This window comes from Streptomyces sp. NPDC049879 (assembly GCF_044461265.1).
Lineage (GTDB): Bacteria > Actinomycetota > Actinomycetes > Streptomycetales > Streptomycetaceae > Streptomyces.
In genome coordinates this window covers 1-446649 of the sequence record NZ_JBITKT010000002.1, presented here as the reverse complement: position 1 = coordinate 446649, position 446649 = coordinate 1, and the positions used below count along the sequence as shown (strand labels likewise).

Sequence of the window (446649 nt, the reverse complement as noted above, 5' to 3'; positions counted from 1 at the left end):
CGGCGTGCGCGCGGGCCCCGCGGGCCCCAGGACCTTGATCGAACTGACGGTGCCCTGGCCCAGGTCCGCGTTCAGGCGGCGCAGGAGCTGGGGCGCGAGCAGCCGCAGCTGCGTCGCCCACGCCGTCGCGTCGCACCTGACGGTGAGGACGCGCGTCTCCTCGTCGTACCCCTCCGGCGCGCAGTGCTGCGCGATCTCGGGTCCGACCAGGTCGGGCCAGCGGCCGACGACGCCGCCCACCGCCAGCGGCATCTCCCAGCCGCGCTCGGTGGTCAGCCGCTCCACCGCGGCGCCGAGGGGGAGGGGATCGCGGGCGTCGGCGCGCGCCCCGGAGCGCAGGCCGCCCCGCCGCGCCTGCCTCCGCTGCTGCGTCATCGCGCCCCGCGCCCGCGCCTGTTCGCGCGCCGCGCGCAGGGCCACGCGCGCCAGGTCCACGCCGGACAGCTCGGGCGCCGCGCCCCGTTCCCCCGCGCCCCCGGCGGCGTCGCCGGGCGTGCGGTCCGGTCCCTCACTCACGCTCGACCCGCCCCTCGGCCACCGCGAAACGCGCCCCCACCAGCGCCGTCGGCACGTCCTGCGGCACCGCCGCCGTCACCAGCACCTGCTCGCCCGGCGCGACCAGCTCGGCCAGCCGCTCCCGGCGCCGCCCGTCCAGCTCGGCGAACACGTCGTCCAGCACCAGCACCGGCTCCGGCCCCTCGTCCCGCAGCAGCTCGAAGGACGCCAGCCGCAGCGCGAGGGCGAAGGACCACGACTCGCCGTGGCTCGCGTAGCCGCGGGCCGGGAAGTCGCCGAGCCGCAGCAGCAGGTCGTCCCGGTGCGGGCCGACGAGCGTCACACCCCGTTCGATCTCCTGCGGCCTGGCCTCGCCGAGCGCCGCGAGCAGCACCTCGTACAGCTCCTCGCGGGTCGTCGCGCCGGCCGCGGCGTCACCGGCCGAGGACCGGTAGTCGAGGACGACGGGGCCGCCGCCGGGCGCCAGCTCGTCGTACGCCTTGTCGGTCAGCGGGCGCAGGGCGGTGACGAGGTTCAGCCGCTGCGCGAGCAGCTCGGCGCCGGAGCGGGCGAGGTGCTGGTCCCACACGTCGAGGGTCGTCAGGTCGGCGCCCCGGCCGCCGTGGCGGCGCGCCATGGCGGCCGACTTCAGCAGGGTGTTGCGCTGCTTGAGGACCCGCTCGTAGTCGGCGCGCACGCCCGCAAGCCGTGGCGTACGCGCCATCACCAGCTCGTCGAGGAAGCGGCGGCGCTCCCCGGGGTCGCCCTTCACCAGGTGGAGGTCCTCGGGCGCGAACAGCACGGTGCGCACGACGCCGAGGATGTCGCGGGGGCGCACCTGCGTCGAGCGGTTGAGCCGCGCGCGGTTGGCGCGTCCCGGGTTCAGCTCCAGCTCGACCAGCTGCGAGCGCTCCCCCTCCGTCACGGCGGCGCGCACGACGGCCCGCTCCGCGCCCATGCGGACCAGGGGCGCGTCGGAGGAGACGCGGTGGCTGGCGAGCGTCGCGAGGTAGCCGACGGCCTCGACCAGGTTCGTCTTGCCCTGCCCGTTGGGCCCGATGAACGACGAGACCCCCGGGCCGAGTTCCACCTCGGCCCGGGGATAGGACCTGAAGTCCACCAGCGACAGGTGCGTCACATGCACGACGCCGCTACTTCGAGCTCTCCACCGCGTGGCCGCCGAACTGGTTGCGCAGCGCGGCGACCATCTTCATCTGCGGTGAGTCGTCCTGGCGCGAGCCGAACCGCGCGAACAGCGACGCGGTGATCGTCGGCAGCGGCACCGCGTTGTCGATCGCCGCCTCGACGGTCCAGCGGCCCTCGCCCGAGTCGGCCGCGTAGCCGCGCAGCTGGGACAGGTGCTCGTCGTCGTCCAGCGCGCGGACCGCCAGGTCGAGCAGCCAGGACCGGATGACGGTGCCCTCCTGCCAGGACCGGAAGACCTCGCGGACGTCGGTGACCTCGTCGGCCGCCTCCAGCAGCTCCCAGCCCTCGGCGAAGGCCTGCATCATCGCGTACTCGATGCCGTTGTGGACCATCTTCGCGAAGTGGCCCGCGCCGACCTTCCCGGCGTGCACCGAGCCGAACTCGCCCTCGGGCTTGAGGGCGTCGAAGATCGGCTGGACCTTCGCGACGTGCTCGGCGTCGCCGCCGTACATCAGCGCGTAGCCGTTCTGGATGCCCCAGACGCCGCCGGAGACGCCGCAGTCCACGAAGCCGATGCCCTTCGCGGCGAGCTGCTCCGCGTGCCTGGCGTCGTCGGTCCAGCGGGAGTTGCCGCCGTCCACGACGACGTCACCGGGCGACAGCAGGTCGCCGAGCTCGTCGACCGTGGACTGCGTGGCGGCACCGGCCGGGACCATCAGCCACACGACCCGGGGAGCTGCCAGCGCGTCCACCATCTCCCGCAGGCTGTGGACATCCGCGACATCCGCCTCGTGGGCGTACCCCACGACGGTGTGGCCGGCCTGGCGGATGCGCTCGCGCATGTTCCCGCCCATCTTGCCGAGGCCGACGAGACCGAGCTCCATCAGGACTCCTTCATAGCGTTGCGAACCGGTCCCGAGCCTACTTCGGGCCCCGTGCGCACAGCTGTCCGGCCGGGCCGCTCACCTGCTCGCCCGCCCCGGCGCGGACGGCACCGCTCAGCCGCTCAGCCGCACCGGCATGATCAGGTACTTGTACGCCTCGTCCGCCTCGGCGTCGGCGGCCGGCTTGCCGCTGAGCAGCGCGGGCTTCGTCGAGGTGGTGAACGCCAGCTGGGCCACCGGGGAGTCGATCGCGCTCAGCCCCTCCAGCAGGAACGCCGGGTTGAAGGCGATCGAGATGTCGTCGCCCTCCAGGTCCGAGTCCACGCGCTCCACAGCCTGTGCGTCGTCGCTCGACCCCGCCTCCAGGATCAGCACGCCCTGCTCGAAGCTGAGGCGCACCGGGGTGTTCCGCTCGGCGACCAGGGCGACGCGCTTGACGGCCTCGACGAACGGCGCGGTCTCGATCACGGCGACCGAGTTGAACTCGGTGGGGAACAGCGTCCGGTACTTGGGGAGGTCGCCCTCCAGCAGCCGCGTCGTCGTACGGCGGCCCGCGCCCTCGAAGCCGATCAGCCCCTCGCCCGCACCGGCGCCCGCGAGCGCCAGGGAGACCGTGTCGCCGCCGCTGAGCGACTTCGCCGTGTCGAGCAGCGTCTTGGCGGGCACCAGGGCCACCGCGGAGATGTCGGCCGTCTCCGGCTTCCACAGGAACTCGCGGACGGCGAACCGGTAGCGGTCGGTCGAGGCGAGCGTCACGCGGTCGCCCTCGATCTCGATGCGCACGCCGGTGAGCACCGGCAGCGTGTCGTCGCGGCCCGCGGCGATGGCGACCTGCCCGACGGCGGACGCGAAGACGTCGGCCGGGACGGTGCCTGTCGCGGTCGGCATCTGCGGCAGCGCCGGGTACTCCTCCACAGGCAGGGTGTGGAGTGTGAATCGCGAGGAGCCGCACACGACGGTCACGCGCACGCCGTCCGAGGAGATCTCCACGGGGCGGTTCGGCAGGGCGCGGCAGATGTCGGCGAGGAGGCGCCCGGAGACCAGGACCGTCCCCTCGTCCTCGACGTCCACCTCGACCGAGACGCGCGCCGAGACCTCGTAGTCGAAGCCCGACAGGCTCAGCGTCCCCTCACCGGCCTTCAGCAGCAGTCCGGCGAGCACCGGCACGGGGGGCCGGGCCGGCAGGCTGCGGGCGGCCCAGGCCACCGCCTCCGCGAGCACATCGCGTTCCACCCGGATCTTCACTTCAGCCGCCTCCCGCTGTCGCTGGCTGCTCGCCTGCTGCTGTCTACGAGGCACCAGTCTGGCGCACGGCACTGACACTAGGCGCTTCCGCGAGTCAAATCGAAGTCCGGTGGGTAGGGGCTCCCCGGGCCGAGTTGTGCACAGCCCCCGCTTTCAAACGAATCCACGGGCTTATATCCGTAGTCGTAGTAGTAGGGCCTGTGGAAACCGTGGAAAACCCCGTTGTGCCTGGTCAGGCGCCGTTTTTTATGCACAGGGCCTGTGGGTGGACCGGTGGACGAACAGGGGGCTCCTGTGGACAGCCGGCCGTCGTCCACAGCGCGTCCACAGCGAGGGCGTGGTTCTCAACAGCTCTGTCCCCAGGTTTCGGCGACTTCCCCACAGGCTTCCGTGGATCGCCGTGTGAGCTGATTCACTCGCCACGGTGAGGGCGCGCGTCAGGTTGCCGAACAGTGGACAGACCTGTGGATGACCTGCGATTTCCTGTGCACAACCGCCCTCAGCCTGTGGGCGGCCGGTGGACAACTTCTCCGGGCCGCTCGCCGCGTCCGCTCCGTCCACAGTCTGTGGATCATCGTTTCCCACATATCCACACCCCCCTGAGCTGGGAGGACGCCGATCCGTCCGGAAGGCTGTGGACGCAGGTCTGGATAACTTCCCCACCTCACAGGGTGTGGACGGGGAAAACCCGCCCTTCCTGTGGAGAACTCCGGTTCCCGGCACGGTAATCGAACGGCGCCCCTCGCGTCGCGCGCGCCCCGCGCCGGCGTGTGGCGCCGTCCGGTGGTGTCGGGCGGCGTGCGAGGAGGCGGCGCGGGGCGGCGAGGGCTCTCCACAGGCGGTGGACAAGCGCGGGAAGGCCCCCGCGTCCCTGGGGGAGCCGCGGGGGCCTGGAGGCGGGCGCGGGGGCGTGCCCGGCGCCGTCAGCCGTTCTTGATGCGGTTGGTCAGTTCGGTGACCTGGTTGTAGATCGAGCGCCGCTCGGCCATCAGGGCGCGGATCTTGCGGTCGGCGTGCATGACCGTCGTGTGGTCCCTGCCGCCGAAGTGCTGGCCGATCTTCGGCAGCGACAGGTCCGTCAGCTCACGGCACAGGTACATGGCGATCTGGCGCGCCGTCACAAGGATGCGGCTGCGCGACGACCCCGCGAGGTCGTCCACCGTCAGCCCGAAGTAGTCCGCGACCGCCGAGGAGATCGCGTCGGCCGTGATCTCCGGGGTGGCGTGCTCGCCGCCGGGGATGAGGTCCTTGAGGACGATCTCGGTCAGCCCCAGGTCGACGGGCTGCCGGTTCAGGCTCGCGAAGGCCGTGACGCGGATCAGCGCGCCCTCCAGCTCCCGGATGTTCCGCGAGATGCGCGAGGCGATGAACTCCAGCACCTCGGGCGGCGCGTTCAGCTGCTCCTGCACCGCCTTCTTGCGGAGGATCGCGATCCTCGTCTCCAGCTCGGGCGGCTGGACGTCGGTGATCAGGCCCCACTCGAAGCGGTTGCGCAGCCGGTCCTCCAGCGTGATCAGCTGCTTGGGCGGCCGGTCGGAGGACAGCACGATCTGCTTGTTCGCGTTGTGCAGGGTGTTGAAGGTGTGGAAGAACTCCTCCTGCGTCGACTCCTTGCTCGCCAGGAACTGGACGTCGTCCACCAGCAGGATGTCCATGTCGCGGTAGCGCTTGCGGAACGCGTCCGCCTTGCCGTCGCGGATCGAGTTGATGAACTCGTTCGTGAACTCCTCCGAGCTCACGTAGCGCACCCGCGTGCCCGGGTAGAGGCTGCGGGCGTAGTGGCCGATCGCGTGGAGGAGGTGCGTCTTGCCGAGGCCGGACTCCCCGTAGATGAAGAGCGGGTTGTACGCCTTGGCCGGGGCCTCGGCCACCGCGACGGCCGCGGCGTGCGCGAAGCGGTTCGAGGCGCCGATGACGAAGGTGTCGAAGAGGTACTTCGGGTTCAGCCGCGCGGTCGGCTCGCCGGGTCCCGGGGGCGCGGAGGACTGCGCGGGCAGCGGGATCGTGCCGCCCGAGCCGTACTGCTCGTACGACGAGGGCTCGCGCCCGTAGGAGCCGTACTCCGAGTGCGGGACGTGGGAGCTGTGCGAGCCGTGCTGCTGCCAGCCGCCGGGGACGGCGCCGGGGCGCGGGGCCTGCGGATGGTCCGGGTACGCGGCGCGCACCACCGGCTGCCCGGAGTAGCCGCCGTCGCCGTACGGGTCGTGCCGGGGCGGCGGCGGGCCCTGCCGCTCGGCGGCGTGCCGCTCGCCGTGCGGCGACGCCCCCGGCTGCGGGCCGCGCGGCTCGGGCGGCGGGGCGGTGACGGTGATGGCCAGCCGGACGGGCTGGCCGCACTCGCGGCTCAGGACGTCCCCGAGGAGCGGCGCGAGCCGCCCTTCGAGCACACTCTTGGCGTACTCGTTCGAGACCCCGAGGAGCGCGGTGCCGGAGACGAGCGCGAGGGGCTGGCAGTCCTCGAGCCAGCGGTGGTCCTTGGCCTCCAGGCGCTGCGTGTCGGCGAGCATGGCCGTCAGCGCGCGTGGCCAGACCGCGGCAAGATCTGCTGGTAGGTCAGCCACGGGGCACGCTCTCTCACTCGCAGGGGTGGCGCTGGCGTCGTCGGGCGCCCGAGGGTGTGACTCCGGGGCGGTCGGGAAATGATCCCGAGTTCAGCCACGGTAGTCAGCGCGGCACACGCACATCAAGTCATTGTCCACAGGCTGTGCACAACGCTGCGCCGTCCGGGTTTGACCTGTGGGACGCGTCGCGCGTACCGTTGCCAGGTCGAGCCATCGACAGCTGCTGCCGCATGCCTCCGAAGACCTGAGGTGGACAGCGGCCGACTCGGGCGTAGCGAGTTCCTCGTGGGCGCACGGTGACAGCTGTCGGCGGTCCACGTCCTTGTCCCGGCCTGCCTGTGCCGGACACCGAAGATCTTCTGGAGCCCCCGAGTGAGCAAGCGCACTTTCCAGCCGAACAACCGGCGCCGGGCCAAGACCCACGGCTTCCGGCTGCGGATGCGGACGCGGGCCGGCCGCGCCATCATCGCGAACCGCCGCAGCAAGGGCCGCGCCCGGCTCTCCGCCTGACCTGCCCGAACACAGGTCCATGCGGTGCTGCCCTCCGAGAACCGGCTGAGGCGGCGCGAGGACTTCGCGACGGCGATGCGCCGAGGGCGCAGGGCCGGACGCCCCCACCTCGTCGTCCATCTGAGCGGCGGTAGTGACCCGCACCCGGCACAGGAATCCCTTCCTGCGCCGCGTGCGGGTTTCGTCGTGAGCAAGGCCGTGGGCAACGCCGTGGTGCGTAACCTCGTCCAGCGTCGGCTGCGTCATCTGATGCGGGACAGGTTGACGCTGCTGCCCGCCGGTAGCCTGGTGGTCGTGCGGGCCCTGCCTGGCGCGGGCGATGTCGCGAGCGACCAGCTGGCCCGGGAGCTCGATGCCGCGCTGGAGCGGCTGCTGGGAGGGGTACGGACATGAAGTACCCGCTGCTGCTGCTGATCAAGCTGTACCAGTGGACCATCAGCCCGCTGCTCGGCCCGGTCTGTCGTTACTACCCGTCCTGCTCCCATTACGGGTACGGCGCGATCGACCGGCATGGTGCGGTGAAGGGGACGGCCCTGACGGCCTGGCGCATCCTGCGCTGCAACCCCTGGTCGCCCGGTGGAGTCGACCACGTTCCTCCCCGGAAGCGCCCGGTCTGGCATCGGCGCCTGCGCGACCGTCTGCGGCACCGGACACTTTCCCATGCCTCGCCCGGGGGTGCCCCCAACAATGCCCAAGGAGCCTGACCCGTGGACACGATCAATTCGATCCTCAGTCCTCTTTATATCGCTGTCTCATGGATCATCATCCGGTTCCACTCGCTGTACAGCCTGATCTTCGATGAGAACAGCGGCTGGGCCTGGGGTCTGTCGATCGTCTCCCTGGTGGTCGTGGTCCGCATCTGCCTGATCCCGCTCTTCGTGCGGCAGATCAAGTCCACGCGGAACATGCAGGCGCTCCAGCCGCAGATGAAGAAGATCCAGGAGCGCTACAAGAACGACCGGCAGCGGCAGTCCGAGGAGATGATGAAGCTGTACCGCGAGACGGGTACCAACCCGCTCGCGAGCTGCCTGCCGATCCTCGCGCAGTCCCCGTTCTTCATCGCCCTCTTCCAGACGCTGAGCCACATCGCGAACGACCAGACGGTCGGCGTGCTCACCGAGTCGCAGGTCACCAGCGCCCGGCAGGCCACGATCTTCGGCGCCCCCATCGCGAGCCGCTTCCTGGACGGCGCGAACGACGTCGCCCAGCTGGGTGCCTCGCTCGGCACGGTCCGCACCGTCACGATCATCATGATCGTCCTGATGTCGGCGTCGCAGTTCTTCACCCAGCGCCAGCTGATGACGAAGAACGTCGACCTCTCGGCGAAGACGCCGTTCATGAATCAGCAGAAGATGCTGATGTACGTCTTCCCCCTCATGTTCGCCGTCTTCGGCATCAACTTCCCGGTCGGCGTCCTCATCTACTGGCTGACGACGAACGTCTGGTCCATGGGCCAGCAGCTCTACGTGATCCAGCGCAACCCCACCCCGGGCAGCCTCGCCTTCGAGCAGCGCCAGGAGCGCCTGCGGAAGAAGGGCAAGCTCCAGGACCCGGCGGCCGAGGCCGAGGCGAAGAAGGCCGAGACCGAGCGCGCCCCCAGGACGCAGCCCAAGCGCCAGACGAAGGCCCGCCGCCAGGGTGCCGCCGGTGGCCAGCCGCCCAGGAACCAGGCGGGCCAGGCGAACCAGCCCAGGACCCCGCGTACGCCCGACGCGCCGCGCCTGGAGAAGTCCACGGACCAGCCCGCCGAGGGCCGGGACCAGGGCGCGGAGCAGGGGCAGCGGCAGGCCAGGAAGCAGCAGCCGGCCAAGAAGTCTCCCCAGGGCAAGAACAAGTCGTCCGCGAAGAGCAAGAAGTAAGAAGGAGCGTCCCCGTGACGGAGACCACCTCGCCCGCGCCCGCCCCGGCCGAGACCGGTGACGCGCTGAGCCGGCTGGAACAGGAAGGCGAGATCGCGGCCGACTACCTGGAGGGGCTGCTGGACATCGCCGACCTCGACGGCGACATCGACATGGACGTCGAGGGCGACCGGGCCGCCGTGTCGATCATCGCCGACGGCTCCTCGCGCGACCTCCAGAAGCTCGTCGGCCGTGACGGCGAGGTTCTGGAGGCGCTCCAGGAGCTGACCCGGCTCGCCGTCCACCGGGAGACCGGTGAGCGCAGCCGTCTGATGCTGGACATCGCCGAGCACCGTGCCAGGAAGCGGGAGAAGCTCACCGCCCTCGGCACCGAGACGGCCCAGCAGGTCAAGGAGACCGGCGAGCCCGTCAAGCTCAAGCCGATGACCCCGTTCGAGCGCAAGGTCGTGCACGACGCGGTCGCGGCGGCCGGGCTGCGCAGCGAGTCGGAGGGCGAGGAGCCGCAGCGCCGGGTGGTCGTCCTCCCGTGAGTGACGCGCTCCCCGAGGACGCACCACTGAAGGTCCCGTCCCCGCCGGAGACGGCGGGGCGGGTCTTCGGCGACCGGCTTCCCGACGCGGTCAGGTACGCCGAGCTGCTCGCCGAGGTGGGCGTGCGCCGCGGTCTCATCGGCCCCCGCGAGGTGCCCCGGCTCTGGGAACGCCATCTGCTGAACTGCGCGGTGCTCTCGGAGGTCGTCCCCGAGGGAGTGACCGTCTGCGACGTCGGCTCGGGCGCGGGGCTGCCGGGCATCCCGCTGGCCCTCGTCCGCTCCGATCTGCGCATCAGCCTCCTGGAGCCGCTGCTGCGCCGCACGTCGTTCCTCCAGGAGGTCGTCGAGCTGCTCGGTCTCGAGGACCGCGTCACCGTGGTCCGCGGCCGCGCCGAGGAGGTGCTGAGCACCTTCACCCCGGTCCACGTGGTGACGGCCCGCGCGGTCGCACCGCTGGACCGTCTGGCGGGCTGGGGCGTCCCGCTGCTGCGGCCCTACGGCGAGATGCTGGCCCTGAAGGGCGACACCGCCGAGGAGGAGCTGAAGGGCGCGCGGGGCGCGCTGGCGAAGCTGGGGGCCGTCCGCAGCTCGGTGCTCCGGGTCGGCGGCGACGTCGTGGACCCGCCCTCGACCGTCGTCCGCGTCGAGGTGGGCGAGAGCCCGGGAGGCGTGCGGTTCGCCGCCAAGCGGGCCAAGGCCGCGCGGCGCGGTGGACGGCCCGGCCGGACGTCCCGCTGACGCCGCCCTGGTCTCCCGGCCTCCCGGCCTCCCGGTCTTCGCGGAGACTCTCCGTCCCTCGTTTGTGCACGAGCGTCGCTCCTCGCGAGCGGCGCTCGTGGCTTTTCCGCCGCGTCCGCTCTCCCGGCCGTCGGCGGTTCGGCCGATGCGACGGTAAAAGCGCCGCAGATCGCGAGGGACGCGGAGTGTCGAGCACCGGAGCGTCCCGGCGCTCGGCATCGTGTTTCACGTGAAACGCCGCTCGCTGCTGCAGGGAATCATCAGCCGGGGACGCGCGGCCTCCGAATCGCGAGACCGTTCACCCCGCCGCCCGTCCCCCACACGGGGGGCGCCGCCATCCACAGAGCGTCAGTTGTCCACAGGTAATCGGACCTCGCTGGTTCCCGACCCCCAGGACATGGCAGGCTTTGAACCCACGAAGGCTGCGCGTGTCGAGGAGAGTGAACCATTGCGGTCCGACGCCAATATCGCGGGGCCGATGGCCGATCCGGTCCCCGGTCCTCGGTCCGAGTCGGCGGATGCCCCTGGAGGCGCGGTCGACATCGCGCCCAGTGCGCCGCCGCCGACCGGGGACGCCCCGGTCGGCCGGGCCGCCCAGCGGGCCGTCGAGGCCATGTACCGGTCCGGTGGCTCACTGCCCCGGCCGGAGCAGACCCGCATCATGATCGTCGCCAACCAGAAGGGTGGCGTCGGCAAGACCACCACCACGGTCAACCTGGCGGCCTCGCTGGCACTGCACGGCGCCCGTGTGCTGGTGATCGACCTCGACCCGCAGGGCAACGCGTCGACCGCCCTGGGCATCGATCACCATGCCGAGGTCCCGTCCATCTATGACGTCCTGGTCGAGAGCAGGCCGCTCTCCGAAGTGGTCCAGCCGGTCAGGGATGTGGAAGGCCTGTTCTGCGCCCCCGCGACGATCGACCTGGCCGGTGCCGAGATCGAGCTGGTCTCCGTCGTCGCGCGGGAGTCCCGGCTCCAGCGGGCGATCGTCGCCTACGAGCAGCCGCTGGACTACGTGTTCATCGACTGCCCGCCCTCGCTCGGCCTGCTCACCGTCAACGCGCTGGTCGCCGGTGCCGAGGTCGTGATCCCCATCCAGTGCGAGTACTACGCCCTGGAAGGACTCGGGCAGCTGCTGCGGAACGTGGAGCTGGTCCGCGGGCACCTGAACCCGGACCTGCACGTCTCGACGATCCTGCTGACGATGTACGACGGCCGGACCAGGCTGGCCTCGCAGGTGGCCGAAGAAGTACGCAGCCACTTCGGCACCGAGGTCCTGCGCACCAACATCCCGCGATCCGTCCGGATCTCGGAGGCGCCCAGCTACGGGCAGACGGTCCTGACCTATGACCCGGGCTCCAGCGGATCGCTCTCCTATCTGGAGGCGGCCCGGGAGATTGCCCTGCGGGGCGCGACTTCTCAGCATGTTCTGCCGCAGCAGGAACAGCGCGGCCCGGTGGAGGGGGCACAGTGAGCGAACGACGTAGAGGTCTTGGCCGCGGACTCGGGGCACTCATCCCGGCCGCACCCCAGCGCACGGAGACCACGGGGGACGCCGACACCGGCGGCTCGGTCTCGCCGGCATCGCTGCCCGTACTCAACTCCACGCGGAGCATCCCCGTCCCCTCCGGCGCGGGCACCGAGGAGTTCCCGGGAGCCGGTCAGGCGACCGCGGGAAGCCGTCCCGCGACCGATGCCGGAGAACGCGTGACGACGGCGCACGACGACGAAGAGCAGGCGCCCGCCGGGGCCTACTTCGCCGAACTGCCGCTGGACGCGATCACGCCGAACCCGCGGCAGCCGCGTGAGGTATTCGACGACGACGCCCTCAGTGAACTGGTCACCTCCATCAAGGAGGTCGGCCTGCTCCAGCCCGTGGTGGTGCGGCAGCTCGGCGCGGAGCGCTACGAGCTGATCATGGGCGAGCGCCGGTGGCGCGCCTGCCGGGAGGCGGGCCTGGAGGCGATCCCCGCGATCGTCCGGCACACCGACGACGACAAGCTGCTCCTGGACGCGCTGCTGGAGAACCTCCACCGCGCCCAGCTGAACCCCCTGGAAGAGGCCGCCGCATACGACCAGCTGCTGCGCGACTTCAAGTGCACCCATGACGAACTGGCCGATCGCATCGGCCGGTCGCGTCCTCAGGTGTCGAACACCCTCCGCCTGCTGCGGCTGTCCGCCGGGGTGCAGAAGCGGGTGGCCGCCGGGGTGCTCTCGGCCGGTCACGCGCGGGCACTCCTCGGTGTGGACGACGTCGAGGAGCAGGAGCGGCTCGCGCACCGCATCGTCGCCGAGGGCCTGTCCGTCCGTGCCATCGAGGAGATCGTCACCCTCCTCGGCTCGGTGACGGCCAAGGGCCCCCGGCGGAGCGGTCCCCGGGCCGGCAAGCGTATCTCCCCGGCTCTGGAAGGGCTGGCCGGCCGCCTCTCGGACCGCTTCGAGACGCGGGTGAAGGTGGACCTCGGGCAGAAGAAGGGCAAGATCGTCGTCGAGTTCGCGTCCATGGAGGACCTCGACCGCATCCTCGGCCAGCTCGCCCCCGGCGAAGGGCCGGTCCTCGAGAACCGTTCCGCCGAGCCGGACGCCGAGCCCGAGGACGACACCAGCACCCCGGCCGGACGCGCTGGCTGACCGTACCGGTTCTGCGGAAGCCGCTCCCGCGGGTACCTGACGCCCCATGGATACGATGAATCCATGGGGCGTCATTTTGTGCCGCTCACGGTGGACAACCTCGCCGGTCTGCCGGCCCGTTGCCGTGACTGCGCGTTCTGGGAGCACGCACCCGGCAGTGCGGACCAGTCGGCGCCGGCCGGCCGACCGGGTGCGGAGAAGGAGGCATGGGTCTCCACCGTGCTGCGGGAGTGGGGCACCTGCGGGCGGCTGGTCCAGGTGGACGGGCGGCCGGTGGGCTTCATCATGTACGCCCCGCCCGCCTACGTTCCCCGGTCGGCGTCCTTCCCCACCAGCCCGGTGACCGTGGACGCCGTCCTCCTGACGACAGCGCGGATCGATCCCGGGTACCGGGGCCAAGGGCTGGGCCGCGTGATGGTGCAGTCGATGGCGAAGGACCTGCTGGCGCGCGGCGTGCGGGCCATCGAGGCGTTCGGTGACGCGCGGCCCGACGCGCTCTCCGCGCGCTTGTGGGACGGCGGTTGTCTGACACCGGCTCCCTATCTCGAAGCCGTGGGGTTCGAGGAGGTCCGCGCACACGCGATGTTCCCCCGCCTGCGGCTGGAGCTGAAGCGAGCCGTCTCCTGGCGCACGGACATGGAACAGGCGCTGGACCGGCTCTTCCACGCCGGGCTCCCCCGTCCGGCGCTGCATCCCGCCTGAGTCACCCGCCATGCCGGGGCCGGCGAGACCGGAATCCGCATGACGTCCGACTCCCCGGGCATGCGAAAGGCTCGGCATGTTTCACGTGAAACATGCCGAGCCTTTCCGCGGTCGACGGTCAGCCGATGAAGTCGTTCAGGTCCCGCTCGATCGCGGCCTTCGGCTTGGCGCCCACGATGGTCTTCACGACGTCGCCGCCCTGGTAGACGTTCATCGTCGGGATGGACATGATGCCGTAGCGGGCAGCGGTCTCCGGGTTCTCGTCGATGTTGAGCTTCACGACGGTGAGCTTCTCCGCGTGCTCGGTGGCGATGGCCTCCAGCGCGGGAGCGACCATGCGGCACGGGCCGCACCACTCGGCCCAGAAGTCGACCAGGACAGGCTTGTCGCTCTTGAGGACCTTCTCCTCGAAGTCGGCATCAGTGGCGGTCACGGTGGCACCGGCCATGGTGCTTCTCCTTCACTTTCGGTGGGGTGGTAACGGGGGAGGGAATCCGGTGGTCTGTGTCAGACGCCCGACGTGACGGTCTGGGCGTCGTTCAGGGCGGCCAGGTAGCGCTCGGCGTCCAGCGCCGCCGAGCAGCCGGTCCCGGCGGCGGTGATCGCCTGCCGGTAGGTGTGGTCCACGACGTCTCCGGCGGCGAAGACACCGGGGACGCTGGTCCGGGTCGTGGGGGCCTCGACCTGTACATAGCCGTCCCGGTCCAGCTCCAGCTGGTCGGTGAACAGCTCGACGCGCGGGTCGTGGCCGATCGCCACGAACAGTCCGGTCACCGGAAGCTCCGACGTCTCGCCGTTCTGGGTGTTGCGCAGGGTCAGCCCGGAGAGCTTGCCCTCGGAGTCGTGGATCTCGGCGACCTCGCTGTCCCAGACGAAGGAGATCTTGGGGTCGGCGAAGGCGCGCTCCTGCATGGCCTTCGAGGCGCGGAGGGTGTCCCTGCGGTGGACGATGCTGACGCTGCGGGCGAAGCGGCTGAGGAAGGTCGCCTCCTCCATGGCGGTGTCCCCGCCACCGATCACCGCGATGTCCTGCTCCTTGAAGAAGAAGCCGTCGCAGGTCGCGCAGTAGGAGACGCCGCGGCCGGAGAGCTGGTCCTCGAGGGGAAGCCCCAGACGGCGGTGCTGGGAGCCGGTGGCGACGATGATGGCCTTCGCCTCGTGCACGGTGCCCGCCGCGTCGGTGACCTTCTTGATCTCACCGCTGAAGTCGACCGAGACGACGTCGTCCGGCACCAGCTCCGCGCCGAAGCGCTCCGCCTGGGCCCGCATGCCGTCCATCAGGTCGGGGCCCATGATCCCGTCCCTGAAGCCCGGGAAGTTCTCGACCTCGGTGGTGTTCATGAGGGCACCGCCCGCGGTGACCGACCCCTCGAAGACCAGCGGGTTGAGCGATGCGCGCGCGGTGTAGAGCGCTGCCGTATAACCGGCGGGTCCAGAGCCGATGATGATCACGTTGCGGACGTCGCTCACGGGAATCTTCCTTGTCTCGGGGTCTCTCACCCGGGGTCCCGGTCGGGACCCACAGTCCATTAACCGATCCTAGGGTCCCAGACATTCCCAGCCGTCTGCATGGCGGAGGCGCGGTCAGTCGCGGGGATAGCTCGCCCGGACGAGCACCTCGCCGGAGACCGGCGGCGTGGCGCTCACGCAGTCCGCGTCGACCACATAGGCGTCCACCTGCTCGGGATCCACCGCATGGGGGAAGACCACGAGATAGGCCTCGGTGCCCGCGTAGTCCTCCTCCTCGGCCGCCAGCGGCGCCTCGCTGCGTCCGATGGCGTCCTCCACACAGGTGGGGACATCGGAGAGGAGCGCATCAGGGTCCGCCTCCTGGGCCCCGCTCTCCATGCCTTCGCCCTGCTCCTCGCCCTCGTCGTCCTGGCCGGGCTGCCCCTGCTCGGTACTCCACTCGGATGCTCCGGGCGGCCGGGAGGGCTCCTGCAGGGACTCCGGCGTCGAGAGCGCGCCCCCCGCTTCACTCTCGGCCAGGAGGTCGCGCACCTGATCCTCCAGTACGGGGTCCGCCGAGCGGCCACCGTCGTCGGAGGCATCGGCCAGGCTGCTTGCGCTGTTGTCCTCGTCCGACAGACCGGTACCCAGAGAATCCAGAGCGATGCTTCCCAGCGCCACGGCGACCACCGCACCCGCCGCGGCGAGAGCGAGCCGCGGCCAGCGCCTGCGTGACCGCCCCGGCGTCCCGACCGCCGTCATGGACTGCCGCTTCGGCGCGGTGTCATGGTCCGGAGTACCGGCCGCGGGGGTCTTCGTTTCACGTGAAACATCGAGTTCGCCGAGTGCCGCGTCGATCCGGGCGGCGACGTCGTCCGGCATCGGGGGGAGCGGCAGGGCGTGCAGCTCCTGGCGCAGCAGCGCGAAGTCCGCTGCCACATCCGCGCAGGCAGGACACTCGGCGATGTGCGCGCGCAGCACCGCCGTCTCCTCGGGCGGGAGAAGGTCTTCGTCGAGAGCGGCGATCTCCGCCGGGTCCGGGTGCTGGGTCTCACTCATGGGTGTCCGCCGCCTCCTCCCTGCATGGCACCGGTCTCCCCGGCATTTCTCGGAGGTGGGACGGATGGGCCCTTGCTCCGGTTCCGCCCCTCGCCGACCGGAGGTCCCGGGCGTGGCCGGAGATGGCGCAGGAGGGGCAGCAGGCGGGCGCGGCCACGGGCACAGCGGCTCTTGACCGTCCCCACCGGTGCCTCCAGGATGTCGGCCGCCTCGGCCACCGAGTACCCCTGCATGTCCACCAGGACCAAGGCGGCCCGCTGCTCGACGGGCAGCTCCGCGAGCGCCTGCTGCAGCTGCTCGCGGAGATCACCCCGCTCGGCGGGCGCCTCGGCGGACTCATGCGGTTCGAGGAGGTTCTCCAGCCGTTCCGGCTCGGGCAGCGGACTGGTCCGCCGGCTGCTGGCCTTGCGGATGCGGTCGAGGCACGCGTTCACCGTGATGCGGTGGAGCCAGGTCGTGACGGCCGCCTGGCCGCGGAAGGTGTGGGCCGCGCGATAGGCGGACACCAAGGCGTCCTGGACCGCGTCGGCGGCCTCCTCGCGGTCGCCCAGCGTTCTCAGGGCCACCGCCCACAGCCGGTCGCGGTGACGGCGGACGATCTCACCGAAGGCCTCGGGATCGCCCTGGGTGTGCCGGGCGAGCAGTTCCTCATCGCTGTCGAGGGCCGGGTCGCGGGGTACACGCTGTGCCACCGCGGGACCTCCCCTCTCCCCTGCCGGGCCCGGAGAGGCCCGCTGCGCTCGTCGTCCGCCGGATCACCCAGTGACGGAGATCTCCGTGATGCGGCCACGGTAGTTGCCATCGCCGCCCTGAGGCAGATCGGTGAGCCAGACGAGAACGAACTGTGTCTCGACCGCGCTCTCGGGAGTGAGCGTGACGCTGTCCCCGCTGCCGTCGGCGACCGTCTCGAAGTCGTCGGCGGAGGACGGCGCGGTGGTGGCGTCCGCGTCCGCGACCCTCAGCTCCATCGAGGTGTCGCCGAGCGCCTCGACCGTGAGGGAGCTGACCGGCCGGACCTCGCCGAGGTCAAGCACCAGACCGGTCCCCTCCTTGAGGTTGGCGAAGCCAGGACCGAAGTAGTTGCTGGTGCGCCATTCCGTCCCGACGTCGCCGTCGATCACATTGCCGACCCGCTCAGGGGCCTGCGCGTTCCCGAGCGGATCGAGCTCGGTGACCCCGCTGACCTCGATCGGTCCCGGGGCGGGAGCGTCGTTGTTCTCCACGGGGGGTGCGATCTGCTCGGTGGCCGTGTCGCCGGTCGGGCTCTCGTTGGTGAGCAGCGCGTCCGCGATCTGCCAGCTGCCGAGTCCCAGCGCCGCGATGAGGAGAGCGGAGACACCCCATTTGAGGGCGGCACCCGTCCGTCCCGGCAGGGCGGGCTCGGGGGGCGGCGGCGGACGCAGGGGCGCGGCCGCGCCTCCCGGCACCGCGCCGAGGGTGCCCCGCTGGTAGGTGGTGTGCTGGAAGGCCGGAATACCGGCGGGCGTGGGTTCGGCGGGCCTGATGCGCGGCAGGGCGCCCAGTGCCTCGTCCAGCTCCTCGGGGGTGGTGCAGGCGGGCTTCTGGCTGGCGGCGGTCGCGCCGTCGTTCACCAGGGCGCGCATCGCGATCTCGGACAGCCCGCGGTGCACGCCCGCGCGCACCTGCTCGGGGGTGGCGAGCGGATCCCGTGAGCCCTTCCCCAGGCCGGTGACACCGCTCAGACCGTACGCACCCTCCCCGTAGGGCCAGCGCTGCGTCAGAGCGGCGTACAGGAGTGCTCCGATGGCCTCGGTGTCGGCGCGGCGGGGGTTGTCGGCCGTGATGCCGCGCAGCGCTGCGTCCACGGCGAGACCCCGGATGCGGTACTGGCCGGGCCCCGTGCGCAGCACGGTGGCGGGGGTGAGCCGCAGGTGCGCCAGATCCTTGCGGTGCGCGGCGGCCATCGCCTGGGCGACCTGGCCCGCGAGGGCGTGGGCCTCGTAGGCGTCGAGCGGTCCTGTGGCCAGGACGGTGCTGAGCGGGACCGCGTCGGGCAGCCACTCGTGGATGACGTGCACCTGGCCCTTCTCCTCGACCGCGTCGAGGACCTGGACGAAGCGCGGGTCACCGAGCAGGGCGGCCGACCGGGCGGCGGTCAGGACGGACCCGGCGCGTTCGTGGGAGGCGGGGAGGACGTGGATGCCGACGGCACGGCGCAGTTTCTCGTCCATCGCACGCCAACTGCTGAATCCGTCCAGTCGGGTGATGCACTCCTCCAGCCGGTAGCGCTTGGCGAGTCTGTGCCCGCTGTGCAGCTCGGGAGTCTCCGGGCTGTCGGCGCTCTTCTCCGGGGTGCGTGATGCCGGGCGTGTCGGCTCGGCGGCGAGCGAGATCGTTCTGGTGTCGGCACGCTCGGCGTCCGTGGCGTCCGCGGTGTCGCGGACGCCGGTCGGACCCTGCGGTGGGCTCGTCGCCGTGCTCCGTTCGGCCACCGTCGTTCCGCCTCCCCGTTCTCGGATGTCGGGCTGTTGACACTGCCAGACTCATTGTGCCGGTAGTCCGCAGTGCTGCACGACATATGAATGCGGCCGGGAGCCGTACACCGGAAGGCCGACGGGTGTCGTGCGGTGCTTCTCCAGACCGAATGCCCAGAAAGCGAGATTTCAGCGGCCCAGGCGTCCCCGGATCATTCCGACAAGTGCGGTCAGTTCCTCGATACGCATGCGACGTGCGGCCACGTAGAAAATCGCGAGGAGAATCAGCCCTCCCGCCGCCAGCGCGGCGACCGACCCCACGAATCCCTCCCCGAGCGCTCCCAGGACGGCGAATCCGACCACGCCGCCCACCAGCGCGGCCGGGATGCTCGCGCCGGCCAGCCGGATGTACGTCCTGACGATCCGGGCCCCGTCCAGGTCCGCGCGCATCCGGCGGCGCAGGCGGCGCCAGGCGGTGCGCACACCGATCGCGTACGCCAGGCCGTAGCTCAGCGCGATGCCCGCGACCACCCAGCGGTCGGGCAGGGCGACGAAGCAGATCGCCGACAGGACGATCCAGGTGAGGGAGACGATGACCGTGTTGTAGAACGGCGTGCGGGTGTCCTCGTACGCGTAGAAGGCCCGCAGGACCACGTACTGGGCCGAGAAGGGGATGAGGCCCAGACCGAAGGCCATGAGGATGTAGCCGAAGGAACGGGCGCCGTCGTCGCCGGCCGCCCCGAAGAGCAGCGTGCACATGGGGACGCCGAGCGCGACGAACGCGAAGGCGATGGGGACGATGGCCACCGCCGAGGTCCGCAGGCCGTGCGACAGGTCGTCGCGTACCGCTCCCGCGTCCCCGTCCGCGGCGGAGCGGGAGAGCCGGGGCAGGAGCGCCGCCATCACCGACACGGTGATGATCGCCTGGGGCATCTGCCAGATCAGCAGGGCGCTGTTGTAGGCGATGAAGCCCGTGCCGGGGTATCCGGCGCGCTCCGCGTTGTCGCCGGCCCAGGTGGCGAACTGGGTGACGACGACGAGTCCCGCCTGGTTGGCGAGCACGAACAGGACGGTCCACTTGGCGAGCTTGGCCGCCTTGCCCATCCCGTGCCCGCGCCAGTCGAAGCGCGGGCGGACGCGGAACCCGGCGGCCCGGAGGTAGGGCAGCATCGCGAGGGCCTGGACGACGAGACCGAGCAGCGTACCGACGCCGAGGAGCCGTACGCCCTCGGGCGTGATGGTGGTGACGCCGACGCCGGAGGTGCGCTGGGTGCCGTAGACCCACAGGAACATCCCGCAGGTGAAGATCACGACGATGTTGTTCAGGACCGGGGTCCACATCATGGGGCCGAAGCGGTCGCGGGCGTTGAGGATCTGCCCGAGGACGACGTGGATGCCCATGAAGAAGATCGTCGGCAGGAAGTAGCGGGCGAAGGTGACCGCCACCTCGTTGGCCGCCGGGTCGTCGGCGATCTTGGCCGACATGAGGCGGACCAGCAGCGGGGCGGCGAACGCGGCCACGACGACCAGCGCGCCCAGGATGACCATGACGAGGGTCAGCAGCCGGTTCGCGTAGGCGTCGCCGCCGTCGCGGTCGTTCCGCATGGAGCGGACCAGCTGGGGGACGAACACCGAGTTCAGGCCGCCGCCGATGGTCAGAATGTAGATCATGTTGGGCAGCGCCCACGCGACGGTATAGGTGTCGCCGAGCACGGCGGCGCCGAGGGCCGCCACGATCACGAGCTGCCGGACGAAGCCGGTCAGGCGGGACACCAGGGTGCCGGCCGCCATGATCGCGCTGGAGCGCAGCAGGCTGGCCGCCCGGCCGGGCTTCTTGGCCGGTGCGGCAGGCTCTTCCTGTCCCTGCTGGTGCGGCTGTTCCTGCTGGTGCGGCTGCTCGTGCTGTCCGGCCCCGTACTGCCCGCCCTCGTACCGCGCCGGCTGGTCGCGCGGGAGCCCGTGCTGGGTACGCGCGTCCTGTTCCGGCGGAGGCCCCTGCCGGGTGGACGGCGGGGGGTAGGGCTGGGAGCCGCTCTGCTGGTCGCGGAAGAGATGGGCGAAGGCGTCGTCCAGATCGGGCCGGTGTCCCGGCCCGCCGGGCTCCGGCGGCTGCTCCCCCGCCCTGTTCATCAGGCCGTCGATGCCGCTGCCGCCGTACGGCTGGCCCTGCGGGCTCCCGTACGGCTGCTGGTACCCGCCGGGGACCTGCCCGCCCGTCCACTGCTGCGGTTCCTGGCCGTAGGGCGCGTGCTGCTGCCGGTAATCGTGCTGCGGGCCGGGGGGCTGCTGTCCGGCGCGGTCGTATCGCGCGTCGGGCGGGGGAGCCTGCCGGCCGTCGGCGTACGGCTGGTAGCCGGGGTCCTGGTGGTAGCCCGCGCCGCCGTACTGCTGGGAGTGGTGGCCACTCTGCGGGGGCTGGTGCGGCTGCTGACGCTGCTGGTAGGGGGCGGACGGGTCGTAGGGGGCGCCGAACTCGCCGCCCGCGTAGCCGTCGGTGGGATAGCCGGGGTTGCCGTAGGCGCCGCCGTCACCCTGGAAGCGACCGTCCTGCGGGTACCCGCCCTGCCCGTAGCCGGCCTGCCCGTAGGCGTTCCGGCCGTAGTCGTCGGTGTAGCCGTCGGGGCCGTAGCCGCCCTGGGCGTACGGGTCCCCCTGGCCGCCTGCCGGGCCGTAACCCGCGGGCGCGGATGGATGCTCGCCGGGCACGCCCGGCTGACGCGGCTGCCCCGGGTGACCCGACCGCCCGCGAGAGGGGTCGTCACCGCCCGGCGCCTGGCCGTCCTCACGGTCGTACGGCGCTTCCATCGCTACTCCACCTCAAGAATCACGGGCCGGTGGTGCCTGTCCGGCCGGCGGCTCACTGGTCGTCGTCCAGCCTCTCACCCTTGGGCGGAGCCTCGGCGCTGTCGTCGCCGGTGTCGTTGCCCGGCTCACCCGCCGGGTCGTCCGGTGCGTCCGGCCCTGGAGGACCGTCGCCTCCCGGGGGCCCGGTGGCCTCCCCGGCCGCGTCCTGGTCCGTGTGCCGGTCGGTGTCCTCGGCGGAGTTCCCGGCCGTGTCCTCGGTCGTCTCGTCGGTCGTCTCGTCGGCGTCGGATATCCGGGACGCGCGCTTGCGCTGCGTGTACATCCTGATGCCCGCCAGCACGACGAGCAGGAGACCTCCGGCGATCACCATCAGCACCGTCGAGGTGATCGAGTTGACGTCCGCCTGGAAGCGCATCTCCTCGCCGAAGGGCTTGTTGTCGGCCGTGAAGAGCTGCGCCTCGATGATGGTCTTGCCGTTGGCACGCGCCGTGGTGGTGAACTTCACCGACTGGCTGTGGCCGCCGCTGACGGTGATCTCCTGGGGCCCGCTCACCTCGAGGCCGAAGCGGCGGGAGGAGGTGATGCGCAGTTCGAGCCCCCGCACGTCCTGCACCAGGTTGTTCTGGATCGTGATGGGGATGGTGGCGCTGCGGCCGGAGAGCATGATCGGCGACTTCGGGATGATGCGCACCTGGCTGCGCAGCTCCTCCAGCCCGTTCTGCACACTCGCGCGGTACTCCGACGCGTCCTGGGCCTCCCCGCGCCACGACGTGGACATCTCGCGGCGGATGGCGTTCCCGTAGGGCGTCTCCACGCGGTCGGGACGGGTCAGGATGACGGCGAACTCGTCCAGCGTCCGCTGGGTGTGCCGCATCGCCTGGAAGGCGCTCGTGGGCAGTTCCTGGTCGCGCAGGGACTGGGGGTAGTCCGATGCGGAGGGCACGTCGGCGGAGAGCGCGGGATCGGGTGTGGCGTCCGCCGTCTCGGACAGCGGGGCGAAGCGGACCCAGTCGCCGTCCTCCTGGAGTGCTGTCAGGGCGCTCGCCATCGCCTGTGCCTGCCGGGCGTCCGGCATGCGCTGGGGGGCCAGCAGGATGTTCCGCTCGTTCGCGGGCTCCTGCTGGGTGATCGAGAACGTCTGGGCCAGCAGTTGCTGCTGGGCGAGGGACGCCGCCGCGCCGCTCGCCATGTCGCCCTCGAAGAGGGTGGACAGCCGGGCGTCCGCGACGACCGCCGTGGCGCTGTCGCCGAGGGGGCGCGGCGCCGAGGGCGTGTAGGCGAGGGAGTCGGGTGCCCGGAGGCTGTCGCTGCGGGCGATGATCTTGTCCGCCCCCGCGGACGTCCCCACGGACACGATCTCCGGGTCCACGGCGCCTTCCACGGGCCACGTGAAGTCCGTGCGCGCGTCGATGTCCAGGATGGCCTGCACGGTGTCGCCCGCCATCACGGTGGCGTCCCGCAGATGATCGAGTGTGCCCCGCACCTCCTGGCCCCTGTGGGCGAGCGCGGCGATGTCCGGGTCGGCGAACGGCAGGGCGACCACCTCGGCGTCGCGCACGACGGTGCGCAGCCGTCGCAGGAACGCGCTCGCCTCCTCCTGGCCCTGCCCGTTCACCGGTCCGTCCGGGGTGTCGATGCGGTAGCCCTCCGTCATCGCCTCCACGGACGCCAGCAGGTCGGGGTCGATCACCCAGGTCACCGGGAGGTCGGCGCCCAGCTCCACCAGCTGGTCCAGCCGGCCGCCGGGGGAGATCTCCTCCAGCAGGGAGTCGTCGCGGAAGGCGGGTGTCTGCTCGGCGTCGGGTCCCGTCTCCGCCGTCAGATGGGGCGTGGAGATCAGGGGCCACAGGACCGTGAGGCCGGTCCTCGCGGAGCCGGTGCCGTCCGGCTGCCAGGGGAGCAGCGTCCTGCCCATGCCGTAGATGTGGTCCCAGCGCTCGGCCTCGGTCTGCCCGGTGAGGGTGACGCCGACCTGGTAGACGCCGTCCTCGCCCAGTTCGAGGGCTTCGGCGGGTACGTCCAGGGCGAAGGTGGCGGAGAGCCCCGGGGCGATGGTGCCGATCTCCTGGGAGTACTCGTCCACTATCGCGCCGTCGACCGTACGGTCGGTGAACCCGTCGCGGCGCAGGGCGTCCTCGATGGCGCTGCGACTGGTCAGCTCCACGCCCGTGCGCGCGGACACCGAGCTGTCGACGATGGCGGAGTCCCCGTTGTTGGTGACCGTGCCCCGGACGGTGACGGTGTCGTCCGCCCCGGGGGAGGCCGGGGTCAGGTCGATGATCGAGACGGTCGTCATCCGCGAGTCGGCGGTGGCCTCCACCGGCGCCGCGGCGACCGCCGGGGCGGGCGTCAGACCGGCCAGCAGGGGGGTTCCGGCGATCAGGCCGGTGAGCAGTGCGAGCAGGCGCCGCGGGCGGCGGTTCCCGGCCTCCGGGCGCCGGTCCGGAGGGGCGCAGGACACCGTCTCTGCCACCTCTGCCACGCGTAAGCCCCGTTCCCTCGTCACCGATCGGCCCTCATGGTAACGATGATCGACGTGGCGGAGTGCCGCGTCCTCCGTACCCCGGCCGGAGGCACCGGCGGGGACCGGCCACGTACCCTGTGCTGTTGTGCCGAACGACACCAGAGACACACACGCCCGTCCCCCCGCTCCGGAGCTGGGGCAGGTGCAGCGGCAGGCCGTCGGGGAGCTGCTGCGGGTCGCGCCCGTCGCCGACGACCTGGCCGTCCGCTTCGCCGAGGCCGGTTTCTCCCTCGCCCTGGTGGGGGGTTCGGTCAGGGACGCGCTGCTCGGTCGGCTGGGCAACGATCTGGACTTCGCGACCGACGCGCGTCCGGAGGACGTCCTCCGCATCGTGCGGCCCTGGGCGGACGCGGTGTGGGACGTCGGCATCGCCTTCGGCACGGTGGGCTGCCGCAAGAGCGCGCCGGACACCGCCGGTGACGGTGGCGACGGCGGGGACGGCGGGGACGGGGTGCGCGACTTCCAGCTGGAGATCACCACCTACCGGTCGGAGGCATACGACCGGACGTCGCGCAAGCCGGAGGTGGCGTACGGGGAGTCGCTGGAGGAGGACCTGCTCCGCCGTGACTTCACGGTCAACGCGATGGCGGTCGCCCTGCCGCGCAAGGAGTTCGTCGATCCGTACGACGGGCTGGGCGACCTCGCGCAGCGGGTGCTGCGCACTCCGGCGACCCCCGAGGAGTCGTTCTCCGACGATCCGCTCCGCATGATGCGGGCCGCCCGGTTCTCCGCCCAGCTGGACTTCGCCGTCGCCGAGCCGGTGCGGGACGCCATGCGGGCCATGGCGGACCGGATCGACATCGTGTCGGCCGAGCGTGTGCGGGACGAGCTGAACAAGCTGCTGCTGAGCGAGCACCCCCGCAAGGGGATCACGCTCCTTGTGGAGACGGGTCTCGCCGACCGTGTGCTGCCCGAGGTGCCCGCGCTCCGGCTGGAGCGGGACGAGCATCACCGGCACAAGGACGTGTACGAGCACAGCCTGACCGTGCTGGAGCAGGCCATCGCGCTGGAGGACGAGGGTCCCGATCTGGTGCTGCGGCTCGCGGCCCTGCTCCATGACATCGGAAAGCCGAGGACGCGCCGGTTCGAGTCGGACGGCCGTGTCTCGTTCCACCACCACGAGGTGGTGGGCGCCAAGATGACCAAGCAGCGGATGACGCGGCTGAAGTATCCGAACGACATGGTCAAGGACGTCTGCCGCCTGGTCGAGCTCCACCTGCGGTTCCACGGCTATGGCACCGGGGAGTGGACGGACTCCGCCGTGCGCCGCTATGTGCGGGACGCCGGTCCCCTCCTCCGCCGGCTGCACAAGCTGACGCGCTCGGACTGCACGACGCGCAACAAGCGGAAGGCGCAGGCACTCTCCCAGGCCTACGACGGCCTGGAGCAGCGGATCGAGCGGTTGCAGGGACAGGAGGAACTGGACGCGATCCGACCGGATCTGGACGGGAACGCGATCATGACCGCGCTCGGTATCGGTCCCGGCCCCGAGGTGGGCAAGGCGTACCGCTATCTGCTGGAGTTGCGGATCGAGCAGGGGCCGCTGGGCCAGGAGGCCGCCGAGGCCGCGCTCAGGGAGTGGTGGACTGTCCAGAAGTGACCGTTTCACGTGAAACCGTCCACCGGTGCAGCCGGTGGGCGGTGAACGCGGTCAGGGCGTAGAGCACCGCGACGGTCAGCAGCAGCGCGCTGGACCGGCCGTCGCGCGGCAGTATCAGGGCCGCCAGCCCGGCGGCCGCCACGAAGGCGATGTTGAACAGCATGTCGTAGAGCGAGAAGACGCGGCCGCGGTAGGCGTCGTCCACGGAGGACTGCACCACGGTGTCCGTGACGATCTTCGGTCCCTGGGTCACCAGCCCCAGCAGGAACGCGGCAAGCATCACCGGCAGGGGCCGGAAGGAAAGCCCCAGTGCGGGCACCAGGACGGCCGCCGTTCCCGCACAGGTGGCGAACCATCCGAGCCGACCGAACCGGGCCACGGCCCAGGGGGTCAGGAGCGCGGCGGCGAAGAAGCCCGCGCCGGAGACCCCGACCGCGACGCCGAGCAGGGCCACTCCCTCGTTTCCGCCGCTGCCGGAGTCCGACCAGGAGTAGCGCGCAAGCATCAGCACGGTGACCAGCAGGGCGCCGTAGCAGAAGCGGAGTACCCCGACCCCGGCGAGAGTCCACGCGGCGATGGGGCGTTCGCGGAGATGACGGAGCCCGGCGACCAGCCCTCGGGCGGTGTCCGCCACCGCGTCGGCCAGCCGGGGAAGCGCGGGCTGCCGCTCGGGGCCCAGCAGGTCCGCGTGCATCGCGAGAGCGGACAGACCGGCCGCGACGTAGATCAGGGCGGCCAGCAGCAGCGCGGCGGCATCCTCGCCGCCCTGGGATCGGGCGACGAACTGCACGGCGAAGGAGGCCCCGCCGCCCACCGTGGCGGCGAGCGTGCCGGCCGTGGGCGACAGCGAGTTGGCGACGACCAGCTGCTCCCGGTCGACGACCTGGGGGAGTCCGGCGGAGAGTCCGGCCAGGATGAAGCGGTTGACCGCCGTCACCGAGAGCGCCGAGAGATAGAAGAGCCAGTCCGCCGCCCCGGCGAGGGCCAGCGCGGCGGTGGCAAGGGCCATGAGGCTCCGCAGCAGGTTCCCGTAGAGCAGCACCTGACGTCTGCGCCATCGGTCCAGCAGGACGCCGGCGAACGGCCCGAGCAGCGAGTAGGGGAGGAGCAGCACCGCCATCGCCGCCGCGATGTCTCCCGGGCTTGTCTGCTGCTCCGGGGAGAAGACCACATAGGTGGCCAGGCCGACCTGGAAGACGCCGTCGCCGAACTGGGAGAGCAGCCGGACGGTCAGCAGTCTCCGGAAGCCGGTCCGGCGCAGCAGGACCCGGAGCTGAGCGACCGTCCCGGCAGGCTGTCCCGGTCCGCTACGTTTCACGTGAAACATCCGCTGGGTCGGTCGTGTCGCCACGGGTCCCCCAATCCACATAGGCGGCGGGCTGAGCGGTGGGCACCTCGGCGCGCCGCAGCGTGAAGACGTCCGGCGCGCCGTCGAGGACACCGCCGCCCGGATCGTCGGAGCCGTCGCGCCGGATGACGTCGTACTCGGGACGGACGATGTCCCGGATCACCATGGCGCCGAACCACAGGGTTCCGAAGAGGTGCAGGAGGATGGCCCACTGGTAGCCGTCGACCGAGAGCCCGTCGTGGTCCTCGGAGTTCAGATAGGCGAGGTACATCCAGATGCCGAGGAAGTAGAGCACTTCACACGTCTGCCAGATGAGGAAGTCCCGCCAGCGCGGCCGGGCGAGCACCGCCAGGGGGATCAGCCACAGCACGTACTGCGGTGAGTAGACCTTGTTGGTCACGATGAACAGCGCGACCACGAGGAAGGCCAGCTGTCCCAGCCGGGGGCGGCGGGGTGCTCTGAGGGCGAGCACGCCGAGCGCCAGGCAGCCGAGGGCGACGAGCCCGGTGGCGTAGGTGTTGACCGCGCCGAGTTCCGACTCCGTGCGCTGCGCGATGATCAGCCAGAACGAGCCGAAGTCGACGGCCCGCTCCTCGCTGAACGTGTAGAACTTCGCCCACCCGTCCGGCGCGCCGATCATCACCGGCAGGTTGACCGCGAGCCAGGCGGCCACGGCGGCACCCGCCGTGGCACCGAAGGCGCGCCAGCGCCCGGCCCGCAGACAGAGGATGAACAAGGGGCCGAGCAACAGGGCCGGATAGAGCTTGGCGGCCGTCGCCAGGCCGATGAGGAGACCGGCGGCCATCGGGCGGCTGCGGGACCACATGAGCAGGGCGGCGGCGGTGAGCGCCACGGCGAGCAGGTCCCAGTTGATCGTGGCGGTCAGGGCCAGCGCGGGCGCGAGGGCGACGAGCAGGCCGTCCCAGGGGCGGTGGGCGTGGGTCCGGCTGACGCAGAGGGCGATGATCACCGCGCAGATCATCAGCAGCCCGGAGTTCGTCATCCAGTAGAGCCGCTCGGGCTGTGCGACGGAGTCCGGTGTCACCCATGCGGTGACCTGCATGAAGAGGCCGGTGAGCACCGGATATTCGAGGTACTCCATCCCGCCGGAGATCCGCTCGGGGAGGGAGTCGAAGTAGGGGGTGAGGCCCTCGGCGAATCCGCGGCCTGTGTAGAGGTGCGGGATGTCGGAGTAACACGCGTGGGTGTACTGGGCCGTGGGGCTCTCGAACCATCCGCCGTCGTAGCAGGGGGCCTTCTGGGCCATCCCGAGCGCGAACATCCCGATCATGACCAGGGCGACGACGCGGAGGGGGTTCCGCCGGTCGGTGCCGGGCATCGCCCGGCGGCCGGCGGGGCCGCCGATCAGCTCGCTGGCTGCGGCGGCCACCTCGTCCTGGACGGTGGGCCGTACGGCCGGTCGCGGGATGGGATGCTCCATGCCCACATCCTGCCGCACGGCCCCTCCGTCACGAGGTCAGGGCACAGCTGTCAGAAGATCCCGCCGTCCCCTCCGTCATTGCCGCGATCGGCTCCCTCGGCACCACCGGGTTGCCCCTCCGTGGTCCCTCCTGGCTCGCCGGTGCCGCCGCCTTCGTCGGTTCCGCCAGGATCACCTGTCCCGCCCTGGTCGGTCCCCTCGGGGCCTCCTGAGGCGCCTCCGTCCGTACACGGGTTGAAGATGCCGCAGGTCTCCGTCGGTGTGGGCGGTGGCGGCTCCTCGGTGGTGGGCTCCTCGGAGGGCTCCTCCGACGGCTCCTCGGACGTCTCCTCCTCCGAGGGCTCCTCCGACGGCTCCTCGGTCTCGGTCTGCGTCGGGGTCGGGCTCTCGGCCTGCTCGTCCCACACGATGGTGCCCAGCTCGTCCGGCGGCTCCGGGAAGGCATCCTCCTCACCGTTGGACGCGGCGCTCATGAAGCTCATCCACGTCCCGAGGGGGAGGGAACCACCGGTGATCTTCGGGAGGCCCGCGGTCTCGTACATCGGCAGGAACTCACCGACGTCGTAGTCGTCGCCCTCGTACAGGTCCTCCTCGGAGTCCGGCGACCGCCACATGCCGATCGCCGTGGACAGCTCGCTGCTGTACCCGACGAACCAGGCGCTCTTGTTGTCGTCCGTTGTCCCGGTCTTGCCGGCGACGGGGAAGCCGATGTCCTTCGCCCGGGTCCCGCTGCCCTCCTGGATGACGCCTTCCAGCATGCCGGTGACCGTGTCCGCGACGTCCGAGGTGAAGGCCTGGGTCGGCTTCTCCTCGTGCTCCCAGACCACGTCGTCCCCACGAAGGAGCTGGGTGAGGGAGTACGGCTCGTTCTCCTCGCCGCTGGCGGCGAAGGTGCTGTAGGCGTTCGCCATACGGATCGGGCCGGGGGTGGACACACCGAGGGCGAACGTGGGCACCTTCTCGCTGACGTGGCCGAGGCTGTCCTCCAGAAGGCCGGCGTCCTGAGCGGCCTGGGCGACGGTCGCCGGGCCGATGTCCATGCCCAGCTGCACGAAGGGGCTGTTGGCCGAGACGTTCGTGGCCTGGCGCAGGGTGATGTCGCCTTGGTCGCCGCCTTCGAAGTTCTCCTGTTCCCAGGGAACCTCCTCGCCGGTCTCCTCGTCATCGACCATCAGCGTCTCGCCGTTGTACTGCTGGATGACGAGATGGTTCTCGCTGCGGTACACACTGTCCGGGGACAGGGGCGTCCGGCTGCTGTTGCCCTGGTCCGGCGGCTCGTCGGGGTCACGGACGCCGTCCCGGAACGCCGCGGCCAGCACGAAGGGCTTGAAGGTCGAGCCGACCTGGACGTTGGGGCTGTCCGCGTTGTTCATGAAGTGCTCTTCGTAGCCCGGACCGCCGTAGATGGCACGGATCGCCCCGTCGCCCGGCACCACGGCCGCGCCGCCGAACTGCACGTACCGGTCCTCCGGCCGCTCGTCCGGGTCGAGCTCCTCCATGCTCTCGTTCACCGCGGCTTCCATCTGATCCATCATCGTCTTGTCGAACGTGGTGTGGATCGCGTAGCCGCCCTCGTCGAGCTGGCCCTCCTCAAGGCCGGTGTTGGCGTAGATGTAGTTGTCCACCAGGTCGAGGAGATAGCCGATCTGCCCGGCCCTGATCACCGCCGGGGTCGGTGCCGCGACCTCGGGGAAGCCCTCCGCGATGATCTCGTCCCGCTGCGCGGTGGTCAGCTGCCCGACGTCGACGCGCCGCTGCAGGACGGTGGCCCACCGCTCCTCGGCACGCTGCTGACGTTCCTCGGTGAGCTCGCCTGTCTCCGGGTCGTACGGGTCGTAGAGGCTCGGGCCCTTCAGCTGGCCCGCGAGGAAGGCGATCTCGCTCGTCGTCAGCTCGTCGGGGTTCTTCTTGAAGAAGGTCTCCGAGGCCGCCTGGATGCCGCAAGCGTTCCGTCCGAAGCAGGAAGTGTTGAGGTAACCCTGGAGGATCTCCTCCTTCGACTGAACCGTTCCCACCTTCACCGACAGCATGAGCTCCCTGAACTTGCGGGAGAGCGTCTGGTCGGAGCTGAGGTACATGTTCTTGACGTACTGCTGGGTGATGGTGGAGCCCGACTGGACGTCGCCGCCGCGCGCCATGTTCAGCATGGCCCGGCCGATACCCACCGGGTCGATACCGGCGTCGTCCCAGAAGGAGGCGTTCTCCACCGCGATGACGGTGTCCTGCACCTCCTGCGGGATGTCCTCCAGCTGGAGGATGCGGCGGTTCACATCGCCCGTGGAGGTCATGCGGGAGCCGTCGGCCCAGTAGTACGTGTTGCTCTGCGCGTTGGCGACGGCGTTCTGGCTGGGGATGTCGGTCATCGCGAACGCGATGCCGACGAGCCCCACCAGCATGATGAAGAAGGCCATCGCCGAACCGAGGACCTGGCGCCAGGACGGCATCCAGCGGCGGAGCCCCGTGTGCCCCGACCTCGGGTAGTCGATGAAGCGCTTCCGCCGCGCCTCCGGCCGCCCGCCGCGCCGCCTGCTGGTGCCGCCGCGCTGTGCCGCGCGGCGTGCCTCCGCCCGGCTTCCGTACGGTCGTTCGCTCGTCGCGCCGGAGAGGGTGTCACCCACCCCCACGTCGTCCGCCGGTGGCGGTGGCGGTGGCGGCGGGCCGGCCCGGCGGCCGGACGGCGCCGCGGCGCGGCGGCCGCGCCCTGGCGGCTGTTTGCGACGGTGCTCGCTCATGGACAGCTACTCCTCGGACAGACGCCATCGCCTCGTGACGGCAGGTACTACTGGTTGGTTCCACTCCCCCGAAGTGCGGTCCGAGCCTGTGTTCGGACGCACGGCACCACGGATCAGGACGCCCGTGAGGGCCCTGGAGTTCCTCGCCGCGGTGGTCTGCACGGGCCAAGACTACGCAGCACCGGCACCGGAGTTTCCAGCGCCGAGGAGCAATTGGTGCGAAACGTGCGGCGCGACGTGAAGATGTGACCCCGTTCACCGGCGTCCGGCTTGCCGAGTCTTCCAGCCCGTTCTATCGTCAGGATGTATCGCGCCGATACATCGGTACGAGACAGCGCACGACGGCGCCCCACGGCGCACGTCGGCGCGGGCACCAGAGCACAGCACACACGGACGGGCAAGGCACACGCATGAGGACGGAGGTGGTCTCCCCGGTGAGCCGGCGATCAGGGATTCTCGAGTTCGCCGTCCTCGGCCTCCTGCGTGAATCCCCGATGCATGGATACGAGCTGCGGAAGCGGCTCAACACCTCGCTCGGTGTCTTCCGCGCCTTCAGCTACGGCTCCCTCTACCCGTGCCTCAAGACGCTCGTGCAGCAGGGCTGGCTGACGGAGGAGCCGGGACACCACCCGGCCGACCCCCGGACCGCCGCGCCCCTGACGAACCGGCGGGCCAAGATCGTCTACCGGCTCACCGCCGAGGGCAAGGAACGCTTCGAGGAGCTGCTCGACCAGACCGGCCCCGACGCGTGGGAGGACGAGCACTTCGGCGTCCGCTTCGCGTTCTTCGGCCAGACGTCCCGCGACGTGCGGATGCGCGTCCTCGAGGGCCGTCGCAGCCGGCTGGAGGAGCGCCTCGCGAAGATGCGGGCCTCCATGGCGCGCACCCGCGAGAAGCTCGACGCGTACACCCTCGAACTACAGCGACACGGCATGGAGTCCGTGGAGCGTGAAGTCCGCTGGCTCAACGAGCTCATCGAGAGCGAGCGGGAAGGACGCGATCAGCGCGAGCGACGCGACGATCGGGGCAGTGCGCGCGAGCGCGAGTGGCCGCCGTCCGACGACACCACCACATAACACCCCGCGACGTAGCGGGGCAGGTCAAGCACACACACAGGGAGCAAACCGGTATGGGTTCGGTTCGCGTAGCCATCGCCGGCGTGGGCAACTGCGCCGCCTCGCTGGTACAGGGCGTCGAGTACTACAAGGACGCCGCCCCGGACAGCCGGGTTCCGGGTCTGATGCACGTCCAGTTCGGGGACTACCACATCTCGGACATCGAGTTCGTGGCCGCCTTCGACGTCGACGCCAAGAAGGTCGGCCTCGACCTCGCCGACGCCATCGGCGCCAGTGAGAACAACACCATCAAGATCTGCGACGTGCCCCCGAGCGGCGTCACCGTGCAGCGCGGCGAGACCCACGACGGCCTCGGCAAGTACTACCGCGAGACCATCGACGAGTCCGACGAGGCCCCCGTCGACGTCGTGCAGGTCCTCAAGGACACGCGCGCCGACGTCCTCGTGTGCTACATGCCGGTCGGCTCCGAGAGCGCCGCGAAGTTCTACGCGCAGGCCGCCATCGACGCCAAGGTCGCGTTCGTCAACGCCCTCCCGGTCTTCATCGCCGGCACCAAGGAGTGGGCGGACAAGTTCACCGAGGCGGGCGTGCCGATCGTCGGCGACGACATCAAGTCGCAGGTCGGCGCCACCATCACCCACCGCGTGATGGCGAAGCTGTTCGAGGACCGCGGTGTCGTGCTCGAGCGCACGATGCAGCTGAACGTCGGCGGCAACATGGACTTCAAGAACATGCTGGAGCGCGACCGGCTGGAGTCCAAGAAGATCTCGAAGACCCAGGCCGTCACCTCCCAGATCCCCGACCGGGACCTCGGCGCGAAGAACGTCCACATCGGCCCGTCGGACTACGTCGCCTGGCTCGACGACCGCAAGTGGGCGTACGTCCGCCTCGAAGGCCGCGCCTTCGGCGACGTCCCGCTGAACCTGGAGTACAAGCTCGAGGTGTGGGACTCCCCCAACTCGGCCGGTGTCATCATCGACGCCCTGCGCGCCGCGAAGATCGCCAAGGACCGCGGCATCGGCGGCCCGATCCTCTCGGCCTCCTCGTACTTCATGAAGTCCCCGCCGGTGCAGTACTTCGACGACGCCGCCCGTGAGGCCGTCGAGAAGTTCATCCGCGGCGAAGTCGAGAGCTGAGCCCCGCGCGAGCGGAACCGCGACACGCGGAAACGGCGGCAGCCCCGGTCTCCCGACCGGGGCTGCCGCCGTTCTCCGTGGTGCGCGGCCGTCAGCGGTTCACGACCCGGTCGACCTGCGTCGTGGTGTGCCGCAGGATGGCCTTCAGCTCGTCGCCCACCTTGGGCCCCTGCGCCTCGGCCGGGACGAAGAGGATCGACACCTGCATGTGCGGCGGCTCGGCGAACCAGCGCTGCTTCCCGTCCCACACGAACGGCGACAGGTTGCGGTTCACCGTGGCGAGACCCGCGCGGGCCATGCCTTTCGCCCGCGAGGACATCGTCTGCAGCGCCTTGGGCGCTTCGAGACCGACCCCGTGCGACGTGCCCCCCGCGACGACGGCGAGCCAGCCGTCCGCCGGGGCCTTCTGCTGCCGGTAGCCGAAGCGGTCGCCCTTGGCCACCGGCGTCACGTCCAGCACCGCGCCGCGGTACTCCGTGGCGCCGTGGTCGCCCAGCCACAGCCGCGTCCCGATCCGCGCCCGGAAGCGCGTCTGCGGGAACTGCTGCCGCAGCCGCGCCAGCTCGGGCGAGGTCAGGTGGCTCACGAACATCGTGTCGAGCGGCAGCCGCGCCGCCCGGAGCTGGTCCATCCAGCCGATGACCTCCTCCACCGCGTCGGAGCCGTCCGTGCGGTCGAGCGGCAGGTGGATGGCGAACCCTTCGAGGCGTACGTCGTCCAGCGCCGCGTGCAGCTTGCCGAGGTCGCGCGGCGTGACGCCGTGCCGCTTCATCGAACTCATGACCTCGACCACGACACGCGAGCCGACCAGCCCGTACACGCCGTCCACGGACGACGCCGAACGGATCACCCGGTCGGGCAGCGGCACCGGCTCCTCGCTGCGCCGGTAGGGCGTCAGGACGAGGATGTCGCCGCTGAAGCGGTCCTTCATGGCCGCGGCCTCGTAGGTCGTGCCGACCGCGATGATGCCGGTGCCGAGGAGGTCCACCTCCTCGGCCAGCCGGTCGTGGCCGAAGCCGTAGCCGTTGCCCTTGCACACCGGGATCAGGTCGGGGAAGTCCGCCAGCACCGACCGCTGGTGCGCCCGCCAGCGGTCGTTGTCGACGTAGAGGGTGAGCGCCATGGCCGATGAGACCTCTTCTCTGTTCTCGTCACGTTCTCTGGGCTCGGTGTCCGCGGCCGGGTCCCGGTGCGAGGCGGGACGCCTCAGCGGCGAGACATGTACATGTCGAACGCCTTGTGGAGCAGTTTGTTGAGCGGAAAGTCCCACTCACCGAGGTACTCGGCCGCCTCGCCGCCCGTCCCCACCTTGAACTGGATCAGGCCGAAAAGGTGGTCGGTGTCCTCCAGCGAGTCACCGATCCCGCGCAGGTCGTACACATCCGCCCGCATCTCGTAGGCGTCCTGGAGCATGCGCCACTGCATGGCGTTGGACGGCCGCACCTCGCGTTTGTGGTTGGCGGAGGCTCCGTACGAATACCACACATGGCCGCCCACGATCAGCATGGTCGCGGCGGCCACCGGCTCACCCTCGTGCTGCGCGATGTAAAGGCGCATGCGGTCGGGGTCCTCGGTGTTGAGTGCCCGCCACATCAGCTGGAAATACGACAGCGGCCGCGGCCGGAAATGATCGCGCTCCGCGGTGATCTCGTACAGGTGCTGCCAGACCGGCAGCTGGTCGTAGCCGCCGCGCACGACCTCGACGCCCGCCTTCTCGGCCTTCTTGATGTTCCGCCGCCACAGCTGGTTGAAGCCCTTGTGGACCTCCTCCAGGGAACGGCCGCGCAGCGGGATCTGGAAGACGTACCGCGGCTGCACGTCGCCGAACCCGGCGCCCCCGTCCTCGCCCTGCTGCCAGCCCATGCGGCGCAGCCGGTCGGAGACCTCGAAGGCGCGCGGCTCGATGTGCGTCGCCTGGACGTCCCGCAGCCGCTTCATGTCGGGGTTCTGGATGCCCGCCTTGATCGCCGCCGCGTCCCAGCGCCTGATCACGACCGGCGGGCCCATCTTCACCGAGAACGCGCCCTGCTGCTTCAGGTGCGCGAGCATCGGCTTGAGCCACTCCTCGAGGTTCGGCGCGTACCAGTCGATGACCGGCCCCTCGGGCAGGTACGCCAGGTACCGCTTCACGCGCGGCACCTGGCGGTAGAGCACCAGGCCGGCGCCGACCAGCCGCCCCACCCGGTCGAACCAGCCCAGCGACTCCGAGCGCCAGGCGGACTTCACATCGCCCCAGGCCGGCACCTGCATGTGACTGGCCGACGGCAGTGAGTCGATGTACGCCAGATGCTCCTCGCGGCTGATGGTCCTCAGGGTCAGGCTCATACGGGCGCTCCTCCGGTCGCCGGCTGCGTCAATCGCAGGGTCTGGCCGGAAGCCTAACGGCGCACACGCCGTACGGCCGCCCGTAGGGCCCGTTATCCGGGGGGAGTCCGGGGGCGGGCCCGGCCCGTCAGTCGAGCCAGCCGTTCCAGAAGCCGCCGTTCGCGAGGCCGAGGTAGAGGCCCACGCCGGCCGCTCCGAGGCCGATCACCGTGAGGAAGCGCTGGCCGGTGGTGGCGGAGTTCAGCTGGCTCCAGCCGCCCGCCAGCAGGCCGGCGAGGCCGACCCAGGCGCTGACGATGTGGAGGCCGGAGAAGATGGCGGTGACGGCGGCGACCGCCCCGACCACGAGGACGACGACGGCCAGTCCGTTCTCCTTGGGGTGCGGTCGGCCATCGGAGTTCATGAGGGAACCGGCGCGGGCCAGCGGTCCGTGCTGTGCGGCCTGAGCCATGCGGGACACCTCCAGCGGGTGGGGGACGTTCGTTACGACACCTGTGTCCGTTCATGTCCGCTCTCTCCAGGGTGCTCCTCGCTCCGCCCCGATTTCAAGCGGAAGGGCAACGCCAGGTACGGTGTACTGTCCGCACCTCCGTCGCCGGAGGCGGCGGACACGCATCACGACCCTCCTGCCACGGAACGACCGTGGCCGCCTGAGTCCGAAGGAGGTGGGTTTTCGCATGCGTCACTACGAGCTGATGGTGATCCTCGACCCGGATCTTGAGGAGCGCGCCGTCGCCCCCCTGATCGACAGCTTCATGACCGTCGTCCGCGACGGCAACGGCAAGGTCGAGAAGGTGGACACCTGGGGCCGTCGCAGGCTCGCCTACGAGATCAACAAGAAGCCCGAGGGCATCTACTCCGTCATCGACCTGCAGGCCGAGCCGGCCGTCGTGAAGGAGCTGGACCGCCAGCTGAACCTGAACGAGTCGGTCATGCGGACGAAGGTCCTCCGTCCCGCCACCCACTGAACGGCCGCTGAGTCCCTGACCAGCGCTGATCGCTCACCGGGCGACAGGACGGCCGGGAATGTCCGGCATATCGAGTAGCACTGTCAGTGCCATAGGCCATCATCGCAGCAACAGCAGTTAATCCCCGCCGAGAGGTTCCCCCAATGGCAGGCGAGACCGTCATCACGGTTGTCGGCAACCTGGTCGACGACCCCGAGCTGCGCTTCACCCCGTCCGGGGCGGCGGTCGCGAAGTTCCGCGTCGCGTCCACCCCGCGGATGTTCGACCGGCAGACCAGCGAGTGGAAGGACGGCGAGAGCCTCTTCCTCACCTGCTCGGTCTGGCGCCAGGCGGCGGAGAACGTCGCCGAGTCCCTCACCAAGGGGACGCGCGTCATCGTGCAGGGCCGCCTCAAGCAGCGCTCGTACGAGGACCGGGACGGTGTCAAGCGCACGGTCTACGAGCTGGAGGTCGACGAGGTCGGCGCCAGCCTGCGCAGTGCCACGGCCAAGGTCACCCGCGCCACCGGGCGCGGCGGCCAGGGCGGTGGCGGTGGCTGGGGCGGCCCCGAGGGTGGCGGCCAGGGCGGCCGTGGCGGCCAGGGAGCGCCCGCGGGCGACCCCTGGGCGACCAGCGCGCCGTCCGGCGGCCAGCAGGGCGGCGGCGGCGGTGGTGGTGGCGGCTGGGGCGGCGGCTCCGGCGGTGGCTACTCGGACGAGCCGCCGTTCTGACGGCTCTCCTCCACACTTCTGTTTGAACTCACCGGAGAAACACCATGGCGAAGCCGCCTGCGCGCAAGCCCAAGAAGAAGGTCTGCGTGTTCTGCAAGGAGAAGATCTCCTACGTCGACTACAAGGACACGAACCTGCTGCGGAAGTTCATTTCCGACCGCGGCAAGATCCGTGCCCGCCGGGTCACCGGCAACTGCACCCAGCACCAGCGTGACGTCGCGACGGCCGTGAAGAACAGCCGCGAGATGGCGCTGCTGCCCTACACCTCGACCGCGCGATAAGGAAGGGTGTTCACGCATCATGAAGATCATCCTGACCCACGAGGTCTCCGGCCTCGGCGCGCCCGGCGACGTCGTCGAGGTGAAGGACGGGTACGCCCGTAACTACCTGCTTCCCCGTGGTGTGGCGATCCGCTGGACCAGGGGCGGCGAGAAGGACGTCGAGCAGATCCGCCGCGGTCGCAAGATCCGCGAGATCGCCTCGATCGAGCAGGCCAACGACATCAAGGGCCAGCTCGAAGGCGTCACCGTCCGGCTGAAGGTCCGTGCCGGTTCCGGTGGCCGTCTGTTCGGTTCCGTCACCCCGGCGGACATCGCGTCCGCCGTGAAGAGCGCGGGTGGTCCCGATGTGGACAAGCGCCGCATCGAGCTGGGCACCCCGATCAAGAGCCTCGGCACGCACCGGATCTCCGTCCGGCTGCACCCCGAGGTCGTCGCGAACGTCGGCCTGCAGGTGGACGCCGCGAAGTGACCCGTACGACGGCCGCGCCCCGCTGATCCGCGGGGCGCGGCCGTCGGCGTTCCTCCATGCTTCAGGCCCGCGCCGCCCCGGTGACGACCCAGCGTCCGGTCCGCGTACGCACGGTGAGCGTGACCATCCTGATCGCCATCATCAGGCCGCCGAAGACCCACCACAGCGCGGTGACTCCGCCGCCGAGCGGGCGGACGAGCAGCACGGCGGGGACGAACAGCGCGAGGGTCAGCAGCATGGCGCCCGCCAGGTAGGGCCCGTCGCCCGCTCCCATCAGCACGCCGTCCAGGACGAACACGACGCCCGCGACCGGCTGGCAGACGGCGACCACGAGCAGGACGGGCAGCAGGTGGCCGCGGACGTCCGTGTCCCCGGTGAACACGTGCAGCAGCACGGGGCTCGCGGCGGCGGTCAGCAGGCCGAGCGCGAGGCCCGAGACGATGCCCCACCGCACCATGCGGGCGCAGGCGGAGCGCGCGCCCGCGGCGTCGCCCGCGCCGAGGTAGCGCCCGATGATGGCCTGGCCCGCGATCGCTATGGCGTCCAGGGCGAACGCGAGGAGCGTCCAGATGGTCAGGGCGATCTGGTGGGCGGCGATGTCGGCGTCGCCCAGCCGCGCGGCCACCGCCGTGGTGAGCAGCAGGACGGCGCGGAGGGAGAGCGTACGGACGAGCAGGGGGACGCCTGCCCTGGCGTTGCCGAGGATGCCCGCCCGGCTGGGGCGCAGGTCGGCGCCGTGCGTGCGGGCGCCTCTGACCACGACGCGGAGGTACGCGGCGGCCATGCCGAACTGGGCGAGGACGGTTCCCCAGGCCGACCCGGCGACGCCGAGGTCGAGCCCGTAGAGGAAGAGGGCGTTCAGCGCGATGTTTCCCGTGAAACCTCCGAGGGCGACGTACAGGGGCGTGCGGGTGTCCTGGAGGCCGCGCAGGACGCCGGTGGCGGCGAGGACCATCAGCATGGGGGGAATGCCGAGGGCGCTGACGCGGAGGTAGGCCGTCGCGTGGGGTGCGGCGGTCGGGGAGGCGCCGAAGAGGTCGACGAGGGCCGGTGCCGCCGGGACGGCGACGGCGACCAGGACCGCGCCGAGGAGGAGGGCGAGCCAGATGCCGTCCATGCCCCGGCGGATGGCGGTGGCGGGGTCTCCGGCGCCGATGCTGCGGGAGACGGCGGCGGTCGTGGCGTAGGCGAGGAAGACGAAGACGTTGACGACCGTGCCGAGGAGGGCCGCGGCGACGCCGAGACCGGCGAGCTGGGGGGTGCCCAGGTGGCCGACCATGGCGCTGTCGGCCATCAGGAAGAGGGGCTCGGCGACCAGGGCCCCGAACGCGGGGAGGGCGAGCGCGAGGATCTCCCGGTCCTGGCGGCGCCGGGTGGGGACGGAGACGGGCATGCACTGATCCAAACATCCACAGGTAACGGATGCAATGGTCTTCCGTCCCTTACGAGGTGTGCGCTCTGACATGTCCGCGCGCAGCGGTCGGCGTGTGGTCGGCCCTCTTGTCGAAGTTTTTTCCACCCACAGGGGGTGGTAGGGGAAACCGCAGGTCAGGGGGCTTTTTAGATGATCTTGGTCAGGTTCTCCACAGGCTTGTCCCCCGTTGTCCCCCGCTTCGTCCACAGGAATCGGGCCGTCATCCACAGGGTCTGATCTGAAATCCACATAGCCTGTGGATAACTTGGTTGGTCCTCCCCCCGGGTGCCCGTAGCGTAGGTCCCCGCGCCGGACGCTGGATGTCAGAGCTGTGCCGTATCAAGGAACAACAGCGCGGCGGATTTCCGGGCGGGAGGAGGCGGGGTCGGTGACGGATCTCGAACACGCGGGACCCTCGTGGGACGACATCGGTGCCGAGGAGCACGGCGGTGTCTCCCGCCCGCGGCAGAGCTCCGAGGACGGCATGGACGAACGCTCCGCGTTCGAACGGCTGCCGCCCCAGGACCTCGCCGCCGAGCAGTCCGTCCTCGGCGGCATGCTGCTCTCGAAGGACGCGATCGCCGAGGTCGTGGAGGTCCTGCGCGGTCAGGACTTCTACAAGCCGGCGCACGAGATGATCTACAGCGCGATCCTCGACCTGTACGCGAAGGGCGAGCCCGCCGACCCGATCACCATCTCGGCGGAGCTGACCAAGCGCGGTGAGCTGGCCAAGGTGGGCGGCGCCGGGTACGTCCACTCGCTCGTCCACATGGTCCCGACGGCGGCGAACGCCGAGTACTACGCCGAGATCGTTCACGACCGCGCCGTCCTGCGCCGCCTCGTGCAGGCGGGCACCCGCATCACGCAGATGGGATACGCGGCCGACGGCGACGTCGACGACATCGTCAACTCGGCCCAGGCCGAGGTCTACGCCGTGACGGAGCAGCGCACGGCCGAGGATTACCTGCCGCTCGGCGACATCATGGAGGGCGCGCTCGACGAGATCGAGGCGATCAGCAACCGCAGCGGTGAGATGACGGGGGTCCCCACCGGCTTCACCGACCTCGACTCGCTGACCAACGGCCTGCACCCCGGGCAGATGATCGTCATCGCCGCCCGTCCGGCGATGGGCAAGTCCACCCTGGCCCTCGACTTCGCCCGCGCCTGCTCGATCAAGCACAAGCTGCCCAGCGTCATCTTCTCCCTGGAGATGGGGCGCAACGAGATCGCCATGCGCCTGCTCTCGGCCGAGGCGCGCGTGGCGCTCCACCACATGCGGTCCGGCAGCATGACCGACGAGGACTGGAACCGGCTCGCCCGCCAGATGGCCGAGGTCAACGAGGCGCCGCTGTACATCGACGACTCCCCGAACCTGTCGATGATGGAGATCCGGGCCAAGTGCCGCCGCCTGAAGCAGCGCAACGACCTGCAGCTCGTCGTCATCGATTACCTGCAGCTGATGCAGAGCGGCGGCAGCAGACGGCCGGAGAGCCGCCAGCAGGAGGTGTCCGAGATGTCCAGGAACCTCAAGCTCCTCGCGAAGGAGCTGGAGGTCCCGGTGGTGGCGCTCTCCCAGCTGAACCGCGGACCCGAGCAGCGGACCGACAAGAAGCCGATGGTGTCCGACCTGCGTGAGTCGGGCTCCATCGAGCAGGACGCGGACATGGTGATCCTGCTGCACCGCGAGGACGCGTACGAGAAGGAGTCGCCGCGCGCGGGTGAGGCGGACCTGATCGTGGCCAAGCACCGCAACGGCCCGACGGCCACCATCACGGTCGCCTTCCAGGGCCACTACTCGCGCTTCGTGAACATGGAAGGCGGCTTCTGAGCCGGTACGGGCGTGATCAGGGCGGGGAGGCCGTGCCGGTCCAGCGGTGGTAGGCGTCCATGTCCACGTTGCCGCCGCAGATGATGGTGGCGACGTGTCGGCCGGCGAAGCGGTCGCGGTTCTCGATGAGCGTCGCGATGCCGAGCGCGGCCGACGGCTCGACGACCAAGCCGGCGTGATCGAGCAGCAGCCGCATCCCGGCGATGATCGACGCCTCCTGGACCAGAACGGCGTCGTCGGCGACCAGGAGGAGGTCGGCCAGGACGGCGGGGAGGGGACGGCGGCCGGCGACACCGTCGGCGATGGTGTCGGTCGCGTCGGTGGTGACGACGCGCCGTCCGTGCCACGAGCGTGTCATCGCCGGTGCGCCCTGCGGCTGGACGCAGATCACCTCGACCTCGGGTGCCAGCTCCTTGATCACATGCCCCACGCCGGTGGCCAGCGCGCCGCCGCCGAGCGCGATCAGGACGGCGTCGAACGAGGGCGTGGTGTCCACCAGTTCCAGGCCGATGGTCGCCGCGCCCTCGCAGGTCTCGATGTCCAGACTGTCCTCGACCAGCCGGATGCCGTCGTGCCGTGCGATGGCCGCCGCCCGCTCCCGCGCCATCTCGTGATCGCCGTCCACCAGCTCCAGCCTGGCGCCCAGCGCGCGGATGGCGTCGATCTTGGCCCGGGTCGCGAAGCGGGACGCCACGACCGTGATGTCGAGGCCGCGGCCGCGACCGGACCAGGCGAGGGCCTGGCCGAGGTTGCCCGCGCTCGCGCACACCGCGGCTCGCGAGACCTCGTCGGCCAGCAGGGTCGCGACCACCTCGGTGCCGCGGGCCTTGAAGCTGCGGACCGGGTTCGCCGTTTCCAGCTTGATGCTCACCGCGCAGCCGAGTGCGGGCTCCAGCGCCTCACAGCGGTACAGCGGGGTGTCGAGGAAGACCGGGTCGATGACCTGGCGGGCCGCCCGTATGCGGGCGGTGTCGAGACGGGTCTGCTGCACGACACGGGACCGTAGCGCCGCCGGTGCTGCCGCGACAAACAACTTCCGTCATTCGCCGGGCGGTTGCGGGCGGAAGAGGCGCCAGAAGGCGAGGGCCGTTTCCGGGGGTGGGGCGGGGGTGGTGTCGGTGATCCAGGTGGCGATCACGCCCGTCAGGGCGCCGGCCAGGTAGGCGGCGTGGGTGTCCACCGGTACGTCGCCGTAGCCGGGTGGGCGGCGGCCCTGGCGGAACGAGGCGCCGAGTTCGGCGGTCAGGCGTTCCCGCAGGCGTGCCGAGAACAGCGCGCTTCCGTGGGCGCCCAGCATCCGCCGGTAGAGGGGCGCGTGGTCGGCGACGTGCTGGAACAGCTCGGCCAGGGGAGGCGGTGCTTCGTCGCGAGGCGCGTCGAGAGGGCACAGCGCCGCCGCGCGGGCCACGTGTGCCACCGCGTCGTCCATGGCGTCGGTCACCAGGGCGTCGATGTCGGGGAAGTGCTGGTAGACGGTCGCCCGGTTCACCCCGGCGTGCCTGGCGACCTCGGACATCGTGATCGCGGCGGGGTCCTTGTCCGCGGCGAGTTCGAGGATCGTCGTCCGGAGCCTGGCCCGGCTGCGCCGGGCGCGCGGATCGTCGGGGTTCATGCCGCCCAGCCTAGCCGACACATGTCGGTTTACTGATCGACAGCTGTTGGTTAGTGTGGCCGGCATGCGTATCGAGATCTGGGCGGACGTGGTCTGCGCGTGGGCGTACATCGGCAAGCGGCGGCTGGAGCAGGCGCTCGCCGACCGGAAGGTGGCGGGCACCGGGGCCGAGGTCGTCTGGCGGCCTTTCCGGATCGATCCGACCGCGCCTGACCGGGCGACCCCCCTCCAGGACGCGTGGCGCGACCCGGTGGTGGACGCCGCGCTGCGGCGCTGCGCGCCGGACCTGTCCCCGGCCGGGAACCGCGTGCGCGTCTCCCGGATCGCGGCGGAGGAGGGGCTCGGTCCGCCGTGGGGAGCGGCTTGGCGGGCCACCAGCCACGACGCCCACCGCCTCCTCCACCTCGCCCGGGAGCGCGGGGGCGCCGCGGTCCAGGGCGAGGTGGCCGAGCGGGTGATGCGGGCGCACTTCGTCGACGGAGCGGACATCAGCGACCGGCGGTGCCTCGGCGATATCGCCGCGCGTGCCGGTTTCCCGGAGGGCGCCGCGCTGCTGGACGACGGCGCGGGCGACCGCGAGGTGCGGGAACTCCTCCTCGTCGGCGCGGCGAGGGGCATCGTCACGTCGCCGACGATCGTGGTCGGGGACCGTGCCCTCGCGGGTGCGCAGCCGCCCGGCGTGATCGCCGACTTCCTCGCCGCCGGTGACGGCAGGCGTGTCGTGCCGGAGGAGGTCCGCCGGCTGCGCTGGGCCGAGTCCCTGCTGGACCGCAACGACCCGCTCGGCGCCCTGGCCCTGCTGGAGCCGCTGCTCGGCACGTACGCGGACGACCTGAACGTCCGGCGGGCCGCAGCCCGCGGTTACTTCCACTCCGCCCAGCTGACCCGGGCGAGGGACGTGCTGGAAGGGGTGGTCGGCGACGCGCCCGACGACTCGTACGCGCGGTTGATGCTCGGCCGCACCCTGCGGCGCATGGGCGAGGAGGACCTGGCGGCCCCGCACCTGAAGATGGCCGTCGCCATGACGCCCGGCTTCGCCTGACCGGCGCGCACGGGCCGCGGGTCAGCCGGGAGGGGAGTCCTCGCCGCGGGCGACGGCTCGCAGGCTCGCGTACGCGGTGGCGAGGGCGTCGGGGGACCAGCCCGCGTTGAGCCCGCTCGGGTTCGGCAGTACCCAGACGCCCGCTCCGGCGACGCGTTCGTCCTGCCTGCCGAAGCCCGCGCCCGGCCTGGCGAAGGCCGTGCGGTACGCGGTGACGCCGAGGATCGCGAGCCAGCGCGGCCGGTACCGCTCGGTGGTGGCCGTCAGCCGGAGCAGGCCCGCGCGGAGTTCCGCGGGCGTCAGCTCGGCCGCCCTCGCGGTGGGCCGGGCGGCCATGTTGGTGATGCCGAGGCCGTACGAGAGCAGTCGGCCCTGCTCTTCGGGGAGCAGGCGGCGCGGGGTGAAGCCCGACCGGTGGAGCGTGGGCCAGAAGCGGTTCCCGGGGGTGGCGAAGTTGTACCCGAGGGCGGCCGAGGTGAGCCCCGGGTTGATGCCGCAGAAGACGACATCGAGCCCCGGGGCCATCACGTCGGGCAGGGTCTTGCCGCGGGCGGCCTCCAGCTCCTCGCGGGTGGGCCGGGCGGCAGGACGACGCATGGGGTGTTTCCTCCGGGGTGCTGACGGTTGCCGGTGTCACCCAGAGGGTGCCGTCCGTGGTCCTGGTGAACCAGCCGACGCGCCCGGTGGTGTGCCGGGGCCGGGCGATGCCGCGAAGTCCTGGACACCGACCACACGGAGCAGGGCCAGCCGGTCGGCCGTGTCGGTACCCGGAGGCGGCGTCAGCAGGACGATCCGCTGGTCGCCCTCGGGGGCGAGCAGGACCTGGCAGTCGAGATCGATGGGGCCGATCGCCGGGTGCAGCACCCGCATGCGGCTGTGGCGCCGGACGGCGACCTCGTGCTCGGCCCACAGCCGCGTGAACTCCTCGCTCGCGTCCAGCAGCCGGCGGAGGAGACGGGCGGCGGCCGCGTCTCCCGGCCTGCGTGCCATGGCGGCGCGGAGATCGGCCACATGGAGACGGCTGAGGCGGGCGTGCTCCTCGGGCGGGTACGCGGAGCGGGCGTCCGCGTCGGTGAACCAGCGCCAGGCGACGTTGCGGCCGTGTTCCGAGACGGTGCAGACATCGCCGAGGAGCGCCTGCGCCAGCGCGTTCTGCACGAGGACGTCCCCGAGATGGCTCAGGATCTGCGCCGGGGTGGTCGTCAGCTGGTCGAGCAGATGCAGCAGCGCGGGCGCCACATGGTCGGGGCTCGGCCGCCCCTCCGGGGGCCGCTGTCCGGCGAGAAGGTGCAGATGGTCGCGCTCATCGGCGGTGAGGCGCAGTGCGCGGGCGAGAGCGCCGAGGAGCTGTGGCGACGGGTGGGGGCCGCGGGCCTGCTCCAGCCGGACGTAGTAGTCGACCGACATACCGGCGAGCTGGGCGACCTCTTCGCGTCGGAGCCCCGGCGTGCGCCGCCGGGCACCCGCGGGCAGGCCGACTTCCTGAGGGCCGAGCCGGCCGCGGGACTGACGCAGGAAGTCGGCGAGCTCGCGTCGGTTGATCGTCATACCCGCCATCCTGCGCGCGTCGCGGTGGATGAGCCAGGGATTCCCGGTCCCAGGCTCACCGGGTCTCTGCCGGTGGGCGGCCGTCGTCGGCACTGTGGTGGTCGTCGCACTGATGACAGACCTACCGAGGAGATCGACCATGACCACCATCACTGTTGCCGACGCACGGGTGCACTACGAGGAGTTCGGGTCCGGGGAGGGCGTTCCGCTGGTGCTCGTCCATGGGACCGGGTCGGCCGGTGCCGGACTGACCTGGGGTGATCTGGCGCCGCGGTTCGCCGAGCGGCGGCCCGTGGTGACCGTCGACCTGTCCGGCAGCGACCGCACCGAGGACGAGGGCGGGCCGCTGACCGTGGAAGGGCTGGCGGACCAGGTGTCCGCGGTCGTCGGCGCCGTCAGCCGGGGGCCTGTGGATCTGCTCGGCTTCTCCATGGGGGCGCCGGTCGCCGCGGCCGTCGCGGCGCTGCGGCCCGAGCAGGTGCGGCGGCTGGTCCTGGTGTCGGGCTGGGCGCACACCGACGGGGATGAATACCTTCGGAACCTGTTCACGCTCTGGCTGCGGCTGGGATCGCTGGACGCGGACGCGTTCGGGCGGAGCGTGACCATGACGGGCTTCAGCCAGAGCTTCCTGAACACCATCGGCCGGGATCAGGTCGAGCAGCTGATCCCCAACATGCCCCCGACTCCGGGGACTCTGCGGCATGTCGAGCTGGACACCCGCGTCGATATCCGGAAGCTGCTTCCCCGTATCTCCGCCAGGACTCTGGTCGTCGGCGCGCGGCACGACGCCACCGTGCCGGTCGCCCACAGCAAGGCGCTGCACGCTGCCATTGCCGCCAGTGACTATGCCGAACTCGATGCCGGGCATGTCGTCTTCTTCGAGCAGCCGGACGCCTTTCTCGGCGCCGTCACCAGGTTCCTCGACGCTGGGTGAGAGTGCTCAGGCGGGAGCGAGCGTGGTGTTTCACGTGAAACACCACGCTCGGGGCAAGCCGGTCAACGTGTCGTGTGCGCTCCGCCGTTCACGTGCAGCGTCTGGCCGGTGATGTGCCGCGCGCCCGGTGAGGCGAGGAAGTAGGCGGTCTCCGCGATGTCCGCCGGAACGCCCGCCCGCTTGTTGTGTGTCTCCTCGACCAGCGCCGTACGGCGGGCATCGCTCAGCGCGCCGCCGAAGAACCCGGTCTCGTCGATGAACCCGGCCGAGATCACATTGCTGGTCACCCCGCGCGGCGCCAGCTGGGCGGACAGGAACGCGCCCCACGCGGAGAGCGCGGCCTTGGCGGCGCCGTACGAACCGCCGCGGCGCTCGGCGCCGATGGAGCCGATGCTGATGACGGCGCTCCCTTCGGTCAGCTTGTCCTGGAGGGCGGTGGTGGTGAGGACGGCACTCAGCAGATTCAGCTCCAGGTCCGCCCGCCACTGCGCCGCCTGGCCCGCCAGGGGCGAGAGCCCGTCGGTCGGCGGGTCGGCGAGGCCGCCGGCCGCGTTGACCAGCACATCGAGGCTGTCGAACCGGGCGGCGAGCGCGCTGATCTGCTCGGGGTCGGTCCCGTCGCAGACCACACCGCGCACGCCCAGCTCACGCGCCGCGGCATCGACCGTTGTGGAACGGCGGCCCGTGATGGTGACATCCGCGGCGTCGGCGGCGAAGCGCGCGGCGGTCGCGCGGCCGATTCCGCTGGTCCCGCCGGTGATGAGGACGGTACGGGGCATCCTGTTCTCCCTGCTAACGTTTAGGTCTAAAGGAGATCCTAGGGCACGAGGAGACGGCGCCGTGGACGAGCTGCGGGTCCCCTACCCCGCGACCGAGATCGCCGCCGCCTGGCAGCGCGAGCGGCCGGGGACGCCGACCGGATCGATCGAGATCGTCACCCCGATCCTGTGGCTCGCGAAGCTGTTCGCCGACGACAGGACCCGGGTCCTGCGCGAGGCCGGTATCGACGCCGCGACCCTTGACCTGCTCTCGGTCCTGCGGCGCTCCGGCGCCCCCTATGTGCTGACCACGCGCGAGATCGCGCGGCGGACCCTCGTCACGGCCGGTGCCGTCTCCCAGCGCGTGGCCCGCGCCGAGCGGGAGGGGCTGGTCACCCGCGCGCCCGGCGCGGAGGGGAACCGTTCGGTCGACGTCTCCCTGACACGCGCCGGGCACGAGCTGATCGAACGCTCGGTGGACGCGGTGCTCGGCCGCGAGACGGACCTCATCGCCTCGCTGTCCGCGCCGGAGCGGGAGGCGCTGGCGGCGCTGCTCGACCGGCTCTTCACCGATGTCCGGCGCAGGACCGACGTGCGGGGCGGGGCCGGCGTGCGGGGCGGGGCCGGCGCCGGATGAGCCGGGCGCGCCGTCACAGCGCGTCGGCAAGCTCCTGCAGCAGCCGGAGCTTCGACCGGGCGCCGACCAGCGACTTCACCGGCTCGCCGCCCGTGAACAGCATGAGGGTGGGCATCGACAGCACGCCGTAGCGGGCCGTCGTGACCGGGTGGTGGTCCACGTCCAGGCTGACGATCTTCAGCTCACCGGCCTTCTCCGCCGCGATCTGGGCGAGCACGGGGGCGATCATCCGGCACGGCGGGCACCAGTCGGCGGTGAACTTCACCAGGACGGGCAGCTCGGCGGCGAGCACCTCGGCGGCGAACGTCGCGTCGGTCACCTCGCGGACGGGGGATGCGGTCTGCTGCACGGTTCGGGCTCCTGTCGGTCGGTCGGAGGGGTGACCAGCTCGCAGCGCGGCTCCGGCGCGGCGCTCGCCGAGGCGAGCAGCAGCCGCTCGCGGACGGTCTCGCGCACCGCGTTCAGCTCGGCGATGCAGGCGTCCAGTTCCGCGAGCTTGCTCCGGTAGACGTCGAGGGAGGCCGGGCAGGTGTCGCCCGTGGGGTGCCCGGCGCGCAGGCACTCCACGAACGGCCGCGTCTCCTCCAGCCCGAAGCCGAACGCCTGCAGCGCGTGGATCTGCCGGAGCATCCGCAGGTCGTCCTCACCGTAGGTGCGGTAGCCGTGGGCGTCGCGCCGTGCGGTGAGCAGGCCGCGGGACTCGTAGTACCGCAGCGCGCGCGGGGTGGTCCCGGCGCGGGCCGCCAGTTCGCCGATACGCATCGGGGCCCCTTCGGTCGAGGTGGTCGGACACGACGCTAGACATTGACGTCGGCGTCAACGCCAGCCCTCGCCCCGCCCTTCCCCCGGCCGCCCTCGGGAGTGAGTCGTGTAAAAAATGAACGGCGTATAGTTACTGTGCGGCGTTCCGCGAGGGAGCGGCGAGGAAAGGACGACGGACCATGAGCAGAACCGTGCTGTTCGACGAGCTGGGCGGCCCCGAGGTGCTCCGCTTCGCCGAGCTGCCCCCCGAAGAGCCCGGCCCCGGCGAGGCCCGCGTACGGGTCCAGGCCATCGGCCTCAACCGCAGCGAGGCCCTCTTCCGCTCCGGCGGCTACTGGTACGACGCCACGCTGCCCGCCTCCCGCATCGGCGGCGAGGCGTCCGGCCTGGTCGAGGCGGTCGGCCCCGGCGTGACGGAGGTGGCGCCGGGCGACGCGGTGAGCGTGCTGGTCATCGACACGACGATGTCGAGCCGGGGCGTGTACGCCGAGACGGTGACCGTGCCCGTCGGCTCGCTGCTCCGGCGCCCGGACGACGTGGACCCGGTCACCGGCGCCGCGGTGTGGATCTCGTACCTGACGGCGTACGGCGCGCTGGTCGAGGCCGCCGCGGTCAGGCCGGGCGACACGGTGGTCGTCACGGCCGCGTCCAGCGCGGCGGGGCTCGCCATGCTCCAGACGGCGCGGCACCTGGGCGCCGTGCCGATCGCCGTCACGCGGGAGCCGGAGGCCAAGGGCGCGCGCCTGCGCGAGGCGGGCGCGGCGCACGTGCTGGCGGCGGGCGACGGGCTGGTGGAGCGGATACACGAGGTGACGGACGGGCGCGGCGCGGACGCCGTCCTCGACTCGGTCGGCGGCCCCGGCCTCACCGAACTGGCCCTGGCCGTCACGCGCGGCGGCATCCTCGTCGTCTACGGCTGGCTCGACCCGCGGCCCATGCCGATGCCGCGGAACTGGCCGCTGCGGATCAGCGGGTACGCCGTCCACCTGGTCGTCGAGGACCCCGAGGCGCTGCGGCGCGGCCAGGCGTTCGTGCTCGCGGGCCTGCGGTCCGGGGGGCTCGCGCCGGTCGTGGACCGCACGTTCGCGCTGGACGACATCGCCGACGCGCACCGCCACCTGGAGGGCAACGGACAGGTCGGCAAGGTCGTCGTGACGGTCCCCTGAGCCGGACGCCTCAGGCGTCCGCCCGCCGGAAGGCGCCCGCCCGTGCCGCCAGGGCGGCGTAGCCGGCGGCGTGGGCGGGCAGCCCGGGGTCCGGCGGGGTCCGCAGCAGGACGAAGCGGTGGTAGAGCGGGGCGGTCGCGGCGACGAGCAGCGCGTACGGGTCGGTGTCCGGCGCCGTCTCGCCGCGCCCGGCGGCCCGTTCCACGACGACGCCGCAGCGCGCGTACCGGTCGGCCCAGAAGCGGCGCAGCGCCCGTGCGGCCTCCCCGGAGCGGAAGGCGGCCGCGATGAGGGCCATGGTCACCGGCGGCCCCTCGGTGAGCGCGGCGTACACCTCCTCGTTGAGCGCCCGCAGGTCGCCGGTGAGGGAGCCGGTGTCCGGGGGCCGCCAGTCGTCGTCCGTGCCCGCGTCGAGCGCGGCGGCGAGCAGGCCGCCGACGTCGCGCCACCTGCGGTAGACGGTGGCGCGGTGGACGCCCGCGCGGGCGGCGACGGTGTCGACGGACAGGGCGTCGAAGCCGTGCTCCACCAGTTCGGCGGTCACGGCGGCGACGACCTGCGCCTGGACGCGAGCGCTGCGCCCGCCGGGACGGCGCCGGGTGGGGGTGCCGTTCTTCCCGCTTGCCCGGGGAGTGGAGGCCATGCGACGATGGTACGCGTTAAGGCGACGACTGTCGCCATAGTCGTTCGTGAAGGAGCCGTTCCGATGCTCGACCAGCGTGTTCACCCGGTCCCGCGGCCGTCGGCCGCACCGTTCACGAACGCCTGGGAGCACCCGTATGCCCACACAGATCAGCGCGCACGACGTCACGAAGTCCTACGGCGGGCGACTCGTCCTTGACGCGGTCACCTGCGCCTTCCCCGTCGGCCGACGCATGGGGATCATCGGCGAGAACGGGTCGGGCAAGACGACCCTGCTGCGCCTCCTCGCCGGGGAGGAACGCCCCGATCAGGGCGAGATCGTCCGCCAGGCGGACGGCGGCGTCGGCTACCTCCCCCAGGACGGCCGGCTCGACCCCGCGCTGACCGTCGCCCAGGTCGTCGACGGCGCCCTCGCCGAACTGCGCGCCGTCGAACGCCGGATGCGCCGGCTGGAGGCCGCCCTCGCGGACGGCGACGAGACGGGCCTCGCCGAGTACGGCGACCTGCTGACCGTCTTCGAACTGCGCGGCGGCTACGACGCCGACGCCCGCGTCGAACGCGCCCTCCACGGCCTCGGCCTGCGCGGACTCGACCACGGACGCCGCGTCGGGAGCCTCTCCGGCGGCCAGCGCGTCCGGCTGCGGCTCGCCGCCGTCCTGGCCGCGGCCCCCGAGGTCCTGCTGCTCGACGAGCCGACCAACCACCTCGACGACGACGCCCTGACCTGGCTCCAGGACCACCTGGCGGCCCGGCGCGGCACCACCGTCGCCGTCTCGCACGACCGCGTGTTCCTCGAACGCGTCGCCGACGGCCTGGTCGAGGTCGACGCCGACCGCGGGACCGTCGTCCGCCACGGCAACGGCTACGCGGGCTACCTCGCCGAGCGCGCCGCCGCGCGCCGCCGCTGGGAGCGGGCGCGCGAGGACTGGGAGGCGGAGCTGGCCGCGCTGCGCAGGACGGCCGCCACGACCGCGCGCCGCGTCGCGCCGGGGCGCGCCATGAAGGACAACAACAAGATGGCGTACGACATGCACGGCGCGCGCGTGCAGCAGTCGCTCGCCAGCCGGGTGCGCAACGCGGAGGAACGTATCCGCAGGCTCCTCGCCGACCCCGTGCCGCCGCCCCCCGAGCCGCTGCACTTCGCCGCCGGGGCGTTCGCCGCGTCCGCTGGGCCGGCGCGCGAGGGCACCACCGTCCTGGCCGCCGAGGACGTCGCGGTGGACGGGCGGCTCGCGCCGGTCGGCCTCGCGCTCGCGCCGGGCGGCAGGCTGCTCGTCACCGGGCCGAACGGGACGGGCAAGAGCACGCTGCTGCGCGTCCTCGCCGGGGAGGCCGGGCCCGACGCCGGGGGGGTGACGCGGCGCGGCCGGGTCGCGTACCTCCCGCAGGACCCCGAGCCGGGACGGCCGGGCGAGACGCTGCTCGCGGCGTTCGCGCGCGGCCGGGCGGGCACGCCGGAGGAGCACGCCGAACGGCTGCTGTCGTACGGCCTGTTCGCGCCCGAGCGGCTGACCGTCCCGGTCACCGGCCTGTCGGCGGGGCAGCGGCAGCGGCTCGCGCTCGCGCGCCTGCTGGCCGCGGAACCGGCCGACGTGCTGCTGCTCGACGAGCCGACGAACCACCTGTCCCTCGGGCTGGTGGAGGAACTGGAGACGGCGCTCGACGGCTTCGGCGGCGCGCTCGTCGTCGTCAGCCACGACCGGCTGCTGCGGCGCCGCTGGCGCGGGGAGCGTCTTGAGCTGGCGCGGCAGGACATGTACGCGGAGGCGCGGTGACGACCACCGGCACGACTCCGACAGATGGCACGACCCCGCAGGAGAACGACATGATTTCGTTGACACAGCTGACCGACCCCGGCCAGGGCCCCTACGGGATCACGCAGGGGCCGGACGGCGCAGTGTGGACGACCCTGGTGCACAGCGGTGAGATCGCCCGCCTGGGCATGGACGGCAGGGTGGACCGCTACGGGCTCGACGCCCCGGGCAGCAAGCCCACAGTGATCACGCAGGGTCCCGACGGTGCGCTGTGGTTCAGCCGCTACGGGGACCACCGCATCGGGCGGATAGGGACGGACGGGCGCGCGTCCTCGTACACCCCGCCGACCCCGGAGAGCGGGCCGTACGGGATCACGCCTGGTCCGGACGGCGCGGTGTGGTTCACCCAGATGAACGCGGACCGCATCGGGCGCGTCGACATGGCGGGCGGCATCACGGAGTACCCGCTGCCGGAGCGCGGCACGTACCCCTCGGCCATCGCGGCGGGTCCCGACGGCGCGCTGTGGTTCACCCTCAACCAGGCGAACGCGGTGGGACGGCTCGTCCCGGGCGGCGGGACGACGGTCTTCCCGCTGCCCACGGAGGGCGCGGCGCCCGTGGGCATCACACGGGGCGGGGACGGTGCCATGTGGTTCGTGGAGATCGGGGCGGGGCAGATCGGGCGCGTCTCCATGGAGGGCGAGGTGACGGAGTACGCGCTGCCCGACCGGTCGGCGCGCCCGCACGCGCTGGTGGCCGACCCCGCGGGCGCGGGGTGCTGGTTCACGCAGTGGGCGGCGGGCAGTGTCGGCTACATCGATGCGGACGGCGGGCTGCGGGAGCACGCGCTGCCGTCCGGGACGTCGGAGCCGCACGGTCTGGCGTTCGGCGCGGACGGGGCACTGTACGTCGCCCTGGAGAGCGGCCACGTGGCGCGGCTTGACCTTCGAGCCGCTTGAAAGCGCACCCTCGTGCCATGGACGAGAGAGACACCGTGGAGGCCGGGGGTGAGGACGGACTGCTGAGCATCGGCGCCTTCGCCCGGCGGGTCGGGCTGGCGCCGAGCGCGCTGCGGTTCTACGACGACTGCGGCCTGCTGCGCCCCGCCCGGGTGGACGCGGCCAGCGGCTACCGGTGGTACGCGCCGGGGCAGGCGGACCGGGCCGTCACCGTGCGGCGGCTGCGCGCGGCGGGGCTGCCGCTGGTCGACGCGCGGGTGGTGCTGGACGGCGGGCCGGACGAGGCGCGGCGGGTGCTGGCCGGGCACGCGCGGCGGGCCCGGCGTACGGCGGTGGAGGCCGAGGCGGCGATCGAGGAGGTCCTGCGGGACCTGCCGGACGGCGCCCCCCGGCGCGCGGAGGCGTGGGTGGGGGCGGCCGAACTGGCGAGCGCCGTACGGCAGGTGGCGCCCGCCGTCGCGACCGGCGCGGCGCGCGCGGAGTTCCCCGTGCTCGGGCACGTGCTGCTCGAACTGGCGGACCAGGAGCTGCGGCTCGTCGCGACCGACCGGTACCGGCTGGCCGTCCGCGTGCTGCGTCCCGAACGGGTCGCGGGCGGACCGGCGCGGGTGCCCGTGGCGGCCGGTGAGCTGGTCGCGGCCGCGGCGTGGGCGCTGGAGTGGCCGGAGGCGGCCGTCACGGTGGAGGACGGGGCGGCGTGGCTGTCCCGCGGGGACGGACGGCGCGCGCTGCCGGTGGCGGACGGGGAGTTCCCGGCGTACCGCATGGTCCTGGACGCGCTGCCCCCGGTGACGACCCGGCTGATCCACGACCGGGCCGCGCTGGCGGAGGCGGTGCGGGCGGCGGGGGAGCGCGGCGCGCCCTTCGTGCTGGACGGGCCGGACGGGGGCGAGGGGGGCGACGGCGGCGCCGACCGTACGCGCGTCGTCCGTACGGGGCCGCCGGTGCGGCTCGCGTTCGATCCGGCCGTGCTGCTCGCGGCGCTGGAGGCCGGGGTGGGGCCGGACGTGCTGTTCGACGTGTCGTCGCCCTACGGGCCGGTCGTGGTCCGCTCCGCCGACCAGGGCAGTTTCACGACGCTCGTGATGCCCGTGGCCGCCGCACCCGACCGCGCGAACTGACCGCCCCACACCCGGGAGAGACCCCATGGACCCACAGAACCCCGTCATCCGGCTCTGCACCGAGGGCATGCAGGCGGAAGCGCAGGGGCGGCCCGACGACGCCCGCGCGCTCTTCCTGCGTGCCTGGGAGGGGGCCACCGACGACTACGAGGCCTGCGTCGCCGCGCACTACCTCGCGCGCCACCAGTCCACGCCCGAGGACACGCTGCACTGGAACCAGGAGTGCCTGCGCCGCGCCGACGCCGTGGGCGACGAACGCGTCAGCGCGTTCTACCCGTCGCTGCACCTCAACCTCGGCCAGGCGTACCGCGACCTGGGCGACGACGGAACGGCCCACGCGCACTTCACGCGGGCCGCCGCCCGTATCGACGCCGTCCCGCCCGGCCCGTACGCCGACTGGGTGCGCTACGCCGTCGCGCAGGGACTGCGCGACACCGGCCCCGCCCCCCAGGACGTCCGCCCCGGCGGGGACGCGCTGGGCGCGCTGCTGGCCTCCCTGTGCGCACGCGCCGATCTCAAAGCCCTCGCGGTGCTGCTGCCCGCCTACGTCGGTGACCTCGGCACCGAGGAGGACCGCACACGGCTCACCACCGCCCTCCACATGCTCCACGCGGGCCGTTCGCTGCCCGACGCGGACCAGGCGGCGGCGTCCCGCGCGCTCGCCGGGCTCACCGCGCGGGCCGTGTCCCCGGGAGGAACCGCTGGACGGGGCGCCCCAGCCATGTAAGCATATGCGTCATGTCGAATACTGATGCAGTGGCGTGGCCCGCCGGATTCCGCGCGGTCACGGCGCACGCCGGGCTGCGCGACGAGGGCGACGACCTCTCGGTGATCGTCTCCGACCTCCCCTCGGTGAGCGCGGCGATGTTCACCCGCAGCCGGTTCGCCGGGCCGTCCGTCGTGCTCAGCAGGCGGCACGCCGCGGGCCGCCGGCTGCGGGCGATCGTCACCGTGGCGAAGAACGCGAACGTCGCCACCGGCGCCCAGGGCGCGGCGGACGCGGCCGAGATCGCCGGACACGTCGCGGACGCGCTCGGCGTGGCGGCGGACGAGGTGCTGATCAGCTCCACCGGCGTCATCGGCCGCCCGCTGCCGATGGACCCGATCCGCGCCCGGCTGACCGGGCCGTGGGGGCCGTTCGACGCGACGCCGCTGACCGTCGCGCGCGCCATGATGACGACCGACACCCGCCCGAAGACGGCGGAGCGCGCGGTCGGCGGCGCGCGGATCGTCGGCGTCGCCAAGGGCGTCGGCATGATCGAGCCCGACATGGCGACGATGCTCGCCTACCTCGTCACGGACGCCGCGCTCACCCCGGAGGAGCTGGACGGCGCGCTGCGCGCCGCGGTGGACGAGACGTTCAACTCCCTCAGTGTCGACACGGACACCTCCACCTCCGACACGGTCGCGGTCCTCGCGAGCGGCGCGGCCGGGCCGGTCGACGTGGCGGAGTTCACGGCGGCGCTGCGCGCCGTCTGCCTCGACCTGACCGAGCAGCTCGCGCGGGACGGCGAGGGCGCGTCGAAGCTCCTGCGGGTGACCGTGGAGGGCGCGCGCGACCGCGCGCAGGCCAAGCGGATCGCCAAGAGCGTGGTGAACTCGCCGCTGGTCAAGACGGCGGTGCACGGCGCCGACCCCAACTGGGGGCGGGTGGTGATGGCCATCGGCAAGAACGCGGACGACACCGACATCGACCAGGAGAAGGTCACCGTGCGCTTCGGCGCGGTCGAGGTCTACCCGGCCGAGCAGACCGACGAGGTGCTGGCCGGGCTGACGCGCGTGATGAGCCAGGACGAGGTGGACATCGGCGTGACCCTCGGCATCGCGGACGGCCGGGCCACGGTGTACGGCTGCGACCTGACGGACGGTTACATCAGGATCAACGCCGACTACACGACCTGACCGGCCTGTTCACCGCCTCCGCCCCGGAAATCCCCGGGGCGGTGTCGGAGGGACGCGTTAGGGTCGTGGCCATGGAGACGGCGGCCTCGTACGGAGCCCCGGCCCGGCTGCGGGCCCAGCCCAGCTGGCTGCTCACGCATGTGACGACGCACGCGCGGCAGCTGGTCGGCGAGGCGTTCGCCGGGCTGGGGGCGCGGCGGTACCACTACGCGCTGCTGGCGGCGCTGGCGGAGTTCGGGCCGTCGAGCCAGGCGGTGCTGGGACGGCGGTGCGGCATCGACCGCAGCGACGTCGTCGCGGCGCTCAACGAACTGGCGGGCGAGGGGTATGTGGTGCGCGACCCCGACCCGGCCGACCGGCGGCGCAATGTGATCACCATAACGGCGGCGGGCGCGCGTCGGCTCGCCCACGCCGACGAGGCGCTCGCCCGCGCCCAGGCCGACCTGCTCGCGCCGCTCACCGAGCCCGAACGCGCCGAACTCGTCCGGCTCCTCGGACTGCTCTACGAGGCGACCGCGGGGGCACCGGAGTGACCGTCACCCGCGCCGAGCCGTCCCCCGGACTGCGCGCGCTCGCCGTCCGCACCGCGCGGCGGCACGGGGTGCCCGCCTCCGCGGTGACGCGTTCCCCCGCGCAGGGCGAGGCGGCGACCGTCTGGCTGCTCGGCGACGGGCTCGTGCTGAAGATCGCGCACCGCGACCCGGCGTTCGCGGCGGACCTGCGCAAGGAGGCCGTCGTCATCCCCTACGCGGTCGGGCTCGGGGTCCTGACCCCGGAGATCGTCGAGTTCGGGGACGACTCGGAGCTGCCGTACCTGCTGCTGCGCCGCGCGCCCGGCGCGCCGCCGCCCGGCGGCGAGCCGTCGCCCGCCGCGCACCGCGAGCTGGGCCGCCAGCTGGCGCTGCTGCACGGCGCGAGCCCTGTCCCGTCCCTGCCGGGCGTGCCGGTGGACCCGGCCGGGGGCGACCCCAGGCCCGGCATCGACCGCCTCGCGTCGAAGGGGTACCTGAGCGCGGGGCTCGCCGGATGGCTCGCGGGCTGGTTCGACGACCTGGCGGCCCGCATACCGGCGGACCCACCCGCCCCCGTGCTGGTCCACGGGGACGTCTCCGCGCTGAACCTGCTGGTCGACGGCGCGGGGGACGGCGGCCTGACCGCGCTGCTCGACTGGGGCGACGCGGCGGTGACCGACCCCGCCGTCGAGTTCGCCAAGGTGCCGCCGCGCGGCGTCGCGGACGTCCTGGCGGGGTACGGCGTGGGGCCCGCCGAGGCGGACGTGTGGTGGGCCCGCGTCCTGTGGCACCACCTGAGCTGGGCCGTCCCGCGCCTCGCCGACCCGCCGCGCCCGCGCGCCGCGCACTGGAGCGCGCAGCCGGCGAACCGGCTGCTCGAACTCCTCCGGCACTACGCCGGTCTCTTCCCCGGCGCGGGCTCGATGAGGTCCCAGCGGTTGCCGTAGGGGTCGCGGAGCACGGCGACCCGGCCGTACGGCTCGTCCCTCGGCTCCTGCTCGAACGTCGCGCCCGCCTGCTCCAGGCGGCTGTGGTCGGCGGCGAAGTCGTCCGTGTAGAGGAAGAAGCCGACCCGGCCGCCGGTCTGGTCGCCGATGCGGGCCTTCTGGCGTTCGCCCTCGGCGCGGGCGAGCAGGAGGCCCGTCTGCGCGTCGGGGCCCGGGGCCATGACGACCCAGCGCTTGTTGGGCTTGCCCGGCTCGTGGACGGGCAGGTCCGAGCGCAGTTCGAAGCCGAGGACCTCGGCGTAGTAGGCGATGGCCTCGTCGTAGTCGGCGACGAGCACGGTGATCAGTCCTAGATGGCGCACAGCAGCAGCGTGCCATGCTGGACGGCGTGTACCGGGAACGTACGGCGCGGCATGCGGCGCTTGGTGGCGCGAAGGTGTGGGTGAGTGAGACCGCCCGCAGCAAGCGCGTGCTGCCCGACGGCTGTATGGACCTGCTGTGGGACGGCGGGAGTCTGTCGGTGGCGGGCCCGGACACGAGGGCGTTCATGGCGGCGGGTACGGCGGAGCCGGTGCGCGCGATGGGCGTGCGGCTGGCGCCGGGGGTGGGGCCGGTGGTGTTCGGCGTGCCGGCGGACGAACTGACGGATCAGCGGGTGGCGCTGGCCGCGCTGCTGCCCGCCCGGCGTGTGGCCGAACTGGCGGAACGTGTCGCGGTGGCCGGGGACACGGCTGCCGCCGGGGCGGCGCTCGAAGAGGTGGCCGCCGGGCTGCTCGCCCGTTCGGCCGCCGCGCCGGGGCCGTGGCCGGGGGCGGCGGTCGCGGCGCTCGACGGCGGGCTGGGGGTGGCGGCGACCGCGCGGCTGCTCGGCTGGAGCGAGCGGCAGTTCCGGCGGCGGAGCGTGGCGGCGTTCGGCTACGGGCCGAAGACCCTCGGGCGGGTGCTGCGTCTCCAGCGGGCGGTGCGGCTGGCCGCGGAGCCCGCGGCCGAGGTCGCGGCGCGCGCGGGGTACGCGGACCAGGCGCACATGGCGCGTGAGGTCAGGGACCTGGCGGGGGTGCCGTGGACGGAGCTGCTGGCCGGGTTCGGCTGACGGGGCCGGTTCAGCTGGGGCTCTCGACCTGGGGGAGCGGGGCGAAGAGGTCCACGGGGTTGCCGTCCGGGTCCTTGACGATGGCGTAGCGCTGGCCCCAGAACGCGTCCCAGGGGGCCTTCTCGCCGGTGTACCCCGCCTGGGTCAGCTCGGTCCAGAGCGCGTCCACCTCGGCGGGGCCGTCGCACAGGAAGGCCAGGCCGAGCCGGTGGCCGCCCTGCGACGGGGTCCAGTCGGGGAGGAAGGTGCGGATCGTGTCCACCGTGTCCCAGGCCAGGCGCTGCCCGCCGGGGAGCAGGATCTCCACGTGCGGCTCCTTCTCGGCGCCCTCCGGGATGTCGAGGCCGAGGCGGCGGTAGAAGGCGGCGGAGGCGGCGAGGTCGTCGGTGATGATGCCGAAAAGATCGATCCTGGGAGTCATGCAGGCAGGCTACGCACGCGTCTGACCTGCGGTCTTGAACGAATCGGCCGTGTCGCCCGCGCTTCTCGCCCGGCGGCGGGCGGCGCCGTTGTCAGAGGGGTCCGCTACTCTCCGTGACCATGAGTGTGCGAACGGAAAAGCGGATGGAAGCGGGCCTGCGGGGTCCGGCGGGCGGGTCAGCCCGCGGGCTCCAGGGTGCGGACGGCGGCGACCAGCGCGGCGAGATCGGCGTGCCGCTCGGCCTCTTCGAGGGCCTCGCGCAGCGCCGTGTCGTGGGTGGGGCGCGCCGTTTCGAGGAGGCGCAGGCCCTCGGGCGTGACGTCGGTGTAGATGCCGCGCCGGTCGTCCTGGCACAGATAGCGGGTGAGCAGGCCGCGGTCCTCCAGGCGGTTCACCAGGCGGGTCGTGGCGCTCTGGCTCAGGACGACGGCGGCGGCCAGCTCGTTCATCCGGAAGTGGCCGCCCTCGCCGTCGTGCTGCTGGCTGAGGACGTTGATCACCGAGTACTCGCGGGTGCTCAGTCCGTGGGCGGACTGGAGGGCGCGCTCGATGTGCGCGTCGATGCGGTTGTGGAGCGTGGACAGGGCGCACCAGCCCTGGGCGAGGGTCGGCTCCGGGCGCGTCATTGCTCCTCCAGACCTCGTCTCCAGCGGTGTTTCCCCAGAGTAGCCCACGGGCGCAATAGTCGGCGCTTGCATATAGTCGGCGTCTGCAATTATTGTCCAAGCGGGTAAAGACTGTTTGCAAGGGTGGGTCGTGTCCGGGGCGCGGCCTGCCGTGATCGCACGGAAAGGTGTCTCGGACATGCCCATCGCACTCCTGGCGCTCGCCATCGGAGCGTTCGGCATCGGCACCACGGAGTTCGTGGTGACGGGGCTGCTGCCGGAATTCGAGGCGGAGTTCGGCGTCTCCACCTCGCTGGCGGGCTTCACGGCCACCGGGTACGCGCTCGGTGTCATGGCCGGCGCGCCGGTCATGGCGGTCGCCGGGGCCAGGGCGCGGCCCCAGCGGATGCTCATGCTGATGATGGTCTTCTTCACCGTCGGCAACGCCGTGTCCGCTCTCGCCCCGGCATTCGGAGTGCTGGTCACGGGCCGGGTGATCGCCTCGCTGGCCCATGGCGCGTTCTTCGGCATCGGCTCCGTGGTGGCCGCCCGGCTGGTGGCGCCCGGGAAGCGGGCCGGGGCGATAGCCCTGATGTTCACCGGCCTGACCGTCGCCAACGTGGTGGGCGTCCCGCTCGGCACGCTGCTCGGCCAGCAGGTGAGCTGGCGGCTGACCTTCGCCGCCATCACGGCCGTCGGCCTCGTCGCGCTGTTCGGCGTCGCGACGCTCGTCCCCCGCGACGCGGGCAGGACCGAGGCGGCACCCGGTGCCCGTACCGGCGGCGGGCTGCGCGGCGAACTGGTCGCGCTGCGGCACCCGCAGGTGCTGCTCGCCATGGCCATGACCGTGCTCGGCTTCGGCGGCGTGTTCACGGCCATCACCTACATCGCGGAGATGATGGCCGAGGGCGCCGGGTACGCCGAGTCCAGCGTCACCTGGCTGCTGGTCCTCTTCGGCGTCGGACTGGTCGTCGGCAACCTGGTCGGCGGACGCTACGCCGACCGCGCCCTGATGCCTCTGCTCTACGTCACGCTCACCGGACTCGCCGCGGCGCTGGCCCTGTTCACGGTCACCGCGCACGACAAGACCGCGGCGGCCATCACCCTCCCGCTGATCGGCGCCCTCGGCTTCGCCACGGTGCCGCCCCTCCAGAAGCGCATCCTCGACAACGCGGCGCAGGCACCCACGCTCGCCTCGGCGCTCAACATCGGGGCGTTCAACCTGGGCAACGCCATCGCCGCCTGGCTGGGCGGCCTCGTCCTCTCGGCGGGCGCGGGGGTGACGATGCCGAACCTGGTCGGTGCCGGGATGGCGCTGTCCGCCCTCGCCCTGGCCCTCCTCGCCGCCCGCCTGGAGAAGCGGGGGACCGGGACCGGGGGCCGGATCGTCACCGCGTCGGACGGGAGCGCCCGGATATCCGGGGCCGCCCCGCCTGCCGAGGACGCCCGCGTGTGAGGGACGCGCGTGTCCGGACGGCTGTCCGCCCCGATCCCGGGAAAAGGAGTAACCAGGGGAGTGTGGACGGGGATTGAGGGTACCGGAGCTTTCGTCACAAACTACGCGAATGACGGAGGCGGACATGGCAGGGCACTACGCAGGTACCACCGCTCGTCAGAACAGCAGCGCCATGGCGGTGGCCAGCCTGGTCTGCGGCATCGTGGGTCTCTTCCTCGCCGGCATCCCGCTGGGAATCCTCGCGATCGTCCTCGGTGCGCTGGCGCAGAAGAGAACGCCGACCGGCATGGCGCGGGCGGGCATCATCCTCGGTGTCGTGGACATCGTCCTCGCGATCGTGGCCATCGCCGCGTGGAACTCCGGGGGCTGGTACGTCGGCGGATGACCGCCGCACGGCAGACTCCGCGGCCCGCCCCGGTGACGACATCCGGCGCGGGCCGCGGGCATGCGCACGCCGGTCCCGCCGCGGACCGGGCCGTGGGGGACCGACCGGGCGCGGACCGGCCGGGTGCAGACTGACCGGGTGACACCGATATCCCTGGCCAAAGGTGCCAACATCCCGGTAGCGGCGACTTCCGTACGAGCCGTCCTGAGCTGGGCGGATCTGCCCGACGCCCCGGACGCCGACGCGTCCGCCCTCCTGCTCACGGCGGACGGGAAGGTGCGCGGCGACGACGACTTCGTCTTCTACAACCAGCCGGCCCACCCGTCCGGAGCCGTGCGGCACGCGGGCAAGCACGCGGGCGCGGACGCCGTCGAGATCGACCTCGCCGCGCTGGAGCCCGCCGTCACGCGGGTGGTGCTCGCGGCGTCGGCGGACGGCGGGACGTTCGGCCGGTTCCGCGAGCTGCGGATGCGGCTGCTCGACGCGGGCAGCGGCGCCGAACTGGCCGTCTTCGAGATGGCCGCGACGAGCGAGACGGCCTTCGTCAGCGGCGAGCTGTACCTGTGCGACGGGCGGTGGAAGTTCCGCGCGGTCGGCCAGGGGTACGACAGCGGACTCGCCGGACTCGCCGTCGACTTCGGCATCAGCGTGGACGACGCGGGGGGTGAAGCCGACCCGGCGCCGGACGACGTGCCCCCCGAAGCCGCGACTCCGGCGCCCGGGACTTCGGGGCAGCGCGCTGACGTGCCCCGGGGCGAGGAGTCCCTGCCCGTCGACATGCACAAGCGCCTCTCCCTGCGCAAGCAGCACGTCACCGTCAACCTCGCCAAACGCGGCGCCGCCGGGACCAGGGCGCGCGTCGTCCTCGTCCTCGACGCCTCGGGATCGATGGCCAAGCTGTACGCCGCCCGCGTCGTCCACGACGTCGTGGAACGGATGGCCGCCGTCGCCGCCGCGCTGGACGACGACGGCGAGATGCAGGCCTGGACCTTCGCCTCCAAGCCGGCCAGGCTCCCCGACCTGCGCATTGCCGGCCTGCCCGAATGGCTCGAACTGCACATCAGGGGCTCGGAGATCGCCCTGCTGCGCCGCCGCAAGAAGGCCAAGGAGGGGGCGGACCGCGCACTGCGCGCCGGCCAGGTGGACATGAGCCGCATCGGCTTCGGCAACGAGGAGCACCTCGTCATCCGCGAGGTCAGGGAGTTCGTCACCCAGCAGCCGCGGCAGGAGCCGACCCTCGTGCTCTTCTTCTCCGACGGCGGCGTCTACCGCAACGACTTGATCGAGCGGGAGCTGCGCGCGACCGAACCGCTGCCGGTGTTCTGGCAGTTCGTCGGCCTCGGGAACGCGGGCTTCGGCGTGCTGGAGCGCTTCGACACGCTGCCGGACCGGACCATCGACAACGTCGGGTTCTTCTCGGTCGGCGACATCGCCCGGGTGCCGGACGAGGAGCTGTACGAGCGGCTGCTGTCCGAGTTCCCCACCTGGCTGGCGGCGGCGCGGCGGACCGGCGTCGTCACCAGCTGAGCCCGGTCACCGGCACCTCCGAGACGGCCGACGCGGGCGCGCCGGGGATGCCCCACCGTTCGGCCGCCACGGCGGTCGCGGCCTCGGCCTGCGCGACGGCCGACGGGCCCCAGCCGAGCAGTTCGGCGGCCTGCGCGGGCGTGGCCAGCAGGCGCGGGTACGTGTGGCCCGTCGCCGGGTCGGGCGCCGCCGGGCCGATCTGGAGGATGCGCGCGGTCATGCGGACGCGGGCGCAGGGCCCGAGCCCGTGGCGCGCGCCCGTGGCGTCGTGGACGTAGCCGAGGACCTGGGGATCGGCGACCGTGGCCGCCGCCTCCTCCGCCGCCTCGCGGACGAGGGCGGCGCCCGGGTCGCCGCCGTCGCACGGGTCGAGGGTCCCGCCCGGCAAGACGACGAGGCGCTCGGTGGGGTGGACCATCAGCAGCACGCGCCCGTCCGGCGCGAACAGCCAGCCCCACGACTGGACGTGCGGCAGCGCCGCGGGCAGCTCGGGACCCGGGTGCCACGGCCAGCCCGCGCCCGCCCGCGGCCGGCTGAGGACGGCGTGCCGCTCCAGCGCGGGGAGCGGCCCGATGTGCCGCCCGTCCTGGAGGTAGACGGGCCCCGGCTGCCCCCAGCGGGCGCGCAGCGCGGCCAGCAGGCGGCGGCCCTCGGCCCCCGCCATGCGGGCGGCGGCCTCGCCCGCGGCGAGGAAGCGCGCCCCCGCCAGCTCGTCGGCCGGGAGCCGCAGCCTGCCCACCGTCTCTTCCGGGACCGTGCCGCCGTCGAAGACGATGTGGATGTCCCCGGGGAACGGCAGGTCGTCCGGGATGCCCTCGATCGTCGGGCTGACGTGGTCCACGGCCAGGACCCGTCCAGGCGCCAGGTCGAGCCCGGTCTCCTCGGCGATCTCGCGACGGCAGCCCTCGGCCGGTGTCTCCCCCGCCTCGATGCCCCCGCCGGGCAGCAGCAGCGTCTCGCGGTACGTCGGCTCGACGACGAGGACGCGGCCGTACGGGTCGGTGATGACCGCGCTCGCGCTGAGCCAGACGGTGTGCCGGGACGCGGCGTACTCGGCGTTCGACATGACGGGCTGCCGGGGCAGCCGTACGGGGCGGCCGGTGGTGTCTGTGGCGCGATGCATGGTGTCACCCCAACGGGAGAGGAAACAGGCCCGGTTCAGGGCTAACGGTCCGCTTCGCCGGGAGGACACGGCCGGGGCGCCGTACGCGCGGGCCGGGCCGCGCGGGGGACCGGCGCGCCGGGCATCCCATCCGATGGGCCGACCATCACTCCACTAGGCCGCCCGGACGCTTTCCGCCGCGCCGATCGCGGACTCGTCCGCCCTCACGGCCCACGGGCCCGCGCCGCGTTGAAAGATCGGCCCCATGCCGCCGCCCCTCGACGCCCGGGTCCCCGCGCTGCTCCTGCGCCTCGACCACAACCCGTTCCACCACGGGGCGCTCGGCGCGGTCAGGTCTCTGGGCAGGGCGGGGGTCGAGGTCCATGCGTTCGTCGAGCCGGGCGGCGCGCCGCTGGCCCGTTCCCGCCACCTCGCGGCCGCCCACCGCTTCACCGGCGACCCCACGGCCCCCGGCGACGTGGCCCGCGCCCTGCGCGCCGCCGCCGCCCGCATCGGCCGCCCCGCCGTCCTCGTCCCCCTCGACGACATCGGCGCCCTCACCGTCGCCCGCCTCGCGCCGGAGCTGCGCGCGTCGTTCCTGCTGCCGGACGTGCCGCCCGCCGTCGTCGAGCAGGCCGCGGACAAGGTCAGGCTCGCCGCCCTCTGCGCGCGCCTCGGCGTCCCGCACCCGCGCACCGTCGTCCCCGAGAGCCCGGCCGCCGCCGTCGCCGCCGTCACGGCGCTCGGCCTGCCCGTCGTCGCCAAGTGGAGCCGCCCCTGGCTGCTGCCGCCGGGCTCGGGGCTGCGCAGCACCACCGTCGTCACCTCGGCCGCAGAGGCGCGGCGGCTGTACGAGCGGTCGCCGCACGCCGGGAGCCGCCTCCTCCTCCAGCGCATGCTGCCGGGCGGCCACGGCGCCGACTGGTTCTTCCACGGCTGCTTCGCGGCGGACGGCACCTGCCTGATGAGCGGAACGGGCCGCAAGGACCGCTCCTGGCCACGCCGCGCCGGGCTGACCGCCGTCGGCCGCTGGCTGCCCAACGGGGCGGTGGCTGACGCGGCGCTGCGGCTGGCCGCGCGCCTCGGCTTCCGGGGCGTGCTCGACCTGGACTTCCGCCGCGACCCGGAGACCGGCGCGTACCACCTGCTCGACTTCAACCCGCGGCTCGGCGCGCAGTTCCGGCTCTTCGAGGACAGGTCGGGGCTCGACGTCGTGCGGGCGCTGCACCTGGAGCTGACGGGGCGGCGGCCTGTGCCGCTCGCGCCCGCGCGGCCCGCGGGCGGGCGGCGGACGTTCGTCGTCGAGAGCTACGGGCTCCCGTCGCTGCCGTCGCTCGCGGTGCCGCGAGCGCTGCGGCCGGGGCGGGGCGAGGTGGAGTGGGCGTGGTTCGCGGCGGACGACCCGGCGCCGTTCGCGGCCGTCGCCGCCGCCTATGCGCGCCGCCTGGCGCGCCGCGCGTCCACGGCCGGGGAGACGCCGCGGACGGCGGGGACGCCCGTACGCGCGACCGTCCGCGCACCCGCCCACGCGTCGGCGAACAGCCGCGAACCAGTCGGCAACACCAAGGAGAGATGAGTCCGAGATGCATGACCTCGTTGTGGTGGGTGCCGGGCCCTACGGGCTCTCCATCGCCGCCCATGCCGCCGCCGCCGGACTCGACCTGCGCGTCCTCGGCCGTCCGATGGCGTCCTGGCGCGACCACATGCCGGACGGCATGTACCTGAAGTCCGAGCCCTGGGCCTCCGACCTCTCCTCGCCGGGCGCCGGGGCCACCCTGGGCGCCTGGGCGGCGGCGGAGGGGCTGCGGGCGGAGCACGGGACGCCGCTGCCGATCGGGGCGTTCACGCGGTACGGGCTGTGGTTCGCCGAGCGGCTGGCCGTTCCCGTGGAGGAGCGGACGGTCACGGCGGTGGTGCCGGACGGCCGGGGGTTCACGGTCGAGACGGCGGACGGGGAGGCGGTGCGGACACGGAACGTCGCCCTGGCCATCGGCGTCATGCCGTTCGTCCACCTGCCGGGCGCCCTGCGGGAGCTGCCGGTCGGCCTGGCCTCGCACAGCAGCGACCACCGTGACCTGGCCCGTTTCCGCGACCGGGACGTCGTGGTGCTCGGCGCGGGGCAGGCGGCGCTGGAGACGGCGGCGCTGCTGGCGGAGGACGGGGCGCGCCCCGTCGTGCTGGCGCGGGCGGGCGAGGTGCGGTGGAACACCCTGCCGGTCCCGCTGCGGCGCGGGGCCCTCGCGAAGCTGCGCGCGCCGCACAGCGGCCTGGGCATCGGCTGGTCGAGCTGGGCGTGGTCGAACATGCCGGGCGCGGTGCGGCTGCTGCCCGCCGGGGCGCGCACGCGGATCGCGGAGACGGCGCTCGGGCCCGCCGGGGCGTGGTGGCTGCGGGAGCGGGTGGAGGGCGTTGTCCCGGTGCGGCTGGGGCTGCGGGTGGTCCGCGCGGTGGGTTCCGACGCGGGGGTGCGGCTGGATCTGGCGGCTTCGACGGGCCCCGGGGTGCGGGAGTCGGTCGAGGCGGATCATGTGATCGCGGCGACCGGCTTCGATCCCGACCTGCGGCGGCTGCGGGTGCTGGACGCCGGGCTGCGGGAGGAGCTGCGTACGGTCCGGGGGACGTGGGCGCCTGAGCTGGACGCCGGGTTCGAGTCGTCGCGGCCCGGGCTCTTCTTCGCGGGGCTGCTGACGGCGCCGGTCTTCGGCCCGTCGATGCGCTTCGTGCACGGGGCGACGTACACCGCGTCCCGGCTGGTGGCGGGGGTGCGGCGGCGGATGGACGCGGGGACGGGCGCGCGGCCGGCGCGTGTGCCCCGGCCGGTGGCGGCGCGTGCGCGGGAGGCGGGCCTCCGGCCCGCCGTGGCGCGCGAGGAGGGCGCGGGGACCGGGGCGTGAGGGCGCGTACGGTCGCCGGAGGCGCGTTCCGGCGGCCGTACGCGGGTGGCGTGCGCGGTGGTCGCTCAGGCGGCCAGCCGGGCCGCCAGCTCCTTGGCCCGCGCGCGGGCGCTCTCGTGCGCCAGGTCGGCCGACGCCTTGGCCTTCTCCCGCAGCGGCTCCATCGCCGGCACGACGGGGGCCAGGGTCAGCTCGGGGACGATGAAGGTCACGTCGAGGCGGAGCGCGCCTTCGAGGAGCCACGCGAGGTACGGGTGCGCGAAGTCGTTGCCCGCCATCGGGGTGCCCTCGGCGTACGAGCCGCCCCGGCTGCTCACGACGGTGACCGGCTTGCCCGCGATGGTCGAGGTCTCCCCCGCCGTGCGGCCGACGACGACCACGTGGTCGAGCCACGCCTTGAGCGTGGAGGGGATCGAGTAGTTGTACAGCGGGGCGCCGATGAGCACCGCGTCCGCCGACTCCAGCTCGGACAGCAGTTCCTCGCTCAGCGTGGACGCCTCGGTCTGCTCGGGCGTGCGCTCGGCGGCCGGGATCCTGGACGTGGCGTAGACGGGGCCGGTCAGGTGGGGCACCGGGGCGGCGGCGAGATCGCGGTAGACGACCGTGCCCTCCGGGTGCTGCTCCTCCCACGCCTCGCGGAAGCTGCGCGTGACGGCCCGGGAGACGGACGCGTCGCCGTTCAGCGAGGAGTCGATGTGCAGGAGCGTGGCCATGGGGGTTCCTCCGGGGAAGCGGGGTTCAGGGTGCTGTAATGTCGTACTCAGCTATTGATAACACACCTACTTACTTTTCAATAGTAGGACCGATCAGAGGAACCTTCGTTAGGCTGATCACATGGCGGACGCACAGGACAATCAGGACCCGGGCATCTGCAGCGAGCCCGACTCCGCCATCAACCGCGTCTTCGAACTGCTCGGCAAGCGCTGGACCGGACTCGTCGTCGCCGCCCTCATGTCGGGCCCCGGCCACTTCGGCGAGCTGCGCCGCGCGGTCCCCGGCATCAGCGAGCGCATGCTCTCCGACCGCCTCTCCGAGCTGGGGTCACTCGGACTGCTGACCCGGCATGTCGTCGACGGACCGCCCGTCCGCGTCAAGTACGAGCTGACGCACGCGGGTTACGACCTGCGGCCCGCGCTCGTCGAGCTGAGCCGCTGGGCCGAGAGCAACCTCGCCGAGGGCGCCGGCCGGTGCCCGGAACAGCTGCGCGGCTGACCCTTAGGCTGTCCCAATGGCAGCGAGCGACGCCCCGTACGACGCGCAGGACCCCACGGCCGCCCCCGGGACCGCGGCCCCAGAACCCACCCCCGACCCGGCCCCGCACGACGAAGGCGCCGAGCGCCTGGCGCGCGCGGTCAGGGCGGCGGAGACGGCGCTGATCGAGTTCGAGATCGCCGTCGAGACCTTCCGCATCGAGGTCGAGAACTTCTCCCGCCTCCACGAGGAGCGCCTCGGCCCCCTCTACGCCCGCGTCGAGGAGCTGGACGCCGCGATCGCGGAGGCCGTCGCCGCCCGCACCGGCGACCCGGAGGACCTGCGCCGCGCCCGCGAGGCCCGCGCCGCCCTGGCCCCCATGCCGCAGGTCTCCGACCTGTTCCACGGCTGGCTCGACAGCGAGGGCTACAGCGCCGAGGGCTACGCGATGCTCACCCAGCAGCCCGTTCAGCGCCCGCCGCGCGTCCGCCCGAGCGAGGAGGCCCGCCGCCTCTACCGCGACCTGGTGCGCCGCTGCCACCCCGACCTCGCGACCGACGAGAAGGAGCGGCACCGGCGCGACGTCTTCGTCTCCCGCGTCAACCTGGCCTACGCGCGGGGTGACGAGGGCGTCCTCGCCGAACTCGCCGCCGAGTGGGACCGCGGCCCCGAGCCGGAGCCGGGCGGGCTGCCGTACGAGGAGCTGTACGCCAGGCTTGAGTGGCTGTCCGAGCGCAAGGACCTGCTCGCCGAGGCGGTGGCGGCGCTGGAGGACAGCGCGGTGGGCTCGATGCTGCGCATGGCGGGCGACGATCCGGACGGCATGCTCGCCGAGGTCGCCGAGGGGCTGCGCCGGCAGATCGGCGAGCGCGAGACGGAGCTGGCCCGTCAGCTCGCCGAGGGCGCCGAGGGCGCCGGGGACGGCGGGAACGGGGGCGCCGCCGGGCCGGTCGGGGACGCGGGGAACGGTTAGGGTCGGCGGTATGAGCTTCGCTTCCCTTCCCTCCGTGCCCGCCGCCGCCGTGCCGGACGGCGCGCCGCTGCTCGACGTCCGCGAGTCCGACGAGTGGGCCGCCGGGCACGCGGAGGACGCGGTGCACGTCCCGATGAGCCAGGTGCTCGAACGGTTCGACGAGATCGCCGCCCTCGGCGAGAGCGCGGGTGACGGCGAGGTCTACGTCGTCTGCAAGGTCGGCGGCCGGTCCGCCCAGGTCGCGCAGTACCTGCTGCAGCGCGGTGTCAACGCCGTCAACGTGGACGGCGGCATGCACGCCTGGCAGGCCGCCGGGCGCCCGCTGACCGGCGACGGCGACGAGCCGTACGTCCTGTGATCCCCCGCCCCCCGGGGCCGCCGCCGTCGCGGCGCGCCCCGGGGCGCCGGTGGTAGAACAACCGCGTGACCAGTGAGAACGCCCCCCGCAGCCAGAAGGACCGCATGCTCGCCGGCGAGCTTTACATCGCCGACGACCCCGAACTGACCGCCGACGCCGCGCGCGCCGAGCGCCTCACCGAGCGGTTCAACGCCTCGCGCGCCGACGACCCGGACCGCATCCGCGTCCTGGCCGAGCTGATCGGCGACCTCGGCGAGGACACGTACGTGCGCCCGCCCCTGCGGGTGGACTACGGCTCGTACATCACCATCGGGCCGCGCACCTTCGTCAACACCGGCGCCGTCCTGCTCGACGTCGCGCCCATCCGCATCGGCGCGGACTGCCAGATCGGCCCGAACGTCCAGCTCCTCACGCCGACGCACCCGGTCGAGCCGGAGGCGCGGCGCGCCAAGTGGGAGGCGGCGGAGCCGATCACGATCGGCGACAACGTCTGGCTCGGCGGCGGTGTGATCGTCTGCCCGGGGGTGACGATCGGTGAGAACACGGTGGTGGGCGCCGGGGCGGTGGTGACCAGGGACCTGCCGCCGAACGTGGTGGCGGTGGGCAATCCGGCGCGGGTGCTGCGCGCCGTCACCCCGGATGCGTGAGGGGCGCGGCGGTCAGGCGCGCGCGATCCTGACGGTGAGGGTGTCGTCCCCGGGGACCACCTCGAAGGCGGGCCGCTCGTCGCCCTCGACGCCGACGCCGAAGTGGGTCTCGCCCTCGAAGTGGCCCGCGTGCGCCAGGCCGCGGACGGTCCCGGTCGTCCCGTCGAGGCGGGTGTCGGCGTCCGCCGTGGTGCCGACGAGGACGACGCGCAGGTCGTACGCGCCGGGCAGGTCGAGGGGCCCCGGGTCCTCGCCGCCGTGCGGGTACAGCGGTTCGTCGTAGGTGACGATCCAGTGGGGCGCGCCCTCCTCGAAGGTGAACGTGAGGGTGTCGTGCCCGTCCCGCTCCTCGGCCTCGACGCGTGTGAGGACGGTGGGCTGCCAGGGGTCGGTGTCCGCGCTGTCCTTGCGCTCGGTGTCCCAGCCGCTGGTGTCGGCCGCCGCGGTCTCTCCCGTGCTGCCGCAGGCGGTGGTGGCGAGCAGGGCGGCCAGGCCCAACACTGCGGAGGCGTAACGGAGTTCGCGGTATCGGCGCATGGATCGGATGATCTCACGGGGGGGGCGCGTGCCGTACGGTCCGGGGCGCGGACCCGGCGGACGGTGGCACGCGGGACCGTGCGCGCCCCCCGTGCGCGCCGCCCGCCGCGTACCGCGCAGGTGCGCGGCGTGGGCGCACGGCACATGCCGGACGCAACCCCCGCCGCCCCGGCCGTACGGGCGCCGCGCGCCGCCCCGGGCGCGCGGCGCCGTGCGGTGCCCCGCTCCGACGCGCCGGGCCGTGCGCCTCGCGCGCGCCCGCGCCGTTCACCACCTTGGGGAGGGTGGGTCCCGAGGCGTGGCCGGGCGACCGTGGCAGCCCCCGGGCCGGACAGAGGCGACTGCCCCGGTGGAGGAACAGTGAAGCGGACCGGCACGACCAGTCAGGACGGCGGCAGCGCCGCGCCCGCCCCGCCGCGCGGGGACGACCAGGACAGCACGACGCTGCGGCGGCTGCGCGAGAAGGTGCGCGAGGCGAACGCCCAGAGCGCGAGCAATGCCCAACTGAAAGGCAGTGGTTGACGAAGCGCGGCCGACATACAGGTGAACTCCTGTTGCGTAAGCAGCAGTTGAGTCAAGAGTTGGTCAGCGGATCACCAAGCCCAAATCGTTGGCCAAAGATGCACGGCTAGTCTCCGGCCGTGATATCGACCACACGTGCGAACAGACCCGGCGCCGCTCCGCGCCGCACCGTGCTCAGGACAGCCCTCGCCAGCGGCGCCCTCACCGCGGGCGCCACCCTCGCCACCGCGCCCTCCGCCGCCGCCACCGGCCGCCAGGACAGCCGCCCCCGCCCGGCGACACCCGCCGAGGCGCTCGACGCACTCGCCGCGGGCAACAGGCGGTGGCGCACGTTCCGCGAACGCCACCCGCACGAGGGCCGCGTCCTGCGGCAGGAACTCGTCGGCGGCCAGCACCCGTTCGCCCTCGTCCTCGGCTGCATCGACTCGCGCGTCCCGCCCGAGCTGGTCTTCGACCAGGGCCTCGGCGACCTGATGACGGTCCGCTCGGCGGGCCAGGTGCTGGACGAGGCGGTGCTCGGCAGCATCGCGTACGGCGTGCTGGAGCTGGGCATCCCGCTGGTCCTCGTCCTGGGGCACCAGTCGTGCGGCGCGGTCGCGGCGGCCGTCGAGGCGGACGAGCACGGCACCCACCTGCCCGCCCACATCCAGTACCTCGCCGACCAGATCGCCCCGGCCATCGACCACTCGGTGACGGGCGCCGCGCGCGTGGACGCGACGGTCGGCGCGAACGTCGGCCTGGTCACGGCCCGGCTGGCGGCCGAGCCCGACCTGGCGGCGAAGGTGGCGTCCGGGGACCTGGCGATCGTCGGCGCGCGCTACGAGCTGGCGACGCAGCTCGTGCACGCCGTGGACTGACGGGCGGCCCGGCGCGCGGTCAGCGCCGTTCGAGGACCACCAGGGGGATCTCGCGGTCCGTCCCCGCGCGGTACGTCTCGTACAGGGGGAAGATCCCGGTCATCAGGGCCCACAGCGCGGGCTGTTCCCCGGCTGTGGCGGTGCGGGCGCGGGCGGCGAACCGGTCGGCGCGGACCTGGACGGTGACGTCGGGGTCTGCGGCGAGGTTGAGGTACCACGCGGGGTGCCGGCCGGCGCCGCCGTTCGAGGCGACGAGCACGTGGCGGCCCGCGTCCTCCCCGTAGATCAGCGCGGTGCGGCGCAGGGCGCCCGACCTGCGGCCCCGGGTGGTGAGGAGGAGCGTCGGCCAGCCGCTGTAGTCGTGGCCGTCGGCGCCGTCGGTCGCGAGGTAGCGCCTGATGTGGTCGGCCACCCAGTCGGTCGCGCTGTCCTGGACGGGCTCGGGCGGGTTCACGCGGGGGTCTCCTTCGCGGTGCGGCGCAGCGGCGGTATGAGGACGGCGGCGACGGCCACGTGGGCGAGCGCCAGGACGGCCTTGGCGCCGCCGGTGGCCTCCACGTTCAGGACGGGGAGCATCGAGAGCACCAGGACGACGACGGCGGTGGCCGTCCACACGGTGCGCGCCCTGGCGGGGGCGAACCGTTCCAGCAGCGCCAGCAGGGCCCAGGCCAGGAGTGCGGCGACGGCGGCGAAGAGGACGAACGCGGCCGTGTCCAGATCGCGGGGCTCCTGATCGCCCTGGGTGAAGACGAGATCGACGCCGAGCACGGGGTCGCCGACGAGCTGGACGAGGGCGGCGGCGACGACCGCTCCGGCGACGGCGAGACCGCGCGTGGCGGTCCGGCCGGGCGGCCTTGCGGGGGAGGGCATGGGTGACTCCTTGCGGTTGTCCATTATTGAGCAACTCAAGTATTCGGGCGAGTGTAGGCGCAGATGCTTGAGAAGCTCAACAGTTGCCGGAGGCAAGGAGGCCGGGCGTACGATCGGGGCATGACCGCCGAGCAGTGCGCCCCGCTGGTGAACGAGGTGACCGCGCTCGTCCAGCACCTCTCGGAGCGGCTGCGCCAGGACTTCACCGCGACCGCCGCCGGGCTCGAACTGCCCCCCGCGCAGGCGATCGTCCTGGCCAGGCTCGACGCGCCCGCGCCCATGCGGCTGCTCGCCGAGTGGCTGTCCTGCGACGCGTCGAACGTCACCGGCATCGTGGACGGGCTCCAGCGGCGCGGGCTGGTCGAGCGCAGGCCGGACCCGGCGGACCGGCGCGTCAAGCTGGTCGCGCTCACCGCGGAGGGGCGGCGGCGGCGCTCGCTGCTCGGCCGCCGCCACCACGCGTTCGCCCGTAGCCTGTTCGACCTGCCCGAGGACGAACTGCGGGCGCTGCGCGACCTGTTGGGACGTGTGGTTGACAGTGAAGGTGACAGCCGGGACGACGGCTGAGGCGGTCAGCCCAGCGTGTGGCCCCCGTTGACCTTGACGCGTTCGCCGGTGACGAACCCGGCGGCGGGCGACGCCAGGAACGCGACGGCGGCCGCGACGTCCTCGGGCCGCCCCATCCGGCGCAGCGGCACCCCGGCGGCGTACGAGGCGAGGGCCTCCGGCGTCGCGTCCGCGTGCCGCTCGACCGGGATCCAGCCGGGCGCCACCGTGTTGACCGTGATCCCGTACGGGCCGAGGGCGCGCGCCCAGATCTCGGTCAGCGCGTGCTGCGCGGCCTTGGCGGCGACGTAGGGCGACATCTCGGGGAGGGCGCGCTCCAGCACGTCGGAACCGATCTGGATGATCCGCCCGGCGCCGTGCTCGCGCATGGCGGGCAGCACCGCCTGCATCAGCAGCGTCGGGCTCTTGACGAAGAACGTGAGCTGGTCGAGGTGGTCCTGCCAGGTCACGGCGTCGGGTTCGGTGAGCGGCTGGGGTCCCGTGGCGTTGGCGACCAGGACGCTGACGGGGCCGAGGCGGTCGGCGGCGTCCGCGACGAGGCCGGTGACGGCCGCCTCGTCCGTGACGTCCGCCGCGAACGCCTCGGCGGTGCCGCCCGCCGCGCGGATGTCCGTGACGACGCGCAGCGCCGCCTCGGTGCCGGAGCGGTAGGCGACCGCGACGGGGTGTCCCCCGGCGGCGAGGCGGCGCGCGATGACGGCGCCGAGGCCGCGCGACGCGCCGGTGACGAGGGCGGTGCCCGGCAGGCGCGAGGCGCCGGTGCCGCCGGAGGCCGAGGGGGCGGAGGAGGTTGTCATGGGGTCAACATAAGGTGCCGCGTATGGGAGACGACATGGGTGCCGGGGCGCGGGACGTCCGGCTGGCGTCCGGCACGGTCCGCGCCTGGCCTGCCGGTCACGGCGGTCACGGCGGCGGTGTGGTGGCGGCGCGCGGCATACCGTACGCGTCGCTGCCGGACGGCCCGGCGGGGCGCTTCGCCGCGCCGGGGGCGCCGCACGCCTGGGAAGGGGTGCGGGACGGGCGGGAGTTCGGGCCCGTCGCGCCGCAGTCGGCCGAACTGCCGGGCGCGCCCGTATGGGACCCGGAGGGCCCGGCGGGCGGCGCGGCCCTGACGCTGAACGTGTGGGCCCCCGCCGCGCCCGCGTCCGGCGCGGCCGGGCTGCCGGTGCTGGTGTGGCTGCACGGGGGCGCGTACGCGTTCGGGTCGTCGGCGCAGCCGGAGTTCGACGGGGCGGCCCTCGCGGCGAGCGGCGGCGGCATGGTGGTCGTCACCCTCAACTACCGCCTGGGGCATGAGGGGTTCGGGCTCGTGGCGGGCGCGCCGCCCAACCGCGGCCTGCTCGACCAGGCCGCCGCCCTGCGCTGGGTGCGCGACAACGCGGCGGCGTTCGGCGGCGATCCGGGGAACGTCACCCTGGCCGGGCAGTCGGCGGGTGCCACCGCGGTCGTGTGCCTGATGACCCTGGCGCGCGGCCTCTTCCACCGGGCGATCGCGCACAGCGCCGTCGGACCGGTGTTCTCGCGCGGGCTGGCCGCCCGGGTGGCCGGGCTCGTCGAGGCGGAGGCGGGGCCCGCAGCGGCCGCCGGCTCTGCGGCGCTCGTCGCGGCGGCCGACACCGTGGCGGCGGGCGGTCTGCGCCCGTACAACCCCGTCGTCCATGGCCCGGTGCTGGACGGCGACCCACTCGCGGCTGTGGACCCCGGTGTGGACCTGCTGGTGTGCACGGCGTCGCACGAGTTCTGGCTGATGGACGCGTTCGGCCAGGGGCGGCGGGTGCGCGACGGCGCGGAGCTGGACGCGTTCGCCCGCTGGGCCGGGCTGCCGGACGGACTGACCGACGGGTACCGGGAGTTGATGCCGGGCGCGTCTGTCGCCGATGTCTACCTCGCTGTGCACGGCGACCTGCTCTTCGGCGAGTACACCCGGCGGCTCGCCGACGCGCACGAGGCGGCGGGCGGGCGGACGTACCGCGCCCGTTACGCGGGCGGCTGGCACGGCGCGGAGGTCCCGTACGCCTTCGGGAACGCGCCGGGCGGGCCGGGGGAGATCACCGCGGCCTGGGCCGCCTTCGCCGCGACCGGCGACCCCGGCTGGGGCGCGGGCGCCGTCCGCGAGTGGCGCGCCGACGGGCCGCCGCCGGGGCCGCCCGTTCCCGCGCCGGAGCGCACGCGGGCGCTCTGGGAGGCGTTCGGCTACGCGCCCGCGTCCCGCTGAACCTCGCCGATGCGCTCCCGCATCGGGCGGCGCTCCAGCGCGGCGAGGGTCTCGGTGACGAGGCGGCTGAGCGGGTAGGGCAGTTCGGCGTCCAGCTCGGCCGCGGCGCGGGCCGTCGCGTCCCACTCGGCGCCGAGCCGGGGCAGCAGCGCCTCGGCGCGCGGGGTCAGCCGCACGATGCGCTGGCGCGCGTCGTCGCCGGGTACGAGGGTGACCAGGCCGTCCCGCGCCATCTGCGCGACGGTCTGGCTGGCCGCCGAGTGCGTGACGCCGGTCGCGCGGGCCACGTCCCGGATCGGCAGGTCGCCGGCCGCGGCGAGGGCGCGGACGACGGGGGCGTGGCGCGGGCGGAAGCCCGGCAGGCCGAGGTCGGCGTAGACGGCCTCCACGTCGCGCTCCAGCGTGTCGAGGAGGAGCCGCAGCCGGGTGCCGAGGAAGGCCGGGCCCGTGGCGGGGCCGGGGGGCGGGGCGGTCATGCGCGCTATTCTAACAGTGCTGTTATATAAGCGCTGTCACGATATGGCACGGGCAGAAGGAGCGGACACATGGGCGGGACCAGCGGCATGCTCGACGTGGGCGACGGCAACCACATGTACTGGGAGGTCCACGGCAATCCGGCCGGCAAGCCCGCCGCCGTCGTCCACGGCGGCCCCGGCTCGGGCCACAACCCCGCCGGACTCCGCCGCTTCGACCTGGACCGCTACCGCGTCGTCCTCTTCGACCAGCGCGGCTCGGGACGCAGCACCCCCCACGCGAGCGACCCCGCCACCGACATGCGGCACAACACCACGGCCCACCTGATCGCCGACATGGAACGCCTCCGCGCGCACCTCGGCATCGACCGCTGGCTGCTCTACGGCGGCTCCTGGGGCTCCACGCTGATCCTCGCGTACGCCGAGGAGCACCCCGAGCGCGTCTCCGAGATCGTCATCGCCAGCGTCACGACGACCCGGCGCTCCGAGATCGACTGGCTCTACCGGGGCGTCGGCCGCTTCTACCCCGAGGCGTGGGACCGCTTCCTCGCGGGCGCGCCCGGCACCCCGCGCGACGGCGACGTGGTGGGGGCGTACGCGCGGCTGCTGGAGGACCCGGACGAGGCGGTGCGCGCCAGGGCGGTGGCCGACTGGTGCGCGTGGGAGGACGCGGTGCTGTCGGGCGAGACGGCGGCGGGCGGCCCGGCGCCGTTCGGCGGCCGTCCGCCCGCCGACCGCGTCGCGCTCGTCCGCGTCTGCACGCACTACTTCTCGCACGGCGCGTGGCTGGAGGAGGGCGCGCTGCTGCGGGACGCGCACCGGCTGGCGGGCATCCCCGGCGTCCTGGTGCACGGGCGGTTCGACATGGGCGGGCCGCTGGGGACGGCGTGGGAGCTGGCGAAGGCGTGGCCGGACGCGCGGCTCCTCGTCACGGAGGGAGCGGGGCACCTGGGGAACGAGGAGAGCCGCGCGTATGTCTCCGCGGCCCTCGCGGAGTTCGCCGAGCGCGGTTGACAGCGGTTTACGGACATCGCGCCGGGAACGCGATGTCCGGCCGTCGCCGGTGCCGGGCGGCGCGCGCCAGCAGGATCGTCCGCATGAAGGAGAACGAATTCGCGGGCCGTACGGCCCTGGTGACCGGTGGCGGACGAGGCATCGGCGCGGCGGTGGCGCTGCGCCTGGCGGACGGCGGCGCGGACGTCGTCGTCACCTACCTCAGGGACAAGGACAGCGCGCAGGCTGTCGTGGGAGAGATCGAGCGGCTCGGGCGGCGCGCGTTCGCCGTCCAGGTGGACAGCGCCGACCCGGACGCGGGCGAGCGCGCCGTGGCGGCGGCGGTCGAGCACACGGGCCGCCTGGACATCCTGGTGAACAACGCGGCCGCGTTCCCGGTCGGCGACCTGGCGGACCTGGACGCCGCCGCGTTCGAGGCGACGGTCGCGGCGAACATCCGCACCCCCTACCTCGCCTCACGCGCCGCCGCGCGGCACATGGCCGAGGGCGGGCGGATCATCAGCATCGGCAGCAACGTGGCCGAGCGCACCGTCTTCCCCGGCTTCACGCTGTACGCGCTGAGCAAGTCGGCGCTCACCGGCATGACCAAGGGCCTGGCCCGCGACCTCGGGCCGCGGGGGATCACCGTCAACCTCGTCAGCCCCGGCGCGACCGACACGGACCTCAACCCGGCGGACGGGCCGAACGCGGCGACGATCAACGGGTTCACGGCCCTGGGACGGTTCGGGACGCCGGACGAGGTCGCGAGCACGGTGGCGTTCGTCGCGTCCGCCTCGGCCGCGTACATCACCGGCGCGACGCTGCACGCGGACGGCGGCTTCACCATCTGACACCCGCGCCCCCCGCATGGCCCGGCGGTCTCTCCCGCCGGGCCGTACGCGGTTCAGGAGGCGCGCTCCTCCAGCCGGGTGCCGTCGCGGCGCGTGACCGACATCAGCTCGCTCGGCTCGTCCAGTCCGATGCGGTGCCAGCGGCCCCGGGGGACGACCACGCCCTCCCCCGCGCGCAGCCGCACCGTCTCCCCGGCGTCGCCGTCGCCCGTTCCCCTGAAGTGGAGGCGCACGCCGCCGCGCAGGCAGCACACCGCCTCGTCCGCGTCCGGGTGCATCTCCCAGTGGTCGGCGTGGACATCGGCGTCGGTCGCCACGCGGAACGCGGCGAGCTGCCATGCGTCGGAGCCGTCGCCCGTCATGCGGCGCTCGGCGGCGTGGACGCCGCCGTCGGGGTGGAAGCGCAGCGCCGAGGCGAAGAGGTCGAAGGGCGGTGTGGTCATGAGGGGATTCCTTCCAGTTGTTTCTCCGAAGGGGCGGCGGTCCCGCCGTCCCGGTGGCGCCGGGGCAGTACGGCGACCGCCACGGCCGCCGCGACCACGAACAGCGCGGCGGCGGCAGCGAGGCCGAGCGCGTAGCCGTCGTTGAGCGCGCCGGGCCCCGTGGCCGCGCCGGTGCGGTGCGCGGCGACGGTGGCGAGCACGGCGAGGCCGACGCAGCCGCCCAGCTGGCGCGAGCTGTTGAGGAGGCCGGACGCCATGCCCGCCTCCCGGGCCGCGACGCCGGTGGTCGCGGCGGCGGCGACCGGCGCCAGGACCAGCCCCGCGCCCGCGCCGGTGACGACGGACGGGCCGAGCACGTCCGTCAGGAAGCCGCCGTCCGGACTGATGGCCGCGAACCACAGCAGACCGGCGGCGGCCAGCAGGGCGCCGGGCACGAGCGGCGCGCGCGGGCCGCGGACGGACGTGACGCGGATGGCGGCGAAGGTGCCCGCGACCATGGCCGCGGAGAACGGCAGGAACGCCAGGCCCGTCGCCGCGGCGCCCATGCCGAGGACCTGCTGCATGTAGAGGGACACGAACCAGAACGCCGTGAACTGCCCGGCCGCGGCGAGGAACACCAGCACGTTGGCCCCCGCGACCCAGCGGCTCCGCAGCAGCCCGAGGCGCAGCAGCGGCGTGGACGACCGCGACTCGGCGAGGACGAAGGCGGCGAGCAGTACGGCCGCGGCGGCGAGCGTCGCCCACGTGACCGCCGAGCCCCAGCCCTCGGCGTCGGTGCGCACGACGCCGAACACCAGCAGCCCCGTTCCGCCGGTCGCGAGGACGGCCCCGAGCACGTCCATCCGCTCCCGCGCGCCGTGCCGCGCGTCGGCGGGCACACCGGCGGCGGTCAGCGCGAGGGCCGCCGCGACGACGGGCAGGTTGACGAGCATCACCCACCGCCAGCCCGCGTACTCGGTCAGCAGCCCGCCCGCCAGGACGCCGAGCGCGCCGCCCGCCGCGTTGACGGCGCTCCACACCCCGAGCGCGCGGACGCGCCGGGGGCCCTCGGGGAAGGTCGTGGTCAGCAGCGCGAGCGCGGCGGGGGCGGCCGCGGCGGCCCCGAGGCCCTGCCCGGCGCGCGCCGCGACCAGCTGCCAGGGCGCCTGCGCGAGCCCGCCCGCCAGCGAGCACACGCCGAAGACGGCCAGGCCGCCGACGAAGACGCGGCGCTTCCCGTACAGGTCGCAGGCGCGGCCGCCGAGCAGCAGGAAGCCGCCGAACGCGAGGGCGTAGGCGTGGACGACCCACGACAGGCCGAGCGGCCCGAAGCCGAGCGTGGCGCGGATCGCGGGCAGGGCGACGTTGACGACCGACATGTCGAGTGCGAAGACGAACTGGGCGACGGCCGCGGCGGCCAGCACCGCGCCGGGGCGCCCTCTTGCGTTTCTATACATGTATAAAAAATAGCCCGGGAGTCCGCCGCTGTCGATGCCGGGGGGATCATGAGGGCATGCCGCCACCGTCCGAACCCCGCAGAACGCCCGGCCGCCCCCCGCGCATCTCCCGCGACGAGGTCGTCGGGACGGCACGCCGGATCGTCGACGAGGAGGGCGTGGACCGGCTGACCATGCGCCGGCTGGCCAAGGAGATCGGCAGCACGCCGATGGCGCTCTACCACCACGTCCGCGACAAGGACGAACTGCTCGTCCTCCTGCTGGACGACTACGCCGCCCGCGAGCTGCGCCGCCCCGACATGCCCGCCGCGCCGCGCGACCGCGTGGTCGCCGCCGCGGACGCGATCCACGGCGCGCTCGCCGCCTGCCCCTGGATCGTCGAGGTCCTGACCGCCGACGACCTGATGTCCGCCTCCGCGCTGTGGTTCGTCGAGCAGATCATCGACGGCCTGGTCGCCGCCGGGCTCTCGCCCGAGCAGGCCGTACGCGGCTACCGCGCGATCTGGTACTACACGGCCGGGGAGATCGTCGTGCGGACGGCGGCGGCCGGGCGGCGCGCGGCGGGGGGCGACACGTACCGGGAGCGCGCCTTCGCCGCCGTCGACCCGGGCGAGCTGCCCCGCCTCGCCTCGGTGGCGGAGCGCTGGCTGCCGCTGACCGCCGAGGACACCTACGCGGAGGGCCTCGCCGCCCTGGTGGACGGCCTGCTCGCCGGCGGGGTCAGCGGGCGGCCGGTCCGGGGGCGGTGAAGCGTTCGCGCGCCGCCGGGACGCCGATGCCGCGCCAGCGGAAGGGGATGCCGCGCGCGAGGCGCAGGTCGGCGGAGTCCATCAGCTGGAAGTGCAGGTGGGGCTCGGTGGAGTTGCCCGAGTTGCCGCAGCGCGCGAGGAGCTGCCCCGCGCGGACGCGCTCGCCCGGCCGGACGGCCAGGGAGCCGCGCCGCAGGTGGGCGTACAGGGCGTAGGTGCCGTCGCCGAGGTCGAGCAGGACGTGGTTGCCGACGATCCAGTACGGGCCGCCGAGGGTGCGGACCAGGCCTTCGGCCAGCAGGTACGCCATGGCGGGCCACGAGTTGCGGCTGAGGTGGTCGCGGCGGCGGTGCCCGGCGCGGACGACGGTCGCGTCCGCCACCGCGTACAGCGGCTCGCCGTACGCGGGGAAGGCGGCGTTCCGGCGCGTCGGTGGCCACCAGCCGAACGACGGGCGGGGCCGGTCGTCCCGCTCGGCGACGATGTCGATCGCGTACGCCTGCCCGAGCGCCCGGGTGCCGTGGCTGGGGACCTTGTCCGCCGGGCTGTTCAGCGCGGACCACGTGCCGGTGACCGGCGGGGCGACCTCCACGGGCTCCGGTGCGGTGGCCGGCCCGGGCACCAGCTTCCGCGCCAGGGGCGGCAGCAGGACGGCCAGGACCAGCGCGGCCCAGGTGACCGGTTCGAGGGCGGGGGCGTCGGCGAAGGTGTCGGCCACCGCGAGGACGATGAACGCCCACCACAGCGTCTGGCCCAGGCCGGCGAGTATGCGTGTCAGGGCGTGCATCGTCCGGTGCTCCTTGCCTTGCTCAGGACAGCGCGGCGGAGAGGACCACGAGCAGGGGAACGACCCGCTGCGGCGGCACCTCGTGCCGTCCTCTGGCCGCCGCGTGCAGCCAGCCGGCGGTCGTCAGCAGCCGCAGGTGATGGTAGATCTGGCCGCTGGTGCCGAGCCCTTCCAGGGCGGTCAGCTCGGCGACGGTCCGCCGCCCGGCGAGGATCTCGCGGAGCAGCCGCAGCCGTACGGGGTGCCCGAGCGCCGCGAACACGTCGGCGGTGTCCGTCCATTCGGCCGCCAGCAGGTCGCCCGTCGTCCGGCCCCACTGCCACTCGACGTGCTCGTCCGTGGGCAGCCGGACGGCGCCGGTGAACAGCACGCCGCCGTCGGGCGTCTCGGGGTCGTCGGCCATCAGGGACTTGAGCGCCTCCAGCGCCCAGAAGGGGTCCCGGGACGGCGGGGTCCCCTCCGCTCCGCCGTCCCCGGGCGCCTGCGGGGACGGCGCGTCCCGGCGCTCCAGCTCCGCCACACGCCGTTCCAGCGCGGCGACGCGCTCGTCCAGGTCCATGGCGAGAGACTACGTAACTACGTAGTCTTTGTAAAACGGCGGCCGATCCGGCATCACCACAGCCCCCTGGCCTCCCTCAGGGACACGAACGCGGCGGTCGGCGACGACCGGCTGGTAGGACACCGCGTCCCGGTCCGGCGGGAGCGACCGCCGGACCGGGACGGAGCGGGGGTCGGCTCAGTCCGTCAGCGGCAGGTAGACGCGGTTGCCGGAGCGGGCGAACTCGGCGGACTTCTCGGCCATCCCGGCCTCCGCCTCCGTCATCTCGGCGAGCGTGCCCCCGTGTTCGCGCCTGATGTCCTGCGAGATCTTCATCGAGCAGAACTTCGGGCCGCACATCGAGCAGAAGTGCGCCGTCTTCGCCGGTTCGGCGGGGAGCGTCTCGTCGTGGAACGCGCGGGCCGTGTCCGGGTCGAGCGCCAGGTTGAACTGGTCCTCCCAGCGGAACTCGAAGCGCGCGTCGGACAGGGCGTCGTCCCAAGCCTGGGCGCCCGGATGCCCCTTGGCGAGGTCGGCGGCGTGCGCGGCGATCTTGTACGTGATGACGCCGGTCTTCACGTCGTCCCGGTTCGGCAGGCCGAGGTGCTCCTTCGGCGTGACGTAGCAGAGCATCGCCGTGCCCCACCACGCGATCATCGCCGCGCCGATGCCCGATGTGATGTGGTCGTACGCGGGCGCGACGTCCGTCGTGAGCGGCCCGAGCGTGTAGAACGGCGCCTCGTCGCAGATCTCCTGCTGGAGGTCGATGTTCTCCTTGATCTTGTGCATCGGGACGTGCCCGGGGCCCTCGATCATGGTCTGCACGTCGTGCGCCTTGGCGATCGCGTTCAGCTCGCCCAGCGTGCGCAGCTCGGCGAACTGCGCCTCGTCGTTGGCGTCCGCGATGGACCCGGGGCGCAGTCCGTCACCCAGGGAGAACGTGACGTCGTACGCGCGCAGGATCTCGCACAGCTCCTCGAAGTGCGTGTAGAGGAAGCTCTCCTGGTGGTGCGCCAGGCACCAGGCGGCCATGATCGAGCCGCCGCGCGAGACGATGCCCGTCTTACGCCGCGCGGTCAGCGGTACGTATCGCAGCAGAACGCCCGCGTGGACCGTCATGTAGTCGACGCCCTGCTCCGCCTGCTCGACCACCGTGTCGCGGTAGATCTCCCATGTCAGCTCCTCCGCCCTGCCGTTCACCTTCTCCAACGCCTGGTAGATCGGCACGGTTCCCACCGGTACGGGCGAGTTGCGTAGAATCCACTCGCGTGTCCGGTGGATGTCGCGGCCCGTGGACAGGTCCATGATCGTGTCGGCGCCCCACCGGGTCGCCCACGTCATCTTCTCCACCTCCTCGTCCACGGACGAGGTGACGGCGGAGTTGCCGATGTTGGCGTTCACCTTCACCAGGAAGTTCTTCCCGATGATCATCGGCTCGGACTCCGGGTGGTTCACGTTCACCGGCAGGACGGCCCGGCCCGCCGCGATCTCGTCGCGCACGAAGGCGGGTGAACGGTTCTCCCTGAGCGCCACGTACTCCATCTCGGGGGTGATCTCCCCGCGCCTGGCGTACGCCAGCTGCGTGACCGCGGGCGTCCCGTCGGCCCGCCGCTCCTCGATCCACGCGCCGCGCAGCGGCGGCAGGCCGCGGCGGACGTCGGTCTCGACCTCCGGGTCCGTGTACGGCCCCGAGGTGTCGTACAGCGTGACGTCGGTCCCGTCGGTCAGGTGCACGCGGCGCACCGGCACCCGCAGATCGGGGCGCGAACCGGTGAGATATCCCTTGTGTGATCCGATGGCGGACACGTCGGACGTGCGTGTGTCGTGCGAGGTCATTCGACCCACTCCCTACGCCGGCATTACCCGGTAACAGGTTCGGCGGTCGGCGCGGCTGCAGCGCCCTCTCAGCCCCGTGCCCGGAGCTCCCGCGATGTGCTTGGTCAGCGGTCCCACGCTAGCCCGCGCCGGGGTGTGCTGAACAGGGCGCCGTGATTCTTACGCGATGATCGGAGCGTGAGCCGACTCGACGACCAACCCCCGGGCCCCCCGCACCCCCCGGCGCACGGGCACGCGCACGGGCACCAGCACGGCCCCGCCGCGCCCGTCTCGGCACGGCTGCGCAAGGTGATAGCGGCGGTGCTGATCCCGTTCGCCGCCGTCATGGCCGCGGGGCTCGTGCTGCTGTGGCCCGGCGGGACACCGGAGCAGGACGGGCACACGGGCGTCGGCTTCGACCAGCAGACCGAGCAGGCGCGCGTCACCGAGGTCACCGAGACCCCGTGCGAGGAGCTGGGCGTGCAGGTGCCGCGGGGCAACCCCGGCGAGTGCGAACGGGCCACCGTCGAGGTCACCAGCGGCCCGGACGCCGGACGCACGTTCACCGAGGTCGTGCCCCCCGACGCGACGCAGCGGTACGACGTCGGCCAGGAGGTCGTCGTCGCCTACGCGCCCGACGCCCCCGAGGAACTCCAGTACAGCGTCCGCGACGTGGACCGGCAGCTGCCGATCCTGCTGCTCGCCGCCATCTTCGCGCTCGCCGTCGTGGTGGTCGGGCGGCTGCGCGGGCTGCTGGCGCTCGTCGGGCTCGGCGTGAGCTTCGCGGTGCTGACCCTCTTCATCCTGCCCGCGATCCTCCACGGCTCGAATCCCCTGGTCGTGGCGGTGATCGGCGGCAGCGTGATCATGCTGACCACCCTCTACCTGACGCACGGGGTGAACGCGCGCACGTCCGTCGCCGTCCTCGGCACGCTCGTGTCGCTGCTGCTCATCGGCGCGCTCGGCTCGCTGTTCATCGGCTGGGCGCACCTGACCGGCAACACCGACGAGCAGACCGGCCTCGTCCACAGCCTCTACCCGGGCATCGAGGTGCGCGGCCTGCTGCTGGCGGGCATCCTGATCGGCTCGCTCGGCGTGCTGGACGACGTCACCGTCACGCAGACGTCGGTCGTGTGGGAGCTGAAGCAGGCCGACCCGTCGGCGGGCTGGCTCACCCTCTACCGCTCCGGCATGCGGATCGGCCGCGACCACATCGCGTCGGTGGTGAACACCCTGGTGCTGGCGTACGCGGGCGCGGCCCTGCCGCTGCTGCTGCTGTTCATGATCGCCAGGGCCGGTGTGAGCAGCGTCGCGTTCAGCGAGCTGGTGTCCGAGGAGATCGTGCGGACCCTGGTGGGGTCGATCGGCCTGGTGGCCTCGGTGCCGGTGACGACGCTGCTGGCGGCGCTCGTGGTGAACGCCGACCGGCCGCCGTCGGCACCGGCCGCGGCCGCGCTGCCCGCGCAGGCGGGCGGCGGCGGGACGGCTACCAGCCGCCACCGGAGGAGGAAGAGGAGGAGGTGACCTTCCTGACGACGAAGATCAGGAGCGCCACCAGCGCGGCGAACAGCAGCACACGGAACAGCAGCCCGACGACCCATGCGAGCACCGTGATCAGAATGCCGCCGAATACGACCAGGGCGATGGCGGGGATGGCGATCCACCGCACCCACCATGGCAGGGTCTTGAACGCTTCCTTCATTTCTCCGGGGCTCCTGTTCGACAGCGTCGGTATCGGTACATGCGCGCTCCGACGTGTCCGAGCTTAGGTCCGCCCACCGGCGGACGGGAGGGCGGGAAGCCCCCGTCTGCCCCTGACCGTCCCCTGACGTGACCCTGAGACCCCGGGACGCGCACGCCGCGCTCAGCCCTCCGGCGGCGAGAAGACCACCATCACGCGGATGTCCTCGGTGATGTGGTGGAACCGCGCCTGCACCCCGGCCGGGACGAACACCACGCTGCCGCGCGCCACGGTCGTGGTCTCCTCGCCGACCGTGAGGGAGGCCCGGCCGCTGAGGACGAAGTTCACGACGTCCTGGCGCTGGGGGCGCTGTCCGTCCTGCTGCCCGGCGTCCAGCGCGTAGAGTCCCGCCGACATCGTGCGCTCGTTCAGGAAGCGGAGGTACGCGCCGTCGTGCGCCATCCGTTCGGCCTCCAGCTGATCCAGCCGGAATTCCTTCATCGCTCCGCCACCCCTTGCGCCGCCCGTGCCATCTGAAACGATCTCCGTATGACAAGCATCCTGTTCCGGTTCATAGCCAACGCGGTCGCCCTGGCCGTGGCGGTCTGGCTGGTGGGCGGCATCACCCTCGGCGAGGGCGATTCCGACACCAGCGGCAAGACCGTCACCCTGCTCGTCGTCGCGCTGATCTTCGGTGTGGTCAACGTGGTCGTCAAGCCCGTGGTCAAGTTGTTCTCACTTCCGCTGCTCATCCTGACGCTCGGGCTGTTCACCTTCGTGATCAACGCCCTGATGCTGCTGCTGACCAGCTGGATCGCCGGGGACGACCGGTTCGACGTGGACGGATTCGGCGCCGCCTTCCTCGGCGGCCTGATCATTTCGATCGTGTCGTGGGCCGTGAACATGGTCCTCGACCGGGACGAGGACTGATCCATGACCCAGGCGGCACCCCGTCGCGTCTGCATGGTCTGCTCGGGCAACATCTGCCGCTCCCCGATGGCCGAGGTCGTGCTGCGGGCGCGGCTCGACGAGGCGGGCGAAGGCGACCGGTTCGTGGTGGACAGCGCGGGCACCGGCGACTGGCACGCCGGGGAGCACGCCGACCCGCGCACCACGGAGGCACTGCTCGCGGCGGGGTACGACACGTCGGCCGAGGCCCATGTCGCGCGGGCCTTCGACCGCGACTGGTTCGCGCGCTACGACGTGGTCGTCGCCATGGACCGGGGGCATGAGCGGAGCCTGCGGGCCCTCGCCAGGACTCCGGAGGAGCGCGCGAAGGTGAAGCTGCTGCGCACCTTCGCGCCCGGGGCGGGAACGGACGGGACCGGCCCCGGCGCCGCGCGCCGCGGCGACCTGGACGTCCCCGACCCGTATTACGACGACGACACGGCCTTCGCCGACTCGCTCCGCATCGTGGAGGAGGCCATGCCGGGGTTCGCCGCCTGGCTGGTCGAGACAGACGCGGGACACCGGTGACCGCCGCTCCGCCCGGACCGCGCGTCGGGCAGCTGCTGGGCACCGGGGTGACCGCCGTCCGGCCCCTGTCCGGCGGCGACATCTCCGACGCGTACCGGGCGGAGCTGGCGGACGGCCGTGCCGTCTTCACCAAGACCCTCGCCGACGCGCCCCCTGACTGCTTCGCCGCCGAGGCGGCGGGGCTCGCGCTGCTGCGCTCCACGGGAGCGGTGGCCGTGCCGGAGGTCCTGGCCACCGGCGGGCCGGACGACCCGGGGATCATCGTCCTGGAATGGCTGGAACCCGCCGCCCCGGACCGCGCGCAGGCGGAACGCCTCGGCCGCGACCTGGCGGCCCTGCACGCCACGCCCGCCGACCGGTTCGGCGCCGAGGGCCCGCTCTATCTGGGCCGCGTCCCGCTCAGCGGTGACGCGCCGGGCGAATGGGCGACGTTTCACGTGAAACACCGCCTTCTGCCCCTTCTGCGACAGGCGGTGGACGGGGGCGGCATCGACGCGGCCGACGCCCGTGATGTCGAACGGCTCTGCGCGCGGATCGGCGAGGTCGCCGGGCCGCCGCAGCCGCCCGCCGTCATCCACGGCGACCTGTGGTCGGGCAACGTGCAGTGGTCGCCGGACGGCCGCCCCCGGCTGATCGACCCCGCCGCCCAGGGCGGCCACCCGGAGACGGACCTCGCGCTCCTCGACCTCTTCGGCTGCCCCCACCTGGACACCCTGCTGGCCGCCTACGAGGAGGTCCGGCCGATCCCCGGCCGCGCCGCCCGCGTGCCGCTGCACCAGCTTCAGCATCTCCTCGTGCACGCCGTGCTGTTCGGCGGCCCGTACGGGCGGCAGTCGGGAGCGGCGGCCCGCGCCGCGCTCGCCACGGCCTGACCCGGCCCGACCCTGCCCGACCCGGCCGGGACGGCGTCTTTCCCCTGGTCATTACCCTGGTCGGAGCAGCCGCGGCCCACCGACGTGCCCGTGCGGACATCAGCCACCCGCAGCCGACACCCCAGGAGAGAGCCATGAGCGGAGAAGGAACCCGCGCCGTCCAGGCGGGCGTACCCACGCCGGAGCCGTACGAGCCGACCGTCCCCGGTCCCGTCTTCGCGGCCCACTTCCACCTCCCCGGCGACCCGGCCGGCGCCCCCTACTCCTACGGCCGCACGGGGAACCCCACCTGGACCGCGCTGGAGACGGCCATCGCCGAGCTGGAGTCACCCGGTGAGGAGGCGCACGCCGTCGTCTTCCCGTCCGGCATGGCCGCCATCTCCGCCGTCCTGATCGGCCTCTCGCGGCCGGGCGACACCGTCGTCCTGCCGAACGACGGCTATCAGCTGCTGCCGCGCGTCCACGCGCGCCTCGAAGGGCTCGGCATCACCGTCAGGACCGCGCCGACCGGCGGCGACGCGCAGCTCGGCGCGCTCGACGACGACACGCGCCTCCTGTGGCTGGAGACGCCCGCCAACCCCGGGCTCGACGTCTGCGACATCCGCCGCCTCGCCGACGCGGCCCACGCGCGCGGCGCCCTCGTCGCCGTGGACAACACCCTCGCCACTCCGCTGGGGCAGCGGCCGCTCGACCTCGGCGCGGACCTGTCCGTCGCCAGCGGCACCAAGGCGCTCAACGGGCACGGCGACGTCCTCCTCGGCTACGCCGTCACGCGCGACCCCGAGCTGGCGGACCGGGTCCGCGCCTGGCGGACCGAGGTCGGCGCGATCCTCGGCCCGATGGAGGCCTGGCTGGCCCACCGCGGCATCGCGACGCTCCACCTGCGCGTCGAGCGGCAGGGCACCAACGCGCTGGCCGTCGCCCGCGCGCTGCGCGAACGCCCCGAGGTCACCGGACTGCGCTACCCCGGGCTGCCCGAGGACCCGTCCCACGCCCTGGCGTCCCGGCAGATGCGCCACTTCGGCTGCGTCGTCTCGTTCACCCTGCCGGACCGCGGGTTCGCCGACCGCTTCCTCGACGCGCTGCGGCTCGTCGGGGACGCGACGAGCTTCGGCGGCGTCCGCTCCATCGCCGAACGCCGGGGCCGCTGGGGCGGCGACGCGGTCCCCGAGGGCTTCGTCCGCCTGTCGGTCGGCGTCGAGGACGCCGCCGACCTCATCACCGACCTGCACACGGCACTCGACGCGGCTGCCCGCTAGGGCGTGTCCGGCCGCTCCTGTGCCTCTCCGGCGGTCGTGTCGTCGCGGGTCGGCTCCCACGACCGGGACCAGCTGGAGCACCTTCTCATCCCGCGACTGGTTCGTCGCGTGCTTGCGGCACTCGATCAACGAGGCGAGGGCGGGACCTGGTATCTGGAGCACGGCACTCCCTGGGACAGGTGAGCCCGGGGAGCCGAGACCGCGACCCCGCGGCGTCGCGCGGAGCTGGGCATCCGACTCCGGAGTCCGCCGGCACCTGAGCACGTTCGGAACGCCTGCGGGCTGTTGCCTCTCTTGCGGTGAGGCGGTCTTGCGGTGAAGCGGCGTGAACGGACGGACAGGCGTGCGACTCCTGCCCGACCGGCCGGCGAAGAATCTCCGGCTCGGGTCACCGAGAGCGTTCGTGGGGTCGTCCCTTGCGGCGCAGCTCCCGGTAGGTCACCACGAACATGACCGGGAAGAACACCGTGCCGATGCCCGTCAGGGTGAGGGTCCAGGGGTCGGGGTCGTGGTCGGCCAATGTCTGTGCGAACACGACCGGTTCGAGGATCGCGAAGCCGGCGAACAGCCAGCAGGACATCGTGAGCTGCCGCGCGGTCTGTTCCCTGCGCAGGGCCCGCTTGATCCGTTCGGTCCACATGCCTGCCCGATGCCCGCCCCGCCGCCCCTCATGTGTGGCGGACCGGCCGCCGGACGACGGCCGAGGTTTCGCCGTGGTGCGGGCGGGCCACATGTCTTCCATGGCTTCTGCACGACCCGTGGTCAAGCGCACCGCGCGAGCCGTCCTGCTCGACGACTCCGACCCGGTCGGCCCTCCCCAGCTGGTCCTGATCAAGCGCACCAAGCCGGGACGGCCGCCGTACTGGATCACGCCGGGCGGCGGTGTCGAGCCGCACGACGCGACGGTCGTGGACGCGCTGCACCGCGAGGTGCACGAGGAACTGGGCGCGAAGATCACCGACGTCGTGCCCGCCTTCGTGGACACCGTGCCGCACACCCCCGAGCCCGGCGAGGTGGTGCCGCCCGGCGGTCTCAAGGTGCAGCACTTCTTCGTCTGCCGCCTCGCCTCGATGGACCCCGCCCAGCGGCACGGCCCCGAGGTGGACGAGCCGCGCGGCACGTACGAGATCGTGCGGCTGCCGTTCACGCCCCGCGGCCTCGTCTCGGCCGACATCGTGCCCGGGACGCTCGCCGCCTACCTGGTCAGGAACATCCCGGGCATCCTGGCGCTGCTCGCGCCCGACCTCAGCTGAGCCGCGCCGCCCTCAGCCCGCTCCCGAACCGAACCAGTCGGTCCCCCCGCCCCCGCCCGCGGGACCGGCGGCGGCGCGTTGCGCCCGTTCCAGCGCCCGCCGCGCCTCCTCGCGCCACGCCTCGGCGGACGGCGGCGGGGACGGTACGGGCGGCACGGCCGGCGGGGATGCGTCGGCGGGCGGCAGCGCGGCCTGCGCCGGACGCCCCGCCAGCTCGCGCGCCCGCCTGACCTGCGCCTCGCGCGCCGCGCCGAAGAAGTCGCCGCCCTTGCGCCGCAGATCGTCCGTCCCCCACTCGCGGGCGGCCCTGCGGTCGACGCGCGCCAGGTGCGGGATGTGCTTGGCGCAGTGGATGTACGCCTCCTCGATGTCCACCCGCACCCACACCTCGGCGCGGCGGCCCGGCACCGGGTCGGCGGGCAGCTCGGGGTGGCGGGCGCGCAGCTCGGCGTCGCCGACGATCCGGGCGCGCCCGTTGATGTGCAGGCCGATGCGGGCGCGTTCGAAGTCGAGCAGCAGGAGGCCCGCGTGCGGGTTCTCGGAGATGTTGCCGAGCGAGGCGTGGACGCCGTTGCCCCGGTACTCGGGGAAGGCGAGCGCGTCGGGGGCCAGGACGTGCAGGAAGCCGGGCGGCCCGGCGCGGAACGTGTTGTCGCACTCGCCGTGCCGGTCTGCCGTGGCGAGGAAGAACATCTCCTGGCGCGCGACGAACTCCCGCATCCGCTCGTTCAGATGGTCGAGCACCTGGTCGTCGTAGAACCGCTGCGCGCGGTCCTCGCTGCCCAGCGCGCGCTGCACCGCGTGCTCCCCGTCGCTGCCGGGGCGACCGGCGGCCCGGGGCAGGGGCGGCGGCGGTGGCGCCGCGGGAAGGGCGGGCGGCCCCGGCGGCGGGGCCGGTGGTGCGACCGGCACGGGCGGTGCGGGCGGTGTGTCCGGCACCGGTGGCCGGCCGCGCCGTACGGGCAGCATCCGCGCGTTCCTGTGGCGTCCCCGGGACCCGCCGGTCCCCGCTCCTGACATGCCTCCCATGACCCCCACACCACTTCTCCCACTGCGGTCGCCTACTGCGACGAGCCCACCAGAGTCCCCATGAAGTCATGCCGTATCCGGTCGGCGGGAATGCCCGCCGAGACCATGGCCGCGACGCTCTTGCGGATCATCTGCGGCGGCCCCGACAGATACCCGTCGCTCTCCCGCCACGGACCGAACTGCGCCACCGCCTCGGGCAGCAGCCCCGGGAGGCCGCGCGTGGCGAACTCGGCGACCACCGGGCGCACCGACAGCCACGGCAGGCGCCGCTCCAGGTCGAGGAAGGAGTCGAGGTCGTACAGCTCCGCGTCGCGGTTGGCGCCGAAGAAGACGTCCACCTGGCGGCGTCCGCCGTGCGCGGCGACGTCCTCGACGAGCGCCTTGATGGGCGCGATGCCGGTGCTGCCGCCGACGCAGACCAGGCCGCGCGACGAGGCGTGGTCGACCGTCATCGACCCGGCCGGGGGGCCGATCCTGATGACGTCGCCGCGCCGCGCGCGGTGGACGACGGCGCGGGAGACCCAGCCCGCCGGGACCGACTTGACGTGGAAGGAGAGCAGCCCGTCCGAGCGCGGCGACGAGGCGAACGAGTAGTACCGCCACACGCGCGGCCACCACGGCGTCTCGATGGCGGCGTACTGCCCGGCGCGGTACGGGTAGGGCTGGTCGGGGCGGAGGGTGACGACGGCGACGTCGTTCGTCCTGCGCTCGTGGGAGACGATCTCGGCGTACCAGAACGGCGGGGCGCGCAGCTCGTCGTCGGCCGCCGCGTCGATCATGATCTGCGAGATGGCGGTGTACGCGCGGACCCACGCGCCCTCGGCGTCCTCGCCCCAGGCGCTGCCCGCGTAGCGCTCCAGCGCGGACATCAGGCATTCGCCGACGACGGGGTAGTGCTCGGAACGGGTGCCGTACTTCCGGTGGCCGCGGCCGAGGTTGTCCAGGTATTCGGTCAACGCGGCGGTGTCGTCGATGTGTTCGGCGGCGACGAGGAGGGCGCCGAAGAGGCGGTCGCGCTGGGCGTCCATGGCGGCCGGGAACAACTCCCGCAGCTGCGGCGCCTGGAGGAAGAGAAGCGCGTAGAAATACGAGGTGGCCTTGTCGGCCACCGGCTCGATCGCCGCGAGGGTCCGGCGGATGATCAGCGCGTCGCGCGAGGGCGGTCTGCCGCCACCGGGTCCGTGCCCGTTCCCCGTGGTGGTGCTGGTGGCGCCGTCACCGGCCGATATCGCGGTCATGACCCTGCCTCGCCTCGATCAACCCCTGGTGGCACAGCGTGACAGCCTGCTCACCAGGAGCGGGTGGTGAACCGGAAATCCCGGCCCTCACGCCCCCCGCATCCCATAAACTGAACGGCTTCTCACCGCTTGGATGCGGCTCCGACCTTACCGTTATACGGCTGAGACACAAGCCCCTGACGGTGACGCGCCTTTCGTGCCCTTACGCCCTTTCGGTCCTCCCGCTGAGCTTTTCCCCAGTGTCGCATTCCTAGACTGCCGCCATGAATATCACCCTGCGCCCCGCGACGGCCACGGATGTCCCCGACATCGTCGCGATGCTCGCCGACGACCACTTGGGCGCGACGCGCGAAAATCCCGCCGAACTCGCCCCGTACCTCGCCGCGTTCGCCCGCATCGACGCCGACCCGTCACAGCACCTCCTCGTCGCGGAGCAGGACGGCCGCACGGTCGGCACGCTCCAACTGGCCGTGCTGTACGGGCTGTCCCGGCAGGGCTCCGCACGTGCGCTGATCGAGGCGGTGCGCGTGCGCTCCGACCTGCGGGGCGGGGGCATCGGCGGCGAGGTCGTCCGGCTCGCGGTGGAGGAGGCGCGGCGGCTCGGCTGCGTCCTCGTCCAGCTGACGTCCGACCGCTCGCGCGAAGACGCCCACCGCTTCTACGAGCGGCTCGGATTCCAGCCCACGCACGTCGGTTACAAGCTGGCGCTCTGACACTTTCCGTACGCGCGGGACCCGTGCCGTGTGATCAACGCCACCCGCCGGGGTCGGCTCCGCCCGGCAGCGGCGCGGCGGGATCGTACGGTTCGCGGGTGAAGACGAACGTGCCGAGGTCGAGGTGGCTGACCCGCCCGTCGGGGTGGTGGACGGCGCGCAGGGTCTCGCCCGCGTAGTACCCGTCGACGCCCGTCCAGGTCCGCGCGTCGTCCCCCTCGGGCCGGAAGGCCGACCGGCGCCCCGGCCCCTGCGCCGGGCCGAGCGTCACCGTACGGCCCGCGGAGAGGCGCAGCGCGTACGGCGTCGTCCCCCAGTACCAGGTGCCGGTGAGCGCGACGAGCGCCGGGTCCGCGTCGGTGGCGGGCATCGGCCGCCACGGCTCGGGGAACGCCGGCTCGGCGTCGGCGGCCAGGGCCAGCAGGTCGGCGGCGATGCCGGTGATCGGCGGCCCCGACGTGGCGTTGGCCAGCGTGACGGCCGCGAGCCGTTCGTCCGGGCAGGTCACCACGCTCGCCAGGAAGCCGGGCATCGAGCCGCCGTGCCCCGCGAGCAGCCGCCCGTTCCGCCGGAACAGCTGGACGCCGAGCCCGTACGACGTGTCCCAGTCCCCCGCCTCGGGCGGGGCGGCGGGGACGCGCATCGCGGCGAGCGTCGCCCGCGCGAGAACCGCGTCGTCCGGCGTCTGCCCCGACAGGAACGCCGCGAAGGCCGCGAGGTCCCGCAGCGTGGACCACAACTGCCCGGCGGGCGCCATGCGTCCGGTGTCCACGGCGGGCTCCGGCTGCCGGACGTCGGCGTACGGGTGGACGGCCCAGCCCTGCGCGTGCGGGGCCTGCGGCAGCGGGGACGTGCGGTCCATGCCGAGCGGCAGCAGCACCTCGTCCCGCAGCACGTCGGACCACGGCGCGCCGCGCAGTTTCTCCACCAGGGCGCCGAGCACCGCGTAGCCGGGATTGGAGTAGTGGAAGCGGCGCCCCGCCGCGTGCTTGAGCGGGTCGGCGCCGAAGACGTCGGGCAGCCGGGGGCGCAGTTCGCCCGGCGTGCGCTCCCACCATGGCCCGCGCGCCTCGGCGGCGAGCCCGGACGCGTGGGACAGCAGCTGCGCGACGGTCGCGCCCGGCGCGTGCGGCACGTCGAGGTGGGCGCCGACCGGGTCGCCGAGGCCGAGCAGCCCCTCGTCGCGCAGCCGCAACACAACGACAGCGGTCAGCGTCTTGGTGAGGGACCCGATCCGGTACTGGACGTCGGCCGGGTCGGCGCCGTCCGGCAGTTCGCCACGCGCGGACGACCAGACGGTGCGTCCGTCGCGGACCAGCGCGCCGAGCAGGGAGGGCGTACGGCCGCGCGCCTGCGCGGTGGCGAGGCGGTGGTCGAGTGCGCGGCGGGTGGTGGGCAGCAGGTCGGGCGCGGGGGTCTCCGTCATGGGCACATGCCTACCCGGCGTGTGCGCCCAGCGCCATCTCCGGGCCGCGCGCCGCCCGTTCGGCGGGCGCCGTGCGCCGGGGGCGCGCACCGCGCGTGTGACGGACCACTCGCGCAAACGGGTCGCCCCGGCACCCGCCGATCGGGGAGGCTGGACGGGTGACGACGACCGCACCGCCCGACTCGGCCCCTCTCGAACCGGACGCGCTGCCGATCCGGCGCCTCGGCCCCGCCGACCTCGGCGCGTGCCTCGACCTGGCGGTGAGCCGCGGCTGGCCCCGGGAGGCGCACAAGTGGCGGCTCCTGCTGGTCGCCGGGACCGGCTACGGCATCGACGCGCCGCCGGACGACCCGGCGGGCGGCCTGATCGCCACGGTCGTCTCCACCCCGTACACCGACGCGTACCGCTGCCTGAGCATGGTCCTCACCGCCGAGCGGTACGGGCGGCGCGGCCTCGGGCGCCGACTGGTCGGGCACGCCGTCGCCGAGGCCGGGGGGCTGCCCGTCTTCCTCGCCGCGACGGCCCCCGGCAGGCCCCTGTACGAACGGCTCGGCTTCCACGCGGTCGGGAGCGTCACGACCGTACGCGGCCGCTTCACCGGCGCCAGGCCCGCGCCCGCGCGCGAGTCCGCCGGGGTGCGGTCGGCCACCGCGTCCGACCTGCCGGGCATCCTCGCCTTCGACCTGCCCGCGTTCGGCACGGACAGGACGGAGCTGCTGACGCGGCTGCCGTCCTTCGCCGACCAGTTCCTCGTCGCCGAGGCGGACGGGCGGCTCACCGGCTTCGCGGCGGCGTGGCCGCAGCCGGGGGCGACGGTCGCCGGGCCCGTCGTCGCGCGCGACCTGGCGACGGCGCAGGCGCTGGTCGCCCGCCTCGCCGCGGGCGCGCCCGCCGGGCTGCCGCTGCGGTACGACGTGGACGACCGCCACCCCGAACTGGGCGACTGGCTCGCCGCCAACGGGCTCACCGGGGACGCGCGTTGCGACCTGATGATCCTGGGCGCGCCCGACCTCCCCGGCGACATCACGCGGCGCTTCGCGCCCTACTCGATCGCGCTCGGCTGACGAGCCGGGCCGGGCGGTTCCGGGCGGCGGTCAGCAGTAGTAGCCGGAACCGTTGCCCGCCAGATGCGGGTCGTAGATCCAGCCGCTGACCTTCTTCCCGATGGAGGACGTGAACTGGATGTGCGACCACGTGTTCCCGGCCGAGTTGACCACGAAGCAGTCGAGGTAGACGGTCTCGTAGTGCAGGTAACCGACCGTGCTGCAGCCCTCGTTGGGGCCGCTGCGGACCGGTGCCTCGGTCTCCGCGCCGCGCAGCTCGTCGGTTCCCGGGTCCTCATTGCTCCACGCCGGGTGGGTGCAGGCGTCGGCGCCGCTCTCGCCCGCGACGGCCGCGGGGGCGCCCGCGAGTCCGGCCGTGACCAGTGCCAGCGGCAGTACGGCGGCGGCGAGTCCGCTGCGTCGTCCCATGGTTCTCTCCGATCGCCCAGGTGAACGGGGGGCAGTGACGAGCAGCGTAGGCCGGAGGGCAACGCTCCGCTGCGGCGCGGGTGTTGACCGTTCGTTGCCTTCTGGCGGAAACAGCCGCGGGCTCCGCTACCAGACGGGACGCAGCGGGGGCGGGTCGTCGCCCGCCAACTCCCGTACGAGGGTGGCGAGGCCGTCCCGTAGCCGGGCCAGTTCCGCGGGGCCGCCGAGGCGGTCGGCCAGTTCGCGTTCCAGGCCGTGCAGCACCTCGCCCGCGACGGCCAGGTGCCGGTGGGCGGCGGGGGTGAGGACGACGAGCTTGCGGCGGCCGCCCGCCGGGTGCGGCTCGCGCCGGACGTAGCCGCGGCGTTCGAGGTCGTCCACGAGCTGCCCGGCCGCCTGCTTGGTGACGCCGAGCCGCTGTGCCAGCTCGCTGCCGGTGGCGCCGTGCGGGCCGAGGGCCTGGAACGCGAGGCCGTGCGCGGGCCGCAGGCCGTCCTCACCGCGGTCGGCGAGGCGGGCGGTGAACTCGGCGACGAGCGTCTGGTAGCCGAGCCCGAGGAGGAAGCCCAGCTCCAGGTCGCGCAGGGGGTCGTGGGTGTGGTCGTCCGGCACGGGTCCATGGTGACACAGGTGGGTAAAGGTGCTTTACTCGGGCGGCGGGTAAAGCTCCTTTACTCGCATCGCTTCCTCGTTCCCGGAGGTCACCCATGCCTGTCGTCACCCCCGCTTCCGACGACGTCATCACCACGCCGAACGCCGTCATGACCCGCCGCGCCACCCCCGCGCAGGGCGCGGCCGAGACGTCCGTCTGGACCGCCCGCATGGCGCCGGGCGCCCAGGGCCCGGTGCACGTGATCGACCGTGAACAGATCTGGCTGCCGCTGACCGGCGCGATCACCGTCACGACCGGAACGGGCGAGGAACGGGTCACGGCGGGCCAGGCCCTCGTCCTCCCGCCCGGCGCCGAACGGCGGATCACGGCGGGGGACGAGGGCGCGGAACTCGTCGTCTGCATGCCGGCGGCAGGCCGCGTCACGACCCCGTCCGACGCCACCCCCCGCCCCCTCCCCTGGGCGGAGTGACGGCCCGCGCGTCAGGCGCGGTCGTCCGCAGCGCGGGTGGGGGTGACCGGCGGCTCGTCCCGGACACGGTTCAGCCTCGCCGCGAGACGGACACCCTCACGGATGACGGGTCGCCGCCTCCTCGATGAGGGCCAGATCCCGGGTGTCCACATGGACCGTCGTGTGCTTCAGGGGCATGCGCACAAAATAGCCGCCGCGCCGGGCGGCTGGGGGTCGGACGCCGAGCAGGACCGCTTGCACTCAGATTGCAGTCTGAGTACAGTCTGAATATGGCAACCGTGCGTCTGCGCTCCGAGACGGCGTCCGTCTCCTTCACCGATCTTTCCCGCAACCCCAAGGGCGTGGCGGCCAGAGCCGCCGCTCTCGGACGTCTCCGGGTGACCCATCGGGACGCACCCGACATGGTGCTGACGACCGTCGCGCGCGCGGAGTACGCCGAGGAGAGCCTGACCACCGCGTCACGGCTCTTCCTCGCCTTGATGAAGCAGGACGACGGCGCCAAGTCGCTGCTCCTCGCGCTGCCCGAGGTGTTCCCCTGGGTGCGGCACCTCGACGCGGAGGAGGTCCGGGCCTTCACCGTCGAACTCCTCGAAGCGCTGTCCGACGCCGCCGAACTGGACGCCGACGACGCCGTGCACCGCGCGATCGTCTCCTGGCGTGCCTCGGCCCGTATCAACGCCGACCCCGACCAGCTCAGGGAGGCGCAGCGTCCGCTCGACGGCGACCTCCTCGGCCCGGTCGAGGCAGGGGAGTGAGTCCCAAGAAGGGAGATCGGGTCAGTGCTCCGCCACTCACCGGATGGCACGTCGTCTTCGGCACGACGGAGGCGGTGACGGGCTGGGAGGAGCTGTGCCGACTGGCGCTGCCGAACGCGCACCGTTGCCTGGACGCGTTACGGAACGACCCCCTTTCCCGAGCGAACTGGGGCCGACAGCACCAGTTGCGAGGGAGGCACGCCACCAGGCTGTGGAAGGGGTCCGACCTCGAACAGTGGGAGTACGAGGTCACCGGCGGCGGTCGAGTGCGGTACCTGGTCAGCGTGGAGACCACCACGGTGATCCTCGTGTACGCCTCTCCACGGCACCCAAAGGACACCGAGTGAGCGGCGTGACCAGCAGCCCTGGAATCCGTGCTTGAGTGGTTCCGGTTTGCCGATGCCCTTGAGGATCTTCCGGTCCTGAAGCCGCCACCACAGGTAGTCCTCCCAGGCAGGGGAAATGGTGGTCTTCGACTCGTGGCACCTACTCGTCGGTCGCAGGCTCGCGCACGGGTCCGCCGCCGTTCTCCAGCTCGTCGACGGACGCGAGCAGGCGCCGGGCGTTGGCCGGGCTGCGCAGCAGGTACGCCGTCTCCTTCAGGGACTCGTAGTCCTCAAGGGAGACGATGACGACCGGCTCGTGTCCGGCCCGGGTGATCACGACCTCTTCGCGGTCGTCGGTGACGGAGTCGAGCACCTCGGCGTACCGCGCGTGCGACTCCGCATACGTCATGGTCTTCACGATCGACCCTCCTTCCACGTACCGAAGATTTTCACGTCTGTCCCTGCCGGTACGGCAAGCGTCGGCCTGTCCCGTGGGGTGGTGGTCAGCCTGCGAATGCCTTGCGGAGTCGGTCCACCGCGTCTGTCAGCACCTCGGTGCGCTTGCAGAAGGTGAAGCGGACTTGGGTGCGGCCTGCTTCGGGGTCGTCGTAGAAGACCGCGTTCGGGACGGCGACGACGCCCGCGCGTTCCGGGAGCGCACGGCAGAAGGCGACACCGTCGTTCTCACCGAGGGGCCGGATGTCGGTGGTGACGAAGTACGTACCGGCCGGGCGGAAGACCGTGAAGCCCGCCCGTTCCAGGCCGCCCGCGAGCAGGTCCCGCTTGGCCCGCATGTCCGCGCGGAAGTCCGCGAAGTAGGTGTCAGGCAGCCGGAGGGCTTCCGCGACCGCGTACTGGAAGGGTCCGCCGCTCACATAGGTGAGGAACTGCTTCGCGGTGCGCACGGCCGCGACCAGGGGGGCGGAGGCCGTGACCCAGCCGATCTTCCAGCCGGTGAAGGAGAACGTCTTGCCGGCCGAGGAGATGGACACCGTGCGCTCGCGCATGCCCGGCAGGGAGACGAGTGGGATGTGTTCGCCCTCGAAGACCAGGTGCTCGTACACCTCGTCGGTCACCACCAGCAGGTCGTGCTCGACGGCGAGGCGGGCGATGGCCGTCGCCTCCTCGCGTGTGAGGACCATGCCCGTCGGGTTGTGGGGGGAGTTGAGGAGGAGCAGGCGGGTGCGCGGGGTGATCAGCGTGCGGAGCCGTTCCATGTCGGGGCGGAAGTCGGGGGCGCGGAGGGTGAGCGGGACGCGCGTGGCGCCGGCCATCGCGATGCAGGCGGCGTAGGAGTCGTAGAACGGCTCGAACGCGATGACCTCGTCGCCCGGTTCGAGCAGCGCGAGCATCGCCGCCGCGACGGCCTCGGTCGCGCCCGCCGTGACCAGGACCTCGGTGTCGGGGTCGAAGTCGAGGCCGTAGAAGCGGCGTTGGTGGTCGACGATGGCGGTGCGCAGTTCGGGGACGCCGGGGCCGGGCGGGTACTGGTTGCCGCGGCCGTCGCGCAGGGCCCGGACGGCGGCCTCCCGTACGGACTCGGGGCCGTCCGTGTCGGGGAAGCCCTGGCCGAGGTTGATCGCGCCGGTCCTGACCGCGAGGGCCGACATCTCGGCGAAGATCGTCGTCCCGAGTCCTTCGAGCCTGCGGTTCAGCAGGGGCCTGCCGGTCATGTCCCACCGTTCCCCGGTCGTGCGGTGTGTCCGGTCGCGGCGCGGACCGGTGGGGCCATCCTGTCAGGCGTCGAAGTCCAGGGTGATGCGGCCGGTGAGGGGGCGGGCCTGGCAGGCGAGTACGTAGCCCGCGGCCAGTTCGTCGTCCTCCAGCGCGTCGTTGCGGTCGAGGTGGACGCGGCCCTCGGTGAGGCGGGCGCGGCATGTGCCGCAGACGCCGCCGCGGCAGGCGTACGGGGCGTCGGGGCGGGCGCGCAGCAGTGCGGAGAGCAGGGGTTCGCCGGTGGGGGCGGCGCAGGTGGTGCCGCGGCCGTCGAGCATGGCGGTGAGGATGGTCGCGGAAGGGGAGACGGGTGCGGGCGGCGGCAGGTCTGCGTCGGGCGCCGCCGTCAGGAACAGCTCGCTGTGCACCCGTTCGCCCGGCACTCCGAGCGCCCGCAGTGCGACGCGCGCAGCGTCGATCAGTCCCGGCGGCCCGCACAGGTACCAGGCCGTCACCGCGTCCGGCGGGACCAGCGCGGCCAGCAGGCCGCGCAGCCGTGCCGCGTCGAGGCGGCCCGTCGGCAGCCCGGCCTGCCGCTCTTCCCGCGTCAGCGCGTGCGCCAGCTGGAAGCGGCCGGGATAGCGGTCCTTGAGGTCCGCCACCTCGTCGAGGAACATCGCGCTGCCCGCCGTCCGGTCGCTGCGCAGCAGTGTGAACCGCGCGTCCGCCCGCGCCGCCAGCAGCGAGGCCGCCATCGACAGCACCGGCGTGATCCCGCTGCCGCCCGCCACCGCCGCGTAGTGCCCCGGCGCGGGGCGCAGCGTGAACCGGCCGCGCGGCGGCATCACGTCGAGCCTGTCCCCGGCGGCCAGCGCCGTCACCGCGTGCGTCGAGAAGGCGCCGCCGGGGATCAGCCGCACCCCGATCGTCACCTCTGCCCGCCCGTTGCCCGCCGGGCTGCACAGCGAGTACGTGCGCCGCACCCCCGCGTGCCGCACGGTGAGGTGCTGCCCGGGTACGTGGCGGAACGCGGCGCGCAGGCCGGGCGGCACGGCGAGGGTGATCGCGACCGCGTCGTCCGTGAGACGGTCGAGACGCGCCACCGTGAGCGGATGGAACGGCAAGGTCCGGTGCTCCTCTCAGTGCTCCTTGAAGTGGTCGAAAGGCTCGCGGCAGGCGGTGCACCGGCGCAGTGCTTTGCATGCAGTGGACGCGAAGCGGCTGAGCAACTCCGTGTCCGCGCTGCCGCAGTGGGGGCAGCGCACCGGGTGTGTGAGGGGCACGAGAACCGGTCCGCCGCGGTGCGGGCGCGGCGGGGCGATTCCCGCGGCGGCGAGCTTGGCGCGGCCCGCCGGTGTGATGTCGTCGGTCGACCAGGGCGGCGCGTGGACCGTGCGGACGGTGACGGATGCCGCGCCGTGGGCGGTGAGGGTGCTGCGGATGTCGTCGGCCATGGTCTCGACGGCGGGGCAGCCGAGGTACGTGGGGGTGAGATCGACGGTGACGTGCGGGCCGTCGTCCACACGCACGTTCCGCAGCACGCCCAGCTCGGCCAGTGTCAGCACCGGGAGTTCGGGGTCGGGTACCGCCCCGGCCAGCGCGCGGAAGTCAGCCGCCGGGGTCACCAGGACGCGCCCGGGTGGCTGCGGTGCAGGTGCTGCATCTCGGCGAGCATGCGGCCGAACGGTTCGGTGTGCACGCCGTCGCGGCCGAGGCCGCCCGCGCGGCGCGGCGACGTGGCGGGGACGGTCAGCGTCGCTTCGGTGAGGACGGCGGAGACACGGGCGGTCCAAGCAGCGTGCAGCGCCGGGTAGTCCACGCCGGACACGACGGGGTGGAACAGCTCGCCCGTGTAGCGCCACAGCGCGTCCGCCGCCCGCTGCATCCGGGCGTGGCTCGCGTCCGTCCCGTCGCCGAGCCGCAGCGTCCACGTGACGGCGTGGTCGCGGTGGTAGGCGACCTCGGACAGGGCCTTCGCCGCGATGGCGGCCAGGTCACCGGCGCCGGGGGCGAGGCGTGCGTACAGCAGCTCCTGGTAGGTGGAGAAGTACAGCTGGCGGGCGATGGTGTGGGCGAAGTCGCCGTTCGGCTGCTCGGTGAGCTGGGCGTTGCGGAAGGCGCGTTCCTCCCGGAGGAAGGCCAGCTCGTCCTCGTCGCCCACCAGGCCGTACAGCGCCCGTGCCTGGCCCAGCAGGTCGAGCGCGAGGTTGGCGAGCGCGACCTCCTCCTCCAGCACCGGCGCGTGCCCCGCCCACTCGGCGAGGCGGTGCGACAGGACCAGCGCGTCGTCCGCGAGCGGCAGGACCTCGCTCACAGGTGGCGCACCCCGTCCGGCACCTCGTAGAACGTCGGGTGCCGGTACGGCTTGTCGGCCGCGGGGGCGAAGAACGGGTCGCGCTCGTCCGGCGACGACGCGGCGATGGCGTCGGCGGGGACGACCCACAGGGACACGCCCTCGCCGCGCCGGGTGTAGAGGTCGCGGGCGTTGCGGAGGGCGAGTTCGGCGTCGGGCGCGTGCAGGCTGCCCGCGTGCGTGTGCGCGAGGCCGCGCCGGGGGCGTACGAACACCTCCCACAGCGGCCAGTCCGTGCCTTCCCCGCCGCCTCCGCTCACGCCGCCGCCCTCCCCGCGCGCTTGGCCGCGTACGCCGCGGCGGCCTCCCGTACCCACGCGCCGTCCTCGTGCGCCCGGCGCCGGCGCGCGAGCCGCTCCTCGTTGCACGGGCCCTCGCCGCGCAGCACGGCGTGGAACTCGTCCCAGTCGATCGGCCCGAAGTCCCAGTGCCCGCGCTCCCCGTCCCACCGCAGGTCCGGGTCGGGCAGCGTCAGCCCGAGCGACTCCGCCTGCGGCACGCAGATGTCCACGAAACGCTGCCGCAGCTCGTCGTTCGTGTGCCGCTTGATCCGCCACGCCACCGAGCGCTCGGTGCGCGGCGAGTCCGCGTCCGGCGGGCCGAACATCATCAGCGACGGCCACCACCACCGGTCCACCGCGTCCTGCGCCATCGCGCGCTGCTCCGCCGTGCCCCGGGCGAGCGTGTGCAGCAGCTCGTAGCCCTGGCGCTGGTGGAACGACTCCTCCTTGCAGATCCGCACCATCGCGCGGGCGTACGGGCCGTACGAACAGCGGCACAGCGGCACCTGGTTCGTGATCGCCGCGCCGTCCACCAGCCAGCCGATGGCGCCGACGTCCGCCCAGGTCAGCGTCGGGTAGTTGAAGATCGACGAGTACTTCTGGCGGCCCGCGTGCAGCTTGTCGAGCAGCTCGGCGCGGCTCACGCCGAGCGTCTCGGCCGCGCCGTACAGGTACAGCCCGTGCCCCGCCTCGTCCTGCACCTTGGCGATCAGGATCGCCTTCCGGCGCAGCGAGGGGGCGCGCGTGATCCAGTTCGCCTCGGGCTGCATGCCGATGATCTCGGAGTGCGCGTGCTGCGCGATCTGCCGGACGAGCGTGGCGCGGTACGCGTCGGGCATCTCGTCGCGCGGCTCGATGCGGGTCTCGGCGGCGACGGCGCGCTCGAAGCGGTCGAGCGCGGCGGTGCCCGCCTGGTCGTCGGTGACCGGCATGCGTCCGGCCTCCCCTCAGGTGACCGTTCGTCCCTTTCGATGGTGGGCGGGGCCCACCGGCGTGTCAAGGCCGCCCGCCGCCCGGTACCGTGCACGGGTCAGGCGAGAGAGCAGTCGCGGGGGAGCGGACGGAACATGCTGCCATCCGAGCCGGGACCGGACGAGTCCGGTCCGTCCGGCACGCCGGTGCACGACAGGGACGGGACGACGGCGCGGGGCGCCGGCGCCGACGACGGCCACGGCCACGGCGCGGCCGGGGAGCGCAGACCCGCCGCCGCGGACGGCGGCGGCCTGCGGGACGCCGCGACCGAGACCGTGCGGCTGCGCGCCCTGTCGTGGCCGTCCCGGCTCGTCGTCGCCCTCGCGCTCGGCGGCCTGGCCGTCTACACGGTGGTGCACCTGGCGATGGTCTTCCTCTACGTCGCGCCGTCCAACACGGTGCGGGAGGAGGCCGAGGGCGCGCGGGACTACGTGCTGCCCGAGTTCGAGCAGAACTGGAAGCTCTTCGCGCCCAACCCGCTCCAGCGCGACGTGGCCGTCGAGGTGCGCGTCGAGACGGCCGATGCCGACGGCGGCACCCGCGTCTCCGACTGGATCGACCTCACCGCCATGGACATCGAGAACATCAGGGGCAGCCTCCTGCCGAGCCACGCCGACCAGAACGTCCTGCGGCGCGGCTGGGACTTCCTCACCGGCGCCCACACCGAGGAGGGCGAGCCCATCGGCCTGCGCGGCGAGCTGTCCGAGGCGTACCTGCGGCGCATCGCGCTGCTGCGGCTGAGCGGGACGATGGACGTGACGACGGTGGAACGCCTCCAGTTCCGCGAGGCGCGCACCCGCGTGCCCGCGCCGGACTGGCGCGCCGAGGACTTCGACACGAGCACCGTGCACCTGGAGATGGAGTGGTGGCCCGTGGAGCCGGAGGACCTGCCGGCCGACGTGCGGGACGACGTACGGGACGACGCGCGGGACGACACGGCGGAGGACGCCTCGTGAACGCCACACCCACCACGCCCCGCGAACTGCCCCCGTCCCCCTTCAAGGGTGTCAGCAAGGGCTTCGACGCCGCCCTCGCCCGCGGCATCGGCCACGTCACGCGCCGCGCCCTCGGCCCGTACCAGACCGCCATCGTCCGCATCGGCTTCGCGGTGACGATGCTCGGGTTCCTGCTGCGCGAATGGCCGCACCGCGGCGAGCTGTACGGGCCCGACAGCCCGTGGGGACTCGACCTCGCCGCCCGTTTCACCGCGGACAACCAGGCGTTCAGCGTCCTGCTGTGGACGGACTCGCACCTGTGGTTCGAGCTGGTCTACCACCTGACGATCCTCGCGAGCGTCGCGCTGCTGCTGGGCTGGCGCACCCGGCTGGCGACGCTGCTGTTCATGGTCGGCGTGCTGTCGCTCCAGAACCGCAGCATCTTCATGGGCGACGGCGGCGACAACGTCATCCACCTCATGTCGATGTACCTCACGCTCACCCGCTGCGCCCGCGTCTGGTCGCTCGACGCCCGCCGCGCCGCCCGTACGCCGCGCGACGCCGCCGACCCGGTGGGCATCGCGCTGTGGGCCGCGTCGGGCGCCGCGCTGTTCGGGGCGATCGTCTCGGGGAAGCTCGACAGCGTCGTCTGGGGCCTGTTCTTCGGCGGGATGTGGGCCACGCACGCCGTGTGGTGGCTGCTGCGCCGCCACGCGCCGGGCGAGCCGCGCGTCGTCGCCGACATGATCGCGAACCTCGCGCACAACGCGGCCCTGCTCGTGATCATGTGCGAGGTCTGCCTGATCTACGCCACCGCCGGGTGGTACAAGATCCAGGGCTCGCGCTGGCAGGACGGCACGGCCGTCTACTACCCCATGAATTTGGACTACTTCACCCCGTGGCCCTGGCTCACCGACTTCCTCTCCGCTAACGGCTACCTCGTCCTCGCGATGAGCTACGGCACCGTCTTCGTGCAGGTCGGTTTCGTCTTCGCGCTGCTCAACCGGCGCGCCAAGAACGTCCTGCTGTTCGCCATGGTCGCCGAACACCTCGGCATCGCCGTGCTGATGGGCCTGCCGTTCTTCTCCCTGGCGATGATCGCGATGGACAGCGTGTTCCTGCCGACCGCGTTCCTCCTGTGGGGCGGCTCCCGGCTGCGGCTCGCGGCGGAACGGCTCCTGCCCCCGTCCGTACGCCGCCGCCTCGCCCCGCCGCCCGGCTCGGAGGCGGCCGCCGCGCCCCTGCCGGAGCAGCGCGCCGCCGAACGCGAGACGGCCGCCCCCAGGTGACGTACGACCCCGCCGACCGCTGGCACGCCCTCGCCGCAGGGGGGACGGTGCTGCTCGACGGCTTCCACGCCGTGAAGCACGCCGTCCGCTTCGGCGCCGAACTGCCGCTCGCCGTCACGGCCGACAAGGCCGCCACGCTGGCGCTCGCCCGCGACCTCGCCCCGGACACCGCGCCTGCCCTGGACGCGCTGCTGACGCCCGTGGCCCCCGCGACGCTCGCCGCGCTCGTCCCGCGCCCGCACCCCACCGGCGTCGCCGCGCTGGCCGTGCCCGCGCCGCGCGCGCCCGCCCGTACGGCGCCGGTCGTCGTCCTCGACAACCCGCGCCACCTCGGCAACATCGGCGCCGTCGTCCGCCTCGCCGCCGGGGCGGGCGCGGGCGGCGTCGTCACCACCGGCACCGTCGACCCCTGGCACCCGGCGGTCCTGCGCGCCGCCGCCGGGCTCCACTGGGCCACGGCGGTGGAACGGCGCGCGGTGGACGCCCTCCCGGACGGCCCGCTGTACGCGCTCGACCCGGAGGGCGACGACCTGCGGTCCGTCACGGTGGAGGACGGCGCGCTGCTCGCGTTCGGCTCGGAACGGGCCGGTCTCTCCCCGGAGATGCGCGCGCGGGCGGACGGGCTGCTGGCCCTCCCGATGCGCCCGCTGGTGTCCAGCTACAACCTGGCCACCAGCGTCGCCATGACCCTCTACCACTGGATGGCGCGCCGCCCCGCCTGACCAAGGGCCGGATCTACGGCCGTGACTCCGCCGTCCCGGCCGCCTCCTCCGCCGCCTCCAGCTCCGCCGCGTCCGCCGCCGCCTCGGCCAGCTCCGCGTTGTACGTCGCGATGCGGCCGGTGAGTTCGCGCAGCCCGCTGATCCGCATCGTCGGCAGCCGGTCCGCCTCCGGGTCGTGGCGCCTGGCGAGCCCCCACGGCCCGCGCCGGATCAGCGCCGTCCGCATCCCCGCCTCGCGCGCGGGCCTGACGTCCTCGTCGAGCCGGTCCCCGACGTACAGCACCTCGTGCGGGGCGAGCCGCAGCGCCTCGGCCATGATCAGGAAGAAGCGCGGGTCCGGCTTGGCGATGCCGCCGGTGTCCCAGGAGGTGGCGATGAGGTCGACGCTGCTCTCGAAGAGGCGCCGCAGGATCATCGTCGTGGTCTCCGACTGGTTCGCCGCCACGCCCAGCAGCAGCCCGGACTGCCGCAGCAGCCGCAGCGTGATGCGGACGTCCGGGTACAGGTCGTTCTCGCCGAACCACTCCGGCTGGCCGACCGTGTCGCGCTTCTCGCGCTCCCGCGCCATGTCGAAGCCGGGCCGGAAGACCTGGAACGTGTCGAGGTGGTCGCGGCCCGCCGCGATCGTCGCCCCGAACTGCGCCGAGAACGTGTGGCGCGGCACGCCCAGCCAGGCGGCCCAGCCGTCCCACTCGCGGCTCTCGTCCACCAGGCATTCACCGGCGTCGAACAACACGGCACGAATCATGCGCCGCAGCGTATAGACGGCCGGCCCGCCCGGACAGGGACGTGTCGCCGATACGGGCGGACTGCGCGCGAACCCGGGACAAGCGCCCTCCCCGTCCGGCATATTGCCCCGCACGGCGCCGCCCGTCACGCGAGCGATTCGAACGCGCGGTCCCGTTTCACCCCCCACCAGGTCCCCCGAAGGGGTCTTCTGTTGCGCAATGCGGCGGAAATCGGCGCACCGCCGCGACAGGGAGCGAGCAGAGTTGTCCCGACGGTGACGGACGGACGGAGGGGGCCCGCGATGGCCTGGACGGACGGCGCGTGCGTGGTGGACACGCGGACCGGCAGGGTCGGGCGCATCACCGCGCAGACGGAGGAACGCCTCCGCCTCGCCCCGCTCAGCAGCGGACGCGTGTGGGACTGCCCGGTGGACGCGGTCCGCGAGGCCACCGAGTGGGAGCAGCGCAACGCCGATGTCCTGGACGCCACCTGGCGGTTCTGGCGGCCTAGGCGCCGCGGCGGACTTCCACCGTACGGAAACGTGGGGTGATGTACGCGCCGTCCACCAGCGCCGCGTTGGCCGCCGGGTTGCCGCCCGAGCCGTGCAGGTCGGCGAACGCCGCCGTCTGGTTGACGTGCACCGGGCCCGTCAGGTTGAGCGACAGCTGCGCGCACTCGTCCCGGCAGGCCGCCACCAGGCCCGCCTCCACCTCCGGGGACGTCGTGTGGCCGAGCACCGTCATCGCGCCGTGGTCCCGCACCGTCCGTCGCAGCAGCGCCAGCGCGTCGTCGGCCGAGTCGACCGGGACGACGAAGCCGATCGGCCCGAACCACTCGCGCAGCGCCGCCTCCCGGTCCCGCGCCGCGACGAGCAGCGGCGTCCGCACCGTGGCCCCCGGGTGGTCCGGGTGGTGCAGGGCGCGGGAGGCGAGCAGGACGTCGCCCGTCTCCGCGGCGGCGGCGACGCGGGTGCCGACCCGTTCGTCCACCAGTGCGCCGAGCAGCCCGAGCGCCCGCTTCTCGTCGGCGAGCAACCCGTCGACGGCGGCGACGAGATCGGCCACCACGGCGTCGTACGGCTTGTGGCCCTCGTCGGTGTCGATGCCGTCGCGGGGGAGCAGCAGGTTCTGCGGTGTGGTGCACATCTGGCCGCTGTAGAGCGCGAGGGAGAACGCGAGGTTGGCGAGCATCCCGCGGTAGTCGGCCGTGGAGTGGACGACCACGGTGTTCACCCCGGCCTTCTCGGTGAAGACGGCGGCCTGGCGCGCGTTCTCCTCCAGCCAGTCGCCGAACGCGCTGGACCCCGTGTAGTCGATGATCCGCACCTCGGGGCGCAGTGCGAGGTCGCGGGCGCTGCCCTCACCGGCGTACTCGGGCGCCAGGCACACCAGGTTGGGGTCGAAACCGGCGTCGGCCAGTGTCTGGCGGGCCACCTGCACGGTGAGGGCGAGGGGCAGGACGGCGCCCGGATGCGGCTTGACCAGCACGGGGTTGCCGGTGGCGAGGGAGGCGAAGAGGCCGGGGTAGCCGTTCCAGGTGGGGAAGGTGTGACAGCCGATCAGCAGCGCGACGCCGCGCGGCACCGGCGTGAACTCCAGCGTCAGCCGGGCCGTTCCGCGCCTGCCCTGGGGCTTCTCCCACGCGGCGGTGGGGGGCGTGCGCGTCTGCTCGGCGTAGGCGTACGCGACGGCTTCGAGCGCGCGGTCCTGCGCGTGCGGGCCGCCCGCCTGGAGCGCCATCGGGTAGGCCTGGCCGGTCGTGTGCATCACGGCGTGGGCGAACTGCTCGGTGCGCCCGTTGATCCGCGCGAGGATCTCGACGCAGGTCAGCGCGCGCGTCAGCGGCCCGGCGTCGCGCCAGGCGGGCAGCGCGGCGCGCAGCGCGCCGAGGAGGACGTCCGGGTCGTGGTGCGCGTACTCGATGCCGAGCGGGAAGCCGTACGGCGAGACCTCGCCGCCCGTCCAGCCGTCCGCGCCCGGCTGGCCCAGCTCGAACCGCCGGTCGCGCAGGGCGTCGAACGCGGCGGCGCCGTCGCCGTCGTACGCGCGGGGGTGCTCGGGGTACGGCGTCCAGTAGGCCCGGCTGCGGATGGTCTCGGCGGCGGCTTCGAGGGTGGCGCGGTGTGCTGGGTCCATGACTCGATGCTGCGTCGGCGCGCGCCGGGCGGCAAGAGGCCCGGCACGGGCGGCGGTCGGGGGCGGTCTGCGGACGGGCCTCGACCGGGATGATCAACTCGCATGCGGAGTGGTAGCGTCCGGACGATTGGCCCTGTCCCCCCATAACCGCCCCGGGCCCGGCGTCATCAACTAGCCTGTCCGTTCGGGGCTGACACACGCGTCGCAGGCGACCCGGGAGAATCCATGACCACCGACCGCCTTCCCTCCGCCGGCAGTCATCGCCGCGTCTCGCCGGAGTGGCAGGTGCCGGACTGGGGCGAGGCCGAGGACTTCATCCGGATGTTTCACGTGGAACATCCCGATCAGCCCATACCGTTGGCGATGCGGTTGCGTCAGATACGGGAGCATCTGGAACATACCGGGACCTACCGCCATACCAGCGCGGAGCTGCAGTTCGGCGCCCGCGTCGCCTGGCGCAACGCCAGCCGGTGCATAGGCCGCCTCTACTGGAAGAGCCTCCGCGTCCTGGACCGCCGCACCGCGGTCACCGCCGACGAGATCTACGGCGGACTCTGCGAGCACCTCAGGCTCGCCACCAACGAGGGCCGCATACGCCCGGTCATCTCCGTCTTCGCGCCCGCCACCCCGTACCGCGAGGCGCCCCGCGTCTGGAACAGCCAGCTGATCCGCTACGCCGGCTACCGCGACGCGGCGGGCGGCACCATCGGGGACGGCGCGCACACCGCGTTCACCGACCTCGTCCGGCAGCTCGGCTGGCAGGCGCCCGGCGGCTGGTTCGACGTCCTGCCGCTCGTCATCCAGACCCATGGCGACAAGCCGCAGCTGTACGACGTGCCGCGCGAGCTGGTCCTCGAAGTGCCGCTGACCCACCCGACGCTGCCCGCGTTCGACGAACTGGGGCTGCGCTGGCACGCGGTCCCCGCCATCTCGAACATGCGGCTGTCCATCGGCGGCATCGACTACCCGCTGGCCCCGTTCAACGGCTGGTACATGGGCACAGAGATCGGCGCCCGCAACCTGGTGGACGCCGACCGGTACGACCTGCTGCCCGTGATGGCCGGGCTGCTCGGCCTCGACACCTCGGACGAGACGACGCTCTGGCGGGACCGCGCCCTGGTCGAGCTGAACGTCGCCGTCCTCCACTCGTACGCCCGCGCCGGGGTGAAGATCAGCGACCACCACACCGAGTCGCGCCGCTTCCTCACCCACATCGAGCGGGAGGAGGCGCAGGGCCGCATCGTCCCGGCGGACTGGAGCTGGATCGTGCCCCCGGTCTCCGGCGGCCTCACGCCCGTCTACCACCGGTACTACGACGAGGCCGACCTGCTGCCCAACTTCTTCCTCGACGACACGGCCCGCGCCCGCAGCCAGGGCTGCCCGGTCGAGCACTAGGGCGCGTCTTCCGGATCTTCCCGGGGCCGCGCTGCCGGCTACGGCCCCTCGCTGCGTTGTCGCATCGCGCGAGTACGACCGAGTACGAGCTGCGATGCTCCGCCTTGCGAGGCACCGCATCCGACAACGCGGCCTGACCCGACAAGACCCGGAAGACGCGCCCTAACGACCCGCCGCGGGCGCCTCACAGCTCGCCGGGCGGCGGCGCCTCCGCGTACTCCGGCTCGCCCGCCGGCTCGTAGACGTGCATGGCGATGCCCGAGGCCGTCGTGCTGGTGGAGGTCAGCCGCAGCGCGGCGGGCGGGCCGCCCGCGGCGAACAGCCGCCGCCCGTTGCCCAGCAGCACCGGGTGGACGAACAGCCGCAGCTCGTCGATCAGGCCGTGCTCCAGCAGGTACCGCGCGAGCGTCCCGCTGCCGTGGATTTGGAGCTCACGCCCCTCCTGCTCCTTCAGCGCGGCGACGCGCTCGGCCACGTTCCCGGCGAGCACGACCGTGCCGCGCCACGCCGGGTGCTCCAGCGTCTCGGAGGCGACGTACTTCGGCAGCTCGTTCAGCCGCGACGCCACCGGGTCGGCCGGGTCGGTCACCCGGGGCCAGTACGCGGCGAAGATGTCGTACGTGCGCCGGCCGAGGAGGAACGCGTCGGCCCGGCCGAACCCCTCGCCCACCAGCCGCCCGAAGTCCTCGTCCCCGTAGGGCATCGACCAGCCGCCCTGGGCGAACCCCTCGCTGCGGTCCTCGTCCCGGCCGCCGGGGCCCTGGACCACTCCGTCGAGCGTCATGAACTGCGTCAGCGTCAGCCGCATGGTGACCGCACCTCTTCCGTGTCCGTGCTGTGGTGTCCGCGGACCGCCGTGGTCCGGCGGTCACCCTGGAGACCACCGCGCCCGCCGCGACTCATCGGTCACCGGCCGAGCGTCACCCGCCAGGCAGCAGATCCGTCTCCTCGAAGACCAGCAGCGTCCGCGTGCTCAGCACCTCGGGGATGGACTGGAGCCGCGTCAGCACCAGCTCGCGCAGCGCCCGGTTGTCCGGCGCGTGCACCAGCAGCAGCACGTCGAAATCCCCGCTGACCAGCGCGATGTGCGCCGCGCCCGGCAGCCGCACCAGCTGCTCCCGCACCGTCCGCCAGCTGTCCTGCCGGATCTTCAGCGTGATGTACGCCGACGCGCCCTGCCCGGCGCGCTCGTGGTCCACCCGCGCCGTGAACCCCCGGATCACCCCCTCGTCCAGCAGCCGCCCGACCCGCGCGTACGCGTTGGCCCGCGAGATGTGCACCCGCTCGGCGATGGACCGGATCGACGCGCGCCCGTCCAGCCGCAGCAGCCGCAGGATCGCCTCGTCCACCTCGTCCAGCAGCCGTTCACCGGCCCTGGGCAACTGGCCTCCCACCATGCGGCAATCCCTCCCCGTCGTGGACGTCCTGTCCCCATGGGACGGGAGGAGTGGCCGTCTGTCCACAGGAGTTCGCGCCAGGTAGCCAATCCGTTCCGCTGCCCGAACAATCGGGAGGGAGAGCAGGAGGTGCCCCCATGACGATCGTGGAGCTGCCCGCCGAGGCCCGCGCACTGCTGCCCGAGCCCGAGCCGCACCGCCTCCTCGGCACCGGCGCCACCCCCGACCCCACCCTGTGGCCCGAGCTGTACCGCCTGCTGGTGCGCGGGCGGCGCCTCAACGAGCAGGCCACCGCCCTCACCCGGCAGGGCCGCCTCGCCGTCTACCCGTCCTCCACCGGCCAGGAGGCGTGCCAGATCGCCGCCGCCCTCGCGCTGGAACCCCGCGACTGGCTGTTCCCCAGCTACCGCGACACCCTCGCCGTCATCACCCGCGGCGTCCCCGCCCCCGCCGCACTCGGCCTGCTGCGCGGCGAATGGCACACGGGCTACGACCCGCGCGAACACCGCGTCGCCCCCCTCTGCACCCCCCTCGCCACGCAGCTCCCGCACGCGACCGGCCTCGCCCACGCCGCGAGACTGCGCGGCGACGACGTGGTGGCCCTCGCCCTCGTCGGCGACGGCGGCACCTCCGAGGGCGACTTCCACGAGGCGCTGAACTTCGCCGCCGTCTGGCGCGCCCCCGTCGTCTTCCTGGTGCAGAACAACCAGTACGCCATCTCCGTCCCCCTCGCCGTCCAGACCGCCGCCCCCTCGCTCGCGCACAAGGCGATCGGCTACGGGATGCCCGGCCGCCTCGTGGACGGGAACGACGCCCCGGCCGTCCTCCAGGTGCTGCGCGAGGCGGTCGCCCGCGCCCGTTCCGGCGGCGGCCCCACCCTCGTCGAGGCCGTCACCTACCGCCTCGACGCGCACACCAACGCCGACGACGCCACCCGCTACCGGCCGCCCGAGGAGGTCGCCGCCTGGCGCGAGCGCGACCCGCTCACCCTCCTCGCCCGCGACCTGCGCGCCCACGGCCTCCTCACCGACGAGGCCGAACGCGCCGCCCGCGCCGACGCCGAGACCCACGCCGCCGGCCTCCGCGCCGCCCTCACCGCCGACGCCGCCCCCGACCCGGCCGACCTCTTCGCGCACGTCTACGCCACCCCCACCCCCCACCTGCGCGAACAGCGGGACGCCCGGTGAGCGCCACCCTGGCCCAGGCCCTCAACCGCGCCCTGCGCGACGCCCTGGCCGACGACCCCGACGTCCACCTCCTCGGCGAGGACATCGGCACGCTCGGCGGCGTCTTCCGCGTCACCGACGGCCTCGCCGCCGAGTTCGGCCCCGACCGCTGCGCCGACACCCCGCTCGCCGAGGCGGGCATCCTCGGCGCGGCGACGGGCATGGCGATGTACGGGCTGCGGCCGGTGGTCGAGATGCAGTTCGACGCGTTCGGCTACCCGGCGTTCGAGCAACTGGTCAGCCACGTCGCGAAGATGCGCAACCGCACGCGCGGCGCGCTCCCGATGCCGCTGACCGTCCGCGTCCCGTACGGCGGCGGCATCGGCGGCGTCGAGCACCACGGCGACTCGTCCGAGGCCTACTACATGGCCACGCCGGGACTGCACGTCGTCACCCCCGCGACCGTCGCCGACGCGTACGGGCTGCTGCGGCAGGCCATCGCCTCCGACGACCCGGTCGTCTTCCTGGAGCCCAAGCGCCTCTACTGGACGCGCGACGACACGGTCGAACTGCCCGCCGCCGTCGAGCCCCTGGGCCGCGCCGTCCTGCGCCGCCGCGGCGACGACGCGACGCTGATCGCGTACGGGCCCGCCGTCCCCGTCTGCCTGGCCGCCGCCGACGCCGCGAGGGACGCGGGCTGGGACCTCGGCGTGCTCGACCTGCGCACGCTCGTCCCGTTCGACGACGAGACGGTCTGCGCCGAGGTGCGCCGCACGGGCCGCGCCGTCGTCGTGCACGAGGCGTCGGGCTTCGCGGGACCCGGCGCGGAGATCGCCGCGCGCGTCACCGAGCGCTGCTTCCACCACCTCGCCGCGCCCGTCCTGCGCGTCACCGGCCACGACATCCCGTACCCGCCGCCGATGCTCGAACGCCACCACCTGCCGGACGTGGACCGCGTGCTGGGCGCGGTCGCGCGGCTGCAATGGGAGGAGGACCCGGTATGAGCGCACAGGAGTTCCGGCTGCCCGACCTGGGGGAGGGGCTGACGGGCGCGGAGATCGTCCGCTGGCTGGTGGACGTCGGCGACACCGTGGCCGTCGACCAGCCGGTGGTGGAGGTGGAGACGGCCAAGGCGGTCGTGGAGGTGCCGGTGCCGTACGCGGGGACCGTCAGCGAACGGCTCGGCGCGCCGGGCGACGAGGTCCCGGTCGGCGCGCCGCTGATCCGCGTGACCCCGGCGGACTCCGCCCCGGTCCCCGTTCCCGCACAGTCCGTCCCCGTAGAGCCCGTCCCTGTGGAGCCCGTCCCCCCACCCGCCGCGCCCGACACCAGCGGCCCCGTCCTCGTCGGCTACGGCACGAGCCCCCCTTCCCCCACCGCCACACCGCCCCGCCCCGCCACCACGCCCAACGGCCGCACCGTCCCCGTCGTCTCCCCCCTCGTGCGCCGCATCGCCCGCGAACGCGGCGTGGACCTGCGCACCGTCACCGGCACGGGCCCCGGCGGACTGGTCCTGCGCGCCGACGTCGAAGCGGCGGACACCACCACCCGCGTCCCCCTGCGCGGCACCGCCGCCGCCATGGCCGAGAAACTCACCCGCAGCCACTCCGAAATCCCCGCCGCCACCTGCTGGCTGGACGTCGACGCCACCGAACTCCTCGCCGCCCGCCGCGACACCGGCCTGCCGCTGCTCACCCTCCTGGCCCGCGTCTGCGTGTCCGCGCTCACCCGCCATCCCCAGCTCAACGCCACCGTGGACACGGCGGCCCGCGACATCGTCCGCCACAACGCGGTCCACCTCGGCATCGCCACCGACACCGAACGCGGCCTGCTCGTCCCCGTCGTCCGCGACGCGCACCTGCTCCCCGCCCGCCGCCTCGCCGACGAACTGACCCGCCTCACCTCCTCCGCCCACGCCGGAGTCCTCACCCCCGTCGAACTCACCGGCGCCACCTTCACCCTCAACAACTACGGCGTGCTGGGCGTGGACGGCTCCACCCCCCTGCTCAACCACCCCGAGGCCGGCATGCTGGGCGTCGGCCGCATCACCGAGAAACCCTGGGCGCACGAAGGCGCGCTCGCCCTGCGCCACGTCGTGCAGCTGTCCCTCACCTTCGACCACCGCGTCTGCGACGGCGCGATCGCCGCCGCGTTCCTCCGCCACGTCGCCGAACGCGTCGAACGCCCCGTCCTGCTGCTCGCCGACATCTGACCCGGGTCCGTAACCGCTTCCGGCCCCTACTCGTGGGTACGGCACACCCCTGCCCGACTACCGTGACCGCATGAGCCCTTACGAGGCCGTGGTCCTCGCCGGCGGCGCCGCCCGCCGGCTCGGCGGCGCCGACAAACCCGCCGTCCCCGTCGGCGGACGCTCCCTCCTCGAACGTGTCCTGGCCGCCTGCGCCGACGCGGACCGCACGGTCGTCGTCGGCCCCCGCCGCCCCACGCCGGGACGCACCGTCGTGTGGACCCGCGAACAGCCGCCCGGCGGCGGCCCGCTCCCCGCCCTCGACGCCGGACTGCGCGCCACGCAAGGGCCGCTGGTCGCCGTCCTGGCCGCCGACCAGCCGTTCCTCACCCCGGCGCACCTCGCCACGCTGCGCGCCGCCGTGCCCGACGACGCGGACGGCGTGCTGCTGCGCGACCGCACCGGACGCGACCAGCCCCTCACCGCCGTCTACCGCACCGAACCCCTCCGCCGCGAACTGGCCCTCGCCGTCGCCGAGTACGGCACCCTCACCGGCCTGCCCCTCCACATCGTCCTGTCGGGACTGCACCTGCGCCGCCTCGCCTCCGACGACACTCTCGACTGCGACACCTGGGCGGACATCGCAGCGGCCCGTGCCCGCATCAGGGACCATGGACAGGTGTTGGACGAATGGATCGCAGCGGTCAAGGCCGAACTCGGCATCGACCCCGACGTGGACACCAAGGCGCTGCTCGACACCGCCAGGGACGCCGCGCACTCCGTGGCGCGCCCGGCGGCTCCGCTGAGCACCTTCCTCATCGGGTACGCGGCGGCCCTCCACGGGATGTCGCCCCTGGAGGCCGCGGCCAAGGTCTCGGACCTGGCGCACCGCTGGTCCGAGGAGTCGGCGGGCACCGGGAACGCCGAGGGCACCGGGGACACGCGGGACACGCGGGGCACCGGCAGCCCCGAGGGCACGGACGCCGGGAGCGGACGTCCGTGAGCGACGACTTCGACGACGCCCTCGCCCTCGCCAACGGCCCCGCCACCGCCGCGACCCTCGCCGCCCCCGCCCCCCGCACACCCGGCACGGCGCACCCCCCGCGCCGCACCGGCCCGCGCCACCCCGACGAGCCCTCCTGGGACGCCGCCCGCGCCACCGCCCACCGCGCCGCCCGCCCCCTCCCGCCCCGCCGCCTGCCACTCGACCTCGCGCTCGGCCACACCCTGGCCGCCCCGCTGACGGCGCTGACGGACCTCCCCGCGTTCGACACCTCCGCGATGGACGGCTGGGCCGTCGCGGGCCCGGGGCCCTGGCGGCTCACCGACACCCCCGACGCCCGCGGCCTCCTGGCCGGCGGCGCCACCGGCCCGCGCATCGGCGACGGCCAGGCCGTTCCCATCGCGACCGGCGCCCGCCTCCCCGAGGGCGCCACGGCCGTCCTGCGCGCCGAGCACGGCACCGTCACCGGCCGCCGCCTCACCGGCGCCGGCCCGCAGCACGGCACCGACATCCGGCCGCGCGGCCAGGAGTGCCGCACCGGCACCGAGCTGCTCCCCGCCCGTATGGTCCTCACCCCCGCCGCCCTCGGCCTGGCCGCCGCCGCGGGGTATGACCAGCTCGCCGTACGCCCGCGCCCCCGCGCTGAGGTGCTCGTCCTAGGGGACGAACTGCTGCACCGCGGCCTCCCGCACGACGGCCGTGTCCGTGACGCGCTCGGCCCCATGACCGGCCCCTGGCTCACGGCCCTGGGCGCGCAGACTCTCGTCACCCGCCGCCTCGGCGACGACGCCGAAGCCCTGCACGAGGCCATCAGCACCAGCCGCGCCGACCTGATCGTCACCACGGGGTCCACCGCGCACGGTCCCGTGGACCACCTGCGCGCCGTGCTCGACCGGCTCGGCGCACACCTGCTGGTCAGCGGCGTCGCCGTCCGCCCGGGACACCCCATGCTGCTCGCCGAACTCCCCTCGGGACCGCCCCTGATCGGCCTGCCAGGCAATCCGCTGGCCGCCGTGTCCGGGCTCCTCACCCTCGCCGCGCCCCTGCTGTGCGGCCTCGCCGACCGGCCGGCACCCGCCGACCGCCCCGCCACGCTCACCGACCCCGTGAAGGGCCACCCGCACGACACCCGCCTCGTCCCGGTGATCCGCCCCGAGCCCGGCCTGGCCACGCCGCTCACCTACACAGGACCCGCCATGCTGCGCGGCATCGCCGCCGCCACCGCACTGGCCGTCATCCCACCCGGCGGCGCGCGGGAGCACGCCCGGGTCCGCCTCCTCGACCTCCCCCAGGCATGAGACTCCCCGGCAGCTCCGTGCCCGACGACACGGACGAGGACATCCCCGACAGCCTGCGCCACGCGCGGTCGCACGACGTACGCCTGCCCCGCCAGGCGGCGGGCCCGCTCGTGCAGGTCATGCGCCGCATCGCCATCGCCACCGCCGTGCTGGCCGCGGCCGTGGTGATCGTCTACCTGGACCGCGGCGGCTACAAGGACAACGTCGAGGGCGGCCCGGTCGGCTTCGGCGACACGCTCTACTACGTGACGGTGTCCCTCTCGACCACCGGCTACGGCGACATCGTGCCCGTCACCGACAAGGCGCGCCTGCTCACCACGTTCCTCATCACACCGCTCCGCGTGCTGTTCCTGATCATCCTGGTCGGCACGACACTGGAAGTCCTGACCGAACGCACCCGCGATCAGTGGCGCCTCGCCCACTGGAGGCACACCTTGCGCGACCACACCGTCATCGTCGGCTTCGGCACCAAGGGCCGCTCCGCCGCCGAGACCCTGATCGGCGCCGGACTCGCCCAGGACCGCATCGTCGTCGTCGACCCCGACCCGGCCGTCGTCGAACTGGCGGGCGCGGACGGGTACGCGGGCGTCGTCGGCGACGCGAGCCGCAGCAGCGTCCTGATGCGCGCGCGGGCCGACCGCGCCCGCCAGGTCATCATCTCGACGCCGCGCGACGACACGGCCGTCCTCGTCGCGCTGACGGTGCGCCAGCTGAGCGGGAAGGTGCGCGTCGTCGTCTCCGTCCGCGAGGAGGAGAACGTCCCGCTGCTGCGCCAGTCGGGCGCCGACTCGGTGATCACGTCGTCCAGCGCCGTCGGCCGCCTTCTCGGCCTGTCCATGATCAGTCCCAGCTCGGGCGCCGTCATGGAGGACCTGATCCAGCACAGCAAGGGCCTGAGCCTGCGCGAACGGCCGGTCACCAAGGCCGAGGCGGGCCGCTCGCCGCGCGAGTGCGACGACCTGGTGGTGTCCGTCATAAGGGGCCACCAGCTGCTGCCGTACGACGACCCGGACGTGGGCACGCTCCAGCTCACCGACCGCCTCGTCGTCATCCACCGCGTCACCCAGGAGGAGATCGCCGCGAAGGCGCGCGCCCTCGCGGAGCGGCGCGGCACGGACCGCGGGCCCGGCTCGTGGCGCATCCCCCGCCGGTGAGCACGGTCCTGGCCGAACGGTCGGGCGTCACCGTCACCCGCACCGGCGACACCGTCACCAAGGCGCACGCGCCCGGCACCGACATCGCCGCGCTGCGCCGCCGGATACGCCTGGCCGCCCACCCGGCGCTGACCGGCGTACTGCTGCCGCCCCTGCCCCCGGCGCAGGTCACCACCTGGCACGACGGGCGACCGGCGACGCGCTGGCCGTACGGTGCGCCGATCGACCCGCTGGCGGACACCGTCCCCTGGGCGGAGGCGGGCACTCTCCTGGCACGCCTGCACGCGCTGCCCCTCCCCGTATCCCCCACTCACCCGCTCCCATCGAGCGGCGCCCCGTCCCGCATCCTCGCCACGATGCCCGGGACTCTGCGCGCCCTGCCCCACACCCCGCTGACCGCCGCACTGGAACGCATCCTCGCCGCCACAGCCCCGACCCTGACCACCCGCCCCACATCCCCCGTCGCCCTGTGCCACGGGGACTTCCACCTCGGACAACTGGTCCTGTTCCGCGGCGCATGGCACCTGATCGACGTGGACGACCTCGGCATGGGCGACCCGTCCTGGGACCTCGCCCGCCCCGCCGCCTGGTACGCGGCCGGGCTGCTGCACCCGGACGACTGGGCGCGTTTCCTCCACGCCTACCGCCCCGACTGGGACCCCTGGCCGACCGTGGACCTCCCGGCCCGCCTGATCACGGCCCACACCGTCGCCCGCGCCCTGGCCCACGCGGAGGAGACCCGCCGCCCCCTCACCCCGGAGCAAGAAGCCCTCGCCGACGCCGTTTTCCGGATAAGCCGACTAAGCTGAGGACGCCTAGCGAGTCGACCATGGAGCCGATGATGCAGTGTCCCAAGTGTGGTGCGCAGATGCACACGTTCAACCGGAGCGGGGTCCAGATCGAGCAGTGCAGCGGCTGCCGCGGGATCTTCCTCGACTACGGCGAGCTTGAGCACCTCACGCAGCTCGAATCCCAGTGGGCACCGCAGGCCCCGCCGCCGCCCCCCGCGCCGAACGCGCCCCACTACCAGCAGGGCCCGGCCTGGGGCACACAGCACTACGGCGGCCACCACGGCGGCCGCCACGGCCACCGCCGCGGCGGCATCTCAGGCCTCTTCTTCTCCTCCTGACACCACCCCCACCCTTTCCCCCCGAACGCCCCGCGCCCCCGGCCGGGGCGTTCGGCATGCGGCTCCGGGGTTTCGCGACCGACTGACTGATCGTTAGCATCAGGGCAGGGGAAGGGCGAGGGGGGAAACGCATGTCGTTCGACGAGGAGTGGGCGGCCTTACAAGCGGCCGCCCGTGAAGAACAGGCCCGCACACGACTGAACAGCGAGGGCACCGGTGGTGCCGATGCTCTCGACCTCGAAGTCAGCGAGAACGACCTCACGCCGCTCCGTACGGACGCCGACGGGCTCGCCGACCGGGTCACCCAGGACGGCTTTCTCGCCCAGAACATCACGCATGTCGCGGGCATCTTCCTGCGCACACCAGGACTCGACACGGGATACGCGCTGATCGAGGTCGCCGAGCGCTGGGAATCGCAGGCGAACGCCCTGCGGAACGCGCTCCAGCGCATCGCGGGCCACGTCGGTGAGACCGTCCGCGCGCACGCGGGCGACGAACTGGAGACGGCCGCCGCCCTGGAAGGTGCACGGTGGCACGATCCACGCTGACCTTCGAAGAACTGCTCCACCTCCAACTCGCCAAGCTCGACGAGGCCGCCGAGGAGTGGGACCTCCAGGTACGGCGTCTCGACGACATGAAGGACCTGGCGGACGCCATGGGCGAGCACGCCCGGACAGCCACCTGGTCGGGCGAGAACGCGGGCCTCACCCTCCCGTACGTCACCGAGCAGGTCGAGCAGTTCGACGCCGCCCGCAGACAGGCCGCGACGCTCCGCAACCTGCTCCGTGACGGCCACGGCCGCCTGAAGTACGCGCAGGACCGGCTGAAGACCCTCGTCGAGAGCGACGCGCCCCGCGCCGGGGTGCACGTCAGCGCCTCGGGCGAGGTCAGCAGCGACCTCGACGGCCTCGACGGCGACACCCGCAGGGCACGCCAGGACGCCGTCGTCGAGATCGCGGGACGGATCACGGAGATCCTCGGCGTCCTCGCCCAGGACGACGCCGAGATCGCCGCGGCACTCAGGTCGGCCATGGGCACTGACCCGGACCGGTTCAGCCCGGTGGACTACACGTCCGTGCAGCAGGCGCGACTGGCGAGGGAGGACGCCGACCGCGTCCTCGACATGATGGCGCGGGGGAACGACCTCAGCGACGACGAACTGCACGACCTGGCGCTCTTCCTCGACCTGCACCGCGACGACCCGGCCTTCGCCGAACGCGTCGCCCTCGGCCTCGGCCCCCAGGGCGTCGTCGACTTCTGGTCCGGCATCGCCGGCGGACGCGACTTCCGGGAGGGCACGCCCGCCTGGGACTCCGCCGCCGCGCTCCAAGCGGCACTCGGCGACGTCATCGGCACGGCCACCCGGTCCGACTCGGACGCCATGGAGCGCTGGGAGCAGGACATGATCGCCCTCGGCGACGACCGTGTCGGAGGCCCCGGCGGACCGCACGGTTTCCTCGCGATGAGCGCCCTGCTGCGCACCGGTGACTACGACCCGGACTTCCTCGTGGACTACGGCGACGCCCTGCTGTCCTTCGAGCAGGACTACGACGGTCAGCCGTCCATGCTGTGGGACTCGGACCCGCGCCTGAGGATGAACTTCCTCGGCGAGGGCGCGCAGGAGGGCGACCGCGGCCGCGACCCCGTCATCGGACTGATGGAGGCCCTCGGCCGCACTCCCGAGGCGGCGACGCGCTTCTTCGCGCCGCCGGACGGCTTTACCCCGTCGGACGGCTACCCCGCCCCGCCTCAGGCGTTCGACCCCGAGGCGGCCGGCGAGCAGGTCAACGAGCGGCTGCGCTACCTGGCGTCGGAACGCGACTGGTGGCTCAGCACCGGCCACATGTCGCCCGACCCGATCCCCGTCCACGACTCGTTCGCCGACGCCCTGTTCGCGGCGGCGACGGGCAATCCGTCCGGGGTCTTCACCGCCGACACCGTCGAAGAACGCCTGGCCGACGGCGACATGAGAACCGCCGACACCACCCGCGTGATGGACCAGGTGATGCACCTCTACGGCACACTGGAGCCCAACCTTCTCCAGGAAACCCCCGCAATGGGCGCCGCCCTCGGCGCCATGGCGGGGCTGTACATGGACGACATCAACTTCTGGATCTCCGACGACTCCGAAGCAGCCCGTCGGCTCAACGAAGACCTCTTCGGGTCATCGGAAGGCGGACGGCTGGATAACGGTCACCTGAACACCATCAGATTCCTCAGCGCCTTGGGCCGCGACGAGACAGCCCACGGGATGGTCAGCCAGGCCGAGCAGATCTACACCCTGGGGGTTCTTTCCGCCTCGCCGCCTACTGACGAGAGCCAATTTCTTCGCGGTATGGAATCCATCAGCACCGCTGCCGAGGTGCGGGGCATCGTGGACCAGGCACGCGTCACCGACATCAACACGCGGTACATGGACGACGAGGGGGAAAGAGTCCGCCAACTGGGCCAGTCCTCGGGCTGGTGGAAAGCGGGTGGAGCGGCACTTCTCGGCGCGGGCGCGGCGGGACTGTCCCTGGCGGCCTTCCCTGGCGGCGCGGCCATCGCTGTCCCCCTGGCCGCAGGCGCCTCGCCCCCGCTGATCGGTGAGCTCATGAATCAGTTCGTGGACGACGTGAGCGTGAGCTCCCCGGACACCGCGCAGGTGGAGATGAACGAAGCTCAGTTCTTCGGGGCTGGTGAACAGGAGATAGCCGAACTGGAGCAGATCTACGTGAATGCCGCCTGGGAAACGGGCTTGGGCGACAGAATTGATCTGCGTCAGCCAGTTGCCGTCGAAGGGCTTGCGTATGGTCATGGGCGCGATATGTACACGGAGGACGGGCTTTGAGGGCGAAACGCTGGGTCGGCAGGAGTACCGTCGTTTGGGCGCTTCTTGGCGTGGTGCTCGTCGGATGTTCTTCTGGGGATGAACCTGCGGGGGCCGAGCCGTCGGCTACCTATTCTTTTGCAGAGACTGTCGCAGCGGATGAAATCTGCGACGGGTCGATCACGGGGGAAGCCGCGCGTGAGCTGGAGAGGCTTGCGAGTGGGACCGAGTTCAGTGAGGCGGAGGGTTTCCCGCGTGTCGATCTCGGCGAGTTCGCGGCGGAGTTCGCTGAACCGGACACGTTCTACGAGAATTCTTTCTGTGACATCTACTCCACGACGTACGGGACGTATCCATTGGTCTCCTTCCAGTTCTTCTGGTTGAGTCGGGGATCCGTTCAAGGTGCTGAGCCGGAAGTCGGCGCGGTGCTCTATGGGACGGGAAACTCGGCATTCGTAGAGGACCGGAGCGCGAACATCAGATTTCCCTGCCCGGTGCGGGAGACCGAGGGTGAGGATCTGTTCATCAGTCTCCTGCTGACGGCCCCCGACGCGCCGGTCGACCCTGACGCGATGATGGCCGTGGTGAATTCCGTGTCGTCCGCGCTGTCGGGTGAGCTGGGTTGTCCGGACGCCGGGTTGACGGTTTCGCCGCCTGAGCGGCTGCCGGATGCGTGAGCGGGGTTGGTAGAGAGCGTGGTGCGCACGCCGATCGCTCGCTCAATGGGGGTTCTGTTGTATCGAGGAGGGAATGGAGGGCAGGCGTTTTTCTTGAGTTCCCTAGGTGTTGTCGGGGCGGCGGCGTGGTCACTTCTCCTTCTCTCGGTCACCGCGTGTTCATCGGGTGATGACGGCCGGGCGGAGGCGGAGCCGTCGGTCATCTACTCCTTCGAGGCGAACAGTGCGGCGGACGAGGTCTGCGACGGCGCGATCACCGGCGAAGCGGCCCGTGGGTTGGAAGCTCTGGCAGGCGGAACAGAATTCGGCGAGATGGACGGACTACCGCCCGCCGACTTGCCCATCTATGCTGCTCAGTTCGCAGAACCCGACGCCTTCACCAGCGTTTTCTGCACCATCTACACCTCGCAATACTCGTCGAACCCGTTCACCGTCCTCCGGTTCTCCTGGTACGAGCGCGAGGCGGGGGACGACACGCCCCCCGAGGACGCCTGAGTGCTCTACGGAACGGGCGACTCGGCATACGTTGATGTCAGGGCCGATGCTGCGTACATCGAGTTTCACTGCCCGGTACGCGACTCAGCGGTGTACGAGGAACTGCATGCCGCACTCACGATGCCCAACCCCGAGACGGCGACCGACCCGGACGCGATGATGGCTGTCCTGAACTCCGTGTCGTCCGCGCTGGCGGGCGAACTGGGTTGTCCGGATGCCGGGTTGACCGCCGCGCCGCCTGAGCGGCTGCCGGATGTGTGAGGTCAGGGGCGTGGGTTGGTGGTGCGGTGGGGGATCAGGCCTTGGGACATTGCTGTCACCACGGCGTGGGTGCGGTCGTTCACGTCCAGTTTGGCGAAGATCCGCAGCAGGTGGGTCTTCACCGTCGCCTCGCCGATGACCAGGCGTTTGCCGATCTCCGCGTTGGACAGGCCGTCCGCCACCGCGTCGAGCACCTGTGTCTCCCGTGCCGTCAGTGCCACGGGTGCCGGGCGGCGCATGCGGGAGACCAGCTTCGCCGCCACGCGGGGTGCCAGGACCGTCTCGCCCCGCGCCGCCGCGTGGATGGCGGCGACGAGCTGTTCGCGCGTGGTGTCCTTCAGCAGGTAGCCGATCGCGCCCGCCTCCACCGCGCGTTCGATGTCGGCGTCGGTGTCGTACGTCGTGAGGATCAGCACCCGCGTGCGCCGTCCGCGTGCCACGATCTCGGTGGTCGCCGCCACCCCGTCGAGGCCGGGCATCCGCAGGTCGAGCAGCGCCACGTCGGGGTCGAGCCGTTCGACCAGTGCGACGGCCTCGCCGCCGTCGCCCGCCTCGCCGACGATCTCGACGGTCGGTTCGGCCGCCATCAGCGCCACGACTCCCGCCCGCATCACCGTGTGGTCGTCGGCGACGACGACACGGAGCACCTCCGCCGTCATGCCTGCTCCTGTCCGTCGTCGCCGGCCGGGACGATCGCGACGACGCGCGTCCCGTCACCGACCGAGCTGGTCACCGTCAGTTCGCCGCCCAGTTCCGCCATGCGCCTGCGCATGCCGTCCAGGCCGAAGCCCTTCGACGCGCCCACGACGAAGCCGCGCCCGTCGTCGGTGATCTCCAGCTCGACGCCGTACGGATGGCGGGTGAGCACGACGCCGACGGTCGTCGCGGCGGCGTGCTTGCGTATGTTCGCCAGCGACTCCTGCGTGCACCGCAGCAGGGCGATGCGGGTGCGCTGGTCCAGCTCGACGTCCGGCAGCTCCGCCTCCACGGCGAGCCCCGTGTCCTCCGCGAACCGGTCGAGCGTCCGCCGCAGCGTGCTCGCGACCGACCCGGGGACGATGCCGCCCGGCGGCGCCTGGCCGACCAAGGCCCGCGCCTCGGTGAGGTTCTCGCGCGCGGTCCGCTCTATCGACAGCAGCTGCTGCCCGCTGCGCGCCGGGTCCGTCTCCAGACCGGAACGAGCCGCCTCCGCCAGCACGACGATCGACGCGAAGCCCTGCGCCAGCGTGTCGTGGATCTCCCGGGCGAGCCGCTCCCGCTCCTCCGCCGCGCCCTGCCGCTGGTAGGCGGCGACGAGCCTGGCCTGCGCGGTCTCCAGCTCGGCGCCGAGGAGGCGGACGCGTTCCCGCTGCTGTTCCAGGTAGCGGTGCACCGAGAGCCCGACCAGCACGCTGACCAGGAACGCGAGCAGGGTGGCCGCCACGTTCCCGTTCGTCAGGCTCGGGCTCCAGCCCTGCGGTGCGACGCCGCCCAGCACGGTCGCCAGCGCGGCCAGGCCGCTCGACGCGATCGCCGAACGCGACTCCCGCGCGAGGAACCAGAAGTGCGGCACGGTCGCGATGTACGCCGTCGCCCCGCCGTCCCGCAGGTACGACATCGCCGCCAGGCCGGCTATCAGCCCCCACGTGACGACGTCGGGCCGCGCGACCGCCCGCTCGGGGAGCGCGCGTCCGGCCGCGTAGAACAGCCCGACCGCGATCGGCACCCCGATCGCCCAGTACCGCGTCGCCCCGGGGTCGTCCAGCCCGGCGACGGACATCGGCGCGAGGCCGAGCAGCACCCAGGCCAGGATGTACCACCGGTGCAGTGACCAGGCACGGAACTGTTCGACAGCGGGCATACCGGTCAGCCTACGTCCGAGCTGCGACAACCGGCCGGGACGGGCGGGAGGGGGACTCACACGGCCATCCTCGCGACACGCGACCACCCCCCACCAGCCTCATCCGGTGGACCACCCCGTCCACCGATCGACGGACCCCGCGCCGGTCACGCACTGGTCATGCGCCGATACCGACCGGCCTGCCGCCGACGTCCCCCGGGTGGGTGACTTCGCACCGTCGCGGACCACCGGGCGCCAAGGCCACCCCATCATCGGGGTGATGGCGTCCACCCGATGACGCGTAGGCATATGCCCTGGTCATAGGTGAAGCAGCGTGCCGGTGGGGTGAACTGCACGGACGCCGAAGCGACTTGGGCGGGAGTACCGTTTCAAGTGCCGACGCCGACATGGAGGTGAGACCGGTATGCCATACAGCGCGGACGACCATACCGGGGCCAGGATCGCCGATTACCGGAAGCTCCGTGGCCTCACACAGAAGGGCTTGGCCGAGCGTGCTTTCGCCAACCGGGGCACCATCGCCAAGGTCGAGGCGGGACTCGCGGCCGCAAGCCCCGCCCTCGTCGCTGCGGTAGCCCGTGCACTGAGTGTCGATCCCAGTGCGCTGCACGGTCAGCCGTACCTGCCCGAGCTGCAACAGGACCAGCTCGACCGCATGATTGCGCCGCTGGCCGAAGCCCTCGACCTCTACGACCTCGGGCCCGATCCGTCCATCACCCCACGGCCTTCACGTGTGTTGTCCGCGCAAGTGGAACGCCTGATGCGACTGACCAGGCAGGCCGAGTACGTGCGCATCGGCGCGTTGTTGCCTGGACTGCTCGGCGAACTGACAACTGCCCAGGCCCTCGCACCGGCCGCTGACGACCGTCGGGAGCTGGCGGGTGCTCTGGCCAGCACCTACCGCACCGCCCACGAGTTCGCCTACCGGCTCGGGTACACGGACCTCGGGCTGGTCGCGCTGGAGCGCATGGGCTGGGCGGGGCACATGGCCGAAGACCCGCTCATGCTCGCCGTGCGCCTGTACCGGCGCGGCCTGATGGCACTCGGGCGGTCCGGCCCCGGCACCGCACAGCGTGTACTCGCGCGTGGGCAGGCGCTCGTCGAACAGTCCGACGACCCGCGCGGCACGGCGGCGCGGGCGGTGTCCGGCGAACTCCACATGACGGCAGCGGTTGTCGCCGCCCGCGAGGGCAACACCGCCCGCGCAGACGACCACCTCCGGCAGGCTGCCGAACACGCTGAGTTGATCGGCGAGGACGTGCCGGAGGTGTATTGGCTCAGCTTCGGCCCGACCGACGTGCGAAGGCGGCAGGTCGAGACGGCGCTCGAACTGGGACAGCACGGGTCGGCGATCACGGCGGCGCGCGACCTCCGCTTCGGCCCGGGGCACTCCCCGATGCGTGTCGGGCGGCATCACATCACGATGGCCCGGCTGTACGCCCAGATCGGCAAGTCGGAGGCGGCTGAGCGGCACCTGAGCCGTGCCCGGGAAATCACGCCTCAGCAGGTGCGTTACAACCCGCTCGCGCGCGACGTCATCATGCTGCTGGTGCGGCGACAGAGAAGGTCTCACGAATCCCTGACGACGCTCGCGGAGTGGATCGGCGTCGTCTGATGAGTGTTCCCTGACAGGGAACACTCGCGCCTTCCACGGGGGTCGCCCCGCCCAGGATTCTGTGACGGTCGGAACACCGACTGTCACGGGAGCTGATCATGCCTGTCCGGAACATTCCCTCTCTCCCCGCTTGGCTGCCGTTCGACGGGCGGGTGCGCATAAGGCCGTTGGGTGAGGAGTTCGACGCGGTGCGGGTGCCCGCGTTCCAGGGGTTGTACGTTCACCACCGGCTGCGGCTGACCGGACTGTCCGGGCCCGTGATCGAGGACCCGGCGCACGGTGCCCTGTACTGGCTCGTGCCGCCCGGAGCGGCGAACGGGCGGGGGTGGCCGGCCGGTGTGACGCCGCTGGGGCGCGGCTACTCGTTCGCCGTCCCTGCCGCCGACCGCGTCGGCGGTCCGTGGGTCGGTGACGGCGAGGTGCGGTGGCTGGTGGTCCCGCCGTCGGGGCATTGCCTCACCGACCCGGAAGTCCTGTACACCGCGCTGGCCCGGGTGTTCGGAGGCCGCCGTGGATGAGCCGCGCCGTCCCCGGTACCTCACCCCGGCCCCGGTGCGGGAGGAGAATCCGGCGATCACCGTCATCACCGGCCTGGAGGGGCCCGTTCTTCCCCGGACCGAGCCCGAGACTGCCGGGCCCGACGAGACGCCGGACGGCGGTGAGGCGTCGTGAACCTGGTGCCGCGCTGCATGTACTGCGAGACGACCGCCGGGGAGTTGGTCGCCGTCGCGCTGGTCGCGACCGGTTCGGGGCCTGGCTGGACGTACGAGGCGTGCCGGGCCTGTCGCGTCAGCGAGCGGCTCGTTCCGCTCGTCGCGCAGCCGTCGTCGTCCCTCGGCGGCCTGCACTACTGGCCCGATGCCGTTCCTCATGACCTCGTGACCCGCCTCGCGGACCTCGGCGACGCCGCCGGGCTGCGGCCGGTCGCGGACCGGCTGTTCCCGGCCGTCGCGGCAACGGCGGGCCGCTGCACGCCCGAGCACCGGCGCCGGCTCGCCCAGGCCGTCGTGGAGGCGGCGGTGGACGACCTGCGGGCCGCCGCCGCCCGCGCGCCGGGGGACCGCACGTGACCGCTGCCGACGAGGCGGCGCCGGACCGTCCGTTCGCCCACCGGTTCTTCCCCGGGGGCGGCGGGCGGGACGACACGGCGGCGGCACGGGACTGGGCGCGCGGGGCGCTGAGCGGCTGGGGTCGGGCGGAGGCGTTCCCCGTCGCGGACGCGCTGATCGGCGCCGCGCGGACACGTCGGCCGTGGTGGCTGGGCTTTCGCGTCCACGAGGAAGCCGTGCACATTCAGGTGCTGCGGGCACGGGTCGCGCGGACGCCCCGCATGCCGCCCGTCGTTCACGGCGCGGGAGATCTCGTCTGGACCTACGGCACGGCGCGCACACCGGACGGGCTGTGCCTGTGGGCAACGGTGCGGACGGCGGCCTGGCACCGGCACCGGCACGGGTAGCGCTCCCGCACCGGACCCGACGCGGACGCGGCCGACCTCGGGCCCGTCCGAGAGGGTGAAGTTCTGCCCATAGCTGGCGAATTGGACGGCGGGCGGGTTACGCTCCCTGCCCGATCTTGATCCACCCATGATTGACCCCGGCGGTGCTGCAACACCCCGGGGTCCGACACCGAAGAGAGACCTTCGATGCGTATCCACCTTACCGCGCGCACCCGCCACTTCACGGTCCTCGGCAACGAGGTCGTCCGCGACAAGCGCCTCAGCTTCACCGCGCGGGGAGTCCTCGCGTATCTCCTCTCCCTGCCGGACGGCGCTCGCGAGGACGTCCGGACCCTCGCCGACAACAACCCCGGGACCGGGCGTCGCGGCATCGCCAAAGCCGTGGACGAGCTGATCGCGCTGGGCTATTACGTGCGCCGGACGGTCCGTTGCGAGCTGACCGGGCGCGTTCGTACGGAGACGCACGTGTACGACGTCCCGCAGACCGACCCGCCGCCGACCCGGCCGGCGCCACCGCCTCCCCCACCCCCGGGAACCGGTGATCCACGGGACGGCCGCCCGGGAGAGTCCCCTGAAGGGGTAAAGAACCGGGGGAAAGAACCCTCCCTCCCGGCCGGTTCGCGCTGGCTCGTCCGGCTGACCGCCGCCGAGCCGCGGCTCGCCCTCGGCGCGGCCGACGCCGCCGCACTCGCCCCGCTCGTCGAACCGTGGCTCGCCCGGGGCGTACCCGAACCGGAGGCGCGCGGCCTCCTCACGGCCGGGCTGCCGCCCGTCGTCCACTCGGCCCGCGCCCTCCTCGCCAACCGGCTGACCCGCAAACTCCCGGCCCAACGGACGCCCGCCCCGGCGCCGTTGCGCGAGTGCGCCCGCTGCCGCGACCCGTTGCCGCGGCGGGCACGCCAGCCGCTCTGCGTGGCCTGCGACGGCACCGCACCGGCCCACCCGGAACCGGCCTCGGCGCAGGAAGCCGTCACGGCTCACGTCGCCCGCCTCCGGGCCCTCCTACGCGGCGGCGCTACTACAGCAAGTCCGGTGCTGATGACGTGACATGGGGTCGTTCGCGTCGGCCGACGAGCCCCCGGCAGGCGGCCAGTGCGCGCGTCTACGGAGTCCAGGCGCATCGAAAGGATTGACCAGTACGGCGACGATCCGCCTTTGGCCGGTGAGGAGCGCCCGGCGCCCGGTGACCTCGGCGCCGTGCATGATCACCCAGGGAATGGCAGCTCCCGCCGCCTGCCAGCGTGCTGGCGCATCTGTCCAGGAGAGCGGCGACTGGAATCGACTCAGGGGGAAGGGAGAGCATTTGTCGCTGGGGGTAAGCGTGAACCGGTCATGCCTTCCGAGACCCGGTGGATTCGAAGAGGTGCTGATGTATCCGACGTTGAAGACGGTGATCGACGGTCGGCTGGTGGAACTGCCGGGCACGATCGCCGCAGTGCGGGCCCAGCTGCCTGATGCGGACGTTCCCGCTTTCACCCACGAGGTGGAGAACGCGCCCGCCGACCAGTTGACCGTCATCCTGGCCCGCTGGGCGCTGCGTGCGACGGGTGCCGACGAGGAGGACGAGGAGGTCTTCCAGCGCTTGCGGGCGGGTGACCACTCGGGCTGTGTACCGGCCGACGACGAGGCCGGGACGGGGACGGCATGAGCCGGTTCCGGTTGGAGTACGCGCCCGTAGCAGCGGCAGCCAGGAAAGCCATGCCTGGGCCGCTGAGGAGCCGGTTCGACGCTGCGATGGCAAGTCTGGCCGACAACCCCTACGGGTGTGGGTCGAGTCCCGTCGGACCGGACTCGGACAGGCGTGATGCTGCGGTCGCCGGTGTGGCTGTCCGCTACTACGTGAGTCAGGCCGTGCTGACGGTGACCGTAGTGCGTGCGGTCTTCTACTGAGGGCGCCACATACTTCCGTGAGTACGTGGTGGCGGTGACCAGGCCCTCGTCGCTGAGCACGTTGGAGACTCCGGCGCACGCCGGGGACGATCGCGGCGGCGTCCCGGCCCCGGCGCTGTGACGGTCGTGGGGGGGCGGAGAGTCCACCGACTCAGGCCACGCGGCCGCGGTGGATGACCTCGTAAGTCATGCTCCGCCCTCGCCGAAGACCCGCCGACGCGCCTCGTCGTGGGGGACGCCGGAATCGTCGCCTCGCGCCTGGCGGGCTCGACAGGCGGCCAGCGCACGCATCTCCTGGAGTTCCAGCGCGTCGGAAGGGCTGACCAGCACGGCGACCATCCGCCCTTCGTCGGTGAGAGCGACCGGCTCACCGGTGCGCGCGACCTCGCGGGCGATCGCGCCCAATCGGTTCTGTACTTCACGCATCGAATAGGACTCTTCCGGCATGGGCGCCACTCTAGGGAACAGTCCGACCGCGTCGTGGCGCACAGGTGCTGGCGCATCCGTCCGGGCCCGCCTACGGACGCCAGATGCGTCCGGTGGGGCGCCGGTGCCTCCCGTAGCCGTGGTGACTGCGCGTCGCCGAACCGGGCCGGAATTGTCAGTGGTGGGGGCTAGTGTCGGGGGTGGTGGGGGGATTGGTGGAGGGGGTCGTGGTGGGGATCAAGGCTGCTGTCATCGCGTTCGCGCCGGAGAGTCCGCGTGCGGTGCTGCGGGCCGGGCTGGTGGCGGGGCCCGGGTCGCGGTCGCTGGCCGAGCAGTTCGCGGGGGACGGGGTGTTGACGCAGGTCGGCGCGGCCTCGCTCGACCGGGCCGTCTGGCCGGACGAGGGAACGGTGTGCGCGGGGCGCTTCGACGGGCTCGACATCGTCGCCTTCCGGGGGCTGGCCCGTGCGCGGCCCAGTGAGATATCCGAGGCCGTCCTCGGCCTCGCGGCCGGGCGGCGTGCGTACGCCGTCTTCATGCACAGCGTCGTGGACTGGACGGCGTTCGCGGTGTGGGACGGGGAACGGCTCGTGCGCAGCCTGAGCCTGTCGCCCGGCGAGGGGGTGCTGGAGGACATCGGGGAGCGGCTGCCGTTCGAGGCGCCCTACTGGGCCGGGGCCCACGCCCTGACCCATGCCCCGGACTACCCCCTGCCCTTCCATCCCCTCGAACTCGGCGACGAGGCGCTGGCCGCGTACTTCGGCTTCGCGCTGGAGAGCGCCCTGGACGACGACATCCTCGACCCGGAGGACGTCTCCCTGGCGGTCTTCCGCATAGCCTAACCCCAGTGGGGGTAGCTTGGGGGTATGCCGAAAATCAACGTGTATCTGCCGGATGAACTGGCCGAGGCGGTACGGAGTTCGGGCGTGCCGGTGTCCGCTGTCTGCCAGCGCGCGCTGGAGCAGGCCGTGCGGCGCGTCGTCGCCATCAGGGAGTCGGCGCTCGACGGGCTCGACGCCGCCGAACCCACCGGTGCGCTCGCCCACTTCACCACGCGGAGCAGGGACGTCCTCAGGCTGGCCGCCGACCGGGCCGGGGAGGACGGCGCGGACGCTGTCGGTACGGGTCACATCCTCGGCGCGATGATCGCCGAGGGAAGCAACCTCGGTGTGCGTGTCCTCCAGGCCATGGACATCGAGCCCGAGCGCGTCGTCCGCGAACTGTCCGGCCGGGCGGGGGAGGAGGAGGCGGCGGGGGAGGGGAGCGGTGCGCGGCGGTTCGGTGTGCAGGCGGCCGGAGCCGTCGAGCTGACCGTCACCGAGTCCATCGCCCTCGGCCACAACTACATCGGCTGCGAACACCTGTTGATCGGGCTCGCGTCCGAGCCGGACGGCGTGGCGGGCCGTGTCCTGCGCGACCTGGGCGCCGAGCCGAAGGCGGTGCGCAGGGCCGTCACGGCGGCCCTGGCCGGGTACGTCCACCTGCGCGCCACGACGCAGCAGGGCCAACCGGCGGCGGCGCCCGAGGCGTTCGCGGCCGTCGTCCGGCAGGAGATCGGCCCGCTGGCCGAGCGCGTCGCCCGTCTTGAGGCCAGGATCGGCGCGGCGGCGGCGGACGACGCGTAGGGCGTCGGACCTGCCGGACCGGCGGGAAGGTCAGACGCGTTCGAAGCGCCAGCGTTCCGGGCGTGCGTTGTTGCAGTGCCACTGGCGGATCTCGGCGGTCGAGGTCGTGTCGCCGTTCTTGACGTCCAGGCACCACGGGCTGTGGCCCGCGTGCAGTTCGACGTAGCCGTTGCCCACGTCGCGCGCCTTCCAGTACTGCGCCGTCGAGTCACCGCACGGGTTGAGGCGGATCAGGGCGCCCATCTCCTGGGACGCGTCCTGCACGGCCATGCAGGTGCCCCCCGGGGTCTCCAGCCGGTACGTGTTGTCGCCGACCGCGCGGACCTGCCACGTCTGCGCGTAGCTGCTGTTGCAGCGGAAGGACCAGATCACGGTGCCCGGGGCGTCGCGGCTGTTGGAGCGGTCGAGGCAGGTGCCGATGCCGTTCACGATGTGGTAGGTGCCGTCCGCGACGAGGCCGGGGGCCGGGTCGGAGCGGGTGTCCGGCTCCTCCTCGGCGGGCTCCTCCTCGGCCGGCTCCTCTTCCTCGGCGGGCTCCTCCTCCGCCGGCTCCTCCTCCTCCACGGGCTCCTCCACGACGGGCGGGGGCGGCGGGGGCGCCGGTTCCTCGACGGGCTCCTCCTCGGCCGGTTCCTCCTCCTCGGTGGGCTCCTCGGTGGGCTCCTCCTCCGTCGGCTCGACGGCGGGCACCTCCACGACCGGCTGCGGCGCGGCGACGGGCTCGGGAACGCGGTCGCCCGAGCCGCCGTCCATCAGCGCGCCCGCGCCGAGGGCGGAGACGCCCAGCAGCGAGGCGACGACGGCCGCCCACAGCAGGGAGACGGCGACGCGCCGCCCCGGGAGCAGGCCGCGCCGTGCCAGCGCGGGCCTGCGGCGGAACGCCTCGCCGAAACGGTCCGCCGGTTTCCTCGCCATCGCTGTCGCTCTCCTCGTCGTGCGTCCGTACGTGCGTGTGTGCGGGATCAGGCCGTGGCCAGGGGGAGGTCGGTCTCCTCCAGCGTCATCAGTTCGGCCGCCGCCGGGTTGGTGAGGTCGGACATCCGCATGGCCTGGCGTTCCGTCATCTGCTGGAACAGCTGCCGCGCCGTACGGCCGTTGCCGAACCGCTCACCCCTCGGGATCGAACCGATGAACTCCCCCAGCGCCTTGCGGCTCGCGTCGCTCAACTGGTAGCGGTGCCGCCTGGCGTGGTGCTCCACGATACGGACCAACTCCTCGTTCGAATAGTCGGCGAAGTGGAGTGCGCGCGTGAAACGTGACGCGAGGCCGGGGTTGGAGCCGATGAAACGGTCCATCTCGCCCGGGTAGCCGGCCGCGATGACGACGACCTCGTCCCGGTGGTCCTCCATCAGCTTCACCAGCGTGGAGATGGCCTCCTGCCCGAAGTCCTGCGCGACCCCCGGCGGCGTCAGCGCGTACGCCTCGTCGATGAACAGCACGCCGCCGCGCGCCCGCAGGAACGCCTCCGTCGTCTTCGGGCCCGTGTGCCCGATGTACTCGCCGACGAGCGCCGACCTGTCCACCTCGACCAGGTGCCCGTGGCTGAGCAGGCCGAGCGCGCTCAGCAGCCGCCCGTACAGCCGCGCCACGGTCGTCTTGCCCGTGCCCGGATTGCCCGCGAAGACGAGGTGGCGGCTCAGCGGCGGCGCCGGGAGGCCCGCCTCCTGCCGCATCCTGACCGTCTGCATCAGCTTGACCATGCCGCCGACGTCGCGCTTCACGCCGTCGAGGCCGACCAGTTCGTCCAGTTCGGCGAGCAGTTCCTCCAGGGTCTCCTGCGGCGGCTCGTGCACCGTCTCGCCCGGCATGCCGCCTTCCTGGGCGGTCGGGCGGGGCGCCATCGCCGCGCCGCCCGGCGCGCCCCCGGGTCCCGGGGGCGCGGGCGGCCCGTCCGGGCCCGTCGGCCGCGCGGGCGGCGTCGGCTGCCCCCCGGGCGGCGGCCCGGCGGGCGGACGGCGGGCCGCGCCGCCCGACGACGGCAGCCTGGGCGTCCCGACGTTGACCGCCACGCAGTCCTCCACGACCGGCCGCGCGTCCTCCGCGAACCCCAGGTCCTGCTTGCAGTCGAAGACCCGGCAGCCGGTGAACCTCGGCTCCGCGTCCCGCGCCACGTACAGCGCGGGCAGGCCGCTCGCCAGCACGTCGCAGTGCTCGAACACGCCCCGCGCGCCCTCCCCGACCAGCACGCCGTGCTTGCCGCTGCGCACCACCCGCACCGCCCGCAGCCGCGGATCGGCGCCCGCCGCGACCTCCACGCCGTTGCCGCGCTGCCGCGCCAGCGAGCTGTACAGCAGCACCGACTCCTCGGTGGAACGCAGCCGCACGCCCGTGTCGCCGCCCGTCACCCGCGCGTCGCGCAGCACGACCCGCGCCTCGTCGCGCACCTCGACGCCGCACAGGCCCGCGTCGGCCACCGTCGTGTCGTTCACCTCGGCCCGCGCCGTGTGGTCGAGCCGTACGCCGGACCGCGCCGCGCCCTCCACCCGGCAGTCGGTCAGCAGCACCTCGGCGGCGTCCTGCACCAGCACGCCGTGCCGCCCCGCGCCGAACACGCCGCTGGCCCGCAGCAGGACGCGCGAACGGTCCCGCGCCCGTACGCCCGAGCCCGAACCGCCGTGCACCCGGAAGCGGTTGGCGCGCAGCACGGCCGTGCCGGAGACGGCCACGCCGATGCCCTCCACGCCCTCGACCGACGTGTCCTCAAGGCGGGCGAGCGCGTCACCGGTGAGGTGCAGCGCGGTGTGCCGGGCGGAGCGCAGCCGGGTCCGCAGGGCCAGCAGGACGCCGCCCGCCGTCGGGTCGTCCAGCTCGGCCGACAGGTCGTGGTCCAGCGGGATGCTGCCCACCGGCACGTCGGGGCGCGTGCCCGTGGTGCGGGAGCCAAGGACCTCGATCCGGCCGCGCGCGACCGTGCAGTCCTCCAGGGTCAGCCCGGCCGCGTCCTCCACGCGCAGGACGGCCTCGGCGGCGTCGTCGCCGCGCACCGTCAGCCCGCGCATCCGGCAGCCGGGGGCGGCGACGGTCAGCGGGCCGCCCGCCGTGCGGACGACGAGGACGACGGAGCCGTTCCCGTGCTCGGGCCGCAGCGTCACGCGTTTGACCAGCCGGAACGTCTCGGTGTACTCGCCGGGGGCGAGGGTGATCGTCGCGTCGGCGGGCGCGGCGGCCAGGGCGTCGGCGATGGTCCGGTGGGCGCCACGGGTGCGTGGGGCGACGCGGATGATTGCGTCGTTCATGGTCCTTGGCTCCCTATCCGGCGTCCGGGTCGGCGCTTGGCGGCACGATGTTCAGCCAGTCGCGCACGAGCGGGCCGATCAGCAGGATGCCGATCGACTTGTCGAGCATCTTGGTGAGGGCGGGCATCACGACGAAGTCGATCACACCCTGCCGGTGGTACCACCGGGCGCCGATCGTGTTCTGGATCACGGTGCGCAGGAAACCGGAGCTGAGGCTGCCGATCACCGTGCCGAGCGCGGCCGCCCCGGCCAGCGCGGCGGCCTGCGCGGCCGTCACGTCGATCCGGTTGCCCTCCGAGTCCTTGACGCCGAAGATCTCGATCGCGGCGAACTGGCCGAGGAACGCGCCGATCGGGCCCAGGACGAAGCCGTCCTTGAAGAAGTCGTACGTGCCGCCGCGCCAGCGGAGCACGAACTCGTTGAACGCCCACTCCCCCGCCCAGTCGTCGTCGTCCTGCCGGAAGCGGTACGGGAAGCCGCGGTCCTGCCAGTTGAGGCCGACGCGGAAACCGCTGCGGTGCGCCGCCCAGTTGTGCGCCCACAGACCGGTGGCCTTGACGGCGCTGGAGACCAGGGCGGCGACCGCGGCCTGCTGGACGTCGGTGATGCTGAACGGGCCGAGCGCCGCGTACACCGCCATGTTGAGCGCGAAGTCGAGGACGAACTCCTGCGTGCCCTCCAGCAGCATGTGCTGGAGGTTCCGCACCGCGAACGGGGTGTACGCCGACTCGACGCCCCTGCCGGGGGTGCTCACCGCCGGGCCCCAGGGCGTACGGCGCGGCTGGCGCAGCTCGCGCTCGAAGCCCCGGAACTCGTTGAGGAAGCCGATGAACCGCGTCTCGCGCCCGGCGAGGTGGAAGTCCGGCCGGTAGCCGGCCCAGAAGCGCTCCTGGCCGTTGGTGACGAACGAGCCGGCCGGGCCGCGTTCCCAGACGAAGCCGGGGATGGTCCGCTCGGTGATGACCGAGGAGACGCCGCCGCCGTCGTAGAAGTAGCGGCGCCAGTGCTTGGCCATGCTCTCGACCTCGAAGTACGAGCCGTCCGGGCCGCGTTCCATGACGCGGGCGGGCGCGCCCGACTCGAAGTCCTTCCACGCCCGGTACGCCTCGGCGCCGAGGACGCGGGTGGGGACGTCGCCGGGCGTCGGCGCGTACTCGCGCACGCGTAGCGGCGAGTCGTTGAAGAACTGCCGCGGCCCGCTGCCCACGGGGACGGGCAGCTCCTGGATGGTGACGTGCGGCGGCGCCGCGCCGCCGGTGGCGGGCGGCGGGGGGTTCAGCTGGCGGTCGGCGAAGCGGGCGCCGGGCCGCCAGTCGGGCAGCTGGGTCGTCCCGTCGAACCAGACGCGGACGCGGTCGGCCTGGTTGCCGAAGCCCATGACGTTGCCGTGGCGGTCCATCTTGTTCCAGTGCCACGTCGTGGTGCCGGCCGCGTCGGTGTGCTTCCAGGCGTTGACGGTGGTGCCGTCGCCGAGGAGGTGCTTCTCGCGGATGAGCTGGTTGTTCGCGTCGAAGTCGCGGTAGGACTCGCGGTCGAAGTAGTTGTTGTGGTCGTACTGGTTGCGGTGGGCGACCTTCCTGATGCCCTGGCCGCCGCCGCCTTCGAGGTGCCACTCGACCCTGCCGTGGCCGATGTCCTGGCTGACGATCCGGACCTCGCCCGCGCCCGCCGCGTGGGGCGGCGCGGCGCCCGGCCAGGTGTCGAGGCGCTTGACGATCTTGCCCTGGTGGTTCATCAGGACCCAGTCGCCGCCGCGGTAGCCGGGGGGCGCGGCCTGGCCGGGCGGGACGTAGCCCTGGTCGGCGTGGACGGTGCGCTGGAACGCGAGGTCGCCGCTGCCCGCCGCGCCGTCCGCCCTGATCTCCGCGCGGGGGCGGAAGTCGAGCATCGTGCCGTCCTTGAAGCCCATCCGGACGACGTGCCAGTTCTTCGCCGCGTCGGGCGAGAACCAGTTGGCGCCTGGGCTGGTGGTGAACCGGTCCTGCCACAGCACGTCGGCGGTCGTCTTGCCGCTGGACGCGGGCGGCGGGACGTGCGCGAAGTCGGCCGTGTCGAACGTGCGGTGGCCCTCCAGCTTGCCCGCGCCCTCGGACCACGGGATGTAGTTGTTCCTGGGCCCTGCGCCCGGCGGGAGCGTCACGTCGGGTCCGACGGTGAGCGTGTTCCCGTTGGTCAGGGGGCGCGTCTCGGCGACGAAGCGCAGCTCGTGGTCCACGGTGACGGTGGAGAAGCCGCGCGAGGCGATCAGCTGGACGCCGTGCTGGTCGCCGGACTTCCAGGTGTACGTCTGGTAGCGGTTGTCGAGCGCCCACGGCATCCGGCCGCCGGTGGACGCGTACCTGCCGCCGTCCGACCGCAGGCCCTGCGGCAGCGCCGAGTTGATCCAGCCGCCGGAGCGCAGGGGCGTGGGGACGAGGTAGTCGCGCCACGCGCCGGGGCCCGTCTCGGTGGCGCGGATCTCGGAACTGAGCGCCCAGCGGTAGAAGTTGGCGGGCCGCTGCTCCGCGATGCGGTGGTTCTCGAACCACTCGCCGTTCTTCCAGTACTTGCCGCCCGCGTTCTCCTTGCCCTGCGGCGAGACCTGCGCCCACTCGCGCTTGGGTGTGCCGTCCGGCGCCATCTGGTGGGCGCGGAAGTTGCGCAGGTTGTGGATGCCGATGTGACCGAACTTGACGTGTACGTCGATCACTTCGCCCTTGCGCGGGTCGGGCAGGCGGTCGGTCCAGCCGTTGCGGAAGACGTTCCAGTCGCGGCGGCCGGTGGCCAGGTGCTCGCCGGACGGGCCGTACCGGTGCCAGGTGGCGGTGTCGCCGACCTGGTACGAGAGCGGGCGCGCGCCCGGGGGCCGCACCGCGATCACATGGCCGCCGTCCGGGGTCTCCCTGAAGTGCCGGATCGGCCCGGCCCAGGTGCGCACCGGCTGCACCGAGTCGGCGTAGTCCATCCACGTCTTGCGGCTCGGGCTCCACACGCGGATGCCGTGCCCGTCGGGCGCGCCGTCCACGGTGACGCGCTGCCAGCGCTCCCGCTCGGTCAGGCCCCACGGGACGCCCCCCTTGCGCTCCACGAACCCGGCGACGCTGCCGCCCGTGTGGGCCTGGAGGGTGGCGCCGTCCGGCAGCGGCCGTGACTCGAAGACGAAGCCGCCGCGCGTCGTGGTCAGTGTCACCTGGCCGTGACCCACGCCCTTGACGTCCACGAGGCCGCGGTCGTTGAGCGGCGCCACGGCGTTCGGGGGGTTGCCGCCGCGCCACCGTTCCCAGCTGCCGGTGACGGCGCCCTGCGCGTTGTACTGGTAGGTGATCTTGAAGTTCTGGCCGCCGACCGCCTGGTCGCGGTAGACGGGGTTGACGACCTGCTCGGTGAGGCGGCCGTCCGCGTCGTACAGCTTGTACTCGCCCGCGTGCGTGCTCGGCGTCACGCCGTCCGCGCGGGTGGCCGGGCCGTCGATGCGGTAGCCGCCGCCGGTCGGCGTCGCGATCGCGCCGGTGTGCGCGACGGCGGTCATCTCGCCGTCGAGCAGCTGCGGCGCCGCGCCGTCCACGCGCAGGAACCGCGCACCGAGGCCGTCCGACAGCTCGATGACTTGCGTGTGGGCCGTCGCGCCCGCGCCGTTGACCGTCGTGACCTGGCGGATGTTGTGGTTCGTCGCGTCGGCCGGGCCGATGCGGATCTGGAGGTTGCCGCCCGCGTCGAAGTACCTGACCGCCCCGTCCGGTGTCGTCGCGCGGAAGCCCGGGTTGGCGACGCCCGGCTGCACGCGGACGGCGACGGAGGCGTCGGCGACCGGCGCGAAGTTCTGGTCGAGCAGGTCGAACGCCCGGTGGACCGACCCGCCGTGCGCCATCGCGTACACCGCGACGTGCTGCTGCGGCGCGCCGGGGACGCCGGTCTGGGTGAGCGGCACCGTCTCGTACTTGAACGCGCCGGTCGTGCCGTCGAAGCGCAGGATGCCGGGCGTGGCCGCCCGCGTGACGGCGAAGTCGCCGCCGGCGAGCTGCCGGATCGTGCTGCCGCCGACGAGGTTGCCGTCCGCCGCGCGCACGTTCACGTCCAGCGTGTTGTTCATGTCGAACAGGGCGTACGTGGTGGGGTGCGGGACGCCGTGGGCGTCCACGGGCCGGGTGAGCGGCACGGGGCGGTGGGTCGCCAGCCCGGTGGCGTCCACGACGATGTGCCGGTCGCCCAGCGCGATCCGCATCCCGCCGTTGGCCTGCGGGACGACCTCGGGCGAGAGCGTCAGCTGGTTCGGCGAGGTGATGCGGGCGCCCTGCCCGTTGGCGGGGACGGTGAGCGCCCGGCCGTCGAACGGGCCGCCGTGCAGCGTGAACCGCTCGCTGACCAGCGCGCCGCCTGGCCCGTACACCCGCACGACGTCGTGCGTCACCGCCGGGGCGGCGCCCGCGGCGGGGCGGGTGACATGGTGGGTGACAGTGAACGCGTTCGGCCCGGTGCCGGTGGTCAGCGTGCCCGTGAGCGGGGCGCCGCCGGGACCGCGCAGGTCCGCGCCCGCCGCCGCGTTGTGCACGTAGCCCTGGACCGTGGCCCCGCCCCTGCCGGTGAGCGGCACGGCGGTGTGCTGGAACGCGCCGTCCGCGCCGAGGACCACGTGCGTGCTGCCCGGGGTCGGCACGCGGAAGCCGCCGCCCGCCTGGGCGACGGCGGGGGTGCCGAGCCCGGTGGGGCCGTGGACGATCCCGGTGCCGTTCGCGTGGACGGTCAGCGTGTGGCGGTCGAGGCTGCTGCCGCCCCTGATGGTGAACGTCTCGCGGATCAGCGCGCCGGTGTCCGCCCTGTGCACCGAGGTCCCGTGCGCCGTGGGCACGGTGACCTCGTTGCCGTGCACGGAGGTCCCGGCCACGACGACGCCGTTGTTGCCCTGGTAGACGGCGCCCGCGCCGCCGGGGCCGGTGAGCGGCCGGGTGACGAACGCGCCGGTGTCCGCGCCCGTGGTGTCCAGCAGCGGCACGACCCGGTGGGTGTACTGCCCGGAGTCGTCCAGGACGCCGCGCCAGCCCGCGTTGTCCAGCAGGAAGCCGCTGTCGTCGCCGAGGCGGGCGAGCCCGGCGCCGCCGACGGGCGTGTGGGCGAGGGTGGAGTCCACCACGGTCGCGGCGCCGCCGCCGGTGGGGACGGACAGGGACGTGCCGGCCGGCAGTCCGGCGACGCCCCGGATCTCCCGAAGTTCGTTCCGCAGCGCGCCGTCGAGCGTGTGGACGGACGTGATCGCGCCGCGCCGCACCTCGACGACACCCGCGCCGATCCTGATGTCGCGCGCCGGGATGGTGACGCCGCCGCCGTCCAGCACCGACAGCGGCGTCGCGGGCACACCGGCCGGGCGCAGCAGCCGCCCGCCCGTCGCGCCCGCGGTGGCGCCGCCGAGCGCCAGGTCGAGATCGACGGCCCGGCCGGTCGCGTCCACCTGGCCGATGGTGCCCGGCATGCCGACGATGAACCTGTTGCCCGGCCTCGGTTCGACGAACGCGCCCGCGGGGAGCGCGCCGCCCGGGGTCTCCAGGCGGGGCGGCGTGCCGTCCGCCGAGAGGACGAGCCGGTGGTTGTCGAGCCCGGAGCCGCCGCGCAGGGTGAAGCGCTCGAACCGCAGGGCGCCGCCCGGCGCGTGGACCGACTCGATGTGCCGCGCGGCCGGCCGGGTGACGACCAGGTCGCCGCCCACGGACCGCACGCCGCCCGTCACTTCGGTGCCGGTGGGCGTGAACAGCTGCGGCGTGCCGCCGGGGGCGGCCGGTACGTGCACGAACTCGCCCAGTGCTGTGCCGCGTCCGGTCAGCGCCACCGCGTCACCCAGGTGGTGGCCGCGCGCGTCGGTCACCATGTCGCCGCCCGTCGCGGTCACGCGGTAGCCGCCGCCGTCGAGCCGGACGGCGCCCGAGCCGGCGATGTCGCCGCCCGCCTGGTCGCCGAGGCGCGGCACGCCGCCCGTCGTGCTGCCGGCGGGCGGGACGTACAGGTAGGTGCCGTTCAGCGCGCCGCCGTTGATGGGCCGCCCGACGAGGTGTGCTTCCCCGGCCGGGGTGTGGATGGTCGTGACGGTGGGGCGGGTGACGACGATGTGCTGGTCAGCGGCGCGGACGGCGATCGTCGCGCCCGGTACGGGGTTGCCCGCGGCGTCGAGCAGCAGGGGGGCGCCGCCGTGTCCTGGGACCGGGGCGAACAGGTGCGTGTTCGCGACGCCGCCGTACGGGACGCCCCGGTGCGTGACGGCGCCGGTGGCGTCCACCACGACGTGCGGGCCCGCGCCGGTGGGCGGGGTGACGCGGAACCCGCCGAGCGCGGCGTTGTGGGTGACGGCACCCGGCACGGTGGTGACCGACCCGTCCGCGCCGCGCGTCACCAGGCCGGGGACGGCCGCCGGGTCGGTCGTGTCGACGCGCACCAGGGTGTGCGCGAAGCCGTCGCCGCCGAGCGGTGTCCACCGTTCGGCGCCGAGGACGGTGCCGCCCTGCCGGATGGTGATCACGTCGCCCGTGCCGTCCGGCGCGTGGTGGACGGTGATGCCGGGGTCGTCGGTCGCGGCGGCGGTGACGCGGCCGGTCGCCGGGTCGAAGTCCAGCCGGACGGCGGGCGCGGGACCGGCCCCGGTGGCGAAGTGGAAGGTGCCGCGGGACGGCACGGGCGCGGACCCGGTGCCGTGGAGCATGAAGACGGTGAGCGGCTCGTCCGAACGGCCCAGTGGCGGCAGGTCCTTGACCGGCCGGTCCCCGAGCCACTTGAGGAACGCGGCCCGGTCGGCGCCCTCCAGCAGCTTGAAGTCGCCGGGATCGATGACGTTCAGACCGGCGGCGCCGCGCCCGGCGTCCTCGAACCGGCCGGTCGTGCCGTCGAACGTGCTGAAGCCGCCGCCCGGTTCGTCGACGCGCAGCGCGCCGTCCCCGGTGCGGCGGACGGCCATGTCCGGCACCGCCACGCCGTCGAGCCCGCGCGGCAGCGGGTGGAGCGTGCCGTCGGGGGCGGTGAGGACCACGAGATCGGGCCTGCCGCCGGGGCGGTGGGTGAGGACGGTCGCGGTGTGCGTGACCCTGCCGTCCGCGCCGACCAGGACGTGCCGCCCGTCCCCGATGCCGACGAGGTGGCGGCCGTCGTCGAACCGTACAGCGGTCCCGCCGTCGACGGGCGCGCCGTCGCGCACCGGCACGGGCGGGGCGGCGGGTCGCAACTCGTCGAAGCGCAGGGCGAGTCCGTCGAGGCCGTCGAACCCCTTGCCGGTCAGGGCCACGTCCAGGTCGGCGCCGAGCGGGCGGGCCGCGCCGCCCGATGCCTCGAACGTCCAGTGGCGTGTCTGGCCGGGGGCCGCGGTCTGCCGCAGGTGGACCACGCCGTCCACGGTGGTCGCGGTGATCGGGGGGACGCCGGGCGGGGTCTCGGCGGTGGCGGTCCTGACGGCGCCGGAGGCGTCGAAGCCGAGGTCGAGGCGGCTGCCGCCGAAGGCGGGGACGCTGAGGGTGCCTGCGCCGTTCATGCCCGAGCCGTTGACGCCCGAGCCGTTGACGCTCGACCCGTTGATCCCCGTGCCGTTGACGCCGTTGACACCGTTGCCGCCGTGGCCGGTCGGCGGGGGGACCGGCGCGTGCGACGCCGGGACCGGCACGGTCGCCGCCGGGCTGGTGACCACGTGCTCGGCGGCGGCGCCTGGCGGCGGCACGCCGTTGCGCCCCGCCGCGATCAGCCCGGGTCCCTCCACCGGCTCCACGCCCCGCGCGATGTTGGACTCGCCCGAGAACGCCGTGGGCGTCGGCAGGTTGCCGCCGCCCGAGGCCGACGGGACGGCGCCGACGGGCCGCACGGTCTCCGCCGACGCCCCCGCCGGCCGCACCTCGATCGAACTCAGCCGCACCGGCGCGACATCGGGCAGGCGCAGCGTGATGTCGCCGAGCGACCCCGCCATGCCCTCGCCCTTGCCGCCGCCGGTCACGGAGGTCACGGGCGGCGGCGCCACGTTCCCCGCGGCGGTCGGCGGGGTCACCCCGCTCGTGGCCGTGGCGGGCGGGGCGGTCGTGAGCCGCGCGGCGGAGAAGTCGCTGAGCGCGTGCCCGAAGCCCTCGCCCAGGCTGACGGCGAAGCCGGGCGCGCCCGCGACGCTGACGTCGAGCTGTCCGGCACCCGGTGTGGCGACGGTCGTCGCGGGCAGATGCGGCGCCACGTTCGCCGCCTGGTCGATCGACTGGCCCGTGCCGCCCGGCACATGGACGCTGGGCAGGTCGATGCCGGTCAGCGCGCCGCCGGTCGGCAGCGCGGCGTTGGGCGGGCTGAGCGAGAGGCCCTGGTCCGCGAAGTGCAGGCGCAGCGGCGGCGCGGACGCCAGGTTGAGGTCGAGGGCGATGGAGCCGGAGTCGAGCCGGGCGGGCGGCGACGGCAGGGCGTTCGCGATGTTGCCGAGGCCGCCGCCGGTCGCTGTCGCGCCGGGGTTGAAGTCGGCGTGGCTGATGCTCAGTCCGGTGGACGGGACGGTGACGATCTCGCCGAGCTGCGGCATGGTCGTGACGCTGATGGCCGGCATGCGCCCGCCGCCCGGGGTGGTGATCGTCAGCCCGTTCTCGCCGTAGCTGATCTTGATGGGCGTCATCGAGTCGAAGTTGATGGTCAGCTCGACGCGGCCCCCGGCGGCGGTGGCGTCCCCCGGCCTCGAGGGCAGCACCGGCACCTCGACGGCCACGATCCTGCCGTCCGCGCCCGGCATGTGCACGACGACGCTGGACGGCGGGGTGACGAAGCCGCCGCCGCCGAAGCCCGGCATGTCGCCGAGGATGGGGCGCAGCCCCGGGCCGGTGACGTCGGAGATGCCGATCGACAGGCCCTTGTCGGCGAAGCTGAGGGACAGCGGCGGGGGCGTGGAGATCGAGGGGGCGTCGAAGCCCGCGGTGATCGCGCCGAGGTCGCCGCCGCGGATGACGCCCGGGTCGATCAGGTGCCCGATGGACGCCATGACGTGGTTGCCCGCGAAGGCCGCGGGCTGGTACTTGGCGAACTTCACCGAGCTGATGCCGACCGTGCCCTCGAACGAGCGGATGGCGCGGACGTCCACCGGCACGCCGTCCATGAACGCGGCGCCGGTGCGGAAGTTGTTGAAGACGCCGCGGTTCCACACGCCCAGCTTCAGGCCGTTCATCAGCCCGGGGATGGACCAGCGGGCGCCCATCTCCGTCGCGTTGACCGGCAGGATCAGCGCGATCGGGCCGAAGCCCTTGAAGTTCTGGGCGATGTAGCCGGGCAGGCCCTGCGCGCCGCCGAGTCCCCGGTAGATGCCGCCGCCGATCCTGCCCACGCCGTTCCAGGCGCCGACGACGATCCGGATCGGGGCCGACAGGATCAGCGCGCCGACGCCGACGATGCCGCCCAGGCGGAACGCCTCGCCCAGCGCGTTCAGTCCGGCGTTGGTGGCGCTCCACAGGCTCTTGCCGGCCCAGCTGATGCCCTTGCCGGTGAACTGCACGGCGGACAGCGTGAACTTGCCGATGCCCCGCATCATGTCGTCCACGGTCAGCGCGGACAGCTTGGTGAAGGTGGTGCCGATGCCCTTCCAGCCGGTGGACAGCAGCTTGGTGATGTTGATGCCCCGCGTCGTGGGGATCATCACGCCGATGATGCTGAGGACGAGTTCGGTGACGCTCGCGTTGCCGTTGGCGAACTCGACGGCGGTGTGGATGAGCAGCGCGGCGTTGACGGCGATGGCCAGCAGGGCGACGGGGCCGCCGAAGATGAGGGCGGGCGCGATCAGCGCGAGGGCGAAGAAGGTGAGGAACTTCCAGAACTCGGCGCACTCGTCGATGGGCGAACTGATGGCCAGCGCGGCGTCGTAGAGCGCGTCCCCGGCCGTCTGGGCGGCGTCCTCCAGCGTGTCGCGCGCGTTCTCGGCGGTCGTCTTGTGGGTCTCCAGGTCCGGGTCGTCCTCTTCGAGGCCCTGGGCGGCGGTCAGCGCGGCGTCCGCGTTGGCCTGCTCGGTGACCATGACGGTGCGGTACGTCTCCAGCGCGTCGTGGGCGTCCTGGTGCGCGTCCTGGAAGGTCTGGACGAACTTCCGCAGCCGCTTGTCCATCACCTCGCGCAGGGCGTCGGCCGTCTCGCCGACGAAGTTGGTGCCCGCGGTGTCCATCAGGTCGGTGATGCCGTCGTCGATGGTCGTCGCGAGGGTGACGAGCTTCTCGTGCGAGGAGATCAGGTCGGCGAGCCCCTCGGCGTCGCCGGGCGTGGGGTCCTTGTCGAGACCGAGGGCGCTCCAGTCCGGCGGTCGGGCCATGGCTGTTCCCTTCTCCTCGTGCGCGCGGCGGCGGGGCCGCCTGGCGTGGTGCCCGGGACGGCGCCGGTGGCGCCCCTCACCACCTCCACGCACCGGGCGCCCGGATGGTTCAACGGTGTCCCGGCGGATCGGGCTGAACCTCACGGGGCGCCCGTGCGTAGGAAGGGGTGAAGGGCGTGTCTTCAAAGGCGTCGCGAGCAGGGCGACCCCTTTGAAGACACGCCCTAGGGACCCGACCGTGACCGGAGGCGCGATGGCCGACTTCGCGATGGACTACGAGACGCTGTACGCCCTCAAGAAGGGCATGCACGACCTGGCGGACGACGCCGCGTCCGGCGGGGACGCGGAGAAGTTCAAGGAAGTCGGCGAACGCACGTCGTCCGAGAACACCGACCTGTTCGGCTCGTCCTACCTGGCCCAGCAGTTCGCGACCTTCTACCGCTACTCCAAGATGCGGGCCGAGGACGGCGCCGACCGGCTGCGGGAGTTCGGCAACACCTTCGAGGGCGTCGCCAACGTGATGTACGAGCAGGACGCGCAGATCGCGTCGAGCGCGACCGCGTCCGCCCTCGCGATGCAGCTCAACCGCTGGAAGAGCGACCGCGCGGCGTTCGAGGAGTGGGAGGCGGACAAGGCCGCCTGGGACGCGTACCTGGAGGAGATCGGCGCCGCCGACTACTTCGCCGAGCACCCGGACGCGGACATCAACGAGGTGTGCAAGGAGGACGACGCGCCCGGCTGGTGCGAGACGTACATGAACGACGACGACTCGCCCTCCCCACCCGGCGAGAAGCCGGAGGAGCCGCCGGAGAACCCGCCGAGCCACATGGAGTTCAAGGACGAGAACGGCAACGAGGTGGACGTCGTCATCGGGTACGACGACGACTTCAACATCATGAAGGAGACCTCGACAGTCACCCTGGAGGACGGCACCGAGTACACCACCGAGACCGTCTACGACGGCCCGCCCGAGTGGGTGGACCCGCCGGACACGGACGGCGAGGACCCCACGCCCCCGTACGACACCCGCGACTACACGGTCACCTCGACCTCGCCCGACGGCACCGTGACCGTCGAGAAGTACACGATCGACGAGGACGGGTCCGGGACGAACGACATCACCACGACCACGACGGACGAGGACGGCAAGGAGACCGTCGAGACCACCCAGAAGACACGGTCGGGGCCCGGCGCCGAGTGGGAGGGCGGGGAGGACGAGGACGACGAGTGACCCGCGGCGACCGCAGCGCACACGCCCGAGCTTGAGAGGAAGACCCGATGGCCAACGTCAGCCTGACCTTCGAGGACATCGACAACGCCGTCACGGCGATGAACAACAGCAGGGAGAACACGCTCCAGCCCGCCGTGGACGCCGCCAAGACGGCCGTCGACGACGCCCTGGCGAATCACCTGATCATGCCGAGCACCACCCCGGTACTGATCGAGAAGTACACCGAGTTCAACACCCAGCTCACCGAACTCGTCACCAACGTACAGACGTTCGCGAAGCAGTTCACGGACATCAAAGAGGGCATGCAGGACATGGACGGCAAGATCGCCGAGAACATTCTGAACCCGCCCAGCCAGTGATCCCCCCGTCCTGCCCCGCCCCCTGACCACCACGGAGGACCCCGATGGCGGACATCCTCGCCGACTACGAGGGCATCGCCGACACCTGCGGCCAGCTCAGCACGCAGGCCGGCATCATCATCCCCGAGATCTACACGCTGATGAACACGGTCAGCACCCTGCTGGACGACGGCCTCTACCTGGAGCAGGCGAGCCCGGCGCTGAAGACCGCGTACGAGCAGTTCAGCCGCACGCTCCAGTCGGCGGCCGGCAGCCTCCAGGTTTTCGCCAACATGTTCACGACCATCAAGGACAGCTTCGAGAACAACGACGCGGAGCTGTTCGCCGGCACGCTCTCCGGCCTCGACGGCGACGGGGGCTACGAGGTGACGGCCGAGGAGGTCACCAGCCCGACGCCCGACCCGGCGGCGTGGGACGACTCCAAGAACATCGGCAGCGGTGTGACCTGGAACGAGGACCACAGCCAGGTGACGAACGTCAGCTGACGGCCGCGCACGCCGGAGGGCCCGGCACCCGGAACACATGGTTCCCGGGGGCCGGGCCCTCCGCCGTCCGCACCGCGTCCGCACCGCGGCACGCGTCACTCCTGGAGCAGCGTCAGCGGCACCTGCACCGCCACCGCGCGCCCCGCCCCGTCCGCCGTCCACGCGCGCCCGGGCGACGGCGGCGGACGCATCTGCTCGGGCGACAGCCGCGCGCCGATGATCTCGCCCTCGCCCAGGTTCCGCGGCCCGAGCAGCATGCCGCGCCGCCCGCGCCGGGCCACGCCGATCCAGCCCATCGTCGTCATGCCGTCCGCCGGGCCCGCGATCAGCAGCCCCTGGCCGCGCTCGCGCCCCGAGTTGCCGACGCGGCGCAGCGCCTGGTCGGCGCGCCCGGTCATCAGCAGGTCGCAGTCGTCCACGACCACCATCACCGGCTGCCCGGCGACGGCGTCCAGGGCCTCGTTCAGCGCGTCGCCCGTCGGGTCGGTCCCGGTGAGGACGGTCGCGAGGCCGTGCGCGGCGAGGCTGCGCAGCGGCGAGTCGCGGGGCGTGAGGACGACCAGCGACGTGCCGTTCATCAGCAGCGACACGCACATGGTGGCCAGCGTCGTGGACCGGCCGCTGCGCGGCGGCCCGGCGACGAGGAACGTCGACGCGTCGCCCGCGAAGTCGTGCCCCACCGGACGCACGTCGTCGCCGCTCAGCCCGAGCAGCGCCCACATCGGGCGGCGCAGCCCGTCCGGCACCTGGTCCATGGCCTCCTGGAAGCCGATCACGGACGGCAGCGCGCTGACCCGGAACGGCCGCCGCTGCTCGGGTACGGCGGCGTCGCGCGCGGTGGCGCGCCGCCCGATGGCGCGCAGCGCGTCCGCCTGGTCGCCGTCCTTGCCGAGGCCGCCCGCCGGGAGCAGCATGATCTGCCCCTCCACGCCGCCGGGCGCGAACCAGCCGCGCCCCGGCGGGACATGCTCGGGCACGTGCTTGCGGTTGATGCCGACCGCCGAGAAGTCCATGCGGTCGGACTGGCGCAGCAGCAGCCGCCGGTCGTTGTGCTGCCCGGCGCGGCTGCCGAGCAGGCCGCGCTCGGACGTCGCCACGACGTGGATGCCCGCCGCGACGCCCTCGCGCAGCAGCCGCAGCAGCTCCTCGGTGAGGCGCCCGCCGTCGTACTTGTCGAGCAGCGCGATCAGCGCGTCCCAGCCGTCGATCAACAGCAGCAGGTGCGCGGGCCGTTCGCCCTTCGGCAGCTTGGCGCGCAGCTCGGGCAGGGACGTGACGTCGGCCCGCGCGATCGCCGACTGACGATCTGTCAGCTCGGCCAGCAGCCGCCGGATCATCCGGTCGAGGCGCTCCGGGTCGTGCCGGGAGACGACGGCGCCGGTGTGCGGCAGGTCCTCCAGGGCCGCGAGGCCGCCGCCCGCCGCGTCGATGCCGTAGATGTGCAGCTGGTCGGCGGACAGGTGCAGCGCGGACGACCCGGCGATGGTGCGCAGCGTGCCCGTACGGCCGGAGCGTGGCGCGCCGATCACGTACAGGTGGCCGAAGCGGTCGTAGTCGATGCTGCCGACCACCTGGTCCTGCTTGTGCGGCAGGTCGTAGTACGCGTACGGCACGGGCGGGAGCCGCAGGCCGCCGGGCTCCGGGTCCCGTTCGGGCTCGGTGAGGGTGAGGCGCGTGTCCAGCGGCGGCAGCCAGGGGCGCGGCTGCGGCGCGAAGTCGGGCAGCGCGTCGGCGGCGGCGCGCACCGCCTCGACGAGGACGCTGAGGTCGGTCGGCGGGTCGCCCGCCGGGTTCTCCGGCCCGGCGGCGAGCAGGTCCGCGTCGTCGCCGAACTCCCCGTCGTCGGACGCGCCGGGCAGCGGGCGGCCGAGCCCGGACCAGGTGATGCGCGTGCTGCGGACGGTGCGCGGCGCGGCCGGGCGCAGGGCCGGGCCGTCGCCCTCCCCGTCCCCCTCGCCCGGCAGGGCGGGCCGCTCGGCGCCGACCCACGCGGTCTGGAACGGTACGGGCGGCCCCTCGCCGCGCCGGATCAGCGCGCGTCCGGGGGTGGCGGGGGAGATCCCGGCGGCGCCGGCCGCGTTGATGATGTCCTGGCTCTCGGTGCGGTCGGTGACGCGCAGCGCGATGCGCAGGTTGGTGTTGGCCCGGATCTCGTTGCTGACAGAACCGGCCGGGCGCTGCGTCGCCAGCACGAGGTGCAGGCCGAGCGAACGCCCGCGCTGCGCCAGGCTGATGAGGCCCGGCACGAACTCGACCAGCTCCCGCACCAGCGTCGCGAACTCGTCGATGATCAGCAGCAGCCGCGGCAGCGGCGGCAGTTCGGGCTCGCGCGCCCGCTTGGCGCGGTACTCGCGGTGATCCTTCACGCCCACGTCGGCCAGCACCTGCTCGCGGCGCCGCAGTTCGGCGTCGAGCGAGGCCAGCGCGCGCTGCACGAGGTGCCCGTCCAGGTCGGTGATCATGCCGAGCGTGTGCGGCAGTTCGGCACATTCGCGGAACGCGCTGCCGCCCTTGTAGTCGACCAGCACGAACGTCAGCTCGTCGGGGCGGTTCGCGGCGGCCAGCGAGGCGATCATGGTCTGGAGCAGCTCGGACTTGCCGGAGCCCGTCGTGCCGCCGATCAGGCCGTGCGGCCCGTCCTGCGCCAGGTCGAGCAGCGCGGTGCCCTCGTACCCGGCGCCGATGACGAACGCCGTGGACGCGGGCCGCCGCTGCCACGTCCGCACGAGCGCGCCGGGGTCCGGCGGCTCCTGCCCGATCAGCGGCAGCAGCCGCACCTCGGACGGCAGCCCCGCGTCCGCCTCGACCGTCACGTCGCGCACCGGCGCGAGCGCGCGGGCGACCTCCTCGCACCACGCGGCGTCCACCTGGTCGGCGCGCACCCCGGCGATGGTGGGGACGTTCGAGGCGCGGAACGTGACCTCGCCGCCGTCGGCGGTGATGACAGCCGTGCACTCCTCGGGCAGCCGCTGCTCCCGGTCGTCCATGCACAGGCTGTAGACGCGGACGGCGGGCCCCTGCGTGAGGATCTGCACCACGCCGGGCACGTCCCGCAGCCGCCAGGCGCCGTCCAGGATCACCAGCACGTCGGGCTCGCCCGGCGCGGCCACGCGGCTCCCGGCGGCGGTGCCGGCGGCCAGCCGGATCTGGATGTCGGCGAACAGCTCGCTGACCCGCTGCGACGTGGACTCCGCGTCGTTGCCGACGGCGACGACCGGCGTGCCGCCCGACCCGGCGCGCCCCGGCCGCAGGTGCGGCAGCCAGCGCACCCAGGCCCAGTCGTCGGCGTGCGCCTCGTCGGTGAGGATGACGATCCGCAGGTCGCGCGGGCTGTGCAGGACGGCGGACTGCGCCACCGACCAGCGGGCGACGGCGCGCGCGGTGGCGGGCGTGCCGGTCAGGCCGACGACGCCGAGGCGCGGCAGTTCGGCGCCGATGGGGACGTCGGCGAGGCGCCAGTGGACGTCGCGGTGGTTGTTCTCGCGGGCCTGGTCGCTGATGCGCTTGAGCGACGCGCGGGTGACGGTGCCAAGGCGCAGCGTCAGGTAGTCGCCGTGGTGGCGGCGGCGTTCCCACAGCTGCGGCCCGGGGCCGAGCGCGGTGAGGCGCACGGCGGCCGGGTCGGGCGAGGTGGCGCCGCGCTGCACCCGCTCCTCGACGGTGGCGCGGCGCATCTCCAGCTCCAGGGCGGCGCGGCGCAGCCGGTAGCGGCGCAGGGCCTCCTCGTGCCGCTTGCGGTTGGCGCGGCGGCCGGTGACCCAGTTGCCGATCGCCATCAGCGGCGTGAAGAAGATCAGCACCAGGAAGTAGAAGGACCGGAAGACCGCCATCATGACCATGCCCATGAGCAGCGGCGAGATCATCATCATGAACGGGAACGGGCGCGGTCCGCCGGGCGCCGGAGGTCCCGGCAGGCTGAGGTGCTCGGCGTCCAGGTGCGGCGTGATGCGCGGCGGGCGGCTGAACTCGACGGCCAGCCCGTCCGCCGACAGCCGCACGGCCGCGTCCGGCTCGAACGGCGCGCTGTGGCGCAGGAGGTGCTCGCCCAGCGCGAGGTCCGCCCAGGCGGGCCAGGGGCGTTCGCCGTCGTCGGGGGGCGGGACGACGCCGGGCGGGGGCGGCAGGGGCCGCGCCGGGAGGCCGTCGGGGCCGGGGGCGGGGGGCTCCTCGCTGTGCCCGCCGGGGCCGCCGTCCTCGCGGCCCGCCGGTTCCTCGTCGGTCAGCGGTGTGCCCGTCTCGGGGTCCACGGGCGGCGGCGGGGTGAGGCTGCGCAGGCCGCAGCGCGCGGGGTCGGCCCACTCGGGCAGGAGGTGGCCGACGCTGCCGTCCGCGTGGACGGTGATCCACGTGCCGGCGGCGGGCACGCCGTCGTCGTCCGGGGCGTCGCCCGGGAGGCGTATGACGCAGCCGCGGTCGGTGCCGACCTCGTAACTGCCGGGCCCCAGGCGCCAGACGCGGCCCGCGTCGGGACCGGCGACCTGCCGCAGCTCGACGAGCACCGGCTCGGTGGGCGCGGGGCGCCAGGTGATGCCGGGTCCGACGGGCGGCGCGGGCGCGCCGAGGCCGAGCAGGACGCCGTCCCGCACGCCCCCCGCGCCGAGCGGCGCGTCGGCGTCGAGGGGCCGGTCGCCCAGGTAGAGCCGGGACGTGCCGAGCGCGGCGGCCAGTTCGGCGACGGTGGCGTCCCGGGGCAGATCGAGCAGGTGGTCGTCGTGGACGCCCTGCTGATCGGCGGTGGTGACGGTGAGCTTCACAGGCGGTCCAACCGGGGGTCGGTGGGTCAGGGGCGCGGTCAGGGGCGCAGGGAACGGGCGGGCGCGGCCGGTCCTGGGGCCGGGGCGTCCTCGCCGCGGGCGGCCGCCGTGTCGGCGGTGACGGCGGCGGCCGCGTCGTCCGCCGCCTCGTCGGCGCGGTCGTCGTCCAGCTCGCCGACCGGCGGGAGGGGCGCGTCGGCGGTGCGCACGCCGCCGTCCCACGCGTCGGCGTCGGCGGTGACGGTGGCGGTGACGGCGGTGACGGTGGCGGCGGAGGTCTCCTCCTCGTCCACCTCGGCGAACGTCCGCTCGGCCCGCACGGCGTCCCCGCCGGGCGGCGCGGGCGGCAGCACGGGCGGCAGGTGCGGCAGGACGCGCGCGATGGCCCGGCTCAGGGCGTTGCACGCGACCAGCAGCGGCGTTCCCGTGACCCGCACCCGGCCCTGCCGGTCGGTCAGCAGCGTACGGCGGTGGCCGCGCCCGGCGCCGCGCAGCAGGATGCGGGGGGCGGCGGACTCCCCGGGCGGGGCGGTGAGTTCGGGCGGCAGCGGGTCGGGCAGCTCGGCCGTGACGAGGACGGGCGCGACGCCCAGCCGGTGCGGCAGGTCGCGCGTGGCGCGGTAGGCGGCGCGGACCGGCTCGCCGGGGAAGGACCGGTGCACGCCCTCGGCGACCACCACCATCCCGTCCGGCAGCCGCGCGTCCACCTGCGCGGCGACGGCCTGGTGCAGCGCCAGCGCGGCGCGCCGGTCGCCCTCGGCGGTGAGCACGGCGGGTCCCGACGCGATGTCGAGGAACGCGCACGCGCCGCCGGTCTCGCCGATCGCGACGAGCACCGGCAGGGTCTGGTCCGGCACCGGTACCACCGGCGGCAGGTGGTGGCGTTCGGCGGTCCAGTGCTCCGGCGAGTCGTCCGGGTCCTGCCACCAGATGCCGCCCGGCGTCGGGACGAGGCCCCGCCCGGCGAGCAGCACGGTGACGGTCTCGGCCTCCACGAGGACGGCGTACGGGCGCCCGCCGCCCGGCGCGGCGGCCTCCCCGGCGGCGGCCAGGGCCCGTTCCGCGTCGCGCCAGGTGACGGGCGCGCGCAGGCCGCGCACCAGGACGCGGTACGAGCGGCGGTGGCGCGACCAGGCGCGCACGGGAGCGGCGAAGGCGTGGGCGGTGACGGCGAGTTCGCGACGGACCCGGGCTGTCGCCGCGCCCCAGCCGCCCTGCCGCATCGCCCAGAAGCGGATCAGCAGGAAGACGACGAGCAGCGCGGCGAGGATGCCCAGGACGCGGAAGATGGTGTCGCGGTGCCGGTCGAGGAATTCGAAGGGGTCGGCGGACCTCATGCCGCTGGTATCTCCCGTCGCAGGGCTGACAGGGCGTAGTGCACGCGCGACTTGACGGTACCTTGCGGGATCCCGAGATCGTGCGCCGCCTCCGCCCGGGAACGGTCGCAGAGGTGGACGTGGCAGAGGATCTCGCGGTGCTCGGGCGTGAGTCGGGCGAGCGTGGTGGTCAACAGCAGCCGGTCGGCGACGCGTTCGGCCATGTCGCCGCCCTCGGCGGGGCGCCGGGCGAGGACGGGCGGGACGATGCCGGTGGGCAGGCTGCGGTCGCGGCGGTGGGCGTCGACGGCGAGGTTGCGGGCGACGGTGTGCAGCCAGGCGGCGAGGCGGTCGCCCTCGCCGTCGTCGTCCCCCGTGCCGCGTTCGGCGGCCAGCCAGGCGCGGAGCATCGTCTCCTGCACGATGTCCTCGGCCCGGTGGGGGTCGCCCGCGGTCAGGCGGTTCACATAACGCAGCAGCCGGTCCCGGTAGCGCTCGGCCGCGGGCACGGCGTGGGCGCGGGGGTCGGGACGGGTGGCGGGGCGAGTCACACGCGCGGTAGGCATCGGTCTGCTCCAACGACCCTCGTAGTGCGTTCGCGGATGTTCCACTATCGGGCCCGGGCGAACGTGTCTACCTCAGAGGAACCTCAGAGGTTCCGTCAGCTCACTGTCCGTCCGGGACCGGGGACAGGCTAAGTCGTTCTGCGGTGATTGAACATTTCACTTCTGTTGCGACCAGAAATCGCCACTCGTGCAAGCACGTGAAATCGGCCACCCGATGAACGCGCGTCAGCCGCCGGGACGCCCCGGCAGCGGTGTGCGGCGGATGGGACCGCCGTCCTCCAGGGTGCGGCGGCCGAGGCCTCCGACGGCGCGGTCCAGCTCGTCGGACCCGTGCGCGCGACCGGCACCTGACTGCGCGAGGCGCCGGGCCACGCCGGGCGCGCGGGACGACACGCCCGCCCTCGCCGGTGATCTCCCGCACTCCCCGGCGGCGGCGGAGGGCTCCGGGTGCGGCACGACGGTGGGCCCCGCCCTGACCGCGCCACCACGGTCGAACGGGGGCGGCGGGGGTAGCTTTCCCGGCATGTATGCGATCTCGATGACCGAGCCCGGTGGGCCGGAGGTCTTGGTGTGGACGCAGGTGCCCGACCCCGAGGCGGGGGAGGGGGAGGTCCTGGTCGATGTGGCCGCGGCCGGGGTGAACCGCGCCGACGTCCTCCAGCGGCAGGGCCTCTACGCGCCGCCGCCCGGCACGCCACCGTACCCGGGCCTGGAGTGCGCGGGCCGCGTCGCGGCGGTCGGCCCCGGGGTGACGGGCTGGAACGTCGGCGACGAGGTGTGCGCGCTGCTCGCGGGCGGCGGGTACGCCGAACGGGTCGCCGTGCCCGCCGGGCAGCTCCTGCCCGTACCCGCCGGGATCGACCTCGTGACGGCGGGCGCGCTGCCCGAGGTGCTGTGCACGGTCTGGTCGAACGTCTTCGCGGGCGCCCGGCTCGCCGCCGGGGAGACGCTGCTCGTGCACGGCGGCGCCAGCGGCATCGGGACGGCCGCGATCCAGCTGGCCAAGGCGTCCGGGGCGCGCGTCGCCGTGACGGCGGGCGGGCCGGAGAAGCTCGCGCGCTGCGCGGAGCTGGGCGCGGACGTCCTGATCGACTACCGCGAGCAGGACTTCGTGGCGGAGATCAAGGCCGCCACGGACGGGCGCGGCGCGGACGTGATCCTCGACATCATCGGCGCGAAGTACCTCGCCAGGAACATCGACGCACTCGCGCCGAACGGCCGGATCACCGTCATCGGCTTCCAGGGCGGCGTCAAGGCGGAGCTGAACCTCCAGGCGCTGATGGCCAAACGTGGCTCGATCGCGTCGGCCTCGCTGCGGGCCCGCCCGGTCGCGGAGAAGTCCGCGATCGTCGCGGAGGTGCGCGAGAACGTGTGGCCCCTGCTCGCGGACGGCCGGGTCCGCACGGTGGTGGACCGCACGTTCCCGATGGACGAGGCGGCCGACGCCCACCGGGCACTGGAGGGCGACCACACGGGCAAGATCATCCTGACCCGCTGACACAGCGCGCCGCCGCCCGGTCGAGGCACCAACCCCCTTGACAAGGACGGGATTCCAGGGCGGCGGCATGCGCCCTCTTCCTCGCCAGAGCGTTCGCTCACATTGTGCCGCTTTCCCGTGCCACGAGAAGTGGGCGACCGCGCCCGACACGTCCGGGTCCCGCCCGCACGGGCGCCACGCGGGCCGACATTCCGCGCCACCCGCCTGACACTCCGCGCCAAGTCCCGTCCCCAACACGGGACATGAGCCCTCTCCCGGTGTACGCGCCCGCTCCGCCGACTGGCCGAGATGACACCTTGAAGCGGGTTCACATCCCGCAATGTGTTCGAAGTACAAGGGGAGCCGGGTACTGCTAGGGGCGGTCACGAAGGCGAAGCCCGGGGGGAATCGGAATGCTGCACACCGTTTTCGACAGTCAGGCGTTACCGGTCGCGGACCGGCTGGAGGCGTGGCACGAGGCGGTCTCCGGCTCGCTGGTGGCGATCCGCATGGACATCGACCGCGACGAACCCTGGCGCGCCGCCATGCGCGCCGGGGCGCTGGGGGCCGCCGGGGTGAGCGCCGTGTCCTATCCGTCGATGCGCTCGGCGCGCACCCCGCGCATGATCCGGCAGTCGGGCGAGGAGCAGTACATGGTGGTGGTCCCGCAGCGCGGCCGGCACGTGCTCGACCAGGCGGGGAGCCAGACGGCGATCGGGCCGGGCGGTCTCGCGGTCATCCCCATGTTCCGGCCGTACGAGGGGATCGTCGTGGCCGACGAGGGCACGGCCGATCTCCTGCTGTGCCAGGTCCCCCGCTCCCTCCTGCCCCTCCCCGAGGCCGCGCTCGCCCCGCTGCTCGGCAGACGGCTGCCCGCCGGGGAGGGCATCGGCGCCCTCCTGACGGACTTCCTCGCCCACCTCGACACCGGCACGGGGGCGGACCTGCCGGGCGACGGGCCCCGGCTGGAGGCGGTCCTGCTCGACCTGATCGCGGCGATGCTGGCCCACCACCTGGAGGCCGAGGACCGGCTGCCGTCCGCCTCGCGGCAGCAGGCCCTGTACCTGCGGGTGCGCGACTTCGTCCAGCGGAACCTCGGCGACCCCCGGCTGACCGCGGGGGCGATCGCCGCCGCGCACCACATCTCCGTCCGCACGCTGAACCGCCTGTTCGAGGAGCACGGGCACTCCATCGCCGCGCACATCCGCGCCGAGCGCCTCGAACACGCGCGCCGGGACCTCGCCGCGCCGGAGCTGGCCGACCGTCCCGTCCAGGCCATCGCCGCCCGCTGGGGCTTCGGCCACCCCGTCTCCTTCACCCGGGCCTTCCGCTCCGCGTACGGCGTCCCGCCGCGCGAGTACCGCGACCAGGCCCACTGCGGGCCCCGGGCCGGATCGCGGCCCGCGGGGTGCGGCGCGCCGGGCGCCCTCCCGCGGTTCCCGCGGCACGTCCCCGCGCGCCGGGCCGGCTGATCGGCCGCGGCGGGGATTGACCCGTTGTACGCGCGTTCGAGTGGGTAACCGGAGGGGCAGCGCGTCCCGCGCCGGATGCCCGACATGCGGTGTTTCATCCGATGTGTGACGCTGGTGACATCATCGTATGGAGTACGAAGGGGCGGGCCTGTGAGGGTGAGCGCGGGCAACGCGACGGCCGTTTTCCTGGCCGCGCTGATGACGGTTCTGCTGGTACCTGCGGCCTCCACGGCGAGCGCGGAGGAGCGCCCGCCGGGCGAGGAACAGGAGTCCGCCGTACCGGGACGGCAGCCGGTGGACCGGTTCGTCTCCCGGCACGGCGCACCCCTCGCCCCGCCGGGACTGCCGGGCCCCCTACGCGAGGCGCCCGCGACGCCCGCGCCCGTCCAGGTCGCCGCCCGCCAGACCGGCGGCGAGATCGTCCCCGTCCTCCCCCTCGGTACCGGGCTCGCCTGCCTCGGCCTCGGCCTCGGCATCCTCGGCCTGCGCCTGCGCCAGGACTGAACGGCCCCGCCCGGCGCCCGGACCGCCACTCGGGGGCGAACGCCCTCCGTGGCCAAAGCCCCTCGGTGGCGCCTACCTGTCGGTAGGCTTTCCCCATGCCCGTTTCACCGGAAAACGCGTTACCTCTGCGCGAACGCAAGAAACGCCGCACCCGCCGCGAACTGGCCGACACCGCCCTGCGGCTCTTCCTCGACCAGGGGTTCGAGGCCACCACGCTCGACGACCTGGTGGACACCGTCGAGATCTCCAAGCGGACCTTCTTCCGCACCTTCCCGTCCAAGGAGGCCGTCGCCCTGGCGGCCGAGACCGAGCTGTGGGACGCCTACCTCGAACGGGTCGCCGCCCTGCGACCGCGCGGCGAGGTCCTCGGCGTCCTCCACGAGGCGCTCACCGGCACCCTCGCCGGGATGGGGCCCGAGTGGACCGGCCGCTTCCTCGCCACCCGGGGGCTCGCCGCCCGCACCCCCGCCCTGCGCGACCACAGCGACCTGACGTCCATCGCCGTCCAGCGGCGCCTCGTCGAACTGCTGGAGGACCGCCTCGGGATCGACAGCCGGGGCGACGTCCGCCTGCGGCTGCTCGGCGAGATGGCGCTCGCCGCCTGGCGCTGCGCGGCCAAGAACTGGGTGCGCAGCGGCCCCGGCGCCCGCGAGGACGGCGTGCGGCTCGCCACGCTGATCACGGCGGTGGACGAGGCGTTCGCCGCGCTGCCCGCCGCCGTCACCCTCGGCGCCGACTGACACCGCGCACCCCCGTCACCCGCCCCCACCCACCCACCCACCCGAGCCCTCCGCCCCGCCACCGGGCCGGAGGGCTCACGCGGTGCCCGCCGGCCCCCCGGCCCGGCCGCTGGGCCGGAGATCCTGGCGTGGGCCGTGGCCAACTCCCCCTCGGTGAACGCCCCGTGCTTCTCCTTGGACAGAGTGATCGTGACGCGGGTCGTACCAGTCATGGGACAGGCATGCTGCGATGCGCGTTCACGTCCCATGAGTGACCGTCACTCCGGGAGGTGCCGCGCGACGAACGCCGACAGGGTGTCGTCGTCCGCGTCGCCGACCACGCCGCGTCTGGGCAGCACGATCATGTGTCCCATCTCGTCGCCCATGATCAGCAGCACGAGGTGCGCCGTCTCCGCGTATCTGCGGTAGGTCGTCCACGGGATGCGGGTCTCGCCCCACGCGTCCGTGAAGTGGGTCCCTTCCCCGTCCAGCCGTACGACGAGTTCGCCGTGCTCCCGCGCGTGCCGGGCCTGCCACCGCACCAGCCGGCGCAGCCGCCTCCACCTGACGAGGCAGCCCACCCCGCTCACGACGACCCCGATCCCCGCGATCACCGCTGCCTCGTCCCACTCACTCCGCAGCAGCGTCCCCGCCAGGAGGACCCCGAAGACCACCGCGGCGGGGAGGGCGGCAGTCCGCAGCGTGTCGGATTCCACCGAGTCGCGCACCTCCCTGAAGTCCGCCGCGGTCAGCATGAACTCCAGCGTCAGCACATCCTGTTCGACCGCCGCGGGCGGCTCGGCGTGATCCATGGCGGGATCGTACGCACGTACGGGTCCGGCGGTTTGCCGTACGCCCAACATACCGGGTATACATACGCGGTATGTCGATCCGCTACGGGCTCCTCGCCCTGCTGGACCACGGCCCACGCTACGGTTCCCAGCTCCGCACCGAATTCGAGGCCAGAACCGGCGCCACCTGGCCCCTCAACATCGGCCAGGTCTACACGACCCTCAGCCGCCTCGAACGCGACGGCCTGATCGTCCCGGCGGAGGGCGGCGACGCCAAGCAGCAGCTCTACTCCATCACCGACGCGGGCCGCCGCGAACTGGGCGAGTGGTACGCGCGCCCCGTCGACCGCACCCAGCCCGCCCGCGACGAGCTGTCCATCAAGCTCGCCATGGCCGTCGGCACCCCCGGCGTCGACATCCGCGCCGTCATCCAGAACCAGCGCCGCCACTCCCTCGCCGCCCTCCAGGACTACACGCGCCTCAAGAGCCGCGCCCTGGCCGCCGGTCCGGACAACAGCGACGACATCGCCTGGCTGCTCGTCCTCGAACAGCTGATCTTCGCCGCCGAGGCCGAGACCCGCTGGCTCGACCACTGCGAGTCCCGCCTCGTCCGCATCGCCGCCGCCCTCGGCGACCGTCCGAAGCCGCCCCCGCCCCCGGGCCCGTCCGCGGAACCGGCCACGAACCGCGCCCCCCGCCAGGAGATCTCATGACCACGGCCCCACGCCCTCCCGTACTCCGGCTGCGCGGCCTCACCCGCGTCCACGGCACGGGCGCCGCGACCGTCCACGCCCTGCGCGGCATCGACCTGACGGTGGACGCCGGGGAGTTCGTCGCCGTCATGGGCCCGTCCGGCTCCGGCAAGTCCACGCTGCTGACGCTCGCGGGCGGCCTCGACTCCGCCAGCTCGGGCCAGGTGCTGGTCGAGGGCGTCTCCCTCGGCGACCTGAAGCGCCCCGCGCTCGCCAAGATCCGCCGTACGAGCATCGGTTACGTCTTCCAGGACTACAACCTCGTCCCGGCCCTCACCGCCGCCGAGAACATCGCGCTGCCCCGCGAACTCGACGGCGTACGCGGCCGCGCCGCCCGCCGCGAGGCGCTCGCCGCGCTGGAGGAGATCGGCCTCGCCGAGGTCGCCGACCGCTTCCCCGACGAGATGTCAGGCGGCCAGCAGCAGCGCGTCGCCATCGCCCGCGCCCTGATAGGCGAACGCCGCCTCCTCCTCGCCGACGAGCCCACCGGCGCGCTCGACTCCGAGACCGGCGAGACCGTCCTCGTCCTCCTCCGCAAGCGCTGCGACCAGGGCGCCGCCACCGTCATGGTCACCCACGAACCCCGCTACGCCGCCTGGGCCGACCGCGTCGTCTTCCTCCGGGACGGCCAGGTCGTGGACGAGACGACGGCCGGCACCGCCGAGTCGCTGCTCGCCACCGGCGGTGACCGGTGAGCGTCCTGTCCACCTGGCGCCTCGCGCTGCGCATCGCGCGCCGCGACGCCGTACGCGCCAAGGGCCGCAGCGCCCTCGTCGTCGCGATGATCGCCCTGCCCATCCTCGGCGTCTCGGGCGCCGACCTCCTCTTCCGCACCGGCGAGCTGTCCCCGGCCGAGGCGCTGACCCGCGAACTGGGCGCCGCCGACGCCGAGTTCCGCGTCGAGACCGACGGCGCCATCGAGCAGACGTTCGAAGGCGACGTGACGACCTGGCTGGAGGACAGCGAGTACACCGCCCCTGACCCGGCGGCCGATCTGGCGCTCGTCACGGGCCTGCTGCCGCCCGGCTCCACCGTCCTGCCCGACATCAGCGTCTCCCAGCGCTTCGACGTCGGCGACGGCGTGGTCCGCGCCGAGCTGCGCGAGATCGACGCCGCCGACCCGCTGACCGAGGGCATGTTCACCCGCCTCGACGGCCGCTTCCCCGAGGCGGCGGACGAGGTGGTCGTCACCGAGCACTTCCTCGACGAGTCCGGCCTGGCCCTCGGCGACGAGCTGACGGTCGGCGAGTCCGGCGTGTCCGCGCGCGTCGTCGGCACGTACGAGCTGCCCAGCGGCCTCGACGAGGACGAGGTCATCGCCCTGCCGGGCGCCGTCATCCCCCGCCTCGGCGGCGACACGGCGGACGACGTCTGGGGCAGCTACCTCGTCGGCGTCCCCGACGGCGTCGTGGACTGGCCCCTGGTCAAGGAGGCCAACACCCAGGGCGTCGTGGTGCGTTCCCGCGCCGTCACCCTCGACCCGCCGCCCGACTCCGAGGCCTACGGCTCGATGTACTCGGACGGCTCGGGCGACTCGGAGTTCTTCGTCGCAGTCGGTGTCGTCGTCTCCCTGGTGATCCTGGAGATCTGCCTGCTGGCCGGTCCCGCCTTCGCCGTCGGCGTACGCCGCTCCCGCCGCCAGCTCGGCCTGATCGGCGCGAACGGCGGCGACCGCCGCCACCTGCGCGCCATCACGCTGGCCAGCGGCGTCGTGCTCGGCGCCGCCGCCGCCGTGGTCGGCGTCCTGGGCGGCGTGGCCGTCACCGTGCTCGCCAGACCGTGGCTGGAGGAGACCACCGGCTCCCGCTTCGGCGCCTGGGACTTCCGCGTCACGGAACTCGGCGCCATCGCCGCGCTCGCCGTCCTCGTCGGCACGCTCGCCGCGCTCGTCCCGGCCGTGACCGCCTCGCGCGGCGACGTGCTGGAGTCCCTCACCGGCCGCCGCGGCGTACGGCACGGCAGCCGCGTCCTGCCGGTCGTCGGCACCGTCGCCCTGCTGGCCGGCGCGGCCGCCGCGCTCGCGGGCGCCGTCACCATGGACAGCTCGGCCATGGTGGCGGGCGGCGCGATCGTCGCCGAACTGGGCGTCGTCGCCCTCACCCCCGCCCTGGTCGGCGCCTTCGGCCGCCTCGGCCGCCGCCTCCCGCTGTCCGGCCGCCTCGCGCTGCGCGACGCGGCGCGCAACCGGGGCCGCAGCGCCCCCGCCGTCGCCGCGATCCTCGCGGCGGTCGCCGGGCTCGTCGCCGTCAGCACCGTCCTCGTCAGCGACGAGGAGCGGCAGCGCGCCGAGTACACCGCCGCCGTGCCCGAGGGCACCGTCACCCTCTACACGTGGGCGGGCGAAGACGACATGGAAACCGACCTGACCCGCGCCCGCCAGGCGGTCGAACGGGAACTCCCCGTCGCCGAGCGCGCCGACATCGCCACCGTGGACGTCGGCTACGGCTGCGAGGCCGACGACTGCGGCTACATGGCCGTCGCCGTGCCCGAGGCCAGCCGCTGCCCGCTGGACGGCTGGGAGAGCGCGCAGGACATGACCGTCGAGGAACGCCGCCGGCTCGCCGAGGACCCGCGCTGCGTCGAGAACATCGACGGCGGCACGAGCAGCATGACGTCCGTCGCCGTCGCGGGACCCGAACTGCTGCGCCTGCTCGGCGCCGACAGCCCCGAGGCGCTCGCCGCCCTCGCCGACGGCGGCGCGGTCGTCTTCCGGGACGGCTTCCGCGACGCCGCGGGCGAGGTGACGCTCCAGCTCTGGGACACCAGCCCCGACTGGGACGACGCCACCGGCACCCCGGCCTCCGAGCCCGACCGGAGCTGGACGTTCCCCGCCGTCACCGCGACGGTCGAGAACGTGCCGGCCGCGTCGCCCGAGGCCGTCGCCGACCTGCTGATCACCCCCGAGACCGCCGAACGGGCCGGGCTCGGGCCGGTGGACATGGCGACGTACTGGTCGACCGACCGCATGCCCGACGCCGCCGAGCGCCGCGCCCTCGACGGCGCGATGGAGCAGGTCTCCGACTCGCTCTACTGGGACGTCGAACGCGGCTTCCAGAGCTCGACGTCGATGCCGCTGCTGATCCTCACGCTGGCCGCCCTCGTCCTCACCATCGGCGCGGCGGGCATCGCCACCGGCCTCGCCCAGGCCGACTCGGCCGCCGACCTCGCGACGCTCGCCGCCGTGGGCGCCGCGCCGCGCGTACGGCGTACCCTCTCCGGACTCCAGTGCGGCGTCATCGCCTTCATGGGCGTGGTGCTCGGCGCCGTCTCCGGCCTGGTGCCCGGTATCGCGCTGGTGCTGGCCGACCACAGGTCGTCCGTCGGGTGGTGGGACGACGCCCTGGAGTCGGGCTGGGTCTCCGGGGGCCGTCCCGAGCTGTACCTCGACCTGCCGTGGGTGACGTTCGGCGAGCTGCTGATCGGCGTGCCGCTCGTCGCGTGCGTGCTGGCGGCGCTGCTGACACGCTCCCGGATCACCCTCGCGCGGCGCGCGGGGTGAGGCCCGTTGCATGATGGAGTCATGACTCAGCCGAGGAACGAACCACCGCAGGAGAACGCCCAGATCCTGGTCGTGGGTCCGGACGGGATGGCGCTGAGCGGCGCGCCCGGCAAGGGCCGCGACGACGGCGACGAGGGCCGCACCGAGACCCCCGTGACCGAGATGGTGGAACAGCCGGCGAAGGTCATGCGGATCGGCAGCATGATCAAGCAGCTGCTGGAGGAGGTGAAGGCGGCGCCGCTGGACGAGGCCAGCCGCGCCCGCCTGGCCGAGATCCACGCCAGTTCCGTGAAGGAGCTGGAGGAGGGCCTCGCGCCGGAGCTGGTGCAGGAGCTGAGCCGCCTGTCGCTGCCCTTCACCGAGAACAACGTGCCGACGGAGGCCGAGCTGCGCATCGCCCAGGCGCAGCTGGTCGGCTGGCTTGAGGGGCTGTTCCACGGCATCCAGACGGCGCTGTTCGCGCAGCAGATGGCGGCGCGGGCGCAGCTGGAGCAGATGCGGCGCGCCCTGCCGCCCGGCACGATCCCGGACGACGCGGGCGACCAGGACCACGGCGGCACCAGCCGCTCCGGCCCGTACCTCTGACGGCCGTCCGGGGGGATCCCCCGCGGCGCCGCGCCGCCGGAACGCCTTCGGGCCTCCGGCGGCGCGGTCGTTTCCGGCACCGGCCTCAGGCCGCGTGCGGGTGGGCCAGCGCGATTCCGTCGCCGACCGGCTCGTACCCCGCCCCGGCGGCCCGCGCGGCGCGCACCCGGAGGCGGTCCCCCGGGAGGAGCACGGCGAGGGCGAGCGGGGAGGCGAGGCGGCGGTGGTGGCGGACGGGCCCGGCCGGGTCCGCCACGTTCTCGACGTCGAGGAACCCCGCCTCGGGGCCGACGAGGAGCCGCACCGCGCACACGAGTTCGTACCCGTCGTCCTCCGTCGGCACCCTGCCGGTGTACACCAGGCTCTCCGACGCGGAGACGACCGCCGTCGCGCGGCCGGCGAGGACCTCCGCCACGGCCGCCGGGTCCGCCGGGTCGAAGCCCAGCAGGCCGCCGCCGAGGTGGTCGCAGTCGGTCCAGCCCGGCGTCCCGGCGCCGTCGGCGGGGTCGCGCAGCGCGTAGAACAGTTCCTCCGCGACCTGGCCGTCGTCCCTGCGGTGGAGGAGCAGCACGAATCCGAGGCCGTCGCGGGTCCGGACGTCCGCGACGACCGGGCCTCCGGTCGCGGCCGTGCGGCCGGACCCCAGGGCCTCCCGGGCGATCACGGCCATCGGGCGTCTCATCGTCCTGCCCCCCGCCGACGGCCCGGACGCTGCCGGGCCGCCGGTGTGTCCCGTGGGTCAGCCCCAGGTCAGGAGCTTGCGGGGGTGTTCGAGGATCGCGGCGACGTCGGCCAGGACGCGGGAGCCCAGTTCGCCGTCCACCAGGCGGTGGTCGAACGAGAGGGCCAGCGTCGTCAGGTGGCGCGGCTTCACCTTCCCCTTGTGCACCCACGGCTTCTCCCGGACCGCGCCGAGCGCGAGGATCGCGGACTCGCCGGGGTTCAGGATCGGCGTGCCCGTGTCGATGCCGAAGACGCCGATGTTGGTGATCGTCACCGTGCCGCCCCGCATGTCGGCGGGCTGCGTACGCCCCTCCCGCGCCGTCGCGACCAGCTCGCCGAGGGCGCGGGCCAGCTCCGGCAGGGTCTTGGCGCCCGCGTCCTTGATGTTCGGCACGATCAGGCCGCGCGGTGTGGCGGCGGCGATCCCCAGGTTGACATAGTCCTTGTGGACGATCTCCTGGTTCGCCTCGTCCCAGGCCGCGTTGACCTCCGGGTGCCGCCGGATCGCGACCAGCAGGGCGCGGGCCACGATCAGCAGGAAGTTGACGCGCAGGCCCGCCAGGTCCTCGTCCTGCCGCAGCCGTTCGACGAGCCGCACCGTGCGCGTCACGTCGACCGTCACGAACTCGCTGACGTGCGGCGCCGTGAACGCGCTGTCCACCATCGCCTGCGCCGTCGCCCGCCGTACGCCCTTCACCGGCACGCGGCGCTCCCGCGCGGCGGTCCCGGGCGCCTCGGGCGCCTCCGGCACCACAGGCGCCTCGGGCTGTGCCGGGACGACCGGGGCGGCCGCCGCGTGCACGTCCTCGCGGGTCACGGTGCCGTCGGGCCCGGTCGGCGTCACGGCCGCCAGGTCCACGCCCAGGTCCTTCGCCAACTTCCGCACCGGCGGCTTGGCCAGCGGCCGGGACGCGGCAGGCTCGGGCTCCGGTTCCGGCTCGGGAACCGCCTCGGGCTCCCGTACGGGCGCCGCCGTCTTGCGCGGCCGCCGCTTCGTCGCCCCGGGCGCCACCCCGTAGCCGACGAGCACCGGCTCCCGCTTCCCCCCGGCGGCGGCCTCGGCCTCCTCACCGGCGGACGGGTCGGTGTCGACGGTGATGATCGCCGTCCCGACGTCCACCGTCGCGCCCTCGGCGAAGTGCACCTCGCGCACCCGCCCGTCGTAGGGGATCGGCAGCTCGACCGCCGCCTTGGCGGTCTCCACCTCCACGACGACCTGCCCGTCGTTCACCATGTCGCCCGGCTGGACGAGCCACTTCAGGATCTCGGCCTCCGTCAGCCCCTCGCCCACGTCGGGCATCCGGAACTCCCGGTAGCGCTGTGCCGCAGCAGCCATCGTCACGACTCTCCTCAGCTCTTTCCTCAGTACGCCAAGGCGCGGTCAACGCCGTCCAGCACCCGGTCGAGCCCGGGAAGGTAGTCCTCCTCTATCCGCGCCGGCGGATAGGGCGCGTGGAAGCCGCCCACCCGCAGCACGGGGGCCTCCAGATGGTAGAAGCACCGCTCGGTGATGCGCGCCGCGATCTCGGCGCCCGCGCCGAAGAACACCGGCGCCTCGTGCGCGACGACCAGGCGGCCCGTCTTCTCCACCGACCGCTGGATCGTGTCGAAGTCGATCGGCGAGACCGACCGCATGTCCACGACCTCAAGGGACGTGCCCTCCTCGGCCGTCGCGTCCGCCGCCTGCAGCGCGGTCCGCACGGTCGGCCCGTACGCCAGCAGCGTCAGGTCGGTGCCCTCGCGGACGACGCGCGCCGCGTGCAGCGGGCCCGGGATGCCGGACGCGTCGACGTCCGCCTTGTCCCAGTAGCGCGCCTTCGGCTCGAAGAAGATCACCGGGTCGTCGCACTCGATGGCCTGCCGCAGCATCCAGTACGCGTCCGACGCGTTCGACGGCGCCACGACCTTCAGGCCCGGCACGTGCGCGAACAGCGCCTCGGGCGACTCGCTGTGGTGCTCCACCGCCCCGATGCCGCCGCCGAACGGGATGCGGATGACGACCGGCAGCTTCACCTTGCCGAGCGCGCGGGCGTGCATCTTCGCGAGCTGCGTGACGATCTGGTCGTACGCCGGGAACACGAAGCCGTCGAACTGGATCTCCGCCACCGGCCGGTAGCCGCGCAGCGCCAGCCCGATCGCGGTGCCGACGATCCCGGACTCGGCGAGCGGCGTGTCGATGACGCGGCCCTCGCCGAAGTCCTTCTGGAGGCCGTCGGTGACGCGGAAGACGCCGCCGAGCTTGCCGACGTCCTCGCCCATCACCAGGACCTTGGGGTCGGCTTCGAGGGCGGTGCGCAGCGCGGCGTTGACGGCCTTGGCGAGGGGGAGCCGTTCGGGGGCCATGTCAGTTCTCCTCCTGCTCGGCGTCGTCGGTGCCGGCGTCGGCGAAGGAGGCGTGGTACGCGGCGAACTGCGCGCGCTCCTCGTCCACCAGGCTGTGCCCGTCCGCGTACGCGTGCTCGAACGCGGACATCGGGTCCGGGTCCGGCATCGTCCTGATGGCCTCCTTGACGCGCCGCGCGAGCGCGTCGCTCTCCTCGTCGAGCCCGGCGAACCACGCCGCGTCCGCCGCGCCCGTCAGCTCCAGGTGGCGCCGCAGCCGCAGCAGCGGGTCCTTGGCCTCCCAGGCCGCCAGCTCGTCGTCGCTGCGGTAGCGCGTCGGGTCGTCCGACGTGGTGTGCGCGCCCATGCGGTACGTGAACGCCTCCACGAGCATCGGCCCCTGACCCGAACGGGCGTGCTCGGCGGCGGCGCGCGTGACGGCGAGGACGGCCAGCACGTCGTTCCCGTCCACCCGCACGCCGGGGAAGCCGTACCCGGCGGCGCGCTGGTAGAGCGGCACGCGGGTCTGCCGCTCGGTGGGCTCGGAGATGGCCCACTGGTTGTTCTGGCAGAAGAACACGACCGGCGCGTTGTAGACGGCCGCGAACGTGAACGCCTCCGCCACGTCGCCCTGGCTGGACGCGCCGTCGCCGAAGTAGGCCAGCACGGCGGCGTCCGCGCCGTCCTTGGCGACACCCATCGCGTACCCGGCCGCGTGCAGGGTCTGCGAGCCGATCACGATGGTGTAGAGGTGGAAGTTGTTGGTGTTCGGGTCCCAGCCGCCGTGGTTGACCCCGCGGAACATGCCCAGCAGCAGCGTCGGGTCCACGCCCCGGCACCAGGCGACGCCGTGCTCGCGGTACGTGGGGAAGACGTAGTCGTCCGGGCGCAGCGCCCGGCCCGAGCCGATCTGCGCGGCCTCCTGGCCCAGCAGCGACGGCCACAGGCCCAGTTCGCCCTGCCGCTGGAGGGCGGTCGCCTCCGCGTCGAACCGCCGGGTCAGCGCCATGTCGCGGTACAGGCCCCGCAGCGCCTCGGCGTCGATGTCGAGCGAGTAGTCCGGGTGTTCGACGCGCTCGCCCTCGGGGGTCAGCAGCTGCACCATGCCGTCGAGCGGCTGACGGGACGACGTGCGCCGGGTGGTGCCCCGGGTGGTGCTCCGGTTCGTGCTCCGGCGCGGCTTGCCGCGCGCGGCTGTGCTCTCCACGGTCACTCGTGCTCCTCCGTCGGTCCGGCCCCCGGGGTCCGCCGGGGAGCCAGTGCGGCTCGCCCGGTCCCGCACGGCGCACGGGGGTGGGTGCGGCGTCCGGAACCGAGCGGGTTCCTGTTGTCCCGTCTCCGTCCCGTCCGACCGCCTCATGAGAGCACGGTATCCATTCGGTCCACAAGCCACGAAAACGGCCCTGACCTGCGGATTTACTGTGATGTCCAAGTACTTTCCCGCCCGGTCGTGCGGCGGGTGGACGGGCGTGCGGCGTGACGTGCGGCGGGGGGACGGATCGGCGCTGGTCCAAGCACTGGTCCAAGGCTCGCAGCGCCGCGGGACCCTTGCACGTTAACCCGGCCAACCGGGTCCCGGGAAGGTTCGCGGCACGGTCGCGCGACGCGTACGGCGGGCGTGCCAGGGGGCGCGCGGGGCGAATTGTGTGAGACTGAACACGTGCCGGAAGACGGAAAAATCAGGGTATTCCTCCTGGACGACCACGAGGTCGTCCGGCGCGGCGTGCGCGAGCTGCTGTCCATGGAACCGGACATCGAGGTCGTCGGCGAGGCCGGGACCGCCGCCGAGGCGCTCGCCCGCGTCCCCGCGGCGCGCCCGGACGTGGCGGTCCTCGACGTGCGGCTGCCGGACGGCACGGGCGTCGAGGTGTGCCGCGACATCAGGTCGCGCGACGAGTCGATCCGCTGCCTGATGCTCACCTCGTACGCGGACGACGAGGCGCTGTTCGACGCGATCATGGCGGGCGCGTCCGGGTACGTCCTCAAGGCGATCAGGAGCAGCGAGCTGCTGTCGGCCGTGCGCGACGTGGCGGCCGGCAAGTCGCTGCTCGACCCGGACGCCACCCGCCGCGTACTCGAACGCCTGCGCGGCGGTCAGGGCGCCCCGGGCGCGGCGGGCGGCGACGAACGGCTGGCGCGGCTCACCGAGCAGGAGCGCCGCATCCTCGACCTCATCGGCGACGGCCTCACCAACCGCGCCATCGGCGAGGAGCTGCATCTCGCCGAGAAGACGATCAAGAACTACGTGTCCAGCGTCCTCGCCAAGCTCGGCATGGAACGCCGCTCGCAGGCCGCCGCGTACGTCGCCCGCCTGCAAGCGGAACGGAAGGACTGACCTGCGGGGACCTCACTCCTCCCAGAGGGTCCCGTGGGGCAGGCCGCGCGCCGTGCGCTCGCGGTCCACGACGAGCTGGATGAGGTCGGACTTGCGCTTGGTGTACGCGAGGCCGTCGCTCTCCTCGGCGGCGATGCTCCGCTTCAGCGCGGCGTACTCGGCGGCCGTCTCGGGGTGGCGGCGGAGGTGGTCGCTGAACAGGCGCTCGTGCCGGGTGTCCCAGGACGCGACGGTGACGATGTGCAGGTGGTGGGTGCGGCGGCCCGCGTCGTCCTCGCGGAAGTAGAAGAAGCGTTCGCGCATGCCGGTCCGCTCGTAGCGGTACCCGAGCCGTTCCAGCACCGCCGCGCGCTCCGGGGTGACGTCGGCCAGCGCGGCGACCGACACCATCAGGTCGATGATCGGCTTGGCCGCCAGCCCCGGCACGGACGTGCTGCCGACGTGCTCCGTCTCCACGAACAACCCGGGCAGGGCCTCCCGCAACTCCGCCACGGCCTCCGCCGCGCGGCCCGGCCAGGAGGGGTCGTAGTCCACTACTTCGATCACGTCGATGGTCATCGGGGCAGCTTAGAAGATCATCTGGGCCACGGCGCACGGGTTTTCCCGTACGCTGCGGCGCGTGATGACGGCTGACGACGTGCTGGAAGTGCTGGGCACGCTACGGGCGGCGGGGACGGCCGTGTGGGTGGGCGGCGGCTGGGGGATCGACGCACTGGTGGGCCACCAGACCCGGGACCACCGCGACCTGGACCTGATGCACCGGGCAGAGCAGGAACCGGCCGTACTGGCGGCCCTGGCCGGGCTGGGCTTCACAGAGACACTGGACCAACGCCCGGTCCGCTTCGTCGTAGCAGACACCCAGGGCCGCGAACTGGACCTGCACCCACTGCACTTCGGCGCGGACGGCAGCGCAACACAGTCCTCCTTGGACCCGGCAACCCCGTTCACGTACCCGGCATCGAGCTTCACGACGGCCACGATCACGGAAACACCCGTCCCATGCCTGTCAGCAGCCCAACAGGTCCACTTCCACCAGGGCTACACCCCAACAGACCGCGACCAGCACGACATGGCACAACTACGCGAGCAATTCGGCATCAGAACCCACTTCTGACTCACGACCTCAGCAACCAAGAACCCCCATGCGGCCAAAGGTAAAACTAAGCAAAGTCCACCCGTTCCTCTCCTGACACTGCAGCTCACGAACTCTCCTCCCCGCACACGCGGGGGTGTTCCTCGACGTGCACCCCTCCAGCGCGCACGAGATGCTCCTCCCCGCACACGCGGGGGTGTTCCCCGGGTGGCCGAGACGATTTCGGACAACCCGACCTCCTCCCCGCACACGCGGGGGTGTTCCCAGGACCGGGCCGGCCACCTCTACATGCACTGCCTCCTCCCCGCACACGCGGGGGTGTTCCCCAGCCGCTCCGGGCCGCGTCGTACGCCGGGCCCTCCTCCCCTCCCCGCGCACGCGGGGGTGTACGCGGCCCTGCGAGAGTTCTGGCCACAGCGGGTGTGTCAGGCGAAGGAGAAGTGCGCGGCGGCTTCGGCGGGTGTGGTTGCTTGGCGGCGGCCGGGGACATCGTGGACGGTGGTCGCGCCCTCGGAGCGGAGCTGGTCGGCAGCGGCGTCCCGGGTCATGAGGGCGGCGTAGGCACGGACGTCTGCGGCGGTGAGGTCCGTGCGGCCTCGTTCGGTGTACTGCTGGAGGAGGTCGGTGGCGTCCGGGGTGAAGCGCAGCATGGTCACCGGGGCGTTGAAACGCCTGGCGATGGCGATGAGTCGTGCGCGTGCCTGCGGCGTGACGTTCGTCGACTCGGCGATTGCGCTGTGTCCGGCGGCGAGCCTGGCGACGATCCTGCGGTCCCGTTCCTCGAAGATCTGCGCGTCCGCCGCGTCGGATTCCGCTTGTGCGGGTGAGGTGCCGAAGAACTCCGCGCGGATCTCGTCGCTGGACACCACGGCTTCCGCCTGGATCTCGCGGCGTGCGATCAGTGCCCGGACGAAGCTGGTCTTTCCCGAGGCTGGTGGGCCGACGAGGACGACGAGTCCTTGCGGCACCCGGATGGCCGGCGCGAGAGCGTTGAGGTGGAGGTTGCCCGCGCAGTCGAGGGCTTCCTCCGGGGAACCGGCCGGGAGTCCGCTGGGCAGGGTGTTGTCCCGGTAACTGTCGTTGCTGGCCAGGTAGAGGGCAAAGCCCCAGCTGTGCAGCATGCCGGTGAAGCGCAGTCGGCACAGTGGCAGGCTCTTCTCGCCGGGCAACTCGGCGACCACGTAGGCAAATCCGGTGCGGAAGCGGACCGTGAGGGCGTCCACGTGGGGCCAGCGTTCGCGGGCATGGCGGTTGAGACGCTGGCGCAGGTGGTGCTGCATCGATTCCGGGGGGTTCTTCGGCACGGGTTGATCCTGCCGGGTGTGTCAGCGCCCCGCCGGTGATCGTCGGCCGTGGAGGACGGGCGACGGGCGGGGACAGCGGTGGCGGTGGCGGTGGCGATCGAGGTGTGGCAGATGGCAGCCATACGTACAGACACGCACTACCGGGACGACTGCGGCATGGCTGCCGAGCGGCGGCTCGCGCTCGTACGGTCCGCCCGGTGCGGCGGACGGGCGGGAAACTGCCTCGACCGTCGTAGCGATCCGGCTCTGGCTCCGGGGGTAGATCCATTATCCCCATGCGGGGAGGCGCCTGTCACCGTTCTGCGGAATGATCTTTATGCCTTATTTGCGCCTTTAGGCTTGCGGGCAACGAGCACAACGCACTGATCGAAAGCGGGGAGTTGAGAGTGGTGCACGACGTTGCCGCGCTGGCCGTGGAACTTGTGGACATGGCTGCAGCCGATCACCAGTCCGCAGTCCGCGCGAACAGCGATGACCCCGCCGAGCAGCTGGTTTGGCGGCGGCTGACCGCCCGGCACGGTGACCGGCTTGGCGAGATCATGGACGACTACGGCTGGCCGACGGCAGAACTGGTCGGCGAGGAGGCCGCACGCGCTGCATGGCTGATCGCCCAGCACGCCGACCGGCAACTCGATGTCCAGCGGCGCGCCCTCCACTTGATGCAGCAGGCGGTGTCGTCAGGCTCAGCCAGCCCGCGCGAGCTGGCGTTCCTGCGTGACCGCACGCTGGTCAACGAGGGCCGCAAGCAGGTCTACGGCACTCAGATCGCCGGCGTGAAGGACGGGGCACCGATTCCGTGGCCCTGTGAAGAGCCCGAGCGCATGGACGAACTCCGTGCGGAAGTCGGCATCGAGCCCTTCGACGAGTACGTCGCCAAGTTCCACCTGGCCTGACGCGCTGTTCCCAGTCGCATGCTGCGGATCACTGCCCGCGGCTCACCTGCCGCAGGCATTGATCCGCCGGACAGGCCCTGGACGAGTACATCCGATGTGACCTCCAAGTCCCGAGAACTGTGGGTGCGGCCGAGCCCGTTCTTCCCGCACGGCGGCATTCCGGTCCCCTACTGCGACGGCGTGACCAGCCAGTCGGTGTACGTACCGCTCGTCAGCGCCGATGCGTTGCGGTTGCTGAGGCCGGGGATTGATGTGGGGGCTGAGTATGTGGTGCGTCAGGCCGCGACGGGTGGGGAGGTGCTGGAGGAGGGGGATTTGTATGAGGATGTGCGTCCGGCGTTGACGGCGTTGCGTGGTCTGGGGGTGCGGGTGGTGGTGGCGGGTAATCAGACGGTGTGGGCGGGGGAGTTGCTGGCGGGGCTGGATCTGCCGGTGGACGCGGTGGCGGTGTCGGGTGCGTGGGGGGTGGCGAAGCCGGACGCGGAGTTCTTCCGCCGGGTCGCCGACCTGGCCGGGGCCGCGCCGGGCGAGGTGCTGTATGTGGGGGATCACCCGGCGAACGACGTGTTCCCGGCGCGTGAGGCGGGTCTGCTGACGGCGCACCTGCGGCGCGGCCCGTGGGGCCACCTGTGGGCGGACGATCAGGCGGTCCGCGCGGCGGCGGACTGGAGCATCGGCGCGCTGACCGACCTGGTGGGCGTGGTGACCACGGCGAACGGCTAGCAACATGTCACCGGCGCGTGACGCGGCATCACGCGCCCTTTCCGGCCCACCACCCCAGGAGCCCACGAGTGCACCCCACACAACGAAAGGTAAAACTAAGCAAAGTCCACCCAGGCCTCTGCGAAACCAGCAGGTCACGAACTCTGCTCCCCGCACACGCGGGGGTGTTCCCTCACCACCGGCCCCCGTGACGCCCATATCGACCTGCTCCCCGCACACGCGGGGGTGTTCCCTCGGCGGCCACCGCGCGGGCGGCGGTATCGGCCTGCTCCCCGCACACGCGGGGGTGTTCCCCCATCCCGACCATCCGCCGCCAGGTCCCACAGCTGCTCCCCGCACACGCGGGGGTGTTCCCGCGCTGCTGGGGCTGGTCGGCAACATCAACAACTGCTCCCCGCACACGCGGGGGTGTTCCCCCGGGCAGGATCGCGTCTCCGGCGGGGATGGTCTGCTCCCCGCACACGCGGGGGTGTACCCCTCTATTCCTGCGCCGACTGCTCGCCCGTCGTTTCCTCGTCGCACACGCGGGAGTGGTTTTGGTGTCGATGAGCTTTGTGAGTGGTCTGGTTCGTGGTTGCCGGGTGGTGGGTGAGGAGTGTGAGGAGGTGTTCGGTGTTGTCGAGGTTGGGGAGGGTGTGGTGGGCTCCGGCGGTGGTGAGGTCTTGGGGGGTGGTGCGGCCGGTGGCGATGGCGATGGTGGGGATGCCGTGGGCGGTGGCGCCTTGGATGTCGGCGGGGGTGTCGCCGATGAGGATGACGTCGTGGGGTTGGTGGATGTGGGCGCGGGTGAGGGCGGTGGCGACGAGTTCGGGGCGGGTGGGGGCGTCGTCGCCGTAGGCGCCGATGTCCCATTGGATGTGCTGGTCGAGGCCGAACGCGGCGAGTTTGACGCGTGCTGATCCGCGGATGTTGCCGGTGACGACGGTCTGTTGGAAGCCGTGTGCGTGCAGGGTGGTGAGGGCGGCGTGGGCGCTGGGCAGGGCGCGTCCTCGGGCCTGGATCTCGGGTACGGCGTCCTGGTGGGCGCGGGTGAGGGTGGCGGCGAAGCGTTGTTCGTCGGGCGGGCTGGTGGTGATGCCGTGGAGGGCGGCGGTCTCGCGGAAGATCACCAGATCGGTCATCCCGTCCACGGCGGCCTGCTGTTCCATCCGCACGCCGGTCACCTCGGCGAACGCCCGCCCGAACAACTCCTTCCCGACCCCCCGCATCTCCACGAGCGTGTGGTCGATGTCCCACAGCAGCAGCACGGTGCGCCTCCGAGGTTCGAGAGCTGTAGTGGGCATTTATGGGGGTGTTCGGCGTTGGGGTGGGGTCAGTCACGGGTGGCGCCGGGTGGCCAGAGGATGGTGACGGGGACGTTGTGGTGTCGGGCGTGGGTGACGACGTCGGCGGTGCCGCCGTGGCCGCGTGCGGGGAGGCCGTCCCATACGGCGATGAGGTGGTCGGTCAGGCCGACCAGGATCTCGCTGCCTGCCATGTGGGCCTGGGAGTCGGATTCGGTGAGGCCGGTGGTGTGGACGTCGGATGCCCGGCGCATCAGCTCGTCGTAGACGGGGTGGTGCCACTGGGGCAGATCGGCGCGGTAGGTGGTGGCGGGGATGACGACTTCGAGTCGCCCTCCGAGGCCGAGCACGGTTTCGGCGAACCAGGCGTCCGGGCCGTCCGCGATGCAGGAGACGCCCGTCAGGTCGTCCGCGTAGGGGGTGAGCCAGGTCTTCAGGTCTTCGCGCACCTGGCGTTCGATCTGCTCGGACAGGCCGCGATGGCCGGTGATTCCGACACGCATCCGGGACCTCACAGGTAGACGTCGTGCAACCGGTCGTCGCGGTTTCGCACGGCGAGGGGGCGGGGGCGGGGCGGTACGGGCTGTGGTTAGTCTCGCCGTATGGCGGTTCGCGCCATGGCCGCCGGTATGCACACCGCCCTGATCCGGCGCGGCCCCTGGGGCACCATCCAGCGGCACGACCCCGCCACCGAACGCGCGACCATGCGCATCGACAGCCTCCTCGAACTTCTGGGATCGGTGGTCCGGTTCAGGGCTTGCTGATGTGCTGACTGCCGCGAGTGGTGGTGTCTGGGCGTGGGCCGGTGTCGTCAGATCAGGTCGCCGTCCTGCCCAGCCCGGGGTGTCAGGTGAGTGCGTGGAGGGCGGTGTCCCAGAAGGCTGTTGTGTCGCCTTGTTTGGGGGTGTGGGGTTCGCCGGGGCCGTGGACGACGTGGACGCCTTGTGCGCGGAGGTTGTCCAGGGCCCGTTCTACGGCTGGTTGTGCGCCGAGTGCGGTGTTCCAGAAGGGTGCGGCGGTGACGGGGATGCCCAGGTGCACGCCTTCGGCGGGCAGGCCGAGGGCGAGGGTGTCGGTGATTCCGGCGGCCCACTTGCACGCGCTGGTCGTGGTCAGCGGCGCGACCAGCATCGCGTCCGCACGCGGCAACGCGTCCGCCTCATGCGGCAGCTTGTACTGCGAACGCACCGGGTGCCCGGTCATCTCCGCCAGTTCCGCAACACGCGGCTCCCACCACCGGGCGGCGGACGGCGTGAGGACCACGCACACCCTCCATCCCGCCTCCCGCGCCCGCGCGATCCCCCGATCGAGGTAACGGGTCGGTCCGGCAGCACATGCGATCAGGTACAGAACACCGCCACTCATGGTCGGGGGGTGGTGTTGATGAGTCCGGCCCATTTGGCGAGTTGGGTGAGTTCGGGTTTGGAGCGGCGGTGGAGTGAGACGAGGACGCGGAGTACTTCGCGTGCCATGGGGTGGATGCGGGCCATCTGGGGTGCTGCTTGGCGGGCGTGCATGAGGGAGATGAGGGCGGCGTCGCGGTCTCCGGCGGCGAGGTGGGCGCGTGCGGCGTCGATGTGGAGGTGGCCGATGCGGGTGGGGGCGAGGCCGGGGAGGTCGGTGCCGGTGAGCTGGTCGGCCATGGCGGCGGCTTTGCGGGGGCGTTCGAGTTCGATGTGGGTGGCGAGTTCGTGGAGGACGAGGTTGCCGGGGCCGAAGGTGAGGTTGTGGCGGTACTGGTCGGCGGGCGGGAGTTGTTCGGTGATGCGGCGGGCGTGGCGGAGGTGGTGCTGGGTGGTGGCGTCGTCGCGGGCGCGGGAGGCGAGGGTGACGGCGCGCAGGTGGAGTGATCCGGCGGCGACGAGTCCGGCGGTGCTGTGGGAGCCGGTGCTGCCGAGGGTGGTCAGCGCCCGGTCGGTGACGGCGAGTCCTTCGAGGTAGTCGCCGGCCGATTGGTAGGTGCCTGCGGCGGACCAGGCGGCGGCCATCTGTGCCACGGGGGTCCAGGTCTGGGTGGCGGCCCATTCCTGGCGGGCGGCGATGACGTCGGCCAGGTCCGGGTAGCCGAGGCGGTGGGCGATGGTGAACGCGCAGCTGTAGGTGTCCACGAGCATCTGCCAGGCTTCGGGCTCGCCGGTGTCGTGGGCGTGGGCGACCGCGCGGCCGATCAGGGCGGGCAGGCCGGGGAGCAGGGTGGCGTAGTCGGTGGAGGCGCGCAGGGCTGAGGCGGTGGCGATGTCGGCCGCCAGGGTCTCGGGCCGCACTTCGCTGATCTGGGGGTGCCGGTGGCGGCGGATCGCCGAGCGCAGTGCGTCGATCAACTCGGGCGCGGGGGACTCGTCGTAGGGCTGCCCGTACAGGACCGACAGCGGGATGCCCAGGGCCGACGCGATGGCGGCGGCCACCGCCGGGCGGCAGGCCCGGTCACCGATCTCGATCTTGCTCAGCAGGGACTTGGAGATCATCGCGCGGTCGGCCAGCCTCTGCTGACCCCATCCCCGCGCCTTCCGCTGGGTGGCGATGTTCCCGCCAACCGCCGTGGGTGCGCTGGCAGCGTGCATGCCTCAAGTCTTCCCCATGACGCCCGCCTACGCCCGTGAACAGCGGCAGTTGACCGCTGAGGTGTGCAACAACTGTGCACATTCGGCGGCGCTCACCGTAGTTGTCTAGTTACCACAGGCAATGGCGGCTGAGAGGGAGACATCCGTTGACAGACCTCGATCACAGGCTGATGCGGCAGGACATCCGCCGCGCTCGCCAGTTGTACGCGGCACAAGTGGAACAGGAAGCGGTGAGCCAGGTCATCACCCGGCTCCAGCGGCACTTGACCGCCCTCCTTCCGTCCTGTTCGGCTCTGATCCCCCGGATGACGAGCCGGAACGACGCGGCCCGTCTCGAAGCGGCCGTCGAGTCCGCGCAGTACCTGCTCGCGAACGAACCCACGGCCGGGGTGATGGCCCGCTTGGTCCACATGCAGCTCCTGTCCGACTCGGTCGCCGCGCTGAGCGGCTGCCTGCGAACGTCGGAGGGCAAGCCGTGACCACCGACTCACCTCTCGTTCTGCCTCTCTGGCTTCCCCCTGACGGTCAGATCCGTATCCGGCCGCTGGGGGAGGTGTTTGATGCGGTGCGGGTGCCGTCTTTCCAGGGGCTGTACGCGTTTCACCGGCTTCGGTTGGCCGGGATCAGCGGGCCGGTGATTGAGGATCCGGCGCATGGGGTCATGTACTGGCTGATCCCGCCGGGTTCGGCGAACGACCGTGGGTGGCCGCCCGGTGCGTTGGCGCTCGGGCGGGGGTACTGCCTCGCTGTTCCGGCCGCCGATCGGGTCGGGGGCCCGTGGGTCGGGGACGGCGAGGTCCGGTGGCTGGTGGTCCAGCCCACCGGGAACTGCCTGACCGACCCGGAGGTGCTGTACCTCGCGTTGGGCCGGGTGTTCGGGGGTCGTTGTGGATGAGATGCCGCGTCCCCGCCCGAGGTTCCTGACGGTGGCGCCGGTGCGGGAGGAGAACCCCAAGATCACCGTCATCACCGGGCTGGAAGGGCCCGTCCTCCCCCGCCCGGAGGCCGAGGCCGAGGGCGACGAGCCGGAGGGTGGTGAGGGGGAGTGAGTCTGTTGCCGCGTTGTATGTACTGCGAGGCCACTGCTGGTGAGTTGGTGGCGGTTGCTCTGGTTGCGTCGGGTTCTGGGCCCGGGTGGACGTATCAGGCGTGTCGCACGTGCCGGGTCTCGGAGAGGCTGGTGCCGTTGGTTGCGCATCCGTCCGACTCGTGGGGTGGGATGCACTACTGGCCCGACGTCGTTCCCCACGAACTGGTGGTGCGGCTGGCCGGGTTGGGGAGTGCGTCGGAGCTGCGGCCGGTCGTGGACCGGCTGTTCCCGGCCGTGGCTGCGGTGTTCCGGCGGGAGGTGGCCCAGTCGGCCGTCGAGGATGCGGTTGAGGACTTGTGGGCTGCGGTGTCGGGGGTGGAGTCGTGATGCCGCATGCCGCCCGGCTTTTCACCGGTGGGGAAGCGGGCGAGGCCCGGGAGTGGGCCCGCGAAGTTCTGGCCGCCTGGGGGTGGGGTGGGGCGGTGCCGGTGGTGGATGTGTTGATCGGTGTTGCGCGTTCGCGGCGGCCGTGGTGGCTGAGTCTGCGTGATCACGGGGATGCGTTGAACGTTCAGGTGTTGCGGGCGCGGACTGCTCGGACCATCCGGTTGCCGGGGCGGGTTGCCGGGGTTGATGACCTCGTGTGGACGTTCGGTACCGTCCCCACCCCGGACGGCCTCTGCATATGGACCACCATCACCCCCGCCGGGCGGGTAGCGTCGGCGTATGGCTGATCACCTCACCGTCCTCACCACCATCGACAGCCGTGACGACGCCGAGGAGTTGGCGCGTTCGGCCGTGGCGGCGCGGCTTGCCGCGTGTGCGCAGGTCGAGGCGCCGGTGACCAGCGTCTACCGGTGGCAGGGTGAGGTGCGGGTGGACGAGGAGTGGCGGGTGACGTTCAAGACGACCGCCGCCCGTTACGCCGCGCTGGAGGCGCATCTCAAGGCCGAGCACAACTACTCCAACCCCGAGATCATCGCCACACCCGTCACCCACGGCAGCGCCGCGTACCTCGCGTGGGTGGACGAGGAGACCGCGTGACGTACCGCGGGCTGATCCTCGACTTCGTCGGCGTGCTGACGGCGGACGTCACGGACGTGATCGGCGAGTGGTGCGTGCGCGAGGGCCTCCCGCCCCAGGCGTGGCACGAGGCGCTGACCCTCGATCCGGAGGGGCGGGAGCGTTATCTCGCCCTGGAGGCAGGCCGGTTGACGCAGGCCGAGTGGAACCGGCACACCGCCGTCCAGCTCGGCCTCGCCGACGCCGACAACCTGATGGGCCGCGTCTGGGCCGACGTGCGGCGCGCGGACGACATGATCGCCCTCGCCGTCGCGGCCCGCGCGGCGGGCATGAAGGTCGCCATGCTGTCGAACAGCTTCGGCCTCGACCCCTACGACCCGTACGCACACGCGGGCGTCTGGGACCTGTTCGATGTCGCCGTCATATCGGAGCGTGAGGGCGTCGCCAAGCCGGATCCGGCGATCTACCAGTTGACGCTGGACCGGATGCGACTCACCGGCGCCGACTGCGTGTTCGTCGACGACCAGCCCGTCAACCTTCCGCCCGCCGCCGCCCTCGGCATCACCACCGTCCACGCGGACGGCGACCCCGGCTACGTCGGCCGGCTCGCCGTGCTGCTCGGGCTCTCCCCGGCGCCGGGCACGCCCCGGGCGGTGTAGTACGCGCGCAGGGCCGCCTCCGTGCCGGAGCCGATGGCCGTCATGATGCGCTGGTAGCGGGCCGACCGCAGGTCACCGGCGACGAGGACGCGCGGGTGCTGGCGGCCGGGCGGGCAGTACCCGTCGTCGTCGCGGACGGCACCTGCGGGCGCGGCCGGGACGCTGCCGATGTTGGCGAACGCGGCGTCGTACCGCAGCCCGCCGCCGTCCGGCAGGGTCAGGCGCGGCGTCGGGACGAGGGTGACGCGCGGGTCGTCGGCGACCTCCTCCGTCTTGTACGCGTCGGCGGGCGGGTAGGGCACCAACAGCCGTACGTCGAGCGCCGGATGGGCACGCAGGAACGTGCCGAGCGGCCGGTCGGCGCCGACCACCAGCCACGTACGTCCCTCGGCGTCGGCCGGGTCCGCCTCCCACAGCGGCGGGAGGCGCAGCCCGGCCGGGGCGTCGATCCAGTCGGCGTCGGCGGGTTGGCAGGGGCCGACGCCGGTGGCGAGGACGGCGTACGGGGCGGTGTGGCGGGAGCCGTCGTCCAGCGTGACGGTCACGGCGTCCGCGCCCGGTTCGACCGCCGTGACGGCCGTGCCCGTGCGGACCTCGCACAGGTCCGAGGCCGCCGCCAGGTCAGCCGTGACCGCGTCGGCCAGTTCGCGGCCGCTGCGGAAGCCGCCGAGGACGTTGCCGAGCGCCGGGATGCCGTACGGCTTCGCGCACAGCCGCTCGTCCCGTTCCACGAGCAGCACCCGCTGCCCGACCCCGGCCGCCGTCAGCGCGGCGGCGCACCCGGCCGGTCCGCCCCCGACCACCACAAGATCCATCCCCCCACCCTCCCACGCCGCGCCTCATCAGCCGGACGTCCTGAGGCGCCGCACCACCCCCGGCGCGGTGTACGTGGTCAGCCCCTCGGCGAGCTGCTCCTCCAGGGCCGCCGCCGAGCGTTCGAAGTGGTCGGCGCGCACGCCCGCGTCGCGGGACGCCCGCGCCATGTTGCGCGCACCGGCCAGCACCACGTCGAGGCCCTGGGCGAACACTGGCTCGGCGTCCGCGTCCGCGTCGACGTCGGCGGCGAGCGTGGGCAGGAGCCGGAGCATGCTCGTCAGCCAGGGCACGAGGAGTTCCGTGAACCCGGCCGCGTCGCCGTCCCCGTGCGAGGTGGCCATGGCGACCGAGTGGAAGAAACCCTCGAACATCATGTCCATCGCGCTGAGCAGGGCGAGGTCGTAGAGCGGGGCCATGCCCGTGTCCGCGCCGAGGTACCGGGCCGCGCCCAGCGCCTCCAGGGTCTCCCGGTGCGCCTCGAAGTGCGCCTTCCGGCCGCTGTAGAGGACGAACGCCTCCGGGGTCGCGATGGTCGACGGGATCGCCATGATGCCGCCGTCCAGATAGGCCGCGCCGTGGTCCGCCGCCCAGGACTCCGCCTCGCGGGCCTGGGCGGGCGTGCCGTTGGTGAGGTTGACCAGGGTCCGGCCGCGCAGGGCGTCGGCGGCGGGCCGGAGGGTGGCGCGCGCGACGTCGTTGTCCAGCAGGCAGACGAGGACCAGCGGGCCGGCGAGGACGGCCTCCTCGACGGTCGCGGCGCGCACGGCCCCGCGCGCCACCAGGTCGTCGGCCTTGGCGGCGCTGCGGTTCCACACGGTGGTGGGGTGTCCGGCGGTGACCAGGGCGTCCGCCAGCGCCCGTCCCATCTCGCCGAGACCCATGACGGTGACTGCTGCCTTGGCCACTGGTGCTCCTGCCGGTTCGCCCGCTTGATCGAATGCCTGCCTCTCACCCTCCGGTACGGGCCGGACTCCGACAAGTACGCACAAAGAAGTGCGTACTTACCCGCGCGTACGGGGATCGCGCCCGCCGGGAACGGGCGGTTCCGGCAGCATGCGGAACAGCAGCCAGCACGCGGCGGGCAGCAGCACCAGCGGCGCCAGGGCCGCTCGCAGGGACGTCGCGTCGGCGAGCGCGCCGATGGCGGGCGTGAACACGCCCCCGACGCTGACGGCCAGGCCGAGCGTGATCCCGCTGGCCGTCCCGACGCGCGACGGCAAGTAGTCCTGACCGAGCGTCACTTGGAGGGAGAACGGGACGTACAGGCCGACCGACGTCAGCGCCACGAACACGTACATCGCCAGACCCGGCGCGCACACCACCCCCGCGACCGCGCCGACCGACAGCAGGCACGCCCGGCGGGCGACCGCCACCCGCCCCCAACGGCCCGCCAGCGCCCCGCCCAGCACCGAACCGACCGCGCCACCCGCGTACAGCACGAACAGCGCCACCGTCCCGGCCGCCGCACCGCCGCCCGTGCGCTGCTCGGCGTAGAGCGAGACGAACGCCCCGAGGCCGACGAACACGACCGAACGGCACGCCACCGCCACCGACAGCTTCACGAACGACGCCCAGTCGTCCTCCCCGCGCCGCGCCGCCGCGCCGTTCCCGCCGGGCCCGCCGGAACGCCCCTCGCCGCCCAGCGCGCGCAGCACCGGCAGGCACAGCAGCGCGCCCGCGAGCGCGGGCAGCACCAGCAGCGGCGTCAGGCGCAGCCCGCCCCCGCCCACCACCGCGCCGACCAGCAGCGGGGCGAGGGCGAAACCGATGTTCCCGCCCGTCGAGAACCAGCCCATCGCGCTGTGACTGCCCCCGCTGGCCAGGCGCGCCACCCGCGCCGACTCCGGGTGGTAGGCCGCCACCCCGACGCCGGACAGCGCCACGCACAGCAGGAGCAGCCCGTACGAGCCGCCCACGCCGCTCAGCGCGACGCCCGCGCCGCCCAGCAGCGTCGCGACGGGCAGCAGCCAGGGCATCGCCCACCGGTCGGTCAGCGCGCCGAACACCGGCTGCACGACGGAGGACAGGAGCGAGGCGGCCAGCACCATGCCGGACACGGTGGCGTAGCCGTAGGCGCGTTCGGCGACGAAGAACGGGACCAGGGACGCGACCGCGCCCTGGTAGACGTCCACGCAGGCGTGCCCGGCGGAGAGGAGGGTGATCGAGGTGTTCCTTCGCACCCGGCCATCGTCGTGAACGGGGTGCCTGTCGCGCTTCCGATAATCTGCCTGATGATGTCGCCTATCCGCCACGATCCCGTCGCGCCCACGCGCACCCAGACCCTCGCGCCGGGCGGCGGGATCGACGCGCACCGGCACGAGGACCACCAGATCGTCTACGCGGGGCGCGGCGTCCTGGCCGTCACGACGGACGCGGGCTCGTGGGTGGCCCCGGCCAACCGCGCCATCTGGGTCCCGGCCGGCACCGTCCACGCGCACCAGGCGCACGGGGAACTCGAACTGCACCTCGTCGGCCTGCCCGTCACCGCCAACCCGCTCGGCCTCGACGCCCCGACCGTCCTCGCTGTGGAGCCGCTGCTACGGGAACTGATCGTCGCCTACACCCGTGCCCCGGACGACGACAGCCCGGAACGGGCGCGGCTGCGCGGGGTGTTGCTCGACCGGCTACGGGCCGCACCACAACAGCCGTTCCACCTGCCCGCACCGACATCCCCGCCACTGCGCGCGCTGTGCGCGATCCTGTACGCGGACCCGGCCGACGCGCGTACGCTGGCCGAGCTGGGCCACGAGGTGGGCGCGAGCGCACGTACGCTGTCGCGCTTGTTCCGCGCGGACCTGGGGATGACATTCCCGCAATGGCGGACGCAACTGCGGTTGCAGCAGGCGCTGGTGCTGCTGGCGGAACGCCACCCGGTGACGACGGTGGCACACCACTGCGGCTGGTCATCGGCAAGCGCCTTCATCGACGCATTCCGCCGCACATTCGGCCACACACCAGGCACTCACACAGCACCGACGACGGGCGGCAATGGTAAAGACGAGTAAAATCCACTCACCCCCCACCTAAACCCGCAGGTCAAGAACTCTCCTCCCCGCACACGCGGGGGTGCTCCGCGAGTCCACCTGAAGAACGCCTCCGGGGCGACCTCCTCCCCGCACACGCGGGGGTGTTCCCGTGCCGCCGGACCTGAAGCCGCAGACGATCCACTCCTCCCCGCACACGCGGGGGTGTTCCCGTGCCGCCGGACCTGAAGCCGCAGACGATCCACTCCTCCCCGCACACGCGGGGGTGTTCCCACCCACAACAGCCCCGACGCGCCCTCCGCGGCCTCCTCCCCGCACACGCGGGGGTGTTCCCCACCCGAGCGAGTCAGCCGGGAGGCTGGTCAGCTCCTCCCCGCACGCGCGGGGGTGTTCCGTTGTTCAGCTGGGCTGCGGACGAGATGGACGGCTCCTCCCCGTACGCGCGGGGGTGTTCCCACCGCCGTGCTGGAGCACATCCAGCACCTGCTCTCCTCCCCGCACACGCGGGGGTGTTCCCCACCAGCGGGCGGTGGTCTGCCGAAGTGCCGCGCTCCTCCCCGCACACGCGGGGGTGTTCCCCACAGGTGATGAGTCCCGTCGGCGGCAACAGCCTCCTCCCCGCACGCGCGGGGATGTACCCCGGGGCCCGGACCTGCGGCTCGTGACCCTGCCCTCCTCCCCGTGATCGCGGGGGTGTTCCCGGCTATATGCCCGCCACGATGCCCGCAGAGCACTGCTCCCCGCCGAGGCGGGGTTGCTCCCGCGCTAACGGTGGCGTACTGGCCCTGGAGCCACCCGTTCCCCGAATATGCGGGGTGTCTCCAGGCTCCGGATGCGGGTGGCCAACTTGCTCACTGAGGAGGGGGCATGCACGCAGGCCGCGTCACCGTGTCGTCGTCGCCCTGTGTTGCGCGCCCCGGCGGGACAGCAGTGAGCTGAGCACCACCAGTGCCCCCGCCACCAGCACCGCCGCTCCCACCGTCCGTAGGGCGACCTGTGCCCCCGTCACGAATGCCGCCAGTACCTCGTCCGTCCGGCCCGGTGTCGCCGCCAGTGCCTGGGCCACCGTGTGCGGGTCCCCGTCCGCCCGTACCGCCTCGGGGAGTGCGGCCACGAAGCGCGAGGTCAGCACCGTTCCGATGACCGCCACCCCCAGCGCACTCCCGAACTCCCGTGTCGTCGCCTGGAGTCCCGCCCCCACCCCCGCCTGCGCCGCAGGCAGCGACCCGGCGATGGCGCCCGACAGCGTGGGCAGCGCCAGCATCACGCCCGTCCCCGTGAGGACGAGCCACGCCGCGTACACGGCGTACGGCGTCCCCGTGCCCGTCGTCGAGAGGCCGAGCATCCCGCCGCCGATGCAGGCGAACGCGAGCGCCAGCGTCACATCCATCCCGATCCGCCCCGCCACACGCCCCGCGTACCGCGCGCCCACGATCAGCGGCACCGTCATCGGGATGATGCCGAGCCCGGTCCGCAGCACGCCGAACCCCTTCCCGTACTGCAGGAACGACGCGTTCACGTAGAACAGCGCGAACATCCCGAAGAACACCGCCGTCATCCCAAGACACGCCCCGCGCAGCGCCGGGAGGCGGAAGAGGCGCGGGTCGAGCAGCGGGTGCGCGACGCGCAGTTCGACCACCACCCACGCCGCGAACAGCACCACCGCGCCCGCGAATCCGGTGACCACCACCGCGCTGCCCCACCCCGCCTCCGGGCCCTCCACCACGCCCAGCAGCAGCGCGACGGACGCGGCGACGAGCAGCAGCGTCCCCCACGGGTCGAGGCGGCGGTCGTCGCGCGGCGATACGGGCGCGACGCGCGCCGCCAGCGCGGCGAGCCCCAGCGCGACCGGCACGGCCGCCGCGAACAGCCACCGCCACGACCCGCCCGCCAGCAGGGCGCCGCCGCCGACGTTCCCGGCGATGCCGCCGATGCCGGTCATGGAGGCCCAGGTGGCGATGGTCGCGGCGCGCCGTCCGGCGGGGACGGCGTGGAGGAGGACGGCGAGGGTGTTCGGCAGGACGGCGGCGGCCCCGACGCCGGTGACGGCCCGCCCGGCGAGCATCAGCGGCACGTTCGGGGCGACCGCCGACAGCAGCGCCCCGGCCGCGAACAGGCCGAGCCCGCCCAGCAGTACGCCCTTCCGCCCGAACCGGTCGCCCGCCGCCCCGCCCGGGATCACGAGGCAGGCGAAGAAGATCACGTACGTGTCCACGATCCACACCAGCGACGACGCGGACGGGCGCAGCCCGCTCGCGGCGAGCGCGGGCACGGCCAGGTTGATCGCGGCGACCATCCCGACGACCAGGACGACGCAGGCGGACATCACCGCCAGCAGGCCCCGGCGCGTGGCGGGGGCGAGGGTTCCGGTAGTTGCCATGCCCCCGACCGTAGGAACGCGGTGGACCCTCGCGCCACGCAACTTCGACAACGCTCACTTGCGTACAGTGCAACCCATGGAACGCGGCACCCTCGACCTCAACCTCCTCCGCGTCTTCGACGCCCTCCTCCAGGACGGCAGCGTCACGGCCGCCGCCGAACGCCTCCACCTCTCCGTCCCGGCCGCCAGCCGCGCCCTCGGCCGCCTGCGCCGCGCGATGGGCGACCCGATCCTCGTCCGGGCGGGGCGCGGGATGGCGCCGACCCCGTTCGCGCTGCGCACCGCCCCGCGCGTACGGGCGCTGCTGGACGAGGCGGCGGCGCTGATCAGCGCCGACCGGGCGATCTCCCCGGCCGACCTGGAGCGGACGTTCACCCTCCGCATCAACGACGGCGTGTCCGCCACGCTCGCGGCGGCGGCCATCGAGGCGACGGCGTCGGCCGCGCCAGGGGTGACGCTGCGCTTCGTCCCGGAGGGCGACGAGAGCGTGGAGGCGCTGCGGGACGGCACGATCGACATGGACATCGGCGTCGGCGAGGCCCCCGCCGCCGACATCCGGGCGGCGCCGCTGTACGAGGAACGGGTCGTCGGCATCGTCCGGGCGGACAGCGCCCTGGGGCGGGACGCGCCGCCGACGCTGGCGCAGCTGTGCGCACACCCGCACGTCTCGGCGTCGCGGCGGGGGCGGGCGCGGGGGCCGCTGGACGAGGCGCTGGAGGCGGCGGGGCTGCGGCGGCATGTGGCGGCGGTGGTGCCGACGTTCGCGGCGGCGCTGCTGGTGGCGACGAGCCGGTACGTGGCGCTGGTGCCGCGCCGGCTGGCGGAGCAGTACGGGACGGCGCTCGGCCTGCGCTGGTTCCCGATCCCGGCGGACCTCCCGCCCGTGCACGTACGCCTGCTGTGGCACACACGCCTGGACACGGACCCGGCACACGGCTGGCTGCGCGAGACGATCCAACGGGCGCTGGCGTGAGAGGAGTTCACTATGCTGCCGGTGATCCACCGAACGCGGGAACGCAGGGCGATCAGGGTGCCGCCGCGCCTCCTCTTCCCCGCACGCGCGGGGGTCTTTCCAGTAGTCACCGCGAGGTGTCGTCCGGGGTGAAAGTGAAGTTCAACCATGCCGCGCGATAGTTGCGGTCATGTCGGCGAAGGGGCCTTTTGATGTGGGATCCGGCGGTGTACGCCGCAGTCGAGGGCAAGTTGGGAGCCGGGTTCGAGGACGAACCGGAAAAACTCCGAGGGCTCGATGTCCTGACCGTCAACCATGCCCGAAGTCTCGACGGCATATCGGCATGCCGCGATCTGCGCATCCTCGTGCTGTCCGGTTGTGAGCTGAAAGGACTCGACGAGCTGTCCTCCCTGACCTCGCTCGGCCTCCTTTCCGTGTCCGACTGCGCCGTGGACAGCATCGAGGCGATCGGCCACACCGGCGTACACACCGTGCACATCCAGCGATCGAGGGTGACCGACATCAGCACTCTTCTGCAGTGCTCGCAACTGATGGAGGTGAAGCTGGACGGGACGGATCTCTCCGACGACGCGTATGAGACGGTGATTCCCGGACTCCGGAAAAGCGGTTGCTACCTCACCTTCCCCGACGAAACCGAGCGGGAACTCACCTCACTTCTGCGCCAGTCGGGAATGCTCGTCAACTACTACAAGCGGGGAACGGACTACCGGCTGTGCCGCCCGGGTCTTTCTCTCAGTGAGCGGCCGGAGGTCAACCATCCCGTGATCTCTCCCGAAGAACTCCGGGAAATGCTTTCGACTGAACCCGCACAAGTCCCCACGCTTTTCGAGCGCTCCCTCTGACCAGCAGTGCGGCTGCCTGTGCCCCCGGCCCGGCCGCCCGGTGGGTCAGGTGGTGGGGAAGGCGTAGCCGGTGAAGTCGGTGAGGTGGGCGTAGCCGAGGCGTCGGTAGAGGGCGTTGCTCGTCGCGTTGGCCGGGTCGGCGAAGAGGACGACGTCCGTCGCGCCCGCCGCCAGTGCGGACCGGCTCACCTCCGCCGTCACCGCCGCCGCGTAGCCCCGGCCCCGCAGGCGGGCCGGGGTGTACACCGGGTCCACGCGGATCATCCCGCCGACCATCGCCGTCGTCCCCGCCATCGACACCGGCGTCCCGTCCGGCGTCTCCCAGAACGTGAACCGCTTGTCCGCGAACCGCGAGTCCGCCCACGTGGCGGCGGTGACGGCCGGGGTCTCCCCGACGGCGGACACGAACTCGTCGCACCAGCGCATCAGTTCCTTCCGGTCCTCCTCGCCCGGGACGCGCCCCCGCCCCGCCGGCCGCGGTTCCGGCGGGGTGAGGGTCCCGAGGCGGTAGAGGCGTCCGCGCCAGAAGTCCACGCGGGCCGCGCCCGTACGCCGTTCCCACGCGTCGGCGAACGCGCCCGCCGTGCCGTGGTCCGCGACGACGCCCGCGACGGGACCGCCGAGGTCGGCCAGCCGCGCGGCCAGCACTTCGGCCTCCGGCGGGGACAGCGGTGTGAGGGTCACGCGCCGCGACGAGGGCTGGTAGAAGACGGCCCGCACCTCCCCGTCCGTCTCCAGCCGCCCGAAGAGGGCCCGCTCGCCGCGCGCCCGCAGCCGTTCGACCGTCGTCAGCTGCGTGTGGTGGAGGGCGGGCCGGGACCGCAGGAAGTCCCCGGCGCGGGCAAGGAAGTCGTCGATGTCCTCGGTGAGGTGCCAGTCGTCGTGAGGCATGCGGCACCTTAGCCGAACGCCGTGGGCGCGTCAGTGGCAGTGCCCGCCCCGCCCGAGGGTGTCGGCGGGTGTCACGCCGGGCCGCGTCCACTGCGGCACGGGGCGGCCGGTCGGGCCCCAGGTGGGGTTGCCGTCCACGTCGGTGCGCCAGTACCAGCAGACGTCGCGCCCCTCCGGCCAGCCTTCGGGGTTGTCCTCCCACGCCTCGCGGCGGCCGTAGGGCGTCATGTCGAGGAGGGCGAAGGCCGGGCTGGTCGGCTCGTTGCCCCGACCGGTGGTGGAGTACGTGAGGAACGTACGGTCGCCGTCGCGCAGATAGACCGCGAGGTGCCCCATCTCGCCGCCGACCGGCTCCTCCACGCCGCGCACCGAGTACCAGGGCTGCGTGTAGCCCATGAACTCGGTGTACGGCGGGATCTCCTCCCACGGCCCCGTCGTCACGATGGCGAACGAGACGCCGCGCGCGTTCAGGTACACCGCGTCCCGCAGGTGCCAGGCCGTCCAGGTGCAGCCCTCGCACTGGCCCTGGGGCGGCGCGCCGTCGTACCACATGTGCTTGTAGACGACGAGTTCGTCACGGCCCTCGAACAGGTCCAGGAACGGAACCGGCCCGTCCGGACCGACGACCTCCACCGTCCCGTCGAACTCCACCATCGGCAGCCGGCGACGGGCGGCGGCGATGGCATCGCCCTCGTGGGTGTGGGCCTTCTCGCGGACCAGCAGCTCGTCACGGGCGGCCTGCCAGGTGGCCAGATCGACAACGGGCGGCCGACCGGGGGTCGGGGTGGTGGTCATGGGGTCCTCCGTGCTGTCTCGAACGCCGCCACACGACGACGCACGGAGTCAGACTCACGCCCCACCGAGAACTCATCGGTCTACCCACCACCCCCACCGACAGGGCAGCACCCGACCGCCACAGCACGGCGTACGGGAACACCCCCGCGTGTGCGGGGAGCAGGGTCAGGCCGAGGGACGTTTCCCCGGGGAAACGGGAACACCCCCGCGTGTGCGGGGAGCAGATCCACTGGGCCGCGTCCGTGATCGGCGCCCTGGGAACACCCCCGCGTGTGCGGGGAGCAGCGGTGCGCGCGGCTTTCAGTGCGCTGGCCTTCGGGAACACCCCCGCGTGTGCGGGGAGCAGACGGCGTGACCGAGCCGACGACGGCTGAGGCCGGGAACACCCCCGCGTGTGCGGGGAGCAGCTGCCGCTCCATCTCGGGTACGGCTACGCGGCGGGAACACCCCCGCGTGTGCGGGGAGCAGGGAAGCCGACCGGCAGTCCTTCGGCTTCTCTCGGGAACACCCCCGCGTGTGCGGGGAGCAGGCCGGGAGCGTCGCGACAGGCGACAACCCCGGGGGAACACCCCCGCGTGTGCGGGGAGCAGAGTGCTTGACCTGCGGGTTTATGGGTGGGGAGGGTGGATTTTACTCAGCTTTACCAAAGCCGCTGCTCCAAGTGCAGAGGAAGGTCGGTGCCGCTTCAGGGGTGGGTGGCTTTGAGGGTAGTCCTGTGGCTCACCCGATGAGGTGTGTGTGGCGGGCGGTGGTGAGGTTCGCGTGTTCGGCTTGGTGAGTGGCGTGTGGTGCTCGTCAGGGAGGCAGTGATGGCGCAGGACGGGCGTGTGGCCGTGGTCACCGGTGCGGCGCGTGGTGTGGGGGCCGCTGTGGCGCGTCGGCTCGCCGCGCGTGGGGTGCGTGTCGCGCTGCTGGGGCGCGAGATGGAGCGGTTGCGCCGCGTGGCGGCCACCCTGCCCACGGAGACGTACTGCTTCGAGGTGGACGTCACCGACGAGGCCACCCTGCTCAGCACCGCACGCGGCGTACGGGAGCGGCTCGGGCCCGCGTCGGTCGTCGTGGCGAACGCCGGGATCGCGACGGCGGGCGCGTTCGCCGTCACCCCGTCCGCCCTGTTCGGGCGGGTCATCGACGTCAACCTGATCGGCAGCACGAACACCGCCCGCGCGTTCCTGCCCCAGCTCATGGAGACGCGCGGCTACTACCTCCAGATCGCCTCCACCGCGTCCTTCGGGTCCGCGCCGCTGATGAGCGCGTACTGCGCCTCCAAGGCGGCGGTCGAGTTCTTCGCCCAGGCGCTGCGCACCGAGGTGCGCCCCACCGGAGTCGGTGTGGGCATCGCCTACCTGCACTGGACCGACACCGCCATGCTCGACACCCTCGACGAACACCCCGTGCTGCGCGCCCTGCGCTCCCACCAGCCCGCCATCGCCCGCCGCGTCCACAGCGCCGACCAGGTCGCGTCCTGGCTGGCGCGCGGCATCCGCCAGCGCGCCGTCAGCGTCTACGCGCCGCCCTGGCTGCGGTTCCTCCAGCCCCTGCGTCCGGTGTTCCCCTTTCTCGTCGCCCGCGTCGCGCGCGGCGCCCTCACCGGCCTGCTCGACGACGAACTGCGTCGCGGCGCGACCGTCCTGGGAGCGGGCGGCCGCGCCGACTGGGACGCCGGGCCGCCGGAACCTCCCCGGCCCTGACCCCCTGCTACGGTTCGCCCAGGGGGAGGGTGAACGATGGGATTCACGCTTGACGGGCCCGTGCTGGAGGGCTCGCGCGTACGCCTGGAGCCGCTGAGCCACCGCCACGCGGCGGACCTCGCCCTCGCCGCCGACGCGGACCGCGGTTCCTACGGCTTCACCTGGGTACCGCGCACCGGCGAGGTCGAGGGCTACATCGACGCCCAACTGGCCCGCGCCGCAAGCGGGAAGCTGGCGCCGTACGCCCAGGTGGACCGCGCCTCGGGCCGTGCGGTCGGGGCCACGGCCTACTGGGAGCCGCGGATGTGGCTGGACGAGGACCGCCTCAGCGCGATCGAGGTCGGCTTCACCTGGCTCGCCGCCTCCGCCCAGGGCACCGGGCTGAACACCGAGGCCAAGTACCTGCTCTTCCGGCACGCGTTCGAGAACTGGGGCGTCGCGCGCGTCGATCTGAAGACGGACGCGCGCAACACCCGTTCCCGCGCCGCGATCGAGAACGTGGGCGCGCGCTTCGAGGGCGTCCTGCGGAACTGGTCGCGCTCCTGGGCGCCCGGCGAGGACGGCCTGCTCCGCGACTCCGCCGTCTTCTCGATCACCGCCGACGAGTGGCCGGACCGCCGGGCGCGGCTGGAGGAACGCCTCGCCAGGCGGTGACCGCCCGGCTTACGGTGGGCGGGTGGATCCGTATCGGTTACCTGAGACGCACGTGTGGGCCGGCCAGGTGCTCGACTGGCAGCGCGCCGGGGTGCGGGACGCGGTGCGGTCGTGGCGGCTGAAGTGCTGGCGGGCGGCTGCGTATCTCGTCGGCGGCGTCGGCGCGTTGCTCCTGTTCAACAGGCCGTTCGTCTGGACGCCCGCCATGACCGCCGGCGCGTGCGTGACGGCGGGCGTCGGCCTGCTGTGGGTGGTCTGGGTCGGGTGGCTCACCGGGGCATCGAGCCAGGCCGCGATCGTCGGCGTGAACGTGCTCGCCTTCGCCGGTCACGTCGGCGTCGTGGTCTGGGGCTGGATCGCCTACGGGCCCGCCACCGCCGTGCCGTGGCTGTTCGCGGAGACGGGCGCCCTCGGCCTCGTCGGCGGCGCGGTGCTGTACGCGTACCTGCTGGCGGGCCCCCGTCGTTGAACCACGCGGGAACGCGTGGAACGGGGAACGCCGCGACGACCGACAGCTACGCCGACGTCAGCCGCCTGGACGGACGTCGGGTGTACGACGCGCTGGGCGGAGAAGCGCGCGGGGAGTTCGCGGAGGAGTTCGGTTTCGCGCTCGCGGGCGTGCGCCGGACGTACGAGGTGGAGCCGCTGGCCGAGGTGGTGCGCGCCTGGTGGGTGCGGGCCGGTGGTGACCGGGACGTGCCGGAGGCCGACCGCCGCCGGTCGCTGCTGGACGCCACGATCACCCGGCGTCCCCGACGCGAGCAGCCGGAACCCGTGCGATGGGTGGACCGTACGGGCCCGGCCGTCCACGCCGCGCTCCCGGCGGCGGACCGCGCGCGGTTCGCGCTGGACTTCGACGGCGCCCTCGACATCGCGGCGGAGACCCGTGACCACCGGCCCGCCCTCCTCGTCGTCCACGACTGGTGGGGCGCCGCCTTCCAGCACGCCAACCCTGAGCAGATGGCGGCGGTGGCCGAGACGGTGTGGCGCATCCGGGCCGGTGACGGGCTCAGGCGCTGAACGCGTCCGTCACCGCCGTGTGGTGGCGTGTCCACCACACCACCAGGGCTGCCGCCGCCGGGAATTGGGGGTCCGCGCGGTGGTCGTGGCGTTCGTAGTGCCAGCGCAGCATCCAGAAGTCGTTGAGCCGCTCCCACCACACGCGGTGCGCGGCGGCGGCCAGTTCGGTGGTGGAGGCGCCGGTCGCGGCGCGGTAGGCGCGGGCGTACGCGTGGACCTTCGGGAGGTCGAGTCCGCCGTCCGGGCGGACGAAGAAGATGGCGGCGGCCCGTACGACCTCCTCGGCGCGCGGCTGGACGTCGAGGCGGTCCCAGTCCACGATCGCCACCGGTTCGACCGGGCCCTCGGCGCGGTACAGCAGGTTCAGCGGGTGGAAGTCCCCGTGCACCCACCCCTCGGCCGGGACCTCGGCCGCCCCCGGGCGGCGGTGCGCGTGGGCGCGGAGCAGGACGCGGCGTTCCAGCAGCCGGTGTTCGGCCAGTTCGTCGAAGCCGGTACGGCGCGGGCGGGCGCGGAGCCGGGCGAGCAGGCCGTCGATGACCAGCTCGGTGTCCTCGGGTAACGCCGCGGTGGCGCGGGGCACGTTGAGATCAGGGGGCGCGTACGGCGGCGGCGTACGCCTTATGACCTGGTCGAGCGCCCCGTGCACGCGCCCCAGGAGCGCGCCCAGGCGGCGGCTCTGCGCGCGGTCGAGCTGCCCGCCGTCCCGGTGCCTGCCCTCGACCCACGGGTGCAGCGCGTAGCAGCGGTCGCGGTGCACGACGACGGTCTGCCCGTCCCGGTCGGCGACCGGCGGCGCCACCGGCAGGCCGAGGGCGGCGAGGGCCGCGGTGGCGCGGTGCTGCCGGACGAGGGGCGCGGTGTTCGCCGGGTCGCCGTCGAGGTGGTGCTTGAGGAAGTAGCGGCCCGTCGTCGTCGCCAGCCGGTAGCCGCGGTTGAGCAGCCCGGCCGTCAGCGGACGGCAGTCCAGCGCGGTCCCGGCCTCGTAGCGGCGCAGCAGCTCGGCGAGGGTGTGCTCGGGGAGCGGCGTCACGGGGTCAGGTGCCGCCCGCGCCGCTGCTGACGGTCTCGCCGGTGCCCGGATCGGTGTCCCCGCCCTCGGCACCGCCCGCGTCGCCCGGCGGTTCTTCCCCGGTGTCGGTCGGGGTGGGCGGCGCCGGGTCCGTCGGCTCGTCGGTCGGGGTCGGCGGCTCGGGGTCCGTCGGCTCGTCGGTCGGCGGGGTGGTGGTGGGCTCGCCGGACGGTTCCTCGGAGGGCTCCGTCTCCTCCCCGGTCGGGGTGTCGTCGTCCCAGCTCGGGTCGGACCAGTCGTCGGAGGGCTCGTAGCCGCCGTCCTGCTCCTGGTCGTCCTCGTCCTCGTCGTCCGAGGGCGTACGGTCCGTGGGCTGCTCGTCGTCCGTACGGGTCGCGCTCGGCGGGTTCGACTCGGACGGGGTGTCGCCCCCGTCGCCGCCGCCGCCGAACTGGCTGGCGATCAGCACCCCCGTGCCGATCGCGACGACCGCCAGTATCGCGACGATCAGCAGCCGCGCCCGGCTGCCGCGCCTCTCGCCGCCGCCCGTGTCAGGACCGTCCGGGCCGCCGAGCAGCAGCGGTACGCCGCCCGGCGGGGTCCCGGCGACGCCGGTGGCGCGCGTGGCCGCCGTGGGGGTGCCGAGCGGCGGGGTGGAGCCGCCGGTGACCGAGCCGGTGTTCCACAGCCCGGCCGTGTGGCCGCCGTGCTCCTCCAGCATGCGGCGGGCGTACACGACCATGCCGCGGAACTCCTCCGCGGTCTGGTAGCGGTCCTCCGGGTCCTTGGTGAGCGCGCGCATCACCAGGCCGTCCAGCTCCGGCGGGCAGGCCGGCGCGATCTCGGACGGCAGCCGCGGCGTGTCCTGGACGTGCTGGTAGACGACGGACAGCGGCGTCTCGCCGACGAACGGCGGCCGGTTCGCCAGCAGCTCGTACAGCAGGCAGCCGACCGCGTACAGGTCGGAGCGCGTGTCCACGGTCTTGCCGAGCGCCTGCTCGGGCGAGAGGTACTGCGGCGTGCCCATGACCATGCCGGTCTGCGTCATCGTCTGCGCCGCGCCGTGCAGCGCCCGCGCGATGCCGAAGTCCATCACCTTGACCGTGCCGGTGTCGGTGATGATGACGTTCGCCGGCTTGATGTCGCGGTGCACGATGCCGTGCTGGTGGCTGTAGGCGAGCGCCTCCAGCACCCCGGCGGCGATGGTCAGCGCCTGCTCGGGCGGCGGCGGGGTCGCGCCCATCAGCAGCTCGCGGATCGTCCGGCCGCTTACCAGCTCCATCACGATGTACGACGTGACGCGCCCGCCCGACGTCTCCTCGCCCGAGTCGTAGACGGCGACGACCGCGTGGTGGTTCAGCCCGGCGACCGACTGGGCCTCGCGCGTGAAGCGCGCCTTGGAGACGGGGTCCTCGGCGAGGTCGGAACGCAGCAGTTTCACGGCGACCGTACGGCCGAGGCGCACGTCCTCGGCGGCGAAGACCTCCGCCATCCCGCCGCGGCCGAGGCGGTGGGTCAGCCGGTACCTGCCGTCGCCGACATACCCGTGATTCCCCCACATCTCCGGCGCGTCGGGACCCGCGTCACCGGCCGCCCCGGGCTCGTCGTCGCCGGAGCCCGCAGCGCCTTGGTCCTGTGCCATCAGTCCTCGCCGTGTTCACTGGGTCGCCGGGCCATCAAACCCGTTCCGGGGCCGCGCTGACAAGTTGAGACTTGACGTCACCGAGCCCTCGGGCAGACTTGCTCCCGAAAACAGCTCCGAACCACGCGCGCCGACCGGCCCCACCGGTCACCGGCCACGCGTGCCGACTGGGGGGACAGTCGCATGAGTGACCACGCGACCGTGGGCGGTGGCCGGTACCAGCTGCGCGAGCTGCTGGGCCGCGGCGGCATGGCGGCGGTGTACCTCGCGTGGGACACGGTCCTGGAACGCCGGGTCGCCGTCAAGACCATGCGGAACGAGGTGAGCGGCGAGGAGGCGTTCCGCGAGCGCTTCCGCTTCGAGGCGCAGGCCGTCGCCAAGCTGAGCCACCCGAACATCGTGTCCGTCTTCGACACCGGCGAGGAGCGGACGCCGGACGGCGCGGTGCCGTACATCGTCATGGAGTACGTCGAGGGCGAGCCGCTGCGCGACGCGCTGGAGGCGGACGCGGCGAGGTACGGGGCGATGCCGGCCGACAAGGCGCTGCGGATCACGGCCGGGGTGCTGGCGGCGCTCGACGCGAGCCACGAGACGGGCCTCGTCCACCGCGACATCAAGCCGGGGAACGTGATGCTCACCCCCCGCGGCGTCGTGAAGGTGATGGACTTCGGCATCGCGCGCGCCACGCAGTCCGGCGTCAGGGCGATGACGCAGACGGGCATGGTCGTCGGCACGCCGCAGTACCTGTCGCCCGAGCAGGCGCTCGGCCGGGCGGTGGACGCGCGGTCCGACCTGTACGCGGTGGGCGTGATGCTGTTCGAGCTGATCACGGGCCGGGTGCCGTTCGACGCCGACTCGGGGCTCGCCGTGGCGTACGCGCACGTGACGGAGGCGCCGCCCGCCGCGTCGGAGCTGAACCGGGCCGTGACGCCCGAGCTGGACGCCCTGATAGCGCGCGCCCTGCGCAAGAACCCGGACGAGCGCTTCCGGTCGGCGGGCGAGATGCTGGCCGCGTGCCGCCGCGTCGCGGAGGGGCTGACGGGGGCGCCGCCGTCGATCGACCCGGAGGCGGCGCGGCGCCCGCAGAGCGGTTCGGGGGTGTCGCAGGCGGTCTTCCCCGGATTCGGCAGCCCGGAGTACGGCAGTCCGGAGTACGGCGGCCGCGAGTTCGGGGTGGCCGACTTCGGCCGGGTCGGGCCCGGCGGCTCCGAGCCGCGCACGCCGTCCCCCACCCATTCCGCGCGGCCGGGCCCGGCCACGCCCTCCCCGTACGCCCCGGCCCCCGGCGGCGGCTACGGCTACCCCGGCGGCCCGGTCGACACCCCGCCCGCCGCGTACGGCCCCGCCCAGCACGTGCCCCCCGCGTCCGCCCCCGCCCCGGAGCACGGCCGCGCGTCGGCGCCCTGGCAGCTGGTGGTGGCGTCGGTGGTGGCGATCGCGCTGGTCGCGTCGCTGGCGATCGTGGTCGTCGTGCTGAGCCGGGGGAGCGGCGACCCGGAGGCGGGCGGCGGCACGGGGACGCCGACCGGCGAGAGCGTGGGCGGCGGTGGCGAGCCGGCGAACGACGAGCCGCGCTACAAGACGGGCGACCCGGAACGGACCATCGAGCCGTCCCGCTGCGTCAGCGCGTCCGACTACTACGACCAGACGGAACACCCGGGCGCCGTCACCATGCCGGACTTCTACGACGTCCACATCGACTCCGTGAAGGAGTGCATGCGCGCCGCGGGCTGGAGCTACGACGACAACCTGCGCTACCGCGACGAGGTGCTCAAGGGCGACGGCATGGTGCTGGAGCAGTCGCCCGCGGTCGGGGAGCCCTACAACCCCGAGGAGGACGGCCCGATCGTCCTGACCGTCTCGACGGGCAGGGAACCCACCTCGTAACGGGCCGCCGCCGCGCGCCCGTTCAGTACGCGACGGGGAATGCGGCGAGGATGTGCCCGGCCAGCTCCGTGTCGCCCTCGATCTTCAGCTTGTCCGCGACCCGCCGCGGCCGCACCCGCCCGCTCGCCACCCGCGACCACGTCTCCCAGTCCGACGTGAACGTGACCACAGGACCCAGCGACGGGCTGCCGTCCACGCTGCCCTGCCCGTTCTCGTCCACGCGCACCGTGCGCAGGAACTCCACCGGCCCGCTGATGTCGAAGACCACCGCCGACTTCTTCGGCGCGCCCGCGTCCTCCGCGACCGTCTTCGGCAGCCGCTGGATCAGCACGTCACGCGCCACCAGCGCGGCAGGCGACGCCAGATCGCCCGGCTGCCCCAGCGCGCGCCGCAGGTCCTGCTCGTGCGTCCAGACGCTGAAGACGCGCTGCGCCATGAACGCCGTCAGCGGCAGCTTGCCGTGCAGGGGGTGGGTGACGAGGTCGTCGGGGCCGCGCCGCTCGTTCCGCATCTGCCGCATGCGGCGGATGATCGTGTACTCCAGCTCGCCGGTCATCTCGGGCCCGGTGTGGTGCCGCCGCACATCGACCTGGACCTCCAGGTAGCGCGTCGTCTCGTCCACCACGTGGTAGAGGTCGCGCGGCAGCGAGTGGATGGGCCGGGGGTCGCCGAGGGCCTCGCACTCGTCGCCGATCACATGCGAGACGACGTCGCGCACCGACCAGCCGGTGCGCTCCGTGGGCCTGTTCCACTCGCCTTCGACGAGGGAGGACACCAGCTCCGATATCGCCTCGATCGACTGTGTCCACGCAGCGATGTACGGCTGGAGGCTCGGGTGCTCGGTCACTTGACCCCTCGTGGCGGTTTCGGCGCTGGCTGGATTGGGTGTTCACACGGTACGCCGCGCTGCCGCGGCCGGTGAATGGCTTACCGGGTACGAATCCTAGGCGGCCCGTACGCCTGCGAGCCACCGGCCGGACGGGCCCGGCCGGTGGCGTCGCGCCCGTTCTCCCAGGGGTGTTACGGGGGCGTTTCCCCGGCGGTGCCAGGTCACTCGGCGGGGCGCAGGAAGGCCGCCATCGCGTTGGCCAGGAGGTACGGGTCGACGGCCGCGCACAGTTCGCGCGCCGAGTGCATCGACAGGATGGGCGCGCCGACGTCCACCGTCGCGATGCCGTGCCGCGCCGACGTGATGGGGCCGATCGTCGTGCCGCAGGGAATGTCGTTGCGCGAGACGAACGGCTGCCACGGGACGTCCGCCTGCTCGCACGCGGCGGTGAACACGGCGCGGCCCACGCCGTCCGTGGCGTACCGCTGGTTCACGTTGACCTTCAGCAGCGGGCCGCCCCCGGCGACCGGGCGGTGGTCCGGGTCGTGCCGCTCCCCGTAGTTGGGGTGCACGGCGTGACCGGTGTCGGAGGACAGGCAGAACGATCCGGCGACCGCGCGCGCCCGGTCCTCCGGGGTGCCGCCCCGCGCGTACACGTCGCGTTCCAGCGCGACGCGCAGCAGCGGGCCGCCCGCGCCGGTGTCGGACTCGCTGCCGTTCTCCTCGTGGTCGAACGCGGCGACGACCGGGATGTGGCGCGGCGTCCCGCCCCGGCGCGCGGTGTCGGCCAGCGCGGCGGTCGCGGCGTGCACCGACAGGAGGTTGTCGAGGCGCGGGGCGGCGAGGAGTTCGCGGTCCTTGCCGAGGTACGCGGGCGGCTCGACGCTGTGCGCCATCAGGTCCCAGCCGGCGATCTCGCCGGCCGAACCGAGCCCGGCCTCCTCGGCGAGGAAGTCGAGCAGCTCGTGCTCGCGCGGGGCGCCGAGTCCCCAGACGGGCATGGTGTGTTCCTGGCGGTTGAGCGTCAGCCCGTCGTTGACCGAGCGGTCGAGGTGGATCGCGAGCTGCGGCACGCGCAGCAGCGGCCGGTCCACGTGGACGAGCGCCGTCCCGCCGCCGCGCAGGGCGAGGCGGCCCGAGACGCCGAGGTCGCGGTCGAGCCAGCTGTTGAGCAGCGGCCCGCCGTACAGCTCGACGGCGAGCTGCTTCCAGCCGTGCCGGCCGGTCTCGGGGGTGGGCTTGAGGCGCAGGTTCGGCGAGTCGGTGTGGGCGCCGACGACGCGGAACGGGGTGGCGGGCCCGGCGCCCTCCGGCACGTACCAGGCGATCAGCGCACCGCCGCGCACCACGTACCGGCCGCCGGGCCCGCCGTCCCACGCGTCGGTCTCCGCGAGGCGCGTGAACCCGGCGTCCGCCAGGCGCGCGGCGGCGTTGGCCACGGCGTGGTAGGGGGACGGCGACTGCGCGAGGAAGGCCATCAGGTCGTCGGTGTGGCGGCGGTCGAAGGGTGCGGTCATGGCGACAGCATACGAATCCGGCCAGGGGCGGGTCGCTCTTTGGGCCCTCAAGTCCCGATATCGTGCGCGGAGTCGGCCGGTGTCCGCAGCGCCAACAGCGCCAGGTCGTCGTGCCCGTCGCTCGGCCGCAGGTCGGCGAGGGTGCGGCACAGGACGTCCAGCGGCCTGCCGATGTGCTCGGTCGCGTGGCCCGCGAACTCGGCGAGGCCGGATTCGATCGAACGCGTACGGTCCTCCACCAGCCCGTCCGTGAACAGCAGCAGCGTCGCGCCGGGCGGCAGCTCCACCGTGTGCTCGGGGCGCGGCACATCGGGGTCCACGCCGAGCGGCAGCCCAGGCTCGCCGTCCAGGTACGTGTGCGTGCCGTCCGCCGCGACCAGCAGCGGCGGCGGGTGCCCGGCCGACGTCCACGTGAGCCGCCAGCGCCCGCCGCCCGCCGGTGCGACGCGGGCCAGGCAGGCGGTGGTGATCGGCTGGTCGGTGATCGCGCCCAGCGTGCGGTCCAGTTCGGCGAGCACGGCGGCGGGCGACCCGTGCCGCACGTACAGCAGCGCCCGCAGCATGTGCCGGATCTGCGCCATCGCGGCGGCGGCCGCCAGGTCGTGCCCCACGACGTCGCCGATGACGACGCCGAGCGACCCGTCGGGCAGCCGCAGCGCGTCGTACCAGTCGCCGCCGACCTGCCCGGCGCGCAGGCCGCGTTCGGTGGAGGTGCGGTAGACCGCCGCCGCCTCGAAGGGCGCCAGGTCGGGGATGCGCGGCAGCAGCATGCGCTGGAAGTTCTCGGCGCTGTCCCGCACCTGCGCGAACAGCCGCGCGTTCTCCACCGCCACGCCCGCCGCCGACGCCAGCGCGACGACGACCGCCTCGTCCTCCTTGTCGAACGGCCGCCCGTCGTGCCGCTCGCTCAGGTAGAGGTTGCCGTACACCCGGCCGCGCACGCCGATCGCGACGCCCAGCATCGTCCGCATCGCCGGATGGCCCGGCGGGAAGCCGACCGAGTCGGGGTGGTCCTGGATGCAGCGGACACGTACCGGCTCGGGGCGTTCGATCAGCAGGCCGAGCAGCCCGCGGCCGCGCGGGAACGGCACGCCCGCCAGCCGTTCCGACTCCGCCGTGCTCAGCCCGACCGGGATGAACTCCGACAGGCCCTCGCCGCTCTCGTCCAGCACGCCGAGCGCCCCGTAGCGCGCCCCGACCAGCTCCATCGCCGTCGCGACGATGCGCCGCAGCACGGCGGGCAGGTCCAGCTCGCCGCTGATGCCGGTCATGGCGTCGAGGAGGGCGCGCATCCGCTCGTTGGCCTGGGAGAGGCGGCTGACGTGCTCGGCCGTCAGCGTCAGCTCGGGGCCCGTGCGCCCGTCGGGCGGCTGCGGCTGTTCCTCCACGGCTCCCACGCGTCCGTCCTCCGTTCGCCGCGCGCCCGTGCGGCGGCCAGGCGACCAGACCTACCAGACGGGCGCGCGCCCGGCCCGCTGCCGCGGCGGCCCGCCGTGTCGCGTGCCCGTGCGCGTGCCCGCGGAAGCCCTCGCGCGTTGGACCCTACGCCGGCCGGGCGACGCGCCGCGCGGCGGGCCAGGCCGTCTCGCGCGCGTACCAGCAGGAGGTGGGGAGCCATGCCGACGCGCGGCGCCCGTCCGGCGCTCGTCCTCGTATCCGTGGCCCTGGCGCAGTTCACGGCCACGCTCGACATGACCGTCGTGAACGTCGCGCTGCCCGCCATGGACGCGGGCCTCGGCCTCGGCCGCTCGCTGTCGTGGGTGGTGAACGGGTACGCGCTCGCGTTCGGCGGGCTGCTGCTGCTCGGGGGGCGGGCCGCCGACCTGTTCGGCCGCAGGCGGCTGCTGCTGGCGGGCACCGCGCTGTTCGCGCTCGCCTCGCTGGGCGGCGGACTGGCGCGCGAGCCCTGGCAGTTGATCGCGGCGCGCGCCGTCCAGGGGGCGGGGGCCGCGGCGTTCGTCCCGGCCGCGCTGGCGCTGCTGACCGTCACGTTCGCGGCGGGACCGGCGCGGCACCGCGCGCTCGGCGTCTACTCGGCCGTCTCGGCGGTGGGCGGCAGCGCGGGCGTCCTCGCCGGCGGGCTGCTCGCCGAGTACGCGGGCTGGCGGGCCGTCATGCTCGTCAACCTGCCGCTGGCGCTGACCGTCGTCGGCACCGCGCTGGCCGGGGCGCCCGCCGACCGCGGGCACCGGGCGCGGCTCGACGTGCCGGGCGCCGTCCTCGCCACGGCGGGGGCCGGGCTGCTGATCCTCGGCGTCGTGCGGACCGGCGGCACCGGCTGGACCGAACCGGGCACGCTCGCGACGCTGGGCGTGGCGGCCGTGGCGCTGGCGGCGTTCGCGGTGTGGGAGGGGCGGGCGGCGCAGCCGCTGGTGCGTCCCGGGCTGCTGGCGCGGCGGGCGGTGGCGGGCGCGAACCTCTTCATGCTGCTGCTGAGCGCCGGGCAGTTCGCGGCGTTCTACTTCGTCTCCCTCTACCTGCAGGACGTTCTGCGCCTCGGCCCGGCGGAGGCGGGGCTGGCGTTCCTGCCGATGTGCGCGGTGGTCTACGCGGGCATCCGCGCTTCGACGCGGCTGCTGCCGGCGGTGGGCGTACGGGCGCTGCTGGTGCCGAGCGGGCTGCTGTCGGCGGCGGGGTTCGGCTGGCTGGCGCTCCTCGGCGCGCCGGGGAGCTTCGCGGGGGACGTGCTCGGGCCGTCGCTGCTGCTGGGCGCCGGGCTCGGCATCGGCTTCGTCCCCCTGACCGCCGCCGCGACCGGCGGCCTGCCGCCCCACGAGGCGGGCACGGCGTCGGCGGTCCTCAGCAGCTCACGCCAACTCGGCGGCGCACTGGGCCTGGCCGCCCTCACCAGCATCCAGACCGCGCACACGACCACCCTCCTCGGCCAGGGCGACCCCCCGCTGTCCGCCGCGACATCCGGCTACGCACTGGGCCTGGCACTGGCAGGCGCACTGACCCTGCTGACCCTGCTCACCACCCCTCTCCTCCCCACCCGCACCAAGACCACCCGCACCCCCACCGCCGGACCCCGCGTCGAGGAACCGACGTGACCCTCGTGCGGCACGGTCTCGCGACGGTGTGCGGATCAGCGCGGTCCATGGAAGGCCTGGCATAGGGGGCAGGAGGTCCGGAAGTCCCGTGATCAGGGCGACGGTGGCGACGACAGCGGTCCGGCGGCACGGTCGGCTGTGAGGACGGCGGTCGGGGGCGGTCCGAACGGCTGGGGCCGCGGAGGGAGCGCAGGGCTCACCACGTCACGTCGTCCGCCGCCCGCAGTTCCTCCTCGGTCGGCGCGGAGACACCGTCGGGCAGCGGGGCCGGGAGGTCCCCGTAGTGGCGGCGGACCTCCTCGGCGGCGCTTCTCTCCGCGGCCTCACGCACCAGCAGGCGCAGTCCTGCACGGAGGGCCTCGGACGGCGAGGCGAGGTCCAGCGTCCGCATCACCTCGTGGAGCGCCTCCGCTTCGTCCGCCCGCAGCCGGACCCGCACCGGCTCCCCTCGCCGGTGGTCCCCGACCGACACGGCCGGTACGGCGACTGCCGCACCTCCGTCACCCGACGATCCCGGGGTGCCCTCCCCGCGCGGTCGAACGGGCGCGTCTCCTGCCGCATCGCGGCGGCGTGTGCCGGGCGGGCCCGTGTTCTCGACGATCTCGCCGAAGTCGAGTTCCCCGGACTTCACGGCGTCGACGAACTCCCGGCGCAGCGCCGCCTTCCGGCGCTCCTGCGCCCTGCGCCGGACCTTCTCCCAGCTGACCTCGCCCATACGCACCTCCCGTGTCCGGGACCGGCCACGCGCCCCCGGCGGCGTCCTCCGCCGAGGGCGAGTATCCGGCCCCGGAATCCCGGCGTGGTGCTTTTCGGCCGTTCCGTGTCACGCGCCCGCCGTGGTGCCGGGGGGTGTGCGCAATGCCGCGCGGGTGGCCAGGAGAGTCGTGGCCAGGGTCAGGGCGGTCGCGGCGGTGAGGACCGTGGCCAGGATCAGGGGGGAGCCGTGCGGGAAGGGCGTGCCGTTGATGCTGAGGCTTGCCGGGGCCAGGACGCACGCGGCCGTCAGGGCGCCCAGGGCGATGCCCGCCGCCGCCGTCAGGAGTGATTCGACGGCCATCATCCGCGTCACCTGGCGGCGGGTCGCGCCGACGAGGCGGTGCAGGGCCAGCTCGCGGCGGCGTTCGCCCGTGGCGAGGATCTGGGCGTTGACCAGGGAGATCGTCGCGTAGCCGACGACCATGGCGACGACCAGGAAGGCCATCGACGCCTGGGTCCTGTCCTGTTCGGCGCGCGCCGAGCCGAGTGCGTCGCGGTCGGCGACCCGCAGCCCCGGGTGGTCGGCGGCCAGGGCGGAGAGGGACGCGGCGAGGTCGCCGGTGTCCGTGCCGGGGGCGGCCGTGACGAGGATCTGCGGGACGAGCCCGGTGTCCGTGTGGGCGGCGAGCACGTCGGCGGGCAGCAGCGCCGTCTCGTAGCCGCGGCGGCTGTCCACCGTGGCGACCAGGACGGGCGTCACGCGCGTGCCGTCGCCGAGGCGCAGGGGCACGGTGTCGCCGATGCGGTGGCCCTCGGCGCGGGCCGTGGGCAGGGCGACGGTGTCGCCGCGCAGGTCGGCCAGGTCGCCCTTCACCGCGTGGAAGGCGGTGGTCTCCTCGACGGCCCCGGCCGTGACGCCGCGCAGTGCCACCTCGGTCGGCTGCGGACCGGTGTCCTCGCCGCCGTCCGACACGGTCATGGGCTCGTCGGGTTCGATCCAGCCGAGCGCGGAGACCTGCGCCGACGCCGCGCCGACGCCCGGCTGCTCCGCGACCGCCTCCACCGCGTCGAGCGGCAGCCCGCCCGCGCCCGCCGTGACCACCAGGTCGGCGCGCAGGCTCGCGTCGAACGCCTCCCGGGCGCCGTCGGCCTGCGTCGTGTGGAGGTAGACGAGCGACAGCGCGAGGCCGGTGGCGAGCATGACCGGCGTGACGGCCGCCGCCATCCGGGCCGCGCCCGCGCGGGCGTTCAGTGTCGCGAGCCGCCCGGCCAGGCCGCCCGCCGCGCGTACGGGCCGCCGCAGCGCGGCCACGACGGCGCGGGACAGCACGGGGGCCAGCAGCGCGAAGCCGGTCGTCCACAGCAGCGCCGCCGGGGTCGCCACGCTGTCGGCCTCGGGGCCCGGCATGCCCGCCGTGACGACGGCCAGCGCCGTGCCGCCGCCGAGGCAGGCGAGCGCGGTGAGCAGCCGCAGGACGCCGAAGCGTGCCTTGTCGGCGGTGACGCCCGCCAGGGCCTCCACGGGGCGCGTACGGCCCGCGGCGCGCGCGGCGGCGAAGGCGGCGCCGAGCGCCGTGAGCAGCGCGGCCCCGGCTCCGGCGATCAGCGGGACGGAACCGGAGCGGTACGCGATCGTGGCGGGCACCACCCCGTTGTCCGCGAAGGTGTCGAGCAGCCACGCGCCCACCCGGGGACCGGGCACGCACGCCAGGGCGGTGGCCAGTACGGCCAGGACGAACGTCTCGGCGACGACCATCCGCCGCACCTGGCGCGGCGTCGCGCCGACCGCCCGCAGCAGCGCCATGTCGCGGCGCCTGCGCCGCAGCGACAGGGAGACGGTGCCCGCGACCGCGAAGACCGTGACCAGCGCGGCGAGCCCGCCGAACGCCGCCGCGAGCGGGACGAGGTCCTCGCCCTCCGCGAGGACGGCCGGGTCCTCGGCGCGCCCGCGGTCGTCGCCGGTCAGGACGGTGGCGCCGCGGTCGGCGACGGCGGTGCGCAGCGCGTCGGCGACCTCGCCCGTGTCGGCGCCGGGGGCGGTGAACACGCCGAACGCGTCGGCCGTGCCCGGGTGCCCGGCGAGGCGCGCGGCCACCGCGTCGCCGACGTACAGCCCGTCCGCCGCGCCGGGGCCCTCGGCGATCCCCGAGACGGTGAACGTGTGCGCCGCGCCGCCCGCGACCAGCGTGACCCGGTCGCCGGGGGCGATCCCCGAACGGGCGGCGAGCGCGGCGCCGAGGACGACCGCGTCGTCCGTGGCGGGCTCGGTGCCCTCGGTCAGGCGCAGCGGCGCGAGGCGCGCGGCCGACCAGCCGTGGCCGGTCGCCTCGGCGCCCCCGTCCGCGCCGAGCGCGGCGGGGAAGGAGACGTCGGGCACGGCCGCGTCGACGCCCGGTACGGCCGCCAGCTCGTCGGCCAGCGCCGCGTCGAGGCGTGCCCGCTCGGGGAAGACGACGTCCTCGACCGTCCCCGCGTACCGCTGGTCGGCGGTGACGACGACGGGCGCGGCGGCCAGGCGCGCGGGCGGCGCGGCGAGCCGTATGCCCGTCTCCAGCAGGCCGCCCGAGCCGATCACGAGCGCGGCGCCCAGCAGCAGCGCGACGAACGACGCGGCGAAGCCGCCCTTGTGGAAGCGCAGGGTGCGCAGCGCGATGCCGATCACCGGGCCACCCCCGCACCGGCACGCGCGCCGAGGCCGGTCATCCGCTCGGCGACCCGTTCGGGCGTGGGCGCGTCGAGCGAGCCCGCGAGCCGCCCGTCGGCGAGGAAGACGACGCGGTCGGCGTGTGCGGCGGCCACCGGGTCGTGGGTGACCATGACGACGGTCTGCCCGTACTCGGTGACGGACTCGCGCAGCAGCGCCAGGACCTCGCCGGCCGTCGTGGTGTCCAGGGCGCCGGTCGGCTCGTCGCCGAAGAGGACCGCGGGCCTGGTGACGAGGGCCCGCGCGATCGCGACGCGCTGCTGCTGGCCGCCGGACAGCTCGCCGGGGCGGCTGCGCCGCCGGTCGCCGAGGCCGACGCGGTCGAGCACCTCGCGCACGGCCCGCCGGTCGGGGCGGCGGCCCGCGAGCCGCAGGGGCAGCGTGACATTGTCGGTGACGCTGAGGGCGGGCAACAGGTTGAACGCCTGGAAGACGAAGCCGATCCGCTCGCGCCGCAGCTCGGTCAGGGCGCGCTCGCGCAGGGGGCCGAGGTCCGTGCCGTCGAGGGTGACCGTGCCGGACGTCGGCCGGTCGAGCCCGGCGGCGCAGTGGAGGAACGTGCTCTTGCCGGAGCCGGACGGGCCCATGACGGCGGTGAAGCCGCCGCGCGGCAGGGACAGCGTCACGCCGTCGAGCGCGGCCACCGCGCGCTGCGCGTCGCCGTACACCTTCCGGACGTCGGTGAGGTGGACGGCGGCGTGTCCTTCAACCGTCTGACCTGGGGATTTCGTCATGCCCCCATGCTGTCTGCCGGGGCGGGGCGGCCGACAGCCCCGCACGGTTGAACCCGGGGTCCACCGGTCGGTGGACCCCGGGTCCTGTGGGGGGTGGGGACGGGGGTCAGGTCAGGACGTTCAGAAGGCCGCTTCGTCCAGGTCCATCAGGGACAGGTCCGTGTTCTCGGCCGTCTCGCGCGCCACCGCGACGCTCGGCAGGACCGTCGCCGCGAAGTGCCGGGCGGCCGCGACCTTGCCCGCGTAGAACGCCTTGTCCCGCGCGCCCGCGTCCGGCAGCCTGGCCGCCGCCACGGCCGCGCCGCGCAGCAGCAGGTAGGCCACCACGACGTCGCCCGCCGCCATCAGGAACGGCGTCGTGTTCAGCCCGACCTTGTAGAGCGCGCGGACGTCCTTCTCGGTGCCCGCCAGGTCCGTCAGCAGCACGCCCACCAGGCGCTCCAGCTCGCCGACCGCGCGCGCCAGCTGCTCGCGGGCGCCCGCCAGGCCGTCGCCGCCGGGTGCCTCGGCGAGGAACTTCTTGATCTCCTCGGCCAGCGACGTGAGGGCCACGCCCTGGTTGCGGACGATCTTGCGGAAGAAGAAGTCCTGCCCCTGGATCGCGGTCGTGCCCTCGTACAGGGTGTCGATCTTGGCGTCCCGGATGTACTGCTCGATCGGGTACTCCTGCAGGTAGCCGGAGCCGCCGAGGGTCTGGAGCGACTCGGCGAGCTGCTGGTAGGAGCGCTCCGAGCCGTAGCCCTTGAGGACGGGCAGCAGCAGGTCGTTCATCGCCTCGTCGGCGGAGGCGTCCTCGCCCGCCGCCTCCTTGACGAGGATCGCGTCCTGCACGCACGCGGTGTAGAGGACGAGGGCGCGCATGCCCTCGGCGTACGCCTTCTGCGTCATGAGGGAACGGCGCACGTCCGGGTGGTGCGTGATCGTGACGCGCGGGGCGGACTTGTCGGCGAACTGCGTGAGGTCCGGGCCCTGGACGCGCTCCTTGGCGTACTCCAGCGCGTTCAGGTAGCCGGTGGAGAGCGTGGCGATGGCCTTGGTGCCGACCATCATGCGGGCGAACTCGATGATCTTGAACATCTGCCGGATGCCCTCGTGCTTCTCGCCGAGCAGCCAGCCGCGCGCCGGGGTGCCGTGCGCGCCGAACGTCAGCTCGCACGTGTTGGAGACCTTGAGGCCCATCTTGTGCTCGACGTTCGTGGCGTAGACGCCGTTGCGCTCGCCCAGCTCGCCGGTGTCCCAGTCGAAGTCGTACTTCGGCACGATGAACAGCGACAGGCCCTTGGTGCCGGGGCCGTGGCCCTCGGGGCGCGCCAGGACGAAGTGGATGATGTTGTCCGACAGGTCGTGCTCGCCCGAGGTGATGAAGCGCTTCACGCCCTCGATGTGCCAGGAGCCGTCCTCCTGCCGCACCGCCTTCGCGCGGCCCGCGCCGACGTCGGAGCCCGCGTCGGGCTCGGTCAGCACCATCGTGGAGGCCCAGCGCCTGTCCACCATCAGCTGGGCGATCTTGTGCTGCTCCTCGGTGCCCTCGTCGTAGAGGACGCGGCCGAAGGTCGGGCCCGAGCCGTACATCCAGATCGCCGGGTTGGAGCCGAGGATGTTCTCGCCCGCCGCCCAGACGAGGGAGCGGGGGGCGGTGAGGCCGCCCAGCTCCTCGCCGATGCTCAGCCGCCACCACTCGGCGTCCATGTAGGCGCGGAAGCTCTTCTTGAACGACTCGGGCAGCGGCGCGGTGTGCGTCTCCGGGTCGAAGACGGGCGGGTTGCGGTCGCCGTCCACGTAGGAGGCCGCCAGCTCGTTCTCGGCGAGGCGGGCGATCTCGGCGAGCATGCTGCGTGCGGTGTCGGGATCGGTCTCCTGGAACGGCCCCGTGCCGTACACCTTGTCGCGGCCGAGGACCTCGAACAGGTTGAACTCGATGTCGCGGAGATTCGACTTGTAGTGACCCATGACGGCGACTCCGTAGGTGTCGGTGCGGTGCGCGTGCGGCGGCCGGGCTTTCGTACCGGCAGGTAACACCCATAGTGCTACCCGTCGGTAATAAGAAGCAAGCGGAAACCGGTCAACTGTGAGTCAGTACTCTTACCGGCATGTACGGCTACGACAACCAGTCGGCCTATCAGGGCCAGCAGCAGCCCTACGGAAACCAGCAGCCGCTCGCGGGGTACGGCGGCCAGCAGCACTATCCGGAACAGCAGCAGCAGCCCGCCGCCCCCACGGCCCCGCCGACCCTCGCGGAGGCGCTGCGGGCGTACACCTCGGGGACCCTGTCGAGCGAGGAGTTCCACGACGTCTTCCTCGGCGCGAAGATCTACTGCCCGCGCGGCGAGAACCCCGGCTTCCTCGCGCTGCATACGACGCAGCAGCCGGTGATCCCCCTCTTCAGCTCGCTGAAGGAGCTGCGCCGCTACGCGGGCAAGGAGTCGCGCTACTTCACGGTGACGGGCGGCGAGGTCCTCGACCTGCTGCCGACCGGGTACGGCTTCGCGCTCGACATGGAGGGCGAGCACCGGCTCGTGCTGGACGCGGAGTCGGTGGAGGAGATGGTCGACTACACGATGCGGCGCATGTACGGATGAGCGCGGGGCCGGGTGACCGGGCGGCCGGGGAATGCCGCGGGTCTCGACGGATGTTCACCGTTCAACTACTCTGAGGGCAGTCACCCAGGAGGACCCCATGCCCGCGATCACCGTGGAGAACCCGCTGACCCTGCCGCGCGTCACGGCTCCCGCCGACGCCGCCGCCCGCCCCGTCCGCGCCGTCGTCACCGCCCCCAGCGGCCTGGAGGGCGAGGGCTTCCCCGTCCGCCGCGCCTTCGCGGGCATCAACCACCGTCACCTCGACCCGTTCATCATGATGGACCAGATGGGTGAGGTGGACTACGCGGCGGGCGAGCCCCGGGGCACGCCCTGGCACCCGCACCGGGGCTTCGAGACGGTGACGTACCTGATCGACGGCACCTTCGTGCACCGCGACTCCGAGGGCGGCGGCGGGGTCATCAACGACGGCGACACCCAGTGGATGACCGCCGGGTCCGGGCTGCTGCACATCGAGACGCCGCCCGAGTCGCTCGTCATGTCCGGCGGCCTCTTCCACGGCATCCAGCTGTGGGTGAACCTGCCCGCCAGGAACAAGATGGCCACCCCCCGCTACCAGGACATCGGCGGCGGCAACGTGCGCCTCCTCACCTCGGACGACGGCGGCGCGCTGATCCGCCTCATCGCGGGCGACCTCGACGGGCACCAGGGCCCCGGCGTCACGTACACGCCCATCACCCTCGTCCACGCCACCGTCTCCCCGGGCGCCGAGCTGACGCTGCCGTGGCGCCGCGACTTCAACGCGCTGGCGTACGTCCTCGCCGGGCGCGGCAGCGCGGGCGCGGCGGGGCGGCCGGTCGAGCTGGGGCAGGCGGTCGTCTTCGGCGAGGGCGAGACGGTCACCGTGCGCGCGGCCGAGCGGCAGGACGGGAACACGCCGTCGCTTGAGGTCATGCTGCTCGGCGGGCAGCCGATCAGGGAGCCGATCGCGCACTACGGCCCGTTCGTCATGAACAGCCACGCCGAACTGGCCCAGGCGTTCGACGACTTCCAGTCCGGCCGCCTCGGCCGCATCCCGGCCGACCACCTCTGACCCGACCCCCGACGACACCGCGCCCACCGGGACGGACCACCGGTCCGCCCCACCGGGCGCGGCCCGTTCCCGGCTCGGTCCTCCTCCCACGGGCGCCGGTCGCGGCCGCATCGGACCGACCCACCGCCGCGCGCCCTTGCCGTGCGCCCCGGGCGCCGCCGTACCGTCGACAGCGGCCGGGTCCCGGTGAGCCCGGCAATCCGTGGAGGGGTACGCCATGACGCGTCAGCCGGCACTGCCGGGACAGCCGTACGAGCCGCCGGAGCCGAGCCCGGACAGCCCGCCCCCGCCCGGCACCGGGCAGCACCGCAAGGAGGAGCCGGAGGACGACGGCGATGCCGGGCAGGGCGAACACACGTGACCCATGACGGGCCGGTGCCTCCGGGTACGGCGCCCGAGTGGGCCGGTGCGTTCCGCGCGCTACCCCGGGCCCTGTTCCTGCCCGCCACCATCTGGCCGTTCGACGGCGTCGCCCGCCCGGCGGTCTCCCGCGCCGACGACCCGACGGGCTGGCTGGCCGCCGCCGGGTCCGACGCCGCCGTGGTCACCCAGTGGGACGACGGCCGCCACACGGGACCGGCGCCCGGCCGGACGCCGACCAGCTCCGCGTCCGCGCCCCCGCTCGTCGCCCGCATGCTCGCCGCGCTCGACGCCGCCCCGGGCGACCGCGTGCTGGAGATCGGTACCGGCACCGGATGGAACGCCGCGCTGCTGTCCCACCGGCTCGGCGACGACGCCGTGACCACCGTCGAGGTCGATCCGCTCGTCGCGGCGCACGCGCGCGACGCCCTCCGCCGCGCCGGGCTCGTCCCGCGCCTGGTCACCGGCGACGGGGCGCGCGGCGTACCCGAGGGAGCGCCGTACGACCGGCTGATCGCGACCTGCGGGATGCGCCACGTCCCCGGGGCCTGGATCGAGCAGACGCGGCCCGGCGGCGTCCTCCTGCTGCCCTGGGGCACCCCGTACAGCCGCCGCGACGCCCTTCTGCGGATCACCGTGGACGAGGACGGGCGGGCCACGGGGCGGTTCCTCCAGCAGGTCGAGTTCATGAAGCTGCGGGCCGACCGCCACCCGTTGCCCGCCTATCCCGACGGCCTGCCGATGACCGACCGCGAGAGCGACGCGTGGCCCCCGGCCGACGACTGGCACCCGTTCGTCTTCGCGGCCGGGCTGCTGCTGGCGGACGCCGCCCACGCCGTCGAACGCCACCCCGACGGGCTCACGCAGTGGCTCTACGACCTGCGCGGCACCGGGTGGACGGCCGCCGTGCGGCGGGACGGTGCGGGTCCCGGCGTATGGGTGCGGCAGGCCGGGGGCCGTGCGCTGTGGGACGAGCTGACAGCCGCCTACGGCTGGTGGACCCGCCACGGACGGCCGGGCGTGGAGCGGTTCGGCGTCACCGTGGAGCGCGGCGGGGCTGTGGCGGTGTGGCTGGACGAGGCGGCGCAGGTCGTCGTGCCGGTCATGAGCCCGCGCTGAGGGGGCCCTCGCGCAGTTCGAACCATGTCGTCTTGCCCATGCCGCGCGGCTGGTAGCCCCACGCGTCGGCCAGGGAGTCCATCAGCTGCAGGCCCCGGCCGGTCGTCGCCAGTTCGCCGGGGTCGCGCAGGTGGGGGAGCTGGTCGCTGTCGTCGCTGACCTCGACGCGCAGCAGCCGTTCGCCCGGGGGGCCGCTCAGCTCGGCGACGAGCAGGGCGTCGCCGTCCGTGTGCGTCAGCACGTTCGTCACGATCTCCGAGAGCATCAGCACCGCGCCGAAGACGCGCTCCGGGTCGTCCCAGTCGCGCAGCATCTCGCCGACCTGGCGGCGGCCCTGGGCGATCCTGGCCGGCTCGTCCTGCCCGATCGTCAGCACGACCCGCCGCACGGTCTCGCCGGTGTCCGCGCGGCGTTCGCCGCCCGGTCTGCGCAGCAGCATCAGCGCGATGTCGTCCCGGTCGTCGTCCTGGCCCGCGCCCGGCTGCCCCGGGGGGCCCTGCACGGTGTCCACCAGCGTGTCCGCCAGGTCCTCCAGGTGCATGCCGCGCAGGCCCCGCACGGCGTTGGCCAGGCGCGCCCAGCCGGTGTCGAGGTCGTGGTGGCCCGTCTCCACGAGGCCGTCCGTGACGAGCAGCAGCGTCTCGCCCGGCTGGAGGACGAGGCGGGTCGTCGGGTAGTCGTCCTCCGGGCCGACGCCGAGGGGCAGGCCGCCCGCCGTGGGGCGGGTCACGAGCGTGCCGTCCTCGAAGATCATCGCGGGGTCGGGGTGCCCGGCGCGGACGATGTCGAGCGTCCCGGTCGGGGGATCGACCTGGACGTACAGGCAGGTGGCGAAGCGCGGGTCGTCGCGCGTGTGCTCCAGGGCGGCGAGGAAGCGCGCGGCCCGGTTCACCACGGCGTCCGGCCGGTGGCCCTCGGCGGCGTACGCGCGCACGGCGATCCGCAGCTGCGCCATGACGGCGGCGGCCCGTACGTCGTGGCCCTGCACGTCGCCGATCACGAGCGCGACGCGGCCGTCCGGCAGGGGGATGACGTCGTACCAGTCGCCGCCGACCTTCAGCCCGCCGCCGGTGGGGACGTACCGCGCCGCCATCAGCACGCCGGGCACGGCGGGCGTCGGGCCGGGGGCCATCGTGTTCTGGAGGTCGGCCGTCAGCTCGCGTTCGGTGTCCTGGAGGAACGTGCGCGACAGCGCCTGCGCGAGCAGCCGCGCCAGGGTGGAGAGCATGGCGCGGTTGTCGATCGTGAAGTCCACGTGCGAGGAGAACGCGACCAGCCAGACGCCGATGATCCGCCCGGCCACCACCAGCGGCAGGTAGGCCCACGAGGCGTAGCCGTACTTGCGGATCGCGGGCCAGAAGTCGGGGTAGCGCGTCGCGTAGTCCTCGGGCGTCCCGATGTACACGGCGTGGCCGGTGCGCATGGCCTCGGCGGCGGGGTACGGGCTGGACAGCGGGAGGGGGAAGCCGAGGTTGTCGACGCTGAGCGGCGTCCCGTGGTGCTCGGCCATCCAGATGCGGTCGCCCTCACGCGTGAAGACCGCGAAGCCGTCGGGCGAGAAGCCGGGCATCGCGAGGGACGCGGCCGTGCGCAGGGCCTCGGCGGTGCTGTGGGCCTCCGACAAGGCCTGGCCCGCGTCCAGGAGGAACGCCTCGCGGGCGCGCCGCCAGTCCCAGTCCTCGGCGGCCATCCGCCGCTCGCCGCCCTCGTCCTCGGGGCGCCGCACGGCCACCACCGTGCCGACCGGCCCCGCCACTCCGCCGCCCTCGTCGCCGGACCCGTCGTCCCCGGCCTCGTCCGGGCGCCGCCCGGGCATGCCCACCCGCAGGTGCAGCGTCCGCAGCACCTCGCCGTCCTCCGTCACGAGGCGGAACTCCGCCTCGGCGATGCGCGCCTCCGCCTCGGCCATGGCGAAGACCCGCTGGAGCCCGATGTAGTCCTGCACGGGCGTGCGGGAGCGGATCGCCGCCTCGGAGAGGGTGATGGACTGCGCGCCGAGTCCCGCCAGTTCCGCCGCGGTGGCGTCCAGGGTCAGCAGGCGGCGGTTGTCGTCCCAGCTCCAGGTGCCGACCTCGGCGGCCCTCAGCACATCCTCGGTGCGCATAATGCCTCACTTTATGCACATTCGTACCGAAGCGGCGAGCGAAGGTGGGCCGGTAGTCTGAGGGGCCGTCCCCCACCCCGTCTACGACTTTGGACGAACGATGCATCGGTACCGGTCCCACACCTGCGGCGAGCTGCGCTCGGCGGACATCGGCCAGGACGTCCGGCTGTCGGGCTGGCTGCACAATCGCCGGAACCTGGGGGGCATCCTCTTCGTCGACCTGCGCGACCACTACGGCGTCGTCCAGCTCGTGGTCCGCCCCGGCACGGCCGGGTACGACGCGGTGAGCGAGCGGCTCGGCTCCCTCTCCAAGGAGACCGTCCTGCGCGTGGACGGCACGGTCACCGGGCGCGGCGCCGAGAACGTCAACCCGGAGCTGGCCACCGGCGAGATCGAGATCGAGGTCTCCGACGTCGAGGTCCTGGGCGCCGCCGAGCAGATCCCGTTCACCATCAACGCGGACGACGGCGTCGGCGAGGAGCGGCGCCTGGAGTACCGCTTCCTCGACCTGCGCCGCGAGCGCATGCACCGCAACATCATGCTGCGCTCCGCCGTCATCGCCGCCATCCGGCAGAAGATGACCGCGCTGGGGTTCAACGAGCTGACGACGCCGATCCTCTCCGCCACCTCGCCCGAGGGCGCGCGGGACTTCCTCGTGCCGTCGCGCCTGCACCCGGGCACGTTCTACGCGCTGCCGCAGGCGCCGCAGCAGTTCAAGCAGCTGCTGATGATCGCGGGCTTCGACCGCTACTTCCAGATCGCGCCCTGCTTCCGTGACGAGGACGCGCGGGCGGACCGGTCGCCGGGCGAGTTCTACCAGCTCGACGTCGAGATGAGCTTCGTCGAGCAGGAGGACGTCTTCGGGGTCATCGAGAAGGTGATGACCGAGCTGTTCGTGGAGTTCGGCGGCGGGCGGCACGTCACCTCGCCGTTCCCGCGCATCCCGTTCCGCGAGGCCATGCTGAAGTACGGCTCGGACAAGCCCGACCTGCGGGCCAGGCTCGAACTGACCGATGTCTCCGGCATCTTCGCGGGCTCGGACTTCAAGGCGTTCGCGGGCAAGCACGTGCGGGCCCTCGCGGTGCCGGACACGGCGGCGCAGCCGCGCAAGTTCTTCGACCAGCTGGGTGAGTTCGCCGTGGGGCTCGGCGCCAAGGGCCTGGCGTGGGTGCGGGTCGGCGAGGACCGGACGCTGACCGGGCCGATCGCCAAGTTCCTCACCGAGGCGGACACCGCCGCGCTGCTCGACGCGCTGGACGCGGGCCCCGGCACGGCGGTCTTCTTCGGCGCGGGCGAGTTCGACGAGGTCTCGAAGGTCATGGGCGCCGTGCGCGTCGAGGCCGCCCGCCGCGCCGGGCACTTCGAGGAGAACGTCTTCCGCTTCTGCTGGATCGTGGACTTCCCCATGTTCGAGCGCAACGAGGACACCGGGCAGATCGAGTTCTCGCACAACCCGTTCTCCATGCCGCAGGGCGGCCTCGACGCGCTGGAGGGCAAGGACCCACTGGACGTCCTGGCCTGGCAGTACGACATCGTGTGCAACGGCGTCGAGCTGTCGTCCGGCGCGATCAGGAACCACGAGCCGGAGATCATGTACCGCGCGTTCGAGATCGCCGGCTACAGCCGCGAGGAGGTCGAGCGCGAGTTCGGCGGCATGCTCCGCGCGTTCCACTTCGGTGCCCCGCCGCACGGCGGCATCGCCCCGGGCGTGGACCGTATCGTGATGCTGCTCGCGGACGAGCCGAACATCCGCGAGACCATCGCGTTCCCCCTCAACGGCAACGCGCAGGACCTCCTCATGGGCGCCCCCAGCCCGGTGGACGAGACACGCCTGCGCGAGCTGCACCTGTCGCTGCGCCCCTCGGCCAAGGGACAGCAGAAGCAGTCCTGACCACCCACCCGGCGCCCCCGGCCCGCCCACGCGCGGCGGGCCGGGGGCGCCGCGGTGTGCCGTGCCCAGCCCCGTGCAGCTCAGCCCAGCCGCGACCGGCGGCCGGGCCCGGCCAGGCGTCGGCACCGCGTCGGCCGACGGGCCCGGCGCCCACCCCGGACGTGACGCGGGCTGCGCCATCCGCCAGCCCCGGCGGCTGCGGCAGGCACCGGCGGGATGCCCGGACGCCCCGTTCCGGCTCGTGCCCCCCGCCCCTTCACGCGTCCCGCGCCGGGCGTGGCCGCCCGTCCGGTCCCGGACGACCGGCCACGCGCGCGGGCCGGGCTACAGGCCGAACTCCGTCGGGTTCAGGCCCAGCGCGCCGCACGCCTCCCGGATCACCTGGGCCTCGGCCTGTGCGAAGTAGCCGTCGGCGCCCGCGACCACCATGCCCGTCTGGATCACCGCCCGCGCCTCGGCCGGCTTCTTCGCGACCTTGGCGATCTCCTGCATGGCCTCCGCCTTCCCGGTGACGAAGCTGCGCACCAGGTGGTCCACGTGCTTGTTGAACCGCTGGCGCAGCTGGTCGGCCGGGAAGTTCTGGAGCACGTCGTTGTTCAGGATCATCTGCTCCACGTTCTGCCGCTCGGCGGGATCGACCGACCCGTCCGCCGCCGCGACCAGCGCGCACATCGCCATGCTGGCGTCACGGTAGCCGCCGCTCTTCAGCTCGGTCTTCATCGAGCTGAGCTGGGACTTCAGCGCGCCGATGATCGCGGACTTGGTGCCGCCCTGGCCGCCGCCGTGCCCCCCGTGGCCGCTGCCGTGGCCCGCGCCCCGGTTCCCGCCCAGGCCCGGCAGACCGCCCGACCGGCCGCCCGTCGCACCCTTGATCTTGTCCCACATCGCCATCGTCCCGTTACCTCCCGTATCCGGTGTCCTCGCCCCGTCAACGGTCACGGACCGCAGTCAGTTCCGCCGCACTGTCACTCGATGGGGTGACCTTGTGGCCTTCTCCGGGGGATTCAGGTCACCGTCCGTGAACGAGGGCGTCGCCGGGCTGCCGAACGCGCGGCGATGCCGCAGGCTGGACGCATGGCACCGCTCGCACGCATCGTCGTCCAGCCGCCCGCCCCCGGTGGCCGCCGCGTCCGCGCGGGCGGCGAGGATCTCGGTCTGGCACGCTCCCCGGCCGAACTGATCGAGTTCCTCCGCAGGGCCGGGCTCGACCCCGACGACATACGGCTCGACGACCCCACCCTGATCGAATGGCGCGGCGGCGGACCCGAGAGCTGGCCCCTCACCGGCTGACCCCGCCCGCCCCCAGCACGCCCACCACGAGCGGCGCGTCCCGCCGCCGGACGACGACCCGGACCAGCGTCCCCCCGTCGCGGCACTCGACGACGATCCCGTCACGCCCGTACGCGCGCGCCTCGCCCGGCGGGTCGTCCCGCAGGAACGGCCGGACGCCCAGCACCGTCAGCGTCGGCGGAAGCGGCTCGCACGCGATGCGGCCCCCGGGATCGGCCATCGCCGCCGGGGCGCCCTCGCCCAGCCGCAGGAAGCCGTGTGTCCCCACGCCGTACGGGACATCGCCGTGCACGTCCGCCCGCAGCACCGTCCGTTCCACGGGCGTGACGGGCGTGATCCGGAGGGCGTCCGCCGCGCGCCGCAGCCTCCACCGGACGGCCAGGACGGTGACGACGGCGACCGCCGGCACAGCCGCCACCGTGACGACGAGCGCGGCCGCCGCGCTGTCGGCCGCCAGGGCGCCCAGGAACCCGGCGGCGCTCTCGGCCGCGCACCCCGCGACCACCATGCCCGTCTGCCAGGGGCGGGCGGGCATCGCGGCGCGGTAGCGGTGACGGTGCCACCAGGCGACCCACACCGTGCCGCAGCCGAGCGGAAGGCCGGGGAGCGCCAGGCCGAGCGGCAGCCGCCACGCGCCGACGGGCGACGCCTCGGTGCGCTGCGCGGCGTCGCCGGACCGCACGGCACGGGCGGCGCCGCGCCAGTACTCGACCGTCACCGCGTCACCCGGCCGCACCGACCCGTACACCGGGCTCGTCCCGTCCATCTCGACGCGCCGCGCGGTCTCCGCGCCGTCCTCCACGACGACGAGCGCGTACACGACGGCCCTGCCCCTGCGCCGCTCGTCCCGGGCCTCCACGGTCGCCGGGACGAGGGCCAGGCAGGCGCCGGTCCGTGTGCCGGGCGGGCAGGGGGACGCGCCGAGGTAGGCGCGCTCGGCCGACACCCTGCCCGGCACCAGGCTCAGCAGCCAGACGCACGCCAGGACCGAGAGCAGCCCGAGGACCGCGAGCGGGACCGCCCGTACCCGCCCGGGGCCGCGCGCCGGCCGTCCACCGGCCGTCACACCGGCCCCCTCGCGCCCCTCGGCCGCCTCGGGGCGGGGGTCTCGGCGCCGAGAGCGCCCAGCACGAGGGGCGCGTCGCGCAGCAGCGTTCCGAGCAGGACAGGGGCGTCACCGTCGCGGCACTCGATCGCCACACCTTTGCGCCCGCCGGAGGACCCCACCAGTCCGGGGGGATCACCGCGCAGGAACGCCCTGACGCGTACCGCGGTCAGCGTCGGCGGAAGCAGCAGTTCCCGCAGCGCGGGATCCGCGATGTGGCCCGCCGCCAGGCAGCCCGGCCCGTCGGCGATGCCTGGGGCGTCCCCTTCGACGTGCACCAACAGGACGCTGCCGGGCTTCGGCGCTTCGGGCCGGACGGCGGCCACGGCACTCTCCCGTCTCCGCTGTCGCCACCAGGAGACGGCGCAGGTGACGCCGAGCACCGGCGGTGTGGCCAGGGCCATGACCACATAGGCCTCGTCCAGGGTGTCGGCCACCCAGCTGCAGACGATGCCGACGCCTCCCAGGGGCAAGAGTGCGCTTGACGCCGCCATCACCTGCCACTGGTGCGCCGGCATGTCGGCCCGGTGGTGCCGGGCGGTCCACCACGCGAACCACAGCAGAACGCTCCCCAGCGGGATCGCCGCGAGCGCGCCGCCGAGCGCCATCGGCCACTCGTGGACGGGCAGCCCCGCGACGTCCTGGTAGGCGCTGCCGTTGTGCACGCTGCGGATCTCGCCCCGCCAGTAGAACAGCGTCAGCCTCTGGCCGCGTTCGGCCGCCTCCCAGACCGGCCCCGGACCCGACATCCGCAGGTCGGCCGGGGTGTCCGTCCGCAGGTCCACGACCGTCAGCCAGTGCCCGCCGTCCCGTTCCTCCCGCAGGATGACGTTGCCGACCGCCCCGCCGACGCACGTGTCGAGCCACAGGCTGGGGGCGCAGTCGTCCGCCGTGAGCCACTCCCGTTCGGAGGGAAGGTCGTCGGGCACCAGGGTCAGCAGCCACCCGGCGGTCAGGAAGGACAGCAGCCCGCCGATGGCCGACGACCACACGGTCCGCCGCCAGCGCCGCGTGTCCCCGTTCTTCCGCCCCTGCCGTCCGGCCATGCCGCTGCCCCCGCTTCCCCCCGGCGGTCCCCCCGGACCTCGTGTTTCACATTCTGTATGCCATTCCTCCACAAAGCCAGACCGTCGTCCGCCGCTGGACGCGATCCAGCGGGTGCCTGGCGGAATGTCGCGCCCCTTGTGTGGAGGGGAGCGGCGGAACGGGCGGTGACCGATGAGTTCTGTCCGTCCGCCGGGTCTGCACCTCCGACACGCGCCACCACGAGCGACGAGGGAACAGGCAGGACATCCGATGAGTGAACCCAGGGGCGGGCCCGCGATCGAGACCGCCGGGCTGGTCAAGACGTTCGGCGAGAAGCGCGCCGTGGACGGCATCGACCTCACCGTGCCCTCCGGCATGGTCTACGGCGTGCTCGGTCCGAACGGCGCGGGCAAGACCACGTTCGTCCGCATGCTCGCCACCCTCGCGCGCCCCGACGGGGGCGAGGCGCGCGTCTTCGGGCACGACGTGGTGCGGGAGGCGGACGCCGTGCGCTCGCGCGTCAGCCTCACCGGGCAGTACGCGTCCGTGGACGAGGACCTGACCGGCCGGGAGAACCTCGTCCTCCTCGCCCGGCTGCTCGGCCACCGCAAGCCGGAGGCCGCGAGCCGCGCCGACCGGCTGCTCGACGCGTTCGGCCTCGGCGAGGCGGCCGGGAAGCAGGCGAAGGCGTACTCGGGCGGCATGCGGCGGCGGCTCGACATCGCCGCGAGCATCCTGAACACGCCCGACCTCCTCTTCCTCGACGAGCCGACGACCGGCCTCGACCCGCGCAGCCGCAACCAGGTGTGGGACATCGTCCGCACCGTCGTCGGGCTCGGCACGACCGTGCTGCTCACCACGCAGTACCTGGACGAGGCCGACCGGCTCGCGGGCCGTATCGCCGTCATCGACCGGGGCCGGGTGATAGCCGAGGGGACGCCTGGCGAGCTGAAGTCGTCGGTCGGCGCGGGCTCCGTGCACGTCAGGCTGCGGGACGCGGCGCGGCGCGACGAGGCGCGCGACCTGCTGGCCGCCGTGCTGGACGCGCCGGTGCAGGAGGCGCAGGACGCGCTGGGACTGACCGCGCGTGTGATGGCGGACGGCGGCACCGGGCCCGCCGAGCTGGCGGCACGCGCCCTCGCCGAACTCGCGGCGCGCGGCATCACGGTGGACGACTTCGCCCTCGGCCAGCCCACCCTGGACGAGGTCTTCCTCGCCCTCACCGACGACGAGCAGCGGCAGGAGGCCGTCATATGAGCATCACGGAAAGCACGGCGGTCGCGAAGGACGCGGACGACGGCGAGCGGGACGCGTACACCCCCAGCCGCGACAGCCTGGCGGCGCTGCTCGCCACCGAGCGCCCGCCCCGGCCGAGCGCGCTGTCCGCGTCGCTCGCCTTCGGCTGGCGGGCGATGCTGAAGATCAAGCACGTGCCGGAGCAGCTGTTCGACGTCACGGTCTTCCCGATCATGATGACGCTGATGTTCACCTACCTCTTCGGCGGCGCCCTGGCGGGCTCGACCAGCGAGTACCTCCAGTACCTGCTGCCGGGCATCATGGTGATGAGCGTCGTGATGACGACGATGTACACCGGCGTCGCCGTCAAGACCGACATCGACAAGGGCGTCTTCGACCGCTTCAGGACGCTGCCCGTGTGGCGCCCGGCCGCCATGGTCGGCTACCTGCTGGGGGACGTCTTCCGCTACGCGACGGCGTCCGTCGTCATCCTGCTCGTCGGGCTCGCCCTCGGCTACCGGCCGGACGGCGGGGTCGTGGGCACGGCGGCGGCGATCGTCCTGCTGGTGGGCTTCTCGTTCGCGTTCTCGTGGGTGTGGACGATGTTCGGCCTGCTGCTGCGCTCGGAGAAGTCGGTGATGGGTGTGAGCATGATGGTGCTGATGCCGCTGACGTTCCTCAGCAACATCCTGGTCGAGCCGGAGACCATGCCCGGCTGGCTGGAGGCGTGCGTGGACGTCAGCCCGGTGACGCGGCTGGTCGCGGCGGTGCGCGGGCTGATGGACGGGCAGGCCGATGCCGGGCAGATCGGCTGGGTGCTCGTCGCGGGCGCGGCGCTGATCGCGGTCTTCGGGACCGTCACCATGCGGCTCTACAACCGGAAGTGAGCCGTCCCCTCCGGGGGGCGGTACGCGCACAGCAGGCCGGTCGTCACCGACTCGCCCAGGTGCGCGGCCAGTTCGGGGTGGTGCGGGGCGAGGCGCCGGAGGCTGTCGCGGATGCGTGCCGTGACGGTCTTCCGCGCCCGTTCCGCCTCGTCGCCGAGCAGCCTGGCCCGGCCGCCGAGACCGGCGGCGGCGCGCAGCTCGGCGAGGAGCGCGGCCCGTTCCTCCTCCAGCGCGGCGGTGCGGTCCCGGTCGCCCGCCGCGCGGTCGAGTTCCGCGTCCAGCGCGTCGAGGCGCCGCCGGTAACGGGCGCGGCCCTCGTCGTCCAGCACCGGGTCGGCGCCCAGCGGCGCGCGGTCGGCGGACGCGGGGTCGAGGAGCCGGAGGGCGGGGATGTCGGTGCCGGGGTTCGCGAGGAGTTCGCGCAGGTCGCGCAGCCCCTTCGCGTCGGGCACGCGGACGGTGCGGCCCGCGTACCGCAGCGTCCACACCTGCCCGTCGAAGCGGAACTCGGCCTCGGGCGCGGCCGGTCCTGGGGCCCGGTCACCGGCGAGCCGCGCCATGCCCAGCGCGGCCGCCTCCCCCGCCGCCTCGGCGCGCAGCGCGGCGGCCGCCTCCGCGTCGCCCGGCGCGCCGCGCGCCGCCAGGGCCGCCGCGAGCCCGGCCCGCGCCTCGGCCGCCGCCGGGCGGGCGCCCATGGCGTCGGCGGCGCGGGCGGCGTCCGTGAAGCCGGCGATCGCCGCGTCCCAGCGCTCCTCGGCCGCGTCGAGCCGCGCCGACCACAGCGTCACCGGGCCGCTGAGGTCGAAGCCGTAGAGCCCGACGGCCCAGGTGCCGAGCAGGGGGGCGAGCGCCGCACGGGCGCGGGCGCAGCGCACGGGATCGCGTGTCGCGGCGGCGGCCGCCGCCTGGAGGCGCAGCCGCAGCGCCTGGACGTGGCGTGAGTGGCTGTCGTGCGCCTCGGCCGCGTCGGACAGCCGTACGGCGGTGCGTACGTCGCCGCGGGCGGCGGCCGTGATGCCCTCCAGCAGGTCGGGGCAGGGGTGCGGCCAGTCGCGTCCGGCGGCGGCGTGCAGCGCGTCCAGTTCGTCGTACGCGCCGCGCGCCAGCAGCAGGGACCAGCGCAGGTGCTCCAAGTAGCCGCGCATGTAGTCGGACTCCTGGCCGCCCGCGCTGCCGACGAAGGAACCGCCTTCCAGCACGCGGCGGCGGAGCTTCTCGGCGTCGTCGAAACGGCCCTGGAAGATGGCGATGGCGCACTCGTCCACGTCCGCGCCCAGCACGAAGCGGGGCACGTTCCGCCGCCGCGCGAAGCGCGCGAAGTCGGCGAGCTGGGCGGCGTACGCCGGGTCGCCGGTCTCCAGCAGGGCGACCCAGCGCAGGGACATGCCGAAGTGTTCGAGGTCCAGATTGTCCGTGCGGCGGGCGACGGCGGTCATCTCCTCGGTGATCGCCACCCGTTCGGCCGCCGTGCCGGGGCCCCAGATGGTGTCGTGGCGGGCGCGCAGGCTGAAGCCGAGCGCCTCGTCGTTCCCGCCGCGCCTGGCCAGCACGGCGACGCGGACGCTCAGGTCGCGGGCGAGCCGCTGGAGCGTCGCGCGGTCCTCCGGCGGCACGGGCGGCTGGTCGCGGCCGAGGAGCCGGTGCGCCTCCACGAGCAGTTCGGCGCGCAGCGCGGCGCGCTCGGCGCCGCGGTGGCCGTGGCCGGTGGACCACTCGATCGACAGGGCGATGCGCGCCATGAGGTCGGGGTCGGCCAGCTCGCGGGCGACGGCGGCGAGTTCGCTCAGGATGCGCCAGGCCTCCACGCCGTCGCTGCCGTTCATGTCCAGCTCGACGGCCAGTTCGAGCCCGGTGAGCAGCCGGTCGCGCGGGCCGACGGCCGCGGCGGTGGCGTACGCGCGGCGCCGGTGGCCGACGGCCTCGTCGTACGCGAGACGGCCCGCGGCCTCCTCGGCCGCCGCCAGCAGCAGGCCGAGGGCGCGGGCGGGCGCGATCTCGGGTCCCGCGAGGTGCGCGTGGCGGGCGAGGTCGGCGGGCGGCATGTGGTCGGCCAGGTCGGGGATGTCGTGCACGGCGTGGACGACGGACGCGTGGGCGCGGCGGCGCACGGGCTCGTCCAGCGACTCGTACACGGTCTCGCGCACGAGGTCGTGCGCGAAGAGGAAGACCCCCTCCACCGCCCCGCCGGCCGCCGTCACCAGCTGCGCCGCCACCGCGGCCGCGAGCAGCCTGTCCACCTCGGCCACGGGCAGCCCGGCCGTCCCGGCGAGCACCTGCCGGTGGAAGCCGCGGCCGAGCACGGCGGCCGTCTCCAGCAGCGCCGCGACGTCCGGCGGCAGCAGCGCGAGGCGCCGCCGCACGGTGTCCCGCACCCCCGGCGGTACGGCGGTGACCGGGCCGCCGCTGTGCCACAGCCGGGCGGCCTGCTCGACGAAGAACGGGTTGCCGCCCGTGCGCCGGTGCACCTCGGCGGCGGCGTCGGGGTCGGGCGGACGCCCGGCGGTCCGTTCGATCAGCGCGGCCACCTCGCCCGGCGCGAGCCCGCCGAGGGGGACGGCGGTGGCGCGGGCGAGCAGCGGCAGCACCAGGTCGCGGGCGGGGTGCCCGGGGGCCTCCACCTCGGCGTCGCGGTAGATGCCGACGAGCAGCAGCGGTTCGAGGGCGGTGTGCCGTACGGCGAAGGCGAGGAGCCGGAGGGAGGCGGGGTCGGCCCAGTGCAGGTCGTCCAGGACGATCATGAGGGGGTGGGTGTGCGAGGCGTCGACCAGGGCAGTCGTCACCGCGTCGTACAGCTCGAAGGACTCGCCCGTCTGGCGTGACGCGTCCCCGCCGCCGCCCGCGCCGCCCGCGAGCAGCGCCGCGACCGCCGGTGGCCAGGGCGCGGCCCCGGTGCCGGCCCGGCGCAGCGCGCGGAGCACCTGGACCCACGGCCAGTAGCCCGGCGCGTTGTCGGAGTCCCAGCAGAAGCCGCCCAGCACGAGCATCCCGCGCGACCTGGCGTCGTCCGCCGCGCCCGCGACGAGCGCCGTCTTCCCGATGCCGGGCTCCCCCGTCACGAGCACCAGGCCGCCGCGGCCCGCGGCGGCCCGGCCGATCCGGTCGCGCAGCACCCCCGCGGCGTGGTCCCGGCCGATCAAATGATCGAACACGTGTTCCTTCCCTTGCGCCATCCGCTGTACGAGGATGGCACAATGCACGACTCTCCCTCCCCGACCTCACCCCGCGCGATCGCGGACGCCTACGTGGAAACCCTCGCCGACCTCGACCCCGTCGTCGGCACCCAGCTGGGCATCAGGCCCGGCGTGGCCGAGCTGCCCGACGTCTCCCCGGACGGCCTCGCCGCCCTGGCCGACGCGCAGCGCGTCACGCTGGCCCGCCTCGACGCGGTGGACGCCGACGGCCTCCCCGCCGTCGAGCGCCGTGCCGCCCGGCTGCTGCGCGAGCGCCTCACCGCGCGCCTCGCATTCGACGAGTCCGGCGAGAACCTCCGGAACGTCTCCAACCTCTTCTCCCCGGTCCAGCACTTCCGGTCCGTCTTCCTGCTGATGCCCACCGCCACCGAGGACGACTGGGCCGTCGTCGCCCGGCGGCTGCGCAACGTCCCCGGCGCCCTCGCCGGATACACCGCCTCCCTCGACGCGGGCCTCGCGCGCGGCCTCACCGCCGCGCCCCGGCAGGTCGAGACCGTCGCCGCCCAGCTGGACGACTGGCTCGCCGCCGACTGGTACCGCGACTTCACCACCGCGGGCCCCGACGCGCTGCGCGCCGACCTCGACGCGGGCGCCGCCGCCGCGACCGACGCGCTGGTGCGGCTGCGCGCGTACCTGCGGGACACGTACCTGCCGCGGACCGCCGGTACGCCGGACGCGGTGGGGCGTGAGCGCTACCTCACCGGCGCACGGCTGTGGACGGGCGCCGACCTCGACCTGGAGGACGCGTACGCGTTCGGCTGGGAGGAGTTCCACCGGCTGAGCGCGGAGATGCGCGCGGTGGCGCGCGAGATCCTCCCGGGCGCCGGGGTGCCCGAGGCGCTGGAGCACCTGGAGCGCCACGGCGAGGCCGTCGAGGGCGTGGAGGAGATCCGCCGCTGGCTCCAGGCACTGATGGACGAGGCCATCGACGCGCTCGACGGCACGCACGTCGACCTCGCCCCGCCGATCCGGCGCGTCGAGGCGATGATCGCCCCGCCCGGCAGCGCCGCCGCGCCGTACTACACGCGCCCGTCGCTCGACTTCTCCCGGCCGGGCCGCACCTGGCTGCCCACGCAGGGCGCGACGCGCTTCCCCGTCTGGCACCTGGTGTCCACCTGGTACCACGAGGGTGTGCCCGGCCACCACCTCCAGCTCGCGCAGTGGGTGCACGTCCAGGACCGGCTGTCGCGGTTCCAGGCGAGCGTCGGCGGCGTCAGCGCGGCCACCGAGGGGTGGGCGCTGTACGCGGAGCGGCTGATGGACGAGCTGGGCTTCCTCACCGACCCGGCGCGCCGCATGGGCTACCTGTCGGGGCAGATGCTGCGCGCGGTCCGCGTGATCATCGACATCGGCATGCACCTGGGGCTGCGCGTCCCGGCGGGGGAGGAGTACCACCCGGGCGAGGTGTGGACGCCTGAGCTGGCCGCCGGGTTCTTCGCGCGGCACACCGGGCACGACGCCGGGTACACCGCGTCCGAGCTGACCCGCTACCTCGGCATGCCGGGGCAGGCGATCAGCTACAAGCTGGGCGAGCGCGCGTGGGTCGCCGGGCGTGAGGCGGCGCGCAAGGGCGCGGGCGACGCGTTCGACCTCAAGTCGTGGCACATGGCGGCGCTGTCGCTGGGGTCGCTGGGCCTGGACGACCTGGCCGACGAGCTGGCGCGGCTGCGCTGAGGCACGGCCGCCCGCCTCCCTGTCCCGGAGGCGGGCGGCCGCACGGCTCAGACGTCCCGGACCGTGATCCCGTCGAGCAGCCGGCGGGTCGCCTCCGCGACGGCGGTGACGGCCTCGTCGAACGCCGCGGCGTTGCGCGCGGACGGCGCCCGGTAGCCGGACACCTTGCGCACGTACTGGAGGGCCGCCGCCCGGATGTCCTCATCGGTCACACCGGGCGTCGCGGGCGGACGGAGCGTCTTGATGCTGCGGCACATGACGACCAGTCTGCGCCCTTGTCGGCACCGGGCGGGAATGCGCGTGCTTCATTGTGACGAATTCACTACGGTCGCACGCATGGACGAATCCGCGTCGGCCGCGCACCGGGAACTGAACCGCAGGAACTGGGAGGGCCGGGTCCCCATCCACGCCGCCAGCGCGTTCTACGACCTGCCGGGCTTCCGCGCCGGTGGCTCGACGCTGCGACCGTTCGAGATCGAGGAGGTCGGCGACGTCACGGGGCTGCGGCTGCTGCACCTCCAGTGCCACATGGGGCAGGACACGCTGTCCTGGGCCAGGCGCGGCGCCGAGGTGACGGGGCTCGACTTCTCCGCGTCGGCCGTCGACACCGCCCGCGCCCTCGCGCGCGACACGGGGCTCGAAAGCCGCGCCCGCTTCGTCGCCGCGGATGTCTACGACGCCGCCGACGTGCTGGCGGGCGAGCGCTTCGACGTGGTCTACACCGGGATCGGCGCGCTGGTCTGGCTGCCCGACATCACGCGCTGGGCCGAACTCGTCGCCGGACTGCTGGCGGACGGCGGGCGGCTGTACCTCGCCGAGTTCCACCCGCTGATGGAGACGCTGGACGACGACGGGCGCACGGTCGCGCGCGACTACTTCGACCGGACGCCGCAGCGGTACGACTACCCGCACACGTACACGGACGGACCGCCGCTGCGCGAGACGGAGCACGTCGAGTGGCACCACCCGCTCGGCACCGTCGTCAGCGCCCTGGCGGCGGCCGGGCTGAGCGTCGAGTTCCTGCACGAGCACGGCTTCACGCTCTTCCAGGCGTACCCGGTGCTGGAGCGCGACGAGGCGGCGGGCGTCCACCGCTTCCCGGCCGGGCACCCCGGCGTGCCGCTGATGCCCGTGCAGATCTGATGGGCGCTGGCCGCGCGGCGAACGTCCGTTCCCGTTCCCCGCTGACGACGGGGCGATGGCGCGCGGACCTGCCCAGGCCGTACGGTCGCTGGGTACGGGTCGCCGCGCGACGCCGGAGCGCGGGGCCCCACGGGGAAGACACGGGGATCACACGGGACCGGCGCCGGTCCCGCGCCGGACCGGGCGCGGGGCCATGCGGAGCATGCGAGAAGGGGACCCACCGGTATGACCACCGAACTGACCGTCCTGAGCCGCCCCCTGGCTCTCAAGCAGTGTCCCGACTGCGGCGCGACCTGCCCAGACGAGCGGCGGCAGTGCCTGGCCTGCGGGCACAAGTTCTGAGGGACGCGGCAGACGCGGACGCCTGCCGCCCGACGCGGGCAGGCGCGGCCCCGCGATTGAACAGATTGTTCACCTCCATTCGTTGACTTCGCTGTGTTGTCTCCGGCATGGTGGGCGGTATGACCGAGCACGCCGCGCAGCCCGCCGACCCGTTCACCCCGCCCGACCCGGCCGCCGCCCGCGAACACCGGGCGTTCGCCGCGCTGTTCCGCATCGCGGAGCGGCACGCCGTGACGCCCGAGCAGCGCGCGCGGCAGACCCACCCGTACGTGCTGGCGCCGCACGAGGCGGTGCGCCTCGTCTCGTTCCTGCTCAGCGGCGCCGCGCTGCTCGACGACGGCGAACCGGAGGTGGACCGGGCCGACATCACCGCCGCCCTCAGCCTGGTGACGCGGGCCCGCGCCGAGATGGACGAGCTGGAGGCCGGTCTGCTGTCGATGGCGCGGGGACGCGGCCTGACCTGGCAGGAGATCGCCTTCGGCCTCGGCCTCGGCACCCCCCAGGCGGCCCGCCAGCGCTACACCCGCCTCTCCGGCCGCGTCCCCGACGACACGGACGCGGGCCCGGACGCCGTCACACCATGAGCGTCACGCCGGTCGCGCGGCCGACAAGCCTGTCCGCGAGGTGACCGTGTGGCGTGCGATCGGTCAGGAGCAGTCGAACCAGTGGCTGGTGGGGCGGGCGGGGCAGGTGCGGCACTCGAATATGTAGACGCCTCCGACGTCGCCCAGCATCATCCCAGCACCCGTGCTCGCCTCCTCGCTCGCCCTCTGCCGCCCGTCCACCTCCCTCCGGTCCTCCACCGGGAGCCACGTGCGGATCGATTCGCCGTCGTACTCCCGGCTCGCCACGGTGAGCAGATGGTCCATCCGCCGGCCGCAGTCCGGGCAGTCCGGCCAGACCGGGTCCTGCGTCCACCCCGGGTAGCCGCCCAGCTTGATGCCGGGCGCGTCGGCCAGGTGGTAGTGGAACAGGAAGCCGCTGGACCGCTCCATCGCCTCCATGCGGTCGCGCAGCACGTCCCGGAGGTTTTTCGGTATGTCCCAGCTCGGGTACTCCGTCACCCGTTCGGGATGGACGACGCACGGATGGGGCACGTGGTCCTCCAGCGCGTCGGCGGGTGGCGGAGGCGCTTCCCGCACCGCCGTGACGGCCGCCGAGTCCCGCCAGCGGACCAGTGGCAGCGGACAGCACCACTCACCGTGCTCGAAGGGACACCACAGGACCTGCAACAGGTCACAGCCCGGCGGGAACGGTATGCCCGGCGCGTCCTCCCGCCGGACCTGGACGACCGGCACGAACGGCGTCCCCGGCTCGTGGACTCCGCGTTCGGGCTCGCCGTCGCACACCGGCCACGGTTCCTCCACCGGCCACAGCAGCGGCCCGCCGACCGAACTCTCATGGCACGACGGGCTCCCCGGCCGTGGATGGAGCCGCACGGCCTCCCGGCGCAGTGAGCCCAGCTCGGGCAGGTACTCCTCCACGGCCACCGGCCGGGGCGGCGTGCGACGGACCATGACGCTCTCCCTCTCGATCACTCTCCGTGACGACGAGGGAGACTGTAGCCGGGGGGTCTGACAACGCGTCCCGGCACCCGCGCCGTCAGGACGGGAGCGCCGCCAGCAGGTCGGCGGCGGAGGTGGAGCCCGGCGGGCGGCCCTCGCGGGCCAGGACGTTCGTCGCGTGCCGCAGCGCCTCGTTCACCGGCGCCGGGACGCCGTGGTGGCGGCCGAGGAGGACGATCTCGCCGTTCAGGTAGTCCACTTCCACCGAGCCCGTGCCGCGCCGCAGGCTCTGCCATGTGGAGCCGCCGCCGCGCTCGGCGCCGGGCACCTCGCGGATGTCCACGCGGTCGCCGCGCTGCTCCGCCTGCTCCTCGTCGCTCGCGAACGGGATGCCCGCCGCCGCCAGGACGGCCTCGCCCTCCGCCCGTACCCGGCGCAGGAGTTCCTTCGCCTCCGGCTCGTCCGTGCCGCAGACGGCCTGCACGGCGTTGGCCAGGTTCGACAGCAGCTTGGCGTACTTCCAGCGCAGCACGTCGGGCACCACGGGGGCCAGGAACCTCGCCGACTCCAGGTCGGCGGCGATGGCGCGCGCGGTGTCGTCCGTCTCGCCGTCCTGCGGGTAGCGGCCGATGTGCAGCATGCCGGTCAGCGGGGCGCCACCCGCGGAGACGACGCCGGGTTCGAGGTACTGGGCGGGCAGCCACACGCAGACGCCGTACACGCGGCTGAAGCGGCGCAGGGCCATCTCCTCGTTGGCCACGCCGTTCTGCACGCACAGCAGCGGCAGGTGGGCGGCGGCCGGGGCCCAGGCGTCGAGGGCGGCGACGGTGTCCTGCGTCTTCACGCAGAGCAGCAGCACGTCGTCCGGCCGGAGTTCGACGTCGTCGGGGCCGGTCGCGACGGGGACCCGCAGCGTCAGGTCCTCGTCGGGCGTCCGCAGCCGCAGGCCCCGCTCGCGCAGGGCCGCGGCGTGCTGCCCGCGTGCCACGAGGACGACGTCGTGTCCGGCCTGGTGCAGCCGGCCGCCGATGGCTCCGCCGACCGCGCCGGCGCCGATGATGATGTAGCGCATGGACGCCATTCAAACACCAGACCGGCGCCGGTGGACGGGCGTCACCAGTAGACGATGACCTTGTCGCCCTCGTTCACCTCGTCGAAGAGCGCCGCGATGGCGCCCTCGTCGCGGACGTTGACGCAGCCGTGGGACGCGCCGTTGTAGCCGTTCGCCGCGAAGTCCTGCGAGTAGTGCACCGCCTGGCCGCCGTCGAAGAACATCGCGTACGGCATCGGGGAGTCGTACAGCGTCGAGTGGTGGTTCCGCGACTTCCAGTAGACCTCGAACTCGCCCTCGCGCGTGGGCGTCTGCTCGGCGCCGAAGCGCACGTCCACCGCCATCTGCACCTCGCCGTCGATCACCCACGACAGCGTGCTGCTGGTCTTCGAGATGCACAGCACGCGGCCGGTCAGGCAGCGCTCGTCCAGCGCGGCGGGCTCCACCTCGGGGATCTCCACCGGCGGGTACATGTCCTCCTCGCCCGGCGTCTCCGTCTCGGCGGTCAGCGCCGCCCAGGTGTCCTCGAAGACGGTGCCGGTCGCCTCAAGACCCGCGGCCTGCTGGTACGAACGGACAGCCGCCGCCGTGACGTCGCCGTAGTAGCCGGTCGGGTTCTCGTCGAAGTGGTCCAGCTGCTTGAGGCGCGCCTGGAGTTCGCGGACCTGCTCGGAGTTGTCCCCGTAACCGAGGATCTGCTGCGGCGGGTACAGATCCCGCTCGCCCGGCGCCTCCGTCTCACCGGTCAGCGCGGCCCACGTGCTCTCGAAGACGACGCCGGACACCTCCATGCCCGCCGCCCGCTGGTACTCGGAAACGGCGCCGAGCGTGACGTCGCCGTAGTAGCCGGTGGGCTGCGCGGCGAAGTGGCCCAGCTGCGCGAGGCGCGCCTGCAACTCCCTGACCTGGTCGGTCTCATCGCCGAAGTCCATGACGACGGGCTCGGCCGGGGTCTCCTCCTCGGTGGGCTCCTCCGAGGGGGTCTCGTCCCCGTCGCCCTCGTCCGCCTCCGCGGTGGGCGACTCGCCGGCCGGGGCGGAGGAGGCCGGGCCGTCCGCCTCCGTGCCGTCCGCGTCCGAGCCGCACCCGCTGAGCAGCAGGGCGACGAGGGCCGCTCCGGCGACCGCCGGGACGGCGGCGCGGCGGCGGAAGCGGCCGTACGAGAGCGCGGAGCGCATGGTGGGGTCCCCCCTGGGAATACCGGGCAAGATCGACAGTGGCGGTGAAGCGGTGCCTCACTCGTAAAGATGCGCGTACCGCCAAGATTGTTGCGCCCCAGGGCATAACGAAGCGGGCACGATTCGCCGACGTCAGCGCAGCAGCGCCCGCACCGACTCCACGGTGTCCGCGTCCGCCGCCCGCTTGTCCTCCCGGTAGCGCACCACGCGGGCGAACCGCAGCGTCACCCCCTCGGGGTACCGCGTCGAGCGCTGCACCCCGTCGAAGGCGATCTCCACGACGAGTTCGGGCCGTACGCGCACCACACCCCGCCGTTCCTCCACCGCCAGCTCGCCGAGCCGTTCCGTCTGCCAGGCGAGCAGCGCGTCCGTCAGGCCCTTGAACGTCTTGCCGAGCATCGCGAACGTGCCGTCCGCCCGCCGCGCGCCCAGGTGCAGGTTGGACAGCTTCCCCGTGCGCCGCCCGTGGCCCCACTCGGCGGCGAGGACGACGAGGTCCAGCGTGTGCACCGGCTTCACCTTCAGCCAGGCCGCGCCCCTGCGGCCCGCGCTGTACGGCGCGTCGAGCGCCTTGACGACGACGCCCTCGTGCCCCCGTTCCAGCGCGGCGGCGGCGAAGTCGGCGGCGGCGCGGCGTGCTTCCGGGTCGGCCGGGTCCGGTACCGGCAGCCGCCGTACGCGGCGTGGTTCCGGCGCGATGCGGGCCAGTTCGGCGATCCGCTCGGCGGTGGGGAGGGCGAGGAGGTCGCGGCCGTCCACGGCGAGCAGGTCGAAGAAGACGGGGGACAGCGGCAGCGTCCCGGCGAGCGAGCCGACGCGGCCCGCCGTCTCCTGGAACGGCCGGGGCCGCCCGTCGTCGTCCAGCGCGATCACCTCGCCGTCCAGCACGGCGTGCCCGGCGGCCAGTTCGCGCGCGGCGGCGCGCACCTCGGGGAGGCGGTCGGTGATCTCGTCCAGCGTGCGCGTCCAGATGCGCACGTCGTCGCCGTCCCGGTGGACCTGCACGCGGATGCCGTCCAGCTTCTCCTCGACGGCGCAGGGGCCGAGCCGGTCGAGGGCCTCGTCCAGGTCGCGCGCCGGGCGCGCCAGCATCGGCAGCACAGGGCGGCCGACCGTCAGCCGGAACGCGCCCAGCGCCCCAGGACCGTCCGCCAGCACCGCGCGCGCCACCGCGCCGAGTGAGCCGCCGAGCATCACGGCGCGGCGTACGTCGTCGGGCGGCGCGCCGACGGCGGCGGCCAGGCCCTCGGCGGCGAACGCGTCCAGCGCGCCCTGGCGCAGCTCGCCCGCCAGCAGACGGACGAGGAAGTCCTGCTCGTCGGCGGTGGCGGCGGCCAGGAGTTCGGCGAGCATGTCGTGCCGCCGCGCGCCCGAGCCCGTGCCGGAGGCGGCGGCGATGCGGGAGAGCGCGGCGTCGGTGTCGCGGACGGTCAGCGTGGCGGACGCGGCGGGCGGCGGGCGGTCGCGCAGGGCGGCCCAGCCGACGCCGACGCGCCGCTGCGGGAGGCGCCCGGCGAGCCAGGCGGTGACGACGGGGGCCTCGTCGGGCGCGGTGTCGCGGAACAGCGCGGCGAGCACGCCGACCTTCGCCGACCGCGAGGCGGTGGCGGCGACGTCACGCGAGGCCCGCGCGATCTCCTCGAACAGCACCCTTCCATGGTCACCGCAACGGGCCCGTCCCGCGCGCTGGAGGCCTCAACCGACCCGGCCGCCCCCAGCTCTCCGCCGCCACCGTGACGACGGCTCGGCCGTCCCGTTCTGCTGTCCGGGGCGGGCACTGCCGCTGCCCGGGCTGCTTATCCGCCGTCCAGGGGCGCTCGATGACTCCACCTGTTCACCCTGTGCCGCCCGAAATGCCGAGTCTGTCACGTAGCGTGGTGATCATGGCGAGTGATTCGGCAGGGCTGCTCGCCTGGGCAATCAGCTCGTCGAAGGCGGTGGTGAGTCGCGCGATCTGCATCGGTTTCTCAAGAAACATGTCGCCGACATGGCTGTCCACCCAGACGATCTCGGGCTCGGCGCTCCTGGCGAAGTTCATGAGCACGAACGAGCCGGGCATCCCCGGATGCACACCAGCGGTGAAGGGGATGACCTGTACCTGGATGTGCGGTTCCATGGACATCTTCGCGAGATGGTCGAGTTGGGCGCGCATGACGTCCGCTCCGCCCACCAGACGTCTGAGGGCCGCCTCGTCCATGGCGACGCGCAGGCTGACCGGCTCTTCCCTGGTGAGTATCGACTGGCGCTCCATGCGTGCCCGCACACGCAGTTCGACCTCACTCGATGGCGCGGTGCGGAGTGTGCCCCCGATCACGGCCCGTGCGTAGTCCTCGGTCTGGAGGAGTCCGGGGACGAAGAGAGACTCGTATTTCTTCAGCTCGGACGCTTCGGACTCGAACTGGATGAACGCGTTGTACTCGTCGGGCAGTTCCGCGTCGTACGGGCGAATCCACCCCTGCTCCTGTGCTCCCCTTGCCAGGGCGACGATCTTCTCCCGCTCGTCCCCGCGCACCGCGTACGCGTCGAGCAGAGCGATCAGCGTGCGCTTCTGAGGCCGGGCCTGGCGCGCCTCGATGCGCCGGAGGGTGACCTCGTTGACGCCGGTCGCGTCCGCGACGGCCTTGATCGACAGCCGCTTCCGCTCGCGGAACCGCACGAGTTCCGAGGCCAGGCGCCGGACGCGAATGGTCGCGATCTGTGATTTCGCCATTCTTTCCTTCCTCCGGTGGTGCTCAACTCTTGAGAACGCATTTCTTGCGTTTTTCAAAGGCGCGTCATTCTGGGATTCTGTTCGCTCACCGGCTGGTCCGACAGGTCTCGGAAGTGGGGGACACGCCACGCCCCGGGGGGATTCGGCCGCGCGATCCTGGAGGTTTCGCATGGAGGACCCGTCGCCCACGCGTCGCGAACAACTGCTGGCCGCCGAGCAGGCCGGCCGAGAACTGGCGGACGCGCTCGGAACGTTCGATATCACGTTGCCGTCGCTGGGCGTCGACCCGGTGTCGGCGTCCGGTACGAGCGTCGCGCCGTTGCTCGACCTGGGGCGTGTCCCCGTGGAGATGGCACGACGGCTGACCGCCGTACTCCGCGACGGCCGACCGGGGGCGAGGCGGGACTGAGGCGCAGAACACCCGTGCGGTCGGGGCATGCGTGCGGCCGGTTCTGACCGGGCGGGATCTCCAAGGCGGTGGGTGGCCTCGGCGAGCCGGGGGAGTTGCAGCGTCCGACGAAAGTGAACGGCCATGGAGTGCATGCATCTCGGCGACTTGCAGGCGACTGAAGAAGGCATCTGCTGCGCACCGTGCGGTGCGCTTCTGTATGCGAAATCGATTGTTGAAAAGGAGGCTCTCGCAATCGATGAACGAAAGGGAGATCCAGGTGCGGGCCCGCCGGTGGGTGAAGGCGAATCGGAGTGAGCAGGGCGACGCGAACCGGCTGCGCAGGCGGGCGCGTTCGGGCGGCGGCTGATGGGAGGTAGGCGACGCCGTGACGCACGGCCCTCTGTCCGGCACCAAGTCCGGTCGTGGTGCCGTGCGTTCCTCGACACCCTCGTTCCCACACATGGCAGGCATCGGGCGGACGAGCGGGCGCCCGCCGTTCCCGCCGCGCCCGGTGCGGTGGTCTCCGTACTCAAGCGGCGCACACTCGTGATCACCGCCCACCGGCCGCCCGCCTTCGCTGCCGCTCACCTGCCCGGCGGAACCGTTTCCCCCGTCCCGTGGTACGTCATCATCCACGAGTCCGGTCGATGCGTCGGGGCGATCATCGAGGAACGTCGCCTGCGCAAGCAGGCGGTGCCGGGCTGCGGAGACCGAAGCTGAACGGTCGCGGGTGTGCGGCCCAAGAGGGCTTGCGGTGCCCTGCGGAATCATATGGCGGAGGTACCATAACCTTATGGCCTTGAAGAAGACGACCGTCATGGTCGATGAGGAGGACCTCGCGCTGATCAAGGCGGCGGCGGCGCGGGAGGGGCGGCCGGAGTCGGAGTACTTCCGGGCAGCCTTCCATCTCGCGGCCCTCCGCACCCGGCGCTGGAACACGGAGTGGGACATTCCGCTCCTGGACTTCGGGGGGCCTGTCACCGCCGAGGAGATCGACCGGGCGGTCTCGGACGGCGCGGCGGACGCCGAGTGATCGTCGTCGGTGACACCTCCGGGCTGGTCGCCGCTCTCAATGCCTCGGACCCCGAGCACAGCGCCGCCCGCACCGCCATGCAGGAGGCGGCGCTCACCGTGGTGTCACCGCTGGTGATCCAGGAGATCGAGCACATCACCACACGCAACGTCAATCGCGGAGCCGCCTACGTGGTGAACGACTGGCTGCTGGCCCAGGAGCGCTCGGGGCGTGTAGCGATCCCGGAGTTGTCCGCCGAGACGCTGCGCAATGCCCGCCTGGTCCAGAACCGCTACGCGGCCCTGCGACTGGATCTGACCGACGCCGTGAATGTCGTGCTGGCCGAGGCGTTCGACACGGAGACCATCCTGACCCTCGACCGCAGGGACTTCAGAGCCGTCACCCCACTCACCGGCCACCACGCCTTCCGGCTCCTGCCCGACGACCTGTAGAGCCACCCACCCTCGCGTACCAAAGCATCCGGAGGCTATGTACGGCGGGTGGGTGACGGGGACAGACTGGGCTTGGGGGGTGGTCTGGGTGGGGATCGGGGATGAGGAGACCGCGCGGCGGGCGCTGGACAAGGCGGCGGTGCTGCTCGCGCAGGGGAAGGCCGGTCGCGCGCGGCGGTGGTTACGCCGGGCGGGGCAGGCTACGGCCGACCCGCAGGTGTCGTACCTGGTCGCGCACGCGTTCCACACGCTGATCGGCGACACCGCGCAGGCCGAGGTGTACTACCTGCCCGCCGCCGAGGCGGGGCACGTGGACGCGATGAACAACCTCGGTGTCCTCCTCAAGCAGCGCGGTGACATGGCTGGCGCGATCCGCTGGCTGCTGGGCGCGGCCGAGCGCGGCGACCTTGACGCCACCCACACGTACGCGCGGCTGCTGCACCAGGCCGACCGCACGGACGAGGCGCTGCCCTGGTACGAGAAGGCCGCGGCGGCCGGGCACGTGGACGGGATGATGAACGCGGGCACGCTGCGGCTGGCGCGCGGCGACACAGGGAAGGCGCTGGAGTGGTTCCGCTCGGCGCAGCGCGCCGGGCATCCGCTGGCGGGAGTGCTGGCCGAGTCGGCGGAGCAGCAGACTACGCAGCGGCAACAGCAGCCCGGCCCCAGCCCGGCGCGGAACACCCCGCCGCGCGCACCCGTCGAGGTGGATCCCGCCGCGCCGCTCAGGACCGCTTACCAGGCCCAGGACCGCTACTTCTCCACCGGCGACCCCACCTACCTCGCCCTGGGCATCGACCTGCTCGCCCAGCTGATGGACAGCGGACTGCCCCGCGTCCAGCACGCCGAGGCCCTGACCCTGCGCGGCGTACTGCTCCGCTCCCGCTACGAGCGCGACGGCCGTCCCGACGACCTCGCCGACGCGGTGAAGGCGGGCCGCGCCGCAGTCGCCGTCTCCAAGGCCGCCGACCCCCGCTACGCCTCCCACCTCTCCAGCCTGGGCAACACCCTCTACGACGACTTCACCCGTACCCGGCACGTGCCGGCCATCGACGAGGCGGTCTCCCTCCACCGCCGTGCCCTGGCGGCCCTGCCCGACGACCACCCCGAGCGCGTCCCCACCCAGTCCAACCTGGCCAACGCCCTGCTGGCACGTGCCACCGCCGATCCCGCCGCCCCGGACGAGGGACTGGTGACGGAGGCCGTCCTCGTGGGCCGCGAAGTCGTCCGCGCCACGCCCGACGGCCACCCACGGCTGGCCTCGTACCTGGTCAACCTCGCCGCAGGACTGCTGACACTGCTGCGCGCACGTCCCAGCCAAGTCGTCGCCGACGAGGCGGCCGACACGTACGACCGCGCGCTGCGCGCCCTCCCCTACAAGCACCCCTCCCGCGCGGGCATCGAGGCCAACCGGCGGCTCGCCCACCAGATCCGCACCGCCCTGACCGCCGCCGGACCCGCCACGCACGAGCCCGCCCCGCCGCCGCTCGGCACCGCGACCGCCGACCGGCTCCTCGCCCAGTACGAGACGACCGGCGCCGCCGCCGACCTCGACCGCGCGCTGGAGATCTACCGCACCGCCTACGCCTCCACCCTCGACCCCGCCGCCCGCCGCGAGACCGGCGTCAAACTCGCCACCGCCCTGTGGTCGCTGGCCGAACGGACCGGTGCCCGCGCCGATCTCGACAGCTCCCTCGACCTCTTCGCCGCCCTCCTGGCCGAAATACCCGACGGCGACCCCCTCGCCGGAACCGCCCGTACGTCCCTCGGCTCACTGCACCGGCTGCGCTGGGAGTCCGGCGGTGACCCCGCCGACCTGGACAGCGCCATCACCCACCAGCGCGCCGCCATCGCAGACGCCCCAGCCGGCCACCCCATGCGCGCGTTACGCCTGGACGCCCTCGCCTCCGCGCTGATGCTGCGCTTCGAGGCATACGGGGACACCGGCGCGCTCGAAGAGGCCCTCACCGCGCGCACCCAGGCGTTCGCACTGGCCGGCATCCTCTCCCCGCAGGGCCCCGGCATCGCGTCCAACCTGGCGCTCGGCCTGCGACTGCGGCCCGACGCCACGCGCGCCGACCTGGACGAAGCGGTCACGCACGCCCGCGCCGCCGTCACCGCCACCCCGCCGGGCCACCTGCTGCACACCCGCTTCGTGTCCAACCTGGCCGTCGTCCTCAGCGCACGGCACGCGCTCACCGGCGAGACCGCCGACGCCGAGGAGGCCGCACGCCACGCGGCCCAGGCTGTCGCCGCCACCCCGCTCGACCACCCCAACCGCGTCTCCCGCCTCGGCGCACTGGCCGGCGCACGCGCGCAGCTCCACGAAGCGGCGCCCACCCCCGGCGGCCTCGACGACCTGATACGCGCCGCCCGCCAGGCGGACGAGGCCACCCCGCCGGGCCACGTCGCCCACACCCACCTGCGGTCGCTACACGCCTGGGCGCTCGCCCGCAAGGCCGTCGCCACCGGCGACGGCGATCTCCTGGCCGACGCCGAGGAGACCCTGCGGCAGGCCGCCACCGACCCGGCGGGCCCGGTGGGCGCGCGGGTGTCGGCCGCCCGCCGCTGGGCCGCCGCCGCGCACCTCGGGCACGGGCCACGGGCGGCGCTCGGCCCGTTCGCCCTGGCCGTGGACCTCCTGGCGCGCACGGCGCCGCGCCGCATCGGGCGCACCGACCAGGAGCGGCACCTGGCGTCGTACGGCGGCCTCGCCTCGGACGCCGCCGCGTGCGCCGTCGCCTGCGGCGAGCCGGAGCGCGCCGTGGAACTGCTGGAGGCGGGACGCGGTGTCCTGCTCGCCCAGGCGTTCGACACACGGGGTGACCTGACCCTGCTGCGCGAGGCGCACCCCGAGGCGGCCGGGCGCCTCGACGGGCTCCGCGCCGTCCTCGACCCCGTGGGGCCGGGCACCCCCACCGCGGACGACCGGTACGCCGCCGCCACCGCCTGGGACGACCTGGTCGCCGACATCCGCAGCCGCCCCGGCTTCGCCCGCTTCCTGCTGCCGCCCGCCCCCGCCGACCTCCTCGCCGCACTCGGCGACCGCGCCACGGCCGTCGTCGTGAACATCAGCGGCCTGCGCAGCGACGCCCTGCTGCTCGCCCACGGCCGCGTGACGTCCCTCCCGCTGCCCGGCATGGACCTGCGCACCGTCACCACGCGCACCGGGGCGTTCCTGGCGGCCGTCGCGGGCGCCGCCGACCCCGCCGCGTCACGCGCCGAGCGCGTCGCGCACCAGCAGACCGTCCGCGACACCCTCGCCTGGCTCTGGCGCGACCTCGCCGAGCCGGTGCTCACCGCACTCGGCCACACCGCGCCCCCGCCCGACGCTGCGGGGGAGTGGCCGCGTATGTGCTGGATACCCACCGGACCGCTCACGGCGCTGCCCCTGCACGCCGCCGAAGCCGCCGAGTCACGGGAGCAGGCGGGGGCGGCCGTACTCGACCGCGTCGTCTCCAGCTACGCGCCCACGCTGCGCAGCCTCCTCCGCACCCCCGCCGCCCCAAGCGCCATGCCCCCGGACGCCGGCCCCCTCGTCGTCGCCCTGTCCAGGACGCCCGGTGCCCGCGACCTGCCGCACGTGGAAGACGAGGCCGCCCACCTCGCCTCACGCCCCGGCGCCCGCCTGCTCACCGGAACCGGCGCGACCCGTGCCGCCGTACTGACCGCCATTCCCCACCACGACTGGCTGCACCTCGCCTGCCACGCGCAGAGCCCCGACACCGTGCTCCTCCACGACCACGCGGCCCGGCCACTGACCGTGCCCGACATCTCCGCGCTACGCCTGCCGTCCGCCCGCCTCGCGTACCTCTCCGCCTGCTCCACCACCCGTGCACGCGCGGGCCTGGACGACGAGGCGGTGCACATCACCGGCGCGTTCCAACTCGCGGGCTACCCGCACGTCGTCGGGACGCTGTGGCCGGTCAGCGACCGCATCGCGCCCGAGACGGCCGCCGCGTTCTACGCCGCGTGGGCCGCGGGCGCCGACCCCGCCCGCGCGCTGCACGACGCCGTACGGGCGGTCCGCGCGCGGCTGCGGGCGACGCCGACGCTGTGGGCGGCCCACGTGCACGTCAGCGCAGCAGGTTGAGGCTCGACACGACCGTGAACAGCAGCACGAGCTTCTCGAACCTGGCCTGGTCGAGGCGCCGGACCACCGCCCGCCCCGCGACCGCGCCGAGCAGCACCGCCCCGACCAGCGCCGCGTTCAGCCCGAGCGACTCGCTGTCGATCAGCCCGAGCCCGGCGCTGAACGGGATCTTGAAGACGTTGACGATCAGGAAGAACCACGCGGCCGTGCCGAGGAACTCCAGCTTCCGGTAGCCCGCCGACAGCAGGTACAGCGACATGACCGCGCCGCCCGCGTTCGCCACCATCGTCGTGAAGCCGGAGAGCAGGCCGAACACGGCGGCGCGCACCCGACCGGTGCCGGTCCCCGGGCGCCGCCGCTGCCACAGGTGCACGAGGACGACGGCGAGCAGCGTGCCGCCGATCGTCCGCCGCATCACGGTGTCGTCCACCCAGGCCACGAAGACGGTGCCGAGCACGATGCCCGCGACGACGGACGGCAGGAGCCGCAGCAGCGCGGGCCAGTTCGCGTGCCGCCGGTAGACGGCCACCGCGAGCAGGTCGCCGCAGATCAGCAGCGGCAGCAGCGCGCCGCTCGACTCACGGGCGGGCAGGACGGCGGCGAACAGCGCCACCGAGATCGACCCGACTCCGCCGATGGACGTCTTCGCGACGCCGACGAGAAGCGCGCCGAGAGCGAGCAGCGTCCAGTCCGCACCGCTCAGCCCGCTGATCACGGACAGGACAATACGCCCGTTCGGGTGAGCGCCGGGAACTTGTCCGGCGACCGGAACGTGATACGGGCGTGATGCTCCGTGACGGGGCGGGGCGGGGAGCGAGCGACGTGGGGAAGGGGCCGGGGACCGTGACGGACACAGCGGCCGGACGGACGGCGGATGCGACGGGCGGCGCGGGCGGCGTGGGGGACGCGGGCGCGGCGCCGGGGCGCGGCGGGCGGTTACGTGCGCGGGCCCGGCGGCTGCGGCCCCGCGTGCCGCGCACGGTCCGCGGGAAGCGGCGGGCGCTCCGGCTCGCGGTGACCCTCCTCGCGCTCGCCATGCTGCCGAACGCCTGGGTGTACGCGGCCACCGACGACCGGGTCCGCACCACGGAGAGCGCGCCCGCCAAGCCGGTGGCCCTCGTCTTCGGCGCGGGGCTGCGCGCGGACGGCACGCCGACCCGCTGGCTCGCCGACCGCCTCGACACGGCCGCCGAGCTGTACGGCACCGGGCGCGCCCGCGTCCTCCTCGTCTCGGGCGACAACAGCACCGCGGCGTACAACGAGCCGGAGGCCATGCGGACCTATCTCGTCGAGCGGCACGGCATACCGGCCGAGCACGTCGTGGCCGATTACGCGGGCCTGAACACCTGGGCGTCCTGCTCGCGCGCCGCCGAGGTGTTCGGCGTGGAGGAGGCGCTGCTCGTCTCGCAGGACTTCCACATACGCAGGGCCCTCGCGCTCTGCGAGGCGGCGGGCATCGACGCCTGGGGCGTGGGGGTCGGGGACCACGCGAGCATCCTGTGGGTGGTCAGCGGTCTGCGGGAGACGGCGGGCGCGGCGACGGCGGCGTGGACGGCGGCGTTCACACCGGAGCCGGAGATCGCCGGTCCGCGGGAGACCGCCGTCCAGGACGCGCTGCGGGCCGGGCCGTAAGGCGGTCAGGGCCGGTCAGGGGGTGCGACGAGCCGTTCCACCGCCGCCGTGACGAGCTGCTCGCGCTCCGCCTCGCTGAACACGTCGGGGAGAGTGAGCTGCTCGACGATCAGCCAGTTGAGGGCCAGGACGAGCAGCAGTACGCCGGTGGCGTCGCCCGGCAGGCCCGACTGCGCGTGGTACGCCACGTTGGCGTCGAGGTCGGCGCGGACGCGTGCGCTGAGCACCGCGCGCAGCGCCGGGCGCCTGGTGGCTTCGAGGCGCAGTTCGAGCAGCGCCAGATAGCCGGTCCTGAAGGCGCTGATCCGGCCGACGAGTTCGCGCATCAGCACGGCGTAGGTCTCCAGCCCGGGCGTCAGCGCCTGCTGTGCGGCGATCGTCTCCTCGTCGGGGATGAGGCGCTCGTAGACCCGGGCGCCGACCTGCGTGAAGAGGTCGTCGCGGCTGGCGAAGTAGTTGGAGGCGGTGCCGGTCGGCACGGCCGCCCGGGTGTCCACCGCCCGGAAGGTCAGGCCGCGCGCGCCCTCGGCCGCGAGCACCTCGATGGCGGCGTCCACGAGCGCCGCCCGCCGTTCGTCGTTCCTGCGCACCATCGATGCCACTCCGGATGTAGTACTAAGTGTGAACCGCTCCGTGTACGCTACTACGCGCGCGGCCCGCCGGGCGGTGCAGGGAAGTGTTCACCTGTCGTACTCCCGTCCGGTGAGCGGGAGTTACGGGCAGCGCGTACAAGTGACGGCCTATGTCCACCACAGCGGCCGAGACCGCACCCGACGCCCCACCCGCGCCGTCGCCACGGCCCGCCCGGGAGCACCGGTACGACGTCGACCTGCTCCGTCTCGTCGCGTCCTGCTCGGTGATCCTCAGCCATGTGGCCGCCGCGTTCATCAAGGCCGTCGACGGGCAGGAGGGGAACGGCGCCGCCGCGTACTGGGTCGGCATGGCGGGCGACTCCGCCGGATCGTTCGCCGTCCCCGTCTTCTTCGCCATCGCCGGATGGGCCGTCCTCATCGGCGCCCCGCCCCGCGACAGCCGCCGCCTGTGGCAGCGCATCACGCGCAACATCACGCCGCTGTTCCTGTGGACCGCCGCCTACCTCGCCTGGGCCTGGCTGCGCGGCACGAACGACGACCCGGCGGCCGACCTCGCCATGCGCGGACTCTTCGGCTCGATCCAGCCCGCGTACCACCTGTGGTTCATGTACGTGTACATCCCCATCGTGGCACTGCTGGCCTTCGTCGCACTGCTCAAGGCGGGCGCCCGCCCCTGGGCCACCGGCGCCGCGCTGCTCGCCGTCGCCTGCCTTCCCAGCCTGCTCACCACCCTCGGGGAGGTGACCGGCCACGACGCGCCGTCCACAGGCTGGGGATTCACCACGTACTCCGTCGTGTACGCGGCGGGCGGCGCGCTGATCCTGTCCATGCCGCAGCGGCTGCCCGCCCGCTACCGGCGCCCGCTGCTCCTCGTGATCCCCGCCGCCATCGCGGGCATCCTCTGGTACAACACGCAGATCCACTACGTGATCCCCAACGCCCACCTCTTCGTCGCCGCCCTCACCCTGGCCGTCGTGCTGCTCATCTGCCGCATACGCATACCGGAACGCTGGCAGCCGCGTCTCAGCCGCACGGCGAACGCCGCAATGGGCGCGTACATGGTGCATGTCTTCTTCGTCGAGGAACTGGTACGCCCCCTGATCCCCGCCGACGCCAGCGCACCCGTCGCCGTGGGCCTGTTCCTGTGCCTGCTCCCCGTGACGATCGCCCTGTCCTACGCGGCCAGCCTGCTGTGGGGCCGCCTCGGGCTGCGCCGCATCCTGGGCTAGCGCTGCGGCCGGCGAGGTTCGACGGGTCGCGGCCGGGCGGGCCCCGTGAGTGGTCGCCGGAAGAGCCGTTGGCGGGCGTCGGCCTTCATCAGTACCGGGACGAGGCCGTAGACGGCCGTGGGGACGACGATCGCGGTGAGGACCAGGGTCTCCAGCGGCAGCGGCAGGCCGCCGAGGACCGAGCCGAGCAGGCCGAGCGCGACAGTGATGGTCGGGTAGACGGCCAGCCACGTGATCAGCGCACGGCGGTGGACGGACGGGGCGGCGGTAGCGGTGTTCGCGGACATGCGCGTGTCCTGTTCGGAGGGGCCGGATTCCTGATATCCAACCATTGGGTTGGGAGTCTGGCACGTGGTCGCGCCGATGTCCAACCGTACGGTTGGGAATGGGGTAGTCTCGGGGCATGGCCTGGGACACAGCACGCACCCGACAGCTCCTGCTCGACGCCGCGGTCGGCGAATTCGCCGAACACGGCCCCGAGGGAGCCCGCGTCGCCCGTGTGGCCACCCGGGCAGGTGTCAACAAGGAGCGGATCTACCAGTACTTCGGCAACAAGGAGAAGCTGTTCGGCGCGGTACTGGAATCCGAGCTGGCGAAGATCGCGGCCGCCGTGCCGCTGACCGCTGACCAGGGCGCCGACCTCGGCGACTACGCGGGTCGGCTCTTCGACTACCACCGCCGGCACCCGCACTTCGTGCGCCTGCTGGCCTGGGAGGGCCTGCAGAGCCGGGGCCCCGTGGCCGCCGAGGCCGAGCGCACCGGGCACTACATCGAGAAGGCGGCCGCCCTGGCCGAAGCCCAGGAGGCCGGCGCCCTGGCCCGGGACATCCCGCCGGGCCAGCTGGTGCACGCGGTCATCTCGCTGGTCGCATCCTGGTTCACCATGCCCCAGCTCGCCCGCATGCTGGTCCCCGCCGCCAACGAGGACGAGGACGCCCAGCGGGAAGCCCTCGTCACCCTGGTGCGCCGCCTCGCCGCCTGAGCCGGACCGCGCCGACCGCCGCGCGGCGGTCTCCGGGCCGGAGGTCCGCACCGGGGGCCGCAGGGCTCGCACGACCCGGGCGTCGTCCTCACCGTGCCGGCCGCGCCGTCCGGGACCGGACGCGACCGCACCCTCGGAGTCCACGACTCCGGCCTCGGGGAACACATGTACACAGGTCGACGCCAGGCCGGTGACCGAAGCACCCAGGTCCCGTTGGCGAAGAGGCCAACCTGCGCACGCCCCCTGTGACGACGGACCCTGGTGCCATCGCATGGCGGCGCCCGCTGCGTGTCCGTCCCGGCGAACCCCGCAGGCGCCCCCGTCAGCCCTTCCCCACCGTCCTGGCCCGTACCTTCCGCACCAGCCGCAGCGCCGCCCGGCGCCCCGGCATCTGACCGGCGACACCCGACGCGAAGCCCCCCGGCAGCGCCAGTGCCGTCAGCTTGCTGCGCCTGACGTACCGCGCCGCCAGACCGCCCTGGTGCTCCGCGAGCCACTGCTCCGCCTCGCCCCGCAGCGGCGCGTGCATCCGGGGCTGCATGGTGTACCCCAGCACGCGCACCAGCGCCCCGAGCGCCGCGCCCGCGTCCTCCGGCGTCCCCGGCAGCGTCTCCAGGCCGCCCGTCAGCGCCTCGATGTCCGGCACGTACGCGTCCACGAGCGTCACCGGCACCCGATTGCTGTTCTGGAACGGCCGCAGCCGCCCGAGCACCAGGTCCGTGCCCACCCGCGCGATGGGAATCCCGTAGTACACCGACGCCGTCAGCATCGCCGTCGAGAAGCAGCCCACGACCAGGTCGGGCCCGACACGGTCGAAGACCGTCTCCGCCAGCATCGGCGTGTCCAGCACCGTCAGCCGTACGCCCGCGTCCGCCGCCGCCTTCTCCAGCACCTTCGAGTACTGCGCGGGCGCCGTCGGATGCGGCTTGAAGACGACGTGCGCGCACCCCGCCCGCGCCGCCCCGCGCAGCATCCGCTCGTGCAACTCCTCCTCCTGCGCCGCCGAGAGGATGTTCAGCGCCGCCAGATACTGCCCGAGGATCACTGCGGTCCGTTCACCCCGTACGCGCGGCGCCACGGCCGGTTCTCCGTACGCGCCGCTGATCTCGTCCAGCACCGCCCGGAACGCCGCGTCCGGCACGATCTCCGCGGACGCCCCGAACTCCGACAGCAGCAGTGGCGTCAGCCCCGGCAGCAGGTCGAGGTGCAGCAGCCGCTGCACGCGGCAGGCCGTGGGCCAGGGAAGCCGCTCGCGCGTCGGCCCGTAGCTCATCAGCCCGTCCGCGTACACGTGCACGTCCGCGTCGGCGAAGATCTCGGCCAGCGCCGCCGCCGGTTTCGCGTGCACCGACTCGACGACCAGGTCGAGCGGCCCGTCGCCCAGGTCCCACGCCGCGCGCAGCAGCCGCTGCCACGCGGCGGTGTCCGTCTCGGGGGGCGCCCACAGGGACGGGTGGTTGGGGAAGACCGCCTCGTTCCAGTCGACCACGGTGTCGAAACGCGCCGCGATCGCGCCCCAGCCGGTCATCTCGTCCAGCGTGGCCGCCGCCTCGGGGACGGCCGCGTTGTTCGTCACGAGCAGGACGCGCCGCCCCGGCTCGAACATGCCCGCGTCCAGGGCCGCCGCGAGCGTCGCGGCGCCGTACAGCGTCGAGACCTCGAAGATCTGGGTACGCCCGGTCCGCCCTGTCCCCGTCCTCATGCCACCGCCGCCTTCCGCGTCGTCCGCCCGGCGAGCCGCCGCAGGACGCGCCCGCGCTCGTCGCCCATCGCCGTCAGCACCGGGTCGAGCAGGTCGGGCGGCATCCGCCGCAGCGCCTCCCCGGCCTCGCGCCGCAGCCGCTTGGCGGCCTCCGGCTCGTACCCCGACGCGTTCGCCGCATGGAAGGCGATCATCGCGCAGTACGTCCGTACGATCTTCGGCAGGAAGCGGTCGGCGGCCGGGTGCGCCGCGACCTCCGCCATGATCAGGTCGTGCGCCGGGAGGAAGTCGAGCTGCCGCTCGTCGCGGATCTGCGTCAGCGACCCGCCGACCCCCCGCCGGTAGAACACGCCGAGCAGCCCCACCGCCGCGAAACTCCGCGCCCGCAGGTGCAGCTGCCAGCCGAACACCCGGTCCTCCGCCGTCCGCAGCTCCGGCGCGAAGCGCAGCCCGTCGTCGAAGACCCGCCGCCGGTAGATCCCCGCCCAGACGAAGGGGTAGTCCACCATCGTCTTCGCGTTGGCCGGGAGCACGCCGTCCAGCGGGTCGAGCGGCACGTCGCGGCGCGGCGCCGGCGCCCGCACGACGACGCGCTCGCGGCCCGTGGCCTGCACGTGGTCGGTGCGCACGAAGTCCACGTCGAGCCGCTCGGCCGCCGCCAGCAGCCGCGCCAGATAGCCGGGCGCGTACCAGTCGTCGCCGTCGAGGAAGGCGAGGTACGCGCCCTCCGCCGTGTCGATGCCGGTGTTGCGCGCCCGCGAGATGCCGCCGTTGGCCGCGTGCCGGACGACCCGGCTGCGCGGCGGGAGCGCGTCCGCGCGGCCGAGGATGTCGGCGGTGGCGTCGGTGGAGTGGTCGTCGACGAAGATGAACTCGATGTCATCCGTCGCGTTGCGGACGAGGCTCCGCAGCGTGGTGGGCAGGAAGGCCTGCACGTTGTGGCAGGTCACGACGACGGAGAGCTTCGGCACCACGCGACGGTAGACGCCGCCGCGCCACGCCGGGGCAATCCGGGGTGACCGCGAGGTGAACCATGCGTGCACACTCGGGTGTGAACCCACCGGGAACGGGCACCCGCAGTGCCCTGACCGACGGACCTCGACCGACCGACGACGCGGGGAGCAGACGGGGATGGGCGACACGGAGGACGGCGCCGGGAACGCCGCGTACGGCCGGGAGAAGTTCAACCGTTCCCGCAGCCACTTCACCGACCGCGTCACCGCCGACGGCCGCGACGGCTGGCCCGTCGAGGCGGGCCGCTACCGGCTCGTCGTCAGCCGCGCCTGCCCCTGGGCCAGCCGCGCCCTCGTCTCCCGGCGCCTCCTCGGCCTGGAGGACGCCCTCTCGCTCGCCGTCGCCGACCCGATCCAGGACGACCGCAGCTGGCGCTTCACCCTCGACCCCGACGGCCGCGACCCCGTGCTCGGCATCCACCACCTCAGCGAGGCGTACGACGCGCGCGAGACGGACTACCCCGGCGGCGTCAGCGTCCCCGCGCTCGTGGACATCCCGTCCGGCCGCCTGGTCACCAACGACTACCAGCGCCTCACGCTCGACCTCGCCACCGAGTGGACGGACCTCCACCGCCCCGGCGCCCCCGACCTCTACCCGGAGCCGCTGCGCGCCGAGATCGACGAGCTGATGGAGGGCGTCTACCAGGACCTCAACAACGGCGTCTACCGCGCGGGCTTCGCGACGGAGCAGGACGAGTACGAGGCCGCGTACGCCGACGTGTTCCGCCGCCTCGACCTGCTGTCCGTACGCCTCGCCGACCGCCGCTACCTCGTCGGCGACACGATCACCGAGGCCGACATCCGCCTGTTCACCACCCTCGTGCGCTTCGACGCGGTCTACCACGGTCACTTCAAGTGCAACCGCAACAAGCTCACCGAGGACCCGGTGCTGTGGGCGTACACGCGCGACCTCTACCAGACGCCCGGCTTCGGCGACACGGTGGACTTCGACCACATCAAGCGGCACTACTACCAGGTCCACACGGGCATCAACCCCAGCGCCATCGTCCCCGCCGGGCCCGACCTGTCGGGCTGGCTCACGCCGCACCACCGCGAGGACCTCGGCGGACGCCCCTTCGGCGACGGCACCCCGCCGGGCCCGCCGCCCGCGTGACTCGGGGACCGGGACGGAGATGCGGAAAGAACCTGTCCTGATCCCGGCGTAGCGTCGGCGGAAAGCACGCCACGAGGAGGCCACGCCGCCATGACAGCATCCGAGGACCCCACCGCCGAGTTCGCCTCGGCCGCCGAGTTCGACGCCTGGCTGGAGGAGAACCACGAGTCCGCGCAGGGCGTGTGGGTCAAGTTCCGCAAGAAGTCCCCGGGCGCCGCACCGTCGTTCACGTACGCGCAGGCCGTCGAGACGGCCCTGTGCCACGGCTGGATCGACGGCCTCACGCGCTCCGTCGACGCCCTGCACTGGGTCCAGCGCTTCACGCCCCGCCGCCCCCGCAGCAGATGGTCGAAGGTGAACCGGGAGAAGGCCACGGCCCTGCTCGCGGCGGGCCGCGTACGCCCCTGGGGCCTCGCCGAGATCGAGCGCGCCAAGGCGGACGGCCGCTGGGACGCCGCGTACCAGGGCATGAAGGACGTCACCGTCCCCGACGACCTGGCCGCGGCCCTCGCCGCGAACCCGGCCGCCGCCGAGTTCTTCGCCGGCCTCGACAAGAAGAACCGCTACGCGGTCCTGCACCGCGTCGAGGAGGCGAAGAAGCCGGAGACCCGCGCCCGCCGCATCACGACCTACGTCGAGATGCTGGCGGACGGCGGGAAGATCTACCCCTGACCCGACCGGCTCACGTGCAGCTCCCGCGCCCGTTCTCCCTGGATAGCAACCGGACTTGTGACACCGGGACGCGAAGCGGCTTGCCGGTGTCCACATTCCAGATGACCGCGCGGCCCTCCGCGACCCCGAAGAAGATGTATGGTCGGTCGGCGTCCAGTTGGCCCCCCTCCTCGTTCAGCTCCCCGGTGGGCACGAGCGGAACGGCGCACGTCCACTCCGGCCGGACACCGAAGTACGGCGGCGGAGCGCTGCCCTCGGCCGCGGCGCGCTCCAGCCGTTCCGCCGCCTCCGCCGGTGAGTCGATCGTCCAGACTCCGGCTCGCACGAGTGCGACGACGACCGCGAGAGCGAGCAGGGCAGCGGTGGAAATTCTGTCGGCCTGTGCCAGGTGGAAGTACCGCAGCAGCCCCCATCCGGCTGCGACGAAGAGCACCGCGCCCATCATCGGCCACAGCAGCCGTATCGCAGCGGCCAGCTGCCATGCCCCGTTGACCGACGTCTCTGCTGGGGTGAGCGACAACTCGTCTGCGTACGCGTCGTGCAGCAGCCGCCCGGTGATGGGCAGTGCCGCCACCACGACGGTCGTGACGATCGGCAGGACACTGGCGGCCAGCAGCTGCCAGTTCCAGCGGCGCACCAGCACGAGCAGTCCTGCGACGTAGTAGGCGAGTGCGACGCACGCCAGCGTCTGCGCGCGTGGCATGGCCTCCAAGTGCCCTGGAACGCCCAGGGCAGTGACGACCGCCGCGCCCGTGCCGACGGCCCACAGGAACAGCGTCCCCGACCGTGGCCGGACCAGCGGCAGCGTGACGGCCGCCCAGCAGGAGACGACGGCGCACGCGGCTGCGGCCGACCCCAGCACGGCTCTGCCCGCGGGGGTCGCGTCCCGTGCCAGGACGAGCAGGGCCACGACCACCAGCAGCGGGCCGATGAAGAGGGCCACGAAGCGCTTCACCGCGTCTTCGCGAAGCGGCGGTACGCCCGCCTTGCCCCGGCCGTCCAGGGGCCTGACGTCCACGTTCGTACGTGGCGCACCGGGCATCAGGTCGCGTGCCAGGGTACGTGCGGTGGCGCGGCTGCCATCGACGCGAGGCCGCAGATCGTACAGTCCCAGGCGCACCGCGCAGGCGTACAGGGACCGCCGTACCTTTCCCGCTGTCGCCCAGGCGTGCCCCGCTGTGTGGACCCGCCAGGACGGCAGGATCACCTGGTGGTTGTCCTCACGTTCCGCCCAGTGCTGATCGAGGACAAAACCACCGGTGCGCGCGGCGTCACGCAGCGTCCACTGCGCCTCCACTTCCGCCCGCCACGGCGAGCCGTGCACCGGCACTGTCACCTCGTGCGGCCATACGTCCGAGGCGTCCGGGCGGCCGAGCGCCCTGCGGACGACGCGCTTGCGCCGTGTGTCGAGTTCGCGGTGTTCCCAGCCCAGTTTCGCGTACCGGTCGGTGGCCCGCCGCCAGGCGGCAGGCCCACCCTTCACGACCGCCAACACCGGGACGCGGCAGTCCGGCTCCCGCACGGCCATGAAGGCCGTCAGTGGGCGACGTACTTGGTGAGGATCGCCTGGACCTCGTAGATGTCGACGCCCTTGGTGAACTTCTTCGTGATCGGCGTCGGGTTGCTGGAGATCCAGAGCTTCAGCTCCGCGTCCAGGTCGAACGTCCCGGCGGTCTCCACCGCGAAGTGGGAGATGCTGCGGTACGGGTACGAGTGGTACTCCACCTTCCGGCCCGTCACGCCCTGCTTGTCCACGAGGATCAGCCGCCGGTCCGTGAACAGCAGCGTGTCCCGGATCAGCACGAACGCCGCGTGCACCTGCTCGTCCTGGCCCAGCAGCCGGGCGTACTCCTCCCGCGCCGCGACCGGGTCGACCGTGTGCGCGTTCCCGAACAGTGCCATTCCTGCCCCCACCTCTCAAGTCGTACGTCTGTGCTCTTTATACCGCGCGCCGAGGCCCGTGGTCTGCCATGATGCCGGGCATGGGACGAAGGGGGGAGGGCGCGTGAAGCTCGCGGAGGCACTGGCCGAACGGGCCGCCGCCATGCGGCAGGTGGAGCAGTTGCGTTCCCGCGTCAAGGGCAGCGCGCGGTACCAGGAGGGCGACGAGCCGCCGGAGGACGCGGCGGCGCTCCTCGCCGAGGCCGGCGAGGTCCTGACGCGTCTGGAGACGCTGATACGCCGCGTCAACCTGACCAACGCCACGGTCGCGGTCGAGGGCGTCGGCACCCTCACCGACGCGCTCGCCCGCCGCGACGTCCTGCGGCTGCGGCACTCCGTCCTCACCGACGCCGCCGACGCCGCCGCCGGACGCGACCACCACGGCCCCGGGCGCCAGTTGCGCTCCGAACTCCGCATGCTCGCCGCCCTCCCCGTCGCCGGACTGCGCGCCGAGGCGGACGCGGTGGCCAAGGAGATACGCCACCTGGACCTGCGCATCCAGCAGGCCAACTGGGAGGCCGACCTGCTGGACTGACCCACGGGCGGGGCGAGGACGCGGAGCAGGTAGGCGTCCGGGAGGCGGTGCACAGCCGCGACCGGCGGAATCCGGTCACTCCTGGTAGACGTGAAGGGCCATGTCGGGGTTCGACTCCCCATCGACAGCGCATGCCCCGCACACGGCACAGGAGAACAGTGCACACAGCACACGTCATCACCATGTGCAGCTTCCGGACACCGAGGGCGGGCAAGGGGTTTCACGCGTCCCCCGCCGCGCGGGTCAGCGCGTCGAGCAGCGCGAGGCCGTCCGGCGCCGCCAGCGCGCGCGGCGCGGCCTCCGGCGGCAGCGCCCGGTACGCGCGCGGCGCCATTCCGTACGCCGCCCGGAAGCGGCGCGAGAAGTGGTACGCGTCGGCGAAGCCGCTGCGGACGGCGATCGCCCGCAGCGGCAGGTTGCTGCGCCACAGCAGCGGTTCGGCCCGCGCCAGCCGCAGCCGTTCGAGCGCGGCGGCCGGTCCGAGCCCGATGTGCGCGCGGAAGACGCGGCACAGCGTGCTGACCGAGACGCCCGCCGCGTCGGCCAGCCGCTCCAGCGGGACGGGCCGCGCGATCCCGTCCGCCCACGCGTCGCGCACCGCCCGCGCCGTCGCGACGACCGGCGCGGGCAGCGCGGCCGTACGGTCCCCCGCCGGTTCTGGACCCGCCACGAACGTCCCCAGCAGCAGCCGCAGCGTCTCCCGCGCGTGCTCCCGCCAGCCGGGCGGGCAGGCGCCGCCGAGCCACAGCAGGTAGCGGCACAGCGCGCCCAGCGGCGCGGGCCCCGCGCCCATCGGCCGCACGAGCGGCCACCCCGCGTCGTCCAACGGGCCCGCGACCGGCCGGAAGTGGACGTACGCGTGCCGCGTCGTCCCGTCCGGGTCCCAGTGGAACGTGTCCCGCATGCCGGGCCGCACGAGCAGCAGCGTCCCCGGCGCGAGCGGCACGGCGGCGTCCCCGCCCGCCGTCCAGGTGGCGCGCCCGCGCAGCACCCACACGAACTCGTAACTGCGCGCGTCACGCGGCCCGAACGACGAGCCGGGCGGGTAGTCGGCGACGGTCGGGCCGAGTCCCGGCAGCAGTTCGACGGCCCACGGGTAACCGGTCATGGTGCCTCACCTGTCGCAGCCGCCGTCCCGGTCGGGGCGGACGCGCGGGCGGCGGACGTCCTCGGTGCCCTTCCAGGCGTACGGGTCGCGTCCGGCGACGAGGACGATATCGCGGAAGTCGGCGCGCGCCATTCCCACGCCCGCCGGCGGCGGCTCCCAGGGCAGCGGCGACTCGGCGCTCATGTAGTGGCCGACGAGGGCGCGGCGGCAGCCGTGGGCGCCGGTGTTGGCCAGCGACTTGTGCAGCAGGTAGCCGTTGAAGAGCAGCGCGGACCCGGCCTTCAGCTCCACCGGCACCGCGTCGTCCTCGCTCCACGGGAAGCCGTACGACTCGACGGTGCAGTCGTAGCGCGGGTCGTCGTGCTCGCGGTCGGGGTAGAGGACGCCGGGCCGGTGCGAGCCGGGGACGACCCAGAGGCAGCCGTTCTCCGTCGTCGCGTCGTCCAGGGCGATCCAGGCGGCGGTGAGGGAGCGGTCGCGGGTGGGGATGAAGCCCTCGTCCTGGTGCCAGGCCTGTCCGGGGCGGCCCTCGGACTTGATGAAGAGCATCGACTGCATGGCCTTGACGTTGGGTCCGACGACGCGCGTGAGCGGTTCGACGATGCCGGGATGGCGGATGGTGTCACGCATCAGCGGCGACATCTTGTGCGGGTAGTGCACGCACAGGAAGCGCCGCAGCAGGTCGTCGTCGCTCGTGCCGGGCGGGACGGGCGCGGTGTCGGCGCCGTCGATCGGGCCGCGTTCGCCACGGCAGATCGCGACGGTCTCGGCGAGCAGGGCGTCGGTCTCCGCGCTGTCGAGCACGCCGTCGAGGACGACGAATCCGTCGCGTGCGTAGCGGTCTTCGAGGGAGCCGGGCGCCGGGGCGTGGGTCATGGGATCTCTCCAACGGAACGGGGTGGCTGGCGCTTCCGATCGTCGGCCGCCCGGTGGCCGCGCGGCCATGGCTCGTCCGGGCGCGGGGATGGCGAATCAGGTCATCGCGTGACAACCCTTGACGTTGTTCGAAACACGCGAGTAGCGTCAACGCCGTTCAGCTAATACGTATTAGAGAGGAGGCGCGGTGGCCGACACCCCGCAACGAGCCGCACGGTCCCCACGCCGTCGCCGCCCGACGCAGGTGGACATCGCCCGGAGCGCCGGGGTGTCCCAGGCGACGGTGTCCCTGGTCATCAGCGGTGGCGCGGCCAGCGACCAGATACCGGAGCCGACGCGCCGCGCCGTCCTCGCGGCGGCTGAGGAGCTGGGCTACTCGGCGAACGTCGCGGCCCGCAGCCTCAAAGGCGGCCGCAACCGCCTGCTCGGGTTGTATACGTTCGAGCCGGTCTTCCCGACCGACCAGCGCGATTTCTACTACCCGTTCCTCCTCGGCGTCGAGGAGGAGACCGCCGCCCAGGGCTACGACCTGCTGCTGTTCAGCTCGGTCACCTCGGCCCCCGACCGGTCCATCTACGCGGGCGGCGCCAACCGCCTGAAGATCGCCGACGGCTGCGTCCTCCTCGGCCGCCGCGTCCGCCGCGCCGAACTGGCCGCCCTGATCCGCGAGGACTTCCCCTTCGTGTTCATCGGCCGCCGCGAGGTGGACGACGGCGAGGTGCCGTACGTCGCCGCCGACTACGTGGCGGCCACCAGCGCCCTCGTCGCCGAACTCACCGCGCTCGGCCACCGCCGCATCCTCCACCTCCGCGCCCCCGACGACTCCGAGCCCACCCGCGACCGCGAGGCCGGCTACCGGCGCGGCATCGCCGAGGCCGGACTCCCCGCCGACCACGTCCTCATCGAGACGCTGGACGACCCCGCCGACCTGTCCGCCGACCGCCTCAGGTCCCTGGCGGAACGCCACCGCGCGACGGCCCTCCTCGTCGAACCCACCGAGGACACCCGCCTCGTCGAGGCCCTGGAGGAGGCCGCCCGCACCGGCGCCTCCTCCTCCCCGGACAAACTCCGCTTCCCCGAAGACCTGTCGCTCGCCCTCCTCGGCGACCCCCCGTCGTGGACACCCGAACTGCGCGACTGGACCCGTTACTCCCTGCCCCGCGCCCGCATGGCCCGCGAGGCCGTCGGCCTGCTGATCGACCTGCTGGACAACCCCACGTCCGCTCCGCGCCAACTGTCCGTTCCCTGCGCGTTCGTCCCCGGGGATTCCATAGGCCCGGTGCCCGACACCGCACGGGAGCTCCCGTGATCCGCATGATCGCCAAACGGCTGCTGATCGGCCTGTTCGTGATGTGGGGCGCCGCGTCGCTGATCTTCCTGATCGTCCGCGCCGCGCCCGGCGACCCCGCCTCGGTCCTCCTCGGCCCCGACGCCGACCGCGAGCAGATCGAGCAGCTGCACGCGACCCTCGGCCTCGACAAGCCGATGTACGAGCAGTACGCGTCGTACCTCGGCGACGTCCTCCGCCTCGACTTCGGCGAGTCCCACCGCCTCGGCCGCCCCGCCATGGACGCCGTGCTCGACCGCCTCCCCGCCACCCTCGAACTGACCCTCACCGCCACCACCGTCGCCGTCCTCGCCGGCCTCCTCCTCGGCCTCGTCGCGGGCGCGCGCCCCGGCGGCAGGACCGACCGCGTGGTGTCGGCCGTGACGATCGCGCTCCAGTCGTTCCCCACCTTCTGGGTCGGCATCATGGGCGTCCTCCTCTTCGCCCTCACGCTGCGCGTCCTGCCCAGCTCGGGCGTCGGCACCCCGCAGCACATGGTGCTGCCCGCCGCGACGATGGCGCTCCCGTTCATCGCGATCGTCGCCCGCCTCGCCCGCAGCAGCGTCACCGAGACGATGCGCGAGCCCTACGTCGTCACGGCCCGCGCCAAGGGCCTGACAGAGCCGCAGATCCTCCTCGGCCACGCCCTGCGCAACTCGCTGGTCCCCGTCGTCACCATCGTCGGCCTCCAGATGGGCGCACTGCTCGGCGGCGCGGTGATCGTGGAGAACGTCTTCGCCTGGCCGGGCCTCGGCTCCCTCGTCGTGGACGCCGTGGCCAACCGCGACTACGCCGTCGTCCAGGGCGTCACCCTGCTGATCGCCGGCGCCGTCACCGTGCTCAACCTCGTGGCCGACCTGCTGTGCGCCCAGCTCGACCCGCGCATACGGATGGAGACCGCGGCATGACCGCACCCCCCGACGCGACCGGGACGACGGCGGGGACGGCCACGGCCGTCGTCTCCGGGCCCGACGCCACCACCGCCCGCCGCCCCGGCCGCCGCGCGACGACGCTGATCCCCCTCGGGATCGTCACGCTGTACGTGCTGGTCGCGCTGCTCGGCCCGCTGTTCCTCTCCTACGACCCGGTCCACACCCCGCTGGAGGACCGGCTGCTCTCCCCGGGCTCCACCACCGCCGAGGGCACGACCGCCTGGCTCGGCACGGACGGCCTCGGCCGCGACGTGCTGGCGCAGATCGTGTACGGCGCCCGCACGTCCGTCCTCATCGGCGCGGCGACGGTCGGTCTGTCCTGCCTGGTGGGCGTGGTGCTCGGCGCGATCGCCGGGTACGCGCGCGGCTGGACGGACGCCGTGCTCGCGCGCGTCTTCGACGTCCTGCTCGCGTTCCCCGCGATCCTGCTGGCGATCGTCATCGCGGGCGCCTTCGAACGGTCCCTGTTCCTCGTCGTCGTCGCGCTGTCCGCGACGGGCTGGATCTCGTTCGCCCGCGTCACGCGCGGCGTCGCCCTGTCGATCCGCGAACGCCCGTGGGTGGACGCCGCCCGCGTGATGGGCGTCCCGGCGCGCGAGATCCTGCGGCGGCACGTCCTCCCGTTCACCGCCGGGCCGATCGTCGCGATGGCGACGCTGGAGTTCGCCCTCGTCGTGCTCGCCGAGGCCGGGCTCAGCTTCCTCGGCATCGGCCTGCCCACCGACACGCCCTCCTGGGGCCAGACCATCGCGGGCGGCAAGGAGTACCTGGAGACCGCCTGGTGGATCTCCACGCTCCCCGGCGTCGCGCTGTCCCTCCTGATCATCAGCGTCGGCATCCTCGGCGACCAGCTCACCGCCAGGCACCGGAACGGCCGCCGGTCCGCCTGACCCCTCCCCTTCTGCACCACCCGACAGGAGAACCACCCATGAACGACAGCAGCGAACGGAGAACCGCGCGGTTCACCCGGCTGGCCGCCGCCCTGGCGGGCGCCGCCGTCCTCGCCGCCTGCTCCACCACGACCGGCGGCGGCGACTCCGGGGGCGCGGGCGGCGGCGGCACGGACGAGCTGACCGCGGCGGGCACGTACCCGGTCGAGAGCCTCGACCCGCACGGCGCCCAAGGGGCGTCCACCGGCACGCAGTTCGCGGGGCAGGCGATCTTCAGCCGCCTGGTGAAGCCCGAGGCCGACGGCACGCTGACGGGTGACCTCGCCGAGTCCTGGGAGCCGAACGAGGACGTCACCGCCTGGACGTTCACGCTGCGCGAGGGCGTCACCTTCAGCGACGGGTCGCCGCTGACGGCCGAGGACGTCGTCGCGTCCTTCGACCGCATGATGGAGCTGAACGGGCCCAACGCGGGCAACTTCCCGGGCGCCACCATGACCGCCTCGTCCGACACCGAGGTCGTCCTGACCACCCCCGAGCCGGACGCGTCGGTCCCCGGCAAGCTCGTCCTCTTCTACGTGCTCCCGTCGGGGGTCGCCGCCGACGACACCGCCTTCTTCAACGACCCGGTCGGTTCCGGCCCGTTCACCGTGGACAGCTTCACGCCGGGCGAGTCCCTCGCGCTCGTCCCCAACGAGGAGTACTGGGGCGACGCGCCGCAGCTCCAGCGCGTCACCGTCCGCAACATCCCCGAACTCTCCGCCCGCCTGACCGCGTTGCGCACCGGCGAGGTGGACGTGGTGTGGGGCATCCCCGACGACCAGCTGGCCGTCCTGGAGGACGAGGACGACCTGACCGTCGAGACCGTCCCGAGCACCGCCGAGTTCACCATGTGGTTCAACTCCTCGGTGCCCGCCCTTGAGGACGCCGCCGTGCGCCGCGCGCTGTGGCAGGCCGTGGACTTCGACACGATCATCGGGCAGCTCTACCCCGAGACGGGCGAACCGGCCGTCGCGCCCGTCACCCCCGTCGTCCTCGGGCACGCGCCGCAGGAGCCCGTCGCGTACGACCCGGACGCGGCGCGCGCCGCGCTGGAGGACGCCGGGTTCGACTTCTCGCAGACGCTGCGACTCCAGTTCGCCAACGCGGAGTTCCGCCCGTTCCTCCAGGCCGTCGCCTCCGACCTGGAGGAGGTCGGGGTGCACGCCGAGCCGCTGGAGAAGGAGCAGGCCGTCTTCACCGAGGACCTGCTCGCCCTCAACTGGGACATCAACTTCCAGCAGCTCGCCACCCCGACGTTCGACGCCGCGAGCAACCTCGGCCGCCTCTACACCTGCGCGGCCGGGCGCAACGGCTACTGCAACCCGGAGCTGGACGACCTCCTCGCCCGCGCGGGCGGCAGCGCCGACGAGGCGGAGCGCACCGAACTCTACGACCAGGCAAGCGAGATCATCTGGGACGACGCGGTCGGCATGTACCCCATGACCGTCAGCATCGCCTACGCCTGGAACGCGTCGCTCGACGGCTTCACGCCCGACCCCAGCGGCCTCCCCGACTTCTCCACCGTCAGCGGCGGCGGCTCGTGACCCGCGCGGCCGTCGCACCGGAGACCACCGTGGCCCCGAACGACCTGACCGTCACCGACCTGGCCGTCTCCCTGCCCCACCCCGGCGGCGGCACGGTCCGCGTCCTCGACGGCGTCTCGTTCACCATCCCGGCCGCGACCACGGTCGGCCTGATCGGCGAGTCCGGCAGCGGCAAGACCATGACGGCGAACGCGCTCATGGGCCTGCTCCCGCCCGGCGCCACCACGGCCGGCGAGGTCAGGTGGCGCGGCACCGACCTGCTCACCGCCGACGCCGCCCACCTGCGGCGGGTGCGCGGCCGCGAGATCGCCATGGTCTTCCAGGACCCCCTGGCCGCCCTCAACCCGACGCAGCGCATCGGCCGCCAGGTCGGCGAGATCCCGCGCCGCGACGGCCTGCCGCGCGCCGAGGTGCGCCGCCGCGTCGTGGACCTGCTGGAACGCGCCGGGGTGCCCGAGCCGGAACGCCGCATGCGCGCGTACCCGCACGAGTTCTCCGGCGGCCTGCGGCAGCGCGCCGTGATCGCCATGGCCCTGTCGGGGAGCCCGTCGCTGCTGCTGGCCGACGAGCCGACGACCGCGCTGGACGTCACCGTGCAGGCCCGCATCCTGGCGCTGCTGCGGGATGTGCAGCGGTCCGAGGGCCTGTCGATGCTGCTGGTCAGCCACGACCTGCGGGTGGTGTCGCACGTGGCGGAGCGCGTCGTCGTGATGTACGCGGGGCGCGTCGCCGAGCAGGGGCGCGCGGGGGACGTGCTGCGCCGCCCGGCGCACCCGTACACGCGGGCGCTCGTCGCCAGCGTGCCCGCCGTCCGTACGCGCACGGCGCTCGCCGATCCGCTGCCGGGCGCCCCGGCGGGCCCGGCGTCGCGCCCGTCCGGCTGCCCGTTCCACCCGCGCTGCCCGATGGCGCGCGAGCGCTGCCGTACGGAGGTCCCCGCCGTGCGCGCGGTGGCCGAAGGCCGCTCCAGCGCCTGCCACTTCGCCGAGGAGGTGCTCGGAGAATGAACGCCCCGCCCCCCGACACCCTGCTCGACGTGCGGGACCTGCGCGTCACGTACGGCAGGCGCCGCGGCGGCTTCCGCGCCGTGGACGGCGTGAGCCTGTCGGTCGCGCCGGAGGAGACCCTCGGCCTCGTCGGCGAGTCCGGCTCGGGCAAGACGACGGTGGCGCGCTGCGTCGCCGGGCTGATCAGGCCGGACGCGGGGACCGTCGCCTTCGAGGGGCGGCCGCTCGGCCCGGCCGGGCGGCGCCCCGCCGAACTCCAGCGCGCCGTGCAGATGGTCTTCCAGGACCCCCGCTCGTCGCTCAACCCGCGCATGACGGTCGCCGCCGTCATCGGCGAGGCGTGGCGCACCCACCCGTCCACCGCGCCGGACGGCGACCGCACCGAGGCGCTGCACCGGCTGCTGGACGACGTCGGGCTCGATCCGTCCACGGCACAGCGCCGCGCGGGCGACCTGTCCGGCGGCCAGTGCCAGCGCGTCAGCATCGCGCGCGCCCTGGCCGTGTCGCCCCGGCTGCTGGTGTGCGACGAGGCGGTGTCGGCGCTCGACGTGTCCGTGCAGGCGCAGATCCTGCGGCTGCTGGACGACCTGCGGCGTGAACGGAAGCTGGCGCTCCTCTTCATCTCCCACGACCTCGGCGTGGTCCACCAGATCGCCGACCGTGTCGCGGTGATGCGCCGCGGCGAACTGGTCGAACAGGGCGCCGCCGCCGACGTGATGGGCGCGCCGCGGCACGAATACACCCGCGCCCTCCTCGACGCCGCACTCGACCTCGACGACGGCACCCCCCGCGACAAGGACACCCCCGCATGAGCCACGACGACCATCCCCACGCCCCCGCCCCGGTCGGCTGGAACACTTGGGACGTCCGCTTCCACACCGGCATGTCCCACCTGCCGTCCGGGCTGCGCGTCCGCTTCGGCGTGATGGGCCCGGACGGGCCGCTCACGGACGGATTCACCTGGCGCGACGGCCTGGTGCGCCTCGGGCCGCACGCCCTGGACGGCTCGTACGCCGAGGCGCTGGTCCGCGCCGGGGACGACACGCTGCGGCTCCAACTCGCCGGTGGCGCCGGGGACATCCTGCACGCCCGTCTCGCCTGCACCGGTGAGGCCGTGATCGTGCTCGACGGCGCTGCCCCGGACGGCTGGCACGTCGAACTCCCGCCCGCCGCCGAGCCGTTCGACGTCCCCGACGCCCTCGCCTGGCGCGTACCGCCCGGCTCCGCAGAACTCCGCGTCGCCCCCGAGGGCACCCCCGGCGGCGCCGCCGACACCACGGCGGTCCTCGCCGACCGCCTCGCCGCCACCGAGGCCCAACTGCCGCACACCGAAGGCTGGCTGGACGACTCCGCCGACGCGCTGACCCGCGCCCTGCTGTGGAACGTCGTCCACGTCCCCGACCTCGGCCGCGCCGTCACGCCCACCTCGCGCGACTTCGTCTCCACCGAACGCCGCGGCTTCTACGGGAGTTGGGCCCTCCACGCGTGGGACACGTTCTTCACCGGCCTGGCCGCGTCCACCGTGGACCGCGACTACGCGCGTGGCGTCTTCACCCAGATCCTCCCGCACGCCACCGCCACCGGCATGATCCCCAACCGGGTCTCCGACGACCGGGGCCGCACCGACGACCGCTCCCAGCCGCCCGTCGGCGCGCTCACCGTCCTCAAGGCGTACCTCGCCGGGGGCCTGTCCGACGCGACGCGCGACCGCCGCCTCGTCGCCGACACGTTCCCCGCGCTCCTCGCCTGGCACGACTGGTGGCCCGCCGCCCGCCGCGGCCCCCACGGCCTGCTCGCCTGGGGCTCCGACCCGATCCCAGACGACCCCGAGTCCGCCACGCTCGACCGCGCCAAACGCGAATCGGGCCTGGACGACTCGCCGATGTACGACGAGGCCGCCTACGACCCGGCGACCCACTGCATGGACCTCGCCGACGCGGGCCTGAACGCCCTGCACATCGCCGACGCCGACGCCCTCGCCCAACTCGCCGGCGTCCTCGGCGAACACGACACCGCCGCCCGCCTCCGCGCCGAGGCCGCCGACTCCCGCACGCGCGCCGACTCCCTCCTCTGGTCCGCCGACCAGGGCGGCCACCGCAACCTCACCGCCGCCGGGAAGCACGACCCGCACGTCTCGCCCACCCTCCTCTACCCCCTGCTCGCCGCCATGCCCGACGCCGAACGCGCCGCCGCCGTCGCCGACTCGCTCCTGCGCCCCGGCGTCCTCGGCGGCGAACGCCCCCTCCCCAGCACCGCCCGCGACGACCCCGCCTTCGCCGCGACGTACTGGCGCGGACGCATCTGGGCCCCCATGGCGTACCTCGCCGTCGAGGGCCTGCGCCGCAACGGCCTGACGGACCACAGCCGTTCCGTCGTCCGCGCCCTGCTGCGCCTCTTCCTCACCGAATGGCACGACCACAGCCACGTCCGCGAGAACTACCCCGCCCACTCCGGCGAGGACCTCACCGGCCTGCCCGCCCGCTCGGACGGCCTGATGGCCTGGGGCGGCCTGCTCGCGCTCCTCGCCTTCGGCGAACTGGCCGACGCCCGCGAGGACGGCTGGCGCTTCGCCCACCCCGGCGAGCCCGCCGCCCTCACCGGCCTGCCCCTGGGCGACGGCCGCCTCGCCGTCCTGGCCGACGCCGACGCCCTCACCGTCACCCTCGACGGGCTGCCCCTGCTGCGCGCCGACCCCGGCGTCACCGTCACCGGCTACGCGCGCACCGCCGACCGCGTCACGGGCACCGCGCACGGCCACGGCACCCTCGCCGTCACGCCCCCCGGCGGCGGCCCGCCGCTGCGGCTGGCCGTGGACGGCGCGCCCGTCCCGTTCACCGCCTGAGACCCCCACGTCGCACATCAGAGAGGACCCGTACGTGAGCACCACAACGGCGCCGGCCGCCGACATCCTGATCGTCGGAGGAGGGCTCGGCGGCGTCGCCGCAGCGCTCGCCGCGCTGCGCAGGGGCAGGACCGTGCTGCTCACCGAGGAGACCGACTGGCTCGGCGGCCAGCTGACGACGCAGGGCGTGCCGCCCGACGAGCACGCGTGGATCGAGCAGTTCGGCGCCACCCGCAGCTACCGCGAGCTGCGCGAGGCGATCCGCGACCACTACCGGACGTTCTACCCGCTCACCGACGAGGCCCGCCGCCGCCGCGACCTCAACCCGGGCGAGGGCCGCGTCTCCCGCCTGTGCCACGAGCCGCGCGTCGCCGCCGCCGTGGTGCACGCGCTCGTCGCGCCGTGGATCGCGGCCGGGCGGCTGCGCGTGCTGTACGGGCACCGGCCGGTCGCCGCCGAGACGGACGGCGACCGCGTGCGGGCCGTGGAGGTCGAGGGGCCGGGGGGCGAACGGACAACGCTGGCCGCCCCGTTCGTGCTGGACGCGACCGAGCTGGGCGACCTGCTGCCGCTCACCGGAGCCGAGCACGTCACGGGCTTCGAGTCGCGCCACGACACCGGCGAGCCCAGCGCGCCCGACGAGGCGCAGCCGGACAACATGCAGGCGTTCTCCTGGGTGTTCGCGGTGGACCACACCGAGGGCGAGGACCACACCATCGACCGCCCCGCCGGCTACGCCGACTGGGCCCGCTACCAGCCGCCGCTGTGGCCGAACCCGCTGCTCAGCCTCAGCGCCCCCGACCCGCGCACGCTCCAGACCCTCCGCCGCGACTTCCTGCCCAACGCCGACAGCGGGCCGGTCGTCGCCGACCAGAGCAAGGACCCGGGCGACAGGGAACTGTGGGCGTTCCGCCGCGTGTTGTCCCGCTCGGTGCTCCGGCCAGGCTTCGCCCGCAGCGACGTGACGATCGTCAACTGGCCGATGATCGACTACCTTCCGGGGCCGCTGATCGGCGTGGACGACGCCGAGCGCGACCGGCACCTCGCCGGGGCGCGGGAGTTGAGCCTCAGCATGCTGTACTGGCTCCAGACCGAGGCGCCCCGCCCCGACGGCGGAACGGGCTGGCCGGGGCTGCGGCTGCGCGGCGACGTGCTCGGCACGGCGGACGGGCTGGCCAAGGCGCCCTACATCCGCGAGTCGCGGCGCATCGTGGCGCGGCGGCGCGTCGTGGAGCAGGACCTGTCACTGGCGGTGCGCGGCGCGGCGGGCGCGGTCGAGTACCCCGACAGCGTGGGCGTCGGCATGTACCGCATCGACCTGCACCCGTCCACGGGCGGTGACACGTACATCGACGTCGCCAGCTGCCCGTTCCGCATACCGCTCGGCGCGCTGCTGCCCGTACGGCTGCGCAACCTGCTCCCCGCGGGCAAGAACATCGGCACCACCCACATCACCAACGGCTGCTACCGCCTGCACCCCGTCGAGTGGAACGTCGGCGAGGCGGCGGGCGCGCTCGCCGCGCACTGCCTCGAACACGGCCTGGAACCAGGCCAGGTGCACGAGACGCCCGCGCTGCTCGCCGACTTCCAGGCCGAACTGGTCAAGGAAGGCGTCGAGCTGGACTGGCCGCGAATCGAGGGCTACTGATGAGCACCCCTGACGGCCGCCGTCTGCTGGGCGGCGTGATGATCCCCCTCGTCACCCCGATGGCACGCCCCGGCGTCCCCTCGGCGGAGGCGGCGCACGACCTGCTCGGCGCGCTGGCCGCCGCCGGGGCGCGGTCCCTGATGCTGCTCGGCAGCAACGGCGAGGGCCCGCTGCTGCCGCCCACCCCGGCGCTCACCGCGTACGTCACCGGCGTCGCCGCGCGCTGGCGCGAACTGACCGGCGACGGGCCGGTCCTGGTCAACGTGACGGCCCCCGGCACCGCCGACGCCCTCGCCCGCGCGGACGCCGTACTCCCCGCACGGCCCGACGCCCTCGTCCTCAGCCCGCCGATCTACTTCCACCACCGCCCGGACGAAATCCTCGCCCACTACACGGCACTTGAGGCCACCGGCGTCCCCGTCGTCGCCTACAACGCCCCCCGCTACAGCAACCCGCTCACCCCGGCCCTCATCGACGACCTCACCCGACTTCCGCACGTCATCGGCGCGAAGGACAGCTCGGGCGACCCCGCACTCCTCGCCCACCTCATCGCCGCCGCCCGCCGCCGCCCCGGCTTCGGCGTCAGCCAGGGCGCCGAACACCAGGCGCTCGACGCCCTGCGCGCGGGCGCGGACGGCATCGTGCCCGGCATCGCCAACGTGGCGCCCGCCCCCGCCGCCGCCCTGTTCGCCGCCCACCAGGAGGGGCGCGCCGACGACGCCGAACGCGCCCAGCGCACCCTCACCGCTCTCCTCGCGCTCCACGGCGTACGCCCCGGCGTGCCCGCCGTGAAGACGGTCCTCACCGCGCGCGGCCTGTGCACCCCGCACGTCGCCGCGCCGTTCACCCCGTGCACCCCCGACGAACGCGACCGGCTCCTCGCGCTGCTCACCCCGTACGAGGAGCACCTGATCACGCCCTGACCCCGCCCTCCGCCAGACCAGCAGGGGAGAACCATGCCCGCCCGCCTCAGCCGCAGATCGTTCGCCCTCGGCCTCGCCGGCGCCTCCGTGGGCGCCGCCCTCGGCCCGCACGCCACGGCCCGCGCCGCGTCCCGCCCCGCCGCCGCCTTCTTCGACCAGACGACCCTGTGGGACTCCGCGACCGACCCGCTGGAGAACTACCACGTCCACGCCCTGACCGTCCTGCCCGACGACACCATCCTCGCGATCACCGAGGGCCGTTACGAGGTGTGCGACGCCGGGCCGCGCGACATCCTCCTGCGCCGCAGCACGGACGGCGGCGACACGTGGGGCCCGACGCAGACCGTCGTCGCCTCCCACGACGGCGAGTCCTGGGGCAACCCCGCCCTCGTCACCGACCGCGAGACCGGCACCGTCTTCTGCTTCTACATGCTCTCCGTCCGCCTCCCCGAGAACACCACCTGCTCGGGCGACATCGGCGACCTCTGGATGATCTCCAGCGACGACGCGGGCGCCACGTGGAGCCAACCCACGGCGATGTCCGGCATGTTCGAGCACTTCCCCTACGACTGGGCGCTGCACGGCCCCGGCCCCGGCCACGGCATCCAGCTCGACAACGGGCGGCTCCTCCTCAACTGCGCGCACCGCCGCGTGATCGTCGGCAACACCGTCGCCGAGCGGTTCTACGGCGTGTCCACGATCTACAGCGACGACCACGGCGCCACCTGGCAGGCGGCGGGCGAGGTGCCCGTCTCGGTGGACTACCCGATCAACGAGGCCCGCCTCTACCAGCGCACGGACGGCACGGTCGTCGTCAACGGGCGCTCGGCGGCGGGCGGGAACCGGCAGCGGATCGTCTCGGTGAGCGCCGACCGCGGCCTGACGTGGGCGCCGCCCGCGCTGGACGGCGCGACGGGGACGTTCAACGCGGTGGACGCGTCGCTCGCCCGCTACACCGGCGGCCCCGGCAGCCAGGACCCGAGCCGCATCCTGTTCAGCCGCCCGGACTCGCCGGTGCGCGCCAACATGACGGTCTCCGTCAGCTACGACGAGGGCCACTCGTACGCGTACAGCCGCGTGATCAACTCCGCGCGCTCCTACTACTCGGAGCTGGCCCGCCTCTCCGACGGCACGATCCTGCTGCTGTACGGGTGCGAGGGCGACATCGCGAGTTTCCCGCAGAAGATCAACCTGGCCCGTTTCTCCCTGGACTGGCTCACGCAGGGACGCGACACGTTGGCCCAAGGCCCCGGCTGGACCGAGCAGTTGGTCCCGCTCGCGACGGGCGGCACGGCGACAGGCGGGACGTTCACCACCGTCGCCGACCCCCTCGCGCGGGGCGGGGCACGGGCGGTCCTCACCGCGTCGGCCCCCGGCGCGCGGCTGCGGCACACCGTCACGCCCGACGCGGCGGGCGCGCACCAGCTGTGGCTGCGCTACCACCGCAGCGCGGCCGGGGCGCTGGTCACCGTCACGGTGGACGGCGCGCGGCCCCGTACGGCGGTGCTCGACACGACGCGGGAGAACGCGGACGGGTACGACGTCGCGTACCTCGGGACCGTCACCCTCACGGCGGCGGCGCACACCGTCGATCTCACGGTCACCGGCGCGGGGCGCGGCGGCGGCCTGGTGCTGGCGGCGGACGCGCTGAGCCTCGTGCGCGCGCCGCACGCGCCGGACGTGCGGGACGAAGTGGTGGTGGACAACGACGCGTTGGGCTTCCAGACGGTCAGCGGCACCTGGTCGCCCGCCACCGGAACGCCGGGCTTCTGGGGCGGCAACTACCGCACGGCGCCCGCCGGTACGGGAACGAGCACCGTCCGCTGGCGCCCGGCGGTCCCGGGCGACGGCAGCTACCGGATCGAGGTCTCGTACACACCGCACACCAACCGCGCCTCGAACGCCCCCTACACGGTCACCCACGCCACCGGCACGACGACCGTCCGCGTGGACCAGCGCGCCGCCGGGACCACCGACCCGCGCGGCGGCACCTGGGCCTCCCTCGGCACGTTCACGCTCACGGCGGGCCTGGCCACGGCGATCGAGCTGACGAACGACGCGAACGGCTACGTCACCGCCGACGCGATCCGCCTCCTGCGCCAGCCCTGACACGCCAGGGCCCGCCGGAACCCCCGGCGGGCCCTGGCGGCCGCGCCCGCCGACGGTTCCGGCGGGCGATCTCAGCGGGTCCCGGCGGGCTCGGCGGGTGAAGTGGCCGGGAGGTGCCTCAGGTTGATGACGGCGTCCGGGAACGCTTTGGCCAGGCAGTCTTCGAGACTGGTGTGGGTGCGGCCCCAGGTGTGCCGCTCGTCGCAGGTGGGGAGTTCCGCCAGGAGGCGGTCGAACGCGCCGGAGTGGTAGGCGATGGCGTGGTTGCGGGTGGCCGGTGCGGGGGTGGGTTGCTGGTGGGGCAGCGGCGAGTGGTGCTCGACCCCCGCGATGAGGCAGGCGGCCCACGGGCGGTCGCGCAGGTGTTGCCGCGCGGAGGCGAGCCGGTGGACGGTGTCGGTGGGCAGGATGGTGTCGTGGTCGATGACCAGGACGGTGTCGAGACCCCGTTGGCGTGCTTGTTCGATGGCCAGGCGGTGGGTCTGCGCGCGGGCCGCGTGGGGTGTGTCGGTGTGGCGGGGGGCCCGCAGGGCGCGGACGCGTTCGGCGATGCCGAGCTGCTCGATGCGTTCGGTCATTCCGGGCAGGCCGTCGGCCAGGTCGCCGGGGAGGGTGAGGACGAGGTCGTCGAAGAGGGCGAAGGGGTTGGCCTTCTCCGCTTGGTAGTCCTTGACCCAGGCGTCGATGAGTGCGGGGTCGGTCCTCTGTCGGAAGTACTCGAGGGCGGTCTCGGTGTCGGTGCCGGTCTCCTCCCATCCGATGAGGTAGTTGCGGACGCGGTCCTTGGCCGGTGCGGGGTAGGGCATGCCGCCGGGGCGGTCGAAGCGGTGGGTCCAGCGCAGGAAGGGCAGGCACAGGGTGCGGCGCCCGGCGGCACGGAACTTCTTGTGCAGGTAGCCCTCCTCGCCTCCGTGGCCGCGCATCCGGGGGTTGAAGCCTGGCCAGGCGTCCTTGCGGCAGCCGAACAGCCCCAGACCGTGCATGGTGATCTCGAAGGGCGGGCTGTCGGGGTCCAGGCCGCGCGGGTCGTGTCCCCACACGCCGAACAGACCCCTCCACACCGGCATCATGTGGGTGGAGCAGGCGGTCAGGTCGTCATAGAGCAGCGGTCCCTGCAGCAGGTCGGGGCACGCCGGGTTGGCGTCGATGTACTCCAGCAGCCGCTGCAGTGAGCCGGGGGCCAGCAGGACGTGGCAGTCGATGCACAGGACCCAGTCGGTCTGCGCCTCACGGAAGATCAGGTCGCGTACGGCGGTCCCGGACACGTAGTCGATCGGCAGGTACCGCAGATGGGGGATCTTGTCCTGGAGCCGCGCCGTGACCTGCCCGGCCGGGCTGTGGGGGTTGTTGTCCAGGATCAGGATGTCCACCCGGTCGGCGACCTCCGGATGGAACAGGCGCAGCGCGAGAGCGGTGAAGTACGCGCCGTCGTAGTCGTCGTAGACGGCCATACCCACCGTCAGGGTGGCCCGGCGGCCGGTGGCGGACTCGAGTGCAGCGGACATGGGCGGAGCGGGCTGTCCTTCCGGTGAACGGAGGTGTGCCCCGGCCGGTGGGCCGGGGCACACGAAGGGGTCGGTGCGTCGGATCAGGCGAGCCAGCCCTCGAAGGAGAAGTGGCTGTCCGCCAGTTGGCCGGACGGACAGGAGACCCACTGGAACTGGTGCCACGCCGAGGCGGGGAAGAACGCCAGGGTGTCGTGGTCGGGTCTGATGTCGCGGAACGATTCGCCGCACGCGGGATGGCCGCCGACCACCGTGGTGTCGAAGACGCGCAGGACACCGCCGGTGAATTCCCGGGGCCGGCGGTGCAGGGTGTAGACGAAGCTGATCGCCTGGCCGTTGTCCGCGCCCTTCCGGCCGTCGCAGGCGCGGATGACGGGGCCGCTCTCACGGCGCTCGGCCTTCTGGTGGTTGCGGGTGACGAACCGGTACCCCATCCGGCCCGAGGGCGCGGAGACGCCGAGCATGTCCTGCACCACCGCCGACAGGCCCCTGACCGCCTCGGCCAGCGCGGGCGCCCGCAGTACCCGTTCGGGGGACTCCCACCGCTCGGGCACGGGTGCGTCCGCGCCGCGTTCGGCCGCCATGTGCTCGCGCTGGGCGAGGCAGGCGCCCTCCAGCAGCCGGTCGGCCGCAGCCGCGCCCAGGAAGTCGTCGAACCGGCACACCGCGGTGGCCAGCGTCACCAGCGGGCTGCCCGTACGCGACACAGCGGCAGGCTCAGCCGCCGGACGCGCCACTGTCTCCCTCATCACCGGTCAGCCGAAGGTAGGGTCGGGGCCCTCGGTGGTGGTGGTAGTGGTGGTGGGGCCCTCGGTGGGCAGGATGAGGCTGAGAATGGGCAGCAGCGTCTGGTTGTTGACGTAGGTGTTGCCGTTGCCGATGCGGGTGCCCTTGTCGGTGATGATGGTCGTGGGGCCGCAGTCGCACGGGCGGTTCCCGTGCCCCATCGCACTGCCGGTCACCTCGCCGGACGGCCGCCCCTCGTAGGAGGCCGCGGGAGCTTCGGATGCCCGCGCCTGGGCGGCGAAGCCTGCGGCCGTGCCGGTTGCGATCGACGTCGCGGCCATCAGCGCCGCCAACCGGTCCCGCATCGTTCTTTCCATACGATCACGTCCCTCTCGCAAGGATGAGCAACAACGAGACGAAGAGTTTCACCTGGAGGGAAAGCGACATTCGACGCCATACATGGGCGAAGTCATGTCTACCCGGAAGGAGCACGCAAAGCCCCGGCCCACGTCTGCACGCCGTTGCCGGGTGAGGACCACCACCTGGTCCCGACCGCCCGCGCGCCCTTCATCCGCATGTCCCCCCGGAGACCGTCGTGGGCGGCGCGGGGGACCGGATCGTGCACCGCGCTGACTGTGCCGCCAGAGCGGGATGTCATCACCGAGTCGGCGTGAGTTCCTGTCGAAGGCTCTGATCTACGGCAGGAGGCACATCCCGCCGGCCGCTGGTGACAGGGGGAATGAGTCTTCCGGTCGCATCGCGCTGTCGGCACGAGAATGCCGGGCCGTCATCGACGGCGAAAGGGCAGGGAGGAGCCTCGCGGCCGTATTCCGGCGCGGGGCCCTCCCGACGGCGCTGGTCGCTCGACCACGGCGAACGGTTCCGTTGCTGCTCGCAGTCGGCGGCACGTGGCCATCCGTGTCCCCGCTCACCCCGCCGCCGTCCTGAGCCGGCCGATGTGCCAGTCCAGCGCCGCCTCCAGGTGCGTCGTGCGGCCGGTGGACAGCATGATCGACACCCCGCCCTGGATGCCCGCCAGCAGCGCGGCGGCCGCCTCGTCCACGTCCAGCGACGCCGGGACCTGCCCGCCGTCCCGCAGCGCGCGGATGCCCGTCGCCAGGTGCTCCTGCCACCGCTCCATCAGCTGCACGACGATGGCCCGCGCGCCCGGCGTCGAGCGCCCGACCTGCGCGAACAGCGAGCCGAGCGGGCAGGTGTCGCCCTGCGCGCGGTACCGCTCCACGACCGCGTCGCGCCACCGGTGCCAGGCGTCCCAGGAGTCGAGGCGGCCGAGGTGCGGCTGCTGGTCGGCCAGCACGCGGTCGGCCTCGTGCGCGGCGACGGCGAGCAGCAGGTCGTCCTTGCCGCCGGGGAAGTAGTGGAAGAGCTGGCTCTTGCTCGTGCCGGTCCGCGCGCGGATGTCGTCCAGGGTGGTGACGGCCGGGCCGTGCGCGCGCAGGACCTCGGCGGCGCCCGCGACGATGCGGGCGCGGGTGGCCTCGCCCTTGGGGGTCAGGACGCGTTCCATCGGGTGTGCCTCCTCGGCGACTGGACCGTACGGTCCACTCTACCGCCCCCTTCTGGACTTGCCGGTCCATTTTCTGCGGCGCATCGTGGGACGCGCCCCCGGCACCGCGCCCCGGGCCCACGAAGGGACAGGAACGATGGATCTCAAGCTCCACGGCAAGCGCGCGCTCGTCACCGGGTCGAGCGGCGGACTGGGCGAGGAGACCGCCAGGCTGCTGGCGGCCGAGGGCGCGTCCGTCGTCGTCCACGGCCGCGACGCCGCCCGTACCGCCGCCGTCGCCGAGGCGGTCCGCGCGGCGGGCGGCAGCGCGACGACGGCCGTGGGCGACCTCGGCACGGACGAGGGCGCCGACGCCGTGGCCGCCGCCGCCCTGGCCGGCGGCCCGGTGGACATCCTGGTCAACAACGCGGGCCGCTACGACATGTCCGTCGACTGGACGACCACCACCCCGGCCGACTGGGCCGACATCTACAACACCAACGTCATCTCCAGCGTCCGCATGATCCAGCGCCTCGTCCCCGCCATGCGCACACGCGGCTGGGGGCGCGTGATCCAGGTCGGCAGCGTCACGGGCGAGCTGCCGCAGACCACCCAGCCGCACTACGCCGCCTCCAACGCGGCCCGCGCCAACCTCGCCAGGTCCCTCGCGCGCGAGCTGCGCCACACGGGCGTGACGTCGAACGTCGTCGTGGCGGGCGGCATCCTCGTCCCCGGCGCCGTGGAGCGGCTGACCGCCATGGGGCGCGAGCGCGGCTGGGGCGACACGTGGGAGGAGATCGCGGCGAACCGCGACACGGCGTTCGCGGCGAACGACGTCGGCCGCATCGGCGAACCGCGCGAGTACGCCGACGTGATCGCCTTCCTGGCGAGCCCGCTGTCCGCGTACATCACCGGTTCCGCGCTCCGCGTGGACGGCGGCTGGTGACGCCGGAAGCTCACTGAAAACTTTTCGGTACGCGCGCCGCCCGCCGACCGGTCAACGCCCCGCCGCCCGCCGCGCCGCCGCCCACCCGGGCGCTCCACCAGCCCATACGCTCAACCGCCGCCCCCGCCACCCTCCCGTTCCTTCCGGAATGCTTGCGGAAACCGTTGACAACCCCCGGCGCCGTTTCCACACTGTGGCATGTCCAGGTCACCCCGACGGGGTGACCGGGCCCCGGCAGGCCGCCGCGGCGTGGGACGACGCCGACGCGCGGCCGCCACCACGCCGCCGGTGCCCCGCACCGGCCTCCCCGAGGAGGAACCCTTGCACCAGGACGACTCCCCCCTCGTCCGCCCGACGAGCCGCAGGAACTTCATCGGCGGCGCGGGCGCACTCGCCCTCGGCGCCTCGGCCCTCGTGGTCCCCGGCACCGCGCACGCGGACACGACCATCACGACCAACCAGACCGGCACGCACGAGGGTTACTACTACTCCTTCTGGACCGACGGCGGCGGCTCCGTCTCGATGACCCTCAAGTCCGGCGGCAACTACTCCACCCAGTGGAGCAACGTCGGCAACTTCGTCTGCGGCAAGGGCTGGAGCAACGGCAGCCGCCGCACCGTCAACTGGTCGGGCAACTACAGCCCCAACGGCAACAGTTACCTGTGCCTCTACGGCTGGACGTCCAACCCGCTCGTCGAGTACTACATCGTCGACAGCTACGGCACCTACCGCCCCACCGGCGAGTTCCGCGGCACCGTCTCCAGCAACGGCGCGACGTACGACATGTACCGCACCATGCGCTACAACGCCCCGTCCGTGGAAGGCACCAAGACGTTCCCGCAGTACTGGAGCGTCAACCAGTCGAAGCGCTCCAGCGGCAGCATCACCACCGGCACGCACTTCGACGCCTGGTCACGCGCGGGCATGAACCTCGGCAACTTCAGCTACTACATGATCCTCGCCACCGAGGGCTACCAGAGCAGCGGCTACGCCAACATCTGGGTCAGCTGACAACGCCCCGGGGCAAGGCCCTGCCGACGGGCCTTGCCCCACCGGGGCACCGGACCACAGGGTCACAGGGGACTGCGCGGTCCGTTGACGGAGGAGCCGAAGTCATCCGGCACGCCCCCCGCCGCGAGCCCGGCCTGCGCCGACGACACGGCCACGGACCCGTTCAGTACCGGACCGGAGGCCGCACCGCGCGCGAACCACACGCCGCCCTCCGCGTTCTCGCCCGGCACCCCGACGAGCACGTCCGGCCGCCGGTCCGCGTCGAGGTCCGCCAGGTGGACCGCCCGCCCGAAGTCGTCGGCCCGCTCCGCGCCGCCCGCGATCTCCGGCAGATCCTGGTGGTACGCCGCCGCCCCCGCGCCCCCGAGCCCCGCCGCCGACCCGCGCAGCAGCACGACCGCGCCGGCGCCCGCGTCGGGGCCGACCTTCTCGCCCGGCACGCCCACGAGCACGTCCGCGAAGCCGTCACCGTTCACGTCGTCCGCGCTCAGGGCGTTCCCGAACAGGTCGCCGTCCTCGCCGCCCCCCGGCACCCCGGCGCTGTCCTGGTGCAGCACGGCCGGGGTCTGCGCCGGATCGACGCCCTCGGGGCCGCCGTACCAGACGTTGATCTCTCCGCCCTCGTGCGCCGCGCCGTCCGCATCGCCGGACACCGACGCGTCGAACGGCAGGCCGAGCACCAAGTCGCCGTACCCGTCGCCGTCCACGTCGGCCACTACCCCGACCATGCCCGCGGCGCCCGGCAGTTCCGTCGCCGCGCCGGAGCCGTCCTCGATCCAGACGTCGCCGTTGGCGCTCCCGTCGGTCGGGCCCGGCAGCCAGACGCGCTCCGCCACCCCGTCACCGTCGAGGTCCCCGGCGGTGACGCCCCACGTGGACCCCAGCGGCCCGACGAAGCGCCGCGACGCGTACGCGCCCGTCCGCGTGAACGGGCCGGTGAACGCGATCGCCCCGTCGTTGCTCGCCGCCGCGAGGTCCGGGTAGCCGTCGCCCGTCACGTCCGCGGCCTTCAGGACGTCGCCGAACGCGGTCCACTCCCGCAGCCCGGTCGGCGGGGCGACGGACGCGCCGCCCGACAGCCCGTTCGGCCCGCCCCACACGACGGTGACGCTGCCCTGGCCCTCCATCGTGCCGACGGTCTCCCACGACGCGCCGACGATCAGGTCCGCGTACCCGTCGCGGTCGAGGTCGGCCGTGTCCACCGCCGTGCCGAAGCCGTCAGCCTGCTCGGCGCTGCCGGGCACCCCGGCCGTGTTCTGCGTGATCACGACGCGGCGCGCCGTGCTGACCCCGCCGCGCCCGCCGTAGAGCACGACCACCGCACCGGCGGCTTCCTGCCCGCCGACGCGGGCGCCGGGCGCGCCGACGGCGGTGTCGCGGTAGCCGTCGCCGTTGAAGTCGTCCTGTACTGCGGCGGTGTTGGCGCCCAGGTACGGCCGCGGCGCCGCCGTGGCCGCCGGGGCGGGCAGGGTGACGACGAGGACGGTCGCGACGGCGGCGACGACGGCGGGCGTGAGTGTTCTGCGCATGGGACGGCGATCTCCTGGGGTGTTACCGGTCAGCGACCGGCGGCCGAAAGGGAACCGAAGTGCGGCGTGCCGGAGGTGGACAGCCCCACCCCGGCGACGGTGAACCCGGTGACGCCCGACGTACCGGCGCGCGGCAGGAACCACAGGGCGCCGTCGCCGCCGTCCTCGCCGGGACCGCCGACGGTCAGGTCGGCGCGGCCGTCACCGGTGATGTCGCGCAGCAGCACCGAGCCGCCGAAGCCGTCGCCCGTCTCCGAACCCCCGGGCACACCGGCCGTGTTCTGCGTCAGCCCGCGCACCGTCGTCAGGTCCAGGCCGTCCGCGCTGCCCCTGATCACCGTGACGGCACCGGCCGACGCGTCCTCGCCGGGGGCGCCGATCACCAGGTCCGCGAAGCCGTCGCGGTCGGTGTCGCCGATCGAGACGGCGGCGCCGAACCGGTCGCCCGCCTCTGAACCACCGGGCACGCCCCCCGTGTTCTGCGTGATCTCGACGGTGCGCCCGGCGGGCCCGCCGCCCCCGCCGCCGAACGTGACGGTGACCTTGCCGCCGAGCGCGCCCGCCGGATCCTGGCCCGGCTCGAACGGGTTGCCGGTCACCAGGTCGGGCAGCCCGTCCCCGTCCAGGTCGCCGACCGCCGCGACGAGCCCCCCGGCGCGTTCGGCGGCGCTCTCCCCGCCCGTGACCACGGCCGTCCCGACCTCGCTGCCCTCGCCGTCGGCCTGCCAGTCGTCCGTGGCGTGCCCGCGCCCCGAGACGACCAGCGCCTCGCCGGGAGTCCCGACGAGCTGCGTGACGCCGTACTGCGGGTTGAACCCGAGGGCGAAACCGCCGAGATCCGCGTTCCCCGCGGTCGCGGACACGTAGTAGATCCAGTTGTTGTTGGAACCGACCGCGATCACGGGCCGCCCGCCGTCGCTCAGCCCCTCGAACTTCCCGACGGCCAGCGTGCGTCCCCAGGCGTCGTGGTCGTACGGCCACGGGTCCGCCACGACGGACGCGCTCCCCAGCCCGCCGGACGCGCCCCGCACGACCGTCACCGACCCGGCCCCCGCGTCGCCCGTGACCGACTCGCCGGGCGCCCCGATCACGAGGTCGTTGTAGCCGTTGCCGTCGAGGTCGTGCACGACGACCGACGCGCCGAACCGGTCCCCGGCCTCGGCCGACCCCGGCACACCCGCCGAGTTCTGGGTGAGCACGACACGCCTGCCGGGCCCGTTCGCGCCACCGAAGACGACGACGACCGCACCGGCACCCGCCCGCCCGTTCACCACCGCGTCGGGCGCGGAGACGACGAGGTCCTGGTACCCGTCACCGTTGATGTCCCCCGCGACACGCGACGCACCCTGCGCGACGACGGGCACACCCCCCAACACCCCCGCCACGACAGCGCCGACGACACCACACCTGACCCACCCGACCGGCCGCATACCCCACCCTCAGGAACCCCAGACGACACGACAACAGAACATAGACACACACCCCACCCCCAGGGTTGTACGCCAGTTGTCCTCAAGTTGCTTACAGGGCAATCAAGTTGTGTCACTCACGCCCGGCGGACACCTCGCGGGCGCACTCCTCCGCAACACGCCCGCCCACCCCGCGCCGGGCAGCTCGCAGCCGAGCCAGGGTGCCCCGGGGCCGGTGGGGCGAGGGGCGTGGTGCCTACAGTGAGCGCATGCGCCCCGCCGTTCCCGCCCGTGCGCGCGCGGTCCGGGAGACCCGTACCCTCCCGTCCGTCGCGCCGGGGGCCGTGGAAGTCCCGTTCGTCGTCGCCTGCTACGACGAGGTCGTCGCCCGCGACACCACGTGGAACGAGCACTCCCACCCCTTCCACGAACTGCTGTGGAACCAGCGCGGCGCCTCCACCGCCGTCGTCGGCAACCGCGTGTGGACCGTCGCGCCCGCCCTCGGCCTGTGGATGCCCGCCGGCACTCCCCACTCCGGCTCGGCGGCGGCCGGGACCTGGCTGCGCACCAGCTTCTTCGGCACCGGCGGCACGGCCCCGCTCCCCGGCGTCCCCGTCGGCGTCGAGATCACCCCCCTCCTGCGGCTCCTCCTCGACCGCCTCGCCGAGCCCGGCCTCCCCGCCGCCTCGCGCTCGGTCACCGAGGCGATGCTGCTCGACGTGCTCACCCCCTCGCCGCACGAACTCCTGGTCAACGTCCCGGTGTCCGCCCTCCTGCGCCCCATCGCCGACGCCGTGCGCGCCGACCCCCGCGACCGGCGGACGCTCGCCGACTGGGCCGCCGAGCTGGGCGTGAGCGCCCGCACCGTCACCCGCGCGTTCAACGCCGAGACGGGCACCAGCTTCGCCCGCTGGGTCACGGCGGTACGGGCGCAGCACGCCGTCGCGCTGCTGACGCGGGGGTGGGAGGTCGAGGAGGTGGCGGCGGAGGCCGGTTACGGGTCGGCGAGCGCGTTCGGCGCGGCGTTCCGGCGGACGACGGGGCTGACGCCCGGGGTGTTCCGGGCGCGCTGAGCCCGCCCGTATGTCCCGATCGCTACATCTGGTGTCCCGAAAGGCCGATTGCGACACGCCGCCCGTTTCTCGTACATTGCTTCGAGCAAGGTAAGCCTTACCTAACTTCCTTGCGGCTCGACCACCCGAAGTGGAGTACGAAGACCATGCGTTCACACCGCCTCGCCCTGCTCACCGCCGCGGCGGCCCTGCTGGGCCTCACCGCCTGCGGCGGCGGCTCGTCCGACGACGCCCCGGACGACGGCGCCGCGAGCCAGGGGAGCGGGGAGAGCGGGAACGGCGGCGACGCGGGCGCGTTCCCCCTCACCATCGAGCACGCCCTCGGCGAGACCACCATCCCCGAACGCCCCGAGCGCGTCGCCACCGTCAACTGGGCCAACCACGAGGTGCCGCTCGCCCTCGGCGTCGTCCCCGTCGGCATGGCCGCCGCCAACTTCGGCGACGACGACGGCGACGGCGTCCTCCCCTGGGTCGCCGAACGCCTGGCGGAACTGGACGCCGAGACCCCGGTCCTCTTCGACGAGACCGACGGCATCGACTTCGAGGCCGTCGCCGACACGCAGCCCGACGTGATCCTCGCCGCCTACTCCGGCCTCACGCAGCAGGACTACGACACCCTGAGCGAGATCGCCCCCGTCGTCGCCTACCCGGACGCGGCCTGGGCCACCCCGTGGCGCGACATCATCCGCCTCAACAGCGAGGCCATCGGACTCGGCGCCGAGGGCGAGGAGTTGATCACCGGCATCGAGGGCGACATCGAGGCCGTCGTCGCCGACCACCCGCAACTCCAGGGCAAGTCCGCGATGTTCCTGACCCACGTCGACCCCAACGACGTCAGCCAGGTCGGCTTCTACACCACCCACGACACCCGCGTCCTCTTCTTCGAGGACCTCGGCCTCACCATCCCGGACAGCATCGCCGAAGCCTCCGAGGGCACCGACCAGTTCGCCCTCACCCAGAGCGCCGAGCAGATCGACCTCTTCGACGACGTCGACATCATCACCGGCTACGGCGACGACACCGGCGAACTCCTCGACATCCTGGAGACCGACCCGCTCCTGTCCCGCATCCCCGCCGTCGAACGCGGCTCCGTCTACCTCCTCCCCGGCAGCAGCCCCCTCGCCACCGCCGCCAACCCCACACCCCTGTCCATCTCCTGGGTGCTGGAGGACTACGTCGCAGCCCTCGCCGAGGCCGCGGACCAGGTCGGGTGACCGCCACCGCCACCCGACGCACACCGGACGCCGCCCCCGCGCGGCGTCCGGCGCGCGTCCGGCTCCTGTGGCTGCTCGCCGCCGTCCTGGCGCTCGCCGCGATCATGCTGGCGTCCGTCGCGTTCGGCTCGCGCACCGTCCCCTGGTCCGACATCACCGCCGCGCTCGGCGGCGCCGAGGACACCCTCGGCCAGGCCGCCGTCACCAAGCGCGTCCCGCGCACGCTGCTCGCCGTCGTCGTCGGCGCGGCGCTCGGCCTGTCCGGCGCCGTCATGCAGGGCGTCACCCGCAACCCGCTGGCCGACCCCGGCATCCTCGGCGTCAACATGGGCGCGTCCCTGGCCGTCGTCACCGCCGTCGCGTACTTCGGCCTCACCTCGCCCACCGGGTACGTGTGGGTCGCGATGGCGGGGGCGGCCGTCTCGGCGGTGTTCGTGTACGCGGTCGGCTCACTCGGCCGCGGCGGCGCCACCCCGCTCAAGCTCGCGCTGGCGGGCGCCGCGACCTCCGCCGCGTTCGCCTCCCTCGTCAGCGCCGTCGTGCTGCCGCGCAACGACATCGCCGACAGCTTCAGGCTCTGGCAGATCGGCGGCGTCGGCGGCGCCTCGTACGAACGCATCGGCCACGTCGCGCCGTTCCTCGCCGCCGGGCTCGCCGTCTGCCTCCTCTCCGCCCGCGCCCTCAACTCCCTGGCGCTGGGCGACGAACTGGCCGCCGGGCTCGGCGAACGCGTCGCCGTCGCCCGCGCCACCGCGGCCGCCGGCGCCATCGTGCTGTGCGGCGCCTCGACCGCCGTCGCGGGCCCGATCGGGTTCGTCGGCCTGGTCGTCCCGCACGCCTGCCGCCTGCTGACCGGCGTGGACCACCGCTGGCTGCTGCCGTTCTCCGCCCTCACCGGCGCCGCGCTGCTCACCGCCGCCGACGTCGTCGGACGCGTCGTCGCGCGGCCCGCCGAGATCGACGTCGGCATCGTCACCGCGCTCGTGGGCGCCCCGTTCTTCATCCACATCGTCCGCCGTCAGAAGGTGCGTGCCCTGTGACCGCCGTCCCGACCACCGCGTACGCGGTCAGGCGCGGCCGGACCCGGCGCGCCGCGCGCCGCAGGACCGTCGTCCTCGTCCTCGCCGCGCTCGTCGCCGCCGCGTTCGCCGCCAGCCTCGTCTTCGGGCAGACGTACTACCCGCCGCGCGACGTGCTGCGCGTCATCCTCGGCGAGCAGGTGCCGGGCGCGTCGTTCACCGTCGGGCGGCTGCGCCTGCCGCGTACGGTCCTCGCCGCCGTCGCCGGGTGCAGCTTCGGCCTGGCGGGCGTCACCTTCCAGACGATGCTGCGCAACCCGCTCGCCAGCCCGGATGTCATCGGCATCAGCTCGGGCGCGAGCGCGGCGGCGGCGTTCGCGATCGTCACCCTCTCGCTCGGCGAGACGCAGGTGTCCGTGTTCGCGATCACGGCGGCCCTCGGCGTCGCGCTGCTGATCTACCTCCTCGCCTTCCGCGACGGCGTGGCCGGGACGCGCCTCGTGCTGATCGGCATCGGCGTCGCCGCGATGCTCGACAGCGCCACCGCGTACGTCCTCTCCCGCGCCGCCGAATGGGACCTCCAGGAGGCGATGCGCTGGCTCACCGGCAGCCTCAACGGCGCCGCCTGGGAGCAGACCGTGCCCGCCCTCGCCGCCCTGGCCGTCCTTGCGCCCGTCCTGCTGTCCCGGTCGCGCGACCTCGCCGCGATGCAGCTCGGCGACGACACCGCCGCCGCGCTCGGCGTCCGCGTCGAACGGACCCGCGTCACCCTGATCGTCGCCGCCGTCGGCCTGATCGCCTTCGCCACCGCCGCGACCGGGCCCATCGCGTTCGTCGCCTTCCTGTCGGGGCCCATCGCCGCCCGGCTGGCCGGCCCCGGCACGTCCCTGCTGGTCCCGGCGGGGCTCGTCGGCGCGCTCCTCGTCCTCGTCGCCGATTTCACGGGCCAGTACGCGTTCGACGTCCGCTACCCCGTGGGCGTCGTCACCGGCGTCCTCGGCGCCCCGTACCTCATCCACCTCATCATCCGCGCCCACCGGGCGGGAGGCTCGCTGTGACCACGTCCCACGCACTCGCCGCCGAGGACCTCACCCTCGGCTACGGCGACCGCACCGTCGTCAGCTCCCTCGACCTGACCGTGCCGCCGGGCGCGATCACCGTCGTCGTCGGGGCCAACGCGTGCGGCAAGTCGACGCTGCTGCGCTCCATGTCGCGCCTGCTGGCGCCGCGCGCGGGCCGCGTCGTCCTCGACGGCAAGGCGGTGCACCGCCTGCCCGCCAAGGAACTCGCCCGCACGCTCGGCCTGTTGCCCCAGTCACCGATCGCCCCCGAGGGCATCACCGTCCTCGACCTCGTCAGCCGCGGCCGCCACCCGCACCAGGGCCTCTTCTCCCGCTGGAACGCCGCCGACGACGCCGCCGTGGCCGCCGCCCTTGACGCCACCCGCACCGCCGACCTCGCCGACCGCGCCGTCGACGAACTCTCCGGCGGCCAGCGCCAGCGCGTCTGGATCGCCATGGCCCTGGCCCAGCAGACCGACCTGCTGCTCCTCGACGAACCCACGACATTCCTCGACGCCAGCCACCAGATCGACGTCCTCGACCTCCTGACCGACCTCAACCACGACCGGGGCACGACGATCGTGATGGTCCTGCACGACCTCAACCTCGCCGCCCGCTACGCGGACCACCTGATCGCCCTCGCCGACGGCCACCTCCACACCACCGGCACACCCGCCGAAGTCCTCACCGAATCAACGGTCCGCGCGGTCTTCGGCCTGGAAAGCCGCATCATCGAAGACCCGATCTCGACCCGCCCCCTGATGCTCCCGATAGGCCGCCACCACACCGGGGGCCGCTGCACGCCCACTCCATGACCACCCGGCAACCCCAGCCCGGCCGCCCCCGCGCGGTGTGCACCTGCTGCCCTCCCCCCCCTCCCCCCCCGCAATCCCCGCATTTCCTCGGGAAACTCACGAGTCGTCCGAGTTCCCTCTGGCAGGCATGACTTCCGTCAGGCGTTCGAGTGCGGCATCGGGTGTCCTCGCCACGAGCGCGACGTCATCCAGCCCGGAGTACATGGCTCCGTCGGGCGCCATGCCGAGGTAGACGCCGCCCCTGTCCGTGGACCCCACGGGGTAGAGGCTAGCGCCTGCCTGCTCGCTGAGGACTTCGAAGATCTCGTCCTCCCATTCGGCCGCCAGAGGATCGAGGTGGAAGGGAGTGCGGCCGAGCGCTCGCATGGCGGGAGCGCGCTCCACCAGCAGCCCACCGAACTCCCGCAGGAAGGCACGCGCCGCATCATGGATCTCGAATCCGCCGTGCTCCCTCAGGACATCCTCCCAGCGCGCGGTATCCACCTGCCGCCCTGGAAACCAACCAGCAGCCCGGAGCGTATGCTCCGTGCTCACCGGCCACCGTGAGTCCGGAGTTACTGCCACGCGGACACGTCCTTCGTATGGGACAACTTCTCACCGGTACCCGACGGCGGGCTTGTCCACTGTCTGGTCGCCGCTTTCTGCGAAGAACTCGACGTGATCGCGGCCCCGGTAGACGGAACCGTCCTGGGCCATACCGAAAAACAGGTTCCTATGGTCCATCTCTCCGATGGGGTACAGGGCCTTGCCGCTCTCCTCACTCATGTACTCGTAGATGTCGGCCTCCCATTTCGCTTCCAGCGGATCGAACGAGAAGGGGCCGAGCGCCATAGTGACACCTTTCCCTGACAGGTCGAAGGCGAGGCCGCCGAACTCGGCCAGGAAGACACGCGCCCGTTCGTGCATCTCGAACTCGTCGCTCTCTTCGAGGGACCTTTCCCACTCTTCCGTCGGCACCCGGCGCTGCGGGGTCCAGCCCGCCTCTCTCAAGACACGCTCCGCGGTCGGCGACCAACGCCTCGCGCTGTGGTCATCCATGTCAGGAAGATCCTGTGACTCCGAACTGTTCATGCACGTCAAGCACGCTTCACGTGCCGGAACGTAAACCGGCTGGTTTCCGTCCGCCGAATGTCACCTTCGCCGAGATGGTGGACATCGGCCGGGCCATCAGCCACCAGATCGTGATGGTCTCGCACGACCTCAACCTCGTCGCCCGCCGCGCGGACCACCTGATCGTCCCCGCCGCCCGACGCCTCCTCGCCGCCGGCGTGACCGGGAGGGTGCAGCCTCCCACCCGGACCAGTCCCAACCCGGGGAACGCGGCCCGCCTTCGTCGACCGCCGCTCGCTGGCGCCCAGACGCTTGAATCAGGCGTCACCGGATTCCTTCCACGAGCTTTTCCAGCGCCCGGTCTCCGTTCTCGGCGTATTCCGAGACGCTGTCCATGCCCAGGAACACCCTGCCGTCGGCTGCCATGCCGATGTACAGATTGCGGCGTCCCATCATGCCGAGGGGGTAGAGGTTGGTTCCCGCTTCCTCGCTCAGCACGTCGAAGATCTCGTCTTCCCCTTCAGCCAGAGTCGGATCGATTTGGAAATCAGCCTTCAACGCGCTGATGCCCGGCCCACGTGCCTCTACTTCCAAGCCTCCGAATTCGGCCAAGAAATCACGCGCCGCCGGATGCATGGCAAAACCGCCGCTTCGGGAAAGCAGCTCCTCGTACGACTCAACGCCCACAGCGCGTCCCGGTGACCACCCGGCTCCACGCAGAACACGTTCCGTCTCTTGCGACCACCGCGCATTCCCGGGTGCTGTCATTCCTACGTCACTCCTGTGATGCCGAACTGGTCAAGTACATGGGCACACGACGGACAGATCACCTTTGGATCGCCGTGTACGTCGTTGCCTACGGCGCGGACTTGGACGGCAGCCATCGTCCCACCTCGGGGATCGACCCCTGCGTTGAGCGCGTTCGTAAGGGCCTCGGCCTCGCCGCATCGCCCATGCTGGTTGCCTGGCAGACGGATATTCTGCGGGACCCTGTCGTACGCCGCCTGTACGTCCGGGTGCAGGTTGTGGTCGCCGCCGCCCTTGATGCTCGCTCCGTTGAAGACGTGCTGGTTGCCGGCCGCGTCCGTCACGGCCAGCCCGGCGGAGCTGGTCGGCCGCGTGTGCTTGTTGGCGCCGGGGCGTGCCTGTTCCAGGTTGGCCCGCTCACGCGCCGCCGCGAGCGCGCGCTCGCAGTCCGGGGCGAGACCGAACGGGTCCACGGCGGTGTGCGGGTTCGTGACGTACGCGCGCGGGTTGGGGCCCGGGGCCAGTCCCAGGGGGTCGAGGGTGACGTACTGGCCGGTGTCGGGGTCGTAGTGGCGCTGATAGTTGTAGTGCAGGCCTGACTCGGGGTCGGCGTACTGCCCGGGGAAGCGGAGGGGGCAGTACGCCCGCTGGTCGTCGGCGCGGTCCAGTGGGGCGCCCCAGACCGTGGCCCGTTGATGCCACGCGACCTCGCCCGTCTCGTCGAAGAGTTCGGTCGGCGTGCCGACGAGATCGGCGACGATGCCGTAGAAGCGTTCGTCGATCCACTCCTGCGGCCGGTCCCGGAGCGCGCTGCTCTCGATCTGGGTGACGGGCGTGAACCGGTCCTGCTCCCAGTCCCAGACGGTCCGCCGGAGACCGCCCCCGGCGGTGCTCTCGGTCTGTTCGGCGGGGACGAAGCGGTCCCAGTGGAACAGTGTCTCCGCCTCGACCGTGACGCTGTCGGCGGCCATGCGCCGCTTGGCGACGCGGCGGCCGAACGGGTCGTAGAGGTAGGTCCAGCGGGTGCCTTCCGGGGTGGTCAGCGCGATGAGCCGGTCCTGGCTGTCCCATGTGTAGTGCCAGACGTCGGCCTTGCGGGACAGCCGTTTGCGGCGGCGGACCACGACGCGGCCCTGGGCGTCGTGCTGGTAGCCGATGTCGGAACGGCGGCGCCGCGGACGGCCCTCGTCCCGGAGCAAGTCGGTCTCGGCGAGGTCACCGGCGGCGTCATAGGCGTACCGCTCCGTCCAGCCTTCCGCCCGCACCCCCGTGACGCGGCCCCGGCCGTCGAGGTCGATGGAGCGGTCCCCGGCGAGGCGGTCGGTGATCGCGGTGACCGCGCCGTCTGGGCGGTACGTGTACGCGCGCTGTTGCAGGGACCGGGCGGCCGGGCCGTGGCCGGTCCGCAGGGTCTGCGCGGCGAGCAGTCCCGCGTCGTTCCAGGTCTGGCTGAGCCCGGCTTCCCCGACACGACGCTCGACCTCGCGGCCGTCGCCGTCGTAGGCGAACGTCACGCGGCGCCCGGCGGTCTCGACGGCGGTGGGCTGGTCGCGGTCGTCGTACTCCCACCGGCTCTCGTGGCCCGAGGGGGTGACGCGCCTGATCCGGCGGCCGCGCGCGTCGTACTCGGAGCGTACGGTGGCGCCGTTGCACGTCTCGGCCAGGATGCGACCCAACGTGTCGCGCTCGTAGGACAGTTCCACGCCCGGGGCACGGGCCTCCCGCACCTCGCCCATCAGGTCGTAGGCGAAGGTGGTCACCCCCTCGGGGGCGCGCTGCTCGACGACCTTTCCGCGGTGATCGCGGACGAAGTGGACCGTCTGTCCGATGGAGTTGGTGCGCTCCAAGAGCTGGCCGACGGCGTCGTGGCGGTACCTGTGCGTCCGCCCGCCGAAGTCGGTCTCACGGGTCAGCCGGCCGACGGGATCGTACTCGTAGGTCCACTCGGCACCGGCGCCGTTGGTGACCGAGGTGACACGCAACTCGCCGTCGTACGCGAAGTCGAGCCGGGTGCCGTCCGGGTCGATCCTGCTGCTGAGCAGGTCGAGCCCGTAGTAGGTGAAACGGGTCGACGCACCGCTGGGGCCGATGTGCTCCAGCAGGTTGCCCTCGCCGTCGTAGCGGCGGCGCTCGGCGCTGCCGTCCGGGTGGACGCGTCCGGCCGGCAGACCCTCCGTCGTCCAGCGTGAACGGGTGACCCGTCCGTCCGGGGCCGTGGTCACCACGACCCTGCCGAACGCGTCCCGCTCCAGCCGCGTGACCGCGCCCTCCGCGTCGGTGGCGGACACGGGCATCCCCGTCGCGTCGTTCTCCAGGCGCGCGCTGCGGCCGTCGGCGTCGGTGATGGTGACGACGGACCCGGTGCGGTCGTAGGTGTAGTCGATCCGCCCTCCGGCGGGGTCGGTCTCGGAGGTGAGGTTGCCCCGCTCGTCGTACGTCATCCGCCAGACCCCGCCGTCCGGCTGCGTGACGGCGACCGGCTTGCCCAGGCTGTCGTTCTCCTGGATGTGGCGGGTGCCGTCCGGCTCCACGAGTGCCGAGAGGTGGCCGTCGGCGTCGTACTCGTACCGCGTGGTCCGGCCCAAGGGGTCGGTCAGCGAACGCAGGCGGTCGAAACGGTCGTGCACCCGGGTCGTCCGGTGACCCAACGCGTCGGTCTGCTCGACCAGTTGGTAGCAGTCGTTGAACTGGTAGACGGTGGTGTGGCCCAGAGCATCGGTGAACGTGGTGCGGTGGTCAGCGGTGTCGTAGGCGATGCGGCTGTTGAGCAGCCCGTCCATGCCCTCGGTGGCGACGCAGCGCCCACTGTCGTCGTACACGTACCGGTACCAGACCGCGTTCCGGTCCAGCCATCCGGTGATGCGCCGCCGCTCGTCGTAACTGAATCGGGTCGCCTTCTCCGACGAGTTGACGACGTGGGTGAGGTCGCCTTGTGCGCCGTACTCGAAGCGCCGCAGCAGCGGTCGCCCGTCGCCGTTGAGGAGGCGCAGCGCCGTGACGCGCCCGCCACGGGTGGTGACACCGATGTGATAGCCGCCCTCGTGGATGACGTCGGTGGGCGCGCCCTCGTCGTCGTACTCCACCCGGATGCGGTTGCCGTTGCGGTCGGTGATCGCGACGAGGGGGAGTTCACCGCCCGGTCGTCCGGCGGTGGGGGCGAAGCGGAGGAACTCACCCGTCCTCGTCCGCTCGATGACCAGCCCGGACCCGGGCCCGTTCTCCCATCGCAGGGGCCAGCGCGGCCCCTCGACGGGCAGGACGGGCACCCCGGCCTCGGGGCGCGGATAGTCCAGGATCATGCCGTCGTCGGTGACGAGACGCAGACCGGCCGGATCGAGCAGCAGACGTTGGTCCAGGGTCGACGTCCAGGAGGGGCCGAACCATCCACCGGACCGGAAGCGGGACCGGTGGTGGCGCCGGAGGACGAGCGGCAGCGCGCCGGGCAGTTCGACGTCCGTCTCGGACATGACCATCTCGCCGGTGGCCATGTCGATGGGGTCGGTGCGGCAGACGAGGTCGTCGGCGCCACGGCCGGAACGGCGCAGGCTGCGCCCCAGCCCGAGCGCGCCCTGCCGGAGGCCGCGCAGGCCGGTGCGGGCGGCGGAGAGGCCGCCTCTCAGTCCTCGGGCGAGGCCGCCGAGGGTGGTGAGGCCCTTCATGCCCGGGATGCAGTCGAGCGCGGCGAAGGCCACGTCGAGGAGTCCTGCTTCTCCTCTGGCGTATTTGACCAAGGTGTCGGTGAGGACGACCAGGGCTGCGGCGAGGACGACCCAGGCCAGCGGGCCGCCGATGATCATCACGACGACGCCGAGGACCGCGACGATGACCTTGCATACGTCGACGATGGTGTCCCAGTTTTCGGTGACCCAGTGGACGGCCTTCTGCCACCATTTGCGGTTCTGGATACCGGCATCGGACGCTTCGTCGATGTCACGCGCCGCTTGGCGTGCGGCTTCCTCGCGCATCTCTTTGGCCTGCCGCGCCAGCTCCCGCGCCGCATCAAGACTGTCCTGCGCGGTATCGACGCGGGCTTGCGCGGACTCCCGGGCCTGGTCCGCCGCCTGGCGGTCACGCGTGGCCGCACGCACCTCCGCCTCGTCCGGCGCGGGCGCGCCCGCCCGTTCCCCTTCGCGCTGGAGGCGCTCGGCCTCGTCCCCGGCCCGGCCGACCCAGTCCTGCGCGTCCCCCAACGCGCCCTGTGCCGAGGTCAGATCAGCCTGAGCGGCGATCGCACGGTCGAGAGCCCGGTCGGCCTGCCCTTGCGCCGTCTGCAACTTCGGCCAGTACGTCCCCAACGCCTGGGCGCACAGGTCGTAGGAGTCCCGCAGCTTCTCCAGGTTCCCGGGAACACCATCGAACTCGTTGCGGAACGCCTCCGCCGACAGGCCCGCCCAGTCCTGCACCGCACGATCCGACGCCAACCCGCGGATCTTCCCCAACGCCTCCGCCACATCGTCCGCGAACGTCTGCAACTCGTCAGCGAGCTCACGGACCTCCTCCGGATCACCTGGCGTCGGATCCGACTCCATCCCCACCGGAGACCAATCAGAAGGCCGTCCCACGATCTTCCCCCCAAGTCCGCGTCCCCAAAGGCTCAGCACACTACTTAGAGCAATCACGCATGGCAATGTGTTACACCGGTGCGCGCGGCAAGCCTCTGGTGTTCGCCGCCCATCGCGGGCACGATGACGCGATGCGTCCCTTCCGCTTCCTGGCCTCGATCGGCGAGCTGCACGACGGACCCGGGCTGGCCGCGTTCGCCCGCCGTGCCGAGTCGATCGGCTACAGCGCCCTGATGGCGCCCGACCACCTCCTCGCCCAGTACGCGCCGGTGCCCCTCCTCACCGCCGCCGCGGCGGCGACCGAGAAGCTGCGCGTCGGCACCTTCGTCTTCAACACCAACCTCCGCCACCCCGCCGTCCTGGCGCAGGAACTCGCCACGCTCGACCGGCTCTCCGGCGGGCGCCTGGACATCGGCATCGGCGCGGGCTGGAACAAGCCCGAGCACGACGCCATCGGCATCCCCTTCGAACCCGTCGGCACACGCGTCGCCAAACTCACCGAGGCCATCCAGGTCCTCAAGGGCTGCTTCGCCGACGAGAAGTTGTCCCTCGAAGGCGAGCACTACACGATCACCGCGTTCGACGCCCAGCCGAAGCCCGTCCAGCGCCCCCACCCGCCGTTCTTCATCGGCGGCGGCGGGAAACGCCTCCTGACCCTCGCGGCCAGGGAGGCCCAGATCGTCGGCCTGGCCCCCCGCCTCGGGAAGGACGCGAACGGGCTGCCGGCCCTCGACGCCCCCAGCATCACCCTCGCCGCCACCGAGGAGAAGATCCGCTGGGTCCGCGAGGCGGCCGGCGACCGCTTCGCCGAGCTGGAGCTGAACACCTACCCGACCGGCGGCCCCATGGTCGTCACCGGCAACGCCAAGGCCGAAGCCCGCCGCCGTGCCGACGACCTGCGCCGCCGCACCGGGGCCACCCTCACCACCGACGACGTCCTCGAATCCCCGCACGTCTTCATCGGCACCGTCCCCCAACTGGCCGAGAAACTCACCTTCCTCCGCGCCCACCTGGGCATCACGTCCTTCCTGCTCCCCGACACGGAAGCAGCGGCCCCCCTCATCGAGGCCCTGGCGGACAACTGACCGGACGCGACAACGGCGGGCGCACACCGGTCGTCCCCCGGTGTGCGCCCGCCGCTTCGCCGTCGGCCCCCGTTACGGCGGGCCGGGCGCGGTGTCAGGCGCCGACGTCGCCGGTGCGGAAGTCCGCGATGTCCAGCACCTGGTCGGCCGGCGGCTCCTCGAACTCGACCGGCTCGCCGTACTGGCTCAGCTCGATCTCGACATCCGTACCGCCCTGCGCGGTGCGGACCAGCAGCGGGTACGGCTCGCCCTCGTTGGCGATGAGCATCGTCACCTCGTTGCCCTCGTCGTCGGGACCGGTGAGGGTGATCACGGGCGTGCCGTTGTAGTCGGTCTCGGGGCCGACCTCGTCGGGCCCGCCCGAGCCCTCGTCGGAGCCGAGCTCGGACTGCATCGCCGACAGCGAGCAGGCCCCGGCCATCTGCGAGAACTCCGTGTCGCTCAGGTGGCCGTACAGGTACTTGCCCTCCAGCAGGCTGAGCGTCGCCTCGTCCGCGACCGCGAGCTGCGACTGCCAGAACGCGGCGTCCGGCTTCATCCAGACCTCGTCGTTCTCGCGGACGAGCAGCTCGACCGAGCCCCCGCCCCCCTGGGTGACGGACCCCTCGCAGGACCCGTCCTGGTCCATGTGGAGGTCGAGGCCCATGCCGATGACCTCGGGGTCCGTCAGCGTCCGCATCCGCACCGACGTGGCCGAACCCAGCGCCTCCTGCGCACGGTCGGACACCTCCTGCGGGGACAGGTCCGCGAGGGATTCGCCGTCCCCTTCCCCGCCCCCGCCGGTGCTCTCCTGGCCGTCCGCCCCTTCGGAGCCGGAGTCGGAGTCGCTGTCACCGCCACAGGCGGTCAGTGCCAGCACTCCCGCAGCCGCCACCGCGACCAACTGAGCCCGACGCGTCCTTGACTTCATGGGTACCCCCTCATTCCCTGCTCATCTGCTGCGACTCGATCATCACTTGTATGGCACGGCTTCCCCAAGCGGGACCGGCCATCCGTCACGAAACCAGTACACCGGCACGCCCGAAGGCCACGAAGAGATCAACTCCCGGTCGCAGCACGGAAGTCACGCGGCCACCACGGGGACCGGTCGCACGCCCCTATTCACACACCTGCGCGCGGCGCACCCCATGCCCGCGAGCGCCCCCCGGAGACACCGCACGCTCTACCGGTCCCCACAGGCGGCGGAAAGGATGAGCACACCGCACATCAACAAGGTCATCCCGCACACCCGCGCCTCGGGCAGGCGGCGGACACGCGGGGGAAGGAGCCCACGGTGTTGCTTCTCATCTCCCCGGACAGCGTCGAGGAGGCACTCGACTGCGCGAAGGCGGCCGAACACCTCGACATCGTCGACGTCAAGAAGCCCGACGAGGGTTCCCTCGGCGCCAACTTCCCCTGGGTCATCCGGGAAATCCGCGACGCGATCCCCGCCGGCAAGCCCGTCTCCGCCACCGTGGGGGACGTCCCGTACAAGCCCGGCACGGTGGCCCAGGCCGCCCTCGGCGCGGTCGTCTCCGGCGCCACGTACATCAAGGTCGGCCTGTACGGATGCACGACCCCCGCCCAGGGCATCGACGTCATGCGCGCCGTCGTCCGCGCGGTGAAGGACCACCGCCCCGAAGCGCTCGTCGTCGCCTCCGGCTACGCCGACGCCCACCGGATCGGCTGCGTCAACCCGCTCGCCCTGCCCGACATCGCCGCCCGCTCCGGCGCCGACGCGGCCATGCTCGACACGGCGATCAAGGACGGGACGCGGCTGTTCGACCACGTCCCGCCGGACGCCTGCGCCGAGTTCGTACGCCTGGCCCACGCGTCCGGTCTGCTCGCCGCCCTCGCGGGCAGCGTCAAACAGGCCGACCTCGGCCCGCTGACGCGCATGGGCACGGACATCGTCGGCGTGCGCGGAGCGGTCTGCGAGGGCGGCGACCGCGATGCAGGAAGGATTCAGCCGCACCTGGTGGCGGCCTTCCGGGCGGAGATGCACCGGCAGGCCCGGGACCACGCGGCCAACGTCCCCGCCTGACCCGGCCACCGGCATGCCGACCCCCGAACGCGCCCCCGCCGCGCGTTTCCCCGTCGCCGACCCGGCCACAGGCGAGGCCTTCGACGAGGCCCCCGACCAGCACCCGGACGAGCTGGACGCCGTGGTCGGCCGGGCCCACCGGGCCTGGCACGGCTGGCGCGCCGACCCCGCCGCCCGCACCACCGCGTTGCGCCTGGCGGCCGACACCGTCGAGTCGGCCGCCGACCGGCTCGCCCGGCTGCTCACCCGCGAACAGGGCAAGCCCCTCGCCGAGTCGCACGCGGAGACCGCCCGCACGGCGGCCCGCCTGCGCTACTTCGCGGACCTCACCGCCCCCGAGACCCGGCGGATCACCGACGGCAGGCCCGTCCACAGCGAGATCCGGTGGCGGTCCATCGGACCGGTCGCCGCGATCGTCCCGTGGAACTTCCCCCTCCAGCTCGCGGCGGCGAAGTTCGCGCCCGCGCTCGCGGCGGGCAACCCCGTCGTCCTCAAACCGTCCCCGTTCACCCCCCTCGCCACCCGCCTGCTCTGCTCCCTCCTCGCCGACGCCCTCCCCGAGGACGTCCTGACCGTCGTCACCGGCCGCGAGCCCCTCGGCGCCCGTCTCGCCGCCCACCCGGGGATCCGCCACGTGACGTTCACCGGCTCGGTGCCCACCGGGCGGGCCGTCGCCGGGGCGGCGGCGGCCTCGCTCGCCCGCGTCACCCTCGAACTCGGCGGCAACGACGCCGCCATCCTGCTGGACGACACCGACATCGACCGCATCGCGGACCGGCTGTTCTGGGCCGCGTTCCGCAACTGCGGGCAGGTCTGCATGGCGGTCAAACGCGTCTACGCCCCCGCCCGGCTCCACGCCGAGGTCGTCGAGGCACTCGCCCAGCGCGCGAAAGCCGTCCCCGTCGGGCCAGGACTCGACCCCGCGACCCGCCTCGGCCCGGTCAACAACGCCCCGCAGCTGGCCCGCGTCGAGCGCATCACCGCGCAGGCCCTCGCGGACGGGGCGCGGGCGGCCGCCGGCGGCCACCGGCTGGACGGGCCCGGCTGGTTCTTCGCCCCCACGGTCCTCACCGACGTCCCGCCCGGCAGCCGCGTGGTGACCGAGGAGCAGTTCGGCCCGGTCCTGCCCGTGCTGCCGTACCGCGGTCTCGACGAGGCCGTCCACGCGGCCAACGGCACCGGCTTCGGCCTCGGCGGCTCCGTGTGGGGCACCGACCCCGACCGCGCCCAGGCGGTCGCCGAACGGCTCGAATGCGGCACCGCCTGGATCAACCACCACGCCGAACTGTCCCTCGCCCAGCCCTTCGCGGGCGACAAGGACAGCGGCGTCGGCGTCGCGGGCGGACCGTGGGGCCTGTACGGGAACCTGCGGCCGTTCGTCGTCCACCGCCCCGAGGAGCCGTGCGGATGAGGTTCCAGGCGGCCGTACTGCGGTCGTACGAGGGCCCGTTCGCGGTCGAGCACGTGACCCTGCCGCCGGAGCCCGCCGCCGGGGAGATCCTGGTCGAGATCGCGGGCTGCGGGATGTGCAGGACCGATCTCGCGGTCCGCCGCTCGGCGGGCCGCAGCCCGCTGCCCGCCGTGCTCGGGCACGAGGGCGCCGGGGTCGTGGTGCGGACGGGCGGCGGCCCGGACACCGCGATCGGCGTCGGCGACCACGTCGTCCTCAGCTTCGACTCCTGCGGACACTGCCGCAACTGCCTCCGCGCCGCACCCGCCTACTGCGACTCCTTCGCCGCCCTCAACCTCTTCGGCGGACGCCGCGAGGACCCGCCGCGGCTCACCGACGCCGCCGGGAGAACGCTGGCCCCCCGCTGGTTCGGCCAGTCCTCGTTCGCCGAGTACGCGCTCGTCCCGGCCCGCAACGCCGTCCGGGTGGACCCCGAACTGCCCCTCGAACTGCTCGGACCGCTCGGCTGCGGCTTCCTCACCGGCGCGGGGGCCGTGCTGAACACCTTCGCCCTCGGCCCGGGCGACACCCTCCTCGTCCTCGGCGCGGGAGCGGTGGGCCTGGCCGCGGTGATGGCGGCGACCGCCGCCGGTGCCCTGACCCTTGCCGTCGACCGGCACCCCCAACGGCTCGACCTGGCCGCCCGGTTCGGCGCCATCCCCCTGCCCTCCACCACGCCGGGACTGCCAGAACGCATCCGCCGGCTGACCGACGGCGGCGCGGCGTACGCGCTCGACACCACCGCCTCGCCCGCGCTCATCAACGACGCGCTCCTGGCCCTGCGCCCCCTCGGCGTCCTCGGCCTGGTGGCACGGCTCCACACCCCGCTCCCGCTCGACCCGGGCACGCTCGACCGGGGCCGCAGCATCCGCCACCTCTGCGAAGGGGATGCCGTACCCGGCCTGTTGATCCCCCTGCTGACCGGACTGTGGCAGACCGGACGCTTCCCCTTCGACCAACTGATCCGCACCTACCCGCTGGCCGACGTCAACGAGGCCGAACGCGACTGCGACGCGGGCCGCGTGGTCAAACCCGTCCTGCTCCCGAACAGAGGAAGCCCATGACCTCACCACACCCCGAGCTGGAGGGCGTCGGCCTGACCGCCCTCCTGGTCGCCGCGGCACGGGCGATCGAGACCCACCGCCACGACGGCCTGGCCCAGGACGTCTACGCGGAACACTTCGTACGCGCCGTCCCGGCGTGCGCGGACTGGCCGGTGCGCATCGAGCAGGTCCCGGACGGCGACGCCGACCCGCTGTGGGGGCGGTTCGCCGGCTACTTCGCGCTGCGCACCAGGGTCCTGGACGACTTCCTCCTCGGCTCGGTCCGCACGGGCGCCCGCCAAGTCGTCCTGCTGGGCGCGGGCTTGGACACCCGGGCCTTCCGCCTTGACTGGCCCTCCGACTGCGTGGTCTTCGAGATCGACAGGCCAGGCGTCCTCGCGTTCAAACACGACGTCCTCACGGCCCTGTCGGCCACCCCGCAGGCCAAACGCATCACCGTACCGGCCGACCTGTGCGACGACTGGCCCACCGCACTGACTACCGCCGGCTTCGACCCGGCCACCCCGAGCGTGTGGCTGGCAGAAGGAGTCCTCTTCTACCTGCCACCCGCCGCCGAGACACGCATCATCGACACGGTGGACCACCTGACCACGGCAGGCAGCGCACTGGCCTACGAAGCCAAACTGGAAAAAGACCTCCTGCAGTACCGCGACAGCACGATCTACACGTCAACACGCCAGCGGCTCGGCATCGACCTGCTCACCCTCTTCACACAGGAACCCCGCCCCGACTCGACCGGATCCCTGAAATCCAGAGGCTGGTCCACACAGGTCCGCATCCCCTTCGACTTCACACACCACCACAACCGCGGCCCACTCCCCGAACCGAACGACGCACTGGAGGGCAACCGCTGGATCTTCGCCCACAAACCCTGATTCCGCAGGGGTGACGGGGGTCAGGCCGTCGTGTCCGTCCGCGGGTTCGCGGCGGCGCGGGCGGCCTCCAGGCGGGCGACGGGGATGCGGAAGGGGGAGCAGGAGACGTAGTCGAGGCCGACCTCGTGGAAGAAGTGGACGGACTCGGGGTCGCCGCCGTGCTCGCCGCAGACGCCGAGCTTGAGGTCGGGGCGGACGGCGCGGCCGGCGCGGACGGCGTCGGCGACGAGCCTGCCGACGCCGTCGCGGTCGATCGTCTCGAAGGGCGAGACGCCGAAGATGCCCTTCTCCAGGTAGGCGGTGAAGAAGCTCGCCTCGACGTCGTCGCGGGAGAAGCCCCACACGGTCTGGGTGAGGTCGTTGGTGCCGAAGGAGAAGAACTGCGCGGCCTCGGCGATCTGCCCGGCGGTGAGCGCGGCGCGCGGCAGCTCGATCATCGTGCCGAGCGAGATGCCGAGGGCGGTGCCGGTCGTGGACTCGACCTCGGCGATGACCTTCTCGGCCTCCTCGCGGACGAGTTCCAGCTCCTGGACGGTGCCGACGAGCGGGATCATGATCTCGCCGCGCGGGTCGCCACCGGCCTCGCGGCGGTGCGCGGCGGCCTCCGCGATGGCCCGTACCTGCATCGTGAACAGGCCGGGGACGACGAGCCCGAGGCGGACGCCGCGCAGGCCGAGCATCGGGTTCTGCTCGTGGAGGCGGTGGACGGCCTGGAGGAGGCGGAGGTCGTTCTCGTTGGCGTCCTTGCGGGATTCCGCCAGCGCGACGCGTACCGACAACTCGGTGATGTCGGGGAGGAACTCGTGCAGGGGCGGGTCGAGGAGGCGGACGGTGACGGGGAGTCCGTCCATCGCCTCGAACAGCTCGACGAAGTCCTGCTTCTGGAGCGGCAGGAGCTGCTTGAGGGATCCCTCGCGCTCCTTGTCGGTGTCGGCGAGGATCAGCGACTCGACGAGCTTGCGGCGTTCGCCGAGGAACATGTGCTCGGTGCGGCACAGGCCGATGCCCTGCGCGCCGAAGCGGCGGGCGCGCAGCGCGTCGGTGGCGTTGTCGGCGTTGGCGCGCACGCGCAGGCGGCGGGTGCGGTCGGCGTAGGCCATGACGCGGTGGACGGCGGCCACGAGTTCGTCCGCCTCCTCGGCCCCGGCGTGCATCCGGCCCTCGAAGTACTCGACGACGGGCGAGGGCACGACGGGCACCTCACCGAGGTGCACACGGCCGGTGGAGCCGTCGATGGAGACGAGTTCGCCCTCCTCGACGACGGTGCCGTCCGCCGTGGTGAACCGGCGGCGCTTGGTGTCCACCTCCAGTTCCTCGGCGCCGCAGACACAGGTCTTGCCCATGCCCCGGGCGACGACGGCGGCGTGCGAGGTCTTGCCGCCGCGTGAGGTGAGGATGCCCTCGGCGGCGAGCATCCCGTCGAGGTCGTCGGGGTTGGTCTCGCGGCGGATGAGGATGACCTTCTCGCCGGAGCGCGACCACTTGACGGCGGTGTACGAGTCGAAGACGGCCTTGCCGACGGCGGCACCCGGCGAGGCGGCGATGCCGCGCGCGACGCATTCGGCGGTGGCCTTCTCGTCGAAGCGCGGGAACATGAGCTGCGCGAGCTGGGCACCGCTGACGCGCTGCAGCGCCTCGGCCTCCGTGATGAGGCCCTGGTCCACGAGCTGGGTGGCGATACGGAACGCGGCGGCGGCGGTGCGCTTGCCGACCCGCGTCTGGAGCATCCAGAGCTTGCCGCGCTCGATGGTGAACTCGATGTCGCACAGGTCCCGGTAGTGGTTCTCCAGGGTCGCCATGATGCCCAGGAGCGCGTCGTAGGAGGTCTTGTCGAGGGTCTCCAGGTCGGCGAGGGGGACGGTGTTGCGGATGCCCGCGACGACGTCCTCGCCCTGCGCGTTCTGGAGGTAGTCGCCGTAGTCGCCGTAGACGCCCTGGTGGCCGCTGGCCGGGTCGCGGGTGAAGGCGACGCCGGTGCCGGAGTCGGGGCCGAGGTTGCCGAACACCATGGAGCAGACGTTGACGGCGGTGCCGAGGTCGTGCGGGATGCGCTCCTGGCGGCGGTAGAGCTTGGCGCGGTCGGTGTTCCACGAGTCGAAGACGGCGTGGATCGCGAGGTCCATCTGGTCGCGCGGGTCCTGGGGGAAGGGCCGCCCGGCCTCGCGGACGACGAGCTTCTTGTAGCGCGTGACGAGCTTTCTGAGGTCGCTGGCGTCGAGGTCCACGTCGCTCGCCGCGTTCCTCGCCTTCTTCGCCGCCTCCAGTTCCTCTTCGAAGAGCGCGCCGTCCACGCCGAGGACGGTCTTGCCGAACATCTGGATGAGGCGGCGGTACGAGTCCCAGGCGAAGCGCTCGTCACCGGCCTGCGCGGCGAGCCCGGCGACGGAGGCGTCCGAGAGGCCTATGTTGAGGACGGTGTCCATCATGCCGGGCATGGAGAACTTGGCGCCGGAGCGGACGGAGACGAGGAGCGGGTCGTCGGCCTGGCCGAGCTTTCTGCCCATCGCGGCCTCCAGCGCGGCGAGATGCGCGCTCACCTCGGCGCGCAGGGCCGCCGGTTCCGCGCCGCTCTCCAGGTACGTCCGGCACGCCTCGGTGGTGATGGTGAAGCCGGGCGGGACCGGCAGCCCGAGGTTCGTCATCTCGGCGAGGTTCGCCCCCTTGCCGCCGAGGAGGTCCTTCAGGTGGCGGTTGCCCTCGGTGAAGTCGTAGACGTACTTCGGCATCCCGGCTCGTCCGCCGGCCTCGGGGTGCTGCTGCTGTGTGGTCGACACGGGACCGGCTCCCTCACGCTCGCTGCCCTGACGGCGAGGAACATACCCAGATCCAAGGCGGCACGGCACCATGACCTACAGATCCACCGGGCGCAATACGCCGCTAGCCAGGGGATCGAAAGCGACGGCAGGGCGAGGACGGAGGAGATCCGCCCTTCAAGGCTTTGAAGCGGAACGCAAAGCTCCGCCACATTCCGCTCACATGAGCGAAGCTCTACCTCATCTGTGTTCACTTCCTTGAGATACCCGCGACTGGCACTCGGTGCCACACTTCGAAAGGTGAAAACCCCCAACACCCGCTCATCTGAGATCCCCACCTCTCATATGTGGCGCAAATCACGCGCCTCCTCAGCCTTTCTGCTCACGATGTGAGACGCGGGGCACGGGGCCGAGAGACACAGGCCGGGGAACGGCACGAGAACGACACCGAGTGCCAGGAGGCACCCGGACGGGGCCAGCGCTCACACAGCGTGTCCGACGCGCCTGAAGTCCTCGAACACGAAGGTGCGCTGAGGCAGTTGCACGAGGACGCAATAACTCCGCGCGCTCCACCACCCTCAAGGAGGCCAACCCCAGAGGCGAGGCCCCAACCACGGGATCGGGCACAGGAGAGCCAAGAGTTCCGAACAACCGAAGAGGCCCAGGTCGTTGACCTGGGCCTTCGTGCTGGAGCGGGCGACGAGAATCGAACTCGCGCTCTGAGCTTGGGAATCACCGAGCCATACAGGCCATCTACACCCGCTGACCAGGGCATACGCTGCCACCTTTGACTGCCCGGCCTACTTCGTGGTGCCCGTGGTTGCCCGTGGATCTCCGCTCGATCGGGCACGGAACGGGCACGGCCCGGCGGACTGGTTGGCTGTCGATCAGCTGTTGATTGGGCTGTTCGCGTGCCTGGAGCCTTGCCGGTGATGTCCGCCTGCGGGTGAGGGGTCCAGCCCTGGTTCGAGACGACACGCCGGACGTGATCGGCGCCTGTGCCTCGGAGGTCTTCACTGACCGGGTCTTCGTCATAGGCCAGTCCACTAGCGTCCGGCAGCACGCCATGCCGCGCTCCCGCACCAGCGCGGACGAACGGAACCCGGCCCAGCGTCGTGCACGGACGGAGCACTCCCCTGCGATTGTCGAAATCTTGGCGAGCAGGCCAGCCTAGATGAGAGACTTGCTGCGAAGTTGCTGGAGAATCACGAAGTGGGACGCGGTCGTATGGGTGGCGAGATTTCCGAGATCGAACAATCCGGTAGGGGAATTTTTGACTGCGATGAGGCGTATCGAAGTCCGCAGCCAGCGGATTATGAACGAATTTTCCGCACTGGTATGGTTGTGCTCGATACTAACGTTCTGCTCAATTTGTACCGGTCGAACAGTCGAACTCGTGAAGATACCCTTGCGGTATTAACCAACCTGCGTGAGCGTCTTTGGATCCCTCATCAGGTGCTCGCCGAATTTTGGCGCAGCCGCGAAAAGGCGTCTATTCGCCATCATCATAAAAGTAAGGCGAGGGAGGCTTCGGGTGCGCTTGACAAAATTAGTCGGTCGGCGAAAGATGCTCTTGATCGATGGCTTACTGCGGTCCATTTGAAAGATGATGCGGAAGTTGTCGAGCACATCGACACAGCCTTAAAGTCGCTATCTCAGATTGTGATAGATGTCAAGGCGTTGATCCAAAGTCAAGCCGCTAAGGACGCCCTCTCGGGCGCTACCGGGACTAACGAAGATCCTGTGCTAGGGGCGCTGGAGGGCTTGCTGCAAGGGCGCGTAGGCGACCCGTTGGGGTCGAGCGCTTATGCGAAAGCAGTCCAGGAAGCGCAAGAACGTGCTGACGAAGAAATACCACCCGGGTACGAGGACTTTAAAAATAAGCCCCCAGAGCAAGCGGCTGGTGACTACCTGCTTTGGAGGCAGATTCTACTAGAGGCGGAATCTCGAAAATGTGACGTTCTGTTGGTTACGGGTGATATTAAACCGGATTGGTGGATTCCTCAAGAGAGTGACCTTCCGGCCCGCCCGCGCCAAGAACTGGTTGTTGAGATGAAAAAGGATGCGGGCGTTCGGCTGTTTATGCTGTCTCCGGGAGAGATGCTTTCTTGGGCCGATCAACTGTTCGACTTGCAAGTTGATGAAAACTCAGTGAACGACCTGAAGCAACTGCAGAGTGCAAAGGATGCAACGGAAACCGTCGAGATCGGGTGGACGGCTGAATCGCTCGCCCTGTTCCTTGAGCAACTGTTGCTGCGATACCCGCCGCAGGCGAAGGCCATCATCGCTGCTGCGGCGAATGGTGGGTTCGTCGATCGTGCTTCTGTATACGAGCTCGCAGGGTACCCATCCAATCGGCAGCTTAAAGGATTTACCCGACCCATCGCTACGATCGCCAAAGAGCTGGAAGCGCAGAATGATTTGGCGGGTACCGAGCCATTCCTCTTGCGTACTGTTTACGGCTCGGAAACGGAGCCTTCATGGGCCACGGGGTTTCGAATTCCCAAGGAAGTAATTCCTTTGCTTCGTGAAGCTTACGAAGATACTGAGTTGTGGCCTTCTGGTCAGCGGCCTGAAGAGTTGATGCTAGCGATCTCGCTGGCTGAATCTATGGTGCGAGGAATGGAGCCCCAGAGTCGCACGCCAAAGGCTCTCAAGAAGGTCGCCGATAGGGTCATAGTGACGCTTGCGGCTGTTGGAAAACCAGTTCCAGTAGACCGTTTTATTCGCGAACTTGAAATGCGGGTGGAAGCTTGGATGCCGGCTGACGAAGTGAGTGAGGCGTGACGCATCGGGATCGCGCCAGGAAAATGCGCTCTACCCGAGGTGCACCTTATTTCCTCGGAGGTGATGAGTGATCCTGAGCCGTTGAGTGTGATGCATGGGAAGGCGTCAAGTTCGTTCGGTTTGAAAAACCGTAGCTCTGTGGACTCGTCTGAAATCGCGAGCTGGCCGCCGATGATGCGGGCGGTGAAACAAACGTTGAATTGGCGGCGGACCTCGCCGTCCGTATAGGCGATGATGTGGCGAGGGTCGGTGTAGGTGCCGACGAGACCGGTGATTTCGACGTCTAGGCTGGTTTCTTCCTTGACCTCGCGTACGGCCGTGCCGGGGAGCGATTCGGTCAGCTCCATGCCGCCGCCGGGGAGTGCCCAGAGGTCGTTGTCGCGTCGGCGTTGAAGAAGGACGCGGCCCTGGTCGTCGGTGACGACTGCGGATGCTGCGACGACCATGCTGTTCGGCTTGGGGGCGTTGGGGTCGTCGTAGTACTCGGTGCGTGCCATGGTCAGACTTCCTCGATCGGATCCGCGGTGGCCCATACCGCGTTGAAGCTCTCGGCGTACGTGTCGAACATCCCGCCGTCGCCGTTACGACGGAGGTGCCAGACAGGGGCACCGTACGCGTTCACTCCCCAGACGTGCGCGTTGACGAGCATGTGGTCGTCCGCGCGGTAGATGGAGTTGTAGAGCGTGGTGCCGTGCTTACGCACCTCGATCCCCCGGACGCCGACGAGCGGGCGGTAATGCATGAGGGCCAACCGGCAGCGGGACTCGATGCCGTGGCCGAAGCGCTCTTCCTGGCCGCGTTGCTGGACGTTCGGGCTGTCGGCGTCGCCGATGGCGATACGGATGGTGCAGCCCTCGGCGGCCCGTTCCTTGAGGGCTTCGTTCAAGCGCGGGTACGCCTCGTGGAGGAACACGGCCGCGTACACCAGCACGTCAATCCGTTCGCGGGCTTGGACCAGCATGTCCACGAACGCGGACGTGGGGACGTCGGCACGCTGGTCGTGGAGGGCGACGAGTTCGGGGCTGATAGCGCGGGTCGGCCGGGCCTGGCGCAGTGAGGGTCACAGTGCGTGCACGTCTTCTCCTAGGGTCTCCGCTGCCAGCACGGCCGTGCTGCGGCGTGGCGTACGCCCGAGGTTCACCCGTTCGATGGACTTGGGGTCCACCTCGACCTTCTTCGCCAGGTAGGCATACGTCCAGCCTCCGGCTGCCATGACAGCTCGTAGCCGCTCGTTCGGCGCCACAGTCTCTCCCCATTCCTCAGGACGGCACCAGGGACGTTCTACCCGACGCGGGACGTCCCGAAGTGGGGTTTGTCGGAGGTTCCTTCGTCCCACCGCGAGGCGATGATCACGCAGCGAAAAGAACCCTGCGGCCGTGGTTGGACGGCCCGGGGCGTGGCCAACTTCGCCGGAATCCGTGCCGCATCAGGGGCGCGGGCAAGGAGTCCGCGGCTGAGCGGCCGGTCGCGACTGTGGCACAGGTGGACGCATTGGCCGACGCGATGGTGCCGCGTTGGCGCCTGATGGTCTACCTCGCTGCATACGGTCCGCTGCGGCCCGAGGAACAGGCGGCGATGCGTCGGCCGGATGTCGACCTGGACGTGGTGGGTGTATGGATGCGGCGGGCCGCTCCGGAACTGACCACCGGGCGGCGGGTCGTCGGCGACACCAAGTCGGACGCGGGGAAGCGTCTCGTCGTGCTGTCGGCCTTCATGGAGCAAGTGCTTAGAAGGCACCTGGCCTGGTACGCGGAGAAGGCACCGGACGGATTGCTGTTCCTGGGCGAGAAAGGCAAGCCATTCCGGCGGTCAACCTTTGGGCGAAAATGGCGCAGGGCCCGGGCCAGGGTCGGCATGCCTGAGGACTTCCGGTTCTACGGCCTGCGGCACACCGGGCATACCCTCTCGACCCAGAGCGGCGCCACGCTGAAGGACACCAGGTCCGGGCGGGCCAGTCCTCAGAGAAGGCGGCCATGATCTACCAGCACTCGAACCGTGAGCGTCAGCAGGAAGTCGCCCGAGGCATCGACGCCCGGGTGCGGGTCCAGCGGAAGGCTGTCCCGGATAAGGGGCACGTCGACGGATTGGGTACGTAACGGTCGCCCCTGTAGGCCCGTCCGCGATAACGCAACGGCCCAGGTCGGGGATCAGGAACCTGACCTGGGCCTGTCTTCTGGAGTCGGCGGCGGGAATGGAAGCTTGAGGACGCGTCGTCCCCTTCTTTTCGAGACGGCTCTGCTCGAGTGCATACCATCTCGTGGTGACGTAGGGGCAGTGGCGATACTGGGTGAATCATGCTCTGAGGAGTTCGTATCAACAGGCACGGGCGAAGAACGGCTTGCCGTGCTAGTGATCCTGCGCGGCGGCGTCTTCCAGCATCTCGGCCACTTCTCCTACGTAGAGCAGTGCCTGTTCGACTTCCTCATCACTCAGCTCGAACTCCCTGATCCGGTCCTCAGTCCAGTAGGCAAACATGGACTCGTCTAGTAGGCGGTGGGCGAACGAATTTCTCCTGCTTCGGAGCCATTCAACCCTTTCGTGTAGTCGATTAGAGTCGATCCGATTCTTCCACCTTACCTCAAGAGTGCGCAGTTTTTGGTTGAAGCCCTTGTGGTGTAGCTTTTTGATTTCCGAGGAAGTGAGCAGTTGATGCACCAGGGCTTCCAAGTCGGCCACTGCGGCAGCGATAATCGCGCCGGAGGTGATGCCGCGGGTATCGCTATCTAGCATGTAGATCGACTCTGTGAGAGCAAGGTTCACTTCCCCTTCTAGTCCCGAAGGTTCGTTGTGTGGTTCCTCTTTTTCCTGTTCTAGTCGCAAGATCTCGTCGTCGATACTGCGGGATACGCTGCTTCTCAACCAGGCGAGAGCTGCGAGGCGTGATTGGAAAAGGACGAACTCGATTTGCCCGTGGCGGCAGGGGAAGTACCTCTCTGCGAAATGGTGAGGAAAGATGTCATCGAGATCTTCTATGTCTTCCATGTGGCCTAGGTCGTCCCCGCTATAGATATCTTGGGCGTGCTTCAATCGTCCGCCGGCAGGCAGCTAGTATCCCGCCGTTCTGAGTCCGCCGTGAGCGATTTACGGAAGTGGGGCATCTGCGCATGTACTGGTCAAGACGGTTGCGTTACTGAGATCCCTGCGTGTGAGTGCGCCGCTGGGCTCGCTGTTTGGGGACCTGGGAGCGGGGGGTGCCTGTGAGGACGGCCCAAGAGACGGTGGGCTTCGGCGCTTCTGGCGCGGATCTGGTATGCGGTGGCTGGCCGACCCGGTCAACGAACAAGGCCCAGGTCGCTGACCTGGGCCTTAAGCATGAGAGCGGGCGACGAGAATCGAACTCGCGCTCTGAGCTTGGGAAGCTCATGTTCTACCATTAAACTACGCCCGCGTTGGGTGCTGCTGTGCAGCGTCCGGGATCACTTTACCCCATCGAGGCGTGGTCGGGACAGCGCGGAGTGGCGGCGTGGGAGTGGCCTGTGGGTCCCCTAGGGTGGCGGTCGTCGTCGAGATGGGGAGAGGGAAGCGTTGCAGATCGCTGTCACCGTTGTGCGCTGTGCCGAGGGGCACGAGTTCAGTACCACTCGGTTTCCCATGCAGCAGTTGGGGAGTGAACGGATCGGGCCGGGGCGGTTGTTGAGGTGTCCCCGGTGTGCGCGGTTGCGGAGTGCCGTGCCGGTCAGATCGATGTCCGGTGGAAGTTCAGGTACGAACGTGACGGCGTAGGGCCGCGCTGGCCCTGGTAGCGGGAGCCGACCCCGGCCGAGCCGTAAGGGCGTTCGGCCGGGGAGGTCAGCCGGAAGAGGCAGAGCTGGCCGATCTTCATCCCGGGCCAGAGTTTGATGGGGAGCGTCGCCACGTTCGACAGCTCCAGCGTGACGTGGCCCGAGAAGCCCGGGTCGATGAAGCCGGCCGTCGAGTGCGTGAGCAGGCCGAGGCGGCCCAGGGAGCTCTTGCCTTCGAGCCGGGACGCGAGGTCCTCCGGGAGGGTGATGACCTCGTACGTGGAGGCCAGCACGAACTCGCCCGGGTGCAGGATGAACGGCTCGTCGGCCGGGGGCTCGATGGTGCGTGTCAGCTCCGGCTGCTCCACCGAGGGGTCGATGTGGGGGTACCGGTGGTTCTCGAACACCCGGAAGTAGCGGTCGAGGCGGACGTCGATGCTGCTCGGCTGGATCATCGACTCGTCGAAGGGGTCGATGCCCATGCGGCCGAGGTCGATTTCGGTCCGGATGTCCTTGTCTGACAGAAGCACGGACCCGAGGCTACCCGAGGTACCGCGGCCGGTCAGATGGTGCCCAGCTTGATGAGCATCAGCAGGGCGAGCAGCTGCACCACGGAGGCGCCGAGCGCCCGGGGGCGGCTGATCTCGTGGGACGCGCTGACCATCAGCGTGAAGAGCGCCCCGGCGCCGAGCCATGTGGCCCAGCCGACGATCTGCACGAGGGGCGCGCCGCCGCCGAGGAAGAGGGCCAGGGCGAGGCGCGGTATGTCGGTGATGCACATGATCAGCATCGCCAGGCCCGCCGTGGGCGCCCAGATGCCGTTGCCGCCGAACTGGCGCGCCAGGTTGTGCGTGACCGTGCTGAGGACGAGGGCGCCGAGGACCATCGCCACGCCCGTCCCGATGAGGTAGGGCGCGACGGTGGAGGCGGTGCTGTCGAGGACGGTGTCCCTGGCGTCCTCCAGGCCGAGGACGGCGAGCATGCCGTACAGGAACGTGACGATCAGTGCCGGGGCCCACATCTGGTAGTCCCGCATCCGCATGAACGTGTCCTGCGGGCGCGTGACGATGCCGGTCAGCAGCTGCCGCCACGGGAGCGGCGGCAGCGCGGGCGGCTGCGGCGCGGGCTCGGGGTCCGGGCCGGGCGGCGGATAGGCGTACCCCTGGTCCGGCGTGTTCGGGTACGGCTGCTGTCCGTACGGCGAGTACTGGTCGTCGGGCTGTCCTGTGTATCCGGCCACGCCTATGAACGTACCGCCTCCGGAGCGGTGTGGTCGCCGGGGAGTGCCTCCGTCCGGACGGATTCCAGCAGGAGTTGTGCCACATCGACCACGCGCAGGGATTCCTTGGCGGCCTCGGCGTTCTTCTTGCCGTTCACGGAGTCGCTGAGCATGACGAGGCAGAAGGGGCAGGCGGTGGAGATGATGTCCGGGTCGAGGGAGAGGGCCTCGTCCACGCGCTCGTCGTTGATCCGCTTGCCGATGCGCTCCTCCATCCACATGCGCGCGCCGCCGGCGCCGCAGCAGAAGCCGCGCTCCTTGTGCCGGTGCATCTCCTCGTTCCGCAGGCCGGGGACCTTGCCGATGATCTCGCGGGGCGGGGTGTAGACCTTGTTGTGGCGGCCGAGGTAGCAGGGGTCGTGGTAGGTGATCAGGCCCTCGACGGGGGTGACGGGCACGAGCTTGCCCTCGTCCACCAGGTGCTGGAGCAGCTGGGTGTGGTGGACGACCTCGTACGCGCCGCCGAGCTGGGGGTACTCGTTGGCGATCGTGTTGAAGCAGTGGGGGCAGGTGGTGACGATGCGGGTGGCGCCCGCCGCGTCGAGTGCGGCGACGTTCTGCTCGCCGAGCTGCTGGAACAGGAACTCGTTGCCCAGGCGGCGGGCGGAGTCGCCGGTGCACGCCTCGTCGCCGCCCATGATCGCGAACTTCACGCCCGCGATGTGCAGCAGCTCGGCGAACGCCTTGGTGGTCTTCTTGGCGCGGTCCTCCAGGGCGCCCGCGCAGCCGACCCAGTAGAGGTACTCGACGTCGGCGAGGGACTCGACGTCCTGGCCGACGACCGGCACCTCGAAGCCGACCTCCTTGGTCCACTCCAGGCGCTTCTTCTTGGCGAGGCCCCAGGGGTTCCCCTTGCGCTCCAGGTTCTTCAGCATGGTGCCGGCCTCGCTGGGGAAGGCCGACTCGATCATGACCTGGTAGCGCCGCATGTCCACGATGTGGTCGACGTGCTCGATGTCCACGGGGCACTGCTCGACGCAGGCGCCGCAGGTCGTGCAGGACCACAGGACGTCGGGGTCGATGACGCCCTGCTCCTCGGCGGTGCCGACCAGCGGCCGGTCCGGGGCGGGGAGGGTGCCGGTGGCGGGGGTGTCGGGGGTGGCGGCGCTCGCGCCGGCCAGCAGGTAGGGGGCCGTGGCGTGCGCCTGGTCGCGCAGCGACATGACGAGCAGCTTGGGGGAGAGGGGCTTCCCGGTGTTCCACGCGGGGCACTGCGACTGGCAGCGTCCGCACTCGGTGCAGGTGGAGAAGTCGAGCAGGCCCTTCCAGGAGAAGTGCTCGATCTTCGAGGCACCGAACCGGGTCTCCTCGCCGCCCTCCTCCTCGAAGACCGTCTCGAAGTCGATCGGCTTGCCGCCCGACGTCATCGGCAGCAGGGCGCCGAGGGCCGGGGCGCCGGACGCGTTCCGCTTGAACCAGATGTTCGGGAAGGCGAGGAAGCGGTGCCAGGCGACGCTCATGTCGACGCGGAGGCCGACCGTGATGGCCCAGACCATGGTCGTCGCGAGCTTGATCATCGCGACCAGGTAGACCAGCGTCTGGAGCGTGCCGGTGGAGAGGCCGTCGAACGCGGCGACCAGCGGGTAGCTGACGAAGTAGGCCGCCTCGTACCCGTCGACGTGGTGCAGGGCGCCTTCCAGGCCGCGCAGCAGCAGGATGCAGACGCCGATGGTGAGGATGACGTACTCCACGAAGTACGCCTGCCAGGCCGTGGACCCGGTGAAGCGCGACTTGCGCCCCGGCCGGGAGGGGAGGCTGAGGAGCCGGATCACGATCAGCGTGAGGATGCCGAGCGTCGTGCCCGCGGCGATGAACTCGACGTACACCTCGTAGGGCAGGAAGCCGCCCAGCACCGGCAGCGTCCAGTCCGCCGCGAACAGCTGGCCGAACGCCTGGACGATGGTGAGGCCGAGGGTCAGGAAGCCGATGGCGACGAACCAGTGCGCCACGCCGACGACGCCCCACTTGTTCATCCGGGTGTGCCCGAGGAACTCCCTGGCCAGCGTCAGCGTGCGCCGCCCCGGCTGGTCCGTCCTGGTGCCCGCGGGAACGGGGGCGCCCTGGCGGATCACACCCACCAGCCGCACGACGGCCCGGCTGATCAGGGCGACGGCGACCGCGGTGAGCACCAGCGAGACGATGATCGCGGCGAGTTGCATGAGACGGCTCCTCGGGACGGAAGCATGACCCGGCGGGTTGGCGGGGGAGTAGGAGTGGGCGACGAGTTGTACTAGGTAGTAACTTATCCCATCGGTCGTCCCCTACGCTGCCCACTTTGGTCTAGGTCCTTTCGGGCGAAGGTATCGGCAGATCATTCCCAAAGTCACAGGCCTCAAGGCCCGGACGCGCACGATGGGCACATGGCGTTCCATATGACGCGCGGGCAGAAGGTCCTCTGGTGGTCGCTGCTCGCCTTCGGCGTACTGCTCGCGGCCGGCGCGGGCGTCGCGCTGTGGGCCTACCAGCGGCTCGACAGCAACATCCGCACCGACCACGCCGCCGCCGAGGCGCTGGACGAGGACGCGGCCGAGCGCCCCAGGCCCACGTCCGGCGAGGCCAGGAACATCATGGTCATCGGCGACGACTGGGGCTCAGGCACCGGGAACGCCCGCTCGGACACCGTGCTGCTCCTCCACCTGTCGGGCGACGGCCGCCGCGCCGAGCTGGTCGGGGTGCCGCGCGACATCGTCGTGGACATCCCGGGCTGCCGCGGCGAGGACGGCGGCACGACGCGGGCGCAGCGCGCGCAGTTCAACTGGGCGTACCAGTTCGGCGGCGCGGCCTGCACGATCCGCACGTTCGAGCGGATGACGGACATCCGGGTCGACCACCACCTCGTGATCGGCTTCGACGGCTTCGCCCGCCTCGTGGACGCGCTCGGCGGCGTCGAGGTGGAGCTGGCGGAGGCCGAACGCGACCCGAACGTGGGCCACGACCTGCCCGCGGGCCGCCACCTCCTCGACGGCGAGCAGGCCCTCGCGTACGTCCGCGCCCGCGTCTACGTCGGCGACGGCAGCGACCTCAACCGGATGGCGCGGCAGCAGGAGTTCCTCGGCCTCGTCTACGACCGGCTGACCGAGCAGGGCACGCTGGCCAACCCGACGCGGCTCTACCCCGTCCTGTCGGCCGTCACCTCGGCGATCACCGCGGACCCGGGGCTCGACTCGCTGAACGAGCTGCGCGGCCTGGTGACGGACGTGCGCGCCGTGCCGGACGGCGGCCTCACGTTCCACACCGTCCCGACGGTCCCGCACCCCACCCGGGCGAACCGGCTCGCCCTCGATCAGCCCGCCGCCGACGACCTCTTCGCCGCGCTGCGCGAGGACGCGCCCCTGGGCTGAGCACGGGCGCGCGGCAGGCGGCGCGCGCCCGCCGTACGCGCCCGACCCACGCGCCCGACCTGCGCGTACGCCGCTCCCGCCGAGATGCGGGTCCCCGGGGCCCGTGCTGGCATGGGGACATGATCGTGACGATTGTCGGTGCGGGCTCCATGGCCCGTGGCATAGCCGCCCGCGCCCTCGCGGGCGGCCACACCGTCCGGCTCGTGGACCACTCGCACGAGAAGGCCGCCGCCCTGGCGGGCGAACTGCGCCAGGACGCCCCGGGCGGGGACGTGCGGCCCGCCGACTCCGACGCGGTGGAGGGCGCCGACCTCGTGGTCCTGGCCCTGCCGTACCCGGCCGGGCGCGACGTGGTCGCCGAGTACGGCGGCGCGCTGGCCGGATCGGTCGCCGTGGACATCTGCAACCCGGTGGACTTCGCCACCTTCGACTCCCTGGCCGTGCCGCCGGGGACCTCGGCCGCCGAGGAGATCGCCGCGGTGGCGGCGCCAGGCGTGCCGGTCGTGAAGGCGTTCAACACCACTTTCGCGAGCACGCTGCGGACGGGCCGGGTCGCCGGCCAGCCGCTCGACGTGCTGATCGCGGGCGACGACGAGGACGCCAAGCGGTCCGTCGCGGAGCTGGCCGCCTCGGGCGGCCTGCGACCGCTGGACGTCGGTCCGCTGCGGCGTGCACGCGAGCTGGAGGCCTTCCAGTTCCTGCACATGGCGGCGCAGGAGCGCCTCGGCCTGAACTGGTCGAGCGCCGTCAAGATCCTGCCCTGACGGCCGGGTCGGGAGGGCTTCGCTATGTGGTCGTGGTCGCGCCGGGCGCTCGTCTGGGCAGCCGTCATACCGCTCGCCCTGCTGGTGACGTGGGACGCCCCGCGTCTGGCGGGCGACGCGGAACCGTCGCGCCCGCGCGCCGCCGAGCGGATACTGCCGCCCGTGCAGCAGCAGGCGCCCGCGCCCGCGGTCGTCACGCGGGACAGCTGGGGGGCGGACGAGGACCTGCGCACGGAGGCGGTGACGTACACGGGCGCCGCCCGCGCGGTCTTCATCCACCACACGAACCATCCGGACGACTACGACTGCGCGGACGCGCCCGAGATGCTGAAGTCCATGCAGGCCGACCACGTCACCCGGATGGGGTGGGACGACGTCGGCTACAACTTCGTGGTGGACAAGTGCGGCACCATCTACGAGGGCCGCGGCGGGGGTTACCAGCGCTATGTGATGGGCGCGCACACCACCGGCTTCAACGGGGACAGCGTGGGCATCGCGGCGCTCGGCGACTTCCTCGCCGGGGAGTCCGTGCCGGACGCGCTGATCACAGGGATCGCCCAGGTGGCCGCGTGGAAGCTGCGCCCCGGTGCCGACCCGCGCGGGCACGTGCGCATGGTGTCGACGAACGACGCGAGCCGCGTGCCGGAGGGCGAGGAGGCCGACCTGGCGGTGATCTCGGGGCACCGCGACATCGTGGAGACCCACTGCCCGGGCGACGCGCTGAACGCGGAGCTGCCCCGTATCCGGGAAGAGACGGCCCGGCTGCGGGTCGCGTCCGCCAGGAAACAGTGAACGTCCACGGCCTCTCCCGCCCGGGGCGCGGCGGCGGCCCCGGCGCCGAGAACCCCACCGGGCTGCTGCGCCTGCCGCTGCCCCGGTGGCTGCGCTTCCTGCCGCTGGTCCTGCTGATCGCCGGCGGAGTCACGCAGGCGATGGTGCCGGGCTGGGTGCAGCTGGGGTTCTTCTTCGCCGCGCTCCCGCCCCTGAGCGGCCTGGTGTACTCGCCGCGCCAGACGGCCCTGCTGGGGGCCGGCGTGCTGGTGCTGCTGACCCTGCCGATCACCCGGCCTCCGCACATCAGTGACGGTGACGACGCCGCGGTGGCGGGGATCGTGCTGTTCAGCGTCCTCGTGTCGTGGGTCAGGTCGCGCTACACGCGGGACCTGATCCTGGTGCGCGACGTCGCGGAGGCGGCCCAGCGCGCGGTGCTGCCGCCGCTGCCCGAGCAGGTGGGTCCCGTCACGTGCCGCGGCCTGTACCGGGCGGCCCAGATCGGGACGCTGGTGGGCGGGGACTTCTTCGACGTGCGGGAGGGGCCGTACGGGGTGCGCGCGGTCGTGGGGGACGTGCGCGGCCACGGGCTCGCGGCGGTGGGCACGGTGGCGGCACTCCTGGGGGCCTTCCGCGAGGCGGTGCTCGACGAGAGCGAGCTGCGCGGCGTGGCGGCACGGCTGGACCGGCGGCTGCGCGTGGACGCGGCGAGCGGGATGTGGCGCAGGGAGAACGCGTCGGAGGAGGAGGCGCGGGACGGGGAGGACGAGGTGCGGGAGGAGGCCAGGGCGGAGGCGGCGGGGGCGGAGCTGTTCGCGACGGCGTTGCTGATCGAGTACGCGCCGGAGGGCGGCGAGGTGCGGGTCGTGCAGTGCGGGCATCCGCCGCCGCTGCTCCTGCGGGACGGGGGCGTACGGGAGGTGAGCGCCGAGTCGTCGCCGCCGCTGGGACTCGGCTCCGAGGTTGCCGGGCCCCCGGCGGTGGCATCCGTATCCTTGCGTGCGGGCGACGTGCTGCTCGGCTACACCGACGGCGTCACCGAGGCGCGGGACGGCACGGGGACCTTCTACCCGCTGGCGGAGCGGCTGCCCGTGCTGATGGGCGGGACGACGCCGGTGCCCGCCGGGGTGATCGACCTGGTGTGGCGCGATCTGACGGACTTCGCCGACACCCTGGAGGACGACGTCGCCATGCTGGCGCTCTGCTTCCGCCCCCCGGAGGACGCGGAGGACGGCCCAGGGGACGGCCCGCGCCCGACCTGAGCATCCCGGTGCGACAAGAGTTGAGCCGACAGGGCTCAGGTCATTTGACTGATGGTTCCGGCTGAGGCAGTCTTGAGTCAGATCCGCTCAAGCTAACAGCTGGAGGAAACCGAAATGGCACGTGCGGTCGGCATCGACCTGGGCACGACGAACTCCGTCGTCAGTGTGCTTGAAGGCGGTGAGCCCACCGTCATCACCAACGCCGAGGGCGCCAGGACCACGCCGTCCGTCGTCGCCTTCGCGAAGAACGGCGAGGTGCTCGTCGGCGAGGTCGCCAAGCGCCAGGCGGTCACGAACGTGGACCGGACCATCCGCTCGGTGAAGCGCCACATGGGCACCGACTGGAAGATCGGGCTCGACGGCAAGGACTTCAACCCGCAGCAGATCAGCGCCTTCATCCTCCAGAAGCTGAAGCGCGACGCCGAGGCGTACCTGGGCGAGAAGGTCACCGACGCGGTGATCACCGTCCCCGCGTACTTCAACGACCACGAGCGCCAGGCCACCAAGGAGGCCGGTGAGATCGCCGGTCTGAACGTCCTGCGCATCGTCAACGAGCCGACGGCCGCCGCCCTCGCCTACGGGCTGGAGAAGGACGACCAGACGATCCTCGTCTTCGACCTCGGCGGCGGCACGTTCGACGTCTCGCTGCTGGAGATCGGCGACGGCGTCGTCGAGGTGAAGGCCACCAACGGCGACAACCACCTCGGCGGCGACGACTGGGACCAGCGCATCGTGGACCACCTGGTCCGCCAGTTCGCGAACGCCCACGGCGTGGACCTGTCCAAGGACAAGATGGCGCTCCAGCGCCTGCGCGAGTCCGCCGAGAAGGCGAAGATCGAGCTGTCCTCGTCCACCGAGACGGGCATCAACCTGCCCTACATCACGGCGTCGGCCGAGGGCCCGCTGCACATGGACGAGAAGCTCACCCGGGCGCAGTTCCAGCAGCTGACGGCCGACCTGCTGGAGCGCTGCAAGGTCCCGTTCCACAACGTCATCAAGGACGCGGGCATCCAGCTGTCCGAGATCGACCACGTGGTCCTGGTCGGCGGCTCGACCCGCATGCCCGCCGTGGCGGAGCTGGTGCGCGAGCTGACCGGCGGCAAGGACGCCAACAAGGGCGTGAACCCGGACGAGGTCGTCGCCATCGGCGCCAGCCTGCAGGCCGGTGTCCTGAAGGGCGAGGTCAAGGACGTCCTGCTGCTCGACGTCACCCCGCTGTCCCTCGGCATCGAGACCAAGGGCGGCATCATGACGAAGCTGATCGAGCGCAACACCACGATCCCGACCAAGCGTTCGGAGATCTTCACCACGGCCGAGGACAACCAGCCGTCGGTCCAGATCCAGGTCTACCAGGGCGAGCGCGAGATCGCGGCCTACAACAAGAAGCTCGGCATGTTCGAGCTGACCGGCCTGCCCCCGGCGCCGCGCGGCGTGCCGCAGATCGAGGTCACCTTCGACATCGACGCGAACGGCATCATGCACGTGTCGGCGAAGGACCTCGGCACCGGCAAGGAGCAGCGGATGACCGTCACCGGCGGCTCGGCGCTGCCGAAGGACGACATCGAGCGCATGATGCGCGACGCCGAGCAGTACGCGGACGAGGACGCCCGCCGCCGCGAGGCCGCCGAGACGCGCAACCAGGCCGAGCAGCTCGTCTACACGACCGAGAACTTCATCAAGGAGAACGCGGAGAAGGTCCCGGCCGACGTCAAGGACGAGGTCGAGGCGGCCGTGGCCGACCTGAAGGAGAAGCTCAAGGGCGAGGACACCGCGGCCATCCGCGAGGCGTCCGAGAAGGTCGCGGCGACCAGCCAGAAGCTCGGCCAGGCTCTCTACGCCGACGCGCAGGCGGCCCAGGCCGCGGGCGGCACCGGCACCGAGAGCGCGCCGGGCGGCGCGGCCGGCGGCCAGGCCGACGACGACGTCGTGGACGCGGAGATCGTGGACGACGACAAGCCGAAGGGTGGTGCCGGAGCGTGACGCAGGACCCCCAGGGTTTCGACAAGGAGCCCGATGAGGTCCAGGACGCCGAGGCGGGCGCCGAGGGGCGTCCCGCCGAGGCGGACGGGGGCGACGCGGCCCCGGCCGGGGCGGCGGACGCCGCCCAGGAGCCCGGTGCCCGGGACCCCGACGACCTGAAGGACCTCAAGGACCTGGGCGACCTCGGCGGACTCGGCGCGCTCGGCGACAAGGACGCCAAGGACCTGCCGGGCCTCGGTCTCCAGGAGGCGGCGCTCACCGCCCAGCTCGACCAGACGCGGACGGCGCTCGCCGAGCGGACGCAGGACCTGCAGCGGCTCCAGGCGGAGTTCCAGAACTACCGCCGCCGTGTGGAGCGCGACCGGGTCGCCGTGAAGGAGGTGGCGATCGCCAACCTCCTGAACGAGCTGCTGCCGGTGCTCGACGACATCGGCCGCGCCCGTGACCACGGCGAGCTGGTCGGCGGCTTCAAGCAGGTCGCCGAGTCGCTGGAGGTGGTGGCCGCGAAGATGGGCCTCGCGCAGTTCGGCAAGGAGGGCGAGCCCTTCGACCCGATGATCCACGAGGCGCTGATGCACAGCTACTCGCCGGACGTCAGCGAGACGACCTGCGTGCAGATCCTCCAGCCTGGGTATCGCATCGGCGAACGGACCATCAGGCCCGCCCGCGTGGGCGTGGCCGAGCCGCAGCCGGGCAAGCCCGCGGACGCGCAGGACGACGGCACGCAGGAGAAGGACGGTGGCGGTGCCCCCGACGAGGGCTGACGCCACCGGTCCCGGACGGGCAGGGAAGGAGGGACGCCGGGGATGAGCACCAAGGACTTCATCGAGAAGGACTACTACAAGGTCCTCGGCGTCCCCCGGGACGCCACCGAGGCCGAGATCAAGAAGGCCTACCGCAAGCTCGCCCGGGAGAACCACCCGGACGCCAACCGGGGGGACACCGCCTCCGAGGAGCGGTTCAAGGACGTCTCCGAGGCGTACGACGTGCTCGGCGACGCCAAGCGCCGCAAGGAGTACGACGAGGCCCGCGCCCTGTTCGGCGCGGGCGGCTTCCGTCCCGGCGCCCCCGGCGGGGGCCCCGGCGGGCAGTTCAACTTCGACCTGAGCGACCTGTTCGGGGGCGCCCAGGGCGCCCCCGGCGGGGGCACCACGGGCGGGGCCGGCGGCTTCGGCGGGGGCATCGGGGACGTCTTCGGCGGCCTCTTCAACCGGGGCACCGGCACCCGTACGGCGCCCCGGCGCGGCCAGGACATCGAGTCCGAGGTGACGCTCAGCTTCACCGAGGCCGTGTCCGGCGCGACGGTGCCGCTGCGGATGTCGTCCAGCGCCGCCTGCAAGGCGTGCCAGGGCACCGGCGACCGCAACGGGACGCCGCGCGTGTGCCCCACGTGCGTCGGCACCGGCCAGGTCAGCCGGGGCGGCGGGGGCGGCTTCTCGCTCACCGACCCGTGCGTGGACTGCAAGGGCCGCGGCCTGATCGCGCAGGACCCCTGCACCGTCTGCCGCGGCAGCGGCCGGGCGACCAGCCAGCGGACCATGCAGGTCCGCATCCCGGCGGGCGTGGACGACGGGCAGCGCATCCGGCTGCGCGGCAAGGGCGCCCCCGGCGAGCACGGCGGCCCCGGCGGCGACCTCTATGTGACCGTCCACGTCGACGAGCACCCCGTCTTCGGACGGCGTGGCGACAATCTGACGATCACCGTGCCGGTGACCTTCCCGGAGGCCGCGCTCGGTGGTGAGATCAAGGTGCCGACGCTCGGCGGGCCGCCCGTCACGCTGAAGCTGCCGCCCGGCACGCCGCCGGGCCGCACGATGCGTGCGCGCGGCAAGGGCGCGGTGCGCAAGGACGGCACCCGGGGCGACCTGCTGGTCACCGTCGAGGTCGCCGTACCGCGCGAGCTGGGCGACGACGCGCGCAAGGCACTGGACGAGTACCGCACCGCGATGGCGGGGGAGGACCCTCGGGCAGGGCTGTTCGAGGCCGCGAAGGGAGAGTGACGAGATGGACGGCCGGCACGGACAGAGCGGCAATCCCTACGAACTGACCGAAGACACCCCGGTGTACGTCATCTCCGTCGCCGCACAGCTCTCCGGGCTCCACCCGCAGACGCTGCGGCAGTACGACCGGCTCGGCCTGGTCTCGCCCGACCGCGCCGCCGGGCGCGGCAGGCGCTACTCGGCCCGGGACATCCAGCTGCTCCGCCAGGTGCAGCGGCTGTCCCAGGACGAGGGCATCAACCTGGCCGGGATCAAGCGCATCATCGAGCTGGAGACGCAGGTGGCCGCCCTCCAGGCGAAGGTGGCCGAACTCCAGCAGGCCGTGGAGGGCGCGGCTCTCGCCATGCGGCAGGCGGAGGCGCAGGTGCACGCCTCGTACCGGCGCGACCTGGTGCCGTACCAGGACGTGCGGCAGTCCGCCGCCATCGTCGTCTGGCGTCCCGACCGGGGCCGCTGAGACGTCCGCCCGTCCCGCGCGCCGCCGCGCCGTATCGTTACGGCACGGCGGCGCGTCCGCGTCCGCGGGGCAGGGAGGGCGAGGGGTATGGGAACGACACCGGGCGTGCCGCGCGCGCGAGTGGAGAGCCAGGGCGCGGCTGTGCACGAGGCGGTCACCTACGCGGAACGGCGCGGGTACCGGCCGCTGCTGCTCGATCTGCACGTACCGGCGGGGGCCGGGCCCGTACCGGTGGTCGTCTGGATACACGGCGGTGCCTTCTGGGAGGGCGACCGCCGCTACATGCCGCCGACCGTCGCGCCGGGCGCCGTCTTCGACGCGCTGACCGCCGCCGGTCTTGCGGTCGCGACCGTGGACTACCGCCTGTCGGGCGAGGCGTCGTTCCCCGCGCAGCTGGACGACGTGCGGGCCGCTGTGACGTTCCTGACCGAGAACGCGGACCGCTACGGCCTCGACCCGCGCAGGATCGGCGTCTGGGGCGAGTCGGCGGGCGGCACGCTGGCCGGGCTCACCGCCCTGACCCACCCCGGCATCGGCGCGGCCGCCCTCTGGTACGCGGTGAACGACCTGGCCACCCCCGCCCTCGCCGACCCCGCGAGACCGGAGGCCGTGCTCTTCGGCGACCTCCCGCCGGACGAACTGCGGGCGCGGACCACCGAGTGGAGCCTGGAGAACAAGGTGACCCCCGCCGCCCCGCCGTTCCTCCTCGTGCACGGCACCGCCGACGTGCCGGTCCCCGTGTCGCACAGCGAGCGGCTGCACGCGCGGCTTGAGGCCGCCGGGGTGCGGTCGGAGTACCTGCCGGTGCAAGACGCGGGGCACATCTTCGAGGGCTACGACCGGATACCCGAGCTGATCGGGACGACGGCCGCCTACCTGGCACGGGAGTTGGCGGCGCCCGCGGTACGGGCCTGACGCGCCCGCCGTGGCCGGTGGCGGCCCGATCGGGGTCCGTCTTCGGGACGGCTTCCCTGCTCGTGCCCCTGAGGCGCGCTCGCCGCGTTGCCGGATCGCCCGGGTGAGCCCGGTGGGGGCGCGATCCGGCGCCTCGCGACGGTACGTACCCGGGCGGGCCCGCCGGTCACCTGGCTGGAAGCCGGTCCCGGGGGAGGGCGGAGTGCCGGTGCTCCGGTGGCCGTCTCCGAAGCGGCCGTCCCGCTCGCGCCTTCCCCGGGTACGCACGCCCGCCGCGTCGCCGGATCGCCCGCGCGCCCGGCAGGGGTGTGATCCGCTGCCTCGGAGTCGCATGCGCCGGGGGCGGCGCGTCTGTCCGGGGGACGGATCGGCCGCCGTCCCGGGACCAGAACGGTCGCCGCGCCCGTGGACCGGAGCGCGGCCACCGACCACGGCCCATGTGCCGCGCCGTGTGCACCGACGACCCCGGGGCCGTGCTCCGGAGGACGGACGCATGCGTGCCGCTGACCAGCGGTCGGCGGGCATCTCTCTCGTCGCGGGCTCATTCCGGCGGGTGCACGGCAACGGGCCGCGCGCGACGAGCCCGTGGCGAGATCCGGCATCGCGACGGTGGTCGCGGACTAGTCGTGCCGTCGGCCGTCCCGGAGGCCCGCGCGTCCATGTACTCGCCTGCCCGGTTGCTCGGGGCGTGGGGCGCGAGGTCGTCTGGCCGTCGGGTCTTGTCGGCCGGGGCCAGTGGGTCGTGTGGGATGAGCCGGTGGCGAAGTGCAGGCACGGCGACGGTGGTTGCGGGCCGGTCGTGTCGTCGGTGCCGACCGTCGGCGTCTGCGCGATGCCGAGCCATGTGGGCGTGCCGGAGGCCCGCGCGTCCGTGTACTCGCCCGCCGCGCCGCTCGCCCGGCTACTCGGGTGCGGGCCGGAGGTCGCCTGTCCGCCGGGCCATGTTGGTGCGGGCCAGTGGGTTGTGTGGGATGAGTCGGTGGCGAAGTGCAGGCACGGCGAGGGTGGTTGTGGACCGGTCGTGTCGTCGGTGCCGACCGTGGATGTGCGCGCGGCGCCGAGCTGTGTGGGCGTGCCGGAGGCCCGCGCGTCCATATACCCGCCCGCCCGGTTGCTCGGAGCCGTGGGCGCGGGGTCGTCTGGCCGTCGGGTCTTGTCGTGCGGGGCCAGTGGGTCGTGTGCGACGAGTCGGTGGTGAAGTCCGGCGTCGCCGGGGTGATCGCGGAAGCCGGGGCGTGGGGCGTCAGGGGAGAGGGGTCCAGTGGGCCAGGACGTCGTCCCAGTCCTCGATGTCCTCCGGGTCGCCGCGCCAGTGGCCGAGCGTGCGCACGGAGGTGGCCGTGTCGCGTACCCAGACCGTCGCGTCCGGTGTCCAGCCCGCCAGCACGGTGAAGCCGTCCCCGACCGGCAGCGCCAGGCCGAACGCGGCGAGGCAGGCGCCCACGGTGACGTGCACGCCGTCGTAGTGCGCCGCGAGCGCCTCCCAGTCGGGCAGGTACCAGGGCCCGTCGCGGTCGGTCCACGCGCGCCATTCGCCGTCGTGCGTGCCCGTCACGTCGCGCGGGAAGCGGGCGACGAGTTCCCGCCAGTCGTCCGGCCCGCGGATCTCGGCGACGCGCGCCGCCGGGTCGATCTCCAGCCGCTCCACCCGCACGTCGGCCCCCGGCGGCGGGAAGCCGCCGTCCTCGAAGCGGACGAACTCGACGCTCGGCAGGCCGGGACGCCCGCCGGTCGTCGCCGTGCCACGGGCGAAGCCGGGCGCCGACCACCAGCAGGCGCCGACGTTCCGCCGTCCCGGCGGCGGGCGGCGGGACAACCCGGCGGCGTGCCGCGCGCGTTCCTCCGCCATGGCGCGGCGCACGGCCGCCTCGACGCCGCCCTGCGGCGCGGACCCGGGCCCGGGGCCCTCCACGACGAGCCGCCGCTGGTCGGCGCGCGCCAGCGGCGACCACCACCCGGCGGCGGCGGGCGAGGCGGCCAGCGCGGCGGCGAGCGGGCGCAACTCCTCGGCGGCGCGCCCGCTCAGCTCCCACAGCTCCGGGTCGCCGCCGCGGAAGCCGAACAGGAACGCGACGTCGGCCAGCGCCAACAGGGCGCGCCGCTCGTCCAGTTCGCGCAGCCGCTGCCAAGCGCCGCGCGTGACGCGCTCGCGCAGCACACCCCGCACCTCCTCGTCCGGCACGTCGCGCGGCCGCCGCCCCTCCGGCGGCACGACCCGCCGGAACGTGCCGTCCAGCACGTCGTACGCCAGCCGCCCGGACCCCGGTACGTCGCCCAGCCCCAGCGCCCGGAACAGCGTCTCGGCGGCGGAGCCGTCCCCGGCCCAGTCCTCGTCCGGCACGTCGAGGAACGTGAGGAGCAGCTGCCGTCCCAACGGCCCGCCGAGGAGCAGCCGTTCGCGGGCGGCGGGATCGGACGGACCGGGCGGATCAGGCGGCGCGGGCGGAGCGGCGTTCTTGTGGGACGCGTTCATGGTGGCTCATCGTACGAACGGAAGTGCGGTACCGCGATAGGCTCGACACGCCATCGAAGGCCGCGTTCCCGGGGGGAGACCGGCGTGACCGAACCCCGCACGACCATCCGGGACGTCGCCCGCCGCGCGGGGGTCTCGCGGGCCGCCGTGTCCCTGGCGTTCAACGGCAAACCGGGCGTCTCCGAGGCGACCCGCGCCCGCATCCTCGACGTCGCCCGCGCCATGGGCTGGGAGCCCAACCTGTCGGCCAGGGCGCTCAATCGCCGCGACACCGGCACCATCGGCCTCGCCATCTGCCGCCCGGCGCGCCAACTGGGCCTGGAGCCCTTCTACATGGAGTTCATCTCCGGCATCGAGAGCGTCCTGGGCGAGCGGTCGGGCGCGCTGCTGCTGCGGCTCGTGCGCGATGTGGAGGAGGAGGCGGAGCTCCAGCGGCACTGGTGGCGTTCCGGACAGGTGGCGGGCTCGGTGCTGGTGGACCTGCGGCGCGACGATCCGCGCGTCCCGGCGCTCGGCGCGCTCGGGCTGCCCGCCGTGGCGGTCGCGCACCCGTCGCTGACCGGCCCGTTCACCGCGCTGTGGACGGACGACGGGGCCGCCGTCACCGAGGCGGTGCGCTACCTCGCCGCGCTCGGGCACCGGGCGATCGCCCGCGTCGGCGGCAGCGCCGAGCTGGGCCACAGCGCCATCCGGCACGACGCGTTCGCCCGCGCGACGGCGGAACTCGGGCTCGACGGCGGGCGGCAGACCGACACCGACTTCTCCGGCGCGGACGGCGCCCGCGCCACCCGTTCGCTCCTGGCGGGTCCCGCGCGGCCGACCGCGATCATGTACGACAACGACCTGATGGCCGTCGCGGGCCTCTCGGTCGCGGGGGAGATGGGCCTGCGCGTGCCCGAGGACGTGTCGCTGCTCGCCTGGGACGACTCGCAGCTGTGCCGCCTGACGCGGCCGACGCTGTCGGCGATGAGCCATGACGTGCACGCGTTCGGCGCCGAGGTCGCGCGGACGCTCTTCGAGGTGCTGGCGACGGGGCGCGCGGCGTCCCGGCAGGCGCCGACGCCCGTCCTGACGCCGCGCGCGTCCACCGCACCGCCCGGCTGAGGCGGGTACCGCACCGGCGGACGGCCGCCGCGGCGCGCCCGGCCCGTTCAGTCAAGGTTCAGTAAAGTGCTGACCGAAGTCCCGTGATTGCAGGGCGAATTCAGCTTGACCGGTCTATGGACGCGGCCCCGCGCCGTCACTACGTTGTCCGCACACCGGCGGCTCCCGGCCCTCGCGCCGGGGGCCCGCCGGCCGCACACCGCTCTCCCTCGTACCGCGATGAAGCCGAAGAGAAGGGGCTCCCGTGCGTGGAATCCGTGGCGGGCTGTTGGCCTGCCTCACCGCCCTGCTGGCCGTGGCGTTCACGGTCGTGCCACCGCCGTCCGACGCCGAGGCGTTCCCCGCCCGCACGCGGCAGGACGTGCTCACCTACCTCCGCTCGATCACCGGGACGTCCGTCGTCTCGGGGCAGCACAACAAGGAACCGGCGTCGCAGCCGGGCCAGTACACGCAGCAGGTCCGCGACATCACCGGCCAGTACCCGGGCCTGTGGGGCGGCGACCTGATGTTCAACCCGCAGGACGTCGCCAACAGGCAGCGGATCGTGGACCAGGCGAAGACGGAGTGGGCCAACGGCTCGCTCGTCTCGCTCACCTGGCACGTCTGCCCGCCGACCACCGGCAGCGGCTGCGCGTTCGAGGGCGGGGTCAAGTCCCGCATCAGCGCCGACCAGTTCCGCCAGGTCGTCACCGACGGCACGGCGCTCAACGGCGCGTGGAAGCGGCGGCTCGACGAGGCCGTGCCCTACCTGCGGCAGCTGCGCGACGCCGGGGTGCCCGTCCTCTTCAGGCCGCTGCACGAGATGAACGAGTCGTGGAACTGGTGGGGCGCCTACCCCGGCCAGGACGGCGGCGCGCGCCTCTTCCGCATCACCCGCGACTACCTGACCGCCCAGGGCCTCGACAACCTCATCTGGGTCTGGAACGTCCAGGACAACCCGGCGGGCAACTGGGCCTCCTACTACCCGGGCGACGCGTACGTGGACGTCGTCTCGCTCGACGTCTGGTACAAGGCGCACCCCAGCCAGTCCGACTACCAGCAGATCCAGAGCATCGCGAACGGCAAGCCCATCGCCCTCGGCGAGATGGGCAAGATGCCGACCGCCGCGCTGCTCGACAGCCAGCCGCGCTGGGCGTGGTTCATGATCTGGTCCGAGCAGTTGCGCGGCAACAACTCCAACGCCGAGATACAGGCGGCGTACTTCCACCCGCGCGTCCTCAACCAGGGCGAGGTCGGCCCGATCAACTCCGGTGGCGGCGGCACGGATCCGGGCACGGGCACGGGTACGGGCGCCATCCGCGGCCTGGGGGGCAAGTGCGTGGACGCGCGGGCCTCCGGGACGGCCAACGGCACGCCCGTACAGCTCTACACGTGCGCCACCGGCGTCGCGCAGACGTGGACGGTCGGCGCCGACGGCACGCTGCGCAACCCCAACGCGGGCCGCTGCCTCGACGCGGTCGGCGCGGGCACGGCGAACGGCACGCTCGTCCAGCTCTGGGACTGCAACGGGTCGGGCGCGCAGCAGTGGCAGTACACGGCGTCGTCCGGCGCGCTGCGCAACCCGCAGTCGGGCCGCTGCCTCGACGTGACGGGCAACAGCTCGGCGGACAGTACGCGGCTCCAGCTGTGGGACTGCACCGGCGCGGCCAACCAGCGCTGGACGCTGCCGGTCTGACGCCCGGGGGACGCGCCCGCCCGCCCGGCCGCCGGGCGGGCGCGTTCCGCTGTTTCCTCCGTGCGGAAACACTCGGGGCCCGCCTTGGCTAGCATCCGGACGAGATGCCCCCGATTCGCGGACGGAACAACATGAGACACCTGAAGAGGGTGGCCGCGGCCGCCGGTGCCGCGGCCATCCTGCTCGCCGCCGCCCCCGCCGCGTCGGCCGACCCGTACGTGCACTGCCAGGAGGTCGGGCCCTCCGCGGCACCCGCGGGCGCCGCCTGTTTCAGCAGCTACGGCGACAAGATCACCGTCCTCGACACCCTGGCGGACGGCTACCGCGTGGTGGGCGACTGGCAGACGGACTACGGGCGTTCTGGCGAGTGCCACAACGCCAACGGCGCCAACAACACGTCGGTCACGTGCAACTACGACATGCGCGAGAACCGGACGATCAGGTGGCGCGCCTGCCTGCGCAAGGGCGCGAACGGCGCGGACCACAAGTGCGGCGCGTGGACGGGCTGGAGGCCCATCGCCTGACCGGGCCGCCGTTTCCCGATCGGGCAACAGCCCTGTCCTTCCCCGGCGGTCGCCCGTGTCGCTAGCATCCGCCCATCCCGTTCCCGATTCGCGGATGGAAAACATGAAGAACCTGATACGCGCGGCCTCCGTCGCGGGCACTGCCGCCCTCCTCGCCGCGGGCCTGTCGGTCGGCTCGGCCGAGGCGGCCCCGCGCTGCGTGAGCGTCGTGGACGGCAGGTACTACGCCGCCAGCGCCTGTTTCGAGGCCTACGGCGACAAGATCACCGTGCACGACCTCTGGGCCGACGGCTACCGCGCGATCGGCGAGTGGCAGACGGACTACGGCCGGGCGGGCGAGTGCCACAACGCGAACGGCGCCGACTCCGCCCCGGTGACCTGCAACTACAACATGCGGGAGGACAGCAGGATCCGCTTCCGCGCCTGCACGCGCGACGGCCTCCAGGGCATCGACCACGCCTGCTCCTACTGGACCGAGTGGATGAACATCGGCTGACACGCCCCAGGGCGTGTCTTCAAAGCGAGCAGGGCGACCCCTTTGAAGACACGCCCTAGGTTCGTGCCTCCTCCGCCGCCCGGTCCTCCGCCGCCCGGTCCAGCGCGGCGCCGAGCGGCGGGAGCACGAGGCAGGCGACGGCCGTCGCGTACAGCCACCCGGCCACGATGTCCGTCGGCCAGTGCACCCCCAGCCACACGCGGCTGAACCCGACCGCCACCGCCCACACCGCCGGGACGCCGTACGCCACCGCGCGCGGCAGCCGGGACCGCCGCGCCAGCACCGCCGCGACGCCGAACGCGACCATGGCGGACGTCGCGGCGTGCCCCGACGGCATCGCCGGGTTGTTGACGTGGATCAGCCAGTCCGCGACCGGCGGGCGGGGCCGGGCGAGCGTCGTGACGAGCAGCAGGCGCACGGACTGCGCCGCCAGCAGCGCCCCGGCGCCCGCGAGCGCGCCGAGCCACCGCACGCGCGGCATGAACAGCGCCCCGGCGAGCGCGGCGACGACGAGAGGCGGCACGCCGCTGCCGGTGCTGGTCACCAGGCGCCAGAACTCGTTCCAGCCGCCGGTGCGCCGCTCCACCGCCGCGTCGTGCAGCGCGTCGTCCACGGCGAAGGGCGCCCCGTCGCGCACCGCGACCGTGATCATCAGTGCCGCCAGCAGGGCGGCGGCCACAGTGGCGACGGACACGGTGACACGGCGTGATCGGGTCATGCTCGGCAAGCCTAGGGCAGCCACCGCCCCCGGGGAAGGCGGCGGAGAAGGTAAAGGAACGGTCAGGTCCGCAGGTAGGAGGCACCGTTCACGTCGAGCACCGCGCCCGACGACCACACCGCCTCGGGCGACGCCAGCCACCGCACCGCCGCCGCGACCTCCTCCGGCGCCGCGACCCGCCCGAACGGGCTCTGCGCCCGGATCGCCTCGCCCTCCGCGCCGCCCAGCCGGTCCGCGACCCGTTCGGTGTCCACGAAACCGGGCGCCACGGACGCGACGGCGATCCCGTGCGGCGCCAGCGCGACGGCCAGGGACTGCCCGAGCGCGTGCAGCCCGGCCTTGCTCGCCCCGTACGCCGGGTGGTCGGGCTCGCCGCGGAAGGCGCCGCGCGAGCCGACGTTGACGATCCGCCCGGCCGTGCCGCGCGCGATCATGTGGCGCGCGGCGCAGTAGGAGGCGTGCGCGGCGCCCGTCAGGTTGACGTCCAGGGTCGTGCGCCAGGCGGCGACCCAGTCGTCCCAGCCGGTGGTGGCCGGCGGGTGGGCGCGCATCTCGGCGGCGTTGTTGACCAGCACGTCGATGCCGCCGAGCGCCTCGGCCGCGTCGGCGACGAGGCGGCGCACGGCCTCGGGGTCGGTCAGGTCGGCGCCGAGCGCGGTGTGGCCCTCGCCCGGCAGGGAGCGCACGGTCTCCTCGGCGTCGGCACGGCGCGTCCCGTAGTGCACGGCCACGCGGTCGCCGTCCGCCGCGAAGGCCGCCGCGACGGCCCGGCCGATGCCGCGCGAGGCGCCCGTCACGAGCACGCCCCTCATTTGGCAAACACCTGCGCCTCGTCCGAGAAGGCCTTGAACTCCAGCGCGTTGCCCGCCGGGTCGAGGAAGAACATCGTCCACTGCTCGGCCGGTTCCCCGGCGAAGCGCAGGACCGGCTCGATCACGAACTGCGTGCCCGCCGCGCGCAGCCGCTCCGCGAACGCGTGGAAGTCGTCCACCGCGAGCAGCAGCCCGAAGTGCGGGACGGGCACGCGGTGTTCGCCGACCGTGCCGTGCCCGGCGGGCCCGCGCGGCGGGCCCGGCACGACGTGCGTCACCACCTGGTGGCCGCGCAGGTCCCAGTCCACCCAGCCGTCCGTGGAGCGGCCCTCGGGCAGGCCCAGCACGCCGCCGTAGAACTCCCGCGCCCGCGCGAGGTCGTCCACGGGGATCGCCAGATGGAAGCCGGGCCTGCTGGTCATGGGCGTGCTGCCTTTCGTCGTACGGTCCCCCCGGGCGTTCATATCACCGCCCGGGGGGACGCCGCGTCAGCGGCCCAGCGTCGACGACCAGCGCAGCTCGACATCGGCGGCCCGCACGTACGCGACGCGGTGCCCGAGCTGGATCTGGAAGTAGTCCTCCCCGCGCACCACCTGGTGCCCGGCCGGGTCGTACGTCACGGCCCGGTAGTACTCGCTCGGCGTCCGCAGCCCGACCGCGTACGCCTGGTCCGCCGGGACGCGGTACGACAGCGGGCTCACCGCCTGCACCGGCACGCCCGGCGGGTACGCGGCGGCCTCGGGGTACGCGCGGCCGTACACCGGGATCGTCTCCGCGCCGTCCTTGCCGGTGACGACCCAGCCCTGCGCGTCGTACGAGGTGCGGTCGCGCGCCGGGTCGTGGAACCACGCCTTCGCGCCCAGGTACCAGATGGCCGTCCAGTCGCCCCGCCGCTCGGCCACGGCGAAGCGCTGGCCCGCCGTCGCCCGCGCGCCGATGTCGTTCACGCCGGTGGACGACGCGCCGCCGCCCGGGTGCGTGCCGGGGTCGGCGACGAGGGGCGCGTCGGCGCTCGGCGCGGTGTGCAGGCGCACGGCGGCCGAGCCGTGGGGGGCGCACGCGCTGCCCGCGCCCGCGCAGCCGGTGAACTCCGGCGTGTGCTCGTCGTACTCGGGGGCGATCGTGACGAGGCCGCCGCGCGGGCCCGCCGTGGGGTGGAAGGGCGCGCCGAGCAGCGCGAAGTAGTGCGACCAGTCCCAGTACGGGCCGGGGTCGGTGTGCATGCCGGGGATGCCGCTGGTCGTGGTGCCCTGGACGTTGTCGTGGCCGAGGATGTGCTGCCGGTCGAGCGGGATGTCGTACGTGCGGGCCAGGTAGCGGACCAGGCGGGCGGACGTGCGGTACATCGCCTCCGTGTACCAGGCGTCCGGCGCGGTCAGGAAGCCCTCGTGCTCCAGGCCGATCGACTTGGCGTTCACGAACCAGTTGCCCGCGTGCCAGCCGACGTCCTTGGTCGCGAGGTGCTGCGCGATGTGGCCGTCCGAGGAGCGGAGGCTGTAGTGCCAGGAGACGTACGTGGGGTCCTGGACGAGGTCGAGCGTCGTCTCCCAGGTGGCCTCGGTGTCGTGGATGACGATGTACTCGATCTCCTGCGAGTCCTCGCGGTCGGCGAGGTCGTGGTTGCCGTAGTCGCCGCCGCCCAGGTCCTCGTAGGGGGCGGGCAGCCACTCGCAGGAGACGGTGCGGGGGCACTCGATGTTCGGGTCGCGCGGCGCGTGCGGCAGGCCGAGGGCGTCGGCGGTCGCGGTGTCGGGGGTGACGTCCCGGGGGGTGAGGACGACGCGCTGGCCGCTGTCGGTGACGCGTTCCTCGCCCGCCGCGATGACGGCGTACACGTCGTCGGCGAAGACCTCGGCCGCGTCCTGGGTGTCCGCGCCCGCGTACGCGGCGACCGCGCCGTACCAGTCGGCCGGGTCGTCGCTCGCCGGGGCGCCGAGGTCGCGCTGGGCGGCGGCGAGGAGGGCGGCGCCGCCCTCGACGTTGGCGGCGGCGCTGGTGCGCAGCTCGTCGGGGGCGAGGCCGGTCAGTTCGGCGGCGCGCGCCAGGGTGCCGGGCGTGGCGGTGGCGGTGGTGGCGTGGGCGTCGGCGGCCGGGGCCAGCGGCCTGGACGTGTCGCCGCGCGGGTCCTCCGTGCCGTCGCCGTGGTGCGCGTCCTGCTCGGCGAGCGCGGTGCGCACGTCGGTAAGGTGCATCGGCCCGTAACCCCCGGAGACGCTGGCCGCGCCCGCGTGCGCGTCCCAGCGCGACTGGAGGTAGGAGACGCCGAGCAGCACGCTCTCCGGCACGTCGTGGCGCTGCGCGGCGGCGCGGAACGCGTCCTGGAGCGCGCCGTCGTCCGACGCGGCGCCCGCCGGTGGTCCGGTGGTCAGCAGGGGGATGGCCAGGGCCGCGGCGGTCGCGGCGCCGAGCAGGCGGTGGGGGCGGACGGGTCCTCGCAAGGCGGCCTCCGTGCGGTCGGGACGGTGAGGCGGTCGGGGAAGGCATGTGCATGCTCATGGCGGACGGACGGGACGTCAATGGACCCGTGATACACGGGCGTTGCGCGTCACGGGTGGTACGCCACGGTTTCGCGGGGCCGTGTCCGCCGCCTGCGCCCCGGCAGTGGTGTGGACCAGTGGCCCGACGGGGGGACACGCCGTGCCTTTGCCTGATCTTTACCCGCGTCACCCCGTTGACCCGCCGTCAACGCGCGTCGCCCCGTCATTCGTTCAGCGGACCGTCGCTGGACACGGACGCACGGTGATCACAGGGTGTCCCTATGAACCGCCTGCGCCAGGGTGCCGCGCTGAAGCGTGCGCTCCCGCTGATAGCCGCCACGGCCGCCCTCGGGCTGACCGCGCCGCCCGCGCTCGCTGAGGCCGCGCCCTGGGAGGACGGCCCGGTGGGGACGGTCGGCAAGCTCGTCTGGGACGCGGGGGGAGGGCAGCTCGGCATGTGCTCAGGGTCGGTCGTGGACGCCCCCAACGGCAGCGTCGTCGCGACCGCCGCCCACTGCGTCCGCACGCGCGAGAACCCCGAACCGCCCGCCGAGGTCTGGTTCGTGCCCGGCTACGACCACGGCAGGGACACGTACCAGCAGGACGGCTGGCGCGTCACCGGCTTCCACACCCCCGAGGGCTGGGACATCTCCCGCGACACGACGGAGATCCTCCACCACGACTACGCCTTCCTCACGCTCGCCGAGAAGGACGGCGTCACCGTGCAGGCCGCCCACGGCGCGAACCGGCCCGTCTTCGAGCCCGTCCCCGAGGACCGCGACGTCGCCGTCCTCGGCTACCCGGCCGTCGCCCCGTACGACGGCGAGTCCCTGCACTGGTGCGCGGGCCCCACGGACGTGCTGGACGCCGCCGAGGCGGACGAGGCGAACGTCGGCGGGCTGATGCTCGACGGCTGCGACCTCACCGCCGGGTCGAGCGGCGGCCCCTGGCTCCAGGACTGGGACGCGGAGAGCGGCAGCGGCGCGCTGGTCGCCGTCATGTCGGTCGGCAGCGGCGAGGGCCAGGTCGTCGGCCGCCCCTTCCCCGCCGAGGCCGCCGACCTCCTCGCGACGGCGGGCGCCGCCCCCTGACCTACCCCGGGACACGCGCGGCGAGGAACGGAAGCACGTCCCCGGACCGCTCCCACGCCGCGCGGTGGCCGGCGTCCGGCACGGAGAAGAACGCCGCGTAGTCGGCGCGCAGGTCCGCGGGATCGGCGTACGCGCCCTGGCGCAGCAGCGCGAACGCGTCGGTGTCGGCGGGCAGTCCGAGCTGCCGCAGCGTGGCCGCCAGCGCGGAGGCGAAGCCGTCCGCCGGGTCCCAGGCGCCCGCGACGACGGCCGTGCACCGCTCGGGCGCGTGCAGGGTCAGGCCGAGGGCGGTCAGCGCGCCCATCGAGTAGCCCCACACGGCCGCCCGGTCAGCGCCGAGGACGGCGGTGACGTGCCCGACGCGCCGCGTACCCGGTGGCGTCCCAGTGCGCGCCGGTCTGGAACATGCCGGGGTGCGGGGCCGGCACCGGGCCCTCACCCTTGTCCCGACGGAACACCGGGGTAGCTGCGCGAGGTGCTCGCCCTCATCGGCGACAAGTGGCGCGCCCGCACCGCCTCACCGAGCTGGAACGGGCCCGTCGAGGGCGTCAGCCGCCGGATGCCGACGCTCAGCCTGCGCGACCTGGAGTGCAACGGCCTCGTCACCCGCACCGTCCACCCCGACGCGCCGCCCCGCGTCGAGTACGCCGACATCCCGCTGATCGACAGCATCCGTTGGCCGCCGCGCGTCACGCGTACGACAGCCGCTCCCCGGCGGGGGCGGGCAGCGCCGGGTAGTCGGTGTAGCCGGTCGGGCCGCCGACGTACATCAGGTACGCGTCCCGCACCTGGTTGACGGGCGCGCCGGTGCGCAGCCGTTCGACCAGGTCGGGGTTGGCGAGGAACGGGCGGCCGAGCGCGATCAGGTCGGCCCCGGCGGCGAGGAGCCGTTCCCCCGCGGCCCGGCCGCCGTCGGCGGGGAGGCGGTCGAGGGGGAGCACGGGGTTGGCGATCAGCGTGCCCCGCCAGCCCGCCCTGATGGCGCGGAAGACGGGCCGGTCCGGGTCGGCGTGGACGACGTGCAGGTACGCCAGGCCGCTGCCCGCCAGCGCGTCCACGAGCGCGGGGTAGAGCGCGTCGGTGTCGTCCTCGGCGATGCCGTTGGCCGTCACCGCCGGGGAGATGCGCAGGCCGGTGCGCTCCGGGCCGATCGCGGCGGCGACGGCCCCGGCCACCTCCACGGTGAGGCGGATACGGCCCGCGATGCCGCCGCCGTACGCGTCGGTGCGGTGGTTGGTGTTGCCCGCGAGGAACTGGTGGAGGAGGTAGCCGTTCGCGCTGTGCACCTCGACCCCGGCGAAGCCCGCGTCCACGGCGCGGCGCGCGGCGGTGGCGAAGTCGGCGACGGTGGCGCGGATGTCGTCGTGCGTCATCTCGCGCGGGACGACGGGCGCCTGCCGCCCGGTGGGCGTGTGGATCGTCTCGGGCAGCGGTACGGGCGAGGGCGCGAGCGGGGTGAGGCCGCCGCTGTTGTCGGGGTGGCCGACGCGTCCGCCGTGCTGGATCTGGAGGAACATCCGCCCGCCCGCCGCGCCCACGGCGTCCGTCACCCGCCGCCAGCCCGCGGCGTGCGCGTCGGTGTGGATCGCTGCGGTGTCCGGGTACGTGCGGCCGGCCGCGTTGGGCGTGGCCGCTTCGGCGATGATCAGACCGGCGGTGGCGCGCTGGGCGTAGTACTCGGCCATCAGGTCGGTCGGGGTGCCGTCGGCGGCGGCGCGGTTGCGGGTCATGGGGGCCATGACCAGCCGGTTGGGGAGGGCGAGGGGGCCGAGGGCGGTGGGCTCGAAGAGGCTGGTGTGCGTCATGGCGGAAGCGTAGATTCTGACACTGATGTCAGAATCAAGTCGCCGGACGGAACGGAACGGGGTGGACGCGGGATGCGCATCGGTGAGCTGGCCAGGCGCACGGGCGTGAGCGAGCGGTCGCTGCGGTACTACGAGAAGCAGGGCCTGCTGGCGGCCGAGCGCACGCCCGGCGGCCACCGCGAGTATCCCGAACGGGCCGTGGATCGCGTCATCCGCATCCAGGAGCTGTTCGCGGCCGGGCTGTGCAGCGCGAAGATCGCCCAGCTGCTGCCCTGCATGCGCGACACGGACGGCGGCCCGTCCGAGCGCGCGGACCCGCGGCTCGTCGCCGACCTCACGGTGGAACGCGCCCGCATCGACCGCATGATCGGCGACCTGCTCCGCTCCCGCGACGTGCTGGACGACGTGATCGCGACGGCCGCGGGCGCCTGAACCGGGCCGTTGTCACAGGGGGGTGGCAGGATGGCCGTGGCACAGCGGTGCACGCGAACGGAGCAGCCGGGGGGCGTCGGTGCGTGAGGTCGTCTACTTGTCCGAGGGCAAGCTGAACGCGTTCCTGCCGAAACCGCGCCGCGCGCTCCCCGCCGTCACCGTGCAGGCGGGCCTGCCCTTCGCCGAGATCTCGGTGGAGAGGCCCCCGCCGGATGGCGCCCGGGAACTGCGCCGCCACCTGCGGCGGGTGGAGAAGACGCTGGCGCGGCGCGCGCTCTGGTACACCGAGCCAGGTCTCGCCGCCGGGCGCTGGGTCAGGTTCAAGGCGCCCCTCACCTGGATGACGCTCCGGGGCGAACACCGGGATTTGGTCCTCTTCGTGGACCCCGCCCCGGACCCCGCGCACCCCCGTGGGGCGGGGGCTCCCCGTCGGCTGCTGCTGCACGGTTCCGCCCGGCACCTGCTCGGCCGTCCGCCGGTCCAGGTGGACGGCCCGGAGCAGACCGGCCTCGCCGATGGCGGCGGCAGTGCGGGCACGGTGTTCGTGACGAACGCCGGTCGCGTCGTCGGCGCGCTGGCCCACGTGGACGACGGGCCGGGAGCGGACGGGGAGGAGCGGCCCGAGCCGGCCGTGCCCCTGCCGCGCGGCGGTGTCCGTGACCTGCTCGCGGCCCTGGACGCCGGGAGTGCCGAGGTGAGCACCGCCGCCATGGTGACCGGATACGCCCGCGTCAGCGCGCTGCTGCCCGGGACCGACGCCGAGGCGGGCTGCCTGGTGGCGAGTCCGCTGATCGTGGAGTACGCCGACAGCTGACCCGTACCCCTACCGGTTTACGGCTCGCGCGGTGCCTTCACGCCGTGGGTCGCGGTGTACTCGGCGGCCAGCCAGGGCCCGAGGTCCTCGGTGAACGCGCGCAGGACCGCCGGGTCGGCCGACGGCGTACGGGCCAGCGCGGCGGCCTGCCGCATCTGGGCGGCGCGGGCCGGGTGGCGGGCGGCGAAGAGGTCGGCGGACAGCGCCAGGTCGCTCGTCCAGCCGCCCCAGCGGGGCATCACGAGCGTGAACCCCGTCCGTACGAGCCGCCGCGCCCCGCCCCGGCACAGGCGCCGCCGCTCGTCGTCCGTCACGGCCTCGGCGGCGCGGGCGCGCCAGCGGGGGAGGGCGAGCGCGAGGTCGCCGTTCGTCTCGCGGGCGAGCAGGGTGGTCGGGCGGTAGGCGGGCAGGTCGCGCGCCAGGTCGGGGCCGAGGAGCGGCGTGCACAGGCAGGCGACGAAGAAGCCGAGGTCGTGCCGTTCCCGCTCGCTCAGCACGACGGCCGCGCCGACCGTCACGATGCCCACGCCGTCCACCTGCGGGAACGCGCGGTCGAGCGCCGCCTCCACGGCGCGGGCCGCGGCGTGGTCGGCGTCGGAGGGGTGCTCGCGCAGGGCGGCCAGCAGGTCGAGGTCGGACACGCCGGGGACGGCGGTGCCGCGCGGGACGCTCCCGTAGAGGTACGCACTGTGCAGGCGCCCGCCGAACGCCGCGGCCAGCCGTTCGCGCGCCGCCGCCACGACCGGCGCGAACGCGGCGGGCACCCGCTCCGCCGAGCCCTCCCGCGCGATCGTCCCGTCCGCCCGCAGCCCCGACCCGTCCATCCCCCCACCCTGCCCCCGGCTCCGCCCGGCCGCCCACCGGTTTTCCGTCGGCCGGGAAGGTGGCCGCCAGCTTGTTGAGTGGAATAGACTCAACTTATCGCACGTTGGATCTGGCAGACCCAACGCCTACGGATCTTCTGCATGGAGGAGTACCGCCCCGTGAACGCCGAGCTGACCAACAGGAGCCGGGACGCGATCAGCGCGGCCAACGACCGCGCGCTCACCGACGGCCACCCCGACATCACCCCGGCCCATCTGCTGCTCGCCCTGCTCTCCGGCCGGGACAACGAGAACATCCAGGACCTCCTGGCCGGCGTCGAGGCCGACCAGGCGGCGCTGCGCTCCGGCGCCGAACGGCTCCTCGGCGCCCTGCCCAGCGTGCAGGGCGCCTCCGTCGCCAAGCCGCAGCCGAACCGCGAGCTGCTCGCCGTCCTGTCCGACGCCGCCCAGCGCGCGCAGGAGCTGGGCGACGCGTACATCTCCACCGAGCACCTGCTGATGGGCCTGTCGGCCAAGGGCGGGCAGGTCGCCGAGCTGATGAAGGGGCAGGGCGCGACGGGGAAGAAGCTGCTCGACGCGTTCCAGGCCGGGCGCGGCGGGCAGCGCGTGACGAGCCCCGACCCGGAGGGCACGTACAAGGCGCTGGAGAAGTTCGGCACCGACTTCACGCAGGCCGCCCGCGAGGGCAAGCTCGACCCGGTCATCGGCCGCGACCACGAGATCCGCCGCGTCGTCCAGGTCCTCTCCCGCCGCACCAAGAACAACCCCGTCCTGATCGGCGAGCCCGGCGTCGGCAAGACCGCCGTCGTGGAGGGCCTGGCGCAGCGCATCGTGAAGGGCGACGTGCCCGAGTCGCTGAAGAACAAGCGCCTCGTCTCGCTCGACCTCGGCGCGATGCTGGCGGGCGCGAAGTACCGGGGCGAGTTCGAGGAGCGGCTGAAGTCCGTCCTGGCCGAGATCAAGGACAGCGACGGGCACGTCATCACGTTCATCGACGAGCTGCACACCGTCGTCGGCGCCGGGGCGGGCGGCGACTCCGCCATGGACGCGGGCAACATGCTCAAGCCCATGCTGGCGCGCGGCGAGCTGCGGCTCGTCGGCGCGACGACGCTCGACGAGTACCGCGAGCGCATCGAGAAGGACGCCGCGCTGGAGCGCCGCTTCCAGCAGGTCCTGGTCGCCGAGCCGACCGTCGAGGACAGCATCGCCATCCTCCGCGGCCTGAAGGGGCGCTACGAGGCGCACCACAAGGTGCAGATCGCCGACTCCGCGCTCGTCGCCGCCGCGACCCTCTCCGACCGCTACATCACCTCCCGCTTCCTGCCCGACAAGGCCATCGACCTCGTCGACGAGGCCGCGTCCCGCCTGCGCATGGAGATCGACTCCTCGCCCGTCGAGATCGACGAGCTGCAGCGCGCCGTCGACCGGCTGCGCATGGAGGAGCTGGCGCTCGCCAGCGAGTCCGACGCGTCCTCCCGCGAGCGCCTGGAGCGGCTGCGCCGCGAGCTGGCCGACCGCGAGGAGGACCTGCGCGGCCTCACCGCCCGCTGGGAGAAGGAGAAGGAGGGCCTCAACCGCGTCGGCGAGCTGAAGGAGCGCCTCGACGAGACGCGCGGCCTGGCCGAGCGCGCCCAGCGCGACGGCGACTTCGAGGCCGCCTCCAAGCTGCTCTACGGCGAGATCCCCGCCCTGGAACGCGAGCTGGCCGCCGCCTCCGAGGCCGAGGCGGAGGCCGCGACCGCCACCATGGTCAAGGAGGAGGTCGCCTCCGACGACATCGCCGACGTCGTCTCGTCCTGGACCGGCATCCCCGCCGGACGGCTCCTCGCGGGCGAGACCGAGAAGCTGCTGCGCATGGAGGACGAGCTCGGCCGCCGCCTGATCGGCCAGCCCGAGGCCGTACGCGCCGTGTCGGACGCGGTGCGCCGCAGCCGCGCCGGGGTCGCCGACCCCGACCGGCCCACCGGCTCGTTCCTCTTCCTCGGCCCGACCGGCGTCGGCAAGACCGAGCTGGCCAAGGCGCTCGCCGACTTCCTCTTCGACGACGAGCGGGCCATCGTCCGCATCGACATGAGCGAGTACGGCGAGAAGCACTCCGTCGCCCGGCTCGTCGGCGCGCCCCCCGGCTACGTGGGGTACGAGGAGGGCGGCCAGCTCACGGAGGCCGTGCGGCGGCGCCCGTACTCCGTCGTCCTGCTGGACGAGGTAGAGAAGGCGCACCACGAGGTCTTCGACGTCCTCCTCCAGGTCCTGGACGACGGGCGGCTCACGGACGGCCAGGGCCGGACGGTGGACTTCCGCAACACGCTGCTGATCCTCACCTCCAACCTCGGGTCGCAGCACCTGATCGACCCGCTGGCCAAGCCCGACCAGCGGCGCGAGGAGGTCCTGGCGGCGGTGCGCGCGGCGTTCCGCCCCGAGTTCCTGAACCGGCTGGACGAGCTGGTGATCTTCGACGCGCTGACCGGCGACGAGCTGAGCCGCATCGCCCGCCTCCAGGTGGACGCCCTCCAGCGCCGCCTCACCGACCGCCGCCTCACCCTCGACGTCACCGAACCGGCCCTGCGCTGGCTCGCCGACGAGGGCCTCGACCCCGCGTACGGCGCCCGGCCGCTGCGCCGCCTCGTGCAGACCGCCATCGGCGACCCGCTGGCCCGCATGATCCTGGCCGGTGAGGCGCGCGACGGCGACACCGTACGGGTGGACGCGGGCCCGGACGGCGGCCTGGTCCTGCTTGCGGCGGACGGGGAGGCGTGAGGGAGTATGGAAAACGCCCCCGCCGCCGTACGAAGGGACATCATCCGTGTCTGTCGATCCGTCCGCGATCCCGAATTTCGGTGGCCAACCGGAACGGAAGCCGGGTGACCAGCCCGCGGCGCGCAAGCCGACCGCCCCGATCATGCCGAACGCCGAGCTGGTCAAGCAGCTCCTCGAACGCATGAAGCTGAAGTACGTCGTGGACAAGCAGGGCGACGTCGTCGCGCCCTGGAAGGACTTCAGGACGTACTTCATGTTCCGGGGCGAGAAGGCGCAGCGGATCCTGTCCGTCCGCACCTTCTACGACCGCAGGCACAGCATCGACGACAAGCCGCTGCTGCTGGAGACCGTGGACGAGTGGAACCACACCACGCTGTGGCCCAAGGTCTCCACGCACACCAACGACGACGGCACCGTCCGGCTGATCGGCGAGATCCCGATGCTGATCGGCGCAGGTGTCGGCTTCGACCACTTCATCGCCAGCGTGGCGAGCTGGGTGCGGGCCGGGATCGAGTTCGACAAGTGGCTCGTGGAGCGGCTCGGCCTGGAGAAGGACATCGAGTCGGACGGCGGCGACGGCCCCGCCGCGGAAGGGGACGCGCCGTGATCGTCGCGTTCTCGGTCACCCCGATCGGCACGGGCGAGGACGTGGGCGAGGCGGTCGCGGAGGCGGTCCGCGTCGTCCGCGCCTCGGGCCTGCCGAACCGCACCGACGCCATGTTCACGTCGCTCGAAGGCGAGTGGGACGAGGTGATGGACGTGGTGAAGCGCGCCGTGCAGGCCGTGGAGGCACGCGCGGGCCGGGTGAGCCTGGTCCTGAAGGCCGACATCCGCCAGGGCGTCACGGACGGCCTGACGAGCAAGGTCACCCGCGTGGAATCCCTCCTCTCCTGAGCTGACCCCCACCCCCACCCACCCGGCCCGCACCCCCACCGGGGGCGCGGGCCGTCGCCGGATCGGCGGGGGCGCTCACACGCCGCCGGGCCGGTCGTTCGCGCCCTGGAACGCGGCGAGCCACGCCCTGAAATCCGCCGCACCGTGCAGGGCAGCCCCGGCCCCGGTCCTCAGGTCGGCTCCGCCGAGCCGGTCGAGGGCGTCCCAGACCACCGCGTCCTCCAGCTCGGGCGCGTCACTCTCCATGACGGCCACGGCCCAGTCCGCCGCCTCACCCGCCGTACGGGGTTCGGCGAGCAACCGCCGCAGCCTGCACTCGATTTCCTCGCGCAGATCTCCCACGCAGGCGATCATCCGCTATCCGCGCGCGCTACCGCCGGCCAGCTCGCCGAGGGCGAGGAGCCGGGTGTCCCAGAGGAAGCCGCCGAACACCTCCGGGACCCGGCCGTCCTCCAGGACGAGAACGATGCCCAGGTCGCTGCAGGTGCCTTGGGGCGTGACACCCGTCTCCCGCGCCCGGGCAGCGGCCTGCTCAGGAGTCGGAGACTGCCGTCCTCCACCACGGGGCCAGAGCGTTGACCGTTATCCGCACGCCCGAGGTCGAGGTGAACGTGGCCTGTTCCCGGGCGGCGTCCCAGGCGATGTCCATGAACGGGTTCGAGTTCTCGAAGTACATCACCCATTCCAGGTCTCCGGCCTCGCGTGTGCACGCGAGAAAGCCCTCGGAACCATAGCCGCCGTCGCCGCAGCACAGGACGCGTCCCTCGGACTCCAGGGCGAGCCGGCGGGTGGTGTCGATCTCGGTCACCCATTCGGGGTCGGCGCTGAGGTGGGCCCGCAGGTCGAAGGGTTCGAGGATCTCGACCCCCGTCGGCGTCTCGGGCGCCAGCCGGGCCGCGTACGAGACTCCGGTGGCGAGGTACAGCCCATCCTTGATGGGGACGGTCCCTTCCCTCCACAGCGAGACGATGGTGGTCATCTGCGGCCTCCTGGGCCTTGCATGCTCGGGGCTCCTGACAGTCCTGTGCTGCGTACCACGCCGCCCGCACGTCTGTTGCGCGGGTAATGGATCCGAGAGCCATTGCGTGGGCCCCGTGGCATCGATGTCCGGGTATGCCGCACGCAGCACATTCCAGCGGGTCAGGGCCACTCACCATGCGTATCCCCTTCCAGCAGCCGAGCGGCAGGTCCATTTCCTCCTGGGAAAGCGGCCGCACTCGGAGGTTGCGCTACCGCTGGAGAGGTCCTTCCACGGCCAGTTCGCCAAGGGTGAGGAGCCAGGTGTCGTAGAGGAAGTCGCTGAACGTCTCCAGGACCCGGCCGTCCTCCAGGACGAGGGCGATGTCCAGGCCGTTGAAGGCACCTTGGGGCCTGACGCCTGTCACCCGTGCCCCGGCGAGCGATGTGACGCCGCCCGCCGTTCGGTCGGAGACCTCCGCGTCCCGCGACGTTAGGATGCGCGCCCCCTGGACCAGACGCCAGGCCCCGGACACACGCAGCCGCCACCCGGGCCCGGACACGTGGAGGATCTCCTGCTCCTGCCCGGCGCTGTCCACCATCAGTGGCAGACAGGCGGAGATCTCCTCGAAGACATCGGTCATGACAGCTCCACATGGGTGCGCTCACGGATGTGCTGACGGGCCTGCGCTCCCCGCATCCCTCGGGGGGCTTGCGGCTGGCGCCCGGTGAACGGACTGATCGGCTGCCCGTTGGCGCTCTCGAAACTGGCGCGCAGCGGCGCGCTGCCCGAAGGCTCCATGATGCGGACAGTCTCCCCGCCGGGCAGTGTATATCCCTGACCGGCAGAACGGGTCGGGAAAGTACCGAAGCCCGGTTCGCCGGAGCTTACCGCGTCCCGCAGGCCCTGCTCGAATCTCGCCCGGTCGGTCGCGATGACCGTGCCGTGCTGGTCCGCCACGAAGGTCGGCCGTGCGGGGTGGGCCGCCAGGCCCAACGGATCGGACCACGTCCGAGGATTGGGCACGTAGCCGTAGTGATTCGGTCCCGGCAGCAGGCCGAGGGGATCGGGGGATGTGTACTGCGCGGTGCCTGGGTCGTAGTGACGATGGACGTTGTAGTGCCAGCCTGTCTCGTCGTCGGCGTACTGGCCGGGGAATCGCAGAGGGGTCGCGACCCCCGCCTCTGGACGGGGGCGGACACCCCAGAGGGCGGACTGCCCCTGCCAGGCCGATTGCCCGTACTCGTCGAAGAGTTCCGTGGGAGTGCCGACGATGTCCGTGACCATCGCGAAGAAGCGGGTGTCCACATCCTGCTGGGTGGGTCCTTCGACCTGCGTGAGCGGATGAAGCCCCTCGTGATCCCAGGTGATCGCGTGAGGGCCGGCCCCCGTGAGGGAACTCTGCTCCACCAAGGTGTGTCCCGACCAGGTGAAGGTCGTCTCCTCGACCAGTTCCGCGCCCTCGTACCGCAGCTTGGCCGTCCGGCGGCCCAACGGGTCGTACCGATACCGCCAGCGCGTACCGTCCGGGGTCATGGTCTCGACAAGGCGGTCCTCGGCGTCCCAGCTGTAGCGCCACACCTCCGGTTTCTTCGAGAGCCGGACGGTCCGCCGTGTGACGACGCGCCCGGCCGCGTCGTGTTCGTAGGCGGTACGTCCGGCGTTGGTGATGCGGGAGCCGCTGTACCGGCGGGAGCCCATGCGGCTGTCGTCGCCAGGCCATGAGGCAGCGGTCTGATTGCCGAGAAAGTCATACGTATAGCGCTCGCGCACACCGTCCGGTGTGACGACGGCGCGAGCCCGCCCCATGACGTCGAGATCGAAGGACGTGGCACCTTCCCGTGAATGCGCTGTGGCGGTGAGGGAGTGGTCGGCACGGTAGGTGTAGTCCCATGTGCTCCGGGCGCCACCGGCGTGGTGCAGGGATTGTCCGACCAGCCTGCCGCTCATGTCCCAGCTCCGGGAGAGCTGGAAAGCTGTGCCGAGCCGACGTCCGGTCTCGCGGCCCAGGATGTCGCGTTCGAAGTGGAGGGTGCGTCCCGCCGTCACCAGGCTGGCCAGTGCGCCCGCTTCGTCGTACTCCCGCAGGCTGACACGGCCGACGGGAGTGGTTCTTGTGAGGACACGCCCCAGTGCGTCGTAGGTGTGGGACAGCACGCGGCCACCAACCGTCTCCGCAAGGGGGCGTCCCAGCGCGTCACGCTCGATCCGGATGCTGATCCCCGCCCCTTCGGCCGCGAGAAGACGTCCGAGCGGGTCGCGGCGGAAGGTGGTCGCCGCTTCCGCGCTCCGCTTGGCGACGACATGTCCGGCCGCATCGCGCGTGTACGTGACGCTCTGCCCGAGTTCGTTGGCGCGTTCGGCCAGCCTTCCCGCGGCGTCGAAGCGGTAGGTCACCCGCCGGCCGTCGTAGTCCGTCTCCTGGACAAGGCGGCTGGCGGCGTCGTACGCGTACTGCCAGCTTCGCCCGTTCGGCAGAGCCACTGCGACAAGTCTCAGCTCGCTGTCACGAATGAATGTGTGATGCACCCCGTCCGGCATCGTCTGCCCGATGAGTTGGTCGAAGACGCCGTACGTGTAGTGCGTGCGGGGCGCGCCGTCCTCCCCATAGCTCAGGCAATTGCCTTCGGCGTCCCACTCCCACCGGAGCGCGACCCCGGTAGGGCCCGTTTCGGTGAGCGGGTGGCCTTCCGTCGAGTACGTCCAGCTCGTGGTTGCTTCCAGCGCGTCGGTGAGTTCGGTGATCCTGCCGAAGCCGTCCCGGACGGCCGTGGTGTGCTCGCCGGCCGGCCCGGTGACGGTGAGTGGAAGACCGGCCGCGTCGCAGGTGAATCGCTGGACCCTTCCGAGCGCGTCGGTGATCTCTGTGACCGCTCCGTGGTCGTCACAACTGAAATGGGTGCGGTTGCCTGCGGGATCGATCAGCGCCGTGCGATTGCCGGCGGCGTCGTACATCTGCCGCCAAAGCGCCCCGTCCCCCTCGCGAAGGGCCACCGTCCGTCCGGCTCCGTCGTACTCCGCCATCGTTCTCGAACCGTCCGGCTGGACGATCAGGACCTCGTTGCCGTGGTCGTCGTACTCGTGGCGCGTGGTGTTGCCGAGGGGGTCGGTGGTGGTGAGGGTGTGGTCGTAGCGGTCCCAGGTGTGGGTGGTGGTGTTGCCCAGGGGGTCGGTCTGTGCGGTGAGTTGGTAGCTCTCGTTGAACTGGTAGGTGGTGTCGTGGCCGAGTGAGTCGGTGACGGTGGTGCGGTTGTCGTCCGGGGCGTAGGTGTAGCGGTATTCGAGTGCGCGGTCGGTGCCGGTGGTGAAGACGCAGCGGCCCTCGGTGTCGTACTCGTAGGAGTACCAGTAGCCGTTGCGGTCTTCCCAGCGGGTCATGCGGTGGTCGTCGTCGTAGGCGAACTTCAGGGGCAGGCCCGACGAGTTGACGATCTCGGTGAGGTCTCCGGCGCCGTTGTGGCCGTAGCGCACGAGGGTCGGCTGCTCGGGGTGGTTGAGCAGGCGGAGTTCTGTGACATGGCCTTGGCTGGTCGTGACGCCGATGTGGTAGCCGCCGGAGTGGTGGATGTCGGTGGGGTCGCCGGAGTCGTCGTAGGCGAGGTGGATGCGGTTGTCGTTGCGGTCGGTGATCGCGATGAGGGGCAGTTCGGTGCCGGGGCGGCCGGGGATCGGGGCGAAGTGGAGGGTGTGGCCGGTCTCGCGCTGGTGGACAGTCAGGGGCGCTTGGGGTTGACCGTCCCAGGCGAGGGTCCAGCGGGGGCCTTCGACGGGGAGGACGGGCTCGCCGGGGAGGGGGCGGGGGTAGAGCAGGGTCATCCCGTCGGCGGTGAGGAGGCGTGCGCCGTGTGCGTCGAGGAGGAGGCGCTGGTCGAGTGTGGAGGCCCAGGAGGTGCCGAAGCGGCGGCCGTGGCGGTAGGTGGAGATGTGGTGCCGCTCGATGACCAGGGGGAGCACGCCGGGGAGTTCGATGTCGGTGGCGGACATCAGCAGTTCGCCGGTGGCGACGTCCACGGGGTCGCCGCAGGCGTTGCGGCCGTTCATCGGGACGCCCTCGGCGCGCGTGCGGCGTCCGAGGCGCAGCGCGCCCTGGCGGATGCCACGGAGCCCGGTGGACGCGAGTCCGCGCATGCCGCGGGCGAGGCCGCCGAGGGTGGTGAGGCCTTTCATGCCGGGGATGCAGTCGAGTGCGGCGAAGGCGACGTCGAGGAGTCCGGCTTCGCCGCGTGCGTATTTGATGAGGGTGTCGGTGAGGACGACGAGGGCTGCGGCGAGGACGACCCAGGCCAGGGGGCCGCCGATGATCATCACGACGACGCCGAGGACGGCGACGATCACCTTGCATACGTCGACTATCGCGTCCCAGTTTTCCGTGACCCAGTGGACGGCCTTCTGCCACCATTTACGGTTCTGGATACCGGCGTCGGACGCTTCGCCGATGTCGCGTGCGGCCTGGCGGGCAGCCTCCTCCCGCGTTTCCTTGGCCTGGCGGGCGAGTTCGCGAGCCGCGTCGAGGGATTGCTGGGCGGTGTCCACACGGGCCTGGGCTGCGTCGTGGGCCTCGTCGGCCGCTTGGCGGTCGCGGGTGGCGGCGCGGACCTCGTTCTCGTCCGGTGGCGGGGCGCCCGCCCGTTCGCCTTCGCGCTGGAGGCGCTCGGCCTCGTCCCCGGCGCGGCCCACCCAGTCCTGTGCGCTGCCCAATGAGCCCTGTGCGGCGGCGAGATCGGCGTGGGCGGCGATGGCGCGGTCCAGCGCGCGGTCCGCCTGGCCTTGCGCGTTCTGGAGCTTCGGCCAGTACGTCTGCAATGCCTGGGCGCACAGGTCGTAGGAGTCCCGCAGCTTCTCCAAGTTGCCCGGCACGCCGTCGAACTCGCTACGGAACGCCTCCGCCGACAGGCCAGCCCAGTCCCGCACCGCGCGGTCGGAGGCGAGCCCCCGGACCTTGCCCAGCGCCTCGGCGACATCGTCGGAGAACGTCTGTAACTCGTCCGCGAGTTGTCGGACTTCCTCTGGATCACCCGGTGTCGGATCGGAATCCATGTCCACGGGCGACCAGTCGGCGGGGCGGGCCATGTTCTCTCCTGCCGGGTTGGAGGGAAGCGCGCGTTCTCAGGAGAAGGACGCCGCCGGACACGGCGCAGTTCTTTCCTGCCGGGACTTGTGTGAACCCAGTGCGACGGTGTGAGTACGGCCCGCGTCCCCGGGTGGGACGCGGGCCGGTGGGGGTCACCGGGCCACGGCGCAGCTCGCCATGGCGAAGAGCGGCGCCCCGATGACCAGGGCGCAGCCCACGGTCGCGAGCAGGCGGGAGAGGAACATGGCACTCCTTGCACGTCGGTCCTGCCGTCGCTGAGTCAACGGCACTGCTGCCTGGGAGAGTTACGGCAGCCCGATCCATTACGGCCCGACGTCGCCCCGCCGGACCAGCGCCCACAGGTCCGCCACGGCGGCATCCGCCTCGGCGCGCGCGGCCTCGCGCTCCGCCGCCGCCACCCGGTCGTCGGCGGCACGCGCCAGCGCGGGGAACAGCCGGTCGCTGACCGCCCGCAGCTCCGCCGTGCCCAGCTCGGCGATCCGCGCGACGAGCACGTCGGGGACGAGGCGCGGCCAGTAGTGCGCCTCGCCCCAGCTGGTCCACGGCTGGGCCCCGAGCGGCACGATCCGCGCGGCGACACGGCAGGGCTCGCAGGCGTGGTACGTCCATCCCGCCCCCGACCCGGCGGCAACGGCGGCCACGGCGACGAGCGCCCCATCGACGGCCCCGCAGTACATGCAACGGGGAAGCAGGCTCATGCCCTGCCCTCCTGACCGGCGATCCGAGAGAGATTCGGGAGGCGTGCGTGCGTTCGGGCAGTAGCGAAATCGGGGGGAGATGTGGCGATTACGAACACTGTGCGGCGAGGCGGTGAAGATGGACGCAGAGTGCTGGTGGCGCGGTGACGGCCGCATGGCAGGAAGAGCTGTCGCAGGGCTCGGAGAAGGCGGTCCATGGGGGCGTCACATCCCCTTCAGCATTCTCAAGTGCGCCGTGATGGCTTCGTTCAACTCAATCCAGCGCGCGGTGAGTTCGGCCGATTCGGTCGACGGCTGCGTCTCGTCGGGCGCCTCGCTCGGCGACTGCGTCCTGTCAGGGCTGTCGGGGGGTGTTTCTTCGGGGGATGGCGTGCTCATGGCTTACTCCACAATGTCCCGGAGCTGCCTCCGGGAAGGATTTGCGACCGGACCAAGCGTGATGAGAAAGGCACGCTCGGCGACGTACGATCACCCTGACGGCGCAGCTAAAGGCGGTGCAACAGTCCGGACTGCAATTCCACCCCTGTTGACCCCAATTAGTTGACCGCCGTTGCAGATCGGTGTTTTCGGGGCTTTCGTTTGTAGGGCGCCGGGTATTCCATGGCCGATGGAGGGGTGATCGTTTGATCGCGGAACACATGACGGGATCGACCGTTCCGCGCAGGCAGTTGGGACGGTATCTGCGGGACCTGCGGATGCAGGCCAGCATCACGGTGCGGGCGGCGGCCCGGGAGCTGGAGTGGTCGGAGCAGAAGGTCTGGCGCATCGAAACCGGCCAGGTGGCGATGCGGACCCTGGACGTTCGGGCGATGTGCGAGATCTATGGCGCATCGCAGGACATGACCGAGGCCCTTCAGGGCCTCGCCCGCGAGACAAAGGCACGCGGCTGGTGGCACACGTATGGTGACTCAAGGCCGGAAGGCTTCGACCTCTACGTTGGATTGGAGGAAGCGGCGACCGAACTGTCCTGGTATGAAGACCGCCTAGTTCCGGGACTTCTTCAAACCTCGGACTACACCGCCGAGATCATCCGTAGCCACAGGCCCTGCATGTCTGAGGCGGAGGTAGACCGGCGGGTACAGCTACGTATGGATCGGCAGGCCATCTTGAGGCGCCCGGTGGCGGCTCCCAAGTTGCGGGTGGTTCTGGGCGAGTCCGTACTACGTCAGCTCGTCGGTACGCCTCGCCTGATGGCCGGGCAGCTCGCACACCTGGCGTATGTCTCGGCGAATGCGAACCTCGAACTCCGTGTTGTACCTTTCCGGGTAAGTCACCCAGGCACCCTCACGGGCACATTCACCGTTCTTCGGTTTCCTGAAGGACGGATGCCCGAGCCACCGACGGTCTATGTCGAAGGCTTCACGGGTGGGTTGTATCTGGACAAGACGTACGAAATCGAGCAGTATGACGCCGTGTTTCGGGGCATTTGGGATGCGGCATTGGACGATCAGGAATCTCGGTCCCTGATTGGTGAGTTGGCGAGGAACTATGAGCAGCAATGACGGCGCGCGGTGGCGGAAGTCCACCTACAGCAACGGTGACGTACAGTGCGTCGAGGTGGCTAACGGTGGTGAGGCCGTGGGCGTACGTGACACGAAGGACACCGGACGCGGCCCTGAGCTGTGGATGCGCCCCAGCAGTTGGGCGGCGTTCGTCGGCTCGGTGAGCCGGGGGACCTTCGAAGGCTGATTGCGCTGAGCAAGGCGCCCCCGGACCTGCACCCGGGGGCGCTGTTCGGTTTCCCCCTTTATGACCGCCGATCGGTGGGGGAGATCCCGGCGTGTGGTCAGGCCAGCTTGCGGCGTTCGCGGCGGTTGGGGTGGCGGATGGTGACGCCGCCCATGCCGCCGGAGCCGGTGAGGCGGATCAGGGGGGTTCCGGGGAGCCGGTCGGGCGTGGTCTCGTCCTTGAAGCCGCCGAAGCCCGGGTCCGTGCCGCCGGTCTCCACGGCCCAGCCGTCGGGGATGACGATCGTGACGCCGGACGTCTCCCCGTACGCCTCCACCGTGACTTCCTTGAGGCGGCACTCGCTCCGCGTGAAGTCGAGCTTCACGCCGCCCAGGCCGCCGTGGGCGATCACGTGCCCGGGGACCTCCCAGCGCGCGGGGCCGCGTGACGCCCCGGACATGCCGCCCTTCAGGACCAGCGGCGGGCGGCTCCCCGGGGACTCCGGCTGCGGCAGGTCGGCGGTCAGGACGGCGAGTTCGGCGAGCGTCCTGGACTGGAGCGCCTTCTCCACGCGTTCGCCCAGCTCTTCGAGGTCGATGCGCCCCTCGGCCGCCGCGTCGCGCAGCTGCTCCACCACCGCTTCCCGGTCGTCGTGCGAGGCACGGAGCGGTGCGGGGGAATCGGGACGCGGAGAGGGTTCCGGGGGCTCGACGGTCATGCCGCAAGGATAAGCAGCCACCGCTCAGGGGCGGACCGGGGTGGCCGGGGTGTGGAGCCAGGGGGTGTGGGTTCCGTCCGGGGTGATGGTCAGGCCGAAGTGGGTGAGAGGCGGTTCGCCTGCGCTGGTCCACCAGGCGTACGCGTCGAGCAGTTCGTCCCACAGGCGGCGGGTGCCTGCCTGGCGGATCTCCACCGGGCCGACGCTGCGGCGGACGGCGGCCGTCCAACTGGCGTCGGTGAGGCTGTAGAGCCACTGCGTGTGCCCGTCGTCGTGGGCCTGGACCGCGTGGGTCACGTCCGGCAGGCGCAGTCCGGCGAGGAAGCGGAACGGGTGCCACAGCTCGTGCGGCGGCCACACGCCGCCCGTGCTGTCCGTGAACGGCAGGCCCTCCGGATAGCGCGGGACGGCGCGGCGCTGGGCCCGCAGCTTCATGAACGCCACCAGGTCCACGAACGGCCCGCTCGCGCCGCCGTCCGGTCCCACCGTCAGGCGCGCCAGCCCCTCCCACCTGCTGTACGGCGTGCCCCAGGGGGTGAGGATCAGCCCGCCGGGCCTGACCTGGCGTGTCCAGGCGGGGGGTACGCGGCTCAGCCCGGCCGTGGCGATGATCCGGTCGAACGGGGCGGCGTCGGGGGCGCCTTCCGCGCCGTCGCCGACGACGAGGTCCGGGTGGAGTCCGGCGCGGGCGAGTGCCTTCGCGGCGTCGGCGGCCACCCGCGGATCGATCTCGACCGTCGTGACGTTCCGCTCGCCCAGGCGGTGGGCGAGCAGGGCGGCGTTCCAGCCCGTTCCCGTGCCGATCTCCAACACCCGGATGCCGGGCGTCACTTCGAGGGCTTCCAGCATCGCCGCCACCAGCGACGGGCGGGACGCGGAGCTGGTCGCGTCGCGCCCGGGGCCAGGGCCGGTGTGCCGGCCGTCGTCCCACTGGGTGACGACCGGCACGTCCGCCTCCGCCGCGCGCCGCCAGGCCCGCGGGTCCGCCGCGCGATCGGCCACCGTGAAGGTGTCCGCCGCCAGGTCGTGCGGCCAGAACACGTCCGGCAGGAAGCGGGAGCGCGGCAGTTCGGCGAACGCCCGCTCCCAGCCCGGCGGCACGGGGAACGGAAGCGGCATCTACGCGCCGTCCTCGTCCTGTTCGGCCTCTCGGCGACTGCCCCCGCCGGCCGGTGTGCTGCCGTCGCTGGTCGGCTCGGCGTCCGGACTCCACGGCTGTCCCGGCAGACGGTCGTCCTCCGAACCCTCGCCACCCCCGGCGTGTTTGCCCGCCATACGAAACCCCCTCCTTCGTCGTATTCGCCCACAATGTACGTGTAGTGCGCAGGCGCACGGGAGGGGCGCAGGGAGCACGGCCCGCGCTCGCCCGGCGGGTGGGGGTGTCTCCGGGCCTCCTGTCGGGGTGAACCCCGAGGTCGGCCTCGTGGTGATGCGGGGGATGTGTCAGGGCGAAGCCCGATGGAGTGGGTGTGGTGCCGCTGGTGGGATGGCTGTCGGCCGCCTGGCTCTCTTCTACGGGCGGGCCGTTCGTACGGAGAGAGGTTCGTCATGCGCATATCCAGAAGGCGGGGCAAGGCCGCCCTGGTCGGGCTCGCTGCTCTCGTCGTCGCCGCGTCCACCGGGCTGACGGCGGCGGCGAGTCCGCGACAGGCCGATCCGCTCCAGGACCAGGTGGACGCGGTCCACGCCACCGGGGTGGTCGGGGTGTCCGCCGAGGTGTGGGGGCCCGGCACGCGCGACAGCGCCCGCGCCGGGACGTCCGTGGCGGGCACCGGGCTGCCGATGCCGCGCGACGGCCGGTTCAGGATCGGCAGCGCCACCAAGACGTTCACCGCCACCGTCGTGCTCCAACTCGTCGGCGAGGGGCGGCTGTCGCTGGACGACACCGTCGAACGGTGGCTGCCCGGGGTCGTCCAGGGCAACGGCAACGACGGCCGCGCCGTCACCGTGCGCGATCTCCTCCAGCACACCAGCGGCATCCACGAGGTCGTGCCGGACATCCCTGCGCTCACCGGCGCGGACGGGTACCGGGCCGAGCGGTTCCGCAGCTACACGCCGGAGGAGGTGGTGGGGCTGGCGATGCGGTACCCGCCGCCCGACGACTTCACCCCCGGCGAGGACTGGTCGTACTCCAACACCAACTACACCCTCGCCGCGATGATCGTCGAGAAGGTCACCGGCCACAGCTGGGAACGCGAAGTGGGCGACCGCATCATCCGCCCGCTGGGCCTGCGCGACACGAGCACACCCGGCACGTTCCCGTTCATCCTCGGCCCGCACGCCCGGAGTTACACCGGCTTCGGTATGGACACCGGCACCGATACGGATGTCACGGTGCTCAACGCGAGCATGGCCGTCGGCGCCGGGGCGCTCATCAGCACCGCGCACGATCTGAACCGCTTCTACACCGCGCTGTTCAGCGGCGACCTGCTCGCCCCCGCGCAGCTCGCCGCCATGACGGACACCGTGGACGCGCCCGGACTCGGCGCGCGCTACGGCCTCGGCATCGGCGAGATCCCGCTGTCCTGCGGCGGCAGTTACTACGGCCACCCCGGCGAACTGCTCGGCTACCGCACCTGGGCCGGAGCCACCCCGGACGGCAGCCGCAGCGCCGTCGTCTACGTCACCAGCGACGGCGGCGAGGCCACCCAGGAGGCGATGAGCGCCCTCGTGGACCAGGCGCTCTGCGGCACCTCGGGCGACGGGTGAGGGCGGTTCCCGCGCGATGACAGGTGTGGTGACGACTCCGGTGGACACTTGTCGGTAGACACGGCGACCCCGGAAGGAGCGCGAGGCGTGGCAACGGAAGCCCCCGGACAGCGCGTTCTCGACCTCCTGGACAAGGCGATCGGCGTCCAGGCCCCCCTGGCGCGCGGCAACATAGCCCGCGCCCGCCGGCGGAACCCCGACGCGACACCGGCCGAGGTGATCCGCGACCTGGAGCGCACGTACGTCCGCGCCCTCACCGGGGCGGGCGCCGCGGTCGGCGGGACGGCGGCCGTGCCCGGCATCGGCACCGGCGTCGCCCTGTCGCTGTCGGCGGGCGAGTCCCTCACGACCCTCGGGGTGAGCAGCCTCTTCGTGCTGTCCCTCGCCGAGATCCACGGCGTCCCCGTCGACGAACTCGAACGCCGCCGGACGATCGTGATGGGCATCATGCTCGGCGAGACCGGCTCCGCCACCGTCGCCAAGGCGGCGGGGCGCACCGGGCGGGACTGGGGACGCCAGGTCGTCGGCCGCCTGCCCGCGCAGGCGCTGCGCCGGATCAACAAGGCGCTGGCCAAGCGTTTCATCGCGCGGTACGGGACGCGGCAGGCGGCCGTCGTCCTCGGCCGCGCGGCGCCGTTCGGCATCGGCGCGGTGATCGGCGGGAGCGCCAACGCGGCCATCGCCACCGCGACCGTACGGGCCGGCCGCCGCGCCTTCGGCCCGCCCCCGGAGGCCTGGCCGGAGCCGGGGGACCCGCTGGGCTGAGCCGGGCCTACTCCGGTGGCGCCGGGGTGGCGGTCAGGGTGCGGAGTTCGTGGAGTACGGATTCGGCGATCTCCGTGAAGGGGCGGCGTTCGTCCTCGGCGATCCACTGGGTGAAGGCCAGGCCGAAGACCGTGATGCCCGACTGCGCCGCCAGGGATGCCGTGAGGTCGCCGATGCCGCGTGCGCGCAGGGCGTCGGCGAGTGTGGCGGCGAGGTTGGCGAGTTTGAGCAGTTCGCGTTCCCGCAGCGCCGGGTTCTGATCGATCACGGACTGCCGCGTACGCGCGTGGGGGCGGCGTTCCTCCGGGAAGAACGCGGCGGCCGAGCGCAGCGCGCGGGCGACGGCCTCGACCGGTGCCGCGCCGTCCGGCGCCGCCGCCACGCCGGAGAGGAACGCGTCGGCGAGCAGCCGCTGCCCGTGGAAGAGCGCCTCGCGCTTGTCGCTGAAGTGGCGGAAGAACGTGCGCTCGGTCAGGCCGACGGCCCCGGCGATGTCCGTGACGGTGGTCTGCTCGAATCCGCGCGTGGCGAACAGTTCGAGCGCGGCCTCTTGCAGCCGCTCCGCGGTTCCCGGTTCCCAGCGCGCCATACCGCCGAGTGTAGTGATGGCAGTGACTGACGTGGAGAGGTACGGTGATGTCGGTGACTGACGTCAGTCACCGACATCACCACGCGAAGGAGTCACCCCGATGCATGTCTTCGTCACAGGCGCCTCCGGCTGGATCGGCTCCCCCGTCGTCGGCGAGCTGCTCGCCGCCGGTCACGAGGTCACCGGCCTGGCCAGGTCCGACGCGTCCGCCGCCGCGCTGGAGCGGGCCGGTGCCGCGGTCCGCCGCGGCGATCTCGACGACCTCGACGGCATCCGCGCCGGTGCGGAGACCGCCGAGGCCGTCATCCACCTCGCCAACAAGCACGACTGGTCCGACCCCGCCGCGTCGAACGCCGCCGAGCGCGCCGCCGTGCAGACCATCGCGGACGCACTGGCCGGGAGCGGCCGCCCGTTCCTCCTCGCCTCCGGCGTCGCCGGGCTCGGCCGGGGCGGGCGCCCGGCCACCGAGGCCGACGCGTCCCCGGCGCACGGCCCTGACTCGCCGCGCGGCGGCAGCGAGAACCTCGCTCTGGAGTACGTCGACCGCGGCGTGCACACCGTGAGCCTGCGCTTCTCGCCCACCGTCCACGGCACGGGCGACCACGGATTCATCGCCTCCATCGCCGCCGTCGCCCGCGAGAAGGGCGTCTCCGGCTACCCCGGCGACGGGGCCAACCGCTGGGCCGCCGTCCACCGCGACGACGCCGCCCGCATGGTCGCGCTCGGCCTGGAGAAGGCCCCGGCGGGCAGCCGCCTGCACGCCGTGGCCGAGGAGGGCGTCACGACCCGCGCGATCGCCGAGGCCATCGGCCGCGCGTTCGACCTGCCCGTGGCGTCGATCGCGCCCGACGACGTGGAGGGCCACTTCGGGTGGATCGGCGCGTTCTTCGGCCAGGACCTGTCGGCGAGCAGTGCCGCCACCCGGGAGCTGCTCGACTGGACGCCCACCGGGCCGACGCTGGTCGAGGACATCGACGCGGGCGCGTACGCGGCGGGCTGAGCCGTCACGTGTCCCGGCGCAGGGACCCGGCGGCGGCGCGGTACGTGTCGGCCGCCGCCCTGAAGTAGGCGGCGGCGCCCTCGCGCTGGGCCGCGTCGAGGCCGCCGAGCGCGCGGCCGATGGGCTCCCTGACCGTCGCCAGGATCTCCGCGAGGCGGTCGGGCACGGCGCCCGTGCTCTCGACCAGGACCCGGCGCCGGTCCGCCGGGTCGGGAACGCGGCGGGCGGCGCCCGAGGCCGTCAGCCGGTCCACGAGCCGGGTGGTGGCGCCGGTGGACAGGCCGAGGCGCTGGGCCAGTTCGCCGCTGGTGAGGGGGCCGTCGAGGGCGAGGACGTTCCACGCCTGGTAGTCGGTGGCGCCGACGCCCACCGCGTCGGCGGCCGCCATGTGGAAGAGAACGATCGACGCGACATAGCGGCGGTAGTCCGCCGACGGGTCGGTGGGCGGGGGCATGGCCGGCTCCTTGACTGTTGTCTGCGTCGATGCAACTGTTGCGTCCGTGCAGACAATAGTAGCGCGAAGGGCAGGGTGTGTCATGGACGTCGGTGCGCACGAGGACACGGTCGAGGACGCGCTCGACCGCATCGCCGCCGCCTGGGACGGCGGCGACGCGGCGGCGTACGCGCGGGAGTTCACCGAGGACGCCAGCTATGTGGTCTACCTGGGGCGGGCGTACCGCGGGCGCGCGGAGATCGAACGGGCGCACGTGCCCGTCTTCGGGAAGTGGCAGAAGGGCAGCCGGATGGGCTACCGCGTCCTCGACGTCCGGCCGGTCGGCCCCGGCGCCGCCGTCGTCCTGACCGAGGGCGGCGTCGGGAAGCCGGGCCGCGTACGGCTCGACAAGGTGCAGACGTACGCCATGGTCAGGGGCGCGGACGGGCGGTGGCGCTGCGCCGCGTTCCAGAACACCAGGCGGAACCGGCTCCTGCTGCGCCTGACCGCCCTCTTCGAGCGGGGCGCCTGACGGTCAGGCCAGGCCGTCCCAGCCCCAGCGCGGCGTGGGGCCCGGCTCGCCGAGGTCGGTGCCGACCGGGTCGGCCGAGACGTCGCGGGCGATCCTCGTGCCCCAGTCGAAGTACTCCAGGACGCGGCGGCGCAGCACCGCGTCGTCCGGCAGCTCCTTCGCGACGGCCCCGGCCATCAGCTCCATCCAGCGGACGCGCTGCTCCTCGGTGATCGACAGGCCGAGGTGCGAGCGCAGCAGCGACTGGTGGCCGCCGAGGTCCGCGGTGAAGTCCGCCGGGCCGCCGAAGACCTCGGCCAGCCAGACGGCGACGTGCTCGACGTGCGCACGGGTGAAGTCCGCGAAGACGGGCGCGAGCAGCGGATCGGCGAGCACGCCCTCGTAGAACGTGTCGCTCAGGCGGCGCAGGACGTCCGTGCCGCCCACGGCCTCGTACAGCGTGGCGGGGCGGGCGGCGGTGCCGGGGGAGGAGACCACGGCGGTCCGCTCGTAGTGCTTCATCTCCTCGATGTCCCCGATCCAGCCGCGGATCGCCGCGAGGAACGGCGGGAAGTGCGGGCCGCCGCGGAAGCCCTGCTCGTGGTCGGGGACCGAGGTCCACTCGATGCGCAGGATGTAGCGGTCCGGCTCCTCGACGCCGTGGGACAGCTCGTACGCGAGGCACTGCGGCGCGGCGTCGAGCTGCGCGGCGGCGGTGGCGTAGGACGCCTCGAACGCGGCCCTGCGCTCGGGGTCGGCTATGCGGTAGCGGATGTACTCGACGGTCACGGCGACCTCCCGGGGGCTCGTTCCGCCGCCATGATCAGTCTTTTCGAACGGGAAGACGAGACGGTTTCGCTCCCGGCCCAATCGGAACGGCCGCCGCCCCGCCGGGACGGTGGGGACCGTTCCGGCGGGGGCGCGGTGCTGGGCGTGTCACCAGATGAGGGCGAGGTCGGGCGACGACTGCCAGTAGGTGACCTGCGCGGAGGAGTCCATGTACAGCTCGCCGTCGGGGAGCGCGACCTCCGTCAGGTCGCCCGTGCCCTGGTCGTCGGGGCCGGAGAACTGGACGCCGAGGCTGGTCGCGATGCGGGTGTCCGGCGCCTCGCCCGTCGGGTCGGAGGTGAGGATCGCGGCGTACGCGGACTCGCCGGGCGCCAGGCCGACGACGGCCTGCGGCACGCTGTCCTCGATGCGGGGCGTGGGGGCCTGGGCGTCGTCGAAGCGGAGGTAGGGCGCGTACCAGGCGAAGCACGTCTCGGTGCCGGTGTTGGTCGCGGTGAGCAGGACGTGGTTGATGGGGCGCTCGACCGGGGTGACGGTCAGCTGGGTGTTCGCGTCGGTGCAGGGGACGGTGTCCTCGGCGGACTCGCCGGCGCCGCCTTCGAGCGTGCCGTCGCCCGGGGTGTGCGTGCCGGGGTACTCCTCCGCGCCGTCGCCCTCGCCCGCGCCGTCACCCGGGGCCTCGCCCCCGGCCTCGCCCGTGCCCCCGTCCTCGGCGCCGTCCGCCGTCGCCTCGTCGTCACTCTCCGGGTCCGCCGGCATCTGCACGCTGGGCGACTGCGGCGCGGTCTCGCCGATGCTGCCCGTCTCCTCGTCGTCCTGGCAGGCGGTGAGCGTCAGCGCGAGGGTGGCGCCGAGGGCGGCGGCGATGGCGCGGAGACGGGTACGGCGGCGGGGGGCGCTGGTGGTCATGATGTCTGCTCTCTCGTCGGTCGGACCGGACCTGGTTGGCCGGACGACCGCAGCTTGTCCCCGTTTCCGTCCCACCGGCCAGCGCATGCCGCCGGTTCGGGTCGCTGGGACAGTCCCACGCCGCTGACCTGCGCGAACGGCCCCGCCTCGAATGGCGGGACGGGACGCGGCGAACGCCGGAACGCCCCCGGGGCGCCGTCAGCCGAGGAGCGCCGCCACCGTCCGGCGCAGCTCCTCGGGGGCGGGCGGCGGGGTGGTGCGGTCGGCGTGGAGGAGGTGGGCCGTGCCGGTCAGGGTGGGGGCCAGGACGTCCACGGCCGCGCCGGGGGCGAGGCGGCCGCGGTCGCGTTCGTCGGCGAGGTACGCGGCGAGTGCGGTCGTCGCCTCGGTGAGCACGGGGATGCCGACGGGGGTGGTGGCGCGCAGGAGGGCGCGCAGGTCGTCGCGGAAGGTGATCAGGGCGACGAGCGCGACCGTCACCGGGGTGAAGAAGCCGGTGAGGGCGTCCGTGACGTTGTCGGCGACGGTGCCCGTCCCGGCGCGGGCGCGCAGGTCGGCGGCGGCGGCCTCGGCGGGGGCGGCGGCGCGCTCCTGGACGAGGGCGGCGAGGAACGCGTCGAAGTCGGCGAAGTGCCGGTGCAGCACGCCCTTGGCGCAGCCCGCCTCGGTGGTGACGGCGCGGCTGGTCAGGGCGTGCGGGCCGGCGCGGAGCAGGAGGCGCTCCGCGGCGTCGAAGAGCTGGCGTCGCGCGTCGCGCAGGGCCACTCCGGTCGGCATCGCGGGGTCCTTCCGGTTGACGAGTGGGCGAGCGCCCATTCATAGTGGGCGCATGCCCACCCTACCGTCGGAACCCTCCCGCCGCTCCCATGAACTGCGCGCCGTCGCCGAGTCGTTCGGCACGGACGCCGACCGCTACGACCGCGCCCGCCCCCGTTACCCCCAGGCCCTCGTCGAACGGATCGCCGCCGCAGGGCCCGCGGTGCTCGACGTCGGAACGGGCACCGGCATCGCCGCCCGCCAGTTCCGCGCCGCCGGCTGCCGCGTCCTCGGCGTCGAACCCGACCCGCGCATGGCCGAGGTCGCCCGGCGCCTCGGGGAGGAGGTGGAGGTGGCGGCGTTCGAGGACTGGGACCCGCGCGGCCGCGTCTTCGACGCCGTGGTGGCCGGGCAGGCGTGGCACTGGATCGACCCGGCCGCCGGGGCGGCCCGCGCCGCGCGCGCCCTGCGCCCCGGCGGGCTGCTCGCGCCGTTCTGGAACGTCTTCACCTTTCCCGCCGCGCTCGGCGACGCCGTGGCGGACGTCTGCCGCCGCGCGCTGCCCGGCGCGCCGTTCGACGCGGGGGCCATGGGCCGGGGCGACCTCGGCGCGTACGGCGCGCTGACGGACGCGGCGGCCGAGGGTGTGCGGGCGAGCGGCGCGTTCGGCGAGCCCGAGCTGTGGCGCCACGACTGGGAGTGGACGTACACCCGCGACGCCTGGCTCGACCAGCTGCCGACGCAGGGCGCGTTCACCCGGCTCCCGCCGGACGCGCTGGCGGTGGTGCTCGACGGCGTCGGGGCGGCGATCGACGCGGCGGGCGGCTCGTTCACGATGCGGTACGCGACCGTCGCCCTCGTCGCGGCGCGCGGCGCTTGACCTCAAGCGAGCTTGAACTCCTACGGTCTGTCCCATGACCGACCAGCACACCGCCGAGACCGACGCCGAGACCGCAGCCCAGCCCGTCGCCTACTGGACCGGACTCGCCCACGAGGCCACCATCGCGTTCATCCGCGCCGAACAGGCCGCACTCGGCTTCACCCAGCCCCAGTACTGGCTGCTCCGCAACCTCTCGCCGCACGACATCTCGCCCGACGGCCACGGCATGACCCTCGCCGAACTGCACGACGCCATGCGCACGTACCTCCGCCGCGAGGACGACCTCGCCGCCGAGGCGGAGGTCCTCCTCGGCCGCGGCTGGCTCACCCGCGACGGCGACGGGCGGCTGTGGATCACCGACGAGGGCGAGGCGGCGCGCGCCCGCCTCAAGGAGCACACCCCGCGGATACGCGACCTCATCCACGCGGGCATCGACGACGCCGACTACGCCACCACCGTCCGCGTCCTCCAGCGCATGATCCGCAACACCGGCGGCACCCCGGCCACCTGACCGCACACAAGCGGAAACGCCCCCCGCCCCGGCTCGTGACCGGGTGCGGGAGGCGTTCCCCTGGAGCCCGTGGAAGACTCCGCGCGCCGTTCGTCAGACGGCCGCGACCGTGACCGGCGCCGCCTCCTCCGCGAAGTGGCAGGCGACCGGGTGACCCTGGCCCCGGTCCTTCAGGACCGGTTCCTCCGTGGCGCAGATGTCCTGCGCCTTCCAGCAGCGCGTCCGGAAACGGCAGCCGCTCGGCGGGTCGAGCGGGCTGGGCACGTCGCCGGTGAGGACCGTGCGGCGCCGCTTGCGCTCCTTCTTCGGATCCGCCAGCGGGGCCGCCGACAGCAGCGCCTGCGTGTACGGGTGCGACGGGCGCTCGTACACGTCCTCGCGCGTCCCCGTCTCCACGACCTTGCCGAGGTACATCACCGCGACGCGGTCCGAGATGTGCCGCACCACGGACAGGTCGTGCGCGATGAACACGTACGCCACGCCCAGGCGGTCCTGGAGGTCCTCCAGCAGGTTCACCACACCCGCCTGCACCGACACGTCGAGCGCCGACACCGGCTCGTCCAGCACCAGCAGCTTCGGGTTCAGCGCGAGCGCGCGGGCGATGCCGATGCGCTGGCGCTGGCCGCCGGAGAACTCGTGCGGGTAGCGGTTGCCGTGCTCGGGGCTCAGGCCGACGAGCGACAGCAGCTCGGCCACGCGCTCCTTGCCGCCGTCCCGGTACAGGCCCTGCACCTTCAGCGGCTCGGCGATGATGTCGTTCACCGGCAGCCGGGGGTTCAGCGAGGCGTACGGGTCCTGGAAGACCATGCCCGCCTTGCGCTGCACCGGGCGCAGCTGGCTCGCCGACAGACCGGTGATCTCCTGGCCGTCGAACGTGACCGAGCCCGACGTCGGCTTGATCAGCTGGAGCAGGGCGCGGCCCGTCGTGGACTTGCCGCAGCCCGACTCGCCGACGACGCCGAGCGTCTCGCCCTCGTTCACCGACAGGGACACGCCGCTGACCGCCTGGACCTGCCCCACGACACGGCGGATCAGACCGCCGCCGCGCACGGGGAAGTTCACCACCAGATCGGTGACGTTCAGCAGTTCCTTCGTCTTCGTCAGGGTGGTCATCGGCCCTCCTCGGGAGAGCGGAAGAACGCCGTCGCGTCCTCCGCGGCGGCCAGTCGGTCGCTGTGGTGGCAGGCGGCCAGGTGGCCGTCCTCCGTCTCGGTCAGCTCGGGCTCGCTCTCGCGGCACACGTCGGTGGCCAGCGGGCAGCGGGGCGAGAACGGGCAGCCCCTGGGCAGGCTGATCAGCGACGGCGGCGTGCCCTTGATGGGACGCAGCCGCCCGTCGCGCTCGCCCTCCAGGGACGGGATGGAGCCCAGCAGGCCCGCGGTGTACGGCATGCGCGGCTCGTAGAACACCTGGTCCGTCGAGCCGACCTCGACCGGCTTGCCCGCGTACATCACGAGCGTCCGGTGCGCCATGCCCGCGATCACGCCGAGGTCGTGCGTGATCATCAGGATCGCCGCGTTGACCTCGTCCTTGACCTCCAGGAGCTTCTCCAGGATCTGCGCCTGGACGGTCACGTCGAGGGCCGTCGTCGGCTCGTCGGCGATGATCACGTCCGGGTCGTTGATGATCGCCATCGCGATCATCACGCGCTGCCGCATACCGCCGGAGAACTCGTGCGGATACGCCTTCAGCCGCTTGTCGGCCTGCGGGATGCCGACCAGGTCGAGCATCTCCTTGGCCCGCGCCAGCGCCTGCTTGCGCGGCACGAGGTGGTGCGCCAGCACGGCCTCGGCCAGCTGGTCGCCGACGGAGCGCACCGGGTTCAGCGACGTCATCGGGTCCTGGAAGATCATGGCGATCTTCCGGCCGCGCAGCGCGCGCTGCTCCTTGGGGCGCAGCGCCAGCAGGTCCTGGCCGCGGTACCTGATGCTGCCGCGCACCCGGGCGTTCTTCGGCAGCAGGCCCATGACGGCCATCGACGACACCGACTTGCCCGAGCCGGACTCGCCGACGATGCCGAGCACCTCGCGGGCATGCAGCGTGTAGTCGATGCCGCGCACGGCGCGGACCAGGCCGTCGTCCGTGGGGAACTCCACCGTCAGGTTCTCGACGGTGAGGATCGCCTCGTCCGACGGCGGCTTGGCCTGCGCGAGCGTGAGGGCGTTGTGCACCTCTTCGGCGGCGTCGGTCACCGACGCGTCGCCGCCCGGCGCGGGCGCCGGGGTGTTCACGGGAGGGATCATGGAAGACATCAGTCACGCACCCGGGTCTGTCGGGGATCGAAGGCGTCACGCAGGCCGTCGCCGATGAAGTTGACCGACAGCGCGATGGCGATGATGAACACGCCCGGCCAGTAGAACAGCCAGGGGCGGACGGTCAGAGCCGTGCGGTAGTCGTTGATCTGGCGGCCGAGCGAGGTGTCCGGCGGCTGGACGCCCAGGTCGAGGAACGACAGCGCCGACTCGGTCAGCACGGCGCTCGCGATCGCCAGCGTCGCCGACACGATGATGATGCCCATGGTGTTGGGCAGGATGTGCTTGAAGATGATCCGCCGGGCCGGGGTGCCGACCGAACGGGCCGCCTCCACGTACTCCTTCTCCCGCAGCGACAGCACCTCGCCGCGCACCAGGCGGGCGATCTGCGTCCACAGGCACAGGCCGAGGAAGAGCGCGAAGAGCACGACGCCCTTGCCCGCCACGATGGAGCCGATCAGACCGGCGATCAGCAGCGTCGGGATGGCGATCACGACGTCCGTGAGCCGCATCAGGACCGACTCGATCCAGCCGCGGAAGTACCCGGCGGCGGCACCGATGATCGTACCGACGACGGTCGAGACCAGGCCGACGATGACCGCGATCATCAGCGACACCTGCGTGCCGCGCATGGTGAGCGCGAAGTAGTCGCGGCCGATGTTGTCCTGGCCGAACGGGTGCTCGCCCAGGTGCACGCCGCCGCCGCCGAGGAACGACGGCAGGACCGACAGCGTCGGGCCCGCGTCACCGCTCACGGAGCCGGTGGCGGTCGGGGACTTGTCCCACCAGCCGGGGATCGGTCCCAGGCCGATCGAGCTGACGGACAGCACGACGACCACGAGGAAGAGGAACATCCCGAACAGGGCGCCGCGGTGCCGGAAGAACCGGCGCCTGATCAGCTGGCCCTGGGAACGGGCGACGATGTTGAGTCCGAGCGCGGCGGCGTCCGCCGTACCCGGCGCCGCCGGGGCCGTTTCCGCCCCGGCCGGCTGCGCGTTGCGCGTCATGGCCAGTCTCCTTTACGACAGGCGGATACGGGGGTCGAGGAAGGCGTACGCGATGTCCGCGACCATGTTGAAGACGACGATCGCGCCACCGCTCACGACGTAGAACGCCATGATCGGCATCGGGTCGCCCTGGGCGATGCCCGTGAACAGCAGGTTGCCCATCGCCGACCAGCCGAAGACCTGCTCGGTGACGACGGCGCCGCCGACGATCGTGCCGATGTCGTAGGCGACCAGCGTGGTGATGGGGATCAGGCCGTTGCGCAGGACGTGGCGGGTGACCACGGCGCGCTCGCTCAGGCCCTTGGCCCGGCCGGTGCGCACGTAGTCCTGGTTCATGACCTCCAGCATGCTCGCGCGGGTGTAGCGCGAGTACGTGGCGAGGGAGATCAGGACCAGCGCCAGGGTCGGCAGCGCGAGGTGGCCGAACGAGTCGAGGCCGCTCTCCCAGAACGTGCCGTCGTAGTTCGGCGTCTCGGCGCCCACCGTGGAGATCGGCCGGTTGCCGACCGAGTCGCTGTAGTCCTTGAACGACTGGAGCATCCGGTCGGTGAAGATCACGGCGCCCGCGAACAGGCCGGTGAAGATCGCCGCCGGGATGGCGTTGCGCCGGTACAGGTCGCCGCCGAGGAACCAGCCGAGGGCGAAGCAGATGCCGGCCGTCACCAGCGCGAGCAGGACGATCGTGATCAGCTGCGGGTCGTCGAGGACCGGGTCGAGCGCGAAGTACGCGATGATGCCGAGGACCGCGGCGGCCAGGGCCGCCTGGAGCGGCGGCTTCCATTCGAGACCGCTGACCAGCGTCGTGAAGCCGATGGCGCCGCCGATCGCGGTGATCGCGACGACGACGGGGCCGAGGCCGGGGTCGGAGAACCACTCGGTGGCCGACAGCACCCACAGCAGAACCGCCATCGCGGCGGTGGAGCTCACGAAGGCGGTGAGGCGGGAGCGGCGGTCGCCGACGACGACGCCGCCGCAGAACAGGCCGGTGATCAACGCGATCCCGCCGATGAACAGCGGTGAGATCTGCGGATCGGCCAGCCAGTCGTTGAAGTCGAGGGCCAGGAACTGCTTCAGCAGCGTGCCGACCCAGAACAGGGGCAGCGAGAAGCAGATGAACGCGACGAACGTCACGGACTGGTCCAGCGCCGAGTACTGCCGCAGCGCGGATATGACGCCGATCGTGATGCCGAGCACGATGGCGAGGACCGTGGCGCCGGTGATGAGCTGGATGGTCGCGGAGAACGCGTTCTCCAGCATCGCGTTGACGTCTTGTCCCTGGCGGTTGGTGCCGAGGTTTCCGGTGAGGGCGTCGCCGAGCCAGCGCAGGTACCGGAGGAGGATCGGATCATCGAGGTGCATGCGCTCGGTGATGGCGCGGATGGCGCTCTCGCGAGCCGAGTCGGGAAGCTGGCGCGCTTCGGCGAGTGGGTCCCTGACGTTGGTCGAAAGGATGAAGACCAACACCGAGGCGGCGAGGAAGACCCAGATCGAGACGAAGAGCCGCCGCGCAATGAAGACGAGCATGGTGCGCTGACTCCAGGTTGTTCAGGGGGGCGGGGGCGGACATGGCGGTGGAGGAGCCGCCGGACGCGGAGCGGGGCCGGAGGACACTGGCCCCCCGGCCCCGCCCGGCGTGTGGATGGTGCTGCACGTGCCGGGTGCTGATGGCGTACGCGTCACGCGCGGTGTCCGGTGCGGCGGGCCGGCGGGCCGGCCGCACCGGACGGTGCGCGCTAGGCGTAGATCAGGACTTGCTCCACTGGTCCGCGTTCCAGGTGATGCCGTTCTGGGACGGGTTGGGGATCACGTTCTCCACCGTCTGGCCCCAGGCGGTGATGCCCGGGTGCTGGTACAGCGGGATGGTGACCATGTCCTCCCACAGCAGCGCCTCGACCTGGGCGGTCAGCTCGACGGCCTCGGCCTCGTCGGAGGTGCGCAGGACCTGGTCGAGCAGCTCGTCCATCTCGGGCGACGAGTAGCAGCCGTTGTTGTTGCCCTTGCCCTCGGGGGAGCACTCGGTGACCGTGCGGTAGGTCGAGTTCCAGCCGGCGCGGTCCGGGGAACCGGCCCACGCGAACATGGCGACGTCGAAGCGGTTCTGGGCCAGGGCGCCGTTGGTGTCGAAGAAGTCGGCGGCGGGCTGGAAGTCGACGTTGAAGCCGGCCTCGTCACACGCGGACTTGATCAGGGCACCGGCGTCGACACGACGCTGGTTCTCCAGGGTGCCGAGGACGACCGTGGTGCCGACCGCGTCCTCCTCCTCGAGGATCTCGCGGGCGCGCTCGATGTCCTGCACGCCGTACTCGTCGATCGAGGCCTGCGAGGCGTCGACGGCCTCCTGGTAGCCCGGGTCCCAGGGAGCGACGTTGCGCGCTTCCTTGACCGTGCTGTCCGGGACGACCGGGCGGATCAGGTTGTCGACGAGCTGCTCACGCGGCACGCAGAGCGAGAACGCCTGGCGCAGCGCGAGGTTGTCCGCGAAGACACCGTCGTTGAAGTTGAAGTCGAGGTGCTCGTAGGTGTACTCGTCGCCGACCTCGTTGGCCACGTTGGACGCGGCCTGGATCTGCTGGGCGATGTCCACCGTCGGCTGAGGCTCGATGATGTCCACCTCGCCGTTCTGCAGCGCCTGGACCTGCTCCTCGTCCGGGATGGTGCGGAAGACGATCGTCTCGGCGGCCGGCGGCTCGCCCCACCACTCGGGGTTCACGGTCAGCGTGATCGACTGCTCGGGCACGTACTCGGTGACGATGTACGGGCCGGAGGACGGTATGAGGGCCGCGTCCGGCAGGGCGCCGGAGATCAGCCAGCCGTTGTTGTAGAACTCGGCGGCGGCCTCGAGGGCGGACGCGTCGTCGCCCTGGAGGGCGGCGATGAAGTCCTCCTCGGACGAGAAGCCGCCCTGCTCCGACACGACGTGCGCGGGCAGCATCGCGTTGTTGCCGTGGCCGGGGCCGACGGTCTCCCAGTCGGCGAACGGCTCGTTGTACAGCAGGGTGAACGACTTGTCGCCGGGCGCGCACTCGGGACGCTCGGTGTCCTCGACGCCCTGGGTGCCCACGGCGGAGAAGAGGCCGTCGAACGCGCCGGACTGGACGGTCCACCACATGAGGATGTCGTCGCAGTCGATCGGCGTGCCGTCGGACCACACGGCGGCGTCGTTGATCGTGTAGTTCACGGTCAGCGGGTCGTCGGAGACCTTCTCGTAGGTGCCGAAGTCCTCGTTGGGGATCGGCTGACCGTCTTCGTTGCCGAACGTCCAGAAGCCGGAGATCACCTGCTCCATGACCTGGCCGTTCGCGACGCTGTTCGCGCCGGCGGTGGCGACGTTCCAGGCCTGCCAGGGCTGTGCCATGGCGTAGGTCACGGTGCCACTGGGGCCGCCGGACGCGCCAGTGCTCTCGTCGTCGCCTCCGCTGTCATCGTCGCTGCTGCCACAGGCGGAGAGGACGAGGGCTCCTCCCAGCGCAGCCGCGACGAGCTTCGACGTTCTGCCGAATCGGGTCATCTTCGGGCCTTCCACGGTGTCATGACTTCTGGTGTGAAGTTGGGCTGAGCTTCCTCACAGAAGTGGGCGCGAACAAGTGCGCCCGGGTGACCGTTGTGCAGCCGAGATGTGAAGCACGCTGACCTGTTATCTGCAAAATGGTGGATATCTGTAAAAAGTCGGGCATTTGGCGTGCGGCTTCGGGAGTCTCCGCGCGTTGACTTTGCATATCTGTTCGCTATGCGTGCGGGCGGCGGGTGAACAGGTGAGCCACCCTGCCCCCGAGGGGATGGAAACCTGGTGAAGTTGGGCCAAAAGCCTGTGGGCCCCCTCCCATCCGTGGTTCGGTGGAGTCGTTGTCTCCGGGGGGCGGGTCTCGCCGCCGCACACCCTCTACTGCGCGCACGCGGGGGCCGACCCATGCTCACCACGATCACCACCACGTTCACCGACACCCGGGCCGGCGACCTCGCCTGGGCGCTCGGCCGGGAACCGCTCCCCTCGCTGGCGACCCTGGACCTGCGGCTCGCGGGCGTCCGCGTGGAGCTGCGGGTGCTGGGGGCGTCGCACCAGGTCCTGCTGGAGGGCGGCGGGGGGAGGTGCTCGGAGACGGTCGCGTGCATGCCGGGCAGCAACACACCGCTGCCCCTGGGGGTGTCCCGGCGGCTGGACAACTTCGAGTACGAGTTCGCGGCGCGGGTCGAGAGCCTCAGCCCCGGGTCGTTCGCGGGGCGGGCGCAGGAGCTGCTGGCGCTCGTCGCGGAGCATCCGCACGGGCTCGCGGCGATGTTCCCCGGCGACCCGAACGCCTTCACGGCCCTCCTCGCGCAGCGGCGCGGCGGGCAGGTGCACTGGCGGACCTGGCACGCGTACCCGCAGGAGCAGTGCCTCGTCGCGACCCGAACACGCGTGACCGGCGCGACAGATGAGCCGGATTCCACTCCTGTGGGTGACAAGGTGAACCCGAGGTGTGACGTAACGTTCGGTTCATGATCGACACGTACGACACCGAGCGGCCCGCGGCGGACCGCTCTGCGGCGGCCGTGCTGCCCGTGTCGGCGGGGGCGGGGCGCTGCGTGGTCCTGGCGGCCGTCTTCGTCTGCGCCGCGTGCGGCCTGGTCTACGAACTGGAGCTGATCGCCCTCGCCGACTACTTCGTCGGCGACACCGTGACGCACACCTCCGTCGTGCTCTCCCTGATGGTCTTCGCGATGGGCATAGGCTCCCTCGGCGCGAAGCGGCTGCGGGCCCGCGCGTCGGCCGGTTTCGGCCTCATCGAGGCGGGGCTCGCGCTCATCGGGGGCTGCTCCGCGATCACCCTCTATCTGTGCTTCCTGCTCTTCGGCGAGGCGCGGCCGGTCCTCGTCTGCCTCTCGCTGGCGATGGGCGTGCTCATCGGGGCCGAGATGCCGCTGCTGATGACGCTCATCCAGCGTGTCCGCCGGCAGGACGCGGGGCGCGCCGTCGCCGACCTGTCGGCGGCCGACTACGTGGGGGCGCTGCTGGGCGGCCTCGCCTTCCCCTTTCTTCTCCTGCCGATTTTCGGCCAGTTGAGCGCCGCCCTCTTCACGGGTGTGGTGAACGCGCTGGCGGGTGGCCTGCTGGTGCTCTGGCTCTTCCGGGACGACCTGTCCCGCCGCGCCCGCCGGACGCTGCTCGCGCTGAACGCGGGCGTGATCATCGCGCTGCTGGCCGGCGCCGCCTTCGTCGCCCCGCTGGAGCGGGCCGCCGAGCGGGCGCTGGAGGAGCGCCGGGGGCCCGCCGCGGGCGTGGAGGGCGCGGCGTGCGATCGACAGATAAGTGATCCGATCACCGTGTGTGGGTAGGCTCCGCGCCATGGCCATGGAGCACGAGGTCTACGTCCCCCTGTCCGCCACCGTCGTGCGCCGCGCGTTCACGGACCCGGTGCGGGTGGCCCGCTGCGTCCCCGGGCTTCAGCTGGCCGCCGGGGAGAAGCCGCCGCCGGACACGCCGGGACCCGACGCGCCGTCCGTGCTGCGCGGCAGGCTGCGGCTGCGCGTCGGCTCCTCCACGATCACCTACCGCGGGACGCTGACCGTCACGGAGCGTGGCGAGGGCGTCGCGGTCGAGGGCAAGGGCGAGGAGGCCAGGGGCGACGGCTCGGTGCACCTGGTGCTGACCGTGGTCCCGCGCCCGGTGGCGGACGGCTCGGGGACGACGCTCGCGTTCGGCGCCACCGTGGACGCCGCCGGGCGGCTGGCCGAGGTGGAGCCCGACCGGCTGGAGTCGGTCGGCCGCCGCGTGCTGGACCGTTTCGCCGAGACGCTGGCCGACGAACTGGTGCACGAGTCGGTGGCGCCGCCCCCCGGCGGCATCGGCGAGCCGGACGACAACGAACGGGCCATCCCCGGCATCCCGGCCGCGAGCGGACCCGAGCCGGAGCCGGGGCACACCCCGTCCGCCGTCGAGCCGGAGGCGGCCGCGCCGCAGGAGGCGCCCGACGAGGAGCTGCGCTCGTCCGGCCCCCTCTCCGCCGACCCGCTCGCCCGCCCGCTGGGCGGCGCGGCCGAGCGCGGACCGGTCAACGGCAGTGGCCTCGACGGCGAGGACGAGCTGATCGACGAACTGGCCGACGACGAGCTGACGCCCGAGGAACTCGCCCTGGTGGAGGACGACGACCCGGCCGCGGTCGGCGCCGACGTCCCCGAACCCGAGGCGGACTTCGCGCGGCGCACGATGATCGGCCGCAGCGCCGAGGAGGTGGACCACGCCCCGCCGCGCGGCCGGTACGCCCCCGAGCCCGCGCCCGGCCGGGTGGCGGGCCCGTCCGCCGTGCTGCGCTGGGCGGCGCCCGCGGCGGCCGTGGCCGTGGCGGGCGCGGTCCTCGTCGGGGTCCTGCGCCGCCGGTACACGGCGGGCCCCTGAGACCGCGCCACCGGCTTCTCTAGGATTTACCTACAGCGGATCGTTATCGTCATGGAGTGACCACCCATGACACCCAGCGCCACGGCGCCGCAGGACAGGCCAGCGCCGCACAGCACAGCGCCGCATCCGCCGGGGAGGTCCTGCTGCGCGCCGGGGACACCGAGCTGACCGTCCGCCCCGACCAGGGCGCCCGGCTCTCGTCCCTGCGGATCGCCGGGACCGAGGTGCTGCGCCAGGGCGACCGGTACGGCTCGTTCGTGATGGCCCCCTGGTGCGGCCGGACGCGGGACGGCCGGTTCACCGACGGCGGCACCGTCCACCAGCTGCCGCGCGACGCGGGCCCGCACGCCATCCACGGCACGGTCAGGCGGCGCGCCTGGCGCACCGTGCGCGCCGACGCCGGCTCGGCCGCCTTTCTGTGCGACCTGACCGACCCCTGGCCCTGGCCGGGGCGCGTCACCCAGCTCGTCGAGCTGGCCCCGGATGGCGGCGGGCTGACGCTCACCCTCGGCGTCGAGACGCTCGGCGACTCGTTCCCCGCCCAGGCGGGCTGGCACCCCTGGTTCCTGCGCACGCTCGCCCCCGGCGGCCGTGACGTCGAGATCGGCTTCACCGCCGCGTGGCAGGAGGAGCGCGGCGAGGACCACCTGCCGACCGGCCGGCGGATCGCCCCGGAACCCGGCCCGTGGGACGACTGCTTCGGCATGCCGGACGGCGTGGACGTCACCCTCACCTGGCCGGAACTGCTGGAGCTGAAGGTCGCCAGCCGCGCCCCCTGGGCCGTGGTCTACGACGAGATGGCCGAGGCCGTCTGCGTCGAGCCGCAGTCCGGGCCGCCGGACGGGCTCAACAGCGCGCCGCGCCGGGTCACCGAGCTGGAGCCGCTGGAGATCTCCACCACCTGGACATGGCGCTCCCTGGCGCCCTGACGGGGGACGGCGTCCCGTGCCGGACGGCCTGGCATAGGGTCTCGTGCCATGAGCGTGCGTGATGAGCTGCTTGAGCAGATCAAGGAGAAGGCCGTCGTCGAGGGCAGGGTCGTGCTCTCCTCGGGCCGCGAGGCCGACTGGTATGTGGATCTGCGCCGGATCACGCTGGACGGCGAGGCCGCGCCGCTGGTCGGCCGGGTGATGCTCGACCTCACCGCCGACCTGGACTACGAGGCGGTGGGCGGTCTGACGCTGGGCGCCGACCCGGTCGCCGCGGCCATGCTGCACGCGGCGGCGGCGCGCGGACGCCGGCTGGACTCGTTCGTCGTGCGCAAGACCGAGAAGACGCACGGCCTCCAGCGCCGGATCGAGGGGCCCGATGTCGCGGGCCGCCGGGTGCTGGCCGTGGAGGACACCTCCACCACCGGCGGCTCGGTCCTGACCGCCGTCACCGCGCTGCGGGAGGCGGGCGCCGAGGTCGTGGGCGTCGCGGTGATCGTGGAACGCGGCGCCGCCCCGGCCGTCGAGCAGGCCGGGCTGCCCTACTACCGGGCCTACGACCTCGCCGACCTCGGCCGGGCGTGACCCCACCCGGCCCGCCGTCCCCGGGGGCGCGACGCGCCGGTACCCACCTGCGGTGATCACGGACGGTAGTTGTTTCACGTGAAACGGTTCCCGGGGCGCCCGGATCGCGAGCGGCCGTCTGGGAGGATAAGCGCGACGATGACGTCGTTCTCCAGGCTCCCCTGATCTCCAGAGCCGTCGCACCGTACACATCAAGGAGCGGACAGATGCCCATCGCGACCCCCGAGGTCTACAACGAGATGCTCGACCGGGCGAAGGCAGGCCAGTTCGCCTACCCGGCCATCAACGTCACCTCGACGCAGACCCTGCACGCCGCCCTGCGCGGCTTCGCCGAGGCGGAGAGCGACGGCATCGTCCAGATCTCCACCGGCGGCGCCGAGTTCCTCGGCGGCCAGTACAGCAAGGACATGGTCTCCGGGGCGTCGGCGCTCGCCGAGTTCGCGCACATCGTGGCCGAGAAGTACCCCGTCAACGTCGCGCTGCACACCGACCACTGCCCCAAGGACAAGCTGGACGGCTATGTCCGGCCGCTGCTCGCCCTCTCCAAGGAGCGGGTGGACCGCGGGGAGAACCCGCTGTTCCAGTCCCACATGTGGGACGGCTCGGCGGAGACCCTCCAGCACAACCTGGAGATCGCCGAGGAGCTGCTCGCCCTCGCCGCCGCCGCCCGCATCGTCCTGGAGGTCGAGATCACCCCGACCGGCGGCGAGGAGGACGGCGTCACCCACGAGATCAACGACAAGCTCTACACCACCGTCGACGACGCCGTCCGCACCGCCGAGGCCCTGGGCCTGGGGGAGAAGGGCCGCTACCTGCTGGCCGCGTCCTTCGGCAACGTCCACGGCGTCTACAAGCCGGGCAACGTCGTCCTCCGCCCCGACCTGCTGAAGGACCTCCAGGAGGGCGTGGCCGAGCGCTTCGGCAAGCAGTCCCCGTTCGACTTCGTCTTCCACGGCGGCTCCGGCTCCTCCGAGGAGGAGATCGCCACCGCCCTGGGGAACGGCGTGGTCAAGATGAACCTGGACACCGACACCCAGTACGCGTTCACCCGCCCGATCGTGGACCACGCCTTCCGCAACTACGACGGCGTCCTCAAGGTGGACGGCGAGGTCGGCAACAAGAAGGCCTACGACCCGCGCAGCTGGGGCAAGCTGGCCGAGGCGGGCATGGCCGAGCGCGTCACCCAGGCGTGCGCCCACCTCCGCTCCACCGGCACCCGCCTGAAGTAGGCACGCCCGCCGCGGGCCCGGGACGCCACCGCCGCGGTCCGGGACGTGGGGCAGACTGGACGGCATGGCCATTCACGAGAACCTGCTCGGGGGCCCGCCCCCGACCCATCTGCCCGATGACCCGGAGCCGCGCGGCCTGCTCGCCGCCGGCACGGCCCCGGCCGAGGTGGCCGCCGCCCATCCGGCGTCCTCCCTGGCCTGGGCGCAGCTGGCCGACGACGCGTTCGCGGACGGCCGCACCGTCGAGTCGTACGCCTACGCGCGGACCGGCTACCACCGCGGTCTTGACGCGCTGCGGCGCAGCGGCTGGCGCGGCACCGGCCCGATCCCGTGGGAGCACGAGCCCAACCGCGGCTTCCTGCGCGCCCTGCACGCCCTCGCCCGCGCCGCGCAGGCGATCGGCGAGGAGGAGGAGTTCAAGCGCTGCGCGCAGTTCCTCCGCGACAGCTCGCCCACCGCGGCCGACACGCTGTCCTGACGCACGCCACGGCCGTTCGAGGCGCCCCGCCCCCCTCGGGCGGGGCGCCTTGCCGCGTGCGGGACCGTACGCTGGCGGGGGAGGAGGCAACGACGATGTCGCACCCCGACGCACAGCGCCCTGACAGCCCAGGGCCCACGCTCGACTTCGGAGCGGACGCCACGCCCTACGAGGACTACGTCCACGCCGAGACCCTGACCCACCTCCAGCAGACGCTCACCGACGACCCGGGCGAGCCCGCGTTCCTCATCACCACCCAGGTGATGGAGCTGTGGTTCACGCTGCTCGTCCACGAGTGGCGCACCGCCTGCGGCGCGCTGCGCGCCGGTGACATGCCCACCGCGCTCGCGGCACTCGACCGGTCCGCGCACGAGCTGCGGGCGCTCAACGCGTCCTGGGAGCCCCTGGCACGCCTCACGCCCCGCCAGTTCAACGCCTTCCGGCCCGCCCTCGGCGACGGCTCCGGCTTCCAGTCCGCGATGTACCGGCGCGTGGAGTTCCTGCTCGGCGAGAAGTCCGCGTCCCTGCTCGTGCCGCACCGGGGCAGCCCCCGCGTGCACGCCGAGCTGACCGAGGCGCTGCACGAGCCGAGCCTCTACGACGAGGCGCTCGCCGTCCTCGCCCGCCACGGCCTCGCCATCCCGCCCGAGGTGCTGGAACGCGACCGCACCGCGCGGTACGAGCCGCACCCCGCCGTCGAGGCCGCCTGGCAGCGCGTCTACGCCGAGGAGACCCCGCCGCTGCTGCCGCTCGGCGAGGCGCTCACCGAGGTGGCGGAACTGGTCTGGCGCTGGCGCAACGACCACCTGGCCGCCACCCGCCGCGCGATGGGCGGCAAGCAGGGCACCGGCGGCTCGGCCGGGGTCGCCTGGCTGGAGAAGCGGGCGCGCCAGCCGGTCTTCCCCGAACTGTGGACGGCCCGTGGCCTCGTCTGATCCCATCGGGTCCCATGGCTGAACCGACAGCTCCCGAACCGACTGCGCCCGAACCGACTGCGCCCGACCCGACACCCGACGCGCGGGCCGCCGCGCTCGACGCCGCCGATCCGCTGCGCGACCGGCGCGCCGCGTTCGTCCTCGACGACACCGTCTACCTCGACGGCAACTCGCTCGGCGCCCTGCCCCGCGCCGTCCCCGGGCGCCTCGCCGAGGTCGTCGCGCACGAGTGGGGGCGGCTGCGCATCCGCTCCTGGACGGAGTCCGGCTGGTGGACCGCGCCGGAACGGGTCGGCGACCGCATCGCGCCGCTCGTCGGCAGCGGCCCGGGGCAGGTCGTCGTCGGCGACTCGACCAGCGTCAACCTGTTCAAGGCCCTGGTCGCGGCCGTGCGCACGGTGCCCGACGACCGCGACGAGATCCTCGTGGACGCCGCGTCCTTCCCCACGGACGGCTACCTCGCCCGGTCCGCCGCCCGCCTCACCGGCCGCGCCCTCCGCCCCGTCCCCGCCGGGGGCATCGCGGCGGCGGCAGGGCGGCGTACGGCGGTGGCGCTGGTCAACCACGTCGACTACCGCACCGGCGAGCTGCACGACCTGCCCGGCATCACCGCCGCCGTCCACGCGGCGGGCGCCCCCGTCGTCTGGGACCTGTGCCACAGCGCGGGCGCCGTCCCCGTCGGGCTCGACGCGCACCGCGTGGACTACGCCGTGGGCTGCACCTACAAGTACCTCAACGGCGGCCCCGGCGCCCCCGCGTTCCTCGCCGTGCGCCCCGACCGCCTCGCCGCGTTCGACTCGCCGCTGCCCGGCTGGAACTCGCACGCCGACCCGTTCGCCATGGCCGCCGACCACACCCCGGCGCAGGGCGCGGCGCGCGGCCGCGTCGGCACGCCCGACATCCTGTCGCTGCTCGCGCTCGACGCCGCCCTCGACGTCTGGGACGGCGTGGACATCACCGCCGTGCGCGCCAAGAGCCTCGCCCTCACCGACTTCTTCCTCGACCGTGTCGCCGCCGAACTGCCGCCCGGCACCGTCGAGTCCGTCACCCCCGCCGAGCACGCGCGGCGCGGCAGCCAGATCGCCCTGCGCCACCCGGACGCGGCGGCCGTGATGGAACGCCTGATCGCGGCCGGCGTCGTCGGCGACTTCAGGCCGCCTGACCTCCTGCGCTTCGGCTTCACGCCGCTGTACACCTCGTTCGCCGACACCCTGCGCGCCGTCCGCGTCCTGCGGCGCGTCACCCTGGGCGCAGAGGGATGACGGCCGGGGGCGTGCCGCAGGACGACCTGGAGCTGGCCGAGCTGCTGACCCCGCCGCCCGGCGGCACCGGCGCGCCCGACCGCACGGTGCGCTACGGGCCGCACCCCTCGCAGGTCGTGGACCTGTACGGCGGTCCCGGCGCGCCCGGCGTCGTCCTGCTGCACGGCGGCTTCTGGCGGGAGGCGTACGACCGGACGCACCTCGTCCCGTTCGCCCGCGCGCTGGCCGGGCGGGGCACCGGGGTGGCGCTCGTGGAGTACCGCCGCGTGGGCGGGGGCGGCGGCTGGCCCGCGACGCCCGACGACGTGACGGCCGCCCTCGACGCGCTCGCCGCGCTCCCAGGCGCCCGCCCCGCCGTCCTGGCCGGGCACTCGGCGGGCGGCCACCTCGCCCTGTGGGCCGCCGCGCGGGACGCCGGGCGGGTGGCGCGGACCGTGGCCGTCGCACCCGTCGCCGACCTGGCCCGCGCGCACGAACTGCGGCTCAGCCGGGGCGCGGTCGCGGAACTGCTCGGCGACCGCACGGCCGAACTCCTGCCCCTCGCCGACCCGATGGCCCTGCCCCGCCCGCCCGCGCCCGTCCTGCTGGTCCACGGCACGGCGGACGGACAGGTGCCGCCGCACCTGTCCGAGTCGTACGCGCTGCGCCACGACGCCCGGCTCGTACGCCTGCCGAACGTCGGGCACTACGCGCCGTTCACCCCCGGCACCCCGGCCTGCTCCTGGCTGCTGTCCGAGGTCATGGGCGGCGGGAGCGTGCCGGTCAGCCGGGCGTAGGCGACGATGTTCGAGTCGTAGCCGCCGTCCTGCGTCCACCGGCCGCCGCAGGTGATCAGGCGCAGCTGCGGCGTGCCGACCGCGCCGTACACGCGCTCGTCGGGGAAGTCGCTCTTCGGGTACTGCTCGACCGAGTCCACGGTGAACACGGCGGTCTGGCCGTCCTCGCGCTCGATCTCGATGTTCTCGCCCGGCCGGAGCTGCCCGAGCCCGGCGAACGCGGCGGGCCCCGTGTACGTGTCCAGGTGGCCGACGACGATGGCCGCGCCCTGCTCGCCCGGCGAGACACCGCCCGAGTACCAGGCGGCGCGCATCGCGTCCTCCTCGGCGGGCGACGGGGGGCCGCCGTCCGTGCCGAGCGCCGCGCCGAAGACCTCCACGTCCGTGCCCAGCTGCGGGATGTGGATGCGCTCCGGTACCGACCTGGCCAGCGGCGGGGCGACGAAGGCGGACGGCTGCCCGACCGCGCCGAGGTCGGCCGTCGAGCCCGCGTCGGGCGCGGCGCCCGGCGCGTCCACCGCGCCCGGCCTGGACACGCCGTCCGCGATGTCGCTGGAAGAACGGGCCTCCCGCACGCCCGCGTCGTCCGGGCCGGTCGCGAGCAGCCCGGCCACCACGGTGGCGGTGACCGTCGCGACGGCGGCGAGCGTCTCCCAGCGGCGGGTGCGCAGGGCGAGGCGCTGGTGGCGCGTGGAGCGTTTGCCGCTGCGCTTCGCCTTGCGGGCGCGGCGCGCCTTGGCCGCCGCCTTGGCGCGGGCGCGGACGGTGGGGCCGTAGCGGCGGGCGAGGCGTACGGCGCGGACGGCGACGGCGATCCAGCCGAGGCGGCCCGCCAGGCGGGGCGCGACGCGGAAGGCGATGCGGCGGCCGAGGCGGCTGCCGATGCCGGGGAGGCCGAGGAGGAGGATCTGGAGGGCGATGAACAGGGGCGCGGGGATGCGCCGCCTGCGCGCCGCCCCGGCCTGCGCGGGGACGGGCTCGGCGGGCTTGGTGGTCTGGGGCTTGGCCGCCGGGGTCTTGGCGGTCTGGGATTGCGCAGGCTGGGGCTTGGCGGCCTGCGGTGGGGCGGGCGCGGGCTTCGCGGGGGTGGCCTGTGCCTGAGCCGCGGGCCCGGCCTTGCGGTGACGGCCGGGACCGGACGCCGGGGCCGGTGCGGCGGGGCCGCCCGCCTTGCGGTGGCGTCCCGGCCGTTCGGCCTCGCCGGTCGGCTTCTTCCCCGGCCCGGCCGCGTGCCGGGGCCCGCGCTTCGCCGGGGCCGCCGTCTCGGGGGCGGCTCCGCGCCGCCGACCGAACCGGCTCCTGCCACGCCCCTTCGGGGACGTGCCCGGCGGCGGCGCGAGGACGGGCACGGCGCCGTCCGGTCGCGGTGCGGGCTTCTCCTCCACCGAGGAGGGCGCGGTAGGCGCCGCCTCCCCGCCCTTGCGCCGACTGAGCCACCGGCGCTTCCCGCCGTCGTCGGCCTTGCCGGACTTCGCCGCACCCGAAGTGTGTCCGGCGGAGGAGCGTGCCTCGCCCGTTGGTGCGACGGCCCGCTTCCCGGCGCGTTCCGGCGGTGCGGTGCGAGGCGTCTTCGCCGTGCCGCTGGCCTTGGTGACCGGCACGGGCGGCGTCGCGCGGCCGCTCGTCCCTGCCGCAGGTCGGCGGGGGAGTGCACCGGCTTCTTCCGTCCGGCTGTTGGCGTCGCCGGAGCCAGCCGTCTTCGCCGTGCCGCTGGACTTGGCCATCGATACGGGCGGCGTCGCGCGGTCGCCCGTCTCCGCGGCGGGTCCGAGGGGAGAGGCGCCGGAAGCGCCGCCCCGCGGCTTGTCCGTACCGGCCTTCTGCGCCCGACTCCCGTCGGCGTCCGCCGGACGTCCTGGCGGAGGTGTGTCCGGTGCGCCGCCCCGCGGCTTGTCCGCACCGGCTTCGCGGGATGCCGGTCCGGGGCGCGTCGTGCGTGCGGCGTGTTGTGTCTGCGCCGTGTCCGGCGCGCCGGTGCGCTTCGTGCGCCGGGGCTCGGAGGCCTTCCGCGCGTCGTCGGGGCCCTGCCCGCCGTCGGCGCGCCGCGCCTGCGCCGCGTCGGCGGCGGGCGTCGCCGTCCGCCGTCCCGGCAGGGGTGTCGGAGCCGGGGGCGGTGTCAGGCGCCGGGGGCGGCGCGGGCGCTTCCCCGCGTCCGGGAGGAGCTGCCCCCCGGTGAGGGGCTCGGGGTCTCTGCGCGGCCCGAGTGACAGGCGGGACCGGCGCCCCGGGGTGTCCCCGGGGGCACCGTTCCGCATGTTCCGCGGCACCCGCAGCGCTCGCGGCCTCCGCAAGAGCCGCAGGAACTCAGGCACGTCGCTGCTCCTCAGTAGTGGTTTCCGGTGGAGCGGCGGCGGCGCGCCAGGAAGACGTAGCCCGCCGAGCCCGCGATGGCGACCGCGCCGCCGACCGCGAGCGCCGTGGCCTGCGTGCCGCCCGAGGTGCCGGAGCCCTGGTTCGACCCGCCGAAGCCGGCGGCGGCGCCACCGCTGGGCGTGGCCGAGGTGAAGGTGAAGTTGGTCGTCAGCGTCGTGCCGTCGTTGCAGCGCACGGTGACGGGGTAGCTGCGGCCGGTCTGGAGGCCGCTGGACTTGATGCGGCCCGTGCCCGTCCACTGGTTGCCGCTGGTCTGCCGCAGGGTGATGTTCTGCTGGAACGCGTCGGAGGTGGCCGAGCCGCTCGGCTGGCAGGTGACCCGCACGGTGACCGAGGTGTTCGGGCCGCCCGAGCTGGGCGAGATCGAGATCGGGGACGTGTTCCAGGACGGCTTGTCGTCGTCGTGGGCGAGGGCGGGGGCCGCCGGTCCCAGCGCGAGCAGGGCGGTGGCGGTGGCGGCGGCGAGCCTGCGCGCGCCACGGGAACGCGGGTTCCTGATGGACGTCTTCATGGACGCTGTTCCTCCGGGTCGTCTGCCGCACGCGAGAAGGCGTGACGGCCTGTGACCTATGCGAACAGCGTGTGACCGGGAGCGCATCCGGAGTGCGTCCCTGCGGGTGCCGGACCGCCCTCCTGGAGCATCGGACGGTCCGGCGCGCGGGCACGGCGCCCGCCCCCGCGTCACTTCATGTCCACGTCCCTGCGCCGCAGTCCGGCCAGCCCGGCGGCGATCAGGCACGCGGCGACGGCGGTCAGCAGCGTCAGCGGCAGCCAGCGCCACTCGGCGGCGGGCACCTGCGGCACATGGCCGATCGGCGACAGGTCGCGCAGCACGTCCGGCAGGCTCATCAGCTCGCCCAGGTAGACGACGAAGAACGCGTACGCCGGTACGGCCCAGGCCGCCGCCGACGCCTTCGGCAGCCAGCCGTACAGCACCAGCGCCGCCCCCGCCGTCACCCACAGCGCGGGGGCGTACGCCAGCGAGGCCAGCGTCAGTTCGCCGAACAGCGACCAGTCGTCCGCCGACGCCGCCCCCGACAGCCCGAAACCGGCGCCCGCGAGCAGCATCACGAGCGTGCCGCCCGCCAGCGCGACCGCCAGGTGCGACCCGGCCCAGCGGGCGCGGGACAGCCCGGTGGCGAGGACGGGTTCCGCCCGGCCCGCGCCCTCCTCGCCGCGCAGCCGCTGCACGGCCTGCACGACGTACAGCGACGCCACGATCGCGAGGACGCTCATCACGACGGACGCGAACGCCTCCAGCAGGCCGTCCCCGCCGAGCCGCAGCACCGACTCGCGCAGCCGCTCGTTCTCCGCCAGCAGGTCGTCCGCGTTGCCGAGCACCGAGCCGTACATCAGGCTGAACAGCAGCGCGCCCGCGCCGAATCCGGCGAGCACGCCCCGCTGGAGCCGCAGCGCGAAGCCGACCGGCCGCAGCAGCCCCGCGGACGCCGCCGGCCGCCCCGGGCGCGGCGGGCGCAGGCCCGCGCCGACGTCGCGGCGGGCGCTCAGCGCGTACGCCCCCGCCGCCGCCGCGACGGCGAGCGCCACGGCGGGCAGCAGCGGCCACCACCGGTCGTCGACGTACACGTACGTCCGCTGCGCCCAGCCGATCGGCGACAGCCAGGAGAACGCGTCCGCCCCCACGTCGCCCACCGCCCGCAGCGCGAACGCCAGGCCGAGCGCGCCCAGCCCGAGCCCGCTCGCGCCGCGCGCGAACGGGCTGATCTGCGCGCCCACCGCGGCCAGCCCCGCGAAGACCACCCCGGACGCCGCGCAGGCCGCGCCGTACAGCAGCGAGCCGCCCGCCGTGACGCCCTCGGCGCCCGACCCGGCCATCCCCGCCGCGAGCAGCGCGCCCACGGCGAGCGACGCGCCGACCGCGACCGCCAGCGCCGCCGTCAGGTGCGCGTGGCGGCCGACGGCGGCGGCGCGCAGCAGTTCCGCGCGGCCCGTCTCCTCCTCGGCACGGGTGTGCCGGACGACGGTCAGCACGCCCAGCACGCCCACGGCGAGCGCGAGGTAGCCCAGCATCTGCTGGCCCATCATGGGGCCGTACGTGTAGTCCCCGGCCAGGTAGCGCTCTGGCCCGGTCATGGCGAGTCCGGCCGCGCCGCCCATGGTCTCGGCGAGCCCGGCGCGTGCCCCGGCGTCCGCGTACTCGGTGGTCAGGCTGGACAGCGACAGGCTGTTGACGGCCCACAGCGCGGCGATCCACACGGGCAGCCGCACGCGGTCGCGGCGCAGCGCGAAGCGCAGGAGGACGCCGGTGCCCGCGAGCGCGCCGCCCGCGCGCCGGGGCGGGGCGGCGACGGCGGGCCGTGGCGCGGTGGCGGGGGTGGTGGCGGCGGTCATCGGACGGCCCCGGCGGGTTCGCGCAGGTCGTCGCCGTAGTGCCGCAGCATGAGTTCCTCCAGCGTCGGCGGATGGCTGACGAGGCTGCGGATGCCGAGGGCGGAGAGCGCACGGACGGCGCCGTCGAGGTGCGCCCCGTCCACGGTGAAGTGCACGCGGCCGTGCTCGGCCCGTACGTCGTGCACGCCGGGGAGGTCCCCGAGCCCCTCGGCCGGGCGCTCGGTCTCGGCCTCGACGGTGGTGCGGGTGAGGTGGCGCAGGTCCTGGAGCGTGCCGGACTGCACGGTGCGGCCGAGGCGGACGATGCTCACGCGGTCGCACAGCTTCTCGACCTGGGCCAGGATGTGGCTGGACAGCAGGACCGTCCTGCCCGCCGCCTTCGCCTCGGTGATGACGTCCTGGAAGACGACCTCCATCAGCGGGTCGAGCCCGGCGGTCGGCTCGTCGAGCAGCAGCAGTTCGGCGTCGGAGGCCAGGGCGGCGACGATGGCGACCTTCTGCCGGTTGCCCTTGGAGTAGGTGCGGCCCTTCTTGCCCGGGTCGAGGCCGAAGCGCTCCACCAGCTGGTCGCGTCTGGCCGGGTCGAGGCCGCCGCGCAGCCGCCCGAGGAGGTCGATGGCCTCGCCGCCGGTGAGGTTCGGCCACAGCTCGACGTCGCCCGGCACGTAGGCCAGCCGCCGGTGCAGCGTGACGGCGTCGTGCCACGGGTCGCCGCCCAGCAGGGAGACGGAGCCCGTGTCGGCGCGCAGCAGGCCGAGGAGGACGCGGATGGTGGTGGATTTCCCGGCGCCGTTGGGGCCGAGGAAGCCGTGGACCTCGCCCGTGCGGACGGTGAGGTCGAGCCCGTCGAGGGCGCGGGTGCGGCCGAAGGTCTTCACCAGGCCGGAGACGGCGATGGCGTGGGGTGCCTCTGTCATGGATCAAGCCTAGGCTTGTTTCACAGATTTCTGAAGTTAAGAAAATGACAAGTGCGCCGGACGCCTCGGAGGGTGGCAGGATGAACGGGTGATCGATCCCCACCTGACGCCGTCCGGCGACGCCGGGCCGCACCCCGGCGAGGACGCGTACCCGGCGGCCGTCGCCGCGTTCGTGGAGCGCTTCGCGGCGGATCTCACCGAGGCCGGGATGCCCCGCATGCCGTCCCGTGTCTTCGCGTGCCTGCTCGTCTCGCGCGACGGCGCGCTCAGCTCGGCCGACCTGGCGGAGCGGCTGCGCATCTCCCCGGCCGCCGTCTCGGGCGCGGTCCGCTACCTCTCGCAGGTCCGCATGGTCAGCCGCGAGCGCGAGCCGGGGTCGCGCCGCGAGCGCTACCGGCTGCTCCCCGACGTCTGGTACGAGGCCATCGCCAGCCGGGACACCAATCTCCTGCGCTGGGTCGGCACCCTCAAGGAGGGCGCGCGGACGGCGGGCGAGGACGGCCCGGCCGGACAGCGGCTGGCGGAGACGGCGGAGTTCCTGCAGTTCCTGGTGGACGAGCTGCGCGGCGTGCTGGAGCGCTGGCGCGTGCGCCAGGCGGAGCGCGGCGGGGCGTGACGGCCGAACGGGCGGCGCGCGTCAGCCCGACAGCGCCCCCTCGGCCGCCGGTGCAGGGACCGTGAGCCGCAGCGCCTTCGGCCGGACGGTCCAGGTCCGCGCCTCGGTCGGCCCCAGGTCCACCGCCCCCGCGCGGTAGCTGAACGCGGCCCCCGACACCGTCACCGACCGCACCCGCACCCGTACGTCCGCCGCCTGGCTGCCGCACGGCCGCACCACCACCTCGGCCAGGCCGTCCGCCGGCCGCACCGACACCCCCGCGACCGGCCGGTCGAGGTCCGCGAGCACCCGCCCGTCCGCCTCCACCCGCAGCCGGTGCCGCCCGGGGCGCGTGCCGCGCTGCCACAGCCGGGGCCGCCGCGACGGGATGCCGAGCGGTCCCGGCACCACGCCGCCGGCGTCGTCGAGCAGCAGGTCCACCCGCCGTTCACCCCCGCGCAGCACCGCGCGCGACGCCGCGACCGGATCGGTCGGCACCCCCAGCGTCCTGGCCACCGCGAGCAGCGGCACGGGCCCCACCGGCACCATCGCCAGCGGCCCGCCCCCCACCCCCGGGCCCGCGCCGTCACCGTCCCGCAGCAGCAGCGCGAGCGCCGCCAGCAGCGTACGGTCGTCCCCCACGATCACCACCCGGTGACTGCCCCGCCTGGCCAGCACCCGCTTCATGGCCTGCGGCTGGTCGAGCACGCAGACCTTCACCACGCTCGCCCCCGCGCACAGCACATCCTTGGCGATCCGCACCGATTCCCCGTCCGTCCGCCGGGCTGTCGGGTCGATGACGATGAGCACCTGACTGTTCGCCTCCCGGCTGCGTCTCCCGTAAGCTCTCTTTGCAAGAGCCCCTGCCGCGATTGCGTCAGGGGTTTCGTCGATCCGGGGCAGCCCTTGCGTAGATGCCCCGCTCGGAAGGGGTGTACGCCTGTGCCCGCACTTGTGCTGCTCGGTGCCCAGTGGGGTGACGAAGGCAAAGGCAAGGCGACCGATCTGCTCGGCGGGTCGGTGGACTACGTGGTGCGTTACCAGGGCGGCAACAACGCGGGGCACACCGTCGTCGTCGGCGACCAGAAGTACGCGCTCCACCTGCTGCCGTCCGGCATCCTCTCGCCGGGCTGCACCCCCGTGATCGGCAACGGCGTGGTGATCGACCCGAGCGTCCTGCTGTCCGAGCTGGCCGGGCTGAACGAGCGCGGCGTGGACACCTCACGCCTGCTGATCAGCGCCAACGCGCACCTGATCACCCCGTACCACCAGACGCTCGACAAGGTCTCCGAGCGCTTCCTCGGCAAGCGGAAGATCGGCACGACGGGGCGCGGCATCGGCCCGGCGTACGCGGACAAGATCAACCGGCAGGGCATCCGCGTCCAGGACTTGTTCGACGAATCGATTCTGCGCCAGAAGGTCGAGGCCGCGCTCGACCAGAAGAACCAGCTGCTCGCCAAGCTCTACAACCGCCGCGCCATCGCCGCCGAGCAGGTCGTCGAGGAACTGCTGGGCTACGCCGAGCAGATCAGGGGCTACGTCCGCGACACCGCGCTCGTCCTCAACGACGCCATCGACGAGGGCAAGGTCGTCCTCTTCGAGGGCGGCCAGGGCACGCTGCTCGACGTGGACCACGGCACGTACCCGTTCGTCACCTCCTCCAACCCGACGGCGGGCGGCGCCTGCACGGGCACCGGCGTCGGGCCGACGAAGATCACGCGCGTCATCGGCATCCTCAAGGCGTACACGACGCGCGTCGGCGCCGGGCCGTTCCCGACCGAGCTGTTCGACGAGGACGGCGAGCGGCTGCGCAGGATCGGCCACGAGTACGGCGTGACGACCGGCCGCGACCGGCGCTGCGGCTGGTTCGACGCCGTGATCGCCCGCTACGCGACGCGGGTCAACGGCCTCACCGACTTCTTCCTCACCAAGCTCGACACCCTCACCGGCTGGGAGCGCGTGCCCGTCTGCGTCGCGTACGAGATCGACGGCCGCCGCGTCGAGGAACTCCCGGCCAGCCAGACCGACTTCCACCACGCCAAGCCGGTCTACGAGTACCTGCCCGGCTGGAGCGAGGACATCTCCAAGGCCCGCAGCTTCGACGAACTCCCGGCCACCGCACGGCAGTACGTCCGCACCCTGGAGGAGCTGTCCGGCGCGCCGATCTCCGCGATCGGCGTCGGCCCGGGGCGCGAGGAGACGATCCAGATCAACTCGTTCCTGTCCTGACCCGGGACGGTCCCGCCGGGGAAAGGCCCGAGGGCCGGGGCCGCGAGGTGTGTCCACCCCGCGGCCCCGGCCCTCGCCGGTCGCGCGCCGTGCTCATCTGAGGTTCAGCGTGAACGAGTTGGACGGGTTGCCGAACTCGGTCAGCTCGATCGCCTCGGCGTCGGCGGTCGAGTCCGCGCCCGTCGTCCAGTCCACCTCGTAGGGCGGCAGCGACTCGCACGACGGGTCGGTGGAGACGCCGGGACCGACGACCAGGTGGGTGCCGCTGATGCCGCCGGAGACCATCGGGGCCTCCCACTCACAGGTGTTGTCGCTCCAGGTGATGGCGGTCTCACCGGCGCTCACCGTGTTGCCGAGCGTCGCGGAGATCTCGCTGTTGGCGTAGGTGTTGGTGTAGACGGCCACCGGCATGCCGTCGGAGCCGATGTTCATGTCGGCCATGTCCAGCGTCGTCGACCAGTTGTACTCGGTGCCGTTCGACCCGGTCCAGTCCAGCGAACCGCCCGACATCGTGAGGGTCTGCTCGTCGTAGGGGCGGCACGAGATGTCGTCGGGGTAGGTGGCCGTGGTCTCCTCGGCCTCCAGCGTGATCTCGTAGTCCGTGGCCGAGCTGAGCGTCGCGGTCTCCACGCACAGCAGGCCGGGCTGCTGCTCGTTCTCCTCGTCCACGAAGGCCGCCTGGAGGGTGTAGGCCGTGGCGACGGTCTCGCCGGTGCCGCCCGCGGACAGTTCGACGCGGACCAGCAGGCCGTTCGACGTCGAGCCCTCCCACGCGCCCAGCATGCCGGACGGCACCGAGCCGTCCGTGTTCGGCGGCGCGGGGTCGTCGGTGGGGTCGTCCGTCGGCTCGTCGGTCGGGTCCTCGGTCACCGTCGGGTCGGCGGTCGGCCTGGTCGTCGGGTCGTCGTCCGGGTCGTCGCCGCCACCGCCGGCCAGGACGACGGCGCCGACGATGATCGCCACGGCGACGACGGCCGCGACGGCGGCGATCAGGACGTTGCGGTTCTTGTTGTTGTTCCCCGCGCCGGGGCCGCCGGGACCGCCCGGGTACGCGGTGGCGCCGTACGGGTTCGTCGGGTTGGGCCCCTGCGGGTAGCCGTACGCCTGCGGCTGCTGCTGCTGCGGGTAGCCGTAACCGGCGGGCGGCGGGGTCCCGTACCCGGCCGGGGGCGGCGTGCCGTACCCGGGCGGCGGCACCGCCGAGGTCTGGGTCGCCATCGCGTCCATCTGCCCGGGCACCGGCGGCGGGGGCGTCGCGTTCGGCTGCGGCGTCGCGTGCTGCGTCGGCGTCGGCGGGGCGAACGGCGGCGGCGGGGTGGACTGCTGCATCGGCGCCGACTGCGGCAGCGGCGTCACCGGCGGCGTGCCGGGCATCGCGGGCGGCGGCGAGGACTGCGGGAGCGGCGGCGCCTGGAGCGGGTCCTCGGAGTCGAGCAGCTCGACCGCGTGCCGCCCGAGCCGCGCCACGAGGGCGCCGGGCAGCCAGGGTTCGTCCTCGTCCCCGGGTATGTCCGTGAACTGCAGCAGCTGGTCGAGCGAGGGCCGCTCCGCCGGGTCCTGCGCGAGGCAGCTCTCGATCAGCGGGCGCACGGCGTCCGGCACGCCGTCCAGGTCCTGCTGGCCCTGCACGATGCGGAGCATCAGCGCGGTCATGGCGCTGTTGGCGTCGCCGAACGGGGTCTGGCCGGTCGCCGCGAAGGTCAGCACCGAGCCGAGGCAGAAGACGTCGCTCGCCGCGGTCAGCGTCTCGCCGCGGCACTGCTCGGGCGACATGAAACCGGGCGAACCGACCGCCGAGCCCGTACGGGTCAGCCCCTCGCCGTTCGCCTCCAGGGCGCGGGCGATGCCGAAGTCGATGACGCGCGGGCCGTCGATCGTGATCATCACGTTGGACGGCTTGAGGTCGCGGTGGATCAGGCCCGCCGCGTGGATGTCGCGCAGCGCCCGCACCAGCCCGTTGGCCAGGATGAAGAGGGTGCGCTCCGGCAGCGGCCCGTACGTGGTGGTGACGACCTCGTGGAGCGAGGGGCCCGCGACGTAACCGGTGGCGACCCACGGCGTCTCCGCGTCGGTGTCGCAGCCGAGGACGGGCGCGGTCCACTCACCGCCGACCCGGCGCGCGGCCTCCACCTCGTGCTGGAAGCGCTGGCGGAACTCCGGCTGCGCCGCCAGCTCCGGCTGGACGAGTTTCACGGCCACGGTGCGCCCGCGGTCCGAGCGCGCGAGGTAGACGCTGCCCATCCCGCCGGCACCCAATTTCCCCAGGAGCCGGTACTGGCCCACCCGTTGAGGATCTGTCGGCCCGAGCGGTTTCATGCTGTGTTACTCCTCTTCGCTCCGGTAAGGCCTCATGAGAATACGGGGGCCCCTCCACACAAGGGAGGACAACGGCACAACCGCCGCCGGTTCCCGATCCGATCGTGTGTTTGGGTCCGGTGTCAACTCGTGACATTCGCCCCCGCGCGGGGCGGGCGTGCCGCCACTGCGCGTGCCGTGCTCATGTCGGCGAGTAGAGGTTGGGGTCCTCGTCCGCCGGTTCGTTGATCCAGCGGATCGCGAGCTTCCCGTCCTGGGTCAGCCACATGCGGAAGGCGGTGCTGATGAAGCAGTCCTCGCTGTTGTCGTCGCCCGTGAGCACGTCGGGGCCCATCAGGGCCACGCCGCCGTCGACCGAGACGAGGGTGTTCTCCCAGGTGCAGCGCTGGACGGCGGTCTCCTGGGTGTACGTCATCAGCACCTCGCCGATGTCGCCCTCCTCGATGGTGATCTCGCTGGTGCCGTCCCCGTCGTCGTCGGTGAACGTCCCGCCGTACGAGCCCACCAGCGCGTCCGGCATGGCGCCGGACGTGGCCGCCGCGGCCGGGCCGAGCGTCGCGTGCCGGTCGCCCGACGTCCACTCCAACTCGCCCTCGGGGGTCAGCAACAGGGTCTGGGGGCGGTCGTCGGCGGAGCAGCCGGGGGCGTCCTCCGGCACGCTCGACTCGACGGCCGTGGTGAACTCGACGGGGTCGCTGTCCGGCGTCATCACCAGGTCGTAGGTGCACAGCGTCTCGGGCGTGAGGATGCTGGCGGCGCCGGAGAGGGCGTCGCCGTCCGCGATGAGGTCGAAGCGCAGCAGCGTCGGGTCGGTGTCGGGGTTCTCCTCCTCGCCCTGCCAGGCGCCGACGTAGCCGTCCAGCCCGTTGCCGCCGCCGCCTCCGCCCCCGCCGCCACCGTCCCCACCGCGGCTCAGCAGGGCGCCCACGGTCACCAGTGCCACGACCGCCGCCGCGGCGCCGGTGATCAGGGCGATCCGCTTCCCCCTGCGGCGCGGCGCGGTCGGCGGCACGGCGTACGGGGCGCTGCCGGTCGGGCCGAACGCGCCCGTCGCCGGGCCGAACGCGCCGCTCGCGCCGACTCCGGTGTAGGGGCCGGAGGGCGAGGGGATCGACGGCGAGGACAGCGACGAGGGCGGCGGCGGGGCGCCCGTGGTGTACGCGCCCGACGGCGCCGCCGGGGTGACCGGCGCGGCCGGGGTGACGGGCTCGCCGAAGCCGACCGCACGCCGTCCCGGTACGCTCGCCGGCGCCTCGGAGTCCAGCAACTCCACCGCCTGACGGCCGAGCTGGGCTATCAGCGGCGCGGGGAGCCAGGGGTCGCGCGACGGCTCGACCGTGGTCATGCCCGCCAGTTCGTCCAGCGACGGCCGCTCCGCCGGGTCCTTGGCCAGGCAGCGCGCGACGACGTCGAGCAGCGCGTCGGGCAGGTCGGTGAGCCGGGGCTCCTCCTCCGCTATGCGGAACATCAGGATGTGCACGCCCGACTGCGGGTCGCCGAACGGCGTGCCGCCGGTCGCCGCGTACGCGACCAGCGCGCCGAGGCAGAAGATGTCGCTCGCGGGGGTCAGCCGCCGGCCCCGCACCTGCTCGGGGGACATGAACGCGGGTGAGCCGACCGTCACGCCCGTCCTCGTCAGCCCGGCGGACGCGACGTCGAGGGCGCGGGCGATGCCGAAGTCGATGACGCGCGGCCCGTCGATGGTCATCAGGACGTTGGACGGCTTGAGGTCGCGGTGGACGAGGCCCGCGCCGTGGATGTCGCGCAGCGCGTGGACCAGCCCGTTGGCCAGCAGGAGCGTGCTGCGCACCGGCAGCGGCCCGAAGTCGCGGGCGACGACGTCGTGCAGCGACGGGCCCGCGATGTACCCGGTGGCGACCCAGGGCAGATCCGCCTCGGTGTCCGCGTCGAGGACCGGCGCCGTCCACCGGCCGCCCACCCGGCGCGCCGCGCTGATCTCGCGTTCGAACCTGGCCCGGAAGTCCGGCTCCTGCACCAGTGACGGGACGATCGTTTTCACCGCCACGGTGCGGCCGCGCTCGGAACGGGCCAGGTACACCTGCCCCATGCCGCCCGCGCCCAGCCGGGCGAGCAGTCGGTACGGTCCTATGCTGCGCGGGTCACGCGGCGTGAGCCGGTCCATCTGGTGCTGTCCCCCGGTTGCTGAGTGCGCGCTTACCCTCCCGAGGATAGGTGCGGGTGCCGACAGCGCTCCTGCCGGTGTCTCGGGAATCCGGCAGTGCGCGGGCGCACGGGAGGGGGCGCACGGGCGGGCGCCGTGCCGGCCCGGCCCGCCGGGGCCGCGCCGATATCGCCGATATTGACTGTATACGGTCAATATTTTACCTGCCCTGTACTCTGGGCTGCCGTGATTCGACGGAGCACCTTGCGGGAGCAACTCGCCGACGCCCTGCGGGAAGAGATCCTGGCCGGACGGCTCGGTCCCGAGGGCGAGTTCACCGTCCGCGAGATAGCCGAGCACTACGGCGTCTCCGCGACGCCCGTCCGCGAGGCGCTGGTCGACCTGTCCGCGCAGGGCCTGCTCGACGTGGAGCAGCACCGCGGCTTCCGCATACGGCGGTTCACGCTCGACGACTTCCGGCACATGGTCGAGGCGCTCGGCATCGTCAGCGACGGCCTCCTCGCCACCGACGGCGTGCTCGACCCCGACCGCGCCCACCACGACGCGTTCACCTCCGTGCGCCGCCGCGCCGCCGCCGCCCGCCAGGCCGCCACGGCGGGCGACCTGGACGTCCTCATCGGCTACGACCTCCGCTACTGGCGCGAACTCGACGCGCTCACCGGCAATCCGCACATCGGCGAGTTCCTCGACCGGCTGCGGGTGCGCTGCTGGGCGTTCACCGTCTTCTTCCTGCGCCGCAGGCCCGAGCTGACCGCGCACCTGTGGGCCGGGCACCTCGAACTCGCCGACGCCGTCGAGCGCGGCGACCGCGCCGACACCGAACGCCTCCTCGCCGCCCACCGGGCGCACATCCTCGCGCTGGCCACCCGTCTCGCCGCGCACCCGGGGCCCTGAGCGCGGCGCCAGGCCCTACGCTGGCGGTAACCGCGCGCACCCGTTCGTGCCCGCGCCTCCGCGACCGAGAGCGAGCCGTTACATGGCCTGTGACCTGTGGCTGGTGCCCCTCGTCGACGTGCTGTGCCACAGCCCCGACAACCCCTTCGCCGAGGAACTCGCCGAGTACGACCGCGCCCTCACCGAGGCGGGCGCCCCGCCGGTCCCGGTGTACGGCTACGTCCCCGGCATGTCGGGAACGGTCGCGCCCGTCGCGGGCTTCGACTACGCCGCGCTCCACCTCCTGCGCCGCGCCTACCTCCTGCACCTCAGCGGCCTGCCCGTCACCCCGGTGAAGGAACTCGACGGCGACTACCAGCAGTTGCTGGAGATGTTCGAGAGCGCGGCCCAGCAGTCGCACCTCGTCTGGCACTTCGACCACGCGGGCGCCTACGTCCCCGTCGACTTCCCGCACCCGCTGGTGAACGACTCGCTGCTCTCCGGCGGCGGCCCGCTCGGATCGAGCCACGGCCTGCTGCGCGAACTGGAGACGGTCGCCCCGCTGCTCGACATCGACCCCCTCAACCCCCCGCCCGCCCCCGCGCCGCCCGCGGGACCCACCACCCTCGACGAGCCCGCCGCCGGACCGACGGCCGCCGACGGCCCGTACGCGCGGGAGCGCCACGTCTGGCTCGGCCTGCACGCGGCGGCGACGCGCAGCCTGGCCCAGGGCTCGATGATCGTCTTCAGCTGACCGGCCCCACCCCGGCCACCACCGCGCCGGATGGCCTGACTTCGCCCCCCGGACGGCCGCCGGGCCGCCCCCGCCCGCCACCCCGCCGACCCCTTCAGGCCACCGCACGCACACCGTCGCGCCCGTCAGCGCGCCGCCCCGCCGACGGTTCACCCGAAAGAGTGGCGTCGGCCGCGCCGCCGTTAGGCTGCCCCCTGTGAACATCCTCGTCATCGGCGGCGGCGCCCGCGAGCACGCCCTCTGCCACGCCCTCTCCGCCGACCCGGCCGTCGGCGAACTCCACTGCGCCCCCGGCAACGCGGGGATCGCCGCCGTCGCGACCACCCACCCGGTGGACGCCCTCGACGGCAACGCCGTCGCCGCCCTCGCCCGCCGCCTCGGCGCCGGACTCGTCGTCGTCGGCCCCGAGGCCCCGCTGGTCGCGGGCGTCGCGGACGCGGTGCGCGCCGCGGGCATCCCGGTCTTCGGGCCGTCCGCCCAGGCCGCGTACCTGGAGGGCAGCAAGGCGTTCGCCAAGGAGGTCATGGCCGCCGCCGGCGTCCCGACCGCCCGCAGTTACGTGTGCACCACCGCCGCCGAGTCCGACGCCGCCCTCACCGCCTTCGGCCCGCCCTACGTGGTGAAGGACGACGGCCTCGCGGCGGGCAAGGGCGTCGTGGTGACGGGCGACATCGCCGTGGCCCGCGCGCACGCCAGGGGCTGCGACCGCGTCGTGGTCGAGGAGTACCTGGACGGCCCCGAGGTCTCGCTGTTCGCCGTCACGGACGGGGAGACGGTCGTCCCCCTCCAGCCCGCGCAGGACTTCAAGCGCGCCCACGACGGCGACGAGGGCCCCAACACCGGCGGCATGGGCGCCTACTCGCCGCTGCCCTGGGCCGACCCCAAGCTCGTCGACGAGGTCATGGACACGGTCCTCCAGCCCACCGTGGACGAGATGCGCCGCCGCGGCACCCCGTTCTCCGGGCTGCTCTACGCGGGCCTGGCGCTGACCTCGCGGGGCGTGCGGGTCGTGGAGTTCAACGCGCGCTTCGGCGACCCCGAGACGCAGGTCGTCCTCGCCCGGCTGCGCACCCCCCTGGCGGGCGTCCTGCTCGCCGCCGCCACCGGCACGCTCGCCGACCTCCCGCCGCTGCGCTGGAGCGACGGCGCCGCCGTCACGGTCGTCGTCGCCGCCGAGGGCTACCCCGACGCGCCGCGCGCCGGTGACCCGATCGAGGGACTCGACGCCGTCGCCGCCGAGGACGCGCCCCACGCGTACGTCCTGCACGCCGGCACCCGCCTGGACGACACCGGCCGGGTGGTCAGCGCGGGCGGCCGCGTCCTGTCCGTCACCGCCACCGGCGCCGACCTCGCCCAGGCCAGGGACCGGGCCTACCGCGCGGTCGGCCGCGTACGCCTGGCGGGCTCGCACCACCGCACGGACATCGCCGCGCGCGCCGCCGGCTGACCCCGCCGGGCCCCGGAGCCCTGTCAACCGCACACCTGGCCTTCCCCAAAGCCCCACCATCGAGTGACGTTCCGCTGACCGGCTGACGTGTTCACTGTGCCCAACTAGGGTGCGGCGCAGCGTTATTCACCTTTTCCCCGGCCGCCGGCCACCGCGCGCCGCGGCGATCGGATCACCGCGCGTTGCGATGTCGGTGGCCGGTGCGACAGTGGGACACAGGTTCGGGGCGGGTCGGGAAGGCGGAGGGCAGGGCATGGTGGAGCGTCGGACGCGTACGCCGCGGGCGGGCCGCTCCGCGCGGGAGCACGCGCTGGCCGTGCTCCGCGTGCGGAACGGCGCCCTCGCCGTCGCCCTCATCCCCGCCGCCGTCGCCGTCGTCCTCTTCGCCACGGGCACCGGCGCGCCCGCCGTCCGCGCCGCCGTCGTGGCCCTGGCCGCCGCGACGGCCGCGCTCGGCGCGCTGACCGGCGCGCTCATCGCCCGCGCCCGCCCCGCCGTCACCCCCACCGTGGACGTGCCGGAACGCGCCGCCCCCGCCCTCCACCGGCTGATACGCGAGCTGGCCGCCCGGCTCGACGTCCCGGTCCCCGGCGGCATCGCCCTCACCCCGGACTGCGACAGCTGGCTGGAGGAGCCCCCGCGCGGCGGCCCCCCGACCGCACCCGTCCTGGTCATCGGCTCGCCGTTCCTGTGGTGGCTGCGCGTCGCCGAGCTGCACGCGCTGCTCGCCCCCGTCGTCGCGGGCACCGGCCCGGCCGCGCACCCCGACATCGCCGCCGCACGCCGCTGCGTCCGCGCCTGGGACGCCGCCGCGGCCCACACCGCCCCCGCCCTCCGCCACCCGGCGCGCGCCTACGCGGCCTCCGTCGCCCGCGGCCTGCTGCGCCTGTCCGGCACCCACGCCGCCGAGATGGAACGCGGCGTCGCCCAGGCCGCCGCCGCCCGCGCCCAGGACGTGGACCAGGCCCTCAGGCAGACCGCCCAGGAGCAGGTGGGCCTCGCCTACGCGGGCTGGGACCGGCTGCTCACCCGCGTCGCGCTGCCCGCCTGGCGCATCGGCCGCTGGCCGCGGCGGCTGGACGCCGGGGTCGTCGCCGCCCTCACCGAGCTGTCACGCCGCGACCGCCTGGCCGACGGCTGGGCCGCCCGCCTCGACGACCGCCCCGCCTGCGACCTGCTGGAGGAGCCCGGCGCGATGGACGAGGCCGTGTCGCTGCTGGCCGCCCGCCTCTTCCACGGCATACCCGACCCGGCGCCCGCCACGGGACCGGCGCCCGCCCGCGCCGCGTCCGGCGGCTGGACCCCCGTGGACTGGGCCGGCTACCCCGACGAGGTCGTGGACCGCATCTGGCGCGACCGCGCCGCCCGCCTCTTCCTCGCCCTCGACGCGGCCGAGACCCCCACCCTCGCCTGCGCGCTCCAGCGCCTCGCCGACGCCGCCGCCCTCGACGGCACCGACGCGCTCGCCGCCCGGCTCAGCGCCGACGCCGCCCGCGCCGAGGCCGCCCACACCGGCCCGCACACCCCGCCGGGCGCCGCCGCGCCCGCCGCCCCCCTGCCCTGGCAACCGCCCCGCGCCGACCGCGAACTGCTCGCCGAGCACGTCACGGCCGCCGTCTGCTGCGCCGCCGCCGACACCACGGGCGCCACCCCGGGACTCGACTGGCTCGACGGCCCCGTCCTGCTCACCACGGGCCAGGGCCAGGGGAGCCGCCGCGGCCCCGACCTCACCGACCCCGTGCAGCGCCTCCTGGAGGACGGCGACCCCGGCCCCCTGCGCGACTGGCTGGCCACCGCGGGCGTACGCCCCGACAAGCCCGTCCGCCTCGTCTGACCCCGGACACAGCGCCGGACACACAGCCCCGGACACCGAGCGGAATTCCCCCGTTTTTCTGGCCGATTTCCGTCTCGGGAGGGCTCGACACACTTCACGCTGGGCGCCACTATCAGGCAACCGACTCCGGTCAACCACGCGAACGAACGGTGACCGGGCGCTTGCCGGATGTGATGTGCTGACCCACGGCACTGACCACGCGGAGGTGCAGGGAGGGGAGCTTGAGAGAAGCCACGGAACGCATCCGGCGGTGGGAGTCGGGCGCGCTCGGACACGCGGTCTCCGATCCGTACGGCCAGGGGCCGCTGCCCTGGCTCAGGGGCAACGGGCACTACCGCCCCAGCGCGCACGCCGTCCCCGGGCAGCCCGCGGGACCCGACACGGCGGACGACGTGAACTGCCAGATCAAGGGCTTCGTCTCGGACGGCGCGGTCGCGCCCGGCGAACCCCTCGACTTCCGCGTGACGGTCAACCCGCCGCAGGAGTTCACCATCGACGTCTACCGCATCGGCCACTTCGACGGCGCCGGTGCCCGCCTCCTCCTGCGCAGCCCCAAGCTGATGGGCATCCGCCAGCCGCCCCCGATGGTCGCGGGCCGCGCCGTGTCCTGCCACCACTGGTGGCTGTCGTGGCGCACGCAGGTACCGGCCGACTGGCAGCCGGGCGCGTATGTTGCCGTACTCACGACGGCGGACGGCCGTTTCCGGTCCCATGTGCCGTTCACCGTCAGGGACGACCGCCCCGCCGATCTCCTGCTGGTGCTCCCGGACGTGACCTGGCAGGCGTACAACCTCTTCCCCGAGGACGGCCGCCACGGCGCCAGCCTCTACCACGCCTGGGACGCGGGCGGCAGGCTGCTGGGGGAGTCCGAGGCGTCCACCGCCGTCTGCTTCGACCGCCCCTACGCCGGGGCCGGGCTGCCCCTGCACGCCGGGCACGTCTACGACGTCATCCGCTGGGCGGAACGCGAGGGGTACGACCTCGCGTACGCCACCGCCCGCGACCTGCACGCGGGCCGCGTGGACCCCGCCCGCTACCGGGGCATGGTCTTCCCGGGCCACGACGAGTACTGGTCCGTGCCGATGCGCCGCGCCGCCGAACGCGCCCGCGACGAGGGCACCTCCCTCGTCTTCCTGTCGGCCAACACCATGTACTGGCAGGTCACCCTCGGCCCGCTCCCCGCCGGGGACCCCGACCGGCTGCTCACCTGCCGCAAACGCCAGGGCCCCGGCCGCGCCGTCCTGTGGCGCGACCAGGGCGCGCCGGAGCAGACTCTGATGGGCATCCAGTACACCGGCCGCGTCCCCCGCCCCCAGCCGCTGATCGCGCGCAACACCGGCCACTGGCTGTGGCAGGGCACCGGCGTCACCGAGGCCGAGGAGCTGCCAGGACTCGTCGCGGGCGAGGCCGACCGCTACTACCCCCGCACGCCGCTGCCCGAGCACGACGAACGCGTCCTCCTGGCCCACTCGCCCTACCAGGACGACTCCGGCGTCCGCCGCCACCAGGAGACGTCCCTCTACCGCGCGCCCAGCGGCGCCTGGGTGTTCGCCTCCGGCACCTTCGCCTGGTCCCCCGCGCTGGGGCGCCCCGGGCACACCGACGCCCGCATCCAGCGCGCGACGGCCAACCTCCTCGACCGGGTCTGCAAACGGGACTGACCGCGCCGGGGCGGCCCGTTCCCCCGCAGGTGGCGGGGCCGCCCCGCCACCTGCGGGAGAATGGGGTCCGCCCCAACCGCCGAGCCGCCAGGAGGCACCGTGCCTGGATTCGTCGAGCAGCCGGAACCCGTGCAGGTCCCGGGTCTTGTGCACCTGCACACCGGGAAGGTCCGCGACCTGTACCGCGACGAGGCCGGCCATCTCGTCATGGTCGCCAGCGACCGCGTCTCCACGTACGACTGGGTGCTGCCCACGGAGATCCCGGACAAGGGCCGCATCCTGACGCGCCTGTCGCTGTGGTGGTTCGACCAGCTCTCCGACCTCGTCGAGAGCCATGTCGTCTCCACGGAGCTGCCGCCCGGCGCCCCGGCCGACTGGGAGGGCCGCACCACCGTCTGCCGCAACCTCGACATGATCCCCGTCGAGGCCGTCGCCCGCGGCTACCTCACCGGCTCGGGCCTCGCGGAGTACGCGCGCGACCGCACCGTCTGCGGCCTCGCGCTCCCGCCGGGGCTCACCGACGGCTCGGAACTGCCCGCGCCGATCTTCACCCCGGCCACCAAGGCGGCCGTCGGCGACCACGACGAGAACGTGTCGTACGAGGAGGTCGCCCGCCTGGTCGGCGCCGAGACGGCGGTCCGGCTGCGCCAGGCGACGCTGGCCGTCTACAGCCGCGCGCGCGACATCGCCCGCGACCGGGGCATCATCCTGGCGGACACGAAGTTCGAGTTCGGCCGCCCGCCGGGCGCCGGGGACGACGCGCCGCTCGTCCTGGCCGACGAGGTGCTGACGCCCGACTCGTCGCGCTTCTGGCGCAAGGACGAGTGGCAGCCGGGCCGCGCGCAGCGGTCCTACGACAAGCAGTTCCTCCGCGACTGGCTGCGGAACGAGTCGGGCTGGGACCCGTCCGGCAGCACCCCGCCGCCCGTGCTGCCCCCCGAGGTGGTCGAGGCGACGCGCGCCACGTACGCCGAGGCGTTCCGCCTGCTGACCGGCATGCCCTGGGACTGACGGAACGGGAACGGGCCGGGGCCGCGCGCCCCGGCCCCGCGCCTTTCCCCGGCGAAGACCACATGGAAACGACAAAGGGACCGTCTCCTGGAGGAGACAGTCCCTTCGAACCGAGCGGACGACGAGATTCGAACTCGCGACCCTCACCTTGGCAAGGTGATGCTCTACCAACTGAGCCACGTCCGCAGTGCCACCACTGTACCCGATCCCTCAGATCGGTCCAGCGGCTGGAGCGGGTGACAGGAATTGCACACTGCGCCTCCCCCTTGGAAAGGGGGTGTTCTACTACTGAACTACACCCGCGCGACCCGGGGTTCGGACCTTCCGGTCCTTGCCCTTCGGCGTGCTCCAGACTCTAGCCGATCACCCGGGGTGGATGGCAAATCGAGGCGGGCGCGGCCGGCGGGCGCCCCGGCGCGCGCCTCAAGCGACGGTGGCGTGCGCCTCGTTGAACGCGTCGTAGACCCGCTTGGGGATGCGCCCGCGCGCCGGCACCCCGAAACCGTTCGACTCGGCCCAGGCCCGCACCGCCCGGGGGTCGGGGGCCACCGAGGTGTGGGTGAACGCGCGCCCGGAGCGCGACCGCTTGCGGCCCGCCTCGACGAACGGCGCCAGCACCGACCTGAGCTTCTCCGCGTTGTGCTCGCTGAGGTCGATCTCGTACGTCTTCCCGTCGAGTCCGAAGGCGACCGTCTCCGCCGCCTCGCCGCCGTCGATGTCGTCGGCGAGAGTCACCACTACACGCTGTGCCACGGGATATCGGTCCTTCCGGGAGGATCGCAGCCGTGACATCGATGGTGCCGGGAGGGTCACCGCGGAATCACGTGATGCGATGCTGGAGCTCCCCTTGATCGCGAGTCGGGGTTCTTTTATTTGTACCGTGCTCGGCTCGGTAATGCGAAGGGGGAATTTCCGTCGCATGTACGCCGTACCGGGAACCCTACTTTTTCTTTCCCGTTTACAGGAGGGGTTTGTGTCCTCGATACCTTAACGTGACCGCCGCCCTTCCCGCTACTCGCGTAGATTCCCGCGCCCGGTAGGCTTGCCGTGCGTTCACGCACACGCACCGACACAGCACCGCACCACACCACCGGGAGTACCAGTGGCTCGCGTCGTAGTCGACGTCATGCTCAAGCCGGAGATCCTCGACCCGCAGGGACAGGCCGTCCAGCGCGCCCTGCCGCGGCTGGGGTTCGAGGGGATCACCGACGTCCGCCAGGGGAAGCGATTCGAGCTCGAAGTCGCCGAGCCGGTGGACGAGGCGACTCTGGAACGGATCCGCGAGATGGCCCGCACCTTTCTCGCCAACACCGTGATCGAGGACTTCACCGTCCGCGTGGAAGCGCGTATCGAGGAAGCCGGGGCGGCACGGTGACCACTCGTGTAGGAGTCGTCACATTTCCCGGTTCCCTCGACGACCGGGACGCGCAGCGCGCGGTAAAGCTGGCGGGCGGCGAGCCGGTCGCCCTGTGGCACGGCGATAAAGATCTGCGTCAGGTCGATGCCGTGATCCTCCCGGGCGGATTCAGTTACGGCGACTATCTCCGCTGCGGCGCCATCGCCCGTTTCTCGCCGGTCATGGAAACGATCATCGAGCAGGCCCGCGCGGGCCTGCCGGTCCTCGGGATCTGCAACGGCTTCCAGATCCTGTGCGAGTCCCACCTGCTGCCCGGTGCCCTGACGCGCAACGACCACCTCCACTTCATCTGCCGCGACCAGCGCCTGCGCGTGGAGAACGCGGCGACGGCCTGGACCGCCGACTACACGGCGGGGCAGGAGATCACCGTCCCGCTGAAGAACGGCGAGGGCGGCTACATCGCCGACGAGCGGACGCTGGACGAGCTGGAGGCCGAGGGCCGCGTCGTCTTCCGCTACCTCGGCGGCAATCCGAACGGCTCCCGCCGCGACATCGCCGGGATCACCAACGAGGCGGGCAACGTCGTCGGCCTCATGCCCCACCCCGAGCACGCCGTGGAGGCCCTGACCGGCCCCACCACGGACGGCCTCGGCTTCTTCACCTCGGCTCTCAGGAAGCTGGTCGCCTGATGTCCCTGGACACCGTCAAGCACGCCGCCGACACCCCGGACTCCCCGCAGCCCTGGGCCGAACTGGGCCTGAAGCGCGAGGAGTACGACCGGGTCCGCGAGATCCTGGGCCGCCGCCCGACCGGCGCCGAGCTGGCCATGTACTCGGTCATGTGGTCCGAGCACTGCTCGTACAAGTCGAGCAAGGTGCACCTGCGGCAGTTCGGCGAGAAGGCACCGCACAGCGACGCGCTCCTCGTCGGCATCGGCGAGCAGGCGGGCGTCGTGGACGTCGGCCGCGGCATCGCCGTCACGTTCAAGATCGAGTCGCACAACCACCCGTCGTACGTCGAGCCCTACCAGGGCGCCGCGACGGGCATCGGCGGCATCGTCCGCGACATCATCGCCATGGGCGCCCGCCCGGTCGCCGTGATGGACCCGCTGCGCTTCGGCGCCGCCGACCACCCCGACACCCGCCGCGTCCTGCCGGGCGTCGTCGCCGGCATCGGCGGCTACGGCAACTGCCTCGGCCTGCCGAACATCGGCGGCGAGGTCGTCTTCGACGACTGCTACCAGGGCAACCCGCTGGTCAACGCCCTGTGCGTCGGCGTCATGAAGCACGAGGACATCCACCTCGCCAAGGCCGCGGGCGCGGGCAACAAGGTCATCCTCTACGGCGCCCGCACCGGCGGCGACGGCATCGGCGGCGCCTCCATCCTGGCCTCCGAGTCGTTCGACTCCACCAAGCCGTCCAAGCGCCCCGCCGTCCAGGTCGGCGACCCGTTCCAGGAGAAGCTGCTCATCGAGTGCACCCTGGAGGTCTTCGCCGAGGGCCTGGTCACCGGCATCCAGGACCTCGGCGCGGCCGGTCTGTCCTGCGCCACCTCCGAGCTGGCGTCCAACGGCTCGGGCGGCATGCGCGTCGAGCTGGACACCGTGCCGCTGCGCGACTCGTCGCTCTCCCCCGAGGAGATCCTGATGAGCGAGTCGCAGGAGCGGATGTGCGCGGTCGTCGAGCCGGGGAACGTCGACCGGTTCCTGGAGATCTGCGCCAAGTGGGACGTGATCGCGACCGTCATCGGCGAGGTCACGGACGGCGACCGCCTGGAGATCTTCTGGCACGGCGAGCAGATCGTGGACGTCCCGCCGCGCACCGTCGCGCACGAGGGCCCGGTGTACGACCGGCCGCAGGCCCGCCCCGCGTGGCTGGACGGGCTGCGCGCCGACGACCCCGCCGCCCTGGCGCGCCCCGCCGGCGCGGACGAGCTGCGCGCGCAGGTCCTGGCGCTCGTCTCGTCGCCGAACCAGGCGGCCAAGTCGTGGATCACCGCGCAGTACGACCGGTACGTCCTCGGCAACACCGTCCTCGCCCAGCCCGAGGACAGCGGCATGATCCGCGTGGACGAGGAGAGCGGCCTCGGCGTCGCCATCGCCACGGACGGCAACGGGCGGTACGCCAAGCTCGACCCGTACGCGGGCGCGCAGCTCGCGCTGGCCGAGGCGTACCGGAACGTCGCCGCGACCGGCGCCACGCCGCTGGCCGTCACCGACTGCCTGAACTTCGGCTCGCCCGAGGACCCGTCCGTCATGTGGCAGTTCGCCGAGGCCACGCGCGGCCTCGCCGACGCCTGCCTCACCCTCGGCACCCCGGTGACCGGCGGCAACGTCTCGCTCTACAACCAGACCGGCGAGGCCGCCATCCACCCCACGCCGGTGGTCGGCGTCCTGGGCGTCATCGACGACGTGGCGCGGCGCACCCCGATGGCGTTCCGCGAGGCGGGCCAGCTGCTCTACCTGCTGGGCGACACGGCCGACGAGTTCGGCGGCTCTGCCTGGTCGCAGGTCGTGCACGGGCACCTGGGCGGGCTGCCGCCGAAGGTGGACCTGGAGCGCGAGCGGCTGCTGGGCGAGATCCTCGTCTCGGCGTCGCGCGACGGCATGGTCGACGCGGCGCACGACCTCTCCGACGGCGGCCTGGTGCAGGCGGTCGTGGAGTCGTGCCTGAAGGGCGGGCAGGGCGCGCGCCTGGTGGTGCCGGACGGGCTCGACGCGTTCACGTTCCTCTTCTCCGAGTCCCAGGGCCGCGCGGTCGTGGCCGTGCCGCGCAGCGAGGAGGTCCGCTTCACGGACATGTGCGCCGCGCGCGGGCTGCCCGCGGCGCGGGTGGGCGTGGTCGACGGGGACGCGATCGAGGTGCAGGGCGCGTTCACGCTCACGCTGGACGAGCTGCGCGAGGCGCACGAGCGGACGCTCCCCGAGCTGTTCGCCTGAGCCGCGCACGACCCCGAGGGGGCCGCCCGCCGATCCGGCGGGCGGCCCCCTTTCCGTCCGTTCCGGTGCGTTTTGCCCCGCGATGCGGTGGCTACCCGACCGGCGTGTGCCCGACCCGGGACACACGTTCCGCGCGACTTCGGGAGAGATGGACGACGCCATGACGGAGACGGCCGAGCAGCAGACATCCTCGACGGCGGAGCAGGTCAGGCAGCGCGCCGCCGAGGCGGCGGGCACGGCGGGCGACCAGGCCGCGTCGGGCGCCCGCGCCTTCGGCGACCGCGTCGCCGAGGAGGCGCGCGACCAGGAGCGGTCCGCGACGGGCGCGGTGCGCCAGTGGGCCGACGACCTCGCGACGATGGCCGACCGCGCCCCGGAGGACTCCCCGGTGCGCGGCCTCGTCGCCCGCGCCGCCGACAGCGGGCACCGTGCCGCCGACTACCTGGACGAGAACGGCGTGGAGGGCCTGGCGGGCGAGCTGCGCGACTTCGCGGCGCGGCGCCCCGCGATGTTCCTCGGCGGCGTGGCGCTCGCCGGTTTCGCCGCCGGGCGCCTCGCCAGGGCGGGCCGGGCAGGCCCCGCCACGTCCGGTGGCACCGCCGCCGACCAGCGCAGCTGACCGGAAGGACGGACCGATGGCAACCTCATCCGAGCAGATCAAGGCAGAGATCGAAGCGACACGCAACCGGCTCGGCGACGACCTCGACCGGCTCGCCGACCACGTCAGCCCGCGTGGCATGGCGCAGCGCGGCGGCCGCCGGGTGCTCGACGGCGCCTCCGACCTGCGCGACCGCGCGTTCGGCACGGCGGGCACGGCCTCGGCCGGCGCCCAGGAGGCCGGGCAGACGGTGCGCGAGCGCGCGGAGCAGGCCCCCGGCGCGGCGGCCGAGCGCACGCGCGGCAATCCGCTGGCGGCGGGGCTGCTCGCGTTCGGCGCGGGCTTCCTCGCGGCGGCGCTCATGCCGCCCACCCAGGCGGAACGCGACGCCACCGGCCGCCTCGCCGACCAGGCGAACCGGCACGCGGGGCCCGTACGCGACGCGGCACGCGAGTCCGCCCGTCACCTGAAGGACGACGCGGCGGACACCGGGCGGCGCACCGCCCAGGACATCCGCGGAACGGCCTCCGACGCGGCACACGACGCCCGCGACCAGGTGAAGCGGAACCGGCAGTCGCACCCCTCCCCGGACGGCGACGGCTCCCGCCCGCCGGTCTACGGCGACTGGGAGTGACACGACCTGCCGCCAGGACCCGGGCACCGTTCCCGGGCCCTCGGCACGCTCGGACCAAGGGGTGCCGGGCAGGTGGCGCCCCTTGGGACCCGTCTTCAAAGGGGTCGCCCTGCCCGCGACGCCCCCAGCCTGGCGGCCGGACGCCCCCTCTGAAGACGGCCCCTGGTGGGGTGACGGGGCCTGCCAGCCCCACTCCTGCCGCAGCACACGCCGTTCGGCGCGGCGGCTCCCGGCCCCCGCTCCACGGCACCGGGCGTGCGATCACCCGCTAGAGCCAGGGGCGGAACACCGCCCCTGGCCTTCGGCACGCCCTTCGACGCGGTGCGCTGGGGTCCGTGAAGTGCCCCGGCCCGGCGCTGGCCAGGTCACGAGGCGGAGATCTCGGGGGTGCCGGACCATCCCACCGGCGCGCACACCTTTCGAAGCGGTGCGCGGAGTCCGGGCAGCGAGCTGTCCCGGCCCTTGGCCCGCCGGTCTATGGGATGCAAGTCGCGGCATCGGCCAGGCAAACGGGCCGGTGGCCTCCGGCGTGGCCGAACCACCGTCCCTCTCACGGACGCCCTCCCGTAGGACGCGCAGCACCCCTGTGGCGGTGCCGTCCCGGGGAGGGTGACTCTTCCTGGCCGCCGACGCACGGATCTGTGCCGGGGGTCTTCGGCGCGCCCGGACCGCGGTCCCGTCGGGGACCATCCCGCTCCGGGCCGGTCCTCGACGCGGCGCCGCAGCGCCCGTGAAGCGGAACCGCCAGGTGCGGTCGTGTCCGGAAGCGCACCCGGACCTCATCCCCTCGCGGGCGTCCTTCTTTCCGCGGGTCATGAACGAGGCGCCGGTTCCCGGGGGGAGACCCTTTCCGCTCGCCGGAGCCCGGAGTCGATCCGTGCTGGGGCCATCGCGCGATGGTCGAGCACGTGCGCCGCCCCATCCGGGCTGCGCCGTGACGCAGTCCGGGGACGGCTTCGCCCGGCGGCTGCGTTCCACCTGGTCGCGGGCACCACGGGGTGCCGGGGGAGAGCACCGTCGGGGAAGCGCATCCCAGGACGGTGCCCGGCCCGCCGGTCAGGCCGTCGTGGCCGGCAGCTCGTCGTCGTCCGTCTCGTCCTCGGTCCGCAGGGCGGCCGTCCACAGTGGCAGCAGCCAGTGCGTCACCGCGAGCGCGGCCACCACGCCCGCCGCCGTCACGCCGTCCGGCAGGCCGTCCGTGATCAGCAGCACGGCGAACACGGCCAGCAGCACGGCGAACTGCACGCGGTGCGCGACGGTGTGGGCGCGGGCGCGGTCCGCCAACTGCCGTTCGTCCAGGGCGCGCGCACGCAGTTCGAACAGACCACGCGTGGCCGAGTTCAGCACACCCGTGCACACGCACCAGGCGAGCAGCAGCGGGACGAGTACCGCGAGCAGCAGCGCCCCGTTGTCGCCCGCCAGGGCGAAGAGAGCGAGCGCGCCCGCCGTCAGCGCGATGTGCGCCGCCGTCCAGGTGCGCCGCTGCCACCGCCGCGCGTGCCAGTGCCGCGCCGCGTCCTGGTTCATCAGCCGGGTCATCCGGCGGTCGTGGGCGCTGAGACCCGCGTTCGTCCCGTGCGTCATGGTGTCGTCCTCCCGTACATCTCGTCCGTGAGCGGCCGGAACGGTTCCAGCGAGAACAGCGCCTCCACCGGCAGCCCGAAGTGGGCGGCGATGCGCAGCGCCAGGTCGAGGCTCGGGTTGTACTGCCCCCGCTCGATGTGCCCGATCGTCTGGTAGTGCGCGCCCACGGCCTCGGCCAACTCCCGCCGTGTCACTTTCCGTTCCGCGCGCACCACGGACAATCTGTTGTGCACCTGCTCTGCCATGTATAAGAAGTACTACATCATGAAGCGATGACACAACCCCGCCGGTCGTGTGCACGCTCTTACGCCCACCGAACAGCGCGCCGTTCATGCTGGGTTCACGGTGGCGGATCGGGGGAGCGGTGGACGGACGGAACGGGGGACACGCGGCGGCGCCCCCACGTCTCCAGCGGATGCGCGTCCGCTTCGCCCTCCTGGGCGCGGGCCTCTTCCTGGCCGTCGGCGCCGCCCTGATCGCCGTCACCCACACCCTGCTGCGCCGCCCGCCCCCCGAGCCACCGGCCCCGGAGTCCGAGCCGGGCACCCGCGCGCGGCTCACCCTGCTGGACGGCGAGAGCAGCACCGTCACCACGCTGCCCACCGAGGCGCCCAGCGCCTCCGCCCATCCCGTCCTGCTCCCGGGGGCGCTGATCCTCTGCCTGGCGGTGGCCGCCGCCGCCCTCCTCGGCTGGCTGCTCGCGGGCCAGGTGCTGCGCCCGCTGCGCCGGGCCACCGAATCGGCCCGCCGCGCCGGGAGGCGCGACGCCACGCCCCTCCCGGCGACCGGCGGCACGGACGACCTGTCGGCCGCCGTCGACACCCTGGCCGACCGGCTCATACGGTCCGCCGACACCCCCCACCGCTTCGCGGCACACGCCGTCCGTGAACTGGCCGCCCCCGTCGCCCAGCACCGCGCCCGCATCGAGACGGTCCTGCGCGCGGCCCCGCCGTCCACCGGCATACGCGAGCTGGGCGAACGGCTGCTCGACGTCACCGCCCGCCAGGAACGCGTCCTCGCCGGCCTCCTGCTGCTCGCCGAACCGGCGTCACCGCACGCCCCCGCCGATCTGGCGACTCTCGCCGACCGAGCCGTGGCCCACGCGGAACGGGAGGCCGCCGCCTCACGCGTCACCGTCCACCTCTCCAACGCCCCGGCACCGACCCGGGGCGACCCCCCACACCTCGAAGCCCTGGTCACCCACCTCGTGGCCAACGCCGTCCGGCACAACACCCGGGACGGCCACGGCTGGGTCCACGTGCGCACCGGCACGGCGCCGGGCGGCTGGGCCGAGATCGAGGTCAGCAACAGCGGCCCGCCGATACCCCTGCACACGGTCCCCGAACTCTTCGAACCCTTCCGCCGCCTCACCCCCGACCGCGTCGGCTCCTCATCGGGCCCCGGCCTGGGCCTGTCGATCATCGCCACAGCCGTCCACCACCACCGAGGCACCCTCACCGCCCACCCCCACCCCGAAGGCGGCCTGACCATCACCGCCGCCCTCCCGGCCCACCTCCGCGAGGAGGCCGTCAGCGACATGCCCACAACACGCTCACCATGACCCACGCGGGGGACGGCGAACGCGGTCCTGGCCGTACGCGACAGGGCGGCACGCGATGGCACAACGACGCCGGGACGCCGCTGCGGCGTACCACAGCGGCGTCCCCGGGGTTCGGCCTGTTGACCGGTGAGGTCAGCGGCCCGGCTTCGTCTCGTAGCGCGGGCCCATGTCCGGGCGGTCCGTGCCTTGCAACTCCGTCACCAGCCGGTGCACCGTCACCAGGTCGTGCAGCGCCAGCCGCGTCCGCTCGTCCGGCAGGCCCGCCGTCCGCGCGACCTCCGTCGCGAACACGGCCTTCCCGCCGTGGCGGCGCTCCGCCTCGCCCAGCGCGCCGTACACCCGCGCGTGGTCCGCGCCGTACTCGCCGTGCTCACGCCCGGAGAACGTGCGCCCCGGCGGCGGCTGCGGCGGCGCCTCGCGGTCCTCGGCGATCTCCGCGGCCATCTCGCGCTGCTTCCCGCGGCCGATGCCCGAGCCCCGCTGCTTGGAGGCTCCCGTCGTCGCCTTCCACTCGCTCGGGCGCTCCCCGGAGCGCTCCGCCTCGCGCGCGGCCATCCGCCGCTGTTCCTCGTTGCCCTCGACCTTCTTGCCCACGTGGGTCACCTCCTCAACGCTGGTACAGACCCGTCAGCGTGCCGGTCGCCAGACCTTCCGCGTCCAGAATCCGGCGGGCGTCGCCCGCCGACACCTCTTCGGGCAGCGACACACCCCCCGGCAGCGCGTAGAGCCGGAAGCGGTAGCGGTGCGCCGGATCGCCGGGCGGCGGCTCGGGGCCGCCCCAGCCGCGCTCGCCGAAACCGTTCGTGTGCTCCTCCCCGCCGTCCGGCAGCTCGCCGGGCCCCACACCGGGACTGGTCGGGTCGATCCCCGTGACCAGCCAGTGCAGGAACGTGCCGGAGGGCGCGTCGGGGTCCTCGCACAGCAGCGCCATCGAGCGCGTGCCGGGCGGGGGCCGCGACCAGTCCAGCGGCGGGGACACGTTCTCACCGTCCCGGGCATGGCGCCCCGGGACCGGCGCGCGGTCCTCGAATGCGGTGCTTCGCAGTTCCATAGCGGTCATGTGGAACGGGGTACCCGACGCCGCCCCGGCCCATTCGGGGCGTTCGGCGCCGGTACGCGACGATTCGTCCCGCGCCCCGCCGCCCGCCCGGCATGCGGTGCCGATTCGAAAGGTCCTGGTCATCCCCTTGGGAAGGATCTTCGACGTAAGCTCCGTGCTATGTCTGGCCCCGTCCGGCGCAAGCCCCGCGCCTACCACCCCGACCGGGTCCGTGACGCCGTGCTCGCGCAGGTGGAATTCGTACGGCTCGCAGCCCACGACCTCGACGACGAGCAGCGCGCGAAGGCCCGGGAACTGCTGGGGCACCTCGCCCGGCAGATCGACGCACTGCCCCGGCTGCTCGCGGAGCCGGTGCCCCGGGCCGTCAGGCCGCAGCTCGACATCCCGTCCTGGGTGCTGGAGACCGTCCACGAGGAGCGCGACGCCGCCCCCGTGGACGCCATCGACTCCGCGGCCGAGGAGCTGGAGGCCGTCCTGGAGACGGGCGTGCGCGAGGACGCCCTCGTCCCGCACCACCTGGGGGCGATGCGGGCCGTCGACTTCACCGTCACCCGTGTGGTCGAGCTGACGCTGCACAGCGACGACCTCTCCCGCGCCACCGGCCGCCAGGTCAAGATCGACCGCGCCGCCCTCGCCATCTCCACGCGCGTCCTCGCCGACGCGCTGGCCCTGAAGGCGCCCGGCTCCTCCACCGAGCTGCGCGTCCCGCCGTTCGCCGCCGTCCAGTGCCTCGCCGGGCCGCGCCACACCAGGGGCACGCCGCCCAACGTCGTGGAGACCGACCCCCTCACCTGGCTGCGCCTCGCCACCGGCCGCACCACGTGGGACGCCGCCACCGCCGCCGGGCGGCTGCGCGCGAGCGGCGAGCGCGCCACGGCCCTCGCGGCGGAACTGCCCGTGCTCGCCTGACCGCGATCCGTCCCCGAAGGGCGCGCGCGGGGGGCTCCTATGGGGCATGTCTCACCTTCCGGGGGTTCTCCGCGCCCCCGCCACCTGGCCTAGACTCGGAGTCGTGCGTGGTGACGGACGACTCAGTCACGACCTCGACCCCGGTGGCAAGGGCCCGAAGGACGCCTGCGGCGTCTTCGGAGTCTGGGCCCCGGGCGAGGAGGTCGCCAAGCTCACCTTCTTCGGGCTGTACGCGTTGCAGCACCGCGGACAGGAGTCCGCGGGAATCGCGGTGAGCGACGGCTCCAAGATCCTGGTGTTCAAGGACATGGGACTGGTCTCCCAGGTCTTCGACGAAACCTCTCTGGGTTCCCTGCCCGGCCATATCGCCGTCGGGCACAACCGCTACTCGACCACGGGCGCTCCCACCTGGGAGAACGCCCAGCCCACGTTCCGCGCCACCGGGCACGGATCGATCGCCCTCGGCCACAACGGCAATCTCGTCAACACCGCCGAACTGGCCCGCCTCGTCGCCTCCCTCCCGGGCGGCCGGGGCCCGCGGCACCGTGTCGCGGCGACCAACGACACCGAGCTGGTGACCGCCCTCCTCGCCGGACAGACCGACGAGGAGACGGGCGCGCCGCTCACCCCCGAGGAGGCCGCCCCGCGCGTCCTCCCGCAGGTCAAGGGCGCCTTCAGCTTCGTCTTCATGGACGAGGAGACGCTCTACGCCGCCCGCGACCCGCAGGGCATCCGCCCCCTGGTCCTCGGCCGCCTCGAACGCGGCTGGGTGGTCGCCTCCGAGACGGCGGCCCTGGACATCGTCGGCGCCTCCGTGGTGCGCGAGGTCGAGCCGGGCGAACTGATCGCGATCGACGAGCGCGGCCTGCGGTCCACACGCTTCGCGGAAGCGAAGCCCAAGGGCTGCGTGTTCGAGTACGTCTACCTCGCCCGCCCCGACACCGACATCGCCGGGCGCAACGTGTACCTCTCCCGGGTGGAGATGGGCCGCAGGCTGGCGGCCGAGGCACCGGCCGACGCCGACCTGGTGATAGCGACCCCCGAGTCCGGCACCCCCGCCGCCGTCGGCTACGCCGAGGCGAGCGGCATCCCGTACGGCTCGGGGCTCGTCAAGAACGCCTACGTCGGCCGCACCTTCATCCAGCCGAGCCAGACCATCAGGCAGCTCGGCATCCGCCTCAAGCTGAATCCCCTCAAAGAGGTCATCCGGGGCAAGCGCCTCGTCGTCGTGGACGACTCCATCGTCCGCGGCAACACGCAGCGCGCCCTGGTGCGGATGCTCCGCGAGGCGGGCGCGGCCGAGGTCCACGTCCGGATCAGCTCGCCGCCGATCAAGTGGCCGTGCTTCTTCGGCATCGACTTCGCCACCCGCGCCGAGCTGATCGCCAACGGCCTGTCCGTCGAGGAGATCGGCAGTTCGCTCGGCGTCGACTCGCTGGCGTACATCTCCCTGGACGCCATGGTCGAGGCCACCACCATCGACAAGCCGGACCTGTGCCGCGCCTGCTTCGACGGCGAGTACCCGATGGAGCTGCCCGACCCGGCCGTCCTCGGCAAGGACGTGCTGGAGCAGCCCGACGCGTCCCTGCCCCTCCTCACAGGACCCGGCGCGGCCGACGCGCTGCGGCGCCCGTGACCCGGGCGGACCGCCGACCCGCCCCCGGACGACCGGGGGCCCATCCGAGCAGGAAGTACCGATGAGCACCGACAACGCGCCCGTGGCGGGCGGCGTCAGCTATGCCGCGGCAGGCGTCGACATCGAGGCCGGCGAGACCGCCGTCGAGCTGATGAAGAAGTGGGTGGCCAAGGCCCAGCGCCCCGAGAGCGTCGGCGGCATCGGCGGCTTCGCCGGTCTGTTCGACGCCTCGGCGCTGCTGCGCTACCGCCGCCCCCTCCTCGCCTCCGCGACGGACGGCGTCGGCACCAAGGTGGCCGTCGCGCAGCGCATGGACGTGCACGACACGATCGGCCACGACCTGGTCGCCATGGTCGTGGACGACCTGGTGGTGTGCGGCGCCGAGCCGCTGTTCATGACGGACTACATCTGCGTCGGCAAGGTGAACCCCGAGCGGGTCGCCGCCGTGGTCAAGGGCATCGCCGAGGGCTGCGTCCTCGCCGGCTGCGCCCTGGTCGGCGGCGAGACGGCCGAGCACCCCGGGCTGCTCGGCCCGGACGAGTACGACGTGGCGGGCGCGGGCACCGGCGTCGTCGAGGCGGACGCCGTGCTGGGCGCGGACCGCGTACGCGCGGGTGACGCGGTCGTGGCCATGGCCTCGTCCGGCCTTCACTCCAACGGGTACTCGCTGGTCCGCCACGTCTTCTTCGAGCTGGCCGGCTGGACGCTCGAACGGGAGGTCCCCGAGTTCGGCAGGACCCTCGGCGAGGAGCTGCTGACCCCCACCCGCATCTACTCGCTCGACTGCCTGGCGCTGCTCCGCGCGACGGAGGTCCACGCGTTCGCCCACGTCACGGGCGGCGGGCTGGCGAACAACCTGGCCCGCGTCGTCCCCGACGGGCTGCACGCGCGCGTGGACCGGGCGACCTGGTCGCCCGCACCCGTGTTCGGCACGGTGGCTGAGGCGGGCGGTGTGGCACGCGGCGAGCTGGAGAAGACCCTCAACATGGGCGTCGGCATGATCGCCGTCGTCCCCCAGGAATCGGTGGGCACCGCTCTCGCGACGCTGGCGGACCGGAACGTCCCGGCCTGGGTGGCGGGCGAGATCGTCACCGCCGGCGACCGGGCACCGGGCGGCGGCGCCTCCCTGACGGGTGACTACGCCTGACCGGCGGAGGACGGCCGTGACGGCGCGGACAGCACTGAACCCGGTCCGGGAGTCCCGGACCGGGTCGAGCGGTCAACCGTCGTGTCCGCCGTCGCGCGTGCGATCGAACGCAGCCGCCGGTGAGGACCGGGGGGCGGCACGCCTCAGGCGCGGCGCCGTTTCACCGGGGAATCGGACGATGGCTCTCCGTCGTCGTCATCGTCCTCGTCGCTGTACATCTCCGCGTACCGCGTGTACACGTCGTCGTCCAGCTGTTCGTCCAGCTCGTCGCTGTCCTCGAACCGTTCACCGTTCGGTGAGCGGTCCTGGCTCGATGCACCCAGCTCTTCGGCCAGACGGGAGAGGTCCGTGCCGCCGCTGTTGTACTTCAGCTGGCGGGCGACCTTCGTCTGCTTGGCCTTGGCCCGGCCGCGCCCCATTGGCTCGACCCCCTCAACGACGGGACCCGACGGCCCCGGTGTGTTGACATCCGTTCATGATCGAGAGCGGGCTCTCGGTCGAGAGCCCGGCCCACCGGACTTCAACCGTACCTGCTTCCGCGGGCCTACGGTACGCCGTCCGCAGGACCGGAGCCGCGAGCATGGCGTCCGATGACCCTCTCTTTGCTGGTCAGCGGCGATTTTACCTTCTTTCTCGACACGCCTCGCACGAGGGGGGTGACATGTCTTACGCGGATGGCGCAGCCGCGCCCGCCCCGGCGGCCATCCGGTGCTCCGCGATCCGGTCGGCGGCCACGGCGGGCGGCACGTCCTCGGCCGCGGCGCGTTCGAAGATCTCCCGCGTCGTGGTGCGGATCTCGGCCGCCTTTGCCTTCGCACGTGCGAAGTCGAAGCCGTGCAGCTCGTCGGCCACCTGGATGACGCCGCCCGAGTTCACGACGTAGTCGGGCGCGTACAGCACGTCCCGGTCGGCGAGGTCCTTCTCGATGCCGGGGTGGTCGAGCTGGTTGTTGGCCGCGCCGCAGACGACGGACGCCGTCAGCACGGGGACCGTCCGGTCGTTCAGCGCGCCGCCGAGGGCGCACGGCGCGTAGACATCGAGCCCGGGGAGCGCGACCAGCGCCTCCGTGTCCGGGACGGCGGTCACGCCGGGGTGCTCCGCCAGCACGCGCCGCACGGCGTCCTCGCGCACGTCGGTGACGACGACCCGCGCGCCCGCCTCCCGCAGGTGCCCGACCAGCAGGCGCCCGACCTTGCCGACGCCCGCGATGCCGACCGTCCGGCCCGCCAGGTCCTCGTCGCCCCACCGGTGCCCGGCCGAGGCGAGCATCCCCTGGAAGACGCCGAACGCGGTCAGGACCGACGAGTCGCCCGCGCCGCCGTTCTCCGGGGAGCGCCCGGTGGTCCAGCGGCAGGTGCGCGCGACCACGTCCATGTCCGCCACGTACGTCCCGACGTCGCAGGCCGTCACGTACCGGCCGCCGAGCGAGGCGACGAGGCGGCCGTAGGCGAGCAGCAGTTCCTCGGTCTTGATCTCGTCGGGGTCGCCGATGATCACGGCCTTGCCGCCGCCGTGGGACAGGCCCGCCATGGCGTTCTTGTAGCTCATGCCGCGCGCGAGGTTCAGCGCGTCGCGGACGGCGGCCTCCTCGGGGCGCGGCCGGCCCGGGTAGGCGTGGAAGCGGGTGCCGCCGAGCGCGGGGCCCAGGGCGGTGGAGTGGAGGGCGATGACGGCGCGCAGGCCGGTTGCCGGGTCCTGCCCGAGCACGACCTGCTCGTGGCCGCCCTGGGCGGAGTGGAAGAGAGTGTCCAGAACGTCGGCCTCGACCGTGCTGTCTGCGCTGACAGCGGAACGTACATCGGTCACGGTGGTGACTCCTGCGGAACGTTGCGGATGCCCCCGTGCGGGTCGGGAGGGCTGTTGGTGAGATGAGCGTACGGCGGTGCGGCGGTCCTGGCTGCGCCCGGGTCGGGGCACTGACACGATCGGGGTAGACCGGGGGAGGACCGGGGCGGCGACGTGCCGGGTGTCCGTGGAGCAGGAGGACGGGAGGGTCCGTGACGAAAGTGCCGTACGCGGCGTATCTGAGGGTCTACGAGCCGCTGGCGGCCTTCCCCGAGCGGGAGCGCGCCCACTGGGCCGCGTACGCGGAGGGGGACCGGCTGCCGACGGCGGAGGACGAGGTGCGGGACGCGCTGGCGGCGCTCGCGGCCGTTCCGGCGCGGGTGGTCCCCGCCGGGGAGAGCGCGGACGCGTTCGTCGCGGTGGTGGACGGCGAGGCGCTGATCTGCCCGTGGCGGACGCGGCTGCGGTCCTGGCAGGCGCTCGACGCGGTGGGGGAGTGGCTGATGCCGCAGCCCGTGCTGGACGCGGCGCTGCCGCCCGAGGCGCGGCGGCGGGCGGCCGAGGAGTACGCGGACTGGCGCGAGCGGAACGCGGACGCGCGGCCGTGGATCAGGTCGGCGCTGTGGCACGTGCCGGTGCGCTGGTTCGCCCTTTTCGCCGACGAGGAAAGGGAGTTCAGGCCGGCCGATGCGGGCGCGCGGCCCGAACTGCGCTACCGTACGCCGATGGTGCAGGCCAGGCGGCGGGTGGCGCGCGGGCTGCGGACCGTCCGGCGGGCCATGCCGGAGAGTCCGCTCGCGGAGGCGCTGACCGATGTCGGGCGCTGGATCGAGCGGTTCCATCCGAAGTCGCTCGTCGAGCTGGACTACGGCGGTCTCGTCCACGCCGTACCCGGTGACCAGTTGGCCGCCGATCGGTCGGCGGCGGACGTGGCGGCCGGGCTGACGGCGCTCGGCGCGGGCGATCTGCGGCGCGCCGGGGAGCTGTACGAGGAGCTGACCGAACGCTGGACGGCGGTCAGGGAACGGCAGTTCGCCAACTGACCCGGGACCAAAGTCCCACGTCAAGGGGCTAAAGCCCGCAAGCGTGATGGATGGCACGGAAGGAACCTCTTGCCAGCAAGCAGTACCCTCGTGTCAAAATAGGACAAGGAGCCCGCGAGGGGCCCTTCTGTCCGCTCGGCGATGTGCGTCGAAGGGTGGATAGATCGGTATTGCGCTCCTTGGCGGGAGTGGTGCCGAGTCATCACCGTGTGACTGATCGTGAGGGCCGAGTGACTGTCCGCTATGGCATGGTCCAGTCGGCTTCCGCCGAGGTTGAACACCTGAGAGGGCAATTCCATCGGTTTGGCCGACCCGGCTGGACGGATGGTGTAGTTGTAGTGCCGAGGACATGCCGTTCGTCCTATAACCGACTCGACCCGCTACTGCCATTTCGGGCAACGCGGGTCAAGGTGCAGAATTTAGAGGAAAGAACCGTGATGGTTCGGTTCTCCCGAGGAGGCCGCTCATGACCGCTCGCACCCCTGATGCCGAGCCGCTGCTGACCCCGGCTGAGGTTGCCACGATGTTCCGCGTCGACCCGAAAACGGTCACACGCTGGGCAAAAGCGGGCAAGCTCACGTCTATCCGCACGCTCGGCGGGCACCGTCGCTACCGTGAAGCGGAGGTGCGCGCACTGCTCGCGGGCATCCCGCAGCAGCGCGGCGAGGCCTGAGCAACGCAGCACCAGCACAGCACGACCCAGGCTCCGGGGCCCCCACTCCGGACCGCTTGGCCCCTGATCGCGCCGGACTCCGCCGAGTCCGGCGCGATCTCTTTGTGTCGCGGAGGGCTCACGGGAACGCACGGACACCGGTCAACCGGCCGTACAATTGCACATATTAAATCGACGGGTGTCTCTACGGGGTTGAACGAGCTCAAGGCGCTATCGAGTTCCGTGACTCCCGTCACATCGCCCGTCCCTTGCCCGCGGTGATGATCTTGCGATAAAAGGCGCCGGCGTCGGCTCCCGCGCACTCGCACCGTACCCCCTGGGCGCGCCGTCGCGCCGGAGGATCCGCGGATCGGGGCGTGGCATGTGCCCGCGGCGCTCCCGTGCGCCCGGCCGCGTCCCGTTCCCCCACCTGTCGGTGTCCGCCGGCGGCCGCCGTGAAACCACCCGGCGCACGCGTCACTCGTCACACGACCGCGACGCGGCCCGGCCGCTCATGCAGAAAGCCCGGACCCTGGTGGGGTCCGGGCTCTTCGAGTCCGATCATGATCGGCCTGCTGCCGAAACTGTGCGGTCCTGACGGGATTTGAACCCGCGGCCTCCACCTTGACAGGGTGGCGAGCACTCCAAACTGCTCCACAGGACCACGTCGCGAGGGCGACTCTACCCCAGATGGAGGCGTGGGCACCAATCGGCCGCCAGGCGCCCCGACCTGGTGTTCTCAGCCGGCCGGGGCCAGCGCGTCGATCGCCTTCACGATCCGCTTGTCCGAGACCGGGTACGCCGTGCCCAGCGCGTGCGCGAAGTAGCTCACCCGCAACTCCTCGATCATCCACGGGATCTCCGCCGCCGCCGCGGGCACGGGACGTCCCGGCGGGAACTGTTCGAGCAGCCAGGCGTATTCGTCCCGCATCTCGTGCACCTTCGCCATCCGCGCCGCGTCGCGCTCCGCCTGGTGCGGGAGCTGCTGGAGCCGCCGGTCGACCGCCGTCAGGTAGCGCAGGACGTCGGCCAGCCGCCGCGCGCCGTGCGCGGTGACGAAGCCGGGCCGCACCAGGCCGTCGAGCTGCTGCCGCACGTCCGCGCGCGCCGGGAGGAGCACCTGGCTCGTCAGCGACCGCAGCCGCCGCTCGCACGCCTGCCACGCGGACAGCACCTCGCGCACCTGCCGCACGATGCGCAGGGTCAGGTCCGTGATGTCGGCGCGCACCGCGTCGAACAGCTTGGTGAAGCCCGCCTCGTCCCACGCGGGGCCGCCGTGGGCCTCAATCAGCCGGTCGGCGGCCGCCGTCACGCAGTCGTCGAACAGGGCGGCCACGCCGCCGTGCGGGGACGAGGAGAGCGCGAGCTTCGCCGCGTTGTCCAGCTGCCGCTGCGCGAACTTGCCGGGATCGGACGGCAGGTTGAGCAGGATGAGCCGCCGCGTGCCCAGCGCCATCGCGCGCGCCTGCTCCGCCTCCGTGTCGAACAGCCGCACGGCGACGGCCGTCCCGGTGTCCACCAGCGCCGGGTACGCCTTCACCGGCTGGCCGCCGCGCCGCGTCTCGAAGGTGCGGGCGAGCGTGCCGACCGTCCAGGACGTGAGCCCCTCCGCGCCCGCCGTGAACGCCCTGTCGAGCGCCTCGCGCGCCTTCGGCCGCATCCGCGCGCGCAGCGCCGTCAGGTCCTTGCTCTCGGCGTCACCGGGGACGCGGCGGCGCCGCTCGTCCACCACGCGGAACGTGATCCGCAGGTGCGCCGGGACGCGTTCCTCGTCGAAGTCCTGCTCGGCGACGCGTACGCCCGTCAGCCGCGTGAGCCCGCGCGCCAGGGCCGTGCGCAGCGGCTCCCCGGTCGGCTCGGGCGTCGCCTCCAGGAAGCGCCGCGCGAAGTCGGGGGCCGGGACGCAGTGCCGCCTGATCGGTTTGGGCAGGGAGCGGATCAGTTCCGTCACCAACTGCTCGCGCAGGCCCGGGATCTGCCAGTCGAAGCCGTCCGCCGTCACCTGGTTGAGCACCTGGAGCGGTACGTGCACGGTCACGCCGTCCGCGTCCGTCCCCGGCTCGAACTGGTAGGTCACGCGCAGGGACAGCCGCCCCTGCCGCCAGGTGTCCGGGTACGCCTCCTTGGTGACCCGCTCCGCCTGCTCGTTGATGAGCATGGACTTCTCGAAGTTGAGCAGATCCGGCTCTTCGCGCCGCTTCTGCTTCCACCAGGCGTCGAAATGGGCACCGGAGACGACGTCTTCCGGCACCCGCTGGTCGTAGAAGTCGTAGAGCGTCTCGTCGTCCACCAGGATGTCGCGGCGCCGCGCGCGCTCCTCCAGCTCGGCGACCTCGGCGAGCAGCCTGCGGTTCTCGGCGAAGAACTGGTGCCCGGTGCGCCAGTCGCCCTCGACCAGCGCGTTCCTGATGAACAGGTCCCGGGACGTCTCCGGGTCGATCCGCCCGTAGTTGACCTTGCGCTGCGCGACGACCGGGACGCCGTAGAGCGTCACCCGCTCGTACGCCATCACCGCCGCCTGCTTCTGCTCCCAGTGCGGCTCGCTGTACGTCCGCTTCACCAGGTGCCCGGCCAGCGGCTCGATCCAGTCCGGGTCGATCCGCGCGTTCACCCGCGCCCACAGCCGCGACGTCTCCACCAGCTCGGCCGACATCACCCAGCGCGGCGGCCGCCGGAACAGCGCCGAACCGGGGAACACCGCGAACTTCGCGCCCCGCGCGCCCAGATACTCGTTCTTCTCCGTGTCCTTCAGGCCCAGGTGCGACAACAGCCCGGCCAGCAGCGACTGGTGGACGCGGGCCGGATCGGCCGCCTGCCCCTCGCGCGGCGCCGCCGGCTCGATGCCGAGCGAGCGGCCCACCGAGCGCAGCTGCGCGTAGATGTCCTGCCACTCGCGTATCCGCAGGTAGTTGAGGAACTCGGCCTTGCACAGGCGGCGGAACGCCGAGGAGGACAGCGCGCGCTGGCGCTCGCGCACGTACTCCCACAGGTTGAGGAACGCCAGGAAGTCCGACTCCTCCGCCGGGCCCTCGCGGAACCGCTGGTGCTTCGCGTCCGCCTGCTGCTGCTTGTCGCTCGGCCGCTCGCGCGGGTCCTGGATCGACAGCGCGGCGGTGATCACCATCACCTCGTGCGCCACGCCGTTGCGCTCCGCCTCGACGACCATCCGCGCCAGGCGCGGGTCGACCGGCAGCTGCGACAGTTTGCGGCCCATCTCCGTCAGCTTCGCCCCGGCGAGCGCGCCCAGCTCCTCCAGCAGCTGCACGCCCGCCTTGACCGAGCGGTGGTCGGGCGGGTCGATGAACGGGAAGCGCTCGACCTCGCCGAGCCCGGCCGCGTTCATCTGCAGGATGACGGACGCCAGGTTCGTCCGCAGGATCTCCGCGTCGGTGAACTCGGGGCGGGAGAGGAAGTCGTCCTCCGAGTACAGGCGGACGCAGATGCCGTCGCTGGTGCGGCCGCAGCGGCCCTTGCGCTGGTTCGCGCTCGCCTGCGAGACGGGCTCGATCGGCAGCCGCTGGACCTTGGTGCGGTGGCTGTAGCGGGAGACGCGGGCCGTGCCGGGGTCGATCACGTACTTGATGCCGGGGACCGTCAGCGAGGTCTCGGCGACGTTCGTCGCGAGCACGACGCGGCGCCCCGGGTGCTGCTGGAAGACGCGCTGCTGCTCGCCGTGCGACAGGCGGGCGTACAGCGGCAGGATCTCGGTGTGGCGCAGGCGGCGCTTCTCCAGCGCGTCCGCCGTGTCGCGGATCTCGCGCTCGCCGGAGAGGAAGACGAGGATGTCGCCCGGGCCCTCGGCCTGCAGCTCGTCCACGGCGTCGCAGATGGCGGTCGTCTGGTCGCGGTCGGCGGCCGCCTCGTCGGCGTCGCCGCCGTCCCCCAGCTCCTCCAGCAGCGGCCGGTAGCGGACCTCGACCGGGTACGTGCGCCCCGACACCTCGATGACCGGCGCCGGGCGGCCCTCCGCGTCCGCGAAGTGGCGGGCGAAGCGCTCCGGGTCGATGGTCGCCGACGTGATGACGACCTTGAGGTCCGGGCGGCGCGGCAGGAGCTGGGCCAGGTAGCCGAGGAGGAAGTCGATGTTGAGGCTGCGCTCGTGCGCCTCGTCGATGATGATCGTGTCGTACTGGCGCAGCTCGCGGTCGTGCTGGACCTCGGCGAGCAGGATGCCGTCCGTCATCAGCTTGACGAGCGTGGCGTCGCCCGCCTGGTCGGTGAAGCGCACCTTGTAGCCCACCGCCTCGCCCAGCGGCGTCCGCAGCTCGTCGGCGACACGCTGCGCGACCGTACGGGCCGCCAGGCGCCGGGGCTGCGTGTGGCCGATGAGGCCCTTGACGCCCCGGCCCAGCTCCAGGCAGATCTTGGGCAGCTGCGTCGTCTTGCCCGAGCCGGTCTCCCCCGCGACGATCACCACCTGGTGGTCGCGTATCGCCGCCAGGATCTCGTCCTTCTTCTGGCTGACGGGCAGCTGCTCGGGATACGTGACGGCGGGCACGGCGGCGCGACGGCGCGCGACGTGGGCCTCGGCCGTCTCGATCGCGGCGCCGATCTCGGCGAGCACCGCCTGCTGGGCGGACGGCTTGCGGATGCGGCGCGCGCCGTCGAGCCGCCGGCCGATCCGCCGCTGGTCCCGCAGGCTCAGCTCCGGCAGCCGGGCGGCCAGCTCCGACACGGGCGGCACGGGCGGCGCGGGAGAGGCCGCCTTGGATACGGGGGAGGGGTGTGTAGGCATACGTACCCAAGCGTCTCACCCGCGCGCGGTGGGCGGCGAGCCGATATCGCAGTGCGCGTGTTTCGCCTGAGATGTCCACCTATGTCATGTCTAGGGTTGCTTCGTGAGCGGTTGGTGGCGGAGGGCGCGCGCGTCGGTCTACTTTCCCGCGGTCGTGGTGTCGCTGATCGCGGCGGGCGCGGCGGCGCTGTTCGCCGGGTCGTACACCTATGCGATGGCGGACCCGGCGCCGCGGCACGTGCCCGTCGCCGTCGTCGGCGAGCCGGAGTCGCGCAGCAGGGTGGACGCGTTCGTGGCCGAGCTGGAGCGGCGGCTCGACGCGTCGCTGCGCATCCACCGCTACCGCGACTATCCACAGGCTGTGGACGCCGTGGAGCGGCAGGAGGTCTTCGCGGTCTTCCGCAACCGCGGGGAGCGCGTCGAGCTGAAGCTCGTCAGCGCGGCCGGCTCGTCCGTCGCCGAGCTGCTGCGGCAGGACGCGCCCGCCGCCGCCAAGGCCGCACACATCGACCTGAAGGTCACCGACATCAAGCCGCTGTTCCGCGGCGACCCGCGCGGCCTCGCCATCTTCTACATCTCGATCGCCACCGTGATCATCGGCTTCCTCGGCACGGTCCAGCTGAGCGTCAACGCCCCCGCGCTGAACCCGGGAGAGCGGATCGCGTTCACCGCCTTCTACGCGCTGCTCGGCGGACTGGCGATCATCGCGACGGTGGACTGGTGGCTCGGGGCGCTGCCGCTCCCGTTCTGGCAGTCGTGGGGGACGCTGGCGCTGACCATGTTCACGTCGGGGATGGTCTTCAGCATGTTCAACGCGCTGGTGCGGCGGTGGGCCATCCTCCCGACGTGGGTGCTGATGGTCATGCTGGGCAACCCGTCCTCCGGCGGCGCCGTCTCCTGGCCGCTGCTGCCCTCGGTGCTCGGCGCGATCGGCCGCTGGCTGCCGCCCGGCGCCGCCGTCAACGCGCTGCACACCGCCGTCTACTTCCGCGGGCACCAGCAGGCGCAGCCCTACCTGGTGCTCGGCGGCTGGGCGCTGCTGTCGTGCGCCGTCTTCTGGGTCTGGCGCCGCCGCCACCCCGGCGGGCGCCCCACCGGCGCGGCGGCCGAGCCCGTCCCGGCCGCCTGACGCGCGGCGGCGGGCGCGGTCACCGCCGGGTGAGGCGCGTCACCAGGACGCCGTTGTCGAATGCCTCGCGCTCGACGACGTCGAACAGCGTCGGGTCGAAGTCCCCGTCGAAGAAGGGGACGCCGGAGCCGATGACCACCGGATAGCTCTTGATGATCAGCTCGTCGATCTCCGGCTGCAGGACGCCCGCGAGGACGCCGCCGCACAGCCAGATGTCGAGCCCGTCCTCCTCCTTGAGGCGGCGCACGAGGCCGAGGGGATCGCCGGGGACGACGGTGACGGCCGGGTCGATGCCGGGCGCGACGGTGGTGGACACGACGTACTGGCGCAGGTGCGCGTACGGGCTGGTGAAGCCCGCGTCGAGGCCGGGCAGGTAGCTGCCGCGGCCCATCAGGACCGTGTCGAAGCGGCGGTTGGGGGCGTCCGCGAGGCCCTCGGCGTCGCGCCCCATGATGGGGACGGTCTCCGGGAGCCGGGCGTTCATCCACGCCGAGTAGGCCGCGGCCTGCGCCTCGTCGCCCTGGGGGAAGAAGCCGAACTCGCCGCCGGGTCCGGCGATCCGGCCGTCGAGGGTGACGGCGGCGTAGTAGACGAGCTTTCGCATGGGCTGGCCTCACCTGGTAGTACTCTGCCTGTCGTGCTCTGAACATAGTGCTACGTATGTAGTGGTGTCAACGGGCCAACCGGGCACGGTCCTGGGCAGAACCGGCGCGCGCATGGCAGCATCACGCCCGTGACCAGCAGAACCACCGCCGACCAGCGCCGCGGCGACCTCGCGCTGCTGCGCCGCGTACGCGACCGGATCGACCGCGAGTACGCGCAGCCGCTCGACGTCGAGGCGCTCGCGCGCGGCGTGCACATGTCCGCCGGGCACCTCAGCCGGCAGTTCCGCGCCGCGTACGGCGAGTCCCCGTACAGCTATCTGATGACGCGCCGCATCGAACGCGCGATGGCGCTGCTGCGCCGGGGCGAGCTGAGCGTCACCGAGGTCTGCTTCGCGGTCGGCTGCTCGTCCCTCGGCACCTTCAGCACGCGCTTCAGCGAACTCGTCGGCATGTCCCCGAGCGCCTACCGCCGCCAGGCGGCCGACGCGGTGGAGGGCCTGCCCGCCTGCGTCGCCAAGCAGGTCACCCGACCGGTCAGGAATCGAGAAGCACGCCCCACCGGACCGTAGCTAGCGTGAGGGTATGGACATCACGATTCACACCACGGTTCTCCCGCACGACGACCCCGACGCCGCCCTCGGCTTCTACCGCGACCTCCTCGGCTTCGAGGTGCGCACCGACGTCGGCGCGGGCGCGATGCGCTGGATCACGGTCGGCCCGGCCGGGCAGCCCGGCACCTCCATCCTCCTGGCGCCCCCGGCCGCCGACCCCGGCGTCACGGACGACGAGCGCCGCACCGTCACCGAGATGATGGCCAAGGGCACCTACGGCTGGATCCTCCTCGCCACCCCCGACCTCGACGGCACGTTCGAGAAGCTGGTGGCCGGTGACGCCGAGGTCGTCCAGGAGCCGACCGAGCAGCCGTACGGCGTACGCGACTGCGCCTTCCGCGACCCGGCGGGCAACCAGATCCGCTTCCAGGAAGTGCGCTGACCCCCCGCCGGCCGGGGCGGCGGGAGCCTCAGCCCGCCGCCATCAGCGCGCCGACGTCCTCCGGGGTCCAGTGGCCCCGCGCCCCCGGGCACCCGGCCAGATAGGCGGCGACCTCCGCCCGCCCCCACGCCCCGGTCGCGGCCAGCCCGGCGGCGAGGTGTGCCACGTACGGCGCGGCCGGGCGCCGCAGCTCCACGTCCCCCATCCGCCACGGCGCGGTGAACGTGAGCACGGGCACCCCCGCCAGCGTTCCCAGGCACAGGAGCGTCTCGTACCTGCCGGGCCCGAGCCGCGCGCGGCCGGTGGCCAGCGCGCCCGCGAGACCGGCACCGGCGCCCGCCCCCGGCGTCCGGTACATCTCCTGCGCGGCGATGTCGGAGAACTGCCGCGCCGTGACGAGATGCGCGACGCACCACGCGACGCCCCCGGCCGCCGGGTCGTAGAAGCCCCTGCCGCTGGTCCACACGGGCGACTCCGTCGCGAAGTAGACCCGCCCGGGCACCACCACGGCGGCCGAACGCGCGGGCGGCGTCCTGTCCCGGCACCCCGGATACACCCGCCGGGCCCCGGGCGGACGGCCGCCGTCGATGTAGTGCCGCAACCGCTCGACACGCATGTTGGACCCATACGACGCGTACCAGACACGCACCGGCACACCACCCCCCGGCCGAAACGGCTCGGGACACAGCACAGCGACCATCCCCCGATCATCACCCGGGACGGCGGCCCGGCAGCCCCCGCACCGTTGTTCTCGTGTCCCCGCCCTGTGACGATGTGTGCAAGCGCAGGCACGGATTTCCATGGGGGGCGGGGAATGGCTGTCCGGAGGATTCGCGGAACGGCACGGTCCCGTCGGGGGCTTGTCACCGTCGGCGCATACCTGGCGGCCGTGGTGCTCGTGGTGGGGGCGGTGCTGAGCACGCCCTTCCTCCTGCGCGCGGTCGCCCCGTCCGACACCGACTGGGGGCAGCTCAGCGACGTCAGCCAGACCTACGGCGCCCTGTCCGTCCTCATCTCCGCCGCGGCACTCGTCGGAGTCGCGGCGTCGCTCACCTACCAGGCACGCCAGACCAGGGTGGAGCAGGAGGAGTCGGCGAGGAGCGCGCACCGGGAGCTCGTCCTGCTCTCGCTCGGCGATCCCGTGCTGCGGACATGCTGGGAGCCTCCCGGCGCGGAGGTCACGGCCGACGAGTGGAGGCGTCTGGCCTTCACCAACCTCATCATGGCGAGGTGGGAGAACTCGTTCCGGCTGCGGAGGACCACGGAGGAGCAGCTGCGGCGGCTCCTCGCGAACCACTTCCGGGGCGCCCCCGCGCGAACCCACTGGGCGCAGGCAGGCCATGGCTGGCGGCTGCACGCCGAGGCGGGCGGGAACCGCAGGGCGCGTCGTTTCGCCCTGCTCGCGGACGAATGCTTCCACGCGGCCGTGGCGCGGGGCGCGGCGGTGGCGCCGGAGGACTATTTTCTGCCCGACGCACCGCCCTGAGCGCGGCCGCTCTGACGACGGCCGCGCTGACGACGGAAACGCGAACGGCCCTGGCGGGGGATGCCCGCCAGGGCCGTTCGTACTGCTTTCTCCGGTGGCTGGGGCCGGGGTCGAACCGGCGACCTTCCGCTTTTCAGGCGGACGCTCGTACCAACTGAGCTACCCAGCCGGAGCGGTCCTGACGGGATTTGAACCCGCGGCCTCCACCTTGACAGGGTGGCGAGCACTCCAAACTGCTCCACAGGACCTTGCTCTTGCGACACCGGGATGTCGCGTACCCCCGACGGGATTCGAACCCGCGCTACCGCCTTGAAAGGGCGGCGTCCTGGGCCACTAGACGACGGGGGCCCGGCGGCCCGCCTCGGCATCTCGCGATGCCGTCGGGGACGTGAGAAGCATAGGGGATGCCGGGACCGATCGGCAAAACGGTTCGGTCGGCCCGCGTCCTGGCCCTCCGCGCCGCCCGCCCGCGACAATGGCCGGGTGCTGGAGATGACGCGCGAGGAGTTCGAGGAACTGGTCGGCGAGGCCCTCGACCGGGTGCCGCCCGAGCTGACGCGCCTGATGGACAACGTCGCCGTCTTCGTCGAGGACGAGCCGCCCGCCGAGGCGGGCGACCCCGAACTTCTCGGCCTGTACGAGGGAGTGCCCCTCACCGAGCGCGGCGAGTGGTACGCGGGCGCGCTCCCCGACCGCATCTCCGTCTACATGGGACCCACCCTGCGGATGTGTGAGCGAGAGGGCGGCGGCCGGGAACTGGTCGTCGAGGAGGTCGAGATCACCGTCGTGCACGAGATCGCCCACCACTTCGGGATCGGGGACGAGCGGTTGCACGCGCTCGGCTACGGGTGAGGCGTGTCCTGGGCGGGGCGGCGGGAGTTGAACGGGCGGAAGCCCGTCCCGCGCGCCGACCGGAGGAACGTTCCCGTGCCCAGCCGCCGTCACCGCCGAGCCCGTCCCGCCGCCCTGGCGGGGATGGCCGCCCTCGCCGCCGTCGCGCTGGCGGGCTGCGTCACCGTGGACCCGGAGAAGACCGCGCAGCAGCGTGAGCCCGACGGCGGCGGGCACGGCGCGCCCGACACCGCCTCCGAGCGGGAACGCGCGGCCGGGGGCCAGGGGGACGCGCCGGGCGGCGCCGGGCCCGAGCCGAGCGGGGGGCGCGCCGAGGACGTCGCGCCCCCAGGTTCCGCCACCGCCGACGACGGGCCCCAGGGCCGCGCGGACCGGGCCGACGAGGACGACACACCTGCCGGCACGCCCGACCGCACCCCCCGCGCCACGCCCCGCCCCGGCACCCCCGCGCCGCCGCAGCGTCCCGACGTGCCCGAGCCCGTTCCACCGCGCCCCGAGCCGCCCGCGCCCGAGCCCGCCGACCCGGACCCGGCGCCCGGCCCCGAGGAGCCGCCCCCCGCGCCCGAGCCGGAGCAGCCGGCCCCCGAGCCGGGCCCCGAGGAGCCCGCCCCGGCGCCGGGAGAGCCCGCGCCAGGGGGTACGGGCTGACCCGTTTGCGTATCACCGCGCCGCGTGCGTATGCTTGTAGATCGTTTGATCCCACTTGCCCGGCGCCCCGAAGCAGCGCGCCGTGTGGCGCGTTCCTCACCGAGCCGTGGCTGACCGCATCCAGGCGGTCAAGAGCACCTACGGAGCACAGGCGCGTGCCGACCCCACAAGACTCCGGAAGGTTCTCACTTCGCATGTCCGTGACCACGCCCGAGGTTCTTCTCCCCCTGGATGACGAGCCCACCATGACGTTCGCCGACCTGGGCCTGCCCCAGGAGATCGTGCGCACGCTCGCCGAGCACGGTGTCACCACCCCGTTCCCCATCCAGGCCGCCACCATCCCGGACGCGCTGGCCGGACGGGACATCCTCGGCCGCGGCCGCACCGGCTCCGGCAAGACCCTGAGCTTCGGCCTGCCCCTCCTGGCCCGCCTCGCCGGCGGCCGGACGCGCGCCAAGCACCCCCGCGCCGTCATCCTCACCCCCACGCGTGAGCTGGCCATGCAGGTCGCCGACGCGCTGGAGCCGTACGGCAACGTGCTCGGCCTCCGCCTCAAGGTCGTCTGCGGCGGCACCTCCATGGGCAACCAGATCTACGCCCTGGAGCGCGGCGTGGACATCCTGGTCGCCACCCCCGGCCGCCTCCGCGACGTGATCGGCCGCGGCGCCTGCTCGCTGGACGACGTCGAGGTCGCCGTCCTGGACGAGGCCGACCAGATGGCCGACCTGGGCTTCCTGCCCGAGGTCACCGAGCTGCTCGACCAGGTCCCGCCGGGCGGGCAGCGCATGCTGTTCTCGGCGACGCTCGAGCACGAGATCGACACCCTCGTGAAGCGCTACCTGGTCGACCCCGTCAGCCACGAGGTGGACGCGGCCCAGGGCGCCGTCACCACCATGAGCCACCACGTGCTCATCGTGAAGCCGCGCGACAAGGCGCCGCTGACCGCCGCCATCGCGGGCCGCGACAGCCGCACGATCGTCTTCGTCCGCACGCAGCTCGGCGCCGACCGCGTCGCCGGGCAGCTGCGCGAGTCGGGCGTGCGCGCCGACGCGCTGCACGGCGGCATGACGCAGGGCGCCCGTACGCGGACCCTTGCGGACTTCAAGGACGGCCGCGTCAGCGTGCTGGTCGCCACCGACGTCGCGGCGCGCGGCATCCACGTGGACGGCATCGACCTGGTGCTGAACGTGGACCCGGCCGCCGACCACAAGGACTACCTGCACCGCTCGGGCCGTACGGCGCGCGCGGGGCGGTCCGGCACCGTCGTGTCGCTGGCGCTGCCGCACCAGCGGCGGACGATCTTCCGCCTGATGGAGGACGCGGGCGTCGACGCCTCGCGGCACGTCATCGGGCGCGGCGACCTGTTCGACCCGGACGTGGCGGACATCATCGGCGCGCGGTCGCTGACCGAGGTGCAGGCCGAGGCGGCGACGGGCGCGGTGACGCACGCGGAGCGCGAGGTCGCGCGCCTGGCGCGCGAGCTGGAGCGCGCCAAGGAGCGTGCGGGCGAGCTGCGCGACGAGGCCGACCGGCTGACGGGCCGTGCGGCGCGTGAGCGCGGCGACGACCCGGCCGAGGCCATCGCGGCGGCCGCCGAGGTGCGGGCGCAGGCCCTGGCCGAGGCGGAGCGCGAGGCCGAGGCGGAGGCGCAGCGCGAGGCGCGGCGCGCCGAGAAGGCCGCGCGTGCCGAGGCGGCGCGCGACGAGCGGGGCGGTGACCGCGGCGGCTACCGCCGTGACAACGACCGCCGTCCGTACGGCAACGGCAACGGCAACGGCGGGGGCCACGGTCACGGCCGCCGGGACAACGACCGTGGTGGCTACCGCCGCGACGACGACCGCGGTGGCTACCGCCGTGACGACCGGCGCGGTGGCGGCGACGACCGCCGCCCGTACGGCCGCCGCGACAACGACCGGCGCGACGGCGACCGCGGCGGCTACCGCCGTGACGACGCGGGCAGCGGCTTCCGCCGTGACACCGAGCGCCGTGACGGCGGCGGCTACCGCCGCGACGGCGGCACCGGCAACGGTGGCGGCTACCGTGGTGACCGCGACGACCGGGGCGGCTTCGACCGCCGCGCCGACAAGCCGCGCTGGAAGCGCAACGACTGACCGTATGCCTTCGAGCGCGGCACCGCCCCCGGGCTATGCTTCCCCTGCGGGCCGTTAGCTCAATTGGCAGAGCAGTGGACTTTTAATCCATTGGTTGTGGGTTCGAGTCCCACACGGCCTACGGGAAGGGCCCCGGCTCGGAAGTCTCCGAGCCGGGGCCGCCCTGCGTTTCGGGGGTGTGCGCGTGTGGCCGTGCGTCTCAGCGGGCGTTGGGGCGCAGTGATGCGCGCGCCCGGTGTGCGGTCCATGCCAGCAGGGCGGCGGTGAGGGGCCAGCACACCGCGGGGGCCGGGAGTGCGGGACCGTCGGTCAGGGCGCGTGCCATGGCGACGGTGCTGCCGAGCACGGCGACGGCCTGTCCGGTGCTCTGCCACAGCAGGATCGTCACTGTGCCGGATGCGCCGGTCATGGCGCGGTGCAGCAGCGACGCGGGCGGTGGGGGACGGTGCGCGCCCAGCAGGCCGCCCGCTACGAGGAGCGGTGCGGCGGCGGCGAGCAGTGTGACGGCCGGTACGTCGGTGGTGAGGGCGAGCGGTACGGCGGCGGGGAGTCCGGCGAGCAGCAGCGCCAGTGTGGGGACGATGGCGTGGGCCAGGGCGAGTGCGGCGGCGGAGCGTGGCCACCAGAGCAGGCCGCGGTGTGGGTCGTCGGCGTCCAGGCGGGCCGGTTCCAGCAGCGAACCCGCAGCCGCGGCGGCCAGTGACGCGGCGGCGGCGAGGAGGACGTACGCGGAGGTGCCGTCCGTGCCGGTCGCGACCGCGGCGGTGAGGAATGCGCCGACCAGCAGCAGTGTCGCAGTCACCAGGCGCTGCGGGCGGCCGAGCAGCCCCAGCGCGTCCCGCCACAGCACCGCCGCGAGGGGGTGACGGGGTACGCGGAGTCGGCGCCATGCGCGGGGTGGTCTGCTGCCGGACGCGGTGGCGACTGCCTGCCATGCCGTGCGGAGGTCGAAGGAGGCCAGCCCGGCGACCGCACGGCCTGCGGCGTGGGAACGCGTACGCAGTACGGCTGCCGGGAGCGAGCCCGTCATGCGCCGGAGGGGCAGCAGCGCGGCCACCGTGCAGCAGAGCAGCAGGAGGGCGGCCACCTGCCAGCCGGGGGCGGGCAGTCCGGCGGCGGCGATCATCGGCTGGGCGGCCCAGCCCCAGGGGCCGGACCACAGCACGGCGGTACGCAGTGGCGCGGCCGGGTCTCCGCCGCGCAGCAGGAGGGAGACCAGCAGCAGGACTGCAAGCAGTGCGGGTCCCAGGAACAGCCGTACGGTGCGGGCGGCGGGGGCGTACCGTTCCACGGCGACCGCTCCGGCGGCCGTCAGCAGTGCGAGGCACAGGGCGGGCGGCACGCAGGCCAGCAGCGACGTACCCAGACCGGCCAGCCGGGCGGCGGCTACGACCAGGGCGGCGCCGAGCCCGGCCAGCAGTCCGACGAGCGACAGCAGCGCGGTGGACAGCAGGAGCCAGGGGCGCAGCAGCCGCCAGCGGGGGAGCGGCATGGGAAGCAGCCAGTCCGCGTCGGCCCGGGGGAGGGTGACGGGCCCGCGCCACAGTGCGTCGGTCAGCGCGATGCAGACGGCGGTGAGCGCCAGGGCCGGTACGGCGAGGGGCAGGGCGTCGCGTATCCGGTCGGCGTGGTCGGCGAACGGGCCGCCCCGGTCGATCTGCGCGACGAGCCCGGCGCCGTAGAGGCCGAACCAGCTGACCAGCAGGAGCGCCGTGACGTAGGCGCGGTAGCCGAAGCGGCGGCGGCGTTCCTTGCCGCGGTGCGCGCGCAGCCAGTCGAGGGCGGCGGTGTCGGTGGCGGTCATGTGGCGGGGGTTGCGGCGGGGGTCAGCGTTCCGTCGGCGAGGACGTAGGTGCGGTGGGCGAGTGCGGCGGCCAGTTCGCGGTGGTGGGTGACGAGCAGCAGGGACGTGCCTGTGGCGAGGCGGTCGGCGAGGACGGTCGCGAGCCGTTGGCGGGCGTCGGGGTCGAGGCGTTGCTCGGGCTCGTCCAGGAGCAACAGGTCGGTGGGGCGCAGGAGGGCGGCCGCCAGGAGGAGTTCCTGCGTCTGCCCGGAGGACAGTTCGGCGGGCAGCGCGTCGGCGCGGGCGGAGAGCCGGTGGGTGGCGAGGGCGGCGGTGATGCGGGCGTCGGCGTCGGGGACGCGGTGTCCGGCGGCGACGAGTTCGAGGTGCTGACGGACCGTGAGGTCGGGGTAGCAGGCCAGCGCGTCGCCCACCAGCGCGACGCGGGCGCGGGTGCGGGGGTCGTCCTCGTCCATGGGGGCGCCGTCGAACTCGACGGTGCCCGTCGTCGGCCGGTCGCGTCCGGCGGCCAGCCGCATCAGCGTGGACTTGCCGGCGCCGTTGTGGCCGAGCAGCGCGACGCACTCGCCCGCACCCACGTCGAGGTCGACCGGTGCGAGGATGCGGCGGTCCCCGTGCGTACGGCTCACGCCGCGCAGTCGCAGAAGCATCCGGCGGACTCCTCCCGTGGGGCGGGGCCGGCGCGACCGGACTGACCGCACTGTGCCCGTGCGAACATCGTATAGACGTCTGATCTGCCCCTTGTGCCCCGTAGAATCACCGCACCGGTCGCTGGCCCCGCGTGCAGGGCGGGGCCAGCGGCCGTGTCGTCCCGGGCCGGAAGTGGCCGGTTCCCTGCGCGAGATGAGCGTCTGCGACCGGAAGTGATCGGTGCCGCTCTCCTCTTGACCGTAACGACATCCCGGGAACGGACCGTGAGCGCCGGCCGTACCTCCCTTGCCGACAGTCGGCGGAACGGGGAGGGGCCATGGAGCGGAAACGTCTCGGAGGAGCTGCCGCGGCCACGGGGTCGCGAAACGGCCGCCTGCCGCGCCGACCGCGGTGGGACGCGGCCCGACTCGCCGTCCGGGTTCTCCTCCTCGCCCTGCTCGTGGCGCCGAAAGGCCATTTCCGTCGATCGGCCTCCGCGGGATTCGGCGATCTCGCCGAATACGCCTTTCGGGAAACAGCGGACTATTCGCTCCCGGCGCTGTCCGAAGAGTCCCCTATTTTCCGCACGCAACGGCTTTCGCGCACCGTTCTGCTTTTCCGGAACCGCCGGGTGAATTCCCGCGCGGGAGAAACAGCCGGTCCATCGCCTGTCGGGCCCGCACCCGGGATGACCATGGCGTTCGTGTCCCCGGGAAGCCCGGACCGCCCCCGGGGCCCCCGGGGAAGCCGCGGCCCGACATCCGCACCCACCCGTCCGGCGGATTCCACGCGCGTCGCCCGGCTATGGCGTGCGACTTCCTCCCCGTCTTTCCCCAGGACACGCCCCCGCCGCCTCCCGGGGCCGCGCGATCCGCGCCGCTCCCGCGACGCGGGCCCCGTCCACGGCTCACCAGCCGAGTTCGTCACACCCCTGGTGCCCCGAGGGCTCGACCTGGAGCGTCGCGTGCGCCACACCGTGCCGACGCCGCAGCACGTCCCGCGCCCGGTCGAGGACGGCGTGCGGGTCGGCCCGCTCGGACGCCACCAGGTGCGCCGTCGCCACCGGCATGCCGGAGGTCAGCGTCCACAAGTGCAGGTCGTGCACGTCCGCCACGCCCTCGATCGCCGCCAGGTCGCCGGTCACCTCGTCCAGGTCCATCCCCTCGGGCGCGTGCTGCGCCAGGACGGCCAGCACCTGGCGGCCCAGGAGCAGCGCCCGCACCACCACGAAGCAGCCGATCGCCAGCGCGACCAGCGTGTCCCACACCGGCCGCCCGGTCGCCGCCACCAGCCAGCCCGCCACGACGACGCCCACCGACCCCGCCGTGTCGGCGACGACCTCCAGATACGCGCCCCGCACGTTCAGGCTCTCGGCCGCCCCGGCGCGCAGCAGCAGGAGCGCGGCGACGTTCACCGCGAGGCCGAGGGCGCCGACCGCCACCATCGGGCCGGTCTCCACCTCGGCGCCGCCGCCCGCGCGCCCGACGGCCTGGACGACGATGTAGACGGCCACGCCCAGCATCAGCAGCACGGCGAGACCCGACGCGAAGACCTCCGCGCGGTACGAGCCGTACGTACGGCGGCCCGTCGCGTCCGGGCGCGCGGCGATCCGCGTCGCGACCAGGGCGGCGGCGAGCGTCACGACGTCCGCCGCCATGTGCCCCGCGTCCGAGAGCAGGGACAGGGAGCCGGAGAGCACGCCGAAGACCAGCTCGACGACGAAGAACGCGGCGATCAGCGCGAACGAGACGGCGAGCCGCCCCCGGTGCCTGCCTGTGGCCGACGCCCCGCCGCCGCCCCCATGGCCGTGCGCGTGTCCGTGACCCATCAGCGCGGCCCGCCCGTCCGCTCGGGGTGGATCGCCTCGGTGTGCCCCGTGTGGGCCACGGCCAGGTCGAGCAGCATCCGCACGTGCGCGTCGTCCAGCCGGTAGTACGCCACCCGGCCCGCGCGCCGCGCCGCCACGACGCGGTGGGCGCGCAGCAGCCGCAGGGCGTGCGACGTGGCCGACTCGCTCATGCCGGTGACGGCGGCCAGGTCGCAGACGCACAGCTCGCCGTCGAGCAGGGCGACGAGCAGCCGCAGGCGGCCCGGGTCCGCCATCAGGCCGAAGATGTCGGCGGTGTCCGCCAGGTCGGGCTCGGCCGGCATCCGGCTTCTGACCTCGTGCACCCGTTCGGGGTCCACCAGCCGCACGGCGCAGCCGTCGGCGGGGACCAGCTCGTCTGAAGACCTCTTCATATGTGCAGGGTGGAGGCACCGCCGCGCCCGTGTCAAAGGCTGCCGTGGTAACCGTTGTCATCCCCCCGGCCCGCCCCCGCCCGCCGCGCCACCCTTACCGATCGTGAACACGTCAGTGCGCTCCGCATAACAAATGACACTCCGTCAGATGCGAGATGCGGCACACTGCCCTCGGAGAATGCCCGTTTTGATGCCCTTGCGTCGCGAATCTCCGCGCCCCTTCCCGGCATCTTTCCTGCGGACACTTGGAATCCGGCGCCGACTTCTATTAACGTTCGATAACGCAGCGCGGTCGTCACTGTCGTCGCAAGGACGGCACCGCGCTCTGTCGCCGAATCCGGCGTGCGGAACAACTGCACCTATGGAACCGGGGAACCACCACCTGGGGTGAATCGGACAGCCATCGGCCACCGCCGTCGGCCGCCCGTAGGAGACCTTCCTGCTCCGAACCCGTCAGCTAACCCGGTAGGCGAGGGAAGGAAAGGAGAGCGCCTCCGTGGCGTCGAACCGGCATGCCTCTTTCGAGGACACGCGCCAGGGCGCGCAGCAGCTCCTCGGCTCGCACGACCCCCATGACACCGCCGCCTGGCCCACGCAGGGCGCGCACGGCATGCACAACGGCCCCTACGGCACCTACGGGACGCACCCGGACGTGACCGAACACCCCGAGCCCCCCGCGTACTTCGGCCCGCGCGCCGCCGACGACGAGCCGCGCACCGAGTGGAACCCCAGCGAGGACACCCTCCTTCCCGTCCGCGGCCGCCACCGCGTCGCCCGCAAGGGCGGCGGCACCATCGCCCGCAGCCGCGCCGTCCTCGGCGTCGGCGTCATCGCCGCCGTGGGCGCGGGCGGCATGGCCTCCGCCAACGACCAGGGCGCCGGATCGCTGCCCGGCATGGACGCCGCGGCCGACAAGCTCCGCGACATCCCCGGCCAACTGCCGGTCGTCGGCGGCCTGCTGTCCGCCGACGAGGCCGCGCCGACCGCCGCCCCCTTCACCGAGGCGGGCGTCACCGAGGCCGACGTCGAGGCGGGCAGGACCGACGCGGGCGAGGCCCTGCGCGCCCGGATCCTCCAGCAGGCCGACCGCCAGGCCACCAGCGCCGACACCCAGGCCGTGGACACCGCCGTCGCCGCCGCCGAGGCGGACGCCGCGAGCGCCGCCGCCGAGGCCGCCGAGGACGAGCGCCGCGCCCTGGAGGAGCAGCGCCAGCGCGAGGAGGAGGAACGCCGCCGCGCCGAGGAGGAGCAGCGCCGCCGCGAACTCGCCGCCAGCTACGTCCTCCCGCTCTCCGACTACCGCCTCAGCTCCGGCTTCGGCCAGGACGGCGCCATGTGGCAGTCCAACCACACCGGCCAGGACTTCGCCGCCTCCACCGGCACCCCGGTCAAGAACATCCACACCGGCACCGTCACCGAGGCCGCCTGGGCCGGCTCGTACGGGTACCGCGTGATCGTCGAGCTGGAGGACGGCACCGAGCTCTGGTACTGCCACCTCTCCTCGATGAGCGTCTCGGCCGGCCAGGAGCTCACCACCACCGACCAGATCGGCCTCGTCGGCTCCACCGGCAACTCCACCGGCCCCCACCTCCACGTCGAGGTCAGGCCCGCGGGCGGCGACCCCGTGGACCCGCTGGCCTGGCTGCGCGACAAGGGCCTCACGGTCTGACGCGCACCCCTCGCACCCCGGCGGCCCTGATGACACCCCCCGACATCAGGGCCGTCGGTCTACGCTGCCCGGTATGACTGCACCCCTGCGCCCCCTCGGCGACCTGCACGTATCCCCGCTCTGCCTCGGCGGCAACGTGTTCGGCTGGACCGCGGACGAGTCCGAGACCTTCGCCGTCCTCGACGCCTTCGCCGACGCCGGTGGCAACTTCATCGACACCGCGGACGCCTACTCGGCCTGGCACGAGGGCAATACGGGCGGCGAGTCGGAGACGCTGATCGGCCGCTGGCTGGCCCGCCGCGGCCGCCGCGACGACATCGTCGTCGCCACCAAGGTCGGCAGCCACCCCGACCTGCGCGGCCTCGCCGCGTCCACGATCAAGCGCGGCGCCGAGGAGTCCCTGCGCCGCCTCGGCACCGACCACATCGACCTGTACTACACGCACTTCGACGACGAGACCGTCGAGGTCTCCGAGATCATGACCGCGCTGGACGAACTGGTCCGCGAGGGGAAGGTCCGCGCCCTCGGCGCCTCCAACATCTCACCGGCCCGCCTGGAGGCCTCCCTCGCTTTCGCCGCCCGCGAGGGCACCACCCCGTACGTCGCGCTCCAGCCGAGGTACAACCTCGTCTCCCGCGAGTCCTACGAGGGCGAACTCGCCGCCACCGCCGCCCACCACGGCCTCGGCGCCCTCCCGTATTCCGGCCTGGCCGCCGGCTTCCTCACCGGCAAGTACCGCGCCGACACCACCGTGGACAGCCCCCGCGCCGCCGGCGCCTCGAAGCACCTCACCACCGAACGGGGCCGCCGCGTCCTGGCAGCCCTGGAATCCGTCGCCGACGCGCACAGCACCACGATGGCCACCGTCGCCCTCGCCTGGCTGGCAGCCCAGCCCACCGTGACAGCCCCCATCGCCAGCGCACGCACCACCACCCAACTCCCCGCCCTCCTGGCCGCGACAACTCTCACCCTGCCCCCCACCGACCTCACCACCCTGACCGAAGCCTCAACCCCTCCCGCTGCCTGACCGCCCCCGCCCATAGGGTGCAGCGCGTTCCGAAGGAGAATGGCCGGGTGTCCGAGACGGCTGAGACGGGGAAGTGGGAGCCTCCGCCTGGCTCATGGGCTTCCTCCGCGGCCCGGCGCCGCAACATGCAGGCCATCAAGGCGAGGGACACGAAACCCGAACGCCTCGTACGGACACTGCTGCACGCCAGGGGCATGCGGTACCGCGTGTCCGCCCGTCCGCTGCCCGATCTCCGGCGGACGGCGGACATCGTCTTCCGCCCAGTGCGCGTCGCCGTGTTCATCGACGGCTGCTACTGGCACGGCTGCCCCGAGCACTACGTCTCACCGCGCACCAACGAGGGCTACTGGTCGGGCAAGGTCACCGGCAACGTCGCACGGGACCGCGACACGGACCGCCGCCTCACCGAAGCGGGCTGGCTTGTCCTCCGCTTCTGGGAGCACGAGTCATCCGAAGCCTGCGCGGACACGATCGCCGCCCACGTGATCGCCCGCCGCGCCGCCGCCTGACCGGCCTCCGGCCTGTTGACGCGACACGGGGGGCCGACGGTCGTCACCCCCGTGTGCGGGTCAGGAGGGTCAGTGTTGTGCTTGTTGCTATTGCCAGTGATGTGCCCGTCGGTGAGAAGCCCGTGGTGCGCAGGGGGGCGTGTGTGGTGCGGTGGATCAGCCACCAGTCGCCGCCTGCCGGGCCGTGGCAGAGGCCGCCGTCGCGTGAGAGCAGTACGCGGTGGTGTGGCCAGTCGGGGCTGACGACGTCGACCGTCCAGCCGTCGGCCGTCGTCGAGTGCAGCCCGCCGCCGTGCACGCCGGCGATGCGGATGTGGCCGCCGGCGAGGGGGCCGAGGCCGGGGCAGGTCAGGTGCGGGCCCGTCGGCTCGCTCACGTCGGGGTCCGGGTCGCGGTCGCGCGCGAGCAGCGCGCCGGTCGCCGCGTCGAGGACGCCGTGGCCCGTCAGCGAGACGACCATCAGCAGCTCCCGCCCGCCGTCCGGGTCCGTGCCGAAGCCGACGCCGAGCAGCCCGCCGATGGCCATGGCCAGGACCTGGCGCCACGGCGGCGGCGCGGCGGAGACGGGCGCGGCGAGGAAGCGTTCGCGGAGCTGCTGCTGGTGTTCGGTGAACATGACACCGTCCTACGACGAAGCGCGAGGCGTGCAGGAGACGTTACGGACCGTACGGGCGGAGCGCTAGACAGGGAACGTTCACCTGTCCGGTACTCCCGGGTCACGCGGACCACCCCCAGGGCCGGGCAGGCTCGGGCCATGAAGTTCAGGCTGCGGCCCGGCAGCGTCGCACGCGCCGAGGATCTGTTCACCGCATGTGTACGGGAATGCGCCGCCTATGTGGCCGGGGGCGGTGGCGACGCCGCCCTCGTCGCGGCGATCGGCGCCCTCGTCGTCGAGCACTCCGCCCACGAGCCCTCCGCCGAGCGCGCCTTCGACGCGCTCCTGCGCACCGGCCAACACGCCCTCGACGCAGGGGAGATACGGCTCGCCCGCCGCATCGCCGACTCCGCCGTCGCGCTCCGCGCCCGCTCCAAGGGCGCCTGGCGGCTGCGCGGGAGCGCGCTGGAGGCGGACGGACGCGAGATCGAGGCCGTGGAGGCGTACGAGCGCTACCAGTCGCTCGCCGCCGGCGGCACCGAGGATGTCGCGCGCCGCCTCACCGTGCTGCGCGCCAAGCGCAACGCGCTCCTCGCCGCCGACACCGTCGACCCCGGCGCGCGCCTGCGCGAGCTGCCGCGCGTCGAGGTGCGCGCCGCCCTCACCGACGCCATGGAACGCCGCCTCGCCGGCCACGGCGCCACCGACCCCGGCACCCGCGCGCTCGCCGAGGCGTTCGGCACGTACAGCCGCCTCGCCGTCGACGGCGCGATGGCGGACCCGCTGCTCGGCGGCGCCACGCCCCTCGGCGTCGGCGACCTGCGCGGCCAGGTCGAGGGCCGTACGGTCTGCGTCGTCGCGAATGGCGAGGAGGTCGCGGCCGGTGGCCTCGGCGCGACGATCGACGCGTACGACGTGGTCGTGCGCGTCGACTCCTTCCGCCTCCACCCGCCCGGCACCGGCGCGCGCACCGACGTCCACGCCGTCGCGCACCGCAGCGGCGGCCCCGGCTGGCGGCAGCAGGTGACGACGCGCCTGGTCTTCGGCGACAAGCCGTCCGAGTGGCGCGAGGCGGTGCGGGAGCGGCTCGTGCCGGGCGCGCAGCGTTGGGTCGGCGACCGCACCCTGGCCCGCCCCCTGCGCGACCCGGCCCTGATCGGCGAGGCGCGCTGGGCGGCCGACACGAGCACCGCGTTCACCGTCGTGCGGCTGCTGGACTTCCTCGACGTCAGCGAGCGTCTCGATCTGATCGGCTTCGACCGGCCTGGGCAGCTGCGGGCCGAGGAGCGCCAGTGGATCCGGGCGCACGCGCGCGGGAACGACGGTCCGCTGACCGCGCTGCGCTGAGGATCGGCGCCACCGCCAGGTCGCGGTGGCGCCACAGGCGGGCGAGGAGGTCGCGTTCGTGGGTGGGGAAGTCGTCGCCCGCGACGCCCTGGTCGGCCCGTTCGCGCAGCAGCGCGAGGGCGGCGGCGGTGGCCTGGTAGTCGGCGACGGCGCGCGCCCCGGCGGGGCCGTGGCGCCGTCGCGCGAGCCGGCGTGAGCGGGTGCGCGACCGGAGTGAGCCGAGCGCTTCGGGCTCCCCCTCGGTCAGCCAGCCCGCCTCGGTGTAGAGGGGCAGGGTGCGGCGGACGCTGCGCAGCTGCCGCCGCCGTTCGCGCAGCGCCAGGCGGCTCAGCAGGGCGAAGACGGGCAGCATCAGCAGGACGTAGACGGCGGCGAAGCCGAGGAACGACAGGGCGGTGGACGCGTTCCACACCGAGTGGAGCGCGATCGCGGCGGCGAGCCCGAGCGGCGGCAGTGCCAGGCGCTGCCCGCGCCGCTCGGGCGGCAGCGTGGCGGCGAGGCCGATGGCGGCGCCGGTCAGCGCGGTGAAGACCGGGTGCGCGAAGGGCGCGACGAGGACGCGGACGACGAACGTCATCACCGCCGTCGAGTCGATCATCCCGGTGGCGCCCGCGAGGCGGTCCTGCGTGACGGCGCTGCCGAGGTAGAGGACGTTCTCCGTGAACGCGAAGCCCGTCGCCGACAGACCGGCCGTGACGAGACCGGCCAGCACGCCGTGGAACAGCACCGGCCGGTACAGGAAGAGCAGCAGCACCACGGCGCCCTTCCCGACCTCCTCGACCACCGGCGCGACCAGCGTGAGGCGCAGCATGTCGTCGTGCGCCGGCGCGACGGTGTCGGACGCGCCGGTGAGCCAGCGCCACATCACGCCGTTCATCACGAGCGCCGTGAAGGTGGCCGCGCACGCCCCCCAGCAGAAGGCGAAGAACAGCGTGCGCGCCGGCTTGGGCGCCACCGCGTCGAGCCGCGCGAACACCACGGCGACGAACGGCAGCGGCAGCAGCGCCAGCGCCACCCCGGACGCGAACCCCTCGGCGCCCGCCTCGTGCCTGATCACCAGCGCCACCAGCACCGCGCACACCACCAGCGGCCCCCAGACCAGCACCGGGGACGGTGAGAACGCGGGGCGTGGGGGGAACGCGTGGGGCACCCGCCCGACTTTACGGGCTGCGCGCCCGGCCGGGACAGACCGTGCGCGAGCCGTACGGCGGTGGGGTGTACGCGTCAGCCCAGGCGCCGGAAGAGCAGGTCCCGCACGGTGTGTCCCTTCGCGAGCCCCTGGAGCTCGAAGCGCGTCGCCGGGCGCCCCGCCGCGCGCGGGGGCGCGTAACCCCCGTCGGGCGCCGTGTTCGCGAACGACGGGCTCGCCGTCAGCACCTCCAGCATCCACGCGGCGTACGGCTCCCAGTCGGTCGCGCAGTGCAGCAGCGCCCCCGGCGCCATGCGCGAGGCGGCCAGCTCGGTGAACTCCGGCTGGATGATGCGGCGCTTGTGGTGGCGCGTCTTGGGCCACGGGTCGGGGAAGAAGACGCGGACGCCGGCGAGCGCGCCCGGCGGGACCATCTCGCGCAGCAGGATGAGCGCGTCGCCGTTGGCCACCCGTACGTTGCCGAGGCCGCGCTCGTCGGCGAGGCGCAGCAGGTTGCCCTGGCCGGGGGTGTGGACGTCGCAGGCGAGGATGCCGGTGCCGGGGTCGGCGGCGGCCATCGCGGCGGTGGCCTCGCCCATGCCGAAGCCGATCTCCAGGACGACCGGCAGGCCGCCGAAGAGCGCGTCGAGGTCGAGGACGGCGCGCCCGTCGACCTCGGTGCCGCGCTCGGGCCACAGCCGCAGGAGCGCGTCGCGCTGGGCGGCGGTGACGCGGCTGCGGCGCGGCTGGAAGCTGCGGATGCGCCGGTCGAAGCGGTTCCCCGCCGGGTCGGCGGCGGGTCCGGCGCCGGGTGGGAACATCGTTCCGGTCACGCCGGAACCGTCAGGGTGCTCGGTCACAATGCGTCCGATTTTACGGTCGGCCGCGGTGGACCCGGCCCGGCCGCCCGTCCCGGGGCGGGCGGGGTGCGGCGTGGGAGGAGCGTGGGAGGAGGGTGGAAAGGGGCGCGGAATGTGGCTGACATCACGTCACCGGCCGTTCAGCGCAGGTCAATGCGCCGTCCACCCTGGAACCGGGACGACACCCGTGTTCGTCGGATGATATGACGTGCATAGGGCGGACGGCGGCGAGCGACGGGACGCCGTACCGTACGGACGGCGCACGGGAGAGGACGCGGGGCATGTCGGACGGCGAGGGCCGGATCGGGCTCGTGGCCACGGTCGGCGTACTCCTGTTCGGTCTCCTGACCGTGCTGGTCGTCATCTCCACCCGCCAGGACGCCACCGCCCCCGCCGACACCGGCGAACTCGTCGCCGACGCCGGAGCCACCCTCGCCCCGACCGCGCCCCCCGCCGCCCTCGGCCGCATCTGGCAGACACCCGCCGTCCCCACCGGCGCCGCCACCGACGGCGGCGGCCCGTCCACCGACACCGCCGACCCCGCGCCCCCGATCCGCCTCTGGGCCCACGACGCGACCCTCGCGACCGTCGCCCCCTCCGGCGTCTCCGGCTACGGCAGCCTCGACGGCACCCGCCTGTGGACCGCCGACGCCCCGCCCGACGCCGGCCCCGTGTGCGCGGCGGGCGACGAGGTGAACGCGTCCGGCATCGGCGCCGTCCTGCGCACGGCCGAGGGCGGCGGCTGCGCGTACCTCAGCGTCATCGACACCGACACCGGCACCACCCTCTGGTCCACCGACCTGACCGACCCCGACCCCGGCGCGCGGCCGGCCGACCCCGCCGACGTCACCGTCACGGCCGGGGACCAGACCGTCACCGTCAACCTCGACGCCGCCGGGACCCCCGCCGCGTTCCACCGCTTCGACGCCGCCACCGGCACCGTCCTGCCCCCGCCCGCGCCCCCGGCCGACGAGCCGCTGTGCCCCGGGGACGCCGAGACGCAGGCCCTGCACCACGCGGGCTCCCGCATCGTCGAGCTGACCCGCTGCACCGGCACCGGCGACCTGCTCCTCAACGCCTACGCCGCCGACACCGGCGAGCTGGAGTGGACGCACCCGGCCGACGACCCCGGCTTCACCCTCTCCGGCGTCGCCGCCGGTGACCCCGTCCTCCTGCGCCAGGGCCCCCAGCTCGTGGCCTACGCCGAAACGGGCGACGAGCTGTGGCGCATGGCCGGGCCGGACCGTTCGCTGGTCACCGGAACGGTCCTGTCCGTCCAGGACGGGCCGCCCGCCGCCGGGCTCGTGCCGCTCGCCGGGTACGACCTGGCCACCGGGCGGCGGCTGTGGACGGAGGACGCCGAGGCGGGCACCCGGTTCTTCGGCGAGGACGACCGCGGCGCGCTGCTCACCGGCCGCGTCACCGGGAACGCCCTGTGGCTCGAATCCCGCGACCCGGCCACCGGCGCCGCCACCCCGGGGCCCATCGCCGAGCTGCCCGCGCACCGCGTCGACGACAGGCTTGCGGTGGCGTACGACGAATACCAGCTGTACGTGCTGGCCACCGTCGAGACCGACGAGGGCCCGGCGCTGCGGCTGCGCGCGTACGAACGCTGAGCCCCGCCGCCCCGCCCCTACCGCTCCTCGCCCGCCAGCACCCGCAGCGCCCGCCCCGCGACCTCCTCGCCGATCGGCAGGCACGCCGTCGCGGCGGGCGACGGCGCGTTCAGCACGTGCACGGTGTGCGGGCCCGACGCGAAGCGGAAGTCGTCCGCCAGCGACCCGTCGGGCAGCACCGCCTGCGCCCGTACGCCCGCGCGGGCCGGCAGCAGGTCCTCGGGCGCCACGCCGGGCAGCAGCCGCCGCACCGCCCGGGTGAACGCGGCGCGCGACCACGACCGCCGCACCTCGCCCGCGCCGTACCGCCAGTGCCGCGCCGCCATCCGCCACGCGCCGCCGTACCCCAGCGTCCCGCCGACGTCGCGCCAGCGGACCGTACGCCAGTCGTACCCCTCGCGGGCGAGCGCGGGCACGGCGTTCGGCCCGACGTGCACCTCGCCGTCGAGCCCCGCCGTCAGATGGACGCCGAGGAACGGGAACGCCGGGTCGGGCACCGGATAGACCAGGCCGCGCACGAGGTGCGCCCGCTCGGGCCGCAGCCGGTAGAACTCGCCCCTGAACGGCACCACCCGCAGCCCCGGATCGTCCCCCGCGAGCCGCGCCACGCGATCGGCGTGCAAGCCGGCGCAGTTCACCAGCGCGCGCCCCCGCAGCACCTCCCCGCGCGCCGTACGCACCGCCACGCCCACGCCCGGCCGCCGGTCCACCGCCACGACCTCCGCCGACCGCCGTACGTCGGGCCCGGCCGCCAACACCCGCGCCACCGCCGTGAAGTCGCACTGTCCCGTCGTCAGGACCCGCAGCGCCGCCAGGCCCCGCACCTCCGGCTCGTACTCCGCGATCTGCGCGGGCCCCAGCTCGCGCACAGGCACCCCGTTGCGCCGCGCACGCTGCGCCAGGTCGTGCAGCCTGGGCAGTTCACCCGGCCGCGTCGCGACGACGAGCTTGCCCGGCACCGCGTGCGGAACGCCGTGCCGCGCGCAGAAGTCCACCAGCGCCGCCGCGCCCCGCACCGCGAAGCGCGCCTTCAGCGACCCGGGCCGGTAGTACAGCCCGCTGTGGATCACCCCGCTGTTGCGCCCGGTCTGATGGCGCGCCAGGCCAGGCTCCTTCTCCAGCACCGTCACGGCGATCCCCGGCCGCGCGGCGCGCAGCGCGTACGCGGTGGCGAGCCCCACGATCCCGCCGCCCACGACCAGCACATCACAGTCGTACGACACTCCGGTGCCCGCGCGCGTCATACGCCCCATCATGCCGGGGCGGCGAGCACCACGCGCGCCTGCTCCTGCAACTGCCGCACCAGCGGCTCGTGTCCGTACGGCGCGAGGCGGTGCAGCAGGTCCCGCACGTAGTCCGTGGTCCGCGCCGACGAGATGCGGCCCGCGACCTCCACCGCGCGCGCCCCGACCGCGCAGGCCTTGTCCAGGTTCCCCGACTCCAGCTCCGCCACGGCCGCGACGACGAGCCGCAGCCCGTGCGACCTGACGAACTCCTCGGTCGGCTCGGACAGCGCCTGCTCGGTGAACCGCCGCACCTGGCCCGGGACTTTGAGGTCGATGTAGCACTCGGCCGCGTCGGCGGCGAGCCGGTCGTGCGCGTAGAAGTCGAGCCAGCTCGGGTCGTCGTCGCCGACGCGCGAGCGCTCCAGGAAGCTCTCGGCCGCCGACAGGGCGCGGCCGCAGCCCGGCGCGTCGTGCGCCTTCGCCAGCGCGCGCGCCTCGACGAGGTGGAAGAAGCTCATGGTCCGCGCCGTGGCCAGCGAACGGTTCCGCTCCAGCGCCGCCTGCGCCAGGTCCACGCCCTCCTCGGCGAAGCCCCGGTAGGTCGCCTGGAGCGACATCGACGCCAGCACGTAGCCGCCGAGCGGCGCGTCGGCCGCCGCGCGGGCGAGCCGCAGCGCCTGGATGTAGTACCGCTGCGCCGCCTCCTGCTGGCCGGTGTCGAACGCCATCCAGCCCGCCAGCCGCGTCAGTTCGGCCGTCGCGCGGAACAGCTGGCGGCCGACCTCGTCCGTGTAGCCGCGCTGGAGCAGCGGCGCCGCGTCCGTGCGCAGGCACTCGGGCACCATCGACGAACGCCAGTCCCCGCCGCCGTACTTGGAGTCCCAGCGGCGCGCCTCCTCGGCAGCCTCCCGCAGTTTGGCGACGTCCGAGTGGCCGACGCGTCCTCCCGCGCCGCCCTCCGGCTGCTGCCCGCCAGGCCGCGCCTCGCCCGCCTCCCGGGCGACCGAGGCGTCGGCCTGGCATATCAGCCAGCGCGACACGGGCCCGGCGTACGCGCTGACGGCGAACGAGCCCGCCAGCGACTGCCAGATGCCCTTCCCCGGCGTGACGTCGAGCCGGAACAGCTCCGTCGCCGCGTCCACCGCGCCCGCCACGTCACGCGGGAACGCGAGGCCCACCTCGGGCGCCGGGTCGGTGTCCGCGAGCCCGATCTCGTGCAGCGGCACCGGCCGGCCCAGCTTGCCGCTGATCGCCGCCGCGATCAGATGCGGCGCGGAGCCCTGCGGCACCATGCCCTTGGTCACCCAGCGGGCGACGGAGGTCTTGTCGTAGCGCAGCGTGAGGCCGCGCTGCGCGCCGAGATCGTTGACCCGCCGGGCGAGACCGGCGTTGCTGATCCCCGCAAGGGCGAGAACCGCGCCCAGCTTCTCGTTCGGCCCGCGTTGCTCCCTGGACATGCGCGCACCCCTGACACACCCAACGGCAGCCCCACGACCAGCGCGGGGCTTCCCGTACCCTCCGCCAACCCAGCGTAGTTCGGTGCCTCCTGACCGTTAAGGGGGTGAATCCCGGTTGGCGTGTTTATGACCGTACGGACGTACGAGAGCTGACCCCTCCCGCGCGCGTGCTCCACCCATGTGGCCGTGCGCCCGGCCGTGCGCTCTGGCCGTCCGGCGGACCCGGCGCTTCGATGGTCACCGCGTGGGTCGGCCCGCTGCCCTCACGGAACCGGCGGGCCGGGGGAAGCCGCCGTCCCCATCCCCGCGGGCGGCGGACCGGTCCGGGAGACGGCCGGCGTCTCCCGGACCGCGGCCGCGGGCGCCCGTACGCGCCCCCGCCATCCGCCGCTCTCCGGCCACACTTTGGCCGAAAAGCACCAGGCGCCCCCGCGCGCTCCGCGCACCCCGGCGTGAACGGTCCGCTACCGCGCGGCAGTTCGCCACGCCGCGCGAACGACCTCCCCGGTGTGCCCCGTTCACCCCTGTCCCATGGCAGCATGGCCCTGGGCACCTGCGCGACGGTCCGGAATCCGGACGTCCCCGGGGGAGGCTCCCAAGGCTCCGGACTCACTGGGGGAGGCGGCGATGCGGTGGTTGGTCGGGTGGTGCGGAGCCGCCGCCAGCGCTGCCCGTGACATCCAGCCGCTGGGCGCGCACCTGCTCTGGGACGGCCCCGACCCCCTCTGGGCCGTGGGCGACTGGCGCGCCGACGAGATCCGCCTCGTCCACGCCGACGGCGACACGCACCTCGCCGTCTTCGGCCACTGCGGCGCCGACGACGCGACGCTGCGCCGCTCCCTCGTCTCCGCGCGCGCCGGCGCGCTCCGCCAGCTCACCACCTGGCCCGGCAGCTACACCGCCGTCGCCCGCTTCGGCCGCCGCACCGTCGTGCCCGCCGACCTCGCGGGCGTCCGGCCCGTCTTCCACACCGACTGGGCGGGCGGCAGCGCCTACGCCACGGCCGCGCTCCCGCTGGCCGACCTCACCGAGGCCCAGCTCGACGTCCCGTACCTCGCGGCGCTCCTCGCCGCCCCGGAGGCCCCGGAGGCCACCGGCGACGGCACCCCGTACCGCGGCGTCCACCGCGTCCCGCCGGGACACGCCCTGATGCTCCGCGAGGGCGGCAGCCGCGACGTCCTGGACTACGAACCCGCCGCCCCGCTCGTCGTCGCCGCCCCGCCCGTCGACCACGAGGTCGCCGTCGCCGGGGTGCGCGACGCCCTCGTCGAGGCCGTCCGCACCCGCCTCGCCGCGCCACGGCACGCGCCCGCCACGGACGGCGGCCCCGTCCCCGGCATGGGCCCGGCCGACCGGCACGGCGCCCGGCACGCCGAGCCCGCGCCCGGCGTCGGCGCCGACCTCTCGGGCGGCAGCGCCTCCGCGACCCTCGCCCTCCTCGCCGCGGGCCTGCCCGGCATGCCCGGCACGGTCTTCGGCACCGGCGCGACCCAGGCGGGCGAACGCCTCCTCGCCGTCACGTTCAACGACCTCACGCCGTCCGGCACCGGCACCCCCGGCGGCATCGCCCGCGCCGCCGAGCTGGAACGGGCCCGCGCCATCGCCGAGAACCCCCGGCTCCACCACATCGTCGTCACCGGCGGCGAGGAGGCCCTGCCGTACGCGGGCCTCGCCAACGGGCCGCTCACCGACGAACCGGGCCCCTCCCTCGTCATCGCCGCGCGCCACCGGCACCGCCTCACCGCGGGCAGCGCCGACCACTTCGTGGGGAACGGCGCGCGCCAGGTCATCGACGCCCACCCCGCGCGCCTGGCCGACCTGCTGCTCGACCGGCGCCGCCGCCACCTGCTGCGCCCGGTCACCGCGCTGGCCAGGGCGACGGGCGGCGGCGGGCGGTCGGTCATGGTGCCGCTCACGATCTACCGCGCCGCGCGCCGCCTCGCCAGGACCAGCTACTCGGAGGGCCTCACCGGCGCCGCCGTCGCGCTGCGCGGACCCCTCGGGGCGCTGCCCGGCGCCTCGGAACGGGACAGCGCGCTCGTCGCGTCCCTGGCCGCCCTCGCCTGGTCGCGCCCGGGGCCCGCCGCGCAGTGGCTCACGGGGGAGGCACTGGCGGAAGTATCGATTCGGCTCGAAGCGGTGGCCGCGCGCCCCCGCTCGGCGGCGGGCGTCGGGCGCCCCGGCGTGCGCCGGGCGGGCGCCGCGCTGGCCCGCGGCGCGGCCGACCACCGCGTCTTCGAGCAGGCCGTCGAGGTCCGCCACCAGCGGCTGCACGCCCCGTTCTTCGACAACCAGGTCGTCCGCGCCTCCCAGGCGCTCCCGGAGACGCTCCGCGTCCAGCCGGGCGCCCGCGCCGACGTGCTGCGCGCCGTGCTCCAGGGCGCGGGCGTACGCGACCTGCCCCCCGGCTGGGGCGCCACCACCCAGGCTGTGACGCACGGCGAGTCCGTCCGCACCGGCCTGCGGGCGCACATCGGCGAACTCGTGGACCTCTTCGACGCGCCGCTCCTCGCCGACGCCGGGCTGATCGAGGCCCGTGTCGTCCGCAAGGCGCTGCGCGCCGCCGTCGAGGGGGAGCCGCTTCCCCTCGACGGCCTCGCCGAGCTGGTCTCGACGGAGGTGTGGCTGCGCCGCCTCCTCACCCGCCGCGGCTCCTGCTGGACGGCCGAGGGCAACCACGACCCGCGCGCCGTCACCAGCGGCGTGAGCCCCTGACCCGGACCCCGGCGACGGGCCACCGGCGCGTGGCACGGCACCACGGCGCGAACGCCCGGAACCGGGCATCGCCCCCGGACGCGCGGGCGTGACGCCCACGGACCTCCAGCCCGCGGCTCAGTCGCACAAGGGACAGCGCCCCGCAGACACATACGCGCGACTGCGGTTCCCGGCAGACGGCGAGGCGGTCTCCCCCCTCCGCATGACAGCGGACCGGCGAGGCCGCGACCCTGGCCCGCCGGACGCCGCCCCGCGGACAGGGGCGGCGGCCCCGCGTCCGTGTCCCTTGCCCTCGTGCCCACGGTCGGCGCGACGGCGCGGATCCTCCGCTCAGGGCGTCAAGGTGAAGCGGCGGCATACATACACGCGGGTGAACTCCGCCCGCAGCGCGTCCACCTCGGCGAGTGTCCCGTGCAGGAAGAGCGCGACGGGCCGCAGCCCCAGCCGGACAGCGGTGACCGCGCGCTCCGGTTCGCCGGGCGAGGTGTACTGGTCGGCGTACACATGGACGTAGTGGTCACTCTCGGCGAAGCCCATCGCCCGGTACCAGCGCAGGGTCGCCGGGAGATCCCTTGTCCAGGCGTCGAGCGTGCCGATCCCCAGGGCGCGTACGCGGTTCCTGGCCTCGGCGAGCAGCGCCCGGCCTATGCCCTGGTGCTGGTGGTCGGGGTGCACGGCGACGCTGTCGATGGTGGCCAGCGGCTCCCCTCCCGCGCCTTCGGCCGGGACATCCACCGTGACGTCCATGAGCCCTGTGACGACGCCCGCGGCGTCGACCGCCACCAGCTCGAACCCGGGCGGGGCGATCACCGGCTTCGCCGGGAGGACGTTGTCGTAGTACGGCGTGTCCAGGAAGGACAGGACGCGGCAGCGCAGCCAGGAGGGCTCGTCAGCGGCTGCGTAGGCGCGGATGGACCAGGGCGCGGGCGCGACTTCGCGCGCGGGCGCCGAAGCTGTGGGCGGGTGAGGGGACATGGGAGCGATCCTCCGGAAGCGTGGAGCGGTCGGGACGGCTGAGGACACGCGCACTGTTCGTCACGCTCCGTAGTCTTCCCGCCGCTCGGCCGCCCGGTCAACCGGATTTGTCCGGCTCACGCGCAGGCGATCTCCGAGTCCGCCCAGTCCGCCAGCGCCACCGCCCCCAGCCGGTCCGCCGGCTCGACGGTCAGCCGCAGCTCCTCGACGCCCGCGAGCGGCACGTCGAGCCGAACCGCGCCGTCCCTGCCGGAGATCACGTCCGAGCGCCACAGCCGCACCCCGTCCGCGTAGACGGTGAACACGGCCGACCCGAGCCCGCGCGACATGTCGTCGATCCCCACCGCCGCCCGGTAGGCGAGGCACTCGCGGTTCAGGTCCACCGTCACCGACGACTGCGCACCGACCGTGATCCCGTGGCCATACTCCTCGCCGCCGATCTCCAGCCCCGTCCGCTGCCACACCGGGCTGCTGCCCGCGAGACGCACCACCGGAGCGTCACCCTCCGCCGCCACGTCGTACGAGAGGCTGCTCAACTCGTACTCCCACGGCTCGGGTTCCGGCTCCTCCGGCTCAGGCTCCGGCTCGGGAGCGGGCGGCGCGGGTTCCGCGGGCGTCGGCTCGGGCTCGGGCTCCTCCGGTGTCGGCTCAGGCTCCGGTTCCGGCTCGGGCGGCACCGGCCGTTCGGGCGTCGGCTCGGGTTCCGGCTCCTCCGGCGCGGGCTCAGGCGCCGGGTCCGCCGGCGTCGGCTCGGGCACGGCCGGAGCCGACGGCGCCGGATCGCGCGGCGTCGCCGCCCGGTCGTCCGACGGGTCGGAGCCCATCAGCGCGAACGCCACCACCGCGGCGACCGCCGTCGCCACCACCCCCGACGCGATCCCTGCCTTCAGCGGCGCGCCCAGCCCCTCGGCCGCCGCACCACCCCCCGCCCCCGCGCCTCCGCCTGCCGCCGCGGCACCCGTCCCGGTACCCGCGCCCGCGACCCCGAGCCACAGCGCCGCCCCGCCACGTGTCCCCGCCTCCAGCGCGAACCAGCCGATCAGCGCCACCGGGAGCACCGCGCCGATCCGCGTGTTGAGATCCCGCACCTCCAGCGCGGCCGTCTCGCAACGCGCGCACTCCTGCAGGTGCTTGCGCAGCCCACGCTCCGCCCGCGACCGTAAGCCCCCGCGCGCGTACGCCCCCAGGCGCGGCGCATACCGCGCGCAGTCCCCGCCCGCCAGCAGCGAACGGCTGACGTGCTGCTGGAGGAACGCCTGCCGCAGCCCCTCCCGCGCCCGGTGCGCCAGCACGGCGGTCGCGTTGGGCGTCAGCCCGAGCAGCGGCGCGACGTCACGGGGCGACGCCTCCTCCACCGTCGTGTGCCACAGCACCGTCTGCCAGCGTTCCGGCAGACTGCGGAAGGCCCGGACGGCCATCGACGCGTCCGCCTCCCGCATGGCCCGCACGTCGGCGCCGACCTCGAGCGCCGTCTCGTCCCCGGCGAGCGCGGCCTCCGCCGACACCGCGAACTCGGCGAAGTCCTCGACGAGCTGCTCACGCCGCGCCGTGCGCGCCCAGTCCGCCGCGACGCGCCGCACCGACGTCAGCAGGTACGCGCGCACCGACGCCTGCGGACCGGCCCCGCCCCGCACGGCCTGGAGCGTGGCCGTGAACACCTCGTTCGTCAGGTCGTCCGCCGTGTCCGAGTCACGGCAGCAGGTCCTCGCGTACCGGCGCACCGCCGCGGCGTGGCGCCGGTACAGCTCGTCGTACGCGCCGGTGTCACCCCCGCGCATCCGCTCGACCAGCTCAAGGTCGGACGTCCCGGACGCCCCCTGCTCCCGCCGCTGCCGTGGCACCGTGGAACCGCCGCCCTGCCCCTCAACGCCCATCGCGCGAAGCCCTCGTTATGTACACCGCTGTCAGCAACAGGCGCCAGCGTCCCACAGCCCGGCGCCCCCGGCCGCCGCTGCCACCCCAACACCACTCTTCCGAGGGGATTTACGCCGGACGATCCACCCCGTCACACCGAGGAGCACCACGCCAAGGCGTCAACAGCACGCAGATCAACGCCCGTTGGCGCGCAGCCCCTGCAAGAGAATCGCCAACAGCCGTGTCTCAGCGGCAGATTGCCGTCCGGCGTCCTCCAGGCGAGGCGGTGTCGTCGCTATGACCAGCATCAGGTCCGCCACCGTCACATCCGACCGCAGCTCACCCGCCGCCCGGGTCCGCTCCACCAACTTGCCGACGGCGGACAGCAGCTCGTGCGTCCCCGCGCCCCGCTGCTGCGGCACGCGCACCGCCGCGGAACCCTCGGGCTCCGCCGCCGTCGCCGACAACAGCTCGGGCGGCAGCAACCGCCCGGCCCCCGCCGCCGCCGACCGCTGCACGAACCCCTCCAGCGCACGCCACGGTTCGTCCTCCACCGCGAGCGCCTCGCGGGCCCGCGCCGTCAGCCGCTCCGTCTCCTCGGCCGCGATGTACCGGACCAGCGCCTCCTTGTTGGGGAACCGCCGGTAGACCGTGCCCACTCCCACCCGGGCCCGGCGCGCCACCTCCTCCATCGGCGCCCCGTAGCCCTGCTCACCGAAAACATCCCGCGCCGCGCTCAGCACATGCCGCAGATTGCGCTGCGCATCCACCCGCAACGGCCCGTTCCTGCGGCCCGTTTGCTCCTGATCACCGGACACCCCGGCCCCCGTACCCGTATTCCCCATGACCCCCGTTACCCCGTTTCCCCCGTTGGACGAGCGGCCCAGCCGCCCCTGATGACGCACGTACGAACTTAGTTGAGTGCACTGACAGTGAGAAGCCGAATGCGCCGCCGACCACCCCCGCAATGCAGACAAACCACCCCGATCCACCGCCCCGATCCTCCCCGAACGGAGCACCGTCCGGTGCAACCTGTGGACAAACACGCGCCCCCGGGTGCCTCATGGACAGGTGACGAAGCGACCCGCGCACATCGTTGTGATCGGCGGCGGCCATGTCGGGCTCTACACCGCCCACCGCCTCCAGCACCGACTGCGGCGCGGGCTACGGCGCGGCGATGTGCGGATCACCGTCGTCAGCCCCGACCCCTACATGACCTACCAGCCCTTCCTCCCCGAAGCCGCCGCCGGCTCCCTGTCACCCCGCCACGTCGTCGTCCCCCTCCGCCGCGTCCTCGACCGGTGCCGCGTCCTCGCGGGCCAGGCCACCACCGTGGACACCGCGCGCCGCACCGTCACCGTCCGCACCGCCGCGGCCCCCCACACCCCGGGCGGCACGACGGGCGCCGACGCCGACGCCGATGTCACCGGCGACACCACCGGCCCCGGTGTCGTCCACCTGTCCTACGACGAACTCGTCCTCGCCCCCGGTTCCATCGCCCGCACCCTCCCCGTCCCCGGCCTCGCCGACCACGGCATCGGCTTCCGCACCGTCGAGGAGGCCATCGGCCTGCGCAACCACGTCCTCGAACAGCTGGACATCGCCGCCTCCACCCGCGACACCGACGTCCGCGACGCCGCCCTCACCTTCGTCTTCGTCGGCGGCGGCTACGCGGGCGTCGAGGCACTCGCCGAACTGGAGGACATGGCCCGCCACGCCTGCCGCCACTACCCCTCCCTCCGCCCCGAGGAGCAGAAGTGGATGCTCGTCGAGGCCGGCGACCGCATCCTCCCCGAGGTCGGCGACCGCATGGGCGCCTACGCACTCCGCGAACTGCGCCGCCGCAACATCGACGTACGCCTCGGCACCCGCCTCGAATCCTGCGAGCACCGCACCGCCGTCCTCAGCGACGGCACCCGCCACCCCGCCCGCACCCTCGTCTGGACCGCAGGCGTCAAGCCGCACCCCGTCCTCGCCCGTTTCGGCGTCCCCCTCGACGAACGGGGCCGCGTCCGCTGCACCCCGACCCTCCAGGTCCAGGACACCGCGCACGTCTGGGCCGCCGGCGACGCAGCCGCCATCCCCGACCTGACGTCCGAAACCCCCGGCGCCCTCTGCGCCCCCAACGCCCAGCACGCCGTCCGCCAGGCCCGCCGCCTCGCCGACAACATCGCCGCCACCCTCGCCGGACGCCCCCTCGCCGACTACCGCTACCGCAACGCCGGCTCCGTCGCGTCCCTCGGCCTCCACAAGGGTGTCGCCCGCGTCTACGGCCGCCGCCTCACCGGCCGTACCGCCTGGTTCGTCCACCGCGCGTACCACCTCTCCCGCGTCCCCACCGTCAACCGCAAGGCACGCGTCCTCGCCGAATGGACCCTTGCGGGATTGTTCAAACGTGAGATCGTCTCCCTCGGCTCGCTGGAACACCCGAGGGCCGAATTCGAGCTGGCGGCGGGCACCCCCCGCGACCCCGAGGACACCTGACGCCGGACCGCCGTGTGACCATGGACGAGCAGGCACGCGGCGAGCAGCACCAGACCAGGACCAGGAACGACGCGGAACGAATCGGAACGGAAGCTGTGAATTTCACGCGCTGGGGACTCCGGCTGCCCGGAACGCAGCGGCGGCGCGCCGCCCCCGCCCGAACCGAGCCCGCCACCGTGCCGTCGGCCCGCACCGAGCCGAAGGACATCGGCCCCCCGCCCTCCCGCCCGCCGTCGGGCCCCGGCGTGGACGCCCACGCCGTCCACGAGCTGCTCGGCCAGGTGCCCGCCCCGGTCGCCGTCGTCCACGGACCCGACCACCGCGTCGCCTACGTCAACACCGCGTACGCCTCGCTCTTCGGCCCCCGCGCCCCCGGCGCCCCGGCCCGCGAGACCCTCCCCGAACTGGGTGAACTCGGCCTCATCCCCCTCATGGACCAGGTCCAGCGCAGCGGTACGCCCCGCACCCTCAAGTCCCGCCGCGTCCCGGGCCACACGCGCGACAGCCACTTCACCTTCACCTGCGCCCCCGTCCGCCTCTCCCTCACCGGCACCCCGGCGGAACGGCGCGGCGTCCTCGTCTTCGCCTCCGATGTGACCGACCAGGTCGTCTCCGCCGCCCGCCTGCGCGAGAGCGAGAGCCAGCAGCGCGCCGCCGCCGTCACCCTCCAGCGCAGCCTGCTGCCGCAGGAGCTGGAGCAGCCGGACGACCTCCGCGTCGCCGCCACCTACCAGCCGGGCGGCCGGGACGCGGCCGTCGGCGGCGACTGGTACGACGTCATCACCCTCGGCGCGGGCCGTACGGCCGTGGTGATCGGCGACGTCATGGGCCGGGGCGTGCGCGCGGCGGCGGTCATGGGCCAGCTGCGCACCGCCGTGCGCGCCTACGCGCGCCTGGACCTGCCGCCGCACGAGGTGATCCAGCTCCTCGACGGCCTCGCCGCCGACATCGACGCGACCCAGATCGCGACCTGCCTGTACGCGGTCCACGACCCGAACGAGGGCACGCTCACCTACGCCTCGGCCGGCCACCTCCCCGTCCTCATCAGGGAACGCGACGGCACGGTTCACCGGGCCGCCGAACCGGTCGGCCCCCCGCTCGGCACCGGCGGCTGGACCCACGCCTCCGGCACCGTCCCGTTCCCCTCGGGCGCCACCGCCGTCCTCTACACCGACGGCCTGGTCGAACGGCGCGACGCCGACATCGACGAGGGCATCGACGCGCTGGAGCACGCGCTCGCGGGCGCCGACGACACCCCGGGGATCGTCTGCGACCGGCTGCTGCGCTCCCTGGGCATCACCGAGGACCACGACGACGACGTGGCCATCCTCGTCCTCACCTGCCCGCACCGGCACGGCGAGGAGGCCGACCTCTTCCGCGGCGCCGCGCTCGACCTCCTCGGCGGCATCGAGGCGGCGCCCCGCGCCCGCGCCTTCGCGGACGGCGTCCTCGCCAGCTGGCGGTTCCCCGAGGAACTGCGCGACCTCGGCGTGCTCGCGGCGAGCGAGCTGGTCGCCAACTCCCTGAAGCACGGCCGCGCCCCGATGGGCCTGCGCCTGCGCCGCACCGACCGCCGCCTGATCGTGGAGGTGACGGACGGGGACGAGCACCTCCCGCGCCGCCAGGTCGCCGCGCCGGCGGACGAGGCGGGCCGGGGAATGCAGGTCATCGCCGCGATCGCCGCCGACTGGGGCGCCCGCAGGCTGCCCGAGGGCGGCAAGGCGGTCTGGGCGGAGTTCGCGCTGCCCGGTCCGAGTTGACGCTCCCCGGCCCACCGCGTAACGTAGCCCGAGCGCTCGTCAAGGGCGCCTTTGCTTCGTCCTGGACGAAGCGGCCATCTCTTGGCACACCAGCCGATAGACCTGCCGACCCGAAGAGGGTCTGTTTTGGTTTTCCCAGAACAGCCCGCCGGGACCGGATTTGGAAAACGGAGGGGAATGGGCCTAGAGTTGGGAACACCGAAGGGAAGCGCCCGGAGAGGCCTGAGAGGGTCTTGAAGGAAGCGTCCGTTCCTTGAGAACTCAACAGCGTGCCAAAAG

General features: G+C 73.2%; 417 protein-coding genes, 8 tRNA genes, 6 pseudogenes, 4 CRISPR repeat arrays and 2 riboswitches (1 of these 437 only partly in view). Of the genes and pseudogenes, 233 read left to right on the top strand and 198 right to left on the bottom strand.

Going from position 1 to position 446649, the window contains the following annotated elements; all coding sequences use genetic code 11:
• From ACIBPC_RS09010 to dnaA, 5 genes are all read right to left on the bottom strand, one after another.
• Positions 1 to 516 carry the 5' portion of a DUF721 domain-containing protein gene (locus ACIBPC_RS09010; RefSeq protein WP_398842303.1) on the bottom strand. It extends 51 nt beyond the left edge of the window, so the window shows 516 of its 567 coding nt (coding positions 1-516); the start codon lies at positions 514 to 516; the stop codon falls past the left edge of the window.
• Positions 509 to 1639: a DNA replication/repair protein RecF gene (recF, locus tag ACIBPC_RS09005; RefSeq protein WP_398842301.1), complete on the bottom strand. Its 1131-nt coding sequence runs from the start codon at positions 1637 to 1639 to the stop codon at positions 509 to 511. Before recF ends, ACIBPC_RS09010 begins: the two co-directional genes overlap by 8 nt.
• A 7-nt stretch (positions 1640 to 1646) precedes the next feature.
• On the bottom strand, positions 1647 to 2525 hold the full coding sequence (gene gnd, locus ACIBPC_RS09000) for a phosphogluconate dehydrogenase (NAD(+)-dependent, decarboxylating) (RefSeq protein WP_398842300.1): 879 nt from the start codon (positions 2523 to 2525) through the stop codon (positions 1647 to 1649).
• A 114-nt stretch (positions 2526 to 2639) separates the two neighbouring features.
• Positions 2640 to 3770, bottom strand: coding sequence for a DNA polymerase III subunit beta (gene dnaN / locus ACIBPC_RS08995; RefSeq protein WP_362956518.1), 1131 nt, complete (start codon positions 3768 to 3770; stop codon positions 2640 to 2642).
• A gap of 923 nt (positions 3771 to 4693) precedes the next feature.
• Positions 4694 to 6331, bottom strand: a complete 1638-nt coding sequence (dnaA, locus tag ACIBPC_RS08990) for a chromosomal replication initiator protein DnaA (RefSeq protein WP_398842298.1) — start codon at positions 6329 to 6331, stop codon at positions 4694 to 4696.
• Between the two features lie 372 nt (positions 6332 to 6703).
• Between dnaA and rpmH the strand changes: the two genes are divergently transcribed.
• From rpmH to ACIBPC_RS08945, 9 genes are all read left to right on the top strand, one after another.
• Positions 6704 to 6841, top strand: a complete 138-nt coding sequence (gene rpmH / locus ACIBPC_RS08985) for a 50S ribosomal protein L34 (RefSeq protein WP_016472057.1) — start codon at positions 6704 to 6706, stop codon at positions 6839 to 6841.
• Positions 6842 to 6865: 24 nt separating this feature from the next.
• The gene (gene rnpA, locus ACIBPC_RS08980; RefSeq protein WP_362956525.1) at positions 6866 to 7234 is read left to right on the top strand and encodes a ribonuclease P protein component; all 369 of its coding nucleotides are present in this window, start codon (positions 6866 to 6868) and stop codon (positions 7232 to 7234) included.
• Complete coding sequence (yidD, locus tag ACIBPC_RS08975; protein ID WP_362956528.1) at positions 7231 to 7545, top strand: membrane protein insertion efficiency factor YidD; 315 nt, start codon at positions 7231 to 7233, stop codon at positions 7543 to 7545. Before rnpA ends, yidD begins: the two co-directional genes overlap by 4 nt.
• A gap of 12 nt (positions 7546 to 7557) precedes the next feature.
• Positions 7558 to 8700: a membrane protein insertase YidC gene (gene yidC / locus ACIBPC_RS08970; protein WP_398843018.1), complete on the top strand. Its 1143-nt coding sequence runs from the start codon at positions 7558 to 7560 to the stop codon at positions 8698 to 8700.
• 14 nt (positions 8701 to 8714) lie between these two features.
• Complete coding sequence (locus ACIBPC_RS08965) at positions 8715 to 9230, top strand: R3H domain-containing nucleic acid-binding protein (RefSeq protein ID WP_362956530.1); 516 nt, start codon at positions 8715 to 8717, stop codon at positions 9228 to 9230.
• The gene (gene rsmG / locus ACIBPC_RS08960) at positions 9227 to 9970 is read left to right on the top strand and encodes a 16S rRNA (guanine(527)-N(7))-methyltransferase RsmG (RefSeq protein ID WP_398842296.1); all 744 of its coding nucleotides are present in this window, start codon (positions 9227 to 9229) and stop codon (positions 9968 to 9970) included. The genes ACIBPC_RS08965 and rsmG overlap by 4 nt, the downstream gene beginning before the upstream one ends.
• Positions 9971 to 10367: 397 nt before the next feature.
• Entirely contained in the window at positions 10368 to 11444 is a 1077-nt protein-coding gene (locus tag ACIBPC_RS08955; protein ID WP_362956533.1) for a ParA family protein, read from the top strand.
• On the top strand, positions 11441 to 12601 hold the full coding sequence (locus ACIBPC_RS08950; RefSeq protein WP_398842294.1) for a ParB/RepB/Spo0J family partition protein: 1161 nt from the start codon (positions 11441 to 11443) through the stop codon (positions 12599 to 12601). Before ACIBPC_RS08955 ends, ACIBPC_RS08950 begins: the two co-directional genes overlap by 4 nt.
• 63 nt (positions 12602 to 12664) lie before the next feature.
• Positions 12665 to 13303, top strand: coding sequence for a GNAT family N-acetyltransferase (locus tag ACIBPC_RS08945; RefSeq protein ID WP_398842293.1), 639 nt, complete (start codon positions 12665 to 12667; stop codon positions 13301 to 13303).
• 118 nt (positions 13304 to 13421) lie between these two features.
• Here the strand turns inward: ACIBPC_RS08945 and trxA are convergent, their stop codons facing one another.
• The 7 genes from trxA to ACIBPC_RS08910 form a co-directional block, all read right to left on the bottom strand.
• Positions 13422 to 13751: a thioredoxin gene (gene trxA / locus ACIBPC_RS08940; RefSeq protein ID WP_398842292.1), complete on the bottom strand. Its 330-nt coding sequence runs from the start codon at positions 13749 to 13751 to the stop codon at positions 13422 to 13424.
• 59 nt (positions 13752 to 13810) lie between these two features.
• Positions 13811 to 14773, bottom strand: coding sequence for a thioredoxin-disulfide reductase (gene trxB, locus ACIBPC_RS08935; RefSeq protein ID WP_362956544.1), 963 nt, complete (start codon positions 14771 to 14773; stop codon positions 13811 to 13813).
• A gap of 114 nt (positions 14774 to 14887) precedes the next feature.
• The gene (locus tag ACIBPC_RS08930; RefSeq protein WP_398842290.1) at positions 14888 to 15811 is read right to left on the bottom strand and encodes an anti-sigma factor family protein; all 924 of its coding nucleotides are present in this window, start codon (positions 15809 to 15811) and stop codon (positions 14888 to 14890) included.
• Positions 15808 to 16503 (bottom strand): RNA polymerase sigma factor SigM, encoded by a 696-nt coding sequence (gene sigM / locus ACIBPC_RS08925; protein WP_362956550.1) that lies wholly within the window; start codon positions 16501 to 16503, stop codon positions 15808 to 15810. The genes ACIBPC_RS08930 and sigM overlap by 4 nt, the downstream gene beginning before the upstream one ends.
• A gap of 63 nt (positions 16504 to 16566) precedes the next feature.
• Positions 16567 to 18264: a protein kinase family protein gene (locus ACIBPC_RS08920; RefSeq protein WP_398842289.1), complete on the bottom strand. Its 1698-nt coding sequence runs from the start codon at positions 18262 to 18264 to the stop codon at positions 16567 to 16569.
• Between the two features lie 171 nt (positions 18265 to 18435).
• Positions 18436 to 21051 carry a murein biosynthesis integral membrane protein MurJ gene (murJ, locus tag ACIBPC_RS08915; RefSeq protein ID WP_398842288.1) on the bottom strand — a complete coding sequence of 872 codons (2616 nt, stop codon included), beginning with the start codon at positions 21049 to 21051 and terminating at the stop codon, positions 18436 to 18438.
• 52 nt (positions 21052 to 21103) lie between these two features.
• The gene (locus ACIBPC_RS08910; RefSeq protein WP_398842287.1) at positions 21104 to 23533 is read right to left on the bottom strand and encodes a DUF6049 family protein; all 2430 of its coding nucleotides are present in this window, start codon (positions 23531 to 23533) and stop codon (positions 21104 to 21106) included.
• A 127-nt stretch (positions 23534 to 23660) separates the two neighbouring features.
• On the opposite strand from ACIBPC_RS08910, the gene ACIBPC_RS08905 reads away from it, so the two are divergent.
• Positions 23661 to 25175, top strand: a complete 1515-nt coding sequence (locus tag ACIBPC_RS08905; RefSeq protein ID WP_398842285.1) for a CCA tRNA nucleotidyltransferase — start codon at positions 23661 to 23663, stop codon at positions 25173 to 25175.
• Here ACIBPC_RS08905 and ACIBPC_RS08900 read toward each other — a convergent pair.
• From ACIBPC_RS08900 to ACIBPC_RS08890, 3 genes are read right to left on the bottom strand one after another with little or no spacing between them, the layout of a single operon-like run.
• Positions 25147 to 26493, bottom strand: a complete 1347-nt coding sequence (locus ACIBPC_RS08900; protein WP_398842283.1) for an MFS transporter — start codon at positions 26491 to 26493, stop codon at positions 25147 to 25149. The two genes, ACIBPC_RS08905 and ACIBPC_RS08900, sit on opposite strands and share 29 nt — an antisense overlap.
• Positions 26483 to 27964 carry a glycosyltransferase family 87 protein gene (locus ACIBPC_RS08895; RefSeq protein WP_398842282.1) on the bottom strand — a complete coding sequence of 494 codons (1482 nt, stop codon included), beginning with the start codon at positions 27962 to 27964 and terminating at the stop codon, positions 26483 to 26485. The genes ACIBPC_RS08900 and ACIBPC_RS08895 overlap by 11 nt, the downstream gene beginning before the upstream one ends.
• A 50-nt stretch (positions 27965 to 28014) precedes the next feature.
• A complete protein-coding gene (locus ACIBPC_RS08890; protein WP_398842280.1) occupies positions 28015 to 30696 on the bottom strand; it encodes a transglycosylase domain-containing protein in 2682 nt (893 codons plus the stop codon).
• A gap of 434 nt (positions 30697 to 31130) precedes the next feature.
• On the opposite strand from ACIBPC_RS08890, the gene ACIBPC_RS08885 reads away from it, so the two are divergent.
• Positions 31131 to 31772 carry a PadR family transcriptional regulator gene (locus ACIBPC_RS08885; RefSeq protein WP_362956569.1) on the top strand — a complete coding sequence of 214 codons (642 nt, stop codon included), beginning with the start codon at positions 31131 to 31133 and terminating at the stop codon, positions 31770 to 31772.
• Positions 31773 to 31825: 53 nt separating this feature from the next.
• Entirely contained in the window at positions 31826 to 32908 is a 1083-nt protein-coding gene (locus ACIBPC_RS08880) for an inositol-3-phosphate synthase (protein WP_398842278.1), read from the top strand.
• A 91-nt stretch (positions 32909 to 32999) separates the two neighbouring features.
• On the opposite strand, the gene ACIBPC_RS08875 is transcribed toward ACIBPC_RS08880, so the two are convergent.
• From ACIBPC_RS08875 to ACIBPC_RS08865, 3 genes are all read right to left on the bottom strand, one after another.
• Positions 33000 to 34031 (bottom strand): alanine racemase, encoded by a 1032-nt coding sequence (locus ACIBPC_RS08875; protein WP_362956575.1) that lies wholly within the window; start codon positions 34029 to 34031, stop codon positions 33000 to 33002.
• A gap of 83 nt (positions 34032 to 34114) precedes the next feature.
• Entirely contained in the window at positions 34115 to 35233 is a 1119-nt protein-coding gene (locus tag ACIBPC_RS08870; protein ID WP_362956578.1) for a peptidoglycan bridge formation glycyltransferase FemA/FemB family protein, read from the bottom strand.
• A gap of 127 nt (positions 35234 to 35360) precedes the next feature.
• The gene (locus ACIBPC_RS08865) at positions 35361 to 35684 is read right to left on the bottom strand and encodes a hypothetical protein (RefSeq protein WP_398842276.1); all 324 of its coding nucleotides are present in this window, start codon (positions 35682 to 35684) and stop codon (positions 35361 to 35363) included.
• Positions 35685 to 35910: 226 nt separating this feature from the next.
• Here ACIBPC_RS08865 and rpsF point away from each other — a divergent pair, with 226 nt between their 5' ends.
• From rpsF to rplI, 4 genes are all read left to right on the top strand, one after another.
• Entirely contained in the window at positions 35911 to 36201 is a 291-nt protein-coding gene (gene rpsF, locus ACIBPC_RS08860) for a 30S ribosomal protein S6 (RefSeq protein WP_362956583.1), read from the top strand.
• A 143-nt stretch (positions 36202 to 36344) separates the two neighbouring features.
• Positions 36345 to 36911 carry a single-stranded DNA-binding protein gene (locus ACIBPC_RS08855; protein WP_398842274.1) on the top strand — a complete coding sequence of 189 codons (567 nt, stop codon included), beginning with the start codon at positions 36345 to 36347 and terminating at the stop codon, positions 36909 to 36911.
• 44 nt (positions 36912 to 36955) lie between these two features.
• Positions 36956 to 37192: a 30S ribosomal protein S18 gene (rpsR, locus tag ACIBPC_RS08850; RefSeq protein WP_003978893.1), complete on the top strand. Its 237-nt coding sequence runs from the start codon at positions 36956 to 36958 to the stop codon at positions 37190 to 37192.
• 19 nt (positions 37193 to 37211) lie between these two features.
• Positions 37212 to 37661: a 50S ribosomal protein L9 gene (gene rplI, locus ACIBPC_RS08845; RefSeq protein ID WP_362956590.1), complete on the top strand. Its 450-nt coding sequence runs from the start codon at positions 37212 to 37214 to the stop codon at positions 37659 to 37661.
• A 61-nt stretch (positions 37662 to 37722) separates the two neighbouring features.
• On the opposite strand, the gene ACIBPC_RS08840 is transcribed toward rplI, so the two are convergent.
• Positions 37723 to 39054 (bottom strand): MATE family efflux transporter, encoded by a 1332-nt coding sequence (locus ACIBPC_RS08840; protein ID WP_398842272.1) that lies wholly within the window; start codon positions 39052 to 39054, stop codon positions 37723 to 37725.
• 409 nt (positions 39055 to 39463) lie between these two features.
• On the opposite strand from ACIBPC_RS08840, the gene dnaB reads away from it, so the two are divergent.
• Complete coding sequence (dnaB, locus tag ACIBPC_RS08835; protein ID WP_398842271.1) at positions 39464 to 40903, top strand: replicative DNA helicase; 1440 nt, start codon at positions 39464 to 39466, stop codon at positions 40901 to 40903.
• Positions 40904 to 40919: 16 nt separating this feature from the next.
• On the opposite strand, the gene ACIBPC_RS08830 is transcribed toward dnaB, so the two are convergent.
• Both ACIBPC_RS08830 and ACIBPC_RS08825 read right to left on the bottom strand, forming a co-directional pair.
• On the bottom strand, positions 40920 to 41894 hold the full coding sequence (locus ACIBPC_RS08830; RefSeq protein WP_398842270.1) for a threonine/serine dehydratase: 975 nt from the start codon (positions 41892 to 41894) through the stop codon (positions 40920 to 40922).
• 48 nt (positions 41895 to 41942) lie between these two features.
• Entirely contained in the window at positions 41943 to 42515 is a 573-nt protein-coding gene (locus tag ACIBPC_RS08825; RefSeq protein ID WP_398842268.1) for a TetR/AcrR family transcriptional regulator, read from the bottom strand.
• 64 nt (positions 42516 to 42579) lie between these two features.
• Between ACIBPC_RS08825 and ACIBPC_RS08820 the strand changes: the two genes are divergently transcribed.
• Entirely contained in the window at positions 42580 to 43557 is a 978-nt protein-coding gene (locus ACIBPC_RS08820; protein WP_398842266.1) for a DsbA family protein, read from the top strand.
• A gap of 21 nt (positions 43558 to 43578) precedes the next feature.
• Here ACIBPC_RS08820 and mug read toward each other — a convergent pair whose 3' ends face one another.
• Both mug and ACIBPC_RS08810 read right to left on the bottom strand, forming a co-directional pair.
• Entirely contained in the window at positions 43579 to 44154 is a 576-nt protein-coding gene (mug, locus tag ACIBPC_RS08815; RefSeq protein WP_398842264.1) for a G/U mismatch-specific DNA glycosylase, read from the bottom strand.
• 36 nt (positions 44155 to 44190) lie between these two features.
• A complete protein-coding gene (locus ACIBPC_RS08810; protein WP_398842263.1) occupies positions 44191 to 45114 on the bottom strand; it encodes a helix-turn-helix transcriptional regulator in 924 nt (307 codons plus the stop codon).
• A gap of 130 nt (positions 45115 to 45244) precedes the next feature.
• Here ACIBPC_RS08810 and ACIBPC_RS08805 point away from each other — a divergent pair, with 130 nt between their 5' ends.
• Positions 45245 to 46039, top strand: coding sequence for an alpha/beta fold hydrolase (locus tag ACIBPC_RS08805; RefSeq protein ID WP_398842261.1), 795 nt, complete (start codon positions 45245 to 45247; stop codon positions 46037 to 46039).
• Positions 46040 to 46101: 62 nt separating this feature from the next.
• On the opposite strand, the gene ACIBPC_RS08800 is transcribed toward ACIBPC_RS08805, so the two are convergent.
• Positions 46102 to 46818 (bottom strand): SDR family NAD(P)-dependent oxidoreductase, encoded by a 717-nt coding sequence (locus tag ACIBPC_RS08800; protein WP_398842260.1) that lies wholly within the window; start codon positions 46816 to 46818, stop codon positions 46102 to 46104.
• Positions 46819 to 46879: 61 nt separating this feature from the next.
• On the opposite strand from ACIBPC_RS08800, the gene ACIBPC_RS08795 reads away from it, so the two are divergent.
• Positions 46880 to 47434: a MarR family winged helix-turn-helix transcriptional regulator gene (locus ACIBPC_RS08795; RefSeq protein WP_398842258.1), complete on the top strand. Its 555-nt coding sequence runs from the start codon at positions 46880 to 46882 to the stop codon at positions 47432 to 47434.
• A 13-nt stretch (positions 47435 to 47447) separates the two neighbouring features.
• Here ACIBPC_RS08795 and ACIBPC_RS08790 read toward each other — a convergent pair whose 3' ends face one another.
• On the bottom strand, positions 47448 to 47783 hold the full coding sequence (locus ACIBPC_RS08790; RefSeq protein WP_398842256.1) for a thioredoxin family protein: 336 nt from the start codon (positions 47781 to 47783) through the stop codon (positions 47448 to 47450).
• Positions 47750 to 48196, bottom strand: coding sequence for a MerR family transcriptional regulator (locus ACIBPC_RS08785; RefSeq protein WP_362956625.1), 447 nt, complete (start codon positions 48194 to 48196; stop codon positions 47750 to 47752). Before ACIBPC_RS08785 ends, ACIBPC_RS08790 begins: the two co-directional genes overlap by 34 nt.
• A 179-nt stretch (positions 48197 to 48375) precedes the next feature.
• Between ACIBPC_RS08785 and ACIBPC_RS08780 the strand changes: the two genes are divergently transcribed.
• Positions 48376 to 49362: a zinc-dependent alcohol dehydrogenase family protein gene (locus ACIBPC_RS08780; protein ID WP_398842254.1), complete on the top strand. Its 987-nt coding sequence runs from the start codon at positions 48376 to 48378 to the stop codon at positions 49360 to 49362.
• Positions 49363 to 49372: 10 nt separating this feature from the next.
• On the opposite strand, the gene ACIBPC_RS08775 is transcribed toward ACIBPC_RS08780, so the two are convergent.
• Positions 49373 to 50005 carry a TetR/AcrR family transcriptional regulator gene (locus tag ACIBPC_RS08775; RefSeq protein ID WP_398842252.1) on the bottom strand — a complete coding sequence of 211 codons (633 nt, stop codon included), beginning with the start codon at positions 50003 to 50005 and terminating at the stop codon, positions 49373 to 49375.
• A gap of 136 nt (positions 50006 to 50141) precedes the next feature.
• On the opposite strand from ACIBPC_RS08775, the gene ACIBPC_RS08770 reads away from it, so the two are divergent.
• The 7 genes from ACIBPC_RS08770 (at position 50142) to ACIBPC_RS08740 (ending at position 57199) form a co-directional block, all read left to right on the top strand.
• Positions 50142 to 51779 carry an ABC-F family ATP-binding cassette domain-containing protein gene (locus tag ACIBPC_RS08770; protein WP_398842251.1) on the top strand — a complete coding sequence of 546 codons (1638 nt, stop codon included), beginning with the start codon at positions 50142 to 50144 and terminating at the stop codon, positions 51777 to 51779.
• A gap of 50 nt (positions 51780 to 51829) precedes the next feature.
• Positions 51830 to 52717, top strand: coding sequence for a virginiamycin B lyase (locus ACIBPC_RS08765; protein ID WP_398842249.1), 888 nt, complete (start codon positions 51830 to 51832; stop codon positions 52715 to 52717).
• A gap of 17 nt (positions 52718 to 52734) precedes the next feature.
• Complete coding sequence (locus tag ACIBPC_RS08760) at positions 52735 to 53838, top strand: MerR family transcriptional regulator (protein ID WP_398842247.1); 1104 nt, start codon at positions 52735 to 52737, stop codon at positions 53836 to 53838.
• Positions 53839 to 53863: 25 nt separating this feature from the next.
• On the top strand, positions 53864 to 54565 hold the full coding sequence (locus ACIBPC_RS08755; protein ID WP_398842246.1) for a hypothetical protein: 702 nt from the start codon (positions 53864 to 53866) through the stop codon (positions 54563 to 54565).
• Between the two features lie 11 nt (positions 54566 to 54576).
• On the top strand, positions 54577 to 55740 hold the full coding sequence (gene argJ, locus ACIBPC_RS08750; RefSeq protein ID WP_362956640.1) for a bifunctional glutamate N-acetyltransferase/amino-acid acetyltransferase ArgJ: 1164 nt from the start codon (positions 54577 to 54579) through the stop codon (positions 55738 to 55740).
• Between the two features lie 71 nt (positions 55741 to 55811).
• The gene (locus tag ACIBPC_RS08745; RefSeq protein WP_362956643.1) at positions 55812 to 56273 is read left to right on the top strand and encodes a MarR family transcriptional regulator; all 462 of its coding nucleotides are present in this window, start codon (positions 55812 to 55814) and stop codon (positions 56271 to 56273) included.
• Positions 56270 to 57199, top strand: a complete 930-nt coding sequence (locus ACIBPC_RS08740; RefSeq protein ID WP_398842243.1) for a phosphotransferase family protein — start codon at positions 56270 to 56272, stop codon at positions 57197 to 57199. Before ACIBPC_RS08745 ends, ACIBPC_RS08740 begins: the two co-directional genes overlap by 4 nt.
• Here ACIBPC_RS08740 and ACIBPC_RS08735 read toward each other — a convergent pair.
• A complete protein-coding gene (locus ACIBPC_RS08735; RefSeq protein WP_398842242.1) occupies positions 57145 to 57561 on the bottom strand; it encodes a VOC family protein in 417 nt (138 codons plus the stop codon). The genes ACIBPC_RS08740 and ACIBPC_RS08735 overlap by 55 nt on opposite strands.
• 80 nt (positions 57562 to 57641) lie before the next feature.
• Here ACIBPC_RS08735 and ACIBPC_RS08730 point away from each other — a divergent pair, with 80 nt between their 5' ends.
• Positions 57642 to 58292, top strand: coding sequence for a helix-turn-helix domain-containing protein (locus ACIBPC_RS08730; RefSeq protein WP_398842240.1), 651 nt, complete (start codon positions 57642 to 57644; stop codon positions 58290 to 58292).
• Positions 58293 to 58302: 10 nt separating this feature from the next.
• Here ACIBPC_RS08730 and ACIBPC_RS08725 read toward each other — a convergent pair whose 3' ends face one another.
• Together ACIBPC_RS08725 and ACIBPC_RS08720 are read right to left on the bottom strand one after the other, a co-directional pair.
• Entirely contained in the window at positions 58303 to 58713 is a 411-nt protein-coding gene (locus ACIBPC_RS08725; protein ID WP_398842239.1) for a VOC family protein, read from the bottom strand.
• A gap of 176 nt (positions 58714 to 58889) precedes the next feature.
• Positions 58890 to 59339, bottom strand: coding sequence for a MarR family winged helix-turn-helix transcriptional regulator (locus tag ACIBPC_RS08720; RefSeq protein ID WP_398842237.1), 450 nt, complete (start codon positions 59337 to 59339; stop codon positions 58890 to 58892).
• Between the two features lie 178 nt (positions 59340 to 59517).
• Here ACIBPC_RS08720 and ACIBPC_RS08715 point away from each other — a divergent pair, with 178 nt between their 5' ends.
• From ACIBPC_RS08715 to ACIBPC_RS08705, 3 genes are all read left to right on the top strand, one after another.
• Positions 59518 to 60774: an MFS transporter gene (locus ACIBPC_RS08715; protein WP_398842235.1), complete on the top strand. Its 1257-nt coding sequence runs from the start codon at positions 59518 to 59520 to the stop codon at positions 60772 to 60774.
• A gap of 124 nt (positions 60775 to 60898) precedes the next feature.
• Positions 60899 to 61159: a DUF4190 domain-containing protein gene (locus ACIBPC_RS08710; protein ID WP_398842234.1), complete on the top strand. Its 261-nt coding sequence runs from the start codon at positions 60899 to 60901 to the stop codon at positions 61157 to 61159.
• A 138-nt stretch (positions 61160 to 61297) separates the two neighbouring features.
• Positions 61298 to 62686 carry a VWA domain-containing protein gene (locus tag ACIBPC_RS08705; protein ID WP_398842232.1) on the top strand — a complete coding sequence of 463 codons (1389 nt, stop codon included), beginning with the start codon at positions 61298 to 61300 and terminating at the stop codon, positions 62684 to 62686.
• Here ACIBPC_RS08705 and ACIBPC_RS08700 read toward each other — a convergent pair.
• A complete protein-coding gene (locus tag ACIBPC_RS08700; protein ID WP_398842230.1) occupies positions 62676 to 63809 on the bottom strand; it encodes an NUDIX domain-containing protein in 1134 nt (377 codons plus the stop codon). The two genes, ACIBPC_RS08705 and ACIBPC_RS08700, sit on opposite strands and share 11 nt — an antisense overlap.
• Positions 63810 to 64053: 244 nt before the next feature.
• On the opposite strand from ACIBPC_RS08700, the gene ACIBPC_RS08695 reads away from it, so the two are divergent.
• Together ACIBPC_RS08695 and ACIBPC_RS08690 are read left to right on the top strand one after the other, a co-directional pair.
• The gene (locus ACIBPC_RS08695; protein WP_398842228.1) at positions 64054 to 65364 is read left to right on the top strand and encodes an ATP-grasp domain-containing protein; all 1311 of its coding nucleotides are present in this window, start codon (positions 64054 to 64056) and stop codon (positions 65362 to 65364) included.
• A 7-nt stretch (positions 65365 to 65371) separates the two neighbouring features.
• The gene (locus tag ACIBPC_RS08690; RefSeq protein ID WP_398842226.1) at positions 65372 to 66682 is read left to right on the top strand and encodes an NAD(P)-binding domain-containing protein; all 1311 of its coding nucleotides are present in this window, start codon (positions 65372 to 65374) and stop codon (positions 66680 to 66682) included.
• Between the two features lie 65 nt (positions 66683 to 66747).
• Here the strand turns inward: ACIBPC_RS08690 and ACIBPC_RS08685 are convergent, their stop codons facing one another.
• Positions 66748 to 67395, bottom strand: a complete 648-nt coding sequence (locus ACIBPC_RS08685; RefSeq protein ID WP_398842225.1) for an FMN-dependent NADH-azoreductase — start codon at positions 67393 to 67395, stop codon at positions 66748 to 66750.
• A 121-nt stretch (positions 67396 to 67516) separates the two neighbouring features.
• On the opposite strand from ACIBPC_RS08685, the gene ACIBPC_RS08680 reads away from it, so the two are divergent.
• The 4 genes from ACIBPC_RS08680 to ACIBPC_RS08665 all read left to right on the top strand — a co-directional run bounded on the left by ACIBPC_RS08680 (position 67517) and on the right by ACIBPC_RS08665 (position 69851).
• Positions 67517 to 67894: a helix-turn-helix domain-containing protein gene (locus tag ACIBPC_RS08680; RefSeq protein WP_362956677.1), complete on the top strand. Its 378-nt coding sequence runs from the start codon at positions 67517 to 67519 to the stop codon at positions 67892 to 67894.
• 16 nt (positions 67895 to 67910) lie between these two features.
• A complete protein-coding gene (locus tag ACIBPC_RS08675) occupies positions 67911 to 68846 on the top strand; it encodes a hypothetical protein (RefSeq protein ID WP_398842222.1) in 936 nt (311 codons plus the stop codon).
• Between the two features lie 10 nt (positions 68847 to 68856).
• Positions 68857 to 69204, top strand: coding sequence for a rhodanese-like domain-containing protein (locus ACIBPC_RS08670; protein ID WP_362956682.1), 348 nt, complete (start codon positions 68857 to 68859; stop codon positions 69202 to 69204).
• A gap of 104 nt (positions 69205 to 69308) precedes the next feature.
• Positions 69309 to 69851 carry a sugar O-acetyltransferase gene (locus ACIBPC_RS08665; RefSeq protein WP_398843015.1) on the top strand — a complete coding sequence of 181 codons (543 nt, stop codon included), beginning with the start codon at positions 69309 to 69311 and terminating at the stop codon, positions 69849 to 69851.
• A 12-nt stretch (positions 69852 to 69863) separates the two neighbouring features.
• Here the strand turns inward: ACIBPC_RS08665 and ACIBPC_RS08660 are convergent, their stop codons facing one another.
• A complete protein-coding gene (locus tag ACIBPC_RS08660; RefSeq protein WP_398842220.1) occupies positions 69864 to 70388 on the bottom strand; it encodes a hypothetical protein in 525 nt (174 codons plus the stop codon).
• A 360-nt stretch (positions 70389 to 70748) separates the two neighbouring features.
• Between ACIBPC_RS08660 and ACIBPC_RS08655 the strand changes: the two genes are divergently transcribed.
• Positions 70749 to 70910: a hypothetical protein gene (locus ACIBPC_RS08655; RefSeq protein ID WP_362956688.1), complete on the top strand. Its 162-nt coding sequence runs from the start codon at positions 70749 to 70751 to the stop codon at positions 70908 to 70910.
• 119 nt (positions 70911 to 71029) lie between these two features.
• Positions 71030 to 71767, top strand: a complete 738-nt coding sequence (locus ACIBPC_RS08650) for a carbonic anhydrase (protein ID WP_398842218.1) — start codon at positions 71030 to 71032, stop codon at positions 71765 to 71767.
• 19 nt (positions 71768 to 71786) lie between these two features.
• On the opposite strand, the gene ACIBPC_RS08645 is transcribed toward ACIBPC_RS08650, so the two are convergent.
• Both ACIBPC_RS08645 and ACIBPC_RS08640 read right to left on the bottom strand, forming a co-directional pair.
• Entirely contained in the window at positions 71787 to 72221 is a 435-nt protein-coding gene (locus ACIBPC_RS08645) for a nitroreductase family deazaflavin-dependent oxidoreductase (RefSeq protein ID WP_398842217.1), read from the bottom strand.
• Entirely contained in the window at positions 72218 to 72637 is a 420-nt protein-coding gene (locus tag ACIBPC_RS08640) for a DUF6069 family protein (protein WP_398842215.1), read from the bottom strand. Before ACIBPC_RS08640 ends, ACIBPC_RS08645 begins: the two co-directional genes overlap by 4 nt.
• Positions 72638 to 72757: 120 nt before the next feature.
• Between ACIBPC_RS08640 and ACIBPC_RS08635 the strand changes: the two genes are divergently transcribed.
• Complete coding sequence (locus ACIBPC_RS08635; RefSeq protein WP_398842214.1) at positions 72758 to 73204, top strand: MarR family winged helix-turn-helix transcriptional regulator; 447 nt, start codon at positions 72758 to 72760, stop codon at positions 73202 to 73204.
• 5 nt (positions 73205 to 73209) lie between these two features.
• Here the strand turns inward: ACIBPC_RS08635 and ACIBPC_RS08630 are convergent, their stop codons facing one another.
• Positions 73210 to 74001 (bottom strand): SDR family oxidoreductase, encoded by a 792-nt coding sequence (locus ACIBPC_RS08630; RefSeq protein WP_398842213.1) that lies wholly within the window; start codon positions 73999 to 74001, stop codon positions 73210 to 73212.
• A gap of 23 nt (positions 74002 to 74024) precedes the next feature.
• On the opposite strand from ACIBPC_RS08630, the gene ACIBPC_RS08625 reads away from it, so the two are divergent.
• Positions 74025 to 75419 (top strand): carboxylesterase family protein, encoded by a 1395-nt coding sequence (locus ACIBPC_RS08625; RefSeq protein ID WP_398842211.1) that lies wholly within the window; start codon positions 74025 to 74027, stop codon positions 75417 to 75419.
• Here the strand turns inward: ACIBPC_RS08625 and ACIBPC_RS08620 are convergent.
• Positions 75398 to 75895: a MarR family winged helix-turn-helix transcriptional regulator gene (locus ACIBPC_RS08620; protein ID WP_362956706.1), complete on the bottom strand. Its 498-nt coding sequence runs from the start codon at positions 75893 to 75895 to the stop codon at positions 75398 to 75400. The genes ACIBPC_RS08625 and ACIBPC_RS08620 overlap by 22 nt on opposite strands.
• A gap of 69 nt (positions 75896 to 75964) precedes the next feature.
• On the opposite strand from ACIBPC_RS08620, the gene pip reads away from it, so the two are divergent.
• Both pip and ACIBPC_RS08610 read left to right on the top strand, forming a co-directional pair.
• On the top strand, positions 75965 to 76906 hold the full coding sequence (gene pip, locus ACIBPC_RS08615; RefSeq protein ID WP_398842210.1) for a prolyl aminopeptidase: 942 nt from the start codon (positions 75965 to 75967) through the stop codon (positions 76904 to 76906).
• Between the two features lie 83 nt (positions 76907 to 76989).
• A complete protein-coding gene (locus tag ACIBPC_RS08610; protein ID WP_398842209.1) occupies positions 76990 to 77736 on the top strand; it encodes an SDR family NAD(P)-dependent oxidoreductase in 747 nt (248 codons plus the stop codon).
• Between the two features lie 53 nt (positions 77737 to 77789).
• Here the strand turns inward: ACIBPC_RS08610 and ACIBPC_RS08605 are convergent, their stop codons facing one another.
• A complete protein-coding gene (locus tag ACIBPC_RS08605) occupies positions 77790 to 78179 on the bottom strand; it encodes a cupin domain-containing protein (protein ID WP_398842208.1) in 390 nt (129 codons plus the stop codon).
• Entirely contained in the window at positions 78176 to 79615 is a 1440-nt protein-coding gene (locus tag ACIBPC_RS08600) for an MFS transporter (protein ID WP_398842206.1), read from the bottom strand. Before ACIBPC_RS08600 ends, ACIBPC_RS08605 begins: the two co-directional genes overlap by 4 nt.
• A gap of 56 nt (positions 79616 to 79671) precedes the next feature.
• Here ACIBPC_RS08600 and ACIBPC_RS08595 point away from each other — a divergent pair, with 56 nt between their 5' ends.
• Positions 79672 to 80364 (top strand): TetR/AcrR family transcriptional regulator C-terminal domain-containing protein, encoded by a 693-nt coding sequence (locus ACIBPC_RS08595; RefSeq protein WP_362956721.1) that lies wholly within the window; start codon positions 79672 to 79674, stop codon positions 80362 to 80364.
• Here the strand turns inward: ACIBPC_RS08595 and ACIBPC_RS08590 are convergent.
• The 3 genes from ACIBPC_RS08590 to thiC form a co-directional block, all read right to left on the bottom strand.
• The gene (locus tag ACIBPC_RS08590) at positions 80336 to 81151 is read right to left on the bottom strand and encodes a M23 family metallopeptidase (RefSeq protein ID WP_398842204.1); all 816 of its coding nucleotides are present in this window, start codon (positions 81149 to 81151) and stop codon (positions 80336 to 80338) included. The genes ACIBPC_RS08595 and ACIBPC_RS08590 overlap by 29 nt on opposite strands.
• Positions 81152 to 81173: 22 nt before the next feature.
• Positions 81174 to 81710 (bottom strand): ArsR family transcriptional regulator, encoded by a 537-nt coding sequence (locus ACIBPC_RS08585; protein WP_362956727.1) that lies wholly within the window; start codon positions 81708 to 81710, stop codon positions 81174 to 81176.
• A gap of 177 nt (positions 81711 to 81887) precedes the next feature.
• Positions 81888 to 83525: a phosphomethylpyrimidine synthase ThiC gene (thiC, locus tag ACIBPC_RS08580; protein WP_398842202.1), complete on the bottom strand. Its 1638-nt coding sequence runs from the start codon at positions 83523 to 83525 to the stop codon at positions 81888 to 81890.
• Positions 83517 to 83628, bottom strand: a riboswitch (TPP riboswitch). Its footprint overlaps the gene before it by 9 nt.
• A gap of 74 nt (positions 83629 to 83702) precedes the next feature.
• Here thiC and ACIBPC_RS08575 point away from each other — a divergent pair.
• Entirely contained in the window at positions 83703 to 85028 is a 1326-nt protein-coding gene (locus tag ACIBPC_RS08575; RefSeq protein ID WP_398842200.1) for a YibE/F family protein, read from the top strand.
• Here the strand turns inward: ACIBPC_RS08575 and ACIBPC_RS08570 are convergent.
• Both ACIBPC_RS08570 and ACIBPC_RS08565 read right to left on the bottom strand, forming a co-directional pair.
• On the bottom strand, positions 84991 to 85206 hold the full coding sequence (locus ACIBPC_RS08570) for a DUF5326 family protein (protein ID WP_362956736.1): 216 nt from the start codon (positions 85204 to 85206) through the stop codon (positions 84991 to 84993). The genes ACIBPC_RS08575 and ACIBPC_RS08570 overlap by 38 nt on opposite strands.
• A 162-nt stretch (positions 85207 to 85368) precedes the next feature.
• A complete protein-coding gene (locus ACIBPC_RS08565; RefSeq protein WP_362956739.1) occupies positions 85369 to 85686 on the bottom strand; it encodes a cupin domain-containing protein in 318 nt (105 codons plus the stop codon).
• Between the two features lie 48 nt (positions 85687 to 85734).
• Between ACIBPC_RS08565 and ACIBPC_RS08560 the strand changes: the two genes are divergently transcribed.
• From ACIBPC_RS08560 to ACIBPC_RS08545, 4 genes are all read left to right on the top strand, one after another.
• Positions 85735 to 86115, top strand: coding sequence for a phage holin family protein (locus tag ACIBPC_RS08560; protein WP_362956742.1), 381 nt, complete (start codon positions 85735 to 85737; stop codon positions 86113 to 86115).
• Positions 86116 to 86118: 3 nt separating this feature from the next.
• The gene (locus ACIBPC_RS08555; RefSeq protein ID WP_362956745.1) at positions 86119 to 86661 is read left to right on the top strand and encodes a low molecular weight protein-tyrosine-phosphatase; all 543 of its coding nucleotides are present in this window, start codon (positions 86119 to 86121) and stop codon (positions 86659 to 86661) included.
• Entirely contained in the window at positions 86658 to 87533 is an 876-nt protein-coding gene (locus ACIBPC_RS08550; RefSeq protein ID WP_398842197.1) for a fructosamine kinase family protein, read from the top strand. Before ACIBPC_RS08555 ends, ACIBPC_RS08550 begins: the two co-directional genes overlap by 4 nt.
• A gap of 134 nt (positions 87534 to 87667) precedes the next feature.
• A complete protein-coding gene (locus tag ACIBPC_RS08545; protein ID WP_398842195.1) occupies positions 87668 to 88792 on the top strand; it encodes a cystathionine gamma-lyase in 1125 nt (374 codons plus the stop codon).
• Positions 88793 to 89180: 388 nt separating this feature from the next.
• Here the strand turns inward: ACIBPC_RS08545 and ACIBPC_RS08540 are convergent, their stop codons facing one another.
• Positions 89181 to 89432, bottom strand: coding sequence for a hypothetical protein (locus ACIBPC_RS08540; protein ID WP_398842193.1), 252 nt, complete (start codon positions 89430 to 89432; stop codon positions 89181 to 89183).
• 100 nt (positions 89433 to 89532) lie between these two features.
• On the opposite strand from ACIBPC_RS08540, the gene ACIBPC_RS08535 reads away from it, so the two are divergent.
• Positions 89533 to 90045, top strand: coding sequence for an NUDIX domain-containing protein (locus ACIBPC_RS08535; protein ID WP_398842191.1), 513 nt, complete (start codon positions 89533 to 89535; stop codon positions 90043 to 90045).
• Positions 90046 to 90057: 12 nt separating this feature from the next.
• On the opposite strand, the gene ACIBPC_RS08530 is transcribed toward ACIBPC_RS08535, so the two are convergent.
• Complete coding sequence (locus tag ACIBPC_RS08530) at positions 90058 to 90843, bottom strand: pyridoxamine 5'-phosphate oxidase family protein (RefSeq protein ID WP_362956780.1); 786 nt, start codon at positions 90841 to 90843, stop codon at positions 90058 to 90060.
• A 263-nt stretch (positions 90844 to 91106) separates the two neighbouring features.
• Positions 91107 to 92312 carry a globin domain-containing protein gene (locus tag ACIBPC_RS08525; RefSeq protein ID WP_362956783.1) on the bottom strand — a complete coding sequence of 402 codons (1206 nt, stop codon included), beginning with the start codon at positions 92310 to 92312 and terminating at the stop codon, positions 91107 to 91109.
• A gap of 263 nt (positions 92313 to 92575) precedes the next feature.
• Here ACIBPC_RS08525 and ACIBPC_RS08520 point away from each other — a divergent pair, with 263 nt between their 5' ends.
• Positions 92576 to 93025, top strand: a complete 450-nt coding sequence (locus ACIBPC_RS08520) for a GNAT family N-acetyltransferase (protein ID WP_398842189.1) — start codon at positions 92576 to 92578, stop codon at positions 93023 to 93025.
• A gap of 34 nt (positions 93026 to 93059) precedes the next feature.
• On the opposite strand, the gene ACIBPC_RS08515 is transcribed toward ACIBPC_RS08520, so the two are convergent.
• On the bottom strand, positions 93060 to 94451 hold the full coding sequence (locus ACIBPC_RS08515) for a serine hydrolase domain-containing protein (protein ID WP_398842187.1): 1392 nt from the start codon (positions 94449 to 94451) through the stop codon (positions 93060 to 93062).
• 158 nt (positions 94452 to 94609) lie between these two features.
• On the opposite strand from ACIBPC_RS08515, the gene ACIBPC_RS08510 reads away from it, so the two are divergent.
• Entirely contained in the window at positions 94610 to 95515 is a 906-nt protein-coding gene (locus ACIBPC_RS08510) for a GNAT family N-acetyltransferase (protein WP_398842185.1), read from the top strand.
• 30 nt (positions 95516 to 95545) lie between these two features.
• Here ACIBPC_RS08510 and ACIBPC_RS08505 read toward each other — a convergent pair whose 3' ends face one another.
• Both ACIBPC_RS08505 and ACIBPC_RS08500 read right to left on the bottom strand, forming a co-directional pair.
• Positions 95546 to 95923 (bottom strand): SH3 domain-containing protein, encoded by a 378-nt coding sequence (locus ACIBPC_RS08505; protein ID WP_398842184.1) that lies wholly within the window; start codon positions 95921 to 95923, stop codon positions 95546 to 95548.
• Between the two features lie 126 nt (positions 95924 to 96049).
• The gene (locus tag ACIBPC_RS08500; RefSeq protein WP_362956798.1) at positions 96050 to 96535 is read right to left on the bottom strand and encodes a MarR family transcriptional regulator; all 486 of its coding nucleotides are present in this window, start codon (positions 96533 to 96535) and stop codon (positions 96050 to 96052) included.
• A gap of 95 nt (positions 96536 to 96630) precedes the next feature.
• On the opposite strand from ACIBPC_RS08500, the gene ACIBPC_RS08495 reads away from it, so the two are divergent.
• The 3 genes from ACIBPC_RS08495 (at position 96631) to ACIBPC_RS08485 (ending at position 98107) form a co-directional block, all read left to right on the top strand.
• Positions 96631 to 97005, top strand: coding sequence for a cupin domain-containing protein (locus ACIBPC_RS08495; RefSeq protein ID WP_398842182.1), 375 nt, complete (start codon positions 96631 to 96633; stop codon positions 97003 to 97005).
• A gap of 269 nt (positions 97006 to 97274) precedes the next feature.
• The gene (locus ACIBPC_RS08490; protein ID WP_362956804.1) at positions 97275 to 97760 is read left to right on the top strand and encodes a prevent-host-death family protein; all 486 of its coding nucleotides are present in this window, start codon (positions 97275 to 97277) and stop codon (positions 97758 to 97760) included.
• The gene (locus ACIBPC_RS08485; RefSeq protein ID WP_362956807.1) at positions 97757 to 98107 is read left to right on the top strand and encodes a hypothetical protein; all 351 of its coding nucleotides are present in this window, start codon (positions 97757 to 97759) and stop codon (positions 98105 to 98107) included. The genes ACIBPC_RS08490 and ACIBPC_RS08485 overlap by 4 nt, the downstream gene beginning before the upstream one ends.
• Here the strand turns inward: ACIBPC_RS08485 and ACIBPC_RS08480 are convergent.
• From ACIBPC_RS08480 to paaA, 8 genes and pseudogenes are all read right to left on the bottom strand, one after another.
• Positions 98108 to 98224: pseudogene (locus ACIBPC_RS08480) on the bottom strand (type II toxin-antitoxin system YoeB family toxin); the annotation flags it as partial.
• A gap of 22 nt (positions 98225 to 98246) precedes the next feature.
• Positions 98247 to 98504, bottom strand: coding sequence for a type II toxin-antitoxin system Phd/YefM family antitoxin (locus ACIBPC_RS08475; RefSeq protein ID WP_398842179.1), 258 nt, complete (start codon positions 98502 to 98504; stop codon positions 98247 to 98249).
• Positions 98505 to 98589: 85 nt separating this feature from the next.
• Entirely contained in the window at positions 98590 to 99759 is a 1170-nt protein-coding gene (locus ACIBPC_RS08470) for a pyridoxal phosphate-dependent aminotransferase (RefSeq protein WP_398842178.1), read from the bottom strand.
• Positions 99760 to 99822: 63 nt separating this feature from the next.
• On the bottom strand, positions 99823 to 100866 hold the full coding sequence (locus ACIBPC_RS08465; RefSeq protein ID WP_398842176.1) for a 2Fe-2S iron-sulfur cluster-binding protein: 1044 nt from the start codon (positions 100864 to 100866) through the stop codon (positions 99823 to 99825).
• A gap of 15 nt (positions 100867 to 100881) precedes the next feature.
• Entirely contained in the window at positions 100882 to 101370 is a 489-nt protein-coding gene (gene paaD, locus ACIBPC_RS08460) for a 1,2-phenylacetyl-CoA epoxidase subunit PaaD (protein ID WP_362957633.1), read from the bottom strand.
• The gene (gene paaC, locus ACIBPC_RS08455) at positions 101364 to 102056 is read right to left on the bottom strand and encodes a 1,2-phenylacetyl-CoA epoxidase subunit PaaC (RefSeq protein WP_398842174.1); all 693 of its coding nucleotides are present in this window, start codon (positions 102054 to 102056) and stop codon (positions 101364 to 101366) included. Before paaC ends, paaD begins: the two co-directional genes overlap by 7 nt.
• Positions 102053 to 102355 carry a 1,2-phenylacetyl-CoA epoxidase subunit PaaB gene (gene paaB / locus ACIBPC_RS08450; RefSeq protein WP_398842173.1) on the bottom strand — a complete coding sequence of 101 codons (303 nt, stop codon included), beginning with the start codon at positions 102353 to 102355 and terminating at the stop codon, positions 102053 to 102055. Before paaB ends, paaC begins: the two co-directional genes overlap by 4 nt.
• Complete coding sequence (gene paaA, locus ACIBPC_RS08445) at positions 102352 to 103308, bottom strand: 1,2-phenylacetyl-CoA epoxidase subunit PaaA (protein WP_362956823.1); 957 nt, start codon at positions 103306 to 103308, stop codon at positions 102352 to 102354. The genes paaB and paaA overlap by 4 nt, the downstream gene beginning before the upstream one ends.
• 135 nt (positions 103309 to 103443) lie before the next feature.
• On the opposite strand from paaA, the gene ACIBPC_RS08440 reads away from it, so the two are divergent.
• The 3 genes from ACIBPC_RS08440 to ACIBPC_RS08430 are packed head-to-tail and all read left to right on the top strand — an operon-like array spanning position 103444 to position 106294.
• On the top strand, positions 103444 to 104304 hold the full coding sequence (locus ACIBPC_RS08440; protein ID WP_398842171.1) for a DUF5819 family protein: 861 nt from the start codon (positions 103444 to 103446) through the stop codon (positions 104302 to 104304).
• Positions 104301 to 105572 carry an HTTM domain-containing protein gene (locus ACIBPC_RS08435; RefSeq protein WP_398842169.1) on the top strand — a complete coding sequence of 424 codons (1272 nt, stop codon included), beginning with the start codon at positions 104301 to 104303 and terminating at the stop codon, positions 105570 to 105572. The genes ACIBPC_RS08440 and ACIBPC_RS08435 overlap by 4 nt, the downstream gene beginning before the upstream one ends.
• Positions 105569 to 106294 carry a TrmH family RNA methyltransferase gene (locus ACIBPC_RS08430; RefSeq protein WP_398842168.1) on the top strand — a complete coding sequence of 242 codons (726 nt, stop codon included), beginning with the start codon at positions 105569 to 105571 and terminating at the stop codon, positions 106292 to 106294. Before ACIBPC_RS08435 ends, ACIBPC_RS08430 begins: the two co-directional genes overlap by 4 nt.
• Positions 106295 to 106307: 13 nt before the next feature.
• On the opposite strand, the gene ACIBPC_RS08425 is transcribed toward ACIBPC_RS08430, so the two are convergent.
• A complete protein-coding gene (locus ACIBPC_RS08425) occupies positions 106308 to 107042 on the bottom strand; it encodes an HAD family hydrolase (protein ID WP_398842166.1) in 735 nt (244 codons plus the stop codon).
• A 282-nt stretch (positions 107043 to 107324) separates the two neighbouring features.
• Between ACIBPC_RS08425 and ACIBPC_RS08420 the strand changes: the two genes are divergently transcribed.
• On the top strand, positions 107325 to 107573 hold the full coding sequence (locus ACIBPC_RS08420; protein ID WP_362956835.1) for a hypothetical protein: 249 nt from the start codon (positions 107325 to 107327) through the stop codon (positions 107571 to 107573).
• Here ACIBPC_RS08420 and paaN read toward each other — a convergent pair.
• Complete coding sequence (gene paaN, locus ACIBPC_RS08415) at positions 107530 to 109158, bottom strand: phenylacetic acid degradation protein PaaN (RefSeq protein ID WP_398842165.1); 1629 nt, start codon at positions 109156 to 109158, stop codon at positions 107530 to 107532. The genes ACIBPC_RS08420 and paaN overlap by 44 nt on opposite strands.
• A 225-nt stretch (positions 109159 to 109383) precedes the next feature.
• Here paaN and ACIBPC_RS08410 point away from each other — a divergent pair, with 225 nt between their 5' ends.
• Complete coding sequence (locus ACIBPC_RS08410) at positions 109384 to 110553, top strand: nitric oxide synthase oxygenase (protein WP_398842163.1); 1170 nt, start codon at positions 109384 to 109386, stop codon at positions 110551 to 110553.
• 184 nt (positions 110554 to 110737) lie between these two features.
• Here ACIBPC_RS08410 and ACIBPC_RS08405 read toward each other — a convergent pair whose 3' ends face one another.
• The gene (locus ACIBPC_RS08405) at positions 110738 to 111361 is read right to left on the bottom strand and encodes a dihydrofolate reductase family protein (RefSeq protein WP_398842161.1); all 624 of its coding nucleotides are present in this window, start codon (positions 111359 to 111361) and stop codon (positions 110738 to 110740) included.
• A gap of 112 nt (positions 111362 to 111473) precedes the next feature.
• The gene (locus tag ACIBPC_RS08400; protein WP_398842160.1) at positions 111474 to 111950 is read right to left on the bottom strand and encodes an Lrp/AsnC family transcriptional regulator; all 477 of its coding nucleotides are present in this window, start codon (positions 111948 to 111950) and stop codon (positions 111474 to 111476) included.
• 137 nt (positions 111951 to 112087) lie between these two features.
• Between ACIBPC_RS08400 and pdhA (ACIBPC_RS08395) the strand changes: the two genes are divergently transcribed.
• The 13 genes from pdhA (ACIBPC_RS08395) to ACIBPC_RS08335 all read left to right on the top strand — a co-directional run bounded on the left by pdhA (ACIBPC_RS08395) (position 112088) and on the right by ACIBPC_RS08335 (position 124130).
• Positions 112088 to 113137, top strand: coding sequence for a pyruvate dehydrogenase (acetyl-transferring) E1 component subunit alpha (gene pdhA / locus ACIBPC_RS08395; protein ID WP_398842159.1), 1050 nt, complete (start codon positions 112088 to 112090; stop codon positions 113135 to 113137).
• Positions 113134 to 114120 carry an alpha-ketoacid dehydrogenase subunit beta gene (locus ACIBPC_RS08390; RefSeq protein ID WP_398842157.1) on the top strand — a complete coding sequence of 329 codons (987 nt, stop codon included), beginning with the start codon at positions 113134 to 113136 and terminating at the stop codon, positions 114118 to 114120. Before pdhA (ACIBPC_RS08395) ends, ACIBPC_RS08390 begins: the two co-directional genes overlap by 4 nt.
• A complete protein-coding gene (locus ACIBPC_RS08385) occupies positions 114117 to 115328 on the top strand; it encodes a dihydrolipoamide acetyltransferase family protein (protein WP_398842156.1) in 1212 nt (403 codons plus the stop codon). Before ACIBPC_RS08390 ends, ACIBPC_RS08385 begins: the two co-directional genes overlap by 4 nt.
• A 70-nt stretch (positions 115329 to 115398) precedes the next feature.
• Positions 115399 to 116307 carry an NTP transferase domain-containing protein gene (locus tag ACIBPC_RS08380; RefSeq protein ID WP_398842155.1) on the top strand — a complete coding sequence of 303 codons (909 nt, stop codon included), beginning with the start codon at positions 115399 to 115401 and terminating at the stop codon, positions 116305 to 116307.
• Positions 116304 to 117605, top strand: coding sequence for a molybdopterin molybdotransferase MoeA (locus tag ACIBPC_RS08375; protein WP_398842153.1), 1302 nt, complete (start codon positions 116304 to 116306; stop codon positions 117603 to 117605). Before ACIBPC_RS08380 ends, ACIBPC_RS08375 begins: the two co-directional genes overlap by 4 nt.
• Positions 117602 to 118759, top strand: coding sequence for a potassium channel family protein (locus ACIBPC_RS08370; protein ID WP_362956864.1), 1158 nt, complete (start codon positions 117602 to 117604; stop codon positions 118757 to 118759). The genes ACIBPC_RS08375 and ACIBPC_RS08370 overlap by 4 nt, the downstream gene beginning before the upstream one ends.
• On the top strand, positions 118756 to 119568 hold the full coding sequence (locus tag ACIBPC_RS08365; RefSeq protein ID WP_398842151.1) for a phosphotransferase family protein: 813 nt from the start codon (positions 118756 to 118758) through the stop codon (positions 119566 to 119568). The genes ACIBPC_RS08370 and ACIBPC_RS08365 overlap by 4 nt, the downstream gene beginning before the upstream one ends.
• 29 nt (positions 119569 to 119597) lie before the next feature.
• Positions 119598 to 119888, top strand: coding sequence for a zf-TFIIB domain-containing protein (locus ACIBPC_RS08360; protein ID WP_398842149.1), 291 nt, complete (start codon positions 119598 to 119600; stop codon positions 119886 to 119888).
• A 131-nt stretch (positions 119889 to 120019) separates the two neighbouring features.
• Positions 120020 to 120436 carry a hypothetical protein gene (locus tag ACIBPC_RS08355; protein ID WP_362956872.1) on the top strand — a complete coding sequence of 139 codons (417 nt, stop codon included), beginning with the start codon at positions 120020 to 120022 and terminating at the stop codon, positions 120434 to 120436.
• Entirely contained in the window at positions 120418 to 122718 is a 2301-nt protein-coding gene (locus ACIBPC_RS08350) for a DUF6571 family protein (RefSeq protein WP_398842147.1), read from the top strand. Before ACIBPC_RS08355 ends, ACIBPC_RS08350 begins: the two co-directional genes overlap by 19 nt.
• Before the next feature lie 50 nt (positions 122719 to 122768).
• Positions 122769 to 123374, top strand: coding sequence for a hypothetical protein (locus ACIBPC_RS08345; protein WP_398842146.1), 606 nt, complete (start codon positions 122769 to 122771; stop codon positions 123372 to 123374).
• 21 nt (positions 123375 to 123395) lie between these two features.
• Positions 123396 to 123869 (top strand): hypothetical protein, encoded by a 474-nt coding sequence (locus tag ACIBPC_RS08340; RefSeq protein WP_398842145.1) that lies wholly within the window; start codon positions 123396 to 123398, stop codon positions 123867 to 123869.
• Positions 123870 to 124130: a hypothetical protein gene (locus ACIBPC_RS08335; protein WP_398842143.1), complete on the top strand. Its 261-nt coding sequence runs from the start codon at positions 123870 to 123872 to the stop codon at positions 124128 to 124130.
• 2 nt (positions 124131 to 124132) lie between these two features.
• Here ACIBPC_RS08335 and ACIBPC_RS08330 read toward each other — a convergent pair whose 3' ends face one another.
• Positions 124133 to 124789: a response regulator gene (locus ACIBPC_RS08330; protein WP_398842141.1), complete on the bottom strand. Its 657-nt coding sequence runs from the start codon at positions 124787 to 124789 to the stop codon at positions 124133 to 124135.
• Positions 124786 to 125970 (bottom strand): sensor histidine kinase, encoded by a 1185-nt coding sequence (locus ACIBPC_RS08325; protein WP_398842140.1) that lies wholly within the window; start codon positions 125968 to 125970, stop codon positions 124786 to 124788. The genes ACIBPC_RS08330 and ACIBPC_RS08325 overlap by 4 nt, the downstream gene beginning before the upstream one ends.
• A gap of 403 nt (positions 125971 to 126373) precedes the next feature.
• Between ACIBPC_RS08325 and ACIBPC_RS08320 the strand changes: the two genes are divergently transcribed.
• The 7 genes from ACIBPC_RS08320 (at position 126374) to ACIBPC_RS08290 (ending at position 130686) form a co-directional block, all read left to right on the top strand.
• Positions 126374 to 127582 (top strand): helix-turn-helix transcriptional regulator, encoded by a 1209-nt coding sequence (locus tag ACIBPC_RS08320; protein WP_362956887.1) that lies wholly within the window; start codon positions 126374 to 126376, stop codon positions 127580 to 127582.
• Between the two features lie 98 nt (positions 127583 to 127680).
• Entirely contained in the window at positions 127681 to 128100 is a 420-nt protein-coding gene (locus ACIBPC_RS08315) for a hypothetical protein (protein WP_398842139.1), read from the top strand.
• Entirely contained in the window at positions 128093 to 128254 is a 162-nt protein-coding gene (locus tag ACIBPC_RS08310) for a hypothetical protein (RefSeq protein ID WP_362956892.1), read from the top strand. The genes ACIBPC_RS08315 and ACIBPC_RS08310 overlap by 8 nt, the downstream gene beginning before the upstream one ends.
• Positions 128251 to 128652 (top strand): hypothetical protein, encoded by a 402-nt coding sequence (locus tag ACIBPC_RS08305; protein WP_398842138.1) that lies wholly within the window; start codon positions 128251 to 128253, stop codon positions 128650 to 128652. Before ACIBPC_RS08310 ends, ACIBPC_RS08305 begins: the two co-directional genes overlap by 4 nt.
• A complete protein-coding gene (locus tag ACIBPC_RS08300) occupies positions 128649 to 129038 on the top strand; it encodes a hypothetical protein (protein ID WP_398842137.1) in 390 nt (129 codons plus the stop codon). Before ACIBPC_RS08305 ends, ACIBPC_RS08300 begins: the two co-directional genes overlap by 4 nt.
• Positions 129039 to 129224: 186 nt before the next feature.
• On the top strand, positions 129225 to 130085 hold the full coding sequence (locus ACIBPC_RS08295) for a hypothetical protein (protein WP_398842136.1): 861 nt from the start codon (positions 129225 to 129227) through the stop codon (positions 130083 to 130085).
• A 322-nt stretch (positions 130086 to 130407) separates the two neighbouring features.
• On the top strand, positions 130408 to 130686 hold the full coding sequence (locus ACIBPC_RS08290; protein ID WP_398842134.1) for a hypothetical protein: 279 nt from the start codon (positions 130408 to 130410) through the stop codon (positions 130684 to 130686).
• A gap of 428 nt (positions 130687 to 131114) precedes the next feature.
• On the opposite strand, the gene ACIBPC_RS08285 is transcribed toward ACIBPC_RS08290, so the two are convergent.
• Positions 131115 to 131375, bottom strand: a complete 261-nt coding sequence (locus ACIBPC_RS08285; protein WP_398842132.1) for a type II toxin-antitoxin system Phd/YefM family antitoxin — start codon at positions 131373 to 131375, stop codon at positions 131115 to 131117.
• A 206-nt stretch (positions 131376 to 131581) separates the two neighbouring features.
• Between ACIBPC_RS08285 and ACIBPC_RS08280 the strand changes: the two genes are divergently transcribed.
• Both ACIBPC_RS08280 and ACIBPC_RS08275 read left to right on the top strand, forming a co-directional pair.
• Positions 131582 to 132196 (top strand): DUF6928 family protein, encoded by a 615-nt coding sequence (locus ACIBPC_RS08280; protein ID WP_398842130.1) that lies wholly within the window; start codon positions 131582 to 131584, stop codon positions 132194 to 132196.
• A gap of 24 nt (positions 132197 to 132220) precedes the next feature.
• Positions 132221 to 132979 carry a Clp protease N-terminal domain-containing protein gene (locus tag ACIBPC_RS08275; protein ID WP_398842129.1) on the top strand — a complete coding sequence of 253 codons (759 nt, stop codon included), beginning with the start codon at positions 132221 to 132223 and terminating at the stop codon, positions 132977 to 132979.
• 30 nt (positions 132980 to 133009) lie between these two features.
• Here ACIBPC_RS08275 and ACIBPC_RS08270 read toward each other — a convergent pair whose 3' ends face one another.
• The 3 genes from ACIBPC_RS08270 to ACIBPC_RS08260 are packed head-to-tail and all read right to left on the bottom strand — an operon-like array spanning position 133010 to position 146470.
• On the bottom strand, positions 133010 to 133894 hold the full coding sequence (locus ACIBPC_RS08270) for an RICIN domain-containing protein (RefSeq protein ID WP_398842127.1): 885 nt from the start codon (positions 133892 to 133894) through the stop codon (positions 133010 to 133012).
• A gap of 47 nt (positions 133895 to 133941) precedes the next feature.
• Entirely contained in the window at positions 133942 to 136215 is a 2274-nt protein-coding gene (locus tag ACIBPC_RS08265; protein ID WP_398842125.1) for a right-handed parallel beta-helix repeat-containing protein, read from the bottom strand.
• Between the two features lie 13 nt (positions 136216 to 136228).
• Positions 136229 to 146470 carry a hypothetical protein gene (locus ACIBPC_RS08260; protein WP_398842123.1) on the bottom strand — a complete coding sequence of 3414 codons (10242 nt, stop codon included), beginning with the start codon at positions 146468 to 146470 and terminating at the stop codon, positions 136229 to 136231.
• 238 nt (positions 146471 to 146708) lie between these two features.
• On the opposite strand from ACIBPC_RS08260, the gene ACIBPC_RS08255 reads away from it, so the two are divergent.
• From ACIBPC_RS08255 to ACIBPC_RS08245, 3 genes are read left to right on the top strand one after another with little or no spacing between them, the layout of a single operon-like run.
• Positions 146709 to 147701, top strand: a complete 993-nt coding sequence (locus ACIBPC_RS08255) for a serine/arginine repetitive matrix protein 2 (RefSeq protein WP_362956927.1) — start codon at positions 146709 to 146711, stop codon at positions 147699 to 147701.
• 47 nt (positions 147702 to 147748) lie between these two features.
• Positions 147749 to 148060: a hypothetical protein gene (locus ACIBPC_RS08250; RefSeq protein WP_362956930.1), complete on the top strand. Its 312-nt coding sequence runs from the start codon at positions 147749 to 147751 to the stop codon at positions 148058 to 148060.
• Between the two features lie 44 nt (positions 148061 to 148104).
• Positions 148105 to 148545, top strand: coding sequence for a hypothetical protein (locus ACIBPC_RS08245; protein ID WP_362956933.1), 441 nt, complete (start codon positions 148105 to 148107; stop codon positions 148543 to 148545).
• Between the two features lie 95 nt (positions 148546 to 148640).
• Here ACIBPC_RS08245 and ACIBPC_RS08240 read toward each other — a convergent pair whose 3' ends face one another.
• Genes ACIBPC_RS08240 through ACIBPC_RS08230 form a run of 3 tightly spaced genes read right to left on the bottom strand, consistent with a single transcriptional unit; the run spans position 148641 to position 155181 of the window.
• The gene (locus ACIBPC_RS08240) at positions 148641 to 153299 is read right to left on the bottom strand and encodes an FtsK/SpoIIIE domain-containing protein (protein WP_398842120.1); all 4659 of its coding nucleotides are present in this window, start codon (positions 153297 to 153299) and stop codon (positions 148641 to 148643) included.
• Between the two features lie 38 nt (positions 153300 to 153337).
• On the bottom strand, positions 153338 to 154636 hold the full coding sequence (locus ACIBPC_RS08235; protein ID WP_398842118.1) for a hypothetical protein: 1299 nt from the start codon (positions 154634 to 154636) through the stop codon (positions 153338 to 153340).
• Positions 154633 to 155181 (bottom strand): sigma-70 family RNA polymerase sigma factor, encoded by a 549-nt coding sequence (locus ACIBPC_RS08230; RefSeq protein ID WP_362956942.1) that lies wholly within the window; start codon positions 155179 to 155181, stop codon positions 154633 to 154635. The genes ACIBPC_RS08235 and ACIBPC_RS08230 overlap by 4 nt, the downstream gene beginning before the upstream one ends.
• Positions 155182 to 155704: 523 nt before the next feature.
• On the opposite strand from ACIBPC_RS08230, the gene ACIBPC_RS08225 reads away from it, so the two are divergent.
• The 4 genes from ACIBPC_RS08225 (at position 155705) to ACIBPC_RS08210 (ending at position 159374) form a co-directional block, all read left to right on the top strand.
• Positions 155705 to 156679, top strand: coding sequence for an NAD(P)H-quinone oxidoreductase (locus ACIBPC_RS08225; protein WP_398842115.1), 975 nt, complete (start codon positions 155705 to 155707; stop codon positions 156677 to 156679).
• Between the two features lie 392 nt (positions 156680 to 157071).
• Positions 157072 to 158130 (top strand): helix-turn-helix domain-containing protein, encoded by a 1059-nt coding sequence (locus ACIBPC_RS08220; protein ID WP_398842113.1) that lies wholly within the window; start codon positions 157072 to 157074, stop codon positions 158128 to 158130.
• Between the two features lie 150 nt (positions 158131 to 158280).
• On the top strand, positions 158281 to 158634 hold the full coding sequence (locus tag ACIBPC_RS08215) for a hypothetical protein (protein ID WP_362956955.1): 354 nt from the start codon (positions 158281 to 158283) through the stop codon (positions 158632 to 158634).
• Between the two features lie 95 nt (positions 158635 to 158729).
• Positions 158730 to 159374 carry a TetR/AcrR family transcriptional regulator gene (locus tag ACIBPC_RS08210; protein ID WP_398842111.1) on the top strand — a complete coding sequence of 215 codons (645 nt, stop codon included), beginning with the start codon at positions 158730 to 158732 and terminating at the stop codon, positions 159372 to 159374.
• A 257-nt stretch (positions 159375 to 159631) separates the two neighbouring features.
• Here ACIBPC_RS08210 and ACIBPC_RS08205 read toward each other — a convergent pair whose 3' ends face one another.
• A complete protein-coding gene (locus ACIBPC_RS08205) occupies positions 159632 to 160165 on the bottom strand; it encodes a YcxB family protein (protein WP_362956961.1) in 534 nt (177 codons plus the stop codon).
• Positions 160166 to 160236: 71 nt separating this feature from the next.
• Between ACIBPC_RS08205 and ACIBPC_RS08200 the strand changes: the two genes are divergently transcribed.
• The 4 genes from ACIBPC_RS08200 to ACIBPC_RS08185 are packed head-to-tail and all read left to right on the top strand — an operon-like array spanning position 160237 to position 164980.
• Positions 160237 to 160857, top strand: a complete 621-nt coding sequence (locus tag ACIBPC_RS08200; RefSeq protein WP_398842109.1) for a PadR family transcriptional regulator — start codon at positions 160237 to 160239, stop codon at positions 160855 to 160857.
• Positions 160854 to 161591, top strand: a complete 738-nt coding sequence (locus tag ACIBPC_RS08195) for an ABC transporter ATP-binding protein (RefSeq protein ID WP_398842108.1) — start codon at positions 160854 to 160856, stop codon at positions 161589 to 161591. Before ACIBPC_RS08200 ends, ACIBPC_RS08195 begins: the two co-directional genes overlap by 4 nt.
• The gene (locus tag ACIBPC_RS08190) at positions 161588 to 164395 is read left to right on the top strand and encodes an ABC transporter permease (RefSeq protein WP_398842107.1); all 2808 of its coding nucleotides are present in this window, start codon (positions 161588 to 161590) and stop codon (positions 164393 to 164395) included. Before ACIBPC_RS08195 ends, ACIBPC_RS08190 begins: the two co-directional genes overlap by 4 nt.
• Positions 164396 to 164416: 21 nt before the next feature.
• Positions 164417 to 164980 (top strand): bacterial proteasome activator family protein, encoded by a 564-nt coding sequence (locus ACIBPC_RS08185; RefSeq protein ID WP_398842105.1) that lies wholly within the window; start codon positions 164417 to 164419, stop codon positions 164978 to 164980.
• 85 nt (positions 164981 to 165065) lie between these two features.
• On the opposite strand, the gene ACIBPC_RS08180 is transcribed toward ACIBPC_RS08185, so the two are convergent.
• The 4 genes from ACIBPC_RS08180 to pdhA (ACIBPC_RS08165) all read right to left on the bottom strand — a co-directional run bounded on the left by ACIBPC_RS08180 (position 165066) and on the right by pdhA (ACIBPC_RS08165) (position 169238).
• On the bottom strand, positions 165066 to 165650 hold the full coding sequence (locus ACIBPC_RS08180) for a hypothetical protein (RefSeq protein ID WP_398842103.1): 585 nt from the start codon (positions 165648 to 165650) through the stop codon (positions 165066 to 165068).
• A gap of 69 nt (positions 165651 to 165719) precedes the next feature.
• Positions 165720 to 167039, bottom strand: a complete 1320-nt coding sequence (locus ACIBPC_RS08175) for a dihydrolipoamide acetyltransferase family protein (protein WP_398842101.1) — start codon at positions 167037 to 167039, stop codon at positions 165720 to 165722.
• A 26-nt stretch (positions 167040 to 167065) separates the two neighbouring features.
• On the bottom strand, positions 167066 to 168046 hold the full coding sequence (locus ACIBPC_RS08170; protein WP_398842099.1) for an alpha-ketoacid dehydrogenase subunit beta: 981 nt from the start codon (positions 168044 to 168046) through the stop codon (positions 167066 to 167068).
• A 1-nt stretch (position 168047) separates the two neighbouring features.
• Positions 168048 to 169238, bottom strand: a complete 1191-nt coding sequence (pdhA, locus tag ACIBPC_RS08165; protein ID WP_398842097.1) for a pyruvate dehydrogenase (acetyl-transferring) E1 component subunit alpha — start codon at positions 169236 to 169238, stop codon at positions 168048 to 168050.
• 447 nt (positions 169239 to 169685) lie between these two features.
• Between pdhA (ACIBPC_RS08165) and ACIBPC_RS08160 the strand changes: the two genes are divergently transcribed.
• On the top strand, positions 169686 to 170360 hold the full coding sequence (locus tag ACIBPC_RS08160) for a response regulator transcription factor (protein ID WP_362956985.1): 675 nt from the start codon (positions 169686 to 169688) through the stop codon (positions 170358 to 170360).
• 12 nt (positions 170361 to 170372) lie between these two features.
• Here the strand turns inward: ACIBPC_RS08160 and ACIBPC_RS08155 are convergent, their stop codons facing one another.
• Positions 170373 to 170918 carry a GrpB family protein gene (locus ACIBPC_RS08155; RefSeq protein ID WP_398842096.1) on the bottom strand — a complete coding sequence of 182 codons (546 nt, stop codon included), beginning with the start codon at positions 170916 to 170918 and terminating at the stop codon, positions 170373 to 170375.
• A gap of 64 nt (positions 170919 to 170982) precedes the next feature.
• Between ACIBPC_RS08155 and ACIBPC_RS08150 the strand changes: the two genes are divergently transcribed.
• Entirely contained in the window at positions 170983 to 171474 is a 492-nt protein-coding gene (locus ACIBPC_RS08150) for a nucleotidyltransferase domain-containing protein (RefSeq protein ID WP_398843012.1), read from the top strand.
• 94 nt (positions 171475 to 171568) lie between these two features.
• A CRISPR array of direct repeats spans positions 171569 to 171845; the repeat unit is 28 nt; unit sequence CTCCTCCCCGCACACGCGGGGGTGTTCC.
• A 33-nt stretch (positions 171846 to 171878) separates the two neighbouring features.
• Here ACIBPC_RS08150 and ACIBPC_RS08145 read toward each other — a convergent pair.
• Positions 171879 to 172757 carry an AAA family ATPase gene (locus tag ACIBPC_RS08145; protein ID WP_398842094.1) on the bottom strand — a complete coding sequence of 293 codons (879 nt, stop codon included), beginning with the start codon at positions 172755 to 172757 and terminating at the stop codon, positions 171879 to 171881.
• Positions 172758 to 173143: 386 nt separating this feature from the next.
• Between ACIBPC_RS08145 and ACIBPC_RS08140 the strand changes: the two genes are divergently transcribed.
• Positions 173144 to 173650 carry a DUF6624 domain-containing protein gene (locus ACIBPC_RS08140; RefSeq protein WP_398842093.1) on the top strand — a complete coding sequence of 169 codons (507 nt, stop codon included), beginning with the start codon at positions 173144 to 173146 and terminating at the stop codon, positions 173648 to 173650.
• A 96-nt stretch (positions 173651 to 173746) separates the two neighbouring features.
• The gene (locus tag ACIBPC_RS08135; RefSeq protein ID WP_398842091.1) at positions 173747 to 174373 is read left to right on the top strand and encodes an HAD family hydrolase; all 627 of its coding nucleotides are present in this window, start codon (positions 173747 to 173749) and stop codon (positions 174371 to 174373) included.
• Between the two features lie 143 nt (positions 174374 to 174516).
• Positions 174517 to 174911: a CRISPR direct-repeat array (repeat unit 29 nt; unit sequence CTGCTCCCCGCACACGCGGGGGTGTTCCC).
• Between the two features lie 142 nt (positions 174912 to 175053).
• Here the strand turns inward: ACIBPC_RS08135 and ACIBPC_RS08130 are convergent.
• Together ACIBPC_RS08130 and ACIBPC_RS08125 are read right to left on the bottom strand one after the other, a co-directional pair.
• Positions 175054 to 175581, bottom strand: a pseudogene (locus tag ACIBPC_RS08130) (HAD family hydrolase); the annotation flags it as partial.
• 104 nt (positions 175582 to 175685) lie between these two features.
• Complete coding sequence (locus ACIBPC_RS08125) at positions 175686 to 176159, bottom strand: hypothetical protein (RefSeq protein WP_398842090.1); 474 nt, start codon at positions 176157 to 176159, stop codon at positions 175686 to 175688.
• A gap of 99 nt (positions 176160 to 176258) precedes the next feature.
• On the opposite strand from ACIBPC_RS08125, the gene ACIBPC_RS08120 reads away from it, so the two are divergent.
• On the top strand, positions 176259 to 176420 hold the full coding sequence (locus ACIBPC_RS08120; RefSeq protein ID WP_398842089.1) for a hypothetical protein: 162 nt from the start codon (positions 176259 to 176261) through the stop codon (positions 176418 to 176420).
• A gap of 82 nt (positions 176421 to 176502) precedes the next feature.
• Here the strand turns inward: ACIBPC_RS08120 and ACIBPC_RS08115 are convergent, their stop codons facing one another.
• Positions 176503 to 177021, bottom strand: coding sequence for a flavoprotein (locus ACIBPC_RS08115; RefSeq protein ID WP_398842088.1), 519 nt, complete (start codon positions 177019 to 177021; stop codon positions 176503 to 176505).
• The gene (locus tag ACIBPC_RS08110) at positions 177018 to 178217 is read right to left on the bottom strand and encodes a helix-turn-helix domain-containing protein (RefSeq protein WP_398842087.1); all 1200 of its coding nucleotides are present in this window, start codon (positions 178215 to 178217) and stop codon (positions 177018 to 177020) included. The genes ACIBPC_RS08115 and ACIBPC_RS08110 overlap by 4 nt, the downstream gene beginning before the upstream one ends.
• 170 nt (positions 178218 to 178387) lie before the next feature.
• Between ACIBPC_RS08110 and ACIBPC_RS08105 the strand changes: the two genes are divergently transcribed.
• From ACIBPC_RS08105 to ACIBPC_RS08080, 6 genes are all read left to right on the top strand, one after another.
• Positions 178388 to 178696, top strand: a complete 309-nt coding sequence (locus ACIBPC_RS08105) for a DUF6415 family natural product biosynthesis protein (RefSeq protein ID WP_398843009.1) — start codon at positions 178388 to 178390, stop codon at positions 178694 to 178696.
• Complete coding sequence (locus ACIBPC_RS08100; RefSeq protein WP_398842085.1) at positions 178693 to 179112, top strand: hypothetical protein; 420 nt, start codon at positions 178693 to 178695, stop codon at positions 179110 to 179112. Before ACIBPC_RS08105 ends, ACIBPC_RS08100 begins: the two co-directional genes overlap by 4 nt.
• A 1-nt stretch (position 179113) precedes the next feature.
• A complete protein-coding gene (locus ACIBPC_RS08095; RefSeq protein ID WP_398842083.1) occupies positions 179114 to 179266 on the top strand; it encodes a hypothetical protein in 153 nt (50 codons plus the stop codon).
• A gap of 170 nt (positions 179267 to 179436) precedes the next feature.
• A complete protein-coding gene (locus ACIBPC_RS08090; protein ID WP_398842082.1) occupies positions 179437 to 179634 on the top strand; it encodes a hypothetical protein in 198 nt (65 codons plus the stop codon).
• Positions 179635 to 179973: 339 nt separating this feature from the next.
• Positions 179974 to 180291 (top strand): divalent-cation tolerance protein CutA, encoded by a 318-nt coding sequence (gene cutA / locus ACIBPC_RS08085; RefSeq protein WP_398842080.1) that lies wholly within the window; start codon positions 179974 to 179976, stop codon positions 180289 to 180291.
• Positions 180288 to 180929 (top strand): HAD-IA family hydrolase, encoded by a 642-nt coding sequence (locus ACIBPC_RS08080; protein WP_398842078.1) that lies wholly within the window; start codon positions 180288 to 180290, stop codon positions 180927 to 180929. The genes cutA and ACIBPC_RS08080 overlap by 4 nt, the downstream gene beginning before the upstream one ends.
• On the opposite strand, the gene ACIBPC_RS08075 is transcribed toward ACIBPC_RS08080, so the two are convergent.
• The 3 genes from ACIBPC_RS08075 to ACIBPC_RS08065 all read right to left on the bottom strand — a co-directional run bounded on the left by ACIBPC_RS08075 (position 180863) and on the right by ACIBPC_RS08065 (position 183925).
• Entirely contained in the window at positions 180863 to 181744 is an 882-nt protein-coding gene (locus ACIBPC_RS08075; protein ID WP_398842076.1) for an FAD-dependent oxidoreductase, read from the bottom strand. The genes ACIBPC_RS08080 and ACIBPC_RS08075 overlap by 67 nt on opposite strands.
• Positions 181745 to 181771: 27 nt before the next feature.
• Positions 181772 to 182650: an NAD(P)-dependent oxidoreductase gene (locus tag ACIBPC_RS08070; RefSeq protein WP_398842074.1), complete on the bottom strand. Its 879-nt coding sequence runs from the start codon at positions 182648 to 182650 to the stop codon at positions 181772 to 181774.
• Positions 182651 to 182746: 96 nt separating this feature from the next.
• The gene (locus ACIBPC_RS08065; protein WP_398842072.1) at positions 182747 to 183925 is read right to left on the bottom strand and encodes an MFS transporter; all 1179 of its coding nucleotides are present in this window, start codon (positions 183923 to 183925) and stop codon (positions 182747 to 182749) included.
• A 54-nt stretch (positions 183926 to 183979) separates the two neighbouring features.
• On the opposite strand from ACIBPC_RS08065, the gene ACIBPC_RS08060 reads away from it, so the two are divergent.
• Positions 183980 to 184750 (top strand): AraC family transcriptional regulator, encoded by a 771-nt coding sequence (locus tag ACIBPC_RS08060; RefSeq protein WP_398843007.1) that lies wholly within the window; start codon positions 183980 to 183982, stop codon positions 184748 to 184750.
• 40 nt (positions 184751 to 184790) lie between these two features.
• A CRISPR array of direct repeats spans positions 184791 to 185491; the repeat unit is 28 nt; unit sequence CTCCTCCCCGCACACGCGGGGGTGTTCC.
• Between the two features lie 121 nt (positions 185492 to 185612).
• Here ACIBPC_RS08060 and ACIBPC_RS08055 read toward each other — a convergent pair.
• Positions 185613 to 187109: an MFS transporter gene (locus ACIBPC_RS08055; RefSeq protein WP_398842071.1), complete on the bottom strand. Its 1497-nt coding sequence runs from the start codon at positions 187107 to 187109 to the stop codon at positions 185613 to 185615.
• A 76-nt stretch (positions 187110 to 187185) separates the two neighbouring features.
• On the opposite strand from ACIBPC_RS08055, the gene ACIBPC_RS08050 reads away from it, so the two are divergent.
• Both ACIBPC_RS08050 and ACIBPC_RS08045 read left to right on the top strand, forming a co-directional pair.
• On the top strand, positions 187186 to 188082 hold the full coding sequence (locus tag ACIBPC_RS08050) for a LysR family transcriptional regulator (protein ID WP_398842069.1): 897 nt from the start codon (positions 187186 to 187188) through the stop codon (positions 188080 to 188082).
• Positions 188083 to 188273: 191 nt separating this feature from the next.
• Entirely contained in the window at positions 188274 to 188924 is a 651-nt protein-coding gene (locus ACIBPC_RS08045) for a hypothetical protein (protein WP_398842068.1), read from the top strand.
• Positions 188925 to 188969: 45 nt separating this feature from the next.
• Here ACIBPC_RS08045 and ACIBPC_RS08040 read toward each other — a convergent pair whose 3' ends face one another.
• Positions 188970 to 189815, bottom strand: a complete 846-nt coding sequence (locus ACIBPC_RS08040; RefSeq protein WP_398842066.1) for a GNAT family N-acetyltransferase — start codon at positions 189813 to 189815, stop codon at positions 188970 to 188972.
• A gap of 30 nt (positions 189816 to 189845) precedes the next feature.
• Positions 189846 to 190610 (bottom strand): DUF899 family protein, encoded by a 765-nt coding sequence (locus ACIBPC_RS08035; RefSeq protein WP_398842065.1) that lies wholly within the window; start codon positions 190608 to 190610, stop codon positions 189846 to 189848.
• A gap of 133 nt (positions 190611 to 190743) precedes the next feature.
• Positions 190744 to 191200: a CRISPR direct-repeat array (repeat unit 29 nt; unit sequence GGGAACACCCCCGCGTGTGCGGGGAGCAG).
• Between the two features lie 219 nt (positions 191201 to 191419).
• On the opposite strand from ACIBPC_RS08035, the gene ACIBPC_RS08030 reads away from it, so the two are divergent.
• Genes ACIBPC_RS08030 through ACIBPC_RS08015 form a run of 4 tightly spaced genes read left to right on the top strand, consistent with a single transcriptional unit; the run spans position 191420 to position 193975 of the window.
• Positions 191420 to 192301: a short-chain dehydrogenase/reductase gene (locus ACIBPC_RS08030; protein WP_398842063.1), complete on the top strand. Its 882-nt coding sequence runs from the start codon at positions 191420 to 191422 to the stop codon at positions 192299 to 192301.
• A gap of 36 nt (positions 192302 to 192337) precedes the next feature.
• A complete protein-coding gene (locus ACIBPC_RS08025) occupies positions 192338 to 192955 on the top strand; it encodes a GNAT family N-acetyltransferase (protein WP_398842061.1) in 618 nt (205 codons plus the stop codon).
• A gap of 22 nt (positions 192956 to 192977) precedes the next feature.
• Entirely contained in the window at positions 192978 to 193424 is a 447-nt protein-coding gene (locus tag ACIBPC_RS08020; protein ID WP_398842059.1) for a hypothetical protein, read from the top strand.
• Positions 193421 to 193975 carry a DUF6247 family protein gene (locus ACIBPC_RS08015; protein WP_398842058.1) on the top strand — a complete coding sequence of 185 codons (555 nt, stop codon included), beginning with the start codon at positions 193421 to 193423 and terminating at the stop codon, positions 193973 to 193975. The genes ACIBPC_RS08020 and ACIBPC_RS08015 overlap by 4 nt, the downstream gene beginning before the upstream one ends.
• On the opposite strand, the gene ACIBPC_RS08010 is transcribed toward ACIBPC_RS08015, so the two are convergent.
• Positions 193965 to 195008: a phosphotransferase gene (locus tag ACIBPC_RS08010; protein WP_362957056.1), complete on the bottom strand. Its 1044-nt coding sequence runs from the start codon at positions 195006 to 195008 to the stop codon at positions 193965 to 193967. The genes ACIBPC_RS08015 and ACIBPC_RS08010 overlap by 11 nt on opposite strands.
• A gap of 4 nt (positions 195009 to 195012) precedes the next feature.
• On the bottom strand, positions 195013 to 196629 hold the full coding sequence (locus ACIBPC_RS08005) for a protein kinase (RefSeq protein ID WP_398842056.1): 1617 nt from the start codon (positions 196627 to 196629) through the stop codon (positions 195013 to 195015).
• A 183-nt stretch (positions 196630 to 196812) separates the two neighbouring features.
• Here ACIBPC_RS08005 and ACIBPC_RS08000 point away from each other — a divergent pair, with 183 nt between their 5' ends.
• Positions 196813 to 198516, top strand: a complete 1704-nt coding sequence (locus ACIBPC_RS08000) for a protein kinase (protein WP_398842054.1) — start codon at positions 196813 to 196815, stop codon at positions 198514 to 198516.
• A 22-nt stretch (positions 198517 to 198538) separates the two neighbouring features.
• Here ACIBPC_RS08000 and ACIBPC_RS07995 read toward each other — a convergent pair whose 3' ends face one another.
• The 3 genes from ACIBPC_RS07995 to ACIBPC_RS07985 form a co-directional block, all read right to left on the bottom strand.
• Positions 198539 to 199363 (bottom strand): maleylpyruvate isomerase family mycothiol-dependent enzyme, encoded by an 825-nt coding sequence (locus tag ACIBPC_RS07995; protein WP_362957063.1) that lies wholly within the window; start codon positions 199361 to 199363, stop codon positions 198539 to 198541.
• Positions 199364 to 199566: 203 nt separating this feature from the next.
• Complete coding sequence (locus ACIBPC_RS07990) at positions 199567 to 200862, bottom strand: M18 family aminopeptidase (protein ID WP_398842052.1); 1296 nt, start codon at positions 200860 to 200862, stop codon at positions 199567 to 199569.
• 47 nt (positions 200863 to 200909) lie between these two features.
• Positions 200910 to 202259, bottom strand: a complete 1350-nt coding sequence (locus tag ACIBPC_RS07985) for a PP2C family protein-serine/threonine phosphatase (RefSeq protein ID WP_398842051.1) — start codon at positions 202257 to 202259, stop codon at positions 200910 to 200912.
• A 219-nt stretch (positions 202260 to 202478) separates the two neighbouring features.
• Between ACIBPC_RS07985 and ACIBPC_RS07980 the strand changes: the two genes are divergently transcribed.
• Positions 202479 to 203912 (top strand): MFS transporter, encoded by a 1434-nt coding sequence (locus ACIBPC_RS07980; RefSeq protein WP_398842050.1) that lies wholly within the window; start codon positions 202479 to 202481, stop codon positions 203910 to 203912.
• Positions 203913 to 204108: 196 nt separating this feature from the next.
• Here the strand turns inward: ACIBPC_RS07980 and ACIBPC_RS07975 are convergent, their stop codons facing one another.
• From ACIBPC_RS07975 to ACIBPC_RS07960, 4 genes are all read right to left on the bottom strand, one after another.
• Positions 204109 to 204627: a hypothetical protein gene (locus tag ACIBPC_RS07975; protein ID WP_398842048.1), complete on the bottom strand. Its 519-nt coding sequence runs from the start codon at positions 204625 to 204627 to the stop codon at positions 204109 to 204111.
• Between the two features lie 108 nt (positions 204628 to 204735).
• Positions 204736 to 207270 (bottom strand): FtsX-like permease family protein, encoded by a 2535-nt coding sequence (locus ACIBPC_RS07970; protein WP_398842047.1) that lies wholly within the window; start codon positions 207268 to 207270, stop codon positions 204736 to 204738.
• Positions 207267 to 208046: an ABC transporter ATP-binding protein gene (locus ACIBPC_RS07965; RefSeq protein WP_398842046.1), complete on the bottom strand. Its 780-nt coding sequence runs from the start codon at positions 208044 to 208046 to the stop codon at positions 207267 to 207269. The genes ACIBPC_RS07970 and ACIBPC_RS07965 overlap by 4 nt, the downstream gene beginning before the upstream one ends.
• Positions 208047 to 208166: 120 nt before the next feature.
• Positions 208167 to 209996: an acyl-CoA dehydrogenase gene (locus ACIBPC_RS07960; protein ID WP_398842045.1), complete on the bottom strand. Its 1830-nt coding sequence runs from the start codon at positions 209994 to 209996 to the stop codon at positions 208167 to 208169.
• A gap of 140 nt (positions 209997 to 210136) precedes the next feature.
• Here ACIBPC_RS07960 and ACIBPC_RS07955 point away from each other — a divergent pair, with 140 nt between their 5' ends.
• The 4 genes from ACIBPC_RS07955 (at position 210137) to ACIBPC_RS07940 (ending at position 213155) form a co-directional block, all read left to right on the top strand.
• Positions 210137 to 210625: an SseB family protein gene (locus ACIBPC_RS07955; protein WP_362957089.1), complete on the top strand. Its 489-nt coding sequence runs from the start codon at positions 210137 to 210139 to the stop codon at positions 210623 to 210625.
• A 97-nt stretch (positions 210626 to 210722) separates the two neighbouring features.
• The gene (locus ACIBPC_RS07950; protein ID WP_398842042.1) at positions 210723 to 211676 is read left to right on the top strand and encodes a pirin family protein; all 954 of its coding nucleotides are present in this window, start codon (positions 210723 to 210725) and stop codon (positions 211674 to 211676) included.
• Between the two features lie 217 nt (positions 211677 to 211893).
• Positions 211894 to 212037 carry a hypothetical protein gene (locus ACIBPC_RS07945; protein WP_362957094.1) on the top strand — a complete coding sequence of 48 codons (144 nt, stop codon included), beginning with the start codon at positions 211894 to 211896 and terminating at the stop codon, positions 212035 to 212037.
• Between the two features lie 14 nt (positions 212038 to 212051).
• Positions 212052 to 213155 (top strand): methyltransferase domain-containing protein, encoded by a 1104-nt coding sequence (locus ACIBPC_RS07940; RefSeq protein ID WP_398842041.1) that lies wholly within the window; start codon positions 212052 to 212054, stop codon positions 213153 to 213155.
• On the opposite strand, the gene ACIBPC_RS07935 is transcribed toward ACIBPC_RS07940, so the two are convergent.
• On the bottom strand, positions 213139 to 215259 hold the full coding sequence (locus ACIBPC_RS07935; protein WP_398842039.1) for a SpoIIE family protein phosphatase: 2121 nt from the start codon (positions 215257 to 215259) through the stop codon (positions 213139 to 213141). The genes ACIBPC_RS07940 and ACIBPC_RS07935 overlap by 17 nt on opposite strands.
• A 100-nt stretch (positions 215260 to 215359) precedes the next feature.
• Here ACIBPC_RS07935 and aspS point away from each other — a divergent pair, with 100 nt between their 5' ends.
• Positions 215360 to 217150 carry an aspartate--tRNA ligase gene (gene aspS / locus ACIBPC_RS07930; protein WP_398842037.1) on the top strand — a complete coding sequence of 597 codons (1791 nt, stop codon included), beginning with the start codon at positions 215360 to 215362 and terminating at the stop codon, positions 217148 to 217150.
• 324 nt (positions 217151 to 217474) lie between these two features.
• Here aspS and ACIBPC_RS07925 read toward each other — a convergent pair whose 3' ends face one another.
• A complete protein-coding gene (locus tag ACIBPC_RS07925) occupies positions 217475 to 218041 on the bottom strand; it encodes a TerB family tellurite resistance protein (protein WP_362957105.1) in 567 nt (188 codons plus the stop codon).
• A 183-nt stretch (positions 218042 to 218224) separates the two neighbouring features.
• Between ACIBPC_RS07925 and ACIBPC_RS07920 the strand changes: the two genes are divergently transcribed.
• A complete protein-coding gene (locus ACIBPC_RS07920; RefSeq protein ID WP_362957108.1) occupies positions 218225 to 218440 on the top strand; it encodes a hypothetical protein in 216 nt (71 codons plus the stop codon).
• Here ACIBPC_RS07920 and ACIBPC_RS07915 read toward each other — a convergent pair.
• A complete protein-coding gene (locus ACIBPC_RS07915) occupies positions 218430 to 219506 on the bottom strand; it encodes a hypothetical protein (protein ID WP_398842035.1) in 1077 nt (358 codons plus the stop codon). The genes ACIBPC_RS07920 and ACIBPC_RS07915 overlap by 11 nt on opposite strands.
• Entirely contained in the window at positions 219503 to 220591 is a 1089-nt protein-coding gene (locus ACIBPC_RS07910; RefSeq protein ID WP_398842034.1) for a hypothetical protein, read from the bottom strand. The genes ACIBPC_RS07915 and ACIBPC_RS07910 overlap by 4 nt, the downstream gene beginning before the upstream one ends.
• 250 nt (positions 220592 to 220841) lie before the next feature.
• Between ACIBPC_RS07910 and ACIBPC_RS07905 the strand changes: the two genes are divergently transcribed.
• A complete protein-coding gene (locus tag ACIBPC_RS07905) occupies positions 220842 to 221828 on the top strand; it encodes an ATP-binding cassette domain-containing protein (RefSeq protein ID WP_398842032.1) in 987 nt (328 codons plus the stop codon).
• Positions 221825 to 222694: an ABC transporter permease gene (locus tag ACIBPC_RS07900; RefSeq protein ID WP_362957117.1), complete on the top strand. Its 870-nt coding sequence runs from the start codon at positions 221825 to 221827 to the stop codon at positions 222692 to 222694. The genes ACIBPC_RS07905 and ACIBPC_RS07900 overlap by 4 nt, the downstream gene beginning before the upstream one ends.
• Here ACIBPC_RS07900 and ACIBPC_RS07895 read toward each other — a convergent pair.
• Entirely contained in the window at positions 222679 to 225843 is a 3165-nt protein-coding gene (locus tag ACIBPC_RS07895) for an ATP-binding protein (RefSeq protein ID WP_398842030.1), read from the bottom strand. The genes ACIBPC_RS07900 and ACIBPC_RS07895 overlap by 16 nt on opposite strands.
• A gap of 42 nt (positions 225844 to 225885) precedes the next feature.
• On the opposite strand from ACIBPC_RS07895, the gene ACIBPC_RS07890 reads away from it, so the two are divergent.
• Positions 225886 to 227559, top strand: coding sequence for a DUF885 domain-containing protein (locus ACIBPC_RS07890; RefSeq protein ID WP_398842028.1), 1674 nt, complete (start codon positions 225886 to 225888; stop codon positions 227557 to 227559).
• A 47-nt stretch (positions 227560 to 227606) separates the two neighbouring features.
• On the opposite strand, the gene ACIBPC_RS07885 is transcribed toward ACIBPC_RS07890, so the two are convergent.
• Entirely contained in the window at positions 227607 to 227816 is a 210-nt protein-coding gene (locus tag ACIBPC_RS07885; RefSeq protein WP_362957125.1) for a DUF2277 domain-containing protein, read from the bottom strand.
• A gap of 79 nt (positions 227817 to 227895) precedes the next feature.
• On the opposite strand from ACIBPC_RS07885, the gene ACIBPC_RS07880 reads away from it, so the two are divergent.
• Entirely contained in the window at positions 227896 to 228702 is an 807-nt protein-coding gene (locus tag ACIBPC_RS07880; RefSeq protein ID WP_398842026.1) for a class I SAM-dependent methyltransferase, read from the top strand.
• A gap of 461 nt (positions 228703 to 229163) precedes the next feature.
• Positions 229164 to 229628 (top strand): DNA-binding protein, encoded by a 465-nt coding sequence (locus tag ACIBPC_RS07875; protein ID WP_362957131.1) that lies wholly within the window; start codon positions 229164 to 229166, stop codon positions 229626 to 229628.
• A gap of 63 nt (positions 229629 to 229691) precedes the next feature.
• Here the strand turns inward: ACIBPC_RS07875 and ACIBPC_RS07870 are convergent, their stop codons facing one another.
• The 5 genes from ACIBPC_RS07870 to ACIBPC_RS07850 all read right to left on the bottom strand — a co-directional run bounded on the left by ACIBPC_RS07870 (position 229692) and on the right by ACIBPC_RS07850 (position 235488).
• Entirely contained in the window at positions 229692 to 230561 is an 870-nt protein-coding gene (locus ACIBPC_RS07870; protein ID WP_398842024.1) for a DUF1963 domain-containing protein, read from the bottom strand.
• Positions 230562 to 230646: 85 nt separating this feature from the next.
• The gene (locus tag ACIBPC_RS07865) at positions 230647 to 231621 is read right to left on the bottom strand and encodes a ketopantoate reductase family protein (RefSeq protein WP_398842022.1); all 975 of its coding nucleotides are present in this window, start codon (positions 231619 to 231621) and stop codon (positions 230647 to 230649) included.
• 41 nt (positions 231622 to 231662) lie between these two features.
• Positions 231663 to 232778: a peptidoglycan-binding protein gene (locus ACIBPC_RS07860; protein ID WP_398842020.1), complete on the bottom strand. Its 1116-nt coding sequence runs from the start codon at positions 232776 to 232778 to the stop codon at positions 231663 to 231665.
• 132 nt (positions 232779 to 232910) lie between these two features.
• Positions 232911 to 234428, bottom strand: coding sequence for an ATP-dependent DNA ligase (locus tag ACIBPC_RS07855; protein WP_398842019.1), 1518 nt, complete (start codon positions 234426 to 234428; stop codon positions 232911 to 232913).
• A 184-nt stretch (positions 234429 to 234612) separates the two neighbouring features.
• On the bottom strand, positions 234613 to 235488 hold the full coding sequence (locus tag ACIBPC_RS07850; protein ID WP_398842017.1) for a helix-turn-helix domain-containing protein: 876 nt from the start codon (positions 235486 to 235488) through the stop codon (positions 234613 to 234615).
• A 169-nt stretch (positions 235489 to 235657) separates the two neighbouring features.
• Here ACIBPC_RS07850 and ACIBPC_RS07845 point away from each other — a divergent pair, with 169 nt between their 5' ends.
• From ACIBPC_RS07845 to ACIBPC_RS07830, 4 genes are all read left to right on the top strand, one after another.
• Positions 235658 to 235897: a hypothetical protein gene (locus ACIBPC_RS07845; protein ID WP_398842016.1), complete on the top strand. Its 240-nt coding sequence runs from the start codon at positions 235658 to 235660 to the stop codon at positions 235895 to 235897.
• 775 nt (positions 235898 to 236672) lie between these two features.
• The gene (locus ACIBPC_RS07840) at positions 236673 to 236912 is read left to right on the top strand and encodes a ribbon-helix-helix protein, CopG family (protein WP_362957147.1); all 240 of its coding nucleotides are present in this window, start codon (positions 236673 to 236675) and stop codon (positions 236910 to 236912) included.
• A complete protein-coding gene (locus ACIBPC_RS07835) occupies positions 236909 to 237343 on the top strand; it encodes a PIN domain-containing protein (protein WP_398842014.1) in 435 nt (144 codons plus the stop codon). Before ACIBPC_RS07840 ends, ACIBPC_RS07835 begins: the two co-directional genes overlap by 4 nt.
• Before the next feature lie 88 nt (positions 237344 to 237431).
• Positions 237432 to 241436 carry a CHAT domain-containing protein gene (locus tag ACIBPC_RS07830; RefSeq protein WP_398842012.1) on the top strand — a complete coding sequence of 1335 codons (4005 nt, stop codon included), beginning with the start codon at positions 237432 to 237434 and terminating at the stop codon, positions 241434 to 241436.
• On the opposite strand, the gene ACIBPC_RS07825 is transcribed toward ACIBPC_RS07830, so the two are convergent.
• On the bottom strand, positions 241420 to 242151 hold the full coding sequence (locus ACIBPC_RS07825; protein ID WP_398842011.1) for a sulfite exporter TauE/SafE family protein: 732 nt from the start codon (positions 242149 to 242151) through the stop codon (positions 241420 to 241422). The two genes, ACIBPC_RS07830 and ACIBPC_RS07825, sit on opposite strands and share 17 nt — an antisense overlap.
• A 128-nt stretch (positions 242152 to 242279) precedes the next feature.
• On the opposite strand from ACIBPC_RS07825, the gene ACIBPC_RS07820 reads away from it, so the two are divergent.
• Complete coding sequence (locus ACIBPC_RS07820) at positions 242280 to 243068, top strand: vancomycin high temperature exclusion protein (RefSeq protein WP_398842009.1); 789 nt, start codon at positions 242280 to 242282, stop codon at positions 243066 to 243068.
• 5 nt (positions 243069 to 243073) lie between these two features.
• Here the strand turns inward: ACIBPC_RS07820 and ACIBPC_RS07815 are convergent, their stop codons facing one another.
• Positions 243074 to 243661, bottom strand: coding sequence for a TetR/AcrR family transcriptional regulator (locus ACIBPC_RS07815; RefSeq protein ID WP_398843004.1), 588 nt, complete (start codon positions 243659 to 243661; stop codon positions 243074 to 243076).
• Between the two features lie 149 nt (positions 243662 to 243810).
• Here ACIBPC_RS07815 and ACIBPC_RS07810 point away from each other — a divergent pair, with 149 nt between their 5' ends.
• The gene (locus tag ACIBPC_RS07810) at positions 243811 to 244890 is read left to right on the top strand and encodes an acyltransferase (RefSeq protein ID WP_398842007.1); all 1080 of its coding nucleotides are present in this window, start codon (positions 243811 to 243813) and stop codon (positions 244888 to 244890) included.
• Here the strand turns inward: ACIBPC_RS07810 and ACIBPC_RS07805 are convergent.
• Complete coding sequence (locus ACIBPC_RS07805) at positions 244887 to 245177, bottom strand: hypothetical protein (protein ID WP_398842005.1); 291 nt, start codon at positions 245175 to 245177, stop codon at positions 244887 to 244889. The genes ACIBPC_RS07810 and ACIBPC_RS07805 overlap by 4 nt on opposite strands.
• A 116-nt stretch (positions 245178 to 245293) precedes the next feature.
• On the opposite strand from ACIBPC_RS07805, the gene ACIBPC_RS07800 reads away from it, so the two are divergent.
• Positions 245294 to 245872 (top strand): TetR family transcriptional regulator, encoded by a 579-nt coding sequence (locus ACIBPC_RS07800; protein WP_362957161.1) that lies wholly within the window; start codon positions 245294 to 245296, stop codon positions 245870 to 245872.
• A 322-nt stretch (positions 245873 to 246194) separates the two neighbouring features.
• Here the strand turns inward: ACIBPC_RS07800 and ACIBPC_RS07795 are convergent, their stop codons facing one another.
• Both ACIBPC_RS07795 and ACIBPC_RS07790 read right to left on the bottom strand, forming a co-directional pair.
• Entirely contained in the window at positions 246195 to 247574 is a 1380-nt protein-coding gene (locus ACIBPC_RS07795) for a polysialyltransferase family glycosyltransferase (protein WP_398842003.1), read from the bottom strand.
• The gene (locus tag ACIBPC_RS07790) at positions 247571 to 248545 is read right to left on the bottom strand and encodes a glycosyltransferase family 2 protein (protein WP_398842002.1); all 975 of its coding nucleotides are present in this window, start codon (positions 248543 to 248545) and stop codon (positions 247571 to 247573) included. Before ACIBPC_RS07790 ends, ACIBPC_RS07795 begins: the two co-directional genes overlap by 4 nt.
• Before the next feature lie 160 nt (positions 248546 to 248705).
• Here ACIBPC_RS07790 and ACIBPC_RS07785 point away from each other — a divergent pair, with 160 nt between their 5' ends.
• Together ACIBPC_RS07785 and ACIBPC_RS07780 are read left to right on the top strand one after the other, a co-directional pair.
• Positions 248706 to 249701, top strand: a complete 996-nt coding sequence (locus tag ACIBPC_RS07785) for a glutathione S-transferase family protein (protein ID WP_398842001.1) — start codon at positions 248706 to 248708, stop codon at positions 249699 to 249701.
• Between the two features lie 90 nt (positions 249702 to 249791).
• Positions 249792 to 250373, top strand: a complete 582-nt coding sequence (locus ACIBPC_RS07780; protein ID WP_398841999.1) for a YdeI family protein — start codon at positions 249792 to 249794, stop codon at positions 250371 to 250373.
• Between the two features lie 10 nt (positions 250374 to 250383).
• On the opposite strand, the gene ACIBPC_RS07775 is transcribed toward ACIBPC_RS07780, so the two are convergent.
• The gene (locus ACIBPC_RS07775) at positions 250384 to 251856 is read right to left on the bottom strand and encodes a hypothetical protein (RefSeq protein ID WP_398841997.1); all 1473 of its coding nucleotides are present in this window, start codon (positions 251854 to 251856) and stop codon (positions 250384 to 250386) included.
• 53 nt (positions 251857 to 251909) lie between these two features.
• Positions 251910 to 252275, bottom strand: coding sequence for a PH domain-containing protein (locus ACIBPC_RS07770; protein WP_362957175.1), 366 nt, complete (start codon positions 252273 to 252275; stop codon positions 251910 to 251912).
• A 103-nt stretch (positions 252276 to 252378) separates the two neighbouring features.
• On the opposite strand from ACIBPC_RS07770, the gene ACIBPC_RS07765 reads away from it, so the two are divergent.
• Positions 252379 to 252849 (top strand): DIP1984 family protein, encoded by a 471-nt coding sequence (locus ACIBPC_RS07765; RefSeq protein WP_398841995.1) that lies wholly within the window; start codon positions 252379 to 252381, stop codon positions 252847 to 252849.
• A 220-nt stretch (positions 252850 to 253069) separates the two neighbouring features.
• Here the strand turns inward: ACIBPC_RS07765 and ACIBPC_RS07760 are convergent, their stop codons facing one another.
• Both ACIBPC_RS07760 and ACIBPC_RS07755 read right to left on the bottom strand, forming a co-directional pair.
• Complete coding sequence (locus tag ACIBPC_RS07760; RefSeq protein WP_362957181.1) at positions 253070 to 253957, bottom strand: helix-turn-helix domain-containing protein; 888 nt, start codon at positions 253955 to 253957, stop codon at positions 253070 to 253072.
• A gap of 6 nt (positions 253958 to 253963) precedes the next feature.
• Positions 253964 to 254833, bottom strand: coding sequence for a phytanoyl-CoA dioxygenase family protein (locus ACIBPC_RS07755; protein ID WP_398841993.1), 870 nt, complete (start codon positions 254831 to 254833; stop codon positions 253964 to 253966).
• A 187-nt stretch (positions 254834 to 255020) separates the two neighbouring features.
• Here ACIBPC_RS07755 and ACIBPC_RS07750 point away from each other — a divergent pair, with 187 nt between their 5' ends.
• Genes ACIBPC_RS07750 through ACIBPC_RS07705 form a run of 10 tightly spaced genes read left to right on the top strand, consistent with a single transcriptional unit; the run spans position 255021 to position 268094 of the window.
• Entirely contained in the window at positions 255021 to 256142 is a 1122-nt protein-coding gene (locus ACIBPC_RS07750) for a LacI family DNA-binding transcriptional regulator (protein WP_362957187.1), read from the top strand.
• A gap of 5 nt (positions 256143 to 256147) precedes the next feature.
• Entirely contained in the window at positions 256148 to 257068 is a 921-nt protein-coding gene (locus ACIBPC_RS07745) for an ABC transporter permease (protein WP_362957653.1), read from the top strand.
• Positions 257065 to 257982 (top strand): ABC transporter permease, encoded by a 918-nt coding sequence (locus ACIBPC_RS07740; protein WP_398841992.1) that lies wholly within the window; start codon positions 257065 to 257067, stop codon positions 257980 to 257982. The genes ACIBPC_RS07745 and ACIBPC_RS07740 overlap by 4 nt, the downstream gene beginning before the upstream one ends.
• A gap of 38 nt (positions 257983 to 258020) precedes the next feature.
• A complete protein-coding gene (locus ACIBPC_RS07735) occupies positions 258021 to 259565 on the top strand; it encodes an ABC transporter substrate-binding protein (RefSeq protein WP_398841990.1) in 1545 nt (514 codons plus the stop codon).
• A 29-nt stretch (positions 259566 to 259594) separates the two neighbouring features.
• Positions 259595 to 260572, top strand: coding sequence for an ABC transporter ATP-binding protein (locus ACIBPC_RS07730; protein WP_398841988.1), 978 nt, complete (start codon positions 259595 to 259597; stop codon positions 260570 to 260572).
• Positions 260569 to 261384, top strand: a complete 816-nt coding sequence (locus ACIBPC_RS07725; protein WP_398841986.1) for an ABC transporter ATP-binding protein — start codon at positions 260569 to 260571, stop codon at positions 261382 to 261384. The genes ACIBPC_RS07730 and ACIBPC_RS07725 overlap by 4 nt, the downstream gene beginning before the upstream one ends.
• Positions 261381 to 263414, top strand: coding sequence for an MGH1-like glycoside hydrolase domain-containing protein (locus ACIBPC_RS07720; RefSeq protein WP_398841985.1), 2034 nt, complete (start codon positions 261381 to 261383; stop codon positions 263412 to 263414). Before ACIBPC_RS07725 ends, ACIBPC_RS07720 begins: the two co-directional genes overlap by 4 nt.
• A 34-nt stretch (positions 263415 to 263448) precedes the next feature.
• Positions 263449 to 265062 carry an FAD-dependent oxidoreductase gene (locus ACIBPC_RS07715; RefSeq protein ID WP_398841983.1) on the top strand — a complete coding sequence of 538 codons (1614 nt, stop codon included), beginning with the start codon at positions 263449 to 263451 and terminating at the stop codon, positions 265060 to 265062.
• A complete protein-coding gene (locus ACIBPC_RS07710; protein WP_398841981.1) occupies positions 265062 to 265985 on the top strand; it encodes a dihydrodipicolinate synthase family protein in 924 nt (307 codons plus the stop codon). The genes ACIBPC_RS07715 and ACIBPC_RS07710 overlap by 1 nt, the downstream gene beginning before the upstream one ends.
• Positions 265986 to 266018: 33 nt before the next feature.
• Positions 266019 to 268094, top strand: coding sequence for an exo-alpha-sialidase (locus ACIBPC_RS07705; protein WP_398841979.1), 2076 nt, complete (start codon positions 266019 to 266021; stop codon positions 268092 to 268094).
• A 71-nt stretch (positions 268095 to 268165) separates the two neighbouring features.
• On the opposite strand, the gene ACIBPC_RS07700 is transcribed toward ACIBPC_RS07705, so the two are convergent.
• The 4 genes from ACIBPC_RS07700 to ACIBPC_RS07685 all read right to left on the bottom strand — a co-directional run bounded on the left by ACIBPC_RS07700 (position 268166) and on the right by ACIBPC_RS07685 (position 271853).
• Entirely contained in the window at positions 268166 to 269599 is a 1434-nt protein-coding gene (locus tag ACIBPC_RS07700; RefSeq protein WP_398841977.1) for a glycosyltransferase, read from the bottom strand.
• 83 nt (positions 269600 to 269682) lie between these two features.
• Positions 269683 to 270306 carry a 2OG-Fe(II) oxygenase gene (locus tag ACIBPC_RS07695; RefSeq protein WP_398841976.1) on the bottom strand — a complete coding sequence of 208 codons (624 nt, stop codon included), beginning with the start codon at positions 270304 to 270306 and terminating at the stop codon, positions 269683 to 269685.
• A 48-nt stretch (positions 270307 to 270354) separates the two neighbouring features.
• Entirely contained in the window at positions 270355 to 270702 is a 348-nt protein-coding gene (locus tag ACIBPC_RS07690) for a hypothetical protein (RefSeq protein ID WP_398841975.1), read from the bottom strand.
• Positions 270703 to 271253: 551 nt separating this feature from the next.
• A complete protein-coding gene (locus ACIBPC_RS07685; protein ID WP_398841973.1) occupies positions 271254 to 271853 on the bottom strand; it encodes a TetR/AcrR family transcriptional regulator in 600 nt (199 codons plus the stop codon).
• A 136-nt stretch (positions 271854 to 271989) separates the two neighbouring features.
• On the opposite strand from ACIBPC_RS07685, the gene ACIBPC_RS07680 reads away from it, so the two are divergent.
• Both ACIBPC_RS07680 and ACIBPC_RS07675 read left to right on the top strand, forming a co-directional pair.
• Positions 271990 to 272778: an SDR family NAD(P)-dependent oxidoreductase gene (locus ACIBPC_RS07680; RefSeq protein ID WP_398841972.1), complete on the top strand. Its 789-nt coding sequence runs from the start codon at positions 271990 to 271992 to the stop codon at positions 272776 to 272778.
• A 321-nt stretch (positions 272779 to 273099) separates the two neighbouring features.
• On the top strand, positions 273100 to 273789 hold the full coding sequence (locus ACIBPC_RS07675) for a glycoside hydrolase family 11 protein (protein ID WP_362957230.1): 690 nt from the start codon (positions 273100 to 273102) through the stop codon (positions 273787 to 273789).
• Between the two features lie 62 nt (positions 273790 to 273851).
• Here ACIBPC_RS07675 and ACIBPC_RS07670 read toward each other — a convergent pair whose 3' ends face one another.
• Both ACIBPC_RS07670 and ACIBPC_RS07665 read right to left on the bottom strand, forming a co-directional pair.
• The gene (locus tag ACIBPC_RS07670) at positions 273852 to 275318 is read right to left on the bottom strand and encodes an FG-GAP-like repeat-containing protein (protein ID WP_398841970.1); all 1467 of its coding nucleotides are present in this window, start codon (positions 275316 to 275318) and stop codon (positions 273852 to 273854) included.
• Positions 275319 to 275347: 29 nt separating this feature from the next.
• Positions 275348 to 276682, bottom strand: a complete 1335-nt coding sequence (locus tag ACIBPC_RS07665; protein WP_398841968.1) for an integrin alpha — start codon at positions 276680 to 276682, stop codon at positions 275348 to 275350.
• A gap of 314 nt (positions 276683 to 276996) precedes the next feature.
• On the opposite strand from ACIBPC_RS07665, the gene ACIBPC_RS07660 reads away from it, so the two are divergent.
• The 5 genes from ACIBPC_RS07660 to ACIBPC_RS07640 all read left to right on the top strand — a co-directional run bounded on the left by ACIBPC_RS07660 (position 276997) and on the right by ACIBPC_RS07640 (position 281909).
• Positions 276997 to 277800: a helix-turn-helix domain-containing protein gene (locus tag ACIBPC_RS07660; protein WP_398841966.1), complete on the top strand. Its 804-nt coding sequence runs from the start codon at positions 276997 to 276999 to the stop codon at positions 277798 to 277800.
• 146 nt (positions 277801 to 277946) lie between these two features.
• Positions 277947 to 279014: an iron-siderophore ABC transporter substrate-binding protein gene (locus tag ACIBPC_RS07655; RefSeq protein ID WP_362957249.1), complete on the top strand. Its 1068-nt coding sequence runs from the start codon at positions 277947 to 277949 to the stop codon at positions 279012 to 279014.
• A complete protein-coding gene (locus tag ACIBPC_RS07650) occupies positions 279011 to 280054 on the top strand; it encodes a FecCD family ABC transporter permease (protein ID WP_398841964.1) in 1044 nt (347 codons plus the stop codon). Before ACIBPC_RS07655 ends, ACIBPC_RS07650 begins: the two co-directional genes overlap by 4 nt.
• A complete protein-coding gene (locus ACIBPC_RS07645) occupies positions 280051 to 281091 on the top strand; it encodes an iron ABC transporter permease (protein WP_362957255.1) in 1041 nt (346 codons plus the stop codon). Before ACIBPC_RS07650 ends, ACIBPC_RS07645 begins: the two co-directional genes overlap by 4 nt.
• Positions 281088 to 281909: an ABC transporter ATP-binding protein gene (locus ACIBPC_RS07640; RefSeq protein ID WP_362957257.1), complete on the top strand. Its 822-nt coding sequence runs from the start codon at positions 281088 to 281090 to the stop codon at positions 281907 to 281909. The genes ACIBPC_RS07645 and ACIBPC_RS07640 overlap by 4 nt, the downstream gene beginning before the upstream one ends.
• A 96-nt stretch (positions 281910 to 282005) precedes the next feature.
• Here the strand turns inward: ACIBPC_RS07640 and ACIBPC_RS07635 are convergent, their stop codons facing one another.
• The 4 genes from ACIBPC_RS07635 to ACIBPC_RS07620 form a co-directional block, all read right to left on the bottom strand.
• Positions 282006 to 282443 carry an SUKH-3 domain-containing protein gene (locus ACIBPC_RS07635; protein WP_398841962.1) on the bottom strand — a complete coding sequence of 146 codons (438 nt, stop codon included), beginning with the start codon at positions 282441 to 282443 and terminating at the stop codon, positions 282006 to 282008.
• 60 nt (positions 282444 to 282503) lie between these two features.
• Entirely contained in the window at positions 282504 to 282947 is a 444-nt protein-coding gene (locus ACIBPC_RS07630) for an SUKH-3 domain-containing protein (protein ID WP_398841960.1), read from the bottom strand.
• A gap of 336 nt (positions 282948 to 283283) precedes the next feature.
• Entirely contained in the window at positions 283284 to 283727 is a 444-nt protein-coding gene (locus ACIBPC_RS07625; RefSeq protein ID WP_398841959.1) for an SUKH-3 domain-containing protein, read from the bottom strand.
• A gap of 2 nt (positions 283728 to 283729) precedes the next feature.
• Entirely contained in the window at positions 283730 to 288235 is a 4506-nt protein-coding gene (locus ACIBPC_RS07620) for a DUF6531 domain-containing protein (protein ID WP_398841958.1), read from the bottom strand.
• A gap of 164 nt (positions 288236 to 288399) precedes the next feature.
• Between ACIBPC_RS07620 and ACIBPC_RS07615 the strand changes: the two genes are divergently transcribed.
• Positions 288400 to 289353: a TIGR03621 family F420-dependent LLM class oxidoreductase gene (locus ACIBPC_RS07615; RefSeq protein ID WP_398841957.1), complete on the top strand. Its 954-nt coding sequence runs from the start codon at positions 288400 to 288402 to the stop codon at positions 289351 to 289353.
• Positions 289354 to 289447: 94 nt separating this feature from the next.
• Here ACIBPC_RS07615 and ACIBPC_RS07610 read toward each other — a convergent pair whose 3' ends face one another.
• Entirely contained in the window at positions 289448 to 290227 is a 780-nt protein-coding gene (locus ACIBPC_RS07610; RefSeq protein ID WP_362957277.1) for a hypothetical protein, read from the bottom strand.
• 399 nt (positions 290228 to 290626) lie between these two features.
• Here ACIBPC_RS07610 and ACIBPC_RS07605 point away from each other — a divergent pair, with 399 nt between their 5' ends.
• From ACIBPC_RS07605 to ACIBPC_RS07590, 4 genes are read left to right on the top strand one after another with little or no spacing between them, the layout of a single operon-like run.
• On the top strand, positions 290627 to 291376 hold the full coding sequence (locus ACIBPC_RS07605; protein WP_398841955.1) for a (5-formylfuran-3-yl)methyl phosphate synthase: 750 nt from the start codon (positions 290627 to 290629) through the stop codon (positions 291374 to 291376).
• A 13-nt stretch (positions 291377 to 291389) separates the two neighbouring features.
• Positions 291390 to 292787, top strand: coding sequence for an aldehyde dehydrogenase family protein (locus ACIBPC_RS07600; protein WP_398841954.1), 1398 nt, complete (start codon positions 291390 to 291392; stop codon positions 292785 to 292787).
• Positions 292784 to 293890, top strand: coding sequence for an NAD(P)-dependent alcohol dehydrogenase (locus tag ACIBPC_RS07595; RefSeq protein ID WP_398841953.1), 1107 nt, complete (start codon positions 292784 to 292786; stop codon positions 293888 to 293890). The genes ACIBPC_RS07600 and ACIBPC_RS07595 overlap by 4 nt, the downstream gene beginning before the upstream one ends.
• Entirely contained in the window at positions 293887 to 294765 is an 879-nt protein-coding gene (locus ACIBPC_RS07590) for a class I SAM-dependent methyltransferase (RefSeq protein ID WP_398841951.1), read from the top strand. The genes ACIBPC_RS07595 and ACIBPC_RS07590 overlap by 4 nt, the downstream gene beginning before the upstream one ends.
• A gap of 20 nt (positions 294766 to 294785) precedes the next feature.
• Here ACIBPC_RS07590 and ppdK read toward each other — a convergent pair whose 3' ends face one another.
• Positions 294786 to 297491 carry a pyruvate, phosphate dikinase gene (gene ppdK, locus ACIBPC_RS07585; protein WP_398843001.1) on the bottom strand — a complete coding sequence of 902 codons (2706 nt, stop codon included), beginning with the start codon at positions 297489 to 297491 and terminating at the stop codon, positions 294786 to 294788.
• Positions 297492 to 298730: 1239 nt separating this feature from the next.
• Between ppdK and ACIBPC_RS07580 the strand changes: the two genes are divergently transcribed.
• Positions 298731 to 300305: a PIN-like domain-containing protein gene (locus ACIBPC_RS07580; protein WP_362957291.1), complete on the top strand. Its 1575-nt coding sequence runs from the start codon at positions 298731 to 298733 to the stop codon at positions 300303 to 300305.
• Between the two features lie 30 nt (positions 300306 to 300335).
• Here ACIBPC_RS07580 and ACIBPC_RS07575 read toward each other — a convergent pair.
• Both ACIBPC_RS07575 and ACIBPC_RS07570 read right to left on the bottom strand, forming a co-directional pair.
• A pseudogene (locus ACIBPC_RS07575) lies at positions 300336 to 300802 on the bottom strand (NUDIX domain-containing protein).
• A gap of 2 nt (positions 300803 to 300804) precedes the next feature.
• A pseudogene (locus tag ACIBPC_RS07570) lies at positions 300805 to 301518 on the bottom strand (XRE family transcriptional regulator).
• A 191-nt stretch (positions 301519 to 301709) separates the two neighbouring features.
• Between ACIBPC_RS07570 and xerC the strand changes: the two are divergent.
• A pseudogene (gene xerC, locus ACIBPC_RS07565) lies at positions 301710 to 302401 on the top strand (tyrosine recombinase XerC); the annotation flags it as partial.
• Positions 302402 to 302651: 250 nt separating this feature from the next.
• On the opposite strand, the gene ACIBPC_RS07560 reads toward xerC, so the two are convergent.
• Together ACIBPC_RS07560 and ACIBPC_RS07555 are read right to left on the bottom strand one after the other, a co-directional pair.
• Positions 302652 to 303287 (bottom strand): hypothetical protein, encoded by a 636-nt coding sequence (locus tag ACIBPC_RS07560; RefSeq protein ID WP_398841949.1) that lies wholly within the window; start codon positions 303285 to 303287, stop codon positions 302652 to 302654.
• Between the two features lie 335 nt (positions 303288 to 303622).
• Positions 303623 to 303693 (bottom strand) — tRNA-Gly (locus ACIBPC_RS07555).
• 143 nt (positions 303694 to 303836) lie between these two features.
• Here ACIBPC_RS07555 and ACIBPC_RS07550 point away from each other — a divergent pair.
• The gene (locus ACIBPC_RS07550) at positions 303837 to 304028 is read left to right on the top strand and encodes a hypothetical protein (protein WP_362957659.1); all 192 of its coding nucleotides are present in this window, start codon (positions 303837 to 303839) and stop codon (positions 304026 to 304028) included.
• Here ACIBPC_RS07550 and dcd read toward each other — a convergent pair.
• From dcd to ACIBPC_RS07535, 3 genes are read right to left on the bottom strand one after another with little or no spacing between them, the layout of a single operon-like run.
• Positions 303982 to 304557 (bottom strand): dCTP deaminase, encoded by a 576-nt coding sequence (dcd, locus tag ACIBPC_RS07545; protein WP_398841947.1) that lies wholly within the window; start codon positions 304555 to 304557, stop codon positions 303982 to 303984. The genes ACIBPC_RS07550 and dcd overlap by 47 nt on opposite strands.
• A 32-nt stretch (positions 304558 to 304589) precedes the next feature.
• Positions 304590 to 305267: a Yip1 family protein gene (locus ACIBPC_RS07540; RefSeq protein WP_398841946.1), complete on the bottom strand. Its 678-nt coding sequence runs from the start codon at positions 305265 to 305267 to the stop codon at positions 304590 to 304592.
• Positions 305268 to 305269: 2 nt separating this feature from the next.
• On the bottom strand, positions 305270 to 307465 hold the full coding sequence (locus ACIBPC_RS07535; RefSeq protein ID WP_398841944.1) for a (Fe-S)-binding protein: 2196 nt from the start codon (positions 307463 to 307465) through the stop codon (positions 305270 to 305272).
• 201 nt (positions 307466 to 307666) lie between these two features.
• Here ACIBPC_RS07535 and ACIBPC_RS07530 point away from each other — a divergent pair, with 201 nt between their 5' ends.
• The 9 genes from ACIBPC_RS07530 (at position 307667) to ACIBPC_RS07490 (ending at position 316796) form a co-directional block, all read left to right on the top strand.
• Positions 307667 to 308647, top strand: a complete 981-nt coding sequence (locus ACIBPC_RS07530; RefSeq protein ID WP_398841942.1) for an LCP family protein — start codon at positions 307667 to 307669, stop codon at positions 308645 to 308647.
• 119 nt (positions 308648 to 308766) lie between these two features.
• Positions 308767 to 309411, top strand: coding sequence for an NADPH-dependent F420 reductase (locus ACIBPC_RS07525; RefSeq protein WP_398841940.1), 645 nt, complete (start codon positions 308767 to 308769; stop codon positions 309409 to 309411).
• A 24-nt stretch (positions 309412 to 309435) separates the two neighbouring features.
• Positions 309436 to 310203 (top strand): peptidoglycan recognition protein, encoded by a 768-nt coding sequence (locus ACIBPC_RS07520; protein WP_398841939.1) that lies wholly within the window; start codon positions 309436 to 309438, stop codon positions 310201 to 310203.
• Positions 310200 to 311444, top strand: coding sequence for a PP2C family protein-serine/threonine phosphatase (locus tag ACIBPC_RS07515; RefSeq protein WP_398841937.1), 1245 nt, complete (start codon positions 310200 to 310202; stop codon positions 311442 to 311444). Before ACIBPC_RS07520 ends, ACIBPC_RS07515 begins: the two co-directional genes overlap by 4 nt.
• 114 nt (positions 311445 to 311558) lie before the next feature.
• Entirely contained in the window at positions 311559 to 313424 is a 1866-nt protein-coding gene (gene dnaK / locus ACIBPC_RS07510) for a molecular chaperone DnaK (protein WP_362957314.1), read from the top strand.
• On the top strand, positions 313421 to 314188 hold the full coding sequence (gene grpE / locus ACIBPC_RS07505; protein ID WP_362957317.1) for a nucleotide exchange factor GrpE: 768 nt from the start codon (positions 313421 to 313423) through the stop codon (positions 314186 to 314188). The genes dnaK and grpE overlap by 4 nt, the downstream gene beginning before the upstream one ends.
• Positions 314189 to 314230: 42 nt before the next feature.
• A complete protein-coding gene (gene dnaJ, locus ACIBPC_RS07500) occupies positions 314231 to 315424 on the top strand; it encodes a molecular chaperone DnaJ (protein ID WP_362957320.1) in 1194 nt (397 codons plus the stop codon).
• Positions 315425 to 315428: 4 nt separating this feature from the next.
• Positions 315429 to 315881: a heat shock protein transcriptional repressor HspR gene (locus tag ACIBPC_RS07495; protein ID WP_362957323.1), complete on the top strand. Its 453-nt coding sequence runs from the start codon at positions 315429 to 315431 to the stop codon at positions 315879 to 315881.
• A gap of 87 nt (positions 315882 to 315968) precedes the next feature.
• The gene (locus tag ACIBPC_RS07490; protein WP_398841934.1) at positions 315969 to 316796 is read left to right on the top strand and encodes an alpha/beta hydrolase fold domain-containing protein; all 828 of its coding nucleotides are present in this window, start codon (positions 315969 to 315971) and stop codon (positions 316794 to 316796) included.
• Positions 316797 to 318039: 1243 nt separating this feature from the next.
• Here the strand turns inward: ACIBPC_RS07490 and ACIBPC_RS07485 are convergent.
• A complete protein-coding gene (locus ACIBPC_RS07485; protein ID WP_398841932.1) occupies positions 318040 to 319269 on the bottom strand; it encodes a hypothetical protein in 1230 nt (409 codons plus the stop codon).
• 84 nt (positions 319270 to 319353) lie between these two features.
• On the opposite strand from ACIBPC_RS07485, the gene ACIBPC_RS07480 reads away from it, so the two are divergent.
• The 4 genes from ACIBPC_RS07480 to ACIBPC_RS07465 all read left to right on the top strand — a co-directional run bounded on the left by ACIBPC_RS07480 (position 319354) and on the right by ACIBPC_RS07465 (position 323068).
• Positions 319354 to 320373, top strand: a complete 1020-nt coding sequence (locus ACIBPC_RS07480; RefSeq protein ID WP_398841931.1) for a LacI family DNA-binding transcriptional regulator — start codon at positions 319354 to 319356, stop codon at positions 320371 to 320373.
• Positions 320374 to 320617: 244 nt separating this feature from the next.
• Complete coding sequence (locus tag ACIBPC_RS07475; protein WP_362957335.1) at positions 320618 to 322048, top strand: glycosyl hydrolase; 1431 nt, start codon at positions 320618 to 320620, stop codon at positions 322046 to 322048.
• A gap of 131 nt (positions 322049 to 322179) precedes the next feature.
• On the top strand, positions 322180 to 322572 hold the full coding sequence (locus ACIBPC_RS07470) for a hypothetical protein (RefSeq protein WP_398841929.1): 393 nt from the start codon (positions 322180 to 322182) through the stop codon (positions 322570 to 322572).
• 103 nt (positions 322573 to 322675) lie between these two features.
• Positions 322676 to 323068 carry a hypothetical protein gene (locus ACIBPC_RS07465; protein ID WP_362957340.1) on the top strand — a complete coding sequence of 131 codons (393 nt, stop codon included), beginning with the start codon at positions 322676 to 322678 and terminating at the stop codon, positions 323066 to 323068.
• Between the two features lie 55 nt (positions 323069 to 323123).
• On the opposite strand, the gene ACIBPC_RS07460 is transcribed toward ACIBPC_RS07465, so the two are convergent.
• The 4 genes from ACIBPC_RS07460 to ACIBPC_RS07445 form a co-directional block, all read right to left on the bottom strand.
• The gene (locus ACIBPC_RS07460; protein WP_362957343.1) at positions 323124 to 323786 is read right to left on the bottom strand and encodes a phosphatase PAP2 family protein; all 663 of its coding nucleotides are present in this window, start codon (positions 323784 to 323786) and stop codon (positions 323124 to 323126) included.
• Positions 323787 to 323848: 62 nt separating this feature from the next.
• Positions 323849 to 324598 (bottom strand): SDR family NAD(P)-dependent oxidoreductase, encoded by a 750-nt coding sequence (locus ACIBPC_RS07455; RefSeq protein ID WP_398841926.1) that lies wholly within the window; start codon positions 324596 to 324598, stop codon positions 323849 to 323851.
• Complete coding sequence (locus ACIBPC_RS07450; protein WP_398841924.1) at positions 324595 to 325020, bottom strand: VOC family protein; 426 nt, start codon at positions 325018 to 325020, stop codon at positions 324595 to 324597. Before ACIBPC_RS07450 ends, ACIBPC_RS07455 begins: the two co-directional genes overlap by 4 nt.
• Positions 325021 to 325086: 66 nt before the next feature.
• Positions 325087 to 327036, bottom strand: a complete 1950-nt coding sequence (locus tag ACIBPC_RS07445; protein ID WP_398841922.1) for an N-acetylmuramoyl-L-alanine amidase — start codon at positions 327034 to 327036, stop codon at positions 325087 to 325089.
• A 320-nt stretch (positions 327037 to 327356) separates the two neighbouring features.
• Here ACIBPC_RS07445 and ACIBPC_RS07440 point away from each other — a divergent pair, with 320 nt between their 5' ends.
• Positions 327357 to 328166 (top strand): trypsin-like serine peptidase, encoded by an 810-nt coding sequence (locus tag ACIBPC_RS07440; protein WP_398841920.1) that lies wholly within the window; start codon positions 327357 to 327359, stop codon positions 328164 to 328166.
• Between the two features lies 1 nt (position 328167).
• On the opposite strand, the gene ACIBPC_RS07435 is transcribed toward ACIBPC_RS07440, so the two are convergent.
• Positions 328168 to 328470 (bottom strand): hypothetical protein, encoded by a 303-nt coding sequence (locus ACIBPC_RS07435; protein WP_398841918.1) that lies wholly within the window; start codon positions 328468 to 328470, stop codon positions 328168 to 328170.
• Positions 328471 to 328725: 255 nt separating this feature from the next.
• Here ACIBPC_RS07435 and ACIBPC_RS07430 point away from each other — a divergent pair, with 255 nt between their 5' ends.
• Positions 328726 to 328962, top strand: coding sequence for a winged helix-turn-helix transcriptional regulator (locus ACIBPC_RS07430; RefSeq protein WP_398842998.1), 237 nt, complete (start codon positions 328726 to 328728; stop codon positions 328960 to 328962).
• Here ACIBPC_RS07430 and ACIBPC_RS07425 read toward each other — a convergent pair.
• Positions 328856 to 329971, bottom strand: a complete 1116-nt coding sequence (locus ACIBPC_RS07425; RefSeq protein ID WP_398841916.1) for an alkene reductase — start codon at positions 329969 to 329971, stop codon at positions 328856 to 328858. The genes ACIBPC_RS07430 and ACIBPC_RS07425 overlap by 107 nt on opposite strands.
• Positions 329972 to 330043: 72 nt before the next feature.
• On the opposite strand from ACIBPC_RS07425, the gene ACIBPC_RS07420 reads away from it, so the two are divergent.
• Both ACIBPC_RS07420 and ACIBPC_RS07415 read left to right on the top strand, forming a co-directional pair.
• Positions 330044 to 330403: a MerR family transcriptional regulator gene (locus tag ACIBPC_RS07420; protein WP_362957360.1), complete on the top strand. Its 360-nt coding sequence runs from the start codon at positions 330044 to 330046 to the stop codon at positions 330401 to 330403.
• A 79-nt stretch (positions 330404 to 330482) separates the two neighbouring features.
• Positions 330483 to 331217: an SAVMC3_10250 family protein gene (locus ACIBPC_RS07415; RefSeq protein WP_398841914.1), complete on the top strand. Its 735-nt coding sequence runs from the start codon at positions 330483 to 330485 to the stop codon at positions 331215 to 331217.
• A gap of 17 nt (positions 331218 to 331234) precedes the next feature.
• Here ACIBPC_RS07415 and ACIBPC_RS07410 read toward each other — a convergent pair whose 3' ends face one another.
• Positions 331235 to 332041: a nucleotidyltransferase domain-containing protein gene (locus tag ACIBPC_RS07410; protein ID WP_398841912.1), complete on the bottom strand. Its 807-nt coding sequence runs from the start codon at positions 332039 to 332041 to the stop codon at positions 331235 to 331237.
• 159 nt (positions 332042 to 332200) lie between these two features.
• On the opposite strand from ACIBPC_RS07410, the gene clpB reads away from it, so the two are divergent.
• From clpB to ACIBPC_RS07395, 3 genes are read left to right on the top strand one after another with little or no spacing between them, the layout of a single operon-like run.
• Entirely contained in the window at positions 332201 to 334798 is a 2598-nt protein-coding gene (gene clpB, locus ACIBPC_RS07405) for an ATP-dependent chaperone ClpB (protein ID WP_398842995.1), read from the top strand.
• A 46-nt stretch (positions 334799 to 334844) separates the two neighbouring features.
• Positions 334845 to 335405 (top strand): YbjN domain-containing protein, encoded by a 561-nt coding sequence (locus tag ACIBPC_RS07400; RefSeq protein WP_362957368.1) that lies wholly within the window; start codon positions 334845 to 334847, stop codon positions 335403 to 335405.
• Positions 335402 to 335692, top strand: coding sequence for an MTH1187 family thiamine-binding protein (locus ACIBPC_RS07395; RefSeq protein WP_362957371.1), 291 nt, complete (start codon positions 335402 to 335404; stop codon positions 335690 to 335692). The genes ACIBPC_RS07400 and ACIBPC_RS07395 overlap by 4 nt, the downstream gene beginning before the upstream one ends.
• A gap of 75 nt (positions 335693 to 335767) precedes the next feature.
• Here the strand turns inward: ACIBPC_RS07395 and ACIBPC_RS07390 are convergent, their stop codons facing one another.
• The 6 genes from ACIBPC_RS07390 to ACIBPC_RS07365 all read right to left on the bottom strand — a co-directional run bounded on the left by ACIBPC_RS07390 (position 335768) and on the right by ACIBPC_RS07365 (position 342818).
• On the bottom strand, positions 335768 to 336034 hold the full coding sequence (locus ACIBPC_RS07390) for a DNA-binding protein (RefSeq protein WP_362957374.1): 267 nt from the start codon (positions 336032 to 336034) through the stop codon (positions 335768 to 335770).
• A gap of 190 nt (positions 336035 to 336224) precedes the next feature.
• Positions 336225 to 336671 (bottom strand): hypothetical protein, encoded by a 447-nt coding sequence (locus ACIBPC_RS07385; protein ID WP_398841909.1) that lies wholly within the window; start codon positions 336669 to 336671, stop codon positions 336225 to 336227.
• Positions 336672 to 336921: 250 nt separating this feature from the next.
• Entirely contained in the window at positions 336922 to 337293 is a 372-nt protein-coding gene (locus ACIBPC_RS07380; RefSeq protein WP_398841907.1) for a hypothetical protein, read from the bottom strand.
• A complete protein-coding gene (locus ACIBPC_RS07375; protein WP_398841905.1) occupies positions 337290 to 341720 on the bottom strand; it encodes a DUF6531 domain-containing protein in 4431 nt (1476 codons plus the stop codon). The genes ACIBPC_RS07380 and ACIBPC_RS07375 overlap by 4 nt, the downstream gene beginning before the upstream one ends.
• Positions 341721 to 342044: 324 nt before the next feature.
• Positions 342045 to 342440 carry a hypothetical protein gene (locus tag ACIBPC_RS07370; protein ID WP_398841904.1) on the bottom strand — a complete coding sequence of 132 codons (396 nt, stop codon included), beginning with the start codon at positions 342438 to 342440 and terminating at the stop codon, positions 342045 to 342047.
• A gap of 204 nt (positions 342441 to 342644) precedes the next feature.
• Positions 342645 to 342818, bottom strand: a complete 174-nt coding sequence (locus tag ACIBPC_RS07365; RefSeq protein WP_398841902.1) for a hypothetical protein — start codon at positions 342816 to 342818, stop codon at positions 342645 to 342647.
• 248 nt (positions 342819 to 343066) lie between these two features.
• Between ACIBPC_RS07365 and ACIBPC_RS07360 the strand changes: the two genes are divergently transcribed.
• Together ACIBPC_RS07360 and ACIBPC_RS07355 are read left to right on the top strand one after the other, a co-directional pair.
• Positions 343067 to 343942 (top strand): helix-turn-helix domain-containing protein, encoded by an 876-nt coding sequence (locus ACIBPC_RS07360; protein ID WP_398842993.1) that lies wholly within the window; start codon positions 343067 to 343069, stop codon positions 343940 to 343942.
• Positions 343929 to 344129, top strand: coding sequence for a DUF397 domain-containing protein (locus ACIBPC_RS07355; RefSeq protein ID WP_398841900.1), 201 nt, complete (start codon positions 343929 to 343931; stop codon positions 344127 to 344129). The genes ACIBPC_RS07360 and ACIBPC_RS07355 overlap by 14 nt, the downstream gene beginning before the upstream one ends.
• A gap of 97 nt (positions 344130 to 344226) precedes the next feature.
• Here the strand turns inward: ACIBPC_RS07355 and ACIBPC_RS07350 are convergent, their stop codons facing one another.
• From ACIBPC_RS07350 to ACIBPC_RS07340, 3 genes are read right to left on the bottom strand one after another with little or no spacing between them, the layout of a single operon-like run.
• Positions 344227 to 344826 carry a DUF1707 domain-containing protein gene (locus ACIBPC_RS07350; RefSeq protein ID WP_398841898.1) on the bottom strand — a complete coding sequence of 200 codons (600 nt, stop codon included), beginning with the start codon at positions 344824 to 344826 and terminating at the stop codon, positions 344227 to 344229.
• Positions 344827 to 344850: 24 nt separating this feature from the next.
• The gene (locus ACIBPC_RS07345) at positions 344851 to 345945 is read right to left on the bottom strand and encodes a methyltransferase domain-containing protein (RefSeq protein WP_398841896.1); all 1095 of its coding nucleotides are present in this window, start codon (positions 345943 to 345945) and stop codon (positions 344851 to 344853) included.
• Positions 345946 to 346101 (bottom strand): hypothetical protein, encoded by a 156-nt coding sequence (locus ACIBPC_RS07340; protein WP_362957420.1) that lies wholly within the window; start codon positions 346099 to 346101, stop codon positions 345946 to 345948.
• 273 nt (positions 346102 to 346374) lie between these two features.
• On the opposite strand from ACIBPC_RS07340, the gene ACIBPC_RS07335 reads away from it, so the two are divergent.
• A complete protein-coding gene (locus ACIBPC_RS07335) occupies positions 346375 to 347535 on the top strand; it encodes a serine hydrolase domain-containing protein (protein WP_398841895.1) in 1161 nt (386 codons plus the stop codon).
• An 87-nt stretch (positions 347536 to 347622) separates the two neighbouring features.
• The gene (locus tag ACIBPC_RS07330; protein WP_398841893.1) at positions 347623 to 348300 is read left to right on the top strand and encodes a hypothetical protein; all 678 of its coding nucleotides are present in this window, start codon (positions 347623 to 347625) and stop codon (positions 348298 to 348300) included.
• 7 nt (positions 348301 to 348307) lie between these two features.
• Here ACIBPC_RS07330 and ACIBPC_RS07325 read toward each other — a convergent pair whose 3' ends face one another.
• A complete protein-coding gene (locus tag ACIBPC_RS07325; protein ID WP_398841891.1) occupies positions 348308 to 348889 on the bottom strand; it encodes a TetR family transcriptional regulator in 582 nt (193 codons plus the stop codon).
• A gap of 100 nt (positions 348890 to 348989) precedes the next feature.
• Here ACIBPC_RS07325 and ACIBPC_RS07320 point away from each other — a divergent pair, with 100 nt between their 5' ends.
• Positions 348990 to 349889: an SDR family oxidoreductase gene (locus ACIBPC_RS07320; protein WP_398841890.1), complete on the top strand. Its 900-nt coding sequence runs from the start codon at positions 348990 to 348992 to the stop codon at positions 349887 to 349889.
• A gap of 4 nt (positions 349890 to 349893) precedes the next feature.
• Here ACIBPC_RS07320 and ACIBPC_RS07315 read toward each other — a convergent pair whose 3' ends face one another.
• Positions 349894 to 350343, bottom strand: a complete 450-nt coding sequence (locus ACIBPC_RS07315; RefSeq protein WP_398841888.1) for a MarR family winged helix-turn-helix transcriptional regulator — start codon at positions 350341 to 350343, stop codon at positions 349894 to 349896.
• 82 nt (positions 350344 to 350425) lie between these two features.
• On the opposite strand from ACIBPC_RS07315, the gene ACIBPC_RS07310 reads away from it, so the two are divergent.
• Positions 350426 to 350854, top strand: coding sequence for an SgcJ/EcaC family oxidoreductase (locus ACIBPC_RS07310; RefSeq protein ID WP_398841886.1), 429 nt, complete (start codon positions 350426 to 350428; stop codon positions 350852 to 350854).
• Between the two features lie 3 nt (positions 350855 to 350857).
• Here the strand turns inward: ACIBPC_RS07310 and ACIBPC_RS07305 are convergent, their stop codons facing one another.
• The 3 genes from ACIBPC_RS07305 to ACIBPC_RS07295 form a co-directional block, all read right to left on the bottom strand.
• On the bottom strand, positions 350858 to 351622 hold the full coding sequence (locus tag ACIBPC_RS07305) for a group II truncated hemoglobin (protein ID WP_398841884.1): 765 nt from the start codon (positions 351620 to 351622) through the stop codon (positions 350858 to 350860).
• A gap of 147 nt (positions 351623 to 351769) precedes the next feature.
• Positions 351770 to 352531, bottom strand: coding sequence for a DUF4232 domain-containing protein (locus ACIBPC_RS07300; RefSeq protein ID WP_398841883.1), 762 nt, complete (start codon positions 352529 to 352531; stop codon positions 351770 to 351772).
• A gap of 198 nt (positions 352532 to 352729) precedes the next feature.
• Positions 352730 to 353308: a TetR/AcrR family transcriptional regulator gene (locus tag ACIBPC_RS07295; protein WP_398841882.1), complete on the bottom strand. Its 579-nt coding sequence runs from the start codon at positions 353306 to 353308 to the stop codon at positions 352730 to 352732.
• A gap of 52 nt (positions 353309 to 353360) precedes the next feature.
• Between ACIBPC_RS07295 and ACIBPC_RS07290 the strand changes: the two genes are divergently transcribed.
• A complete protein-coding gene (locus ACIBPC_RS07290; protein ID WP_398841880.1) occupies positions 353361 to 354167 on the top strand; it encodes a class I SAM-dependent methyltransferase in 807 nt (268 codons plus the stop codon).
• Positions 354168 to 354201: 34 nt separating this feature from the next.
• Positions 354202 to 354678, top strand: coding sequence for a MarR family transcriptional regulator (locus ACIBPC_RS07285; RefSeq protein ID WP_398841878.1), 477 nt, complete (start codon positions 354202 to 354204; stop codon positions 354676 to 354678).
• A 93-nt stretch (positions 354679 to 354771) separates the two neighbouring features.
• Here ACIBPC_RS07285 and ACIBPC_RS07280 read toward each other — a convergent pair whose 3' ends face one another.
• The 5 genes from ACIBPC_RS07280 to ACIBPC_RS07260 all read right to left on the bottom strand — a co-directional run bounded on the left by ACIBPC_RS07280 (position 354772) and on the right by ACIBPC_RS07260 (position 361445).
• The gene (locus ACIBPC_RS07280) at positions 354772 to 355791 is read right to left on the bottom strand and encodes a dipeptide ABC transporter ATP-binding protein (protein WP_362957455.1); all 1020 of its coding nucleotides are present in this window, start codon (positions 355789 to 355791) and stop codon (positions 354772 to 354774) included.
• On the bottom strand, positions 355788 to 356921 hold the full coding sequence (locus tag ACIBPC_RS07275; RefSeq protein WP_398841876.1) for an ABC transporter ATP-binding protein: 1134 nt from the start codon (positions 356919 to 356921) through the stop codon (positions 355788 to 355790). Before ACIBPC_RS07275 ends, ACIBPC_RS07280 begins: the two co-directional genes overlap by 4 nt.
• An 8-nt stretch (positions 356922 to 356929) precedes the next feature.
• Positions 356930 to 357937 (bottom strand): ABC transporter permease, encoded by a 1008-nt coding sequence (locus ACIBPC_RS07270; RefSeq protein WP_398841874.1) that lies wholly within the window; start codon positions 357935 to 357937, stop codon positions 356930 to 356932.
• Between the two features lie 12 nt (positions 357938 to 357949).
• Entirely contained in the window at positions 357950 to 359461 is a 1512-nt protein-coding gene (locus ACIBPC_RS07265; protein WP_398841872.1) for an ABC transporter permease, read from the bottom strand.
• Positions 359462 to 359681: 220 nt separating this feature from the next.
• On the bottom strand, positions 359682 to 361445 hold the full coding sequence (locus ACIBPC_RS07260) for an ABC transporter family substrate-binding protein (RefSeq protein WP_398841870.1): 1764 nt from the start codon (positions 361443 to 361445) through the stop codon (positions 359682 to 359684).
• A gap of 399 nt (positions 361446 to 361844) precedes the next feature.
• Here ACIBPC_RS07260 and ACIBPC_RS07255 point away from each other — a divergent pair, with 399 nt between their 5' ends.
• From ACIBPC_RS07255 to ACIBPC_RS07210, 10 genes and pseudogenes are all read left to right on the top strand, one after another.
• Entirely contained in the window at positions 361845 to 362417 is a 573-nt protein-coding gene (locus ACIBPC_RS07255; RefSeq protein WP_362957469.1) for a DUF2617 family protein, read from the top strand.
• A pseudogene (locus ACIBPC_RS07250) lies at positions 362414 to 363166 on the top strand (spermidine synthase); the annotation flags it as partial. The gene ACIBPC_RS07255 and the pseudogene ACIBPC_RS07250, both read left to right, overlap by 4 nt.
• A 94-nt stretch (positions 363167 to 363260) precedes the next feature.
• The gene (locus tag ACIBPC_RS07245) at positions 363261 to 364310 is read left to right on the top strand and encodes an SRPBCC domain-containing protein (protein WP_398841868.1); all 1050 of its coding nucleotides are present in this window, start codon (positions 363261 to 363263) and stop codon (positions 364308 to 364310) included.
• Between the two features lie 140 nt (positions 364311 to 364450).
• Positions 364451 to 365239: an aldose 1-epimerase gene (locus ACIBPC_RS07240; protein ID WP_398842990.1), complete on the top strand. Its 789-nt coding sequence runs from the start codon at positions 364451 to 364453 to the stop codon at positions 365237 to 365239.
• A 48-nt stretch (positions 365240 to 365287) separates the two neighbouring features.
• On the top strand, positions 365288 to 365824 hold the full coding sequence (gene pyrE, locus ACIBPC_RS07235) for an orotate phosphoribosyltransferase (RefSeq protein ID WP_362957475.1): 537 nt from the start codon (positions 365288 to 365290) through the stop codon (positions 365822 to 365824).
• A gap of 206 nt (positions 365825 to 366030) precedes the next feature.
• A complete protein-coding gene (gene fbaA / locus ACIBPC_RS07230) occupies positions 366031 to 367053 on the top strand; it encodes a class II fructose-bisphosphate aldolase (protein ID WP_362957478.1) in 1023 nt (340 codons plus the stop codon).
• 64 nt (positions 367054 to 367117) lie between these two features.
• The gene (locus ACIBPC_RS07225) at positions 367118 to 367531 is read left to right on the top strand and encodes a DUF3151 domain-containing protein (RefSeq protein ID WP_362957481.1); all 414 of its coding nucleotides are present in this window, start codon (positions 367118 to 367120) and stop codon (positions 367529 to 367531) included.
• Between the two features lie 95 nt (positions 367532 to 367626).
• Positions 367627 to 368466, top strand: coding sequence for a tryptophan 2,3-dioxygenase family protein (locus ACIBPC_RS07220; protein WP_362957484.1), 840 nt, complete (start codon positions 367627 to 367629; stop codon positions 368464 to 368466).
• Between the two features lie 14 nt (positions 368467 to 368480).
• Entirely contained in the window at positions 368481 to 369728 is a 1248-nt protein-coding gene (gene kynU, locus ACIBPC_RS07215) for a kynureninase (protein ID WP_362957487.1), read from the top strand.
• 11 nt (positions 369729 to 369739) lie between these two features.
• A complete protein-coding gene (locus ACIBPC_RS07210; protein ID WP_398841865.1) occupies positions 369740 to 370504 on the top strand; it encodes an alpha/beta hydrolase family protein in 765 nt (254 codons plus the stop codon).
• Here the strand turns inward: ACIBPC_RS07210 and ACIBPC_RS07205 are convergent.
• From ACIBPC_RS07205 to ACIBPC_RS07190, 4 genes are all read right to left on the bottom strand, one after another.
• Positions 370414 to 372105 (bottom strand): class F sortase, encoded by a 1692-nt coding sequence (locus ACIBPC_RS07205; RefSeq protein ID WP_398841863.1) that lies wholly within the window; start codon positions 372103 to 372105, stop codon positions 370414 to 370416. The genes ACIBPC_RS07210 and ACIBPC_RS07205 overlap by 91 nt on opposite strands.
• Positions 372106 to 372827: 722 nt before the next feature.
• Positions 372828 to 373388, bottom strand: a complete 561-nt coding sequence (locus ACIBPC_RS07200) for an LPXTG cell wall anchor domain-containing protein (RefSeq protein WP_398841861.1) — start codon at positions 373386 to 373388, stop codon at positions 372828 to 372830.
• A 170-nt stretch (positions 373389 to 373558) separates the two neighbouring features.
• Complete coding sequence (locus ACIBPC_RS07195) at positions 373559 to 375229, bottom strand: ABC transporter permease (RefSeq protein ID WP_398841859.1); 1671 nt, start codon at positions 375227 to 375229, stop codon at positions 373559 to 373561.
• A complete protein-coding gene (locus tag ACIBPC_RS07190) occupies positions 375226 to 376146 on the bottom strand; it encodes an ABC transporter ATP-binding protein (protein WP_362957498.1) in 921 nt (306 codons plus the stop codon). Before ACIBPC_RS07190 ends, ACIBPC_RS07195 begins: the two co-directional genes overlap by 4 nt.
• An 88-nt stretch (positions 376147 to 376234) precedes the next feature.
• Here ACIBPC_RS07190 and ACIBPC_RS07185 point away from each other — a divergent pair, with 88 nt between their 5' ends.
• Positions 376235 to 376762: a GbsR/MarR family transcriptional regulator gene (locus ACIBPC_RS07185; protein WP_398841857.1), complete on the top strand. Its 528-nt coding sequence runs from the start codon at positions 376235 to 376237 to the stop codon at positions 376760 to 376762.
• A 21-nt stretch (positions 376763 to 376783) separates the two neighbouring features.
• Here the strand turns inward: ACIBPC_RS07185 and ACIBPC_RS07180 are convergent, their stop codons facing one another.
• Positions 376784 to 377551 (bottom strand): diacylglycerol kinase, encoded by a 768-nt coding sequence (locus ACIBPC_RS07180; protein ID WP_398841855.1) that lies wholly within the window; start codon positions 377549 to 377551, stop codon positions 376784 to 376786.
• A 132-nt stretch (positions 377552 to 377683) separates the two neighbouring features.
• Between ACIBPC_RS07180 and ACIBPC_RS07175 the strand changes: the two genes are divergently transcribed.
• Positions 377684 to 378970, top strand: a complete 1287-nt coding sequence (locus ACIBPC_RS07175) for an adenylosuccinate synthase (RefSeq protein ID WP_362957504.1) — start codon at positions 377684 to 377686, stop codon at positions 378968 to 378970.
• Between the two features lie 93 nt (positions 378971 to 379063).
• On the opposite strand, the gene ACIBPC_RS07170 is transcribed toward ACIBPC_RS07175, so the two are convergent.
• Together ACIBPC_RS07170 and ACIBPC_RS07165 are read right to left on the bottom strand one after the other, a co-directional pair.
• Positions 379064 to 381286 (bottom strand): serine/threonine-protein kinase, encoded by a 2223-nt coding sequence (locus ACIBPC_RS07170; protein WP_398841853.1) that lies wholly within the window; start codon positions 381284 to 381286, stop codon positions 379064 to 379066.
• Between the two features lie 181 nt (positions 381287 to 381467).
• Positions 381468 to 383429, bottom strand: coding sequence for a protein kinase (locus ACIBPC_RS07165; RefSeq protein ID WP_398841851.1), 1962 nt, complete (start codon positions 383427 to 383429; stop codon positions 381468 to 381470).
• Between the two features lie 225 nt (positions 383430 to 383654).
• Between ACIBPC_RS07165 and ACIBPC_RS07160 the strand changes: the two genes are divergently transcribed.
• The 6 genes from ACIBPC_RS07160 to ACIBPC_RS07135 all read left to right on the top strand — a co-directional run bounded on the left by ACIBPC_RS07160 (position 383655) and on the right by ACIBPC_RS07135 (position 391009).
• The gene (locus tag ACIBPC_RS07160) at positions 383655 to 384323 is read left to right on the top strand and encodes a GntR family transcriptional regulator (protein WP_398841850.1); all 669 of its coding nucleotides are present in this window, start codon (positions 383655 to 383657) and stop codon (positions 384321 to 384323) included.
• An 82-nt stretch (positions 384324 to 384405) separates the two neighbouring features.
• Positions 384406 to 385056 carry a hypothetical protein gene (locus ACIBPC_RS07155; RefSeq protein ID WP_362957516.1) on the top strand — a complete coding sequence of 217 codons (651 nt, stop codon included), beginning with the start codon at positions 384406 to 384408 and terminating at the stop codon, positions 385054 to 385056.
• 196 nt (positions 385057 to 385252) lie between these two features.
• The gene (gene purD / locus ACIBPC_RS07150; RefSeq protein ID WP_362957519.1) at positions 385253 to 386503 is read left to right on the top strand and encodes a phosphoribosylamine--glycine ligase; all 1251 of its coding nucleotides are present in this window, start codon (positions 385253 to 385255) and stop codon (positions 386501 to 386503) included.
• Between the two features lie 253 nt (positions 386504 to 386756).
• A complete protein-coding gene (locus ACIBPC_RS07145) occupies positions 386757 to 388337 on the top strand; it encodes a hypothetical protein (protein ID WP_398841848.1) in 1581 nt (526 codons plus the stop codon).
• 221 nt (positions 388338 to 388558) lie between these two features.
• The gene (locus tag ACIBPC_RS07140) at positions 388559 to 389998 is read left to right on the top strand and encodes a N,N-dimethylformamidase beta subunit family domain-containing protein (protein WP_362957524.1); all 1440 of its coding nucleotides are present in this window, start codon (positions 388559 to 388561) and stop codon (positions 389996 to 389998) included.
• 99 nt (positions 389999 to 390097) lie between these two features.
• Entirely contained in the window at positions 390098 to 391009 is a 912-nt protein-coding gene (locus tag ACIBPC_RS07135) for a phosphoribosylaminoimidazolesuccinocarboxamide synthase (RefSeq protein ID WP_398841845.1), read from the top strand.
• Positions 391010 to 391122: 113 nt separating this feature from the next.
• On the opposite strand, the gene ACIBPC_RS07130 is transcribed toward ACIBPC_RS07135, so the two are convergent.
• From ACIBPC_RS07130 to ACIBPC_RS07120, 3 genes are all read right to left on the bottom strand, one after another.
• Positions 391123 to 391195: transfer RNA gene (locus ACIBPC_RS07130), tRNA-Gly, on the bottom strand.
• Between the two features lie 42 nt (positions 391196 to 391237).
• Positions 391238 to 391312, bottom strand: a tRNA-Gly gene (locus ACIBPC_RS07125).
• 120 nt (positions 391313 to 391432) lie between these two features.
• Positions 391433 to 391762, bottom strand: a complete 330-nt coding sequence (locus ACIBPC_RS07120; RefSeq protein WP_362957530.1) for an Lsr2 family protein — start codon at positions 391760 to 391762, stop codon at positions 391433 to 391435.
• Between the two features lie 349 nt (positions 391763 to 392111).
• Here ACIBPC_RS07120 and purS point away from each other — a divergent pair, with 349 nt between their 5' ends.
• The 5 genes from purS (at position 392112) to ACIBPC_RS07095 (ending at position 396536) form a co-directional block, all read left to right on the top strand.
• The gene (gene purS, locus ACIBPC_RS07115) at positions 392112 to 392384 is read left to right on the top strand and encodes a phosphoribosylformylglycinamidine synthase subunit PurS (protein ID WP_398841843.1); all 273 of its coding nucleotides are present in this window, start codon (positions 392112 to 392114) and stop codon (positions 392382 to 392384) included.
• Positions 392381 to 393055: a phosphoribosylformylglycinamidine synthase subunit PurQ gene (purQ, locus tag ACIBPC_RS07110; protein ID WP_362957536.1), complete on the top strand. Its 675-nt coding sequence runs from the start codon at positions 392381 to 392383 to the stop codon at positions 393053 to 393055. Before purS ends, purQ begins: the two co-directional genes overlap by 4 nt.
• Positions 393055 to 395304: a phosphoribosylformylglycinamidine synthase subunit PurL gene (gene purL / locus ACIBPC_RS07105; RefSeq protein ID WP_362957539.1), complete on the top strand. Its 2250-nt coding sequence runs from the start codon at positions 393055 to 393057 to the stop codon at positions 395302 to 395304. The genes purQ and purL overlap by 1 nt, the downstream gene beginning before the upstream one ends.
• Positions 395305 to 395464: 160 nt before the next feature.
• Positions 395465 to 395923 (top strand): hypothetical protein, encoded by a 459-nt coding sequence (locus ACIBPC_RS07100; protein WP_362957542.1) that lies wholly within the window; start codon positions 395465 to 395467, stop codon positions 395921 to 395923.
• Between the two features lie 16 nt (positions 395924 to 395939).
• Positions 395940 to 396536, top strand: coding sequence for a DUF3618 domain-containing protein (locus ACIBPC_RS07095; RefSeq protein ID WP_398841840.1), 597 nt, complete (start codon positions 395940 to 395942; stop codon positions 396534 to 396536).
• A 1056-nt stretch (positions 396537 to 397592) separates the two neighbouring features.
• On the opposite strand, the gene ACIBPC_RS07090 is transcribed toward ACIBPC_RS07095, so the two are convergent.
• Positions 397593 to 398120, bottom strand: a complete 528-nt coding sequence (locus tag ACIBPC_RS07090; protein WP_362957548.1) for a hypothetical protein — start codon at positions 398118 to 398120, stop codon at positions 397593 to 397595.
• A complete protein-coding gene (locus tag ACIBPC_RS07085; protein WP_398841838.1) occupies positions 398117 to 398365 on the bottom strand; it encodes a helix-turn-helix transcriptional regulator in 249 nt (82 codons plus the stop codon). The genes ACIBPC_RS07090 and ACIBPC_RS07085 overlap by 4 nt, the downstream gene beginning before the upstream one ends.
• A gap of 119 nt (positions 398366 to 398484) precedes the next feature.
• On the opposite strand from ACIBPC_RS07085, the gene ACIBPC_RS07080 reads away from it, so the two are divergent.
• Complete coding sequence (locus ACIBPC_RS07080; RefSeq protein ID WP_398841836.1) at positions 398485 to 399681, top strand: sensor histidine kinase; 1197 nt, start codon at positions 398485 to 398487, stop codon at positions 399679 to 399681.
• A gap of 132 nt (positions 399682 to 399813) precedes the next feature.
• On the opposite strand, the gene ACIBPC_RS07075 is transcribed toward ACIBPC_RS07080, so the two are convergent.
• Together ACIBPC_RS07075 and ACIBPC_RS07070 are read right to left on the bottom strand one after the other, a co-directional pair.
• Positions 399814 to 400284, bottom strand: a complete 471-nt coding sequence (locus tag ACIBPC_RS07075) for a hypothetical protein (RefSeq protein WP_362957560.1) — start codon at positions 400282 to 400284, stop codon at positions 399814 to 399816.
• 4 nt (positions 400285 to 400288) lie between these two features.
• Complete coding sequence (locus ACIBPC_RS07070; RefSeq protein WP_398842988.1) at positions 400289 to 400732, bottom strand: YbhB/YbcL family Raf kinase inhibitor-like protein; 444 nt, start codon at positions 400730 to 400732, stop codon at positions 400289 to 400291.
• A gap of 168 nt (positions 400733 to 400900) precedes the next feature.
• Here ACIBPC_RS07070 and ACIBPC_RS07065 point away from each other — a divergent pair, with 168 nt between their 5' ends.
• The 3 genes from ACIBPC_RS07065 to purM all read left to right on the top strand — a co-directional run bounded on the left by ACIBPC_RS07065 (position 400901) and on the right by purM (position 404433).
• The gene (locus ACIBPC_RS07065) at positions 400901 to 401650 is read left to right on the top strand and encodes a sterol carrier family protein (RefSeq protein ID WP_362957566.1); all 750 of its coding nucleotides are present in this window, start codon (positions 400901 to 400903) and stop codon (positions 401648 to 401650) included.
• 46 nt (positions 401651 to 401696) lie between these two features.
• On the top strand, positions 401697 to 403286 hold the full coding sequence (gene purF, locus ACIBPC_RS07060; protein WP_362957569.1) for an amidophosphoribosyltransferase: 1590 nt from the start codon (positions 401697 to 401699) through the stop codon (positions 403284 to 403286).
• A gap of 61 nt (positions 403287 to 403347) precedes the next feature.
• Complete coding sequence (purM, locus tag ACIBPC_RS07055; protein WP_398841833.1) at positions 403348 to 404433, top strand: phosphoribosylformylglycinamidine cyclo-ligase; 1086 nt, start codon at positions 403348 to 403350, stop codon at positions 404431 to 404433.
• Between the two features lie 143 nt (positions 404434 to 404576).
• Here the strand turns inward: purM and ACIBPC_RS07050 are convergent, their stop codons facing one another.
• Both ACIBPC_RS07050 and ACIBPC_RS07045 read right to left on the bottom strand, forming a co-directional pair.
• A complete protein-coding gene (locus ACIBPC_RS07050; protein ID WP_362957575.1) occupies positions 404577 to 404852 on the bottom strand; it encodes a DUF3073 domain-containing protein in 276 nt (91 codons plus the stop codon).
• A gap of 247 nt (positions 404853 to 405099) precedes the next feature.
• Entirely contained in the window at positions 405100 to 406239 is a 1140-nt protein-coding gene (locus ACIBPC_RS07045) for a Leu/Phe/Val dehydrogenase (RefSeq protein WP_398841832.1), read from the bottom strand.
• A 191-nt stretch (positions 406240 to 406430) separates the two neighbouring features.
• Here ACIBPC_RS07045 and ACIBPC_RS07040 point away from each other — a divergent pair, with 191 nt between their 5' ends.
• Together ACIBPC_RS07040 and bldC are read left to right on the top strand one after the other, a co-directional pair.
• Positions 406431 to 407261, top strand: a complete 831-nt coding sequence (locus tag ACIBPC_RS07040) for a hypothetical protein (protein WP_362957582.1) — start codon at positions 406431 to 406433, stop codon at positions 407259 to 407261.
• 466 nt (positions 407262 to 407727) lie between these two features.
• Positions 407728 to 407934: a developmental transcriptional regulator BldC gene (bldC, locus tag ACIBPC_RS07035; RefSeq protein WP_019431930.1), complete on the top strand. Its 207-nt coding sequence runs from the start codon at positions 407728 to 407730 to the stop codon at positions 407932 to 407934.
• A gap of 568 nt (positions 407935 to 408502) precedes the next feature.
• Here bldC and ACIBPC_RS07030 read toward each other — a convergent pair.
• Together ACIBPC_RS07030 and hrpA are read right to left on the bottom strand one after the other, a co-directional pair.
• A tRNA-Asp gene (locus ACIBPC_RS07030) sits at positions 408503 to 408577 on the bottom strand.
• 75 nt (positions 408578 to 408652) lie between these two features.
• A complete protein-coding gene (hrpA, locus tag ACIBPC_RS07025; RefSeq protein ID WP_398841829.1) occupies positions 408653 to 412648 on the bottom strand; it encodes an ATP-dependent RNA helicase HrpA in 3996 nt (1331 codons plus the stop codon).
• A gap of 103 nt (positions 412649 to 412751) precedes the next feature.
• On the opposite strand from hrpA, the gene ACIBPC_RS07020 reads away from it, so the two are divergent.
• Positions 412752 to 413777 carry an ABC transporter permease gene (locus ACIBPC_RS07020; RefSeq protein ID WP_398841828.1) on the top strand — a complete coding sequence of 342 codons (1026 nt, stop codon included), beginning with the start codon at positions 412752 to 412754 and terminating at the stop codon, positions 413775 to 413777.
• A 19-nt stretch (positions 413778 to 413796) separates the two neighbouring features.
• On the opposite strand, the gene ACIBPC_RS07015 is transcribed toward ACIBPC_RS07020, so the two are convergent.
• Positions 413797 to 414381, bottom strand: a complete 585-nt coding sequence (locus ACIBPC_RS07015; RefSeq protein ID WP_398841826.1) for a dihydrofolate reductase family protein — start codon at positions 414379 to 414381, stop codon at positions 413797 to 413799.
• Between the two features lie 129 nt (positions 414382 to 414510).
• Here ACIBPC_RS07015 and ACIBPC_RS07010 point away from each other — a divergent pair, with 129 nt between their 5' ends.
• A complete protein-coding gene (locus ACIBPC_RS07010; protein ID WP_362957596.1) occupies positions 414511 to 414951 on the top strand; it encodes a helix-turn-helix transcriptional regulator in 441 nt (146 codons plus the stop codon).
• A 13-nt stretch (positions 414952 to 414964) separates the two neighbouring features.
• Positions 414965 to 415375: a VOC family protein gene (locus ACIBPC_RS07005; RefSeq protein ID WP_362957599.1), complete on the top strand. Its 411-nt coding sequence runs from the start codon at positions 414965 to 414967 to the stop codon at positions 415373 to 415375.
• A 28-nt stretch (positions 415376 to 415403) separates the two neighbouring features.
• Here ACIBPC_RS07005 and ACIBPC_RS07000 read toward each other — a convergent pair whose 3' ends face one another.
• The gene (locus tag ACIBPC_RS07000) at positions 415404 to 415991 is read right to left on the bottom strand and encodes a histone deacetylase (protein WP_398841824.1); all 588 of its coding nucleotides are present in this window, start codon (positions 415989 to 415991) and stop codon (positions 415404 to 415406) included.
• Positions 415992 to 416264: 273 nt separating this feature from the next.
• On the opposite strand from ACIBPC_RS07000, the gene ACIBPC_RS06995 reads away from it, so the two are divergent.
• On the top strand, positions 416265 to 416861 hold the full coding sequence (locus ACIBPC_RS06995) for a DUF6082 family protein (RefSeq protein WP_398841822.1): 597 nt from the start codon (positions 416265 to 416267) through the stop codon (positions 416859 to 416861).
• Positions 416862 to 416956: 95 nt separating this feature from the next.
• Here the strand turns inward: ACIBPC_RS06995 and ACIBPC_RS06990 are convergent.
• The 3 genes from ACIBPC_RS06990 to ACIBPC_RS06980 all read right to left on the bottom strand — a co-directional run bounded on the left by ACIBPC_RS06990 (position 416957) and on the right by ACIBPC_RS06980 (position 417209).
• Positions 416957 to 417030, bottom strand: a tRNA-Phe gene (locus ACIBPC_RS06990).
• Between the two features lie 4 nt (positions 417031 to 417034).
• A tRNA-Asp gene (locus ACIBPC_RS06985) sits at positions 417035 to 417109 on the bottom strand.
• Between the two features lie 27 nt (positions 417110 to 417136).
• Positions 417137 to 417209: transfer RNA gene (locus ACIBPC_RS06980), tRNA-Glu, on the bottom strand.
• 135 nt (positions 417210 to 417344) lie between these two features.
• Here ACIBPC_RS06980 and ACIBPC_RS06975 point away from each other — a divergent pair.
• The 4 genes from ACIBPC_RS06975 to ACIBPC_RS06960 all read left to right on the top strand — a co-directional run bounded on the left by ACIBPC_RS06975 (position 417345) and on the right by ACIBPC_RS06960 (position 420593).
• Positions 417345 to 417713: a metallopeptidase family protein gene (locus ACIBPC_RS06975; RefSeq protein ID WP_362957606.1), complete on the top strand. Its 369-nt coding sequence runs from the start codon at positions 417345 to 417347 to the stop codon at positions 417711 to 417713.
• 75 nt (positions 417714 to 417788) lie between these two features.
• On the top strand, positions 417789 to 418361 hold the full coding sequence (locus ACIBPC_RS06970; protein WP_398841820.1) for a hypothetical protein: 573 nt from the start codon (positions 417789 to 417791) through the stop codon (positions 418359 to 418361).
• Positions 418362 to 418555: 194 nt separating this feature from the next.
• Entirely contained in the window at positions 418556 to 420472 is a 1917-nt protein-coding gene (locus ACIBPC_RS06965; RefSeq protein ID WP_398841818.1) for a DEAD/DEAH box helicase, read from the top strand.
• A 48-nt stretch (positions 420473 to 420520) separates the two neighbouring features.
• Positions 420521 to 420593, top strand: a tRNA-Lys gene (locus ACIBPC_RS06960).
• Positions 420594 to 420671: 78 nt separating this feature from the next.
• On the opposite strand, the gene ACIBPC_RS06955 is transcribed toward ACIBPC_RS06960, so the two are convergent.
• The 4 genes from ACIBPC_RS06955 to ACIBPC_RS06940 form a co-directional block, all read right to left on the bottom strand.
• Positions 420672 to 422276: a hypothetical protein gene (locus tag ACIBPC_RS06955; protein WP_398841817.1), complete on the bottom strand. Its 1605-nt coding sequence runs from the start codon at positions 422274 to 422276 to the stop codon at positions 420672 to 420674.
• Positions 422273 to 422926, bottom strand: a complete 654-nt coding sequence (locus ACIBPC_RS06950; protein WP_398841816.1) for an ATP-binding cassette domain-containing protein — start codon at positions 422924 to 422926, stop codon at positions 422273 to 422275. The genes ACIBPC_RS06955 and ACIBPC_RS06950 overlap by 4 nt, the downstream gene beginning before the upstream one ends.
• 887 nt (positions 422927 to 423813) lie before the next feature.
• Positions 423814 to 424734 (bottom strand): cation diffusion facilitator family transporter, encoded by a 921-nt coding sequence (locus tag ACIBPC_RS06945; RefSeq protein ID WP_398841814.1) that lies wholly within the window; start codon positions 424732 to 424734, stop codon positions 423814 to 423816.
• The gene (locus tag ACIBPC_RS06940; RefSeq protein WP_398841813.1) at positions 424734 to 425147 is read right to left on the bottom strand and encodes an ArsR/SmtB family transcription factor; all 414 of its coding nucleotides are present in this window, start codon (positions 425145 to 425147) and stop codon (positions 424734 to 424736) included. Before ACIBPC_RS06940 ends, ACIBPC_RS06945 begins: the two co-directional genes overlap by 1 nt.
• A gap of 319 nt (positions 425148 to 425466) precedes the next feature.
• A riboswitch (cyclic di-AMP (ydaO/yuaA leader) is annotated at positions 425467 to 425636 on the top strand.
• A gap of 7 nt (positions 425637 to 425643) precedes the next feature.
• Here ACIBPC_RS06940 and ACIBPC_RS06935 point away from each other — a divergent pair.
• The 3 genes from ACIBPC_RS06935 to ACIBPC_RS06925 all read left to right on the top strand — a co-directional run bounded on the left by ACIBPC_RS06935 (position 425644) and on the right by ACIBPC_RS06925 (position 428352).
• Complete coding sequence (locus tag ACIBPC_RS06935) at positions 425644 to 426816, top strand: M23 family metallopeptidase (RefSeq protein WP_398841811.1); 1173 nt, start codon at positions 425644 to 425646, stop codon at positions 426814 to 426816.
• A 73-nt stretch (positions 426817 to 426889) separates the two neighbouring features.
• The gene (locus tag ACIBPC_RS06930; protein ID WP_362968122.1) at positions 426890 to 427843 is read left to right on the top strand and encodes an aldo/keto reductase; all 954 of its coding nucleotides are present in this window, start codon (positions 426890 to 426892) and stop codon (positions 427841 to 427843) included.
• A 47-nt stretch (positions 427844 to 427890) separates the two neighbouring features.
• The gene (locus tag ACIBPC_RS06925; RefSeq protein WP_362968121.1) at positions 427891 to 428352 is read left to right on the top strand and encodes a very short patch repair endonuclease; all 462 of its coding nucleotides are present in this window, start codon (positions 427891 to 427893) and stop codon (positions 428350 to 428352) included.
• A 43-nt stretch (positions 428353 to 428395) separates the two neighbouring features.
• Here the strand turns inward: ACIBPC_RS06925 and ACIBPC_RS06920 are convergent, their stop codons facing one another.
• Positions 428396 to 428968 (bottom strand): hypothetical protein, encoded by a 573-nt coding sequence (locus ACIBPC_RS06920; protein ID WP_362968120.1) that lies wholly within the window; start codon positions 428966 to 428968, stop codon positions 428396 to 428398.
• A 138-nt stretch (positions 428969 to 429106) separates the two neighbouring features.
• Here ACIBPC_RS06920 and ACIBPC_RS06915 point away from each other — a divergent pair, with 138 nt between their 5' ends.
• Positions 429107 to 430294, top strand: a complete 1188-nt coding sequence (locus tag ACIBPC_RS06915) for a hypothetical protein (protein ID WP_398841808.1) — start codon at positions 429107 to 429109, stop codon at positions 430292 to 430294.
• On the opposite strand, the gene ACIBPC_RS06910 is transcribed toward ACIBPC_RS06915, so the two are convergent.
• Positions 430176 to 431444, bottom strand: a complete 1269-nt coding sequence (locus ACIBPC_RS06910; RefSeq protein WP_362968118.1) for a PrsW family intramembrane metalloprotease — start codon at positions 431442 to 431444, stop codon at positions 430176 to 430178. The two genes, ACIBPC_RS06915 and ACIBPC_RS06910, sit on opposite strands and share 119 nt — an antisense overlap.
• Positions 431445 to 431518: 74 nt before the next feature.
• On the bottom strand, positions 431519 to 432244 hold the full coding sequence (trmB, locus tag ACIBPC_RS06905) for a tRNA (guanosine(46)-N7)-methyltransferase TrmB (RefSeq protein WP_398842985.1): 726 nt from the start codon (positions 432242 to 432244) through the stop codon (positions 431519 to 431521).
• 320 nt (positions 432245 to 432564) lie between these two features.
• Between trmB and ACIBPC_RS06900 the strand changes: the two genes are divergently transcribed.
• Entirely contained in the window at positions 432565 to 433899 is a 1335-nt protein-coding gene (locus ACIBPC_RS06900; protein ID WP_398841806.1) for a PQQ-binding-like beta-propeller repeat protein, read from the top strand.
• 17 nt (positions 433900 to 433916) lie between these two features.
• On the opposite strand, the gene lhgO is transcribed toward ACIBPC_RS06900, so the two are convergent.
• Both lhgO and ACIBPC_RS06890 read right to left on the bottom strand, forming a co-directional pair.
• Positions 433917 to 435143 carry an L-2-hydroxyglutarate oxidase gene (lhgO, locus tag ACIBPC_RS06895; RefSeq protein ID WP_398841805.1) on the bottom strand — a complete coding sequence of 409 codons (1227 nt, stop codon included), beginning with the start codon at positions 435141 to 435143 and terminating at the stop codon, positions 433917 to 433919.
• A gap of 8 nt (positions 435144 to 435151) precedes the next feature.
• On the bottom strand, positions 435152 to 436582 hold the full coding sequence (locus ACIBPC_RS06890; RefSeq protein ID WP_362968115.1) for an MFS transporter: 1431 nt from the start codon (positions 436580 to 436582) through the stop codon (positions 435152 to 435154).
• Positions 436583 to 437209: 627 nt separating this feature from the next.
• Between ACIBPC_RS06890 and ACIBPC_RS06885 the strand changes: the two genes are divergently transcribed.
• A complete protein-coding gene (locus ACIBPC_RS06885) occupies positions 437210 to 439297 on the top strand; it encodes an asparagine synthase (protein ID WP_362968114.1) in 2088 nt (695 codons plus the stop codon).
• A 330-nt stretch (positions 439298 to 439627) separates the two neighbouring features.
• Here ACIBPC_RS06885 and ACIBPC_RS06880 read toward each other — a convergent pair whose 3' ends face one another.
• The 3 genes from ACIBPC_RS06880 to ACIBPC_RS06870 all read right to left on the bottom strand — a co-directional run bounded on the left by ACIBPC_RS06880 (position 439628) and on the right by ACIBPC_RS06870 (position 442971).
• Positions 439628 to 440272: a GNAT family N-acetyltransferase gene (locus ACIBPC_RS06880; RefSeq protein ID WP_398841804.1), complete on the bottom strand. Its 645-nt coding sequence runs from the start codon at positions 440270 to 440272 to the stop codon at positions 439628 to 439630.
• 116 nt (positions 440273 to 440388) lie between these two features.
• Positions 440389 to 442146 (bottom strand): sigma-70 family RNA polymerase sigma factor, encoded by a 1758-nt coding sequence (locus tag ACIBPC_RS06875; protein WP_362968112.1) that lies wholly within the window; start codon positions 442144 to 442146, stop codon positions 440389 to 440391.
• A 174-nt stretch (positions 442147 to 442320) separates the two neighbouring features.
• Positions 442321 to 442971: a TetR/AcrR family transcriptional regulator gene (locus ACIBPC_RS06870; protein ID WP_398841803.1), complete on the bottom strand. Its 651-nt coding sequence runs from the start codon at positions 442969 to 442971 to the stop codon at positions 442321 to 442323.
• A gap of 226 nt (positions 442972 to 443197) precedes the next feature.
• On the opposite strand from ACIBPC_RS06870, the gene ACIBPC_RS06865 reads away from it, so the two are divergent.
• A complete protein-coding gene (locus tag ACIBPC_RS06865; protein ID WP_398841802.1) occupies positions 443198 to 444610 on the top strand; it encodes an NAD(P)/FAD-dependent oxidoreductase in 1413 nt (470 codons plus the stop codon).
• A gap of 95 nt (positions 444611 to 444705) precedes the next feature.
• Complete coding sequence (locus ACIBPC_RS06860; protein ID WP_398842982.1) at positions 444706 to 446370, top strand: SpoIIE family protein phosphatase; 1665 nt, start codon at positions 444706 to 444708, stop codon at positions 446368 to 446370.
• The last annotated feature ends 279 nt before the right edge of the window (positions 446371 to 446649 follow it).

What these genes read in the sequence shown, in the direction of transcription:
- ACIBPC_RS07860 (WP_398842020.1), bottom strand. Translation starts at nt 232,778, where the DNA reads ATGCGCTCCGCGCTCTCGTACGGCCGCTTCCGCCGCCGCGCCGCCGTC.
- ACIBPC_RS08710 (WP_398842234.1), top strand. Translation starts at nt 60,899, where the DNA reads ATGGCAGGGCACTACGCAGGTACCACCGCTCGTCAGAACAGCAGCGCC.
- ACIBPC_RS07370 (WP_398841904.1), bottom strand. Translation starts at nt 342,440, where the DNA reads ATGAGCCTGCTTCCCCGTTGCATGTACTGCGGGGCCGTCGATGGGGCG.
- ACIBPC_RS08400 (WP_398842160.1), bottom strand. Translation starts at nt 111,950, where the DNA reads ATGGTGGGAGGCCAGTTGCCCAGGGCCGGTGAACGGCTGCTGGACGAG.
- ACIBPC_RS07660 (WP_398841966.1), top strand. Translation starts at nt 276,997, where the DNA reads ATGCGCCCCGCCGTTCCCGCCCGTGCGCGCGCGGTCCGGGAGACCCGT.
- ACIBPC_RS07705 (WP_398841979.1), top strand. Translation starts at nt 266,019, where the DNA reads ATGCCCGCCCGCCTCAGCCGCAGATCGTTCGCCCTCGGCCTCGCCGGC.
- ACIBPC_RS08690 (WP_398842226.1), top strand. Translation starts at nt 65,372, where the DNA reads ATGCATGACCTCGTTGTGGTGGGTGCCGGGCCCTACGGGCTCTCCATC.
- ACIBPC_RS07945 (WP_362957094.1), top strand. Translation starts at nt 211,894, where the DNA reads ATGACGCGTCAGCCGGCACTGCCGGGACAGCCGTACGAGCCGCCGGAG.
- ACIBPC_RS07200 (WP_398841861.1), bottom strand. Translation starts at nt 373,388, where the DNA reads ATGAAGACGTCCATCAGGAACCCGCGTTCCCGTGGCGCGCGCAGGCTC.
- ACIBPC_RS07720 (WP_398841985.1), top strand. Translation starts at nt 261,381, where the DNA reads ATGAGCCACGACGACCATCCCCACGCCCCCGCCCCGGTCGGCTGGAAC.
- ACIBPC_RS08800 (WP_398842260.1), bottom strand. Translation starts at nt 46,818, where the DNA reads ATGCCCCGTACCGTCCTCATCACCGGCGGGACCAGCGGAATCGGCCGC.
- ACIBPC_RS08640 (WP_398842215.1), bottom strand. Translation starts at nt 72,637, where the DNA reads ATGCCCTCCCCCGCAAGGCCGCCCGGCCGGACCGCCACGCGCGGTCTC.
- ACIBPC_RS06885 (WP_362968114.1), top strand. Translation starts at nt 437,210, where the DNA reads ATGCGGTGGTTGGTCGGGTGGTGCGGAGCCGCCGCCAGCGCTGCCCGT.
- ACIBPC_RS07280 (WP_362957455.1), bottom strand. Translation starts at nt 355,791, where the DNA reads ATGACCACCCTGACGAAGACGAAGGAACTGCTGAACGTCACCGATCTG.
- ACIBPC_RS07600 (WP_398841954.1), top strand. Translation starts at nt 291,390, where the DNA reads ATGCCGACCCCCGAACGCGCCCCCGCCGCGCGTTTCCCCGTCGCCGAC.
- ACIBPC_RS08050 (WP_398842069.1), top strand. Translation starts at nt 187,186, where the DNA reads ATGGAACGCGGCACCCTCGACCTCAACCTCCTCCGCGTCTTCGACGCC.
- ACIBPC_RS08605 (WP_398842208.1), bottom strand. Translation starts at nt 78,179, where the DNA reads ATGACCACACCGCCCTTCGACCTCTTCGCCTCGGCGCTGCGCTTCCAC.
- ACIBPC_RS07700 (WP_398841977.1), bottom strand. Translation starts at nt 269,599, where the DNA reads ATGTCCGCTGCACTCGAGTCCGCCACCGGCCGCCGGGCCACCCTGACG.
- ACIBPC_RS07735 (WP_398841990.1), top strand. Translation starts at nt 258,021, where the DNA reads ATGAACGACAGCAGCGAACGGAGAACCGCGCGGTTCACCCGGCTGGCC.
- ACIBPC_RS08780 (WP_398842254.1), top strand. Translation starts at nt 48,376, where the DNA reads ATGAGCAGAACCGTGCTGTTCGACGAGCTGGGCGGCCCCGAGGTGCTC.
- ACIBPC_RS07725 (WP_398841986.1), top strand. Translation starts at nt 260,569, where the DNA reads ATGAACGCCCCGCCCCCCGACACCCTGCTCGACGTGCGGGACCTGCGC.
- ACIBPC_RS07900 (WP_362957117.1), top strand. Translation starts at nt 221,825, where the DNA reads ATGAGCATCACGGAAAGCACGGCGGTCGCGAAGGACGCGGACGACGGC.
- ACIBPC_RS07795 (WP_398842003.1), bottom strand. Translation starts at nt 247,574, where the DNA reads ATGAGGACGGGGACAGGGCGGACCGGGCGTACCCAGATCTTCGAGGTC.
- cutA (WP_398842080.1), top strand. Translation starts at nt 179,974, where the DNA reads ATGGCTGATCACCTCACCGTCCTCACCACCATCGACAGCCGTGACGAC.
- ACIBPC_RS07255 (WP_362957469.1), top strand. Translation starts at nt 361,845, where the DNA reads ATGCTCACCACGATCACCACCACGTTCACCGACACCCGGGCCGGCGAC.
- ACIBPC_RS07095 (WP_398841840.1), top strand. Translation starts at nt 395,940, where the DNA reads ATGGCAACCTCATCCGAGCAGATCAAGGCAGAGATCGAAGCGACACGC.
- ACIBPC_RS06920 (WP_362968120.1), bottom strand. Translation starts at nt 428,968, where the DNA reads ATGTTCACCGAACACCAGCAGCAGCTCCGCGAACGCTTCCTCGCCGCG.
- ACIBPC_RS07920 (WP_362957108.1), top strand. Translation starts at nt 218,225, where the DNA reads ATGGCACCGCTCGCACGCATCGTCGTCCAGCCGCCCGCCCCCGGTGGC.
- ACIBPC_RS07325 (WP_398841891.1), bottom strand. Translation starts at nt 348,889, where the DNA reads ATGGCGCGCTGGGAACCGGGAACCGCGGAGCGGCTGCAAGAGGCCGCG.
- ACIBPC_RS08635 (WP_398842214.1), top strand. Translation starts at nt 72,758, where the DNA reads ATGACCGCCGAGCAGTGCGCCCCGCTGGTGAACGAGGTGACCGCGCTC.
- murJ (WP_398842288.1), bottom strand. Translation starts at nt 21,051, where the DNA reads ATGGAAGCGCCGTACGACCGTGAGGACGGCCAGGCGCCGGGCGGTGAC.
- bldC (WP_019431930.1), top strand. Translation starts at nt 407,728, where the DNA reads ATGACCGCTCGCACCCCTGATGCCGAGCCGCTGCTGACCCCGGCTGAG.
- ACIBPC_RS08090 (WP_398842082.1), top strand. Translation starts at nt 179,437, where the DNA reads ATGCACTACTGGCCCGACGTCGTTCCCCACGAACTGGTGGTGCGGCTG.
- ACIBPC_RS08230 (WP_362956942.1), bottom strand. Translation starts at nt 155,181, where the DNA reads ATGCCTACCGCGCGTGTGACTCGCCCCGCCACCCGTCCCGACCCCCGC.
- ACIBPC_RS08325 (WP_398842140.1), bottom strand. Translation starts at nt 125,970, where the DNA reads ATGCCCGCTGTCGAACAGTTCCGTGCCTGGTCACTGCACCGGTGGTAC.
- ACIBPC_RS08890 (WP_398842280.1), bottom strand. Translation starts at nt 30,696, where the DNA reads ATGAGCGAGCACCGTCGCAAACAGCCGCCAGGGCGCGGCCGCCGCGCC.
- ACIBPC_RS08675 (WP_398842222.1), top strand. Translation starts at nt 67,911, where the DNA reads ATGGCAGCGAGCGACGCCCCGTACGACGCGCAGGACCCCACGGCCGCC.
- ACIBPC_RS08725 (WP_398842239.1), bottom strand. Translation starts at nt 58,713, where the DNA reads ATGACTCCCAGGATCGATCTTTTCGGCATCATCACCGACGACCTCGCC.
- ACIBPC_RS07910 (WP_398842034.1), bottom strand. Translation starts at nt 220,591, where the DNA reads ATGGCCGGACGGCAGGGGCGGAAGAACGGGGACACGCGGCGCTGGCGG.
- ACIBPC_RS08290 (WP_398842134.1), top strand. Translation starts at nt 130,408, where the DNA reads ATGTATCCGACGTTGAAGACGGTGATCGACGGTCGGCTGGTGGAACTG.
- ACIBPC_RS07335 (WP_398841895.1), top strand. Translation starts at nt 346,375, where the DNA reads ATGCGCATATCCAGAAGGCGGGGCAAGGCCGCCCTGGTCGGGCTCGCT.
- ACIBPC_RS07990 (WP_398842052.1), bottom strand. Translation starts at nt 200,862, where the DNA reads ATGACCGCACCCTTCGACCGCCGCCACACCGACGACCTGATGGCCTTC.
- aspS (WP_398842037.1), top strand. Translation starts at nt 215,360, where the DNA reads ATGCATCGGTACCGGTCCCACACCTGCGGCGAGCTGCGCTCGGCGGAC.
- ACIBPC_RS08525 (WP_362956783.1), bottom strand. Translation starts at nt 92,312, where the DNA reads ATGACCGCGATATCGGCCGGTGACGGCGCCACCAGCACCACCACGGGG.
- ACIBPC_RS07355 (WP_398841900.1), top strand. Translation starts at nt 343,929, where the DNA reads ATGAGCAGCAATGACGGCGCGCGGTGGCGGAAGTCCACCTACAGCAAC.
- ACIBPC_RS07315 (WP_398841888.1), bottom strand. Translation starts at nt 350,343, where the DNA reads ATGCCCCCGCCCACCGACCCGTCGGCGGACTACCGCCGCTATGTCGCG.
- ACIBPC_RS08520 (WP_398842189.1), top strand. Translation starts at nt 92,576, where the DNA reads ATGAATATCACCCTGCGCCCCGCGACGGCCACGGATGTCCCCGACATC.
- ACIBPC_RS08665 (WP_398843015.1), top strand. Translation starts at nt 69,309, where the DNA reads ATGCTCGCCGGCGAGCTTTACATCGCCGACGACCCCGAACTGACCGCC.
- ACIBPC_RS08060 (WP_398843007.1), top strand. Translation starts at nt 183,980, where the DNA reads ATGTCGCCTATCCGCCACGATCCCGTCGCGCCCACGCGCACCCAGACC.
- ACIBPC_RS07840 (WP_362957147.1), top strand. Translation starts at nt 236,673, where the DNA reads ATGGCCTTGAAGAAGACGACCGTCATGGTCGATGAGGAGGACCTCGCG.
- ACIBPC_RS08855 (WP_398842274.1), top strand. Translation starts at nt 36,345, where the DNA reads ATGGCAGGCGAGACCGTCATCACGGTTGTCGGCAACCTGGTCGACGAC.
- ACIBPC_RS07090 (WP_362957548.1), bottom strand. Translation starts at nt 398,120, where the DNA reads ATGACGCACGGGACGAACGCGGGTCTCAGCGCCCACGACCGCCGGATG.
- ACIBPC_RS07460 (WP_362957343.1), bottom strand. Translation starts at nt 323,786, where the DNA reads ATGACCCGATCACGCCGTGTCACCGTGTCCGTCGCCACTGTGGCCGCC.
- ACIBPC_RS08670 (WP_362956682.1), top strand. Translation starts at nt 68,857, where the DNA reads ATGAGCTTCGCTTCCCTTCCCTCCGTGCCCGCCGCCGCCGTGCCGGAC.
- kynU (WP_362957487.1), top strand. Translation starts at nt 368,481, where the DNA reads ATGGCTGAACCGACAGCTCCCGAACCGACTGCGCCCGAACCGACTGCG.
- ACIBPC_RS08030 (WP_398842063.1), top strand. Translation starts at nt 191,420, where the DNA reads ATGGCGCAGGACGGGCGTGTGGCCGTGGTCACCGGTGCGGCGCGTGGT.
- ACIBPC_RS08775 (WP_398842252.1), bottom strand. Translation starts at nt 50,005, where the DNA reads ATGGCCTCCACTCCCCGGGCAAGCGGGAAGAACGGCACCCCCACCCGG.
- ACIBPC_RS08715 (WP_398842235.1), top strand. Translation starts at nt 59,518, where the DNA reads ATGCCCATCGCACTCCTGGCGCTCGCCATCGGAGCGTTCGGCATCGGC.
- pdhA (WP_398842159.1), top strand. Translation starts at nt 112,088, where the DNA reads ATGACGATCGTGGAGCTGCCCGCCGAGGCCCGCGCACTGCTGCCCGAG.
- rpsF (WP_362956583.1), top strand. Translation starts at nt 35,911, where the DNA reads ATGCGTCACTACGAGCTGATGGTGATCCTCGACCCGGATCTTGAGGAG.
- ACIBPC_RS08755 (WP_398842246.1), top strand. Translation starts at nt 53,864, where the DNA reads ATGGACCCACAGAACCCCGTCATCCGGCTCTGCACCGAGGGCATGCAG.
- ACIBPC_RS08745 (WP_362956643.1), top strand. Translation starts at nt 55,812, where the DNA reads ATGGAGACGGCGGCCTCGTACGGAGCCCCGGCCCGGCTGCGGGCCCAG.
- ACIBPC_RS07805 (WP_398842005.1), bottom strand. Translation starts at nt 245,177, where the DNA reads ATGTCCGCGAACACCGCTACCGCCGCCCCGTCCGTCCACCGCCGTGCG.
- ACIBPC_RS08380 (WP_398842155.1), top strand. Translation starts at nt 115,399, where the DNA reads ATGAGCCCTTACGAGGCCGTGGTCCTCGCCGGCGGCGCCGCCCGCCGG.
- ACIBPC_RS08700 (WP_398842230.1), bottom strand. Translation starts at nt 63,809, where the DNA reads ATGCATCGCGCCACAGACACCACCGGCCGCCCCGTACGGCTGCCCCGG.
- ACIBPC_RS08470 (WP_398842178.1), bottom strand. Translation starts at nt 99,759, where the DNA reads ATGACCGGCAGGCCCCTGCTGAACCGCAGGCTCGAAGGACTCGGGACG.
- ACIBPC_RS08035 (WP_398842065.1), bottom strand. Translation starts at nt 190,610, where the DNA reads ATGACCACCACCCCGACCCCCGGTCGGCCGCCCGTTGTCGATCTGGCC.
- ACIBPC_RS07470 (WP_398841929.1), top strand. Translation starts at nt 322,180, where the DNA reads ATGAGACACCTGAAGAGGGTGGCCGCGGCCGCCGGTGCCGCGGCCATC.
- ACIBPC_RS08005 (WP_398842056.1), bottom strand. Translation starts at nt 196,629, where the DNA reads ATGGCACAGGACCAAGGCGCTGCGGGCTCCGGCGACGACGAGCCCGGG.
- ACIBPC_RS07190 (WP_362957498.1), bottom strand. Translation starts at nt 376,146, where the DNA reads ATGACAGAGGCACCCCACGCCATCGCCGTCTCCGGCCTGGTGAAGACC.
- paaN (WP_398842165.1), bottom strand. Translation starts at nt 109,158, where the DNA reads ATGGACCCAGCACACCGCGCCACCCTCGAAGCCGCCGCCGAGACCATC.
- ACIBPC_RS07495 (WP_362957323.1), top strand. Translation starts at nt 315,429, where the DNA reads ATGGACGGCCGGCACGGACAGAGCGGCAATCCCTACGAACTGACCGAA.
- ACIBPC_RS07535 (WP_398841944.1), bottom strand. Translation starts at nt 307,465, where the DNA reads ATGCAACTCGCCGCGATCATCGTCTCGCTGGTGCTCACCGCGGTCGCC.
- ACIBPC_RS08200 (WP_398842109.1), top strand. Translation starts at nt 160,237, where the DNA reads ATGTCGATCCGCTACGGGCTCCTCGCCCTGCTGGACCACGGCCCACGC.
- ACIBPC_RS06880 (WP_398841804.1), bottom strand. Translation starts at nt 440,272, where the DNA reads ATGTCCCCTCACCCGCCCACAGCTTCGGCGCCCGCGCGCGAAGTCGCG.
- ACIBPC_RS07440 (WP_398841920.1), top strand. Translation starts at nt 327,357, where the DNA reads ATGAACCGCCTGCGCCAGGGTGCCGCGCTGAAGCGTGCGCTCCCGCTG.
- ACIBPC_RS08195 (WP_398842108.1), top strand. Translation starts at nt 160,854, where the DNA reads ATGACCACGGCCCCACGCCCTCCCGTACTCCGGCTGCGCGGCCTCACC.
- ACIBPC_RS08425 (WP_398842166.1), bottom strand. Translation starts at nt 107,042, where the DNA reads ATGATTCGTGCCGTGTTGTTCGACGCCGGTGAATGCCTGGTGGACGAG.
- ACIBPC_RS06945 (WP_398841814.1), bottom strand. Translation starts at nt 424,734, where the DNA reads ATGGGTCACGGACACGCGCACGGCCATGGGGGCGGCGGCGGGGCGTCG.
- ACIBPC_RS07375 (WP_398841905.1), bottom strand. Translation starts at nt 341,720, where the DNA reads ATGGCCCGCCCCGCCGACTGGTCGCCCGTGGACATGGATTCCGATCCG.
- ACIBPC_RS08770 (WP_398842251.1), top strand. Translation starts at nt 50,142, where the DNA reads ATGCCCACACAGATCAGCGCGCACGACGTCACGAAGTCCTACGGCGGG.
- ACIBPC_RS08810 (WP_398842263.1), bottom strand. Translation starts at nt 45,114, where the DNA reads ATGGCGGGTATGACGATCAACCGACGCGAGCTCGCCGACTTCCTGCGT.
- ACIBPC_RS08440 (WP_398842171.1), top strand. Translation starts at nt 103,444, where the DNA reads ATGCTGCCATCCGAGCCGGGACCGGACGAGTCCGGTCCGTCCGGCACG.
- ACIBPC_RS08610 (WP_398842209.1), top strand. Translation starts at nt 76,990, where the DNA reads ATGAAGGAGAACGAATTCGCGGGCCGTACGGCCCTGGTGACCGGTGGC.
- ACIBPC_RS07975 (WP_398842048.1), bottom strand. Translation starts at nt 204,627, where the DNA reads ATGGGCGAGGTCAGCTGGGAGAAGGTCCGGCGCAGGGCGCAGGAGCGC.
- ACIBPC_RS07950 (WP_398842042.1), top strand. Translation starts at nt 210,723, where the DNA reads ATGCCCGCGATCACCGTGGAGAACCCGCTGACCCTGCCGCGCGTCACG.
- ACIBPC_RS07270 (WP_398841874.1), bottom strand. Translation starts at nt 357,937, where the DNA reads ATGACGCGCAACGCGCAGCCGGCCGGGGCGGAAACGGCCCCGGCGGCG.
- purF (WP_362957569.1), top strand. Translation starts at nt 401,697, where the DNA reads ATGTCTCACCTTCCGGGGGTTCTCCGCGCCCCCGCCACCTGGCCTAGA.
- ACIBPC_RS07815 (WP_398843004.1), bottom strand. Translation starts at nt 243,661, where the DNA reads ATGGTGCGCAGGAACGACGAACGGCGGGCGGCGCTCGTGGACGCCGCC.
- ACIBPC_RS07885 (WP_362957125.1), bottom strand. Translation starts at nt 227,816, where the DNA reads ATGTGCCGCAGCATCAAGACGCTCCGTCCGCCCGCGACGCCCGGTGTG.
- mug (WP_398842264.1), bottom strand. Translation starts at nt 44,154, where the DNA reads ATGCGTCGTCCTGCCGCCCGGCCCACCCGCGAGGAGCTGGAGGCCGCC.
- ACIBPC_RS07905 (WP_398842032.1), top strand. Translation starts at nt 220,842, where the DNA reads ATGAGTGAACCCAGGGGCGGGCCCGCGATCGAGACCGCCGGGCTGGTC.
- ACIBPC_RS08355 (WP_362956872.1), top strand. Translation starts at nt 120,020, where the DNA reads ATGTCGTTCGACGAGGAGTGGGCGGCCTTACAAGCGGCCGCCCGTGAA.
- ACIBPC_RS08155 (WP_398842096.1), bottom strand. Translation starts at nt 170,918, where the DNA reads ATGACCATCGACGTGATCGAAGTAGTGGACTACGACCCCTCCTGGCCG.
- ACIBPC_RS08265 (WP_398842125.1), bottom strand. Translation starts at nt 136,215, where the DNA reads ATGAACGACGCAATCATCCGCGTCGCCCCACGCACCCGTGGCGCCCAC.
- ACIBPC_RS07960 (WP_398842045.1), bottom strand. Translation starts at nt 209,996, where the DNA reads ATGGGTCACTACAAGTCGAATCTCCGCGACATCGAGTTCAACCTGTTC.
- ACIBPC_RS06940 (WP_398841813.1), bottom strand. Translation starts at nt 425,147, where the DNA reads ATGAAGAGGTCTTCAGACGAGCTGGTCCCCGCCGACGGCTGCGCCGTG.
- ACIBPC_RS07980 (WP_398842050.1), top strand. Translation starts at nt 202,479, where the DNA reads ATGCCGACGCGCGGCGCCCGTCCGGCGCTCGTCCTCGTATCCGTGGCC.
- ACIBPC_RS06950 (WP_398841816.1), bottom strand. Translation starts at nt 422,926, where the DNA reads ATGCTTCTGCGACTGCGCGGCGTGAGCCGTACGCACGGGGACCGCCGC.
- ACIBPC_RS08630 (WP_398842213.1), bottom strand. Translation starts at nt 74,001, where the DNA reads ATGACAACCTCCTCCGCCCCCTCGGCCTCCGGCGGCACCGGCGCCTCG.
- ACIBPC_RS07425 (WP_398841916.1), bottom strand. Translation starts at nt 329,971, where the DNA reads ATGACGCACACCAGCCTCTTCGAGCCCACCGCCCTCGGCCCCCTCGCC.
- ACIBPC_RS08565 (WP_362956739.1), bottom strand. Translation starts at nt 85,686, where the DNA reads ATGAAGGAATTCCGGCTGGATCAGCTGGAGGCCGAACGGATGGCGCAC.
- ACIBPC_RS08880 (WP_398842278.1), top strand. Translation starts at nt 31,826, where the DNA reads ATGGGTTCGGTTCGCGTAGCCATCGCCGGCGTGGGCAACTGCGCCGCC.
- ACIBPC_RS07300 (WP_398841883.1), bottom strand. Translation starts at nt 352,531, where the DNA reads ATGACCACCAGCGCCCCCCGCCGCCGTACCCGTCTCCGCGCCATCGCC.
- ACIBPC_RS07925 (WP_362957105.1), bottom strand. Translation starts at nt 218,041, where the DNA reads ATGGCGATGTGGGACAAGATCAAGGGTGCGACGGGCGGCCGGTCGGGC.
- ACIBPC_RS08095 (WP_398842083.1), top strand. Translation starts at nt 179,114, where the DNA reads ATGCCGCGTCCCCGCCCGAGGTTCCTGACGGTGGCGCCGGTGCGGGAG.
- ACIBPC_RS08820 (WP_398842266.1), top strand. Translation starts at nt 42,580, where the DNA reads ATGCGTATCGAGATCTGGGCGGACGTGGTCTGCGCGTGGGCGTACATC.
- ACIBPC_RS07290 (WP_398841880.1), top strand. Translation starts at nt 353,361, where the DNA reads ATGCCCACCCTACCGTCGGAACCCTCCCGCCGCTCCCATGAACTGCGC.
- ACIBPC_RS06870 (WP_398841803.1), bottom strand. Translation starts at nt 442,971, where the DNA reads ATGGGGAATACGGGTACGGGGGCCGGGGTGTCCGGTGATCAGGAGCAA.
- ACIBPC_RS07085 (WP_398841838.1), bottom strand. Translation starts at nt 398,365, where the DNA reads ATGGCAGAGCAGGTGCACAACAGATTGTCCGTGGTGCGCGCGGAACGG.
- gnd (WP_398842300.1), bottom strand. Translation starts at nt 2,525, where the DNA reads ATGGAGCTCGGTCTCGTCGGCCTCGGCAAGATGGGCGGGAACATGCGC.
- ACIBPC_RS07430 (WP_398842998.1), top strand. Translation starts at nt 328,726, where the DNA reads ATGCCGACGCTCAGCCTGCGCGACCTGGAGTGCAACGGCCTCGTCACC.
- ACIBPC_RS07380 (WP_398841907.1), bottom strand. Translation starts at nt 337,293, where the DNA reads ATGACCGATGTCTTCGAGGAGATCTCCGCCTGTCTGCCACTGATGGTG.
- ACIBPC_RS08275 (WP_398842129.1), top strand. Translation starts at nt 132,221, where the DNA reads ATGCCGAAAATCAACGTGTATCTGCCGGATGAACTGGCCGAGGCGGTA.
- rpsR (WP_003978893.1), top strand. Translation starts at nt 36,956, where the DNA reads ATGGCGAAGCCGCCTGCGCGCAAGCCCAAGAAGAAGGTCTGCGTGTTC.
- ACIBPC_RS07260 (WP_398841870.1), bottom strand. Translation starts at nt 361,445, where the DNA reads ATGACCCGATTCGGCAGAACGTCGAAGCTCGTCGCGGCTGCGCTGGGA.
- ACIBPC_RS07955 (WP_362957089.1), top strand. Translation starts at nt 210,137, where the DNA reads ATGTACGGCTACGACAACCAGTCGGCCTATCAGGGCCAGCAGCAGCCC.
- ACIBPC_RS08110 (WP_398842087.1), bottom strand. Translation starts at nt 178,217, where the DNA reads ATGCACGCTGCCAGCGCACCCACGGCGGTTGGCGGGAACATCGCCACC.
- ACIBPC_RS07245 (WP_398841868.1), top strand. Translation starts at nt 363,261, where the DNA reads ATGGCCATGGAGCACGAGGTCTACGTCCCCCTGTCCGCCACCGTCGTG.
- ACIBPC_RS08025 (WP_398842061.1), top strand. Translation starts at nt 192,338, where the DNA reads ATGGGATTCACGCTTGACGGGCCCGTGCTGGAGGGCTCGCGCGTACGC.
- ACIBPC_RS07455 (WP_398841926.1), bottom strand. Translation starts at nt 324,598, where the DNA reads ATGAGGGGCGTGCTCGTGACGGGCGCCTCGCGCGGCATCGGCCGGGCC.
- ACIBPC_RS07005 (WP_362957599.1), top strand. Translation starts at nt 414,965, where the DNA reads ATGGACATCACGATTCACACCACGGTTCTCCCGCACGACGACCCCGAC.
- ACIBPC_RS08045 (WP_398842068.1), top strand. Translation starts at nt 188,274, where the DNA reads ATGTGGGATCCGGCGGTGTACGCCGCAGTCGAGGGCAAGTTGGGAGCC.
- ACIBPC_RS08250 (WP_362956930.1), top strand. Translation starts at nt 147,749, where the DNA reads ATGGCCAACGTCAGCCTGACCTTCGAGGACATCGACAACGCCGTCACG.
- ACIBPC_RS07295 (WP_398841882.1), bottom strand. Translation starts at nt 353,308, where the DNA reads ATGCCGACCGGAGTGGCCCTGCGCGACGCGCGACGCCAGCTCTTCGAC.
- ACIBPC_RS07525 (WP_398841940.1), top strand. Translation starts at nt 308,767, where the DNA reads ATGATCGTGACGATTGTCGGTGCGGGCTCCATGGCCCGTGGCATAGCC.
- ACIBPC_RS07285 (WP_398841878.1), top strand. Translation starts at nt 354,202, where the DNA reads ATGACCGACCAGCACACCGCCGAGACCGACGCCGAGACCGCAGCCCAG.
- ACIBPC_RS07935 (WP_398842039.1), bottom strand. Translation starts at nt 215,259, where the DNA reads ATGCGCACCGAGGATGTGCTGAGGGCCGCCGAGGTCGGCACCTGGAGC.
- ACIBPC_RS08545 (WP_398842195.1), top strand. Translation starts at nt 87,668, where the DNA reads ATGAGCGGAGAAGGAACCCGCGCCGTCCAGGCGGGCGTACCCACGCCG.
- yidD (WP_362956528.1), top strand. Translation starts at nt 7,231, where the DNA reads ATGAAGTACCCGCTGCTGCTGCTGATCAAGCTGTACCAGTGGACCATC.
- ACIBPC_RS07890 (WP_398842028.1), top strand. Translation starts at nt 225,886, where the DNA reads ATGCACGACTCTCCCTCCCCGACCTCACCCCGCGCGATCGCGGACGCC.
- ACIBPC_RS08760 (WP_398842247.1), top strand. Translation starts at nt 52,735, where the DNA reads ATGGACGAGAGAGACACCGTGGAGGCCGGGGGTGAGGACGGACTGCTG.
- ACIBPC_RS08410 (WP_398842163.1), top strand. Translation starts at nt 109,384, where the DNA reads ATGACCACCGACCGCCTTCCCTCCGCCGGCAGTCATCGCCGCGTCTCG.
- ACIBPC_RS07865 (WP_398842022.1), bottom strand. Translation starts at nt 231,621, where the DNA reads ATGCGCTACATCATCATCGGCGCCGGCGCGGTCGGCGGAGCCATCGGC.
- ACIBPC_RS07880 (WP_398842026.1), top strand. Translation starts at nt 227,896, where the DNA reads ATGGACGAATCCGCGTCGGCCGCGCACCGGGAACTGAACCGCAGGAAC.
- ACIBPC_RS07745 (WP_362957653.1), top strand. Translation starts at nt 256,148, where the DNA reads ATGATCGCCAAACGGCTGCTGATCGGCCTGTTCGTGATGTGGGGCGCC.
- ACIBPC_RS07655 (WP_362957249.1), top strand. Translation starts at nt 277,947, where the DNA reads ATGCGTTCACACCGCCTCGCCCTGCTCACCGCCGCGGCGGCCCTGCTG.
- ACIBPC_RS07450 (WP_398841924.1), bottom strand. Translation starts at nt 325,020, where the DNA reads ATGACCAGCAGGCCCGGCTTCCATCTGGCGATCCCCGTGGACGACCTC.
- fbaA (WP_362957478.1), top strand. Translation starts at nt 366,031, where the DNA reads ATGCCCATCGCGACCCCCGAGGTCTACAACGAGATGCTCGACCGGGCG.
- ACIBPC_RS08360 (WP_398842149.1), top strand. Translation starts at nt 119,598, where the DNA reads ATGATGCAGTGTCCCAAGTGTGGTGCGCAGATGCACACGTTCAACCGG.
- ACIBPC_RS07850 (WP_398842017.1), bottom strand. Translation starts at nt 235,488, where the DNA reads ATGGCGAAATCACAGATCGCGACCATTCGCGTCCGGCGCCTGGCCTCG.
- ACIBPC_RS07265 (WP_398841872.1), bottom strand. Translation starts at nt 359,461, where the DNA reads ATGCTCGTCTTCATTGCGCGGCGGCTCTTCGTCTCGATCTGGGTCTTC.
- ACIBPC_RS08945 (WP_398842293.1), top strand. Translation starts at nt 12,665, where the DNA reads ATGGGGCGTCATTTTGTGCCGCTCACGGTGGACAACCTCGCCGGTCTG.
- ACIBPC_RS07965 (WP_398842046.1), bottom strand. Translation starts at nt 208,046, where the DNA reads ATGACGAAATCCCCAGGTCAGACGGTTGAAGGACACGCCGCCGTCCAC.
- ACIBPC_RS07625 (WP_398841959.1), bottom strand. Translation starts at nt 283,727, where the DNA reads ATGACAGCACCCGGGAATGCGCGGTGGTCGCAAGAGACGGAACGTGTT.
- ACIBPC_RS08490 (WP_362956804.1), top strand. Translation starts at nt 97,275, where the DNA reads ATGGCAACCGTGCGTCTGCGCTCCGAGACGGCGTCCGTCTCCTTCACC.
- ACIBPC_RS08805 (WP_398842261.1), top strand. Translation starts at nt 45,245, where the DNA reads ATGACCACCATCACTGTTGCCGACGCACGGGTGCACTACGAGGAGTTC.
- ACIBPC_RS07435 (WP_398841918.1), bottom strand. Translation starts at nt 328,470, where the DNA reads ATGGGCGCGCTGACCGCCCTCGGCCTGACCCTGCACGCGCCCGAGCGG.
- ACIBPC_RS08680 (WP_362956677.1), top strand. Translation starts at nt 67,517, where the DNA reads ATGGCGGACGCACAGGACAATCAGGACCCGGGCATCTGCAGCGAGCCC.
- ACIBPC_RS08370 (WP_362956864.1), top strand. Translation starts at nt 117,602, where the DNA reads ATGAGACTCCCCGGCAGCTCCGTGCCCGACGACACGGACGAGGACATC.
- ACIBPC_RS08765 (WP_398842249.1), top strand. Translation starts at nt 51,830, where the DNA reads ATGATTTCGTTGACACAGCTGACCGACCCCGGCCAGGGCCCCTACGGG.
- ACIBPC_RS07310 (WP_398841886.1), top strand. Translation starts at nt 350,426, where the DNA reads ATGGACGTCGGTGCGCACGAGGACACGGTCGAGGACGCGCTCGACCGC.
- ACIBPC_RS07810 (WP_398842007.1), top strand. Translation starts at nt 243,811, where the DNA reads ATGTCCACCACAGCGGCCGAGACCGCACCCGACGCCCCACCCGCGCCG.
- ACIBPC_RS07630 (WP_398841960.1), bottom strand. Translation starts at nt 282,947, where the DNA reads ATGGATGACCACAGCGCGAGGCGTTGGTCGCCGACCGCGGAGCGTGTC.
- ACIBPC_RS07690 (WP_398841975.1), bottom strand. Translation starts at nt 270,702, where the DNA reads ATGGAAAGAACGATGCGGGACCGGTTGGCGGCGCTGATGGCCGCGACG.
- ACIBPC_RS07780 (WP_398841999.1), top strand. Translation starts at nt 249,792, where the DNA reads ATGACAGCATCCGAGGACCCCACCGCCGAGTTCGCCTCGGCCGCCGAG.
- ACIBPC_RS07015 (WP_398841826.1), bottom strand. Translation starts at nt 414,381, where the DNA reads ATGCGAAAGCTCGTCTACTACGCCGCCGTCACCCTCGACGGCCGGATC.
- ACIBPC_RS08175 (WP_398842101.1), bottom strand. Translation starts at nt 167,039, where the DNA reads ATGGCTGCTGCGGCACAGCGCTACCGGGAGTTCCGGATGCCCGACGTG.
- ACIBPC_RS08420 (WP_362956835.1), top strand. Translation starts at nt 107,325, where the DNA reads ATGGCCTGGACGGACGGCGCGTGCGTGGTGGACACGCGGACCGGCAGG.
- ACIBPC_RS08210 (WP_398842111.1), top strand. Translation starts at nt 158,730, where the DNA reads ATGCCCGTTTCACCGGAAAACGCGTTACCTCTGCGCGAACGCAAGAAA.
- ACIBPC_RS07770 (WP_362957175.1), bottom strand. Translation starts at nt 252,275, where the DNA reads ATGGCACTGTTCGGGAACGCGCACACGGTCGACCCGGTCGCGGCGCGG.
- ACIBPC_RS07225 (WP_362957481.1), top strand. Translation starts at nt 367,118, where the DNA reads ATGGCCATTCACGAGAACCTGCTCGGGGGCCCGCCCCCGACCCATCTG.
- ACIBPC_RS07785 (WP_398842001.1), top strand. Translation starts at nt 248,706, where the DNA reads ATGGGCGACACGGAGGACGGCGCCGGGAACGCCGCGTACGGCCGGGAG.
- ACIBPC_RS06965 (WP_398841818.1), top strand. Translation starts at nt 418,556, where the DNA reads ATGTCCGTGACCACGCCCGAGGTTCTTCTCCCCCTGGATGACGAGCCC.
- ACIBPC_RS08840 (WP_398842272.1), bottom strand. Translation starts at nt 39,054, where the DNA reads ATGCCCGTCTCCGTCCCCACCCGGCGCCGCCAGGACCGGGAGATCCTC.
- ACIBPC_RS07050 (WP_362957575.1), bottom strand. Translation starts at nt 404,852, where the DNA reads ATGGGGCGCGGCCGGGCCAAGGCCAAGCAGACGAAGGTCGCCCGCCAG.
- ppdK (WP_398843001.1), bottom strand. Translation starts at nt 297,491, where the DNA reads ATGCCGAAGTACGTCTACGACTTCACCGAGGGCAACCGCCACCTGAAG.
- ACIBPC_RS07615 (WP_398841957.1), top strand. Translation starts at nt 288,400, where the DNA reads ATGCGTCCCTTCCGCTTCCTGGCCTCGATCGGCGAGCTGCACGACGGA.
- ACIBPC_RS08315 (WP_398842139.1), top strand. Translation starts at nt 127,681, where the DNA reads ATGCCTGTCCGGAACATTCCCTCTCTCCCCGCTTGGCTGCCGTTCGAC.
- ACIBPC_RS07595 (WP_398841953.1), top strand. Translation starts at nt 292,784, where the DNA reads ATGAGGTTCCAGGCGGCCGTACTGCGGTCGTACGAGGGCCCGTTCGCG.
- ACIBPC_RS08505 (WP_398842184.1), bottom strand. Translation starts at nt 95,923, where the DNA reads ATGGGACGACGCAGCGGACTCGCCGCCGCCGTACTGCCGCTGGCACTG.
- ACIBPC_RS08895 (WP_398842282.1), bottom strand. Translation starts at nt 27,964, where the DNA reads ATGGAGCATCCCATCCCGCGACCGGCCGTACGGCCCACCGTCCAGGAC.
- ACIBPC_RS07000 (WP_398841824.1), bottom strand. Translation starts at nt 415,991, where the DNA reads ATGCGTGTCGAGCGGTTGCGGCACTACATCGACGGCGGCCGTCCGCCC.
- ACIBPC_RS07465 (WP_362957340.1), top strand. Translation starts at nt 322,676, where the DNA reads ATGAAGAACCTGATACGCGCGGCCTCCGTCGCGGGCACTGCCGCCCTC.
- ACIBPC_RS07345 (WP_398841896.1), bottom strand. Translation starts at nt 345,945, where the DNA reads ATGCCGCTTCCGTTCCCCGTGCCGCCGGGCTGGGAGCGGGCGTTCGCC.
- ACIBPC_RS06875 (WP_362968112.1), bottom strand. Translation starts at nt 442,146, where the DNA reads ATGGGCGTTGAGGGGCAGGGCGGCGGTTCCACGGTGCCACGGCAGCGG.
- ACIBPC_RS08125 (WP_398842090.1), bottom strand. Translation starts at nt 176,159, where the DNA reads ATGCGTGTCGGAATCACCGGCCATCGCGGCCTGTCCGAGCAGATCGAA.
- ACIBPC_RS08495 (WP_398842182.1), top strand. Translation starts at nt 96,631, where the DNA reads ATGCCTGTCGTCACCCCCGCTTCCGACGACGTCATCACCACGCCGAAC.
- ACIBPC_RS07870 (WP_398842024.1), bottom strand. Translation starts at nt 230,561, where the DNA reads ATGGTCCGTCGCACGCCGCCCCGGCCGGTGGCCGTGGAGGAGTACCTG.
- ACIBPC_RS07670 (WP_398841970.1), bottom strand. Translation starts at nt 275,318, where the DNA reads ATGCGCAGAACACTCACGCCCGCCGTCGTCGCCGCCGTCGCGACCGTC.
- trxA (WP_398842292.1), bottom strand. Translation starts at nt 13,751, where the DNA reads ATGGCCGGTGCCACCGTGACCGCCACTGATGCCGACTTCGAGGAGAAG.
- ACIBPC_RS08320 (WP_362956887.1), top strand. Translation starts at nt 126,374, where the DNA reads ATGCCATACAGCGCGGACGACCATACCGGGGCCAGGATCGCCGATTAC.
- ACIBPC_RS08585 (WP_362956727.1), bottom strand. Translation starts at nt 81,710, where the DNA reads ATGGACCTGGACGAGCGCGTCGCCGCGCTGGAACGGCGTGTGGCGGAG.
- ACIBPC_RS08560 (WP_362956742.1), top strand. Translation starts at nt 85,735, where the DNA reads ATGACAAGCATCCTGTTCCGGTTCATAGCCAACGCGGTCGCCCTGGCC.
- ACIBPC_RS07195 (WP_398841859.1), bottom strand. Translation starts at nt 375,229, where the DNA reads ATGACCGCCGCCACCACCCCCGCCACCGCGCCACGGCCCGCCGTCGCC.
- ACIBPC_RS08595 (WP_362956721.1), top strand. Translation starts at nt 79,672, where the DNA reads ATGCCGCCACCGTCCGAACCCCGCAGAACGCCCGGCCGCCCCCCGCGC.
- ACIBPC_RS06915 (WP_398841808.1), top strand. Translation starts at nt 429,107, where the DNA reads ATGAAGTTCAGGCTGCGGCCCGGCAGCGTCGCACGCGCCGAGGATCTG.
- paaA (WP_362956823.1), bottom strand. Translation starts at nt 103,308, where the DNA reads ATGCCGGTCACCGACGACCAGGCGGGCACCGCCGCGCTCGACCGCTTC.
- ACIBPC_RS08115 (WP_398842088.1), bottom strand. Translation starts at nt 177,021, where the DNA reads ATGAGTGGCGGTGTTCTGTACCTGATCGCATGTGCTGCCGGACCGACC.
- ACIBPC_RS07590 (WP_398841951.1), top strand. Translation starts at nt 293,887, where the DNA reads ATGACCTCACCACACCCCGAGCTGGAGGGCGTCGGCCTGACCGCCCTC.
- trmB (WP_398842985.1), bottom strand. Translation starts at nt 432,244, where the DNA reads ATGTTCCCACCCGGCGCCGGACCCGCCGCCGACCCGGCGGGGAACCGC.
- ACIBPC_RS07170 (WP_398841853.1), bottom strand. Translation starts at nt 381,286, where the DNA reads ATGAAACCGCTCGGGCCGACAGATCCTCAACGGGTGGGCCAGTACCGG.
- ACIBPC_RS07155 (WP_362957516.1), top strand. Translation starts at nt 384,406, where the DNA reads ATGGCCTGTGACCTGTGGCTGGTGCCCCTCGTCGACGTGCTGTGCCAC.
- ACIBPC_RS07800 (WP_362957161.1), top strand. Translation starts at nt 245,294, where the DNA reads ATGGCCTGGGACACAGCACGCACCCGACAGCTCCTGCTCGACGCCGCG.
- ACIBPC_RS07070 (WP_398842988.1), bottom strand. Translation starts at nt 400,732, where the DNA reads ATGGAACTGCGAAGCACCGCATTCGAGGACCGCGCGCCGGTCCCGGGG.
- ACIBPC_RS08535 (WP_398842191.1), top strand. Translation starts at nt 89,533, where the DNA reads ATGGCTTCTGCACGACCCGTGGTCAAGCGCACCGCGCGAGCCGTCCTG.
- ACIBPC_RS08075 (WP_398842076.1), bottom strand. Translation starts at nt 181,744, where the DNA reads ATGGATCTTGTGGTGGTCGGGGGCGGACCGGCCGGGTGCGCCGCCGCG.
- ACIBPC_RS07065 (WP_362957566.1), top strand. Translation starts at nt 400,901, where the DNA reads ATGTCTGGCCCCGTCCGGCGCAAGCCCCGCGCCTACCACCCCGACCGG.
- ACIBPC_RS06900 (WP_398841806.1), top strand. Translation starts at nt 432,565, where the DNA reads ATGTCGGACGGCGAGGGCCGGATCGGGCTCGTGGCCACGGTCGGCGTA.
- ACIBPC_RS07760 (WP_362957181.1), bottom strand. Translation starts at nt 253,957, where the DNA reads ATGACCGGTTACCCGTGGGCCGTCGAACTGCTGCCGGGACTCGGCCCG.
- pyrE (WP_362957475.1), top strand. Translation starts at nt 365,288, where the DNA reads ATGAGCGTGCGTGATGAGCTGCTTGAGCAGATCAAGGAGAAGGCCGTC.
- ACIBPC_RS07680 (WP_398841972.1), top strand. Translation starts at nt 271,990, where the DNA reads ATGGATCTCAAGCTCCACGGCAAGCGCGCGCTCGTCACCGGGTCGAGC.
- argJ (WP_362956640.1), top strand. Translation starts at nt 54,577, where the DNA reads ATGTCGAATACTGATGCAGTGGCGTGGCCCGCCGGATTCCGCGCGGTC.
- ACIBPC_RS08245 (WP_362956933.1), top strand. Translation starts at nt 148,105, where the DNA reads ATGGCGGACATCCTCGCCGACTACGAGGGCATCGCCGACACCTGCGGC.
- ACIBPC_RS07165 (WP_398841851.1), bottom strand. Translation starts at nt 383,429, where the DNA reads ATGGACCGGCTCACGCCGCGTGACCCGCGCAGCATAGGACCGTACCGA.
- ACIBPC_RS08930 (WP_398842290.1), bottom strand. Translation starts at nt 15,811, where the DNA reads ATGAGTGAGACCCAGCACCCGGACCCGGCGGAGATCGCCGCTCTCGAC.
- ACIBPC_RS07530 (WP_398841942.1), top strand. Translation starts at nt 307,667, where the DNA reads ATGGCGTTCCATATGACGCGCGGGCAGAAGGTCCTCTGGTGGTCGCTG.
- ACIBPC_RS07710 (WP_398841981.1), top strand. Translation starts at nt 265,062, where the DNA reads ATGAGCACCCCTGACGGCCGCCGTCTGCTGGGCGGCGTGATGATCCCC.
- ACIBPC_RS08825 (WP_398842268.1), bottom strand. Translation starts at nt 42,515, where the DNA reads ATGAACCCCGACGATCCGCGCGCCCGGCGCAGCCGGGCCAGGCTCCGG.
- ACIBPC_RS08865 (WP_398842276.1), bottom strand. Translation starts at nt 35,684, where the DNA reads ATGGCTCAGGCCGCACAGCACGGACCGCTGGCCCGCGCCGGTTCCCTC.
- rplI (WP_362956590.1), top strand. Translation starts at nt 37,212, where the DNA reads ATGAAGATCATCCTGACCCACGAGGTCTCCGGCCTCGGCGCGCCCGGC.
- ACIBPC_RS07350 (WP_398841898.1), bottom strand. Translation starts at nt 344,826, where the DNA reads ATGACCGTCGAGCCCCCGGAACCCTCTCCGCGTCCCGATTCCCCCGCA.
- hrpA (WP_398841829.1), bottom strand. Translation starts at nt 412,648, where the DNA reads ATGCCTACACACCCCTCCCCCGTATCCAAGGCGGCCTCTCCCGCGCCG.
- ACIBPC_RS07685 (WP_398841973.1), bottom strand. Translation starts at nt 271,853, where the DNA reads ATGGAACGCGTCCTGACCCCCAAGGGCGAGGCCACCCGCGCCCGCATC.
- ACIBPC_RS08955 (WP_362956533.1), top strand. Translation starts at nt 10,368, where the DNA reads ATGGCAGGCTTTGAACCCACGAAGGCTGCGCGTGTCGAGGAGAGTGAA.
- ACIBPC_RS07320 (WP_398841890.1), top strand. Translation starts at nt 348,990, where the DNA reads ATGCATGTCTTCGTCACAGGCGCCTCCGGCTGGATCGGCTCCCCCGTC.
- ACIBPC_RS08260 (WP_398842123.1), bottom strand. Translation starts at nt 146,470, where the DNA reads ATGGCCCGACCGCCGGACTGGAGCGCCCTCGGTCTCGACAAGGACCCC.
- purL (WP_362957539.1), top strand. Translation starts at nt 393,055, where the DNA reads ATGTCCCTGGACACCGTCAAGCACGCCGCCGACACCCCGGACTCCCCG.
- ACIBPC_RS08695 (WP_398842228.1), top strand. Translation starts at nt 64,054, where the DNA reads ATGCCGCCGCCCCTCGACGCCCGGGTCCCCGCGCTGCTCCTGCGCCTC.
- ACIBPC_RS07485 (WP_398841932.1), bottom strand. Translation starts at nt 319,269, where the DNA reads ATGAACGCGTCCCACAAGAACGCCGCTCCGCCCGCGCCGCCTGATCCG.
- ACIBPC_RS08205 (WP_362956961.1), bottom strand. Translation starts at nt 160,165, where the DNA reads ATGGATCACGCCGAGCCGCCCGCGGCGGTCGAACAGGATGTGCTGACG.
- ACIBPC_RS08105 (WP_398843009.1), top strand. Translation starts at nt 178,388, where the DNA reads ATGCGGCAGGACATCCGCCGCGCTCGCCAGTTGTACGCGGCACAAGTG.
- pip (WP_398842210.1), top strand. Translation starts at nt 75,965, where the DNA reads ATGGGCGGGACCAGCGGCATGCTCGACGTGGGCGACGGCAACCACATG.
- ACIBPC_RS08235 (WP_398842118.1), bottom strand. Translation starts at nt 154,636, where the DNA reads ATGAGGTCCGCCGACCCCTTCGAATTCCTCGACCGGCACCGCGACACC.
- ACIBPC_RS08385 (WP_398842156.1), top strand. Translation starts at nt 114,117, where the DNA reads ATGAGCGCACAGGAGTTCCGGCTGCCCGACCTGGGGGAGGGGCTGACG.
- ACIBPC_RS08720 (WP_398842237.1), bottom strand. Translation starts at nt 59,339, where the DNA reads ATGACGCGCCCGGAGCCGACCCTCGCCCAGGGCTGGTGCGCCCTGTCC.
- ACIBPC_RS08570 (WP_362956736.1), bottom strand. Translation starts at nt 85,206, where the DNA reads ATGAAGGAAGCGTTCAAGACCCTGCCATGGTGGGTGCGGTGGATCGCC.
- ACIBPC_RS08540 (WP_398842193.1), bottom strand. Translation starts at nt 89,432, where the DNA reads ATGTGGACCGAACGGATCAAGCGGGCCCTGCGCAGGGAACAGACCGCG.
- ACIBPC_RS07145 (WP_398841848.1), top strand. Translation starts at nt 386,757, where the DNA reads ATGGTGGAGCGTCGGACGCGTACGCCGCGGGCGGGCCGCTCCGCGCGG.
- lhgO (WP_398841805.1), bottom strand. Translation starts at nt 435,143, where the DNA reads ATGACGCGCGCGGGCACCGGAGTGTCGTACGACTGTGATGTGCTGGTC.
- ACIBPC_RS06930 (WP_362968122.1), top strand. Translation starts at nt 426,890, where the DNA reads ATGACTGCACCCCTGCGCCCCCTCGGCGACCTGCACGTATCCCCGCTC.
- ACIBPC_RS08600 (WP_398842206.1), bottom strand. Translation starts at nt 79,615, where the DNA reads ATGTATAGAAACGCAAGAGGGCGCCCCGGCGCGGTGCTGGCCGCCGCG.
- ACIBPC_RS08405 (WP_398842161.1), bottom strand. Translation starts at nt 111,361, where the DNA reads ATGCGGCTGACGCTGACGCAGTTCATGACGCTCGACGGAGTGGTCCAG.
- ACIBPC_RS08660 (WP_398842220.1), bottom strand. Translation starts at nt 70,388, where the DNA reads ATGCGCCGATACCGCGAACTCCGTTACGCCTCCGCAGTGTTGGGCCTG.
- ACIBPC_RS08150 (WP_398843012.1), top strand. Translation starts at nt 170,983, where the DNA reads ATGACGGCTGACGACGTGCTGGAAGTGCTGGGCACGCTACGGGCGGCG.
- ACIBPC_RS07410 (WP_398841912.1), bottom strand. Translation starts at nt 332,041, where the DNA reads ATGGACGGGTCGGGGCTGCGGGCGGACGGGACGATCGCGCGGGAGGGC.
- ACIBPC_RS08120 (WP_398842089.1), top strand. Translation starts at nt 176,259, where the DNA reads ATGGCGGTTCGCGCCATGGCCGCCGGTATGCACACCGCCCTGATCCGG.
- ACIBPC_RS06890 (WP_362968115.1), bottom strand. Translation starts at nt 436,582, where the DNA reads ATGTCCAGGGAGCAACGCGGGCCGAACGAGAAGCTGGGCGCGGTTCTC.
- ACIBPC_RS08685 (WP_398842225.1), bottom strand. Translation starts at nt 67,395, where the DNA reads ATGGCCACGCTCCTGCACATCGACTCCTCGCTGAACGGCGACGCGTCC.
- dnaK (WP_362957314.1), top strand. Translation starts at nt 311,559, where the DNA reads ATGGCACGTGCGGTCGGCATCGACCTGGGCACGACGAACTCCGTCGTC.
- ACIBPC_RS08055 (WP_398842071.1), bottom strand. Translation starts at nt 187,109, where the DNA reads ATGGCAACTACCGGAACCCTCGCCCCCGCCACGCGCCGGGGCCTGCTG.
- ACIBPC_RS07740 (WP_398841992.1), top strand. Translation starts at nt 257,065, where the DNA reads ATGACCGCACCCCCCGACGCGACCGGGACGACGGCGGGGACGGCCACG.
- ACIBPC_RS08875 (WP_362956575.1), bottom strand. Translation starts at nt 34,031, where the DNA reads ATGGCGCTCACCCTCTACGTCGACAACGACCGCTGGCGGGCGCACCAG.
- ACIBPC_RS08170 (WP_398842099.1), bottom strand. Translation starts at nt 168,046, where the DNA reads ATGGCCCCCGAACGGCTCCCCCTCGCCAAGGCCGTCAACGCCGCGCTG.
- ACIBPC_RS07875 (WP_362957131.1), top strand. Translation starts at nt 229,164, where the DNA reads ATGACCGAGCACGCCGCGCAGCCCGCCGACCCGTTCACCCCGCCCGAC.
- thiC (WP_398842202.1), bottom strand. Translation starts at nt 83,525, where the DNA reads ATGACCTCGCACGACACACGCACGTCCGACGTGTCCGCCATCGGATCA.
- ACIBPC_RS07420 (WP_362957360.1), top strand. Translation starts at nt 330,044, where the DNA reads ATGCGCATCGGTGAGCTGGCCAGGCGCACGGGCGTGAGCGAGCGGTCG.
- ACIBPC_RS08870 (WP_362956578.1), bottom strand. Translation starts at nt 35,233, where the DNA reads ATGAGCCTGACCCTGAGGACCATCAGCCGCGAGGAGCATCTGGCGTAC.
- ACIBPC_RS07100 (WP_362957542.1), top strand. Translation starts at nt 395,465, where the DNA reads ATGACGGAGACGGCCGAGCAGCAGACATCCTCGACGGCGGAGCAGGTC.
- ACIBPC_RS08040 (WP_398842066.1), bottom strand. Translation starts at nt 189,815, where the DNA reads ATGCCTCACGACGACTGGCACCTCACCGAGGACATCGACGACTTCCTT.
- dnaJ (WP_362957320.1), top strand. Translation starts at nt 314,231, where the DNA reads ATGAGCACCAAGGACTTCATCGAGAAGGACTACTACAAGGTCCTCGGC.
- ACIBPC_RS07620 (WP_398841958.1), bottom strand. Translation starts at nt 288,235, where the DNA reads ATGGAGTCGGATCCGACGCCAGGTGATCCGGAGGAGGTCCGTGAGCTC.
- ACIBPC_RS07520 (WP_398841939.1), top strand. Translation starts at nt 309,436, where the DNA reads ATGTGGTCGTGGTCGCGCCGGGCGCTCGTCTGGGCAGCCGTCATACCG.
- ACIBPC_RS08225 (WP_398842115.1), top strand. Translation starts at nt 155,705, where the DNA reads ATGTATGCGATCTCGATGACCGAGCCCGGTGGGCCGGAGGTCTTGGTG.
- ACIBPC_RS06955 (WP_398841817.1), bottom strand. Translation starts at nt 422,276, where the DNA reads ATGACCGCCACCGACACCGCCGCCCTCGACTGGCTGCGCGCGCACCGC.
- ACIBPC_RS07560 (WP_398841949.1), bottom strand. Translation starts at nt 303,287, where the DNA reads ATGGAAGACATAGAAGATCTCGATGACATCTTTCCTCACCATTTCGCA.
- ACIBPC_RS08620 (WP_362956706.1), bottom strand. Translation starts at nt 75,895, where the DNA reads ATGACCGCCCCGCCCCCCGGCCCCGCCACGGGCCCGGCCTTCCTCGGC.
- ACIBPC_RS07385 (WP_398841909.1), bottom strand. Translation starts at nt 336,671, where the DNA reads ATGACCACCATCGTCTCGCTGTGGAGGGAAGGGACCGTCCCCATCAAG.
- ACIBPC_RS08295 (WP_398842136.1), top strand. Translation starts at nt 129,225, where the DNA reads ATGCGTATCCACCTTACCGCGCGCACCCGCCACTTCACGGTCCTCGGC.
- ACIBPC_RS08180 (WP_398842103.1), bottom strand. Translation starts at nt 165,650, where the DNA reads ATGGCCGTGATCGCCCGGGAGGCCCTGGGGTCCGGCCGCACGGCCGCG.
- ACIBPC_RS08000 (WP_398842054.1), top strand. Translation starts at nt 196,813, where the DNA reads ATGAGTGACCACGCGACCGTGGGCGGTGGCCGGTACCAGCTGCGCGAG.
- ACIBPC_RS07340 (WP_362957420.1), bottom strand. Translation starts at nt 346,101, where the DNA reads ATGGCGGGCAAACACGCCGGGGGTGGCGAGGGTTCGGAGGACGACCGT.
- ACIBPC_RS07220 (WP_362957484.1), top strand. Translation starts at nt 367,627, where the DNA reads ATGTCGCACCCCGACGCACAGCGCCCTGACAGCCCAGGGCCCACGCTC.
- ACIBPC_RS08220 (WP_398842113.1), top strand. Translation starts at nt 157,072, where the DNA reads ATGCTGCACACCGTTTTCGACAGTCAGGCGTTACCGGTCGCGGACCGG.
- ACIBPC_RS07755 (WP_398841993.1), bottom strand. Translation starts at nt 254,833, where the DNA reads ATGACCCACGCCCCGGCGCCCGGCTCCCTCGAAGACCGCTACGCACGC.
- ACIBPC_RS08515 (WP_398842187.1), bottom strand. Translation starts at nt 94,451, where the DNA reads ATGACGGAGACCCCCGCGCCCGACCTGCTGCCCACCACCCGCCGCGCA.
- ACIBPC_RS08185 (WP_398842105.1), top strand. Translation starts at nt 164,417, where the DNA reads ATGACTCAGCCGAGGAACGAACCACCGCAGGAGAACGCCCAGATCCTG.
- ACIBPC_RS08285 (WP_398842132.1), bottom strand. Translation starts at nt 131,375, where the DNA reads ATGCCGGAAGAGTCCTATTCGATGCGTGAAGTACAGAACCGATTGGGC.
- ACIBPC_RS07845 (WP_398842016.1), top strand. Translation starts at nt 235,658, where the DNA reads ATGGAGGACCCGTCGCCCACGCGTCGCGAACAACTGCTGGCCGCCGAG.
- ACIBPC_RS07275 (WP_398841876.1), bottom strand. Translation starts at nt 356,921, where the DNA reads ATGATCCCTCCCGTGAACACCCCGGCGCCCGCGCCGGGCGGCGACGCG.
- ACIBPC_RS07490 (WP_398841934.1), top strand. Translation starts at nt 315,969, where the DNA reads ATGGGAACGACACCGGGCGTGCCGCGCGCGCGAGTGGAGAGCCAGGGC.
- ACIBPC_RS08270 (WP_398842127.1), bottom strand. Translation starts at nt 133,894, where the DNA reads ATGGCGAGGAAACCGGCGGACCGTTTCGGCGAGGCGTTCCGCCGCAGG.
- purM (WP_398841833.1), top strand. Translation starts at nt 403,348, where the DNA reads ATGAGCACCGACAACGCGCCCGTGGCGGGCGGCGTCAGCTATGCCGCG.
- ACIBPC_RS08555 (WP_362956745.1), top strand. Translation starts at nt 86,119, where the DNA reads ATGACCCAGGCGGCACCCCGTCGCGTCTGCATGGTCTGCTCGGGCAAC.
- ACIBPC_RS07365 (WP_398841902.1), bottom strand. Translation starts at nt 342,818, where the DNA reads ATGAGCACGCCATCCCCCGAAGAAACACCCCCCGACAGCCCTGACAGG.
- ACIBPC_RS08625 (WP_398842211.1), top strand. Translation starts at nt 74,025, where the DNA reads ATGGGAGACGACATGGGTGCCGGGGCGCGGGACGTCCGGCTGGCGTCC.
- ACIBPC_RS08330 (WP_398842141.1), bottom strand. Translation starts at nt 124,789, where the DNA reads ATGACGGCGGAGGTGCTCCGTGTCGTCGTCGCCGACGACCACACGGTG.
- ACIBPC_RS08785 (WP_362956625.1), bottom strand. Translation starts at nt 48,196, where the DNA reads ATGCGTATCGGCGAACTGGCGGCCCGCGCCGGGACCACCCCGCGCGCG.
- ACIBPC_RS08590 (WP_398842204.1), bottom strand. Translation starts at nt 81,151, where the DNA reads ATGCACGCCCTGACACGCATACTCGCCGGCCTGGGCCAGACGCTGTGG.